The sequence below is a fragment of the Ktedonobacter sp. SOSP1-52 genome (genome assembly GCF_016587395.1).
On sequence record NZ_BNJH01000002.1, the window covers coordinates 1,441,785 to 1,903,157 of the forward strand.

General features: G+C 54.3%; 387 protein-coding genes, 11 tRNA genes, 1 other RNA gene and 6 pseudogenes (1 of these 405 cut by a window edge). 185 read left to right on the forward strand and 220 right to left on the reverse strand.

Annotated features, from left to right (window positions below):
• The 4 genes in view from JMJ16_RS21680 to JMJ16_RS21695 are tightly spaced (at most 27 nt apart) and all read right to left on the reverse strand, a layout consistent with a single transcriptional unit that may run on beyond the window.
• On the reverse strand, positions 1-2,366 hold the 5' portion of the coding sequence (locus JMJ16_RS21680) for an FAD-dependent oxidoreductase (RefSeq protein ID WP_201384931.1). 40 nt of this gene lie to the left of the window's left edge; the window shows 2,366 of its 2,406 coding nt (coding positions 1-2,366); its start codon is at positions 2,364-2,366; its stop codon lies beyond the left edge, outside the window.
• A gap of 27 nt (positions 2,367-2,393) precedes the next feature.
• A complete protein-coding gene (locus tag JMJ16_RS21685) occupies positions 2,394-3,725 on the reverse strand; it encodes an NADH-quinone oxidoreductase subunit F (RefSeq protein WP_201383864.1) in 1,332 nt (443 codons plus the stop codon).
• Positions 3,718-4,458, reverse strand: a complete 741-nt coding sequence (locus tag JMJ16_RS21690; RefSeq protein WP_201384933.1) for a hypothetical protein — start codon at positions 4,456-4,458, stop codon at positions 3,718-3,720. The genes JMJ16_RS21685 and JMJ16_RS21690 overlap by 8 nt, the downstream gene beginning before the upstream one ends.
• Before the next feature lie 3 nt (positions 4,459-4,461).
• Positions 4,462-4,923: an NADH-quinone oxidoreductase subunit B family protein gene (locus JMJ16_RS21695; RefSeq protein ID WP_201372311.1), complete on the reverse strand. Its 462-nt coding sequence runs from the start codon at positions 4,921-4,923 to the stop codon at positions 4,462-4,464.
• Positions 4,924-5,481: 558 nt separating this feature from the next.
• Here JMJ16_RS21695 and leuB point away from each other — a divergent pair.
• A complete protein-coding gene (leuB, locus tag JMJ16_RS21700) occupies positions 5,482-6,621 on the forward strand; it encodes a 3-isopropylmalate dehydrogenase (protein ID WP_201384935.1) in 1,140 nt (379 codons plus the stop codon).
• On the opposite strand, the gene JMJ16_RS21705 is transcribed toward leuB, so the two are convergent.
• The 9 genes and pseudogenes from JMJ16_RS21705 to JMJ16_RS21745 form a co-directional block, all read right to left on the reverse strand.
• The gene (locus tag JMJ16_RS21705; RefSeq protein ID WP_201384936.1) at positions 6,618-6,842 is read right to left on the reverse strand and encodes a hypothetical protein; all 225 of its coding nucleotides are present in this window, start codon (positions 6,840-6,842) and stop codon (positions 6,618-6,620) included. The two genes, leuB and JMJ16_RS21705, sit on opposite strands and share 4 nt — an antisense overlap.
• Before the next feature lie 215 nt (positions 6,843-7,057).
• On the reverse strand, positions 7,058-11,746 hold the full coding sequence (locus JMJ16_RS21710) for a response regulator (RefSeq protein WP_201384938.1): 4,689 nt from the start codon (positions 11,744-11,746) through the stop codon (positions 7,058-7,060).
• A 108-nt stretch (positions 11,747-11,854) separates the two neighbouring features.
• The gene (locus JMJ16_RS21715) at positions 11,855-13,987 is read right to left on the reverse strand and encodes a methyl-accepting chemotaxis protein (protein WP_201384940.1); all 2,133 of its coding nucleotides are present in this window, start codon (positions 13,985-13,987) and stop codon (positions 11,855-11,857) included.
• A gap of 55 nt (positions 13,988-14,042) precedes the next feature.
• A complete protein-coding gene (locus tag JMJ16_RS21720; RefSeq protein WP_201384942.1) occupies positions 14,043-14,636 on the reverse strand; it encodes a chemotaxis protein CheW in 594 nt (197 codons plus the stop codon).
• Positions 14,637-14,733: 97 nt separating this feature from the next.
• Complete coding sequence (locus tag JMJ16_RS21725; protein WP_201369053.1) at positions 14,734-15,099, reverse strand: response regulator transcription factor; 366 nt, start codon at positions 15,097-15,099, stop codon at positions 14,734-14,736.
• 208 nt (positions 15,100-15,307) lie between these two features.
• Positions 15,308-15,676 (reverse strand): annotated as a pseudogene (locus JMJ16_RS21730) (PleD family two-component system response regulator); the annotation flags it as partial.
• Positions 15,676-17,085: a DUF4388 domain-containing protein gene (locus JMJ16_RS21735; protein ID WP_201383850.1), complete on the reverse strand. Its 1,410-nt coding sequence runs from the start codon at positions 17,083-17,085 to the stop codon at positions 15,676-15,678. The pseudogene JMJ16_RS21730 and the gene JMJ16_RS21735, both read right to left, overlap by 1 nt.
• Positions 17,086-17,505: 420 nt before the next feature.
• The gene (locus JMJ16_RS21740; protein WP_201384945.1) at positions 17,506-18,243 is read right to left on the reverse strand and encodes a response regulator transcription factor; all 738 of its coding nucleotides are present in this window, start codon (positions 18,241-18,243) and stop codon (positions 17,506-17,508) included.
• Between the two features lie 167 nt (positions 18,244-18,410).
• Complete coding sequence (locus JMJ16_RS21745) at positions 18,411-21,152, reverse strand: GAF domain-containing protein (protein ID WP_201384946.1); 2,742 nt, start codon at positions 21,150-21,152, stop codon at positions 18,411-18,413.
• Positions 21,153-21,858: 706 nt separating this feature from the next.
• Between JMJ16_RS21745 and JMJ16_RS21750 the strand changes: the two genes are divergently transcribed.
• Positions 21,859-23,586 carry an alkaline phosphatase D family protein gene (locus tag JMJ16_RS21750; RefSeq protein WP_201384948.1) on the forward strand — a complete coding sequence of 576 codons (1,728 nt, stop codon included), beginning with the start codon at positions 21,859-21,861 and terminating at the stop codon, positions 23,584-23,586.
• A 91-nt stretch (positions 23,587-23,677) separates the two neighbouring features.
• Here JMJ16_RS21750 and JMJ16_RS21755 read toward each other — a convergent pair whose 3' ends face one another.
• Both JMJ16_RS21755 and JMJ16_RS21760 read right to left on the reverse strand, forming a co-directional pair.
• The gene (locus JMJ16_RS21755) at positions 23,678-24,778 is read right to left on the reverse strand and encodes a lipocalin-like domain-containing protein (protein WP_201384950.1); all 1,101 of its coding nucleotides are present in this window, start codon (positions 24,776-24,778) and stop codon (positions 23,678-23,680) included.
• Complete coding sequence (locus JMJ16_RS21760; protein WP_201384952.1) at positions 24,778-27,102, reverse strand: MMPL family transporter; 2,325 nt, start codon at positions 27,100-27,102, stop codon at positions 24,778-24,780. Before JMJ16_RS21760 ends, JMJ16_RS21755 begins: the two co-directional genes overlap by 1 nt.
• A 432-nt stretch (positions 27,103-27,534) precedes the next feature.
• Here JMJ16_RS21760 and smpB point away from each other — a divergent pair, with 432 nt between their 5' ends.
• A complete protein-coding gene (gene smpB / locus JMJ16_RS21765) occupies positions 27,535-28,029 on the forward strand; it encodes an SsrA-binding protein SmpB (RefSeq protein WP_201384954.1) in 495 nt (164 codons plus the stop codon).
• A gap of 39 nt (positions 28,030-28,068) precedes the next feature.
• Positions 28,069-28,437: a VOC family protein gene (locus tag JMJ16_RS21770; protein WP_201384956.1), complete on the forward strand. Its 369-nt coding sequence runs from the start codon at positions 28,069-28,071 to the stop codon at positions 28,435-28,437.
• Positions 28,438-28,524: 87 nt separating this feature from the next.
• Here the strand turns inward: JMJ16_RS21770 and JMJ16_RS21775 are convergent, their stop codons facing one another.
• From JMJ16_RS21775 to JMJ16_RS21830, 12 genes are all read right to left on the reverse strand, one after another.
• A complete protein-coding gene (locus JMJ16_RS21775) occupies positions 28,525-28,680 on the reverse strand; it encodes a hypothetical protein (protein ID WP_201384958.1) in 156 nt (51 codons plus the stop codon).
• 267 nt (positions 28,681-28,947) lie between these two features.
• Entirely contained in the window at positions 28,948-29,586 is a 639-nt protein-coding gene (locus tag JMJ16_RS21780) for a GNAT family N-acetyltransferase (protein ID WP_201384960.1), read from the reverse strand.
• A 270-nt stretch (positions 29,587-29,856) separates the two neighbouring features.
• Positions 29,857-30,840 (reverse strand): GNAT family N-acetyltransferase, encoded by a 984-nt coding sequence (locus JMJ16_RS21785; RefSeq protein ID WP_201384962.1) that lies wholly within the window; start codon positions 30,838-30,840, stop codon positions 29,857-29,859.
• 68 nt (positions 30,841-30,908) lie between these two features.
• Entirely contained in the window at positions 30,909-31,889 is a 981-nt protein-coding gene (locus tag JMJ16_RS21790) for a GNAT family N-acetyltransferase (protein ID WP_201384963.1), read from the reverse strand.
• 27 nt (positions 31,890-31,916) lie between these two features.
• The gene (locus tag JMJ16_RS21795; RefSeq protein WP_201384965.1) at positions 31,917-32,930 is read right to left on the reverse strand and encodes a GNAT family N-acetyltransferase; all 1,014 of its coding nucleotides are present in this window, start codon (positions 32,928-32,930) and stop codon (positions 31,917-31,919) included.
• Positions 32,931-32,987: 57 nt separating this feature from the next.
• Positions 32,988-33,812 (reverse strand): ABC transporter permease, encoded by an 825-nt coding sequence (locus tag JMJ16_RS21800; RefSeq protein ID WP_007910501.1) that lies wholly within the window; start codon positions 33,810-33,812, stop codon positions 32,988-32,990.
• A gap of 112 nt (positions 33,813-33,924) precedes the next feature.
• Positions 33,925-34,878, reverse strand: a complete 954-nt coding sequence (locus JMJ16_RS21805) for an ABC transporter ATP-binding protein (RefSeq protein ID WP_201384967.1) — start codon at positions 34,876-34,878, stop codon at positions 33,925-33,927.
• A 206-nt stretch (positions 34,879-35,084) separates the two neighbouring features.
• The gene (locus tag JMJ16_RS21810; RefSeq protein ID WP_201384970.1) at positions 35,085-35,306 is read right to left on the reverse strand and encodes a hypothetical protein; all 222 of its coding nucleotides are present in this window, start codon (positions 35,304-35,306) and stop codon (positions 35,085-35,087) included.
• 198 nt (positions 35,307-35,504) lie between these two features.
• Complete coding sequence (locus JMJ16_RS21815) at positions 35,505-35,870, reverse strand: hypothetical protein (protein ID WP_201384972.1); 366 nt, start codon at positions 35,868-35,870, stop codon at positions 35,505-35,507.
• Between the two features lie 132 nt (positions 35,871-36,002).
• Positions 36,003-38,471 (reverse strand): transglutaminaseTgpA domain-containing protein, encoded by a 2,469-nt coding sequence (locus JMJ16_RS21820; protein WP_201384973.1) that lies wholly within the window; start codon positions 38,469-38,471, stop codon positions 36,003-36,005.
• A gap of 5 nt (positions 38,472-38,476) precedes the next feature.
• Entirely contained in the window at positions 38,477-39,691 is a 1,215-nt protein-coding gene (locus JMJ16_RS21825; protein WP_201369073.1) for a DUF58 domain-containing protein, read from the reverse strand.
• 3 nt (positions 39,692-39,694) lie between these two features.
• Positions 39,695-40,666, reverse strand: coding sequence for a MoxR family ATPase (locus tag JMJ16_RS21830; protein ID WP_201369074.1), 972 nt, complete (start codon positions 40,664-40,666; stop codon positions 39,695-39,697).
• A 531-nt stretch (positions 40,667-41,197) separates the two neighbouring features.
• Here JMJ16_RS21830 and JMJ16_RS21835 point away from each other — a divergent pair.
• The 7 genes from JMJ16_RS21835 (at position 41,198) to JMJ16_RS21865 (ending at position 48,475) form a co-directional block, all read left to right on the forward strand.
• Positions 41,198-41,506, forward strand: a complete 309-nt coding sequence (locus tag JMJ16_RS21835) for an acylphosphatase (protein WP_201384975.1) — start codon at positions 41,198-41,200, stop codon at positions 41,504-41,506.
• A 182-nt stretch (positions 41,507-41,688) separates the two neighbouring features.
• Positions 41,689-41,979: an Asp-tRNA(Asn)/Glu-tRNA(Gln) amidotransferase subunit GatC gene (gatC, locus tag JMJ16_RS21840; RefSeq protein ID WP_201384980.1), complete on the forward strand. Its 291-nt coding sequence runs from the start codon at positions 41,689-41,691 to the stop codon at positions 41,977-41,979.
• Between the two features lie 6 nt (positions 41,980-41,985).
• Entirely contained in the window at positions 41,986-43,446 is a 1,461-nt protein-coding gene (gene gatA, locus JMJ16_RS21845) for an Asp-tRNA(Asn)/Glu-tRNA(Gln) amidotransferase subunit GatA (protein WP_201384982.1), read from the forward strand.
• Positions 43,447-43,588: 142 nt separating this feature from the next.
• The gene (locus JMJ16_RS21850) at positions 43,589-44,548 is read left to right on the forward strand and encodes a D-alanyl-D-alanine carboxypeptidase family protein (protein WP_201384984.1); all 960 of its coding nucleotides are present in this window, start codon (positions 43,589-43,591) and stop codon (positions 44,546-44,548) included.
• 128 nt (positions 44,549-44,676) lie between these two features.
• Positions 44,677-45,939: a metallophosphoesterase gene (locus tag JMJ16_RS21855; RefSeq protein WP_201384986.1), complete on the forward strand. Its 1,263-nt coding sequence runs from the start codon at positions 44,677-44,679 to the stop codon at positions 45,937-45,939.
• 84 nt (positions 45,940-46,023) lie between these two features.
• A complete protein-coding gene (gene pth / locus JMJ16_RS21860; RefSeq protein ID WP_201384988.1) occupies positions 46,024-46,707 on the forward strand; it encodes an aminoacyl-tRNA hydrolase in 684 nt (227 codons plus the stop codon).
• A 169-nt stretch (positions 46,708-46,876) separates the two neighbouring features.
• Complete coding sequence (locus tag JMJ16_RS21865; RefSeq protein WP_201384990.1) at positions 46,877-48,475, forward strand: S41 family peptidase; 1,599 nt, start codon at positions 46,877-46,879, stop codon at positions 48,473-48,475.
• A 139-nt stretch (positions 48,476-48,614) separates the two neighbouring features.
• Here the strand turns inward: JMJ16_RS21865 and JMJ16_RS21870 are convergent, their stop codons facing one another.
• On the reverse strand, positions 48,615-49,334 hold the full coding sequence (locus JMJ16_RS21870; protein ID WP_201384992.1) for an SdpI family protein: 720 nt from the start codon (positions 49,332-49,334) through the stop codon (positions 48,615-48,617).
• Positions 49,335-49,374: 40 nt separating this feature from the next.
• Positions 49,375-49,713, reverse strand: a complete 339-nt coding sequence (locus tag JMJ16_RS21875; RefSeq protein ID WP_201384994.1) for a metalloregulator ArsR/SmtB family transcription factor — start codon at positions 49,711-49,713, stop codon at positions 49,375-49,377.
• A gap of 570 nt (positions 49,714-50,283) precedes the next feature.
• Between JMJ16_RS21875 and mfd the strand changes: the two genes are divergently transcribed.
• Positions 50,284-53,793 (forward strand): transcription-repair coupling factor, encoded by a 3,510-nt coding sequence (gene mfd, locus JMJ16_RS21880; protein ID WP_201384996.1) that lies wholly within the window; start codon positions 50,284-50,286, stop codon positions 53,791-53,793.
• Between the two features lie 91 nt (positions 53,794-53,884).
• Here the strand turns inward: mfd and JMJ16_RS21885 are convergent, their stop codons facing one another.
• The 5 genes from JMJ16_RS21885 to JMJ16_RS21905 all read right to left on the reverse strand — a co-directional run bounded on the left by JMJ16_RS21885 (position 53,885) and on the right by JMJ16_RS21905 (position 60,128).
• On the reverse strand, positions 53,885-55,543 hold the full coding sequence (locus JMJ16_RS21885; RefSeq protein WP_201384998.1) for a hypothetical protein: 1,659 nt from the start codon (positions 55,541-55,543) through the stop codon (positions 53,885-53,887).
• Positions 55,544-55,593: 50 nt separating this feature from the next.
• Positions 55,594-57,363, reverse strand: a complete 1,770-nt coding sequence (locus tag JMJ16_RS21890) for a DUF2079 domain-containing protein (RefSeq protein WP_236601655.1) — start codon at positions 57,361-57,363, stop codon at positions 55,594-55,596.
• Positions 57,291-57,824, reverse strand: coding sequence for a DUF2079 domain-containing protein (locus tag JMJ16_RS21895; protein ID WP_201385001.1), 534 nt, complete (start codon positions 57,822-57,824; stop codon positions 57,291-57,293). Before JMJ16_RS21895 ends, JMJ16_RS21890 begins: the two co-directional genes overlap by 73 nt.
• A 170-nt stretch (positions 57,825-57,994) precedes the next feature.
• Positions 57,995-58,999, reverse strand: a complete 1,005-nt coding sequence (locus tag JMJ16_RS21900) for a glycosyltransferase family 2 protein (RefSeq protein WP_201385003.1) — start codon at positions 58,997-58,999, stop codon at positions 57,995-57,997.
• A 346-nt stretch (positions 59,000-59,345) separates the two neighbouring features.
• A complete protein-coding gene (locus JMJ16_RS21905) occupies positions 59,346-60,128 on the reverse strand; it encodes a glycerophosphodiester phosphodiesterase family protein (RefSeq protein ID WP_201385005.1) in 783 nt (260 codons plus the stop codon).
• 316 nt (positions 60,129-60,444) lie between these two features.
• Between JMJ16_RS21905 and JMJ16_RS21910 the strand changes: the two genes are divergently transcribed.
• The 5 genes from JMJ16_RS21910 (at position 60,445) to JMJ16_RS21930 (ending at position 63,235) form a co-directional block, all read left to right on the forward strand.
• The gene (locus tag JMJ16_RS21910; protein WP_201369089.1) at positions 60,445-60,840 is read left to right on the forward strand and encodes a Fur family transcriptional regulator; all 396 of its coding nucleotides are present in this window, start codon (positions 60,445-60,447) and stop codon (positions 60,838-60,840) included.
• 61 nt (positions 60,841-60,901) lie between these two features.
• Entirely contained in the window at positions 60,902-61,486 is a 585-nt protein-coding gene (locus tag JMJ16_RS21915) for a VIT family protein (RefSeq protein WP_201385006.1), read from the forward strand.
• 105 nt (positions 61,487-61,591) lie between these two features.
• Entirely contained in the window at positions 61,592-61,972 is a 381-nt protein-coding gene (locus JMJ16_RS21920; RefSeq protein WP_201385007.1) for a thioesterase family protein, read from the forward strand.
• 156 nt (positions 61,973-62,128) lie between these two features.
• Positions 62,129-62,500: a transfer-messenger RNA gene (gene ssrA, locus JMJ16_RS21925) on the forward strand.
• A 309-nt stretch (positions 62,501-62,809) separates the two neighbouring features.
• Positions 62,810-63,235, forward strand: coding sequence for a hypothetical protein (locus tag JMJ16_RS21930; protein ID WP_201385008.1), 426 nt, complete (start codon positions 62,810-62,812; stop codon positions 63,233-63,235).
• Positions 63,236-63,356: 121 nt separating this feature from the next.
• Here the strand turns inward: JMJ16_RS21930 and JMJ16_RS21935 are convergent, their stop codons facing one another.
• The 14 genes from JMJ16_RS21935 to JMJ16_RS22000 all read right to left on the reverse strand — a co-directional run bounded on the left by JMJ16_RS21935 (position 63,357) and on the right by JMJ16_RS22000 (position 71,248).
• Positions 63,357-64,496: a tyrosine-type recombinase/integrase gene (locus JMJ16_RS21935; protein WP_201385009.1), complete on the reverse strand. Its 1,140-nt coding sequence runs from the start codon at positions 64,494-64,496 to the stop codon at positions 63,357-63,359.
• A 10-nt stretch (positions 64,497-64,506) separates the two neighbouring features.
• Positions 64,507-64,713 carry a helix-turn-helix domain-containing protein gene (locus JMJ16_RS21940; protein ID WP_201385010.1) on the reverse strand — a complete coding sequence of 69 codons (207 nt, stop codon included), beginning with the start codon at positions 64,711-64,713 and terminating at the stop codon, positions 64,507-64,509.
• Between the two features lie 19 nt (positions 64,714-64,732).
• Complete coding sequence (locus tag JMJ16_RS21945) at positions 64,733-66,589, reverse strand: hypothetical protein (protein WP_201385011.1); 1,857 nt, start codon at positions 66,587-66,589, stop codon at positions 64,733-64,735.
• Positions 66,573-66,836: a hypothetical protein gene (locus JMJ16_RS21950; protein ID WP_201385012.1), complete on the reverse strand. Its 264-nt coding sequence runs from the start codon at positions 66,834-66,836 to the stop codon at positions 66,573-66,575. Before JMJ16_RS21950 ends, JMJ16_RS21945 begins: the two co-directional genes overlap by 17 nt.
• Before the next feature lie 171 nt (positions 66,837-67,007).
• Positions 67,008-67,214 (reverse strand): hypothetical protein, encoded by a 207-nt coding sequence (locus tag JMJ16_RS21955; RefSeq protein WP_201385013.1) that lies wholly within the window; start codon positions 67,212-67,214, stop codon positions 67,008-67,010.
• Positions 67,211-67,633, reverse strand: a complete 423-nt coding sequence (locus JMJ16_RS21960) for a DUF488 domain-containing protein (RefSeq protein ID WP_201385014.1) — start codon at positions 67,631-67,633, stop codon at positions 67,211-67,213. The genes JMJ16_RS21955 and JMJ16_RS21960 overlap by 4 nt, the downstream gene beginning before the upstream one ends.
• Before the next feature lie 18 nt (positions 67,634-67,651).
• The gene (locus JMJ16_RS21965) at positions 67,652-67,849 is read right to left on the reverse strand and encodes a hypothetical protein (protein ID WP_201385016.1); all 198 of its coding nucleotides are present in this window, start codon (positions 67,847-67,849) and stop codon (positions 67,652-67,654) included.
• A gap of 64 nt (positions 67,850-67,913) precedes the next feature.
• Complete coding sequence (locus JMJ16_RS21970) at positions 67,914-68,156, reverse strand: hypothetical protein (RefSeq protein ID WP_201385017.1); 243 nt, start codon at positions 68,154-68,156, stop codon at positions 67,914-67,916.
• A gap of 19 nt (positions 68,157-68,175) precedes the next feature.
• Positions 68,176-69,150: a CHC2 zinc finger domain-containing protein gene (locus tag JMJ16_RS21975; RefSeq protein WP_201385019.1), complete on the reverse strand. Its 975-nt coding sequence runs from the start codon at positions 69,148-69,150 to the stop codon at positions 68,176-68,178.
• A 121-nt stretch (positions 69,151-69,271) separates the two neighbouring features.
• Entirely contained in the window at positions 69,272-70,081 is an 810-nt protein-coding gene (locus tag JMJ16_RS21980) for a hypothetical protein (protein ID WP_201385021.1), read from the reverse strand.
• Between the two features lie 28 nt (positions 70,082-70,109).
• On the reverse strand, positions 70,110-70,466 hold the full coding sequence (locus tag JMJ16_RS21985) for a hypothetical protein (RefSeq protein WP_201385023.1): 357 nt from the start codon (positions 70,464-70,466) through the stop codon (positions 70,110-70,112).
• Between the two features lie 99 nt (positions 70,467-70,565).
• On the reverse strand, positions 70,566-70,766 hold the full coding sequence (locus tag JMJ16_RS21990) for a hypothetical protein (RefSeq protein WP_201385025.1): 201 nt from the start codon (positions 70,764-70,766) through the stop codon (positions 70,566-70,568).
• Positions 70,767-70,884: 118 nt separating this feature from the next.
• On the reverse strand, positions 70,885-71,079 hold the full coding sequence (locus tag JMJ16_RS21995) for a hypothetical protein (protein WP_201385027.1): 195 nt from the start codon (positions 71,077-71,079) through the stop codon (positions 70,885-70,887).
• A 22-nt stretch (positions 71,080-71,101) separates the two neighbouring features.
• Positions 71,102-71,248 carry a hypothetical protein gene (locus JMJ16_RS22000; RefSeq protein WP_201385028.1) on the reverse strand — a complete coding sequence of 49 codons (147 nt, stop codon included), beginning with the start codon at positions 71,246-71,248 and terminating at the stop codon, positions 71,102-71,104.
• A 217-nt stretch (positions 71,249-71,465) separates the two neighbouring features.
• Here JMJ16_RS22000 and JMJ16_RS22005 point away from each other — a divergent pair, with 217 nt between their 5' ends.
• The 3 genes from JMJ16_RS22005 (at position 71,466) to JMJ16_RS22015 (ending at position 74,867) form a co-directional block, all read left to right on the forward strand.
• On the forward strand, positions 71,466-72,683 hold the full coding sequence (locus JMJ16_RS22005) for a helix-turn-helix transcriptional regulator (protein WP_201385030.1): 1,218 nt from the start codon (positions 71,466-71,468) through the stop codon (positions 72,681-72,683).
• 35 nt (positions 72,684-72,718) lie between these two features.
• Positions 72,719-73,825 carry a glycine oxidase ThiO gene (gene thiO / locus JMJ16_RS22010; protein ID WP_201385032.1) on the forward strand — a complete coding sequence of 369 codons (1,107 nt, stop codon included), beginning with the start codon at positions 72,719-72,721 and terminating at the stop codon, positions 73,823-73,825.
• Positions 73,826-73,955: 130 nt separating this feature from the next.
• Positions 73,956-74,867, forward strand: a complete 912-nt coding sequence (locus tag JMJ16_RS22015) for a restriction endonuclease (protein ID WP_201385034.1) — start codon at positions 73,956-73,958, stop codon at positions 74,865-74,867.
• Between the two features lie 407 nt (positions 74,868-75,274).
• Here the strand turns inward: JMJ16_RS22015 and JMJ16_RS22020 are convergent, their stop codons facing one another.
• From JMJ16_RS22020 to JMJ16_RS22030, 3 genes are read right to left on the reverse strand one after another with little or no spacing between them, the layout of a single operon-like run.
• The gene (locus JMJ16_RS22020; protein ID WP_201385036.1) at positions 75,275-77,215 is read right to left on the reverse strand and encodes a hypothetical protein; all 1,941 of its coding nucleotides are present in this window, start codon (positions 77,213-77,215) and stop codon (positions 75,275-75,277) included.
• Positions 77,216-77,228: 13 nt separating this feature from the next.
• Positions 77,229-77,792 (reverse strand): hypothetical protein, encoded by a 564-nt coding sequence (locus JMJ16_RS22025; RefSeq protein ID WP_201385037.1) that lies wholly within the window; start codon positions 77,790-77,792, stop codon positions 77,229-77,231.
• A 12-nt stretch (positions 77,793-77,804) separates the two neighbouring features.
• Positions 77,805-79,022 carry a dsDNA nuclease domain-containing protein gene (locus tag JMJ16_RS22030; protein ID WP_201385039.1) on the reverse strand — a complete coding sequence of 406 codons (1,218 nt, stop codon included), beginning with the start codon at positions 79,020-79,022 and terminating at the stop codon, positions 77,805-77,807.
• Between the two features lie 277 nt (positions 79,023-79,299).
• Here JMJ16_RS22030 and JMJ16_RS22035 point away from each other — a divergent pair, with 277 nt between their 5' ends.
• The 3 genes from JMJ16_RS22035 (at position 79,300) to mutT (ending at position 81,791) form a co-directional block, all read left to right on the forward strand.
• Complete coding sequence (locus JMJ16_RS22035; RefSeq protein WP_201385041.1) at positions 79,300-80,157, forward strand: hypothetical protein; 858 nt, start codon at positions 79,300-79,302, stop codon at positions 80,155-80,157.
• Between the two features lie 223 nt (positions 80,158-80,380).
• Positions 80,381-81,337, forward strand: a complete 957-nt coding sequence (locus JMJ16_RS22040) for an HNH endonuclease (protein ID WP_201385043.1) — start codon at positions 80,381-80,383, stop codon at positions 81,335-81,337.
• Positions 81,338-81,392: 55 nt separating this feature from the next.
• Positions 81,393-81,791, forward strand: coding sequence for an 8-oxo-dGTP diphosphatase MutT (mutT, locus tag JMJ16_RS22045; protein ID WP_201385045.1), 399 nt, complete (start codon positions 81,393-81,395; stop codon positions 81,789-81,791).
• A gap of 540 nt (positions 81,792-82,331) precedes the next feature.
• Here the strand turns inward: mutT and JMJ16_RS22050 are convergent.
• The gene (locus tag JMJ16_RS22050) at positions 82,332-82,865 is read right to left on the reverse strand and encodes a hypothetical protein (RefSeq protein ID WP_201385047.1); all 534 of its coding nucleotides are present in this window, start codon (positions 82,863-82,865) and stop codon (positions 82,332-82,334) included.
• A gap of 1,093 nt (positions 82,866-83,958) precedes the next feature.
• Entirely contained in the window at positions 83,959-84,276 is a 318-nt protein-coding gene (locus JMJ16_RS22055; RefSeq protein ID WP_201385049.1) for a tyrosine-type recombinase/integrase, read from the reverse strand.
• Positions 84,277-84,547: 271 nt separating this feature from the next.
• On the opposite strand from JMJ16_RS22055, the gene JMJ16_RS22060 reads away from it, so the two are divergent.
• Positions 84,548-85,189 (forward strand): hypothetical protein, encoded by a 642-nt coding sequence (locus JMJ16_RS22060; protein WP_201385051.1) that lies wholly within the window; start codon positions 84,548-84,550, stop codon positions 85,187-85,189.
• Between the two features lie 268 nt (positions 85,190-85,457).
• Here the strand turns inward: JMJ16_RS22060 and JMJ16_RS22065 are convergent, their stop codons facing one another.
• Positions 85,458-85,973, reverse strand: coding sequence for a GtrA family protein (locus JMJ16_RS22065; RefSeq protein ID WP_201385053.1), 516 nt, complete (start codon positions 85,971-85,973; stop codon positions 85,458-85,460).
• A gap of 270 nt (positions 85,974-86,243) precedes the next feature.
• On the opposite strand from JMJ16_RS22065, the gene JMJ16_RS22070 reads away from it, so the two are divergent.
• Positions 86,244-87,431, forward strand: coding sequence for a lysylphosphatidylglycerol synthase transmembrane domain-containing protein (locus JMJ16_RS22070; protein ID WP_201385055.1), 1,188 nt, complete (start codon positions 86,244-86,246; stop codon positions 87,429-87,431).
• Between the two features lie 114 nt (positions 87,432-87,545).
• Here the strand turns inward: JMJ16_RS22070 and JMJ16_RS22075 are convergent, their stop codons facing one another.
• The 3 genes from JMJ16_RS22075 to lexA all read right to left on the reverse strand — a co-directional run bounded on the left by JMJ16_RS22075 (position 87,546) and on the right by lexA (position 90,631).
• The gene (locus JMJ16_RS22075) at positions 87,546-88,343 is read right to left on the reverse strand and encodes a DedA family protein (protein ID WP_236601656.1); all 798 of its coding nucleotides are present in this window, start codon (positions 88,341-88,343) and stop codon (positions 87,546-87,548) included.
• A gap of 113 nt (positions 88,344-88,456) precedes the next feature.
• Complete coding sequence (locus JMJ16_RS22080; RefSeq protein WP_201385057.1) at positions 88,457-89,626, reverse strand: hypothetical protein; 1,170 nt, start codon at positions 89,624-89,626, stop codon at positions 88,457-88,459.
• 351 nt (positions 89,627-89,977) lie between these two features.
• Positions 89,978-90,631, reverse strand: a complete 654-nt coding sequence (gene lexA, locus JMJ16_RS22085) for a transcriptional repressor LexA (protein ID WP_007910586.1) — start codon at positions 90,629-90,631, stop codon at positions 89,978-89,980.
• Between the two features lie 472 nt (positions 90,632-91,103).
• Here lexA and JMJ16_RS22090 point away from each other — a divergent pair, with 472 nt between their 5' ends.
• Complete coding sequence (locus JMJ16_RS22090) at positions 91,104-91,628, forward strand: bifunctional nuclease family protein (RefSeq protein ID WP_201369107.1); 525 nt, start codon at positions 91,104-91,106, stop codon at positions 91,626-91,628.
• A gap of 81 nt (positions 91,629-91,709) precedes the next feature.
• Here JMJ16_RS22090 and JMJ16_RS22095 read toward each other — a convergent pair whose 3' ends face one another.
• A complete protein-coding gene (locus JMJ16_RS22095; protein ID WP_201385059.1) occupies positions 91,710-92,357 on the reverse strand; it encodes a hypothetical protein in 648 nt (215 codons plus the stop codon).
• A 72-nt stretch (positions 92,358-92,429) separates the two neighbouring features.
• Positions 92,430-93,773: a diaminopimelate decarboxylase gene (lysA, locus tag JMJ16_RS22100; RefSeq protein WP_201385060.1), complete on the reverse strand. Its 1,344-nt coding sequence runs from the start codon at positions 93,771-93,773 to the stop codon at positions 92,430-92,432.
• A 265-nt stretch (positions 93,774-94,038) separates the two neighbouring features.
• Here lysA and gltX point away from each other — a divergent pair, with 265 nt between their 5' ends.
• From gltX to JMJ16_RS22145, 9 genes are all read left to right on the forward strand, one after another.
• Positions 94,039-95,562, forward strand: a complete 1,524-nt coding sequence (gene gltX, locus JMJ16_RS22105; protein ID WP_201385062.1) for a glutamate--tRNA ligase — start codon at positions 94,039-94,041, stop codon at positions 95,560-95,562.
• 98 nt (positions 95,563-95,660) lie between these two features.
• Positions 95,661-96,320 carry a DUF6483 family protein gene (locus JMJ16_RS22110; RefSeq protein WP_201385064.1) on the forward strand — a complete coding sequence of 220 codons (660 nt, stop codon included), beginning with the start codon at positions 95,661-95,663 and terminating at the stop codon, positions 96,318-96,320.
• 204 nt (positions 96,321-96,524) lie between these two features.
• Positions 96,525-97,172 (forward strand): CPBP family intramembrane glutamic endopeptidase, encoded by a 648-nt coding sequence (locus tag JMJ16_RS22115; RefSeq protein WP_201385066.1) that lies wholly within the window; start codon positions 96,525-96,527, stop codon positions 97,170-97,172.
• 387 nt (positions 97,173-97,559) lie between these two features.
• Positions 97,560-98,510 carry a UDP-glucuronic acid decarboxylase family protein gene (locus tag JMJ16_RS22120; RefSeq protein ID WP_201385068.1) on the forward strand — a complete coding sequence of 317 codons (951 nt, stop codon included), beginning with the start codon at positions 97,560-97,562 and terminating at the stop codon, positions 98,508-98,510.
• A gap of 55 nt (positions 98,511-98,565) precedes the next feature.
• The gene (locus JMJ16_RS22125; RefSeq protein ID WP_201385070.1) at positions 98,566-100,179 is read left to right on the forward strand and encodes an O-antigen ligase; all 1,614 of its coding nucleotides are present in this window, start codon (positions 98,566-98,568) and stop codon (positions 100,177-100,179) included.
• Between the two features lie 2 nt (positions 100,180-100,181).
• Positions 100,182-101,369, forward strand: a complete 1,188-nt coding sequence (locus JMJ16_RS22130) for a lysylphosphatidylglycerol synthase transmembrane domain-containing protein (RefSeq protein ID WP_201383746.1) — start codon at positions 100,182-100,184, stop codon at positions 101,367-101,369.
• Between the two features lie 104 nt (positions 101,370-101,473).
• The gene (rpsU, locus tag JMJ16_RS22135) at positions 101,474-101,656 is read left to right on the forward strand and encodes a 30S ribosomal protein S21 (protein WP_007910606.1); all 183 of its coding nucleotides are present in this window, start codon (positions 101,474-101,476) and stop codon (positions 101,654-101,656) included.
• 215 nt (positions 101,657-101,871) lie between these two features.
• Positions 101,872-102,429: an rRNA maturation RNase YbeY gene (ybeY, locus tag JMJ16_RS22140; RefSeq protein WP_201385072.1), complete on the forward strand. Its 558-nt coding sequence runs from the start codon at positions 101,872-101,874 to the stop codon at positions 102,427-102,429.
• 32 nt (positions 102,430-102,461) lie between these two features.
• On the forward strand, positions 102,462-102,884 hold the full coding sequence (locus JMJ16_RS22145) for a diacylglycerol kinase family protein (RefSeq protein WP_236601657.1): 423 nt from the start codon (positions 102,462-102,464) through the stop codon (positions 102,882-102,884).
• A gap of 102 nt (positions 102,885-102,986) precedes the next feature.
• On the opposite strand, the gene efp (JMJ16_RS22150) is transcribed toward JMJ16_RS22145, so the two are convergent.
• From efp (JMJ16_RS22150) to JMJ16_RS22175, 6 genes are all read right to left on the reverse strand, one after another.
• Positions 102,987-103,556 carry an elongation factor P gene (efp, locus tag JMJ16_RS22150; RefSeq protein ID WP_201369129.1) on the reverse strand — a complete coding sequence of 190 codons (570 nt, stop codon included), beginning with the start codon at positions 103,554-103,556 and terminating at the stop codon, positions 102,987-102,989.
• 63 nt (positions 103,557-103,619) lie between these two features.
• A complete protein-coding gene (locus JMJ16_RS22155; protein WP_201385074.1) occupies positions 103,620-104,675 on the reverse strand; it encodes a methyltransferase domain-containing protein in 1,056 nt (351 codons plus the stop codon).
• A gap of 184 nt (positions 104,676-104,859) precedes the next feature.
• Positions 104,860-105,657: a hypothetical protein gene (locus JMJ16_RS22160; protein ID WP_201385076.1), complete on the reverse strand. Its 798-nt coding sequence runs from the start codon at positions 105,655-105,657 to the stop codon at positions 104,860-104,862.
• 353 nt (positions 105,658-106,010) lie between these two features.
• The gene (locus tag JMJ16_RS22165; RefSeq protein ID WP_201385078.1) at positions 106,011-106,739 is read right to left on the reverse strand and encodes an MBL fold metallo-hydrolase; all 729 of its coding nucleotides are present in this window, start codon (positions 106,737-106,739) and stop codon (positions 106,011-106,013) included.
• 113 nt (positions 106,740-106,852) lie between these two features.
• A complete protein-coding gene (locus JMJ16_RS22170; protein WP_201385080.1) occupies positions 106,853-107,071 on the reverse strand; it encodes a hypothetical protein in 219 nt (72 codons plus the stop codon).
• Between the two features lie 138 nt (positions 107,072-107,209).
• Positions 107,210-110,005, reverse strand: coding sequence for a LuxR C-terminal-related transcriptional regulator (locus tag JMJ16_RS22175; RefSeq protein ID WP_201385082.1), 2,796 nt, complete (start codon positions 110,003-110,005; stop codon positions 107,210-107,212).
• Positions 110,006-110,191: 186 nt separating this feature from the next.
• Between JMJ16_RS22175 and JMJ16_RS22180 the strand changes: the two genes are divergently transcribed.
• The 4 genes from JMJ16_RS22180 (at position 110,192) to JMJ16_RS22195 (ending at position 113,906) form a co-directional block, all read left to right on the forward strand.
• Positions 110,192-110,665, forward strand: coding sequence for a MerR family transcriptional regulator (locus JMJ16_RS22180; RefSeq protein ID WP_201385084.1), 474 nt, complete (start codon positions 110,192-110,194; stop codon positions 110,663-110,665).
• A 158-nt stretch (positions 110,666-110,823) separates the two neighbouring features.
• Positions 110,824-112,176 (forward strand): MFS transporter, encoded by a 1,353-nt coding sequence (locus tag JMJ16_RS22185; protein WP_201385086.1) that lies wholly within the window; start codon positions 110,824-110,826, stop codon positions 112,174-112,176.
• A complete protein-coding gene (locus tag JMJ16_RS22190; protein ID WP_201385088.1) occupies positions 112,151-112,975 on the forward strand; it encodes a lipoate--protein ligase family protein in 825 nt (274 codons plus the stop codon). The genes JMJ16_RS22185 and JMJ16_RS22190 overlap by 26 nt, the downstream gene beginning before the upstream one ends.
• A 100-nt stretch (positions 112,976-113,075) precedes the next feature.
• Positions 113,076-113,906 carry a PIG-L deacetylase family protein gene (locus JMJ16_RS22195; RefSeq protein ID WP_201385090.1) on the forward strand — a complete coding sequence of 277 codons (831 nt, stop codon included), beginning with the start codon at positions 113,076-113,078 and terminating at the stop codon, positions 113,904-113,906.
• Positions 113,907-113,991: 85 nt separating this feature from the next.
• On the opposite strand, the gene JMJ16_RS22200 is transcribed toward JMJ16_RS22195, so the two are convergent.
• On the reverse strand, positions 113,992-114,942 hold the full coding sequence (locus JMJ16_RS22200; RefSeq protein WP_201385092.1) for a hypothetical protein: 951 nt from the start codon (positions 114,940-114,942) through the stop codon (positions 113,992-113,994).
• 304 nt (positions 114,943-115,246) lie between these two features.
• Here JMJ16_RS22200 and JMJ16_RS22205 point away from each other — a divergent pair, with 304 nt between their 5' ends.
• Positions 115,247-115,525 carry a hypothetical protein gene (locus JMJ16_RS22205; protein ID WP_201369140.1) on the forward strand — a complete coding sequence of 93 codons (279 nt, stop codon included), beginning with the start codon at positions 115,247-115,249 and terminating at the stop codon, positions 115,523-115,525.
• A gap of 121 nt (positions 115,526-115,646) precedes the next feature.
• Complete coding sequence (locus JMJ16_RS22210) at positions 115,647-117,284, forward strand: asparagine synthase-related protein (protein ID WP_201385094.1); 1,638 nt, start codon at positions 115,647-115,649, stop codon at positions 117,282-117,284.
• 76 nt (positions 117,285-117,360) lie between these two features.
• Here JMJ16_RS22210 and JMJ16_RS22215 read toward each other — a convergent pair whose 3' ends face one another.
• The 3 genes from JMJ16_RS22215 to folP form a co-directional block, all read right to left on the reverse strand.
• Positions 117,361-118,986, reverse strand: a complete 1,626-nt coding sequence (locus JMJ16_RS22215) for a long-chain fatty acid--CoA ligase (protein WP_201385096.1) — start codon at positions 118,984-118,986, stop codon at positions 117,361-117,363.
• A gap of 159 nt (positions 118,987-119,145) precedes the next feature.
• Complete coding sequence (locus JMJ16_RS22220; RefSeq protein ID WP_201385098.1) at positions 119,146-120,564, reverse strand: folylpolyglutamate synthase/dihydrofolate synthase family protein; 1,419 nt, start codon at positions 120,562-120,564, stop codon at positions 119,146-119,148.
• 111 nt (positions 120,565-120,675) lie between these two features.
• Positions 120,676-121,497, reverse strand: a complete 822-nt coding sequence (gene folP, locus JMJ16_RS22225; protein ID WP_201385100.1) for a dihydropteroate synthase — start codon at positions 121,495-121,497, stop codon at positions 120,676-120,678.
• A gap of 282 nt (positions 121,498-121,779) precedes the next feature.
• On the opposite strand from folP, the gene JMJ16_RS22230 reads away from it, so the two are divergent.
• Both JMJ16_RS22230 and JMJ16_RS22235 read left to right on the forward strand, forming a co-directional pair.
• On the forward strand, positions 121,780-122,256 hold the full coding sequence (locus tag JMJ16_RS22230) for a hypothetical protein (protein WP_201369145.1): 477 nt from the start codon (positions 121,780-121,782) through the stop codon (positions 122,254-122,256).
• 165 nt (positions 122,257-122,421) lie between these two features.
• Entirely contained in the window at positions 122,422-123,525 is a 1,104-nt protein-coding gene (locus JMJ16_RS22235) for a polyprenyl synthetase family protein (protein WP_201385102.1), read from the forward strand.
• 80 nt (positions 123,526-123,605) lie between these two features.
• Here the strand turns inward: JMJ16_RS22235 and JMJ16_RS22240 are convergent, their stop codons facing one another.
• On the reverse strand, positions 123,606-125,123 hold the full coding sequence (locus JMJ16_RS22240) for an EsaB/YukD family protein (RefSeq protein WP_201385104.1): 1,518 nt from the start codon (positions 125,121-125,123) through the stop codon (positions 123,606-123,608).
• A 392-nt stretch (positions 125,124-125,515) separates the two neighbouring features.
• On the opposite strand from JMJ16_RS22240, the gene JMJ16_RS22245 reads away from it, so the two are divergent.
• The 8 genes from JMJ16_RS22245 (at position 125,516) to JMJ16_RS22280 (ending at position 137,979) form a co-directional block, all read left to right on the forward strand.
• Positions 125,516-127,294 (forward strand): M28 family peptidase, encoded by a 1,779-nt coding sequence (locus JMJ16_RS22245; RefSeq protein ID WP_201385106.1) that lies wholly within the window; start codon positions 125,516-125,518, stop codon positions 127,292-127,294.
• Between the two features lie 291 nt (positions 127,295-127,585).
• On the forward strand, positions 127,586-129,241 hold the full coding sequence (locus JMJ16_RS22250; protein ID WP_201385108.1) for a putative manganese-dependent inorganic diphosphatase: 1,656 nt from the start codon (positions 127,586-127,588) through the stop codon (positions 129,239-129,241).
• A gap of 918 nt (positions 129,242-130,159) precedes the next feature.
• Positions 130,160-132,421 carry a sodium-translocating pyrophosphatase gene (locus JMJ16_RS22255; protein ID WP_201385110.1) on the forward strand — a complete coding sequence of 754 codons (2,262 nt, stop codon included), beginning with the start codon at positions 130,160-130,162 and terminating at the stop codon, positions 132,419-132,421.
• A gap of 254 nt (positions 132,422-132,675) precedes the next feature.
• Positions 132,676-133,743 carry a phosphatidylserine/phosphatidylglycerophosphate/cardiolipin synthase family protein gene (locus JMJ16_RS22260; RefSeq protein WP_201385112.1) on the forward strand — a complete coding sequence of 356 codons (1,068 nt, stop codon included), beginning with the start codon at positions 132,676-132,678 and terminating at the stop codon, positions 133,741-133,743.
• Between the two features lie 193 nt (positions 133,744-133,936).
• Complete coding sequence (locus JMJ16_RS22265) at positions 133,937-134,224, forward strand: putative quinol monooxygenase (RefSeq protein ID WP_201385114.1); 288 nt, start codon at positions 133,937-133,939, stop codon at positions 134,222-134,224.
• A gap of 68 nt (positions 134,225-134,292) precedes the next feature.
• Positions 134,293-136,395, forward strand: coding sequence for an NAD-dependent DNA ligase LigA (gene ligA, locus JMJ16_RS22270; protein WP_201385115.1), 2,103 nt, complete (start codon positions 134,293-134,295; stop codon positions 136,393-136,395).
• Positions 136,396-136,416: 21 nt separating this feature from the next.
• Positions 136,417-137,388, forward strand: a complete 972-nt coding sequence (locus JMJ16_RS22275) for a phosphotransferase family protein (protein WP_201385117.1) — start codon at positions 136,417-136,419, stop codon at positions 137,386-137,388.
• Between the two features lie 12 nt (positions 137,389-137,400).
• Positions 137,401-137,979 carry an N-acetyltransferase gene (locus tag JMJ16_RS22280; RefSeq protein ID WP_201385119.1) on the forward strand — a complete coding sequence of 193 codons (579 nt, stop codon included), beginning with the start codon at positions 137,401-137,403 and terminating at the stop codon, positions 137,977-137,979.
• Between the two features lie 94 nt (positions 137,980-138,073).
• On the opposite strand, the gene JMJ16_RS22285 is transcribed toward JMJ16_RS22280, so the two are convergent.
• Positions 138,074-138,508 carry a MarR family winged helix-turn-helix transcriptional regulator gene (locus JMJ16_RS22285; protein ID WP_201385121.1) on the reverse strand — a complete coding sequence of 145 codons (435 nt, stop codon included), beginning with the start codon at positions 138,506-138,508 and terminating at the stop codon, positions 138,074-138,076.
• 402 nt (positions 138,509-138,910) lie between these two features.
• Positions 138,911-140,203: a serine hydroxymethyltransferase gene (gene glyA / locus JMJ16_RS22290; protein WP_201385123.1), complete on the reverse strand. Its 1,293-nt coding sequence runs from the start codon at positions 140,201-140,203 to the stop codon at positions 138,911-138,913.
• A 304-nt stretch (positions 140,204-140,507) separates the two neighbouring features.
• Between glyA and fusA the strand changes: the two genes are divergently transcribed.
• Positions 140,508-142,562, forward strand: coding sequence for an elongation factor G (gene fusA / locus JMJ16_RS22295; RefSeq protein ID WP_201385125.1), 2,055 nt, complete (start codon positions 140,508-140,510; stop codon positions 142,560-142,562).
• A 121-nt stretch (positions 142,563-142,683) separates the two neighbouring features.
• Here the strand turns inward: fusA and JMJ16_RS22300 are convergent, their stop codons facing one another.
• The 3 genes from JMJ16_RS22300 to JMJ16_RS22310 form a co-directional block, all read right to left on the reverse strand.
• Positions 142,684-143,916, reverse strand: a complete 1,233-nt coding sequence (locus JMJ16_RS22300) for an MFS transporter (protein WP_236601658.1) — start codon at positions 143,914-143,916, stop codon at positions 142,684-142,686.
• Between the two features lie 224 nt (positions 143,917-144,140).
• Positions 144,141-144,512, reverse strand: coding sequence for a hypothetical protein (locus tag JMJ16_RS22305; protein WP_201385126.1), 372 nt, complete (start codon positions 144,510-144,512; stop codon positions 144,141-144,143).
• A gap of 36 nt (positions 144,513-144,548) precedes the next feature.
• A complete protein-coding gene (locus tag JMJ16_RS22310; RefSeq protein ID WP_201385128.1) occupies positions 144,549-145,202 on the reverse strand; it encodes an LON peptidase substrate-binding domain-containing protein in 654 nt (217 codons plus the stop codon).
• 386 nt (positions 145,203-145,588) lie between these two features.
• Here JMJ16_RS22310 and JMJ16_RS22315 point away from each other — a divergent pair, with 386 nt between their 5' ends.
• Positions 145,589-146,938: an MFS transporter gene (locus tag JMJ16_RS22315; protein WP_201385130.1), complete on the forward strand. Its 1,350-nt coding sequence runs from the start codon at positions 145,589-145,591 to the stop codon at positions 146,936-146,938.
• Positions 146,939-147,016: 78 nt separating this feature from the next.
• Here JMJ16_RS22315 and JMJ16_RS22320 read toward each other — a convergent pair whose 3' ends face one another.
• Both JMJ16_RS22320 and JMJ16_RS22325 read right to left on the reverse strand, forming a co-directional pair.
• Positions 147,017-147,490, reverse strand: coding sequence for a GatB/YqeY domain-containing protein (locus JMJ16_RS22320; protein WP_201385132.1), 474 nt, complete (start codon positions 147,488-147,490; stop codon positions 147,017-147,019).
• 254 nt (positions 147,491-147,744) lie between these two features.
• The gene (locus tag JMJ16_RS22325) at positions 147,745-148,554 is read right to left on the reverse strand and encodes a carbon-nitrogen hydrolase family protein (protein WP_201385134.1); all 810 of its coding nucleotides are present in this window, start codon (positions 148,552-148,554) and stop codon (positions 147,745-147,747) included.
• Between the two features lie 233 nt (positions 148,555-148,787).
• Between JMJ16_RS22325 and JMJ16_RS22330 the strand changes: the two genes are divergently transcribed.
• From JMJ16_RS22330 to JMJ16_RS22345, 4 genes are all read left to right on the forward strand, one after another.
• Complete coding sequence (locus JMJ16_RS22330; protein WP_201385136.1) at positions 148,788-150,278, forward strand: thioredoxin-like domain-containing protein; 1,491 nt, start codon at positions 148,788-148,790, stop codon at positions 150,276-150,278.
• A gap of 33 nt (positions 150,279-150,311) precedes the next feature.
• Positions 150,312-150,779 (forward strand): NUDIX hydrolase, encoded by a 468-nt coding sequence (locus JMJ16_RS22335; RefSeq protein WP_201385138.1) that lies wholly within the window; start codon positions 150,312-150,314, stop codon positions 150,777-150,779.
• Between the two features lie 138 nt (positions 150,780-150,917).
• The gene (gene pruA / locus JMJ16_RS22340; RefSeq protein WP_201385140.1) at positions 150,918-152,495 is read left to right on the forward strand and encodes an L-glutamate gamma-semialdehyde dehydrogenase; all 1,578 of its coding nucleotides are present in this window, start codon (positions 150,918-150,920) and stop codon (positions 152,493-152,495) included.
• Between the two features lie 21 nt (positions 152,496-152,516).
• The gene (locus JMJ16_RS22345; protein WP_201385142.1) at positions 152,517-153,458 is read left to right on the forward strand and encodes an MBL fold metallo-hydrolase; all 942 of its coding nucleotides are present in this window, start codon (positions 152,517-152,519) and stop codon (positions 153,456-153,458) included.
• Positions 153,459-153,579: 121 nt separating this feature from the next.
• Here the strand turns inward: JMJ16_RS22345 and JMJ16_RS22350 are convergent, their stop codons facing one another.
• The 4 genes from JMJ16_RS22350 to JMJ16_RS22365 all read right to left on the reverse strand — a co-directional run bounded on the left by JMJ16_RS22350 (position 153,580) and on the right by JMJ16_RS22365 (position 157,295).
• Positions 153,580-154,245: a DUF4388 domain-containing protein gene (locus JMJ16_RS22350; protein ID WP_201385144.1), complete on the reverse strand. Its 666-nt coding sequence runs from the start codon at positions 154,243-154,245 to the stop codon at positions 153,580-153,582.
• Between the two features lie 91 nt (positions 154,246-154,336).
• Positions 154,337-154,939, reverse strand: a complete 603-nt coding sequence (locus tag JMJ16_RS22355) for an acyltransferase (RefSeq protein WP_201385146.1) — start codon at positions 154,937-154,939, stop codon at positions 154,337-154,339.
• A gap of 165 nt (positions 154,940-155,104) precedes the next feature.
• Complete coding sequence (locus tag JMJ16_RS22360) at positions 155,105-156,112, reverse strand: Gfo/Idh/MocA family protein (protein ID WP_201385148.1); 1,008 nt, start codon at positions 156,110-156,112, stop codon at positions 155,105-155,107.
• A gap of 55 nt (positions 156,113-156,167) precedes the next feature.
• A complete protein-coding gene (locus tag JMJ16_RS22365; protein ID WP_201385149.1) occupies positions 156,168-157,295 on the reverse strand; it encodes a DegT/DnrJ/EryC1/StrS aminotransferase family protein in 1,128 nt (375 codons plus the stop codon).
• Positions 157,296-157,728: 433 nt separating this feature from the next.
• Between JMJ16_RS22365 and JMJ16_RS22370 the strand changes: the two genes are divergently transcribed.
• Complete coding sequence (locus JMJ16_RS22370; RefSeq protein WP_201385151.1) at positions 157,729-158,412, forward strand: sugar transferase; 684 nt, start codon at positions 157,729-157,731, stop codon at positions 158,410-158,412.
• A gap of 91 nt (positions 158,413-158,503) precedes the next feature.
• Here JMJ16_RS22370 and JMJ16_RS22375 read toward each other — a convergent pair whose 3' ends face one another.
• From JMJ16_RS22375 to JMJ16_RS22415, 9 genes are all read right to left on the reverse strand, one after another.
• Positions 158,504-159,244, reverse strand: a complete 741-nt coding sequence (locus tag JMJ16_RS22375) for a response regulator transcription factor (RefSeq protein ID WP_201385153.1) — start codon at positions 159,242-159,244, stop codon at positions 158,504-158,506.
• Positions 159,245-160,202: 958 nt separating this feature from the next.
• Positions 160,203-160,649, reverse strand: coding sequence for a divergent PAP2 family protein (locus tag JMJ16_RS22380; RefSeq protein ID WP_007910796.1), 447 nt, complete (start codon positions 160,647-160,649; stop codon positions 160,203-160,205).
• A 23-nt stretch (positions 160,650-160,672) separates the two neighbouring features.
• On the reverse strand, positions 160,673-160,894 hold the full coding sequence (xseB, locus tag JMJ16_RS22385) for an exodeoxyribonuclease VII small subunit (RefSeq protein ID WP_201369177.1): 222 nt from the start codon (positions 160,892-160,894) through the stop codon (positions 160,673-160,675).
• Positions 160,895-160,980: 86 nt separating this feature from the next.
• Positions 160,981-162,210 carry an exodeoxyribonuclease VII large subunit gene (gene xseA, locus JMJ16_RS22390; RefSeq protein ID WP_201385155.1) on the reverse strand — a complete coding sequence of 410 codons (1,230 nt, stop codon included), beginning with the start codon at positions 162,208-162,210 and terminating at the stop codon, positions 160,981-160,983.
• 6 nt (positions 162,211-162,216) lie between these two features.
• On the reverse strand, positions 162,217-162,726 hold the full coding sequence (locus tag JMJ16_RS22395) for a biotin/lipoyl-containing protein (RefSeq protein ID WP_201385157.1): 510 nt from the start codon (positions 162,724-162,726) through the stop codon (positions 162,217-162,219).
• 168 nt (positions 162,727-162,894) lie between these two features.
• Positions 162,895-163,452, reverse strand: coding sequence for an elongation factor P (efp, locus tag JMJ16_RS22400; protein WP_201385159.1), 558 nt, complete (start codon positions 163,450-163,452; stop codon positions 162,895-162,897).
• 63 nt (positions 163,453-163,515) lie between these two features.
• Positions 163,516-163,959 carry a type II 3-dehydroquinate dehydratase gene (gene aroQ, locus JMJ16_RS22405; RefSeq protein WP_201369181.1) on the reverse strand — a complete coding sequence of 148 codons (444 nt, stop codon included), beginning with the start codon at positions 163,957-163,959 and terminating at the stop codon, positions 163,516-163,518.
• A 3-nt stretch (positions 163,960-163,962) separates the two neighbouring features.
• Positions 163,963-165,627 carry a 3-dehydroquinate synthase gene (gene aroB / locus JMJ16_RS22410; RefSeq protein WP_255553227.1) on the reverse strand — a complete coding sequence of 555 codons (1,665 nt, stop codon included), beginning with the start codon at positions 165,625-165,627 and terminating at the stop codon, positions 163,963-163,965.
• An 83-nt stretch (positions 165,628-165,710) separates the two neighbouring features.
• Positions 165,711-166,940, reverse strand: coding sequence for an ISAs1 family transposase (locus JMJ16_RS22415; protein WP_201377602.1), 1,230 nt, complete (start codon positions 166,938-166,940; stop codon positions 165,711-165,713).
• 265 nt (positions 166,941-167,205) lie between these two features.
• Between JMJ16_RS22415 and JMJ16_RS22420 the strand changes: the two genes are divergently transcribed.
• Positions 167,206-168,714, forward strand: a complete 1,509-nt coding sequence (locus JMJ16_RS22420) for a glycosyltransferase family 87 protein (protein ID WP_201385163.1) — start codon at positions 167,206-167,208, stop codon at positions 168,712-168,714.
• A gap of 88 nt (positions 168,715-168,802) precedes the next feature.
• Here JMJ16_RS22420 and JMJ16_RS22425 read toward each other — a convergent pair whose 3' ends face one another.
• From JMJ16_RS22425 to JMJ16_RS22430, 3 genes and pseudogenes are all read right to left on the reverse strand, one after another.
• Positions 168,803-170,923, reverse strand: a complete 2,121-nt coding sequence (locus tag JMJ16_RS22425; RefSeq protein ID WP_201385165.1) for a hypothetical protein — start codon at positions 170,921-170,923, stop codon at positions 168,803-168,805.
• Positions 170,924-171,055: pseudogene (locus JMJ16_RS57210) on the reverse strand (hypothetical protein); the annotation flags it as partial.
• Positions 171,028-171,354 carry a hypothetical protein gene (locus tag JMJ16_RS22430; protein WP_201385167.1) on the reverse strand — a complete coding sequence of 109 codons (327 nt, stop codon included), beginning with the start codon at positions 171,352-171,354 and terminating at the stop codon, positions 171,028-171,030. The gene JMJ16_RS22430 and the pseudogene JMJ16_RS57210, both read right to left, overlap by 28 nt.
• 356 nt (positions 171,355-171,710) lie before the next feature.
• Here JMJ16_RS22430 and JMJ16_RS22435 point away from each other — a divergent pair.
• A tRNA-Val gene (locus JMJ16_RS22435) sits at positions 171,711-171,784 on the forward strand.
• Positions 171,785-171,972: 188 nt separating this feature from the next.
• Here JMJ16_RS22435 and ispG read toward each other — a convergent pair.
• The 9 genes from ispG to rpsB form a co-directional block, all read right to left on the reverse strand.
• A complete protein-coding gene (gene ispG, locus JMJ16_RS22440; protein ID WP_201385169.1) occupies positions 171,973-173,214 on the reverse strand; it encodes a flavodoxin-dependent (E)-4-hydroxy-3-methylbut-2-enyl-diphosphate synthase in 1,242 nt (413 codons plus the stop codon).
• 21 nt (positions 173,215-173,235) lie between these two features.
• Positions 173,236-174,435, reverse strand: coding sequence for an RIP metalloprotease (locus JMJ16_RS22445; RefSeq protein WP_201385171.1), 1,200 nt, complete (start codon positions 174,433-174,435; stop codon positions 173,236-173,238).
• Positions 174,436-174,506: 71 nt separating this feature from the next.
• Entirely contained in the window at positions 174,507-175,688 is a 1,182-nt protein-coding gene (locus tag JMJ16_RS22450; RefSeq protein ID WP_201385173.1) for a 1-deoxy-D-xylulose-5-phosphate reductoisomerase, read from the reverse strand.
• Between the two features lie 288 nt (positions 175,689-175,976).
• Positions 175,977-176,900: a phosphatidate cytidylyltransferase gene (locus tag JMJ16_RS22455; protein WP_201385175.1), complete on the reverse strand. Its 924-nt coding sequence runs from the start codon at positions 176,898-176,900 to the stop codon at positions 175,977-175,979.
• 234 nt (positions 176,901-177,134) lie between these two features.
• Positions 177,135-177,920 (reverse strand): polyprenyl diphosphate synthase, encoded by a 786-nt coding sequence (uppS, locus tag JMJ16_RS22460; RefSeq protein ID WP_201385177.1) that lies wholly within the window; start codon positions 177,918-177,920, stop codon positions 177,135-177,137.
• 2 nt (positions 177,921-177,922) lie between these two features.
• Positions 177,923-178,480, reverse strand: a complete 558-nt coding sequence (gene frr, locus JMJ16_RS22465; protein WP_201369189.1) for a ribosome recycling factor — start codon at positions 178,478-178,480, stop codon at positions 177,923-177,925.
• A 98-nt stretch (positions 178,481-178,578) separates the two neighbouring features.
• Positions 178,579-179,313, reverse strand: coding sequence for a UMP kinase (pyrH, locus tag JMJ16_RS22470; RefSeq protein WP_201385179.1), 735 nt, complete (start codon positions 179,311-179,313; stop codon positions 178,579-178,581).
• Positions 179,314-179,328: 15 nt separating this feature from the next.
• Positions 179,329-179,928 (reverse strand): hypothetical protein, encoded by a 600-nt coding sequence (gene tsf / locus JMJ16_RS22475; RefSeq protein WP_201385181.1) that lies wholly within the window; start codon positions 179,926-179,928, stop codon positions 179,329-179,331.
• 228 nt (positions 179,929-180,156) lie between these two features.
• A complete protein-coding gene (rpsB, locus tag JMJ16_RS22480) occupies positions 180,157-180,996 on the reverse strand; it encodes a 30S ribosomal protein S2 (protein ID WP_201386171.1) in 840 nt (279 codons plus the stop codon).
• 374 nt (positions 180,997-181,370) lie between these two features.
• On the opposite strand from rpsB, the gene JMJ16_RS22485 reads away from it, so the two are divergent.
• The 4 genes from JMJ16_RS22485 to JMJ16_RS22500 all read left to right on the forward strand — a co-directional run bounded on the left by JMJ16_RS22485 (position 181,371) and on the right by JMJ16_RS22500 (position 185,883).
• Positions 181,371-182,507 carry an ISAs1 family transposase gene (locus tag JMJ16_RS22485; protein WP_201385183.1) on the forward strand — a complete coding sequence of 379 codons (1,137 nt, stop codon included), beginning with the start codon at positions 181,371-181,373 and terminating at the stop codon, positions 182,505-182,507.
• Positions 182,508-182,977: 470 nt separating this feature from the next.
• Complete coding sequence (locus JMJ16_RS22490; RefSeq protein ID WP_201385185.1) at positions 182,978-184,027, forward strand: response regulator transcription factor; 1,050 nt, start codon at positions 182,978-182,980, stop codon at positions 184,025-184,027.
• 414 nt (positions 184,028-184,441) lie between these two features.
• A complete protein-coding gene (locus tag JMJ16_RS22495; protein ID WP_201385187.1) occupies positions 184,442-185,200 on the forward strand; it encodes a Crp/Fnr family transcriptional regulator in 759 nt (252 codons plus the stop codon).
• Positions 185,197-185,883: an ABC transporter ATP-binding protein gene (locus tag JMJ16_RS22500; RefSeq protein ID WP_201385189.1), complete on the forward strand. Its 687-nt coding sequence runs from the start codon at positions 185,197-185,199 to the stop codon at positions 185,881-185,883. The genes JMJ16_RS22495 and JMJ16_RS22500 overlap by 4 nt, the downstream gene beginning before the upstream one ends.
• Before the next feature lie 78 nt (positions 185,884-185,961).
• Here the strand turns inward: JMJ16_RS22500 and dxs are convergent, their stop codons facing one another.
• On the reverse strand, positions 185,962-187,899 hold the full coding sequence (gene dxs / locus JMJ16_RS22505) for a 1-deoxy-D-xylulose-5-phosphate synthase (RefSeq protein WP_201385191.1): 1,938 nt from the start codon (positions 187,897-187,899) through the stop codon (positions 185,962-185,964).
• Between the two features lie 545 nt (positions 187,900-188,444).
• On the opposite strand from dxs, the gene JMJ16_RS22510 reads away from it, so the two are divergent.
• Positions 188,445-188,945: a hypothetical protein gene (locus JMJ16_RS22510; protein WP_201385193.1), complete on the forward strand. Its 501-nt coding sequence runs from the start codon at positions 188,445-188,447 to the stop codon at positions 188,943-188,945.
• 95 nt (positions 188,946-189,040) lie between these two features.
• Here JMJ16_RS22510 and JMJ16_RS22515 read toward each other — a convergent pair whose 3' ends face one another.
• Together JMJ16_RS22515 and gatB are read right to left on the reverse strand one after the other, a co-directional pair.
• Positions 189,041-190,306 carry a Glu/Leu/Phe/Val dehydrogenase gene (locus tag JMJ16_RS22515; protein ID WP_201383617.1) on the reverse strand — a complete coding sequence of 422 codons (1,266 nt, stop codon included), beginning with the start codon at positions 190,304-190,306 and terminating at the stop codon, positions 189,041-189,043.
• 80 nt (positions 190,307-190,386) lie between these two features.
• Positions 190,387-191,874, reverse strand: a complete 1,488-nt coding sequence (gatB, locus tag JMJ16_RS22520) for an Asp-tRNA(Asn)/Glu-tRNA(Gln) amidotransferase subunit GatB (RefSeq protein ID WP_201385195.1) — start codon at positions 191,872-191,874, stop codon at positions 190,387-190,389.
• Positions 191,875-192,665: 791 nt separating this feature from the next.
• On the opposite strand from gatB, the gene JMJ16_RS22525 reads away from it, so the two are divergent.
• Positions 192,666-193,250, forward strand: a complete 585-nt coding sequence (locus JMJ16_RS22525) for an ATP/GTP-binding protein (protein WP_007910863.1) — start codon at positions 192,666-192,668, stop codon at positions 193,248-193,250.
• Positions 193,251-193,655: 405 nt separating this feature from the next.
• Positions 193,656-194,348 (forward strand): response regulator transcription factor, encoded by a 693-nt coding sequence (locus tag JMJ16_RS22530; protein ID WP_201369200.1) that lies wholly within the window; start codon positions 193,656-193,658, stop codon positions 194,346-194,348.
• 88 nt (positions 194,349-194,436) lie between these two features.
• Here JMJ16_RS22530 and JMJ16_RS22535 read toward each other — a convergent pair whose 3' ends face one another.
• Both JMJ16_RS22535 and JMJ16_RS22540 read right to left on the reverse strand, forming a co-directional pair.
• Positions 194,437-195,360, reverse strand: a complete 924-nt coding sequence (locus JMJ16_RS22535; protein ID WP_201385197.1) for a pyridoxamine 5'-phosphate oxidase family protein — start codon at positions 195,358-195,360, stop codon at positions 194,437-194,439.
• Positions 195,361-195,397: 37 nt separating this feature from the next.
• Entirely contained in the window at positions 195,398-195,856 is a 459-nt protein-coding gene (locus tag JMJ16_RS22540; RefSeq protein WP_201385199.1) for a VOC family protein, read from the reverse strand.
• Positions 195,857-196,009: 153 nt separating this feature from the next.
• Here JMJ16_RS22540 and JMJ16_RS22545 point away from each other — a divergent pair, with 153 nt between their 5' ends.
• Complete coding sequence (locus JMJ16_RS22545) at positions 196,010-196,663, forward strand: ABATE domain-containing protein (RefSeq protein WP_201385201.1); 654 nt, start codon at positions 196,010-196,012, stop codon at positions 196,661-196,663.
• Positions 196,664-197,063: 400 nt separating this feature from the next.
• Positions 197,064-199,619: an alpha-glucan family phosphorylase gene (gene glgP, locus JMJ16_RS22550; RefSeq protein ID WP_201385203.1), complete on the forward strand. Its 2,556-nt coding sequence runs from the start codon at positions 197,064-197,066 to the stop codon at positions 199,617-199,619.
• A 194-nt stretch (positions 199,620-199,813) separates the two neighbouring features.
• Here the strand turns inward: glgP and JMJ16_RS22555 are convergent, their stop codons facing one another.
• Both JMJ16_RS22555 and JMJ16_RS22560 read right to left on the reverse strand, forming a co-directional pair.
• Positions 199,814-200,419 carry a GtrA family protein gene (locus tag JMJ16_RS22555; protein ID WP_201385205.1) on the reverse strand — a complete coding sequence of 202 codons (606 nt, stop codon included), beginning with the start codon at positions 200,417-200,419 and terminating at the stop codon, positions 199,814-199,816.
• A 310-nt stretch (positions 200,420-200,729) separates the two neighbouring features.
• A complete protein-coding gene (locus JMJ16_RS22560) occupies positions 200,730-201,182 on the reverse strand; it encodes a VOC family protein (protein ID WP_201385208.1) in 453 nt (150 codons plus the stop codon).
• Positions 201,183-201,442: 260 nt separating this feature from the next.
• Between JMJ16_RS22560 and JMJ16_RS22565 the strand changes: the two genes are divergently transcribed.
• The 3 genes from JMJ16_RS22565 to JMJ16_RS22575 all read left to right on the forward strand — a co-directional run bounded on the left by JMJ16_RS22565 (position 201,443) and on the right by JMJ16_RS22575 (position 204,497).
• Positions 201,443-202,390: a zinc-binding dehydrogenase gene (locus tag JMJ16_RS22565; RefSeq protein ID WP_201385210.1), complete on the forward strand. Its 948-nt coding sequence runs from the start codon at positions 201,443-201,445 to the stop codon at positions 202,388-202,390.
• 35 nt (positions 202,391-202,425) lie between these two features.
• Positions 202,426-203,553 carry a PLP-dependent aminotransferase family protein gene (locus tag JMJ16_RS22570; RefSeq protein WP_201385212.1) on the forward strand — a complete coding sequence of 376 codons (1,128 nt, stop codon included), beginning with the start codon at positions 202,426-202,428 and terminating at the stop codon, positions 203,551-203,553.
• Positions 203,554-203,885: 332 nt separating this feature from the next.
• The gene (locus JMJ16_RS22575) at positions 203,886-204,497 is read left to right on the forward strand and encodes a hypothetical protein (RefSeq protein ID WP_201385214.1); all 612 of its coding nucleotides are present in this window, start codon (positions 203,886-203,888) and stop codon (positions 204,495-204,497) included.
• A 170-nt stretch (positions 204,498-204,667) separates the two neighbouring features.
• Here JMJ16_RS22575 and JMJ16_RS22580 read toward each other — a convergent pair whose 3' ends face one another.
• The 6 genes from JMJ16_RS22580 to JMJ16_RS22605 all read right to left on the reverse strand — a co-directional run bounded on the left by JMJ16_RS22580 (position 204,668) and on the right by JMJ16_RS22605 (position 216,878).
• Entirely contained in the window at positions 204,668-207,190 is a 2,523-nt protein-coding gene (locus tag JMJ16_RS22580) for a flippase activity-associated protein Agl23 (RefSeq protein ID WP_201385216.1), read from the reverse strand.
• A 70-nt stretch (positions 207,191-207,260) separates the two neighbouring features.
• The gene (locus tag JMJ16_RS22585; RefSeq protein ID WP_201385218.1) at positions 207,261-209,663 is read right to left on the reverse strand and encodes a DUF2298 domain-containing protein; all 2,403 of its coding nucleotides are present in this window, start codon (positions 209,661-209,663) and stop codon (positions 207,261-207,263) included.
• Between the two features lie 183 nt (positions 209,664-209,846).
• Positions 209,847-211,679: a phospholipid carrier-dependent glycosyltransferase gene (locus JMJ16_RS22590; protein WP_201385219.1), complete on the reverse strand. Its 1,833-nt coding sequence runs from the start codon at positions 211,677-211,679 to the stop codon at positions 209,847-209,849.
• 227 nt (positions 211,680-211,906) lie between these two features.
• Positions 211,907-212,890, reverse strand: coding sequence for a hypothetical protein (locus JMJ16_RS22595; RefSeq protein WP_201385220.1), 984 nt, complete (start codon positions 212,888-212,890; stop codon positions 211,907-211,909).
• Positions 212,891-213,100: 210 nt separating this feature from the next.
• Positions 213,101-215,635, reverse strand: a complete 2,535-nt coding sequence (locus JMJ16_RS22600) for an ATP-dependent Clp protease ATP-binding subunit (RefSeq protein WP_201385221.1) — start codon at positions 215,633-215,635, stop codon at positions 213,101-213,103.
• A 331-nt stretch (positions 215,636-215,966) separates the two neighbouring features.
• On the reverse strand, positions 215,967-216,878 hold the full coding sequence (locus JMJ16_RS22605; RefSeq protein ID WP_201385222.1) for an ROK family protein: 912 nt from the start codon (positions 216,876-216,878) through the stop codon (positions 215,967-215,969).
• 157 nt (positions 216,879-217,035) lie between these two features.
• Here JMJ16_RS22605 and JMJ16_RS22610 point away from each other — a divergent pair, with 157 nt between their 5' ends.
• Positions 217,036-218,382 (forward strand): MFS transporter, encoded by a 1,347-nt coding sequence (locus JMJ16_RS22610; protein ID WP_201385223.1) that lies wholly within the window; start codon positions 217,036-217,038, stop codon positions 218,380-218,382.
• An 84-nt stretch (positions 218,383-218,466) separates the two neighbouring features.
• On the opposite strand, the gene JMJ16_RS22615 is transcribed toward JMJ16_RS22610, so the two are convergent.
• From JMJ16_RS22615 to JMJ16_RS22640, 6 genes are all read right to left on the reverse strand, one after another.
• A tRNA-Arg gene (locus JMJ16_RS22615) sits at positions 218,467-218,539 on the reverse strand.
• 51 nt (positions 218,540-218,590) lie between these two features.
• Positions 218,591-218,666, reverse strand: a tRNA-Arg gene (locus tag JMJ16_RS22620).
• Positions 218,667-219,047: 381 nt separating this feature from the next.
• Positions 219,048-219,476: a helix-turn-helix transcriptional regulator gene (locus JMJ16_RS22625; protein WP_201385224.1), complete on the reverse strand. Its 429-nt coding sequence runs from the start codon at positions 219,474-219,476 to the stop codon at positions 219,048-219,050.
• 400 nt (positions 219,477-219,876) lie between these two features.
• Positions 219,877-220,413: a hypothetical protein gene (locus tag JMJ16_RS22630; protein WP_201385225.1), complete on the reverse strand. Its 537-nt coding sequence runs from the start codon at positions 220,411-220,413 to the stop codon at positions 219,877-219,879.
• A gap of 266 nt (positions 220,414-220,679) precedes the next feature.
• On the reverse strand, positions 220,680-222,473 hold the full coding sequence (gene aspS, locus JMJ16_RS22635) for an aspartate--tRNA ligase (RefSeq protein WP_201385228.1): 1,794 nt from the start codon (positions 222,471-222,473) through the stop codon (positions 220,680-220,682).
• A gap of 196 nt (positions 222,474-222,669) precedes the next feature.
• Entirely contained in the window at positions 222,670-225,060 is a 2,391-nt protein-coding gene (locus JMJ16_RS22640) for a Stp1/IreP family PP2C-type Ser/Thr phosphatase (protein ID WP_201385230.1), read from the reverse strand.
• Positions 225,061-225,385: 325 nt separating this feature from the next.
• Between JMJ16_RS22640 and JMJ16_RS22645 the strand changes: the two genes are divergently transcribed.
• The 9 genes from JMJ16_RS22645 (at position 225,386) to JMJ16_RS22685 (ending at position 235,170) form a co-directional block, all read left to right on the forward strand.
• Positions 225,386-226,687, forward strand: a complete 1,302-nt coding sequence (locus JMJ16_RS22645; protein ID WP_201385232.1) for a peptidase dimerization domain-containing protein — start codon at positions 225,386-225,388, stop codon at positions 226,685-226,687.
• Between the two features lie 399 nt (positions 226,688-227,086).
• Positions 227,087-228,262, forward strand: a complete 1,176-nt coding sequence (locus JMJ16_RS22650) for a glycosyltransferase family 1 protein (RefSeq protein WP_201385233.1) — start codon at positions 227,087-227,089, stop codon at positions 228,260-228,262.
• Positions 228,263-228,419: 157 nt separating this feature from the next.
• Positions 228,420-230,030, forward strand: coding sequence for a sugar transferase (locus tag JMJ16_RS22655; protein WP_236601659.1), 1,611 nt, complete (start codon positions 228,420-228,422; stop codon positions 230,028-230,030).
• A 6-nt stretch (positions 230,031-230,036) separates the two neighbouring features.
• Complete coding sequence (locus JMJ16_RS22660) at positions 230,037-231,173, forward strand: glycosyltransferase (RefSeq protein WP_201385235.1); 1,137 nt, start codon at positions 230,037-230,039, stop codon at positions 231,171-231,173.
• A gap of 48 nt (positions 231,174-231,221) precedes the next feature.
• Entirely contained in the window at positions 231,222-232,034 is an 813-nt protein-coding gene (locus JMJ16_RS22665; protein ID WP_201385236.1) for a YveK family protein, read from the forward strand.
• Between the two features lie 16 nt (positions 232,035-232,050).
• Entirely contained in the window at positions 232,051-232,737 is a 687-nt protein-coding gene (locus tag JMJ16_RS22670) for a CpsD/CapB family tyrosine-protein kinase (RefSeq protein WP_201385237.1), read from the forward strand.
• A 64-nt stretch (positions 232,738-232,801) separates the two neighbouring features.
• Positions 232,802-233,455: a hypothetical protein gene (locus tag JMJ16_RS22675; protein ID WP_201369226.1), complete on the forward strand. Its 654-nt coding sequence runs from the start codon at positions 232,802-232,804 to the stop codon at positions 233,453-233,455.
• A gap of 301 nt (positions 233,456-233,756) precedes the next feature.
• Positions 233,757-234,473: a DedA family protein gene (locus tag JMJ16_RS22680; protein ID WP_201385238.1), complete on the forward strand. Its 717-nt coding sequence runs from the start codon at positions 233,757-233,759 to the stop codon at positions 234,471-234,473.
• Positions 234,474-234,597: 124 nt separating this feature from the next.
• Positions 234,598-235,170, forward strand: a complete 573-nt coding sequence (locus JMJ16_RS22685) for a class F sortase (protein WP_201385240.1) — start codon at positions 234,598-234,600, stop codon at positions 235,168-235,170.
• A 6-nt stretch (positions 235,171-235,176) separates the two neighbouring features.
• Here the strand turns inward: JMJ16_RS22685 and JMJ16_RS22690 are convergent, their stop codons facing one another.
• A complete protein-coding gene (locus tag JMJ16_RS22690; protein ID WP_201385242.1) occupies positions 235,177-236,370 on the reverse strand; it encodes an acyl-CoA dehydrogenase family protein in 1,194 nt (397 codons plus the stop codon).
• Between the two features lie 349 nt (positions 236,371-236,719).
• On the opposite strand from JMJ16_RS22690, the gene JMJ16_RS22695 reads away from it, so the two are divergent.
• Positions 236,720-237,457, forward strand: a complete 738-nt coding sequence (locus tag JMJ16_RS22695; protein WP_201385243.1) for a glucosaminidase domain-containing protein — start codon at positions 236,720-236,722, stop codon at positions 237,455-237,457.
• 274 nt (positions 237,458-237,731) lie between these two features.
• A complete protein-coding gene (locus JMJ16_RS22700; RefSeq protein WP_201385244.1) occupies positions 237,732-238,946 on the forward strand; it encodes a tRNA-dihydrouridine synthase in 1,215 nt (404 codons plus the stop codon).
• A gap of 327 nt (positions 238,947-239,273) precedes the next feature.
• Here JMJ16_RS22700 and JMJ16_RS22705 read toward each other — a convergent pair whose 3' ends face one another.
• Positions 239,274-239,474, reverse strand: coding sequence for a hypothetical protein (locus tag JMJ16_RS22705; protein ID WP_007910948.1), 201 nt, complete (start codon positions 239,472-239,474; stop codon positions 239,274-239,276).
• A gap of 666 nt (positions 239,475-240,140) precedes the next feature.
• Here JMJ16_RS22705 and JMJ16_RS22710 point away from each other — a divergent pair.
• The 3 genes and pseudogenes from JMJ16_RS22710 (at position 240,141) to JMJ16_RS22720 (ending at position 243,696) form a co-directional block, all read left to right on the forward strand.
• Positions 240,141-240,794, forward strand: a complete 654-nt coding sequence (locus tag JMJ16_RS22710; protein WP_201385245.1) for an SRPBCC family protein — start codon at positions 240,141-240,143, stop codon at positions 240,792-240,794.
• 1,040 nt (positions 240,795-241,834) lie between these two features.
• A pseudogene (locus JMJ16_RS22715) lies at positions 241,835-242,589 on the forward strand (homocysteine S-methyltransferase family protein); the annotation flags it as partial.
• A 48-nt stretch (positions 242,590-242,637) separates the two neighbouring features.
• A complete protein-coding gene (locus JMJ16_RS22720) occupies positions 242,638-243,696 on the forward strand; it encodes a methylenetetrahydrofolate reductase (RefSeq protein WP_374229081.1) in 1,059 nt (352 codons plus the stop codon).
• A 58-nt stretch (positions 243,697-243,754) separates the two neighbouring features.
• Here the strand turns inward: JMJ16_RS22720 and lepA are convergent, their stop codons facing one another.
• From lepA to JMJ16_RS22740, 4 genes and pseudogenes are all read right to left on the reverse strand, one after another.
• Complete coding sequence (gene lepA, locus JMJ16_RS22725) at positions 243,755-245,566, reverse strand: translation elongation factor 4 (protein WP_201385248.1); 1,812 nt, start codon at positions 245,564-245,566, stop codon at positions 243,755-243,757.
• Positions 245,563-245,655 (reverse strand): annotated as a pseudogene (locus JMJ16_RS57215) (aminomethyltransferase beta-barrel domain-containing protein); the annotation flags it as partial. The gene lepA and the pseudogene JMJ16_RS57215, both read right to left, overlap by 4 nt.
• Positions 245,656-245,696: 41 nt before the next feature.
• A complete protein-coding gene (gene mnmA, locus JMJ16_RS22735; RefSeq protein WP_201385249.1) occupies positions 245,697-246,737 on the reverse strand; it encodes a tRNA 2-thiouridine(34) synthase MnmA in 1,041 nt (346 codons plus the stop codon).
• A gap of 385 nt (positions 246,738-247,122) precedes the next feature.
• Complete coding sequence (locus JMJ16_RS22740; RefSeq protein WP_201385252.1) at positions 247,123-248,097, reverse strand: PP2C family serine/threonine-protein phosphatase; 975 nt, start codon at positions 248,095-248,097, stop codon at positions 247,123-247,125.
• Positions 248,098-248,459: 362 nt separating this feature from the next.
• Between JMJ16_RS22740 and JMJ16_RS22745 the strand changes: the two genes are divergently transcribed.
• Entirely contained in the window at positions 248,460-248,876 is a 417-nt protein-coding gene (locus tag JMJ16_RS22745; protein ID WP_201385254.1) for a hypothetical protein, read from the forward strand.
• Positions 248,877-248,996: 120 nt separating this feature from the next.
• Here JMJ16_RS22745 and JMJ16_RS22750 read toward each other — a convergent pair whose 3' ends face one another.
• On the reverse strand, positions 248,997-249,278 hold the full coding sequence (locus JMJ16_RS22750; RefSeq protein WP_007910963.1) for a hypothetical protein: 282 nt from the start codon (positions 249,276-249,278) through the stop codon (positions 248,997-248,999).
• A gap of 942 nt (positions 249,279-250,220) precedes the next feature.
• On the opposite strand from JMJ16_RS22750, the gene JMJ16_RS22755 reads away from it, so the two are divergent.
• Positions 250,221-252,092: a protease pro-enzyme activation domain-containing protein gene (locus tag JMJ16_RS22755; protein WP_201385256.1), complete on the forward strand. Its 1,872-nt coding sequence runs from the start codon at positions 250,221-250,223 to the stop codon at positions 252,090-252,092.
• A 127-nt stretch (positions 252,093-252,219) separates the two neighbouring features.
• On the opposite strand, the gene JMJ16_RS22760 is transcribed toward JMJ16_RS22755, so the two are convergent.
• From JMJ16_RS22760 to JMJ16_RS22775, 4 genes are all read right to left on the reverse strand, one after another.
• The gene (locus JMJ16_RS22760) at positions 252,220-253,443 is read right to left on the reverse strand and encodes a glycosyltransferase (RefSeq protein WP_201385258.1); all 1,224 of its coding nucleotides are present in this window, start codon (positions 253,441-253,443) and stop codon (positions 252,220-252,222) included.
• Between the two features lie 276 nt (positions 253,444-253,719).
• Positions 253,720-254,556, reverse strand: a complete 837-nt coding sequence (locus JMJ16_RS22765) for a hypothetical protein (protein ID WP_201385260.1) — start codon at positions 254,554-254,556, stop codon at positions 253,720-253,722.
• A gap of 82 nt (positions 254,557-254,638) precedes the next feature.
• Positions 254,639-255,448: a histidine phosphatase family protein gene (locus JMJ16_RS22770; RefSeq protein WP_201385261.1), complete on the reverse strand. Its 810-nt coding sequence runs from the start codon at positions 255,446-255,448 to the stop codon at positions 254,639-254,641.
• A gap of 193 nt (positions 255,449-255,641) precedes the next feature.
• A complete protein-coding gene (locus tag JMJ16_RS22775) occupies positions 255,642-256,634 on the reverse strand; it encodes a DUF929 family protein (protein ID WP_201385263.1) in 993 nt (330 codons plus the stop codon).
• 339 nt (positions 256,635-256,973) lie between these two features.
• On the opposite strand from JMJ16_RS22775, the gene JMJ16_RS22780 reads away from it, so the two are divergent.
• Positions 256,974-257,047, forward strand: a tRNA-Glu gene (locus JMJ16_RS22780).
• 84 nt (positions 257,048-257,131) lie between these two features.
• Positions 257,132-258,352, forward strand: a complete 1,221-nt coding sequence (gene glp, locus JMJ16_RS22785; protein WP_201385265.1) for a gephyrin-like molybdotransferase Glp — start codon at positions 257,132-257,134, stop codon at positions 258,350-258,352.
• 45 nt (positions 258,353-258,397) lie between these two features.
• Here the strand turns inward: glp and JMJ16_RS22790 are convergent, their stop codons facing one another.
• The 4 genes from JMJ16_RS22790 to serS all read right to left on the reverse strand — a co-directional run bounded on the left by JMJ16_RS22790 (position 258,398) and on the right by serS (position 262,780).
• The gene (locus JMJ16_RS22790) at positions 258,398-259,405 is read right to left on the reverse strand and encodes a sigma-54-dependent Fis family transcriptional regulator (protein WP_201385268.1); all 1,008 of its coding nucleotides are present in this window, start codon (positions 259,403-259,405) and stop codon (positions 258,398-258,400) included.
• A 148-nt stretch (positions 259,406-259,553) separates the two neighbouring features.
• Positions 259,554-261,056, reverse strand: a complete 1,503-nt coding sequence (locus JMJ16_RS22795) for a DUF4388 domain-containing protein (protein ID WP_201385269.1) — start codon at positions 261,054-261,056, stop codon at positions 259,554-259,556.
• 268 nt (positions 261,057-261,324) lie between these two features.
• Positions 261,325-261,408 (reverse strand) — tRNA-Ser (locus tag JMJ16_RS22800).
• Between the two features lie 109 nt (positions 261,409-261,517).
• Complete coding sequence (gene serS / locus JMJ16_RS22805; RefSeq protein ID WP_201385271.1) at positions 261,518-262,780, reverse strand: serine--tRNA ligase; 1,263 nt, start codon at positions 262,778-262,780, stop codon at positions 261,518-261,520.
• Between the two features lie 259 nt (positions 262,781-263,039).
• Between serS and JMJ16_RS22810 the strand changes: the two genes are divergently transcribed.
• The 3 genes from JMJ16_RS22810 to JMJ16_RS22820 all read left to right on the forward strand — a co-directional run bounded on the left by JMJ16_RS22810 (position 263,040) and on the right by JMJ16_RS22820 (position 265,319).
• The gene (locus tag JMJ16_RS22810) at positions 263,040-263,555 is read left to right on the forward strand and encodes a DUF402 domain-containing protein (RefSeq protein WP_201385273.1); all 516 of its coding nucleotides are present in this window, start codon (positions 263,040-263,042) and stop codon (positions 263,553-263,555) included.
• Between the two features lie 145 nt (positions 263,556-263,700).
• Positions 263,701-264,162, forward strand: coding sequence for an HAD family hydrolase (locus JMJ16_RS22815; protein ID WP_201369249.1), 462 nt, complete (start codon positions 263,701-263,703; stop codon positions 264,160-264,162).
• 221 nt (positions 264,163-264,383) lie between these two features.
• A complete protein-coding gene (locus tag JMJ16_RS22820; RefSeq protein WP_201385275.1) occupies positions 264,384-265,319 on the forward strand; it encodes a DMT family transporter in 936 nt (311 codons plus the stop codon).
• A 105-nt stretch (positions 265,320-265,424) separates the two neighbouring features.
• Here the strand turns inward: JMJ16_RS22820 and JMJ16_RS22825 are convergent, their stop codons facing one another.
• The 3 genes from JMJ16_RS22825 to JMJ16_RS22835 all read right to left on the reverse strand — a co-directional run bounded on the left by JMJ16_RS22825 (position 265,425) and on the right by JMJ16_RS22835 (position 266,936).
• Positions 265,425-266,000: an ATP/GTP-binding protein gene (locus JMJ16_RS22825; protein ID WP_201369251.1), complete on the reverse strand. Its 576-nt coding sequence runs from the start codon at positions 265,998-266,000 to the stop codon at positions 265,425-265,427.
• 14 nt (positions 266,001-266,014) lie between these two features.
• Positions 266,015-266,509: a roadblock/LC7 domain-containing protein gene (locus tag JMJ16_RS22830; protein WP_201369252.1), complete on the reverse strand. Its 495-nt coding sequence runs from the start codon at positions 266,507-266,509 to the stop codon at positions 266,015-266,017.
• A gap of 61 nt (positions 266,510-266,570) precedes the next feature.
• The gene (locus JMJ16_RS22835) at positions 266,571-266,936 is read right to left on the reverse strand and encodes a roadblock/LC7 domain-containing protein (RefSeq protein WP_201369253.1); all 366 of its coding nucleotides are present in this window, start codon (positions 266,934-266,936) and stop codon (positions 266,571-266,573) included.
• Positions 266,937-267,180: 244 nt separating this feature from the next.
• Between JMJ16_RS22835 and JMJ16_RS22840 the strand changes: the two genes are divergently transcribed.
• A complete protein-coding gene (locus tag JMJ16_RS22840; RefSeq protein ID WP_201385277.1) occupies positions 267,181-267,699 on the forward strand; it encodes an N-acetylmuramoyl-L-alanine amidase in 519 nt (172 codons plus the stop codon).
• 58 nt (positions 267,700-267,757) lie between these two features.
• Here the strand turns inward: JMJ16_RS22840 and JMJ16_RS22845 are convergent, their stop codons facing one another.
• A complete protein-coding gene (locus JMJ16_RS22845) occupies positions 267,758-268,201 on the reverse strand; it encodes a transglycosylase SLT domain-containing protein (protein WP_201385279.1) in 444 nt (147 codons plus the stop codon).
• Between the two features lie 489 nt (positions 268,202-268,690).
• Entirely contained in the window at positions 268,691-270,193 is a 1,503-nt protein-coding gene (gene guaB / locus JMJ16_RS22850) for an IMP dehydrogenase (RefSeq protein WP_201385281.1), read from the reverse strand.
• A 489-nt stretch (positions 270,194-270,682) separates the two neighbouring features.
• Here guaB and JMJ16_RS22855 point away from each other — a divergent pair, with 489 nt between their 5' ends.
• Positions 270,683-271,663 (forward strand): ABC transporter ATP-binding protein, encoded by a 981-nt coding sequence (locus JMJ16_RS22855; RefSeq protein ID WP_201385283.1) that lies wholly within the window; start codon positions 270,683-270,685, stop codon positions 271,661-271,663.
• A gap of 2 nt (positions 271,664-271,665) precedes the next feature.
• Positions 271,666-272,457, forward strand: a complete 792-nt coding sequence (locus JMJ16_RS22860) for an ABC transporter permease (RefSeq protein ID WP_201385285.1) — start codon at positions 271,666-271,668, stop codon at positions 272,455-272,457.
• 72 nt (positions 272,458-272,529) lie between these two features.
• Here the strand turns inward: JMJ16_RS22860 and JMJ16_RS22865 are convergent, their stop codons facing one another.
• The 6 genes from JMJ16_RS22865 to JMJ16_RS22890 all read right to left on the reverse strand — a co-directional run bounded on the left by JMJ16_RS22865 (position 272,530) and on the right by JMJ16_RS22890 (position 278,294).
• Positions 272,530-273,042 carry a hypothetical protein gene (locus JMJ16_RS22865; RefSeq protein ID WP_201385286.1) on the reverse strand — a complete coding sequence of 171 codons (513 nt, stop codon included), beginning with the start codon at positions 273,040-273,042 and terminating at the stop codon, positions 272,530-272,532.
• A gap of 125 nt (positions 273,043-273,167) precedes the next feature.
• Positions 273,168-273,677 carry a vitamin K epoxide reductase family protein gene (locus JMJ16_RS22870; protein WP_201385288.1) on the reverse strand — a complete coding sequence of 170 codons (510 nt, stop codon included), beginning with the start codon at positions 273,675-273,677 and terminating at the stop codon, positions 273,168-273,170.
• Positions 273,678-273,824: 147 nt separating this feature from the next.
• Positions 273,825-275,699 (reverse strand): copper resistance CopC/CopD family protein, encoded by a 1,875-nt coding sequence (locus tag JMJ16_RS22875; RefSeq protein WP_201385290.1) that lies wholly within the window; start codon positions 275,697-275,699, stop codon positions 273,825-273,827.
• 178 nt (positions 275,700-275,877) lie between these two features.
• Positions 275,878-276,573, reverse strand: a complete 696-nt coding sequence (locus JMJ16_RS22880; RefSeq protein WP_201385293.1) for a hypothetical protein — start codon at positions 276,571-276,573, stop codon at positions 275,878-275,880.
• A 227-nt stretch (positions 276,574-276,800) separates the two neighbouring features.
• Complete coding sequence (locus tag JMJ16_RS22885; protein WP_201385295.1) at positions 276,801-277,190, reverse strand: SCO5389 family protein; 390 nt, start codon at positions 277,188-277,190, stop codon at positions 276,801-276,803.
• 132 nt (positions 277,191-277,322) lie between these two features.
• Positions 277,323-278,294, reverse strand: a complete 972-nt coding sequence (locus tag JMJ16_RS22890; RefSeq protein ID WP_201385296.1) for an ATP-binding protein — start codon at positions 278,292-278,294, stop codon at positions 277,323-277,325.
• A 226-nt stretch (positions 278,295-278,520) separates the two neighbouring features.
• On the opposite strand from JMJ16_RS22890, the gene JMJ16_RS22895 reads away from it, so the two are divergent.
• The 4 genes from JMJ16_RS22895 (at position 278,521) to JMJ16_RS22910 (ending at position 281,343) form a co-directional block, all read left to right on the forward strand.
• Positions 278,521-279,387, forward strand: coding sequence for a metal ABC transporter solute-binding protein, Zn/Mn family (locus tag JMJ16_RS22895; RefSeq protein ID WP_201385298.1), 867 nt, complete (start codon positions 278,521-278,523; stop codon positions 279,385-279,387).
• Positions 279,388-279,596: 209 nt separating this feature from the next.
• Positions 279,597-280,043, forward strand: a complete 447-nt coding sequence (locus JMJ16_RS22900; RefSeq protein WP_236601660.1) for a Fur family transcriptional regulator — start codon at positions 279,597-279,599, stop codon at positions 280,041-280,043.
• A gap of 145 nt (positions 280,044-280,188) precedes the next feature.
• Positions 280,189-280,533: a hypothetical protein gene (locus JMJ16_RS22905; RefSeq protein ID WP_201385300.1), complete on the forward strand. Its 345-nt coding sequence runs from the start codon at positions 280,189-280,191 to the stop codon at positions 280,531-280,533.
• 273 nt (positions 280,534-280,806) lie between these two features.
• The gene (locus JMJ16_RS22910) at positions 280,807-281,343 is read left to right on the forward strand and encodes a hypothetical protein (protein ID WP_201385302.1); all 537 of its coding nucleotides are present in this window, start codon (positions 280,807-280,809) and stop codon (positions 281,341-281,343) included.
• A gap of 136 nt (positions 281,344-281,479) precedes the next feature.
• Here the strand turns inward: JMJ16_RS22910 and cutA are convergent, their stop codons facing one another.
• Complete coding sequence (gene cutA, locus JMJ16_RS22915; RefSeq protein ID WP_201385304.1) at positions 281,480-281,797, reverse strand: divalent-cation tolerance protein CutA; 318 nt, start codon at positions 281,795-281,797, stop codon at positions 281,480-281,482.
• Between the two features lie 40 nt (positions 281,798-281,837).
• On the reverse strand, positions 281,838-283,013 hold the full coding sequence (locus JMJ16_RS22920) for a helix-turn-helix transcriptional regulator (protein WP_201385305.1): 1,176 nt from the start codon (positions 283,011-283,013) through the stop codon (positions 281,838-281,840).
• 207 nt (positions 283,014-283,220) lie between these two features.
• Here JMJ16_RS22920 and JMJ16_RS22925 point away from each other — a divergent pair, with 207 nt between their 5' ends.
• Positions 283,221-283,475, forward strand: a complete 255-nt coding sequence (locus tag JMJ16_RS22925; RefSeq protein ID WP_201385307.1) for a hypothetical protein — start codon at positions 283,221-283,223, stop codon at positions 283,473-283,475.
• 515 nt (positions 283,476-283,990) lie between these two features.
• Here JMJ16_RS22925 and JMJ16_RS22930 read toward each other — a convergent pair.
• Together JMJ16_RS22930 and JMJ16_RS22935 are read right to left on the reverse strand one after the other, a co-directional pair.
• Positions 283,991-284,065: transfer RNA gene (locus JMJ16_RS22930), tRNA-Arg, on the reverse strand.
• Positions 284,066-284,143: 78 nt separating this feature from the next.
• Positions 284,144-284,204, reverse strand: a tRNA-Arg gene (locus JMJ16_RS22935).
• Between the two features lie 272 nt (positions 284,205-284,476).
• On the opposite strand from JMJ16_RS22935, the gene JMJ16_RS22940 reads away from it, so the two are divergent.
• The 6 genes from JMJ16_RS22940 (at position 284,477) to JMJ16_RS22965 (ending at position 288,945) form a co-directional block, all read left to right on the forward strand.
• Positions 284,477-285,256 (forward strand): HNH endonuclease signature motif containing protein, encoded by a 780-nt coding sequence (locus JMJ16_RS22940; protein WP_201385308.1) that lies wholly within the window; start codon positions 284,477-284,479, stop codon positions 285,254-285,256.
• 76 nt (positions 285,257-285,332) lie between these two features.
• Positions 285,333-285,539: a hypothetical protein gene (locus JMJ16_RS22945; RefSeq protein WP_201385309.1), complete on the forward strand. Its 207-nt coding sequence runs from the start codon at positions 285,333-285,335 to the stop codon at positions 285,537-285,539.
• Positions 285,540-285,544: 5 nt separating this feature from the next.
• Entirely contained in the window at positions 285,545-285,727 is a 183-nt protein-coding gene (locus tag JMJ16_RS57220; RefSeq protein WP_201386173.1) for a hypothetical protein, read from the forward strand.
• A 184-nt stretch (positions 285,728-285,911) separates the two neighbouring features.
• On the forward strand, positions 285,912-287,693 hold the full coding sequence (locus tag JMJ16_RS22955; RefSeq protein WP_201385310.1) for a zinc ribbon domain-containing protein: 1,782 nt from the start codon (positions 285,912-285,914) through the stop codon (positions 287,691-287,693).
• Positions 287,644-288,234 carry a hypothetical protein gene (locus tag JMJ16_RS22960; protein WP_201385311.1) on the forward strand — a complete coding sequence of 197 codons (591 nt, stop codon included), beginning with the start codon at positions 287,644-287,646 and terminating at the stop codon, positions 288,232-288,234. Before JMJ16_RS22955 ends, JMJ16_RS22960 begins: the two co-directional genes overlap by 50 nt.
• Positions 288,235-288,285: 51 nt before the next feature.
• The gene (locus tag JMJ16_RS22965; RefSeq protein WP_201385312.1) at positions 288,286-288,945 is read left to right on the forward strand and encodes a hypothetical protein; all 660 of its coding nucleotides are present in this window, start codon (positions 288,286-288,288) and stop codon (positions 288,943-288,945) included.
• 65 nt (positions 288,946-289,010) lie between these two features.
• On the opposite strand, the gene JMJ16_RS22970 is transcribed toward JMJ16_RS22965, so the two are convergent.
• Positions 289,011-290,030 (reverse strand): tyrosine-type recombinase/integrase, encoded by a 1,020-nt coding sequence (locus tag JMJ16_RS22970; RefSeq protein ID WP_201385313.1) that lies wholly within the window; start codon positions 290,028-290,030, stop codon positions 289,011-289,013.
• Positions 290,031-290,734: 704 nt separating this feature from the next.
• Positions 290,735-291,157 carry a hypothetical protein gene (locus JMJ16_RS22975; RefSeq protein ID WP_201385314.1) on the reverse strand — a complete coding sequence of 141 codons (423 nt, stop codon included), beginning with the start codon at positions 291,155-291,157 and terminating at the stop codon, positions 290,735-290,737.
• Positions 291,158-291,725: 568 nt separating this feature from the next.
• Here JMJ16_RS22975 and JMJ16_RS22980 point away from each other — a divergent pair.
• Genes JMJ16_RS22980 through JMJ16_RS22990 form a run of 3 tightly spaced genes read left to right on the forward strand, consistent with a single transcriptional unit; the run spans position 291,726 to position 295,205 of the window.
• A complete protein-coding gene (locus JMJ16_RS22980; RefSeq protein ID WP_201385315.1) occupies positions 291,726-293,705 on the forward strand; it encodes a sensor histidine kinase in 1,980 nt (659 codons plus the stop codon).
• A 16-nt stretch (positions 293,706-293,721) separates the two neighbouring features.
• Positions 293,722-294,387 carry a response regulator transcription factor gene (locus tag JMJ16_RS22985; RefSeq protein WP_201385317.1) on the forward strand — a complete coding sequence of 222 codons (666 nt, stop codon included), beginning with the start codon at positions 293,722-293,724 and terminating at the stop codon, positions 294,385-294,387.
• 17 nt (positions 294,388-294,404) lie between these two features.
• Positions 294,405-295,205 (forward strand): class I SAM-dependent methyltransferase, encoded by an 801-nt coding sequence (locus JMJ16_RS22990; RefSeq protein WP_201385319.1) that lies wholly within the window; start codon positions 294,405-294,407, stop codon positions 295,203-295,205.
• A 69-nt stretch (positions 295,206-295,274) separates the two neighbouring features.
• On the opposite strand, the gene JMJ16_RS22995 is transcribed toward JMJ16_RS22990, so the two are convergent.
• The 9 genes and pseudogenes from JMJ16_RS22995 to ade all read right to left on the reverse strand — a co-directional run bounded on the left by JMJ16_RS22995 (position 295,275) and on the right by ade (position 306,456).
• Complete coding sequence (locus JMJ16_RS22995) at positions 295,275-296,603, reverse strand: family 16 glycoside hydrolase (RefSeq protein WP_374229082.1); 1,329 nt, start codon at positions 296,601-296,603, stop codon at positions 295,275-295,277.
• Between the two features lie 63 nt (positions 296,604-296,666).
• Positions 296,667-297,397, reverse strand: a pseudogene (locus tag JMJ16_RS57225) (serine/threonine-protein kinase); the annotation flags it as partial.
• Positions 297,398-297,629: 232 nt separating this feature from the next.
• Positions 297,630-299,140, reverse strand: a protein-coding gene (locus tag JMJ16_RS23005) for an ISNCY family transposase (RefSeq protein ID WP_201386145.1) whose coding sequence is annotated in 2 segments (ribosomal slippage) — positions 297,630-298,240 and positions 298,240-299,140 — 1,512 coding nt in all. Because the reading frame shifts where the segments join, the coding sequence is not laid out codon by codon here.
• 380 nt (positions 299,141-299,520) lie between these two features.
• On the reverse strand, positions 299,521-300,060 hold the full coding sequence (locus JMJ16_RS23010; protein WP_201385323.1) for a hypothetical protein: 540 nt from the start codon (positions 300,058-300,060) through the stop codon (positions 299,521-299,523).
• 163 nt (positions 300,061-300,223) lie between these two features.
• The gene (locus JMJ16_RS23015) at positions 300,224-300,688 is read right to left on the reverse strand and encodes an extracellular solute-binding protein (protein WP_307813174.1); all 465 of its coding nucleotides are present in this window, start codon (positions 300,686-300,688) and stop codon (positions 300,224-300,226) included.
• A gap of 95 nt (positions 300,689-300,783) precedes the next feature.
• Positions 300,784-301,215 (reverse strand): molybdopterin cofactor-binding domain-containing protein, encoded by a 432-nt coding sequence (locus JMJ16_RS56070; protein WP_255553229.1) that lies wholly within the window; start codon positions 301,213-301,215, stop codon positions 300,784-300,786.
• 22 nt (positions 301,216-301,237) lie between these two features.
• Positions 301,238-303,733 (reverse strand): molybdopterin cofactor-binding domain-containing protein, encoded by a 2,496-nt coding sequence (locus JMJ16_RS23025; RefSeq protein WP_201385326.1) that lies wholly within the window; start codon positions 303,731-303,733, stop codon positions 301,238-301,240.
• Positions 303,733-304,719 (reverse strand): xanthine dehydrogenase family protein subunit M, encoded by a 987-nt coding sequence (locus JMJ16_RS23030; protein ID WP_201385328.1) that lies wholly within the window; start codon positions 304,717-304,719, stop codon positions 303,733-303,735. Before JMJ16_RS23030 ends, JMJ16_RS23025 begins: the two co-directional genes overlap by 1 nt.
• A gap of 6 nt (positions 304,720-304,725) precedes the next feature.
• A complete protein-coding gene (gene ade, locus JMJ16_RS23035; RefSeq protein ID WP_201385330.1) occupies positions 304,726-306,456 on the reverse strand; it encodes an adenine deaminase in 1,731 nt (576 codons plus the stop codon).
• A 275-nt stretch (positions 306,457-306,731) separates the two neighbouring features.
• Between ade and JMJ16_RS23040 the strand changes: the two genes are divergently transcribed.
• A complete protein-coding gene (locus tag JMJ16_RS23040; protein WP_201385333.1) occupies positions 306,732-306,959 on the forward strand; it encodes a hypothetical protein in 228 nt (75 codons plus the stop codon).
• A gap of 17 nt (positions 306,960-306,976) precedes the next feature.
• The gene (locus JMJ16_RS23045) at positions 306,977-307,930 is read left to right on the forward strand and encodes a uroporphyrinogen decarboxylase family protein (protein ID WP_201385335.1); all 954 of its coding nucleotides are present in this window, start codon (positions 306,977-306,979) and stop codon (positions 307,928-307,930) included.
• 79 nt (positions 307,931-308,009) lie between these two features.
• Here JMJ16_RS23045 and JMJ16_RS23050 read toward each other — a convergent pair whose 3' ends face one another.
• From JMJ16_RS23050 to JMJ16_RS23080, 6 genes are all read right to left on the reverse strand, one after another.
• On the reverse strand, positions 308,010-309,452 hold the full coding sequence (locus JMJ16_RS23050) for a putrescine aminotransferase (RefSeq protein ID WP_201385337.1): 1,443 nt from the start codon (positions 309,450-309,452) through the stop codon (positions 308,010-308,012).
• 302 nt (positions 309,453-309,754) lie between these two features.
• The gene (locus JMJ16_RS23055; protein ID WP_201385338.1) at positions 309,755-310,135 is read right to left on the reverse strand and encodes a hypothetical protein; all 381 of its coding nucleotides are present in this window, start codon (positions 310,133-310,135) and stop codon (positions 309,755-309,757) included.
• Between the two features lie 32 nt (positions 310,136-310,167).
• Positions 310,168-311,235, reverse strand: coding sequence for a recombinase family protein (locus JMJ16_RS23060; protein ID WP_236601694.1), 1,068 nt, complete (start codon positions 311,233-311,235; stop codon positions 310,168-310,170).
• Positions 311,236-311,376: 141 nt separating this feature from the next.
• Positions 311,377-311,586, reverse strand: coding sequence for a hypothetical protein (locus JMJ16_RS23070; RefSeq protein ID WP_236601662.1), 210 nt, complete (start codon positions 311,584-311,586; stop codon positions 311,377-311,379).
• Positions 311,583-312,194 carry a hypothetical protein gene (locus JMJ16_RS23075; RefSeq protein ID WP_201385344.1) on the reverse strand — a complete coding sequence of 204 codons (612 nt, stop codon included), beginning with the start codon at positions 312,192-312,194 and terminating at the stop codon, positions 311,583-311,585. Before JMJ16_RS23075 ends, JMJ16_RS23070 begins: the two co-directional genes overlap by 4 nt.
• A 2-nt stretch (positions 312,195-312,196) precedes the next feature.
• Complete coding sequence (locus JMJ16_RS23080) at positions 312,197-312,403, reverse strand: hypothetical protein (protein WP_201385346.1); 207 nt, start codon at positions 312,401-312,403, stop codon at positions 312,197-312,199.
• A gap of 244 nt (positions 312,404-312,647) precedes the next feature.
• Here JMJ16_RS23080 and JMJ16_RS23085 point away from each other — a divergent pair, with 244 nt between their 5' ends.
• The gene (locus tag JMJ16_RS23085; protein WP_201385348.1) at positions 312,648-312,836 is read left to right on the forward strand and encodes a helix-turn-helix domain-containing protein; all 189 of its coding nucleotides are present in this window, start codon (positions 312,648-312,650) and stop codon (positions 312,834-312,836) included.
• A gap of 69 nt (positions 312,837-312,905) precedes the next feature.
• Positions 312,906-313,613 (forward strand): response regulator transcription factor, encoded by a 708-nt coding sequence (locus JMJ16_RS23090; RefSeq protein WP_236601695.1) that lies wholly within the window; start codon positions 312,906-312,908, stop codon positions 313,611-313,613.
• A gap of 26 nt (positions 313,614-313,639) precedes the next feature.
• Here the strand turns inward: JMJ16_RS23090 and JMJ16_RS23095 are convergent, their stop codons facing one another.
• On the reverse strand, positions 313,640-314,005 hold the full coding sequence (locus JMJ16_RS23095) for a DUF3768 domain-containing protein (RefSeq protein WP_201385350.1): 366 nt from the start codon (positions 314,003-314,005) through the stop codon (positions 313,640-313,642).
• Complete coding sequence (locus JMJ16_RS23100) at positions 313,986-314,414, reverse strand: hypothetical protein (RefSeq protein ID WP_201385351.1); 429 nt, start codon at positions 314,412-314,414, stop codon at positions 313,986-313,988. The genes JMJ16_RS23095 and JMJ16_RS23100 overlap by 20 nt, the downstream gene beginning before the upstream one ends.
• A gap of 154 nt (positions 314,415-314,568) precedes the next feature.
• Here JMJ16_RS23100 and JMJ16_RS23105 point away from each other — a divergent pair, with 154 nt between their 5' ends.
• The 3 genes from JMJ16_RS23105 to JMJ16_RS23115 are packed head-to-tail and all read left to right on the forward strand — an operon-like array spanning position 314,569 to position 317,112.
• Positions 314,569-315,351 (forward strand): glycosyltransferase family 2 protein, encoded by a 783-nt coding sequence (locus JMJ16_RS23105; protein ID WP_201385352.1) that lies wholly within the window; start codon positions 314,569-314,571, stop codon positions 315,349-315,351.
• 49 nt (positions 315,352-315,400) lie between these two features.
• Positions 315,401-316,108: a TIGR04282 family arsenosugar biosynthesis glycosyltransferase gene (locus JMJ16_RS23110; RefSeq protein WP_201385353.1), complete on the forward strand. Its 708-nt coding sequence runs from the start codon at positions 315,401-315,403 to the stop codon at positions 316,106-316,108.
• The gene (locus tag JMJ16_RS23115; protein ID WP_201385354.1) at positions 316,105-317,112 is read left to right on the forward strand and encodes a radical SAM protein; all 1,008 of its coding nucleotides are present in this window, start codon (positions 316,105-316,107) and stop codon (positions 317,110-317,112) included. Before JMJ16_RS23110 ends, JMJ16_RS23115 begins: the two co-directional genes overlap by 4 nt.
• 113 nt (positions 317,113-317,225) lie before the next feature.
• Here JMJ16_RS23115 and JMJ16_RS23120 read toward each other — a convergent pair whose 3' ends face one another.
• Together JMJ16_RS23120 and murJ are read right to left on the reverse strand one after the other, a co-directional pair.
• Positions 317,226-317,471 carry a flagellar biosynthesis anti-sigma factor FlgM gene (locus JMJ16_RS23120; protein ID WP_201385355.1) on the reverse strand — a complete coding sequence of 82 codons (246 nt, stop codon included), beginning with the start codon at positions 317,469-317,471 and terminating at the stop codon, positions 317,226-317,228.
• Positions 317,472-317,998: 527 nt separating this feature from the next.
• A complete protein-coding gene (murJ, locus tag JMJ16_RS23125) occupies positions 317,999-319,549 on the reverse strand; it encodes a murein biosynthesis integral membrane protein MurJ (protein ID WP_201385356.1) in 1,551 nt (516 codons plus the stop codon).
• 533 nt (positions 319,550-320,082) lie between these two features.
• Between murJ and JMJ16_RS23130 the strand changes: the two genes are divergently transcribed.
• Complete coding sequence (locus tag JMJ16_RS23130; RefSeq protein ID WP_201385357.1) at positions 320,083-321,075, forward strand: M23 family metallopeptidase; 993 nt, start codon at positions 320,083-320,085, stop codon at positions 321,073-321,075.
• Between the two features lie 261 nt (positions 321,076-321,336).
• Here JMJ16_RS23130 and JMJ16_RS23135 read toward each other — a convergent pair whose 3' ends face one another.
• From JMJ16_RS23135 to JMJ16_RS23145, 3 genes are all read right to left on the reverse strand, one after another.
• The gene (locus tag JMJ16_RS23135) at positions 321,337-321,534 is read right to left on the reverse strand and encodes a KGG domain-containing protein (protein WP_007911183.1); all 198 of its coding nucleotides are present in this window, start codon (positions 321,532-321,534) and stop codon (positions 321,337-321,339) included.
• A gap of 512 nt (positions 321,535-322,046) precedes the next feature.
• Positions 322,047-322,433: a response regulator gene (locus tag JMJ16_RS23140; protein WP_201385358.1), complete on the reverse strand. Its 387-nt coding sequence runs from the start codon at positions 322,431-322,433 to the stop codon at positions 322,047-322,049.
• A 211-nt stretch (positions 322,434-322,644) separates the two neighbouring features.
• Complete coding sequence (locus JMJ16_RS23145; RefSeq protein ID WP_201385359.1) at positions 322,645-324,036, reverse strand: GAF domain-containing sensor histidine kinase; 1,392 nt, start codon at positions 324,034-324,036, stop codon at positions 322,645-322,647.
• 193 nt (positions 324,037-324,229) lie between these two features.
• Between JMJ16_RS23145 and JMJ16_RS23150 the strand changes: the two genes are divergently transcribed.
• Positions 324,230-326,113, forward strand: a complete 1,884-nt coding sequence (locus JMJ16_RS23150) for a HEAT repeat domain-containing protein (RefSeq protein WP_201385360.1) — start codon at positions 324,230-324,232, stop codon at positions 326,111-326,113.
• A gap of 436 nt (positions 326,114-326,549) precedes the next feature.
• A complete protein-coding gene (locus tag JMJ16_RS23160; protein ID WP_201385362.1) occupies positions 326,550-327,941 on the forward strand; it encodes a serine/threonine-protein kinase in 1,392 nt (463 codons plus the stop codon).
• 70 nt (positions 327,942-328,011) lie between these two features.
• On the opposite strand, the gene JMJ16_RS23165 is transcribed toward JMJ16_RS23160, so the two are convergent.
• From JMJ16_RS23165 to JMJ16_RS23175, 3 genes are all read right to left on the reverse strand, one after another.
• Complete coding sequence (locus tag JMJ16_RS23165; protein ID WP_201385363.1) at positions 328,012-328,755, reverse strand: GNAT family N-acetyltransferase; 744 nt, start codon at positions 328,753-328,755, stop codon at positions 328,012-328,014.
• Between the two features lie 211 nt (positions 328,756-328,966).
• Positions 328,967-330,619 carry a tetratricopeptide repeat protein gene (locus JMJ16_RS23170; RefSeq protein WP_201385365.1) on the reverse strand — a complete coding sequence of 551 codons (1,653 nt, stop codon included), beginning with the start codon at positions 330,617-330,619 and terminating at the stop codon, positions 328,967-328,969.
• Between the two features lie 276 nt (positions 330,620-330,895).
• On the reverse strand, positions 330,896-332,563 hold the full coding sequence (locus tag JMJ16_RS23175; RefSeq protein ID WP_201385367.1) for a tetratricopeptide repeat protein: 1,668 nt from the start codon (positions 332,561-332,563) through the stop codon (positions 330,896-330,898).
• A 785-nt stretch (positions 332,564-333,348) separates the two neighbouring features.
• Here JMJ16_RS23175 and JMJ16_RS23180 point away from each other — a divergent pair.
• Positions 333,349-336,180, forward strand: coding sequence for an aconitate hydratase (locus tag JMJ16_RS23180; protein ID WP_201385369.1), 2,832 nt, complete (start codon positions 333,349-333,351; stop codon positions 336,178-336,180).
• Between the two features lie 121 nt (positions 336,181-336,301).
• Entirely contained in the window at positions 336,302-337,138 is an 837-nt protein-coding gene (locus JMJ16_RS23185) for a hypothetical protein (RefSeq protein ID WP_201385371.1), read from the forward strand.
• Positions 337,139-337,235: 97 nt separating this feature from the next.
• Here JMJ16_RS23185 and JMJ16_RS23190 read toward each other — a convergent pair whose 3' ends face one another.
• The gene (locus JMJ16_RS23190) at positions 337,236-337,922 is read right to left on the reverse strand and encodes an FHA domain-containing protein (RefSeq protein WP_201385373.1); all 687 of its coding nucleotides are present in this window, start codon (positions 337,920-337,922) and stop codon (positions 337,236-337,238) included.
• 330 nt (positions 337,923-338,252) lie between these two features.
• Between JMJ16_RS23190 and JMJ16_RS23195 the strand changes: the two genes are divergently transcribed.
• The 3 genes from JMJ16_RS23195 to JMJ16_RS23205 all read left to right on the forward strand — a co-directional run bounded on the left by JMJ16_RS23195 (position 338,253) and on the right by JMJ16_RS23205 (position 342,413).
• A complete protein-coding gene (locus JMJ16_RS23195; protein WP_201385375.1) occupies positions 338,253-338,801 on the forward strand; it encodes an RNA polymerase sigma factor in 549 nt (182 codons plus the stop codon).
• Positions 338,795-340,246: a hypothetical protein gene (locus tag JMJ16_RS23200; protein WP_201385376.1), complete on the forward strand. Its 1,452-nt coding sequence runs from the start codon at positions 338,795-338,797 to the stop codon at positions 340,244-340,246. Before JMJ16_RS23195 ends, JMJ16_RS23200 begins: the two co-directional genes overlap by 7 nt.
• A 388-nt stretch (positions 340,247-340,634) precedes the next feature.
• The gene (locus tag JMJ16_RS23205; protein ID WP_201385377.1) at positions 340,635-342,413 is read left to right on the forward strand and encodes a CocE/NonD family hydrolase; all 1,779 of its coding nucleotides are present in this window, start codon (positions 340,635-340,637) and stop codon (positions 342,411-342,413) included.
• 42 nt (positions 342,414-342,455) lie between these two features.
• Here JMJ16_RS23205 and metG read toward each other — a convergent pair whose 3' ends face one another.
• Positions 342,456-344,060 carry a methionine--tRNA ligase gene (gene metG / locus JMJ16_RS23210; RefSeq protein ID WP_201385378.1) on the reverse strand — a complete coding sequence of 535 codons (1,605 nt, stop codon included), beginning with the start codon at positions 344,058-344,060 and terminating at the stop codon, positions 342,456-342,458.
• Positions 344,061-344,624: 564 nt separating this feature from the next.
• On the opposite strand from metG, the gene JMJ16_RS23215 reads away from it, so the two are divergent.
• From JMJ16_RS23215 to JMJ16_RS23235, 5 genes are all read left to right on the forward strand, one after another.
• The gene (locus tag JMJ16_RS23215) at positions 344,625-345,320 is read left to right on the forward strand and encodes a dienelactone hydrolase family protein (protein ID WP_201385379.1); all 696 of its coding nucleotides are present in this window, start codon (positions 344,625-344,627) and stop codon (positions 345,318-345,320) included.
• 96 nt (positions 345,321-345,416) lie between these two features.
• Positions 345,417-346,112, forward strand: coding sequence for a GNAT family N-acetyltransferase (locus JMJ16_RS23220; RefSeq protein ID WP_201385380.1), 696 nt, complete (start codon positions 345,417-345,419; stop codon positions 346,110-346,112).
• A 332-nt stretch (positions 346,113-346,444) separates the two neighbouring features.
• Positions 346,445-346,666 (forward strand): hypothetical protein, encoded by a 222-nt coding sequence (locus tag JMJ16_RS23225; RefSeq protein ID WP_007911215.1) that lies wholly within the window; start codon positions 346,445-346,447, stop codon positions 346,664-346,666.
• Between the two features lie 283 nt (positions 346,667-346,949).
• Positions 346,950-348,143: an acyl-CoA dehydrogenase family protein gene (locus JMJ16_RS23230; protein WP_201385381.1), complete on the forward strand. Its 1,194-nt coding sequence runs from the start codon at positions 346,950-346,952 to the stop codon at positions 348,141-348,143.
• A gap of 15 nt (positions 348,144-348,158) precedes the next feature.
• Positions 348,159-349,055: a CoA ester lyase gene (locus tag JMJ16_RS23235; RefSeq protein WP_201385382.1), complete on the forward strand. Its 897-nt coding sequence runs from the start codon at positions 348,159-348,161 to the stop codon at positions 349,053-349,055.
• A gap of 6 nt (positions 349,056-349,061) precedes the next feature.
• Here JMJ16_RS23235 and JMJ16_RS23240 read toward each other — a convergent pair whose 3' ends face one another.
• Positions 349,062-350,006 (reverse strand): LysR family transcriptional regulator, encoded by a 945-nt coding sequence (locus JMJ16_RS23240; protein ID WP_075164388.1) that lies wholly within the window; start codon positions 350,004-350,006, stop codon positions 349,062-349,064.
• 115 nt (positions 350,007-350,121) lie between these two features.
• A complete protein-coding gene (locus JMJ16_RS23245) occupies positions 350,122-351,555 on the reverse strand; it encodes a winged helix-turn-helix domain-containing protein (protein ID WP_201385383.1) in 1,434 nt (477 codons plus the stop codon).
• A gap of 277 nt (positions 351,556-351,832) precedes the next feature.
• Between JMJ16_RS23245 and JMJ16_RS23250 the strand changes: the two genes are divergently transcribed.
• Both JMJ16_RS23250 and JMJ16_RS23255 read left to right on the forward strand, forming a co-directional pair.
• Positions 351,833-353,236, forward strand: a complete 1,404-nt coding sequence (locus JMJ16_RS23250) for an NAD-dependent succinate-semialdehyde dehydrogenase (RefSeq protein WP_201385384.1) — start codon at positions 351,833-351,835, stop codon at positions 353,234-353,236.
• 321 nt (positions 353,237-353,557) lie between these two features.
• Positions 353,558-353,935, forward strand: a complete 378-nt coding sequence (locus JMJ16_RS23255; RefSeq protein ID WP_201385385.1) for a VOC family protein — start codon at positions 353,558-353,560, stop codon at positions 353,933-353,935.
• Between the two features lie 103 nt (positions 353,936-354,038).
• Here the strand turns inward: JMJ16_RS23255 and JMJ16_RS23260 are convergent, their stop codons facing one another.
• Positions 354,039-354,599 (reverse strand): pentapeptide repeat-containing protein, encoded by a 561-nt coding sequence (locus tag JMJ16_RS23260; protein WP_201385386.1) that lies wholly within the window; start codon positions 354,597-354,599, stop codon positions 354,039-354,041.
• A 266-nt stretch (positions 354,600-354,865) separates the two neighbouring features.
• Between JMJ16_RS23260 and JMJ16_RS23265 the strand changes: the two genes are divergently transcribed.
• A complete protein-coding gene (locus JMJ16_RS23265; protein WP_201369321.1) occupies positions 354,866-355,360 on the forward strand; it encodes an LURP-one-related/scramblase family protein in 495 nt (164 codons plus the stop codon).
• A 60-nt stretch (positions 355,361-355,420) separates the two neighbouring features.
• On the opposite strand, the gene JMJ16_RS23270 is transcribed toward JMJ16_RS23265, so the two are convergent.
• The 5 genes and pseudogenes from JMJ16_RS23270 to JMJ16_RS23290 form a co-directional block, all read right to left on the reverse strand.
• On the reverse strand, positions 355,421-355,831 hold the full coding sequence (locus JMJ16_RS23270; RefSeq protein WP_201383337.1) for a PleD family two-component system response regulator: 411 nt from the start codon (positions 355,829-355,831) through the stop codon (positions 355,421-355,423).
• A 278-nt stretch (positions 355,832-356,109) separates the two neighbouring features.
• Entirely contained in the window at positions 356,110-356,703 is a 594-nt protein-coding gene (locus tag JMJ16_RS23275; RefSeq protein WP_201385388.1) for a TIGR00730 family Rossman fold protein, read from the reverse strand.
• A gap of 821 nt (positions 356,704-357,524) precedes the next feature.
• A pseudogene (locus JMJ16_RS57230) lies at positions 357,525-357,776 on the reverse strand (NUDIX domain-containing protein); the annotation flags it as partial.
• 131 nt (positions 357,777-357,907) lie between these two features.
• Positions 357,908-359,167: a glutamine synthetase family protein gene (locus JMJ16_RS23285; RefSeq protein WP_201385392.1), complete on the reverse strand. Its 1,260-nt coding sequence runs from the start codon at positions 359,165-359,167 to the stop codon at positions 357,908-357,910.
• 337 nt (positions 359,168-359,504) lie between these two features.
• A complete protein-coding gene (locus tag JMJ16_RS23290) occupies positions 359,505-360,128 on the reverse strand; it encodes an RNA polymerase sigma factor (protein ID WP_201385394.1) in 624 nt (207 codons plus the stop codon).
• Positions 360,129-360,604: 476 nt separating this feature from the next.
• On the opposite strand from JMJ16_RS23290, the gene JMJ16_RS23295 reads away from it, so the two are divergent.
• The 4 genes from JMJ16_RS23295 to JMJ16_RS23310 all read left to right on the forward strand — a co-directional run bounded on the left by JMJ16_RS23295 (position 360,605) and on the right by JMJ16_RS23310 (position 366,041).
• Positions 360,605-362,635, forward strand: coding sequence for a D-alanyl-D-alanine carboxypeptidase family protein (locus JMJ16_RS23295; RefSeq protein WP_201385395.1), 2,031 nt, complete (start codon positions 360,605-360,607; stop codon positions 362,633-362,635).
• A 202-nt stretch (positions 362,636-362,837) separates the two neighbouring features.
• On the forward strand, positions 362,838-364,307 hold the full coding sequence (locus tag JMJ16_RS23300; RefSeq protein ID WP_201385396.1) for a MurT ligase domain-containing protein: 1,470 nt from the start codon (positions 362,838-362,840) through the stop codon (positions 364,305-364,307).
• Positions 364,308-364,313: 6 nt separating this feature from the next.
• Positions 364,314-365,117, forward strand: coding sequence for a type 1 glutamine amidotransferase (locus JMJ16_RS23305; protein WP_201369329.1), 804 nt, complete (start codon positions 364,314-364,316; stop codon positions 365,115-365,117).
• Between the two features lie 87 nt (positions 365,118-365,204).
• Positions 365,205-366,041 carry a phosphodiester glycosidase family protein gene (locus JMJ16_RS23310; protein ID WP_201385397.1) on the forward strand — a complete coding sequence of 279 codons (837 nt, stop codon included), beginning with the start codon at positions 365,205-365,207 and terminating at the stop codon, positions 366,039-366,041.
• 139 nt (positions 366,042-366,180) lie between these two features.
• Here JMJ16_RS23310 and JMJ16_RS23315 read toward each other — a convergent pair whose 3' ends face one another.
• Positions 366,181-367,920 (reverse strand): proline--tRNA ligase, encoded by a 1,740-nt coding sequence (locus tag JMJ16_RS23315; RefSeq protein ID WP_201385398.1) that lies wholly within the window; start codon positions 367,918-367,920, stop codon positions 366,181-366,183.
• An 86-nt stretch (positions 367,921-368,006) separates the two neighbouring features.
• Positions 368,007-369,458 (reverse strand): proline--tRNA ligase, encoded by a 1,452-nt coding sequence (gene proS / locus JMJ16_RS23320; RefSeq protein WP_201369332.1) that lies wholly within the window; start codon positions 369,456-369,458, stop codon positions 368,007-368,009.
• A 595-nt stretch (positions 369,459-370,053) separates the two neighbouring features.
• Here proS and JMJ16_RS23325 point away from each other — a divergent pair.
• From JMJ16_RS23325 to JMJ16_RS23350, 6 genes are all read left to right on the forward strand, one after another.
• Entirely contained in the window at positions 370,054-372,501 is a 2,448-nt protein-coding gene (locus tag JMJ16_RS23325; protein WP_201385399.1) for a serine/threonine-protein kinase, read from the forward strand.
• A 216-nt stretch (positions 372,502-372,717) separates the two neighbouring features.
• Positions 372,718-373,095, forward strand: a complete 378-nt coding sequence (locus tag JMJ16_RS23330; RefSeq protein ID WP_201385401.1) for a plastocyanin/azurin family copper-binding protein — start codon at positions 372,718-372,720, stop codon at positions 373,093-373,095.
• Positions 373,096-373,346: 251 nt separating this feature from the next.
• Positions 373,347-374,366 carry an ABC transporter ATP-binding protein gene (locus tag JMJ16_RS23335; protein ID WP_201383320.1) on the forward strand — a complete coding sequence of 340 codons (1,020 nt, stop codon included), beginning with the start codon at positions 373,347-373,349 and terminating at the stop codon, positions 374,364-374,366.
• Positions 374,367-374,436: 70 nt separating this feature from the next.
• On the forward strand, positions 374,437-375,093 hold the full coding sequence (locus JMJ16_RS23340) for an ABC transporter permease (protein ID WP_201369337.1): 657 nt from the start codon (positions 374,437-374,439) through the stop codon (positions 375,091-375,093).
• 22 nt (positions 375,094-375,115) lie between these two features.
• A complete protein-coding gene (locus JMJ16_RS23345; RefSeq protein ID WP_201369338.1) occupies positions 375,116-375,784 on the forward strand; it encodes an ABC transporter permease in 669 nt (222 codons plus the stop codon).
• A gap of 84 nt (positions 375,785-375,868) precedes the next feature.
• Positions 375,869-376,822: a glycine betaine ABC transporter substrate-binding protein gene (locus JMJ16_RS23350; RefSeq protein ID WP_201385403.1), complete on the forward strand. Its 954-nt coding sequence runs from the start codon at positions 375,869-375,871 to the stop codon at positions 376,820-376,822.
• A 60-nt stretch (positions 376,823-376,882) separates the two neighbouring features.
• Here JMJ16_RS23350 and JMJ16_RS23355 read toward each other — a convergent pair whose 3' ends face one another.
• Both JMJ16_RS23355 and JMJ16_RS23360 read right to left on the reverse strand, forming a co-directional pair.
• Positions 376,883-378,502, reverse strand: a complete 1,620-nt coding sequence (locus JMJ16_RS23355; RefSeq protein ID WP_201385405.1) for a molybdopterin-dependent oxidoreductase — start codon at positions 378,500-378,502, stop codon at positions 376,883-376,885.
• A 233-nt stretch (positions 378,503-378,735) separates the two neighbouring features.
• The gene (locus JMJ16_RS23360) at positions 378,736-380,214 is read right to left on the reverse strand and encodes a glycosyltransferase 87 family protein (protein WP_201385407.1); all 1,479 of its coding nucleotides are present in this window, start codon (positions 380,212-380,214) and stop codon (positions 378,736-378,738) included.
• A 258-nt stretch (positions 380,215-380,472) separates the two neighbouring features.
• Here JMJ16_RS23360 and JMJ16_RS23365 point away from each other — a divergent pair, with 258 nt between their 5' ends.
• Complete coding sequence (locus JMJ16_RS23365) at positions 380,473-380,934, forward strand: TIGR03668 family PPOX class F420-dependent oxidoreductase (RefSeq protein WP_201369342.1); 462 nt, start codon at positions 380,473-380,475, stop codon at positions 380,932-380,934.
• 12 nt (positions 380,935-380,946) lie between these two features.
• On the opposite strand, the gene JMJ16_RS23370 is transcribed toward JMJ16_RS23365, so the two are convergent.
• Positions 380,947-381,117 carry a hypothetical protein gene (locus tag JMJ16_RS23370; RefSeq protein ID WP_201385409.1) on the reverse strand — a complete coding sequence of 57 codons (171 nt, stop codon included), beginning with the start codon at positions 381,115-381,117 and terminating at the stop codon, positions 380,947-380,949.
• Between the two features lie 132 nt (positions 381,118-381,249).
• Here JMJ16_RS23370 and JMJ16_RS23375 point away from each other — a divergent pair, with 132 nt between their 5' ends.
• The 3 genes from JMJ16_RS23375 (at position 381,250) to JMJ16_RS23385 (ending at position 384,838) form a co-directional block, all read left to right on the forward strand.
• Positions 381,250-382,293, forward strand: coding sequence for a DUF929 family protein (locus tag JMJ16_RS23375; RefSeq protein WP_201385411.1), 1,044 nt, complete (start codon positions 381,250-381,252; stop codon positions 382,291-382,293).
• Positions 382,294-382,700: 407 nt separating this feature from the next.
• Positions 382,701-383,495 (forward strand): RNA ligase family protein, encoded by a 795-nt coding sequence (locus tag JMJ16_RS23380; RefSeq protein WP_201385413.1) that lies wholly within the window; start codon positions 382,701-382,703, stop codon positions 383,493-383,495.
• 182 nt (positions 383,496-383,677) lie between these two features.
• Positions 383,678-384,838: an AAA family ATPase gene (locus JMJ16_RS23385; RefSeq protein ID WP_201385415.1), complete on the forward strand. Its 1,161-nt coding sequence runs from the start codon at positions 383,678-383,680 to the stop codon at positions 384,836-384,838.
• Positions 384,839-384,906: 68 nt separating this feature from the next.
• Here JMJ16_RS23385 and JMJ16_RS23390 read toward each other — a convergent pair whose 3' ends face one another.
• Positions 384,907-385,812, reverse strand: a complete 906-nt coding sequence (locus tag JMJ16_RS23390; protein WP_201385417.1) for a protein DA1 — start codon at positions 385,810-385,812, stop codon at positions 384,907-384,909.
• Between the two features lie 85 nt (positions 385,813-385,897).
• Positions 385,898-386,779, reverse strand: a complete 882-nt coding sequence (locus JMJ16_RS23395; RefSeq protein WP_201385419.1) for a GNAT family N-acetyltransferase — start codon at positions 386,777-386,779, stop codon at positions 385,898-385,900.
• A 327-nt stretch (positions 386,780-387,106) separates the two neighbouring features.
• Between JMJ16_RS23395 and JMJ16_RS23400 the strand changes: the two genes are divergently transcribed.
• Both JMJ16_RS23400 and JMJ16_RS23405 read left to right on the forward strand, forming a co-directional pair.
• Complete coding sequence (locus JMJ16_RS23400; protein WP_201369349.1) at positions 387,107-387,463, forward strand: hypothetical protein; 357 nt, start codon at positions 387,107-387,109, stop codon at positions 387,461-387,463.
• 69 nt (positions 387,464-387,532) lie between these two features.
• Complete coding sequence (locus JMJ16_RS23405; protein WP_201385420.1) at positions 387,533-387,703, forward strand: hypothetical protein; 171 nt, start codon at positions 387,533-387,535, stop codon at positions 387,701-387,703.
• 54 nt (positions 387,704-387,757) lie between these two features.
• Here JMJ16_RS23405 and JMJ16_RS23410 read toward each other — a convergent pair whose 3' ends face one another.
• Entirely contained in the window at positions 387,758-388,720 is a 963-nt protein-coding gene (locus JMJ16_RS23410; protein WP_201385421.1) for a DMT family transporter, read from the reverse strand.
• A 637-nt stretch (positions 388,721-389,357) separates the two neighbouring features.
• Here JMJ16_RS23410 and JMJ16_RS23415 point away from each other — a divergent pair.
• A complete protein-coding gene (locus JMJ16_RS23415) occupies positions 389,358-390,635 on the forward strand; it encodes an alkaline phosphatase family protein (RefSeq protein ID WP_201385422.1) in 1,278 nt (425 codons plus the stop codon).
• A gap of 74 nt (positions 390,636-390,709) precedes the next feature.
• Here the strand turns inward: JMJ16_RS23415 and JMJ16_RS23420 are convergent, their stop codons facing one another.
• Together JMJ16_RS23420 and JMJ16_RS23425 are read right to left on the reverse strand one after the other, a co-directional pair.
• Positions 390,710-393,493: an ABC transporter permease gene (locus tag JMJ16_RS23420; protein ID WP_201385423.1), complete on the reverse strand. Its 2,784-nt coding sequence runs from the start codon at positions 393,491-393,493 to the stop codon at positions 390,710-390,712.
• Positions 393,490-394,236, reverse strand: a complete 747-nt coding sequence (locus tag JMJ16_RS23425) for an ABC transporter ATP-binding protein (RefSeq protein ID WP_201385424.1) — start codon at positions 394,234-394,236, stop codon at positions 393,490-393,492. The genes JMJ16_RS23420 and JMJ16_RS23425 overlap by 4 nt, the downstream gene beginning before the upstream one ends.
• Positions 394,237-394,906: 670 nt before the next feature.
• On the opposite strand from JMJ16_RS23425, the gene secD reads away from it, so the two are divergent.
• The gene (secD, locus tag JMJ16_RS23430) at positions 394,907-396,307 is read left to right on the forward strand and encodes a protein translocase subunit SecD (RefSeq protein ID WP_201385426.1); all 1,401 of its coding nucleotides are present in this window, start codon (positions 394,907-394,909) and stop codon (positions 396,305-396,307) included.
• Between the two features lie 11 nt (positions 396,308-396,318).
• On the forward strand, positions 396,319-397,593 hold the full coding sequence (secF, locus tag JMJ16_RS23435; RefSeq protein ID WP_201385428.1) for a protein translocase subunit SecF: 1,275 nt from the start codon (positions 396,319-396,321) through the stop codon (positions 397,591-397,593).
• Positions 397,594-397,599: 6 nt separating this feature from the next.
• Here secF and JMJ16_RS56075 read toward each other — a convergent pair whose 3' ends face one another.
• On the reverse strand, positions 397,600-397,728 hold the full coding sequence (locus tag JMJ16_RS56075) for a hypothetical protein (RefSeq protein WP_255553230.1): 129 nt from the start codon (positions 397,726-397,728) through the stop codon (positions 397,600-397,602).
• 67 nt (positions 397,729-397,795) lie between these two features.
• Between JMJ16_RS56075 and JMJ16_RS23440 the strand changes: the two genes are divergently transcribed.
• A complete protein-coding gene (locus JMJ16_RS23440) occupies positions 397,796-398,737 on the forward strand; it encodes a VOC family protein (protein WP_201385430.1) in 942 nt (313 codons plus the stop codon).
• A 33-nt stretch (positions 398,738-398,770) separates the two neighbouring features.
• Here JMJ16_RS23440 and JMJ16_RS23445 read toward each other — a convergent pair whose 3' ends face one another.
• The 3 genes from JMJ16_RS23445 to JMJ16_RS23455 form a co-directional block, all read right to left on the reverse strand.
• The gene (locus JMJ16_RS23445) at positions 398,771-399,418 is read right to left on the reverse strand and encodes a hypothetical protein (protein WP_201385432.1); all 648 of its coding nucleotides are present in this window, start codon (positions 399,416-399,418) and stop codon (positions 398,771-398,773) included.
• Between the two features lie 126 nt (positions 399,419-399,544).
• The gene (locus JMJ16_RS56080; RefSeq protein WP_201385433.1) at positions 399,545-400,135 is read right to left on the reverse strand and encodes a CHAD domain-containing protein; all 591 of its coding nucleotides are present in this window, start codon (positions 400,133-400,135) and stop codon (positions 399,545-399,547) included.
• Positions 400,128-401,588, reverse strand: a complete 1,461-nt coding sequence (locus tag JMJ16_RS23455) for a CHAD domain-containing protein (protein ID WP_201385434.1) — start codon at positions 401,586-401,588, stop codon at positions 400,128-400,130. Before JMJ16_RS23455 ends, JMJ16_RS56080 begins: the two co-directional genes overlap by 8 nt.
• A gap of 378 nt (positions 401,589-401,966) precedes the next feature.
• Between JMJ16_RS23455 and JMJ16_RS23460 the strand changes: the two genes are divergently transcribed.
• The 5 genes from JMJ16_RS23460 to JMJ16_RS23480 all read left to right on the forward strand — a co-directional run bounded on the left by JMJ16_RS23460 (position 401,967) and on the right by JMJ16_RS23480 (position 406,063).
• A tRNA-Leu gene (locus JMJ16_RS23460) sits at positions 401,967-402,050 on the forward strand.
• 309 nt (positions 402,051-402,359) lie between these two features.
• Positions 402,360-402,443, forward strand: a tRNA-Leu gene (locus tag JMJ16_RS23465).
• A 438-nt stretch (positions 402,444-402,881) separates the two neighbouring features.
• Positions 402,882-403,931 carry a zinc finger Ran-binding domain-containing protein gene (locus JMJ16_RS23470; protein WP_201385435.1) on the forward strand — a complete coding sequence of 350 codons (1,050 nt, stop codon included), beginning with the start codon at positions 402,882-402,884 and terminating at the stop codon, positions 403,929-403,931.
• 241 nt (positions 403,932-404,172) lie between these two features.
• Positions 404,173-404,454: a hypothetical protein gene (locus tag JMJ16_RS23475; protein WP_201385436.1), complete on the forward strand. Its 282-nt coding sequence runs from the start codon at positions 404,173-404,175 to the stop codon at positions 404,452-404,454.
• 271 nt (positions 404,455-404,725) lie between these two features.
• On the forward strand, positions 404,726-406,063 hold the full coding sequence (locus JMJ16_RS23480) for a polysaccharide deacetylase family protein (protein ID WP_201385437.1): 1,338 nt from the start codon (positions 404,726-404,728) through the stop codon (positions 406,061-406,063).
• Between the two features lie 68 nt (positions 406,064-406,131).
• Here JMJ16_RS23480 and JMJ16_RS23485 read toward each other — a convergent pair whose 3' ends face one another.
• The 7 genes from JMJ16_RS23485 to JMJ16_RS23510 form a co-directional block, all read right to left on the reverse strand.
• Complete coding sequence (locus tag JMJ16_RS23485) at positions 406,132-407,391, reverse strand: glycosyltransferase family 4 protein (RefSeq protein WP_201385438.1); 1,260 nt, start codon at positions 407,389-407,391, stop codon at positions 406,132-406,134.
• Positions 407,388-408,650, reverse strand: coding sequence for a glycosyltransferase family 2 protein (locus tag JMJ16_RS23490; protein WP_201385440.1), 1,263 nt, complete (start codon positions 408,648-408,650; stop codon positions 407,388-407,390). The genes JMJ16_RS23485 and JMJ16_RS23490 overlap by 4 nt, the downstream gene beginning before the upstream one ends.
• A gap of 192 nt (positions 408,651-408,842) precedes the next feature.
• A complete protein-coding gene (locus tag JMJ16_RS23495) occupies positions 408,843-410,084 on the reverse strand; it encodes a glycosyltransferase (RefSeq protein ID WP_201385442.1) in 1,242 nt (413 codons plus the stop codon).
• Positions 410,023-411,630, reverse strand: a complete 1,608-nt coding sequence (locus JMJ16_RS23500; protein ID WP_201385443.1) for an O-antigen ligase family protein — start codon at positions 411,628-411,630, stop codon at positions 410,023-410,025. Before JMJ16_RS23500 ends, JMJ16_RS23495 begins: the two co-directional genes overlap by 62 nt.
• A gap of 20 nt (positions 411,631-411,650) precedes the next feature.
• Positions 411,651-411,785, reverse strand: a complete 135-nt coding sequence (locus JMJ16_RS56085) for a hypothetical protein (protein WP_255553231.1) — start codon at positions 411,783-411,785, stop codon at positions 411,651-411,653.
• A 9-nt stretch (positions 411,786-411,794) separates the two neighbouring features.
• Complete coding sequence (locus tag JMJ16_RS23505) at positions 411,795-412,667, reverse strand: CpsD/CapB family tyrosine-protein kinase (protein WP_201385445.1); 873 nt, start codon at positions 412,665-412,667, stop codon at positions 411,795-411,797.
• A gap of 124 nt (positions 412,668-412,791) precedes the next feature.
• Complete coding sequence (locus tag JMJ16_RS23510; protein WP_201385447.1) at positions 412,792-413,793, reverse strand: hypothetical protein; 1,002 nt, start codon at positions 413,791-413,793, stop codon at positions 412,792-412,794.
• Positions 413,794-414,286: 493 nt separating this feature from the next.
• Between JMJ16_RS23510 and JMJ16_RS23515 the strand changes: the two genes are divergently transcribed.
• Genes JMJ16_RS23515 through JMJ16_RS23530 form a run of 4 tightly spaced genes read left to right on the forward strand, consistent with a single transcriptional unit; the run spans position 414,287 to position 418,902 of the window.
• The gene (locus tag JMJ16_RS23515; RefSeq protein WP_201385449.1) at positions 414,287-415,453 is read left to right on the forward strand and encodes an FAD-dependent oxidoreductase; all 1,167 of its coding nucleotides are present in this window, start codon (positions 414,287-414,289) and stop codon (positions 415,451-415,453) included.
• Positions 415,454-415,504: 51 nt separating this feature from the next.
• The gene (locus JMJ16_RS23520; RefSeq protein ID WP_201385451.1) at positions 415,505-416,698 is read left to right on the forward strand and encodes an ATP-grasp domain-containing protein; all 1,194 of its coding nucleotides are present in this window, start codon (positions 415,505-415,507) and stop codon (positions 416,696-416,698) included.
• A 3-nt stretch (positions 416,699-416,701) separates the two neighbouring features.
• On the forward strand, positions 416,702-418,333 hold the full coding sequence (locus JMJ16_RS23525) for an oligosaccharide flippase family protein (protein ID WP_201385453.1): 1,632 nt from the start codon (positions 416,702-416,704) through the stop codon (positions 418,331-418,333).
• Positions 418,334-418,347: 14 nt separating this feature from the next.
• A complete protein-coding gene (locus tag JMJ16_RS23530) occupies positions 418,348-418,902 on the forward strand; it encodes a DapH/DapD/GlmU-related protein (RefSeq protein WP_201385455.1) in 555 nt (184 codons plus the stop codon).
• A gap of 203 nt (positions 418,903-419,105) precedes the next feature.
• On the opposite strand, the gene JMJ16_RS23535 is transcribed toward JMJ16_RS23530, so the two are convergent.
• Positions 419,106-421,214, reverse strand: coding sequence for an SGNH/GDSL hydrolase family protein (locus tag JMJ16_RS23535; RefSeq protein ID WP_201385457.1), 2,109 nt, complete (start codon positions 421,212-421,214; stop codon positions 419,106-419,108).
• A gap of 273 nt (positions 421,215-421,487) precedes the next feature.
• On the opposite strand from JMJ16_RS23535, the gene JMJ16_RS23540 reads away from it, so the two are divergent.
• Positions 421,488-422,549: a GNAT family N-acetyltransferase gene (locus tag JMJ16_RS23540; protein ID WP_201385458.1), complete on the forward strand. Its 1,062-nt coding sequence runs from the start codon at positions 421,488-421,490 to the stop codon at positions 422,547-422,549.
• Between the two features lie 71 nt (positions 422,550-422,620).
• Here the strand turns inward: JMJ16_RS23540 and JMJ16_RS23545 are convergent, their stop codons facing one another.
• Positions 422,621-423,622 (reverse strand): PHB depolymerase family esterase, encoded by a 1,002-nt coding sequence (locus JMJ16_RS23545; protein ID WP_201385459.1) that lies wholly within the window; start codon positions 423,620-423,622, stop codon positions 422,621-422,623.
• A gap of 337 nt (positions 423,623-423,959) precedes the next feature.
• On the opposite strand from JMJ16_RS23545, the gene JMJ16_RS23550 reads away from it, so the two are divergent.
• The 4 genes from JMJ16_RS23550 (at position 423,960) to JMJ16_RS23565 (ending at position 429,631) form a co-directional block, all read left to right on the forward strand.
• Positions 423,960-425,864: an adenylate/guanylate cyclase domain-containing protein gene (locus JMJ16_RS23550; protein ID WP_201385460.1), complete on the forward strand. Its 1,905-nt coding sequence runs from the start codon at positions 423,960-423,962 to the stop codon at positions 425,862-425,864.
• A 143-nt stretch (positions 425,865-426,007) separates the two neighbouring features.
• Entirely contained in the window at positions 426,008-427,174 is a 1,167-nt protein-coding gene (locus JMJ16_RS23555; RefSeq protein ID WP_201385461.1) for a hypothetical protein, read from the forward strand.
• A 166-nt stretch (positions 427,175-427,340) separates the two neighbouring features.
• On the forward strand, positions 427,341-428,324 hold the full coding sequence (locus JMJ16_RS23560; protein WP_201385462.1) for a D-glycerate dehydrogenase: 984 nt from the start codon (positions 427,341-427,343) through the stop codon (positions 428,322-428,324).
• Positions 428,325-428,521: 197 nt separating this feature from the next.
• Positions 428,522-429,631, forward strand: a complete 1,110-nt coding sequence (locus JMJ16_RS23565; protein ID WP_201385463.1) for an alanine--glyoxylate aminotransferase family protein — start codon at positions 428,522-428,524, stop codon at positions 429,629-429,631.
• Positions 429,632-429,686: 55 nt separating this feature from the next.
• Here the strand turns inward: JMJ16_RS23565 and JMJ16_RS23570 are convergent, their stop codons facing one another.
• The 4 genes from JMJ16_RS23570 to JMJ16_RS23585 form a co-directional block, all read right to left on the reverse strand.
• The gene (locus tag JMJ16_RS23570) at positions 429,687-430,688 is read right to left on the reverse strand and encodes an FUSC family protein (RefSeq protein ID WP_201386176.1); all 1,002 of its coding nucleotides are present in this window, start codon (positions 430,686-430,688) and stop codon (positions 429,687-429,689) included.
• A complete protein-coding gene (locus tag JMJ16_RS23575; protein WP_201385464.1) occupies positions 430,643-432,007 on the reverse strand; it encodes an FUSC family membrane protein in 1,365 nt (454 codons plus the stop codon). Before JMJ16_RS23575 ends, JMJ16_RS23570 begins: the two co-directional genes overlap by 46 nt.
• A 419-nt stretch (positions 432,008-432,426) precedes the next feature.
• The gene (locus tag JMJ16_RS23580) at positions 432,427-432,957 is read right to left on the reverse strand and encodes a hypothetical protein (RefSeq protein ID WP_201369380.1); all 531 of its coding nucleotides are present in this window, start codon (positions 432,955-432,957) and stop codon (positions 432,427-432,429) included.
• Positions 432,958-433,003: 46 nt separating this feature from the next.
• A complete protein-coding gene (locus JMJ16_RS23585) occupies positions 433,004-433,534 on the reverse strand; it encodes a hypothetical protein (protein WP_201385465.1) in 531 nt (176 codons plus the stop codon).
• Between the two features lie 475 nt (positions 433,535-434,009).
• Here JMJ16_RS23585 and JMJ16_RS23590 point away from each other — a divergent pair, with 475 nt between their 5' ends.
• A complete protein-coding gene (locus JMJ16_RS23590) occupies positions 434,010-435,755 on the forward strand; it encodes a helix-turn-helix domain-containing protein (protein WP_201385467.1) in 1,746 nt (581 codons plus the stop codon).
• On the forward strand, positions 435,731-436,612 hold the full coding sequence (locus JMJ16_RS23595; protein ID WP_201385469.1) for a tetratricopeptide repeat protein: 882 nt from the start codon (positions 435,731-435,733) through the stop codon (positions 436,610-436,612). Before JMJ16_RS23590 ends, JMJ16_RS23595 begins: the two co-directional genes overlap by 25 nt.
• A gap of 88 nt (positions 436,613-436,700) precedes the next feature.
• On the opposite strand, the gene JMJ16_RS23600 is transcribed toward JMJ16_RS23595, so the two are convergent.
• Positions 436,701-436,877, reverse strand: a complete 177-nt coding sequence (locus JMJ16_RS23600; RefSeq protein ID WP_201385471.1) for a hypothetical protein — start codon at positions 436,875-436,877, stop codon at positions 436,701-436,703.
• Between the two features lie 1,045 nt (positions 436,878-437,922).
• On the opposite strand from JMJ16_RS23600, the gene JMJ16_RS23605 reads away from it, so the two are divergent.
• A complete protein-coding gene (locus tag JMJ16_RS23605; protein ID WP_201385473.1) occupies positions 437,923-439,551 on the forward strand; it encodes an RNA polymerase sigma factor in 1,629 nt (542 codons plus the stop codon).
• A 160-nt stretch (positions 439,552-439,711) separates the two neighbouring features.
• Entirely contained in the window at positions 439,712-440,884 is a 1,173-nt protein-coding gene (locus JMJ16_RS23610; RefSeq protein WP_201385475.1) for a glycosyltransferase family 4 protein, read from the forward strand.
• Between the two features lie 64 nt (positions 440,885-440,948).
• Here JMJ16_RS23610 and JMJ16_RS23615 read toward each other — a convergent pair whose 3' ends face one another.
• On the reverse strand, positions 440,949-441,725 hold the full coding sequence (locus JMJ16_RS23615; protein WP_201385477.1) for a class I SAM-dependent methyltransferase: 777 nt from the start codon (positions 441,723-441,725) through the stop codon (positions 440,949-440,951).
• Positions 441,726-442,119: 394 nt separating this feature from the next.
• On the opposite strand from JMJ16_RS23615, the gene JMJ16_RS23620 reads away from it, so the two are divergent.
• The 3 genes from JMJ16_RS23620 to JMJ16_RS23630 all read left to right on the forward strand — a co-directional run bounded on the left by JMJ16_RS23620 (position 442,120) and on the right by JMJ16_RS23630 (position 447,486).
• Positions 442,120-442,695 carry an NB-ARC domain-containing protein gene (locus tag JMJ16_RS23620; protein WP_201385479.1) on the forward strand — a complete coding sequence of 192 codons (576 nt, stop codon included), beginning with the start codon at positions 442,120-442,122 and terminating at the stop codon, positions 442,693-442,695.
• Positions 442,629-444,503: a tetratricopeptide repeat protein gene (locus JMJ16_RS23625; protein WP_201385480.1), complete on the forward strand. Its 1,875-nt coding sequence runs from the start codon at positions 442,629-442,631 to the stop codon at positions 444,501-444,503. The genes JMJ16_RS23620 and JMJ16_RS23625 overlap by 67 nt, the downstream gene beginning before the upstream one ends.
• A 439-nt stretch (positions 444,504-444,942) precedes the next feature.
• Entirely contained in the window at positions 444,943-447,486 is a 2,544-nt protein-coding gene (locus tag JMJ16_RS23630) for a DNA polymerase domain-containing protein (RefSeq protein WP_201385482.1), read from the forward strand.
• 8 nt (positions 447,487-447,494) lie between these two features.
• On the opposite strand, the gene JMJ16_RS23635 is transcribed toward JMJ16_RS23630, so the two are convergent.
• Positions 447,495-449,030 carry an APC family permease gene (locus JMJ16_RS23635; RefSeq protein WP_201385486.1) on the reverse strand — a complete coding sequence of 512 codons (1,536 nt, stop codon included), beginning with the start codon at positions 449,028-449,030 and terminating at the stop codon, positions 447,495-447,497.
• Positions 449,031-449,822: 792 nt separating this feature from the next.
• On the opposite strand from JMJ16_RS23635, the gene JMJ16_RS23640 reads away from it, so the two are divergent.
• The 10 genes from JMJ16_RS23640 to JMJ16_RS23685 all read left to right on the forward strand — a co-directional run bounded on the left by JMJ16_RS23640 (position 449,823) and on the right by JMJ16_RS23685 (position 459,387).
• Positions 449,823-451,322 (forward strand): isochorismate synthase MenF, encoded by a 1,500-nt coding sequence (locus JMJ16_RS23640; RefSeq protein ID WP_201385488.1) that lies wholly within the window; start codon positions 449,823-449,825, stop codon positions 451,320-451,322.
• A gap of 59 nt (positions 451,323-451,381) precedes the next feature.
• Positions 451,382-453,202, forward strand: a complete 1,821-nt coding sequence (gene menD / locus JMJ16_RS23645; protein WP_201385490.1) for a 2-succinyl-5-enolpyruvyl-6-hydroxy-3-cyclohexene-1-carboxylic-acid synthase — start codon at positions 451,382-451,384, stop codon at positions 453,200-453,202.
• 28 nt (positions 453,203-453,230) lie between these two features.
• Entirely contained in the window at positions 453,231-454,085 is an 855-nt protein-coding gene (gene menH / locus JMJ16_RS23650) for a 2-succinyl-6-hydroxy-2,4-cyclohexadiene-1-carboxylate synthase (protein WP_201385492.1), read from the forward strand.
• 96 nt (positions 454,086-454,181) lie between these two features.
• Positions 454,182-455,000: a 1,4-dihydroxy-2-naphthoyl-CoA synthase gene (menB, locus tag JMJ16_RS23655; protein WP_201385494.1), complete on the forward strand. Its 819-nt coding sequence runs from the start codon at positions 454,182-454,184 to the stop codon at positions 454,998-455,000.
• A gap of 122 nt (positions 455,001-455,122) precedes the next feature.
• Positions 455,123-456,256 carry an o-succinylbenzoate synthase gene (menC, locus tag JMJ16_RS23660; protein ID WP_201385496.1) on the forward strand — a complete coding sequence of 378 codons (1,134 nt, stop codon included), beginning with the start codon at positions 455,123-455,125 and terminating at the stop codon, positions 456,254-456,256.
• Complete coding sequence (locus tag JMJ16_RS23665) at positions 456,253-457,788, forward strand: o-succinylbenzoate--CoA ligase (RefSeq protein ID WP_201385498.1); 1,536 nt, start codon at positions 456,253-456,255, stop codon at positions 457,786-457,788. The genes menC and JMJ16_RS23665 overlap by 4 nt, the downstream gene beginning before the upstream one ends.
• A gap of 205 nt (positions 457,789-457,993) precedes the next feature.
• Positions 457,994-458,374, forward strand: a complete 381-nt coding sequence (locus JMJ16_RS23670) for a response regulator transcription factor (RefSeq protein WP_201369397.1) — start codon at positions 457,994-457,996, stop codon at positions 458,372-458,374.
• A 234-nt stretch (positions 458,375-458,608) separates the two neighbouring features.
• Positions 458,609-459,094, forward strand: coding sequence for an 8-oxo-dGTP diphosphatase (locus JMJ16_RS23675; protein ID WP_201385500.1), 486 nt, complete (start codon positions 458,609-458,611; stop codon positions 459,092-459,094).
• Positions 459,095-459,186: 92 nt separating this feature from the next.
• A tRNA-Ser gene (locus JMJ16_RS23680) sits at positions 459,187-459,272 on the forward strand.
• Between the two features lie 42 nt (positions 459,273-459,314).
• A tRNA-Trp gene (locus JMJ16_RS23685) sits at positions 459,315-459,387 on the forward strand.
• Positions 459,388-459,434: 47 nt separating this feature from the next.
• Here JMJ16_RS23685 and JMJ16_RS23690 read toward each other — a convergent pair.
• Together JMJ16_RS23690 and JMJ16_RS23695 are read right to left on the reverse strand one after the other, a co-directional pair.
• The gene (locus JMJ16_RS23690) at positions 459,435-459,926 is read right to left on the reverse strand and encodes a group I intron-associated PD-(D/E)XK endonuclease (protein ID WP_201385502.1); all 492 of its coding nucleotides are present in this window, start codon (positions 459,924-459,926) and stop codon (positions 459,435-459,437) included.
• Between the two features lie 214 nt (positions 459,927-460,140).
• Entirely contained in the window at positions 460,141-461,367 is a 1,227-nt protein-coding gene (locus JMJ16_RS23695; RefSeq protein ID WP_201385504.1) for a cell wall metabolism sensor histidine kinase WalK, read from the reverse strand.
• Positions 461,368-461,373 lie beyond the last annotated feature (6 nt).

Sequence of the window (461,373 nt, forward strand, 5' to 3'; positions counted from 1 at the left end):
GGGCTCATGACGGGCAGGCTCTTCTTACTGCGGGGCAGACGCTGGCGGACCAGGTAGCTGGGAGCCTGGGCCAGGTCTTGCTTCTCCAGGGTCACGTCCTCACCGAAGCGGTTGAAGAACGAGAGCTCGAAGTTAGGGGTCTCACCCAACGCACCGTGAGGGCAGACCTCGACGCAGTCGCCGCAGAAGATACAGCGGTCCAGCGCGAAGGAGTAGCGTGTCAGGTGGCGCTCGGCCATCATCAGCGAACCAGTTGGGCAGACCTGGACACAGGCGCCACAGGAGACGCAGTCGGTGTCATGCAGGCTGACATTGAACGGGGTCGAGACGATGGTATCAAAACCCTTACCAAACATACCGTAGCAGTCGGGGCCGATAACGTCGTGGCAGACGCGAACACACTGCGTACAGTTGATGCACTTGTTGGGATCGCGCAAGATGAAGCTGTGCGAGAGATCAGTCTCGTAGTCATGGTAGTCGGTCGGCTCACCGTCATGGAAACGGTTGTCGGCCAGGCCATGCTCGATACTGTAGCGCTGAAGGTCGCACTGGCCAGCAGCCGGACAGGCACACTGGAGACAGCGGGCAGCCTCGCGCTGGGCCTGCTCCTGCACATACCCAGACTCAATAATCTTGAAATTGCGCTTGCGCTCCTCATAGGGGAGCATCGGCATCTTGACCTTAGGCTCAACCGGCTTGTAGGGCACGATGTCGAAGAGGTCAGGCTTGCGCTCCTCCAGCTCCAGGCGGCGGGAGACCTCGTCCATGTCCTCACCCATCAGGAAGGCATGCATTGAGCGCGCACCCAGTTTGCCCTGAGCGATACACTCAATGACGGTCTTAGCGCCCATCTGACAGTCACCACCGGCGAAGACGCCGTGGCGATCCGTCATGAAGTTATGGGGGTTGGTCTGGATCGTGCTCCACTTGGTCCACTTCACACCCGACTTGGAGTCAAGCACGCGCTCATCAGGCTTCTGACCGATGGCCGGGACGACCGTGTTACAACCAACGATGAACTCGGAGCCGGGGACGGGAACCGGGCGGCGGCGGCCACTGGCGTCTGGTTCGCCCAGCTTGTTACGCTGGAACTCCACGCCCTTGACCTTGCCATTCTCGGTGATGATGCGCGTCTGGCTCACATAGAGCTGCAGATGCGTACCCTCGGCCTCACCATCCTCAACCTCCTCTTCAGTCGCGCCCATCTCACTACGACCGCGGCGGTACATGGTGTGGACCTTCGCGCCCAGGCGCAGCGAGGTACGGGTACAGTCGAAGGCGGTGAAACCACCACCGATGACGACGACCTCGTCGTTCTCCCGTACGGGAACGAACTTACCCTCGACCTTTTCACCCAGGAAGGCGATAGCGTTAACCACGCCCTCGGCATCCTCACCCTCGATCTTCAGCGGATTACTGGTCCAGGCACCGATCGCCAGGTAGATGGCGTCGTAGCCCAGGGCGAAGAGGTCATCTACCGTGAAGTCTTTGCCAAGCTCAACATTAAACTGGATCTCGGCACCCAGGTCGAGTACATGCTGTAGCTCGCGATCCATCATATCCTTCTGCAAGCGATATTCAGGAATGCCATAACGCAACATACCACCAGCCTGTGGCTGCTTGTCGAAGATCTTGACTTGGTGACCGCGCAGGGCCAGGTAGTAGGCACAGGCCATACCAGCCGGGCCAGCACCGATGACCGCGACCTTCTTGCCAGTGGCTGGATCCTTCTCGTAGGGCACGGGAGGATCAAGCAGGCAGGTCTCAGCAGCATGACCATGCATGCGGCAGATAGCGATCTCTTCCTCGACCAGCGCGCGGCGGCAGCCCTTCTGACAGGGAGCCGGGCAGACCAGGCCCAGGATATAGGGGAAAGGCAGCACCTCTTTAACCAGGCGTGCGGCCTCTTTCATCGAGCCCTGCGCGATCAGCTCCAGGTAGCCAGGGATATCGATGTGAGTTGGGCACTCGACCTGGCAGGGAGGCTGACAGTAGGCATTGTGGTCGGAGAGCATCATCTCCAGGTTGGTGCGGCGAATGTGGAAGAGCTCATCCGAGTTCGTCGTCACCGTCATGCCGGGCTGAGCAGGCGTGTTACATGAGGGCAGAGGCCGGTCGACGCCATCAATGTGCACCAGGCACATGCGGCAGGCCGAGGTTGGCTCTAGCTTCTCATCATTACACAGATTAGGGATATCTTCAATCCCATTATCAACCGCCACACTCAGGATGGTCTGGCCTTCGTAAGCCTGCATGACCTTGCCATCAATGGTCAGGGTAAAACTAGGATGGCCAACCTCGTTACGAACGAGAGGTGTCTGCTCCCGAGTGCTGACAGAAAAATTATCTCTAATTGTAATTGCCATGAATACTTATCCTCTTCGCATCGCTGACTACGGCAAAACGTGCTTCGTCACGAAACGATGAGAGCGCACTGGCGCGCATTTTCCGGTCGGACACTGCAACTCCTGCACATGCATGGTGAAGTGTTCCGGCCAGTAACGCTTCGCGGTCTTCAAGGGGTTGGTTGCCTGTACACCAAAGCCACAGAGTGAGCCATTGGGGACATACTGCGCAAACTCATCGAGCACATCCAGGTCGCCATTGACGCCCAGATCGCTTACGACACCCTCAAGAATTCCTGTAATGCGCTTCACACCCAGACGACAGGGAACGCACTTTCCACAAGACTCTTTGCTCAGATAGCGGCTCCGCTCCATTGCCCATGCCACCATGCAGGTGTCGACGGGCAGGACCTCAATCACGCCAGAGCCAACTATCGCACCGGCCTCTTCAATGGGATCGTAATCAAAGATCGTATCCAGTAGAGAAGGAGGCAGGGCTCCACCTTCGGCACCACCGACCACCACGCCACGGATATCATCGGCGCTCGCATTGATTCCGGCGCGCGTCAGGATATCGCGAATGGTGGTTCCAAAGGGAACCTCGATCACACGTGGCTCGCTCTCGGCACCCGCGCCATAGACCGTCAGGATCTTGCTGCCGCCAGTAATGCTCGTGCCGGTCTGGGCGAATGCGCCCGGGCCTTCACGCACAATTACGGGCACGTTAGCCAGCGTCTCCACACTATTGATCGCCGTTGGTTTATCCCACAGACCGTACTGGGCTGGGAAGGGTGGGCGCTGCTCAGGCATACCACGGCGTCCCTTGATGGCGGCGATTTGCACCGTCTCCTCGCCACCGATAAAGCCAAGGTCTACCGCGACCACTGAGATGGAGCAGCTAAAGTCGGTCCCCAGGATATCACGTCCAACCAGGTTGGCCTCGACCGCTTCCTGCAACGCGGTCTGCACCGTCTGAATGCCTTCTTTGTACAGGCTGCGCGTAAAGAGATACGCCTCAGACGCACCTACCGCGTAGGCTGCCAGGATGATGCCCTCGATGACCTGGTGTGGATTGTACTCCAGCAAGAGGCGGGCCGCTAGAGAGCGGCTATCGGCATCATAGGCATTACAAATAACATACTTCTGGTCGTCGTCGGTTGAACGCACGACGCGCCATTTCTCGCCGGTCAGGCGACCAGCACCACCACGACCACGCAGCTTGGCATCCGTCACCTGCTGGATAATCTGGTTGGGCGTGTTCTGGCGTAGCGCACTCTCGAGCGCGCTATAGCCGCCGGCACTACGATAGGCAGCAAGCCCGCGTACATCGCGGTCATCCTGCTGCCTCAAGAGACGATTTATGTTTTTCTTCTCAGGCATTTGGCTGCCTCACATGATGGATATTTCCCCACACACCACGCTTATCGGGCGCCCATCCTCGTTCTGGCTGATCGTCGCGCGTAATGCCTTTGACCGCGGGTGCGGGCTTAAACTTCGGACTCATGGTGGCGATACCGAACACGTCGCTCAGATCAACACCACGCGCCTGGACCACACGCTTGGCCGCCTGCAATGGAAGATAGCCATACATATCCATGATTGCATCTAGCAGGCCAGGGAGCGAGGCCGCGTCATAGGGCCACTGTTCGATCAAAGCGTCCACCTGACTCAGGTCGATCTGCGGCTCCAGTTCGTCTTTGACTGGGGTGGTCACGCAGGGGGCAACGGGCTTATTGAAGTAGTCTACGGCGTACTCGGAGATACGCGTCTTGTAGAATCCGGCTTTGGGCGAGCCGGAGGCGGTCCCCAGCTTACGCGGGGTGAACTTCTCAGCGCCATCGCGGATGTACGATTTATACCAGGGGCGTTCCCTCCACTCGTACATCGGCTCGTACTCAATGGTGATCGCGCGCGGAGGACAGGCCTTCTCACACAACAGGCAGGCTTCACACTTCAGGTTAAACTCTGTCTTGAGGCCCTCTTGCGCAATCAATTGGATCAAGCCACGGCTGCGGGGTGGCAGCTTCGGCTTCTCATATGGATAGAGACGCGTGACCTTTGGGCGAAACATATGACTAAAGGTCAGGCTCATCCCTTCAAGGATACCACGCATACGCTATACCTCAATCTCCTTCTCACCACGCACTTTGAGGCCCTGTTTCGCAATCTTCTCGCGCAGCTTCAGCAGGCCCTCGATCAGCGCTTCGGGGCGAGGAGGGCAACCAGGAATATACACATCAACTGGCACAATCGTGTCCACACCCTGAACGGTATAGTAGCTATCATAGAACTCACCGCCAGAGTTGGCACACTGTCCCAGGCTGATCACCCATTTCGGTTCAGGCATCTGCTCGTACAGCAAGCGCAGGCGGGGGCCCATTTTAATCGATACCGTACCCGCGACGACCATCAGGTCGGCCTGTCTTGGGCTGGAACGAAAGACCTCAGAACCGAAACGCGAGAGGTCATACTGGGGGGCAGAGGCAGAGGCGATCATCTCAATCGCACAACACGCCAGGCCATATCCCAACGGCCAGACAGACTTTGAGCGTGCCCAGTTTTGCGCCCATTGCAACATATCGGCCAGGCTCGTCAGCTGAACGGGTAACTCCTGGTCGCCAGGGGTATATTCATGGGGACCAGAGGCCATTGACAGTGGAATTGGCTTACGCCGCAGACCACCCTCAGGGCCGTTCCCATTGTCACTAAAATTGCTGCTCATAACGTATAGAACTCCTAATGCAAAGGCTTAGCAGCACCTATTGCTCGGTTTAGATTTGGCAGGGCAAGAGATAATTACGGGGGTTATCTTGTACAGTTTTGCTTGTTTGTACATTCCACCTTGCCCCCTATTATAGCACGTCCGGTCGAGCGGTGCCACAGCTTCGCGCTGCCTCTTTCCCCCTTTTGTACGCCCTTAACGCCTCTTCGCGCCTGCAGCACCCAGGGGTAAAGAGTGTGTCAGGCGGCGGTCGGGCTTAGCCCGACCGCCGCCTGACACACCTGACTCGGTGGGATACGACACGTGCGTTGGGCTATCATCCGCACCCCATGCATACCGGAATGCATACTTGTTACACGCAGGGGTCATGGGTTAAGATTACAGGTAACAACGAAAGCATAAAGGAGTTTTATTTTGGGAACGCAAGGAACTTACTCTATCGCAGTCCTGCCCGGTGACGGCATTGGTCCCGAAGTGACTGAGCAGGCTGTTCACGTTTTACAGGCTATCGCCCAGCAATATGGCCATAGCTTTCATTTCCAGTATGGCCTGGTAGGCCTGGCCGCCATTGAGGCCGAGGGCAAGGCCATCTCTGATGAAACTCTGGCCGTCTGCCAGGGTAGCGATGCCATTCTCTTTGGCGCGGTTGGTGGCGCTCAACCCGGCGCGGCGGTCAAACCCGAGGAGGCGCTCTTCCGCCTGCGCAAGGGACTTCAGTTCTTCGCCAACCTGCGCCCAGTCCGCCCCTCGCCCGCCATGCTCGATGCCTCATCCATTAAGCCCGAGATTCTCCAGGGCGTTGATCTGATCGTGGTTCGCGAGCTGACCGGGGGCCTCTACTATGGGCACCTGGAGCCAGGCGTTCCTGGCAAGCCCAGCGAGATCCGCGAGACCCCCCAGGGCTACGAGGCCATTGATACCCTGCTTTACACCGAGGCCGAGATCGAACGCATTGTGCGCGTGGCCTTTGACCTGGCGCGCGAGCGGCGCAAGAAGGTCACCTCGGTCGATAAGGCCAACGTTCTCAGCTCGTCTGTCCTCTGGCGGCGCGTGGCTGAGCGGGTGAGCAAGGACTACCCGGACGTCGCCTTTGAGCACCTGCTGGTCGACGCCTGCGCCATGCACCTGATTCGCCGGCCCGCCAGCTTCGACGTGATCGTGACCGAGAACCTCTTTGGCGATATCCTGACGGATGAGGCCTCCATGCTCGCCGGGTCAATGGGTATGCTCCCCTCTGCCAGCCTGGGCACACGCCGGACTGAGCACGGCATCTTTGGCCTCTATGAGCCTATTCACGGCTCCGCGCCTGATATCGCGGGCCAGAACAAGGCCAACCCGATCGCGGCCATCCTCACGGCGGCCATGTTGCTACGCCATTCACTGGGACTAAAAGAAGAAGCCGCGACCATTGAGGCCGCGGTGGAGCAGTGCATTCAGGCGGGGTATCGTACGGAGGATCTACGCGAAGAAGGTAAAGAGATCCTGGGTACGAAAGAGATGGGCCAGCGCATCGCTGAAAAGGTGGTCGCTCTGGCTGGCAGCCATACTGTTTAACCCATCATGGGTTTAGGACAGGGACCCAGGAGATGCAGTTTCTGCTGCGCCTGGGAGACCTGCTGCGCGACCTCGTCCGCCTGGGACGGCGTCGCGCTCTCTGTGTTCGCGCTCGCTTTCTTGCTGGTGTCGGGCGTCAGCTTTGCTTCTAGCGCTGAGATCTCACTCAGCAGCATCTGGCGCTCAACATACCAACGAGTGACGGATCGTTCGACCCCCATCGTAACACTCCTCTCGAACATTGCTTTATCACTTGGAGCGCATACCTCCCGGTAGGGACCAGCTTTAGCGCGTCCGAACGCCATGTATGGCAGTTCGGCGCAAGCCAAAGCCTCTTGTGAGCAACAGGCAATCCCTAACGCGACATACAGCCACAGAGTGTTTTAGGCTGCGCCTACAGGTGATTAATCGCCTTCGGACGCGCTAAAGCTGGTCCCTACCTGACGGGCGCGCCGTAGACCAGCGTATTGAGCGTATTCAACAAATCTTCGTCCTGGTATGGCTTGATCACGTAGGCGCTCGCACCAAGCTGCATCGCACGCTGCTGGTGTTTTGTGGCGGCGCGGGAGGTCAGCACCACCAGTGGTAGCGTGCGGTATTGCTCCTGCGCGCGTACCGTCGCGATCAACTCATACCCATCCATGCGGGGCATCTCGATATCCAGCAGGACCGCAGCCGGTGTCTCCTGGGAGATCATCTCCAAAGCTTCGACGCCATCGCGGGCCACCTGTATTTCCCAGTTATGCTGCTTCAACATGTTACCGACGACGCGGCGCACGCTGGGACTATCATCCACGACCAGGATATGCTTGCCACGTTCAGCCGACGCGCTACTCACCGGACCAACTGGTTGCATCATCGATGTCGTGGCACGTCCCGGCTTCGGCAGATCGACACTCTGACGTACCGTTGCCGCCATAGCCTGGGGCTGTTGCGCGGCAGTCTGCCTGCTGGTAACAGGCGATGGGTTCGCCGTCCTGACGCGGGCGGTGAACAGGTTGTTCATTTCCAGGATCAGCACGACCTGGCCGTTACCAAGGACTGTCGCGCCCGCGATACCATGAACCTGGCGCAGGTGCGGCCCCAGGTTCTTCATCACGATATCGTAGCGTCCCTTGATCTCGTCGACAATCAAGGCCATGCGATGACCGCCAGCATTGACGATCAGCAACTGTGCGCGATCATCAATCGAGCTGGCTGGCAGCGAGAGATACTGCGAGAGCAGATGCAACGGATAAAGCTCGTTGCGGATCAAGACGGCTGGCTGATTGCCAAGCATGGAGCGCTTAAAGCTATCCAGGCGTCCAATCGACTCCACCACCAGGGTCGGAATCGCGAACTGCTGGTTCGCCACGCGCACCATCATCGCGTTCTGAATGGCCAGGCTGGTCGGGAACTTCATGGTAAAGGCTGTGCCCTGTCCCGGCGCCGACTCAACCTCCAGCGTTCCCCGCAGGCGTGACACACTATCGCGTACCACGTCAAGGCCAACGCCACGACCGCTCTCCTCGCTCAGGACCTGGGCCGTTGAGAAGCCGGGACGGAAGATCAGGTCAATGACATCACCCTCACTCAGAGGCTGGCCAGGGCGGATCAGGCCGCGCTCAATCGCCGTCTGGCGAATGATGTCTGGATCAAGACCCTTACCATCATCGCGCACCGTAATCACAACCTGGTTACCCTCGTAGCCCGCGGAGAGCTTGATCATACCCGTGGGGGCTTTGCCTTTCTGCTGGCGTACCTCCGGGCGATCCAGGGCATGGTTGACGGCGTTACGCATCAGGTGCAGCAGGGGACCAGAGATCTCTTCGAACACTGTACGATCTACCTCGGTCTCCTCGCCTTCGAGCAGGAACTGGAAATCTTTCCCCTGTTTGAGGGCGACCGCGCGCGCCGCTCTATAGAGGCGCGGGGCCATCGTCGCCAAAGGGACCAGGCGCACCTTCATCAGCCTATCCTGGAAGGTTGTGCTCAGGCGATTCTCACGCGCGAAGACGTTTTCACACTCACGAATGACGCCCTCCATCTCCGTGCTCAGCGTTGACATATCGGAGATGCCTTCGCTCAGACCGCGTGTGAGCTGATGGAACTCGGTGTAGCGGTCCAGCTCCAGTTCGTCGAACTCTGCCAGGTGCGAAGGCACACGCTGCATGCCGTTATTCACCAGCACCAGGCCCTGCTCACCCTCGCTGTTGGAAACCTCAAGTTTACGACCGCTAGGCAGAGTTGCAGCCTCAAAGCGCGACTCCAGTTTCTGGCCGACATCTTGCAGGCGATTGCTACTGACACCTACGTCCGCGACCAGGCGCATCAGACGCTGAATGCGCTCTTCCAGCACGCTACGGTTGACCAGCAGCTCGCCGAAGAGATTGACCAGTTCATCCAGTTTTTGCAGGCGTACACGCACGTTCAGGTCGCTACGCGCCGTACGTGTCGAGCCAAGCTCGCCAGTGATGGGCTCTTCCTCGCCCACCACGCTGGAGGAGAAGGCGACATCGCTCGCCGGCTGATCCTCGTACTCGCTCAGATCTTCCTCTATAGCCGTCGAAGGGGTGTGTCCACCCAGAAGCTCGGAGTAACGCGCCCGTAGTGACTGCGCTCGCGTCTCATCAGAGCTAAGCGATGCATCCAGGTGGGAGACCATGCTATCCAGCGTCTCGGCGGTATCCAGGATCACGCTAACCACGTTCGACGTGATCTGTGTGGTCCCCTCCATAATGCTATCCAGTAGATCCTCAGAGGCATGTGAGAGATCGGCAATGGCGCGGAAGCCCATCATGCCGGCCGCGCCCTTAAGCGTATGCATGGCACGGCGAATACCCTGGATCAATTCGCTGTTATTGGGATCATTCTCCAGGGCTGCCACGTGGACACTGATACTCTGGAGATGCTCTTCAGCCTCCATGCGGAAGATCTCCGCTGCCTCATCGGCGAACTCAGCTCCAAAGGACTGAGCTGGCGCGGGCGCTGGAGGAGCAGGCTTGGGTGCGGGGGCCGAGCGCGAGGGCTGCGGCTGTGGTGGCACCGTAGGCTGGGACCTTGAGGGCATCGTGACCTCGCCTCCCAGCGATTGACGTGCCCGATCCTGAAAGTTTGCCGGAGACGAGGCCTGAGCCTCGCGGGCGGCAGCTTCAGGGGCGCCACCCAGGGCGGATGGTTCCATGGTTGAAATCTGGCTCAGGAACTCCTGGCGCACCTGGATCTCGATCTCGTTGCGTAGGCGATGCTCAAGGTCCGGAATGGACTCGTTTGCTCGCGGGAACGCGTTCGCCTGAGAGCCACTCACGGAAGGCTGGGGCGCCTTGCTCTCATACTCGCGACGCATCTCCTCGCGGATCTCGTGTTCAAGCTCCTCACGCACCTGGGCCGCGATCTCAGCTCGCAAGGCTTGCATATCGCCCTGGCGCTCGAAGACAACGCGCTCGCGTACCGTCTCCGGCTGAGCATTGTTCTGCATCTCCCAGGGGGTCCAGCCGGCATCTTGCTTGAAGACTGGCGCGTTCTGGGCCTGCTGGAAGCGCACCTGCAACTGCTGGAAGGCCAACCCACAGGACTCTATCGAGGCTTGCAGTTGTGAAATGGTACCCTGAACCTGCTCATCGGTGGTCTCAACACCACCCGAGATATGTTTCAGACGCTCCAGCACCTTCTTCAGCTTGCTATTAGAGACCCACATTACCGACAGTGGGAGATAGCGCCGCACCTGCTCAGGACTATTGCGCAGGTTTAGACCCATGGCGCGCCCGGCCCAATCCTCCATGCGATCAAGCGCATCCTTAGAGCCATCCAGGAAGCCACGGAACTCCTTGCGCTGCTCCTCGATAATCTCAATGGAGTCGCGTAGCTGGGCGATGACCTCCTGTAGCGAAGCAACCTGGGAAAGGAGATTCTGTGCCTCGCGTTGCGCTTGCTCATAGCTCTGTGGCAGCGAACCAGCGTGAGCCAGGGACAGGGAAGCAGGCTGCGGTATCTGTGATTCAGGAACGAAAGGCGGGTATTGCTGAGTATATTGTGGTTCAAGCTGCGCGGGCGCCGGCTCAGGCGTGGGTGATGCATAATGGATGGGCAACTCTTCAGCCTGGAACGTTGGCGTGGCCGAGTTGGCGGGCGTCGACTGCTCTGGTACCAGGGGCCACTGCTCAACCTCGATCTGCGCAAAGTTTGCCAGATCCGAGAGATTGGGCTGTACCACATCCTCATTGCTTGCCACACCACTCATGCCTGACTGCCACGAAGTGTAAGCCTCTGGCGCGCCTGGCGTCTCCTCCTCTACGGGCTGAGATCGTTGTGACTCTTCATAGGAGGGGGGAGGAACCGCGAAGGGTGTCTGCGGCGGTATAGGCGGCATTGAACGCATCGAGGCCATCAGCTCTTCCAGAGCACTGGATGAAGAAGACGACGACGAGGTAGGCTGCCCCTGCGCTGGGGGTGTAAAGAGCGGGGCAGGCGGTTGAGGAGCCGGAGCAGGCTCTACAGGTTGTGCGGGCGAGGAGAACGCCTCTGGCCACGCAAGATCATCATTGGACGAAGTACTGGGAGTGCGGAATGACTCCAACACTTCATCAAAAGATGGCATGGGGGCCGCACTTGGAGTTGTCGGCGGCACAGGAATACCAAACGCTTGGTATCCCGGATCGTAGCTCTGGGATGTCGTCGTAAACGGCGCCATCTCCTCTAGCGAGAACTTATGAGCGCCCGTCGCCTGTGGTGTGGGAACCTCGCTTGAGGCATCCACCATGGCTCGATAGCGCGCATAGTCCGCATCATCCTCCGCAATAATCGCATCCTCATCAATCCCGTTACGGATACCCTCTAAGAGTTGATGCAACCGACCTAACGAACGATGCAGTAGACCTAGCGTAGGCTCATCGAGTGTCGTTAAACCATCTAAAGCATCACCTAAGATATCTTCCATTCCATGAGCGACATGAGCCAGACCCGGGAAGTCCATCATGGAAGCGGAGCCACCGATTGTGTGCGTTCGCCGGTATGTTTCTTCAAGGGCATCCATGTCGTTTGGTGAAAGGGCCAGTTTCTCCAGGTTCTTCTCGATTTCTGGCAGATAGCTATTCACCTCTTCGATAAACGAATCAAGGACGGATAGTTTATCAAATGTATTCGACATGTTGCGCTTACCCACTTAACTATCGCAGCGTTAGGTGAACTCCCCATGAGGAGAGGCCACCTAACACTGATCTGCTATATATTGCTTTTCACTACAAGCACGTAGCCGTTATCGCTGGAAGGGCGGTTGATCCTGACCGAAGTGATACTGGTCGGGATTCTGCTCGCTTGATGACCAGCGCGGCTGTTGTGGCTGCCGCTGTTGCCCATTAGGCTGGTCTTGCGGATAGCCGGGTAGTGAGGCAGGACCCTGGAAACCAGGCTGAGAGAAGGACCCGGGAGGGGTATTGGGTGGCATTGGGAAGGCACCCGAATTCGGGGCGCCAATGCCTGGCAGTGAGGTCTGAGGACGCCCAAAGCCATTATTCAATCCTCCTGAGTTCTCCATACCACCACCGAAGTCGCCAAAGCCTTGCTGTCCGTTAAAACCCTGCTGTCCGTTAAAACCTTGCTGACTATTATAGCCTTGCTGTCCGTTAAAACCCTGCTGTCCGTTAAAACCTTGCTGACTATTATAGCCTTGCTGTCCGTTAAAACCCTGCTGTCCGTTAAAACCTTGCTGACTATTATTATAGCCGCCGAACTGGTCGGGCTGACCAAAGCCACCCATAGGATCGCCGAAGTCAGGCTGACTATTAAAGCCGTTGGCACCGGGGCGCGAGCCCAGCGCAATCAGTGAGTCGTTGTCCGGCTCAGGCAGAGGCGGGAAGGCATTAGGGAAGCCCTGGTTATCGCCCCAACCCATATCGCCACCAGGACCAGGGAGGCCGGGCACACCGAAGCCATCGTTGCCCGAGGGCAATTCAGCGAGCGAAGACATGCTGGGGAAGGAACCACCCGCGGCCTCATTGGCGTGCTCAGGCAAGCGGAAGGTTGACACCGATGCGCGCAGTTGTTCCGCCAGTTCCGCCAGGTAGCTCACGCTGACCGCGGCCTCCTGGGTACCGGCGTCCGTCTGACGCGTGATTTCAGAGATGCGACCCATGGCCACCGCCACCGCCTCAGAGACAGTTGTCTGCTCGTTCGCGGCGTGGGCGATGTTCTCAATCATCTGCGCCTGGCGCTCAACGTCAGCGTAGATAGAGTTCAATGAACGTTCGACATTATCCGCAAGCTGTGAGCCTTTGACAACCTCTTGTGTGCTGTCTTCCATAGCGACAACCGCTTCGTAGGTATCGCCCTGAATACTCTTGACCAGAGTCGCGATACGCTTGGTTGACTCGGTCGAACGCTCAGCCAGGAGGCGGATCTCATCGGCAACGACCGCGAAACCGCGACCATGCTCACCAGCCATCGCAGACTGAATAGCGGCGTTCAGCGCCAGCAAGTTTGTCTGATCAGCGATATCTTCGATGATACGCACAATTTCGCCGATCTCGTTGGAGCGCTCACCCAGGCGTTTAATTTTCTTCGCGGTATCCTGCACGTTCTCACGAATGAGCATCATACCTTCAATCGTCTGACGCACGGCCTGTTGGCCGGCTGTAGCGTTACGCAGCGCCTGCTGCGATACCTCCACGCTCTGCTGAGCGTTTTTGGCGACGTTTTGAATGAAGACGGCCAGGGCCTCAACGGCCTCGGTTGTCTGCGAGATCTGCGCCTCCTGGGCCTCGGAGGCCTGGGTCAGTTCATTGGAGCGATCCAGAATACGGCGGGTCGCATTCGTGACCTGCACCGCCGTTGACTGCACACGTCCGACGACCTTCGCAAGCTCTTCGATCATATAGTTAAATGAGTCCGCCAACACCCCCAGTGTATCTGGAGTTACCTCAGCTTGTACGCGAAGATCACCATCACCAACTGCGCTTACCTCTTGCAGCAGCTTCTCAATCTGTGCCTGTAGGGCCGCAGCATCGCTACCGGCGCTTCCCAGGCTGGCATTGCCGCCCATGCCGGGCTGCTCAAGCAAGGAATTAATGGACATCGCCAGGACAGCAAAGTCGTCATCCCCGCTGACCGCCACGCGCGCGCTGCGATCTCCATTCGCATATTCGCGACAGACTTCTACTAGGGATTGCACACGATCTTTAATACGTCTCTGCATTAAATAATTAATAACGCCGATAGTGAGCAACACAACAATGGCAACCCCAATGATCCAGCCAAACAGAGAGCCGCCGTTTGTTTGTTGTAGAGATACTATGATTAAGACCACGAAGGCCAGCAACGTGACAAGCAGTGAACTGACTATACTCCACTGCATGATACCGTCGACAGACCCCTTGTTGCGATCAGGATTCATCCGCCAGACCTCCTAGAAATTTACGATCGACCTCAAGCTGGACACCATGGACCCGTTAGCCTATGGCTTCATAGCGCTGCATTTTTTCGGAGAAGAGTAGGCGTGCCACATCCAGTAAAACCAGCACGCGATTCGACAACAACGCACACCCAGCAGCATAGGGGGCTGCCCAATGGGGAAGAGTAGCCTGGCGCATATTTCCATTGAGAATAGCCGTATCAGGGATGGGAAGCATCTCGCTCACACTATCAACAATGAAACTAATTACCATGTCATTTTCCTGCAACGACAACAGACGCGTGCGGGCGGTAGGCGATGATACCCCTAGCTCGAGAAACTGGCGTAAATCAACTACAGAAATAATTGAGCCACGCAAGTTCATCACGCCCTTTACCCACACCGCGACATTGGGCACAGGAGTAAGTTCGCCGAGGCGCTCCACACCTTGTACCTGACCAGCCTTCACAGCGAACTCAAAGTTCTCGATAGAGAAGACCAGATATTGCTCACCAACAACCGTAGGGGCGCTTTCCGTTCCGGGCATACCAGTTGCGGCCTGCATGGAGGTCGCTGAAACCATGCGCTCACGTAATTGTTGAATGGCAGCAAGCCTATCGCGTTGTAACAAATTTTGCTTATCGCTGGACACTAAACCACTCCCCGTGTGACAAAAAGCACAGAGTAGCGCTCATGTCATCTTTTCGTTTCAAGCTCTTCCGATTTTGCTCTTCTCAATGCACCCGTCTCTAGACGAGACGGCGCACGCTCGCAACCAGCTCTTCTTCCTTGAATGGTTTCGTGAGGTACATATCTGCGCCTTGCCGCAAGCCCCACGACCGATCTAACGGCGTATTCTTGCTCGTTAGCAGGATGATCGGAATGTGTCGGCTTACCTCCATACTTTTGAGCTTTCGGCAAACCTGGAACCCATTCTGCTTTGGGAGCACTACATCCAGAACGATGCATTGCGGGCGCTCTTTGAATACCTTCTCGAAGGCCTCGTCACCATCTACCGCCGTCACTACTTCAAAGCCGCTATTGCGCAATGGTGCCACAATCATCGTCAACTCTGTCCAACTATCATCCACAACGAGTACTTTCTGCCCAGGCATCCTATTATAACCTTTCCTAAACATACCATACCAGTGTGATGGGAGTTTAAGGCTATAATACCGTGTTTGCCTTTACCTGATGAGTTCAAGATGAGCAAAGATCGGTAAAACTAAACACAGATATCTACTGGTATTATCAGCCTCGACGGTATCTCGTGCGTGGGCGCATCTGCTCCTGGCGGGCGGGCATACGTTCCTCCCAGTTCACCAGGTGCTTTTTAACTGTCTGCACCAGTTCGGCGGAGTCGAAAGGCTTGGTCAGGTATTCAGTCGAACCTGCCAGGCGGCCTCGCATTTTGTCGAACAAACCGTCTTTCCCACTGAGCATAATAATTGGAATTTGGCGAAACTGCAAGCTTTTACGTATAATCTGGCAAATATGGTACCCATCCATACGAGGAAGCTGGATATCGAGCAGAATTACGGCTGGCATCTCGTCTGCAACCGAGGTCAGAGCACTCAGGCCATCACTCGCGGTAATCACGCGAATGTTCTCCCTCTGCAATGTCATCTGCACAATCTTGCGCACTGTTGGACTGTCATCCACCACCAGTACTGTAGGTTGATCCGCTGCCATCAAATGGTCCTCCTTTGCGTTTCTGGTGACCAGAACTCTCCCTCGTTCTGCGCCACACGGTTATCCTGGATAATACCAAACGGAGCACCCGGCTGCATCTGCTGTACCTGCTGGCCCCTGGTCCGTTGAACATTCTTTTGCGCGCGATAGAACTGGTACTTTTGGATTTCGGCGTCGATCTCGGAGAGAAGGACACGCCAGGCCATGGCGATCTGCCGTCCCATATGGGAGTTGCCTACCTCATCTTTGACCAGCGCATCAAAGACCATGCGCAGGAAGGCTGAGAGGCCCAGGACCGCCTCGCCATAAAACTCTTCCAGTTGCTCGCCCTTGACGACTTTATTGAGGGTAAGTATATCACTACAATCAAGTTGTCCACTGACGAAGGTCGCGGTCTCAAGGATGGGGAACTGGCGCCTGGCCAGATCATGGAGCTGTGGCACAAAGCGGCGCTCGATAAAGCGCATGATCTCGACCTGTTGCAACTGTCCTCGCCCACGCAGGCTACGCGCGAAGCTGCCATGATGCACAAATAATTCGTTCACGCAGTCACAGAGCGCTTTAATGAGGCTTAACAGGAGCTGTTCGACGTTCGTTACCTCGCGGTAACGCTGGAGCGTTGTCTGGCAGCGAATAATGATGTTCGAGAGGTCGCGTTGGAGGTCGTTTTCCAGGGCTGTGTCGACGACTTCGATCAGGTGCAGTTCCAGGAGCTGCATCATACTCTGCACCACCCTGGCCTCTGGCATCATCTCGACAAAAGCAATGGCCTGTAAAGGAATTTCTCCATTGCAGAGACAGAGAATCTCAATCGACTCCTGGCCCAGGCCCAGGCTGCGCAGGTCACGCTTGACCTCGGGCGACCAGCGAGCAACCGTGGTACGGGTAAGTTGAGTCACACTCTCAGAGACAATCGTCTCCCACTCATCGGCCTGGCGTAGTGCCTCCAGTAAGATGGAATCGACATCCAGAGGCTGCATGGCTGTATCCATTGGCAGAAGTTGACGATGAAACGAGAAGCGCCCATTGACCCAGCGCATCGCGTGACTAATCGACTGCGTCACGGCAAATTCCAGTCGACGCTGCATCTCGCTGGCGGGCATCCATCCACGCTCGACGAGCAGTTGCAACGACATTTGCACATTGCCACGAGCTATCTCATGTACTGCCTGGGCGCGAGGAGGATCAAGTTTATTGATCAGGCAAAGCATGCCTAGTAGATCTGGTTGTGGTACCCCTTCCTCGTGTAGCCCGACGATCTTTCCCTTTCGCAGGCTGATCGAGAGCGTATCCGAGCCAGATGATACGAATAACTTGCCCGTCTTTTCACTCAGCGCAAGCATTTTGAGTATGGATTGGAGTCCTAGCGTTTGCAGGTCTCCGTCCATGATGCGGTCTTGCTGCTCCATGTGTCCCTAGTTTCCTTTGCCGACTAGCTTGTAAGGCCCCATTCTTGATCCTTACAAGCAGTTGCGTCTGTAATTGTTGCGTTTTGCAATAGCATTCAATAATAGATTATTAGCGTCTTTTTGTCTTTTTGTATAATGCATCAGATCTGGAGCCTGATGCGTCAGGTCTGGAGCTTCATTACTCCCACCTTCCCCTGCATCCCCGGTACGCCTTCAAGCCGAAAGCCTGGCCTTACATATCCCTGTTGATCGAGGTACGCTCCCTGTGCGTTGGTCAAGGCACTGTAACACATTATCCGCTTTCGGCCAACTCTCCCCTTTATATCATTCCCAATACCCTACAGTGTATACTAAACGCGCTCAGCTTGCTACAGGTTTTTGGGCCGAAATCGTTAAGATTGCATTAAGGATTTTAACCGCTTAGGCGTTGCGGACCTCGACCTGCCCCCGAAAGACATAGCCAATCCCAGGCTCGGTAATAATGTAGCGCGGATGAGAGGGCTTCGCCTCTACTTTTAAGCGCAACTGCCGTACATAGACGCGCAGGTAATCGGCTTCTTCGCCATATTCAGGTCCCCAGACTGCGCGCAGAAGCGCACGATGCGTCAAGACCTTACCCGCACAGAGCATCAATTGTTTCAAGAGTTCAAACTCGGTCGGAGTTAGACGAACTTCGTTGTTGCCAGCCTTCACCAGGCGCCGTGCCAGGTCCATGTAGAGATAGCCATCCTCGCTGATGAGCAACTCAGGCACCTGCTGCGTCTTCTCGCCTTCATCCGATTGCGAGCGACGCAAGCAGGCTCGTACACGCGCCATTAACTCTTCGCTACCAAAGGGCTTGGTCAGGTAATCATCGGCTCCCAGGTCGAGCGCCCGCACCTTTTGCCGCTCTTCGCTCATCGCGGAGAGGACAATAATGGGTGGCTTCTGCCCGCGATGACGGACCTCGACACATACGTCCAGGCCATCTAACTCGCCAGGCATACACAAGTCGAGAAGAATAAGGTCCGGCTGGTGCAGTTTGACCATCTCAAGCGCCTCTCGCCCGTCTCCAGCCACGAATACATCATACCCACCGGCCAGCAAGTTCTTCCGAAGCACCCTTTGTATAGGCTCTTCGTCATCTACAACGAGTATGCGCTTCCCTTTCGCTCTCATGTTGCCTCTCCCTGAGATACTTTTTAGTGGCCTGTTTCCTAAATGGCTTGTAGGGTCCCTGCTGGCATGGACTCTTAGGCCCGCCCTGCCACCAGGGACAAGTCGCTTCGCTCGGAGTCCAAGCAAGCTTGGCCCCTACGAACGGCTGTTATGTGTTCCCGCCCCGGCTATGGATGTAGGGGCAAGGTGAAAACGAAACTCAGGCCCGTGCCTTCGTGTGCCCCACCTTCAGGAAGCCTCCCCTGCTCACCTGAAGTCTCTTCCTTGACAGTTTCGACCCAGATCTTCCCCTGGTGTGCCTCCACAATCCCTTTACAAATCGCGAGGCTTAAACCATTGCCGTAAGTGCGCGAGCTATAAAAGGCAGTGAAGACACGTTCGCTCTCTTCTTCAGGAATACCACTCTTGCTGTAGCCGATGACCGCGCCGCGCAAAAAATCCCCGGCATTGTCTGCCTGCACAGTAATGATGCTTTGCCTGGGACTATGACGCGCGGCGTTCTCTATAAGATTATAAAATACGCGTTCCAGTTGCACATGATCAATGTAGGCCATAAGCATACCTTCAGGTATCACCACATTAACCCGGTGCGCCTCCACAATCCGTGTCAGCTTGTTTAAGGCCCCATAAATGACTTCAACAACATCACACCAGGTCCGCTGTAAGACCAGGGCCCCCATTTCGATGCGTGAAAGCTCGACCAGGGCGTTGACCTGGACGGTCAGGTGGTCCGTTTCGTTCTCGATATCTTGCAGCAAGATACGCCGATCCGTTTCGTCCCACTCTAGATCCTCCTGGAGCAGGCCGGTCACCGCCGCTTTGATCGTTGTGAGCGGCGTGCGCAGGTCATGTGAGACCGAGGAGAGCAGGGCCGAGCGGTTATGCTCATCACGGGCCTGCTCCGTCACATCCCGCACCTGCAAGACATAGGCAATCAAGTGACCATCGCGATTACGCAGTTCGTGGCGTGTCAGGTGATAGTGGTGATCGTTGGAGTTACCTTCCAGCTCACGCCTGGCCCGCCCCCAGTTCCCACCACCCTTCTCGCCACCCTCCTGGGGCAGCGGACGGGCAGCCAGGATACAGCGCAGTTCCTGGGTCTCACTCGTGCCCTGGGTAAAATCATGCAGGTAGTGACGCACCTCGTCCACGTTGCGCATGCGGGGCATGAGCTTGGCGAAGGCGCTCTCCAGCGTGGTGACCTCTGGTTGCTGGCGACGCGAGAGCCAGAGTCGCTGCTCGTAGGAGTTGTAGGCGTTATAGACGGCATTGAGCGCGGTCATGCTTCCTGATAATTGCATATCACACAAGGCCTGCGCGGCAGGATTCATAAAAATACAATGACCATCCAGGTCCACTGCCAGCCAGGCATCGTCTTTGCCATTCTCACGCACTATGAGGGGGCTTAGCTCGCCGAGCATCCCCGTGCCGCGCAGGGCATCCTCGGCCGCCTGGGTGAGCCAATGCATGGCGTCCGACTCCTCCCCCTGTCCCTCATGCTCGACGGAGAATTTGAGCCGCTCCGCCGAATGCATCTCTTCATCGAGAGCGATTGATGTCTCAGATACTGTCACGGCTTCGGAAAGCGCTCTACTCTCCATGCCCAGGCCCTGTTCGGCATGGATCATGGCCTGCAAATTCAGTTCGCTATTGGTCAATAGAAACTCGCCCACAAAGCGTAGCACGCTGTCCAGGCTTACCCCATAGGAGCGCTCGGTCTCCTCGCGCAGGCGCTCAAAAAGGGCCATCTCCTCAGCACCTTGGACCTCTCCATGCCCATTATTGATATATGCATCCTGCTGGCGCTGGCGATAAGCAAACTCAAACTGCTCAAGCGCCTGCCGGAAGCGGCTGCGTTGATGAGCTGATTCGAGCATCATTCCATTATGGATTGCGAAGGTCGCCTGATTGGCGAAGAGCGAGAGGATTTCGACCTTGAGCGGGGTAAAACCGCCAGCTTCAGGCGAGCAGAGCAAGAGCGCACCAAGCACCGTTGTGCCTGTGATGAGGGGATAACATAAAATAGAATGCATGCCGAGTTCTTCGGCGAAGAAACAGCTGGCGGGGAAGCGCTCATCACGCGAAATATCATCCGAGACATGCGGGGTCCGCTGGCGAAGGGTCTGACTGAGAATACAGGCATCGCTTAGCTTTTTCTGCCGCACATTCTCCTCAAACTGGGTCGCATCAAGTCCCACCTGCGCCTCCAGGCGTAGCGCTGCATCGCGCTGCTCCAGCATAATGATGGCAGATGAGACGTTTAAGGCTTTGGCAATGCCTTCGACAATCTGGTTCAGGATCGTTGGCAGGTCGATACGCAGCGTCAGGGCACGGGTCACGTCTTTAAGCGCCTGGCGTTGACGATCAAAGATGGCCGCGCTCCCACCCAGTTGCGCCCGCTCAATCGCCGCCGCCAGCACGCGTGCCACGGCACCAATCAGGCGTTGCAGGGTTTCATCGACATAGGTATTAGGGATCGAGCTACCCAGTTCGAGCGTACCCAGGACACGCTGATCCTCCAGAACCAGTGGAGCGATCACGGTTGAACGCAGTTGAGGATGCCCGCTGAGCGCGTCTCCCGTTTCTCCCGGTGGCCCCTCCTGCCCTTCAGGATAGTCGTTTACCATGAGCATGGGCGAGGCCAGCACGCGCTCTAACATGGAGTCCTTTACCGGGTGCTGATGGGGAAAAACGCGCCACTCGCCCTCTTCACGCCGACACACCGCTACACGCACCGCTTCGCGATCATGCCGCAACAACACTACGCCAAACACATCAAAGGGAATAGCCGGCTCTAGCTCTGCCGCCAGCAGAGCATAGTTGGGTTTCGCGTCCCGTACGCTCATCACGATACGCACAACACGCTCAATGATCGCCGATTCTTCGACCGCTGATGTATTTGTTCTCACATCCATAGCTATCCTGGTGACTCCACACAATCTATTCTCAGGAACGAGAGGGCTTGTCTCCCCCTCCTCGCCTACCAACCTAGCCTATCAATCTACAAGGCCTGCTTGCTTTGCCTGCTCGCTCGCCAATCCTCTTATGCAAATCTTATACTACAAGTGCGGAATATTACAAGCTTTCCGTACAAAAGGATGTAATATCTGTTTTACATTGTTAGTACATATGGAAAATGAAATACAAATAGCTCTAGAACATCGCCTCAAAGTATACCATACTATCGCGCTTTGTCGTCAATAAAGAACCGGCGTACCCAGGCATACTCTTCGTCCCTACATATATGGCGCTTATGGGCGATTCCCCTTGTAAAGCCATTCCAGCCTTCATCCAAGTATAGCAGGACCAACTTCTTTTCCCTTCCCTAACAGAGAGATTTTTATGAAAGAGTCTTCATTCTATCCAGCTTTAGCGCGATTTTCCGCGAAGTCGCTGAATACTTTGTCAGAAAGAACGGCCCAAAGGGGCAAAAACTACCAGTTATATACCAGATTGCACCACAGTACGCCATATACGTCCAAGATATTTCACCACTGTCTTATGTAAGAGCATGACCCTGCTTGCGCCAATAACGTAGCCAGGCGTAATATAAGCTGAAGCACATTCGAGCGCTATTTGAACATATGCTATCGATGAGAGGATGGATTACATTCTATGGCCCTTCTGCTGATTGGTCCAATCGTACGCGCCACAACGGCGAGCGAGGTCGTCATCTGGGCGGAGTTCGCGCGCCCCTGCGAGGTTACCGTTAGCGCCACCCCCTTACACAATCTGGAGGCCAAAACGGTCCAGGTCACCGCTAGCACACTCCTGGCAGGCGGACATGCCTATCTCTCCGCGCGCCTGAGCGGCCTGCAACCCTCAACCTGGTATACCTATGCCTTACATGTAGAGGATAAGGCTGATGACGGTAATGCTACGCAGCCCGCTCTCTGGCAAGGCTTTCGTACCTTTGCGGCGCCTGGAGAGGCAAACAAACAGCCGCTACGGGTGGCATATGGCTCCTGTCGCAAGCTTGATCAACCAGAGAAGGATACGCTCGCCGCCTTTGGTCGCTGGCTGAGAGAACATAGCGAGCAGCGCGAGCGGGACTGGCCCCACCTGCTACTAATGATTGGCGACCAGATCTATGCAGATCAGCCATCACCCAGCCTGGTGGCGCGTCAGCCCGAACTGGCCCAGGGAGCCTCGCGCTTCGAGGATTTCGCCCTGCTCTATCAACATGCCTGGTCCTCGCATGAGGATGTACGCCAGGCCCTGGCGGCGCTGCCAACATTTATGCTTTTCGATGATCACGAGATTACCAACAACTGGAACGCCGAGCCTAACTGGCAGGAAGAGGCCCTACGCCAGGGGCAAGAGCAGACGATTGTGGATGGGCTGGTCGCCTACTGGCTCTACCAGGGCTGGGGCAATCTGCTGCCCGGCGCTACGCTGACACACCCGCTCCTGGATGTGACACAGGCCGCGCTTCAGAGTGGCAGCGATTGCCTGGATGATCTACGGGCCTGCGTACGTACCGCGCTCACCGGCGCCACAACTCTGCCCTGGCACTACACCGTTGCCACACAGCCCGCTATCTTTGTCACCAACACACGCACGGAGCGGACCGCGCAGCTCACCTCGTCTGATGAAGCGCTCTACGCGCCCACCGCCATCATGGGCGAACAACAGATGGACGAGCTTCAACAGTGGCTGGCGAGCAATCCCTCACCAGTGACGCTCCTGGTCTCCTCGGTTCCCCTGCTCCTTCCCCCGCTCATTGGTATGATTGAATATCTCTCCGGCCTGCGTCCCTGGCATGCCCAACCAGGCCTGCTCAAGCGCATAGGAAACTGGTTCGCGCGCAAGCAACTGGCGGTAGCGCGCAAGGCCAGCTTCGATCATTGGCCGCTCTACGCCCGCAGCTGGCAACGCCTGCTCCAACTCCTAGAGCAACATCCAGGCACCGCCCTGGTGCTTTCAGGAGATGTGCATTTCTCATACGGGGTCTTAGCGCAGGCGACCGCTGCGAGAACACCACGCCTCTACCAGTTTGTGTGTACGCCCTTGCAGAACGCGCTTGCGCCCTCGGACCGGCGCAAGATCGAATGGCAATCAATGATCAGCGGCATGCACTATGGTGGGCTACGCACACGTATGCTGCCCCTGCGAGACGAGGGCAGTTCAGGGGCAGTCAAGCGCGACATCCTCTACCAGGACGCCCTGGCCTTCCTGACCCTCCAGCCAGAGACCAGCGGTGGCTACAAGCTGACCCACGATTATCTCGGCCTCGGTGAGGATGGATTGACAAGAATCGCCTCCTTGGAGCTGCCAATGATCAAAGCAGACCTGTCTCCTGCCACAAACCAGGAAGAGACGCCAGCAAGTCTCAAACTGTAGGGTCCATGCTGGCATGAACTCCGAGGCCCGCAGGCCAACACCCAGGCGGGGTCGCTTCGCTCGGAGTCCAAGCTAGCTTGGACCCTACAGCTTATTTTGTGTAGCCGGTTAGTTCGACGTAGCCCAGGCCGGAGAGGGATTGGCCGTTCTGCTGGCCCTGGATATCGACGGCGCCCTCCCAGTAAACGTTGCCGGTCGACTTGGTAACGACAAGTTCCTGGTCCTTGAGCTGGGGCGTGAGCGTCAGGTCAACCTTGAGGCGAGGGTCGTTGATGGAGACGCGCCAACCAGAGGGATAGTTGATCCCCGTGTGCGGGCTGAGCCAGTGGTCCAGTACCTCGTTCTGTACGGCATTCTGGGGAATGACGATGCTCTGCCCCTTGTCGTCGGTATAGCCCACGTAGGTTGAGATGACCTTCCCCATGGCGTCGCGAATAAAGTAGATCATGATGTCCGCGCCATTGCTGAGCTGGATGCTATACCAATCCCAGCCACCGCTACCGAGGGTCAGGAAGTTGCCCCACTGGTGATCCATCCAGGCCTGACCATTGACCTGTACTGGCTGGCCGTGGTCGAGCAGCGTGCCGCTGACCTGCATACGCGTGCGCGAGTAGTAGTATGAGTAGCCCGCCAGGCCATAGGTAATCAGGCCCTTGCCATCGTGCAGAGTGGGCGCCTTAACGCCGTTGAGATCCAGCTTGATAGCATAGTCCTTCATCGAGGCCTCCAGGTGGTCGTGTCCATTGAAGCCCTGGATACGCCAGTCGCCAATCCCCACGTTAATGCCAGCTTGCTTTGAGTTGTCCAACGGTAGCATGACATTGCGCTGATCATAGGCGAACTGACCCCGCGTGATATCGCTAATGGCGAAATGCGAGGCGAAGAGCGGAGGCAAATCGCTGCGCGAGACCTGGAAGATCACGAACTCAAAGCCATAACGATGACCATCCTGCCCATTGAAGTGGCCGGTATAGTACCACCACTCGGTCAGGTTATTATGCGAACCCTCGTCCTGAGGAAACTGTACCGGCGGCAAGGGCTTCTGCTCACCAACTGGCACATAGGCTGGCAACTGGGCATTGGTCGAGACCATGCCCGGAAAGGTACAGGAGGAGAGCGCCAGCATCAGTCCCAGCAGCCCGGAGAGAAAAACAAGCTTCCAGGCACGGCGTCCTTGAATAATCCTCTGCATTAGAGCTTCCCTCCTACGTTGATATCCTGCGCGTCCTTACTCTCGCCATGTCCATTGAGCGAGAGCGCCGCCGCGTCCTCGTCCAGCATATATTTATCGAGGGTGGGAGGCTTGCGCTGCACCCCCTTGAAGGGGAGCCACCAGTTCCAATCGCCCAGCAGGCGCATCGTCGAGGGGACAAGCAGGCCGCGTACAAAGGTCGCGTCCAGGAAGACCGCCAGAGCCATACCCACACCCAGAGCCTTGACCAGGATCACATCCGCTGTCGCGAAGCAGGCGCTCACCACGATCACAATCACCGCTGCGCTGGTAATGATGCCGCCACTTCGCTGGAGCCCCAGGGCCACCGAGCGTGTGTTATCGCCCGTCTGCCAGAAGGTCTCCTGGATGCGCGAGAGCAGGAAGACCTCGTAGTCCATCGAGAGGCCAAAGAGCGTACAGAAGAGCAGAATGGGACTCGATGCCTCCACAAAGCCCAGGGGCGAGAAATTTAAGAACTGGTGCAAAAAGCCATCCTGGAAGATGATCACCAGCGCGCCATAGCTGGCCAGGATCGAGAGCGTATTCATCAGAATAGCCTTGAGTGGCAGCACCAGCGAGCGGAAGAGCAGGAAGAGCACCAGGTAAGTAATAGCGAAGATAATCAATACGGCCTTGGGAAAGTCGGTGTAGAGCGTCGTGACATAGTCGTAGTCCGCCGCCGAGCCGCCATCCACCAGGACATGGATACCATTCCCTGGATTAGTATTGCGAATCGTGACCACCAGTTCCTGTGAGCGTATATCGTTCATCTCATACTTGCTTACCACCTGCACCAGCATCGTATTCCCCGAGACGGTCGACTTGAGCAACGTGCCCAGGTAGGGGTCGGTCACCAGTTTGGGATTATGATACAGCAGCTCATACTGATCCAGGGTAAAGCGCGGATCGGCGCTCACAATGCTATCCACGCGCTGTACACGTGGATCGGCCTCGATACGCTTGGTATACGCGTAGAGGTTGCGAATATTCTGGTCACTCAGCACATCACCCTTCGTCTGCACCGCCAGGATAATCGGCGTCGTCTCGCGCAGGTTGAAGCGCTGCTGCAACATATCATACGCCTCGCGCGAGGGGACATAGGGAGGCAGGATCGAGGCATCGGGCGCCGAGAAGCGTACTCCCAGGAAAGGGAGACCAAACGCCACCAGCAGGCACAGCACGCTCACAAAAATACGCACCGGGTAGCGCATCACAAACTGCGACAGGCGATACCAGAAGCCATGATGGTCGTCCTGTACTGCCTGCCTGCGTCGCCACAGATGTGGAACGCGTACCGGAAAGGCATTGATGCGCGTGCCGAGGATCGAGAGCAGCGCGGGGAGCAACGTCAGGGCCGCCGCGACGGCCAGCAGCACCACGAGCATGCCACCCAGGCCTACCGAGCGCAACATATTGATGCGGAAGAAGGTCAGGCCGAAGAGGCCAATGGAGACCGTCAGGCCAGAGAAGGCCACGGCACGGCCTGCGGTCGCAATCGTGAGGACTGTAGCTTCATTCACACCTCGCCCACGTGCCAGTTCCTCGCGGAAGCGGCTGACGATAAAGAGCGAGTAGTCGACGCCCAGGCCCAGGCCGAAGAGAGTGGTAATATTAAGTACAAAGATGGAGAGATCGGTCACCTGCCCCAGGCCAAAGAGCATAGCTAGAGTCACAACCACGGCAAAGCCACCGACCAGGCCGGGGAGAATCGCCGCCACCACGGAGCGAAAGACGAGCAGCAGGGCAATGATCGCGAAGGGAAAGGCCAGCAACTCGGCGCGCCGTAGATCGTTCTCGCTCACCTGCTGAATATCTTCATAGAAGACCGCGCCGCCACCAACGTGATACGTCATGCCATCCACGTGACGCAGGCGCTGCTCTAATTGCGGCAGAATCTTGGGCGCGGTATCGGCATCGGTCTTCAGCACCACATTGACATAGGCCGCGTGGCGATCCTGCGAGATCTGGCGCGGATTATCCGTATAGCTGACCACGCCTCCCACCATCGACCAGTTCCGCACCTGGGCCAGCGATTGCTCAACCTTCTGCGTAAAAATGGGATCTTCGACGCGATACTGTTTACTATCATAAATAACCTGGACGGTCGTCAGGTTCAGATGCAGCTTACTTGTTAAAAGATCAATCGCCTTTTGCGACTCCGCATTGGGATCAAAGAAGCCGCCCGAACGCAGAACTGAGCTGGCGCGCGGAGCGAACGGCAAGGCCAGCAGCCCGGCCAGCAGCCACACCCCGACGATCCACCAGCGATAGCGGGTCGCCAGCTTACCAATAGCATAGAACATACCAAGTACCTCTTGTACCTCTACTCTTGTAAACGCAAATGAGAAACCCACCTATCAGCCCATCACCCACCCTCGGCTTGTTGACGCCTATCCCCCAATAAAAGGGTATTTGCGACAACTAATCTCAAATAGTATAGCGCTTATGAGCATCCCCTGGACAAGTGCTAGATGGAGCGTCGCTACACATATTTGTTAAGGTAGAGTTGTATTAGACGCAGGCACATACTATAATAACCCTATCCCATTTTCAGGTCTTTGCACGCGCCAGGGGCGGGAAGGCGGCAGGGAGAAGTTTTTGTCACTTCCCTCTGGCATATCGCAGAGACCTCCTGTGGCTGGCTCACACGTGTAAAAAGTGGAGAGAGACCACAGTGTTCCTGCTTGCCTATTAGCAAGCAGTGTGACGACCTGTGTTGAGGAGGAAGAAGACGCATGGCAAAAGCAAGCACAACCAAACAAAAAGAAGAGGCTCAGCAGGAGAACTCCAAAGTCGTATCGGTCAACCGGCAGGCGTACCACGACTATACCGTTGAGCGCACGATTGAGGCAGGCATCTCGCTGGTGGGAACCGAGATCAAGTCGATTCGCGACGGCAAGGTCAACCTGCGCGGCTCCTACGCCATCATCCGCAATGGTGAGGTCTGGCTGGAAAACGCCCATATCGCGGTCTACGAGCATGGTAACCGCTATAACCATGAGCCGCTGCGCAAGCGTAAGCTCCTGCTGCATAAACGTGAGATCGAGCAGTTGGGCCAGCGCGTGGCGACAAAAGGCCTGACCCTGGTTCCACTCAAGCTCTATATGAAGCGTGGGCGCGCCAAGCTCGAACTTGGACTCTGTAAAGGTAAGAAATTGTTCGATAAGCGCCAGAGCATGGCTGAGCGCGACGTTAGACGCGACATTGAGCGTATCGTCAGGGGTCGCTAACGCTTTTCCAGCATCACTTAGAAGAGAAGGATAACCTGTATGCGTATTGAAGGATTACATCACGCTCAGATAACGATCCCCAAAGGAGCCGAGGAGGGGGCACACAAGTTCTACTGCGATATCCTGGGCCTGCCCGAGATTGAGAAGCCAGAGTCGCTTCAGGGACGCGGCGGCTTCTGGCTCCAGGTGGGAGATCGGCAGGTTCACGTCGGCACCGAGGATGGCGTGGACCGCACAGCCAGCAAGGCCCACCTGGCCTACCAGGTCAAGGATGTCACGGCCTGGCAAGCTCACCTGCAAGAGTATGGAATTAAAGTGCTGGAATCCGTGCCCATCCCTGGCTTCGCACGCTTTGAGGCCCGCGACCCCTTCGGCAACCGCTTCGAGATGATTGAGCCACTGGGATAATGTCCTTCTGTTTTAGCCCTCGCCAAACGATGGGCATTTCATTCATAGGCGCGCGATAAATCGGGCGCCTATGTTTTGTGGCGATGCTTAGCGGGCTTTGCGATAGGTGTAGAGAGTGAAGAGGGCAATCGCGCAGCCCAGTACAATAAAGAGCACACCTACGATAAGCATCACCGTAAGCCAGACGCGCTCGCCACCAGTATTGCTTGCGGCCATCAGGGCCAGCGTCGCGGAAACCTGCATAGTATCAAAACCTCTCCAGGAAGAAACAGCCTTCACATTCTTGTGCTACTACTCTTTAGGACGTGAGCGAGAGCCTTATTAGTGCATGCAAAATAAGGATGCATGCATGGGTCTCACGCCAGGGGGACGCTGCCTATTATACCAAAAGTATCTAAAAGCGTCCCCTGTTATCGAACGGGGACGCTTTTCCTGACCAGTCTGTACCAGGAACAAGGTACTACACTCCTCCACCCACCCAGAAGCGCAACACGCAGTACTCACGAGTTGTTAGCAGACAACCTCCTCATGGGGGAGCGCCCTGGACAGCACGGGCCGGAGTATGCGCTGGTAAACCTCGTACTGCTGCGCGACATGGGAATCTGCGCGCCCGGCAATGACGCGGCTCGCCAGGGCTTGCGAGGCATCGACGTAGAGATCCATCGTCAGCGGCTCCTCCTGCTCTGGCTCTTGCAAGGACTGGAGCAGGACATCATCTCGCTCCAGCGAGACGCGCCAGAAGTGCTCAAACGCTGTATAGCCCTCACGTTCTAGAAGCTGTTTCGCTAGCCTGTTCTGGCTATGTACTGTGGCACACAACGCCACCTGCTCTCCGGTCGAGAAGCCATACATCAATTCACGCGCGCGCTGCTCAACCATACGCAGCAGCAAGGTTCCAATACCGCGCCCCCGGTACGCGGGATGCACCACCAGGGCGAACATGAGTCCCGCCTGCTCCTCCTCACGTTGCACATCGGCATATGCGACCACACACCCCTGAGTAGTAACTATCACCCAGGCATCCTGCACCAGGTAAAAACCATCTCTCTGCCATCTACGTTGTACGTCTTCCTCAGTCATCACTACTAAGTTCATATCCTTACGTTTACTTATGCTCCACAACTCGGCTACCGCCTGTATATCTGTCATCCTGGGACATCTTGCCGCCAGTTTATGTAGACGTACAATCATTGTTTTCTCCATCCGTCAGCGAGGATGCGTTTGGCTTCCCCCAAACCTATGCGCTACCATATATCATTTTCGAGAGCTGCAATGGAGAAAGAGTCAGGCAGGGAGCGGTCTGATAAACGCGCCACAAATATGTGGGGTCCATGCTGGCATGGACTCTCGCGCCCGAAACGTCACCGCGCTCGCAAGCCCATGCCAGCATGGGCCCTACGAAACACGTGAATTCACTATTTAGACCGCCAGTGTCTGTGTTCTTAGCTCCTTCCCTGCCCGTAGTTCCTTCTCGTACTGCGCGGATTGCCGTGTGACATGCATGCCCGCGCGTGCATATAATTTTGTGGCCCCCGTCAGGCTCTGCCCATCGACGTAGAGGCTGGCATGTTGGATACCTCGGCGGTAAAACTCACCAAAGGCCTGCTGCAAGAGCGCCAGGGCCAATCCCTTGCGCCGCCAGGAGCGCCGCACCCCCAGAGTATTCACCCAGCCCTCACCGTGCTCGTAGCGACAGAGAGCCATAGCGACAATATCCCCACCTGCCTTCACCAGGAAATAGAGTGATGGATCAAGTTCGTCAAACGCGATATTGAAGTGCCGCCACTCCTCGTAGTCGCGCGGCATAAAGCCCCAGTGATCCTGGAAAAACTCCATTTCGGCATTAAAGATAGTTCGCTCCATCCCCGGTTTAAACGTCTCCAGGCGCACATCCTCGGGCCAGATTGCCACACCGGGTTGCGCATCCAGCGTGATCCCCATGCGCAACATATTACGAATGACCTGGAAGCCATGGCGCTCAAACACCTGGCAGATGGCTGTTCGCTTCACGCTGGTGCCTACACCCATCGTCACGCGCAGACCTGGTTCGGCATGCCTCATCAAGGCGCGACTGCGCTCTTCGGCCCAGGCCAGCATGTAGTCAGCGAGACCTGACGCATATAGTGCCGGATCGACAAAGAGATTTGGCTCAAACTGCATATGCAGCGTGTGGTACAGTATGATAGCGCCGATCATGCGCCCCTGGTCATCTAACAGCGCCAGGCTATTCTGCTCCAGGTCCAGTCCTGGCATGGTCATAAAGCGGATGGCGTCGTCCTCAGTGAGCTCTGCCTTCCCTTCGGTGGCAAGCTCCTCTAAATTACAGAGCCTCGTCACCTCGGCCGCGTCCTCCACCCTCAGGAGGCGCGCACGGTATTCGTGCGGCAATTGCTGTATATTCATTTATCTATATAGTTCCTTTCTAATGTTATGTGCACTCACGCCTGCACCACACCACCTACCCTACGTCATCAAGCAAGTTCTTCTGTGCCGGACTCCTTGCCGGGGCGTAGTTCCTTCCGATAAGCCAGGAACTCACGTACAGCATGCATACCGGCGCGCTCATAGACGCGTAGCGCTCCAGTCAGGCTGCTGGCGTCCACGCCGAGGAGGACATTGTGAATGCCCCGCTGATAGAAGGCATTGAAGGCCTCGTGTAAGAGCGCCTGGGCGATGCCCTTGCGCCGCCAGGGACGCCGCACCGCCAGATCATATACCCAGCCCTTATCATCGCCCTCTTTACCACAAATCGCGAAGCCCGCGATTTCCTCGCCATCCATCGCCAGAAACCAGAGCGTGGGATCAAAGGTGTGTGGATCAAGAGCATAATGCGACCAATTTTCGAAGCTGTTCTCGACAAAGCCCCAATGATCACGGAAGGCCTCATTATTAGCCTCAAAGACAGCGCGCTCCATACCTGGCTGCGTATTCTGAACACGAATACCATCAGGCCATACAGGCTGCCGAAGTGGTTCGGCAAGCTCAATCTTCATGTCATAAAAGTGCCGTACGACCTGGAAGCCATGCCGTTCCAGCAGGTGCTGGCGTGATACATAGCGCACATCACAGCCGTTGCGTAGCGTGACGCGCAGGCCCTCAGGAGCCTGGGTAATATGCTCCCTGGCTCGTGTCTCGGCCCACTCCAGCATGGCATCCGCGAGTCCGCTCTCACGATAGTCGGCACGCGTCTCCAGGTTCATAAAGATATGCACATGCTGCTGATCTTCCACCCAAGCATAGCTCACCAGTTCACCAGTTGAGGTGAGCGCCACACGTGAGTCCTTTTGTAGATCTACATGGGGTTTAGTAAAGTCGCGCTTAAGATTCTCCGCCGGCTCAGGCTCGATACCAAGTTCTCTATCACGCGCCGCAAAAAGGGCCACAAGAGCCTGGATATCATCCAGGCTTGCGGGCCGCACGCTTATGCCTGCTGGTAATGTAGATACGTCCATGATTTCCTCTTTTCCTCATCACTGAAACTATGCCTGGTTGAGCGAGAGGGTACGCATGTCGCGACCGGGACGCAGCAGCTTCTCGAAGTTTGCGAAGCGACGCTCAACATGCATACCTGCGCGCTCATAGAGCTGGGTCGCGCCAGTAAGGCTCTGCGCGTCCACGCCAAGGCGGATCGTCCGCGTACCACGCCGGTAGAACTCACCAAAGGCGTGATACAAGAGCGCCAGGCCAAGCCCTTTACGCCGCCAGGCGCGCCGTACACCCAGGGTATGCACCCAGCCTCCCTGCGCCTTTTCATCGGCACAGCGGGCGTAAGCAACGATCTCCTCGCCGTCCATAGCCAGGAAGAAGAGCGAGAGATCAGCCTCTTTCCCCAGGTGGTACTCGTGCCACTCCTCGTAGATGTTGGGAATGTACCCCCAGTGGTCGCTAAAAGCCTCTTCATGGGCCGCGAAGAGCGCGCGGGCCAGGCGCTCTTCTCCCTGTGGCGCTGCATCCTGTAGCTCTTTGAAGGTGTACAGGCGAATGCCCGGCGCCCACACTGGCTGCTCTGGAGCTTGCGTGAGTTCACGCTTCATGTTCCAGAAATAGCGCACCAGTTCAAAGCCCAGATCCTTCCAGAGCTGCTGGCGCTGCGTATCCTGTTGATGCGCCCAGGTGCCGAGCAGGACCTGCGCATCCTCAGGAGCCAGCGCGATATGCTCCTGCGCGCGCTCCTCCACCCAGCGCATCAGTGGCAGTTCCACCTGACCACGATAGGCGGGATATACATCCAGTTCCAAATCAATCTTCATATGCCGTTTGTGGCGTGTGTCCACACTGGCAATGATCTCATCATTCTCCGTGACAATCACCCGAGCGCTCTCCTCAGGCTTATGCGACGAGAGGCTCCAGACATGGCGCAGAAAATCTACTGAGGTATCAGGCTCACCCAGGTACTCAATCTCGTTACTGTTCGCCAGGCGCACCACCTGCTCTATGTCGGCGAGGGTTGCGGGGCGCATGTGAAGCCCCTCTGGTAAGCTCGCGTCAGACATCGTGTCTCTCCTTCGTCCATGCAGAGTCCATGCAAGCATGGACTCTGCATCTCGTGTTTAGCCGTTACGTTTCAGGCGACCGGTGCGCTTGGCGTAGCGCTCGGCCATGCGGAAAATGGTCATCCCCAGAGGGATGCTGACCACGCTCATGATGATCAAGGGCCAGGTATAGCTCCAGATCTCAGGCGACCAGATAGGCTTGTTGCTCAGCAGGGCTGCGCGCAAGCCATTGAGCACGTAGGTCGCGGGCGAGAGCCAGGAGAAGGGCTGCATCCAGGCTGGTAGAACGCTGACCGGGTAGTAGACGCCCGACACCAGCAGGATGATGGCACGCACGATGAAGGACATCTGCATGCCTTTCTCGGTGTACAGGAGCGGCAGGACTGAGGTCGCGATACCAAAGCCGATGAACGAGACGCTACCCAGCAGGAGCATGAAGATCGCCGTCAGGTAGTTTGCCTGGCTGAGATCCAGGTGGAAGAACAGGACCACCACAAACAATTGCAGGCCTGTGAAGAGCAGGCCGTGCACGATGGCGTACCAACAGCTCCCAATCATATGCGTGAAACGCGAGATAGGTGCCATAAAGGTATGCTCGATAGTGCCTTCCCAGCGCTCGATGTTGATGACGTCTGTTACGCCATCAAAGGTCACGCTCAAATAGGTCCACACCGAGGTACCGATCAGCAGGTACAGGATCATATAGTTGACCTGGGCGGGTTTCAGGTCTGGCGTAGCGCGGGCAATGAACGTAATGCTCAGGGCATTGACCACGTTGTAACAGAGCCAGACGATCTCCCAGGCCCAATAGCGCTTGGTCAGGTTCCAGTTGCGCTCAAAGAAGGCATAGGCGGCACGCCCCTGATGTATCAAAGAAGCCATGTATATTTTTCCTTTTACCTTTTATTGCTACATCCCAAAGATAAGGGGGATTTGCGGGGTGTCCCCGCTCCCCAGCAGGAGGGAGACCCTCCTGCACCTCCCCTTTTACTATTTATTCCTCTTCTTCTCTTTCGGCTTCGAGGGCCTCGAAGGCCTTCTCCCAGCTGCCATAGCGCTTGATATCTTCTGCTGTGATTGGGCGCGTCGCCGTGTAGTGTATGAAGACTTCGTTCATCGTGGCGGGCTCCTCGCGACCCATCAGGCGTCCAACTTCGCGCTTGAGGTCCTCGGTCTTGCCCAGGGCCATCATGCGCCCCTGGTCGATGATCGCCACGCGGTCACAGAGGGCCTCGGCCTCGTCCATATCGTGCGTCGTGATCAGGATTGTCGCGTCATGCTTGTCGCGCAACTCGTTGACAAAGTTCTGCACGTCGATCTTTGAGCGCGGGTCCAGGCCCGTTGTAGGCTCGTCCAGCAGCAGGACGATGGGCGAGGTCAGGAAGGCGCGTGCGATGGCGACCTTCTGCTGCATGCCACGTGACATATTCTCCAGGGGCGCATCAATACGATCCGGCTTGATACCCAGGCGCGTCAGGATGCTCTTGATTTTGCTCCGGGCCTCGTCGCCAGGCATGTTGTAGAGGCGCGCCGCGTACAGGAGATTCTCCATTGGCGAGAGCTTCTTGAAGAACGACGCCTCCACGCTCACCCGGTTGATCAGACGCTGAATCATGCGCTCGTCCTTAATGACGTCGTAGCCAAAGACACGGATCTGTCCCTCGTCCGGCAGCAGGAGGGTCGAGATCATACGGATGAGTGTCGACTTACCCGAGCCATTGGCTCCCAGAATGCCGACGATCTCACGCCGCTTTACAACCAGGCTGACATTATCTACAGCTCGCACCTCGGTGCTTTTCTCTGGCTTCTCTTCGCTCTTCTTCAAAAATTTGCCTAAGAATGGGCGCGGCTTTGTGAATATCTTTGAAACTCCGTCGATCACGACTGCATCCTGAGTAAAATCCAGTTCAATGTCGTCGAACAGAGAATTTTTCATAGTAACGGTCAAGTAAGTACTCCTTCCAGATAACATATTCAGGCAATAACATGTATAAAACCTACAAGAGAGACATCCACCACGAGACAACATCCACGCATCACTTGCGCATAAGGCCTCCTTCACCGGCAAATAAGAAAGAAAAATACAACAAAAAACCGTGGGAACTGGATTTGCGTCTTAGCCAGTTGCCCACGGTTGAGGATTTTTTTACGTACTCACCTGTCTCTCTCGACAGGTGGTCCTCCACCCGAAATGGGCATACTGCTCCCCTGGGCCTCCAGGAAAATGTCTGCCTGGAAAGCGCCGATTCCAACACCCGGAGCGCAGAAGGCGAAGCAAGCAGCAGGCAACGCATAGCAATCAGAGCGCACAAAGCCACGAGGGCGCACAAGCGCAGCATGGCCTGTGAAACGCAGAAGCATATGCTCTGTCATCATTGCCTACTCCTTTCCAAGAGTGTTTTTTACTGAAGCGATAGAGATAGAAGGTAAGTGCGCGTCTATCGCGCTCCCCACCGTTGGTAAGTATACGAGACGTTCCTGAGCTTTGTCAAGGGCAAAAAGGCGAAAAAATATGGACGTGTGTGGCGCGGGCATTCTGCTCGTGCCACACACGTCCATAGCTTTTTTCCCTATTTATTTAGCCAGGGAGGCAAGCAGTTCTTGCAATTTTCCCTGCTGGATCGTCTGAATAAAGCGGGTGTGCTTCTGAATGGCCTCCTCAATCGTCTCGCTGCTGGACTCAGCAGTCACGAGGCGGATGAGGGTCAGATAGCCCCCCTGCTGGGGATAGATGGCCGTGACATAATCTCGTTTCAGGCGCTGATCATTAAACGTGGCCACAACATAGCGTTTGCCGTTGGGCGCTATCGCGACGTGACGCGCCACATCTAGTGTCTGGAAACGCACCGGGGCCGCGCCAGCAATCTCTAACGTCTGCTGCTCATTTCCCGCGATAGGAATAAGCATCTGCTCACTATTTTCCATTGTCTCCAAGGTCATTCGAACCCTCCTGCATCAAAACCCATGAGAAGATGCAGTCTGCGGGGTATATGAAACCTCTTCTATACAACAGACTGCACCTCATAGTGTATGCAAACAGCTCTACCAGGTCAAGTTAACTTGACCTATGTCTCATAGGTTGTCGTACAGCATCTTGTGTTGCTTGCGACGCTCCCGGGCCTCGCGCCAGAGTACGAGCAGGCGGCGTGGTCCCCAACGCAGGAAGTAGGGATGGCGGGCCAGGTAGAGGAAGAGCCTGGGCTGGAGCTTCTGCCAGAGCCTCCCGATCTCATTGAGGTCGCCATTGTGCTTTGGATGGTCGGGACTTTCGGGCGGCGCCCAGCGCTCGCGGGTATAGATATCGCCCAGGCGATGCAACATCTCGGCCTCGTCGGGAGACGCCTGCGCCAGCTTATCCATGTACTCCGTTGGCGTGTTTGAGGGTTGCAGGCGGATACCAGCCCAGTCGGCAAGCATACAGACACGTCCATAGACCTGACTGGTCACGCTCAAATTGCGGAAGAGCTTACGCCACCAGACGCTAAAGAGGATACAGCCAAAGAGCAGTAGCAGGATCAAGCTTCCCGCGGCCACGCTCACCGAGCGCCCTACATCTGGACCGATGGCAGATGCATTCGTCCCAGAACCATCAAGGGAATCGTTTGCGCCAATTTTGTGGCGTGGATCCTGGTTCTGCGGATTGTTTGGCCCATTGGGGCCACCCGGCAAGTTACCAGTTGATCCTGATCCATTCCCGCTTGTATCCGGCAGAGGGCGGCTAAAGGTCGCGAACGACTGCGAGGGTTCAAAATTGATCCAGCCATAACCGGCGAAGTACACCTGCGTCCAGGCATGGGCATCGACGCCACGGATCACGCGCTGGTGTGTCTTCGTGTCATAGTTGCCATTGGTATATCCCACCACAACACGCGCCGGAATCCCTAGGGAACGCGCCATAACTGCCATAGCCGAGGAGAAGTAGTTACAGAAGCCCCGGTTATTGCTACGGAACAGGAACCATGAGACGCCCTCCTCGCGCGGTGGCTTGTTGATGTTAAGGTCATAGGCATAGTGGGCGCGCAGGTATGTCTCAAGCGCCAACACCTTGTCATACATCGTCTTTTTATCCCTGGTGATATTCTGTGCCAGGATGCCAATCTGGGGGTCGATGTCCTGGGGCAACTGGGTGTACACCCTCACTATATCGGGATCATAGGCATCGGCTGAGGCCTGCCCAGAAGGACTATAGGTGCTCGTCGCGTCCTTTGGTAATGGGATTGTCCGTAGCGAGGCCTCGTCAGCCGAAGAGACATTGGAAGTGACGGTATAGGTATTTCCCCCGGTTATAAAGCCATTCTGGTTGAGCCAGGCCGTCGTCTCGCCGGTTGTACGGCTCTGCATAATACTCGCGGGCAAGTTCGTCGAAACAATCTGGGGCGCGCCAAAGAGGTAGGGATACTGGAGCGCGGGCTGATTGACAACTGTGATGCTCTGCGTCACAGGCTTGATCTTCAGCACTGGCAGAGGATTGGTCTCTTTGGCCTTTAAGCTATGATTGGAGGTGGGGCTGATCGTCCATCCACGATCAGTATAGGTATCAAAGACCGTTGATTGCAGGTACTGCGATCCATCATCGCTTTGGACGGTAAACACAATCTCGTTGTTGAGATTAGGATTGCCACCCAGGGTAAGGGTATCACGAAAACTTCCGCGATTGGCGGCATTCACGCCTCCATTGACGGACATAATACGGTCCCAGGTATTTTGCAACTGCACCCAGGGGTTGGAATCAACCGTCCAGATCTGTGAGACGTTCGGATCGGTATAGCCATAGGGCAATATCCAGGAGAAGATCAGGATACCAATAGAGATCAGGGCGCCAGCCTGCATAATGTCCCAGCCAAGGTCTTCGGAGTAGCGCAACCCCTGGCGATTCCAGCGTTTAATGGACTCGTACAGGTTAAAGCGCAACACCAGGAGCAAGGCCGCCAGCAGAAAGATGACCAGGAAGATAATATAGCCATTCGTCGTATTACTCAGGTTGATCAGGAGGACGACAGCGTTAGCGATAATCATCAGCCAGGGACTGCGGGTCCGGTAGACCAACCACGCGCTAGTGTACGCCAGGACAAAGCCCAGCGTCACAATAAAGAAGAGGAAGATGCTATCATCATTGCCAAAGCCACCATGCAGCACCGTATTAAACCAATCACCCAGGCTACCAGCAAAGGCAGCGAAGCTCCCATTGTGGAAGGCACCTGCGGTCTGCCAGAAGGCCACAAAGAGACCGAAAAGCATTGCGACAACGTGTACTACGATACTAGGGAAACGATATTGCTTGGAGGCCAGCACGCCCGCGACCAGGCCAAGCAAGGTTGTCAGGGTAAGCACATTCAGGTTATCAACCCAGCCCACGGCCTGCACGCACCAGATAGTGCTATAGACGACAGCCGCCAGCAGGAAGAGCGAGAGCCACCCCTCCTCCATGCTCAAGTGGAAACTGCCGGACTCGCGCGGTTTCCCTTTCTTTCTTCTGCCACGTCCATCATTGGGTGAGCGGGAGAGCACTCTAAGCATTTGGTTAACCGCAGCATCTTGCATGGTCACTACCTCCGTTGTGCGTAGCGGGCTTCCGGGCCACTTTCCAGAATAGGCTCCAGGGAGTCTTGCCTATGTACACGTAAAACAGGAATGCCAGCGCCTTCCAACAAGGCTAAACTATCTTCGTCAGCAGGTCCCTCCTCGAAGGAGGCCGCGTCCAGGCCAATCACGGCGACCTGCACGCCACGCCGTTGTAACTGCTGAGCACCCGTATGCCAGTCGCGCGCGTTCGAGGGCGTAATGATAATGGCGGCGGTGTTGCGCCCCAGGTGAAATGCATCGAGCGCCAGGGCCTCTTTTAAGTCTGGACCAGAGCCTGAGCGCACGACCGCGAGGAGTTCCAGCACGCGCTCTATCTGTCGGTCTCCACGGTCCATAGACAGCGTCTCACGCTTTTCGCCATTGACGATCAGGCCAAGCGAGAGATCCTGGCGTAGGAGATACACTGAGATGGTCGCGGCAATGGTAACCGCGTATTCTTCGGTTGAGATCTCGTCCTCGCCGGTCTGTACAGCTTCATTCAGATCCAGGAAGATCCAGACATCTACCGCGGGATCTAGATCAAACTCCTTAACCATCAACTTATTGTAGTGCGCGCTTGAGCGCCAGTGGATACGGCTCAGAGCATCGCCCGCGACATACTCGCGAATCGTCGTCGCGTTGGTTGTCGTTTGCAGGGCACGCCGGGAACTCTTCCCACGACCCGGAAGACCACCCGAGAAGAGCGCGAAGCTCGTAATAGGCAGGACACGCGGCAGCACCAGGAGTTCATGCGAGGGCGCCAGGGAGACATGCCTGCGAAAAAGGCCAAAGGGATCGCCACTAATCGCATTCACCGGTCCCAACTGGAAACGCCCTCGTTGCCAACATGATGTACGCACACGCCACATCGCGCGCTTGCGTCCCCCCATGCTGGCGACATAGCCTGCGCGATGTCCGGGTAGATCGGAGCCATCAACAATTTGCACCCAGAGTTTAGGCAAGACGCTCAAATTATCAAGCATCAGGCGCTCCTCAAAGGCTTCACCTACCTGTACGCGTCCACTGGTACTTGAACGGCGGAAGATGAGCTTACGCACACTATAGCGCGCCCACAACCACGAGAGCACAAAAAGCACCAGTAAGACATAGGTTAACACATAGAGATCATGCCAACCGCTGCTAACAGCGAAGAAGGCTAACAACACAATGAGGAGGAGAGCTTGCCAGGGACGTAGCATACACTAGCGCCCCCTTCCACCACCGACCCAGGCATTGGGAACCGGTACACTCTGCAAGATCTCATCGAGTACAACAGAAGAGGTAACTGAACGCACACGAGCCGCCGGAGTCACGATAATGCGATGCGCCAGTGTGGGTTTGGCAAGCAACTTGATATCATCTGGAATAACGTAGCCACGACCGCGCATGGCTGCGAGGGCCTGCGAGGCACGGAAGAGGGCCAGCGAACCACGGGGACTGACGCCCAGGTAGATATTGGGATGGCTACGCGTCGCGCCCGCCAGGCTCACAATATATTCACGAATAGACTGATCAACATGTATAGTTCTTACCTGTTGCTGAATAGTCACCAACTCCTCGGCAGTCATGATCTGTGTCAGGTCATCCAGGGGATGATGGTGCTGGTGAGTATCAAGGATATTGACTTCATCGGCAGGCTGTGGATAGCCCAGTTTGATATTCATCATAAAGCGATCCAGCTGGGCCTCTGGCAAAGGAAAGGTACCTTCATACTCAATAGGGTTCTGCGTCGCCATCACCATAAAGGGTCTGGGGAGTTGGTACGAGACGCCATCCATCGTAACCTGGGTCTCCTCCATCGCCTCCAGCAGAGCGGACTGGGTCTTAGGAGTCGCACGGTTAACCTCATCTGCGAGCACGATCTGAGCCATAATTGGTCCCGGGCGAAACTCAAAGTTCCCCGTTTTCTGATTGTAGATCGAGACACCCGTCACATCACTGGGGAGCAGATCAGGCGTAAACTGAATACGCTTAAATGAACATCCAATAGAACGCGCAATAGCCTTCGTCAGCACCGTTTTTCCCACGCCCGGCACGTCTTCAATCAAAACATGCCCCTGGCAGATGACCGCGATCAGGCTAAACCCTACAGACTCAGCTTTACCAACAATGACACGCTCAACGTTAGCAACCACGCGCTGGACCGCCGTTGCCAGATCCTGTACAGACTGCATATTTTTTACCTCAGTGAGGGACTAAGAGAGGTCAGTATATAGAACAGATTTTACCATGATTCTTACCGCAATGTCCTCTTCTTATACCAATGCCTGAACACAAAAACATGTTTCTAAGCATTTTGAAAGATTTGAAATAAAATTAAACGCGCCAATGCTCCTTGCACTTCTTACCAACTGACCTCTTTTGATCCCAGAATAACGTACAATTGCCATGACTATCTTTTGTACAATTTTGTACTACTTCGTACTACAATATACGGCCTTTGCCTGCTTTTCCTCACACGCACTTACATATGTGTGCCCCCTCGCGCCTGCGGCGCTCGCCCTGGTGTGCAACTGCACACCACTACCCAGGGACAAATTCTTGCACTTATAACTACGTCAATAAAATGCAATTGTTACAAAAACGCTTAGAATCGTGTTAAGGAGTAGGACCTTTTGTTGGGTTTATCACCCGCGCTGCTGAGAAATGAGGCCCGGGCAAAAGCGGGACTATGCGCATAGATAAGAGTATGCTAGAATGAAGCCATGAGCCAGAGCGAAAACAAGCACAGTCCCACGCAGGTAGAAGAACTCTATGCCATCGTACAAGGGTGGGTACAGGGAGTTGGTTTTCGTCAATTTGTCGTGCAGCAAGCCCGCGCCCTGCATCTGCGTGGCTATACACGCAATAAAAGCAACGGCGATGTCGAAGTCGTCGCTCAGGGACCGCGCCTAGCGCTGGAACAATTACTTGAGCACCTGCGCCGGGGGCCTTCCACAGCCGATGTGCGCCATGTCGAGGCTGAGTGGCGCACGCCAGGTGAAGCCATGAGCAACTTCACTATTCGCTGGTAAGTATACAATAGTACATCCAACAAGTTGTAGGGTCCATGCTTGCATAGACTCGCTCCGCCGGGAGACATGCTTGCCCTCAGCGCATAAGTCCATGCAAGCATGGACCCTAAAGATCTCCGTGTCACCTGGCGGGGGCACCAAATAAAACCAACTAGAAAAGTAGCACGAAGAGGATTTGTTTTATGATTGATCGCGAGACAGTAATGAACGTGGCCAACCTCGCCCGGCTAGCGCTCAGCGAGGAAGAGGTTACACTGTTTGGAAGCCAGCTTTCCGCCATTCTTGAGCATATTCAGATTCTCCAGGAAGCCGACGTGAGTGGCGTCTCGCCAACGGCGCACGCCTCACGCCTCACCAATGTTATGCGCCTGGATGCTCCCCAGCCTTCATACTCACCCGAGGAGCTTCTGGCCAACGCCCCCGATCAGGAAGAAAACAGCCTGAAAGTCAACGCGGTGCTGGAGGGAGAATAGTTCGAGATGACAGATCTACATACACTCACCATACACGAGGCAGCCGAGTTGCTTCGGCAGCGCAAGCTCTCATCCGTGGAGCTGACTAAAGCCCACCTGGAGCGCATTCGCGCCGTAGACGACAGAGTCAAAGCCTTCACCCTGGTAACGGATGACCTGGCACTCAAGCAGGCCGAAGAGGCCGATAAGCGCCTCGCCAGCGGCGAGAACCTATCGCCACTCACTGGCATTCCCCTGGCCATTAAAGATGTTATCTGCACCAAGGGTATCACCACCACCTGCGGCTCCCGCATGCTGGAGAACTTCAAGCCGCCATTTGACGCCACGGTTATGGAGAAGCTGAACGCGGCTGGCGCGGTGATGCTGGGCAAGACCAATATGGACGAGTTCGCCATGGGTTCTTCAACCGAGCACTCGGCCTTCTTCCCCACGCATAATCCCTGGGACCTGGATCGCGCCCCCGGTGGCAGTAGCGGTGGCTCGGCGGCAGTCGTTGCCGCGGGTATGGCCATGGGTTCCTATGGCAGCGATACCGGCGGCTCCATTCGCCAGCCAGGCGCGCTCTGCAACATCCTGGGCCTGAAGCCAACCTATGGGCGCGTCTCACGTTATGGCCTCGTGGCCTTCGCCTCCTCCCTTGACCAGATTGGCCCCTTCGCGCGTGACGCACAGGATGCCGCGACACTCTTGCAGGCGGTCGCGGGCCATGACCAGCGCGACTCCACCAGTTCAACCCAGGAGGTTGCCAATTATAGCCAGGCCCTGACAGGAAGTATCAAAGGTATGCGCATCGGTGTGCCAAAGGAATACTGGGTTGAGGGCATGGATTCGGGCGTCGAAAAGGTGGTCCACTCGGCCATTGAGGCCTTGCGCGACCTGGGCGCCGAGATCGTTGATGTCTCACTGCCTCACACGAAGTATGGCCTGGCCGCGTACTACATTGTCGCGCCCGCCGAGGCCAGCGCCAACCTGGCCCGCTATGATGGCGTCAAGTACGGCTACTCCTACCGCGACACCGATGACATGTGGGAAGCGATGGAGAAGACACGCCAGAATGGCTTTGGCGCCGAGGTCAAGCGCCGCATCATGCTGGGCACCTACGCGCTCTCCGCGGGCTACTACGATGCCTACTATAAACAGGCCGAAAAGATTCGCGCCCTGATCAAGCGCGACTTCGATGAAGCCTTCGCCCAGGTCGATGCCCTGGTCAGCCCGGCCAGCCCAACAGTGGCCTTTAAGCTGGGCGAGATCTCAGATCCCTACCAGATGTATCTACAGGACATGTTTACCATTCCCGCGAACCTGGCTGGCATTTGTGGCATCTCCATTCCTGGCGGTTTCAGCGAGAACCTGCCCGTCGGCGTCCAACTGCTGGGCAATACCTTCCAGGAAGCAGCCATTCTGCGCATCGCCGACGCCTTTGAGCGCGTCACCGATCATCATAAGCAGTGGCCCAAGAATCTCTAAAATATGGTCCGACGCTACTAAAGTACGCGTCTACATATAACGTTATATGTAGACGCGTACTTTAGTAGCGTCATACACGCTCCAAATATTAATAAATACCAATATAAAAGCTATTACTATTTCTGTGAAAGAGATTGAGGCCATGAATCGCCGTTTCATCATGGGCGTCATCCTGATTATTATTGCCTGTTGCCTGCTCCTGACATCTTTGACGCTCTACGCCACAAGTATCGCGGGCGTCACTCTGCCTGGCATGAGCACCGTCGAGGTGACGCCGACGCCTGTACCCGAGACACCAACGCCTATCCCTACGCCAAAACCTGAACTCACGGTCCAGGGTCCGCTACCCGTTCTCCAGGCCAAAGTCGCCTATCTTGTTGATATGCAAAATGGGCATGTGCTCTACGACATCCATGGTGAGCAGGCCGCCCCCATGGCCAGTACCACCAAGATCATGACGGCCCTTATCGCGATTCAGACCGGCAACCTGGACCAGGAGATTACCGTCAAACGCGATGCCTATTTACACGTCATTGAGTTAGGCAGCAGTAACGCGGGACTGGTCCCCGGCGAGCAATTTACCCTGCGCGAGCTGCTCTATGGCCTGATGCTTCCCTCGGGCGGCGATGCCGCAATTGCCATCTCTGACGCGCTGGCTGGCTCACCTGAGAACTTCGTCGTACGCATGAATCTCTTCGCGAGCAGGCTGCATCTCTTTCAAACACACTATACCAACGTTGACGGCCTGACCAGCGAGGATACCCACTACTCCTCGGCAGCTGACCTGACCAGGCTCGCACGCTACGCGCTCACTAATCCTATTTTTCGTCAGATCGTTGACACGCCGACCTATACCCTGCCCACAACCAAACAGCATGGACCACATACCTGGACCAATACAAACACCCTTTTAAGTACATACAAAGGCATGCTTGGCGTCAAGACCGGGCATACCGACCTGGCCGGCTACTGCCTGGTCTTCGAGGCCCAGCGCAATGGGCACTCGCTCATAGGCGTCGTGCTCAATAGCCCCGATCAGGCCATTCGCGATCAGGATGTCTCAAAGTTGCTCAATTGGGGGTTTGGCTTGCCCATGAAGTAGAGCGACGCTGCTAAAGCATGCGTCGGACAGATCTCTGCAAGGACTGGCAAGGACCAGGCAAACATGATAGAATAGTTCCACCAACTTCTGCCATATAACGAGCATAGTAAAAAAAAGAGTGTTGTCGAATGCGTTACGCTATTTTTACCGATATCCACGCCAATCTAGAGGCTCTCGAGGCCGTACTCGCCAGAATTGACGAGCTCGCCAAAGAACAGCCCATCGATCAGATCTGGTTTTTGGGCGACCTGGTTGGCTATGGACCAAATCCGAATGAGTGTATCGAGACGCTGCGCAAGCGAACAGATGTGATCATTGCCGGTAACCATGATTGGGCCGCCGTGGGCAAGATCGATCTGGAAGAGTTTAGCGAGGCTGCGCGCATCTCTGCGGAGTGGACGCGCGACCAACTGACCGATGAGCACTTCGAGTTCCTCGCGGAACTCCCTGAGCGTCTACAAATGGGCGCCTGCACGCTGGTTCATGGGAGTCCCTATGGCCCACTGTGGGAGTATCTGACCTCAGAAGTTCTGGCGGAACGCAGTTTCCAACACTTCGACACACGCTACTGTATTGTCGGGCATACGCATGTCCCGATAATCTTCCAGCAGCCTGATACCTATGCGACAACGCCAACCGTTCCCCTCACCGGTGAGCAGGAGGTACAGGCGCTTGTTGACAATATTGCCGCTGAGGCAGAGGTACAGGCGGCGGACTCGCTAACCGAAGAGGATGATGACGACACCGCCGAGATGGTTGCCGTGCGTCCCGCCCAACAGCAAAGCGCGCAGGCAGCACCCTCCGAAGATGTGGCCCATGTCGCGCCCCACCTGGAGCAAGAGTCTGGCCTGCTAGAGTCGGATGAGGAGCAAGCACCGGAGCCAGGAGGCGAGGACATTTCCCTGGAAGACAATGCAGAGGGCGACGAAGAGCAGGAGCGTGACCTGGCAGAGGACGCTCTTGCGGACGAAGAAACGCAGGAGTTGGAGAAAGAGGCAGACGCGTTGGAAGAGACGGACGAAGAGGAGAGTCATGGCGAGCGCGTCACCTCTGAGGCTGATATCCTGAGCGCGGAGGATAGTCTGAATCAGGAGATTGAAGAACTGCTGGCCCTGCTGGGTCTGAGCCAGAGCATGGTCGAGGTCACCAACGACATGATTGTTCCGCCCGAGGGCAACTGGAAGGCCCCGGCTGGCTATCGCGCCATCGTCAATCCCGGCGGCGTCGGTCAGCCTCGTGATGGCGATCCACGCGCAGCCTTTATGATCTACGATACTGAGCGCGGCTTCACATTCTACCGCGTTGACTACGATTTCAAGAAAACGCAGGAGAAGATCGAGAAGGCGGGCCTGCCTCCCTACCTGGCAACACGCCTGGCCTACGGTCGCTAAGATCTTATTCCGAAACCCAACGCCACTAGCGTGTCTAGCGCTTCGTGCTCAGGGTTTTCGGAGAAGAAGTAAGAAAAACATCTTATGAAACTACTTGTTGGCCTGGGCAACCCTGGCGCCCAGTACGAGCGGACCCGGCATAATGTGGGCTTCCGCGTCATAGACGCATTGGCGGAGAAGCTGGGCGTGCGCTGGGAGCGTCGTGGGCGGGCGATGATTGCCAACTCCACCCTCGAGCACGAGAAAGTTGTCCTGGTAAAACCCATTACCTTTATGAACAATAGTGGCGAGGCTGTAGGCGAGCTACAGCGCTGGTTTAAGCTTGAACCCGAGGATATCCTGGTGGTCTATGATGAGCTCGACCTGCCCGTGGGACAACTCAGAGTACGCGCCAGAGGCAGCGCCGGTGGGCATAATGGCATGAAGAGCCTGATCCAACACCTGCATACCGACCAGTTTCCTCGCCTGCGCGTCGGCATCGGGCGCCCCGCCAACCACCGTCCAGACACCATCAACTATGTGCTGGGCATCCCTCCCAAGGATGAGTATATTACCCTGCTTCAGGCAGAGGATAAGGCCCTGGAAGCCTTCTCGCTCATCCTACGCGAAGGGCTTGATCAGGCCATGAATACCCTCAATGTCGATCCCGAGGCCCAGCGCAAGGCAGAAGAGAAGCGCCGCCTCAAGCAAGAGCGCGAAGCCGCCCGCCAGCAGCAAGCCACAATCGGTGAGAAGCAGACAGAAGACTCCTCCAGCCCCAGAGCTTAACATTCGCTCCTGGAACTTCGCCTTTTTTGGCTTGACCCTCGCCGCAGGCGCCAACTTCCCTCAATGGCGGGTAGGAGGTGTAGTAGACTATAGTACCTCAAAGCGAGAAGTATAGGTAAAGTGGCTTCTCGCTTTGAGGTACCATGGGGAGAGAGGAGAGAATGGTAACATGCAGCGCATTTCCCGGCAAGCGCTTCAGGAAGATCTCTACCAACTTACGCGTCTCTTGAGCGAGTCCCATCCTGATCCCTATACTGCAGGCGGAGGTTCCCTCGCCTTTCACCGTCGTGTTGACACGCTCCTGAACAATATCCCAGCAGATGGACTGACTCAGACCCAGTTTCTCTGCCACATACGCCCGCTCGTCGCCTCGCTGGGGGATGGACATACATACCTGTTTACGCCAGAGGAGGAGCGCGAGGCCAGGACGCGCCGTCGCCCCTGGCTGACCTGGTCGATAATCGAGCAGGATCTCTACCTCGCCCGCGTCTACCAGCCTGAGCAGGAGGTATTACTGGGAGCGCGCCTACTCGCCCTGAACAGCCTACCACTACCAACCCTCCTCACACGTATGGGCAAGATCCAGGGCTACGATAACATCTACCAGAACCTCGTTCACCTGTCCCTGGCCCTAAAAGACCCTTTGCTCCTCAGCACCCTCCTGCACCAGGACGAGCCCCCCAACACCATCGAGGTGACACTCACGCTGCGCAATGGCGATCAACAAACTATCCAGATTCCGCTTCTTGAGGAGCGCCCCGGTATTCCCCTGGAACCAGATAGCGCCTTTATCCTGCCCCCACTCAATTCAGCACGCATGTGCCGCGCCTTCCTCGATGCCGGACACCAGGTAGCATATATGCGAGCCGACTCACTCCTGCGCTATCGCGAGAGCTTTGAGCAATTCCACGCCCTGGGTGACATCGGGCACATGGAACAACTGCTTGAGGAGGTGCAACGTTACCTGCCCCTTGACACAAACCTGCCTGAGAAGTTGGAAGAACGCATCGCCCTTGTCCCGGCGGCAACGGACCTGCTTCGCGACCTCTTCTCCGCAATGCGCCTGGCACATACCTCGGTACTCATCATTGATCTACGCTTCTGCCCTGGCGGCAACTCGTTCTTTGCCACCATTCTGAGCTATTTCCTTTACGGCATCGATGCTATGCTCGCGAGCACCTGGAACGAAGGCTATCACATCAAACGCTACTCAACGCTTTACTTCGAAAACTATATCAAAGACACACCAGAAGAACACAGTGAAGCGTTGCGCAATGGTGGCTATGACTACACCGACGAAGCAAGCTGGTTGCAGCGTCAGGAGAGCGGCTTTACGCCACGCGTACGCCTGCAAGCTCTGGCGGATCTGCGCCAGAGGGTTAAGGCATCCCCAACCTTCGCCAGCGAGTTTCAGAAGCGCGCCTACGAGGCCTCATGGGCACCAAAAGTCTACGTGCTCATCTCAGCGCAAACATACAGCGCGGGCTTTGATACGGCGGTGACCCTCCAACGCCATGGCGCGTGCGTCATAGGCACCCCTTCGGCTCAGTCTGGCAACTGCTTCATTGATGCGCTCAGCTTCACCCTACAGTATTCGCGCCTCAAGGGACATATAGCCTTCAAACGCCGGATCCTCTTCCCCAACAATGAAGAGCAAGGCAACATACTCAAAGCAGACCATGAACTCACCTATGACTATCTCGCCACGCACAGCTATGATCCCCACGCAACCATTCGGCTAGCTCTGGACCTGGCTGGCCTGGCCTGAAGATTGGGAAGTGCTTGTACACGGCACACCTATCCTCACTCACGTCATAGAGGATAAAAGGATGTATGGTCCTGGTTGCCTCTAGCAACCAGGACCATACATCCTTTTACCAGGCGAGCCACATCGTGGCGAGAAGTCTTTAGAAAGGATCGCTATGCTGCGAATCATGGGCCGTCACACGCTGATACACAATATAGGAGTAGACATAAGAGATCACCGCCACCCCAATAGCCGGCACAATAATCCCCACGAAGCGCAACTGGGGAACAAAGCTAGCGATCAGGCCAAAGAGGCCACCAACGACAAAGAGCCAGCCCCCCAGGCGATGTGTTCTTTCCCATGTCGTGTCGTTTGTCAACGTCCATGGTGTGCGGATGCCAGCCCAGAAGTTGCGGCGCAGCTTGCCCATATAATTACCAAGCACGATAAAGAAGAGCGAGACCACAAAGCAGATCACAAAGGGCAGGTCCAGCTTCACCCCGAGCGAGATGGCCACGACCGTCAGTTGCAGGACCAGCATCAACAACATGACACCAGATAGGGTGATATCGATAAAAAAGCGATTGCTACTCTCGCCATCTCTAGTCAGGCGCGGACCCACCTTGACGAGGCCGCGCAGGACCACCAGTAGCATAAAGCTAATAAGCGGAAAGAGGCCAATAGCAATCAGTTTTGGCGCGTAAGAATTGACCTGCCCCGCGACATTCCAGTGTGAGGGGACCTGGTCGGGAAGAAAGGGATAGGTCACGATAGCGATTATGAGCTGTAGAGCCAGAATGGTTGTCATCAGGACCACTGGCATCGTCCAGGTTTTCGGTTGTGGCGCGATCTTCTCGCGCTCGTTATCAGAAGCGCTCATGGTTCTCTCCTCTATGCTTCATCGCGTATTACATGGATACTTAATCATGCTCAGCACGAGCCTCCGGCTCTAATTCGTCGGAGGGCTCTTCACCTGACAGTATTTCGTCTTTCTCCTCATCCATTCCCCCCAACCAATCCATGATCTCAGCCATCAGGTCTTGAAAGACAGTTGTGTTTAGCGAATAGACTTGAAACTGACCGCGCCGCTCGACGCGCACCAGGTCAGCCAGTTTCAGCACCATCAAATGATGCGAGAGCGCGTTGGGCTTCGCCCCTGTATGCTCCGCTAGTTCGCCCGCGGTGCGCTCTCCTCCCCGCAAGTATTTAAGAATACGCCGCCTGGTCGGATCGGCGATTGCCTTATAGGCCTCTTGCATATGTCCCCCTCTGTCTCTACTCATCTCCACACCTAATTTTTATTCCTGGGCCGCCGACAGGTCTGGTGTGGCGCCTGTGGATGTTTCTCCGGCCAACACCGGTCACAAGATATATTTCGCTTTAATATTCCAATGATTCAGTACTTCAATGACTATTGAAATAGTAACCGAGAAAAACCCCACTGTCAAGAGGGAGAGACAGCATTTTCACTTTCTGTCTCAAAGGGTGTATGCGTGGAAAAGACATTGCCATGACCTCTATCAATATAGCTCAAAACACAACAAAAAGGTCCATTACTATGCATTGGGGCATTGCGAAAATGTGTCTTGTACGCTATGATAGCGACTAGTAGAGAAGAAGCTGTCGACACGACCCCTACCCCCACGTGGTTGTAGGGGCATTTCCCATTATCTATAACTTGACATGCTAAATTTTCTTTTGATATACTCCTCGTGCGGATGTAGATTGGAAGCGATGCGTGGCTATCTGGCCTGCAAAATGTCTCTCGATCCGTTTGAGGATCTTGCAAGGCATGGCATGATACGACACCGCATTAGCTGGAGGGTGATGTGACTTTACAGGGATTACTTTCAGTACTGGCTCAGCGACCCGAGTTTCGCCGTCTTCTGGAGCAGATTCGCCAGCCCGAAGGCGTTCCCCTGCTCACTGGTATTACGGAGGCTGCGCGCCCATATGTTATCGCGACCCTCTCCGTCTCGCTCAAGCAGCCCTTGCTGATCGTCGTACAGGACGAGAATCAGGCTACGCAGCTGGCGGAAACACTCAAACAATTTCTTACCAATCCTAGCGATGTCTTCTGCCTGCCAGACCGGGATGCCATGCCCTTCGAGCGCCTCATAGGCGACGCCGAAACCACGCAACACCGCCTGCAAACCTTTATAGCTCTGGTCGAGCGTGAGCGTACCCCAATTGTTGTCTGCTCGGCACGGGCCCTGACTCAGCCAGTCATTCCGCCACAGGAGCTTGCCACCGCCCTCTTTCAGTTGCGTGAGGGACAGGAGACCGACCTGACCTCGATGCTTGAACAGCTCTATGACCTGGGGTATGAGCCGGTCGCCGAGGTTGAGCAACCGGGGCAATTCAGCCATCGCGGCGGTATTATCGACCTCTTTCCGCCAACGCTGCCACGCCCGGTACGCATCGAATTTTTCGGCGATGAGATTGAGTCTATTCGTACCTTTGACCAGGCCACACAGCGCTCCCTGAACCCGATTCAGGACTGTGTAGTGGGGCCTGCCCGCGAGGCGCTACCGGTACGTGGTCCTCAGGCCGCGCAGGAGCTTGCCACGCTTGACAGCAAAATCCTGCATCGTGACGCCGAGGAGCGCTGGAACAATGACCTCGACGTACTCAAGCAGCGGCGCTCCTTCGACGACATCGCCTTCTATCTTCCCTACCTGCATCAGCCAGCTACTGTGCTGGATTACCTGCCACGTACAGGCCTGCTCATTCTGGATAACCCTGGTCTCATTCAAAATCGTATTCTGGAGCTCGACGCCCAGGTCCAGGAGATCAAAGAGCGCCTGGAGCGTGAGCGCGAGAATCCGGCCCATCTGAAAGAGGCACATATAGCCTGGCCGCTGCTAGAGCTTGCGCTCCAGCAGCGGCGCCAGGTACGCTTCGCAGATATCCTCTCCGCCGCCGAGGGCGAGTTTGAGATGCGCCAGCATGGTGGCTCAGAACACCTGATGCCCCCCTTCAGCAGCGCCAACTCTTATGGTGGACGCCTGCGCGCCTTCGTCCTGGACTGCCACAAGGCCATGGAGAACCGGGACCGCATCGTCATCGTCACGGCGCAGGCGCGGCGTATGGCCGAGGTGCTCAGTGACGAGAGTATTCTTCAGGACAAGGCCATTCACGTTAGCCCTGGCACCAATATTAACCAGTTGCCTGAAGCGGGCACGCTCACCCTCATCCAGGGCCAGATGAGCGAGGGCTGGCAGTGTCGCTCGCTCGCGCTCTATATCTACACCGATACCGAGATCTTTGGCTGGTCCAAGCGACGTAGCCAGCAACGGCGCAAGCCCGTCACCCCCGCCTCATTCCTGGCGGAAGTCAACCCTGGCGACTATGTCGTACACCAGGAACATGGCATCGGGCGCTTCGAGGGCCTGACAAAAATGAACCTGGCCGGTGTGGAGCGCGAATACTTGCTTATTCACTACGCCGGAACCGATAAGCTCTATATACCAACCGACCAGCTTGACCGCGTCACACGCTTTATCGGCATGGGCGATTCCGTCCCCGCGCTAAGTAAGCTGGGTACGACCGAGTGGACGCGGGCCAAGTCGCGCGTGAAGGAGAGCGTACAGGACGTTGCCAGAGAGTTGCTCAAGCTCTATAGCGCGCGCGAAGCGGCCCCTGGACACGCCTTTTCCCCTGACTCCGAGCAGCCCTGGTTGCAGGAACTGGAGGATGCATTTCCCTACGAGGAGACGCCCGACCAGGCCCGCGCCATCGAAGAGGTCAAGGCGGACATGGAACGTCCCAAGGCCATGGATCGCCTCGTCTGCGGCGACGTTGGCTACGGCAAGACCGAGGTCGCTCTGCGTGCCGCCTTCAAATCCGTCCTGGACCAGCGCCAGGTCGCCGTGCTCGTGCCCACCACCGTCCTGGCCCTGCAACACTATAACACCTTTAAAGAGCGCCTCAAGGCCTATCCTGTACGCGTCGAGCTACTCAGCCGCTTCCGCTCGGAGAAGGAGCAGAAGCAGGTACTGGAAGACCTGGCGATGGGCAAGGTCGATATCATCATCGGCACACATCGCCTACTCCAAAAGGACGTGGTCTTCTTCCACCTGGGCCTGCTCATCGTCGACGAAGAGCAGCGCTTCGGCGTCATGCATAAAGAGCGCCTGAAACAACTACGCAACGAGGTCGACGTACTCACCATGACCGCGACCCCCATTCCGCGTACCCTGCACATGTCCCTGGTCAACCTGCGCGACATGAGCGTCATCGAGACGCCACCGCAGGAGCGCCTCCCTATCCGCACCACCATCCGCGAATATGATGATGAGTTGGTACGCGAGGCCATTCTACGCGAGATAGACCGGGGAGGGCAGATATTCTTCGTGCATAACCGCGTGCAGGGTATTCAGATGATCGCACAGAAGCTCCAGAAACTGGTCCCCGAGGCGCGTATCACCGTTGGTCATGGTCAGATGAACGAAGACATGCTGGAGAAGGTCATGCTCAGCTTTACTAATGGCGAGTATGATGTCCTCATCTCGACGACCATTATCGAAAACGGCCTGGACATTCCAAACGCCAACACTATCATCGTCAACAACGCCGCCTATTTCGGCCTCTCGCAGCTCTACCAGCTTCGCGGGCGCGTGGGGCGCGGCACACACCAGGCATACGCCTACTTCTTCTACGGCAAGAACGCGCGCCTGACGCCTATTCAGGAGAAACGCCTGCGCGCCATCTTTGAGGCCACCGAGCTGGGAGCAGGCTTCAGAATCGCCATGAAAGACCTGGAGATTCGTGGCGCGGGTAACCTGCTGGGCGGCGAGCAGTCCGGCTTTATGAACACCATTGGCTTCGACCTGTACTGCAAACTGCTGGCAGAAGCCATTCAGGAGATACAGGGCAAGCCAGTCGAGGTCGCGGGCATCGCCACCAGCGTCGATCTCCCCCTGGACTCCTACCTGCCCGACGACTTCATTGGTGACCGCACACTCAAGGTCAACTTCTACCAGCGCCTGGCCAACCTGAGCCAGCCCGAGCAGGTCGAGGCCATGGAGGCAGAGCTAACTGATCGCTTCGGTCCCCTGCCTGCCCCGGTCCAGAACCTTCTCTCCCTGGTACGGCTGAAGGTGCAGGCTGCTCAGCTTGGCTATGAGTCGATTGCCCTCAAGGATAACGCCTTTATCTTGAGCGTCAAGCGCAATATCATTCCCAACCGCATCAACCTGTATAAGCGCTTCCGCAATGATGCCCAGGTGCAACAGGGCGTGGTCCGTATCCCGCGTCGCCTCCTCGGCCCCGACTGGATGGAGAAGCTACAGGAACTGCTGCCCTCAATTACCGCGGCGGTAACCCATAGCGCATAAAAGGGTAATAATGGAGCATGATGAAGCGCGCCCTGGTAGCCACAGGCTACCAGGGCGCGCTTCATCATGCTCCATTAATTAGCTTAAATCTTTAGCGCCGTGTATGCATAAGATGGAACATCAGGGCCTGCTTATAATCCATCAGGGAGACCTGGCCGGTCTTGATCACCTGATTCGCGAGGTTGAGCAGGGTCGAGACGACTTGCAGGCGTGTCTCATCGATGCGTCCCTGCTGCCTGAGCAGCTCAATAAGCTGCACGGGTCCCTGACTATCGATCTCCTGGCCAGAGGTAATCACCTCAATGCGCAACCACACGACCAGCTGCTGACGCATCTGCTCAAAAATCGCGATATCGTCATCGCCCACGGCTAGCGCGTTGGATTCGCGGGACTCAGTCGGAAGGTTGGACGCGATAGGGGCGGGAGCCGTGGAGCGGGTAGGAGAAGGCTGTGCGGGCTTAACGGCAACCGGAGCGACATAATCATTCTCGCGCTCCTCTGAAGTCGACGGATTGCGAAAAGCGGTAAAATCCTCTGGGCGTACAGGAGACATAGAGGATGTCTGCATCGACTCAATAGCCCCATAGGAAGGGGCAGTGCTCCCTCCACGATTATGGCGCGCTCCATTGGAGGCCTGTGGCTGATAAGGCTCGACGGGTTCAAAGACCTGCGCGGCCTCAGGTTGCACTGACTGTGATGCCTCGACGCGTGCGCGTGGGTCGGGCAAACTGGTGCTTGGGCGCCGAGCCTGTGTTCCAGAAGAGGCTGGTGGAACGTCGCCTCTTATATTATTATTACTATTACGCCATGTGTCGGATGGCGGGATTGTGGGTGGTGCAAGAGGCCCGGAGCGGCGTGAAGTTTCAGGCCTGGTAGCAGCCGGAGCGTCGGCGTGCGCAACGGGTTGAGACAAAGGCTCGGGGGGACGTCTTCCCTGCTGAGGAGCCTGCGTGGGCTGAGCTGGAGCTACGGTAGCCGCAGGACGCCCCGGCGCATTCGCCGCCGGGCGCGGACGCACATGAGGCGTGGGAGGCAAGGCCTCCGCCAACGTCGAAGCCGCTTGCCCATACTCCTGTTCGGCTGGCCCTTTGTTCTTGAACTCGGCGTATATCCCCGCAGCAGTAGAGGCATTCTCGGCACGCAATGCACCGCTTCTGGTGCCACGCGTTGGTGTTTGGGCTGGCGGAGCATTCCTGGTGGGTTCGCCACGTAGCTCCTGCAACTGCTGCTGAAGCTGCATCGTAGAGGCTGCGATCTGCTCCCAGCCTGGCTCGACCTTCCCGCTTAAACTGGGTGCCGACCAGGAGACCACTGGGCGAGGGCTGCCAAAGGGAGGATTGAGCTGTTTCTGCCCCGAGATATGCAAGCGCAAATTCTGTACGACAGATGATGCACATGTATTGATAAGCATGCGAATGTCCGCCATGCGTCGCCGGCCCTGCTCCCCGAAGAAACTCCGGTTGCGCTGCACAAACTGAATAAAGAGGCGCTCTACCTGGTGCTGAAGATCCACCGACATCAGATCGAGCCGGCCCCAGGTCGTAAAGTCGAATGAGCTTAAGTATAACCAGACTTCCTGGCGCTTGGCACGGTCGACTGGCCGCGTACATAATGCCTGTTTCCGGTGGTCAAAAAACCGTGGGTAACAGAAATTCGCGATTAAAGTTTCGGCAAGCTCAGCCTTCAACCTCGCAATCTCAGCAGGCGGTAGTTGACCTATATAGACGCCCATCGCAACATCCTCTTTCATCTAATCGGTCTGCATGCCAACGCATTCAGCATCAGGTGGGTGAATTTTTTTTAGATTAGGTTCAATGCGAACAAACGCAAGAGCCGCGCGTTTTGATTGACCTCAACACCATCCTGGCTCTTCTCCATGTCGACATGAAGGCGTGCTTGCACATCCATTATTGTACTAGAAGGCTGTGCTAGAGGTAAAAGGGCTATGGAAAGATGGGCTAGTCCTTTCGGATAAAGAGGGCTTCCCGGATGCAGCAAGAAGAAATTATTCGACTGCATCTTGATCACATCACCCGGCTTCCAGGTGTTACTTTGACACCAGTTTAGCAGCGGCACATCAGTACTGGACAGGTGTTCTTGCCCATCACTTGTCTCCATAATAAAAGCGATTTGTTGGGAGACGCGAATGGGTTGCACGACTTTCCAGTAGGTCGAAATCGTCGCATGCACATCGGTACGATCATACTGATGTGTCTTCGCATTCTCATATTTGCTATTCAAGGTTGCATCATAGCCCAGCAATTGTAGACTGCCATTCCCGGCACTGAAGGTGGCCTGGAGTGGATGCTGAATTTGCTGCATCTCTTGAGGGGAGACGAGTGTATCAGCGCAGAGTGAGGCCGGGAGATTTGGAAGCGCATGCGTGAGATTGGCGCCTGGACCAGCCTGTACAGGAGAGAGTGGGGAGAGGCCAGGGGCTGGCAACCCCTTCTTCAGCAAGAGCATCCCATCCTCAGCCTTCACAATCCCATATTTACCGCTCAGCAAAACGCTCTTCACCGACCGGCTATAGGCATCCGATCCATAGAAGGGATAGAAATCTCCCTGTAAATCCAGTAGCACATAGTCCGCCTGGTCGTTAGCGTAAGGAAACATATAGATCTTCTGGCGTTGACTCAAGTGGGGCACCAGGCGTGTCTGAGCCGAGATTGATGCATCGGGTGGCACCATATCGATAAATTTCTGTAGTAGTTGTGTGCGCGCGGAGATCTGGGGCCAATGAAAATCGACCGAGAAGGGCAGAGCACCATGGAAATAGTAGTCTGTGCGCAGCGAGCTAAAGAGCGTCACACAGAGGAGGGCTGTCATCACGCTCAATTGTAACAGGCGACCAGCCAAGCGTGGTTTGCGCCTCTGAGCTGGACGCAAGGACTCAGAGTCAGCAGGCTCGGCCTGGGCCTTGCGCCTGTTCAACCAATCTGAGCCAAGCTGTATCAACCAGAGCAACAATACCAGGGCCTCAATCGTCGCAAAAATCAGCACAGGAACAATCTCGGCATTATACTGGAAGAGGCCACTGTACTGTCCCTCATGTGACGAGAGCAAATTCAAGGCCAGGGTTGGCGCAGCCAGTACCAGCACCCATGGAGCCAGCACAGGCAAGAAAACAGCAGGTTCCAGGAGAATTTTGAGATAATCGCGGTGCTTGCTATCAAGCAGATACTTATGCAAGAAATCCCTGGTCGTCCCCTGGCTCGCGCCATCATAGCGTCCTGAGAGCAGAGGTTTTCCCGTTGGGCTAAAGTGTGGGAAGACATAGTAATAAGCGATTCCAAACCAGGCCAGGGCAATGACCAGCAGAATAGCGCTACTGCGCCAGCGGCGCTGGAACACCATCGACCAGAGACAGAACATGGCGATAACGAGTGGAATCTCCTCTTTACAGGCCATCGAGAGCAGCGCAAACACAAACATAGGTGCGGTACGCCGGGTATACATAAAATAAAACGTAAAGAGCAACAGGCTCGTGGTCAAGGTTACGGCGTGGAAGTCATAGATCGTCGCTTGCTGCTGAGCGGGATAAAGCAAATAGAGCAGGGCAATCGCCACAGCGGCCAATTCGTTGCGTAGACGGAGTCGGGCCAGCAAGAAGGCCGGATAGGCCCCAGAGCCACAACAACGGTCTGAAAAATCAGCAGCATGCGTGGATCGGCCCAGAGGTAGTAGAGCCACGAAATGGGCCATAAAATCGGCTCAAAATGAATCGCGAAGCGGTTGATGCCTTCAGGTGAGTAACAATTTGTATCAGAAATAATATTGCAGATTGTTTGATGAAGCTCACCGTGATAGGCCAGATTCCAGATTGCCTGGTCCATGATCCCCAGGTCTTCGGCGTTAGTCCCAAACGCGCTATGACCAGTGGTCAGCAACAAGATAAAATAGGCAGAAAACACCACCACAGCTGTCGTCACCAGGCCAAGCGCGACCCAGAAGAGACGCGTGCGTTCTAGCGGCTCAGGGCGTGGATAGAGATAGAGTCGATTTTGCCAGATAGAAACACGCTTCGACAAACGTTTTCTCCAGGACATACTTACCATACGATACCACCTTGTCACCCAGCATACGATTTCTAGTTACGGGTGTAGTGTGTGCTGGCAACCTGCCGCAGCCAGCACACACTACACCCACTCGGGCGAGCATCCCAGGCGCGAGCCATCACACTCACACATTGTGCATCGAATTAATTCAGTTCCTGTTTGATGCTATACTCTTCATCAGGCCGGAACGCGTAGTAACGAATCATTTCACTTTGTAGGCCGGTCAAGATAAACTGCACGCCAAAGATCATCAGGAGAATACCCACAAACAGCAGGGGCTGATCATGAATAGGCTGATTGAGCGTAAATTTGCGGATCACCACAAAGATATCGATAAGGAAGCCCAGGAAAAGCGTAAAGAAACCAAGTGGGCCAAACAGGCGCAGTGGGGTGCGCACAAATGAGGTCAGGAAGAGCACGTTTAAGAGGTCAATCAAGCCACGAGCAAAGCGTCGGAAGCCATACTTGGATGTACCAAATTTGCGTGGATGGTGGCGGACCTTGATCTCCGCAACCTTGAAGCCACGCCAATGGGCCATAACAGGCACAAAACGATGGAACTCGCCATACAGCTTGAGATGCGGATCCTCAACTAACTCACGACGGTAGGCTTTGAAACCATTGTTGATATCATGCAAATGGACGCCAGTCATCGTGCTCACCAACCAGTTAAAGATGCGTGAGGGGAAGGTCTTGGAGATTGGATCGAGGCGTGGAAACTTCCAACCCGTTACCAGGTCATAGCCCTCATCCAACTTCGCCAGGTAACGGGGAATTTCCTCGGGATCATCCTGCAAGTCGCCATCCATGGTAAAGATAACCTGGCCACGACTCCGGCTAAAACCAGCCACCAGGGCAGGCGTCTTGCTAAAATTGCGCCTGAACTGGACGATACGCACGACACCGGGATGCTCCAGGCGTAACTTTTTCAGCTCCTCAAAGGTGTTATCAACGCTACCATCATCAATAAAAATGACTTCGAAGCTCTTGCCTAGCTGGCCAATCTGTTCCGCGAGCTTATCAAATAGGATTCTAACGCTCTTTTGTTCATCTTTTACTGGCACAACTATCGTTAAATCAATAGCGGGAGTCGCTTCTTCAGGTGCAGCTTCAGCTGGCACATTCATAGGTACTTGTGTCTGTTGCATGCCTCGTGTACTCCACTAATAACCATCATTACTCAAACAGAAAAATTGCATGTATTTACCTGCGGCTCATGCTCGTCAGTCTCTCCAATCGGGACCTATTATAGCATACGCCCCTGTAAGCATCATAAAGCTATGGTACCTTTGCCCTCATGGCTTCTTTCAGCAGTGACCAACCACCCATTCGGGGGCGAGGTGCTCGTGACGAGCGCTTCGCACTCAGGTTAGGCAATAAGTTAAAACGCGCTACCTGGAAAACGAGGCACATCTATAGTACGATTCACAATAACTTTTAGCCTATGCATCTCTTTTTTGAGGGCACGCAACAATGGAGAAGCGCGATAACCTACTATACATGCATTGAAGACCGTAGCATCAGATCTGGGCGATCCGTGGCAAGCGCCTCCACACCCACCTCCTGACAATGCTGGATATCTTCAGACGTATTCGCAGTCCAGGCGGCCAGGTGGAGGCCCTCCTGCCGTATGATCTGAGCAACCCCTGGTGTCAATAGGTGATGATCAATATCAATCCACGCGCTCCCCAGTTCACGCGCTCGCATACAGGCAGCCGCTACCCAGCCATCTGCCTGCACATCCCATACCTCGCTTGAAAGGATCAGGCCTATCTCGACCTCTGGCTGTCGCTGTTTCGCCTCGGCCAACAACTCCCAGTCAAAGGCGATCAGCAAGACCTGGTCAAGCATCTCCATAATCTGGAGATCTTCGAGCACGGCAGGTACCATCCGTGAGTAGCGGCCATACACGCCATCACGCTGACTAGATTTCAACTCAAGTAACACATGTGCGCGCCCCTTCACCAATTCTAGGACCTCGCGCAGTGTTGGAATCTGCTCACGCTCCGACCAGCCACCTGGGAAGTGGGCAGCGGCATTGAGTGAACGCAGATAAGCAAAATCCTGGTCTAGCAAGTTTCCATGCCCCTCAGTCAAACGCTCAAGCGTATTATCATGAAAGACAACCAGCTGACCATCACGACTCATCTGCACATCTAATTCAACGGCATCGACCTCTAAAGCCAGGGCATTGCGAAATGCCCCTAAGGTATTTTCAGGTGCCAGTCGCGCTCCCCCACGGTGCGCGACACAGACCATTCGCCCGGCAATCTGCATACAAGAACTCCTATTTCTATTTCACATTCACAGCCTTCCGGCCGGATATGCCTAGGTAAGACACGCGCCCTCTGCCACACTACCTTCAGGTTATCTCCTCCTCAAACATTATATAAGTTTTCCTCGCCCCCTGGTCCATTATTGCAACCAAAAGGGCCATTTGGCACCTGGCCTGGCGTGTGAAGCCTTGTACTGGTTATAGCACCCATCTTGACAAGCCACGCTCCAGGTTGTATCATATCTTTGTGAAAATGAGAATTATTCTCATTTTTAGGTGAGCCTAACAGATGGGATTAGGGCAAGCTAAGGAGCAATCATGCGAGAGAAACTGAACGCGAACGCGCAAGCCGTGCTTGATATTGTGCGGGGAGCTGATCACCCGACCGCGCTTGACATTTATGATGCAGTGAAGAGCCTGCGTCCGCGCATCGGGTTAGCCAGTGTCTATCGCATCCTTCACCAGCTCGCGGAACGTGGATATATTAAGGAACTGGGGCGAACCGAAGAGGGATGCCGTTATGACGCGCATATTGAGCGCCATGATCACGCCATCTGCACCATGTGTGGAGCGCTCTTCGACGTACCCGTTGAGATCCAACTTCCACAGGAGATGCTCCTGGCGGCAGCGCGTGCGACCGGGCTTACGCTCCGCTCACATGAGCTACGCCTCTATGGGACCTGTCCGCAATGCACGGGAAAGACACACGACTAAAAAGCGCTCTAGCTTGTATCAGCCAGAGCGTTATCCATAGATAGACAACAAGGAAGAAGCGATGACAGAAGAGACCAAAGTGCCGGTGCTCGAACAGAAAGAGCCACAACTTCCCGCGAAGATGACCGTAAAAGAAGAGATTCTCGACATTGTCGAGGCCATACGCAGGAACGATAATTCCTCGCATAACTTTCTCCTGCGTGTCGTCCAACCTGGCCTGGCCGGACTGATGGATGGCTCGGTCTCCACCCTGGCCCCCATCTTTACCGCGGCCTTCACCACGCATAATCCCTTTATAGCCTTCCTGATTGGTATGGCGACCGCCACAGGCGCGGGCATCAGCATGGCCCTCTCCGAGGGGCTCTCAGACGATGGCGAGCTAACAGGGCGTGGCAGCCCCATTGTACGCGGCAGTATCACCGGCATCATGACCTTCTTCGGCGGCGCGCTCCACACGCTCCCTTTCTTGATTGGCAACCTCAGTGTGGCCCTGGTCACGGCCTACATCGTCGTCGCCTTTGAGCTCGTGCTTATCGCCGCCATCCGCCATCGCTACTTTGGCACCAGCTGGCTGCTCTCGACCCTCCAGGTCGTTGGTGGTGGTGTCCTGGTCTTTATCGCAGCCCTCATCTTCGGCAATGTCTAGCCTCTTGCCTGGCTCACGTGCTTGAACGAGGCAGAGCTACGCAGGTAGGAGCAAATGCGGCATATGTTATAGTATAGGCATCACCTCAGAAAGGATGGCTTGCATATGCCACTTGCACCTGGTATGACCGCTGAAATCAGCACCCTCGTCACTCCGGAGAATACCGCAGCCGCCGTGGGAGCGGGAGGAGTCGAAGTCTTCGCCACCCCAATGATGATCGCGCTAATGGAGAATGCCTCCTGGCAAGCCGTCGTGCCAGGACTGGACAAAGAGCATGTCACCGTAGGCACCCTGGTCAACGTGAAGCATCTGGCCGCGACCCCGGTGGGGCAGAGCGTGCGTGCAGTCGCCACCTTGCACGAGATAGACGGGCGCAGACTCGTCTTTCAGGTTGAAGCCTACGACGAGCGCCAGAAGATCGGCGAAGGCACGCACGAGCGCTTCATCGTCAAGCTCGACCAATTCCTCAAAAACCTGGAGGACTAGGCGAACCAGCTGGTCGTCGGGGGTCCCGAGGGGATAAGCGGCGCCTCCCAGAGCGGAATAAGACGCCAAAATAACTTGTTATTTAGTAGTGAGTATGATATACTATCCTCCTACGAAGAAGCTCCTTCGAGCTGAAGCGTAAGGAATGCTTCATCTGGGGATGTCGGGTTTCGACAGGCGGTCAGATTGAAGATTTGCAGGCCGAGGTGCCGGTCAGCACATCTCGTTAAACAACCGGCAAAAAATAGTTGCCAAAACAGCAACACCTTCCTACGCTCTCGCTGCTTAATAACCAGTGAGTCGTCGTCCTCCTAACTTTCGTCCACGGGGTTAGTAAAGGGCGCCAAATTACATGGGCTGCTGTGGTCGCCACCGTCTTCTAACGACCACTTAAGACCAGAGGGCCACCGTAGAGGAATCCGGTCGATGGGAGTCCGCTACGGAAAGCAAAAACATCGGCTAAGCCTGTAGCATATTCTCCAGTAGGACTGGTTGGACGGGGAGTTCAACTCTCCCCCATCTCCACCAACGGAAAGGCTAGAAGTAGGTTAGGTTAACCCGCTTCTAGCCTTTCTTTATACACATTAGCTTATCCTCACCAAACCACGAATCGAAGCTTTTGACATCCATTTTGACATCCATTTATACGAAAACCTCCTCAAAATAATTCGTGGTAAATTGGGTTCGCGCTGAGCGAAGCTCGACTCGCCGTGATAACACTGTGTCGACCGCTCACACAGGAGGGAGCTGACTGGGAACTTCTGCTGGTGTGACAACGTCTTGTACATGAGGAAGGCTCCGACTGTTCACAAGAATTGTCTCTTGGAGGAAGAAGACATGCAGCGAGCAAAATCGCCAAAGGTTTGGCTTACGCTGGTCGCCATCCTGATTCTCGCCTCGTTCCTAGGCGTCTCTGCCTGGAGAAATTCCAGCCCTCCCTGTGACCAAATGGGGCAAGGTCACGGAGTGATTGATTCCATAGAGCAAACCTTTGGGTTTGCTCAAATAAAGCTCTACACGCCAGGAGCGCCGCCCATCCATCCTGGCATAAGCCGAGATCATACCATTGTCAGGACGGACTGGACGACCCATTTCTTTCGTCAACATGGTACCAATTGCAGATCAGCGCAACCTGCCTCGTTCTCTGATCTAGCGGAAGGGCAATCCATCGCTGCCTGGTCAAAAGACCTGAGAAACAACAACAGCTATCCAGGAACATTCAATGCCTTGGATGTGGTGATTATAATGCCAACCACTCAATAGTCATCCTCTGAGCATCATGGAGAAAGAAGGCCCAATTTACCAATTCGTACAAATTAATGCCAGGATTTTATATTAAAGTAGTATAAAATCCTGGTTATGCTACCTTGTGAATAGTATTAACTTATAGCTTGTCGTTAAAAAGCAACTCCATCTTATCCGCTATCACCTGCAACATCCCAGGGTTAAAGTGACCATACACACCCAGGGTTGTAGTGATATCTTCATGCCCTGCAAGTTCTTGAATAGAGAGCGTATCCACATTCATGTGAGACAGCATAGTAAGAACACTATGCCGCAGATCATGAATACGCATATGAGGAATGCCAGCCTCATCTAAGAGCCGGTCAAACATCTTAAGGATATAACGAGGGTTAAGGTAACCACCATCTAGACCACAGACAATCAGGTTCAGCCCCTGCCAGGCATCACCCACTTTCAAGCGATGCTCCAATTGAGTAAGCTTATAATCTTCCAACATCTTTACAACAAAGCCAGGCAACAAGATTTTACGTCGACTACGTTTCGTTTTCGGCTCAGTCTCGACATAGCCATAACGAGCAATATAGTCAACAGTTCGCCTCACATGAAGAACACCAGTCTCAAAGTCAACATCAGACCAACGCAAGGCTAGCAGCTCCCCACGACGCATACCAGTAGTCAAGGCCAGCGCAATAAACATTTCTAAGCGATGACCACGAGCAGCAGCGAGAAGAGTACGCGCCTGGTCAAGAGTCAAAGCATAACCTTCACGCTTTTCAACACGGGGAGGAGTTACCATTTCGGTAACATTCCTACCAACCAGACTCCAACGCACAGCATTATCAAGAGCATTGTGCAAGAGGCCATGTACAGAATAAACTGTTTTAGCTGTGAGCTTACGCTTCATCAATTTTGTATATAAGGACTGTACATGCTGTGGTGTTAACTTGCGTAACTGAATGTTGCCAAGCGTAGGCTCAATATAGGAATAGATTAGCTTCTTATACTTCACATAGCTACTAACACGAAGCTTAGGTTTTTGCACCTCTTCTAGCCACTGTTCCAGGTATGCCCCAAGTTTTACATCAGGCCCAGTCACCAATGTTCCTTGCTCCAGTTCGCGCAGAGCTTGGCGAAGCTTTGCAAGCGCCTCTTGCTGAGTGTTGCCATAAACGAAGTGACGCTTCCCATCCTCAGTGTAGAAAGCACCATGCCATCTACCGTCTTTACGCTGGGTAACAGTACCTTCACCATGAGCACGGCGTTTGTTTTTCTTACCCATAAGCACCTCCTTATGCAGACAACTCTTCTTGAGACTTCAACCACTCTTGCAAAGCATCCAGGCGCACACGGCGCACGCCACGCAGACGCATAGAGGGCAATCCCTCAGATTCGATATACTTGTAAACAGTAGTCCGACAAACACAGAGCATGATAGCTATATCAGCTACACTCAGTAGCACAGGCTGTGCAGTAGAAACCCTTTTACGGCGAGCCATAAAACACCTCCTTTGCTGATTAAGCGACATCATCATTCGCAGCAGCACGAGACCCACGCCGCTTGACTTCATCCAAGATCAGATCTATCTGAGACCAATCCTCTTTATGCAGTTCAACACCATAGAGACGCCGCTCTTCCTCAATCTTCTCTGCTGTAACAAAGCCATAGGCCAGTTGCTTCTTTAACACTTCTTCCATATGCACCCGCCCGCGCTCATGGTCATATTCCTCTATCTTTTTGAAGAGCCAGGCCATCGACATTCCCAAACTCGGCAACGATCCATGTCCGGCACGGATAGGAATCTCATTACCAGAGAGCGCTACCGCCGAACGCATATAGCCCGCTACCCCCGCAATACAATTTTTGAGTTTTGACATCCTGCGCTTGCGACGTACCAATTTGGCCCGGACTACAGGGAAAGGATCAGAGGAAAGATGCAAAACCAGATGCTTGACCTGATCATGTGACAACGTCGCCAGGTGCTCACGCGCCAGCTCCCGCAGCAAATCAGCCGACTCTTCCTCCAACGTCTTCCTCACGCCCCTATACTCATTCATAACCCAAGTATAGCAAGACTTGAGCATCGTCTCTAGCCCCCAGCTCAACCAGCGACCAGCACGCACCAGACCCGACCCCTCTTGCAGCACCTCAGCCAGAGCAGAAAGGTCATCTTCCGACAGCACCGTCTCATCAAAGGCCTTCCGCTCAGCATTGAAGAGTACGGCATTCTGGAGCACCTGGAGCGGCTTCTCTTGCATCAGGTTCTCAAGGCGGCAATCCAGTTGCCCTTGCTCATCGAGTGCCTCCGTCTCGTCTATCTTCCCGAAAGCGTTCTGGATGAACTCCCAACAGGGATGTGTGGGAATCCTCGACTTATTCGTATCGTGAGAGGCCTCCAGATCAACGTAGCGCAGCCATTCAGCCGTGGCATAGGCCCACAGCGCCTGAATGTTATTGAGCGTCTCAAAGGCCTCATTTAGCTCAAAGTCAGCCAGGAACCGACGGCGAAAGCGAAACTCCAACCGCCATATGATCGAGTAACCATCCCAACCATTGGAAATCCAAACGGGTTCAAACCACTGTTTTTTGTGCTTTTTGATCTCCCTCGACTTGTTGTAAATCTGGGCCGAGAGCGGCGAGGCATGCGAGCCAAAATCCAGCGTCGCCAAGTGTCGGTGCTCCATCGTGGCTATAGGAGCATGATGTGAGGCAATCAAGCCCTGTTTCACGTTCTCTTCCAGGCGCTTGACCTCCGCAGGCGAGAGGCCACCCTCTAGCTCTTCTTCCATGGGTACTTCTGGACGCTCACGAATGCGCGTCACCCGCGAGACAAAACCATGCTGCCAATCGAGGGACGCGAAATCAAGGCCTTGAATATCCAGGCACAGGTGCAGCTCCGACGCCTGTTGATAGAGCAAGGCCCCTAGCAGTTCATAGAGCAGTGCCTCAACTGCTACCATGGCCTGTTCCGCGCCCAGCGTCCAGAGCAGATGCGAGGAGAAACGCGCCTGGCAGAAGACCCCGCCATTAAGCGAGCCATGCCCCATCGACAGCTTGAGATCATCACAGTAGAGCAGCCAGGACCAGACGCCAGAGCCATGAGGACGCATCATGAGCGACTGTTCCACCAGCTCATCACCCAGGGTATAGCGAAAGACCAGGTCAGTTGCCACACTCTCATAATCTTTACGCGCCAGGTGCAGCCACTCTTCAAGGCGCTGAATCACTGTATCAGGCAAGGTATCCCCATTAGGTTTGCCATCAGGACCAGCGAACTTGTAGTTCACCGAGACGGTATCAGGCCCACCTCCAACAACTTTCAACTCCACTGGGGAGTAGAGGAGCCTCGCATCCAGTTCAGACGGTTTCGTCATCGAGATACCCTCCTTTCAAGTTACCTTCATCATCGATATACAGCTCGACATCCTGATAGCGCGTGATTTCCGACGTGCCGACCAGGTGCGCAGCAGCATGGGCAACCTTTTCCAATTGGCAGGTAGACATGGTAAACAGTACGGCTTGCAATGGGTCAGACGCCTGCACGTTGTCAGCCCAATAGGGAAGCTGTGTTTCTCTGGGCAGTTGCCGCCAGAGCGCGACATTGTAAGTGTTTATAGGCAACCCTCCTTTCTGGTATCAGGGACAACTCACCAACCAGGAAGAAAGAAATAAATAAATAACCCAGGTATTTCGCACACCACGTGTTACTGGTTCCGTGGTGTGCGGTCCTCCTATCCAAAGGAGAACCGCTCTAGATCTAGAAGAATCTCACCCCCTCAACCTGTACCGAGACTACTGATCAGCCCACCACACCGTAACAGGAATCACCCACCGCCCATCATGCAGCCGCTTGACTTGCAACTGGTTCTGCACGCTCCTGGCCCTAATCACTCGGCTTACGGTCCCATCCTGTTCCTGGCACTTCACATACCCCCGCTTGCCCATCGCGCTTTGCTGCGTCGCCTGATTAATCGCCCGCACCGTTGACAAGCCAGTCATACACGCACCCCACTTTCAAGCATCGCCTTGAGCACATGCCGATGACACCACTTCCCTTGCTCCCAGCAAAGCACCGTCACCGTTCCATACCGCTGCTCCAATGAGCGCAAATGATCAATCGCCCGGCTTGGAAACCGCACCTGCTGAGGGACACCACCCAGGTAGGAAATGACCTGGCACAGCGCTTGCCCTCGCTGTTCTGCTTGATACGCCTCGACAAATTGCGGCCAGGAAAGCCGATTCTCTCGATAGGCTTGCAACGTCTGTACCGACGGTGCAGCACTTGGAATCCACATATCCACCTCCTGGCGAGGAATCCCTCTCGGCCACCATCGCATGGTCAGGACGCGCAATCCATACGCTGCCTTTTGCTCAGGTCCAAGTTTCCGCAGTGCATACACACTTGCCTCTCGAAACACAAAGCCACCTCCTTTCCTCTACAGACCTTGCCAGAGTTGCTTGACCAGGTACACATCATTCCTGTTTCCGACACCCAGCGCACGCTGGTTAGGGGTCCCGCTATGCAGCACCAATTTGAGACGAAAGCCTAGTCCACAGCCCATGACACGCACCTTTATCCGCTTATCTTCAGCCTCAATCTGCGCTTTGAGCTTCCTGGCTTCCTGCTCTGTCATCTCTCGACACCTCCTTTCAGGGAAAGGGAAGTATGACCTCATGACCATACTTCCTACATCCCAGCTACAGATGGATTTTCCCTTGCTTCCAGCTATCAAACATGGCGCAGAACGCCTGCTTTTCGGCTTCACGCGCCATCCAGTAGTATTGACCGACTTCCGACGTTTTATCTTTGAGCGCAAGCATGTTTAGGATGTGCCAGGCATAGTCAGATGAGACTGTTGCAGCCCGTGTGTTCCGCTCGACACATTCATCAATCACTGCCCTTACCATCTGCATGCGCCTTTTTTCAACATTGACCAGCATATCGTCCTCCTTTCAGACACTAGAACTGCTCACCAGCACGCAGACGCGCCCATAACGTTCTGCTATCAAGCCGGTGATATTGCGCTAAGAAGTTGAAGACATCGCCACCACGACCAGAGGCATAACAATGCCAGCAGGAGCCGCCAAGGGTTTGAGGCTGATAGACCCGAAAAGAGGGATGATCATCACGCCCACCCGCATGATGCTCAGTAAAGGGGCAATGCCCTACTCCGTTACGGTTGAGGCGCACATAGCGGCCTATCACCTCAAAGGGATCTTGCGCCGCAGACCATTGGGCAATGTTCGCGTAGAAGGTGACAGGGGGTGCCAGGGTGAGGGTTGAACCTTTCGATTTTTCTTGGGTTGCGGCTCCTCGACGGTGTCGGGAGCCGGCAACCTCTCGAATGTCAAAGCCTGGCACCTCCGCCCGTTCCACCCGCGAGAGCCAGGCCAGCATCCCTTGCAAGGATGAAGCCACCGGCAGGAGCTGCCCATGCTGCCAGGAGACAAAAGGATAGCGCTCACCAGAAAGCGCATGCACACCCAAAGGCACCCGAATCAGCGATCCATAACGCTGCGCCTCATCCTGTTTGGGGAAGAACTCTATCCCTTGAGGGCAATAGGGAAGCAACCACCAGCGAGCCGTGGCTGCCGAGATGGGGCGCGAGAAAAAGACCCACAGGTGAGGCCCACGCCGCGAGCGCTCCAGATACGAGACAATGCCATCCTTCGCCAGGCGCTCTTGCACACTCAGCAGGAGCTGCCACCCAGACTCACCAGTATCGGCATCGAGAACAGCATAGCGGCACTCGCCACGCGCATCTATGACATACGATCCAATCGTCTGTTCCCCTCGCAGATGCTTGGCAAGCACCTGGCGAGTGACAGGAGCCTTGACCAGCGCATAGGAGCCAGTGGGCAACTGGACCGCGTAGGCATCTGTACGACCAATGAAAAGAGAAGAGAAGACCGCCAGATCTTGCGAACTCACCATACCGGACCTCCTTTCCTCCAAACGCCGAAGGCCGCATGCACGGCGTTCGGCGTTTGGCGTTCGGCGTTGTTCCGCCTTCTTAGGCCATAGGCCATCGACCATCGGCCAGCATCACCCACGACTAGCGGCCCGACATGGTTGTCCACTGACCCTCGACGGTGTTTAAAGGCCCACTTTGCGGAGACCATTGTTGCTGATACCCCTGCGACCAGGTACCAGCCTCATCAGCAGGAAACACCGTCCCCTCGACCTCTCTAGAAGAACCCGAATTGAGCATACGTGTTCCAGAAGCAGGGCCAGCCCCAAAGGAGAGATCGCCCGCCCGTACCTGATCCACAAAGCCACGCGCCCGCTCCCTGGCAATCTCCTTGTACTCCTTACGCACCTCTCGACGCTGCGCCCGCTGTTCCTTGAGGTAGGCTGTACGGTGCATATGCCGCTCATCAACCTGGAGGGCCTTATTATCCAGGTGATCCTGATCCAGCACATGCTCAAAGAAGTGATCCAGGGGAATGAGGGCAATCGCGCCCACCGAGACGGGCAGGAGCACCGCCAGGAAGAACTGGTAGCCGTGATAGAGGATGTTATTGCCCATCATCTGGCCCATCGTACTCAGCAACCCGGCCAGCTCATGACCAGCCATCACCCACCCCAGGTTATTGAAGGCACTGGTATAGATGGCCGCAAGCGCAACGACGGTCATGAGGATGCACCCCAGCCAGTTGCGCCGCTTGCCCAGGATGAAGGCTTGCCGCGCCGTAACGTAGGTGAGAATCTCGAAGAAGAAACCGCGCAGGAAGCCGATAGGTCCACCACCGTAGACCCAACCGTTCGCAATGCTCGACTCGATAATCAGGCCAGGCACCAGCAGGGCCACAAAGGCCACTTCCAGGCGCTGCCAGAGCAGGTAGAGCGAAATCACTAAACGCATGGACACCTCCTTTCAGAACTAGAAAACACTACCGGCCATTGGAACCAGGCGCACCCGCAGGAGTTGCGGAGAACAGGATGGATTTGACGAAGAAGCGCACCGTAGGCGACTCCTTGCCTGTGTCCTTATCCTTCTTGGTGCCAGGGACGAAACGGCGAATGACGACCTTCACCGGGCGATCCTCCAGGGACTTTTCATTTTTCTCCAGATGCCCGCAGATTTCCGCGAACTGGGGGTTGTCTTCCGTCATCTGCAAAGGGACCCGCTCACCCTCGTCCGTGTCAAGCACGATGAACGAGAGAAAATCGTATGGTTTGCCGGACCCTTTAGCTGTACCCTTCATGCGACGCGCATATTTGACTTTGCCAGTTAACTCTAAAGCCATACCTATGACCTCCTTTCGCTCCACAAACGGGAGCCAATGGCCCGCAGCCGGAACTACAGGCCGTAACAACAAACGCAACCAGAAATGCTCTATAGATGGCTAGTGATGCTGAATCAGCGCGACCAGTTGACCGACAACAGGCAAATGGAACACCGTTACAGAAATGACCAGAAGCGCGACGACGAGCACAACCGCCGCCTTCAGACTAATATTGAGCTTGTGTAGCAACCAGAGACCACCAAGAAACACCACGAAGAAGACAATCACCGCTGTAGAAAATGTAGGAGCAGGAAACATCATGAAAAGACCCCCTTTCTTGACGGGCTATCTATCCCATGACATACTGGGTGAACAGATAGCCCTCAACCGACGCGCTATCTTAACCGGCTAAGGTGGACCAGACCCTAGCCGGTATCCACTACCCTCGTGCAGGACGATAGACGTTGACACCCACCTTGACCTGATCGCGGCCAGGAACCGCAACATTGCCACCAGTGGAAGCGACAATAATTGATTTCCCCGACGTTGAAGGACCAAACGACTTGTTGAGATCGACACGGATCACCAGTTCATTCCCCTGAACTTCCATCTTGATGTTCTGAGCATGTGGCATCAATGACCTCCTTTCCATCCCGTTAGGCCACGGGATTGCGCAAAAAGCACTTACGACAGAGAAGTGAGTAGAAGTAGTTGCAATATGCCTGCAAAGTAGTGATTTCCCCCTGACAATGCTGGCAAACGCGCACATAGCGAGGACGGCGAACACGACGAGTAGCAACCATAGATGCACCTCCTTGATCAACTCTCGGGCTACGCTCCGCAGCCGCTCAAACTTTCTATGCGAAGAGTACCGCGAGAACCAGATACAAGAAATGCGAAAAAATAGCATAGTGAGAAAAAATCTCACAACAAGCTATTAGGCATTTGATAATCTGAAGAACACGAAGTAGACTAGAAATAAGTGTTGAATAGCATTTCACCTTTAGGAGGAAAACAGCATTGGAAGCTAAAAAACATAGGTGGTGGTACGCCTATGGCCTATTCGATGAAGGTGAAAACAACTTGCCTCATCTCGGCCAGGTCATTCGCTACTACCGCGAACTGCGCAAATGGAAGGCTAAAGATTTAGCTGATGCGCTGGGGCAATCGGTCAGACACGTCTATGAAATGGAAAGCAATACGAATATGCCAGAGCTCATCTCACGGCGATACGCCATCTCAAAACTACTGAGCATCCCGCCAGTGCTTCTCGGCCTGTCAGTAGTCATCTCAGACAACCCAACAGAAGCACCACTTGTTCAATCAGCAGGTATCATCAAAGCTATTGACTCGCAAACGATGAGCTTGTATGAGAATATGCTTGCAGCCAGCTGGCAACTGTACTACACTAGTAGCGCGCAACACGCAGCAATCAACATTAACAACTGTATTCAACTACTAACCAACACAGCGAAAAACGCGAGAGGAGTGGAGCGCGCACAAATCATTTCTATGTTGTGTCGCTACTACCAGCTCTCAGGAGTCGCAGCACGAGACAGAATGGACATGAATCAGGCATTGCGCGATGGGAAGAAGGCCGTAGACCTGGCCTTTCAATTGGAGAATCCAGAGCTCATCTCTGCGTCGTTATTCCGTCGTGCCAAGACGCTGATGAAACTACAGAAGTACAATGCCGCAATCCAGGACCTGGAGGCCGCTATCCCTTATGCCAATCGTTCTCGTGATCCACTGAAGGGCTACGTATACCAGGCCACCGCCGAAGCTTACGCGACCTTACCAAAAAAAGATACAATGCAACAGAAGCAGTGCTTCACTATGCTTGACCAGGTTGGCCGCATCATTCGCAAGGGAGAGCTAGAGGACGATGGAAGCTTTGTCAAAGTGAATGTAGCAGGCCTCTACATGGATAGAGCGCAGGCCTACACACAATATGGCAAACATAACGAAGCACATAATGCACTGAACATTGCGCGCAATAATCTCGGTCCAGAGCTGACAAGGTGGCAAGCCCGCCTCTTAATCGCCGATGCACAGGCCTACCTTGCCGAAGGCGATCCAGAAAGCAGCTGCGAGATCGCGCTAGATGCCTTGAAGGTTGTTAAAGCGACCCAATCGAGCAGCAACAAAGCAAGGATTCAAAGCCTCCATCGTCAAATGCAAAGCAAGTACCCACGCCATCCGCTAGTAAATCGTCTAGGAGCACAACTCCAAAGCTAGGCCGTCAAATTCTAGTCTGGTAAGTCGAGACCGCCATGAAACCCACAACAGACGTCGCCATCGTAGGAGGAGGAGTCATCGGCTGCGCTATTGCCTACTACCTTCGTAAAGCGAACATTGATGTTACAGTGTTGGAGCGAGGAGAAATAGGAGCACAGGCATCAAGCGCAGCCGCTGGCCTACTAGCACCTCTGGGACCAATCCCAGGCCCCGGACCATTTGCAGATCTACTTATGTCTGGTTTTAGGCTCCTCATCGATCTCGTTCCAGAACTAGAAGAGGCCAGCAGCGTACATATCGGCTACGAACAAACCGGCGCACTGCGAACGGTACGCAACCCCAAACGTGTTGCTCACCTGCAACAGCGCATGCAAGCATGGCAACCATTAGGCCTGAAAATGTACTGGCTCACCGGCGACGAAGCCAGAAAACAAGAGCCACTGCTTGACCCTCACATTCAAGCAGCTATTTATGCACCAGAAGAATCACAAGTCCAAGCTCCCCAAGTTGTCCAGGCTTACTATCAGGCCGCAAAAAGACTCGGAGCTATCTTCTATCCCCATGAAGAAGTCATAGGCATTCAGCATCAGGACAACCAGGTTACAGAGGTAGTCACAGCTCACCAGTCGATCTCGTGCAAATATCTCATCATCACAGCAGGATCATGGACAGCTCAGTGTGGAGAGTGGCTCAATCTCGACATCCCAGTTACCCCCCTCAAAGGAGAAATTATTTCCTACTGCCAACCCACCCACCAGCTCCGGCATATCATTTTTGGGGAAGGAGCCTATCTTGCTCCCAAGGGAGAAAGCATCATTGTTGGAGCAACAAAAGCAGATACCGGCTTTGATACCCAAGTCACAGAGAAAGGCATCACCTGGCTACAAAACGCCACAGCAAAACTCGTTCCAAGCTTGGCACAACAGACTTTCACATCTTCATGGGCAGGACTACGCCCTAAAACACCAGACACACGCCCCATTCTCGGCCCAGCTCCCCAATGGGAGAATGTTATTCTCGCCACTGGTCACAATAGCGTGGGTGTCATCCTCAGCGCCATCACAGGACAAACCATCACAGAAACAATTTCTAACGGTCAAGCGCCTCAAATAATTCAGCCATTTTCATTGGAGCGATTTTAAACTTAGCAATAAATTTCCGGCATTCCTAATCTCACTACCAAATAATGGCTATGAAAGCTCTACTACGCTATTATCAATGATATACTTTTAAACATTAAAATGTACAAAGTGCCTTTATAGGAGTCTTAACATGGCAGTACCTGATTATCAAAGTTTAATGCTTCCACTTTTAACCCTTGCAGCAGACAGAAATGAACATAATATTAGAGAAGCAATAGAGACTTTAGCCAACCAACTTAAACTTACTGAACAAGATAGAGAAGAGCTTTTGCCCAGTGGCAAAAAGCGGAAATTTGATGATCGAGTGCATTGGGCTCGTACGTATTTAATAAAAGCCCTCTTGATTGAGAACGCTGGAAGAGCAAAATTTCGTCTAACTGAGCGTGGTTGGGAAGTTCTAAAATCTAATCCTAATCACATCAATAATAAATACTTAAGACGATTTCCTGAATTTATTTCTTTTATTGATAGTAAGAGCAATGGGGAAGTAACAGCCGAAAAAATTACGGAGGAGATTAGTCAGACTCCGCAGGAGATCTTAGATTCAAGTTATCAGAGTTTAAGAAAAACCCTGGCTCAAGAGCTACTAGAAAACATCAAAAACAGCTCGCCTAAATTCTTTGAGAACTTAGTAGTAGATCTGCTTATTGCAATGGGCTATGGTGGTTCAAGAAAAGATGCAGGTCAGGCTATTGGGCAGGTAGGTGATGGTGGAATAGATGGAATAATCAAGGAAGACAAGCTTGGCTTCGACGTTATCTATATACAAGCAAAAAAATGGGAAGGAACGGTCTCTCGTCCAGATGTACAAGGCTTTGCAGGAGCGCTCATGGGCCGTAAAGCCAATAAAGGAGTTTTTATAACTACATCCAATTTTTCCAAACAAGCGATAGAATTTGCTAGTGGAATTGACGGGAGAAAAATTATCTTAATTGACGGAGAACAATTAGCTCAATTAATGATTGATCATGATATCGGTGTTACAGAGGAGTCAAAATATATCATCAAAAAGATAGACCTTGACTATTTTAGTGAAGAGTAAGAAAAATCTAAGAAGACGCTCCCAATATATAGAAGCTTGGGAGCGTCTTTCTAAAATCCCTGCTAAGAATGCTTAGACAAAGATTTGCTCGACGGTAATAGGCAAACCGGGCAATACCTGAGAAGGTAACACATCGTCAGCAACAAAAAGCCCTTGAGAACGATATACACCACTCACTGAAACAACACTTCTACGATATGACCATCAAGGGTTACAATCCAGTACTCTGGGACACCAGCTCCAGCGTATGCGTCTTGCATCTCACGCCGATATGGGCTACCGTACTCGGCACACCAACCTCAATCACTAGGTCAGGAGAGCCGAGAATGAACATATCCGTGACTTGATCAAATACTCGTTAAGAAGCACACATTACAATTTATGTTGAAGCAGGCCCTCAAGAGATTTTATTCTTGTTCTCTCAGTAGCATTCTATTTGGAGCTTTACTAATCTCCTCTATAACGTAAGGTTTGAGTTCGTCAACTATTTTACGTGTGGTCAATATAACCTGCCAATTTAATCCTTCCTCACCTTCAGCATTCTTTTTCTCCGCATTAAGTTGCATTTGAGCAAAATAATGAAGCAATTTGTCCTGGTTTTCCTCGTTTAAGTCTCCGCTGTTAGGAGAATCGACTACTAAAAATAAAGGGAAAAAAGTCGATTCTTGGCGAGCTAATTCCAAAAAAGCAAGGTGATAACAAACTGTAGCTAGTCCAGTTAACGCAACTCCTGGATTAGTATACCAATTGCCATTAATTCGTGGAACTAACCTTTGAGGATCAATTGAGCAGTATTGAATATTAGGGAAACTAACCTCCTTGAGAATTTTTTCATAAATCTGAGATAGTTTGGTCATTCTTTCTTCATTTGGCCTATTAACTTGTTTAAGCTTATCCTCCCACTGAGCTTTCTCTAATTGAAGATTTTTCAAATTTTCATCTTTATTGTCAACTGAGTGCAATTGATCCAAGAATACCTTAATGCTTGTTAATTTCGCTTCTCTTTGCACAACTGCATAAGTCTGTTCTAGCAGATGGTCAACAGAAGGAGCAACAAATGTTCTTGTTTCTTGATCAAGCGTATCGCTAACTTCTTCTTCTAAAGCTCGAATATTATTCAGCCTTAATTCAATTTCTTCTTTCTCCCGCCTAACATCTTCCAAAACCATTTCAGCTTCCTCTATCTGAAAACCAATATCTTGGGTTCTAGGCATAGCTAGTGGTAGGTCATCAGATGTCATCGTAAGAGGACGACTACACAAACAACAACGATCATGCTCTTCTCGCAATTTCATCTCACTGGTGATTGTCTGCAGACATCGTGGACATTTATCAAAATCAACGCTATTAAGCACAGATATTGATGTTTTCACACGCTCTACCTTTCGACGATCAACAAGCAAAGATGCGTGAAGTTCCTCTAAACGCTTCTCCTCTTGTACAATTGCACCAAGATCCTGTTCGTTTTGCGCTTTCTCAGCTTTTATACCTAACAGTTGACTTCGTAGACTATCAATTCGACCTGGCTTTCCTCTAGAAGAATAGCTATTCCCATTTTGTTTGATCTCTTGCTGAGCCTGGAATAGCTCAAATTTTGCAAGCTCAAGGTGTTGTTCAGCGTCATAAAACTGTTTTTCAACTTCGGATAGAGAAGCTACACTTGTTTCGGATAAGAACTTTCGCACTGACTGTATTAGCGTTTCTAACTGCTGCATATTTTGTTGTACTTTAGCCAATTTTTCTTCAATATCAAAACGTTCAAAAGGAGTAATTCCAGTTAAAAAACCAATAATGTCTGGAATTCTTCTTTCTGGTAAAACCTTATTCAGAATAGAAACAAAACTGAGTTTTTGTTGAAGTACAAACGCTCTCATAAGCAAAGGGAAAGTCAATGGCTCCAAATCACCATTGGCTGTTTTTACTGATACTGCTGGAATCTTTAATATATATAGCAGAAAGTCTGATAATTCCTGTACATCGTACAACTCACCCTGTGTATTTTCTATACCTGGCCGATAAGGACCACGGCGAACAGTAATTTGAGAATGGATTCTCTTGAGAGAACGCTCAATAGTAAATACTTCACTATTAGCCTCTATTTGTAACCACAAGGTCTCTATCTGATCGCTAATAGAAGCGAAATGCCATTTAGTCTTAGCTTCTTGCTTTTTTCCTAACCCATGCAATATAAGCTCAACTAATGCAGTTTTTCCAGCACCATTAGTTGTTCGCGGGTCCCCTTCAAAGGGAACAGCTCTCAGGACATTAAGGCCATTTTCAAAGGTCAGATCACAGGAAAGCTCCCCTTCAACGACCAGCCTACGTATAAATAGGGATGGAGAAGTCATAATTAATTTACTCCTAAATAGTTGCACCAATTTTCCGGTTTACGACTTCTGGAAAATTGTGATAAATAAAATCTTTTAATTTGTTACCATTATATTTCTTGAATAAACGGTATGTTGTACTTGCTCTCCTTGCTAAATCTTCATATGCAGACTCTTTACTTAATTTTCCTACAATTTCCGCCCCAGTACTTGTCAATTTAAAAATCTCAGTTCCTCTACCATTACTTTTTTCAACTTCAATTAACCCTTTTCCGATTAAATAGGCTAATGCCATATAATAATTATGGTCCCAGGGTCCATAGAGATAACGCACCATATGTGATTCTACAGAGTTTTCTTCCTCACTAAAGCTTAAGCCTAGGTCTTCATCCGAAACCTCTATGCCTAGAATTTGTGCAGCATTTCTTAGATAAGCAGGATAACGTAAGAAAAAATCTAACTTGGCTAACAAAGTACGACCTTCAACACCAGGCAATTCAACATTCTTTTTACTTTGTGGTTTACCACACAGCGAAATTAATAGCAGAAGACGACTTGCATGGTATACAAGACTTTCTGTTGTACGTTTGGAGGCCATATTTTTCCCCTTTCATGCAAGGTCTTTTAAGTCACTCCACCAAGCAAAACAGTTATCAGTTTCACTCCAAAGTAAACCTAAGCAGACTAAAGCATCTATTTCAGGAAATTTGTCCACAGCCTGGGAAACCAAATCAGGAAGTAAACTTTTATACAGAGAAAGAATTTTTGGCCCTGGCCTGCTACTATTACCATCTAAACGACATATCTGATCACGGCACTCTGCATGAAGTTCAAGAAGAGTAGATGCAAGATTTTCTAAATTATCTTCTACACCCAAAATTTGGTATTTCCGCTTAAAGCCCTCAGCAAGGACCTTTTGACGATGGAAACGAGGTATTTCAGTGGGATGAAATCCACCAAGCAGTGCTTTTTTATCCAAAATAGTCTTTCCTGGTAAAGAGCTTAAGTCTGGGTAGCCATCAACGGTTCCTTCGAATTCAACACTACGACACTTCAAAACGTCATCTAAATATATGTAACGCTCTTCAAGCTCTGAAGTTGCTACAATCTTCTTTAATACCAAAAGAAGAAGTTTTTCATACATTAAATTAAGTTGCCTTAGGGAATATTGTGGCAACCCTGGGAATAATTCTTCTAATGCCACACTCAATTCAGTAGTGAGAGCAGATTCTAAAGCAACCTCATTTCCTTGAGTATATAGCATAGAACATTCTGTATCTATCCACGTGTTATAAATCCAAGAAGTAGCAGTCGCGACATCTATATCATCATCATGCTTTTCTTTAATAAAAGATTGTATGTAAGGGACTAATATTTTCTCAAATTTTTCTAACTCCTCCTGCTCTTCAGGCTTAAAAACCTGTTTACTGTGTTTAATCTCTAGTAAAAATTTAAGCCTATACAAAGGAATATAATTTCTTTGTGCTCGTGTATCCGCAATAGAGTTTGAAACAAAATGAAACTGTTGATTAGGAAAAACATTGCGCCGATAATACTGTTTACAAAGAATAGGAAGTACTTCGGAACACGTCCACGCTCCAACACTCTCTTGTCGAGTTTTTACTTGATGAAGTTCACTTACTCCTCTTCTAAGAATAACTAGATCCTCTGTACCTTCTGGGATAACTGCTTCTATTTCTTCGTCCTTCCGCAACATTCGAATGCACCAATATGCCGTATATACCATTTGAGCATAGTACCGGCCTAATGTATCTGCTCCGTGATCGCCAGCCTCCCGCAAAATCTGGGCTTTTAACTTAGTTAGCATTCAAGCTCCACATCTCATTAGAATACTTTTTCTATAATAAAGAACACATTAACAGATCTTAAATAATGTTAACCTATAAATTCCAAAAACTCAATCTAGCCGTAGAATCTTGTAGATCCACTAATAACGGCATAGTCAAAATTAGAGCACTTCTAAGCTTACAAAAAAGCTTCCCTAGAATCTCACTTCAAAAACGTTCTACTTTAGAAGAGAAAAGCAAAAGGACACTATTCTAAATTTACGAGCTTTTAGAATGAAAAATGCCAGGAGATTTGCAGTGACTAATAGAATTGATGAACAACAGATACCAATTGCTCGAACATTAATGCCGCAAGAAGATCCCACGACAGAGATGTTAGTGCGAGAAGCAAACAGAGCGTTCAGAAACTACATAGGTGATATTCTTAAAGAGAAGGGCATTGAAGCCGTAAACATAGATGCTTTAGATCTCGTTTCGCTAAAAAATGAGCTTTTCAAATTAACAAAAGTTATAAAAGATCAAGAAATACCTCCTAGGTATCGCATAGGCATCAAACTAAATAAAGACGTACACATAGCTGATATTTATATTCAAAACGATCCTACCAATGAGATAAGTCGCCTTAATGCTGTTACTACTGTCTACGCCCGCCCCATCCTCGAACTTTTTAAAGATCGTATCGCCGCTCGCATAAGTCTTCTAGAAGAACAGGAAAAAATTGAAAGCATAAGAGGCATAGTATCAAATATTCAAGGTGAAAATGTCAGAATAAAGTTAGAGAATGAGCTTAACGAATTAGATGAATTAAGAAGTAAAGTCGAAACTCTTAACAAGCAAATAAAAGAGAATGAAGAACACCAGAAAGACAGACAGTTCGAAATGGAATTACAATTAACACGAAGACAACGTATGGCTGAAATAAGAGAGATAGAGCTAAAGCCATGGAAAACTTTTGTAGAGAGAGAATCAGTCTCTACAATTCTTGGAGCATTACTCCTACTCATCATTGTTATATCTTTAATAGCTGCTATGTTTAATCATGTAACATCACCTGAAATTCTCAACAATGCTTTTCTAGTCATACTAGGCTATTTCTTTGGTCAAACGGTAGGAAAAATAGATAGTAAAGGGAAATCCAATAGAGACAAAGGTTAAAATATACAAAACCGAACGTCAAAGAACACCTTTTTTATCCCCTGCAATAGCAGCGACGCAAAACCCATAAAACCTCTCTAAAAGCCAATACGGCTATAAGAGGGACTTAAAATCCCCTGCCTTAAGAAATAAACAGCAAGCCATACAGTAGAAATTCCGACATCCATTTTGACATCCTAGAGAAGGCATATTTTATGCCTAGCACTTAAAAAGGAGAAAACATATGAGCTTTCTGGAGGAAGTGAAAAATAAAACAACTGGAGACTTACACTACCGAGCATTAGAATGGTTCGTGTCTCATACTAATCAAGAAGTAACATGGGAAGAGCTATCAGAAAAGAATCTGGCAATTCTGCAAAAAGGTATTTATAAGCCAGCTTACATGGACTACGCATTAAGTATCAAGCAAACATTGGAAAGCGATTACCCAGACTCAATGATTCATCGTTATCCTGATGGCAGCTGGTCACATCAATATTTTCAAGAAGGCAAAAGTGGTACTTCAGATGACAAACGTTTTACAAATCGGGCATTGGCAAAGTGCATGGAAGATCGAGTTCCAGTAGGAGTTCTGATACAAACACAAAAGAAACCTAGAACAGCAAAATATCGGGTTGAAGGAATTGCTTTTATTGTAGGATGGGAAAATGGATATTTCCTTTTAAGAAGTGATGTAAATGAAGATCAAGATAATATTATTGAATCACAGCTACAGAAACCATCTGTTCAGAAAGATATAGAAAAGTTGGTTCGTAACGTTTCTCAGCAATCATTTAACCCTAGCAATATTATTGATCACAGAAAGAAAACTGTTGCAACCATCCATCAGAGACAAGGACAAGGAGCTTTTCGCGATATGCTTATTGCCGCACATCAAACATGTGTCGTCACAGGTTATCAATTAACACAAGTATTAGAAGCAGCACACATTTACCCTTATCAAGGAACTGAAACAAACCATATCTCTAACGGTCTTCTTCTAAGAAGTGATATACATACATTGTTTGATCAAGGTCTACTGGCAGTGGACACAGCAACAATGACAATTATTGTGTCTCCCGAATTAAATGGTACCGAGTACGAAAATTTAGCCAATCAACCTCTACGTTTGCCTAAAGATGAAAGATTGCATCCTAGCAAGGAAGCACTAGATCTTCACCGAAAAATTGCTAATCTGTAACTTGAAGCTTTTTCGAGCTCCATCTATTTAATTATGATACTAGAAGGTAGAGTTTATGAAAGTTGTTACCGCAGCTATCCTTAATTTAAACGGTAAAATTCTCATTGCAAAGAGAAAAAAAGGGGATACTCTGGAAAACAAATGGGAATTTCCTGGTGGAAAGATTGAACCAGGAGAGTCGCCAGAACAATGTCTTGCACGTGAAATGCTAGAGGAATTTGGTGTAACAGTCCAAGTTCAAGATTTTGTCTGCTCAAGCACCTATCGATACCAACATATAGAAATCGAGTTGCTCGCATATAATGTAAGGTATATTGATGGTCAATTTAGTCTACATGACCACCAAGAAATACAATGGGTTACACCATCAGACTTACAAGCATATGATTTCGCGGCTGCTGATGTCCCTATAGTACATAAGCTATTAGCAACCAAAACGCAACAATTTTTCTAAGCATAGTGACTAACTTTTAGGTTCAGCAATATTAAACCAAAGTCTGTAAAGTCTTCCTCGTTGTCAAGACAGTTTGTCGTCCACATTAAGATAAAACTAAGCAGTTCAAGAAAGATCAATATGCTCAAATCATCGTGACAAAGACTACAAAATGGCGAGCCGACCAGCCCCGTGGAGCGAAGTAGAACGGAGCCAGTTGGATTCGTTCTATTTTCAGGCAATGAACTGGTTTCAAAAGACAAATTTCTTGGTCTACAGCAAGCCATACAGTAGAAATTCTGACATCCATTTTGACATCCTAGAGGTTGAGATCATATACATTTGATTCACCACGAATGGACAAAAATAAAACGTCCTTCCACTTAACAAGCCAATGGAACCGCATCAGAAGAGCGCCTAGTTTCTCGTGTCGTGGACTTCAACTCTCCCCCATCTCCACCAACGAAGCCGCTTGTGAAGTCTCTTCACAGGCGGCTTTCTTTAGCTGTCTTTAGCTGTCAATATAGATCTGAGAGCAAAACTGAGAGCAAAACTGCTTTTTCACTCCTCTTGTAGCCAACGTTCTACCAATCCATCGTACCTTCGACAAAACCACATGTCGCTCTCGCTCACCTCTCCCTCGCCTGGTACAGGTATCCATCGCTCCATATTATGTCCCTTCAACCACCAGAGCAGTGACTCATCCTGTGTACCCTCAAAATCAAGAATGCCGCAGATACCTCCACCGTCGGCTAACAACATGCTAAAGAGTCTCCGCAGAGAACGCGAGTAAAACATCAAATCACTCATATCATCAGCGACCGATACAAAGTTGAATGACACTGGAGATCCTGGTTTTTCTCGTCTAAAATCTATGGTGAGATCGAGATAACCGAAGGCCACATACCCCTGTTCGTCTACAACAAACCACTCATCTCCCCACGTATCTTTCTGAAACGCCGATCGTTCATCCTCATCTACTTGCAACCACAAACTTACATAAAAGCACAACTCAGGCAGTTGCTCATTATAAAATAAGGAGTCAGTTTTGTATTCAGAGTCAAAGGGGACATCAATAACATCACCTTCTGGCACATGTAACAACATATGCTTAGAACAAGTAGGAGATGCTAGCTTTACAAGAGACCTCAGCATCTTCCAGACGTTTTCCCTCTGGACATATAAGTGATAAGTGTAATCGTATCCCACTTTAAGCCACCTCGTACCTTGCTTATACATCAACAGACGAGCTATTATGTTTCAACCACTGATGCCGGGTCTAGTCTCTCTCCTCACTACCGCTGTGTAGTATGGCGACTCTGCAGAAATGCGACAATTAATTCTGCAAAGAGGCCTATTACACACATTAGTACTCCTGTAATCAGTACTGGAAATTCCATGTCAGGGTTCAGATTGAGCCATTCCCAGATCAGTTGAGAAGAGCCCATCCAGATAAGCAAAAGTCCAAAGCTTAGGCTAGTAAACGGCCCGGACACACTATCTAAGAAGTCAAAGCGGCCAGGTTGAAAATAGGGATATTGTCTGCGCAGCTTCTGTACTCTCCTCAGGAGAATACACGCAGCACCTAGAGGTATCCACTCAAGTGGCCCAAGCAGATAGATTATCGTGGAAACGCTAAGATGAAGTTGATTGCTACATAGCACTTCTACATTGAGGACAAGCCAGCAACCAAACATGATCCCAAGAAGAAGGGTCAGCCATGTAATGCGTCTGAAGAGTTGCTGCTCTGAGGGAGTTGTAATCCGTATCTCAGATTGTCCAGTCGACGAGGAAAGCGTATCTTCTGACGAGAGCGATTGGTTATTCTCAGTTGTTCGATTTAAGCGTTCCATGCAAATTTCCTTTAGTTCATCCTTTTCTGTATAGCTGCGAGGATAGAACGTGGTTTATGAAGTAGTAGCCATTGTAGAGCGGGAAAGAATTTTTCGTCAAGTCTGCTTGTTGTCTTTGTGTGCAGTTATGACTTGTCCTTTTTGAAAATCTGGCGGCAAAAGAGCACCTGGGATTTGCTAGCCCTTACAGTGTATACCAAACCCGCCTTACAGCATGTGAGGCGGGTTTTATTATGTTAGAGAGATTGATGTTATGTCTAAACGTGCAAATGGAGAGGATTCTATCTATCAACGTAAGTCAGACGGCAAGCTATTCATTAGCATTAGATGAAAGATCAGTTCTCATCTTCTGCTTTGTCGTCATGCCCAAACACATCATCCCACTTCTCTATAACCTCCTGTTGCATGGAAGGCATGAGGTGAGAATACAACCCTAGCGTGATAGAAATGTCACTATGCCCTAGCATCTCCTGAATCACCTTCATATTAATCCCCATGCTCGCCAGGATTGTAGCCGCACTATGCCGCAGATCATGAATACGCATATGAGGAATGCTAGCCTCATCTAACAGCCGATCAAACATCTTAAGAATATAAAGAGGGTTAAGGTAACCACCATCCAGGCCACAGACTATGGGAAAACCGCTCTCCATTTGATTCCTTCCATCACCTCTTGGAAATTGATATCCTTCTGCCTAAGTTTGTCTGTTCCCAAGGCTTTTAGCGAGAAAGAAGGTCGATTTCGATGGAGCATGAGCACTTAAAAGCGCATCTACCAAAAAAATGCGCATCTGCGTTTAAACTATCAGAGAAGAGAGAGGTTCTTGATCTCTTTGTTCTTGTTCTAACCCACTTGACCATGTTCAATAACCATTGATCAGCAGATGGCTTTCAAAATCTTCGTCCACTTCAAAGGAGCTCTCCATGCAAATTTTCAACGACGGTACACTTGGACAAGTGAAGCTTTCCACTAATGGGCTGTATCTGATTCAGGAAAACAATCACAAACGACTCTATGTAGCTCAAAACGCTGACGCGCCATTCTTCTGTGCGCAAACGAACGGGACCATTTCCTTTCAGGGAACTACCTACGAGGCCTTTGAGCCGAAGCAGTTATTTCTGCATGACTGTTTGCACACTGCCGAGGAGATCATGTATCAGAAAATACTGCCATTTGGGGAGGATGTAAGTAGCAAGATAGCAGGCAAACCAACGAATTTCGGCAGGAGCAGGACGAATAACCAGCAAGTAGCGAAGCCCAACCGCAAAGGAGTAAATGCAGCTCCGAATCAAGGCCAGGCCTTTGTTATCGTCTCGATGGATACGAAGAGCGAATATCCCTACCATGCTGCTGCCGTAGTGGCTGAGGACAAGGATGATCGGGTGACTATAGAGGTCTTTGCCACAGACCAAGACGCGAATAATACTAATCGTACGACAGCAGGTGATTTCCAAATGTATGAGATTGGAAGCCCACCCCATTCCTTTCATGGGGTGTGGAACGGAAACGCCGTGTTTGGGGACACGGAGCCGTGTACCATAGTTATTGAGCCAAACAAACTGTAAAATCTGCTAAAATCTCTCCATCAGCATCAATGGCAAAACTATTCTTGTAAAACCACAGGGACAAGGCAAGTAGGCTTGAACGAGAAAACCTGACATCCATTTTGACATCCTGCAGGTTAGGATCATACAAATTCGATTCGCTACCGATGGATACATCGTCAGCGATAAAGAGTCCCTGGGAACATAAAAGCGAAGGGAACCGCAGTATGACATGATATGCGGCTCCCCTCGCTTTTGCGTCGTTTTGGCTATCTATGAAGCAGTATGTTTAGCGATTGGTGGGGGTCGTCTGGCAATGTGAGGGTGTCTCCTCGCTGGGGACAACGGCGGTGGCATCCTCGATGGCTTCGACGGGCTTGACGCGGAAGACAAAGCGGTCAGAGACCAGGAACTTGTAGATAAAGTTGATGATGATGCCCAGGGTGTTGGCCGCGTAGACGTTGATATTGACCACGTCAGAGAAGAAGAGACTGATCAGGGTCGCCACCAGGAAGGCGGACATATTGGCGAGCTGGGCCTTGATGCTCTTTACAACCCAGGCATTAAACGTTGTAGGCATCTGGTCGCGATAGGTAATCAATTGATTGAGCACAAAATTGATGATAGTGCCGACTTCGAAAGAGCAGACCTGCGCGATGTTAGTGAGCCAGCTACCACGCAAGCCGGTCAGAGCAAAGACCGTGAGAAAGAATTTCAACGCTATCAGGTTGATAGGAATACCAATAAGACCGATCAGAGCGAACTTTACAAAGCGCTTTTCCCAGATTTTTTTGATGAGCGTCAAGATATTTATAACCCTTCCTTAGCTGTTTTCTCTGAGTACTTATTCTAACGATTGGCAATCAGCTTGGCCACGCTGGGTACCTATAGTCCTAGTCTTCAATATAGCCCTTAGATCCAGCGGGCACCATACCACTAACCCAAATGACGTGCATGCGAGGATTACTAGACTATCCTTTTGCCCTATACGTTTGACCTGTGTATCAAGAACGTGTTACGTTTGCTGTAATTAAACTTATATATGTGGAAGTGTTGTTTTTTTGTGAGGTGGTCTATGACAGAGGTAAAATCTACATCTCCCTTTACCAGTAATATCTCCCCCTTGTATCCCGCAGCGATTCCACGCACGGAGGATTGTCTGCCCCTGTTGCCTGAGGTTGAGCAGGCGCTTTCTGCACTGGCAGGCTCACAGAATGAAGCCAAAGAACAAATCACGCCAAAACGTGTTTCCTCAAGGAGAGCATTTCTGCTTCAGGTAGGGCTGGGCCTTTGCGCCGGGACGATGCTACTGGTGCTTATTACGCGTGTCGTTGACCTTCCGGTGACGCTGGCGGTCCTGCGACAGAACCTGGAGACCTGGCAGGGGTTGCTCTGCGCGTCAGGAGCAGCGCTGGCCTTTATCGTGGCCTTTAGCGTACGGAGCTTACGCTGGCGACTCTTCTTGCGTCGTAGTGAGAATATTCCCTATCTAACTGTATTGCGGATTTACTGGATTGGCGTGATGCTCAATTTTCTGCTTCCAATCCAGGGCGGCGAGATAAGCAAGAGCCTGTTACTGAAGCGGGTGACCGGTATGCCTGTAAGCAGGTCTTTACCGACGGTGGGGATGGATAAGGCGTGCGACCTGCTGCCCGCCCTGGTCATCATTATCATGGCACCTTTTCTACCAGGTTTGCATATGAGCATGCCGTTATGGGGCATCCTGGGGCTGGTAAGTGGGCTTCTGCTAGGATTGATTGGCCTGGTGCTCTTCACTGCCTGGAAGCGCCAGCTTGCGCGGGTTGCCCTGCAAAAGGCCTGCGGTATATTTCCAGGCCCTTTGCGCTCGAAGCTGGAGGGGTTCGCGCTAGGATGCATGGATACAGGGTTGGAGTGTATGCGCTATCCAGGAGACTTTCTGCGGGCGCTTCTACTGACTGGCATCGCGCTGACCTGCGATGGCATCTTCGCGATGCTGGCCTTCTGGACGATTGGCATACCTATCCCCCTGGGCATAGCGTTATTCGGATATACCATCTATAACATGTTCTGCATTCTGCCTACGCCACCGGGACAGATGGGCAGCAATGAGGTGATTGGTGTGCTGGTCTTCTCGGGCTTGCTTCACTATAACCGGACACATGTCCTGGCAATGTTTGTCTTCTCGCATCCTCTGGCGGCTCTCATTATGCTTCTCCTTGGCCTGTTGAGCCTCAGCCAGCTTGGTTTATCGCTCACCCAGGTGCTACGCACACGCCGTTAGTCAGCTTCATGTACAAGTTTTAGCTTGACTGCTCGCGCCTGATTAGGTAATGTGAGAAGTCCCTGGCAGCCTGCGGTTGCCAGGGACTTCTCACATTACCTATCAGAATATTTATTACCAGCTTTGAGGAGGCTGCTGAGGGCGCTGGAACTGCTGTGGCTGCTGAGCCTGCTGTGGATACTGAGCTTGGTTCCAGGGGCCAGCGGAAGGGGCCACGGGCTGAGCAGGCTGCTGTGCTGCCATTGCCTCGGCGGTGGCGTGCTCGGCACGGGCCTTGCGATCATTCTTCACATGGCGCCAGACATACAGGGCAACCAGAGCCACGAGTAGCACCAGGATGACCACGTCAAAGGCATGGAAGAGTGGGCTCAACTGGTCGATATGGGCGCCAAGGACCAGGCCCAGGTACGCCAGCAGGATACACCAGGGGAAAGAACCTAGAAATGAGTAGATGCAGAAGCGAGCAAAAGGCATCTTCGCGATACCAGCGGGTAGCGAGATGTAGGTGCGCACGACGGGAAGGAGGCGTGAGAAGAACGCCGTGGCGCTACCCCAACGCTGGAAGAAGGCATCGGCCTTGTCCGCATCATGCTGCGAGATCAGGACATAGCGGCCATACTTGAGCATGAGGGGGCGACCGCCTTTATAGCCGATATAATAGGCCACCATAGAACCCAGTAAGCAGCCAATGGCGCCGGATAACGCGACCAGCACAATTGCCAGGGGAGTATTTACTCCACCAAGCAGTACGCCACGAGAAATCAAAATACCGGCCACGGGCATGACGATTTCGCTGGGGAGAGGGATACAGCAACTCTCGATGGCCATGGCCAGGACAATGCCCAGTACGCCCGTTGACACATAGAGGTTAGTAATTAACGTCAGTAATAAGTCGGTAATATTGCCTAACAAGAGAAAGGCCTCCTTCACATAGCTAGGTACATTTTCGACCAATACTAGCATATTTTGTAAAAAGAGGCCAGGATATGTGGGACTTATAGCGTGTTCTGCCACCACCAAAAGGACTAGAACTCATCCTCTTCGTCATCAATATCCTCTGGCTCATAGAGTGAGGAGCGCCGTTTGGTGGGCTGCTCAAGCTGACGTGTCAGCTCCTCGCGTAAGGGATCGTCCTCATACATATAGGGCGCGCGCCGTACCAGGGGACGGTTAAAGTTTTCGCTACGGGGGAGTTCGCGTGTGGGTTTGCCTGCGGGTTTGCCGCCCTCCAGGCGTGTCTGACGCGTCTGTCGCTCGTTTGTCGTTTCCATCTCCTCTCCCTGCTCAAGAAAATCGGTCCGGCGACGACGTAACTGGGCAGAGGTGCGACGCGTTGAGGCCGAGGACTCTCCAGCCGCAGGGAGTGCCCTCTGGTTTGCGCCGCGTGAGGAATAGGGGTCACCGACCTGACGATTGTTCCGCGTCTGCCGCTGGTTGGTTAGCTGTTGCGAGCTGCGGCGCGTCGATTCAACGTTACGCTCTTGCTGAGATGAGAGGGCCTGGCTCGCGCGCAATGAGGATGTGGTAGAGTGGCGCGGCTGCTGTGTAGGCGAGAAATCCAATTCCTCATCCTCTTCATCCTCATCTACCTGCTGAAATGCCTCTATGCGGGCTGCTCGCAGAGCTTGCGAACGATGACGACTCTGTGGAGAGCCTGGCTCATAGCCAGGAAAACCAGGATAGAGGGGGCGCCGCATGGAAGTGGTTCGTCCTTCGGCTGGTGGGTTGGAAGGTACGTTGCGCGTCAGCTCCTGAGGTGGGACGCGCTGCAAGGAGGTCGAAGTAGCACGCGTATTTTTTGCTATGGGTAGACGCTGCGAAGTAGGGGCTGGAAGCTGGCGCGTGGAACGCTGACGCTGCATCACCTCAGCTTCATTCATGGCGGAAGGCGCCGGAAGCGTATAGCTCTCAACCTCGTATACCCTCTTCATCTGGCGAGAGGCAAGACGCGGACGCACATAACCATCATCCTCAAAGAATGTATCTTCTTCATAGACTTCGGCATGCAGGTGTTCTTGCTCTTCATGACGACGCGAGAGGTACGAGAATATGATGAGGGAGATAGGAATACTTAACAGGAGCGCGGCCAATCCGCCAATCAGCCCACCTAGCACCCAGGAATTGAGCGTATTACCAAACCAGAGAATAACCGCGGCACCTGCGATTAGTACCAACGCTGCGGCAACCGCCTTCATAAATTAGCGAGTCCTTTCCGAGCCGTCGCTAGTGGTGTCGGCTCCAGAATATCTGAGAACAGCGACACTCCAGGGAAGTACATAGACCAGTATAGCAAATTTATGAGCAGAGAACAAGGGGAAATCCAAGCATAGACAAAGCGAACAGGGAATAGACGCAAGTCGTGTCAGGGCCAGGCAAGCGTCCCAGTCACACTGAACACGGGCTTGAATGTTCCGCAAAGAGACAGGTTATTTTGCATACATCACGAAAAAAGCGCCGCAATCGATGCACTGAAGATACACATTCTGGCTTCAGTACCTATTGCGACGCGCCTGCCACAGGGTCAGGGGCAAGAGATCAAGAGAGATCTAAGCAGCGGGTTTGCACTGGCGGAAGATGGCGACAACCTTGCCTTGAATCTCCCACTCGCGATCCCAGATGCTCTTGGGAATCAGGATGGGATCGAGTTCTGAGTTGGCAGGTTGCAAACGAACCCGGTCATGATCCTTTTCCTGGAAGAAGCGTTTGAGGGTCGCGCTACCGCTCTCGCCTTCAAATTTGTGTACGGCAACCACAATATCGCCATTCTGGCAGATATGCTGCGGTTGAATCACCACATAATCGCCATCACAAATATGATCTTCGATCATTGAGCGCCCTTTGACGATGAGTGCATAGCAGTTCTCGCTATCGATAAAGTCGCGCCCCATATCGATGCGCTGCGAACCATCAGCATAGATGTCTAGAGGCTCGCCAGCGGCAATCGTACCTACGAGCGGAATGCCAGCTGGGACCGACTCATCTTGCTTGACCAGCTTGATACCGCGACTCTTCTTGGGCTGGCGGATAATCAGGCTCTTCTTCTCCAACATGGTCAGATGGTAGTCTACATGCCCGGTGCTGGCGATGCCCAGCTCCCGCCCGATCTCGCGGTTGGTTGGTGGCATCCCTTCACGCTTCATATAATTGACGATAAACTCGTACATTTTCCGCTGTATCTCGCTGGTTTGTTCTATCGACATAGAACGATCTCCTGCCTTTCTGAAAAGACGATTGTCTACGATCTCATCCGCCCCCTGATACTAGAACGGCCATTCAAAACCATGATACCATAACCCTATAGGCAAAACAAGACTTTTTGAACGGAATTTTCGAATATTTTTTCGTACTCAGCTGTATGCTTAGGGGGAGTGTGTGGATGGCAGATGGACCTGCGGTCCATCTGCCATCCACACACTCTTTACTCTAAAAGCCTTTGGCATGAGGTAAGGCTGGAAGCCAAAGTGAGTGAGGAATCCTGTCCCTATAAAGATAAGTTTGGAGGTACATGCCGGGTTTGCTATACTGCTCTCAAGAGTGCCAGGAAGAGGCACGATAGCAAGGAAAGACACAAATAGACAGCGTTCTGATTTGCGTCAGTGATCTCGATAGGTGTACAATAGAGGCGTAAGGTATGCGACGGACTTCGCGACGAAAGAGAGAGTCAGAAATACTATGGTAGAGATGACAGTTGAGAGCGTGCGAATCAACCTGGCTACGCAACAGCGAGTGGTCATCTTGAAAGCAACACAGCAAGAGCGCTATCTCTTCATCTGGATAGCTCATGCCGAAGCATACGCTATTGCCGTCGAACTTCAAGGAGCCACCTCCCAGCGTCCACTTACGCATGACCTGCTCAAAAACGTCATTGGAGAACTTGGCGCTCACCTGGAAAGCATTGTGATCTCTGACCTGGTCGATGAGATCTTCTACGCGCGCCTGGTCCTCGATGTCGCGGGCAGACATGTTGAGATCGACTCTCGCCCGAGCGATGCTATCGCCCTGGCTGTACGCACCAAGACCCCCATTTATATCGATGAGAGCGTCCTTGAGCGCGCTGGGGTAACGCTTGAAACGAGCGAAGAGTCCCCCACTGAAAAAGAGAACGATGTCCAGAATATGAAGGAAGATGAAAACCTTGATGCCTATCGCGACTTCATTAATAGTCTGGATGTCTTAGACGAGTTCGGCAAGGATTAACGCCTCTCGGGATATAAGTTGATAAGACCACCTTCAGCCGTTCAATGAGGAACATATCCAGGTGGTCGCCCTCACGTTAGCTCAAAACGCACGCACAATAAACCGGAGAAGCTTCACCAGGATACGCGAGAGGACGCCATAGATTATAATGGCGGGTAACGCGTATAACTCAGGATCCACCGTGAATGGGAGATGCACCTGTGCCCCCAGCAACTGGACCGGGACGAGAAAAACGGTGCTAAACGTATACAGCGCTACCACCCACGACTGATCAGCAGGTATATGTAGGAGAAACCTCATCACGAAGCGGGCGAACAGCGATAGCTGTACTATGACCAGAAAGATGGCAAGAAATCCGGGCAGTAACCTCCATCCCTCCGGCCCTCTTCTTCTTGCAGGCGGAGTATATGCTGGCTGAGGGTGCGCATAGCGATCAGGCTGGGGCTGTGGTGCATAGCCTGGGTAGGCCGGTGGTTGCCACTGCATGTGTGGGGGCGGTGGCACAATTTGACGTCTCCCACGAGCATGGGGAGCATGGCTGGCTGGTGGTGGCGGAGTCGCGATGGTGCGATCGTCATAGAGATCCGGATCAACGCCTGGCTCCTGATATCCCTGGCCGTAATAGCCTGGCTCAGGCACAACTTCAGGGTAGGGCACAGGCTCTGTGGGCATATCATGGTCATCAACTTGTTGTTCGGGCTTCCGTGTTAACTTCTGCCAATAGTTCATAATAATGCCTCCAGCGTTCTTCTTACGCGACTCCTGATGCCGCCAACCACCAACATCCATACTCGAAACTGGCTAGCTCTCCTGATAACGGGCAAGAATATCGTCGTATGTTTCACGCCGCTCCATGACCTGCACACGTCCTTCCTCTACTAAAAGTACGCCCGGTCGTGGCACCAGGTTGTAGTTACTTGCCATTGGGAGACAATACGCGCCCGCCAGCGGCAAGAGGAGCAGCTCACCCTCGCGCATAGCAGGCAAACGTACATTATCAATGAGCATATCGCCTGATTCACAATACCGTCCCGAGACGCAATAGTCAACACTTCCTGGTACGGAGATATGTTCAACGGGGAGAGCGGTATAAAGTGCATGGTAGAGGGCCGGGCGAATATTGTCTGCCATACCACCATCCACAAACAGATAGGTCGTGCCAGCAGGCGTCGCCTTCAGGGCACCTATGCGATAGAGTGCCACGCCCGCGCGCGCTACAATTGAGCGCCCAGGCTCCAGAATGAGCGTGGGAGCAGGCAGCGTGCCATTCGAAATGCTCGCCAACATGACTTGCATCTGGTGCTGCAAGGCCTGGGCAAGCTGGTCAAGTCCAGGCGTCCCAAGTTGATCAGGAGTATCAATGCCCCAGCCGCCGCCCGGGCTAACCTCCTCTGGCCACCATTGCGTCTCGTCATAGATGGCCTTCGCCAGCGAGAGCAAATGCACGAGGCACTCTTCATAGGGACGTGTTTCGCGCAGCATGGTACCGGAATGAGCATGTAGCCCTACCAGATGAAGCTTACCCTCACCAAGGATACGCAGAATCGCTGTTTTCGCCTCTCCGTTCTGCAAGGGGAAACCGAATTTAGAGGCGGCATGGCCCGTCTGCAAATAGCGATGGGTATCGGTCTCCACACCAGGAGCAACGCGCAACAGAACCGCCGGGCGCTGTCCCAATTCATCAGCCAGGTGAGTGAGGCGCTCCAGTTCACTCCAGTTGTCCAGAATGATGCGCCCAACGCCCAGTTGCAAAGCCAGTTTCAGTTCTGCGGTCGATTTATTATTGCCATGAAAGGAGATACGCTCCATCGGGAAGCCCGCGCGTTGTGCGACGGTCAATTCACCGCCTGAGACGATGTCCAGCCCCATACCCTGCTCGGCAATGATGCGCGCCACGAGGGGTGAGAGATAGGCTTTGGAGGCATAGAGGATGCGCACAGCAGATGCCTGGTAGTAGCGCTCAAAGGCTTGAAAGTAGCGCTGGCAGGCGTGGACAATCGTTGCGCGATCAAAAATATAGAGTGGTGTACCGTATTGCTCAGCCAGCGCGGGCAGCGCGTGCCCCGCGATATGCAAAACATCGTCGGTCGAGACCGCCGCGGTATCAGGGAGCAACGTCGTTAAAGATACCAGGGATGAGGACATCGTGTGTATTCCCCTCTTCTATGATAGCTGTCGATAGCTATACCTATATAACGATTGACAAAAGAAGAATGCATGCCAAGTAAGTCGTCCGTCCTACTCCAAAGAAAATATGCTCAGTGATTAGACTGTACTATAGCAGGAGTATGATGAGACAAGCAAGCAAGGAAAAATCGCACGGCACGAAATATGTGCAGATGCTACACAGCAACAGGCTAACTATGCTACAATAACGCGGTAAGTAGACAGTTGAATAGGAGTTTTTTCCATGACACAAATCGACAACCGGACGCAGGAGCAGGCAAAGCTACCAGCCAATCGCCCGCCGCGCTTGCGCTTTGCTCCCAGTCCCACTGGCTTTCAGCACATCGGCGGCTATCGGACAGCACTCTTTAGCTGGCTATTCGCGCGCCACGGCGGCGGGCAGTTTATTCTGCGTATCGAAGACACCGATCAAGCACGCACAGTGGAGGGTTCGGTTGAAGATATTATCAAAGGGCTGCAATGGTTTGGCATGGATTATGATGAGGGTCCGGTTGTAGGTGGCCCCTATGGTCCCTACTTCCAGGTGCAGCGCAAGGCCCTCTACCAGCACTATGCCAATCAGCTTATCGAGGCAGGGCATGCCTACAAGTGTTACTGCACACCCGAACGCATCGACCGAGTGCGCCAGGAGCGCGCGGCCAAAAAGCTGCCACCGCGCTATGATCGTCACTGCCGCAACTTGAGCGCGGAAGAGCGCGCGGCCAACGCCGCCGCGGGCCTCTCCTATACTGTGCGCCTGGCGATGCCTGAGGAGGGAGAGACAATCGTTCCCGACCAGTTGCACGGGAACATGAACTTTAAGAACGCCGACCTGGATGATATCATCATTCTCAAAACCAATGGTCTGGCGCCCTACCACCTGGCCCACCTGGTCGATGACCACTTGATGGAGATTACGCATGTCTTGCGTGGTGAAGACTGGATCTCGACATCGCCGTATCACGTCTATCTCTACAAGGTCCTGGGCTGGGAGATGCCCCTGCTCTATCATGTGCCCAACGTTCTGGGCAATGACAAGAAGAAGCTGAGCAAGCGACGTAACGCGCCCTCCTGGTCAGATTACCAGCGCGATGGCTACCTACCCGAGGCCGTCTTTAACTTCATGGCACTGCTGGGCTGGGCGTATGATGATAAGACGGAGATCTTCACCAAAGAGGAACTGATCAAGGCATTTACGCTTGACCGCGTCAGCGTCTCCTCCGGCATCTATGACCCGGATAAGATGCTCTGGATGAATGGTCTCTATATCCGCAAGCTCTCGCTCGATGAGCTGGTGGAGCGCACGCTGCCCTATATGGAGCGCCCCGAGGCAGAGGGGGGACTCCCTGACAGCGTTCAGCGTCCCCTGAACCGTGCCTACACAAAACAGGTGCTTGAGCTTGAGCAAGAGCGCCTCAAGACCCTGGGTGATGCCGCCCACGCCGTCGCCTTCTTCTATCTGAAGAACCTGGAATACGACGCCAGCATGCTGATTCAGAAGAAGATGGACACGGCAGGCACGCGCAATGCTCTCCAGCACGCCCATGATCTGCTCGCCAGCATCGAGCACTGGGATCATGAGACCCTGGAGCCACCAATGCGTGAGCTAGCGCAGAAGCTTGAACTCAAGCCGGGGCAGCTCTTTGGCGCAGTACGTGTCGCGGTCAGCGCGAGCAACGCTACTCCGCCCCTGTTCCATATGCTCGCGGTACTGGGTCGCGAGGTCAGTCTCAAGCGCCTGCAAGAGGCTATCGCGAAACTGGCATAAGAAGAAGAGGAGGGTGAGGGGGAGCTGGCTGAAGCCAGTTCCCCCTCACCCTCTTCCAGAAACCAATAGAGGAAGCCTGGGGAAGCCTGGAGGGAAACATGGTTAATAGAGACTACATCTTGCGGTTGGCCGAGAAATTGGGGCGCACCCTGGCGATTGTCCTGCGCTTACGTGAGTACAACCAGCAGGAAGAGGCATTGCTACGCGTTGACGAAGAACTGTTCAGAGCCACCGGTCTTACCTCCAGCTTTCTCAACTCGCTCAGCGAGGAGACTCTGATCCAGGTACTTTCCCCCCTTGGACGACCCAACGTTGATGCAGCTCTCTGGGCGGCAGTGCTTCTCAAGACTGAAGGAGAGATTTACCAGGATCTAGGAAACACCACGGAGAGCTACTACCGCGCAGTCAAGGCCCTACATCTCCTACTCTACGTTCATCAGTATGAGCCTATTGAGGAAGTGGAGATTCTACGCGAAGATATCCAGATGCTTATCCACACCCTGGACGAATATACCTTGCCTGTGTCCACCAGGCAGTTGCTCTTTCGTTACCAGGAACACCTGGGCTTCTATGCTCAGGCTGAAGATACCCTGTTTGAATTGCTGGAAGACACCCCCGGAGACAAAGCGCTACTTCAGCAGGGGCGGGATTTTTACCAGCGCCTCAGCATCAGGAGTGCTCCAGACCTGGCAGCAGGCAACTTTTCGCCTGAGGAGATTCAGGAAGGGCTGGAGCAACTTGCACGCTTCTCAAACTAAGGTCAGACACGACCAGCGAGCTGCCTGACACAGAAACGCATCGTACAGTCTATTTCTTTAATCCCTAGACAGATAGCCCGAGTTTGATTACACTTGCTTAAATATAAATTAACACACCGTTAACACAAGTATAGAAAGTAAGTGTATTACATGGCCACTGTCACCCAGAAAAAAGAGATCTTCTTACCAAGGAGAGGTTCACGCGTGTCGAACGCCACATCAACGCAACTCGTGCGCTCCACCGTCGCCACTAGCTGGCGTTGGATGTGGCCCGACCTGCTTATGCGAATTATCCCCATGAGCCTTGTTCCGCTCCTCTATATCGCCTTTTTTCACCTGCCGCTCTCATTTCTGGGACTCGCCCTGACGCAAGTGCCACTACACCTCTTCGTTGGCCTGCTGGTAGGGATTGGCATGGCGATATTTGCCATTTTCTATCGGATGTACGTTGTCGGCCCCTGGTTTCGCTGGCCGACTGCAAGCGACCAGTGTTTCCAGAGCTTCTTCTACCTGTGTATTAACGCGCCAGTGGAAGAGCTTTTCTTTCGTGGCTTCCTCCTGGCGATCGTCACCCAATGGACTGGATGGCTGGGCTGGGGCTGGCTCGTAAGTACGGCGGTCTATACCCTCTATCATCGCCTGGGCAAATGGAACTGGCGTAGCGTGGGGGGAGTCGGCCTGGCGGGCATCGTTTTCAGCCTGGTCTACTTACTGCTTCCAGGACCCCATTCGCTTTTGGCGGTCACGCTCGTTCACGGCTTTACGACCAGTGGCTTCTTGAGTTGGGGAGATGAGGCGCTCTATCGCACCTGGAAACGCCGCATTCCCCGCGCAGAAGCGGTGCAAAAATAGGCATACTGCTTTTCTATATACTGACGCAGGGTGCTACAACATACATCATTGCAAAAAATACATCTCTTGGCGCGCTTTGATGACCTGAATGGCTAGTGCTAGAGCCAACCCTTGAGTCACACCCCAAAAAGCGTTAAGATAAGAGGGCCTGGTACGGGGCGCATAACTACACCGCGTTTATTTGTATTTCTTGTGCAGATAGAGGTAACATAACACGACAGAGGGTAAATACCACACCAGAAAAACTCGTGCATTGAAACATAGCTATAAGGCGTTCTTAAAAGCGTGTTACCGTTACCTAAACATACTCAATTCGTCTAGCCATTAAGGTACAATAAAGATATGTCACTGGCAAAAACGTTATCCCAACCGTGGAGGTTTACTTCTTTGAAAATCGTAGTTACTGGTGGAGCGGGCTTTGTTGGCTCCCATCTTTGTAAGCGTTTGCTCGACGAAGGGCACACCGTGTTATGTGCCGATAACTGTATTACAGGATCGACACGCAACATCGATGCTTTACACACTCATCCGAATTTTCAATTCATCCAGCACGATGTGACCGAGCCTTTCGACTATGAGGCAGACGCCATCTTCCATATGGCCAGTCCAGCAAGCCCAATTGGATATATGGAGCATCCTATCGAGACCATCCTGGTCAATACCCAGGGCACGCATCGTATGCTCGAAGCCGCGCGCAAAAACAACGCCCGCTTCCTGGTCTCATCCACCTCCGAAATCTATGGTGATCCCCTGGTTCATCCGCAAACTGAGAGCTACTGGGGCAACGTTAACCCTATTGGACCACGTGCATGCTATGATGAGAGCAAACGCCTGGGCGAGACATTGACCATGGAGTTCGTGCGCCAGTATAACGTTAACGCGCGCATTGTGCGTATCTTCAACACCTATGGACCAAATAGCCAGATTCATGATGGCCGCATGATCCCAAACTTCATTACGCAGGCGCTCAAAAATGAACCACTCGTCATCTATGGAGATGGCAATAGGACGCGCAGCATCTGTTATGTCAGCGATCTCATCGATGGCTTGATACGTGCCATGTTTAGCGAGAATACGCAGGGTGAGGTCTTCAACCTGGGCAATCCCAACGAGCATACCGTGCTTGACTATGCGCATGAGATCATTAAGCTTTGCAACTCGCGCTCAAACATCCTCTTTGAGCCAGTGCGTGTTGATGATCCAGAACGCCGCCGACCAGATATCACCAAGGCACGCCAGGTACTGGGCTGGGAACCCAGAATCGAGAAGGAAGAGGGGTTACGCCAGACTATTGCCTGGTTTAAAACGCAGATTCCTAACCTTTCAAGCGTCTTGTAAGCACATTCGGCGCTTTTCGTTGTAATTGAGAAACATAGAGTAGAAACGGATTTGGATGAACAGTATCTCTGCCCAGAGCATGGATCGCCTGGATAATGCGCCATGTCCTTCAGGATTCCAGCGTTTCCTGAGGATGTTCCACGAGCAAGGGGCAGTAGCCAATGTTGTGGGAGTCCTTGGTGCATTATGTGTTCTGGCATGCTTGATCGCGCTTCCACCTGCCATAAGCATACGCGTTCTACTCTATGCAACCGCTAGCATCTGGGTCCTGCTCCGTCCACGCATGGCCCTCTACCTGCTTCCTTTCGCCGTCCCCTGGGGTTCACTCGATGCACTCAACCTGGGCGGTATGAACCTGACCAGCGGAGATATCCTGGTCTTCCTGCTAGCAGTAAGCTGGTTACTGGGATACGTCATTCGTAACCGGCTAGGGGCACAATGTATTCATACAGGAACCTTTGATCGCGAAAGCTACAACTTACCGCGCATCTTGACAATAGGGACAATCGTCCTGCTTGCAGCGATGTGCCTCTCTATTCCAACTGCATTCAGCTTGAAAGCGAGCTTAAAAGAGATCGCGAAATGGCTAGAGGTCGCGCTCATTCTTTGCCTGGGGACGCAGTATATCCGCACACGTCGCCAGGTCTGGACGCTTGTGATTCTATGCAGCCTGGCTGCCCTCTCGCAGGCCTTTATGGGCTATGCACAATATGCCTTCAACCTGGGACCACAGTCGTTTATCCGCGATCAGGGACTACGCGTCTATGGGACCTTTGACCAGCCCAACCCCTACGCTGGCTATATCGATATGACGCTGCTTGTCACAGGAACGCTTATGCTCCTGGGACGCAACTGGTTGACACAGCTTGCCGCGGGCCTGGTAACGCTGTTGCTGGGCATTGCCTTCGCGCTGGCTCAGTCGCGTGGAGGGCAGATTGCTCTGGTCCTGGCCCTCCTCTTCGTGTTTATCGCGGGTTTTCCTCGTTTTAACCTGCTCGTGCGCATAGGCGTTATCGCGCTCCTCCTCGGTATTGCGGGCTACTGTTCGGGCATTATTCCAGAGCACTATGTCAATCCTATTTTGAATAAACTTGGTCTGACAGGCATCTCCTTTGCCAGTCCCAGTAACGATGATTTTTCTACGGCTGAGCGCCTGGCACATTGGATCGCCGGCCTCAACATGTTTCTGGATCACCCCTTCTTTGGCGTCGGTATCGGCAATTACCCCGTGGCTTACCCCAAATATTTCATTACGATCTTCAACAATTCGCTTGGGCACGCGCATAACTATTACATCAATATCGCAGCTGAGGCCGGTATCTTCGGCTTGATCGGGCTGCTTACCTTTTTGAGTGGCATTTTCCTGGTCGGCAGGCACGCGCTACAGTCTATGCATCTGCGTTTGCTGCAGTTGAAAACCCAGACCCTCCCAGCTCAAATCAAAGCGGGAGCTGAGGGCTGGCAGCAGCGGCTCACCCTTCGACAGATACATTTGTTACAGAACGATTACGCCCTGGCGATTGGGCTGATCGCCTCACTACTCGCTATCTGTATCCACAACTTCTTCGATAACCTCTATGTACACAGTATGACCAATCTTTTCGCGTTACTCATCGTTTTGCTGGTTCGTCTGCCTTACGTAACGCGACAGGAGGAACAACGGAGGTAGACTTGATTTCAGATAACGCAGATCACACTGGTGATGAAAACACGTCTTCAGAGAGCCTGGCTGAAGATGCACAACAGCAAGCAAGCGTATCCGCGATCCCTCAACCTGATAGTGTTCCTATCGGCGTGCCAGAAATCACGCGTGACCAGCTCTCACTCTCGAAGCGCCTGTTGAACTGGCGTACTCTTATCCCCTTGATTATCGTCATTGTGGCCCTGGTCTACTTCGCGCAGAAGGCTAATATCAATCCCGCCAGGACCTGGGAGGCCATGAAAAGCGCGAATCTCTTTTTCTTCCTGGCAGCCTTCGCCATCTATTATCTCTCCTTTGGCATTCGGGCCTGGCGCTGGCGCCTGCTGCTCGAAAATGTGGGCTATCGCCGGGAGCAAGGAGTGCTCCTGCCGGGCTTCTGGAAGTTCGTTGAGATTATATACATCTCCTTCTTCGCCAATGTAGTCGTGCCCGCCAAGCTTGGCGACCTCTACCGGGCGTATCTCTTGCGCCAGCAAGTCAACGTCTCAGGGACACGCAGCTTTGGCACGGTGCTCTCAGAGCGTTTGCTCGACTTGATCATCCTGCTGCTGCTCTTTATTCCGGCGATTATCGTGAGTCTCCACGAGCATCTGCCTCCCCAACTCCAGCTTAGCCTGGAGTTGCTACTGGGTGCGGTTGTGTTGGGTATCCTGGGCCTATTCGTGCTCCGCCAGGCGCGTGAACCGATTGCACGCCTCATCCCAGCACGTTTTCGTGGCCAGTACTATCATTTCCAGGAGGGAACGCTTGGCTCATTTCGACGCCTCCCCATCCTGATCCTGCTCACGGTTGGTGTCTGGCTCTGTGAGTCGCTACGCTTCTTCTTTGTCGCCGTCTCGCTACACCTGATCGGTGGCAGCATCTTGCACATTACGGCGGCGGCAGTGGTCATTGGCCTGGCTGAGGCCCTGCTCACGATTGTACCCGCAACAGGTGGGGGCCTGGGCGTGGTTGAGATTGGGATGATCCCGATCATCGGCCTGTTTTATACTGGTCCCAACGCGGTCAATCTCTCAACCGCGGCAATTCTACTGGATCGTACCATCAGTCTTTTCAGCGTCCTGGTCTTTGGAGGGATCGTTTTCCTCATTGCCTTTGGGCGCCAAACGACGACGAAACCAAAGAAAATATACCTTGACAACATGGATAGGGCTTGACTATAATTTTCAGCGCAGGTCGGTGAGGATAAAGACCGTAAGCAGGTAGACATATACGCTACGGTTTTGCCCTTGCAAACAGGCCATGAGAGGGGGGATTCCTGGTGTCTGAGATTAGAATCAGCGAGAATGAGTCGTTTGAGACCGCTCTGAAACGCTTTAACCGCAAAATTCAACAGGACGGCATCCTTGCGGAAGCACGCCGAAGGGAACACTTCGAAAAGCCCAGCATGAAACGCAAACGTAAAGAGGCCACACGTCGCCGCAAAATGCAGCGCAGGGGTTAAACTGGAACGCGTCTGATGCCTACCTCCATTTCTGTTGAACATTGCCACTAAGAAATGGAGGTCTCTTATTTTTTGCGAATATACCCCGATGTGTAAGTTGTTTTTGCCAGATTCGGTTTATGGTGTGGTGGGTCCTGGCAGCCGGAGGCTGCCAGGACCCACCACACCATAAACCCTGGCGAGCGCCGCAGGCGCGACAGGAAAAAAGAAACATTATGCATGAGCATCCACTAATAGAGCTCTACATCACTATCGAAGATGCACAGCAGAGCGCCACAATTGAAAAGGCTCTGGAAAACGTTAACCTGGATGAGGTAGTCTCGCAGACGCTGTCCGCCGTGAATATTCATGAGCCGATTATGGTAACGCTGCTTATTACCGATGACGAGGGCATTCGCGATATGAATAAACAGTATCGCGAGATCGACAAGGCAACCGATGTCCTCTCTTTCCCGCTGCTCAATGAGCCGCTGGTACAGGCGCCTGCCGAGCAGCTCTGGCCCGTCAGGGAGAGCGAGGCAGGGGCGCAGGAGAGTGTGCCCGATTTTATTACCCCACCTGAGACGGTCCAGAATCTGGGTGATATCGTGATGTCCTGGCCCACGCTGGAGCGCCAGGCTCAGGAGGCTAGACATAGCACGATCTACGAGCTACTCTATCTCCTCTCACATGGGATGCTGCACCTGGTTGGCTATGACGACCATACCGAGGCGGGCTACCAGGCCATGGTAGGCATTCAGCAGCGTGTCATGAACACACTACAGCAAGTCTAGGAAATGCTTGAGAGCAGTAGATAAGAGAACTCATGGATAACCAGCCTTCCGTGCCACCACCCTATCAGCATGTGCGCCACAAGAGTAAGTGGGGCAAGTTTATTGCTGGATTTGGATTCGCCTTCAGCGGCATCCGCCATACTATCACGACTCAGCGCAACATGCGCGTCCACATTCTCATCGGGTTATGCGCGGTACTCATGGGGCTGATCCTGCGTATTTCAGCGTTGGAGTTTGCGGTGCTCTTTGTCACCATGATCTGTGTCTTCACGGCAGAGATGTTTAACACTGTCTTTGAAATTTGTGTGGACCTGGTCTCTCCCCAATACCATCCCCTGGCTAAAATCGCTAAGGATGTTGCGGCGGGGGCAGTGCTCGTCAGCGCGATCCTGGCGGTGATGGTTGGCCTGTGTCTCTTTGGGCCTCCCCTCTGGCATCTGATCTTCCCTTCTTGAGCAACTGGCCTCGGCTCATTGCGCGAGCCTTCAATAAAAGAGGATAGGCATAAAAAAATGGGGGCATTGCCCCCATTTTTTTATGCCTATCCTCTTTTATGGTTAAGCCTTGACGCGCTCAACGTATTGACCGGAGCGTGTATCGATGCGAATTTTATCGCCAGGATTGATAAAGAGGGGAACGTTGATGGTCGCACCAGTCTCCAGGGTTGCAGGCTTGGTTACGTTGGTCGCAGTATCACCACGTACGCCAGGCTCGGCGCTTTCTACGGTAAGCTCAAGGAAATTCGGAAGTTCAACTGCAATGATGTTCTCGCTCTCGACCAGCAATTCAACCTCATCCTGCTCTTTAAGAAACTTTATCGCGTCGCCCAGCATGCTTTTAGGTACTGGCTGCTGGTCGAAGGTCTCGGTGTTCATAAAGATGTAGTCGTCGCCATCCACGTAGAGGAACTGCCAGTTCTGGTGCTCGACACGGACCTCATCAACCTCTTCGCCCGCGCGGAAACGCTGCTCAATCACGCGGCCAGACTTGATATTCTTCAGGCGTGTGCGCACAAAGGCGCGCCAGTTGCCGGGGCTGACATGGTGGAACTCGGTGATGATATAGAGGTCGTTGTTAAAACGTATGACCATGCCGTTACGAAAATCGGCAGTCGTTGCGTTAGCCAATGGAGTAACTCCTTCTCGATTACAGTGTTTGTGCTTGCAAAGCAACCTATATGATAGCATTGCTCATGCGCGAGCGGCAACAAAAATGCTCGCGGGCTGTCCCAGGACGACCAGGACAACTTTCTTTGTAATACGCCAATTCTGTTCGCGTAGCGCGGCCTCCCACAGGCGATTTTCGCTTGTCAGGGCTACCAGCAAGCCATCCGGACTCAAGACGCGCCGGAACTCGTGCGCGAGCGCCTTATAGAGCTTGACATTCTTCTCGGGTGTTCCAATCTGCTTGCCAAAGGGCAGGTTGGTAATGATGCGCGTTACGGAGCCTTCCTCCAGGGGAAGGGAGCGCGCATCCCAGGTCTTAAGCGTCATCTCGACACGGGCATGCCGCGCATTACGTTGCGCAACCGTCACGGCCTCCTCACGTAAGTCTCCACCCAGCAGGGCCTCATATGGCTCCTCGGCAAGCCCACGCTCAATGAGAATGGTGCCCGCGCCACAGAGAGGATCAAGCACAATATCTTGCGCCGTTGGACGCGAGAGAACGCACATCGCGGCCGCAATGGTGGGCCGCAGCGAAGCGGGCAGGTGCTCCTGTTTATAATGGCGATGACGCATGGTCGCGTCACTGAGCCGGACACCTATCAGGACCTCGCTCCCGCTAATCCAGACCCAGAATTCTATATCGGCATCATCTTTCACGAGGCGCATCCCCCGAGGCAAGTTTCGCTGGAGGGCCGCGCCCACCGATTCACCGGCATCAATACGCCGGAACTCATGATAACCCGATTTCTGGCTCACGACGCGCCACGTTTTGGGTAGAGAGCCATGGTGCGCGCGACGCCAGAGCGTCATCGCCTCGCTAACATTGGCATTGAGGGTCGCGCCATGTACCACGCGCAAGGCATCACGCCCGGGGCCTAAGCTCTTGATATGTGCCAGAGTGACAAATACATCTTCGACTGTGCGCAACTCCAGCAACTCGACTGGGGAGGCCGCTGTACGAAACAGCGCGATGCCGCGAGAGAACTTCACAAGCTCAGCATCAGCGAGCCTGGCATGAATCTCACTAAAGGCGATCGTCTCCAACCCCGGCATCGTCATAACATAATACAGATACGACATCCACGTACTTTTTCTAATGAATAACAGTCACACTACATTACACACTGAGAAAGGGCAGCAGAGAATGAGGAAGCCCAGCGTGCAATGTTATCACAAACCATTCTCTGAAGCAACGTAGAGAGATGTTGAGTGGCTGGTAAGCTTACATTGCAAGCTTACCAGCCACTCAACATACCTTATTCTTCTACGCAAGCAGCCTGGCAACCTGCTCTGTATCGCGCACAAACCTGGCCAGGCGTTTCTTTTTGAGGTTTTCCCGCAAGATCCAGGCAATATCAGTGTCGTTCCATGAGGCACACTCGCGCATCAGGGCAAACCCCTCGTTGGGGGAGGCGGCTGTTGCCACGCTCAAGGTATAGGCCAGGGTCCGTCGCAGGATACGAAAATCCTCATGCTTACGCTCAGCCAGGGGTACCGCCCTCGCCCGCTCCAGAACGATCCGCTGTAGATCCAGTGCCGCGTTCATCAGCTCCGGTGCATTGAGCAGAGGGGCTTCCGCCAGCGTTGCGATAGCCACGCGCTGTTGCAAGAAGCTCCCCTTCGTCGCCAGGGCGCGCAGGTGCGCCAGTATGGGAGAGGAGTTGGCCTGTAGCAGATGTTGAAACGCGATGGCCACTCCTTCGCGAATACGCCAATAGGGGCTACAGGAATAGCGATCCAACAACTCCAGCGTCTCCTCCTGCCAGCTCGGATCAGCGGCTGCACACATCCCGGCGGAGATGACACCGCAGAGGATCACGAACTCAGAAGGGGTATTGCCCGACATCCATTTTCGATCACCACTGACAAAGTACTGTACCAGGGAATACACTTTATCGAAGTACCTGGGTATAGCCGCCGCCAGCAGGCCTCCGACATCATTTGCCAGCTCTAAGTTAGCGCGAGGTCCAGGTAGGCGGCTATTCTCGCGCAAATAAAACTCCAATGGTCGAGGATTACCCGTTAACGCCCTCTCTACCAGGGAAGACAAAGTATCATGCATGGCAACCCGTCCTTGTCATCCACAACTAGGATCAACTATGCTTCGCACTTTGCGTCTCCATCCACGCCTCTTCCCGCCCTCGCCCGAGGCATCAGAGAATAATCGTGAAGCACCTCACGCTTTCCCTTTATTACCCCTTGCTTCCTCTTTTTCGCCAAAGATATAGAAGCTCGTATAACCTATTTTATCACAAGTTTGTTGTTGCTTTGCATATGAAAGGGTTATGATATTTGTTCTGCGCTCTTCTCATCGGCTCGCTGCGCGAGCCGATGGGTAAAGGGGTGTGCGTGGAAAATGGCTTTGCCATTTTCCACGCACACCCCTTTACCCTGGAAGGCACAGGAACTCCTATGCTACTGTGTGGCAGCTACAAGACTGCTCTGCCCATATTTGCGGGCGTGATATTCAATAGCGCGATCCATAGCCGCCAGGGGATTCTTGACGACGGGGCCATGGCCCGCGGAGAGACGCGTAGGCTCAAGGGCGCGGAGCTTGCGCGCACTCTCCAGGGCCAACCCTTTGTGCCAGGTCGCCGGAGCGACCAGGGGGAAGAGCAGTACAAAGGTGCCAGTTACAGCAACTTTTGCCATGGTCTGAAAGGCATCGCCAGCTATTAGAGTACGATCACGTGTATCCAGGAATGAGAGATGCCCCGGAGTATGTCCCGGCGTAGCAATGACCTCCAATGAACCCACGCGTTCGCCCTCGTGAATCAGACGGGTGGGACGCGTTTTGCGCGCCGGCCAGCCCCCACGCAACTGATCCTGTGGCTCATCCTTATCCAGGCTCATGTCTCCGGCAAGAAAACGGGACTCACGCGCTCCAACCAACACTTCAGCATCTGGCAAGAGGTCATGCAAGGAGTCCAGCGCCCCCACGTGATCGACATGTACATGGGTTAGCAGCAAGCGTACAATTGGGAGATTATACCCCTGCGCGATTTTGAGGATCTGCGGCGCAATACCTTCAGTTGTACCCGCATCCACGAGCGTAAATCCATCCTCTTCGCGCACCAGATAAAAGTTGACAAAACCCATCTGGGTTACCTGGATAAAGTTCTCTCCATGTTGACGGACTTTCATTGATTTCCCTCTTTCATTTTCTGTCCATTTTGACGATGCCATACACTACTTCTGTGTTCAGATGTATGCTAGAGGCAGACTCCACACGAAAAATATAAATACAAGCAAATGTATTAATCCAGACTTATGGTGGATTCGTTGACCTCTAGCATGGACAGGAGCAGGCCCAGATTGTTGAGCTTGAGCAACACTCCATAGAGTGCCGCTTGATCTGGCAGAAGTCCCTTAAACAAAGTTGTTCCCTGCTCCTCCTGAATGATCTCCAGGTCATCGAACCAGGATTGCCAGGACGGATCCAGGTGACCAGCAATGCGAATGCGGCATTTCATCATTCCCAGGTGCTCCTCTGTATATCTTCGTTCTGTGACAAGGATACCATGAACATCGGGTTCATAATGATAGCCAAAAGGCTACCTAATGGCCACCTTTTGGCTATCATCGCAAAAAGAAACGGCAAGCGCAGAAGAGAGCTAGAGCAGAGAGCGCTCGCGGGCACGAGCCACGGCTTGCAGGCGATTCTCTGCTCCCAGTTTGCTCAGAATGCCCGCGACATGCTTTTTGGCGGTGCCCAGCGACACTACAAGCTGGCGCGCAATGCCCTGGTTGGTCGCGCCCTGGGCTAACAAACGCAGAACCTCCTCTTCACGCCGGGTCAGTGGCTCGTTTGGTAATAGCAGAGGTGGGTGTTGACTTCCCGCCTCTGGTTTCAATATCTGAGCAGGAGGAGGGCTAGCATTTGGCATAACGTCAGCCCCTACGTGAGCGTGGTCAGAGGGGAAAGCCGCGAGCAGTTTGCTGATATAGGGGAGCGCAATCATGGAGTTTGTTGGATTGGTAAGCAGGCTTTGTAGCACTTCCTGCATAGGTTGACCTACATCGACATAGACCCGGACATAGCCTGCTGGCTCACTGATAGTAAGCGCGCGAATTGCAACCTCTCGCGCACGCTCAGCCTCACCTGCTTGCTGATAAGCTGCGGCCCACAGGGCCAAAAATTCGATTCTAGAGCTACTATCCCCAGCTTGATCCAGTTCTGTGCTGAAACGTTGTAGGGCCGCCAGTGCTTGTTCATGCTGATGCAGGGCGAGATACACCCGTATCAGAGTCATAAACTCCTCTTTGCGTTTAGCATCCCAGGTTTCCAGAAGCGCAGCCTCGCGTTCAGCCCAACTGCGAGCAGCTACCAGGTCGCCAGTCTTGAGCCAGTACCAGACCTGTACAACGGTGACCCGGAAGCTGTGGAGAGCAAATTGTTGCTGCTGTACAATCTCCCCGGCCTTTGTAAGCATCGCTGGCACCACATCCAGTTCGCCGGAGATAACTGAGAGCCAGGCCGAATAGGTCTGTCCGACAATGATCTGATCCACCTGCTGCCAGATATGTGAGAACTCACGCAGGGTCTGTGCGGCCCCCAGTGCTTCATCCATGCGGTTCCAGGCATAGTAGATACAGGCCCGGTAGTAGTGTAAATAGCCTGTCTGGGCCGTTTGCCCTCCAATCTGTTCAATGAGATCGAGCGCAGCCTGGCACTCGTTATAGGCCAGGTGGAGCTGACCGGCTCGCGCATAAATATGCGTGAGCCAGCGCATAACCTTAATCAGCACGAGACGGTTGTCTGCCCGGCTCGCCTGGTGTTTAGCCTCCAGGAACTGTGGTACCAGGTTTGCCCCCTGGCGTTGCAGCGACTCGCTCATCCAGAAAGTTAAAGCGAGTGGGATCATGCGCCAGGAGATATCATCTTCGTCCTCGATCAACTCCTGCATCTCTTGCCAGAGCTGTTGAAGCATGTGACTGGAACCCGCTGACACAGCATCAAAAGCCGCGCGCCCGGCGCGTAATAGCTCGATTCTTCGCTGGAGCAATCTCGCAGAGGGAGTCGGAGTCTCCTGGGTACGCAGCACGGCCTCGACGCGCGCAATCGTCGCTTCGACCTGGAACTGAGTACGCGTTCGCAGAGGCTCGATGCTCTGGTTGACCATATCCTGCAAGCGGAAAGCCGCGTCCAGTGCCAGGCGCGCATGCTTTTGAAAAATGGGATCGGGCAGCAACATGACCCAGTTGTAGACGGTTCGGGCCTCCCCACTCAGCCAGAGTTCCTCAGCAGCCTGTTCCATGAGCATCGCTGCCAGGGGATAGTCGGCAGCGGCTACCGCATAGGGGATTGCTTCCTGCAAGATTCCCTGCTCACCGTACCAACGCGCCGCGCGGCTCTGCAATTCCTGGGCCAGCGCTGGCTCTGTAGCCTGCAAACGCGCCAGCAGCACGCCGCGAAAGAGATCATGCAGACGATACCACAGTTGCTGCTCATCCAGGGGTACAAGAAAGAGGTTACTTACCTCCAGCGTCTCCAGCATCTGCTGACAATCCGCCTCTCCAGTCACGGCCTGACACAAGGATGCATTCATACGCGTCAATACCGAGACCTGAAACAGAAAGCGCTGAATCCTGGCAGGCTGGCGCGCCAGAATCTCCTCCTGCACATAGTCTAGCAGCAAGCGGTGGCTACCGCTGAGTTGCTGAACAAACGCCGCAATATCTTCGTGTTGCCGTAAAGCCAGCGCGGCCAGTTGTAGACCTGCAATCCAGCCTTCGGTGCGCTCAGCAAGTCGCTTCACATCCTCTTCCGCCAATGGGAGATGCATAGACTCCAGGAGAAAACGCCCGGTCTCTTCCTGGGTAAAACGCAGATCCTTGTGGCGGATCTCCTCGACCTGTCCATGCAGGCGCCAGCGAGCCAGTGGAAAAGGAGGATTTATGCGCGAGGCGAGCACCAGGTGTAAATGAGGAGACAGGTGTTCCAGGAGAAAGATCAACCCCTCCTGGATAGCTGGCTCATTGATACTATGATAGTCGTCGATAATGAGTACAAGGGGTTCAGCCAGATGGAGCATATCTTCCAGGAGCGCACTCAAAATCGTTGTCAGTGGGGGAGGCTCAGGAGAACTAAGCATAGTCAATGAGTTCTGCCCAATTTCCGGCAGGCGCGTGCGCAGGGCGGCAATCAACACAGTCCAGAAGCGCGTCGGATTGTTGTCTAGCTCATCCAAGGAAAGCCAGGCCACGCTCTGTGAGGTACGTGCAACCCAGGCTCTTAAGAGCGTTGTTTTGCCCGATCCAGCCGGGGCAGAGAGCAGCGTCAATGGTACCATCAATGCCCGGTCCAGGGTCATTAGCAAGCGTTCACGAACTATCAGCGTCGCGGGCAGACGCGGAGGTGAAACCTTAGGAAGCAAGAGAGCCATAGGGAAGCTAGAACGATTGCTCATGATGTCCTTTACTCGCGTATTTGCGACTACAGCAAAATACATAGTTCTTTCTAAATTTTATAACACATCAATGGACAAACGAGCAACTTGATTGGAGAACAAGCATAACATTGACGTTAACGTCAATGTTATGCTATACTATGCATATATTCAAACATACTTTTTTGTCACTTGGGAAGAAGCACCATGTCAGTTTCGCAAGAGCCGGAGACAACCGGTAGTGAGCAGGATTCCCCCTGCTATAGCATCGAACAGGTCGCGACGCGTATTGGTATGACCAAGCGTACGCTACGCTATTACGAAGAAATGGGCTTGCTGCCGCCAACTGATCGCACCGAAGGAAATTATCGGCGCTACAGTGAAGCAGATGTGCAGCGCTTGATACGAGTCAAAGAGCTACGTAGTTTACTTGGCTTCTCGCTGAGCGAGATTCGCGAATTGTTGAGCGCGGATGAGGAGCGAGATCAGCTTAAGGCAGCATATCACGCTGAGAGCGATCCCCCCACGCGCATAGCACAGCTTGACCGCGTTGATGAGCTTATCGGGAAACAGCTTGAACTGGTCGAGCAGAAAATCGCGGGCCTGGAACAGATGCGTGCCTCATTGCAGGCCAAACTGGCGCGCCACGCGCAAGTCAAACAACAACTTCACCAAAATTAATTACTAAAAAACTAATTATCTATAACGTCTCTCTTTAGGTTATAGCGCCACTCCGTGGATCGTTTGGGTAAGGGTGTGGTGCAGGCAGCCTGTAGCCTGCCTGCACCACACCCTTACCCAAACGATGGTCAGCACTAGAAATGGAATTTCTCTGCATTATGCACACATTAACGAATGAACAGAAGGGGTTAACAGCTCAAGAATTAGTAACGTCAAACACTGTCCGCGAGATTGAGGAGGCCTCAAGCAAACGCTGGCGGACGTTCGCAGCCCTACGCCACCGTAATTTTCGCCTCTTCTGGCTGGGGCAACTCATCTCTCTTATTGGCACCTGGATGCAGACGATTGGCCAATCCTGGCTCGTCTTACGCTTAACAGGCAGCGCCTGGGCGCTGGGTATTGTTGGAGCACTGCAATTTGTTCCCATCCTCTTCTTTGCCCTCTTTGGTGGTATCCTGGCCGATAAACTTCCCAAGCGGCGCGTTTTAGTCTTCACCCAAACCTTCGCCATGATCCAGGCGGCTGTGCTTGGCGTCCTGGTCATGACACATACCGTACAGCTCTGGCATGTCTATGTGCTGGCACTCCTGCTCGGTTTGACGAACGCCTTTGATATGCCGACACGCCAGTCCTTTGTGGTTGAGATGGTGGGACGCGAAGATCTGACCAATGCCATCGCCTTGAACTCCTCGCTCTTTAATATGGCGCGTATCGTTGGCCCTGGCATCGGCGGCTTAATCATTGCCTGGCTGGGCGAGGCCCCCCTCTTTGTGATTAACGCGGTTAGCTTTGTTCCCGTTATCGCGGGATTGCTCATGATCGACACCAACAAACTGCATGCGCCAGTGAAGCGCGCGGGGCAGGTGGTGGCAAATAAAGGGGTGCGCGGGACCTTCTTGAGTCTGGGCGAAGGCCTGCGTTATATTCAGCGCACTCCCCTGCTCCTGCTGACGATCATCATTGTAGGTGCGGTCTCGCTCTTTGGCATTAACTTTAATGTCACCCTACCGCTGTTTGCGACGAACGTGCTCAGCATAGGACCAGATGGCTATGGCTTTCTCTCCTCGGCCTATGGCGTGGGTTCACTGGTCGCGGCGCTCTGGATAGCCACACAGGGTAAGAAACCCATTTTTAAAAAGATTGTCCTGTTCTGTATCGCCTTTAGTGCGCTTGAGGTCATTTTCTCGCTCTCGAAACTGCCTATGCTCTCCTTCTTGATCATCGCGCTCGTCGGCTTTACGCAAATTAGTTTCTCCGCGGCTGCCAATACGCTACTCCAGACTGTGACGCCAGACCATTTGCGTGGTAGAATAATGAGCGTTTACACCTTAGTCTTTGTTGGCACCACGCCAATTGGCAACCTCTTTATCGGCGGCCTGGCGAGTGCCTTAGGAGCATCAATTTCATTCCTTGTCGGTGGTGCATTAAGCTTGATTGCCGCGATTATCGGCTGGGTCATACGCGCCTCCGCGGAGCAGAACACCGTTGAACAACGCACAAACGTACGCTAACGAGTGGTGCAGCTATCCACTTTCTATTGCTGACCAGCAAGAGCATATTCAGCACTATGAGCGGCTCTTTGATGAGATCCAGCCCGGCGACCCGGCTCTGCTGTACTGGTCCCTGGCACAGCGCCATGGCCTGGTCCTGGGTATCTCACAAAAACCTGAGAGCCTCAACCAGGAGGCCTTGCGCGAACGAGATCTGCCAGTATATCGCCGGCGGGCAGGGGGCACGACGGTCCTGGTTGGGCCAGGGCTGCTCTGTCTCGATGTCATTCTGCCAGCGGGGCATCCCTTGATTACCACGGATATTGTTGAGTCCTACCGCTGGTTTGGCGAGGCCTGGGTCGAGACCTTGCGTGTCCTGGGCATCGAGACGCGCACCATCTCGGCTGAGGAGGCTCACAGTGAGCGCGCACGCCTGAAGCAGGCTGAAACACACGCCTATGAAGCCTTGATGAATCGCTCCTGCTATGGCACGCTCTCCCCCTATGAAGTCGTCGTTGGCAAGCGCAAAGTCGTAGGACTCTGCATGGTACGTCGTCGCCAGGGGAGCCTGCTCCAGGCAGGGATCGTGCTTGATTGGGAGAGCGATCTCCTCGCGCACGTCCTGGGACAAACAGCCCAGGAACAGGAGTTGTTACGAAGCGGGCTACCTGAGCGCGCCATCGGCCTCAATCGGCTTAGCGCCACCCCTCCAGGAATAAATGCTATCATTCACGCGTTTGAAGAAGTGGTAGCCATGTTCACGCACGTCTCAATTGAGCGTGCCACTACCACATCAGAGACCATGGGCCAATCCAATTGACCCATAGGCTATTTATCATTGGACCACACAAACCATAAGTAACGATCCGATAAACAAAAACAACGGACCAAAAAATTTTACGCAAGAGGGAATAACTATTATGGGAGATCGAAACGCACCGGGAGCCGTCCAGGTTATTACTGAGCCAGATTACGAGGCTATGGTTATTGGCGCCCATCCTGATGATGATGACTTTGGGGCTGGCGGCACCAGCGCCCTGTGGGCCAAACAGGGCAAAAAGGTTGTCTGGGTCGTCATGACTGACGGCGTCGAGGGTGGCGAAGCTCCAGATATGGACGACGTCGATTTTATGCTGGCACGTGAACAGGAGCAGCGCGCCGCCGCCGAGATTTATGGGGTGAAGGCGGTCGAGTTCCTGCGCTTCCCTGATGGACATCTCACCAATAACGACGAGACACGCAAGGCCATTGTGCGCCTGATTCGCAAATATCGCCCACGTGTTGTGCTTACCCATGATCCATCGCAGCATATCTTCGCGCCAGATCCCAATACAGAGCCAGAGGCAACCGGGCATCTGAATCATCCTGATCACCGCGCGACCGGCAATATCGTGTTGGATGCCATCTTCCCCGCGATTGGCAACCCCCGCTCCTTCCGCGAGCTTCTGTCGCAGGGCCTGATGCCCTACCGTGTCCACGAGCTCTATCTCTTCTACACCTCACAGGCCAATACCTATGTTGACATCACTGAGACGCTCGAAATCAAAGGCCAGGGCCTCAAATGCCACGTTACCCAATTTGGTCCCAACGTGGATATGACGGCCAACCTGCGCGAGCGCTCCGCGAAAACGGCGAAAGAGGCCAAAGAGAAACTGGGGCTGGAGATGCAGCACGCCGAGGCCTTCCGCCGCATCAAACTGCATATTCCTCCAACACCCGCGGACGAGGCTCCGACCGAGGTCGAAGAGTAAGCAAACATTATAGCATCAAAAAGAGCGAGGGCCGAAATTATTTCGGCCCTCGCTCTTTTTGTATTGGAAGTTCCGCTTTGAGAACCTACTTCTGATTCTTTGGAGTTACAACTACGGCAAAGCCAGCCCAGTACTTGTTAAATGTTTTGTAGTCCATGACCTGCATATTCAAACGCGAGGAATCGGCCAGGTAAACGCTTGTATTATTGCCGCCACGAGCAACCAGCAGATGCCCACCTGACCAGCGATCAGGTGGAAAGCTAATGATAATCGGTCGGCCACTGTTACCAATGCGTACCAGGTCCTGAATCGAGGGTTTATTGAGCCAGGAGGTCTGGAAGCCGAAGCGAGACACGGTACGGTCTATTCCCAACGGTTCTAGCAAGCCCAGATCCGGGGTGATGGCGTGTACAGAGGTTTCAGTGCTTAAGATATCGGTAATGCGATATTGCTTCCCCGTATTATTGGCCTTTTGATAGGAGTTAATAACCTCGGTCATTGCCGCCGCTGAGCAGGCCGAGTAGGCCCAGGTGTTATATTCCTGCGTTGAGTTATACTGTTGAGGGTCGAGCTGACTCACACGCGCCAGGACCTTGGATGCCTGGAGCTGTTGATTGATCGTGGGAGTGCTTGTTGAGGCAGGAGGAGACGCAGAAGCCGCGGCATCTGGATATTGCTGCTGCAAAATGGTTGGCGACGACGAAAAGACCCTTGCCCAGAGCCAGAAGCCAGCGATCACAAAAGTCGCCAGGATAAGTAAGGAGCCATAGAGTGAACGGCTCGCTACAGAGCTTTGCAATCCAGCCCAGGAGAGAAAGCTCGCGCGTGGCTCAAAACGATAGTGATGATAGGTTTGCCTCAAATGTCTGCTTGATGTCCCACGCCCACGGACCTCGCTCAAGCCACGCGACGCATTACGCGGCGACCTGTCATAAGGGAAGGATCGTGAGTCAGAGTGGGGGGAACGATGCGAAAAAAACAAACCTAACAGAATCGTAATACCCGCGATCAAGAGGATCACCAGGGGAACAAACATCCGTGACTCCCGTGCTTTCAATGTGGCTTAGATTTACATTTTTCAATTCGCAGTATCAAGGCTCACCTGGCTCCGCAAGCGTTTTGAACTCAAGCATTTAAAAACCACATTAGCCGCTAGAGCCTTGTTTTACTTCAAAGTAAATATACCATTACTTTTCTTCTATCTGCAACAAGTGCCCTGGTGTAGTGATAGGAAAACCTGGAGCATGGGCTGACAGGCATAGCTCCATGGTATATCATAGAGAGCAGCACGCTGTGCGTGAATCCACTATTGCAAATCCGTCGAAAGGGCGAGAAACATCATGTATATTTACTATGTGTTACGGGGAAAACAAGGGGCTGAGGAACTAGAATTTGACGGCGATATCGACCAGGATACCTTCCCTGGCATTGATCAGACCGAGGGGTTGGACGTCATCGAGTATCTCACCAAAACGCTTCACGCCGATAAGCCAGAGGTCGAATGGTATGAATGTGACCTGACAAACGAATACTTTGACCGCGAAGACAGCTATATCTTCTTTAACCAGCGCTGGATACGACGCTCAGAGACACCTTGGCGCAGAGATCGGATTAATTAGGGGCCATGCAGACATGGCCTTGTTCTCGTACGGTGAGCGCGTCCTTCGGCGAGAGGAGTCCAAGCCAGCCTGGACCCTACGATGTATGGATGCACCATTGAAGAGATGAGAGGGAACGGTTATGGCAATTCTCGCGGGATGGATTACCGGCGAGCAGGTTCCCCAGGAAACCATCAAGCAGGTACTGCAGGTCATGAGTGGGGCGCTACAGCGCCTGGGCGGCACTGAGGCGCGCTCTGTCCTGTCCGGCGCTGGCATCCTCTCTTTCGCCGATTCGGCCTATGCCATGCGGCAGAACGATGAGCCCCCCCTGTTAGACTGGATACCTGAACGCCGTACGCTGGTCTATCGCAGACCGCGCTCGGGGCTGCATCCTCTCTACTATATCGAGGATTGGCCCGCCCAAGGGAACCTGCTCTTCGCCAGCGAGATCAAGGCCTTGCTGGCTGTGGGAGTACCGCGCCAGTTACATGTCGGGGCACTGGCGGCCTGGCAGCACTATGGCTTTCTTCCCGCCCCCTGGACCTTCTTCAAGGGCATTTCGGTTGTGCCTGCGGGGACGCACCTGCGCTGGCAACACACCAAACTCGTCATCAGCCCGACAGGTGAAAACGCACTGGAGGCAGGAGAGCCAGGAAACATACCCGATCTTACTGCGCTCTCAGAGCGCCTGGAAGAGGTGTGCGCGGGGCAACTTCCCACCCATGGAGACGTCATCGGACTCACAGGCATGGATAGTGCGTCACTGCTCGCCCTCTCCTACGCGCATACGCAGCTAGAACAGTCATCCTCCACCGGTTCAACCAGCCCAGACACACGTATGACACTGGCCAGCTTTGATTATAGACAAAGGCATACCGGAGAAGGCTGGCGCGCACTACGCAACCTGGCTAGCCAGTGGCAGCATCCCTTGCTTGAGATTACCGGACTGGACCAGGCTGAGTTCTGGAGCGCTACGATCTATGGCTGCGAAGCTCCAGGTCTGACGACAAACCTGCTGGCCTGGCATCAGCTCCTGCATACCAGCGCGCTTGAGACCGGGGCGCGTGTGGCGCTCACGGGGCTGGGTGGAGCACCCTTGCTCGCACGTACGTTGACCTCACAAGCGTTGTCGCCAACGTCAGAACTACTTGCGGCATATACAGAGGCCATTCGCGCCCCCCAAGGCTACAACCTGGCGCCCTTTTTTACCTCAGAGCTACGCCAGGCCATACAGACGACCAGTCCCTGGGAGGAGACCCTACACGCACGTCGTCTGTTCCGCCAGGCCGAGAAACTGGATAACCTGGAGCAACGCCTCGCCTATCTCGATATTCACCTGCGCCTCCCCGATCACCTGGTGACACCTGTCTACCGACTCGCCCAGCAGGAGAGGTTGGCTCTGCGCTCTCCCTACCTGCACCAGCACATCCTGCCAGCCCTGGCCTCGCGGCGCCTGGCTCTACAAGGGCACACCATAGATAAAGAGACGCCTATACAATGGCTCGCCCAGCAGCAAGGCCTGCCAGACCTTCAGGGTAGTGCGCTCCCGCTTCACCTGCCCTGCGCCTCGCTCTGGCAGATCAGCCAATCTGAGTTCTTGCAGCGTCTCCTCTCTGAAGAGGCCCTACGAGCTAGCGGACTCTTCGATGTACAGGCTGTACAGAATCTGTTGAGTCGACCTCCTGCCCGTCGAAACCTGACAAGCGGCCAGCACCACCTCGTTGCAATTGTCACGTTACAGTTGTTCTGTCAGATCTTTGATCTACGCTTCTCATAAGCGACGTGAACGGCTGGCTGGAGGGATCGGAGAACCCTTCCAGCCAGCCGTTCACATACTTCTTTCCTTTTATCAATCAAGAAGGAAGGCTGTACATGCCATACTGGCTGCGCAAGACCTTCTTGTCGAATTTACCAACGCTGGTTTTGGGAACTGCGTCGATAAAGATCACGTCATCGGGGAGCCACCACTTCGCCACGCGTGGGCGCAGGTAATCGAGGATGTCCTCTTTCGTCACCTGGTCCACGTACTCCGGTTTGGGAACGACACAGGCCAGTGGGCGCTCCGACCATTTAGGATGCGGAATACCGATCACACAGGCCTCAAGGACCTTGGGATGGCCCATGAGCAGGTTCTCAAGCTCTACTGAGGAGATCCACTCGCCGCCAGATTTTACAAGGTCCTTTGTTCGGTCAACGAGCTGGATAATGCCATCCTGGTCCACTACGGCGACATCGCCGGTGCGTAGCCAGCCGTCGGCGAACTTAGTGGCGGACTCGCTATCCTTATAGTATGCCCGCGCCACCCAGGGGCCACGCACCTGGAGTTCACCGTAGCTCTCGTCATCCCAGGGAACCTCCTGACCCGTCTCGATATTGACGACCCGGAACTCGACTCCCGGCACCACCGTCCCCTGGCGCGCACGAATGCGAAACTGCTCTTCCTGAGATTGATCAAGATGGTGGCTACGCAGTTGCGATATAGAGGCTAGAGGCGAGGTTTCGGTCATCCCCCAGGCCTGGATAATCGTGATGCCATGTTGCTGCAACCCCTCGATCAGGGCCTGGGGCACCGCTGAGCCACCACAAACAATTTGGCGTAGGGCCGAGAAGTCAAAGTGTTCTTTACTCAATAAGTTCAATAAGCCGATCCAGATCGTGGGCACACCCGCGGCAAAGGTCACACGCTCGCGCTCCATCAGCCTGCCGATACGCATGGGGTCCATAAAGCGTCCTGGGAAGACAACCTTTGCGCCGAACATAGCCGCCGCATGTACAAATCCCCAGGCATTGGCATGAAACATCGGCACGATGGGCAGTATCACGTCTTGCTCACCCAGGGCGGGACCATTTGCCAGGCCAGACGCCATAGCGTGTAGAAAGGCAGAGCGATGGGAATAGACAACCCCTTTGGGATTGCCGGTCGTACCAGAGGTATAACACATCGCCGCCGCGGCGTTCTCGTCCAGGGTGGGCCAATCGTAGCTCTCGGGCTGTTCCGCGATAAAGGTTTCATAGTCGACAGAGGGTTGTAGCGCGCCCGTGGCGTAGGGTGCCTCGCCCATAATGACGTAGAGCTTCACCGTAGGAAACTGAGGGGCGAGTTGCTCCAGAATGGGCACTAGATCGGCATCAACAAATATAATCGTGTCTTCGGCTTCATTGACGATGTAGGCGAGTTGTTCCGAGAAGAGGCGAATATTGAGCGTGTGAAGCACGGCCCCCATACAGGGGATAGCATAGTAGAGCTCAAAGTGACGATAGGTGTTCCAGCCAAAGGTCGCCACGCGGTCCCCTTCCTGTACACCTGCCTGCTTGAGGGCATTGGCGAGCTGGTACACGCGTTTGCCCCATGTGCTATAGGTATAGTGGTGAGGCTCGCCATCGGTCTGGGTTACGATTTCTTTACGGGGATAGAGACGAATTGCGCGATTGAAGGCATGCTGTAGCGTCAGCGGGAAATCCATCATCAAACCTTGCATAGCACCTCTCCTTTGTGATGCGGAAAAAGCGAGAAACGGTCTGAAATATCGCCGACTGTGGAGTATAGACGCAATTATAGCACACACGTGCAGTGAAGAGGGGCATGCTGGGTGAGGGGCGTGCATACCGGGCAACCACCCAGCATGCACGCCTCTTGCTTAATGATCGACGCCCTCTATTTCGGCGGCGGCGCGCTGGTCGCCTCGGGCGGCGGCCCAGCGGATGGCTTCGCCCGCGAGGTAGATGGAGCCGGTGGCGCAGACTAGGTCGTCCTTCTCAGCCAGGCGCACAGCGAGGTCGAGGGCCTCTTCGCTTGTGGGTGCGCTGTGGAGCTCGACACCAGGGGCATGCTGGGCGAAGAGCGAGGAGAGCGTCTCCAGCGGCGTAACGCGTGGGTTATACATGCTAGTCAGGACGACAACGTCAGCGTCAGCGAGGGTCTGGATCATCCCCTCCTGGTCCTTGTCCTTCGAGGTGCTCAGGACGAAGAGCAGGCGACGAGGCGCAAAAGTTGTGCGCAGGGCCTGTACGAGCTTCTGCATCGAGTCGGTATTATGCGCGCCATCGACGACGATGGTAGGCTGGCGTCCCACGACCTCGATACGTGCAGGCCACTGTACAGAGGCCAGACCGCGGCGCAAGGCGTCCTCATCCCAGGCCAGGCCCTGCTCGCGCAACTGCTCCAGGGTTGCCAGCGCGACCGCCGCGTTCTCTAACTGATGCTCGCCAGCCAGAGCCAGCTCGAGGCCCGTATATTCGCGTTGTGGCGTCCAGACGCTAAAGCGCTGGCGTTCCCCCAGGCGCTCCTCCAGGCGATAGCGATAGCTTAAAGGCGGCAAGTTGCCTGCCTCAACGTCTTGTTGAGCTGGATCTGCATCCGCTGACCCGACACGGATCATGCGAGCCTCGCGCTGCTTGGCGACCGCCGCGATGGCTAACAGGGCCTCGGGATCGTGCGCGGAGGTAACCACTATGCCGTGATCCTTGATGATACCGGCCTTCTCGGTCGCGATCTCCCGCAGCGTATTGCCAAGCACGTTCATATGATCATAACTGATCGAGGTGATAACCGAAACGAGAGGATGGGTGAGATTGGTAGCGTCCAGGCGGCCACCCAGGCCCACCTCCACGACGGCATGCTGCACCTGCCGCTGCGCGAAATAGAGGAAGGCCAGCGCCGTGCCGATCTCGTAGGTAATAAAGGGACCATACTCCTGGCTGGCTTGAATCCGCTCCACCTCATGTTTGATTGTGGGAATCAGCTCAGCCACCTCGTCTTCTGCGATCAGGGCGCCGTTGACGCGTATACGTTCGCGGAAGGTGTGCAGATCAGGTTGGGTATAAAGCCCGGTGGTGCTGCCAGCCTCGCGAAGCACGCGCTCGATCATTGCCGCTGTCGAACCCTTGCCCTTGGTGCCCGCGATCAGCGTATTAGTGTACTTGCGATGAGGGTTATCAAGGAGTTCCAGCAAGCGTGCGGTGCGCGTGAGATTCTCGTTGCGATCACGGGTATACTTGCCGCTACGCTCATAGTCAGTAAAGCCATAAATGTAGGCGAGTGCTTCCTGGTAATTCACGGTAGATGTTTTCCTTTACTTGCCGACTGCGCTATAAACAAAAGCGCAGGAATCAGGATGGAAGAGTGTAGCTACCACGCACAACGGCGTCGCTCATCTTCACGACACGCATCATTTCGCGTACATCGTGGACGCGCACGATATCGGCTCCCTGGGCAATACCCAGCGCCACAGTGGCCGCGGTTCCCTCGACGCGCTCTTCGGGAGGCACACCCCCAAAATCTGGCCAATAGTTGACTTACGCGAGGTTCCCAACAGGATGGGACGGCCCAGCGTTCGCAGTTCGCCCAGGCGGTGCAAGAGCGCCAGGTTCTCATACAGGGTCGTGCCAAAGCCTATGCCGGGATCGATGACTAGGTACTCCCAGGGCACACCAGCTGCTAAAGCCATATCGATGCTGCGCGCGAGGAAACGCGTGACATCACTGACGATCTCGCGCTTCACGGTCTCGCGCATGTTCGCCATAAGTACGATTGGCACACCATGCGCGTGGGCGACCTGGGCCATGCGGGAATCTCTGTGCAGGCCCCAGATATCGTTGAGCATATCGGCCCCAGCCTCCAGGGCCTTTTCCGCCACCTCGGCCTTATAGGTATCGACAGAGATAATTACATCCGCAGGCAAGGAGGCACGCAGGGCCCTGATCACGGGGAGAACACGCTGCATCTCCTCCTGCACGGAGACAGCCGGGAAGCCTGGGCGCGTGGACTCACCGCCCACATCAATCATGCGCGCCCCTTCAGCAACAAAGGCCTGGGCCTGGATCAGCGCACGCTGCGCGACCTCCTCAGGAGCCAGTTCCTCGCGTCGCAGGCCATCACCTGAAAAGGAATCGGGGGTCACATTCACGATCCCCATAACATGCGTTTGTTGGCCCCACTCCAGGCGATGCTGACGCCAGATTGTGGGAGCCAGGGAAAGAGAGAACGCCATCTATCTAACCTCTATAATAAGAGATATGCCAAATATGGTAGCACTGATGGTAAGTGGTACGTGCCAGTTAAAGCCCAACACGTGCCACCCAACACCAGCTAACAAGGGTCTTGCTGACATAATAGCCTGTTTCGTTGTCTGGGGCAATGTGCAAATGTTATACTTGCGACAGGCTTGATATAATAAGCATTAGAACCATGTATAATCCAATAACGCTCAATGTAATCCGCCAGACCCAGAAAAAAAGATTGTGAGAGCATACGTATTATGACCCTAAGGAATGTGCCAAAACGTCTTCATCGTGTAAGCCCTAGCCGCCGATGTAAAGAGTGTGATGCCGAGGCGCTTGGGCGTTGTCCAGATTGTCATCAGGGTTTCTGCCAGGATCACTTTCCCAAGCAGCAACATTCACCCTGCGCAGAGAAACAGATGCGCCTGGCCAGTACACAGGTCTGCTACGTCTGTGGAACCCAGGTCTATCCGGATCAATGGTCTATTTCGAAGACGTCGCATTTTGTCGATCACTTTCAGTGTAAGGGCTGTGGTCGCCACATTTGTGACGAACTACATACCAGGCGCAAAACTGAGGATGTGACGATTATTCGTGAAGGTATGCGCGGTCATCGCTACCAGTATACCAACCGCTACTGTGATCTCTGTTCCCCGTTCTATCGCATCGGGGGCATTAGGGGAATAGCTGGCAGCCTGGCACTTATCGGTGCCGTGCTCGCGCTTGGCTTGTATTATATTAAACCATAATTGGGGCTTATCTATTCAGGACTTCTCGCCACTGCGTGGCTCGCCGGGTCAGGGTGTGTGGGGCAGTAGCCGCTATTTGTGTACGCGGCTACCGTCCGCACACCCTGACCCCTGCGAAGCGTCGCAGATGCTGAGAACACTCCGTAAGGAAAGATTCGTACGTTTATGACCTTAACATCAACGCTACAAGCAACATTACTTCGCCACCAGCAGGCGATTGATAGCGCGCTTCATAGCGCCTTCGAGCGTCTCGCTGAGCGTGATGACACTCATAACCTTCAAGAGTATTATGGACAGATGCGCTATCACCTGGGCTGGGTTGATCGCCACTTCCAGGCCATGCGAAGCAACGCCGGCAAACTTATGCGCCCAACCTTGCTCTTGCTAGCCTATGAGGCTGTCGGCTCCTGGGAACAGACAAGCAATCCAGACTACCTGCGCCGGGCTCTGCCAGCCGCAGCAGCAGTCGAGCTAACCCATAACTTCACATTGATTCATGATGATATTGTCGATGGGGATACTGAGCGGCACCATCGCCCAACCCTGTGGACAGTGTGGGGCATGCCCAATGGCATCAACTCCGGTGATGGCATGTTTGCGCTCTCGCGCCTGGCGCTCTGGGGCGTCCTTGATGAGGGCGTCGAGGGCGACATCGCGGCTCGGCTGGGTGCGTGCCTGGATAAGGCATGTTTAGTCGTTGCCGAGGGCCAATACCTGGACGTGAGCTTTGAGGGACGCCAGGATATCTCGGTCTCCATGTATATCGACATGATTCGCCGCAAGACGGCTGAATTGATGGCTTGCTCGGCGGAGATGGGCGCGAGACTGAGCACACGCAACGAAGAGGCGATCACACGCCTGCGCAGCTTTGGCGAGGCCATTGGCATCGCCTTTCAGGTGCGCGACGATCTCCTGGGCATCTGGGGCAGCAGAGAAGAACTGGGTAAGACCGAAGCGGGCGACATCTACCGCCGCAAGCAGAGTCTCCCCATCCTCCATGCACGTGAACTGGCCACGCCCGAAGAACAGGCCACGCTGACGCGTATCTACCAGCAGGCGGAGCCGCTGGAGAAGGAGCAGGTCGACGAGGTGCTGGCCGTTCTGGAGCGCACAGGAACGCGTGACTATTGCCGCCAGTTTCTGGCCCAACAGAGTGAGCGAGCACGCGAGGCCCTGGCCAGCGTCCCCGCACAACAAGCCGAGGTCGCGACACGAGCGATGGAAGACATGCGTGTCTTGATCGACTTCGTGGCCGCAGCCGCGCAGTAGTGTGGCGGCCCGACGCTGCTGAAGCACGCATCTACATATGACGTTCCATGATATGTAGACGCGTGCTTCAGCAGCGTCGTCTATAGCAACTCCCAGACGGTCGCGTTCTGACCGGTCGCCGTAACGACATGCTTCCCATCATGGCCCCAGGCGACACTCGTCACGGCAGTCCCCTGATGCATGACAAATAGAGGCTTCTGGCTCTTCTCGGGATAGAAGAACGTCAGAGTACCGTCCTGGCCCCCTACCGCGATAAAGCGTCCATCTGGTGACCAGGCCAGGCTTAGCAACGCAGCTTTGGTAACAGGCAGGCGCATCGGCGTATCCATGCACTGTGGGCCAAAACGTCCCTGCCCCGGTTGCTGACAGACCTCCCCATTCCAGATACGCAACACCCCATCGCTGCCTGCAGAGGCCAGGCGCATCCCTCCCGGCTCAAAGGCAACGGCGCGCATGGTGGGGGCCACATCCATAAAGAGTCCGTGTGTCTCCTTGACGGTCGCGGCCCGCCAGACGCGTATGACGCCCCCCAGCGAAGAGGAGGCAACCACATCTCCAGTCGCGTTCCAGGAGACGGATTCTATCGCGGTCGTATGACGCTGAAACACGTGGAGAGGGCGATAGGTTGTGCTGTCCCAGACGATGGCCCGATGATCCAGCCCCCCCGAGACAACCTGTTGCCCACCCTGTCCAGCCCAGGCCAGGCTCGTCACACGTCCGATATGGGCGCGTACAGGACGCCCCAGCATGGTCTTCTGTCCCGTATTAAAAAAGGTTACCTGCGTATTCGCGCCCACCGCCAGCCGCTGCCCATCTGGCGCCCAGGCCAGAGCTGAGACAGGTGCTGGCAACTGAAAGTTCTGCGTGATGGTTCCATTAGGCTGCCAGAGATACACGCGTGCATCATTGCCCCCACTAGCGATCATCTGCCCATCAGGGGACCAGCGAACACTCTGTATCTGCCCCTGGTGATGAGCAAAGACAGTGATTGTCTTGGCACTATTGGGGACTTGCGGCTTCGCTGGTGTAGGAGGAGGGGTGACATTCTTGCTTTTCGCGGGCATTTGGCCTTGCGGCTGCATAGCTGGATGCAAGGGGCCAGGTAGCCAACCATGAACACCGGCATAGGCTACACCACCGCCAACCAGGGCAAGACCACCCAGCACTAGAAATGCCCGCCGGCTCTGCTTTTTCCTTTTTTTGGGTAAAGAAGGCTCTCGCAAGGGCGAGAACCCTGTCTCATCATCCATTGTCTGCGAACTATGCAAGGAATTACCAGGAGATGCGGCACTTTGAGACGCGCCCATTAAAGGCGCAAACAACAGGTCTCCCTCACCAGCGACCGAGGCCTCAAGCATCAGGCGTGTCCCGGTGGTAATACCTGCCCTGGCCAGAGTGATATTCTCTGGCAACACGTCGCCACCTGGAGTAGGACGAAGCCGATAGTTCAACCTCTGGCCGAAGAGATCCGTCTGGGGCAGGTGAAATTCATCCACGAGCGTGGGGACCAGCGCCGACAACGGCGTATCCGCCACCACCTCTAGCGGCTGAGGCACACTAAAGGCGTCCTTCTCAATAAGCACTTCAAGTGTACGCATAGGCCTCCCAATTATCCTGTCTACGAGACAAATACGCGCTATATTTGTATTTATGGATCACAGTGTAGCATGATGTCTTGTTTTGCCAGCAAAAAATAAGTAGAATAGGCTACTTTTCTAGCAACTCTTCTCACTTTCTTCACCAGCACTCTACAATATGTAAGTCAGGCTCAGGATGCAATAGCAAGAAGATAGCTAAGGCATTAAGATAACGTATTTGTGATATTGAGTCGCGAATCTGCATAGTTTTATTAGAGAGTTACGCCAAGCGAGCATACTGATTTCAGGCCGCTCACCTCGATGTATAGAGATATGCATGCTTGCTTCTTCCCAAACAGACAGCGAGGTACACTGATGCCTGCCTGAAGAGCGACAACAAGGAGCATTCCATTATGTCCAGGCACTCACTATCACTTGCGTTACTGCTCTGTCTGTGTATACAGTTACTCGGGTCTTCAGTCGTACTGGCCGGATCCAGCGTGCAGTCACATAGGCAGGCACACCAGATCCAGGTAACGAGCAGCTTCCCTACAGTCGAGCCAGATTATATCTATACGCAGCTCGCCACTATGGCGACCCGCTTTCAGCACCGCGAGGCCGGATACGATAACCCTCAGGCGGCTGGACAGAATGGTGGTCACACAGGCTTTGCGAACTACTGGTTGCAGGAGATGACTCGCAATTTGCAGGGGTTTGCCTCATTAGAAACGCGAGATGCATTCTCTATCAAGGGCTGGTCCGGGCGAGGCGCGACCTCGCCCGCATACAACATTGAGAAGAGCGTTCCAGGGGCGCTGCATCCCGAACAGATCGTCGTCATTGGCTGTCATTATGATGGAGAAGCCATCTCAACCCAATCAGCCTATGATGACGCCAGCGGCTGTGCCATTGAGCTAGGTATCGCCAGGGCCCTGGGCCAGTTCTGGCGCGCCAACCAGGTCTATCCAGCACGCACATTGCGTTTCGTGCTCTTCGATGCTGAGGAGCAGGGCTTATATGGCTCATTTCAGTATGCAAACGAGCTCGCCAATGGCGACATGAAGAATATCGTCGCCATGTTTAATGAAGAACAAAACGGGATCGCCTACCCTCTGCGCTACCTGGGACAGCTCGCCAATCCGCAACTTCCACTTACAATCGATGTCTCGCCGCTTCAATCAAATGAGCTCTACCCTCATCAAGAAGTCCTTTCGAGCGAGCAACGCCAGCATATCCAACGCTTTCGTAACTTGCTGGGGCAAGCGCTGCCCGCGGTCTTCCAACAGTTTCAGGCTATGGGCTATAAAGGACTCACCTATCACGATGGCTCGCAGGAGGTAGCACAACCCATCTTTACACCTGAGCAACTAAGCCTGGTCAAGATTGAGGATGATACCCTGGGATCAAGCGACCAAATGCCATTTACCCTGGCGGGGCTTCCCTGCGCGACCATTGTCGGGAACGCAACATATTATGACAACCATCCGCCCGCGTGGTCCTATCCTTATGACCAGCGTGACGATACTATTCAACTCATGAATACCTTTGCGCAGGGAGGATCAAAGAAATCTAATGCCCTGACGCTGGCCCTGGCGCTGCCAGGCATGATAACAACCTGGATGCTTCACCAGCCCGATATCGCTGGCGAGACGAGCAAGAACACTCTTCTCCCAGGGCCAATGGCCGATATAGCTGATATAGGCAAAACCGTCACCCAGCAACCAATCAGCTTGAGTGCGCAAGGCTATGATCCCACGGGAAAGAACGAGCCTATACAATACGCCTGGGACTTCGGTGATGGAGCCAGGGCCACGGGGAATACCGTTTCTCATGCATATACGCGCGCTGGCACCTACACGCTAACCCTAACAGCCAGCAACACATCGGGAACGCGCAAGATCAGCAAAACGCTCACCATCGCGGACAAGGCCCAGTTGTTTGATAATCCCTATGCTGCATACCAACCCAGTGGGACACCACGCCGAAATCCAGCGGTCCAACTGCCAACGGCCAATGATGCCTTAACGGATAGCGTCATACACGCTCAGGTAGTCGCAACCAATACGCCCAGGCAAACGGAAGCACAACCCGTTTTTATCTACTGGCTCATTGCCTTAGGTATCTTACTTATCGTTGGCGGATTGACCTGGTGGCTCGTTAGCCGCCGCCTACATAACCAGAAAAAATTCTAAGAGACGGCACTGCGCCTACCACATTCAGTGTCAAGTGTGTGAAGCGAAAAACGCCGAAGATGTTCATCGCTTCACACGCTATCTTTGTAGCAGACGTTGCATAAGAATAAAAGGGCATGGCAAAGGCCTTTAGAGGCTAAACCACTTGCGAAAGCAGCCAACCATGATACAATTGTTACATTGAATCTGAGCCAACACTACTTGACGATGCTTGCAAATCTAGCGATAATTCGATGGTCACCTATACACCAAGCAAGCACAGAAGCAGCCTGATTTGGAGAAATTTCATCTATGGCACAACAGCCTATCTATGTAATCGGACATAAAAATTCAGATATGGACTCCGTAGCCTCGGCTTATGCCTATGCGCGCCTCTTACAGCTTCAGGGCCAGGAGAATGTTATACCCGCTCGTCACGGTCAACTCAAGCCGGAAATTCGCTATGCGCTCGAGCGCTTCCAGGTCACGCCCCCCCAGGCCCTGGAACATATCTACCTGCAAGTACAAGATTTTATGCGCCAGGATGTCCTGACAGCGCATCTCAATCAGTCCCTGCTTGAGGCTGGGCAGATGATGCAGGAACACAACCGGCAGACTATGCCCGTGGTGGATGACGAGAATAAAGTGTATGGAATTATCACCAATAAAGATTTTGCCAAACTCTTCTTCCATGATCTCGATCCCCAGACCGTCAATCGCATCCCCCTCAAGCGCGATAATCTGATCAAAGTCCTGAAGGGGCGCGTCCTTGTCGAAGGCCAGCGCGAGTTGGGCAACCGGGTCCTTGTCGGTGCCATGCAGGCTGAGAGCATGGCTGACTATGTCGAGCCAGGCTGCCTCGTGGTAATTGGCAACCGCGAGGATGCCCAGTTGACCGCGATCCAGCGCGGAGCCGCCGCCCTGGTCATCACAGGCGATCTCAATGTCTCCGAGCAGGTCCTATCAGCCGCTCGCGAACAAGGGGTTATGGTCTTAAGCACCAGCTATCATACCTTTACCGCTGTGCGCCTGATCAACCTGAGCATCTGTGTTGAAGATCTCATGGAGCGCGAATTCGCCTCCTGCCATCCCGACGATTTGATGAGCGATGTGCAGGGCAAACTACAACGCGAACGCTCGCTCACAGTCGTGGACAATGAGGGAAAACTCGTCGGCTTCATTACGCGTAGCGATATCTTAAAGGCTCGCCCTAAACGCATCTTCCTTGTCGACCACAACGAACCCTCGCAGTCAATTGACGGCGCGGAAGAGGCCGAAGTCCTGGGTATTATCGACCATCATCGCATCGCCAATGTGCATACGAACAAGCCCATTTTCTTTCGCTCGGAGCCTGTGGGCTGCACTGGCACCCTGATTTATAGCCTCTACCGCGAAGCTGACATCGAGATTCCACGCGATGTCGCTGGCCTCATGCTCGCAGGCTTGCTCTATGATACACTGATCCTGCGTTCACCAACCTGCACACCACGCGATGTCGAGGTCGCACATAAGTTAGCCGCCATCGCACAGGTCGACTTACAGGAGTTTGGTCAGGCCGCCTTTGAAGCGGGTGCCAGTGAACTCAACGACCGTAGCGCCGAGGAACTACTGACCTCAGACTTCAAGGAGTTTACGGTTCAGGACGTCACCTTCGCGGTTGGCACGGTAGAGACCGCCAGCCCCGCCGTGGTAGAGAAGCGGACTAACGAGCTGCTGGAAACGATGAAATTGCTCTCTCAGAAGCATAACTACACCTCCTTCCTATTCATGATTGTCGATATAATCAATATGAATTGCCGCCTCCTCATTCATGGCTACGAGGACGCGACGGCCGATGCCTTTAATGTTCCGCTCGAAGCTGGCGGGCATTCCATTATGGTTGAGGGGATGGTCTCGCGTAAGAAGCAGATGGTACCTCAACTCTCTCACATCCAGCACCTGATCGCGAACCACGCGGGCGTTCACTAGGCATCTCCGTTACGCTGCTGCCAAAGAAATACACAAGAGAATAGGGATAAGAGTGGCCTGGCGCTACTGGCATATGCCAGTAGCGCCAGGCCACTCACACATAGTCTATATAAACAGCAGTTACAATAATTTTCCACCTCTATCGCGCCTCTTTTTGGCCTGGTCCTAGCAAAACAGTCATTTCATGCTTTGCGCACCATCGCATTTCACCACTTTAGCATATACGCTGTTTACAATCAATTTCTCAGCCTACTAGCTATGCAATATTCACACTAAATATACATTTATCGATTACATTATTTGCAAAATACCCTTAGACTGATGGCGTTCAAATACTCAACAGTAACGTTCAAAAGGCTCTACATGCCAGCCAAGAGAATTGCGCCTGCATAATTTCAAGCTACAATCTCTTACAATTATTGCCTCTATTGCTAGCCAGAATCGGTTATCCTTTTTATCCACAATAAGCATATCTTCACTCGTAATATTGCGGAGTTTAGAGGTAGGAATACATATATCACCGTGACAAGCAGGCAGTGTTTAGCTATGAGTGTAACAATTGTACGCTTAGTAGACATTTTTTGATTCCACTTCATAACACGCTGTGCCTCAGATTAAATAGAATACTCTTGTCACAGAAGACGCGCGTATGTTACACTATCTTTCGACTCGGGTTTTCCACAGAAGTTGGGATCAGGAGCGCTGAGCCTAAGAGGCGGAGGGGGTTGTGAGAAAGCCAGCATTTGTGAACTATGCACCTGATAACTTTGTTGAGGCCCACACACTTCATGCTCATTCAGAGACGGCGCTCCGCGTCTAGCCTCCGGCTGATCTGAATGCAAGACAAGAGCATTCAGAAAAACGCAAGTGAGTTGATCAACGCGGATCACATCACCCTCATCCCTGTAAGGAGGTATTGTGAGTAACTATTATATTTGGGTACCCATCGTCGTTGGGGTGCTCGCTATCATCTTTGCCATTAGCCTGGCAAACTCGGTCCTACGCAAGGATACGGGCACGCCTGCAATGCAAAAAGTCGCGAACGCCATTTTCCAGGGCGCCATGGCCTTTCTCAATCGCCAATATCGCACCATCGCGACGCTCTCTATCGTTGCGGCCATTGTTGTAGCCACCGTCCTTTACCTATTTAGTAAGGGTACCGACGCTGACCGCCTCTCGCTCGCCTGGCACACAGCGATTGCCTTCATCATTGGCGCGCTCTGCTCAGGCCTCTCAGGCTACATTGGTATGTACGTAGCGGTCAAATCCAATAGCCGTACCGCCAGCGCAGCCACGCGCAGCCTGGGAGAGGCCCTGATTGTCTCGCTACGCGGCGGCGCGGTCTCCGGTTTCCTGGTGGTGGCGCTCTCGTTGCTAGGCGTCTCGCTTCTCTTCACGGTCTATAATGGCCTGAGCAACCCTTCGGTGGCACCTTCACTCATCATCGGCTTTGGCTTTGGTGCTAGCTTTGTCGCGCTTTTCGCGCAACTAGGTGGTGGCATCTACACCAAGGCCGCTGACGTCGGCGCGGACCTGGTGGGCAAAGTTGAGGCCAACATTCCCGAGGATGATCCACGTAACCCCGCCGTCATTGCGGACCTGGTGGGAGATAACGTTGGCGACTGCGCGGGTCGTGGTGCAGACCTGTTCGAATCCACCGCCGCCGAGAATATCGGCGCGATGATTCTGGGTGTTACGCTCTATACAGCCACGGGAAGCCCGAGTTGGATCCTCTTCCCCCTGGTTATGAGCGCATTTGGCTTGATTGCCTCCTCTATTGGCCTGCTCTCGGTACGCAAATCGGCCGTCATTGAGCCTGATAAGGCCGCGGGTCGCGATCCTGGCGATATCGCCATGCGCCAGCTGACTATTGGCTACTGGATTACCTGTATCCTGGCAGGTATCGGCGTCTTTGTGGGCAGCTATCTCCTGTTTGGCGATAGCAAAGCGGTCGGCGCCGCCGGGCTTGCCCCTTGGGTCTGGTATGGCCTATCAGGTCTCGTTGGCATTGTGCTCAGCATCGCCTTTGTCTATATCACACAGTACTATACCTCCGGTACCTGGCGGCCTGTGCGCGAGATCGCGGCGGCCTCGCTCACCGGCCCGGCGACAACCATCATTTCCGGCATCTCGGTCGGCTTCGAGTGCGTGGCGCTTCCCGTTATCGCGATTAGTTGTGCTCTTGGTCTCTCCTTCTTCCTTGGAAGCCACGTTACCTTCCCAACCAGTAGCGGTCTCCCCGCGGCGATCAATCCTGGTGGTATCTATGGAACCGCGGTCGCGACTATGGGTATGCTCATGAGCTGCGCCTATGTTCTGGCGATGGATACCTTTGGTCCCATCACCGATAACGCCGGTGGAATCACCGAGATGAGCAATCAGCCTGAAGCTGTACGTGATGTGACCGATGCCCTGGATAGCGTTGGCAACACCACCAAGGCCCTGACCAAGGGCTATGGCATTGGCTCAGCCGCCCTGGCCGCGTTCCTGCTCTTCAGCGCCTATCTGGATGTGCTTTTCTCCTACACGAAAAATCCCGACGTCTACCATGTGGATCTGTCAAACATCACAGTCTTTATCGCGGCGCTGCTCGGCCTGACGCTTATCTTCTTCTTTAGCTCGCTTGCCATCCGCGCGGTCAGTAGAGCCGCGCAGAACATGATCGAAGAGGTGCGTCGCCAGTTCCGCGAGAATCCCAAGATCATGGCCGAGAAGGTTGAAGACCGCGTCGATCCTGATTACGCACGTTGCGTCGATATCAGCACGCGTGGCGCCCTGCGCGCCATGATCCTGCCTGGAGTCATCGCCGTGCTTACGCCTATCGCGGTCGGGACGATCCTGGGTCCCCAGGCCGGCGCGGGCCTGCTCATGGTTGGCACCATGGGTGGTATCGTGATGGCCCTCTTCCTCAATAACGGTGGTGGCGCCTGGGATAACGCCAAAAAGTTCATTGAGGCTGGCTACCTACGCGTAAACGAAAAAGGTGAGGTCGTTGATTCACTCGATCCGGACGGCATCATCCTGGGTAAGAAAAGCGAGGCCCACAAGGCCAGCGTAGTTGGCGACACCGTCGGCGATCCCTTCAAGGATACGGCGGGTCCCTCGCTACACGTCTTGATCAAGCTACTGAGCACGATCACCCTGGTGCTGGCCCCGCTCTTCGTGGCCCTGCACCCCTAAGCCCCAACACGTTTTCCAGTGCTTAAGCAGGCCCTTCAGTCTCCCGATAATGAGAGACTGAAGGGCCTGCTCTTCTGTCATATCCCTCCTCATAAAGCAAGGATATCCCATGATGTGCATCACACTTTTCGCTGGATCATGCGTAATAAAAATATGCTTTCCGCTGCGCCCCCTAAGCAGTGTATATAACATTGTAGAAGGCGTTTTCTAAAAATAAGTGGTCTGGAAGGATTTTGTACGAGGAGATATATCTGATGAAACCAATAACAAAGTTAACGCACTGGTCTATACTTATACCACTCCTGCTAACACTCGCCCTCTTACTCGCGGCCTGTAACGTGAATGGCGGCGATTTGACGGGAACCAGTAGCAATACGTCAAATGGGTCACCTACCAGTCTCGGGACTGGTTCCCAGAACGTTCAGGTCTTTGTCGAGCCAGATGCAGGTTACCAGGTGATCACCGATGCCATTAACCAGGCGCAAAAATCGGTCTGGGTCGAGATGTACTTGCTGACGGAACGGCATGTCATCAGCGCCCTGGAAGAGGCCGCCTACAATGGGAAGGATGTACGCGTCATGCTTGAGGGCCACCCCTACGGCAGTGGAAGCAGCTCACCCAGTCAGACCATCGACCGCTTGAACGCCGCTGGCGTCCAGGCAAAGACTACCAATCCCGCGTTTGCCCTTACGCATGAGAAGGGCATGATCCTCGATGGGAAGACTGCCTATATTCTCACCGCCAACCTGACCCTCTCGGCCCTGGGCGGCAGTTCCAGCACGACCAACCGCGAATATGGCATCATCGATACCAACGCACAGGATGTACAGGGAGCGATTGATATCTTCAATGCCGATTGGGACCGCAAGGATGTGCAGGTCAATGGCTCAAACCTCGTGGTCAGCCCGATCAACTCGCGTGGCGTCTTCCTCTCGCTCATCAACGGGGCGCAGAAGTCTCTCATCGTCGAGGCGGAAGAAATGCAAGATCAGCAGGTTGAACAGGCCCTGATCAATGCCGTCAAGCACGGCGTCGCGGTCCAGGTCGTCTTGCCACAACCCCAATCGGGTAGTGATAGCAATCAGCAGGGCCTTGACACCATCACGAATGGTGGCGTCAAGGTTCGCGAGTCCAGCAAACTGTATATGCATGCCAAAATGATGGTCGTAGACGGGCAGAAAGCCTTTGTAGGGTCAGAGAACATCTCCACGGCCTCATTTGAGCGTAACCGCGAACTTGGAGTCATCATCGCCGATGGCAACGTGATCAATACGCTCCAGCAAACATTCCAACAGGACTGGAGCGACTCCCAGGGCAGCTAACGCGCATACCAGGAGGAAATAGCATCATGCCTACTCCCTCCTGATGGATGCTGCTTTCTCGCCATTTTCGATAATGCATCAGCTAAGCATTTTCGCGACTACCACCCGCTTGCATTCCGTGATAGGATAGGGCAGGGCCTCACAGCCAGGGTGAGGTCAGTGTACACGATGGATATTTTGAGGAGGTTTTTCCATGATAACAGAGATCGCGGTTTTTACGGCGGTTGCCGGGAAAGAAGAAGAGCTGGCCCAGGGTATTATTCGCGGGCTGGAGATTATTCGCCAGCATCCAGAGTGCATCTCCGCGCATGCCACACGTTGTATCGAGCAGCCAGGACGCTTTATGGTCACGAACTCATGGAGCACGCTCGAAGCCCATACCGTCGATTTCCGCGAAGGCCCCCTCTTCCCCCAGTGGCGCAGTCATATCAATGGACTCTTCGAAGGTACACCTGAAGTCTTCCACTATCAGGCCTTCTAAAAAGAATAGATATGTAGACAACCCACAGACATTTCCCACAGACGCTATTTTTTATCAGGAGCGAGAGGATGCAAGAAGAGCAAGCGATATCCGGGCAGGACCAGGCGAATGAGCAGTCTCAGAGCCTCTTAGAACATGCTGGGCAGACAGAGGAGGAGAGGCTCGCCAAGCGCGTCGCCGAGCTACGACACCAGATTGAAGAGGCCAACTACCAGTACCATGTGCTGGATAATCCCACCCTTTCCGACGCCGAATATGACCAACTCATGATTGAGCTACAGCGTATTGAGGGCGAACACCCCGAACTAGTGACCCCTGAGTCTCCGACGCAACGCGTGGGTGCGAGTCCCTTGCAGGATGTAGCGCAATATAGGCACCCGGTGCCAATGCTGAGCCTCGCCAACGCCCGCAGCGAGAAAGAGCTCTATGACTGGTACAAGCGCGCACAGAATATTTTGCCCAATGCTACTTTTACCTATGTCTGTGAACTCAAAATTGATGGCCTGGCGATGGCCCTCACCTACGACCAGGGACGCCTGACAATGGGCGCCTCACGTGGCAATGGCCTGGTAGGCGAAGACTGGACTCCCAATGTGCGCACCATTCGCAGCATTCCTCAAAAACTGCACGACGCAGCCCCCATTCCCGAGAAGGTCGAGGTGCGCGGCGAGATCTATATGTCGACGCAGAGCTTTGAGAAGCTCAATGAGCAGATGGTTGACAATAAGCTCTTCGCCAATCCACGCAATGCAGCGGCTGGCTCGCTACGCCAGAAAGATCCCCGCATCACAGGTACACGCAACCTGGATTTCTTTGGCTACCAGATCGGTTATGTACAGGGCATGCGCATCCAGAGTCACTGGGAGACCCTCCAGCTCATCAAAGCATGGGGCTTCCCGCTCAATCCGCATGTGCAACTGGCACACACACTTGAAGAGGTTATGGCCTTCTGCAACAAGTGGGAACACGAGCGCTTTAACCTCCCCTACGAGATCGATGGCGTGGTCATCAAGATCAATGACCTGGCCCATCAAGAGGAGCTAGGCGTCGTAGCGCGCGATCCACGCTGGGCCATCGCCTTCAAATACCCGCCCATTCAGGTTGCGACGCGTCTACTCGACATCAAAGTCAATATTGGGCGCACCGGCTCGGTCAATCCCTGGGCGGAGCTTGAACCCATCAATATTCGTGGAGTGACCGTCTCACGCGCATCACTGCATAACGAAGAGGACATTCAGCGCAAAGACCTGCGCGTGGGCGACTGGGTGCTGGTACAGCGTGCGGGCGAGGTTATTCCCCAGGTCGTTAAGCCCGTCATGGAGAAGCGCACCGGGAGCGAAGAGGTCTATCACCTACCAGAGAATTGCCCCCGTTGCGGCACGGCCATCATCCGCATCCCCGATCAGGCCATGGCCTACTGCCCCAACCTGCAATGCCCGGCCCGCAACTTTGAGAGCTTTACGCACTTCGTCTCCAAGGGCGCGATGGATATGGATACCATTGGAGAGAAGACTTGCGAGCAGTTAATGGAAGCAGGCTATCTCCAGAGCGTCTCCGACTTCTATCACCTGACCCGCGATGACCTGCTCGAACTAGAGGGCATCAAGGAGAAGAGCGCGAACAACATGCTCAACGCCATCGAGGCCAGCAAACAACGCCCGCTCTCACGCCTGCTTTTCGGCTTAAATATTCGCTATGTTGGCGAGAAGACGGCCCAGTTGTTGGCAGACGCCTTTGGCGATATGGACACGCTTATGGCCGCCAGCGAAGCCCAGATCAACGAAGTACCTGGCATTGGCCCCAAAATTGGACAGAGCGTGGCACAGTGGTTCCAGCAAGAGGAGAACCAGGCCTTAATCGAGCGCCTGCGTGCGGCAGGGCTCAATATGCGTGAAGAGCGTAAGCATGTTGAAGGTCCGCTTACGGGTCAAAGCTTCCTGCTCACAGGTCGTCTAAATACGATGACGCGCACAGCGGCTGAAGAGTCCATTAAGACCCTGGGTGGTACAATCGCCTCGGGCGTCAGCAAATCGCTTAGCCACCTGATCGCGGGCGAGGATGCTGGCTCAAAACTAGCAAAGGCTCAGAAAGCCAAAGTGCCTGTACATGATGAGCAGTGGCTCCTGGATCTGCTCCAGCAGTACCAGCAGTCCGAACAAGCTGTTTCCTAGCAAGCAAGGGAAAGATACACGATGCTAGAACAAGATTGGGGACGCCGCCAGGCACTTGTGGAGTTAGATCTCGCGACAATCAACATGCTGGCGCGCCCCGCCTTCCCCGGGCACCAGGTCATCGGGGCGGAGCTATTGACCGAGGGACACTGTAACACCAACTACAAACTGACGCTCGCCGGGCTTGATGAGCCCTTTGTCTTACGTGTGTACCGACGTGACCAGGCCAGCAGTCAGAAGGACTGGGATCTCTATCAGCTTGTACAGGGACGGGTTCCCGTTCCACGCATGCTCTATCACGACGACTCATGCCAGCACCTGGCCTGGCCATATACTATTATGACCTGGGCCGAGGGTATCCTCCTCCGCGATGCCATCGAGAAAGGGGACGCCAGGGAGCAGAGCAGCTATGGCTACGCGGTCGGGAGCACCCTGGCTGCGATTGGCAGCTTTACCTTCCCCCAGGCAGGCTTCTTTGGTCCTGACCTGCATGTTGAGCCCTTTACGGGCAATGAGTCGTACCTGCAACTCATACGCCATTTCCTGACCACGGGACCAACTCAGGAGCGCCTGGGGCCAGAGCTTAGCCAGCGACTCTGGAACTTTGTCGAAGCGCAACATGACTATCTCGACGCGCTTCCGCCTACAGCGGCGCTGGTCCACTCAGACTTTAAGGGGATCAATATTCTTGTACACGAGGGAGAGGTGAGCGCGGTCCTGGACTGGGAATTCGCCTTCGCGGGCTCGCCACTGACCGATATTGCGAATATGCTGCGTTATGAACACCGGATGCCTGAGGCCTTTGTGAGCCAGTTTCTGCGCGGCTACCAGGTGCAAGGAGGCGTACTCCCACCGGACTGGCATCGCTGCATTAAGCTGCTGGATCTTATCAGCTTATGCGAGTTCGCGCACGCCCCAGAAGTGAATGAGGTCGTGGTACGCGACGTGATCGAGCTCATGGAGCGTACGCTAGCTCAGTACCAAGAAAAATAACGAGGATATTGTATGTCATCCGTTCATATTGTAGATCTGGAAGCGAATAATAAAGCAGCCGTTGAACAGGCCGCGCGCATCCTGGTGGATGGCTTCGCGGCCTCCTCGCCTATGGCATGGCCCGACCTGGAGAGCGCACGTGAAGAAATATACGCGACCTTTAGTGGCGACTGTATCAGCCGCGTAGCTACCAATGAGTTGGGAGAGGTTGTGGGCTGGATCGCGGGCCAGAGCCAGTACGATGGTCGCGTCTGGGAGCTGCATCCCCTGGTAGTAGCTCCCCAGTACCAGGGGCAGGGCATTGGACGCTTGCTCGTCGCTGATTTTGAGGAACGCGTCCGCGAGCGGGGTGGCCTTACCATCATGCTTGGCACAGACGACGAGGACGGCCGCACCAGCCTCTCAGGGAAGCATCTCCTGCCCGACCTCTGGCTGAATATCGCGCAGATAGAGAATTTGGGCCGCCATCCTTACGAATTCTATCAGCGTTTAGGCTATACCATTGTAGGGGTCATTCCTGATGCCAATGGACCGGGCAAACCAGATATTTTAATGGCAAAATCGCTAATTGAGGAATACAAAAGCTTGTAGGGTCCATGCTGGCATGGACTCCCGAGCGAAGCGATTGATTATCGGCCTGCTGGCCTCAGAGTCCATGCCAGCATGGACCCTACACCATAATTATTTAGTCCAGGGCGCGGATATTGCTATGAATATGTTTGAGCACCTGGCGCAGGTGTTTACGCGTCTCACTATCGATGCCATCGAGGACGCGATCCTCAAACTCCAGGCGCGCCTTCACCAGGTCCGTCAGCTCTCTGCGCCCCCGTGGCGTCAGAGAAACTAGCGACACGCGGTTGTCATTGGGGTTGGCACGCCGCGCGATGTAGCCCTCGCGCTCCAACTGCTTCACTTGCCGCGTGATTGCAGCTCCGTCTACCCCCAGGCGTAGCTGCAACTCGGCCTGGCTCACCTCGCGCTCATGTAGTAGCTCGCTCATAATCAAGATACGCGCCTGGCTCATCCCAAGCTTGCGCTCAAAGACACGCATGGCATCGATATAAAGGCGTTTAAATTGCACCAGCAATGTCTCGGAATCTTCGCGTTCTTGCGGCTCCATATCTCCTCCGTTGGCCCTCCCCGCACACTCAGGGGGTAAGCAGTCACATACTGCTTATGCGCTCCGGCAGCTTTGACGAGCGCTGATCTTCATATGCTTATTTACAAACTGGCATATACCTATTCATTGTCTCTGTTCAGGACATCACGGTCCGTCGTTATCTGAACTATTCCAGTTGCTATACACTATAATGCAAGCGAGCGTTGAAGTCAAAACAATGGCCACTTTATTCGGGGCTTTCCTAATTCCCCCTTCGACGCCTGACTCGGCTTGTAAGCTCGCATTCAGGTAAGGGGTGTTTGATGGCAACCTGGCAAAGCCAGGTTGCCATCAAACACCCCTTACCACTGAGCGCCGCAGGCGCGAAAGGCCAGCTTCGGCTGATGCCTCAAGCTTACGATCTTAGACGTACCGCATTTCGGTGTAGCGCGCGCGCAGCTTATTGACCTGCTCTTTGACCTGCTGGCCACGCACCGCGTCATGCATCAATTGCGCCAACTCACCCATGGCCTGTTCATCCATGCCATAGCGCGTCATCTCGGAGACGCCGATACGCAGGCCGGAGGGATTGCGAGGATCCTCGTCACCGGGGAGCATGTTGTAGTTCACAATGATATCGTTGGCCTCCAGGCGCTTGGCAACCTCCACGCCCGCGCCAAACTGCGCCACATTCACCGCGATGATATGACTCTTTGTGTAACCAAAATCACGGGCCTCCACTGGCGTACCCAGTTCATCGAGGCTGCGACCAAGCGCCTGGGCGTTGCGCACGATCTGCGCGGCATAGTCACGCCCATACAGCTTCATTTCGCGAGTCGCGACCAGCAAAGCGGGTAATGTATTCAGGTGATGGTTACTGGAGGAGCCTGGGAAGACGCCACGGTCGGCTGCAGGCCAGAACTTCTTCTCGCCCTCTTCATCCAGGTTGCCCAGGATCACACCACGCTGCGGACCGGGAAAAGTCTTGTGCGTGCTACCGGTAAGCCAGGTTGCCCCCTCGCGCAGGGGATCCTGGAACTGACCACCAGCGATCAGGCCAAGGACATGTGCTCCATCATACAGCAGCGGAATATTCTTCGCGCGACAGGCCGTCACGACCTCGCTAACGGGTTCGGGGAAGAGGAAGAGGCTCTTGCCCATGATCACCAGTTGGGGCGAGACACGCTCGATCAACTCAATCGTCTTCTGCGCATCGACGTGATAGTGGTCCTCGGTCAGGGGCAGATAGTGCAGGTTTACCGACTTCTCGCTGCCTAGCTTGAGCACCTGCCCGCGATTCTGGATACGTCGACCAAAGACGCCCACCGGGCCGTGACTGATATGTCCGCCAGCGTCGGTCGAGTTGGCGATAACGGTATCGCCACCGCGCAAGTATCCAAGTGCAATGGCGGTATTGGAGGCGTTGCCGCTGATGGGGCGGACGTCCGCCTGGCGCGCTCTAAAGAGCTCCATGATCTCTGTACGCGCCTGGCGCTCAATCTCGTCGATATAGCGTGTGCCTTGATAGTAGCGATTCACCTTGCCCGGCTCATTAGGATGCCCTTCGGCGTAGCGCCCCATAAAGTCTGAATTTTGCACGCGGCGCACCGCCTCGCTGGGGGTGTTCTCGCTGGCAATCAGATTAATCGCCTGGCGCTGACGCCATTGCTCCTGCTGCTCCAGAAGCTGTTCAATGTCATGTATATCTATGGTCATATGTTTTTTACTCCCGTACAGTAAAAGCAAAGACTGCGAAATATCCCTTTCAGTATAGCAGCAGAGTGTAGGGTCCCACAATAGAAGATATTGATTGAAACACGTTCAGATTTGTTGATTAAAATATATGATCCTGTTATACTAAACCTATTCAACAGGAATAGCGTATAGCACAGCATTCATGTGCTAGCACCGGGCATACTGTCAGGAACCACATGCGCGGGGGAGGTCTTACAGGTCAGACCCTCCAGAAGGCCTGGCGAGAGACCCCCTCTTGCGAAAGAAGTCAGGAGGATGACGGCTTATGAAAGTATACGGGGCGGAATACATTCGCAATGTAGCGTTGATCTCCCACGGGGGAGCAGGGAAAACATCCTTGATTGATGCCGCACTATTTGACACTGGAGCCGTAACACGACAAGGGAAGGTGGATGATGGAACCTCGATTGCGGACTACGATCCTGACGAACTCAAGCGTCGGATGTCCCTTCACACCAAAGTGCTTCCCATCGAGTGGCATGAGCATAAGATCAATTTTATTGACACGCCTGGCTACGCTGATTTCATTGGTGAGGTAAAAGCTGGCCTACGCGTGGCGGATGCCGCCCTGGTCGTGGTGACAGCTGAAAAAGGGGTAGAAGTCGGCACTGAACTAACCTGGCACTATGCCAATGAACGCAACCTTCCTCGTATCGTCGTGGTCAACAAGCTCGACCGCGAAAATACCTCCTTTGATATGGCGCTTGAGTCGTTACGCGCCAAATTTGGCACCAAAGTTGTCCCCCTACAGATTCCCATCGGGGAACAGGCCAACTTCAAGGGAGTTGTTGACCTGCTGCATCAGAAGGGCTATACCTTCGAGGGCGGCAATAGTGTGCAAGAAATCTCCATCCCCGATGAGCTACAGGACACCATCAATAGTTACCGTGAACAGCTTATCGAGTCAGCGGTCGAGAGCGATGATGAGCTGATGGAGAAATTTCTGGAGGGGATAGACCTTAACGACGAAGAGATCCTTAAACTAGTCAAAGTGGGTACGGCCTCGGGTCAGCTCATTCCAGTGCTCTGTGCCTCCGCGGCGAAGAACATCGGTATCCAGACAATGCTCAGTGCTATCCTTGACTACCTCCCCAGCGCGGCGGACGCCTTACCAGAAGATGCTCAGAACTTTGAAGGACACACTTCGGCCCTGGTGTTTAAAACGACCGGGCAACAGTCCGGCACTGTCTCAACCTTCCGCGTCTATACAGGAAGCATCAAGGCTGATAGCCACCTCTTCAATATCCAGACAAAGATGGATGAGCGTGTAGGCGCCCTCTCGTTCCCACGTGGCAAAATGTCAGAGAATGCCAGTTCCATTTCCGCAGGCGATTTCGGTACCGTGTCCAAGCTTACCAATACCCATACAGGTGATACATTCACCGATAGCAAAAACATCACCACGCCCCTTGAGCCGATCCGCTTCCCCGAACCCTGCTTCACCCTGACGATCATCCCCAAAAGCCAGAATGACCTGGACAAAATGGGCAACGTCCTGGCACGCATCGTGCAAGAAGACCGCACGCTACGCGTCTCACGTGATCCCGAGACGGCGGAGACGCTGCTCTCTGGCATGGGCGAGGCGCATCTGCAAATCACGGTGGAGAGTATCAAACGCAAATATGGCGTCGACCTGGAGACACGCGATCCACATATCCATTACCGCGAGACCATCCGCAAGAAGGCTAAGGCTAATGGACGCCACAAGCGCCAGAGCGGTGGACACGGCCAGTTTGGCGATGTCTGGCTGGAGATCGAGCCACTGCCCCACGGAGGAGAGCAGGACTTCATCTTTGAGGACCGCATTGTAGGCGGCGTCGTCCCCAACCAGTTCATTCCTGGTGTCGAGAAGGGGGTACGCGAATCGCTCAAGCGCGGCTTCATCTCAGGCAACCCCATGCTCTATGTGCGTGTCGCACTCTACGATGGTAAGTACCACCCAGTCGACTCATCGGCACAATCCTTCGAGGTTGCGGCCTCCCTGGCGATGCAAGAGGCCGTCCCCCTGGCCAGCCCGGTCATTCTGGAGCCTGTTATGCATGTTAACATCCTGATTCCAGAGGCCAATATGGGTGACGTCATGAGTGACATCAACACCAGGCGTGGCCGTGTGCTCGGCATGGAACCAGATGAGCAGGAAGAAGGTATGCAGCGCATCACCGCCACCGTTCCCCAGGCCGAGATGCTACGCTACGCGACCGACCTGCGCTCTATTACCCAGGGTCGTGGCTCCTTCACTATGGAGTTTGCCCAATATGAGGAAGTCCCTCCTCACATTCAGCAGGCACTTATCGAACAACACAAAAAGGTCGTTGGCTAACAATTATTGCAAACACATATCAACAGGAAAGGGATGGTGACGTGTATCTCGGGCGGATGTTCGAGGTACACGTCACCATCCCTTTCCTGTAAGCGCCGCGGGCGCGAAATGACAACAAAAGCTAGCAGCTAGCGGCCTGTGTGCGCCGACTATTGAGCACATACACGGCAAGCGCCAGTAACAGGAGCAGCAGCCCCACGCCACAGACGCCAAACCAGCCGGCGAAGCCCCAGCCATAGGTGCCAAGGAACGAGCCAAGCGAGCCACCAATAAAGTACGACACCATATAGATTGTATTGAGACGGCTACGCGCGGCGGGATTGAGACTATAGACGCGCGCCTGATTTGAGATCTGATTGGTCTGTGCCCCCAGGTCTAGCAAGATGACGCCAATGATCAGGCCCCAGAGATACTGGCCCGTTAGCCAGAAGATGCCAAACGAGGCCAGGAGAATGAGCAATCCGATGCCAATCGTCTTACGCGGATTAACTTTATCGGCAAGGCGGCCAATAAAAGAGGCCGCGAATGCCCCCACAACACCAACCAGGCCAAAGAGGCCTGCCACCTCGCTACCATAGTGAAAAGGTGGCGTTTGCAGGCGGAAGGAGAGCGTGGCCCAGAACGCGCTAAAGGCCGCAAAGCCCAGTGCCCCATAGATGCTGGTCTCGCGCAGCACAGGCTCGCTTTTAACGAGACTCCAGAGCGAGCGCAAGAGCTGTGTATAGCTCATATCTGATTGAGGGCGATCAGGGGGCAACAGGAAGCGCAGGACCAGGGCCAGGAGAACCATCAATCCCGCGGCGATCCAGTACACTGCACGCCATCCCAGGTGCGCGCTTAATACACCACTCGCCGTGCGCGCCAGCAAGACGCCAATCAGCAAGCCACTCATCACGGTTCCCACCACGCGCCCACGCTCCTGGGAATGCGCCAGGCTTGCCGCTAGCGGCACAATCAACTGTGGGACCACTGTAGTGACGCCTACAGCGAAGCTCGCGATTGAGAGGAGCACCAGGGTAGGTGCCAGGGCCATCGCGATCAAAGCGACCGTCACAGCGACCAGCATCGTCACGATCAGCGCCCGACGATTATAGCGATCTCCCAATGGAATAATCAGCAGGAGACCCACGGCATAGCCAAGCTGGGAGAGGGTTGCCAGAACACCTACCTGATTTACAGAGACGGCAAATTCACGTCCAATATCGGCCAGAACAGGCTGCACATAATAGAGATTGGCGACCGAGAGGCCACAGGCCACCGCCAGCAACAAGACCAGGCGCTGGCTAAGCTGGGGAGCATTTACTTTATGTATCTCTTCTTCCGTTGATGCTAGAAGTATATTACTCTTACCCAATGCACATACATCCCTTCTGCATATAGAAATATAGCGCTTTTATTCATCTGCTTACTTATTAGCAACTACTCTAGCACAACAGAATTACGGCTCTGATCTATTCCCCAAAAAATGATCAGGGCAGGAGTGTCCTGCTCTGATTCGGTACTATGCATATCGGGATATTACTACTAGTATCGGCAGCCTGGAGCGCTAACCACAGCCAACGCTCGCTTTAGGACTCCTTAGGACTCTTTTGACGTGTTTTTAGCCGCGCCTCGCTCACCTTTAGCGGCTGGTTTGCGTCCTTGCGCCTGCTTCCCACGAGGTTGCTGCTTTGCCCGTCCCTTGGATGAGCCACCTTTGGCGCCGGCTTTCCCCAGCAGGGCCTCAGCCGCGCTCTCGTGCCCATGGCTGACCAGCCACTCACGCGCCTCTTCATGCAGGTCGCTCAGTTTCTCGCTGCCGCCGATCATAAGCCACATGGCATATTCAGGATCAGCGGGCGTGCTTTCATACCACTGGCCATTCTCAATCATAAATGTCTGCACCTGTTCCTTATCACGGGTGCGAAGCAGGTTATCAAGCTGCTGCCGAAAACCGGGCAACTCTCTCATCTCGTCCCATCCTCACTTCTAAAAATTAGTGTGTGCTTAGTTTAGCATACTCCGGTCCTCAGGCAAATTCTTTGAGAGGATTTGCCGCATAAAGGGTACTTCTCGTCGCAGAATATTGATCTCGTCGCGCAGGCGTTCCTGCGTCGAAGTACCTTCAAGGAGGCGCTGTTTCGTTTCGTTCTGCACCTCGAGGAAATAGGCGATGAAATACGAGAGATCTTCCGGATCTTCGGGGAGATCGGCGTAGCTACTATCCTCGTTCGCCGCCTCTAATAACATCTCCAGGTAGTTACGAAACAAGCCACACGCCTGAGCCATGGGGAGGGTTAAGATCTGGGCTGGCTCGGGATCATCCATAAATGGTTCGACAGTCGCTGACAAATAGGGTCTATCTCGATGCTGGCTGACGATGCGAAAACGACGTGTCCCTATTGCCATCAATGTAAAGCGACCATCTTCCATACGCTCGACGTTGCGCATCTGCACCATTGTACCGACGCTGTAGGGAACCTCGTGTAGGTAGACGCTCTCAGGCTTTGTCAGCACAATCCCAAATGGCTTCTGTGTCCGCTGGCAATCCTGGATCATCTGCCGGTAGCGCGGCTCGAAGATGTGGAGCGGCATGACTGTCCCCGGGAAAAGGACCACATCTAGTGGGAACAAAGGTAATTCTATCGCGGTAATCGACATGAGTCCATCGCACCTCCTAGCGTTTCATAACACATACAGTCTCTGAAACTAGATGCCTCTTCGCGCCAAAACGGAGCATACATTTGCACATCCACACAGAACTATTTATTCTGACCATAGTATAACATCATGCCTAATGCCAGAAATAAAATAGCTGGTACAAATATGACGACTGGTTCATAAAACCACTTCTATTTGCTTGACAAGCAAATAGTAAATCATTATGCTTTTAATAATATCTTTTCACTTTTCGCTTCCAATTCCCAACGGTGGGAATACAACTGCCAGGCGCCATCTGAGCCTTTGGGCTACAGATAGAAGGTATCCTTTCTACACACAGTTGTCGTAGTTAGTGTTCATCATGATGATGAGCATAAGGAGGCACCATGGCTAATGTAGCAACAGGAGAAGTCTCGGTTCGCCGGATGCTGCCCGTAATTACCGCGAGCACGCTGGGAACCGCCATTGAATGGTATGATTTCTTCTTGTACAACTTCTTTGCCGCCACTATTTTCGCCCCGCTCTTCTTTCCCAATCTCGATCCTGTCACCGGCATCTTAGCATCTTTTACCACTTACTACATCGGTTTCCTGGCTCGCCCTATTGGGGGCGCGTTCTTCGGCTGGTTCGGCGACCGCGTTGGACGCAAGTCGACACTCATCGTAACACTCATTCTGATGGGGGTCGCGACTGTGCTGATTGGCGCTATCCCAACCTACAAGAGCATCGGTTTTGTCGCACCCCTATTGATTACGATTCTGCGCTTCCTGCAAGGGGCGGGAGTCGGAGGCGAATGGGGTGGCTCGGTACTGCTCTCGCTGGAGTATGGTGATAACCGCCGTCGTGGCTTCTGGGCCAGCTGGCCTCAGACAGGCGTTCCGGTGGGCCTGGCCCTGGCCGCCATCGCACTCCTGATCTGTAAAGCGCTTTTCCCTGGCGAGGCTTTTCTTCAGATTGGCTGGCGTATTCCCTTCTTCCTGAGCGCGCTTCTGATCCTGGTTGGCTTCTTTATCCGTATGCGCATCCTCGAAACTCCTGAGTTTACACGCATTAAACAGGAGCAGCGGGTGGCCAAGGCTCCCCTGGGCGAGGTTATCCGCCACTACTGGAAGGAGATCATTCTCTCGGCGCTTCTGCGCTCAGGCGAGCAGGCTCCCTTCTACCTGTTTACAACCTTTGTCCTGTCATATGGAGCCACTACGCTCAAGATACCTGTGAATACGCTCTACACGGGAATTATTCTCGCTGCGCTGATCGCCTTTGGGACAATGCCATTTGCGAGCTATCTCTCCGATATTGTGGGGCGTAAACGCTGGTTTATGCTCGCCTCTCTTGGCATGGCAATCTATGCCTATCCCTTCTTCCTCTTGCTTCAAACAAAAAACAGTGTGCTTGTCGTACTGGCGCTCATAGGAGCCATTAGCATCTTTCACGCCAGTCTCTATGGTCCTGAGGCAGCGTTTATCTCCGAGCACTTCAGCACCCGCCTGCGCTATAGCGGGGCATCGCTCGGCTATCAGCTTGCCTCGCTCACGGCGGGCGGCCCGGCCCCAATTATCGCGGTGCTCTTGCTTGCGGCATATAAATCATATATTCCGCTCGTGCTCTACATCATTTTGATGGCGTTGATCTCCCTGCTGGCCGCGTGGGGTTTGCGCGAATATGCCAATCGGGATGCGGCAGCCGATAAGGATATCCAGGTTGCAGAGGCAGCCATAGCTTCAGAAGCTCCGTAGCGAGCAACCAAGGACAAGCACAAGGCCCCTGGCATTGAGATGCCAGGGGCCTTGTGCTTATTATTTTTGAGAGAGGCTTTACTGTGTCAATTCTTTGACAATGCCTTGAATACGTGCGCCGTCGGCTCGCCCTTTGAGCTGTTTGGCCGCCTGAGGCATGACTTTACGGAACTCTTTGCCGTTTTCCGCGACCAGGGCGCTTACGACCTCGCGGATCTCCTCATCGCTCATCTGTGAGGACTTGAGGTAGGTCTGTAGGATATCCAGTTCCGCTTGTTCTTTCTCGGCGAGTTCCAGGCGACCGCCCTGCTTATAGAGGGGGATAGCCTGGTTGCGCTTCTTGACTTCCTGTTCGAGCACACGCAAGCAATCCGCCTCGGTGAGAGGCTGACCATATTCGGGATTTTTGCGGTCGGTACGCGCGACTTCAAGGTTATGGATTGCGTTCAAGGCCATACGCAGCGTATCCAGCTTCACCTGGTCGCGTGCGCGCTGCGCATCCTGGGCATCCTTACGTAACTGCTGCTCAATCGGAAATTCCTGCCGAGCCATAACAACATTTTCTCCTTGTACAAAAACAGTCTAGTGATGCACAATAGTATACTACGCCTGCGCGAAAAAAGCACCTTTCGCGCCTGCGGCGCTCAAAGGGTTTATGAGTATGGATGGTGGTTTCGGGCTGGCGCCCGAAACCACCATCCATACTTGACCCAAGTTATGAGGGGCAATGCTATCACTTTGTCCTGACAGAGTTACACTTGACCCAAGTTATTGGGAGCGATTGCTATCTCTTCGTCTTGACAGGATTACACCGGGCCGATGCTTGTGCGTACCAGTTCGCCTTTGTAGTACATGCTGACAACGTCGCGGCGGCACTGGCTGAGGTACCAGTTGCCTGTCTGCGCCAGGTCGAGGGTAGCACGTAGGAGACGGGTCTCCTCGCCCGTAACCTCGGCCAGGACCTCGCCATCGGGAGCAATGATCATGCTAGGGCAGTGTTGCACAAAGTGAGCGGTGTTGGCAGCCAGCACAAAGCGCTGGTTCTCCGCCGCGCGACTGACCAGGTGGCTGCGCCAGACATCCGGCTTGACCTCGGGATTAGCGGCGTTGGTAATGTAGACAAAGAGTTCGGCGCCACGCTGGGCCAGGCATTGCCACTGTTCGGGGAAGCGGATCTCACGACAGAGCTGCATGCCTACGTTGACGCTCCCCTCGGCAAAATGGAGGGGAAAGATAGGAAGGTCGGCACCCGCGACAAAGTGCCCACGTTCGCCCGTTGCCAGGTTCACCTTGCGATAGAGCGCTCGCTCACCACGAGGCGAAAAATAGAGTCCTGTGTTATACCACTCGCCCTCTTCCTCCAGGCAGGAGCCTGCGATCAGGTGAACCTGCTTGCGCTTCACAACCTCCGCGATGCGCTCTATCGCATCCGCCAGAAGCCTGCGATCAATTAGCGCAAGAAAGCGGCTATCCTCATTATATCCAGAGATAGCTCCCTCGGGGAGCACCAGCAAATCGTCGGGCTCGACCTGTTCGAGCATGGAGAGGATATACTGTACATTCTCTGTAATAGCAAAACTGATGGGGAATTGTCCAACGGCAACCGAGATCTTCAAACCAACCTCCTCTATGAGCAAATATACAGCGGGCGGGTCTCTTCTCAGCGACAGGCAAAAGAGTTCGTCGCACTTCGCCTGCATCTTCAACTTCTACGTTCACAGGCATCTATCTCTATCCTACCATATTCTGCATAAACACCCAGGGAACGTTTCAGTGGCTGGCTTTGTTCTCACATATGCTACAATTTTGGCACCTGAAACTCACCCTCAAGATAAGAAAGAGGTAGACTATGGCGCAACGCTTTCGCGGTGAGGTGCGCGCACCCGATTTTCCCACCAACCTGGCCTGGATCAATAGCGATCACCCTCTCAGCCTGAAGGAGCTGCGCGGGCGGATCGTGATCCTACATTTCTGGACCTTCTGTTGCATCAATTGTATGCACGCACTCGCCCAGCTGCGTGAGCTTGAAGAGAGCTTCCCTGAGACGTTGAGCGTTATCAGTATTCATTCACCCAAGTTCCCTGGCGAGCATTTTACCGGCAGCGTACACAACGCTGTCCTACGTTACGGCGTCGAGCATCCAGTGGTAAATGATCACGCGATGTACCTCTGGCAGCAATACGCGGTCCGCGCCTGGCCCACCCTCGTCTTTCTTGACCCGGAGGGGCGCGTCATTGGCAAACATGAGGGCGAGATCTCGCCCACACAGGGCAAGGACCTGCTACACCAGATGCTCGAGGAGTTTGAAGCTCGGGGGCTGCTTGACCACCGCCAACTGCGCTTTAGCGCAGCGACAGCGCCCTCATCGTTCCTGGCCTTCCCTGGCAAACTTGCGGTAGATGCACAGGCCAACCGCCTCATTATCAGTGATTCGGCGCATCATCGCCTGGTCGAGACCGATCTCCAGGGCCGAGTACGCACCATTATCGGGTCAGGAGTCCAGGGTCAGGCCGATGGCTCGTTTGCGAAAGCACAATTTAACCATCCCCAGGGCGTAGCCCTCGTCAACGACCTGCTCTATGTGGCGGATACTGATAACCACCTCATCCGGCGCGTTGATCTACTCACAAAGCAAGTGGAGACACTGGCGGGAACTGGCGAGCAAAATGGCATGGTGCGAACCCAGCTCCAGGGTCCGGCGCGAAGCATTGCGCTTAGCTCGCCCTGGGACCTCGTGGCCTTTGAGGAGAAGCTGTATATCGCCATGGCAGGGATGCACCGCATCTTTGTGCTCAACCTGGCTACTGGTGAGATTGAACCCTTCGCTGGCGCTGGCCCGGAGGCACTACGTGATGGGCCACATGACGAGGCCCTCTTCGCGCAGCCGACTGGCATCACCCTGGATGTGGCTAGCCAGGTGCTTTACAGCGCCGATAGCGAAGCCAGCGCCATCCGCGCCATCGAGCTGACAGGTGAGCAACAGGTGCATACGCTGGTAGGCACGGGACTCTTTGACTTTGGCGATGTGGATGGCATCGGCGAAGAGGCTCAGTTACAACATGTACAGGGCATCTGCGCAGCCAATGGCCTGCTCTACCTGGCCGATACCTATAATAATCGCATCAAGGTCCTTGATCCCCAAACACGCGAGGTTCGTACCCTTGCTGGAACTGGCGAGGCAGGCATACACCATGGGCCAGCCGAGCAGGCACAATTTAATGAACCCGGCGGCCTGGCAATCACTGGCAACACTCTATATATCGCCGACACCAATAATCATGTCATTCGTCTGCTAGACATGACTACACGAAACGTCACCACCCTGGACATTCAACCTTAGATGAAATATAACGAAATATAAGGAGAACGCACTATGGCCTCTTATCTCTTTGGAGAACGCATTGGCCGTGAGGGGCAACTGGCACTCACGACCTCGGTCGTCATTTTTGATGCTATCCACGAGAAAATACTGCTGACCCAGCGGAGCGATAACGGGCGCTGGTGCCTGCCCGGTGGGCATATGGAGGCAGGCGAGAGCGTCAGCGAAGCCTGTATCCGCGAGACCTGGGAAGAGACTGGCCTGCGTATCAGCCTCAACAGGCTCATTGGTATCTACTCCAATCCGCATGTGCTCCTGACCTATCCTGATAGTAACCGCTATCACATGGTTAACATCTGTTTTGAGGGCGAGATAGTGGCTGGCGAGCCTGGTTTAAGCGATGAGACTACCGAAATTGGCTACTTCACACCAAAAGAAATAGCCCGGATGGACATCGTGGAGCCTCACCACGAGCGCATTCGCGACGCGCTCGCCCAGGATAACGCCCCCATTATTCACTAATACTGTGCGTTGCCTGCTTGCTGTACGTTAGAAATGATACACAGAAGCGTTCCTCTACCATCACCCCGCCTCTATGAGATAGAATAAGGAGGCAATCAATCACATGACACGATGAAGTGTTGAAGGAGTTTATACATCATGGCCAAAGTTTTAGAAGATATCAAAGGGCGTCTCCAAACGCCTTTCACAAATGCACCTTTCACTGATTTCAGTAAAGAAGAGAATAAACGTGCCCAGGAAGAGGCAATCGCCCAGGTGAGAAGCGAGCTGGGTCAGACCTATCCGCTCATCATCGGTGGCAAAAAGATTATCGGTGAGAAGACCTTCGCCTCGGTCAATCCCTCGCAGCCCGACCAGGTAATAGGTCACTTTACCAGCGCGACAGTCGAGCAGGCAAACGAGGCGGTCAAAGTCGCGGCCGAGACCTTCGAAAGCTGGAAACATGTTCCAGCTGAAGAGCGCGCCAGCTATCTCTTCGCCGCCGCTGATCTCATGCGCCAGCGTCGTTTCTACTTTAACGCCTGGATGATCTTTGAGGTTGGTAAGAGCTGGGTCGAGGCCGATGGTGACACCGCCGAGGCCATTGACTTCCTCGAGTACTACGCGCGCGAGATGCTACGCCTGGCTGGCGACCAGCCTGTCACCCCCCTGCCTGGCGAAGAGAACAAACTCGTCTATATTCCGCTGGGTGTGGGCGCGGTCATTCCGCCCTGGAACTTCCCTAACGCCATCATGGTTGGCATGACAAGCGCCTCGTTTGTCGCTGGCAATACAGTTGTGCTCAAACCTGCCAGCACTTCGCCCGCCATTGCCTATCAGTTTATGCGCCTCCTCGAAGAGGTGGGTCTCCCCGCTGGCGTGGTCAACTTCCTGACTGGCTCTGGTTCAGTCGTAGGTGATACCCTCGTCGATAACCCCAGCGTGCGCTACATCTCCTTCACTGGCTCGCGTGACGTCGGCTTGCGCATCTATGAGCGCGCGTCGAAAACGCCCAAGGGGCAGCGCTGGCTGAAGCGTACCATCCTGGAGATGGGTGGCAAAGATGGAATCGTCGTCGACGAGACCGCCGACCTGGATGCCGCCGCCACCGCTATCGTTGCCTCCGCCTTTGGCTTCCAGGGGCAGAAGTGTTCGGCTGGTTCCCGCGCCATCGTCGTCGAGCAAGTCTACGACAAGGTATTGGAGAAAGTGGTCGAGAAGACCAAAACCCTTACCATGGGCGATGTGACTCAACCAACCACCTACATGGGTCCCGTGGTTGACGAGAATGCCATGAAGAAAATCCTCGAGTACATCGAGCTCGGCAAGCAAGAGGGACGCCTCGTCACTGGCGGTAAGCACCAGGGGCCGGGCTACTTTATCGAGCCAACCATCTTCGCGGACGTCGCCCCCGAGGCGCGTATCTCGCTGGAGGAGATCTTTGGCCCGGTTCTAGCCTTTATCAAAGCGAAAGACTTTGATGAGGCCCTCGACATCGCTAATAATACCGAGTACGGCCTGACCGGCTCGCTCTTCTCTAACGACGAGCAGCGTCTTGAGCGCGCCAGCGAAGAGTTCCATGTTGGCAACCTGTACTTCAACCGCAAATGCACAGGCGCCATGGTTGGTGGTCATCCCTTCGGTGGCTTCAATATGTCGGGTACGGACTCCAAGGCAGGAGGCCCGGATTACCTGTTGCTCTTCACACAGGCGAAATCCATCTCGAAGAAAAAGTAAGGAAGCGAGGAGTTTACGCTCTTGACAGAGGTAACACAACTCACCCCTGGAATCTGGCAGATTTCTCTGCCGTTCCAGGGGGAGACAGACATTATCGGCTCCTACCTCCTGGCGGGTAGCGATGAGATCGCGCTGATTGATCCAGGACCGGGAAGCACCAGCGAGGCCCTACTGGATGGGATACGCCAGGCGGGATTTGATCCTGCGCGCGTCACCCACATCCTGGCCACGCACATTCACCTGGATCATACTGGAGGAGTCGGAAAGCTTCTCGCCTCTATGCCCCAGGCACGCGTGTTCGTTCATAGTAAGGGCGCGCAACATCTCATTGATCCTGGGAAACTCATCTCCAGCTCAGAGCGCATCTATGGCGAACGCATGCAGGAGTTATGGGGCGAGATTCTCCCTGTGCCCCAGGAGAAGGTCCAGGTCATTGAGGGCGGAGATATCCTCAATATCGCGGGTCGGCGCCTGGAGGTTCACTATACTCCCGGCCATGCCATCCATCACGTCATCTTCTTTGATGTGCATAGTGGAGATCTCTTCGCGGGCGACGTCGCGGGCGTGCGCCTGCCTGGCATCTCTTATGGGCGACCTCCCACCCCACCTCCAGACCTGGATATCGAGGCCTGGTCGAGCAGCATCGATACGCTCAAAAAGCTGCGCCCCGATGTCATTTACCTGGCGCACTTTGGTCCCGTTCGCAACCTGGCTCCGCATCTTGAAAGCATACGCGCGAAGCTCTTTAACTGGGGTGATCTCGTGCTACGCGCCATGCGCGAGAACAAGAGCGAGGCGGAGATTATTGAACTCTTCATCGCAGAAACACGCCCTGAATTACAGCGCATTTCGAATGATCCGCGTACACTCGAGCGCTACGAGATCGCATCGAACTACCCTATGACAGTGCAGGGGTATATGCGCTATTGGCGTAAGCACCACCCCGAGCGGCTCGAAGCATAAAGCAACAGCTTCTCAGCGGGTAGACATCTACCTGCCAGAAGAGAAAATGTCGGCGTGAGGACAGACAGGTGCCCGACTCTCACGCCGACATTTTCTCTTCTAGGGGCACACACTATTATTGTTAGCCAATCGGCTGGCGTGAGCCCACATGCATGATACGCGTCAAGAATCGCGTGACATCCTGAGTCAAACGCCCGGCCTGCTGGAGCGCCTGATTGACCGGAGAAAGCCAGCCTGAGCTGGTCTCAGGCACAGCTGGGAAGCGAGGCGTCTCAGGCACAACACATATTGCCATTTTGGCAGAGACCCAGAGAGCCAACTGGGCATCTTTACTGGTGCTAACAGAGGCCCCCTCAGTGAGGGGTCTGGCTGGCAAGTGGGCCGCCATATATCCCGCCAACCCATCGAGGGAGGCATGTGAGGCGCCATACACGACACCCTTATCCTCCACCAGTTCTAGCCAGCGTTGGAAGAACTCCGCCTGATGCCACGTCACGTCTCGAAAAGGGGCCTGTATCTGCGCATCGAAGCGTACCTTCGCCCTTTGCCACTGGAGTAAGTCCTGGAGTAATGCCTCAAGGTTACGCTTATCACCCATAATGTGCACCAGGCGTCCCTCTTGAAAATAGAAATGAATCAGGCCCCGGCGCTCATCGCTGCGTATGGAGAGCCGCCCGGAGCGCTCCTGATCGCGCACATCGAGCAAAGCATCGACGGCATCAAGAAAATAACGCTGTGTAGCATCGCAACAGAGCGAAGTCTGTGTCGAGGATAATTGAGTTATCAACCCTTTCCACCCCCACAAAAAAAGATTTTTCGAAGAACCAAGTTAATTATACATGCCATTATCCATATTTGCAACTTTTTGCACATTATTACTATTCAAAATGCAAATTTACCCATCCACAAACCTCACACATACCAATCAATACATTTGCATCTTTTGTAACTGAAGATAAACGGCGTGCGCAACGACAGATATAACCGCGAAAGCGCGCAGGATTGCCCAGTACCAGGGTATAGGGCGCGACATCTTTTGTGACCACTGAGCCTGCCCCCACAAGCGCGAAGGTGCCGACAGTCACGCCACAGACTACGACCGCGTTTGCCCCTATCGATGCTCCATACTTGACAAGTGTCGGCGTAATCTCCCAGTCTTCGCTCCCTTTAAGCTGACCATCAGGTGTAATGGCCCTGGGATAGAGATCATTGGTAAAACAGACGTGCGGACCAATAAAGACGCCATCCTCTACTGTGACACCCTCAAAGAGCGAGACATGATTCTGTATCTTGACCCGCGCCCCAATATGAACGTGGGATTCGACATAGACTCCTTTGCCAATATTGCACATTGCGCCAATAGTGGCGGAGGCTCGCACATGAGCATGGCGCCAGATGCGCGTTCCGGCACCAATCTGCGCCCCCTCTTCGACCTCTGCTAGAGGATGAATATAGCTTGTTGCTGCGCTGTGCTCTTGCATATCTTTGGCTCCTTCTGATCTCATTCTCAGCATCTGCGGTACTTCGCAAAGGAGTAAGGGTATGTCATCGAGGGCAGGGAAAGCCTGCCCTCGATGACATACCCTTACCCTGTTTCAAAAGTTTGCTTGGTGTCTTGTTAGACAAACTCTTGTACGAGGAAGATACTATGCGGGTATAGTATCGGAAACCAGGGTGTGCAGTTGCTGATTTAAGGCATCCTGGGCCGCGGCCAGGACGCGTACGACGGAGAGGCCGACCTCGCCACTGGCGCGTGGAGGCGTACCAGTGAGAATGGCACGAATAAAATCTTCACACTCCAGGCGTAGTGGCTCGATCCAATCGATATGCGGAATAGTAATCGCACCATGGCGATAGGACACCACAGGGTCGGCATTGACATCCGCGCCCTTGTTATAAATCTTGATCATCTCAGCGGGATTGGTATCGTCGTACACGACCATCCTGGCATCACCGATGACAGTTACTCGCCGCAGCTTGCAGGGGTGCAGCCAGCTCACATGGATATGCGCCGTCATCCCATCTGGGAAGCCAAGATCCAGGTGCGCGACGTCATGAATAGGTGGCAATAGGTGCGCGTTCGCCTGCACCTGGACCTGTTCAGGCAATTGACCAAACAGGTAGAGCAGGATTGAGACATCATGGGGGGCCAGGTCCCAGATGACATTAATATCGCGACGAAATAGGCCTAAATTGACACGTTCAGCCTCAACACAATAGATCTTCCCCAATTCACCGCTCTGTACGAGTTTGCGCAGCTCGTTGACCGCAGGGCTATACTCAAAGGTATGCCCAACCATCAAGACCCGGTCTACCTGGCGTGCTAGCGCGACCAGTTCTTCCGCTTCCGCGACGCTGGCCGTCAAGGGCTTTTCAACCAGGACGTGCTTGCCATGGAGCAGGGCCTGTTTGGCGAGTGCGTAGTGGGTCCGGACAGGTGTCGCGATGACGACAGCATCAACATCTGAACAGAGCAATTCCTCCACCTGGGATGTCACCTGGAGGCCTGGTTGTTGGCCCGCAAGCAGCGCTACCCGATGCTTATCCATATCGGCGACCGCAGTTACTGTGGCATGGGCGATACTATCCAGGTTACGGGCAATCTTTGGCCCCCAGTACCCCCAGCCAATGATGCCAAAACGTAAATCAGCCATACGTCGCTTCTTTCTTTTTTACCCGTGCATTATAAAGGATATAAATGACTAACGTTTATTTTTGCGTTACACCGATCAAGAGCGCCTGCTTCACCGTCTCCACGACCAGATGCAGCTGTTCTTCAGTTAATTCGGGATACATAGGGAGTGAGACAATACGCTCGGCGGCCTGCTCAGTCACAGGCAGCATGCCACGTGTATATCCATAGTCTGCGCAGGCGGGCTGCAAATGAATGGGCACTGGGTAGTGCACATTGGTTCCAATTCCGGCCTCTTCTAATGCCTTGCGGAAGGTATCACGCTGCTCCACCTGGATCACATAGTAGCAATAGACATGCGTGCCCCATGAGCAAACCTCGGGTACCTGCGGCACCACCTCGCGCAACCGCTGGGTGTAGAACTGCGCATGGGCCTGGCGCGCCTGGTTCCACTGCTCAAGGTAGGGCATCTTTAAGAGCAGGACTGCCGCTTGCAATTCATCCAGGCGATAATTGCCCCCGATCACCTCGTGATGATAGCGTACACGCGAGCCATGGTCGCGCAGCATACATAATTTCTCCGCCAGGACGGGATCGCTAGTCGTACAGATGCCAGCCTCGCCAAAGGCTCCCAGGTTCTTACTGTAGTACAGGCTAAAGCAGCCAATATCACCAAAGCTACCGACCCGCTGGCCCTGGTAGGTCGCCCCGTGTGCCTGTGAGGCATCTTCAATAACGCGTAGCCCACGCACTCGCGCAAACTCAAGGATAGGCCCCATCTCAGCCGCATGCCCATAGAGATGTACAGGCAGAATGGCGCGTGTGCGTTCTGTGCACACAGCCTCTAGTTGGCGCCAATCCATCAGGTAGGTCTGGGGATCCACATCGACAAACACCGGCCTGGCCCCCACGAGGGCAATGGCCTCCACTGTGGCAATAAAGGTGTTGGAGACAGTGATGACCTCGTCTCCTGCTCCAATATCGCAGGCACGCAGGGCCAGCACCAGCGCCTCCGTTCCCGAGGACACGCCTATGCCATAGCGACAGGCACAATACTCAGCGAACTGCTGCTCAAAGGCACGAGTCTTCGGCCCCAGGAACAAGTGCATACTCTCCAACACTTCAGCAAAGGCCGCCATAATTTCAGGCTTCAAGCTCTGATACTGGACACGTAGATCAACAAGAGGAACTTGTAAAGGTACCACTCCCTCAGCACTCCTTCTCTAAAAAATGAAGCTCAGCCTCGCAGCGAGCAGAAAGACTACTTTGCTAGTCAGGATAGTACCATGCGAGAGTGATCGGCCGATACTTGTTGTGGTAGAGGTTAGGTGCAACTTTGTCAACGGAGTAGAGAATGTGTGGCTAGCCAAAAGGTTCTGAAGAGCTTCCAATCTATCATGTCACAGCGCTTCATTTTACCTCAATTTCCCCCTTTCTAGACGGGCCGCTACCAGTTTTCTATGCTCATCCGTACCGGTTCTACACCCTCATACCGTACCATTGAGGCAGTATTACATACTTCCTATTTAGGAAACCTGAGCGCGAAGCGCTAGCCACGAGAGCGGCGTTGGTTTCCACATAAGAGGACAGTAGAGGTTACGAGGAATTCCTCGTATGAGTCTTCGGGGAGGAATAGCCATGGCTGTTCAAGCACAAGCGACCCAGGTCCAGCAAGACCTGGCGTTCAGTAGAAGCTACCTGCGCTACAAACGCCTGCTTGACATCGCGTTTACGCTTCTCATCGGCCCCTTTGTCTTGCTCGTGTGTCTCCTGGTCGCGCTCTGCGTTCGACTTGATTCACAAGGCCCGGTGTTCTTTCGCCAGAAGCGGGTGGGGCAAAATGGAAAAACCTTTGAGATGCTCAAGTTTCGTTCGATGTATACCGACAATGACCCCAGGCTCCATATCGAAAAGATTCAGCAGTATATGCGTGGCGAAAAGCTGAGTGAGGAGGCTGGTGAGGGCATGGCCTATAAGATCCACAAGGATCCCCGAATTACGAGGGTGGGCCGCATTATCCGCAAATTGAGTTTTGACGAGCTGCCACAATTCTGGAATGTCTTGCGAGGCGAGATGACACTGGTGGGGCCGCGCCCACCTCTATCCTATGAAGTCGAGATATACAAAGAGAGCGACTGGCTACGTCTCAGCGGCAAACCCGGCCTGACTGGAACCTGGCAGGTCTATGGCCGCTCGCGCGTGACCTTCCAGCAGATGGTTGAGATGGATATCGCGTACCTGCACCAGCAATCGCTCTGGCTCGATCTTAAGCTCATCGTCCTGACAGTACCCGTCATGCTCCTGGCCCGTGGTGGCGGTTGAGATTTTGTCTATATAGAGATAAAGAGCACAGGACCGTGGTCCTGTGCTCTTTATCTCTATACAGACATTGAAGGATATGAGGTACAAGCCTCTAGATGGAGAGAGCGCGCAAGGCCTTCCCGCTCTCTACGGGTACCTTTTGTTCCTCGTTACGGCGGATCAGGGTATAGCCTACACCGGGAACGGTCAATATATAACATGGATCGCTGGGACTGGGTTCAATCTTCTGGCGCAGGTGACGAATATGCGCTTTGATGAGGCAGGCATCACCATCGCCATCGTAGCCCCAGACATGAGTGACGATCTGATTTGCGGTGCAGACATCGTTTGCATTGATCGCCAGCAGGTGTAATAGTTTGCTCTCAGTCGGAGTCAGGCGCACCAGTTTGCCATGAACACTCACCTCATTATGCAACGAATCGACACGAAGAGGGCCTACTGTGACCACAGAGGAGGGGCGACGCTCCAACGTAGAGCGAGCGCGACGACTCACCGCACGAATCCTGGCCAGCAATTGTGCCGGGAAAAACGGCTTGCGTAAATAATCGTCCGCCCCCGACTCAAGGCAACGCACCTCGTCCTGTACCTCTTTACTATCGGTTAACACCAGCACCAGTGCATCGTGCTTGGCGCGTAAATCGCGACACATTTCCAGCACATTCCCCCCCTTCAACATAGGATCAATGATTACTAGATCGGGACGTTGTTCGAGCCATTCACTTCGGGCTCGCTCACTATTATAGGCTCTGTATACTTCATACCCCAGAGTTTTTAGCCAGCTTGTGAGCATTTCCACCAAATCACGGTCACTATCGATGACCAGCAATTTCATATGTCTCCTCCCCTGATAGACATAACACATCTGCATATTGCGAGTAGTTGCCCAATGAGTACCTGTCTCCCTTCTATGACCGCTTCTCATGCCATACAAGATCGTATCGATTGACGACAGGATATTTGAAATTCTCACCTGATACACAAAAGCAAAAAATTGTCTTCATCCCTCACATCCTTGTAGAAATTTTTGCGCAGAACGTTTCAAGTGCTTTGGCATAAACATAGCGAGGCTCGCTTCTCTTACAGTCTCCCCCAAGACATGCAAACAAAGAAATAATTGTCCTGCGTCAAGGAATATTCCTTTTTATACGTGCAGGACTCGCCAGGGTAGAAACAAGCCCCCCCATAAGCGTTGCTTATGGCTTTGCAAGAGGAGGACATGTATCGAAAAGTATCAAGATAGCAAGCTTAAGCTACGCAAAGCACGACAACGTTTGACATACATAAAAACAATAAGATACAATATACAAGATTTTAAATCTATTGCGCTAAAATTCACCATTATCCTCCTTCACACAAACACAACCATTATTTTAGCATATTTTTCGCTCTATGGCAGGCAAAGCAGGAAGCAATCACAAAAATATGTTTTTGCACTGCCCCCAGCTTCTTTGCACTTCCTAAATCTTAGACGCTTCCTCCACATTTTTTTGGGGCACTAAATGACTGGTTATTCTAGACAGACATCTTCTAGCAGCAAAGCATTCGGGGAGAATACAAACTGATCAATAAAAGGCTTCTTTCGTGCAGCACACATAAAGAGGGACATTGGGCGCGTTCTCTTTGAGGGAGTTGCTCTAAAAATTGAAGCAGAGGCAAGATGTCTTAACAAAAGTGTAAAGACATCTTGATTGGCGAGGGAAGAGATAGACGGGCTAGTAGGTCGCAAGCCGCGCAAGGAACCAGCGGGCCTGACAAATAACGTAAAAAGCGCTAGTACTTGTTAGTACTTGTTAATAACTGGTGGCGAGCAAACCAACACAAATGCCCAGTAATCCACCGACAAAAACCTGGATCGGGGTATGCCCAATCAGCTCACGCAAACGTTTTTCCGCGAAGGGGTGCCCCTGAAAGGCTTCATCAATCATCTGATTTAAAATACGCGCCTGAATACTCACTGCACGACGCACGCCTGCCGCGTCATACATCACGATACCTGCCAGGACGGCCGCGATGGCAAAAGCTGGCGAACTGATACCCATCACACGGCCCACAGCGGTAGCCAGCCCGGTCACCAGGGCGGAATGCGAACTTGGCATACCACCAGAAGAAACGAGACGACTCAGCACCAGGCGGCGTTCTTTAATAATCTCGCCCACCGTCTTGCTTACCTGGGCAAGCGCCCAGGCTAATACCGAAGCCAGGAGCACATGATTGTCTAAAAGCGTGTCACTAACCATAAATTAAAAGAGCTTCTCCCCTCTTACAGGTCCAATGATTGCAAGGACAACGCGCCCTCACTATCCACTTGCAGTTGTTGTACCGTTAACTCAGCCTTCTGTAAAAGTTCATTACAGTACTGAACAAGCGTCACACCCTCCTGATAAGAGCTGAGTGCCTGCTCTAAGGAAACCTGTCCATCTTTCAGGGCTGCAACCGTAGCTTCTAGCTTGGCAAAAGCCTCTTCAAACGATAATGCTTCCATGACCTTCTTCCTTCCCCACAAAACAATGGTAGAAAATACCTGACTGCCACCAGGCAAAACAGCAATGCAGCATATGGCAAGGACTCTTATCCCAGTTCTTCGCGTACAGACACAGGAATGCTGCCGTCCTGCACCTGAATACTCAAGGCATCCCCGGCCTGTACCTGCTTCACGCTTGTTATCAGCCGCTGGCCTGGCTCCTGTCTGACTACCGCATAGCCGCGTGTAATCGTCAAGAGCGGACTTAACGCGTGCAGTTGCAAGGTTTGTCCGCTGAGGCGCTCCGCGCGTATACTCAGCAGGTGGCGCATATGCGTCTGCAAGCGCTCACTGGCCTCGTCCAACTGCTGGCGATAGTTATTGATCTGTCCAACGGGACTCTTATGCTCAAGTTGATACTGGAGATCGGCAACCTGGGTCGCAAGCGCTTCCAGGCGTTCTTCCATCAGCGAGCCAAGCTCTTGCTGACGATCAAGCAACTCAATGCGCCAATCCTCGATGTTGGGAACTGCGGCAGTCGCGGCAGCGGTTGGCGTAGATGCGCGCAAATCGGCGACAAAGTCGGCCAGGGTAAAGTCCGTTTCATGGCCGACGCCACTAATCACAGGGATACTTGAGCGCGCAATGGCGCGCACCACGACCTCTTCGTTAAAGGCCCACAGCTCTTCGATGGAACCGCCGCCACGCCCGGCAATGATAACCTCTGCCTCCCCGTGCTCATTCAACGCATCGAGGGCGGCGGCAATAGAGGCAGGGGCTTCACTTCCCTGAACCTGTGCGGGGGCAAGAATCACGCGCGCCAGAGGGTAGCGCTGGCGCAAGACGCGCAACATATCGCGCAGGGCCGCAGCCTGCGGCGAAGTAACAATCCCAATAACTTCCGGGCGCTCGGGCAGCACTCGCTTTCGCTCTTCCGCGAAGAGTCCTTCCGCCTCCAGACGCGCTTTCAAGCGTTCCAGGCGCTCAAAGAGGGCGCCTACACCCAGAGGTTCGGCGCTCTCCACATAGAGTTGCAGCTTGCCGTCACGTTCATAGAATGAAATACGTCCATTCAGGGCGATTCCCATGCCATCGCGTAGCGTGGGAGCGGATGAACGCAGACGGGACTGCTTAAAGAAGACGCAGTTGAGCTGCGCGCCACTGTCCTTGAGGGTAAAATAACAATGACCGGAGGGGTAGGTCTTGCAATTGGAGACTTCGCCATACACCCGGACATCTTGTAGCATGTCATTGGTCTCAAGCCACTCTCGCAGGAAGACCGAGAGGGCCGAGACACTGATGGCTTCATTAAAGCCTGGAAGATGCATGGCGGTCATACCCTGCTATGCCTCCTCAGCCGTTTCAAGCGTCATCAAAGCCTGTCCATACTCCACAGGCTGGCCATCTTCCACGAGAAGCTCTAGCACACGGCCGGCAGCGCTCGCCTCAACTTCGTAGAGGACGTTGAGGGACTGAATTGAGCCAACCAGTTGTCCGACTTTGACTTTATCGCCCGCGGCAACCAGGGCTTTCCCTTTCGGCTTGGCCCAGGTGTGGAAAATTCCTACCAGCGGCGCCGTAACAGTATGCTGTGGAGGTGCAGACAACGAGGAGTCAGCCACTTCAACCACTGGCTCGCTAACACTGATCGCGGCGTTCTCTCCGGCCCTGGCCTTGCGCAAGACCAGGCGCGTTCCCGTCCCGCTATGCTTGACTTCAATTTCGGAAACGTCGCTTTTATCAAGCACTTTGACCAGGTGGGTCAGGTGTTCAATGCTCATCTGCTCCGTCTCTTGCTGCACTTCCTCTGGAAGTCTCTCTAATTGAGAGGAAGCACGTCTGCTGCCATCCATAATCATACTCCCATACTACATTTATAAATACTTAGTGAGCCAGATGCAGGCGCCTCGGTTGCCAATGGTTACGCGACGTCCCCTATGCTCACTCACTTCAGTTTCCAGGTATGCGCTGGTCTCTCCTATCTACGGAGATCGTGTCAGAGATAGACCAGCAGAACCGTTTTAGACACGCTCCACGTACTGACCCGTGCTGGTATTCACACGAATCGAGTCTTCGCTAGAAACAAACAAGGGTACCTGTACTACGAGACCCGTCTCGGTCGTCGCGGGCTTCGTACCACCTGTAGCGGTGTCGCCTTTGAAGCCGGGCTCGGTATAGGTTATTTTGAGTACGACCTTTTCAGGCAGCTCCACCGAGATAGGCTCTTCGTTGTAACGAATGATGTCAAGCTCAAGATTATCAATGAGATAATCCTTGGCATTGCCCAGTTGAGCCTCATTCAGGACAATATCATCATACGTGCTGGTATCCATAAAATGATACAGGTCATCGGCATTGTACTGATAGGTGACGTTCGAACGATCCAGATAGAGGCGTTTGAACTTATCGCCAGCGTCACATGTACGATCAAAAATCGCGCCGCTACGCAGGTTACGCAACTTCAGGCGCACGATAGCACCACCACGGCCAATTTTCACGTGCTGCCACTCGAGAATCGTGCAGGGATTCCCTTCAAACTCGATTGTGACGCCTTTTTTCAGGTCACCAGTGGAAATCATTCAGAAAACTCCTTTGACATTGAATGACCAATGGTCGTTCATCTGTATTTCTGTAGCAGAAAGCTACTTTTGTTCTTGTAAGAAGGCCACAAGCGCCTCCAGCGCCAGGAGGTACCCACGCCAACCCAGGCCCGCGATATGCCCATAGCTAATGGGAGCAATCACAGACTCATGGCGAAAAGGCTCCCGGGCATAGATATTGCTCAAATGGACCTCGATGATAGGTAGCCTGGTGCCCGCAAGCGCATCGCGCAAAGCATACGAGTAGTGCGTAAAGGCGCCAGGATTGATAATTATGCCCTCTACGCGCTCGGCATACTGCTGAATGGTATCGATCAGCACACCTTCATGGTTGGACTGTACACACTCTACTGTCGCTCCCAGACTGGCCGCTCGCTCCCGCAAACGCGCCTGGATCTGCTCGAGTGTCACACTGCCATATATCCCTGGGTCGCGCTTCCCCAACGTATTCAAGTTAGGTCCATTTAAAACCAGGATCTCCGCCATTGCCTATGACCTCGCTTCAGCGAAAAAATCTGTGACCACGCGCTCAACAAGATCATCGGGCATCTCAGTAATGACGACTTCGCCAATCCGTCGAGGCATGATCCAGCGAATACGTTTGCCCACGACTTTCTTATCCAGGCGCGTTTTCGCCAGTATATCCTGCGCCCGCACCGAACCCCGGTAGCGCGTGGGGAGTCCCAACGATGCGAGCAGTGCATTCTGGCGCTGCTCTTCTTCCGCGCTCCACATGCCAGCTTCACGCGCCATCTCAGCCGCAGCCACCATGCCCAGAGAAACCGCCTCGCCATGCAACCATTCACCGTAGCCCGCAACACTCTCCAGCGCATGGGCAACAGTATGACCATAATTCAAGATGGCGCGCAGGCTGCTCTCCGTCTCGTCTTCTTCAATAACCTGCACTTTGAGGTCGATGCAGCGAGCCACAATCTGGACCAGTAAGGAAGCAGGAAGGGACGAGAAATCGCGCAAAGCGTCTTTGTAGGTCTCCAAAAGCGCAAATAGCTTAGCGTCGAGTATGATACCATACTTTACAACTTCTGCCCATCCCTCTGTACGCTCCCGCACTGGCAGCGTCAGCAGGGTCCTGGGGTCCACCAGGACCAGGCGTGGATGGTAGAAGGCACCAATCAAGTTCTTGCCCTGGCGATGGTTGATACCGGTCTTGCCACCAATAGCCGCATCCACTTGGGCCAGCAGCGAGGTTGGCACCTGAATCAGGGGCACACCGCGCAGGTAAGTAGCAGCAGCAAATCCGACCAGGTCGCCAACAACGCCACCGCCAAGCGCGATTAGAACTTCGCGTCGCTCGGCATGGTGCTCAAGCAGCCAGTCATAGATCGCCTGTAGCTGTTCAGGTGATTTGCTCGCCTCGCCTGCCGGGACCGTGTAGAGATAGGGTTCAAATCCCTGTTGCTTCAGGCTATGCACAACCTGCTCGCCATAAAGTGCGCGCAAATTGCTATCCGTAAAGAGGAAGACTCGCGAGGGCAGTCCCAACTGTGTCAGATACTGCGGGAGCCGCTCCAGCCCTCCCCAATCCACCACGGTGTCATAGCCTCTACCAATGTGAACATGCCTGACAACAGGCGCCCCGTCCCTCGACGCATCAGCAGCGTTTACCATAGCCATAATCTCCATAACCACCCGTTCCACGCTCCGGCCATGAGTCTGGCATACCAGGTCAGCCTCCTCATACCAGGCGCGACGGGTCGTGTACAAATTCCGCAACGTGGCCAGGGGATCGGGACCGGCCAGCAGAGGCCGGATCTCGGGCGAGGTACTCTTGGCAAGAGAATGTGTATGCTGCGCTCGCAAGCGCTCAAGAGCCACCTCAGGCTCCGTTTGCAAGTAGACTCGAACACCATGCTTGGCCATCAGCCTGCGATTCTCCTCGCGCACCACCAGCCCCCCGCCTGTCGCCACAATCGCGCCCTCCTCATTTTGCGCGACACGCGCCAGGACACGACGCTCACACTCGCGAAAATACGCCTCACCATACCGGGTGAAAATCTCGGGGATACCCACGCCCTCTTCCTGCTCAATGAGAGCATCAATATCAAGCAACGGTCGCCGCAACTCTTGCGCAAGCAGGCGGCCCACCGTGCTCTTCCCGCTCCCTGAAAGCCCAATTAAAAAAACATGTCGCATGGCGCTATTGTAACATTAAACGGCCGGCGTGTGTATCATCTACTTTGAGAAGCCATGGTTAGGGAGTACAGGGCTTTCCAATTCTAATAAACCACACATTGTCCAGTAAGAACGAGATCAAGAGCTTGATCAATATGGGCATCAAAGTAGCGCATCTGGCGAGCGACATTGCGGACCCCCACGCGATCCATGAGACTCAAGACGGTGCTATTGAGCTGGGCCAGCAGACTGGGAACCACTCCTGTACGCGTTTGACAACCATCTTCGCCTAAGGTCACATCACGTCGATGATGGAGGCAATTTTCAACGGCCCAATGGGCTCTGATAAGTTCAAGCATGCATGTGGGAGGCGCTTGGTATATCGAGAGACTGCTCAACCCATAGACCACCTCGTGACGGATCTTTCCCGACTTGAGAATGCGCGTGGTTCTTTCCAGCCGAAAGACTTGCTCGATGCCCTCCCAATCTTTGCTAAACCAGTCGTTAAGATCAGGGCTACAAAGAATTTGGCGATGTTCCAAGCGCCCATGCCCTTTGTTCCAGGTTTCTGCCTGCTTCCAGCGCCGTCGATCAGGAGAAGGATCCTCAAAGAAGGCAACAATATCCTCTCGCAGCGTTGGCTGATTGTCCTTGGCAATCAAGATGTAGTCTCCACTCAAACGAAGGACCTGCGCGCACAGTTGCCGTTGAGTATGCATAGCATCAAGGGTGAGAATGCGCCCACGCACCCATGAAGGTGCAAATAAGGGCTTGAGGGCACTGATCTCATTTTCCTTGTCTTGCACATTGCAATGCCAAAGCACGGTGCCAGTCTGCACCTCATAGCAACTGAGTTGATGAACCGGGTGAGCCTCTTTGCTTGTGGCCCGCAGGGCTTTGCCATCAACAGCGACCTGAGCATGTTTGGCTTGGATGCCTGGCGTCAGCAGGCGACTGGGTTCCTCTCCACACCGGGCCTGGGCTTCCCAACGGGTGAAAAAGGCAGAAAGAAGCTCATCGAGATGCTTGCTGTCTACTCTGGCAAGGACATTGCAATAGGTCATCTGGCATGGCATCTGCTGGCGGGAGAGCCCAAAGCGCTGTGCTAAAGGCACTCGATGATGACGAACCCACTCGGTTGCTGCACTCAGGGTCTTTTGCCCTGCTAGTTTGGCAAGCACAAGCAGAGAAAGAACCAAGGCCAATTCGTATCGTTTTCCTTGTTTTCGTCTCGTATCTGAGAGGGCTCGCAAGCTCTGGTACAACGAATTGACGGGAAGCGTTTCTGGGTCGTGTTCGGCTCGTTTTGCGAGCATGAATGTGGTATAGTCCATGCAGAGTTTTCCTTGAGATGTGATTTGGTTTTGTATTCTACAAGGAAAACTCTTCTTTTTCACCTCCTTTGTGAGAATTGGAAAGCCCTGTAGGGAGTACTTTCAACTTGACAATCAGGGGAGGTCGTGGGACGATAGCAAGGTCAAAATAGAGTACTGTCTCTTTTTGCGCTTTAAAAGGGGCAAAACTCTTTCTCGCATATCTGAACGCGGCTCTTTATTTAAATATTCAAAAATTAATTTGGTGGAAAGTACTTGATCGCGCATGAACACAAACCTTCCTACGACCAGCGCTTCGCCTCAAGAGACGCTACCAGGCAGACGGCAAGAGGAGAACTCACTCGGCCTGTCAAAACGGCGCTCACGCTGGCTCAGGCTCTTTGATGCATGCATCCTTATTTTTCTATGCGCCGCTCTCTTCGCTGGCACCAGGCCGGCCCTTTTTAAAAATAATACCGACGCGGCAAAGTACCAGTGCTATGCGATGGCCTTCTGGCATACGCTCTCCATTACAGAGAGAGAGCCTTGGAAGACACAGTGTGGCTTTATCACACGCCCCATTACAGCGGACTATTTAGATGTTATTCCGCCTGGGCAAGATACGCCAACCCTGCTTGAGAAGGCCGAACGCTATGGTCTCCCGGCTTCGTTTGTGAATACCATCGAACAATGGCAATCCCCGAATACACGCTTTCACGCCCTTCCTAATGAGTATCCCATGCTGGTGCTGGTTCCCTTTTCGCTGAGCTTGATTGTGCCCAGCCACTGGTATCAGGTCGCCTTCGCGGGCTGGATGGCCCTCTTCGCGATCATTATCTACTACCTGCTGGTGCGCTATCGCTCTCGCGGTTCGGCCCTGGCATTTGTGATCTACCTTCTTGCCGGTTGTTATGCGACCGCGCTGGGACGTTTCGATCTTGTTCCCGCCCTGCTGACATTGCTGGCTATCATCTACGCGGACCGCTCACGCTGGAACTGGGCCTATGTCTACCTGGCGCTGGCGACGCTCTGTAAATTTTACCCGGTGATCCTGCTGATTCCATTCCTGCTCCAGCAGCAACGCGAGCTACAAGGTTCATGGCGCATACGCCAGCGCTGGCTTCCCCTGGGAATATTTGTCGCGCTCTGTAGTGCTGTGATGCTGCTCTCGCTGGCCCTGAGCATTGAGGGAACGCTCAAGCCCTTTACCTACTTTATCGGGCGCCCGACACAGGTAGAATCACTCCAGGCCACTATCGTGTGGTTTACCAGTCGGCACATTACGCATACCCCGCTCTCTTACCGCTATAGTTATGGCTCATTTAATATCTTTGGCACACCAGAGAAACTGGTAAGCACCCTGAGCACGGCCCTCCTTCTTTTAGGGCTTGCCTATATCTACTGGCTCCAGTGGCGCAACAAAATCGACCTGGCCGTCAGTAGCGTGCTGACACTACTCATCATCATCAGTACCGGCAAGGTATTTAGTCCTCAGTACCTGATCTGGGTCGCCCCGCTCATTGCCTATATTGGACGAGCCAGTTGGAAATGGCTGGTGCCCTGGACAGCATTGAGCCTGCTCACGACCTTCATCTATCCCTATCTGTATGGCAAGGCATTGCTTCACGACCTGCCCAATGTCTCAATCTTCTTCCCTTCGATCATGGTCCGCGATGTTGCGCTGCTGGGCATCATCCTGGGTATCCTCCTGGCTGCCACTCTGGGCTATCTCAAGCCACGCCACAGCAGAGTCGAAGCCAGCAAGCAGACGCCTCTCTCTACACCCGCCCTCTAACCCATTCAGACAAAAAGAGAGTTATAAACAGGATGGGCGCCTGGTGGAGGTGAATGCCTCCATCAGGCGCCCATCCTGTTTATAACTTTTAATACAATTCCTGGTTGTGGATATCGGTACTAAGCGTTGAGGCCAGGTTGAACGTGGTAGTATCCAGGGAGCTGACATACTGCTCGGAGGAGGGGGCCACGCCCTGGCGCTCAAAGGCGCGCGTACGGTTATCATAGACCTTAAACTGGCGGCCAAAGGAGAAGATATATTGCTGTAGCTGGCCCGTCTCACGATTGAGGACCAGGATATCATCTCCGTTCGCGCACTGGCCCTGGCCCAAACACTGGGAGCGGTCGGTAAATGAACCCACCAGGACTTGCCAGTGCTGGTCCCAGCTCTTTGTGACATATTGATGCGCCACTTGTAGCGTATCATCAAAGGCCAGGAATGTGCTCTGCCCCGCCTCGGGATCGTAGAGCATAACGCCTGTTGAAGAGGTGCCAAAGCTCCCCACGTATGGCAGGAGATTCTGCCCCCAGTCGGAGTAATCCACGCTCTGATCAACCGTGAGATCCGCCTTCAGGGACCTGATCTGCGCGCTACCGCTACTGGGATCATACAGAAGAATTTGCGCCCGCCCAGAGGCGTTAAAGTCTCCGCTGTAGATCATCCAGTTACCACTCAGATCACTCATATCCTGCTGTTTAGTCACCTTGAGCGAGCCATCCAGACCCAGCATACGCCCCTGACCATCGATGCGATCATAGAGGAAGATACCATCCTGATCGGGTCCTATGAAGCGACCCACGTACACCTCCCAGCTCGCGTGCCAGAGCGTATACACCTGGCGATGTTTGACCTGGAAGTTCTGATCAAAATCGAGCATGATCACATTGGCGGTCTTTCCCTGCATCTCCCAATCGGCAAGGCTGGTGCCACTGAGATCACCATTCGAGCCATCTACATTACTGGTATGGCTTGTGGCGGGAATAGTATATGCCGTAGGCTCCACGGTACTCTTCGCCTGTGTAGGTTGCGCCGCTGGTGTACTTGTCGACGATGGTGTTTGCGTCGGAGTAGGCGACGGCGCTACTGTCGGCGTAGGCGCGGCCTGCGTTGGGGTAGGCGTCGGCGTTGCCGTTGGACTTGGTGTCGGCGTTGCCGTTGGTGTTGGTGTTGGTGTTGGTGTTGGTGTTGGAGATGGCGTCACTGTAGGTGTTGGAGACGGCGTCGGACTTGGTGTCAGTGACGGTGTCGGTGACGGAGTAGGGCTCGGCGTCTTCGTCGGCGTCGGTGTCGGACTCGGCCTCTTCGTTGGTGTTGGTGTTGGTGTCTTTGTATGAGTTGGCGCTGGCGTTGGCGTTGTAGTGCCTGGATCAGTGGGAGTGGTGCCGCTTGTATCCCCACCATTATCCGTCGAATCGCTGGTCCCTGGATCATAGGCACTGGGATCGGCAAAACGGTTATACATCATAACAGAGCTACGCTTGCCATCAAAACGACCAACATAGAGCTCCCATCCCGGCCCCTCGCCATCAAGGACGACATGCTTTTTTATCGTCAAAGAGGTCGTTAGGCTGATAAGGTGAATCTTGCCTGTATCCCGATCATAGAGCAAAATATCTGATGCACCTGTGCCATCGAAGTCGCCCACGTGAATATCGAGCGACGAACCCCACTTGCCCGCTGGCACAGTAGAGTCACCTAAATCCACCAGTTTAGGGGCGCCTGGATTCATTCGCACGCCATGTGATATGCCATCATCAGAATTAGGCACAAAGGTTCCCGCCAGCGTTCGGCGCTTCTCCAACTGTAAGACCTGCAATTGCCCTTGCTTACGGTCATAGAGCAGGAGATCGCTATAGCCACTCCCGGTAAAGTCAGCATTAAACTCCTGATCGGAGGAAGCGGGAGAGAGTCCTAGCGAGATGCGGCTGGAGGTATAGGTCGTAGTAGCACTGGATGAGTTCAGTAGTGCGTTTGTCTGCTGCACCTGGGAACTCACATTGGGTGAAGTGCCAGCCAGCCTGGCAAAATGCTGGGTATCAAGCGTACGAGGGAAATAGATAAAGCGCAGCTGCCCATTCTGAAAATGGGTCGAGTTGATATAGTTTGTGTTGTAGTCGCGCCCGATATGCATGTAGGTAGTATCGCCATAATTTTGATAGGTCACATCAAAGGTCTGGCCATCGGGATACACAGATGAGACAAAGGCCACATGCCCCGGCGCTCCATAGGCCCAGACCCCATCGGCGACTGGAAAGACGGCTATCGCGCCCAGGCGTGGAACCGTACCGACTGCTAATCCCGCCCGTGTGGCGTCTACGGCCCACTCAGCGGCATTCCCCAGTTACGCGGGAGATCATACCCCAATAAATGCCACTGCTGCCACGCCCACCAGGTGCAATTGCCGCCGGTAGGAAACGGGCCAGGGCAAATGGGATAGGGGTTGCTATCGGGAGAGAATGTGACATGCTGGCACGATGTATCGACCGTCGCGACCGTATGCTGCTCCGTCTTGGCATAGGTCACTGAACTATTCCAGGGCGCAAACTCAATCGCGACAAGCGCACAAATAAATATAAGACTACACACATGTAAGACCAGGCGCCTACGTTGGACAACAGGTCTGCGAACACCAGGAAACATACTAAGAATCCCTTCTCAAAAGGAAAAATAACAGGAACAATCCTCGTCCTTCTTATAAAGGAAACCAATAGTAGTATCGCTTGCTTCATACCACTGGGCGCTTTCAGGCACGTCTTGCGCCTCAAAAAGTATAGCACCATATCTATGTATGGGCAAGCAAAAACGGACAGGATCAGGACCTATCGCTTATCTGTGAGCATACCCGAGGGCGCACTATACGCCATTCCTCCTCATCAGAAAAGAAGCCAGAAATTCCCTTGCCATAGATCAGATAGGAATTTTCCCGGCGCGAAAAAAAGGGCCAGAAAACCTATTGACAAAGTAGAGTCACAATGATATTATTCTCCATGTCGAGAGGGCGATTAGCTCAGTTGGTTAGAGCGCCACGTTGACATCGTGGAGGTCACAGATTCGAGTTCTGTATCGCCCATTTTTCCAGGCGGCTTCGTATGAAGCCGCTTTTTTGTGCGCGCTCACCTACCAGCAACCTCTCCCGCCATATCCCACAAATAGCATCTATTTTTGAGGTCATATATCTAAAGCCCGGCAGGAACGCTAGAGCCATGTTTATGATGGCTCCTGGCGTTCCTGCCGGGCTTTTTTTTTATATCGTTTAAGCTAGCGAGACGCGGGCAGGATAGGCAGGTTCATGCCCTCATCGCGGGTACGGTGTGTGCCAGCCACATCTTTGATGCCACCCTCAGGATAGACCAGCTTGGCCTCACCCTCAGGCAACAGACTCGCAACCTCTTTGAGGACTGCGTCCAGGAACTGGTCTTCAGGAACAGTTTTAATGACCTGTCCCTTGCGGAAAATGACGCCCTTGCCCTTACCACCAGCCAGGCCGACATCGGCATCGCGCGACTCACCAGGGCCGTTGACAACACAGCCCATGACGGCGACATGGATGGGGGTCTGCACCTTGGACAGACGCTTCTCTACCTCGTTGGCGACGCTAATGACGTCGATCTCAACGCGACCGCAGGAGGGGCAGGAGACAAAGGTCACGCCGCGATTGCGCAGCTCGAGCGACTTTAGAATCTCATACGCCACAGGAATCTCTTCCTCAGGCTCGGCACTCAAGCTGACGCGCATGGTATCACCAATACCGTCCGCCAGCAGAAGACCCAGGCCAACCGAGGACTTCACCGCGCCTGTGACCAGTGTACCCGCCTCGGTAATGCCCAGGTGGATAGGATAATCCGAGCGCTCCGAGAAGCGGCGGTAGGCCTCAACCGCTGTCAGAACAGTGGAGGATTTCAAAGAGACAATAATATTGTGATAATCGAGCTCTTCACACCAGCTAATATATTCCAGGGCCTTGGTGACCATGCGCTCAGCCAGGCGCTCGCGCTCAAGACGGCGAGCCTCGGCAGGATCGCTGCGCTCCAGAGTGCCATCCTCGCGCAGGCGCACCTGAATGCGCTGCATCTGGGCCTGCTTGTCCAGCGCATCAATCGAGCCGGAGTTCACGCCAATACGCATCGCAATGTCGCGCTCTTTAGCAGTCCGCACAATCTGCTCCAGGGATTCACGTCCATTGAGCAGGTTGCCTGGATTGATGCGGACCTTGTCGATCCCCTGGCGAATGGCTTCCAGTGCCAGATTAGGATTATAGTGAATGTCCGCGACCAGCGGAATCGAAATCTGCTTCTTGATCTCGCCCAGGACAACCGCATCTTCCATCTCGGGAACAGCTACGCGCACAATCTCACAGCCGACCTCTTCCAGGCGTTTGATTTGCGCGACCGTGCTTTTCACATCACGGGTATAGGTGGTGGTCATAGATTGCACAGCCACAGGCGCGCCGCCACCAACCAGAACATTGCCAACGCGAACCTGACGAGTTTTCTTAGACATAATTAGTAGTACACTCCATTATCAGCCACCCCAATGTAAGACGTCGCTTACAGTCACGACAACCATCAGAGTAAGCAAGATTGCCATACCAACAAGATTGATAAGCCCCTCGCGCTCGGGTCTGAGACGCTTCCCTCCACGAATCATCTCGATGAAGATCAGCACCACACGCCCACCATCCAGGGCAGGGAAAGGTAGAATATTGACAATTGCCAGGTTTATACTCAACATCGCTGTTAAATTCAGGATGTACCACCAGCCAACAACGGGTACCGTCTGGGCCACTTCGCCCGTAATCTTAACGATGCCAACTGGACCCGCGATCTGCGGCTGGATCGCGCCTACAATCATCTGACCAATTGTAACAATAAAGAGGCGCGTGGTCGACAGGGTTTGCTGAATACCTCTGATGGGGGCCTGCCAGAGGGGAATGCTGACATTGACTGTCTTGCCCAGGACTCCCAGGTGGCCTTTATCAGCAGGCGGATTGACCAGGGCATGAACGGTCATATGGAGCGGCTGCGGCTCGCCCTTGCGCTCCACCACCAGTTTCACATCAACGGTCTGCTGCCCCTTACTCTGCGTCGAGGCCTTATCGACAATATCTTTCACTTCCTGGAACTGGGTGACGGACTGTCCATTGACGCTGAGGATCTTGTCATCCGCGTGCAGCCCTGCCGCCGCAGCAGGCGAGCCAGCGTTCACCTGGGCAATGATGGCTGGCGTCGTTGGCTCTCCCTGTCCATAGGCAATCGTGAAGAGCACAATCGCCAGCAAGACGTTCATGATCACGCCCGCACAGAGGACAACGATGCGCTTCCCGGCAGGCTTGGCCGCAAAGCTCTCAGAGTCGTAATGACCATTCTCATCATGTGCATCGCCATCTTCGCCCGGCATACGCACAAATCCGCCAATCGGCAGCAGGTTGATAGAGTAAATGGTATTCTGCTTCGCGGAGGCATGACCCTGGCTTACTCCACCGCTTGTACCTGTCAGTGGACTCTCTAGCCCCTCCATCTGCTCGGAACGGCCGCCAAACCAGACCACTTCCCATCCACCCTGAGGGCGACGGCGAAAACCAACCAGGCGTGGTGGCAAACCAATACCGAATTCATCAACTCGAATACCCGCCCAGCGAGCAGTGATGAAGTGTCCAAATTCGTGTACAAGCACAAGCAATCCAAAAACCGGGATAGCTGCGAGTAGGTACCAGTTATTCATCTAGTATTTATCCTTTGCTCCTCAAAAATGCCTCCGGCGAGAACACACTACGATACGACGCTCCTGATTATCTAACCAGCCAGGTGTTTTTCACCCCATTCTCGCGCCGCACGGCGTGCCCATGCACAAGCCTCCAACGTCGCGTTCACATCGGGCTGGGCAATTGAGTTATGTTGCTCAAGCACTGCCTCAAGCATCTGGGCGATCCCCTGATAAGGTATCTTTCCCTCCAGGAACATCGCTACAGCCTCTTCATCCGCGCCCACCAGCGCGCAGGGGTAGGTCCCCCCTCGCTTCCCGGCCTCAAGCGCCAGGCGGAAACAGGGGAAGCGCTCCAGGTTCAATTCTTCAAAGTGCAGCGCCGAGATCGAGGGCCAGTGTAGTTCGCGAATCAAGTTTTTATCGGCAGTATCCAGGCGCTCCGGGTAAGTGAGCGCATGCATGATAGGTAGGTGCATCGTCGGCAGACTGGCCTGCATCTTAATCGAGCCATCACAGAATTCAACCATGGAGTGGATGATGCTCTCAGGCTGCACGACCACCTCGATGCGCTCGTAGGGCACATCAAAAAGCCAGTATGATTCAATGACCTCCAGGCCCTTGTTCATCAGCGTGGCGCTATCAATAGTAATCTTTGGCCCCATGCGCCAGGTGGGGTGGGCCAGGGCCTGCTCCACAGAGACGTCGCGCAACTCTTCAGGAGGTGTCGTACGAAATGGTCCACCAGATGCTGTAAGAATTAATCGACGAATCTGGTTATTTTCTTCACCATGCAAACACTGCCAGATGGCACTGTGCTCACTATCAACGGGCACAATCGAGACACCATTGCGACGCGCGGCCTCCGTGACAATATGACCTGCCATGACCAGCGTCTCTTTATTCGCCAGGGCAATGGTTTTACCAGCCTCAATCGCCGCCATCGTTGGACGCAGGCCCATCAGGCCAGAGGTCGCAGCCACCAGCACATCCGCATCCGCGTGCGTCGCAACCGCCAGTAGACCGCGCTCCCCCAGGATAACATTCGGAAAGAGCGCTCGTGCCTTCTGCTCTAGCTCTGCTGAATCGGCAAAGCAAGCAACCAGGCTAGGGCGAAACTCGCGCACCTGTTCAGCCAGTAGGTCCAGGTTACTGCGGGCCGCCAGAGCTACCACCTGGAACTGCTCTGGGAAGCAGCGCACGATATCGAGTGTCTGCCGACCAATCGAGCCTGTGCTGCCAAGTAAGGCAATACGTTTAGGATATGCGCTCATGCACTCTTACTCACGGGCCTGGAAGCCCCTCTCATCTACGCCTCTACGATAAGCGTTGCTGACACACCTCAATAATACAAACGCGAGATGAGCACACAATCTTCCAGGAGACCCGCCCTTCTCTCTCTATAATAGCGAAGAACCTATCTTCGCGCGAATTTTCATCTTTTTAGCGTGACGACTCGCGCCTGTGGCGCTCGCCTTGGAGAGGTGGTGTAGTATGTGCTGACAACCGCAGGCTGTCAGCACATACTACACCACCTCTCCAGAAATAATTTGCCCATAACATTAACTAAGCTGCAAGAGCGAGGCGAAGAGATAGACGGCAATAGCCGCAAAAAGCAGGCTATCAATGCGATCCAGGACGCCACCATGCCCAGGCACGATCTGACTACTATCCTTGACATGCATCTGTCGCTTGAACAATGACTCCGAGAGGTCCCCCAGAGTACCCGTGACGCCCACAAGCACTCCTACCAGGACCGCCAGGTACCAGGGAAGTCCCAGGGGGATGACGGTACAGAGCAGGGCCGCGATAATGGAGAAGATCAGGCCACCCAGGAATCCTTCCCAGGATTTGGCCGGGCTGATGCGAGGAGCAAGTTTATGCTTGCCAAAGAGGCGGCCAATGAAGAAAGCCGCGGAATCAAAGCCCCATACGCCAAGGAGAGCCGCCAACGTCCACCAGGCACCCCGAGGAAGCACAAGGGAGAACGTAGGAGCAAAGCGCAACCAGCCGACCTCCGTCCCACGCAACAGGAGCAGAAAACTGGTCGAGCCACCTACGTAGAGCGCTGTAGCCAGGGTCAAGGCCCAGTCCACCACTGAACCCTCAAGGTTTTTACGCGCAAACAGGCAGGGGAATGAGACCAGTAAGGTAATCCCTAAGCCGCTCTCCAGGATCAGAGATCGCTGGAGAGGGAACATCGTAGCCAGTAGCAAGAGCAGGCCCCAGCCCATGCTCAGCCATAAAATGGGGCGGTATCCAGCTTGCACTAGCATCGTGTGGAGCTCATAGATTCCCAGCACCACCAGCACCACGGTGGCCGCAAAAGCGACCCAGGAGCCAAACCAGACGACGACAAGCACAATCGGAATAAGAATAAACGCCGTCAGCAGGCGCAGGCCCACTGATGTTTTCTCTTTATTTGCTTCCTGTGGAGGAGGAGGAGTGGAGACCTCCGGCTCTCCCTTTTCATTCGCGCCTTGCAAAAAAATCCCTTCCTCTGTGGGACAAAACGCTGTCAAACGATAAGCATTTACTTCTTATGCGGAAACCAACGTCGCTCACGCGACTAGCGCTTCGCGCTCAGGTTTCCGAATAGGCACCTATAAAAACAATAGGACGGTAACAAGGACCGCCCTACATTATATACTATCAAAGCCTGCTCTGTGGCCCACCTCACCTCAGGAGAGTGAGGCAGCCCTCTCAGCACCAGAGGCGCGTTACACCGATGTCGGCAGCACGCGTCCGAACTTGCGACTGCGTTGCTGGAAGCTTTGCACAGCCTCAAGCAGATCCTCGCGCCCAAAGTCAGGCCAGAGGGTAGGCGTAGCATAATACTCGCTATACGCCGATTGCCAGATCAAGAAGTTACTGACGCGCATCTCACCAGCGGTGCGAATGACCAGGTCTGGATCGGGGAGGTCCCGTGTATATAGATAAGAGCTGATCATTTCTTCAGAGATGGTCTCGGGCTGGCGACCATCCGCGATAATCTGGCGGACCGCGTCCACCAGTTCAGCCCGACCACCATAGTTAAAGCATACGTTGAGGCCGATGCGCGTATTGTCTTTTGTCAAATCCATTGACTCGCGCACGGCCTGCTGAATGTCTGGAGCGAGATCATATAAACGACCAAGATGGCGCAAGCGCACACCATCGCGATGTAGCTTCTCTAGATCCGAGCGAATAGTCTCCCAGAAGAGGCGCATCAAACCATCGACCTCGGTCCGAGGCCGGTGCCAATTCTCGGTTGAGAACGCATACACACTAAGCATCTCAATATTTTCGTCTGCGGCGCACTCAACGACACGCCGGAGTGCGCTTACACCCGCCTTATGTCCTGCCAGGCGTGGCAGGTGGCGTCGCGTAGCCCAGCGGCCATTGCCATCCATAATGATAGCGATATGGCGCACGGGTGACTGAGACTGATCAGCTGCGACTAATTGTGGCTGCGACGAAACATTCTCTTTCCTGCGTGAGGATAAGAGATTTTGTATCTTGGTCAACGTTAGACCTCCAGAATCTCCAGTTCCTTAGTTTTGCCGACCTTATCCATCTCCTCGATGAAGCGGTCGGTGAGCTTCTGTAGCTTTTCAGTGCTACGCTTCAGCTCATCCTCGGACACTTCTTTCTTCTTTTCACGTTCACGCAATTTATCCTGAACGTCGCGGCGCACGTTACGGACGGCAACCTTGTGCTCATCGAGCTTCTTATGCAGAGACTTGACGAGGTCCTTACGGCGCTCTTCGTTCATGGGCGGAATATTCAAGCGAATAACCTGACCGTCGTTATTTGGATTAATACCCAGGTCAGACTTCTGAATCGCCTTCTCAATGTCCGCAGACATCTTCTTGTCCCAGGGCTGAATCACAATGAGGCGAGCCTCGGGAATCGAGATGGTTGCGACCTGATTGACAGGCGTTGGGGTTCCATAGTAATCGACGGTAATGCGGTCAAGCAGGGAAGCACTCGCCCGACCGGTGCGAATAGATCCCAGATCCTGCTTTAAGGCGTCAATGGCACGTTTCATGCGCCTTTCTGCATCGTCAAATAAGTCAGCAGTCATAACTTCAACCCCTTCTCAACTGAGCACTGTCTCACAGCAGTGCTTACGCGAATGTGAGTAGACAAGTGGTGCAAGCGTTGTTCAAGAATGCACACTCTCTAGACAGGTTCTTTGACGTCTTTGGAGACCAGTGTACCACATTTCTCACCGCGCATTATCGCCTCTAAAGCCCCTTCTTGCTGGAGATCAAACACGATAATTGGCATATTATTGTCTTTACACAATGAGAGTGCAGTACTATCCATTACCTTTAATCCCATATTGAGCGCCTGCATGTAGCCGATTTCATCGAACTTGCGTGCATAGCAATTCTTTACAGGATCATCGTCGTAAATGCCATCGACTTTAGTAGCTTTGAGCAATACCTGCGCGTTCAACTCCACCGCGCGCAAAGCCGCGGCAGTGTCGGTCGTAAAAAACGGATTGCCACTACCCGCAGCCAGGATTACGACGCGCCCCTTCTCCAGGTGACGCACCGCCCGGCGGCGGATAAACGGCTCCGCAACAGGAGGCATCTCAATAGCCGTCTGCACACGCGTTGCCATGCCGTGCTTTTCCATAGCATCTTGCATGATGAGCGAGTTCATAACGGTCGCTAGCATACCGACATAATCGGCGGTGGCACGATCAATGCCTGTGGCGGCTGCATCCGCACCGCGCCACATATTGCCACCACCAATAACCATCGCGACCTCTACTCCCAGGGCGTGGACGCGTTTGACCTCGGCAGCAATCCGCTGCACCGTCTGAGCATCGATACCAAAGCCCTGTCCACCCAGAGCTTCACCACTGAGCTTGAGTAGAATACGCTGATATTTTCGTTCGGCTGCCATGAGCAATTTCCTGCCTTATTCTTCACCCAGTTTGAAACGGCTGAAGCGGCGCAGGACGATGTTCTCGCCGGTATCCGCGATCACCTTGCGGATCAAATCGCCGATGGTGAGGGTCTCGTCTTTGACCCAGGTCTGCATAGTCAAGACCTGCTCTGAGAAGGCTTTCTTGAGCTTACCTGCAATCACTTCCTCTCTCTTCGCCTCGGGGACGCGTGCCATAGAGGGATCTTCCAGGATCTCTTTCTTCTTCGCCTCAACTACCTCGGCAGGCACATCCTCGTAATTGACATACTTGGGTGCCACGCCTGCAATCTGAAGTCCCAATTCACTGGCGAGCTGACGGAATGACTCGCTGCGTGCGACAAAGTCAGTGCTGCAATTGAGCTCCAGCAAGACACCAATGCTATGATTATGGTGTACATATGAGAAGACGCCGCCCTCTTTGGTCTCACGACCAGCGGCCACCATCTTCTCAGCCTTGCGGCTGCTTCTGGCCTCAAGATACTTGACGGCCTCATCCCAGCTCTTTGACTCGACTAGGGCATTCTTGCAGTCGGCAAATGTCGCGCCAGTCTCCTCGCGCAACTTCTTTACATCCGGTGCCGTGTAGTTCATGGTTGATTTCTCCTCAATTCCGTAGATGTATGATACTCAGGTGCCGTGGACGGCGCAATGACCACCGCCCTTTTTTTTTGGCACTTGGGTGCTTGACAAATGTGAAACGCGCTTTCATGAGGCGCCGCACGCCCGGCCTAGGAAAGAAGTACCTGGCCTGGAATACAGGAAAAAGCGGGCGCAGGAGGAATTGTTCGCCTCTTGCCCCCGCTTACTTGCTGCTGTGTGTTACTCTTTCGTAACCAGCTCGCCCTCAGAACCGGCGGCCGGGCTCTCGGCCTCTGAAGAAGCCTGTGGGGCTGCCTCTGGGGCTGTGGCCTGTGGGGCTTCAGCAGCGGCCTGCGGCTCCTCGGCCTGAACCTCTTCCTCGCCCGTGGTCTCGTCCTTATGCAGGGCCTCAAGCTGACGGCGACCTTCGACCGCGGCATCAGCAATCTTGGCGCACAGGAGACGAACCGCGCGAATAGCGTCGTCGTTTGCAGGGATGGGATAATCCATCTCGTCGGGATCGCAGTTGGTATCGGCAAGCGCGATAATAGGAATCTCCAGGCGCAGGGCCTCAAGCACCGCGGTGCGCTCTTTACGTGTGTCGATGATGAAGAGTGCACTGGGGAGCGACCTCATGTCTTTGATACCGCCCAGGATGCGCTCCAGGCGCGCAATGTCGTCCTGCAAGCGCTGGACTTCTTTCTTGGGCAGGCGCTCGAACTCGCCACTGTCACGGCGGCGCTCCAGGTCGCGCAGGTATTTAATGCGCAACTGAATGGTCTGGAAGTTGGTGAGCATACCACCCAGCCAGCGCTGGTTGACATAGAACATACCACAGCGCTTGGCCTCCTCAGCCACGGCCTCCTGCGCCTGCTTCTTCGTACCCACAAAGAGCAAGGTACCGCCGCTAGCGGCGAGCTGCTCGACAAACTTGTAGGCCTCGTTCAAGCGCGTCACGGTCTGCTGGAGATCGATGATATGAATGCCGTTGCGGTCCATGAAGATGAACTGCTGCATCTTCGGGTTCCAGCGCCGCGTCTGATGTCCAAAGTGGACGCCTGCCTCAAGAAGTTGCTTCATTGAGATAATATTAGCCACGATACAAATCCTCCCTTTGACCTCCGCTCGCGACTCTTACTTGACAGCAGGGCCCCCCCGGTACTACCACTACCAAGCTGTTTAATCAAGCTGATGGACCCCAGGGCGTGCCTGGTCGCAGAGCGTGCGTAGTCTGTTGTAATATGTTGTGATACTATACACAATCAATCGTGCGTAAACACAACTTGTGCAGGAACATACCGGATCCTGCCAGTTGAGAAGTATAGCATAGTGAGACTACGGACGCAAGAAATTTGCCAAGCAGAGCAGGGCAATCGCATCTAAATAAGCTCAGCAACAATAAAGGAAAGGAAGAGGAGGTGATAAAATAAGCCAAAAAAGCGGGAGGCTATGAGATGGAGGAGAATGGCCGACGAGATCTTGAACGTCTGTTTGCGCAAGTAGAAGACCCTCGGGTGGAGCGAACCAAACTGCATCGATTACGGGATATCATCATCCTGGCGATCTGTGGAGTCTTATGTGGAGCAGAAGGCTGGGTTGAGATCGAGGAATTTGGGAACGCCAAAAAGGCCTTTTTTACGGATTTGCTCGACTTGCCCAATGGGATCCCGTCTCACGATACGTTCGGGCGTGTGTTTGCGCTCATTGATCCCAAACAGTTTGAAGCCAGCTTCATCCGATGGGTGCAAGGGATCAGCCAAACAGTCAACGGAGTGATCGCGATTGATGGCAAAACGCTGCGCCGCTCGCATGATCAGGCAGGAGGCAAAAAAGCGCTGCATCTGGTCAGTGCCTGGGCGGTCGAAAATCGTCTGGTGTTGGCTCAACTCGCGACGGAAGGGAAGTCCAACGAGATTACCGCCATCCCGCTGCTCTTAGAGCAACTGGCGCTCAAAGGCTGCATTGTGACCATTGATGCGATGGGGACGCAAACGAAGATTGCCGAGCGGATTATTGAGCAAGACGGCGACTACGCCCTGGCTCTCAAAGACAATCACGGGAACCTCTTTGACGAGGTGAAAGCGACGTTTGCTCTCGCGGAAAAAGACGGCTTTGCCAGCCCGTACTGGGAGTTGGATCGACAGGTGGAGAAAGGTCACGGTCGATTGGAAATTCGCGAACATTGGACCCTGAGTGATCCGGAAATCCTGGCGTATCTCGACCCGCAACACCAGTGGAAAGGCTTGCGAGGCATTGGGGTCGTTCGGGCGCAACGGCGCATGAAACAGAAGACCACAAAAGAAACGCGCTACTTCTTGCTCAGTTTTTCGTCAGTCAACACCTTTGCCACTGCGGTCAGAAGCCACTGGGGCATTGAAAACAGCCTGCATTGGGTCCTCGATATCGCCTTTCGGGAAGATGAATCGCGCGTCAGGCTCGGTCATGCCGACGAAAATCTCGCGGTACTCCGCCATATCAGCTTGAATTTGTTGCGTCAGGAACGCTCTTCCCGTGTTGGCATCCATGCCAAACGTCTCAAATCCGGATGGGACAATCAGTATCTTTTGCGCGTTCTGGATGGGGTTAACTAGATGCGATTGCCCTGCCAAGCAGAGCCGTTCTTCCCTTTTTTCGCAATCTCAGAAAACACAATAGCCTCATTGGCTACTATCTTCCCCAAAAACGCTAAAATAGAGTATACTTGAGTAGGATAAAATAGTGGTGGTGCAAAGAGTGGAGGAGGAGTATGCAAGGTAAAACGCGTTTAGCGCGCGTCCATCTTGTCGCCTGCCTTTCGACTCCCAGCCCGCTCTGGATATCACGGCAACGCCTCCCGACCCCCAGCCCAACACCTATACTGTTTCTCCCCCGGAGGAAAAAATATATGCCTCGACGCATTCATCTCGTGCGTGTAAGGCAACGCCTCAAATAATACTGTCTGTTTCTTGAAACAGGAAGTATAGTATAGTGTATACCCATACACATTTATAGCTAAAAAGCTAGAATAACGCAGCTAAGATTGTTTACAGGGGTAGTTGAAGTAGAAAGGGATTTTAAGCACATGGTAAAGATCCTCATTGTTGATGATCATTCGCTTATGAGACGCGCGGTCCGCGAAGTCCTCGAAAAGGAGGCCGACTTCAATGTGGTGGCCGAGGCCAGCACGGGGCAAGAGGCCGAGGCACAGGCTCAACAGACGCAGCCAGACGTTATCTTAATGGATATGGATATGCCTGACTGCAATGGCTTTGATGCAACTGAGCGCGTCCTGGCACACTCACCACATTCGCGTGTCATCATCTTTACTGCCGCGCATGAAGATGTACACGTCTTTCGCGCCCTCCAGCGCGGAGCAATGGGCTACATCACTAAAGATATAGAGCCCGATGCGCTCATCCACGCGGTACGCTGCGCCGCTCGCAACGATCTCTGCATTCCAGGGGCCCTCGCCAGCCAGGTCCTGGCCTATATTCGCAATATCTGGCGAACACAGGAACAGTTTTATACCACGCGCTTCTCACCCGAAGCCATAGCCTATCGTACACCACGCCGGGTTCGACGAGCCGCTAAAGTGCAGGCACTCCACGAGAACGCAACTAGCGAGCTACTCAATCGCACCACTGGAGAGCTGGAGGAACAGGTTGAAGTAGATGAGAAAGCTGATGAGGAGGCCGATGAGGAGGCCGCAAAGGGTGACAAGCCCAGGCGCCGGCCACGCCCCCTGACCGGGCGCGAGCGTGAGATCCTCGACCTGATGCGCCTGGGTCGCAAGAACCGCGAGATCGCCAAAGAGCTCTGTATCGCCGAATCGACGGTCCATAAGCATGTGCAGAACATCTTTGAGAAGCTTCGCGCTCGCAATCGGACCGAGGCCATCTACTTCACGAGCATGGGTGGACAGTTTATGGGCGAACAGCTTTTACCTGAACAACGCCTGCCGGGCCAGCTTGTGCCCACCACGCCCTTGCCGGAAATCGATCCGCATCATCCCGACTTCGCCAGGTTGGTTGAAGGAAATGAAGAGAAGGTTAGCGAGCGTCGCGGCTCCAACACTACGCATGTAGTCAGGAACCCCATGCCTGAAAGGGCAGAGGCTTGTACTTGGGGGTGATTTCTGCCCGTCTGGTGCAAGCCTGGACCTGACCAGACTCAGCCAGCACTCTTTGGAGTGATCGGGCTATGATAGAGGGAAGTGTTCAAGTTCCTACCTACAGGTGCGTGCCAGCTTGTAGCTCTAGAATTCCTGGGTTAAACATCTGTAACGGGGTGAAGGAAGTGCTCAGGAAAAAGTACCGCCCTCTATCCTTGTCGAGGCAAACATTACCCGCGCAAGCGGTGGGGTTTAGCCATTCCCACTTTTTTCAAAAACGGCTCCCCTTGCGGGGCAAAATGAACAAAGGAAGAAGGAGGAGTGCGCTATGCTCTTCCCCATGTCTCAAGCCAGGGTCTCGCATGACACAATTGGATGATGGTACAATAGCACTTGTTACACCATCTTTCTTTGTAAAGGAATGTACGTGCCACTGTGCGAGAGAAACAAGCGCTGAACCAGCAACGTCCTGTATCACACAAACAGACAGGCACAAAGGATGCCTTCCTGGCTCACAGTGAACTCTTCCGCCACTTACCCGCGGACGACCTTAACGCCCTGCACCAGCGTACAACCGAGACGTCATACCCATCCGGTTATGTCTTCTATCGGCCCGGCGATGCTGGCAGCGCCTTGTTTCTCTTGAAGCAAGGCGCCGTTCACCTCTATCATCTCTCGCCCGATGGGCGGAAACTGATTATGGCAACTCTCCAACCTGGAGCATGCTTTGGTGAAACGCTCCTGCTGGGGCAGGGACAGCAGCGCCACTTCGCGGAGGCCGTCTCCCCCACTCGCGTGTATAGCATCTCCAGGCACGATATCGAACACCTGGCAGGCCAGCGACCCGGCGTGGCCCTCGCTCTCTTCTATAGCGTTGAGCAGCGCCTTCACCAGGTCGAGACACAACTGATTAATACCACCTTCAAAAGCACCCTCGCACGCCTGGCGACCCTCCTGCTACAACTGGCGCACGCCCAGGCACGTGAGCAGGGTCAACTGGTGGTGACGGGTCTGACTCACGAAGAGCTGGCCGAACACCTGGGTGTTTACCGGGAAACGGTCAGCGCGACCCTACGCGAGCTTAAAGACCTTGGCACAATCGAGCCTGGACGACGCCATATTCTGATCACCTCGCCTCACCTGCTAGCCACGCTCGCCAACCCCGAACTCGGTACAGGAAGGAGTGCGCCATGAACACAATGCCCATTATTGAAGCCCAGCATGTCAAAAAAACGTATCGCCTTGGACAGCAGCGCATCGAGGCTCTAGGAGATATTAACCTCTCAGTCGCACGTGGGGAGATGGTCGCCATTATGGGGCAGAGTGGGAGTGGCAAGACCACTCTCCTTAACTGCCTCTCGGGGCTTGATACCATCGATGAAGGCGAGATCGCGATCGCGGGACAGAACCTACGCGACCTGAGCGATAACGCGCGCACATCGTTTCGCGCACGCCACATGGGCTTCATTTTTCAGGACTTTAACCTCCTCCCCGTGCTGAGCGCCGTGGAAAACGTTGAGTTGCCCCTGCTGGTCGCCAGGGTGCCCGCCCGCCAGGCGCGTAAGCGCGCCCTGGAGATGCTTGAGCTGGTCGGCCTGGGACAGCGCGCTTTACATCGACCCGCGGAACTCTCTGGTGGCCAGCGCCAGCGTGTCACCATCGCCCGCGCCCTGACCAATAATCCCGCCATTGTCTGGGCCGATGAACCCACCGGCAACCTTGACAGCGAGACCGCTCAGGAGATCCTTCAGTTACTCGTCACTCTCAATCAGACGCAGCAGCAGACCTTCGTCCTGGTTACCCATGCTCAGGAGATTGGGGCCATGGCAGATCACCTCATCAACATGCGCGACGGGCACATTGTAAGAGAAAAATAGTGTGTTGCGTCGTGGCAACCTGAGGCTGCACGACGCAACACACTATTTTTCTCTATCGATATTGTTTTTAGGTTTCTATTAGGCCAGGGTATGCTGCTGGGTCCCCAGCATCTCGCGTACAACCTCTTTCAGGTGCGCAGAGGAGAGACCATAAAGCTCCTTCAAGATCGTCGGCGCGCCATGCTCCACATATTTATCGGGGAGAGCGATCAATCGCGTCTCGATATCGCGCAACAGCCCATGCTGCTCAAACAGCTCCAGTACGGCACTGCCAAAGCCACCAGCCAGCACATGATCTTCAATGGTGACGATGCGGCGCGTCGTTTTCGCCAGGTGCAAGAACAACTCTTCGTCCAGCGGCTTAGCCCAGCGCGCATTGACTATGGTTGCCTTAATGCCTTCCTGCGCCAGTTCTTTGGCCGCGATCTCCGCCTGGGCCACCGTTGAGCCATAGGCTAGAATCGCGCAATCGGTGCGCTCCGCCTCCTCTAATGTCGCGGGACTGAGTAGCTCAGCTTTACCGACCTTCAACATGTGAAGTTCGTCGCTCATCTCGATACCCAGCGCCTTGCCACGAGGATAGCGCAAGGCGACCGGGCCATCCAGGTACACGGCGGTATAGAGCATATGGCGCAGTTCTTCTTCATCCTTGGGCGCCATGACCTTCATATGGGGAAGAATACGCATAAAGGCGGTATCAAAGACACCATGCTGTGTCTGGCCATCCTCGCCCACGATTCCGGCGCGATCCATGGCGAAGACGACATGCAGATCCTGCACACAGACATCATGCATGACCTGATCGAAGGCGCGCTGCATAAAGGTGGAGTAGATCGCGATCACGGGTTTAATACCCAGCGTCGCCATACCGGCGGCAAAGGTCACTGCATGCTGCTCGGCAATGCCCACGTCAAAGTAGCGCTCGGGGAAACGCTGGTGCATCTTCTTCAGGCCCGTGCCCTCAGCCATGGCAGCGGTAATACCAACCACTGAGGGGTCTTTCTCCGCGATCTCAACCAGAGTGTTGGCAAAGACTTCGGTGTAGGTCGGAGGATCACCGGCGTTCTTTTTGATGATGCCAGTCTTGTAATCATAGGCGCCCGGACCATGCCACTTGGTAGAATCGCTCTCAGCGACCTCCCAGCCCTTGCCCTTCTTCGTTACCACCTGGACCATCACCGGTCCCTCGATATGCTTCACATTCTCGAATACATCGAGCATGCCGGGGATATCATGTCCATCAAAGGGGCCAAAGAACTTGATACCCAATTCTTCGAAGATCGCGCCACTCTTGCTATGCATCACAAATTGCTTAAAGCTGGTCTCAGCTCGCCCCGCAGCCTCGCGTGCCTTGTCGCCCAACACAGGGAAACGCTCGATTGAGCCCTTCGCCATGTCGCGCAAGCGCTGATAGCTGGGAGTCGTCTGGACCTTGCGCACCTGGCTAAGATATTGATGTAGCGCGCCTACATTGTCGGAGATAGATTTATCATTATCGTTTAGAACAATGATCAGGTTTTTCTTCATGCTGCCAGCGTTATTGATGGCTTCCAGGGCCATACCACCAGTCAGCGCACCATCACCGATAATCGCAACGACCTTGGTATCTTCACCTTTCAGATCGCGCGCAGCCGCCATACCCAGGGCCGCAGAGATTGAGGTGCTGGCATGGCTGGCACCAAAGGTATCATAGGGACTTTCATCACGGCGCAGATAACCAGAGAGACCACCAAACTGGCGAATGGTATGGAAGCGCTCGCGGCGCCCGGTCAAGAGCTTATGGACATAGGCCTGGTGCCCGATATCCCAGACAAGAAGATCATTTGGCGTATTAAATACGCGATGCAAGGCCATTGTCAGCTCGACCACCCCCAGATTTGGCGCGATATGTCCACCCCGCACGGAGACCTTCTCAATAATCTCCTTCCGTATCTCCCCCGCCAGTTGTTCCATTTGCGGAACCGTGAGGGTGCGCAGTTGTTCTGGGCTATCAATGGTATCAAGTATGCTGGTCAAAGGTTTCCTCCCACTATTGTTGCACCGATCTCTCTTGCCGGGGCAAAACACAAACAGCCGGACATCCTCGGTGATATCCCTATTATTTTACTTTTCGATCTACTATATATGATGATGCAGATAAACGACAGAATGGGCCTACTTTGTTAGGTGCTCTCCGTTATGCTTTCAATATTATAGGATTGTCGGCTTCTTTCTCGCAAACCTTTGACCCAAAAAATTCATGCACTTAGGGTCTTGACAAGGCTTAAAACAGCTCCGCACGCGGCTTCAAGCCCTCTCAAACCTCCCTTGACAGCCTGGCACTTTCTTTTTATTATGACACATGAGGGACTACTTTGAGCACGGAACATCGTTCACTTGCTCTAAAGCTCGTATCAGCTCATCTTTCTTTTTCAGCGTAAGTTACCCATTGCTTCATTATAAACACAGCAGTAAACGCACACGCTACAGCGTGCAATGAAAGGAGGGGCGGCTCTCGCGCGTTGATTGGACCCCAGGGATGATGGACCTGTACACGCAACAAACGCGAGACCGCGCAACCCATGTCGAAAAAAGATAACGAGAAAGACTCAGAGAGGCCACATTACTATTCCCAGTTCTGGCTGGATGTCGCAGCCGGGCGCAGAATCATCGGCGCTCCCAAGGAAGAGGGCGAGAGCGAGGGCGAGAATGAGGCGCCTATTGCGCCTGCTCCGATTCGCAGAGCTTCTCGCGTACAGGAAAACATTCAAGAAGAGATCGTTCATCCCTCGGCAACCCTCGATCAGGAAGAGGTAGCTGAAGAGGAAGTAGGCGATTTCGCTAGCAACGAGCTAGAAGAAGTTGTAGACGCGGACCTTCCCGACGTTGACATCGCTGAAGACGAAGAGTACAGCGAGGAAGAAGAAGAGGAAGAAGAAGAAGATCTCTACGACTCAGCAGAGGAAGAGGAAGAAGAAGAAGAAGGTGCGGAATGGGGCGCACGCGGACGCAAGAAGGCCAAGCCTACTCGTGCCGTCAAACCCGCCAAGAAGCCACGCCGGGACACTCGCCGGGGTTTCTAGCACGTTAAAAGTGAAGCAGGTCGCCTCTCGCGAGAGGCGACCTGCTTCACTTTTAACGTGCTAGAAAGCACATCGCACGCCTGAACGCTCCTGTGCTAAGGATAGATGCCTCGCACCTGAGTTGCCTCCGCCACACGCGCAATTGCCAGCATATTCGCCGCCAGGCGCATATCACAGTGATATTCATCAGCGGTCCGCGCAACCGCATCAAAGGCTTTATTGATGATGACTTCAAGCCTGCGGGTAATTTCCTCGACCCCCCAGAAAAAGCTTTGAATGTCCTGTACCCACTCAAAGTAACTCACCGTGACGCCACCTGCATTGGCCAGGATATCAGGAACTAATAATATCCCCTTCTGGAAAAGGATTGCATCGGCTTCAGGGGTTGTCGGGCCATTGGCAGCCTCGGTAATAATCTGGGCTTGAATGCGCCCGGCATTCTGGGCATGAATCACACCTTCAATCGCGGCGGGGATAAGCACATCGCATGGCACCTCCAGCGTCTCCTCAGGTGTCACGACCTGCCCAAGGGAATAACTGGCAACCGAGCCATGCTCTTGCTTGTGGCGCAGCACCGCTGCAGGGTCCAGGCCATCCTCGTTGTAGATGCCACCACGACTATCACAGACCGCAACCACCTTACAGCCCTCGTTATGGAAGAGGCGTGCGGCAATCGCCCCCGCATTGCCAAAGCCCTGGATGCTCACTCGTGCCCCCTTCAAGGGCATGCCCAGGCGCTGGGCAGCGCGCCTGCTCACGAATAAGACGCCTGTGGCAGTCGCCTCGTTGCGCCCCTCGCTACCACCAATCGAGAGTGGCTTGCCCGTTACCACCGCTGGAATGGAGAAGCCCGCGTGCATAGAGTAAGTATCCATCATCCAGGCCATAATCTGGGAATTGGTGTTGATATCGGGGGCGGGAATATCGCTATGAGGACCAATGATAATCGAGATCTCGGTGGTGTAGCGACGCGTCAGGCGCTCAAGTTCGGCGGGGGTCATACGCCGGGGATTACAGATCACCCCGCCCTTCGCTCCGCCGTAGGGGATGCCGACCACGGCACACTTCCAGGTCATCCACATAGCCAGCGCTTTAACCTCGTCAAGCGTCACCTGGGGGCTATAGCGAATACCGCCCTTGGCCGGGCCACGATTAACATTATGCTGGACACGATAGCCAGTAAATGTCTTGATGGCCCCATCGTCCAGGCGTACCGGAAAATGGACGGTCAACTCACGCTTCGGCTGACGCAAGATCTCGCGCATATCTTCGGAGAGTTGCAGCCGTTCGGCGGCCAGCTCAAACTGCTGGACCGCCATCTCATAGGGATTGAAAGAGAAAGACCTGACCTCATCGTCCATGTCTTACGCTGCTCCTTCTTTAGCGCGCAAGCAGCCTTTCTGACTCGCGGGTCTGACGCGGGAGACCGCTCGCGTGCAAACTATCCTTGCAGGCTCTCTAATTTAGCCTTCAATACAGACTGTACCATATCGGCCTTGGCCTGACCACGTGTCTGTTTCATCACCTGGCCCACCAGGGCTTGCATGGCATTCATCTTGCCACCCAGATAGTCATTGACGATCTTCTGGTTTTTGGCAATGATATCGTTAATGATAGGCTCAAGGGCGCTGGCATCGGTAATAGGTGGCTTAAAGCCCTTCTTCTCGACCACTTTCGCTGGCATCTCGCCGGTCGCAAAGGACTCATCCAGAACCTCTTTGGCCTGCTTGCCTGTGATGCGCTCGGCATCGAGCAGATCGAGCAGGTTGGCAACAGCCTCGGGCGAGAGGGGCGACTCTTGAACCGGGATGGATTTCGCCTTCAGCAGACGCACCACTTCGCTTAAGATCCAGTTGCTGGCGGATTTGGCACGTCCCTTTGTATCCTTCACTTTTGACACGCTTAGCACACGCTCAAAGTAATCGCCGAGTGCTTTATCCTCGGTCATGACATTCGCCTCTTGCTCAGAGAGGCCATAGTCTGAGGCATAACGCGCACGACGTGCATCTGGTAGTTCGGGCAGGCTGGCCTGAATCTCCTCAACGTACTTACGGCTAATGACCAGGGGTGGCAGGTCTGGCTCAGGGAAGTAGCGATAATCGTTGGCATGCTCTTTGACGCGCTGGGTTACTGTGACACCACGCGCCTCGTCCCAGCCACGGGTCTCCTGGCGAATATTGCCGCCCTCGCGCAGGACGGCGATCTGGCGCTTCGCCTCGTATTCCAGCGCGCGCTCGACCGAGCGGAAACTGTTCATATTCTTGATCTCGGTCTTAGTGCCCAGCTTCTCCTGGCCACGTGGGCGTACCGACACGTTAGCGTCGCAACGCAGGCTGCCCTCTTCCATACGTCCGGACGAAACCCCCAGGTAGACCAGCGTCTCGCGCAACTTCTGCATATAGAGGCGCGCCTCCTCAGGAGTGCGCATATCCGGCTCACTGACGATCTCCATCAGTGCCGTCCCCGCGCGGTTGACGTCGATCAAGCTATAGCCCTCTCGGTGCTGCAACTTGGCGGTATCCTCCTCCAAGTGTACGCGCGTGATGCCGATACGCCGACTCTGCCCGCCGACCTCGACCGTCAAATAGCCATCGCGGCTCAAAGGAATATCGTACTGTGAGATTTGATAGCCCTTCATCAAATCGGGATAGGGATAGCTCTTGCGGTCAAACTTGGAGTACTCGGGAATCGAGCAATGCAGAGCAAGCGCCGTCATAATGGTATACTTTACGGCCTCTTCGTTGATGACGGGCAATACACCAGGCATGCCCATACACACGGGGCAAACATGGGTGTTGGGAGCTTCATTAGCATAGCCAGTGCTACATGAGCAGAACATCTTACTCTTTGTGAGCAGTTGAGAATGGACCTCCAGGCCAATCACGACCTCGAAATCCGTATCGATGGGAGTAGAAGCAGTTGTAGTCATACAGCCAACCCTTACCTTCTCTTTATCTTCTTCGCCTTCTATGACTCTTCAGATACCACTCGCGCCTGCGGCGCTCACCCGAGATGGTAGTGTGGTGTTCCCTGGCGGCAGCAGACCGCCAGGGAACACCACACTACCATCTCGAAATACTGTGCCTATAGTGTTAGCTCACGCTATGTACAAGTTATTTGCTTTGTGGGTGTGGAGCGTACTGGCAGCCACAGGCTGCCAGTACGCTCCACACCCACAAACTGGGCGAGTGCCGCAGGCGCGAGAAGTCCTGAATATTTGCTACCTTCTGAAAGACATGAGGTTTCTTGCGTTTTGCTGTAAGTCTAGTCCTTTCTGCGCCATTCGTCAATGGGATAGCGCAACAAAAGGCAGAAGCCACAAGAAACAGCACAAATAGACCTTTGGATATACCACTAGCTACTTGCTCGCTATCCATTGCATTACAAAGCAAAATAGCGTACAATTTTGGCTGTATCAACGGTTGATTCATAGAGAGAAGATAGCCTGTCGCAGGCACTACTGCTTCATTTGTCTCGCTTAGATATTCATCGCAACGCTTGCTTCCTTCTATAAGCGCATCTGTACATAGCGCCTGGAGACCCTCATTTCTCTCTTAGGGCGAGCCGTTGGCATTTTTAGCAAAATACGATATACTGTCCTCGACAGTAGTAGCATACACTACTGCCTGATATACCCTATGGGGTTTGGGACGTCCCCAACTTCATTATATAGCATATCTCAGGCGGTGGACGTAAGAGCGGGCAGGAGAACGAATTGACATGTCTCTGATCAATATGGCAAAGCGAGAGATCAATTGTAAAATTGTCTACTATGGCATTGGTCTATGTGGCAAGACAACAAACCTTCACTACATCCATCAGGCCGTCAGCCCTAAAGATGTTGGGAGCATGGTTTCCATCGATACTGAGACCGAGCGCACGCTTTACTTTGACCTGCTCCCCCTCGAGTTAGGCAAGGTCCACGGATTTACTATTCGCTTTCAGCTCTACACTGTTCCTGGCCAGATTCTTTATCAACAAACACGCATCTCGGTGCTCAAGGGCGCTGACTGCGTTGTTTTTGTCGCCGACTCGCAGGCCAGCAAGCTACAGGAAAATATCGAATGCTGGAACGAGCTGCAAGAACAGTTGCGCCGCATGAATAAGGACGTTACCGATTTCCCCCTGGTCATGCAGTGGAATAAACGCGACCTGCAAGATACCCTGCCGGTCTCAGTCCTGGAGAAGTACCTCAACCCCTACCGCGTCCCCAGCTTTGAAGCTGTCGCGGTCACTGGCAAGGGCGTTATCGAATCCCTGCGTGTGGGTATCAACACCACCCTACAGCGCCTGGAGCGCATCTAGCCCTCATACTCACCTATGCCTATGATCGTAGAGACAGTCACACATTACGTCTCCAGAAGGGAGTTGCCTCGTCGGCAACGCATTCAGATACGATGCAACTCCCTCACATAGGTTGCCATTCCCTCCACATTTCAAGCCTTTTTCAGTTCTCCTGCCCAATTCTCGCATTTGTAATGCAAACAAAATTTTTGTCCCTAACCAATTGTTCCCAGGGCGTTTTGTGTGTATAATGGGCACACCAAAGGTAATAGTACTTTCCCCTGTCACCACAGGGACCATATGACTGGTTTAAAGAGGCTCTTTTAGCCAGTGCCGTGATTTAGGAGTTTTTGCAATATTAAGAGTGTAGGCAGTGTCGCGGTGGTGCCCCCCACGCTGTCTGCTGCTCTTCGATGAAGGATTTGCATGGAAACGATACGTGTCATCATTATTGATGAACAACCCCTGTTCCGCGAGGGTATTCGCGCCACCCTCCAAAGGATGGGCAACTGCGAAATTATTGGAGAGTCGACCGACGCCACAGAAGTGCTGGATATTATCCGCACGAATACCGCTGATGTCGCCCTTATCGATGCAGGTCTCACTTCCTCTGATCCACTCGAGATAGCCCGGCAGACGCGTCATCTTGCTCCACGGACGGCCATCATTATGCTTACGCCCTCCGAGGACGAGGAACGCCTATTTCAGTCCATCAAGGTTGGTGCAGCCGCATACTACACACGCAACATCACAAGCGAAGAACTTGTCGATGCCGTGCGTAAAGTCAGTCAGGGCGAATACCTGATTAACGATGATGTCCTCTCCAAACCGCAGCTTGCCAGCCGCGTCCTCAGGTCATTCCATGAATTAACCGTGGAGAAGGAAGAGGGTACCCCCAAGGATAGCTATTCGCCCCTTTCAAGCCGCGAGGTCGAAATTCTCGACTATATCGCACGGGGAAATAGCAACAAAGAGATCGCCAAGTCATTGAAGATCAGCGATCAAACAGTGAAAAACCATATCACCTCTATCTTGAAGAAGCTCTCGGTGAGTGACCGTACAGCGGCAGTTGTACACGCGCTCCGCCACGGCTGGATCAAGATTAACAACGAAAGCTAGCTTTCAACCAGAGCACAGGAACAAGAAGGGCGGCCCATTCCAAAGATCTACTTGGAAGTCAAACCACCCTCCTTTCCTGTGCGCTCTTTTAAGGTAGAAACGGCGAGTACTCTACCAGTTGCCAGTGCAGCGGAACAGCTCCTTTCGTCTCGATGACCTCTTCAATACCAAACTCTACCAGGCGCTCGGCGCCAGCAAAAGCGGCTACGCGTTCTTTCTCCCAGATTACCTGCGCTTTACCAGTGAGTTGGAGCGTATCTCCGCTCTTAAAGTCAAGGAAGAGCAAGCCAGCCTGTGGTTCTACGCTGATATTACCCAGAGTCTGGAACATCCTGTTGCCCGAGTAATCGGGAAACACCAGCCGCGTTGCATTCTCAACCTGTACAAAGCCTGGAGTCCCCCCGCGATGCGAGACATCAGAGCCACCCTCATGATGACTGCTTGCGATAAAGAAAGTATCTGCCCGCCCTATCCATGTGTGTTGCTCACTAGTCAACGCTGTGTTGCAGACTGCCTCTGGAGAAAGCTGCGGTGTAAGAGGAGCGGGCGATGGGGGCTCATTCGTGTTCGCACCTGGCAATACGCGAGCCTGAATGTATTTAGGACAGTTGGAGTAAACCTGTTCCGTGTGTACCACAATCTCCCCCCGTACACTTTTTATCCGTCCATTGACCCTCATACGCCTGCGCGTCGCAAAGTCGATCATGGTCATTCCAATTGCCCCTCCGATCTGGAGATTCTTTGAGAGTGGATCAAAAGGGCCAGGAGCCGCACTGATCTTTACGGTCTGTTCATCGGGCGTCTTAAGGAAACCAGGCTCTCCAGCGAGTATCGACGCCCAGACACGCCCTTCGCTATCAGTAGTGCTCAAAACAACCATACATTGCTCGTGCAGAAATGTCTGCGCAATAGGCGGCAACGTGGGGCGAAGGCTTTTGTTCACGCGAGATGCCCTGGGCGGTACTCCCGCCTGCCTCTGCACCTCAAGCTCTCCTGCATGATAATCCAACATACACAAATTTCCTTAGCATAGGGGTAAAGACAGAAGACTAGAAGAAGCCGCAGGTGGGAGCCGAGGCCGTAGGGGCTGGGTTCTCGCTGGCTCCGCTGGGACTATAGATTTCCAGGCGAATCCCATCAGGATCAGTGAAGAAGATACCGCCCGAATCCTGCCCCTCGCCATGAGGCACAACACTTTCATACAAAAAATGGGCCTCAAGGCTCTTGAGCCGAGCCTCGAAGACACGCACTTCCGCAATATCATTGACTTTAAATGAAAGGTGATGAAGACCAGGGCGGTCTTTCGCAAAGGCTCCCTGGCTCTGCTCCCACAGGGTCAAGACCAACCGCTGGCCATCGCCGAGAAACGCACAACGACGGCCTGGCTCCTGTGACTCCCAGGTTACAGAGAAGCCAAAGATGGCTTGATAAAAACGTTTCGATTGCTCGATATCGCTGACATTAAGGCCAATATGACCAGTCTGAAGTGCCGGGGTAACAGTAGACATTGCGATTCCTCCTGAAGCAACATGGGATGCAAACTCTTAAAAATGTCCATATCTAAACAACGTTTGACTTGGATAATCCGAGTGTACTCTGAAAAAATTGTCCTTGTCAATAGTCCAATAGTATTGGATAATAGAGCAAGGAGAAATTTGGGTATGCTTGAGGAAAAAGGGAGAACTCAATATGAGACGCTGTTTCTCGTTGATGGTGAGAATCTGGCGCTCAGCCTGGTAAATACAGAGGTCATGACGCGCGGGAAACGAGGCGATCTGCTGATGACATCCCAGGATGTGGCTCGCTGGTGGCAAGAGACATGTCAACGCCATCCTGAATTCGACGAGGTGCGCAGAGAGAGCAAAGAGCCAATTATGTATGATACGGCATTGCTCAATACCCTCAAAAAGTTGCGCGCGGCCCTGCGAGCTATCTTTAACGCGCTTGTAACAGGAAGCATGCCAGAGAAGGAGGACGTGGCCATCCTCAATGCGATTCTGCGAACGGGCTATACGTCGTTGGACCTCACCGAGCAGGGAGAGTTGGTCCCCAGAACGCACACCACGGATCCGACGCAAGGCCTGATGCTCTTGCCCATTGCCCTTTCGGCCTCGCGCCTCATTAACCAGGGCGAGAGAAAGCGCCTGCATCATTGTGAGAATGAGCGCTGCATTCTCTTTTTCTATGACACAACGAAAAGCGCGACACGTCGTTGGTGTAGCCTGGGATGTATGGATAGGGCGCGCTCAGCCCAACGCTACCGAGAGGCCAAGCGACAACAAGCAGCAGGCAAAAGAGGAAAAGGGGAGCTTTAGTAAAGGTATAAAAAATTGCTAGAGAACCTTTTTATTTTGTGCTGTTTTTTTGTATACTGGAAATACGTACACCCATTATTCATACTGAAATACGTTGATACATGAGTGCTCACCCCAAAGTGGGTCCTCATACACATACACCCCTCCGGTGTTGGTAGAGGGTTGAGAGACATACGCATCATTTATCTTTTTCGCAGGATTTGCCATGCCTGGTTGGGAGGAGACATCATCGGGAGCACCGCTTATTCAAGCGCGACGCGCCCACATGTGATTATAATAAGGAGAAATAAACACTCCTGATGTGGCAGGCGCCCTGCTTCACACCTGTACATGGCAGAAAATTGATTGCGCAAGCGTTGCATATGTCCTTCGTCCGCGAGAAGAAAGGAAGTCTAGACCTGTGAAAGTCTACGGTCGCATAACGGTCTTTCCCATTATGCCATCTCGTATCAGTCGCCTCTATGAGTTGGCGTACAATCTCTGGTGGAGCTGGCATCCCGAGGCTCGCGAGCTGTATAGTTCGCTTGATCCAGAACTCTGGGAACAGGTTGGGCATAATCCGGTACGCTTTTTGAGCGAGGCGGAGCCGCAGAAACTAGAGCAAGCCGCCACAAACAGCCAGTACCTGGAACGCTACGACAGCGTCATCAACGACTTCGATCACTACATGCACCCACGCCAGGACGAGACCTGGTTCTCGCAAAACTATCCACACCTGCAAGATAAGACAATTGCCTATTTCTCCGCGGAGTTTGGGCTGCATGAGTCACTCCCCATTTACTCCGGTGGCCTGGGTATTCTCTCGGGCGATCACTGTAAAGAGGCAAGCGACCTGGGTCTGCCATTTGTGGGCGTGGGCTTCCTCTATCCACAAGGATACTTCATCCAACATGTTACCCGTGATGGTGTGCAAGAGGCGCTCTATGATAAGCTGCACTTCTCCGAGGCGCCCGCGACCCCCGCGGTTGGGCCTGACGGCAATGAGGTGGTCATTAGCGTTGACCTGCCTGGCAGACGCATCTATGCCAAGGTTTGGAAGCTCATGGTTGGCCGTGTGCCCCTGTACCTGATGGATACGGACGTCGATCCAAACGCGCCCCATGATCGCGAACTTTCGGCGCGTCTCTACGCAGGTGATCGTGAGATGCGCATCTCGCAGGAGATCGTGCTGGGTATTGGCGGCGTACGCGCCCTCCGCGCCCTGGGCATCTCGCCCGCGGCCTGGCACCTCAACGAAGGCCATGCTGCCTTCCTCAGCCTGGAGCGCTGTCGTGAACTGGTAGCGCAGGGGCTGACATTTCATGAGGCGCGCGAGGTCGTTACCGCAAACTCGCTCTTTACCACGCATACACCAGTGCCGGCTGGCAATGATACCTTTAACTATGACCTGGTCGATAAGTACTTCAGCTCCTACTGGAGCCTGCTCAAGCTCAATCGCGACCAGTTTATGGAGGTCGCCCGCGAGGATCACGGCTGGGGCTCGACCTATGGTATGACGGTGCTAGCCCTCAAGCTTACGGGACAGCATAATGGCGTCAGTAAACTGCATGGCGCGGTCTCACGCAAGATGTGGCAATTCCTCTGGCCTGGGCTGGACGTGGACGAGGTACCCATCGACTATATCACCAACGGCGTCCACACCTTCTCCTGGATCGCGCCCGAGATCAACGCGCTCTTCCGACGCTACCTCGATCCCGATTGGGGACGCTACGTCGATGATCCTGCGTTCTGGGACAAGCGCATCGATATGCTCCCCGATGATGAGCTCTGGAAGGTTCACGCTACACGCAAGGAGCTGCTAATCAATTACGCGCGTGAGCGCCTGAAGCAACAGCATCTACGCCTGGGCGAAGGCTCACTCCAGATTGACGAGTTCGAGCAGTTCCTGGACCCCAACGCCTTTATCATTGGCTTTGCGCGCCGCTTCGCTACCTATAAGCGCGCGGCGCTCCTCTTCCGCGATCTCGAACGCCTCAAGCGCTTGCTCAATAATCCTGAGCGCCCGGTGCAGATTGTCTTCGCAGGCAAAGCCCATCCCGCGGACGATCCAGGCAAGGCGCTGATTGAGCAGATCTATCGCGCCTCTCGCAGTCCAGAGTTCAAGGGCAAGATCGTCTTCCTGGAGAACTACGATATCGATATGGCGCGCTACCTGGTGTCAGGCACTGATCTCTGGCTGAACACGCCCATTCGCCCCTACGAGGCCAGCGGCACCAGTGGTCAGAAGGCCGCCCTCAATGGACAGCCCAACTGTAGTATCCTCGATGGCTGGTGGGCCGAGGGCTTTAATGGTGAGAATGGCTGGGCTATTGGCGAGGAACGCGAATACCATGACCAGGAGATTCAGGCGGAGGCCGATAGTATTGCCCTCTATCGCCTGCTGGAAGAGGAAGTAGTTCCCTCCTTCTTCGAACGTGGCGAGTCTGGCGTGCCTCACCGCTGGGTAGGTACCATGAAAGAGGCTATTCGTACCTGCACACCCCAATATAGCATGCGCCGTATGGTGAAGGAATATACCCAGCGCTACTATGTTCCAGAAATAGAACAGAGCGTCCAGGTCGGCGAGAACTCGTATGAAGAGGTACGCGCCCTGGCAACCTGGAAGGAGCGCGTTCAGAAGTACTGGGATGGCGTCCAGCTCTATGTCCAGGGCCAGCGCGAGGGACAGCTCAGCCTGGGTGAAGGCATTACCGTCAAGGCCTGGGTACGCCTCAATAACCTGGCCCCCGAGGATATCAGCGTTGAGCTGGTTTATGGCGAGACAAGAGACGAACTGGCCATCCCCCAGCACACCATTCCCATGGAGTATAGCAAGCGCGAACAAGACGGAGCCTATCGCTTCGAAGCACACTTGCAACCGGAGGATAGCGGGAGTATCGCCTATAACGTCCGCGTCGTCCCCACCCATCCCCTGCTCAAAGGCAAGTACGAGATGGGCCTGATTCGCTGGGCCTGATAGAAAGCCCTGCCTCCCAGTAAAGTAGAACAAGCGAGAGGCTGTCCACAATGATGTGGGCAGCCTCTCGCTTGCTTATCTTTTTCTTCTGTCACATAGCTTCAATGAGCATATTCCTGCCAGCCACATATCCTCCGCCCCAGGAGAGAGTTTGTCTTTCGCGTAACTTGGTTCTTCTGTTTACAGACTAACGATTAGAGCGTTTTCTCAGTCTTCACATGCCGATAGGTAAACAGATGATGAACAGTAAAGTTGTAGAACAGCACAATGATCAGCGCAGAGGCCTGAGCAAACAGCGGCCAGACATGCACCAGGTAAACGAGACTAAACTGAATCAAGGCGGTCAGCGCGCTGCCACTAATACACGTCAGCTGGAAGCGCAGGCAGCGCTGGAGCCACGAACGTTGGCGAGCTCCCGCGACATGCCGGAAGGTAAAGTAGTCATTAGGTATAAAGTTGGCCATGATAGAAATTTCAGTCGCACAGAGGAAAGCAACCACCAGATGCACCGCATCCGGTCCTGGCACTGGAACAAAGTGATAAACAATAGAATACACGATCAGATTGACAACTGCCGCGACACCACCAATCACAACGTAACTGCTCAAACGTTGGAGCATGCCAGCGCGACCGCCAGTTAAGGTATCGACGACATCCAACACGCGATTCGCAACGCTCCAGGAATAGGGATGGTAGGAACGTGTAGGAACGTCGGCAGGGGTGGCAGGCACTACAGATGCAGCTGGCTCCTCAAGGAGAACCGACTCTACAGAGACTTCTTCCAGGTTACTTAACGACATACGTATCTCCAAAAATCTTGCATAGAATCGTTGCACAGGATGTTCTGTTCACGAATGCAAGACGGTCAATCCTCGACCAAAGTAACACACGAAAGATAGGCCCCCCATGAGTACTACCGGGCGCTGGTAGTCTCCATTGGCTTCGTTACCCGCCAGGATTCTATGCCAGACTCAGGAGACATACTGTAGGGTCCATGCTCGCATGGACTCCGAGGCCCGCAGGCCGATACCTATCCGCTAGGGAGATCGCTGCGCTCGCAGTCCATGCGAGCATGGACCCTACAACTTTCTGCGCCGCAGGCGCGAGAAGTCAGGCGGCTGTCCCAATGCAGCGAGCCAGGCAGAGTGAGCGTGCCTCGGGAAAAGGCTCTAATAGTGCAAACATATTCTCATCAGGATCAGTAAAACGTGCCTCGATTCCATAAAGTTGCCTGGTAGGAGCCTGAAGAAAATGCACACCTCGGGCAATCAACTTTTCATAGGTTTCACCGCAATTGTTTGTGGCAAACATCCAGGGATTGCGCGGATCCATGCGCCTCAACACATCCTGCATCCAGGCTTCATCATGATAAATACCCGGCTTCGCCAGCGCCAGTTGCGGCTTTCGCTGCCTCCTGGGGGCCACAGTCACCAGGCGTAGACCTGGAGCATAGGTAATATCCAGGCACTTCTCTAGCCCCATAATATCGGTATAGAACTCAAGCGCGGCATCCTGGTCCTGCACCAGGATAGAAATGAGGGAAAGTGATGTTACTAGTTGCATATGTGATGATCCCTAACCAACCAATGAGCAACAGCTCATAAAACTGCTACAAACCATGTCTACCTTACTATTCTCACGTCGGCCTCTCTATTATATAAAACATTTGTTCTAAAAGCAAGAGTAAATAGGCATAGTCTTATTCGGCATCCGCGGGAAAAGTGCGGTACAATATCTGCAAATACTCCCGCACATATGTAAAGCCAACATTTCAATGGAGAACTCTGTTGCAGCCTCGTGTGCTAGAAAGGCAAACAACAAGGATGAAGGCAGTACGCTTCGCTCGCTATGGTGGGCCAGAAGTTCTTGAATTCCAGGAAGTAGAGGATCCAACACCAGCAGCCGACCAGGTACTGATCGAGGTCAAAGCTACGACGGTTAACCGCCTGGATCTCTTTCAACGTGATGGCAATCGACCTGTCCCACACCTGCCCTTTACTCCCGGGCTGGAAGCCGCAGGGATCGTGCTCGCGGATGCCCATGGCTTCCATGCAGGAGAGCATGTATTGACCACTCGCGCCGCCGAGGCCACGGGAGGCGGTGGATACGCCTCTAAGATCGCGGTTCCCGCCGACCACCTGGCTCGCCTGCCAGCAGGGGTGAGATTCGAAGAGGCCGCCGCCGCTGGCCTTGCCGCCTCAACCGCCTGGGGCAGCCTCTTCGACCTGGGAAAGCTTCAAGCCGATGAGCGGGTCCTTATCTGGGCAGGCTCCAGCGGTGTTGGCACCGCGGCGATTCAGCTCGCCAAACAGCAGGGAGCCTGGGTCGCCACCACCGCCAGTTCGACGGAACGGGCAGAGGAACTGCGCAAGCTTGGCGCAAACCTGATCATCAACCATCAGCAGCAGGACGTAGGCGCGGAGCTACAAAAACTCGGCGGGGTCCAGCTCGTTATAGAACTGGTCGGATCAACATTACAGCAGAGCATTACAGCATGCGCACCTAATGGGCGTATCGTCTTGATCGGCAACCTGGGAGGCAAGGAGAGCACCGTCGACACACAGACCTGGCGCCTCAAGCGCTTAACGGTCATCGGCGGCGGACAGCTACGTGCCGCGCCACGCGACGAGCAGAATATTCTCCAGCTCATTGCGGACAAGGCATTTACCCCATTGATTGCGCGTGTCCTCCCTATTGAACAGGCAGCCCAGGCTCATGCATTGCTCGCCTCAGGCCAGGTGCAAGGGAAAATTGTGCTGCGACATACGTAGTTCTACCTGAAACATGCAAAGGAGTTTGTGAAAGCATGCAGAAGACCACTTCGTCCATCAGTAACAATATTTCATTTACACGCGGCGTGCCCGCGCTCGAGGCCTTGCCAACGACCCTCTTTAGCGAGTGCCTGCAAGCGGTTCTCGCGGGTCCAGACGGAAAAACTGTGCTCCAGTATGGGCATAACGGTGGCTATGTGCCCCTCAAACAATTGCTCGCGGAACAGTATCAGGTAGACATCGACCAGGTACTCATTGGCAATGGCTCGCTACACCTGCAAGATATGCTTACCGCTCAACTGGTCCAGCCCGGAGAAGTCGTCTTTACCGAGCAGCCCAGCTATGATAGGGCTATCAAGACCTTTCGCCGTCGTGGCGCCAAAGTGATCGGTATTCCGCTCGCGCTCGATGGCGTCGATATTACGGCCCTGGAAGAAGCCCTGGCTCGCTATACGCCTCGCTTTATGTATATCGTGCCCGATTTCCAGAATCCCGCTGGTGTGACGACCTCCCGCGAGAAACGCCAGGCCCTGGCGCAACTGGCGGAGAAGCATGGTTTCTACCTGGTTGAGGATGTGCCTTACCGCACGCTGCGCTACAGTGGCGAAACGCTGCCGCTACTGCGCGAACTCAACCCCGAACGAACCATTACTGTCAGCTCATACAGCAAGCTCATTAGTCCCGGAATCCGTGTCGGCTATCTCATCGGCCCACGCGATATCGTCAAGCCACTCATCGCGCTGGCTGAGGACACGACGCTCGCCCCGGTGCTTCCCACGCAAGCCGCTGTACTGGAGTTTCACGAGCGCGGTCACTTTGAGCGCAACCTGGAGAATCTGAAGCAACTCTATGCCCCACGTTTGCAGGCGATGATCTCCGCCATCAAGACCTACCTGCCGGGTATTGACTTTGCCGAGCCCGAGGGTGGTTTCTTTGTCAGCATCACCCTGCCCCAGGAGAGTAACTACCAGCACTTGCTCCAGCGTGCCAAAGAGCAAGAGCTCTTGCTCACTGATGGGAACGGCTTCTTCGCGGACCACCTGAACGCCCAGGTCAACCAGGCACACACAGGTGACCGCTTTGTGCGGCTCCCCTTCTGCGCCCTCACGCCTCAAGAGATTGAGGCCGGGATGCAACGCCTCGCCGAATTGGTACGCGCCTAAGCTAGTTTCAAGCAGAGAGCCTGTGAACAGACTCTCTGCTACCACCTCTCCCTATCCATTACAGTTTTCTCATACATTCCTGTTTGCTTCCTTTTCATCAACGCTCTTCTTACATGCAGAACAGGCATAGACTACACCTACCACGCTACTCAATCCCATAAAAACGGTTTGAAGCGTGACACTACAATATTAAATAATCGTTAATATTGCGAAATGCGACTTTATAATATTGACACAGTTGCCCTATTTCCGTATATAGTTATAAGCAATAAATTAGCGATCACGCCTCAAAAGTATTTATACAAGAAATAGATGCATGTGCGGAGGGTTTTGTGAACAATCCAGAGAGTTTCGCCTACAGGCATGATGGGATACGCCTGCACCAGTATCAGCGAGCCATACTCACTCGCCTCCCGCTGGTCGCAGCCGAGGTCACGCACTTTGATGAGCTCCTGCAATGGTTGGGGGAGGCGCTCATCCACTACTTCCATATTCAGGTCACTCAATTCTGGGTTGGTCATCACCGCACGACGACAGGACAACTCTACCTGGAACTGCGCATGATGGTCTTTCAAAACCCCTTCCTCTCGCAAGAGATCGTCGTCAATCCCCAAATGGCAGAGGCCATAGAACGGATCTTCCTCGAACGACGCGGCCTCATGCCTCAGAGCATTGATGCCTTTTTCCCGCCCCAACAGGCCCAGGCACTTCACTACAATCATCTCAGCTACTGGTCCTGCTACTTTATGAGCCATGGCGCCCTTCTACCAGCAGCTAAAGGGCAGGGCGGATTGAGCAAAAGCAAAATTCCCTTCTCTATGGCGGTTACCCTTCTCTTCCAGGAGATGCCACACCCACGCCTACTTCCGGTCATTAGCTTTATCTTAGAGCAGGCCATCGTTACTGCCAAGCAATATCAACTCCTTAAGCCACTCACTCTCTAGTACTTTGTCAAAATCCTATGTAACTGTTGGCCATGGGGCAGAAGCATGTGAGCCACGCGCAGTCCTTCCCACAGGAAAAGGGGTATGGTGATAGGCTGGCTCCGCCAGCCTATCACCATACCCCTTTTCCCCGAAGAGCCGCGTAGCAACGAGAAGGAGCGCGATCTTACTTAAGAAGCCAGGTCCTTGCGGACCAGGACCGCCATGTCATATGAGCCATCGGTGCTACCAATCGCCTGGCGGTACCACCACCAGTTCCAGACATGGGAGGCCGCGCTCCCCAGGTTAAACTGCGCATGTGCTGGCGGCATATCGCCATAGCTGAGCCAGAGCAGGGGACCAACGCCTCCCCAGGTTGGCTGACCGGCGCAGTTATTCGTATTTGTTGGCACACAAGGAGGCGGCTTATATCCCTCGTCCCACCAGGTACGCATATGATAGGTCGAGACCACGTACTGGTTCTTGTAGAGCGCTTTATAGGTCGCCAGGCAATCACCACCGACAATCACCACCGGCGCGTTGGTTGAGAGCGGAGGGCAGACATTCTGCGAATCGATGTTCAAGAAGGTTGTCTGGTGATAATCGCGCAGGTACCAGGCGAAGGGCCAGGTCGCATCGCTCACCACGCTAACCGGCAGTTTCTTCTCTCCGTGATACAGCTTGTTATCCACAGCGTCAACCTTCGCCATCACTTTATTGACGTCAAAGGTCGTCTGCACATACACCATCATTTCGTGCGGACCATCGGCGGCATGCACATATGTGACCTGGAACATATTCTGGAGCGTTGGCACGAGCAGCAGTAGCGCGAGCACGAGGACTGCAATAGAGCCAAAGGCCCGTCCCGAAGACAGAGGGCGAGAAGTCACCGGTACACCCACGGGAGTGCTTGCCCGCGCGTTCAAGCGCTGGCGCGCCCAGTCTACAACCGTCACCACCGCTGGCTGCAAGCCGAGCGCGGCTAGTAGCATCATCGGCATAGTCATATGGATCATCAGCCAGGGCATCTTCTCGCCCGCCCAGGAATAGATGAAGACGCTACCCACAAACCAGTACACCAGGAAGAGGCGGAAGCGCGATGGGCGCCGGAGGCAGCGTACCACGCCCACGAGACCAAAGACCAGGCCGATCTGCTCATACAGCGGGATCAGCATAAAGTAGTAGTACCAGGGCTGCTCGCCACGAGCCACCTGCTGCTGCTGCAACCAGTAATACAAGCCCTGCCAGATGCCATCCCCAATGCCGCCACGGATATTGGTAAAGAGGACCGTAAACAGGATCAAGAAGACCGCCCAGCCACACAAGATAGCAAAGACCCAGTGCATCCAGGGCATCGTCGTAACCACGTCAAGCAAGGGCTGGCGCACAGGATCAACAGACTTCGCCACGCCCCGACGACGCCCGTCGTAGACAGGCAGTTTCTCGAAGTATTCCAGCATCAGAATGACAAGCACATAAATGCCCAGCGCGATGCCCAACCAGGGCACAATCGCAACAGTGATGTTTTTTAGATTGGCCACAAAATTATTCGCCAGTGGCTGCGTCTTGGGATCATTGATATAGAGCGAGACAGCGTGCATGTAATGGAAGAAGGCCAGAGCCACCGGCGCAACCACAACGGCCAGAATCAGCAACGCCAGGGGCGCCCACGTTCGGGGCAGGAATTTTGCTGCCTTTGGCGCACCCTCGGGTATGTCCTGCGCAAATGGGAAACGCACGGCGATATCCCAGACGACTAGGCCCACAAAGAAACTACCCAGGATCGCAACTGTGAGGAAGGTCGCCTCCTTGGTCGCGTAAGAGAGCGCAAAGGCAACCGAACCAGTAATCAACCATTTCAGCGAGCGATCACGGCAGTAGCGCGCCATTGAGACCACCAGGAGCAGGGTAAAACAGGCCATGTAGATATCTTCGCGCGCGAAACGCGAGAAATACACCAGACTAGGCGAGATCGCCAGCAAGAAAGAGGCCAGCAACGCCCCATATTTTCCCAGATAATCGCGAATAAAGAAAGGTAAACCAACGATCACCGTCCCCAGGGTCGCGGCGGCGATGCGTACCGTTGTGGTATTTACGCCATTGTCCGAAAAGCCCAGTAACTGGCATATTTTGTACACCAGGGCAATGGCATGGAACTGGAAGGGGCCATGCAGCAGCGGATCATAGTGGTAACAACTGCTGGTGGGGCTAAAGCAACTCAGCCAGTTTTCCATGTTGTGCATCAACATCAGCGAGTAATAAGCGTGCAAGCTTTCGTCGTGATGCAGAGGCTTATCGCCCAGGTTCCAGAAACGCAGGATAGCGCCCAGCAAGACCAGGCCGAGAAAAGGCGCCCAGGCGATTACCTGTTCGCGCGAGGGGAGTTTGAAGGTAAAGCCCTGGCCAGACGGCTGTAATTTCTCTGCATAGGCCTCTGTCTCAAATGAGGGCTGCTCCTCCTCTTTGCGCACAACATACGTCGCTACAGACGCATCCTCTTGCACCAGCGCGCTTGCGGCACGCTCTTCATCCGCCCCTGGTACTTCTACATCGGACGGTTCCAGGGGCAATGCAGTGCTCACAGCTTCAGGCTGCGTTTTGGCCCTCCCCTCACTCAGAGCCTCCTCTGGCTGTCCCAGCTGTGTTTGCTCATCTGGGATCGTCTGCTGAGGGATAGGCTCATCTCGACGAGTGTCAGTATCTGGTCGCTTCAAAGACTCTTCCTCCTTGCACGGCTTAACATAAGCAGTCGCTCAAGTATGTTTAATCTATTTCAACCCGTGATTACACGTTGACTTTGTAAATGGTCACACCATTCGCATTATAGACAATTTGCATAAAAGCGGCAAAACGATGAAGATCAGCCGCCTGGTACTTTCGATACTCTAAAGGCCCAACGTATAGATACTGGATGTTGTAACGCGCCATATTTTGCAGGACTATCTTCTTATCAGGATCCTGGTAGATTAAGTCAACCGCTGTTTGCCGCTGGTTGAAATCCTCCGAATTCTGCGCTGTATGCAACATTGTCGCACGCCATTGCAGTTCATGCCCTGGCCAGTTGATCGGACTCGACAGGCCGGTAAAGATGGAGACGCGCCCATATTCGGAATAATCGCCGCCAACCGCCTCCACGATACCAGGGTTCCCCTGCACATGCGTGTTGAGCCAGAGAATGGCATCATAGTCGCCTGGATACGTTGGATCGCTTTGTAAGTAATCAAGCCCATTTAAGCTTCCCGTTGAGGCCAACATACCACTCGGCAAGGGAAATTTTCCTGGTCCATAACGCGCATAGGGGGCCTGCAAAGGATAGAGCATGCCAGACAATAGGAAGAGCAGCAATAACGCATACCAGCCCCCGACTCCAGCCATTTGCCACCAGTATGCCACAAGTGCGCCAACTTTCACAGGGCGAAAACTCTGCCAGAGAAAGTATAAGCCAGCACCCGAGGCAATTGAGAGCAACGCCCAAGCTTGAAAATAGAATTTAAAGACTGTGTTCATGCGCGGGTCCTGGTCTGCAAAGACATCACGCAGGAAGAAGACTTCACAGCCCGCGATGAGCAGAAAGGCTAAGGCCCCCAACAAAAGCGGGTAGGCATGGGCGCGGTCTCCCAGGTGATAGAGCGCGAGCAGAAACGCCGCCAGCGCAATACCCGCCGCCACCAGTAGTGTGGCGCTCTTAGGCATCAGCACCAGCACCAGCAGGCCGGCTACCAGGACAAAGGCCACGAGCCACCAGGCAAGGCGTGAATTGCTCAGCGTCAACCAGGAGGGCGTCTCCTGTGGATACAGCTCCGCCAGGTCCAGCAGTGGGCGCTTTAACGCGCTGGCAAAGAGAAACGAGAGTACCACAAAGGCGAAAATACCGTAAATAAGCCACTCGCTACCGAGCGCAGAGCGATCTTCCGGCTTCACCAGCCCCACGCCCTGCGCTGGCGAGACAAACGTGATAAAAAAGGGCAGATACAGCAGGAATGTCAACACAACAAGCGAGACACAGGCCACAACGATATCGACGACCAACACCCACGAAAAGTTCCGCTGGTAGGTAAGCCATTGTTGAAGCGCGATACAAGCCAGACAAAGTCCCACATAGGTTGGATAATCCCACCCATTCATCAAGAAGAGCCCACCCAGGATCAAGGCGGTGCAAACAAGGGTCAGTACCAGTCGCCAGTCCTCGCCAAAGACGTTTAAGCCGCGCCCTGTAGGCTCTAAAAAGAGATTGAAAACGGCGCCAATCCCCAGCACGGTAAAGGCAAAGGCCAGCACATGCGCATGGAAGCAGGACAGGAGAAAGCTAAAGGCGGGAAACTCATTGATCGTCTTGTTGATGATCCGCGAGGGGCCAACCCAGAAGGTGTAGGCCTGGTCAAACGTGGTCGTTACCATGCCATGGTTCTGCCACCATAACTGTGTCGCGGCCAGGTTGCCCATGAGGAGGGCCATTACTATCGTGAGCAGGCCAAAGACAATGCCGCCCGCCAGCGGCGGATACACCATCGAGGGATGCTCCTGTGAGACAGTCCCTCCTGCATGCACCTTGCTGCGTAGGTAACGCGCCCAGGCCACGATATTGCAGGTCACTCCAAAGAAATTGAGGCCGGTTAAGCCAAAGAGCAGGCAGATACCCGTATTAAAAGCAACATAGGAGGGTTGATTGAGCAGTTTCGCCAGCGTCGCGATAAAAAAGTGCGCGTAATAGTAGTAGTTGATGGGCGAGCCAGCATACCACATATCAGCTGGCGGCAGATGCTCGCTGCGCAAAATAGATGCCAGGAAACCTTCATCCATAAACATCTCCCAGCCCCGAATCTCAGGACCAAAGGAGCGTACCCACCCCAGCAGGCACATCATTCCCAGAAAAATAATCTCGGTCGCAATCACATATCCCAGGTTCACACGCAGGACCTTGCCAACCTCGTGATATGTCTTCCTCCAACCAAATAGCGCCAGCGCTGCGAGGATACACAGCACACCCACCAGAAAGAGCCGGGTATAGGGCAAAAAACGCAGCCACATCAGCGGACACCAGGCACAAAATACAAAGACAATCGCTCCCAGCGACTTACTAAATGCCCAGCCCCGGTCGGGCAAATTATGAAAGACCATCAAAGCGAGTGGGAAACCGATCAGACCGATAACCTCAATCAGCGCCCACATCTGTAATAATTCCAGCATAGCTTCTCAACCTGAATAGAGGACTCTACTAAATATATAAACGGCACATCCTGCCGTTCCTTCATATCATCAAGCTCTACAGTCATGACCATTGGGCCTGCCTCTGCGCACAAACGCCCCTCTGGGTAAAGTGTGTCTGGTGGTGGGCTGGCAAAGCCAGCCCACCACCAGACACACTTTACCTTACTTCTCTGGCAGTGAAAGGCCGCTAATTAACTTTTGATACACCTGCTCGGATGTATAGGGGTATGGCTGCTGACGCACAAAGATGCGCACCATAGGATGATCAAAGACCGAATAGCTCTCATCTGCCATACTATCATCAAGGGTAATACTTAACAGGTGTGGATGCACCTCAAACTGCGCCGCCAGCCGAAAGCCAAGCTGTCCCTGGAACAAGAGTTGGTAGTAGCGGATAGTTAAGGGATAGCGCTCAGGCATCCGAGGAATCGATTTATCCAGACGATCAGAGGCCATAGTAATCGCATCGAGGGTGGGCAAGAGTCGGGCCAGGACCCGCGCCTTTGCCAGCGTGTCATCATCATAGAGACCCAGACCCGTGGTCATATTCCCCTGCGCATCCGCGTAGCTTGCCTGGGCAAAATAGGAGGGATCGTGGCCATCGATAGCCACGGGCAAGGCATCATCCCATTGCTCGTATGTCAGGATACTGCCACGCGCCAGGTGCGCGTACAGCCAGCGCGAAGCCTGAATACGCGTATTGGGCTGGCTATAGACCTGCAAGAGTGCCAGGCCCTGAAAGAGCGTTCCTCCCACTACCAGCACCAGTAGGGCTCCTGTCACCAAACGAGGGCCATAGCCACCTCGTAGGTGCCTCCAGAAGCCAGCAGGAGCCTCGACAGGTGGCGCGGACCAGCCCGCTGTTACCAGCGCGACCAGGACGGTCGCAGCCAGGAGTGCACATAGGGGATAGATTGGCAAGAGATAACGCATAAACTTGACGTAGAAACTCCCGGTGATGAGGCTATACGTCACCATCCAGGCGAAAACAACCCACCAGGTTGAGGCCAGGGTACCCCGCCAGGTCGCCCATATTCCCCAGCAGAAGCCACAGATAGCAGCCAGACCTAGCGTCAAGCCCACACCCCAGAAGAGCAGGTTATAGCCCTGGTAGAGATAGGGCAGCGTCCCCGCGAATTGTCGGACATAGGGGTAATCGAGGCCGCCCCGCGCCATCGTGCCCTGCTCCGTCACCTGCGCAATATAGTTATGCATATCCAGCCAGGCATATGGCTGTGTCACAAAAAAGGCCACCACCGCCAGCAAGAGCGGGAACAGGAAACCAACCAGCGCCTCCGCAATATCACGCTTACGCAGGTAGCGCAACAGCACAGCAATGACTATAGGTAAACCCAGCGGAGCCGCGCTAAACTTGGTCGCCAGGGCCAGGCCAAAGCTAATACCAGTCCAGCTAAGCCAGAAGATGTCATGGCGCGTCAAGACATATTTGACACATCCCACAAGCGTCAAGAGCACAAAAAAGAGCAAGAGTGTATCTACAGTATAGAAATGCGAGAGCTGCAACTGTAGGGGCGTAAACGCGACCAGGCCCGCCGCCAGCAGAGCCACACTCCAGCTTGCACGATAACTAAAGCCACGCTCCTGCGTCAAGAGGCGCGCCAGCCAGGCTGTCAACAGGAGCGAGCCTGTATCAAAGAGTGCCGAGACCGCTCTTCCCACCAGGGAGAGTGCGGCATAAGACAGAGGCCAGGCAAAGAGGCGCGAAAGCAGAGACCAGGTACCAGCCAGCAGGTAGAGGGGCAGCGAACCATAGGCAAAAAAATGTGGATTAAGAGGTGAGTGATCTGGGTCTAGGAATTGAGCCATGCTGGCTGGCCAACCCAAAGCAGCCACGCGAAATAAGATTTCCCGCTCATCTGGATGAAAATTCTCTCCCATATCCCAGTTGAGACCATACAGGCGTGCCCCTAGACCTAGAAGAGCAATAACCAGGAGCAGTGAGAGCTGCCAGTGCCATACAAACTTTCGTCGCATATAATGCTATCCTCTGCTATACATTGGCAAGCATACTCTCATCTATCGAGCATCACAAAATCGCTCACCACGTGAGTGCGATGCTCGCGAAGCTACACCAATCCCATTATTTCCTCTGCCAAAAAGGAAACTGCTTGAATTATAGATATCAGGGAAGCCAGGGTCAAGCCAACCAACGCTACTAAAAGACGCATCTACGTATAATGGTCCATATGTAGACGCGTCCTTTAGTAGCGTTGGACCATCTGAAGTTGCAACAACTTCTGCTCGATCTGCTGCCAGACCAGCTGCTCAGCCTCGTTCACGCGTAGGCGCTCACGCATCATCAGCTGTGATACCCAGCTACGAAAATGAGTGAGATAACTTTGCTGCAAGGGATAGGGCGGCATTTGACACAACTCTACCTGCTGTAGCGGATAATAGGCTCCCGGCTGAAAGGCAATATTTATCAGCTCAGTGTAGGCCGCCAAAAGCGCCTGGCGTGGCTCAGGAAGGAAGAATTTCGGGCGCGTACTTAAACCAAGGAGGCACCCGGCGATGGTATCGCCCAGGAGAATAGGGCAGGCCATAGCGCTTTGCTCGTGCTCTCCCCAGACAATGGGGAAAAACTGGAAGCCCTCAGAACGCTCCGCCACCACGCGCGCGCGCCCCATATTGATAACATAGCCCGCCAGGGACTCCGCACCGAGAAAGGCCGTATGATGCTCCAGCTCGCGATCCCAGGGTGGTGTACCGCGCCCAATGATTTCACGCACGCTGCGCACCTTGCCCCCCTCACCCGGTGGCATACATGTGATAACCGTCAATTCCAGGCCGACCCGGTGTGGGTCGAGATGCTTGAGCGCCTGCTGTAACACGAGGTCGCAGATCGCATTGAAGCGCAGAATAGCCGGCAGGTCACAATGGGCATTAACGATGCGCGAGTAAAAAAGCGCAGGAATCTCAGGATTCTCCGTGCTCTCCTCTAGCAAATCGGGATCTCTAAAGGGCTTGCCCACTTCCTCAGGTAACAACTCCACAAACCTGGCGCGATGTTCTGGCAAAGTCTGGAGCAACTGGCGTAAATTCTGTGTTCGAGGAGTTGATTCGCCACTGGCCCAGCGTGTAAGCGTCACGGGACTGATGTTAAGTAGACTAGCGATGCGCTGCTTCTCTTGAGGATCATGAATAATCCTCCCGAGGAACTCACGCCAGGTTTGTACCTCGCTCACCGTATATCCCCCCATATCGCGGCTCAATGTTGAAATATGGTAGTATCATAACAGCAAAATATTCGCAAGTCAAACTTAATGCATATATCATATATAGTTAATTTAATGCGTATAAACGCGCAATCTCTCTTTTTAAGTTACATAAAAGGTTAAATAAAAGAAAGGGAGCAACCGACACTGGCTTGCTCCCGGTAGAGATGTGCGCACTTCTTATGCGGCGTGTATTTTGGCCACGACGGAACTTGCCTCGACCGTAGCGAGGGCCGCTACGGCTGACTCTTGCTCGATTACCAGTGTGCCGTTCTCGCTATCACTATCCACGGTCACCTGGTCGCCCTCCTCTATTGCGCCACGCAGAATGGCCTCAGCGAGCAAATCATTCAGCAGAGACTGGATCGTGCGACGCAACTGGCGCGCACCATAGGAGACATCATAGCCATGCTGCACCAGGAAATGACGTGCCTGAGGGGTTACCGTCAAGGTCACTGGCAGGGCGGTAAAGCGCTCATTCAGACGGCTCTGGGTCTGATGGATCATCATATCTACGATCTGGTTCAGGTGCTCACGCGTCAACGAATGGAAGACGATGATATCATCAAATCGATTGAGCAGTTCAGGACGGAACATCCCCTTCAAGGCCGGCAAGACGCGCTGGCGAATACGCTCCGTATCCTCCTGCTGTCGTACCTGGGCATTCTTCTGCCGTGGAGTAAAGGCCATCGAACCGGTCGAGAGCTGCTCAGCTCCTGCGTTCGAGGTCAGAATAATAATCGTATCTCTGAAGGAGACGCTCTGTCCATGCGCATCCGTCAACACACCATCATCCAGAATCTGCAAGAGCAGATCAAATACCTTGGGGTGCGCCTTCTCGATCTCATCGAAGAGTACCACGCTATACGGCTGGCGACGCACGGCCTCCACAAGCTGTCCAGGCTGGTCAGAGCCAGCATAGCCGACAGGAGTACCAATCAAGCGCGAGGCGTGGTGGCTCTCCATAAATTCGGACATATCAAAACGTATGAGTGCCTTGCTATCCGTGAAAATGGTCTCCGCCAGGGCACGCGCCAGCTCTGTCTTCCCTACGCCGGTTGGTCCCACAAACAGGAAGGAACCAATTGGGCGCCGTCCATCATGCATCGAGGAGCGGGCGCGGCGTACGGCACGTGCGACGGCCTGTACAGCTTCGTGCTGCCCTACCACACGCTTATGCAATTCATTCTCCAGCGAGAGCAGCATGCGGCGTTCGGAGGTCGTCAGGCGTGTGACGGGAATGCCCGTCCAACTGGACACAATATGCGCAATAGCCTCTTCGTCAATCGTAGGGTAGGCCTCGCCATCAGCCATCCAGCTCTGCTCAGCTAGCCAGAGCTCGCCCCGCAACTCCTGTTCCCGCTTGAGCAAGACCAGCCCCTTGTGAAAGTCCTGCTGCGAGATGGCATAATTTTTCTCACGTGTTGTGCTTGCCAATTGGTCGCGCAGATGCTGGATCCCCTGGGGGGGCAGCGAACGCTTCACACGCGCACGCGCGCAGGCCTCGTCTACCAGGTCAATGGCCTTATCGGGCAAGAAGCGTCCCTGAATATAGCGCTTCGACAGTTGCGCGGCACTCTCGATGGCGGCGTTGGTGATATTGACCTCGTGGAATGTCTCGTAGCGTGGACGCAGCGTGCGCAGACAGGCGATGGTCTCATCAATAGTCGCCTCGGGCACTATCACAGGTTGGAAGCGACGCTCCAGGGCGGGATCAGCCTCGATGTGGCGGCGGTATTCCTCCATTGTCGTCGCACCAATACAGCGGAACTCACCGCGAGCCAGCAACGGCTTGAAGAGATTGGCGGCATCAAGCGACCCCTCGCCACCCGCACTCTGCACCAGGGTATGCACCTCATCGATAAAGAGAATCAGGTTCTTTGCCGCCGCGACCTCCAGCATGACTCCGCGCAGGCGATGCTCAAAATCGCCGCGCAGCTTGGTACCCGCAACCAGGGACGCCACATCTAATCCGACCACGCGGCACTGGCGAAACTCGTCAGGTACCTGCCCCTCGATAATCCGCGTCGCCAAGGCCTCGGCCAGGGCGGTCTTACCGACACCCGGTTGTCCGATGAGGATAGGATTGTTCTTCGAGCGGCGTGCCAGAATCTGGAGCATACGCTCAATCTGTACCTCGCGCCCCACTACCGGCTCCAACTCCTCCATCAAGGCATCCATAGTCAGATCACGACTATACTCATTCAGGAGAGGGGTCTCATCATAGAAAGCCTGGAAACGCACCGCGAACTGGAGGTTATCATAGCCTTTATTCGTCAGTTGTTTGAGTTGTTTCTGTGCAGCGTCCGCCGAAATATCCATAGTATTCAACACCCCCATTGTCGTGCTGTCCTGGTCTACAAAAATAGCGCGCAGCAGATGCTCTAGCGAAACAAGTTCTTCATTCTCCAATAGGGCCTCCTCTTCAGCTCTTTTGAGCGTTGCACGGGCGGATGGGTTGAGCGCGGGCGTGCTGATCAACGCTTTATGACCAAATCCAAGCACAAACTCCAGGGTCTGGGCGACCCGGTACGGGCTGGTATGCATTGACGCAAAGAGGGCTTCTATCAGAGGATTATTTAGCTTGAGCAACCCCAGGAACAGATGAGCACTACCCACCGAACGATGGCAGAGGCGAATCGCCTCTTCGCGCGCCAGGGCAAGTACCTGGCGAAGTTCGGGGGTATAATTACTGTATTTTTTGGGCTGCTTCATCCTTAGCTCCTTTTTGAGATAACCACGTCAAGATAATGAGAATAGAGCGAGACTGTAAACACACGTCTCTCATGTCACGAAAGCCACGTTAAGAGAGACAGGCTATCGACCAGTAAGTGTTTAGCAAGGCTGTGTTGCAATTGTACTCTAAAAGGTTTCCCAGACTCTATCCCGAAAAAGTTTTTTTGCCTTGTACCAGGCCCATAACTACCAGTCGGCAAGGCCCAACCTTCATTGAAAAAATATAGGACCACACCCCCCAATAGTACCAACCAGGCGCTCTCTAGCAGGGAAATTGTGGTCCAACACGAGTGATACAGCAGGCGGAGCCTCAATGCAAGATCGATTCCTCGGGTGTAGCGAGCAGGAGCGCGGCCCCAACCAGAGGCGCATCCTCCTTAAAGCGAGCAGGGACCAATACCAGGCGTGTCCAGTTTAAGCGGGCGTCTATCTTCTGCTGCAAGAGGGGGAGGAGAAATGGGTTATGCAAGGCAATCGCGCCACTCACGGCGATAACCTCAACCTTGGTGAGCTGGGCCAGGTTCACCAGGCCCAGAGCCAACTTGTCACTGAAGGTCTCCCAGAAGGCCGAGTCCTGTAATTGCTCGATGGGACGCCCATAGCGTTGTTCAAGCTGTCTGCCACCAGTAAAAGGCTCTAGGCATCCGACCTGTCCACAGAGACAGCGCAACTCATTTCCATCCAGCAACTGATGCCCAATCTCAATGGAGACTGTCACTCCCACGCCCGCCTTCTCAAGATGTATGGCGGCCCCCGTACCCGTGGAGAGCGTTACATAGGCACAGCGCTCGCTCGACGCCAGGACACCAAAACGCTTCTCGCCCAGCAGCCCACAAACGGGATCATGTGCCAAGCGAGCTGGGCAACCCAGGCGCGCCTCCAGATCAGCGGCCAGGGGCTGCTGAACATAGTCCAGCAAGTTGGGAGCAATCGTGACCATCCGTCCATCCAACGCAAGCCGCCCACCAATCGAGACCCCAATTCCAGCAAGAGCTTTCAGTAAGCCATGTTCGCGCAGGGTCACACATATCTGCTCCACCTGCTGTGCATACTCTTGCGGCGTCGGAAAACGCGCCAACAGGGTAAACGTGGGGGCATCAAGTGAGGCAAAGAGGCCAATACGAGTGTTGGTTCCTCCAATATCCACACCGACAGCGGGGAGCATCATCGGCGTAGATGAAGTGTGTGCCACGTGTGGTAAGGAATCTGACTGAGTTGGCATCGCAAGACATCCTATCTCTTTGTAGCTGACACGACTATTTTCCCACTCTCATGGGAAGGGAAAGCTCCCTTTCCGTGTTTGTAACTGAGAGAGGGCTATAAAATAAATTTTATGTCAACTATAATACATAGTAATTCTTAGAACTAACGAGGTATTCGTGACAGACAAACAATCAATACAAGGGGGAAATGGTGTTCCCCCACCAGCGAAAATCGATCCTTATGGTGCGCTCCGTATTCGCGACTTTCGTCTCCTGTTCCTGGGTTCGCTCATCGCGAGCATAGGTCAGCGCATGCTGAGCGTGGCTATTGGCTGGGAACTCTATGTACGCACACATTCAGCACTTATTCTGGGCGGAGTAGGCCTGGTACAGGTCCTACCAGTCATATTTTTATCACTTCCCGGTGGCCAACTCGCCGATACGTATAACCGCAAACGTATCATTCTGGTGACAGAGGCCGCCCTGGTGCTCATCTCACTGGCCCTGGCGGCTCTCTCCTACACCCAAGCCCCCATCTGGATGGTTTATTTCTGCCTCCTGCTTGTGGGATGCGCATCCGCGTTTAACAGTCCCGCCTCCGAGGCCTTTCTCTCGGAAACGGTTCCCGAAAGTAGCTTTGAGAACGCGGCGACCTGGTTCAGCAGCTCATGGCAACTGGCCTCGGTTCTCGGCCCAGCCCTAGGCGGCTTCGCCATCGCTCTCTTTCACGGCACCATTCAGGTCTATCTCTTCAATACCCTGACAGGCCTCCTCTTCGTCATCCTGCTCTGGCAGATACGAACCCTGGTTCCGACCAGTATCAAGAAGACAAGCAGTAAAAAGACCACGCTTCAGGACCTTGGCGAGGGCTTTGCCTTTCTACGCCATGCCCCGATCATCCTGGCCGCGATTACACTTGATCTCTTCGCCGTGCTCCTGGGCGGCGCGACAACCTTAATGCCCATTTTCGCGCAGGACATTCTCAAGGTTGGACCTACAGGCCTGGGGTGGCTGGAGGCCGCGCCCTCGCTTGGCGCTATCTGCGTAACACTCTTCATCGCCCATCGCCCACCCTTTCAGCGCGCCGGGCGGACCTTGCTCCTGGCGGTCGCGGGCTTCGGCCTGGCCACAATCGTCTTCGGCGTTTCACAGTCCTTCTGGCTCTCGCTCGTGATGCTTTTCTGCCTGGGCGGGTTGGACAATATTAGCGTCATTATTCGCAGCACCCTTATGCTGACTCGGACACCCAATCATATGCGCGGGCGGGTCTCGGCGGTCAACTCCATTTTCGTCGCCTCATCCAACCAGTTAGGCGGCTTTGAGTCGGGAGTCACGGCCCAATTCTTAGGACCTGTTCTCTCCGTGGTAATCGGTGGCATCGGCACCGTCCTGGTTGTCTTAGCCGTAGCTGGCATCTGGCCCGAGATGCGCCGCCTGGGCACGCTACGCGAGACAGGAGACGAGGCCGTAGCGCTCACAGCCCAAAACGAGATTGCTGAAGCGTCTGAACTCCCAGTTCAATAGCAATTGTAGGCGTCCTCCTGCTCGGGATCGCTAAATACAAAAGAGAGACCAACTTGTATAAGCTGGTCTCTCTTTTGTATTTAGCGATCCCGAGAGGGGTCGAACCTCCGACCTACAGATCCGCAATCTGTCGCTCTATCCACTGAGCTACGGGATCAATCATGTGCTATTCAATTGTTTGCAGCACCAATCGTTGCCGACTGATATCTGGCGATCCCGAGAGGGGTCGAACCTCCGGCCTACAGATCCGCAATCTGTCGCTCTATCCACTGAGCTACGGGATCAATCACGGGTTGTATACTACAGCATTCGTGGAGAATTGTCAAGAGCTTTGAGGGCCTTTTTTCAAAATTAGTTTTTCTAAGCATTCAACTCTTCAGAAATGGCTGCCGCATCCTTACACAGAACCCAACGCCACTCTCGTGGCTAACACTAACGCGCTCAGGGTTCTGTATAGGCACTTCCCCTGTTGGTGCAGAGATAAAATAAGCAGACATATACTCTACACCGGGTAACCAGGTTACAGGATCGCGGCAGACACAAGAACTCACAATAAGACCAGCCAGAAACGCGTAAGAAGCGAGCAGGGCGCACTAAACACGCTCAGCGCGTATTGCCCGAATCGTATCAGTGCGCATGCAACCCAGTCCCTACATCATAAGTGACTACGCAAGCCCCTCAATGACATCACGCGCGCGTGCTAGAGCATCGCGACGCACATAGTAGTAGGCCCACAGGCCCTTCTTACGGCAATCGACCAGTCCCGCATCACGCAGAATGCGCAGGTGGTGCGAGATTGTTGGCTGCTCTAGTGTGAAGCTCTCTACTATTTCAAAGACACACACTTCTCCTTCGTGTCGACTTAGCAGGCTCAAAATGCGCAAACGTGTCGGATCAGCCAGCGCCTTGAGCAGGCGCGCCTGAACCACGGCGTCATCCTCACTTAGAGTGGGCACAAATTTAGGTGCAATACCTACGGTAGTGCTCCCGAGAGCGGCCGCCGCCTGACGGTGTAGTGCATTGGCGGCAGATGGTGCCGAATTCACAGCTGCTGTCACGATACGATTGGTATTTCCCTGATTCATCGATGTCATAAACTTCTCTCCTTCCATCCTCCCAACCGGATGTCAAACCTACGATTGAGTCTGGGGTTTTTCGTATGGTACCTTTACCTATAATAACTAGATACCTATAATAATTATAGAACTCTATCCAAATCGGCCTTGTAAATACACTTTGCCCATCAGTCAGAAACAGCTTTTTTTTCTCTTAAATCTTCACCTGTCACTAAATGGGCAAAGGTATTCTTTGGCGTTCTGGCGCTATTCTAGCGGGCAAAGAGAAAGAGGAATACACAAACAACAATCAACGTCATTCGCCCATCTGAGCAAGCTCTGAGAAGCTTTTACGCAAAAACTATACAGGAATAGATCCTAAACAAGACAGGCCTCCTTGCATAAGGAGGCCTGTCTTGTCAGCAAAGTACCAACGCTCTTAATGATACCAATGTTGATAGTAGAGAAAAATCTGTGAGGTACCTGAAATCCTTGTGAAGAAACTTCCACGCATCCTTTCATCTAGAGGAGCAGGAGGCTTGAGAAAGGGGGGAACACTATATCCCTGGAGTGTCACAATATTTGACGAAGGTGCAGATGCAACAATATGGTCCCGCAATACCTGAGGATACCAATCAAAGACAAACTCAGGAAAGATACGCATCTCATCCTGACCTGATGCAAAGGGGGTAGCACTCTCAACAATCTTTGCAAGAGCCTGCGAATCAAAGGTGAGGATGGCAACAACCCCAACCATGTCTGTAGGCCCCGGCACAGATCGACCATCATCGTTGTTTATGGGGAGTGAGATTGGTTGCCAGGCTACCTGTTGTGGCTGGAATGGAAGGCGGATAATAGTTGCCAGTTTCTTGGCATCACTAGAAGGCCATTGGGAAACAGGAGATTGGCAACCCGAAAGCATAATGAGGAGACACAAAACAAGCAACGAAAATATCAAGTCAGGTCTCCACCTCATAAGAAAAGCGCACCTTTCTTCACAAAATATATCTTTTTCTATTTACGGTTAATGATTGCTCTTGTTGTATTTACCGAAGACCTTTCGCCCTGCGTAGCTCGCAGGGGCGAAAAGGGCGCAAGATGGAGGCAAGCTCTGTCTGCCTCCATCTTGCATGTAAGAGGCGTCGTTGAATACCAGGCGCATAACAAAACGAGCGAGAGCGAGGTAGAATATATCTACCTTGCTCTCGCTCGTTTTCCTCGTCCCCCTATGGGAAACAAGCGTTACTTTGTTGGCTCTGGGCGCACCTGCAAATGTAATTCGTTAAGTTGCCTGTCATCGACCGGGGCGGGCGCTCCCATCAGCAGATCTTGCGCGCTCTGCGTCTTGGGGAAGGCAATTACTTCGCGAATATTGTCCTCGTCAGCGAAGAGCATGACCAGGCGGTCGACGCCCAGGGCGATGCCACCGTGAGGGGGCGCGCCATACTCAAAGGCCTCTAGCATATGCCCGAACTGCTCCTGGATCTGCTCGTCGCTCATTTTCATCAACGAAAAGACCTTATGCTGGAGTTCAGCCACATTGATACGGACGCTACCGCCGCCGACCTCAAACCCGTTACAGATGATGTCATACTGCTTGGCGCGAATGTCCAGCGGATTGGAGTCCAGGCGCTCAATATGCGCCTCATCCATGCCCGAGAAGGGATTGTGCTCCGCATCATAGCGCTGGAGATCCTCATCGTAGTGGAACAGCGGGAAGTCCACAACCCAGCACAGCGCCATCTCCTGTGGATCGATCAGCTTCAGGCGCTCCGCCATCTTGACACGCAGGCGGAAGAGGACATCATTGGCAACCTTGGCACTGTCGGCCACAAAGAGCAGGAGATCGCCAGGCTGGCCCTCCAGGCGCTCTACAATGGCCTGCACCTCTTCGGGAGCCATGAACTTGGTCAGGGGAGACTTAATTGTGCCGCCCTCCTGAATCGCCAGTTGCACCAAACCTTTGGCCCCCAGTGTACGCGCAAACTCGGTGATCTCATCGACCTCTTTGCGCGTATAGCTTGCGCCACCAGGCACCTTCAAGCCCTTGACCATGCCGTTCGCGGAGAGTGCGCTCTTAAAGACGCCAAAGGTACCCGCCTCCGCCAGGTCTGAGATCTCCACCAGGGGAAGATCAAAGCGCAGGTCGGGGTGGTCCGTGCCATAGCGGTTCATGGCCTCTTTAAAGCTCAGGTGTGGGAAGGGACGCTGCTTAATACGCTTCTTCGTCGTCTTCTCGATCAGCTTAATCAGCATATCCTCGATAAGACCCATGACATCTTCTTCAGAGACAAAGGCCATCTCGACGTCAAGCTGAGTGAACTCAGGCTGACGGTCGGCACGCTGGTCCTCGTCGCGGAAACAGCGCGCGATCTGGAAATAACGATCCAGTCCCGCGACCATGAGGAGCTGCTTGAGTTGCTGAGGCGACTGGGGCAGCGCGTAAAACTCGCCCTCGTACAGGCGGCTTGGCACCAGATAGTCGCGCGCGCCCTCTGGCGTACTCTTCATCAGGATGGGCGTCTCAATCTCCAGGAAGCCACGCTCATCGAGATAGTCGCGCATTTCCTTGACGATGCGGTGGCGCAGGATGATGTTATCGCGCATATGGGGGCGGCGCAGGTCGAGATAGCGATACTTGAGGCGCAGAGGCTCATCGACCTGGATTGCGTCGCTATTGATCGGGAAAGGCGTCGTGCGCGAGTGATTGAGAATCTCAATCGACTGGGCGACAATCTCGATCTGGCCTGTGGGCAACTGTGTGTTCTCTGTTCCAGGAAGACGACGCTTCACCAGTCCTTTTACCTGTACCACATACTCTGAACGCACCTCAGACGCAATCTGATGCGCCTCGCGCGAACGTTCGGGGTCGCAAATAACCTGTGTCAAGCCATAGCGGTCGCGCAAATCGAGAAAGATCAGACCACCATGGTCACGACGACGATTGACCCAACCGGAGAGCGTCACCTCGCGGTCAATATCCTTCGCGGTCAACTCGCCACAGGTGGCGCTGCGAAAATGCACCTCAAAAGCCACGTTACAATGCTCCTTACTGCTTTTTATTGCCTTTTATTTCCATATATCGGACGATACCGTATACCCTAAAGATTACGGACAATAATACTGCGAACAACAAAAAAAAGCTACCTTTCCTGTGGCAGCTCCCACCCAGCGGCTTGCTGTTTCTTGCGCTGTCGAGAACTGTCAAAGGAGAGGTAACTTCCTGGCCCGCTCAGAGCTGGCAATCGGTCGGGGCCTTGCTGGCGTCAATAGTGAGCTGTGTGCGTAGAGCATCCACCGGACCCGTCTGCGAGACCAGGTAGAGGATGTTCTCCCCTGGATCGGCGGCGATACCTTTCACATTACTCAGTAAGTTCGTCGACACATATTGACGCGATAGCTGGACCTTAATGGGGGATGTACCAGTTGTCTGTCCCTTTGGCGCCGTCTGCGAACTGCTCGAAACCAGATTCAAATCAAGCAAACGATGGCTGGCACCATCCGCAACGAATAAGTGGGGCGTCCCCCCTACCTTCATGGCGGACAGAACAGACGAGGTCGCGCGTGAGATCAAGAGCGTCGTCTGGATCTGTGGAGCAGGAGCTGGCACGGCCATTTTGCTTGTAAAGGCCTGCGCACTGGCATTGAGCGGAGCATAAATGGGCTGTTGCACTCCAACGTTGACCGCTGCACCCTTGCCCCCATTGAACTGCACACTCTGCACGGTACCATTGTCAAGCAAGAGGAAGAGCTGTTTGCCTGGGAAGGCTGCCATACTCAGGATGTTAGCCGAAGATAGTTGCATCTCTGGTGGCGCCGCATTCGCATCAGTAGCACCAACGACCTTATCCAGGGCATAGTCTAGAATGAGCGCGGTGTTGTCAGCGTTAGTTGACGTGAGCAAAACATACGCGTCTTTATCCCAGGCCGAGACGAGGAGCGGCTTATAGCCCTTTTTGATCTGATCCTCAGGAATAGTGATTTTTGCGTCTGACGTTGTGAGTGCTCCACTATCATCTGGCGTGAACACCTGTAAACTATAGCTCGTTCCACTATTCAGGGTAAGCACAAGAAGATGCCCGTCAGCGCCCGTGATGGAGGTGATTTGCCCATCCACGCCTTTGAGCTTATCGCCTAACTTATGCTGCTCATCCATTAGATAGAGCGAGCGATAATCATACCCTTCGGTATAATAAAACTTCTTGTTATTGTGCTGTACCACCGCCAGCCCGGATGGTTGCACCTTCGCGTCACCGCTGGCAATAGAAACAGTGGTAGTGTTAGCACACAGAAGGTTTGAAATCAAATAACGCTGATTATAATTGGTGATCGCACTCTTCGTGCTGGTCTCAAGGTCGCTATTGAGGCTATCTAGTTTGGCCCGCTGATCGCTCGTCAACGAAACCGTCTGGACTTTTCGCAGTTGCTGTTGTGCTATCTGCAAGTCCTGGAGAGCATTTGCGGGATTGAGGGTCAGCTTTGCCCTGGCGCTTGTTATATGTTGATCGGCAGAAGTGAGCGATTCATTGACATTGACGCCCAGTTGCCCAAGCCCCAGAAACCAGAAGGCCCCTCCACCAACCAGCGCCACAATTAAGAGCACGAAAAGCGCAAGTGTGGGAAAGAGAAGCCGCTTGCTACGTGGCGATGGCAATGGGACCACTGTTTGCGGCGACGCCATCCCCTCCGTCGAGGTCAGGGGACCACTTGCCACACGCAAGGGTGTGTTGCCATAGGACGCGTCAGCATTGGGAGCCAGCAGCCCAACCGGGGCGCCCACCAGGCTCCCCATAATCTTCGTGGGCTCTTCACTGACTTCACGGCTCGTCATACGCATTGGACGACGCGCATTGGGCGGTTCCCAGCCCAACTCCTGGACACGGATCACAATCGCGGTAATATTATCAGTTCCGCCATTCTCGTTGGCGCGCTCAACAAGGTGATAGACGCTCTCACGTGGCACATATTGATCAACAATCGAACGTAGTTCTTCATCATCGACCATGCCCGAGAGGCCATCAGAACAGAGGAGCAGTGAGTCATTTTCATCGAGGGGTTCCGCAAATATATCGATCTCAACCTCGGCATTCGTACCCAGCGAACGCGTAATCACATTGCGTTGCGCATGAGAACGAGCCTGGTCCTGCGTGAGCAAACCTGCACGCACCTGTTCTTCAACCCAGGAGTGGTCCTGCGATACCTGGCGTACCTGCCCCTTATGCACCAGGTAGGCCCGGCTATCACCTACATTCGCGACATAGGCCGTGCTTCCTCGTAGAACAGCGGCGACGCAGGTAGTACCCATCCCGCTACGCATCACGCTTTCCGCGGCACGCTGGTGAATTGAAGTATTCGCACGCTTAATGGCATATACGAGTGATTCGGCGACGTCATCCCTATCATCTTGATAGTACACTTTGCTGATCGTGTCGACAGCAATTTCGCTTGCTACTTCGCCTGCGGCATGCCCACCCATCCCATCGGCCACAATGAAGAGAGCCCCCTTCTTTGCCATCATCTGGGCATCCTTAGGAATGACGTAGGCCATATTGTCTTCATTATGGGGACGTCTACGGCCAACATCAGTTAGCTGTGCGACATCGAGCCGAAGTTGTTTGGACAACGCGCATCTCTCCCGTCAATCAGTAGCTCTCATAGTGTGTAAAGATGTGGTACGAAATAGACACACAGAACACACTAGGCGGTTGCTGGAACCTTAGGCTATAATACACCGATGCAAAGAAAAACGCAATGTAGCGCATAGAGCACGTGGTGAGATTTTCTCTTTCGTGTATTGCCTGTCTCGTTTACTGTCCCAGAGTATACTCTTTCAATAGAGAGCATGCAAGATATTTAGCTTGCGGTACTAGCAAAACCAGAGCAAAAGTCCTGGAAATATGCCGCTTTTGCTCCTGCTGGCCAGGCATAGAGTCTATGGAGCCGCGTACATGATCGATACCACCTTTTACGCTCAGCTACAGGCCTTTGAGCGCATGCATCCATTTATCCCGACAGAGATAGTCGGCGAGGCACTTTCCTCCAGGCCAGAAGGCTGGCTGGATCAGCTCCAGGGCCGCCTGGGCCAGCTTGGTTTTACCCAGCCTCCCCTCACGACCTCCACCACGTCCCATCCCCCGATAGGTAAAATACCCATACTCTTCTATAGTGAACGTTGCACACACCCACATTCGACCCTGTTACTCTATAACAGCTACTCCCTATCAGGAAACCAACCATGGCACAGTCTTCCTATTTTTGCATACCTGCAGGCCCTGGAGGCAGTTAAGCATATCCTGGGCGATCTGCCACTCTCCATCAAATGGCTGATCCACTTCCAGCAGGATACAGAGACAGATCTTCTCCCGGCGTTTCTGCGTGCTAACCAGTCCCGACTCCAGGCCAATGCCTGCCTCTGGGATGATACCATCGGTACCTATGAGGCCGGTCTCAACGCCACTAGCGCCCCACTCCTTCTGCTTGGTAGCAAGGGCCGCCTGGGCGTCAGCCTGTATACTACCTCGCCCCAGGCGGCCAGCCATAGCATGCATGGTGGCATCGCACCTGGCGCCGCGTGGAGATTGCTCTGGGCCCTGCAAAGCATCAAGGATGAGCACGAACAGATCCACCTTAAGGGCTTTTATGATGCCATCGAATTGCCCACGGAGGAGCTGTTGCAGGCAACAGCTGAGCTGTTGGATCGCTCGGAACTCTTGCGCCAGCGTTGGGGCCTACCAGCCTTAGCCCTTGACCTTGAGGGTCTACAACTCCACTACACGCAGCTACTGGTCCCCACCTGTAGCCTCACTATGCTCACAGGTTTGCCTTTTTCTGCGAACGCCAGCGATAATGGCGAGCACGTGGTGACGCATGCGCAAGCAAACCTGGATTTTCACCTGGTCGCGGGGCAGGTCCCCGAGCGGGTCTATACGCAATTACGCCATCATCTTGACGAGCGAGCCTTCCACGATGTTCAGACTCGCTGGCGCTATGGTTATCCTCCAACCCCTGCACAGACCCCAGATGTACCCTTTGTACAACTGGCACGCGCAAGTAGTGAGCTAGCGTATGGGCAACGGCCAGCCTTGCTTCCAACAACCGCGAGTAGTCAGCCGCTTGCCCTCCTTGCTGCCCAGCATTCCTTACCTTTTGTTATCACTGCGCTGGCCGGAGAAGCTGAGACCTCAGCCTTCACCAGACAGACAGCATTACTCCTTGCTAGCTTTGCGCAGAGAAAAAGTGGAGAGCGATAAATAGCCATATATTTCGTTCTCTCTTATGAGCATAGTTGCAATTGAAGAGAATTTCCTCCCATATAGGAAACAGGCTAATAGGGCCATTTATTATACAACTCATCGCTTAGAGAGTATACTAAAAACTGTCAGGGCTCTGATCAGGGTCTACAGTTACAGCTAACAGCCGATATTTAGTATGAGAGCATAATACGCAACATTTTCTATCCTGATCGTTCGTTATAACTCTGTTTTTTCGTCCAACATCGAACTCTTTAAAGCTCTCACAGCAAGAGCCTATCACTCTCATCTATCTGCATCAAGGCATTTACTGCCAATATTTCATTAAGAAACCAGAATGACGACTGGCTGTTACTGTAAAAAAGCGACGTTATGCAGCTATAGGAGACTGTCATCGATATGCATATAGGTATCAATGCTCAATTGCTATCCTTCGGTCAAAACTATCGCAATGGTGGTGTCAGCCGCTATATACGTTACCTGCTCCGCGAATTAGCCAGGCAGCCAGGAGAGCACCACTACACAGTCTTCATCAATGGAGAGGATGTCATTGAGCAGCTACATGCCTATCACCCACAGATTACCTATGTTTCCGCTCCCTGGCCAGAGACTCAGCCAACCGCACGTGTAACTTGGGAACAATTCACGCTTCCAAATCAGTTACGCCAACGGCACATCGACGTTCTTCATTCCCCAGTGAATGTTTTACCGGCCCTGCTTCCCAAAAACTGTGCCAGTGTTGTGACCCTGCATGACCTCGCGTTTCTGCGCTTTCCTGAAGTACTGACAACAAGTAAACGCCTGTATCATCGCACATTTACGCTTCGCAGCCTGCGCCAGGCTACAGCGATTGTCAGTGTCTCGGAGAGTACGCGCACCGACGCCCACACTCTGGCCCACATTCCGTTGGAGAAGATCCACACTGTGCATATGTGTATCGATTCACGCTTCGCAAACGTTCATTCAGAAGAGGAACGTGCGGGCTTCCGTCAGAAACACGGGCTTACGGATGGGTATATTCTCTACCTGGGAACGCTTGAGCCAAGGAAGAACATTCCAACCCTTATCGAGGCCTATCATAGCTTGCGGCAAAGCCAGGGGCGACGTGAGAAGCTTGTCCTGGCTGGCGGCAAAGGGTGGCTCTACGATGAGATTTTCGCCCGCATTCAACAACTGGGGCTAGAACAGGATGTCATCTTTCCAGGCTATGTGAATGATCAGGATCAGGAGCTCTGGTACCAAGCAGCCAGTGTTTTTGCCTTTCCCTCGCTCTACGAAGGGTTTGGCATTCCGGTTGCCGAGGCATTAGCAGGAGGTACACCAGTGGTCACGACCAATGTATCAAGCCTCCCCGAGGCAGGTCTAGACCTGGCGCTTTGCGTCGCACCTCAGGATAGCGAGGCCCTGGCCTCAGCCCTTCACCGGGCCTTGACCGACACTCAGCTACAAGAGCGTTGTCGCGAGGAAGCGTATAAGGTGATGGAGAGCTTCTCCGTCCAGCGGATGGTCACAAAAACTATTGCGGTATATGAGCAGGCCGCCCGGGAACGGCCTCGACAACAAGTGACGAACTAGCTATTTATTTTGTGAGGTTGACACGCGTTTCTTTCTGCCCGCGAAAAGCGTCTTTATTGTTTGAACGAATTTTAAGGCATCCAGGCGCCACTCCTGCATAGAAATATACAGAGAAGCCAAAGTGCCATAGTAATATATGAAGCAAAGTAAAGAGACCATGCAAAAAGAGACCATGAATATAGATACGAGCAGAACGGGGATCACCCGGACCCAGAACGCTCCTCAACCCGGCCTCTCTGGTACGACAGGAGCGACAGGTCCCATTACCCAGACCATTTCAAAACGTCGATCACATCGCAAACAATGGCGCATCTTTGAATGTGTCGCTATGCTTATTCTGGATGCGTGGCTGATTCATGTTTCATTTCAGCTGGCCTACTCACTACGCCAGGCCTTTGACGAACCTGATAGCGTTCTCAGCCATCTCCTAGTCAATGTACGCATGAATCTCCTCGATAATGATGCAACAACCTCTCATCTGGGGCCACCTGATCAGTTTGCGAGGCTGGAGATAGGTATCATCCTGGGACTGCTCGTTATCTTCATCTTCCGTGGTCTCTATCGTCTGCGCCTGACCGGGACCTGGTTCCGCCAGGCACAGATTATTCTGGGCTCCACAACGCTGGGCCTGGCCTTCTTGATTACGTACTACTTTACCTTCCAGCCACCAGCCACGTCGCGCTTGCTCTTCGTCTTTGCCTGGCTGATCACCATTCTTGTGCTCATTTTGGGACGCCTCCTCGTCTCTGCGGGTATGAGCATGCTCTACCGGATGGGCCTGGGAGAAACACGCCTGCTGGTCGTAGGCTCGGGGCGCCTGGGCAAAATGGTCATGCAGCATATTACAGCCAGCCCCAATCTCGGCTACTCGATTGTGGGTTTTCTGCACGATATGAGCGAGGAGCCAAGCGATTTTGGGCGCTTTAAGATGCTGGGCACAATTGATGATATCGCTATGGTTATTCGCTCGATGCAGATCGACGAGGTCATCATCGCGCTCCCCTCCAACCTGCACCAGCAGGCTGTACGAAGCGTGAAACTCTGCGAGCGCCTGGGAACCTCGTTTAAGTTAATCCCAGATTTATACGAACTAAGCCTCTCGCGCATCGATATGGAGGCCATTGAGGGCATTCCTTTGATTGGTATTCGCCAGGCCTCGCTCAATACCACTCAGCGTATTATTACACGCCTGATCGATATCCTGGGGTCGGCATCTGTGCTCCTGCTTGGATCGCCAATCTGGCTCTGCATCGCCCTCCTGATCAAATTGACCTCCAAGGGGCCAGTCATTTTCCAGCAGACGCGTATAGGGATGAACGAGAAACCGTTCAAGATGTACAAGTTCCGCTCAATGTATCAAGATGCCGAGCAGCGCAAGGCCGCCCTCCAGGCCAGAAATGAGGCTCAGGGCCATTTCTTTAAGATGAAGGATGATCCGCGTATCACTCCCATTGGGAAGTTCCTGCGCAAAACCAGCTTGGATGAAATTCCCCAGCTTCTTAACGTGCTCAAGGGCGATATGAGCCTGGTTGGTGCCCGACCGCCTGTTCCCGCCGAGGTCGCGCAGTATGAGGAATGGCAGAAGGGACGCTTCGCGATGAAGGGGGGCCTGACCGGCCTGTGGCAGGTACGCGGGCGCAGCAATCTCAGCTTCGACGAGGGAGTGCTCATGGACCTCTATTATATTGAGAATTTCTCGCTACGTCTCTACTTCCAGATTCTCTTTAGCACTATCCCGGCAGTCCTACTACGACGAGGAGCGTATTAATAGCCAATGAAAGTCGCACTAGTACACGATTATCTCAATCAAATGGGGGGGGCAGAACGTGTGGTCCTGGCACTGCATGAACTCTTCCCCGACGCCCCTATCTATACTTCTATCTATGATCCTGAGCGCGTTGATCCCGCCTTCAAAAACATAGATGTTCGTACCTCTTTTATGCAAAAACTGCCCATGGTGACCAGGCATCACCAGCCCTACCTACCCTTCTATCCTTTCGCAATGGAGAAATTAGATCTCCGTGGCTATGACCTGGTGCTCAGCAGTTCAAGCGCCTTTGCTAAAGGCGTCATCACCAGGCCGGAGACAATGCATATTTGTTATTGCCATACCCCTATGCGCTGGTGCTGGAACTATGAGGAGTATGTCGAGCGCGAACAACTGGGCAAGGCGGCGCGCACACTTCTTCCCTTGATAATCACAGGCCTGCGTCTCTGGGATCAGACGACCGCGATGCGCGTCGATCATTTTATCGCCAACTCACCGGCCATCGTCGACCGCATCCGCAAATACTACCGGCGCGAGGCCATCTTCATTCCACCTCCAGTTGAGGTAAAGCGCTTCCCCTTCGATCCAGCCACACAGCCAGGAGATTATTTCCTGGTCTTAAGTCGCCTGATACCATATAAGCGTATAGACCTGGCGATTGAAGCCTGCAATCGGCTACAATTGCCGCTGGTCGTGATTGGAAAAGGCCGAGATAAAGAACGACTGGAAAAGCTTGCTGGCCCAACCATTCGCTTCATGGGCGGACTCTCCGATCAGGAGGTTACCCATTATATCAGTCATTGCCGTGCCTTTCTCTTCCCTGGCGAAGAGGATTTTGGCATTACGCCCTTAGAGGCACAGGCGGCGGGCCGCCCGGTTATCGCCTATGGCGCGGGGGGCGCCCTGGCATCCGTTGTAGAAGGCGTCACTGGCGTCTTCTTCCGCGAACAGACCGTCGAGAGCCTGGCCGACGCGCTCGCCTCCTTTGACGAGCGCCACTTTAACCCGATGGCTATACGCAATCATGCCCTGGAGTTCGACACACCACGTTTCCAGCGTCGCATCTTGCAATTTATAGAAGCCAAAATGCAGACTGGACAATCGCAGAGAAGCATCCAGCCGAGCAATGATGTCATCTCATAAAGAGAACACTGCCAGCGCATAAGAAGCTAGTAGAAAGGGTAGAGAAACGTGGAACTACGAGCCTATTGGGCAGTAATACGACGGAGGCTCTGGATCATTGTAGCCCTCGTCGTGATCGCAGCGGCTTTCGCCGGTTATCAGTACTATAAATTGAGCAAAACACCTGGCGCACTCAAGACCTACCAGTCAAATGTGACGGTTCGCATTGGCCTACAGGCAGATCCCAACGACAAAAATGCTAATGCCACCGATTACCTGACCGCGGGGGAAACCCTGGCCGATGAGATTGTCACCGGACCAACCCTCACCTCCAAGGATTTTGTGGCCCGGATAAAACAGCAATTAGACCAGGATTATGCTCATAATGGCAATCCGCAAGGCGCCAACCAGATTGATGAGGGTGCCATTGCTGGGGCCTTGACTTCGACACACGCTCATAGCATACTCTCCATCACCGCGACCTATCAAACTCCTGAAGGCGCCAAAGCCATTGCTACGGCAGTGGGCGAGGTTTTTACGCAACAAGGTAGTTCTTTCCTTGACTATGAAATTCGCAATGGCAGTAGCGCGAGCGATACCAGTATTCATCCCCAGGCCGAAGCACAACTGGTCAGTGGTGCCTCCGATCCAGGCCTCGTTAGTGGTCCTGCTGGCAATAAACCGCTCCAGCTGGCGTCCCTGGTTCTGGTCAGCCTGCTACTTGGCATCGCCCTGGCATTTCTCATGGAATATCTCGATGATCGTGTGCGCAACAAAGAGGAGCTTGAAGATCTCTTGCAACTGCCTATCATCGGTGAAATTCCAGCCGCCTCCGCAACGGAGAAAGGCCAGAGCAAGCCTCGCCAGGCTTCGGTATCCTAAGGGAAGGAACATAGACGTGGCTTTACAAAAACAGGAGCAGGCATCTCTGCTTAGCGATTACAACACAAACTCAACTTATAGTCTCGCGTATACCGAGATCATTGCCAATATTCGCTTCTCTCTCGATGCGGCACAAAAACAACCGCAAGCGATCGTGCTAGCCTCACCCACGAGTGAGCACGAACCCGGCCTGACAGCGACAAATCTGGCCATCGCAGCAGCACAAAATGGCTTGCCAACCTTACTGGTAGACGCGAACCTGCAAACCCCTCATATCCAGCAATGCTTTGGCATAGGTCAGACCAGTGGACTCAGCGATCTGCTCGCCTCCTTCAATAAAGAGTCGCAGCAGATTGAGCAGTACGTGCGCCCCACATTTTTGCCAGAACTCTCACTCCTGAGTGCGGGCACGCTTTCCCTATCCAGTCAGGAAACCTCCCGGCTGCTCATGCGCCACATAGACGAGGCCATACAAGCACTAAAAGCCTATATGGCGGCCCGTTACCCTGGATTAAGCCTGCTTATTTTACATGGCGCCCCCGTGCTCACGGGCGTGAACGCCTCTCTACTCGCCGCTCACGCCGACCAGACCTACCTGTTAATCACCAAAGGGCAAACAACACGTACCCAGGCCCGCAATGCACTGCAGCACCTGGAGCGCACCCATACGACAGTCGCAGGGACTATTTTGCTAGACGTTTAATGACAAAACGTGTATAGTAGAAACCACGATTCACTAACAACTTCGCACACGAGGAGGACCGAGCATGCAAGGACGACAAGGACAGGGAGGGGAGTCATGGGAGAAGCTGGCCAGTAAGAAAATGGCGGCTCTCAATGGTACCGGCAAGGTACCAGCCATCCCCCAACGTCCTCCCGGCATGGTACGTGTAAACCAACCCCCACCAACGCCGCGAGTCGGGCGGCCCAAACGCGAAACGCCACAACCGAAAACCTTTCGCAAGGCTGTTTTTGTTGTCGCGGCGATTCTGTTAGTCTGTGCTATATTTGGCTTCTTTGTCGCAATGAACCTCTTCCAAGGAATTGCCGAGGGTTCCGGTCCTGCTGGCACAAATACGAGCTTCCTTTCGGCGCTTTCGACCAGGGACTACGCCCAGGCCTATCGCACGCTTGGACCATCCATCACGATCCAACTCTCGGAGGGCGATTTTACCCACCAGGCTCAGGCAAGCGACAAATGCTATGGCGCCATTACTGATTACAAAGAGGTCGCTGGTAGCGCTACCAACGACGGGAATACTCAGAGCTACTCCTACACCATTAAACGTGAACATCTCCAACAGACTTATGAGCTAAAGTTCACCCTGGTGAAGGATCAGGATGGCACCTGGAAAATCTCGGACTATGGCAATGACCTGGGTCCCAAGGGCCTGAAAGATCTTCCCGCCTGTAAGAGCTAAAATCCTCTCGCTGTCTCTACATCTCTGAGACGCGCCAGCAGGGTTATATACATAGCTAGACCCGGCAAGAAGGCCGCGCAGAGCTGCAACTCTGCGCGGCCTTCTTCTCATCCTCCGCTGCTTTTCCACGCACAACTATCTGCACTGAATAGGCGTAATAACTAGAGTGATGTGTAGCACAAAATTTTCCGTACCATTATATGTATACGCGTGCGCTTGCCCCCGAATGGGGGTTAGCAGCGTCGCCCCACTACCACGCGCCAACTGTGACCTACTCTTTGCCGGAAGGATAGAGAAATACATGCACATCTTACGCGCTCTACTCATACGCCAACAGGTCCAGGCAGCCCTGATCTCACTTGAGACCCTGCAACAGTTGCTGGCCTCCTTCGGCTACCCGATGGTCTTCCTCTTTGTCATGATTGAGAGTATCGGGATTCCCATTCCTGGGGAGACAATGCTCCTGCTTGGCTCCTTTTACGCCGCTATTGACCACCGCCTGAATATTGTATTTGTGATCGTTTGTGCCGCTGTGGGGGCGATTGTGGGCGATAATATCGGCTTTGTGATTGGGCGCAAAGGTGGCCGTCCCTTTGTCGAGCGCTATGGGAAATATGTCTTCATCCGGCAGAAACACCTGGCGAAAGCCGAGCAGTTCTTTGAGCATCATGGTGGCAAGACCGTCTTTTTGGGACGCTTTACCGCGATCTTACGTGCCTGGGCCGCCTTCCTGGCTGGCGTTAATCATATGCCCTGGCGCGCATTCCTCATCTATAACGCAACTGGCGGCATTCTCTGGGCAACTATCGTCGGCCTCGTCGGCTACTACGCGGGTCGCATCTTCCATGAAAACTTCGCCCAGGTCGAGCACCTGGTGGGGACAGCAGGCTGGATTATCGCGGGCGTCGTGGTCCTGGGCGCTATTCTCGCCTACGTCATCACGCGTCTGCGCAAGAAGAACGCATCAACCTCCCCTTCATCAACGAAAGAGAACCATCACCAGGAGCCAGAGCACTAAAAACAACAAGCTTCTATAATAGATCCTTTGGGTGACTGCGATCTCATATATTGACGAAAAAGCGGTATGAACATATACTAAAAGTAAGTTTGTATCGTAGTTTTATTTACGCCTATAGGAAGCAATGAGGAAGCTGCTACTATATAGTGGACTCCTGCTGGTGGTGATCATGGGAGTCTTGATCTACAACTATAACCGCCAGGTTAATACCACGCAGATCGCCTCCTGGCAGCCGGAGAAGATCCGCATCCCTGGTCTGCATATCGATGCGTCCGTTTTGGGAGTTGGCGCGACGCCCGATGGGAAGATGGATGCCCCTACCTCGCAGGCGCTCAACTCCCCCTACTGGACCAGCGTCTTCTGGTATGAGCTAGGTGCGGCTCCTGGACAGGCGGGGAACGCCATCATCGCCGGGCATGTGGACCGCGTGGGTGGCGACCCCGCCATCTTCTGGTCCCTCCACACGCTCACGCCTGGCGCACGCATCTACATCGATATGGGAGGAGAAACAACCCTGACCTATGTGGTGGACAACGTGAAAAGCTACTCAGCCAACGAGCCCGGCAGTGAGGCTCAAAACGAGGTCTTTGGCTCCACTACCGAGCATCGCCTGAACTTGATTACCTGTAGCGGAGCCTGGACCGGCACTGGCTATGATCAACGCCTGGTCGTCTTTAGCCACCAGGTAGCACCATAGCGGAGACTACTCAAAGGCATTGATACCCGTTAAGGCCTGGCCTATGATCAGGGTATGAATATCGTCGGTGCCCTCATAGGTAAAGACCGACTCCAGGTTATTCATATGACGGCTGATCGGATATTCAAGCGTGATGCCGTTCGCGCCAAGAATGGAACGCGCCTCGCGCGCCGTCTCCAGGGCTTCACGACAGTTGTTGCGCTTAGCGAGCGAGATCTGCACCGGGTGCAACAACTCCTCATCTTTCAAGCGTCCAAGCTGCAAGGCCAGGAGCTGCGCCTTGACCAGTTCCGTGGCCATCAGGGCCAGCTTGCGCTGTACCAGTTGGAAACTGGCGATGGGGCGCTTAAACTGGACACGCGTCTTAGCATACTCCAGCGCCGTCTCAAAGCAGGTGCGAGCCGCGCCAGTCACGCCCCAGGAGATGCCAAAGCGGGCCTCATTGAGACAGGAGAGGGGACCACGCATGCCCTTCACGTTTGGCAGCATATTGCTGGCAGGCACACGGCATTCCTCGAAATGCAACTCAGACGTAACCGAGGCACGCAGCGACAATTTGTGATGGATATCGCTGGTCGTAAAGCCCGGTGTCCCCCGCTCAACCAGGAAGCCGCGAATACCATCTTCGGCGCGCGCCCAGACCACCGCCAGGTCCGCCACACCACCATTCGTAATCCACATCTTTGTGCCATTCAGGATATACTCATCTCCGTCCCGGCGCGCGCTGGTGCGCATGCCAGCGGCCTCGCTGCCAAAATCAGGCTCCGTCAGGCCAAAGCAGCCAATCACCTCGCCTCGCGCCATACGCGGCAGCCAGTGCTCTTTCTGCTCTTCTGACCCAAAAGCATAAATAGGATACATGGCCAGCGAGCCCTGCACAGAGACAAATGAACGCAGGCCGCTATCGCCAGCCTCAAGCTCCTGGCAGGCCAACCCATAGCACACCGCGCTCAAGCCAGCGCAACCATAGCCATCGAGGTGCATTCCCAGCAACCCCAGTTCCGCGATCTCTGGAATCAGTTCGCGTGGGAAGGTACCAGCCTCAAAGTGCTGGTCAATAATGGGCAGGACGCGCTCGCGTACAAACTTACGCACAGTATCGCGCACCATACGCTCTTCATCAGAGAGCAGGTGATCAATATTATAGAGGTCAGTCGCGGATGGAATCTGGGCCAGTCGCTGGGCAGTTATCTGAGACATATGAATTCCTAATTCCCCTCTGTGGTCTTCTTCTCCGAAAACCCTGAGCGCGAAGCGCTAGACACGTAAGTGGCGTTGGATTTCGGAATAAGATCAGTAACCTGATGTTCATGCACCCTCCCCTTTGAGGGCACATTGCCTGTAGCTATTATATCGCAAAAGCAGGCGAGAAGGAGGGAGAGGAAAGGGTGTGGGTGGGAAACGCGGCATTGCCACGTTTCCCACCCACACCCTTTCCTCTATATCGAACCTCATGGGTTGCTCTGCGTATATATGGAAGAGAACCAGAAATCACGCTCCTCAGAGCGACCAGTATACAGCCGAAGACACAGCACGATAAGGACATTGCATGTACGACCTGCCGACAAAGCCCTTAAGAAATGATAGCCAGTGGCGACAAGCGGCACCGGGGCTGCCTATGACGCCCCAGCCTCCACGCCGTCCTAAGCGCTCCTCCTATCTCTATGTCCTGCTCGGCACGGGTGGTTGTTTACTATTGCTGGTATGCATCCTGGGAGGTGTACTGGCGGGCATTGCCCTTCTGCCATCGTTCACCTTCCATCCCGCGCCCCAGCAGCCCTCGTATACCCCTCCTTATGATGAAGCGAGCACCTTTGCCAGTACACCCAAAGACGCCGTCTACCGGGTCATGGGCAAGCCGACCCTGACCCCGGCTTTTATCAACCTCGTCCTCGCACGCAATGACTCGCCCGCCTTCGGCAAGGGGCAGGCACTCTATGATTATGGTGTGCAATACGGAGTTGACCCCGCCTACGCCTTGGCCTTCTTCTGGCAGGAGAGCCACTTTGGCAAGCTGGGAGTCGCCCAGGAGACCCACTCTCTGGGCAATATTCGCCAGCGCCCAGACGAACCAGCCTATCAGGGCTACCGGCTCTACAAAACTTGGGAAGAGGGCTTCCAGGACTGGTATCGCCTGATCGCCCAAACCTATGTCCAGGGATGGGGCCTGGTGACCGTCGACCAGATTATCCCTACCTATGCCCCAGGAAAGATAATAACGACGAGGCCTCCTACATCCTCACCGTCAAAGTCGCCGTCGACAAATGGCGCACAGAAACCACCCTAAAGAAATAAAGGAGTAAAGGGATAGGGGCATGGTTTGCGGGCGGGTGCCCGCAAACCATGCCCCTATCCCTTTACTCTGAGCGTCGCAGGCGCGAAGTTTACACTAACATTGGCGAGTCCCACAACGCCAAAAGGCGAAAATTGACCAGAAACCCGAAAGGATGTATCATAAAAGATCTAAACGGTCGAAACACAAAAGTAAAGACGACTAACTACCGATTTCACATACATATAGATAGAAGATAAAAGAAAGTTCAGCGCGAAAGTTTGGCATAATGAAACCAACCTCTTTCTGGAATACGCTTCCACAACCTATTATTGGCCTGGCGCCCATGGATGGCGTCACGGATGCCCCCTGTCGCACCATGCATGGCCTGCATGGCAGACCAGATATTGTCCTGACCGAATTTACCAATGTCGAGGGCCTCTGGAAGGGGAGCGACCGTATCTTCCGTGACTTCCTCTATACCCCTGCGGAGCGCCCGGCTATCGCCCAGATCTTTGGCTGCCGCCCCGAATACTTTTATCTTGCCGCACACGTCGCGTGTGAACTCGGCTTCGATGGGGTGGACATCAATATGGGCTGTCCCGCAACCAAGATCGCTAATAAAGGCGGCGGGGCCGCGCTCATCCGCGTGCCTGATACCGCGAAGGCCATTATTCGGGCGACGCAGGCAGGTGTGCGCGACTGGGCCAATGGACAGACGCTCGAAGAACTGGGAATGGAACCTGAGCGCATCCAGCGCATTCGCCAGATGAACGAGGAGCGTGTGCGAATCTGGGGGGATAAGGCAGTGATTGAGCGGAGCCTCCTACCGGTCTCAGTGAAGACCCGCCTGGGATACGACTCCATTACCATTACCGACTGGGTGAAAGATCTGCTGGAAATGGAACCCGCCAATATCTCCCTGCATGGGCGCACCCTCGCGCAACACTACAAAGGCGAGGCCAACTGGGACGCCATCGCCCAGGCGGCCGAGATCGTCCGACAGACCGATACGCTCATCCTGGGCAATGGTGATATCCATAATCTCTATGATGCCGCTAAGCGTATTCGCGAGACAGGCGTGCATGGTGTGCTTATCGGGCGCGCGACCTATGGCAATCCCTGGCTCTTCCAGAATAAAGCTCAGATGAAAGAGGTCGTCAATAGTGACGTTGAGCCAACGCCTGAGAATATTCCCAGCATTATGCCCTCGCGCGAAGAGCGACTACGGATGGCCCTGGAGCACGCGCGTGTGCACGCTCGTCTCAAGGGCGAGGATCATTTTGTTGAGCTGCGCAAGCATATGGGCTGGTACCTGGGCCATTTCGCAGGCGCCAAGCAGGTCCGCAATGAGCTAGTCAGAATCAACAGCCTAGCAGACGTTGAGGAGATTATCGAGCGTGCGCTTACGCAAGAAGAACCCGCCGACACACCAGGCAGCGATGAGGGCATCATACAGGAAGAGCTGCGCGATCCCGAACTCGACCTCAGTTGCTCCCTCTAAACCGATGAAAAAGCAGAGCGAGGCCCTCGTTTCCCGAAACGAGGGCCTCGCTCTGCTTTTTCACATGCCACTTTTTTAGCAGAATTTGTTCATATTCTTTCATAGGGAGACAATCTCAGAGGATATTTATTGACTATCAATCATGGCTACCAATCATAGAAAAAACAAAAGGGTAAAAATAGCTAATCAAATGATAAAGCGACGGCGAGTGTCGGTGCAAAAAATATCCTCTCCTGGGGAGAGAAGGCACCCAGAGAGAGAGCCAACGAGGATAGTTGGATTAGAGACATGAGTGGTGTAGCCGCCTCTCTCAAGCGAGGTAGCCAACTACACCAGGACGACCTCGCTAAAATCACCTACCAGCTTCTGGATTTCGCGCAAGCGACGCTCAGCAATTTCCACATTTTCTAGGGCTTGCGCCAGGATACGAGCCTCTAGCGAAGGATATGACTCAGCAATTTCCGGGTCAATTGAACCGACAAGCTCCAAAGCCTTGTCTAGCTTGGTTTCCAGGGTTGCGGTTGACATAATCTGTTACCTCACATCATCGCAAAATATGTAACGTCTCGAATGTAAAGAATGTCTATCCAGTCGCTACGCTACTAGAAACTAGTAGGCTCTTGAGATCTGCTCCTTACTTCTAATTCCCCTTGCCATATTCCTTATGACGCCAGGTTTTAGTAAAGAGAGTAAAACCTCTTGTATCTACGTCTATATTACACTAGAAGCAAAAAATCCCAAAATAAAAGCCCCAAAATCCGCCCAACATTCCTATTGACAGCCGACATGAAGCGACTGAAAGCGGACCCTTGCATGTTTGTCAGAAAGTTACTTTTCTCAAACTCTATAACACACAAAGGGCTCAGGTTATTTCCGACTACGCAACCAGGATAAAATAGGGTTTTTCAGGAGCACTCGATCAACCTGCCAGCTTGATCGACATATTCCACATTCTCGCTCTATACCTATTATAAGGCAGGAAGGCCAGTTTTCGCCTGAGAATTCGCTGAGAAAATATGCGCCCATAGGGAGAGCTTGTAACAAAACAGCTATCTGGCAAGTGTACATATACATAGGGAATATCTACCCAGAAATGGGAAGAGGGTAGTGGCGAATGGGAAGAGGGTAGGTTTGATTTACCAAGCAGAGTTGTTACTGTAATTGTAACTGACATATCAGGAGGTTTCAATTCTTATGACGAAAACATATGCAGAGCATCATGCTTCAGTAACAGTAGATGCACCTGTACACCAGGTTTACTCCTTATTCTCCCACTTTAACGACTTTCCTAAGTTTATGAGCTTTGTGAAAGAGGTTACCTATCACGACAAACAGAATAGTCACTGGGTCGCCGATGTGGCGGGTAATCACGAGTGGGACGCGAAGAATGAAAATTGGATTGAGGACAGGCAGATCGGCTGGCACTCGACCCAGGGTCTCGACAACTTTGGCAAGGTGACCTTTGAGCCAACCAGCACGAACCAGACGAAAGTCGATGTTTTCATCAACTATAACCCACCCGCCGGTGTTGTAGGCGATGTTGGTGAGAAGCTTGGCGTTGGGGGTCGCTTTGAGCAGAAACTCCAGCACGATCTCAACCACTTTGCTCAGATGGTGGAACAGGCTCCTCCAGGCTCGCTTGATCCCAATTCGTCAAGCTACCTCTTCCATGAAGAGAGCGCGGCCTCGCAAGGAAAAACCACCGGCAAACAGAACCAGACCATGACCGATGAGCCGAATCTGAGCAGCCGTGAACCCGTTCTGGACCGTGATATCACTGGCATGTCCTCAACCGCCGATACCCCACCGCTTCAGCGCAGAGGCGATATTCCCCCCGAACATATATAGCTGAAGAATAGCATCTCTACTAAAAGCGGCGACCCTTGCAAGGGTCGCCGCTTTTAGTAGAGATGCTATTCTATAAAAACTCAACCTTAAATCTTAAATAGATAGATGTGTCATGGCTCCTTTTTTGCCAGATCCAGGCATGCGGGTACCCCACAAATGACCTCAACGCTTCTCCCTCCCGGGCCAATTTCTCACGTTCCTGGCGCCTACCATGACTCTTTATACCAGGCAAGAGCAGCATTATGCTGCAACACACAATACACAAATACAATATTGCTGAGCCCGAATTCTCTAGAATCTTGAAAAAATTTACGCTTTAGGTATTGACATTCCAAATTGTATATGTTAATATCAAAGTGTTCCAAATGATTCGATTAGGAACGCTTCCAGAGAGGAAAGATACTCTGGCACTTGGCTATAGGCCTTGCATAAGTAATCCGGAAGGAGGGCTTATGACTCTTCCATTGAAGAAACCAATTCGCGTGCTAGGGATGGTGTATCAAATTGACAGGTAGTGCCCGTAGAGGCGGGCTCGATGCATCGTCCTGAGTCTCACACCACTTGAAGAAAACAACTCGTTCACACGAGATAATGAAGTCTATCGGCTACTACAGCCGTACATCTGGTGGGGACCAACAGGAACACAAGCCTGGAAAGCCAATAATTCTTGGCCTACGTGGAATCAGGAAAAAGGTTGAAGAAGCACAGGAGTTGTGTAGAATAAGACAAAACACGCTGGTAGCCGATTGAAACATGTGAGAACTGTCTCGGCTACCAGCGCTTTTTTATGCCTTAGAGAGAGTGATAGCGTTGGAGCGTGGGGGAATGCCCACACTCCAACGCTATCACTCTCTCTAAGCCTTATGGCTGGACTGCGTACGCTTTTTGGTGATATACTCGACTGGTTAGCATGCAGCTTGATCACCTTTTAACCTGAATAATCCAGCCAGCGACACGGGCATAAGAGAGAGTATAGTATGCGAAGAACAAGTCCCTTCATAGAACGATTGGTGCAAGGTCCTATTCTCTGCGATGGTGGAATGGGAACCCAGCTCTATGCCCGAGGTATCTCCTATGAGCGATGCTTCGAGCAACTCAACCTCACCTCTCCCGAGCTGATTAAAACCATTCACCTGGAATATGTGGCCGCGGGGGCCGAAATCATCGAGACCAATACCTTTGGCGCGAACCGCTTTCGCCTGCGCGAGCATGGACTCGAAGAGCAGGTTCATGCCATCAACCGGGCTGGCGCCAAGATCGCACGTGAGGCACGTGAACTGAGTGAGCAACCCATCTTTCTCGCTGGCAATATTGGCCCTCTTGGCAGCCACCTGGCTCCCTTGGGAGATATTACGCCAGAAGAAGCTCACAGCGCCTTTCAAGAGCAGGCGGCGGCCCTGCTAGAATCGGGCGTCGATCTCTTGATCATTGAGACCATCACCAACCTGGAGGAGATGCGCGAGGCGCTCTCAGCCATTCGCGGCATGACAGATCTGCCCATCGTGGCCCTGATGTCCTTCGATGAAGAAAATACGGTCTCAAGCGGTGAGGAGCCGCTCCTGGTGGCACAGACGATGCAGGGACTGGGGGCCGATGTCGTGGGCGTCAACTGTGCCCTGGGACCCGCTGGTACCTTTAGCGTCATCGAGGGCATGAGCACGGGGGCCCAGAGCACTTTCTCCTGGCGGCCCAGCCCAACGCGGGCCTGCCCAAACGCGTGGGCAATCGCTTCATTTACGGAGCCTCGCCTGACTACTTCGCTGACTACGCGCGTCGCTTCCTTGAAATCGGGGTGAGCCTGATCGGAGGCTGTTGTGGCACGACACCTCAGCATATTGCCGCCATGCGTAAAGTCCTGGCCGAATACGCTCCCGAGTTGGGGACACGCGAGGTTACAGTCCCCAAACGCCAGCCTCGCCTTGAGACGATCTTTGAACGCGATCCAGAAAGCTCCAGCGGCACCCAGACGCACAGCACCTACCTCTCACAACGCCTCGCCACAGGACACTTCGTGGTGAGCGCCGAGATGCGTCCCCCACGCAGCGTCAAGTTTACGCGCTTCCTGCAAAATGCTGAGTACCTGCGCGACATTGGCGTGGATACCATCAATATTACCGATAACGCCATGGCCCGTGTACGTATGAGTAACGTCGCCGCAGCCCGCCTGATTCAGCAGCAGGTTGGCGTGGAAACCATTGTGCATTTTACACCGCGCGACCGCAATCTGATGGCGGTCCAGAGCGATCTGATTGGCGCCCACGCCACCGATATTCGCAATGTCCTGGCTGTGACCGGTGATCCTCCCACCCACGGCGATTTTCCCAACGCCACGGGCATCTGGGATGTCGATAGCATTGGTCTGATTGCCATCTTGAATAATCTCAATCAAGGCCTTGATGGGCGCGGACGCAAGCTAGGAACGCCCGGCTCCTTCTGTATAGGCTGCGCGGCCACCCCTCCCGCAACCGATATCGCGCTCGACCTGGAGCGCTTACACCGCAAGATCGAGGCAGGCGCACAGTTTATCATGACCCAGCCCGTCTATGATCCCGAGACGCTCATCAGCTACTTTGAGCGCTACAAGCAGGAGTATGGTCCGCTCACCATTCCCATCCTGGTTGGCCTGCAACCGCTTCACTCCTACCAGCAGGCCGAGAAGTTCCATAACGAGGTACCCGGCATCGTCATTCCCGAGGCTGTCCGTGAGCGCCTGCGCCTGGCGGGCGACCAGGCCTGCGATACGGGATTGGAGATTATTAAAGAGCTCTTCGATGCCATCTTGCCTTATATCCAGGGTACCTACATCATGCCCCTGGACCGCTACGATCTTGTGGGCGAGCTTCTCCCCTATATTCGCCAGCAGACCGTGGATCGCGGCAGCGAAAGTGCCATTTCCTCTTAAAAGAAGACAGCAAAAGGCCCCACAGGCACATCTGTGGGGCCTTTTGCTGTCTTCTGCGTTATTCCTCGCCCAGAGAGAGGACCGCCATGAAGGCCTCCTGCGGAATCTCTACGCTTCCCACCATCTTCATGCGACGCTTGCCCTCTTTCTGCTTCTCCAGCAGTTTGCGCTTACGCGAAATGTCACCACCATAACATTTCGCCAGCACGTCCTTACGCATGGCTTTGACCGTCTCGCGCGCGACGACGCGCGAGCCGATGGCTGCCTGAATGGGAACCTCGAACATCTGACGTGGAATCAGGCTGCGCAACTTCTCGACCAGTGCTCGCCCTTGATAGTACGCCTTCTCGCGATGCAAAATGAGCGAGAGCGCATCCACAGCGACAGCATTGACCAGGATATCCAGCTTGATCAAGTCCGACGGCTGGTAGTCGGCATAGGCATAATCTAGCGAGGCATAGCCCTGCGTGCGTGACTTAAGCTGGTCATAAAAGTCGATGATCAGCTCGGCCAGGGGCAGGCTATAGGTCAGGAGCACGCGCTCGGCCTCAATATACTTAAGCTCTTTATACACACCGCGCTTGTTATTGACCAGATCCATAATAGTGCCGATATAGCGCGAGGGTGTAAAAATAGAGACATCCATCCAGGGTTCTTCGATCTGCTCGATATCGCCAAACGAGGGCATATCGGATGGATTGTCGACCTCGATGACCTCACCGCCCGTCTTCGTGACGCGGTAGGCTACGCTCGGAGCGGTCGCCAGAATATCCAGGTTATACTCACGCTCCAGGCGCTCCTGAATGATCTCCATATGCAGCAGGCCCAGGAAGCCACAGCGGAAGCCAAAGCCCAGCGCGCTTGAGGTCTCAGGCTCATACTGGAGCGCCGCGTCATTGATTTTCAAGCGATCCAGGGCCTCACGCAGTAAGGGGTAGTCATTGCCTTCAACGGGATAGATACCCGCGAAGACCATGGATTTGGCTGGTTGGTAACCCGCCAGCGCCTCGACCTTGCCCGCGTAGGCTGGAAAAATGACCGTGTCGCCCACGCGACAATCTGTCACCTTTTTAAAGCCGGTCGCGATATATCCAACCTCGCCCGTGGTCAGCTCGCCTGCGGAGGTCAGGCGTGGATGAAAGTAGCCAGCTTCAAGGATATCGGTGTTACTGCCAGTCGCCATCATCGTCACGCGCTCGTCGGTATGCAGCGCCCCGTCTACGACGCGTACATAGGCGATCACCCCTTTATAGGCATCATAATGCGAGTCAAAAACCAGGGCGCGCAATGGGGCTTCGGGATCACCCTTGGGGCGCGGCACATGCTTAATGACCGCCTCCAGGATATCCTGCGTCCCGATGCCCTCTTTGGCCGAGGCCAGAATGCACTCTTCCTTGGGCAGGCCAATGACGTCCTCGACCTCTTGCATCACCTTCTCAGGCTCCGCGCTGGGGAGGTCGATCTTATTGATCACGGGGATAATGGCCAGGTCGGCCTCTAACGCGAGGTAGAGGTTCGCCAGCGTTTGGGCCTCGATACCCTGAGTTGCGTCAATCACGAGCAGGGCGCCTTCACAAGCTGCCAGGCTACGCGAAACCTCGTAAGCGAAGTCAACGTGTCCAGGCGTGTCGATCAGGTTCAGCTCGTACTCCTCACCATCCTGCTGAGAAGTATAGCGCATACGCACGGCCTGAGCCTTAATCGTAATGCCCTTCTCGCGCTCCAGCTCCATTTGGTCGAGCGTCTGCGCCATCAACTCGCGCTTGGTCACGGTGCCTGTAAACTCTAGTAGGCGATCAGCAAGCGTGGACTTGCCATGATCGATATGCGCAATAATACAAAAATTGCGAATATGTGCTTGATCGGTCATTCGATAATCCCTCCACCCAAGACCTCATCACCATCCTCGCCTCCGTAAAGCACGGCGGCCTGGCCTGGAGTGATTGCGCGCTGTGGGTGTACAAGTTGTACTCGCGCCCGTTGCCCTTCAAGAGGCGTGACTAACGCGGGTTGTTCGGGGCCTTATAGCGTACGCGTACCAGGGCCTCAAAAGGAGCTGTAGGCACGTCGCCAGTGGTGTAATGCATCTTGCCGATGGTAAACTCCTGCTGATCCAGAGCGGTGGCAGGACCTACAATCAGCGCGTTCTGGTCAGCGTCCAGCTTGAGCACATGCAATGGAGCAGGTGACGTCAAGCCCAGTCCCTTGCGCTGACCGATAGTATAGTAAGCCAAGCCGCGATGGCGTCCCAGGAGCTTCCCCTGCTGATCATAGATGGGGCCCGGACGTGGTATCGTGATCAGTGGCTGCGCAGCCGTGACGGTAGCGGTTACACCAGCGGGCATCAAGGCATCATCTTCCTGCTTGCTTGCCGCATAGCGATCAATAAAACCGCGATAGTCATTCTGCGCCACAAAGCAGATCTCCTGGCTCTCAGCCTTGGTCGCCACGTTCATGCCACGCTCAGCCGCCATGGCCCGCACCTGGGGCTTGGTATAGCCTCCCAGGGGGAAGCAGGCGTGACCAAGCTGGTGCTGGTTGAGCACATGCAACACATAGGACTGATCCTTGTCGGGATCGAGGCCACGGCGCAGGCGGCGCCTCCCCGTCTGGGGATGATCGTCCACGCGCACATAGTGACCCGTCGCCAGATAGTCGGCCTCCAACGCCAGGGCCTTATTGAGCAATACTGTGAAACGAATATGCCGGTTACAAGTCAGGCACGGGTTGGGCGTCCGACCAGCAACATAATCTTCATAAAAGGAGTCAACAATGCGCTCTTTAAATTCCTGCTCGACATTCACCAGGTAAAAAGGAATATCCAGCATACGCGCGACGCGACGCGCGTCATCCACTGACTCCAGCGAACAACACTTGTTCTGTACTACGCGCTCAACGCCATCGTCCTCTGCCTCAATCACCCCTGGCTCTGACCAGAGGCGCAGCATCATACCGATGACTTCATGTCCTTGTTCTTTCAGCAATGCAGCGGCGACCGAGCTATCTACGCCGCCGCTCATAGCGACGACTATCCGAGCCATAATATAATACCCTGCCTAGTTGTAGTTGACTAACATGACGACCGCGGTCGCAGCAAGCGTAGAGAGTGGAACGAGATACGACCGATAATAGCAAAAAGACTAGCCAGATGGGGGGCTAGCCTATGATTCTGAGCAGGCATTGCCTGTTCTTGATTTCAATCCCTCAGTTCCAGTCCCTCAGACGAGTATACGCCTCTTCAGACCTTTACTGCCAACATCTAGGGTAGCATAGTAGAGACAAGTTGTCAAACCGCAAGGCCAGCGCAAGGCCATCCAATTCTCTTTCAAACCTTGCCTCGGCTCGCGGCGCGAGGAAGAAGAAACACATAGAGTGACTGGATGAATTCCCTTTGCCTGTCGATGATACATAGTGGCAAAGCGCATGCTAATAATTTCGGCTGATGACCAGGGCGCTAATGTCGTCTTGTTTGGCGCGAAGCACACCCTGGTGCTCCTGGAGGGAGAACTCAAGCGCGCGCTGCACCAGTTTCTTCGCGGCGGTTGTACGCGCAGACGAGCGCATGATAGCAGCGATCTCGATATCGGTCAGGTTATCATGAACGCCATCTGTACAGAGCAAGGCGCGATCACCTGGCTCAAACGCCAGTTCAGCCAGGTGGACGACAGGTTCAACCTGGTCGCCCAGCGCTTGCGTGATACCGTTACGGCGCTCAAAGTAGGCGCGCTCTAACTGGCTCAGTTGCGAGGCGTCACTCGCCTGGTCAATACGCCAGGCATCTTCAAGCGTCAGCATCTCACGTGCTACTAACAGCGAGAAGAAGCCATCATCATCGGTCAACCGATGAAAATCGCCGTTGGCCTTGAGCAGGTAGATGCGACTATCGCCCACGTGCGCGCAGAGCAAACGACACTCGGAGCTACTGGGTTGATAGTCAAGGGCAGCCAGGGCAATCGTGGTGCAAGGGCGCAGGGGCGTACCATCTTCTTTTGTGCGGCGCGTGCTCTCCGCGCAGAGCCGATGATGGGCTTGTAAGATAACATACTCTAAAAGCAAAAGCAGATCGATGTTTGAAGCGTCACTCTCTTCATCGTTGGTTGAGACCTGGCGTGCGGACAGTACTTTTTTCCAGTGAGAACGAACTGTTTGCGAGGCCACAAGTGAACCAATATACCCATCTTCGCCACCCACTCCATCAAAGACAGCGCCTAAGCTCGTCCGGGGCAGGGACAGGATACGATCCTCATTTTGATCTGGGCGTGTCGCCTTCGCGAGCGAATACCGGGCAAAGGTCAGGGGTGGGGGAGTCTTGCGCGAACGCGGCGCGAGAGTTGGAGTCACAGAGACAGGAGAATGAACTCGACGAGAAAGGGACGCAGGTTTTTGCGCGTTTTTTAACATAGCTTTTAGATTCCTTATTGCCTAAGAGGAAACTTGAGCGCGGAGCGCTGTTAGTTTCCGCATAAAAAGATAGAGTAATAGACCAGGCCACAAATAAACATTTACTAGCAATTATAACCAGAGCGACCAGCAAAGAGCAAGAAGGGAAGGGTAAGGTGTATCAGGTGGCGAACTGATACACCTCACTCTACATACCTACTCGACTGATATCCTGGATTCGTGTATAATGGCACCAATGCCAGCAACGTGCATCGAAGAACGCCATTATCATTGCTATTCTTCTATCAGATCTTCTACACAACGCTGTTGAGCAGAAGAGCATCTTTACACCATTTTGACCGAATGAAAGGCAGAGTACAATCATGGCTAAGAAGTCAGCAACAGCGCGCAGAAGTGCTCAGCGCTCCAAAGCGACCCGCACCAAGGGCTTTGAACTGGTCCAGCCCGCCGTTGAGGAGCGCGAAGAGGAGAGCCCTCTCCTCGAGGTAGAAGAAGAAGAGATCGTCACTTCCGAACCTGAAATCGAGAACGTCGCTTCCAGCGTTGTCGAGGAAAAGGCAAGCACCCCGGTAGCGGTCGCTCCCGAGCAGGGAAGTGCACGCGCACGGCTGGCAGCACGTCGCCAGGCCAAAAATAGAAGCCAGCGCGCGGCCCCCCAGTTGATTACGGTTGAGCATTTTGCGTATGTGAAACGCGACCTGATTACCATTGGCATCCTTGCCACCCTGCTCTTCGTGGTAATTATTGTGCTTTACTTTGCCTATGGCAGTGTGCTCTAGTCTGCTCTAAAAATAACCAGCCAAGCAATAAAAAAAGAAAGGCACTGACCGTCCTATCCTTAGAGACATGAAATACGGTCAGTGTCTTTCGCCAAAGAGAAAAAGGTTATGAAAGGGCTGCTAGTGCACCAGCGGGCTTGTGCCCAGGCCTGAGGGGACACCGTGACGATAGGCGGCGGGAATAGTCACGCCCAGCACGCGCTGCATCGCCATAGTGTGACAGCAATCACCCCAATCATGGAAGAAGCGGCACGTGCAATCCCACGTCCCATTATCAAAAGTGGTGGTATGAACGTCATTTTCGCCGTGGAAATTGGCTTCAAAACGGGTAAACTGAATGCGCTCCGGCTCCTCTGCGTAACGTTTGGCTTTGGCGATTTTATTGATCATGCTCGAGTTCATGGTCTGCACTCTCCTTGAATTCTAAAAACCACTACCGTACCACATACCGTTTATCACTTAGGCCTGCTTACGTCTCCTACACCCTTGTATTCAACGAAGTACAGTGCCGAACGCTCAAAAAAGAGATGCGGCCTCCTTTCTTTGCAGGACAAATACCGCTCAGGATCGAAGCAGAAGCGGTCCTCCGAGCCAGGGCTCAAAATGCCAAAGGAGCAATGTAGGGATGTACCCGTCCACGTAAGAGCGACTATCCAGTTTTCAAGGTATAAAAAAAACACCAGGGCGAAATGTCCCTAGTGCGTGTTGCTATGCATCGGTGTTCGTCTCGTCAGACGCCAGCAGCGTATATTTCAGCTGATAGTGTGGCGAATTTGTTGAGACTGAACCCATAAGCATGTAGCCTCCCACTCGTACTCTCGAGTGTAAACGCCTGAGAAGCAGAACATTGCTTCTCGGCATGGATGCCTGATCAATAGTGTCTCGTGATGAAATGATTATACCATAGAGAAAGTTGAAAGTCTACCCTTCTACATTTTCCCATGCACTCATACATCTTCCCCGGCCTCACATATCCTCACACCGAAAATAACCGCATCCATAGCGTTTACGTATCAGTAAGATCACTGTTAGCGAAACCGATGCGCAACTTTCGGTCGTGGCTCCTCGCGCCTGGGTAAGGAGTGGTGGTGCGTGCTGACAGCCTGCACCACCACTCCTTACCCGGAATAAGTGTATATGGCGCTAGCTTACCCAGGATCAGTGTATGTGGCATTAGCTTACCCAGGGTCAGTGTACATGACGCTAGCTTAGCCAAAATTAGGTGCACATAAAGTTAGCTATTTCACATTCAATGTATGGCTCCTCTCATAGCGCCTCTCATCAAGGTTGCGTACACTTCTTGCTAGTACAACTTGCCTTTATCGCTACTACTTGGAGGTAGATGTGGCCACACGTAACCGAGCGTCCCTTTCCGCGCTCCTACTCCTGATGACAGTCTTACTGAGCGCCTTGTTGAGCGCCTGTACCTCTGATAATAATGGAGGCAACACCAGCGCTACCAATGCCAGTCCGGGTGGTGCGCCACGCAAGGCCCCCACGCGCAAGCCCGGTCCTCTAGCCAATCAACCGCTAGAGGCGCAAGCCGCGCTTCTTGGTTCGCCCTTGTCGCCAGGGAACCAGCTGACGCTGACCTTTAACCTGGCCTTTGACGATAATGCGCTGAATGCCTTCGTCACTCAACTCTATACACCTGGCTCGGCAAGCTTCCACCAGTTTCTGACGCCCGAGCAGTTAGTCCAGCGCTTCGCGATGCCAGATGCCCAGACCAAACAGATCCAGGCCTGGCTAACGCAACAGGGCTACACCCAGATCAGCACCGATCCCTTACATAGCTCTATCAAGGCTCAGGCCACGGTCCAGACCATTCAGGCCTCTCTGGGAACCCAACTCTACGCCTTCTCTCTTCTGGATCAACAATTCTACATGCAGAACAAAGATCCGCACCTTCCCAGTTCCATTGAACCCTATATCCAGACCATTGCAGGCCTGAATAATCTCGCACTTCCCGACATCAAACCGCCACGTCAGAACACGCATATACAACAACTGGGCCAGGAGAGCAATTGCACCAAATATGGCGCGAAGCAAACTCTCACCCAGCAAAAACTCGCGTCAGCCTACCAGGTTGATCAACTATACAAGAAAGGTCTGCAAGGCCAGGGGGCCACGATTGGCATCGCCGAGTTTGGCGATCCATATGACATCAATGATGTGCAGAATTATATCGCCTGCACAGGGCAGAGCATGCCTTCAATCCAGAATATCAATGTGGGCACACCTCTTGCTCCCGGCACGGGCGAGGGCGAAGCCACAATGGATATCGAGCTGATCGCCGGGCTGGCACCCAAAGCCAGTATTCTGGTCTATCAGACGCAGTTACAGGACACCAATAACCCTATCTCGCAGGTCACCTCATTTGCACAGGGCATGCTCGATGTCTTTAATCGCGTAGCCAGTGATCATAAAGTCCAGGTGCTAAGCGTCAGCTATGGGCTGGGCGAGGAGATGTTTAGCACTAGTGATCAGATCGCGATCAATAACAGTCTGCGCAATCTCGCCGCCGAGGGCATCTCGGTCTTTATAAGTAGCGGCGATTGTGGCGCGTACAGCCTGCGTGCACGCTTTCCCCAGATCGCGGAGGTCTCCTTTCCCAGCAGCGCTCCCTACGCCATCTCTGTCGGTGGCACCTACTTACAGGTTGGTAATGATCTCCAGCGCTCCAGCGAAACCGTCTGGGGTGGCGATGATGGCACGTCCGTCTGCCAGAACTCCTGGGGGTCAGGCGGCGGCGTGAGTCAGAACTCCGCGTTTACGCGCCCGAGCTGGCAGGCTGGGGATGGCGTGACCACGTCCTATGATGGCACGACTCAGGGCGTCTTTGTACGCACCCTGCCACCTCAGACGCTTCAGGCCCCCAACGGCTTACGCCAGGTTCCTGATATCGCCGCGGCGGCATATCCCAATATCTGCATCTATTATGATAGCATCTGGGTGCGTAGCGGTGGCACCAGCGCGGCAGCTCCCATCGCCGCCGCTGGCACAGCCCTGGTCGATCAAGGGCTCCGCCAGAGTGGAAAGCGCCCACTTGGTGGCATCCCCGAGTTCTATCGCCTGGCTAACAAGGCAGGCAGCAACCAGCCCTATACCGACATTACCCAGGGCGATAACCTGTTCTATCCCGCCACCAAAGGCTGGGACTACACCACCGGCTGGGGTTCCCCCAATTTCGCGGCCATCCTGAGCATGGAGAGCTAATCGACGCAACAAAAACACGCATCTACCTATCATGGGACGGACGATATCGTCCGTCCCATGATAGGTAGATGCGTGTTTTTGTTGCGTCGTCCCATACCCACCTTCACCTACCTGCCTCTCACACAATTTATTGCGCGATCAAGCAACTGGCCTCATCCAGGAGGGCCTCGTAGAGATGCTGCACCTGTTCCGCCACGCTGTCCCAGCTAAAGCGTAACACAGAGTTGCGCGTGGCCTGTGCTATACACTCACGCAACGCAGGTTCACGCAGTAACGCATCCAGGCGCTCGGCGAAGAAACCAGGGGCGCGCGGCACCAGGAAGCCGGTCTCATCATGGCGCACCACAGTCATCAATCCGCCCGCACGCGTCGCGACCACAGGCGTACCACAGGCCAGCGACTCCACGGCGGCAAAGCCAAAGCTTTCGTGATAGGAGGGAACAACGGTGACATCGGCGGCACTATAGAACAAGGGCATCCGCCCCTGGGGCTGCGCCTCCAGGAAGTGGGTGCGCTCGGCAATTCCCAGTTGGGCTGCCAGTTCACGTAGCTTACGCACATCCTCATCCTGCTCTGAACAACCACCCACAATCACGATCTGCGCCTCTTCCTGCATCATGGCGGCGGCGCGTAACAGCACATCGGGTCCCTTAAACGGGTCCAGCCGCCCGGCAAAGAGCAGCAGTGGCTGCTGATTTGAAAAGCCCAGTTGAGCGCGTGCCTGGCGCTGATCATATGGCTGAAAGAGCTCGATATCTACGCCACAGGGAATCACACGCACACTGCGCGAGGCCGCGCCGCAGAAGCGCAGAATCTGGGAGCGTTCATCACCAGTCGCGGCGATAATTCGATCCACCTGCTGGATTAATTGCTGCTCCATCTCCAAGCGTAGAGGAGGTTCTGGCTCATCAGGATGCGCCATCTGTTTGAGGCGCGCCAACGTATGGAACATGGTCACATGGGGGACCTGCCAGAGTTCAGACAGCGCGAGTCCGGCAACGCCAGAGAGCCAGTAGTGGCTATGCACCAAGTCGTACTCACCCTGCTCTTCGGCTCGAAACTCATCTATGTTGCGCACAAAGGTAGGGAGGTACTGGTACAGCTCATTCTTATGTGTGGGAGCTTGAGGACCTGCGGGAATATGAATCACACGCACCTGGCTATCAAGGTGCACAACCTGGGGGGTAGATGGATCAGTTTTACGGGTAAAGATGTCAACCTGGATACCGCGCTGCGAGAGCGCATGAGCGAGAGCACGAATATAAACATTCATACCACCAGCATCCTTGGTACGTCCTGGAGCATCGAGCGGAGACGTGTGGACGCTGAGCATGGCAACAGAATATGACATGTTAGAGAGGCTCCTCTTTCTTCAATTGGTGCTAGTGTTGATTGCAGATGCGTGGCCAGCGTCCTTCACCAGCCAGGGCCACATAGGAGTGAGACATCAGGCACACCTTCCTTTCTTGATTTTTGACTACTTATTACTATGAACAATTGCAGGGCTGCTTCTATTTCACGTATGACGATGCTACTAAAGTACGCGTCTACATATCATGGATCATTTGGAGATGCGTACTCCCATATCATGATATGTAGACGCGTGCTTCAGCAGCATCGTGCCTCCCTAGGGCTGCTGCTCGCGAAACTGGGCTACGACCTCAAACATCTCCTCCTGGTCGAGGCCCGACCCCTGAGAGGTCTCTTCGAGGAACTCGGTCCGTCGCGTCACTTCAGTAGCAAACTGCTGGCTCGAAATTCCTATCCAGCTCGCCAGGTCGTCCAGAATCGCCTGGTCTGCATACAGGAATGTATCATCCACCTGATTCCAGAGGGAGAGCGGCAGTGGCTCAACCGCCTCCGGCTTCGCGGGATCAATATTTGGCTGAATAAAATGCGTGCTAAACCAGCGGCGACGCGGGGGATAGAGCCGCCCCACCAGGCCAATATTCACCACCAGACCCAGGCGACGCGTATCCTCTGGGCCAACCCGCAAGGTACGCTGATACATACGCATGACATCATCAATAGTATCGGCATGCACGCTGGTCGCGATATGATACCCCTTCGCGGGCAGGGTCAGATAGCGACGCGCCACGCGCCCCCACATATAAATAGGTAGGTGATCACTCACCTCGTTGCAAAGCGCATATGTGGTCTTAGGATCAATATCTGGAATATTAGTAAAGGCAAAATTTTCATACATGCCCGCCATATACGCCAGAGAAGTCCCCTCGGGCAAGAACTGGAGCAGGGCATTAAGCGTCGTTGTCTTCCCAACACCTGGCTGGGGATCGGTCGGGCCAGCAACCGTCAAGGAAGAACCATTTTCGAGCAAAAGCCAGATCAGTGCGGCGGTCTTTGCGTCAACGCTCCCCAGCGCAATAATCTGCGCCATCGAAAGTGGGCGACGAGACTCATAATGCCAGTAATAGCGTTCATAGGGATCACGCGGATCAAACATGCTATGCTTCCCTTCCAGGTGTACGTTCTCAATAGCGCCAGGCGACAAACGACACACAATATTACGTTCTCTTCACAAGCGATCAGGTCTTTTGTTCGCCAACCTCTTGCGCATGATTAGACGGCGTAGATTCCAGCGTAGCTGGCGCAGGCGGAGCAGGGGGCTTCAACCAGCCTGGCTGAGGGTTCCAACCCATCGCCACCACATGAGGAGGTTGATCTTTATCAAGCTCAATTAAGCTGACAGAGGCATTATCAATATGCAGTGAGCCAGCGCGCCGTGTCTCCAGTCCCATATAATAAGCAAGTAAGAGCTTGATCACATCGGCATGGGCCACAAAAACGGGATGAGTGCCAAGGTTGTCCTGGGCCAGCCAGCGCTCGATGGCAGCCACCACGCGTTGCTGCACATGGGGAAAGGTCTCGACGCCCTCGGGCGCGGTGGTGGGATCCTTCACATACGCCTGCCAGGCCGAGTCCTCTTTTGAAAGCTCGCTAATGACACGCCCCGCCCAGGGACCCACATCAGTATCCACCAAGTCCGACTCAATCTGAACAGGAATATCACGTCCCTGGGCAAGATAGGCCGCTGTATCTCTAGCCCTCTCCAGGGGGCTACTAATAATCGCACTAATGGGCATCACGGAGAGAGCCTCCGCCAGGCGGGCCGCCTGCTTACGACCAGTTTCATTGAGCGCCACGCCTGGCAAGAGGCCCGGCAGGCGGTGCTCCGTATTCCAGGTCGTTTGCCCATGACGAACTATGAGCAGTGTTCGTTTCATAGAATCCTGTGTACTTTCTTCCTTCATACAATGCATACGTCGCCACAGTCGCCAGCGCCAGTGGAGAAAGCAGATCTGCACCTTGAGCATAAGCCACAATACCTGAAGCACAGCACATCTCCCCTGCCTATCAATACAATCTTGCCTGTCGCCATAACGACGCACCTACCACTCAAGAGCACATATTTGTACTGTATTGTATCAGTACAAAGAGAAACGACGCAAATTATATGGGTAAAGGGCCTGGTGGCAGGCTGGCTTCGCCAACCTGCCACCAGGCCCTTTACCCATATACTTATATACTCTATGCATAGCGGCGGCGCTCCGGCAGGGCCAGTTGCACACCATTCAACGCCAGCGCCGGGCCTGAACCGTTGGACGCCTTAGTGAAGAGCGATTTGTCCAATGTAGGAATCGGCTCCTGCGTACACACATCGGCAGGTTGATTATTGGTGGCGCGACAAATGGCGGTTGTGAGGTAGTTCGCGGCCCCAATTATGCTCTTGCTGACATCCGAATTGGGATCCTTCAGGTCATTAGCGACATCCTGGTAGGAGAGATTCAACAACTGCTGTGGAGGATAAAATGATCCCGAAGAGATCGCGACCTTATCCACAAGCAGGAAGGGAATCGAGCCCTTCTCGTTAGCCCCCACATAGGGTGGAGCATCGTAGATATCCACCAGTTTGCGCTGCTCCGTTGTAGGCGTATCGAGCGCCTTGCCCGTGTTATCCTCGGTCTCGACCGGGACAAAATCAATATACTGGCTGGTATACTTCGCACCGTGGAATGAGAATGTGACGATGTTCTGCTCAGCAGAGGCTATCGTATCCAGCTTACTGAAAGTACCAAAGCGGCTCAGCGAGGCAATGATAGCCCAGCGTTGCGCTGCGCAGTAGGGACACCAGTCGGCACCGATATAGAGCACCTGCGGCCTACCATTTGGTCCCTTAGGGATATCAGCATTGGAAGGAAGAGGCTTGAAGAGGGTCTTTGCGCTTCCCGCGCCCACCTTCTTAAAGGTCTGGGGACTGATAGTGGTGAGGGCCTTCTGAATATCCACGTTCCCCTTGGTCGCGCTGCCGGTCTGTTGATTTGCGGCCCAGACAAAAATACCCACGACGATGGCGACCATCAAAACGATGCCACCAACCAGCAGCCAGGCTTCACTGAGTTTTTTCCCTCTACCTCGCCCACGGTAACGTCCATTCTGATTTGTATTGAGGCGCTGATCGCGCTGCCTGCGTGCCTGCTCGCGACGCTGAGCCGCCGAATCGCGTTGTTTCGGATTTGCCATGCGTTTTCTCTGACCCCTCTAAATACATTCGTAAATCAATTCGCGTCGTATTGTAACACACCTGCTCCGACCTGCGTATAGCTGTCTGCTTATATTTCCAGCTTTTCCACCTCCCCCCTAACCCTGAGCGCCGCAGGCGCAAGGGAAGACAAATATGGCTGACATGCACAAGGGCCATGCTACACTATCCGTGACTAGTATACTTCGCCTCGAAAGACACAAGCGCCAAACTACTTTTGGCCAAATCAGCTATGACTACCGCGAAACGCTTGACAAATCACGAGTACTAGGGTACAATCCTAGACGTCGGCATGAGAAATCACCGGCGACACAAAGCCCGCCTCGTTCGTCTAGCGGCCTAGGATGCCACCCTTTCAAGGTGGAGATCACGGGTTCGAATCCCGTACGAGGTACTATTTTGTAGAGAAGCCTGGCATCGCTTGTTTATTTCGGCGTGTCAGGCTTCTCCTTTTTTGTTTTGGTAGGAGAAAAAAGCCATGCTTAGCGTTGAAGAAGCCCTTTCCCGCATCCTGGCGGAGATTCGCCCGCTCGAAAGCGTCTCGCTTCCTCTTGACCAGGCCCTCGGTTCTGTCCTGGCTCAAGATATTGTCGCGCACGAAGATATGCCTCCTTTCGATAACTCCGCCATGGATGGCTTCGCGCTCCTCAGCCAGGATAGCAAGCCGCAGGGGGGACATCCACCACGCCTGCGCGTCATCGGTGGTGTGGCCGCTGGCTATGTTGCGCAAACACGCGTCGAGGCTGGTACAGCGATGCGCATCATGACTGGCGCTCCCGTCCCGGCTGGTGCCGACACCGTTATTCAGGTAGAATTGACTAACTCCGATGGCCCCCAGAGCAAGTGGGTTGAGATTCTGCAAGAGGTTCCACCCGGCAATAATATTCGTCCCGCAGGCGAGGACATGCGCAGCGGGCAAACGATTTTAACGCGTGGGCAGGAGATTGGCGCCTGGGAGATTGGCATTCTGGCCACGCTAGGCTACGCTCAGGTGCAAGTGGTGCGTAGACCACGTGTGGCGATCCTGGGCACGGGCGACGAGGTCGTAGATATCGACGCCGAACTGCAACCGGGCCAGATTCGCAATAGCAACAGTTACCTGCTGGAAGCCGCCGTTCGCCAGGCGGGTGGTATTCCCCAGCGCCTGGGCGTGGCCCGCGATACTACCGAGAGCCTGCGCGAGAAGTTCAGCCAGGCCGTTCATGCCGACCTGATCCTCACCTCTGGCGGCGTCTCCGTTGGCGATTTCGACCTCGTCAAAGACATCATGCATGAGCAGGGAGCCATCAACTTCTGGCGCATTAATATGAAGCCCGGCAAGCCCGTTGCCTTTGGCAAAATTTCTGGCGTCCCCCTGCTAGGCCTGCCTGGCAACCCGGTCTCCAGCGCCGTCACCTTTGAGCTCTTTGGGCGTCCGGTCATACGTAAATTGCAGGGGCATACGCGTTTACAACGCCAGCAGATAGAGGTCATCGTCGAACAGGATATCCAGGAGCGTGCCATGCGCCGCCACTATGTGCGCGCACACATCACACAACACGCAGGCAAATTTATCGCCCGCCCAACGGGGAACCAGGGTTCCAATATCATGACCTCGCTCCTGCAAGCCAACGCCCTCCTGGTCATTCCCGAGGGAGGAGCCACGGTCAAGGCAGGCGAGCATATCCAGGCTATTATGCTCTACTGGCCCGAAGATTAGGGAGGTAAGCACACAATCACGCCATATTGCTCCCCAGACCGCAAATTACTCCTTGGGCAGGCGATAGCGCAACTGGTCGCGCGAGAGGCGCAACAAGGCCGCCGCGCGCACCTGGTTGCCCTGGTAGCGCTCCAGGGCCTCTCGTACAAATATCTGCTCGATGCCCGCCAGGTAAGCACGTAGATCGAGGCCTTCGATGGGGAGATGCATCTGAGCCTGGAGTTCTCGTAGGCGTTGCTGGTCGCTCTTCTCCACGTAACGTACACTCTCGGGTAAATCCTCGGGGCGAATCTCTCCATCCTCGCAGAGGATCTGCCCGCGCTGGATAACGCTGCGTAGCTCGCGGACATTGCCCGGCCAGTGATAGCGCATCAAGAGGGCCATGGCGTCGGGATGGATGCGTAAAGGGATTTCGGAGCCATTATTGTAGCTCTGTATAAAGTAGTCAACCAGTGGCTCGATATCCTCCAGGCGCTCGCGGAGTGGGGGGAGATAAATGGTAATCACCTTCAAGCGATAGAAGAGATCATCGCGGAACGCCCTGCTCGCAACGGCGGCTTCCAAATCAACATTGGTGGCCGAGATCACACGCAGGTCGACATGCATCTCCTTGGTACTGCCCACACGCCTGAAGCTACGCGTCTCCAGAAAGCGCAGTAGTTTTGCCTGGAGCACCAGGGGCATAGACCCGACTTCATCGAGGAAGAGCGTGCCACCATCCGCGCGAAGCAGGTAGCCCTCACGTGAGGCTTTAGCATCGGTATAGGCACCCGCCTCAACGCCAAAAAGCTCCGTCTCCAACAGTGTCTCGGGAATGGCAGCACAGTTAATATCAACAAAGGGGTAGGTTGAACGACTGCTTAAGGCGTGAATGGCGTGTGCTACGACATCTTTACCCGTGCCGCTCTCGCCCTGCAAAAGCACAGTCGTGGTTGGATATTGCGCCACCTGCCGGATCATGGTCATTACCTCGCTCATAGCCGGACTCTGCCCAACCATCAAGCGCGACAGGCGTTCCTCGGCGTCAGGAGACTCAGACGCCTTACGGTTCATCGAAATAACACGTCCCTTCACAACACATACCCTTCTCAACCCAACAAACAACACACTATCCACAAAACCGATATTCAAACCCACCAGTAGCCGCGTACGCCAGTAGCGGCGGCCCGCTACTGGCGTACGCGGCTACTGCACTACCTATCTAATAAATCCCGCTTGCCAGCGTACCAGTTGTATTCAATGGCTGCGAGGGCTGTCCATTCGAGGCGATCCAGCCCTGACCCGGGACAAAGGTCGCGCCATTCCCACCATTGCCCCACTGCGACTCAGTCTCAAAAGGCAATCCCGAAGAGAAGGGTGAGCCTCCTTGCATGGGATCAGGCATCGAAGGCATTGCGGGCGACCAGGGAGAGGCGGTCGTCGCGGCATAGCCGGGAGCCATATAGCCTCCCTGCATGGGGTCAGCCGGAGCGGGCGACGCCTCGTGTGTGGGGGCAAACATTTCTTCCGCGTTATTGAGCACCGAGATCGGAGCCACGTGAATCAACCCCATCGCCATCAACTCGCCCGCCACCTGGCACAGCATGTCGGGCGTCATGGCTAGATCCTGGCATGCCGTCTGTAAGGCCGTCTTCCCATCCACGCGGGTAAGCAAGCGCCACTGCTCGGGCGTCATTTGAAACTGGGGATTCTGCGCGCGAAACGATGAAAGATCGGCGGGAATGAGCACCATATCCGGGCGCATAAACGAGGTATCCATGCGTGGCGGAGGAACAGGATTCATCACTGGCTCCGGGCGCAGAGGAGCAGCAGCCGAGCTATTCTGCAACATGCCACTGAGCGATGCTCCACCCATGGGGTTCATCTCAACACTCTGAGCAACCGGAGCAAGGGCCTCCGTCGAAGGTAGCGATGTGGGAACCGCGCTCACATCAAAGAGAGAGGCCGCGTTAATCTTGGCCGGGGCTTCTTTGACTTCCTCCGGCTTCTTTACAGGCGCCGGGCTAAGCTGTACAGGTGGAGCAGCGGGGGGAACCCGAGGAGTGGTCGCCTGCTGAGGTGTAGGAATACCAGGAGGGGTCGCCGTACGAGGTAGCGCAGTATTCCAGGACTGTGCTCTATCCGCCTCCTCCGTTGAAAGCACGGGAGTCGTCTGCACCCGTGGAAGTCCGGGAGGTGTGGCCTGCGGCGCGGGCGTCTGCTGCACTGGCAGCACAGGCGTAGGTGGAACAGGCGCAGGCGGCATCGAGGCCAGGAGTTGTGATACGGAGACAGCGATAAGCAAGCGCTCAGCCCCTGGCAGTACACCCTCATTAAAATGGACCTCACCCTCCGGCCAGAGCATCAGCACATTAAGCACATCCAGCGCGTTGCGATTTGCCCAGGAGCGCAGGGCCTCCTGGCCCAGGGCATGGCGGTCCATCAGTGTCAGAGCTATGCGCGTCTCACTTGGCTCAGCCGAACCAATGGCTTGCAGCGCCTCGCGCAGCATCTGGGATGTAATGACACCATCCTGCAGCAAACGCTCGCCCAGGGTCACATTTGTACGAACTGGACCGATACACATCAATCGTCCGTCGCGAAAATAGAGTTCAATCAAGTGTGGCCCTTGTTTGACTGTAAGCAATCCAGTTTTCGCATACGCTTCTATGCGCTGGAGAACACTAGACAGATTGAATTGACTTAACGTACCTATAAGTGACACCGTAAATTCACCGTCCGTCCAGAAAATTTACTCAAGCGCCGCGCCAAGCCGTCTCTATGACCATCCTCCCTAATGTATACATCTTCCTACCTGGCTTCACATACCGGCGTCGCGCCAGAGACTAATACACCTTTTTAAGTACCTAATTGCCCATCTCTACAGAATACGCAACAGGATAAAAAAAAGAGACCTTCCAGCCATTCTTCCTCCGCAAAATAGGACAAGAGTAAAGAAGAAAATCGCATTGCAGGTCCCTAAAAAGAAAAAGCGGAAGGAGAGGGATTCGAACCCCCGGGGCTCATCACCCAGCTGTTTTCAAGACAGCCGCAATAGACCACTCTGCCATCCTTCCGAGACATACTATACCACAACATTCTCCAAATGAAAAGAGGGCAAGCCCGAGTAGTACCATTGGACAAGGCCTACTGGTGGCGCTAGATTACGCCCGCGCTCGGGTCCATCTAGCGCTTCACCGGCCCCATCAAGGCGGTTCCCATGTATGGACGTAGTACTTTAGGGATAACCACGGAGCCATCGGCCTGCTGGTTCAGCTCAAGGATCGCTGCCATGGTGCGCCCCACCGCCAATCCCGAGCCGTTGAGCGTATGCACATACTCGGCCCGCGTGCCGTTCTGGGGCCGATACTTGATGTTGGCGCGTATCGCCTGAAAACTCTCGCAATTGCTGATTGAAGAGACCTCGATATAATCTTGCAGGCTGGGGAGCCAGACCTCCAGGTCAAAGGAGCGCGACGCGGAGAAGGGCAGGTTAGGAGCACAAAGCTCGACCACGCGGTATGGGAGCTCTAATAAACGCAGCACCTGTTCCGCGTGCAGCAACATCTGCTCATGCGCGCTGTAGGATTGCTCAGGCGTAGTGAACTGAAATAGCTCGACCTTGTTAAACTGATGCAGGCGCAACAGTCCCCGCTGGTAACGGGAGGCCGAGCCCGCCTCGCGGCGAAAAGCCGTTGTCCAGGCAGCGTAGCGCAGAGGCAGTTCCTCACGCATCAGAATGCTATCGGTATGCATCCCCACCAGGGCCACTTCAGCCGTTGGATTGAGGTAGAGTTCATCCATCGTACAGGCATACGCCTGCTCCTCAAACTTAGGCAGTTGACCGGCGCCCAGCATCACCGAACGTTTGGCGAGGAAGGGGGGAATAATCTCTGTATACTCAGCTTCGCGCGTATGTAGATCCAGCATAAATGAGAGCAGAGCACGCTCCAACCGCGCGCCATAGCCACGCAAGGTCATAAAACGGCTGCCCGCCACCTGCGCGGCACTGGTGGGATCGAGAATTTCCAGGCGCTCGCCCAGCTCCCAATGTGCAAGCGGCTGAAATTGAAAAGCGGCGCTCTCCCCCCAGCGCCGCAGCTCGACATCGGTATCATCGCGCACGTCCCGTTGAGGGAGGTTAGGCAGGGTTTGTATCAGCAGGCGCAACCGGGTATCGGCGTCGCTCACCTGCAATTCAAGCTGCCGTATCTCCTGCATAATCGCCTTGATCTGCTTATTGAGACCAGCACGCTTCTCTCCTGATGTATTGCGCACCTCCTCACGCACGCCCTTCAAGGCCGCATAGAGACCATCCGTGCGCGTGATCAGCCCCCGACGCTGCTCAGCCAGGCGTAGAATTTCATCAATATTGTAGGACTCGCGCCGCCTCTCCAAGGCCTCGCGAACCACCTGTGGATGTTGACAAATAAAATCCAAACTCATCATAACAACTACAGTATAGCATAAAAAGGGGCACAAAGAGCCATAACGTAATGCATCGTCTCGGGACTTCTCGTCACCACATCCTCTATCCTTCGCGCCCAAAGCAGACTTTTCTCTCATCAGTCAGGAAACCATTGCACAATAGAGGGAATTTGCGATACACTTACAAAGGTCAAGCAAAGAGACAACGCATGATATGTTGAGATGCATGTGGATGAGTTTATACAGCAGGGACCAGGGCGGCACGTGGAGAGAGGAAATCTTGTCAGCAGACCAGGCAACCAGGGAAGCAGAAAACGACATGATCACTATCATGAAACTAACTCCTCAAGGACAGGTAGCTATTCGCTATGAAGGCGAGGTCGTAGCACACTTCCCCAATGGAGCCAAAATTGAGGCATACTGGACGCTCCCAGCGCGTGACCTGGGTTATGCACGCTTCGAGCCAGGCGATCGCTTTCTGGAGTACTACTACACCGATCACTGGTTCAACATCTTCGCCATCTTTCACGCAGATGGCAGACCCAAAGGCTGGTACTGCAATATAGCCGAACCAGCCATCATCAGTAACACCTCTATCCAGCAAGTCGATTTATTTTTAGACGTATGGATTAGCACAACAGGAGCAACACTCATTCTGGATGAAGATGAATTCAACCAGGCTAGCGACCTGAGCGAGGACCAGCGCCAGGGTGCCAGGGAAGGTCTTAAAATGTTGCTGCATCTACTACACACGCGCCAGGAGCCTTTTACCATCCTGGGCAATCCAGGTGACTAACCAGCGTAGCAACAATATCGATCCTTGATGATCCAGATAATGGGGCTGCCCCACCGGCTATAGTGCGAAGTACGTCAATTGTACGGTTGTTCGTTTGTAGGGAACTTACTTGAGTCTCCCCTTTCTTACAAATGATAGGATCATTATGTTAAAACTTGACATTCCTGAGCGCGAGACCATTGAACTCCAGCACGCAGTCATTGACATCAATGGAACGCTGGCAGTTGATGGCATTGCCATCGCAGGCGTCGCGGAACGCCTTGAAGAGCTTTCGGAGCATCTGACCATCCACCTTGTTACCGCGGGAACCCACGATCACCTACAAGAACTGGAGCGCGACCTGGGCTTTCCTATCCATGTCACGCATCGTAGCGAGGAGAAACTACGCTATGTCCGCGATCTTGGCCCCTCCAAGGTTATCGCCATCGGCAATGGCGCCAACGACACGACCATGCTTCGCCTGGCTGGACTCGGCATCGCGGTCATGACCACCGAGGGCGTTTCCATCCGTGCGCTGCAGGCCGCTGACGTCGTAGTGGGCAACCCCCTTGACGCCATCGATCTCCTACTCAAGCCTAAACGCCTGATCGCAACTCTACGCGGCTAAAACGTACAGCTTATTTCATACTTTAACCAACCTTAAGTGCAAAGTTCTTTCGGGTAAAATGGTGTAGTGGGTACTGGCGGCCTCAGGCCGCCAGTACCCACTACACCATTTTACCCAGTCGAGCGCCGCAGGCGCGAGAGGTCAAGCCAAAAACGCGCTCATAACATTAACATAATATTAACTAAAATCAGCTTTTTCAGTTTGACAGGATACTATGACTGATGAAAACTCGCTTCAGCGCCTCACCAGAAGCCAGCGGCACTTCAACAACACCAGGGACCTCACCAGAGCTAGCCCGGCGTGGTCTCCTCTTTGTCTGTATCGCAGTCATCTTCTTTGGCTCCAACCCGGTCTTTGTCCGCTGGGCCGCGCCCTTTTCCTCGCTTGAGATCGCCTTCTGGCGCCTGGCTATCGCGACGCTGCTGGTCGCGCTCATGGGCCTCATCACGCACCAGCCCCTACGCATCGCTCGAGGCGAGATTCGTAACTTCGCCTTTTACGGCCTGGTGACGGCGCTCCACTTTGTTTTCTATATTTCATCGCTCAGCTTCACCACCATCGCCCATTCCCTGGCCCTCACCTATACCTCGCCTATTTTTGTGACCCTCTTCTCAGTCATCTTTTTAAAGGAGCCGCTACCTAAGCGAAAATATGTGGGCATTGGCGTCGCCGTTCTGGGCGTAGCTATCCTGGCCGGCTTTGAGCCAAACTATACGACGTGTAACCTCAATGGAGGCAGGTGCATGATCCTGGGGGATGGACTCGCCATTCTCTCGGCGCTCTGCTTTGGCATCTACTCCATCGCCGGGCGCAGCGTTCGTGACGCGCACCCCCTGTTCCGCTACACCACAAACGTGTACGGCTTCGCGGCCCTCTGGCTCCTACCTATCGGGGCTTACCTGGCCTTCCAGCACGGTTACAGCCCGCTCGCCATCTCCTCAGTCGTCGCGCTAGGCGTCTTTCCTCTAGGTCTGGGCCATACCCTCTACAACGCTGCCATTCGCTACGTCCACGCCACCTACGCCAATCTCATTGCCACCCAGGAGGTCACTATCGGCATCATTCTCGGCATCATCTTCTTCCACGAAATCCCCTCCTGGTCCGCCGTCATCGGCATCATCATCACCCTCCTTGGCATCATCAGCGTCATATTTTAAGAAAAGAGAAGCGTATGGCGAGTTGTGTGGGCGAACGCCCACACAACTCGCCATACGCTTCTCTTTTCTTAAGTACACAAGAAGAGGAGTAAAAAAAAGGGCAGTTTAAAGTTGGGTCATGACACTCTTGCTGATAGCACGCAGGGACGCGAAGACGCCCTTGCCGGAGGACGCCACAGCCTCAAAGGAGGGAACCCGCCGCCGATTCAAATAGCGGTCGAGCACCGGCACTGGCAGTGCATTGGGGAGGTCACGTTTATTCCACTGCATGATAAAGGGAAAGTTCCCTAAATCCTTGCCCAGGCGGCGCATATTCATCTCAAGCTCGGCAATGCTCTGCACATTCTCCTCAAACTTCTCCGCCTGAGAATCGACGACAAAGACGATGCCGTCCGCGCCATTTAAAACAGCCAGACGGGTGCGCTCATAGAGGATCTGGCCTGGAACTGTGTAGAGATAGAAGCGCGTGCGAAAGTTTTGGATTTGACCTAGTTCCAGAGGAAGAAAGTCAAAGAAAAGCGTACGTTCGGTATCGGTCTTAATCGAGAGCAGATCCCCACGCACCTGGGGATTAATACTCTTGTGAACGTACTGCAAATTGGTTGTCTTCCCGCAGTAGCCGATGCCATAGTAAACAATCTTACAATGGATCTCGCGGGTCGCAATATTTATAAACGCCATGTAAGCCAGGCCCCTTAATCGCGGAAGAGCAGATCAATGGTATCTTCAACAGACGAGCGGAACTGCAAATTGATGACTGACGACTTGGTGCGTGAAGTATCGCTACGCACGCGTTCGAGAATACGCCCTAATTCGTCAGCAGCTTTTTTGGAGAGCACTTTTACCAGGCCAATATGCGTTAGTTTATCAAAAATAATTACCAGGAGCCACTGCTCCTCAACCATAGACGTGAAGATATTTTCCTGGACTCCTTGCTGGAAAATGCTGCGGAAATCCTTCTCATTGAGCAGCCTTGCCACCTCACGCGAAGACGAGAAGACGCCCGCCAGCAAGGCACCAAGGGTCGTAGCCTTACTGCGCGACTCAGAACCCTGAACCGCTACCACCTGCCCACTCTTATCGATCAGCATCGTAGAAGTTGCATTGGTATCGTTCATCAATTTTGTCAGCAAAGCCGTAATCGTCACGAGTTCGCGATCAGAAATGACCAGGTTTGTCAGTTGTTCCATGAACGCGCCGCCCTCCATATACACGCCAAACAGATGTTATTGACCATATCTTCTACCTAAATTACGCAATATCAAGAGCCTCAAGCACTTCATTGCGACTCGTTCGGACTAGATGACGTACGCGCCCAAGATTTGAGGCATTATCAAAAAGGGTCACCATCAGGGCGAAATCGCCCAGGGGATCAATGCTGACCAGGCCTTGTTCATATTCCATCACAACCCCAACTACCCCACCACGCGAAATCTCCTGCCCCAGGGCTTCGGCGGTGCTCAAAGCCGTCGTCATGATGGCTCCGACAGCTTCCATATTATCCTTGCCATCACGTGTCATGCCTTCGATCAAGAGGCCGTCTCGTCCTACAAGAATCGCGAGACGCACTCCAGGAATAGCCAGAAAACGGCTTAGTGTCTGTTTTAAATCAACCATTTCTCTCCTCCGCGGCCGGCAGGTTTTTGAGCGTGTGTGGTGTCAGGGTATGACCCTAGTTATTCTATTCTATAGAGGAACGGGACGCAATTGGCTGGGACATCTTGGCTAATCTATAATTAGGCATTCTTTATTGTTAGGCTAGCTATAATGGCTACACCACCGGGCGGCTATGTGGTATATGTATACCCAAAGGCGTCCCATAGAAGCGTCGAGACTTCTAACAATAGGCAGGAGCATATTCATGGATGAACCAGGAGTCCTCTGGCTACCCTCCAATAATTATTTCCCCGGACGTGAAAAGCATAGTGTGCGCTGGCTGATTATCCACGGCACGGCTGGCTTTAACAGCGCGCAGGAGGTTGGGGAATTCTTTCAACGCACCGATGTCAGTACGCACTACACCATTGGGCGCGATGGTGTGATCGTGCAGTCCGTGCGCGAACATGACGCGGCCTGGGGCAATGGCTATGTGAGCGAGGGGCATGATCCCTGGTGGAGCAAGGGCCTCAACCCCAACTATGTCACTATCTCGATCGAGCACGTGAAGCCCAGTCGTGACAACTCAGATGCACTGACCGCCATCCAGACCGAGGTCAGCTTCCGCCTGGTCAAAAGCATCTGCGAACGCCACGAAATTCCCAGGCGGCGCGCCGATGCCACCGGTGGCATTACCGGTCACTACTCCATGGACCCTGTTGGGCGCCATTTCTGTCCCGGCCCCTACCCCTGGGAAGAACTCTTCGCCTATCTTGCCCAATAAAAAGCAGAAAAAAGGCTCCTCGAGAGGAGCCTTTTTTCTGCTTTTTACTTATTTTTGATTAGGGCTGGCACTGCCACTCGTACCAGCTGTAGCCATCGCGCTGGAAGATGTGGTAAGCGGCCTTGATGTTAGCATAGGCATCATAAGGTGAGCTACCGGCCATAGGCGTCCCATTCCAGGTGCTTGGGTAGAGGATCTGGAAGACACCTGCCGCGTGGCTATTGCCAATCGCCTGCGAGTTGGTCGCGTTCGGATTAAAGTGCGACTCACAACGGGCGATGTTGATCGCCTGGTTGGCGTGAGGACCAAAGACCTGGCGAATCATCGAAACGACGTCCGCATTGGCGTTAGCAGTATGGACTTTAGCAGAGGCTGTCCGCGCACCCAAACCAAGCATGGCGGTCATCATCATAACACCAAACAGTGTTGCCATTCCAAGCTTCAGCAGAAAGCTCTTCATGTTCTTAGGCTGTTTGGATGTCTGGATAGTATGCTCTTTCACGAATACTCCTTTTACTTCTTCTCCGAAAACCTAAGCGTGCTTGTCCCCGAATAGGGGAAGCGTTAGTCACGCGAGTGATGTTGGGTTTCGGAATAAGATCTTACTGTCTCGGAAGCCTTAATCTTGCATTCCGAGAAATTGTTATAACAAATCTGTGATTGTAGTTTTTCTTGGGAAAGTTATTGGTGACTACTATGTATTTCATCACCGCGTCTTGACACTAAAGATATACGGCCAAAATTCTGTATACTTGAGAAAACATAGTACCCCCGGGCTACCTAACTACTATATTAAACAGGTATTTTCTAACTTATATTGCCTTAAATAGCATCAACAGCGGAACCCTACGGGGTTATAAATATTTATAACGTTAAAAGCAGCAATTTTTCTCAAGAATTTGTCCAGCACTTTGGTAGTACTATAGGTAATGAGAAGAGGGTTGCCTGGCGGCCAGTGGCCGCCAGGCAACCCTCTTCTCATTAAAAAAACTTAGCGGCCTTTGCTGCCGTAGTTGGGTGCTTCCTTGGTAATCATGACGTCGTGGGGATGGCTCTCACGCAGGCCCGCGCTGGTGATACGCACGAAGCGCGTCTTCTCCTGCATCTCCTGGATCGTCGCCGCGCCTGCATAGCCCATGGATTGGCGCAGACCACCAACCATCTGGTAGACGAAGGGGCTGAGCATGCCCTTATAGGGAACACGTGCCTCAATACCTTCCGCGATTACCTGGCCTTCCTCGCGACCCTCCTGGAAGTAGCGATCCTTGCTATAACTGCGCTGCTTCATAGCGGCCACGGAACCCATGCCGCGATAGTCCTTGAAGCGCTCGCCATGCGAGATGATTAGTTCGCCTGGGCTCTCGTCCACGCCTGCCAGTAAGCTACCCATCATAACGGTATCGGCGCCAGCAGCGATGGCTTTAGCGATATCACCAGAGTACTGGATACCGCCATCAGCGATCACAGGCACATTGTACTTGCGCGCGACCTGAGCGCAATCAAAGACGGCTGAGACCTGGGGCATACCCACGCCAGCGATGACACGCGTGGTGCAGATGGAGCCAGGACCGACGCCAACCTTGACGGCGTCAACGCCAGCCTCGATCAGGGCCTGTGTGGCTTCGGCGGTAACTACGTTACCGGCAACCACATCTACCTTCTTGCCGAAAAGCTCTTTAATACGCGCTACGCCCTCGATGACCATATGCGAATGCGCGTGTGCGGTATCAATCACGATCACGTCCACGCCCTCTTCCACCAGGGCACCACAGCGCTGCTCCGAGTCGGCACCCACACCGATACCCGCGGCCACGCGCAGACGACCAAAGCGGTCTTTGGTAGCATTGGGGAACATGGTCTTCTTCTGGATGTCCTTCATCGTGATGAGACCCTTAAGCATATTGTGATCATCGACCACGGGCAGCTTCTCGACCTTGTAGCGATGCAGGATTTCGCGCGCCTGCTCCAGGGTGGTACCAACGGCAACGGTGATCAGGTTCTCGCGCGTCATCAGCTCAGAGATTGGGCGCCCAACATTGGTTTCAAAGCGCATGTCACGGTTGGTGAGAATACCAACCAGTTTCCCTTCCTCAGTAATGGGGATACCAGAGATATGGAAATGTGCCATCACATCCAGCGCCTCGCGCAGGGGAGCCTCGGGGGACAGGGTAATGGGGTCGGTGATCATACCCGACTCTGAACGCTTGACCTTATCGACTTCAGCCGCCTGGCTCTCAATCGAGAGGTTACGGTGAACCACACCAATACCACCCTCACGGGCCAGGGCGATAGCCAGGCGAGCCTCGGTTACGGTATCCATGGCCGCGCTAACAATAGGAATGTTAATGGTGATATTACGCGAGAAACGCGTCTGTGTCGAGACTCCACTAGGGAGAACAGAGGAAGCAGCGGGGATAATAAGAACATCGTCAAAGGTAAGACCTTCTTTGGCGAACTTATCAGCAAACGCACCGGACAAGTGCTCCGAAGACATAACGGTAATATCCTCCTTAAAAAAAGGCCAGCACACGTCAACAACGCATGCTGGACATGCCTCACACGGAGGCTGTACGCAGATCATTTACCCTAAAACAACCTACACATCTCAAGATGCACAGGACAAAGTTCATCGAATATTCCGATTAGTGTAACACTTGAGATTGGGCGACGTCAAATTTTATCTACCCAATCTTCTCATCACGCCGTAAATATGACGCCTACCACTCCACATCCAGGGATATATCTCTCCTAATCGGCACAATCTTGCTATATCTTTGCCCTTAGATCTCGGCTCGCAAGCTCACCTCTGGGTAGGAAGGATGGACATGTGGCGCGGGCATTGCCCGCGCCACATGTCCATCCTTCCTACCCAGAGGCGCCGCGGGCACGAAAGTTTACTCTTGTCAGTAAATGAGAACTGCGGTAAGGTATGAGGCAGAACAAACGCAGTATTCTTCCATTTCTATTAACAAGGAGCAAGAGTATGTCTGCACGAGCGCAGACGACGAGTCAAAAGGTCTCAGGCAGCCCCTCCACCGGGAATGAGGCCATTGTCGTTGAGAGTTTTAAGAAACGCTATGGCTCTAACGAGGTCATCAAGGGCCTGAGCTTTAGCGTCCACCAGGGCGAGGTCTTTGCCCTGCTGGGACCAAACGGTGCCGGGAAAACCACCACGGTTGAGACCTTAGAAGGCTATCGCAAGGCCGACGCGGGCACGATTCGCGTCCTGGGCCTCGATCCGATACATGAAGCCCAGGCGCTGAAGCCACGCCTCGGTGTGATGCTCCAGCAGGATGGGCTATATCCAGCTCTGACAGCCCGCGAGGTCCTTGAACTATTTGCCGGCTACTTTGCGCAACCACGCAATGTCGCTGACCTGCTCGAACTGGTGGGACTGGCAAACGCGCAGAAGACACGCTGTCGCCGTCTCTCGGGAGGTCAGAAGCGCCGCCTGGCCCTGGCCCTGGCCCTGGTCGGCAATCCCGAGCTTATCTTTATGGACGAGCCTACGGCTGGCATGGACCCCCAGGCCCGCCTGGCAACCTGGGAGATCATTCGCGACCTCAAAGCCAGCGGCGTCACTATCTTGCTGACAACACACTATATGGATGAGGCCGAGCGCCTGGCCGACCGCATCGCCATCATCGATCACGGCGAACTGATCAAGCTGGATACGCCTGCCAACATTACGGGCGTGCAGAACGCCAATGTGGTGCGCTTCGTCGCCCCGACTGGCATGGATTGCACGCGCCTGGGCTCCCTGCCCTCCGCAAGCAAAGCGCAGGAGATCCGCCCTGGCAGCTATCTCCTGGAGACAAAAGAGGGCCAGGAGGTACCACAACTAATCGTCGAACTGACCACCTGGCTGCGCGACCAGCATATCACCCTCTCCGAACTGCGCACGGGTCATGGCTCACTGGAAGACCTGTTCCTGCGCCTCACTGGATCGGAGGTTCGAGACTAACCATGGCAGTACAAACACAAAAACACATAAATCCATCCGCCAGCGGCAGCAACCGTGCAACCTCTTCCCTGCGCCAGGTGCTTCAACAGACCAAATACGAACTGCTCCTGACCTCGCGTCGTGGCGAGAACGTCCTGGTCACGCTGATTATCCCGGTCATGCTCCTGGTATTCTTCGCCTCGCTCAATATCGTACCTGGTGTTAAAGGCAGCGCGGTCAATTTCCTGCTGCCAGGCGTGCTGGCGGTGGCGATTATCGCGGCCGGCATGGTCAATCTGGGCATCGCGACGGCCTATGAGCGCTATTATGGCGTGCTCAAGCGCCTGGGCAGCTCACCCCTCTCACGCGGTGGACTCATCGTAGCCAAGGTCATCTCCATTCTCGCGCTAGAGCTTGTACAGGTGATCCTGTTGGTGGGGGTTGCGGTCCTGCTCTACGGCTGGCATCCCCTGGGTTCGCTCCCCCTGGCTCTGCTCTTCATTATCCTGGGTACCATCACCTTCTCGGCCCTGGGCCTGGCGATGGCGGGGGCGCTACGCGCGGAGCTGACCCTGGCTGGGGCGAATGGTCTCTTCCTGCTCTTCCTGCTCATCGGCGGGGGCATCCTGCCCTTGGACCACCTGCCCGCGCCTATCGCAGCGGTCTCACGCTTTCTGCCCTCGACGGCCCTCACCCAGGCCCTCCAGAGTACCCTGACCGATTCCAACGCCTTCCCAGGCTTCCAGCTCCTCATCCTGGCCATCTGGGCGGTCGTCATTCTCCTGGTCGCCATCCGTACCTTCAAGTGGGAATAAGAGATGAGTGTAGAAAAAAGGTGTCCCGACTGAGGCCGGGACACCTTTTTTCTACACTCATCGATTGCCTGATCAAATGTTTGCTTCTTTCCAGATCCATTTCTGAGGGCAAGTATAGTCCACAATTGCCAGGCGGCCATGCAGAAATGAGGCGACAATAAACTGGGGAATCTGAGCACGTCGCAGGTGATTGGCCTGGTCCGGCAGCAATACAAAGATGCCATCCTCTTCATGCACACGTGTCAGCGAGAGGTGATAGGTATTCACCTGGGGCAGCACCACATCAACGTTCATGTTAATGGTTTGCGTCTGAGAATTGTACGTCAGCATACGGGGAATAATGGTATCCTGCGTCTTGCGGAAGGGATCGGCGAAGGTATAGTCGGTCTTGAAGGGGATAGAAGCATCAGCGTAAGGAAAGGCATAGGCCTGCGCGCACATATCATACTTATACAGGCTTTTGGCCGCTCTGGCGAGGGTGGGTGACGGCCCAGACGAGGTATGCAGCGTAGCGAATTGCCATCCCCAGAAAGCGAGAGGAAGCATTAGCGCCAGAGCAAGCGCCAGCAACAACCAGCGTTTCATGGTCATTTCCCCCTTGAAGCAAGGGCCAGGCACGACAGCAAGCCCTTACACAGTCCATACACGTTACGAGTCCAGCACATAGCCATGACACGTGCCAGGAACGCCAACCGTCACACACACTATATCTAGCGGCGGGAGGCAGCTTTTGAGGGAAGCACTTCCTCGTCCTCTTCGTCATCATATGCATTGCCCTCGCCGTTGTAGAGGGAGACGACGGTAATCAGCAACATGACCAGGATGATGACATGCAGCGAGGTACACCAGGCGCAGATGGTATGCAGACGCACCAGCTCAACATACACCAGGTACAGGACGGTCAGCAGACCCACACAGCACCAGGCAAACTCAGCGATGCGCACGAGGCGCAGGGCGGGGCGGGCTAGCCAGGCCACAGCGGCCAGGGTACCACTCACCAGGAACCAGAGCAGACCCGGAACCGAAATCGGAATGGAGGTCCCAGGTACAACGGAATACATGCTGGAGAGCACACGCTCACAATTCACCAACCCACTCGTCGTACAGACCAGGGCACCGCTATTATAATGCGCATAGGTCAGGTAAATAGAGACGCCAATACCAATAACCGAAAGCACAAGCAAAATAATCTGAGACACGGAACGTCGCGCGAATGTCATGCCAAACCCCTTATGTTAAGCTGAAGCACCAATCTTACACATCCTCATTATGCACTATCGGCACAATCAACACAATTAAGAATTTTGGTAGATGGTGTGGAGCCCTGATCGCCGAAGGCGACCAGGGCTCCACACCATCTACCAGATCTATTCATGCACGACAATCTTGAATGAGGTGCGGACGTCGTCCATACCGGGGCGCCGGACCAGGATCGCGATCTGCCAATCGCCACCCATGCTCAAGATGCTATCGGTCGAGCTATACAGGCCGGGCTTTCCCGCCACGGGTTGCAGCACCAATTCCTGCACGCCCATCTCCATATCCAGCATGGTGAAGCGCAGCAGGACCGCATTCGTCTTGGTCACAGGCTTACCATTTGCATCGGTCAGGGACAGCTCAAAGGCATTGCTGCCGATGGTCCCGGGAGTGACCGCCAGGCGGTAGCTCAGGTCGCCCATCTGCCCCTGCTGGAGCAGCGCATTGCCTGTACGCGTGCTCGCCTGCGTAGGTGGACTCAGGCTCGTCAGGCCGCCCACAACAAGCAGCAACAGCACCCCTATGCCTACCTCTATCAAGATCGAACGTCTGAAGGTTCTCTGCAAACTCCCTGCCGCGAAGGAGGCCGCCCCTGTCTCCTTAGAGGGATCGGTGGCGTAGCGACGCATACGCGGGCCAACGCTGCGTAAGGCAAAGGCACCCAGTCCAATCAGGACCGCAAAAAGCCCGACTTTGATCTCCAGGGCGATCCCATATGGGCTGGTCAGCAACTGCCACCAGGCCAGCGCGCTGAGCCAGCCATCGCCAGAGACGTGGCTCCCCGCCTCCAGAAGACCCGTTACCGAGAGACAGATCACGCTGGCAAGCGCGACCCGCGAGAAATGGGGAATCAAGGCCGCGAAGAAACGCGTGCGATCACCGGTTCCGGGGAGCAGGATATGCAGTGTCGCGGGCAGGATCAGCACAAAGGCAAAGAGTCCGCCAATCCAGAAACCGGTCGCGGAGAGGTGCAGGACATCGAACATGATCCAGAGGCCCGGATCATGATTCGCCGCCGCGTGGGAGTCAAGGGAGGTCGTGGTCATCACACCAATTCCCAGCAGGAAGAGGTAGACCGGGAGGAGATAGCTAATGCTCCCTTTATGCACGCCATAGCGCCAGAAGAGCCACAGGAGCACACCCAACACAATCAGCCCCAGGCGCGGAAGCCAGGTACTGCCAAAGTGACTCTCAAAGAGTAGGCTGCGCACCGTGCCATTACCGAAGGCCTGCCAGATACTACTATCACTCGCCACGCTCGCCTGGTAGAGGGTGAAGGCAACCCAGCCAACGAGCAAGAGCGCCAGGCTCCCTACCACAATAGCCTGGATAGCGCGCTCACTCCGAACACGCAGCAATTCGCGATCCGATTTGATAAGGGGATCGGCGGCCAGGCGTACCTGCGCGGGACGAAGCACAAGCAAGAGAAAGGTCAGGGCACCCACCAGGCCCGCCATGCCCAGGTAATTCAGCCAGCGAATGGCGACGCTCCAGACATTGAAATTATCGCCGGAGGTTTGAAGCTGCTGCAAGAGCGCGTTATCGGGTGGCGGCTGAGGCATATTGCCCACAACAAAGCTAAAGCTGCCCACCACGGCATGACCGTCGTCACGCGACACATTGCGAAAGACGACCGTGTAGCCACCATCGGGCAACTGCGAGCGCAGCGAAACCATCAGGCCTGAGTCGTCGTTGGGGATCATATGGCTATCGCCAGCGTCGACCCGCTGGCGCGCTTTGTTATACACCTCAAGCTTGCTAAAGGCAGGTTCAATGCGCTCGGTAAACCAGACCTTGACCTGCGCTGGCGGCTGACCAGAAGGCAGGGTCGCGTTCGCCGCGGGATCGCTATGATCATACTGGGCATGCGCCAGGGCCGGCAGCGGATGAAGGAGAAATATCAACAGGCAGAACAGCAGTGCGCACGTACCCTTACGCCACAGCGTCCATCTATAGTGTTTACTCGCAGATGTTAAAACAGACATATTCGCCACTTCTTCACTCCTGGGTCAGATACAATGTCCTCATAAACAGAACGTATCCTCCAAAGAAACAGAGACATAGGGTAGATCACAAAATCTACCCTGTATCGGCATTAGGAGAGGATACTCCGGAGAAACCGGAGAAATTTGTCTGGCCCCAGGCCCTCATTCATGCTAGCTTCTAGCCACGCAGGCTCTCGGCAGGCTCTTGTGTCGCCTGCATAACGCGAGATTTACGGGTAAAGGCGAACGCCGCCAACGCCATCCCAACGACGCCAACCACGATACCAGCAATGCCAAGTGTGGAAGCTACCTGCGCACTGTTCTGCGCATCCTTGACCTGCTGTGCCAGCGCGCTCGTATCAGCGGCGCTTGTACTCACATTCTTCGTGGTCGCGGGATAGGCTGTGATCTGCTCCACCTCGCCAAAACCATTGGGGCTACTGGTAAATTTCTCGTCGATCTGCTGCCCATTCAGTGTACCATAGATATGGAAGGTATAGGCGCCTGCAGCCGTGGGCAGAAAGTAGCCTGCATACTTACCAGGATTGGCCCAGCGTGGCTCGACTGTCAGAGGCAGAGGCTGCGCGCCACCCTGGATGGCCTCGGCCTTCAAGGTCTGCTCGGCATTCTCGACCGGGTTGGACACCACCTTCTGCCCATCCGTCACGGTATAGGTGCAGGCATCGCCATTACAAATAGTCAGGTCCAGGCCATTTTTTATATTCGCGTAGGCTGGCTCATCCAGAAAACCAACCACGAAGGTATACTTCCCAACATGACGCTTCTCATGCGCCAGCGCCGACTGCCTCGTCAACAACAAGGCGCATAGTGCCACCAGGCAGCCAAGAACCCCCACATACAACTTCTTCTTCATCAGAAACTCCTTACCTATGAGACTGGTGCCATCGAAGGGTAAAAAGGCCACAACATTACCACTGGCGGCACCACAAATATACCAGGCATACAAGCCCTTAGAATGTGTACCTATCTATCATAGGGCAATTTCTGCAAAGTGCCATTGGGAGTTCTACCTATCTTTTCCCCCATCTTTCCCGTAAGGGAATTTGTAGGACCATGGAAGCATGGCCCTACAAATTTTTGTTAGCAGTCGCGCAGTTCGGGGGACTGGTTGAGGAGCTGACTACGAGGAGAAATAAACTCCGCATAAGTCTTGCCTAGCTGATCTTTGCGGAAGAGTGCTACGCGATGGCAGTTCTGGAAGGCCAGCTTTACACCAAAGTGGGCTTCAAGGGCGTTGCGCATCGCATCGCTTGAGAGCACGCGCAGGAGCTGCCCACGCTCATACTCGCTGGGAGGCGGAACCTGGTTATCCACAAACGTATTATCCCCCTGGCGCAGACGAAGCGCCAGGCCTTCAATGAGATTCCACGCGTAGGGCAGGGAGTCGCGGATACATTGCAAGAAATCACTCGTGCGTACCTCACCCTGTTGAGCCTGCTCAAGCAGCGCTGGAGAAACGTCTAATGACATCGAGGGTACTCCTTTCATTGAGGCGAATTCGTCGCCATCGTTACTCAGGGACATTTTAGTAATAACTTTTATGTATTCTGCTGGCACAGAGCGATGCACCATGCAGGAATACAACCCATTTGCAGGCCCCTACTAACTGGCAGTCGCATAACCTCGCGCCGCCTCGGTGAGAGAGAACGCGGGATCAATCTGGGAGGTAACGTCCTCGCCTAGCGAGGCATTGGCCCAGCCCAGCGCATTTTTGCGGTGAAACTCAACTGTCTGCGCGTACAATTTCTCCCAGTCCTTCTGACCACTATCTAGAGCCTGCTTCATTGTCACAAGCGCCTGGACATGCTCAGGCTCTAAACGCTCAAAGGGGAGATATTGCCCCTTCTCCTGCGCTCGCACATAGGCTGAGCGTCCTAGCCATGTCAGTAGATCAGCGCCCACCTGCTCGCGCAAGAACTGCACATCCTCCTCTGACTCAACTTTGTTCCCAATCACGTGGATACGCACATCATACTCACGCGCGTACTCTTGATATTGCTTGTAGACACCAAGCGACTTGAGCGTTGGCTCAACCACCAGAAATGTCAGGTCAAATTTGGTAAACATGCCGGACGCAAATGAATCCGCACCAGCCGTCATATCGACCACCACATACTCGCCTGGACCATCCAGCAAGTGGTTGAGAATCAGCTCGACCGCGCCTACCTTTGAGTGGTAACAGCGATGCCCCAAATCCTCCTGGCTGAATGGACCAGTGACAAGCAAGCACGCACCGGCTACCTCACGCGCAAAATGCTCCCAAAGCGGATTTGGCTCATCCAGGCGCAACAGACGCGCACCAGTTCCCGGGGGAGTGGTCTTGAGCATCGACGCCATCGAAGGCAGACGGGGATTAGACCCGCGTACATATGCCTTGATCCGCTCGATCTCCAGGCCCATCGGCACAAGCGTGGCAGCCTCTGTCTCGGAGAGACCCAGCGCCATTCCCAGGTGTTGATTAATATCCGCGTCCATGGCCATCACAGGCCACTGACCACTCGCTAGATAACGACAGAGCAACGATGAGAGCGTGGTTTTCCCACTGCCACCCTTTCCAACAAAAGCCGCTCGCATACTTCAAACTCTACTCCTACAAATTTGACGATACAAGTCTTATTGACCAAGACAAGTATGACATGCTTTTTCACAAAAATCAAGACTATTGAGATGACATCTCAAATATACAATTGAGACGATATCTCATTGACAAATATGGCGAAGGAGGGTATACTCTCCTCAAAGCTAAAGAGATATCGTCTCAATTAATGGCATTAGCATACTCAGGAGATAAAGATAGATCATGCACGCAAAAAGAGCAGGGATAGCACTACTTCTCTCTATTTCACTTCTTGGGCTGTTTACGGCCTGCAACAGCTCTAGCCTGGCGCAGAGTTCAGGCAAGATGAATGTGGTAGCGGCAGAGAATTTCTATGGCGATATAGCGAAACAGGTTGGAGGTGAGCACGTCAATGTGAGCAGCGTCCTCTCCGATCCCAACGTCGATCCACATGAATACGAGTCAAACGTGGAGAATGGCAAGGCCGTGGCGACCGCCCAGCTTGTCATTCAGAACGGCGGTGGCTATGACGAGTGGATGAAGAAACTGCTCGATGCCTCGCCCAATGATAACCGCAGCGTCGTGACGGCCTTCGATATCGCTCCACAGAAGCTGCCTGACAACGAACATGTCTGGTATAGCCCCCAGAATGTGAAGGTCATTGCCAGCTCCATCGCCACGGCTCTCAAGAAACAGGATGCAACCCATGCCGCCGACTATGATGCCAATCTAAAGAAATTCGACAATTCGCTTCAGGCGCTTGAGCAGAAGATCAGTGAGATCAAGAGCCAGTACGCTGGTACCCCTGTGGGCCTGACCGAGACGATCTTCCTCTATCAGACTGGCCCGATGGGGCTGGATGTAAAGACGCCAGGCGAGCTTCAGAAAGCCATTGCCGAGGGCAATGATCCCCCCGCTAACACGGTCGCCATCGCCAATAACCAGATCACGCATGGCGAGATCAAAGTTCTTATCTACAATGAGCAGACCAATACGCCAATCACTAGCAAGCTCCAGCGGGATGCGCAGAGCAAGAACATTCCCATTGTGCCTGTGACTGAGACCATGCCCAGGGCAAGACCTACCAGTCCTGGCAGCTCGACCAGATGAATAGCCTGGAGCAAGCCCTCAAGAGCAGCACTAGTAAATAGACATAATGTTGCAGGGAAAGGATATTGGCGGGCAGCTGCCCGCCAATATCCTTTCCCTGCAACATAAAAACTTTCCCTAGAGCGCCTGTTCGTGATATACTATCTCAATAGACCTGCACAGGCGATCTCTACCCCGTGCGTAGCCAGTCCAGAAAGAGAGTAAGCAACGTGACCGAGGCACATCCCATCGAAGAACAAATCCGTGCCGCGTTCGATGAAGTCAGTCAGCGCCGCACGCGCCCGCGTCGGCTTATCGAACAACGGCTCGTTGAGTTCGCGGAGAACGAAACCAATTTCACCGTTGATGACCTGTGGCAGGATATTCGCAAAGATGATCCCCACCTGGGTCGCGCGACCGTCTACCGCTCGATAGAAAAGCTCGTTAACAAGGGTCTGCTCAACCGCGTCGACTTCGCCGATGGCACGCACCACTATCGCGTCTGCGGGCACAGCCACCACCATCACCTGACATGCAACCAGTGTCATCGCGTGGTCGAGGTAGACATCTGCCTCCCTAAAGAACAGCTCGCAAAGATCGGTAACCAGACTGATTTCACCATCGAGGGGCACTCCCTCTCCCTCTTCGGCCGCTGCTCCGAGTGCCGCGCCGAGTAGCATCTCGGCCCGCTACTTGCGTACGCGGCTACTCTATAAGCGCCTCTTTCACGCCTGTTACTCCTCCACAGGTCGCACGTTTAAACACCTGTGACCTTTTTTTCGCGGGTCATCTTCTAGCGCTTCTTTTTCCTCTAATGCACATATGACTTTTTCTCTGGCGCTGGGCGCCCTGATCTCGACCATGCTCATGGGGCAGTTCAACCCACAGCGTCAGGGACACTACCTCTATGGTGGCCTCATTCTCACCGGCCTGACTTTCACCTTCTTTGGCTTGCCCCTGGCACCCACCTGGCAGCCGCTGGCCTTTCTACTAGCAGGCATGCTTGTCGGCTTTGGTAGCGGCATTACCGAGTCATGTGGGATATCCAGTTACAGAACCACGTCGCCGAGGGCATGCTGGGGCGCGTCTACAGCATCTATATGCTGGGAGTGTACGCGCTCGTCCCGTTCGGCCTCTGGCTCACAGGCGTGGTCAGTGACCACATAAGCCCCACCTGGGTCTTCCTGGGCGGCGGCCTCTTCACCGTCCTACTCGGGGTGGTCGCTATTTGCGTACGCAGCTACTCAGACCCCCCATCTATGGCATCTTCAGAGCACTGACTCCTGAATGACTGGCGGTGCTACGCCTCTTTTAGGCAACAAAAACGCCAGACAAGAGATACTATTCATTTTGTCACCTTTGCAGCTTTTCTTAAACTTTGAGTAAGAGCAAAATTTATTCTTGCTCATGCTTAATGTGCGCTTTTTGAAAGGAAAAATCATGCTCTCTATAAAGAAAAAAACTATGCTCTCTGTGGTACGCCTGCTGGCTGGCATACTCTTCTGTGCGGGCCTGCTCCTCTCGACGCAGCTCTGGGTAGCAAACGCACATGCTGATGCAGATTCCCACTATCTCCCAGGCAATGGTGATCAGGTGCAACTCACATTAAATGGAAGCGATTTTGGCTTTGAACAGCTCAATGACGGGAAGTTAGTATTAACATCGGGTGCGGCAAGTCCGGTCAAGTTCACTGTCGAGGTCCTGGCTGGTGGCAAGCTCGCGTTTCGCACACCCGATGGGAAACACCTTTGCCATGATACTACTGACTCCCCCATAATTATGGAGGCGGACCTGCCCAATACTGATCCCACGTGCCAGGTTACCGCTGAACAGACCGATGACGGATTTGGTCTCAAGGCCGACAATGATGCATACTGGCAGCTTACCTCTTACGCCGACCGCAACGTGATAGAACCCATTGGTGAAGACCTCTCCACCCCTGATTCAACCTCGTTCACCTTCACCAAAGCGTCATAAACACCAGAGTTGTGGCTTGACATTGACATTTATGGACGCTAACTGGGGAAAGGTCTTTATATCCAAAAACAAACATAAGAACATGTCATAGAAAAGGGCCTGGATAAGCAGTATCCAGGCCCCGTTTGTGTCTGCCTTATCTCTGCGTCTCGTTCGCAATCCAATCCAGGTAGCTCTCATTACCCGCCACTATAGGGGTTGCAAGAACTTCTGGCGTATCATACGTATGAATCTCTTTGATGGCTTTCTCTAGCTCGTCGTAGAGTTCCTTACGTGTCTTCATCGTACATACCCACTCTTCAGCCTGCTCTAGCTTTCCCTGCCACCAGTACGTACTCGTTATGGGACCGGAGACCCAACAACAGGCCGCAAGCCGCCTGGTAACGACCGCATCTGCTATTCTCTGAGCCGCCTCTTTGGAATCGATAGCGGTATACACCTGTATAAAGTCCATTTATTCACTCTCCCTAATGGAGGTTTGCAAAAACGTCTGGTTATAAATAGCGTAACAGAGCATCCTTAAAGTCTACAACGCTCTTTACTTGACCGTAGCCAGCCTGTTCAATCTCTTCTAGAAGCTCGAAAGCACGGGCTGTTCTATGTGGAGAATGCCAGTCTCTGACGTTAGTAAACAATTCATATGCAGCCTCTATACATGCCTCAACATCTCTCAACATGAGGTGTGCACGAGCACAATAGAGATGAAGCCTATGATCTAGCCAAAAATTAGAATCGGCTTTGATTTGCCGCTGTAGCTCATCATGGAGAGCTAAGGTTTTTTGAGGCTGATTAATGCGTAAGTAGCCTCTACTTTTAAGCTGAAGGATGCCACTAAACTTATGGTGTACAAAATCAGTTCCATCTCCATAGGCTTCTTTTAGCGGCTCTGCTATATTAATAGCAGTATCTATCGCTCGTTCAAACCTCCTTCCATCCCCAACAGCCGCATAAATGTGTGCAAGATAGGCATTAGCGAATGCTGCTACGTGTTTTCCGGTACGAAAAGACACATCACGAGCCTCTTCTAAGGCATGTACCGCTTCTTGATTACGACCAGCCCGGCGCAGCTCCACTCCCATTTTTTGAAGCGCGTGCACAGTAAGTGTCGGGTCGTTTGCCTCTTTCGATGTTCTATACATAGCTTCAAATGTGTGTAAAGCCTGTGCATATTGTTTATTCTCAAATGACACAAGACCACGAATATTTTGAGATTGGGCGTACAATTGGAGAAACCGCGGTTCCAATTTAGCAGTAGGCGGAGTATTTGTCTTAAAATAATGAAAAAGACTATTTAATGCTTCAGAACTTTTCTCTACCTCTGGTACAGGAGCGTAGCGGCGCATTGCAAAGGTTTGGTGGATCAATGCTTCTGCGAGATCTAACGTTTCATTGTAGAGTTTGACTCCTCCACCTGGAACAAGCGAAGTGTTGAATGGGTCATAGTCAGACAAGCCGAATTCAAACAGAGGCACTTCAAGCAGATCACATAACTTACGTAGCACATATACATCTGTTATCTTGCGTTTTCCATACTCGACAAGCTGTACATATTGCCAACTTACTCCTAGCCCCCCGTCTGACCTCGGCCACTTTTCGGCTAGCTCCTGTTGAGATATATTTCGCATCTCTCGATACTTCTTTATGGTTAAGCCGTAGTGGTAGTCGGACATATTCCCTCCTACAAACTTACAAGTTGGTGGAAAGCGAGCCAAATACAAACTACTCAGATTGTTCTAAAAAGACAGTTTATAAACTATATTCTTTTTAAAGAACTTGTATTACCAATACGTGGAAATTGTAACATAGCGTGCAGAAATTTACTATCTTCTGAAGAGAAGCATAATGTTTCACCTACCTCGATTAGAAAGGGAAAAGAAATGTTTCGTCACGCGGGGAAAGATACGTTTGATATACCCCTGGTAACTCGAGATGAGGCGCTGGCTGTAACCAGCATCCTTAATGCCTACTTGAACGCCACGACAAACACACCCAGGACACCTGAGCAAGATTTTCTCGTACGCCATGCTATACGCTTTCAGGCACGGCTACATACGCGAGTGATGCAGAATTCACAGAGTAATGAAGACAGCGACACCATTATACCGATTGCGCCGCGTATCAGTAAACGGTGATGCGATATATGAGGGCTACGAATGGGCAATGGCGTCAAACATTGTTTACAGATGTCTTGCAGCTCTGACATAGAAAAGGTTGTTCACGAGATCGTACTTGTTACATCTCGGAGCACTGAGTCAATCACGGGGGAACTAATCATCGTCTAGAGAGGTGTGTCGTGAGTCAACGGTATAGAGTTATGTTCCTTCGCTCAATGACATTTACAGACGCTAACGGAGGAAAGGTGTTTATATCCAAGGACGAAATACTCTGTGGTGTAGAAATCATACAACGATACAGGGAAACAAAGCGCGCACCAGAAATATTAGAACTTTCCGTCACGTTAGATAGTGAGGTCAAAACGCTCATCGTACAAAAAAACGATATAGAATCAATGCGAAAAGAACCTACCCATCTTTAACCCCACGTCACCCGAATTGTGAGCCTCGCAACGCCGCGAGGCTTTTTTATATTTAAGGAGGATTAAACACAATAAACCCGCCTTTAAGAGCGGGTTTACAGTAACACGTTATGGTGTTCCCGACTGGAATCGAACCAGCGCACACGGCTTCGGAGGCCGATGCTCTATCCACTGAGCTACGGGAACGAGCTTCACATATAAATATACCACAAAGGTCAACCAGCTTCAAGACTCTTGTCGGAGCATAGCAAAATCGGCTTCCGCTTGTGACTGGAATCGAACCAGCGCACACGGCTTCGGAGGCCGATGCTCTATCCACTGAGCGGTATTTGTTGAAGACAATCAGAAGGATAGCGGTACTGCCTGGCAAGTCAGCAGAAGAGCACTGGCTAAGATAAAATTAAATTAGCTGTGTATATTACAGCATAATGGATGACAAAATTACAACAGCTACATTTTTGATTGCATGAGTTAATCACCACTTTTCTCTGCTGAAAAAGAAATATGACAAAAAAGCACTTCTTGATACAAGAAGAATATCTTTGAAAGTATAGCAGTTTTATGGCATACTAGAGTAGAAAAAAGGAGGGTAAAGCCATGCAAGAGCAGACATTTCTAAATATTTGGCTGCATCGGTTAAGAAGGTCCTATATTGTAATCACGTTTATATGCGCATGCATTGAGTTTGTGTTATGCATTCCTTCCGTCATAATTACTTTTGTTGTGCTTTCAAAGGTCAATGTTCCTATATTTTTGTACGTACTCTATTACTGCCTTCAACTCCCCCTTTTGATTTTCATTGGATTGCGAATACTTTTTCGCTACTTAAATCATGGTATCACAGTTGAAGCAGCAAACAGTGAAAGTATGTTTACACCTGGGATAATGGCAGGCATGGCTATATTTTTTGTCTTTCTTCCCGCCGTTTCTACAATTACATTGACACTTTCCTATACCCTCTTGCTTTTTGAAGATTTTAAGAATTATCTCCCCCGCACTAAGCCGCAAGTCCCAGAAATCACTCTCTGCGAAATCTGTGGTGAACCAGGAATTTACGATGTTTGCAATCACTGCCGAGGAAAGTATGCAAAGGAAGCCGCTCGCGTAACTACTCAGCTCCGCCGGGCAAGGCAGGCTCATGAACCAGCAACGCTTACGCTTCCTGAATGGGTAAATATTTGCAACCTTTACCATTGGCAATGCTATATGCCAAATTGTGAAAATAGCTTTAGCGATCTTGAACATATTATTCCTATTGGTCAGGGAGATGCGCATACAGGAGGGACTACCTCAGCTAATTGCCGACCTATCTGTCGCTCCCATAATACAAAGAAGGGTAGCAGGCATCCTGGTGCTCTCTACCCTGGGGATTTTTAAAAGAATCGTGCTTCTGAAAAGCACGATTCTTTTGACATCCCTTGGCACCGCTGTGGGAGCTGCGAGACTGCCATTCATGAAGAGGCTCAAGTGGTTCTGGCGTGCTTGCTACTTTAACATCCTGGCCTTCGCAATCCTGACGATGATCGTCCTAGCTGGCGCGTATGTGCTTGGGCTAGCAGTCTGCGGACCACTAGACAACAACTACTACTACTACCTGCAAGACTGTGGTGTTGAACGAGTTCTCGTTACAGTCGTTGGGGATAACCTCCTGCCTAGCTAGTCAATATCAATACAGCCAGCGCCAGCGGGTCACGCCAGCAGTTCCATGTCAGTAATACAACGGCAAACAATATCGTCAATTATCGCACCCAGCACGGCGCCTATAGAGCCGTTGACCAGCCAGCTACTCCAGGTCATCAGCCAGTCCATTTACAATCAGATCAAAGACATCGGTTACAGCAGCCGTGACGAGAAAGGCCCGGTCATTGATGCCAGAGATGAACCCGCCATCCGGGGCACGGTCGTCACCTCCGCTGCAAAAGGGGAAAAGGGGACAGTGAACACACGAGAAGAACTTGTGTTCTTCCAGCCCTTCTGCTAGAATAGGTGTATCAGCATGGGTATCAGGTGAGAGGAAAAAGGAGACGTGGGAATGCCCAAGCAACCACAAGGGCAAAGGAGGAAGATGAGGCAACAGGAGAAGCGGGCTGCGACACCCACCTTTCTCCTCGAACTGCCCCTGGCAGTCGATTCTGGGCAATCGACCCGTCTGCGTGCTCATCTGGAAGCCGCCCGCCAGCTCTACAATGCTATCCTCTCCGAAGGGCAAAAGCGGCTGCGCCGCATGCGGGCTGATCCTGCCTGGCAAGAAGCCCGTGCCATCTCTCCCACCTTCAAGACGCAACGAGCCGCCGCCTTCTCCACCCTGCGCAAGGCGTTTGGCTTCACGGAAGCAGCCTTGCATGACGCGGTCAAAGCCCTGCGCGTGGGTTGGATTGCTGAGCATCTCGATGCCGTCCTCGCTCAAACCCTGGCCAGTCGGGCCTATCGTGCTCTCAACCGCGTCTGCCTGGGCCAAGCCAAACGGGTCCGCTTCAAGAGCCGAGGTCGCGGCTTCTCCAGCATCGAGAACAAACGTAACGATACCGGTCTGCGCTTTGTCGTGCAAACTCCTCAAGTAGGAAACGCAGGGTATCTACTCTGGAATGGAGACCGCTTGCCTGCCCTCATCGACTGGAACGATCCGGTGGTAAAGTACGGTTTGGAGCATCGCATCAAGTATGCTCGCCTCATCCAACGCCCAGCCAGCAGCTCTCGAGCTGCGGGAGCCGATGCTCAGGGTGACCGCTACGTGGTCCAACTGACCCTGGAAGGCGTGCCCTACTATAAACCCAAGCACGCCGTCGGGCAAGGCACCGTCGGTGGCGATCTGGGACCCTCTACCCTGGCTCTTGTTCCCCAGGAAGGGGAGGCACATCTGGAGGTATTCTGTGCTGAGCTGGCTCCTGATGCCAGGGCCATTCGTCGTTTGCAGCGGCAGATGGATCGGCAGAGGCGAGCAGGCAATCCTGAGCACTACGACGAAAAAGGGCGCATCAAGAAGCAGGGTAACAAGAAACTGCGGTGGAAGCACAGCAAGCGCTACCTGGCCACGCGACGACGCAAGGCCACCAAAGAGCGCAAGCTGGCAGCCCACCGCAAGAGCCTGCATGGCAGCAAGGTGCATGAGGTGGTGGCGCTGGGCAGCACCATCATCATTGAAAAGATTTCCTACAAGGCATGGCAAAAAACATTTGGCAAGAGTGTGGGACTGCGAGCTCCAGGGATGTTTGTAGAACTCCTCAGACGCACCGTTGCAAGCACGGGCGGCACCCTGGTCGAGGTCCCTACACGCACGACTGCGCTGAGCCAATGGTGTCATGGCTGTGGTAAGAAGGTCAAGAAGCCGCTCTCCCAGCGTTGGCACCAGTGCTCCTGTGGCGTGGGTCCCGTCCAACGCGATTTGTATTCGGCCTTTCTTGCAGCCTATCTCGATCCAGCAGATCCCACTCCCTCGTGTGCCCGATACCAGCGGTATTGGGAAGGTGCAGAGGCGCGCCTGCGGGCAGCACATGAGCGTACACGTCAACGCGCGAAAGAGGGGCAGGCTCTGCCCCAAAGCTTTGGCATCTCCAGAGCCGGAGCGCGTCTGCCCGAAAGTCCGGGGGAACCACCACTAGAGCGAGCGGTCCTCCTCATAGAGGATCAGCTCGAAGCGTGGGCCGAACGTCTGGAACCCCGCTGCTTTAGCACGGGGAGCACTCAGAGCTCCACTTCAGGATCATATTACGGGTTTACAAGACGTTGCGGCAAGATACACTATTGGAAGAGCAGTAGATGCAGGAATGCTTCACCCCAACGCAACCTACGCCCGCTGGCGGCGTACTATAAGTGAACGCGCCATTCCCTATGTGGTGGCGCAGCAGGGAAGCATGATTCCGTCAGGTGCCAATATGCAAATCCAGGTACTCTGGCCTTTGGAGCTGCACAAGGGCAGTGATGAGGCGCGCGATAATAGCTTAGTCTTACGGTTGACCGCGCCGGGACTGAGCCTGCTCTTGCTGGGGGAGGCCGCGACAAGTAACTATGCCTTACAGGGACTACTCGACGATATTGATCCGACGTACCTGCAAGCTGACATCGTACAGGTAGTAGACAATGCGAACAAATCCTTTCCCCAGGCATTGGCAACCTTGCTGACGAAGGCACAGCCAGCACAGCTCATCGTCACGCCGGGCGCACCCAGGCGGGGAGTAAATAAACAGGCATCGTCAACGAGCAGTGAGGAGTTATCTACACTTCTGTCACGTGAGACAGGCGGCCTGTTGAGTACTCTCGCTGTACGCTTTATCGCGCAGACTGGCACATTGACGCTTCGCGACACAGAGCAGGGATGGCAGAGCTTCGAGGAGAATGATTTATTCTCTAGCTCTTGATGAAACATAGCTAACAATGACTAACCCGGCAAATAGAAGGACACGGACGATATGCGCTGTGAAGATTGTGGAACCGAGATCGCGAACCATACCACTACCTGCCCCACCTGTGGCGCACACCTTGAGCCACGTCAAAGGCGTGTTTCAGCTAGTACACAATATAATCAGCGCGAGTTTGAAGCAACGCTCAATGCCGTCGCCTCCTATGAGGAGGGCTACCAGGAACAGCCGTACGAGGAGAAGATCGTCCCACCCAGGATACCAAGGGCCGAGGCACGCTCCTATGGCTATGGTCCCTCAGATCCACGCCATCGCTCCTACCCGGGACACCAAACGGCCTATACCTATATCACCTATCAAGCCCAGCCAATCCCTACACTGCCACGCAAGAACGATGGCGCACTCATCATCGAGATCTTCCTCTCGCTTTTCGGAGTCTTTGGTGTGGGCTGGCTTACGGCAGGCAAGACATCTGTAGGGCTAGCCTTGCTACTTGGCAGCATCTTCATCTACTGGCCAGTTGTGATTCTGGGGACGATCTTCACCTTCGGCATTGGCCTGCTCTGCCTGGGGCCCCTGGCGATCCTGGCAATTATTATCAACGCCATCCTGCTCAATGGCATGCTCAACCGCCAGCTCGCTCAGGCACAATACGTGGCCTATACCCAGCAGCCCCCTATGCAGACGCCCCCACCCTTCATGCATAAATAATACTGTCAAATGAATTGTGGAGCCCGTGCATGGCACGGGCTCCACAATTCATTTGACAGTATTATTTACTTGGGGAAGGCGAGGCGGCGGTACTTTTCGCGGGACTCGAGCCAGGCTTCATCGGAGAGGCCCAATTTCTCGCGCAGGGCTTCGGGGGAGACGCCGGAGCGTAGCTGTTCCACGGCGAAGGTATCGCGCAACAGTTGGAGGGTGACGCGCTTCTTGATCTCTGCTGCCTTGACGGCACGCGCCAAAATGTAGTTCAGGTTACGGTCGGTGCATTTGAAGACCTCGTCGCCCACGTGATACTGCTGCTGATAGCTCCGAAAGATATTGGCGAACTCTGGTGGCAGGGGAAGGCGCCGCTCGCGGTGCTGCTTGCCAGTCGAGGCAGGGAATTGCACTGTGACCAGCGGTTCACGCGGATCGGTGAGATCGATGTGATGCAGGCGCAGGCGCATGACCTCTTCTTTCTTCAAACCAGCAAATAGCACCAGGTATACCAGGCACTGACAACGGGGATCTTCAGACGCAGCCTCTAACAGGGCATGGACCTCTTCGGCAAATAAGAGTTCGGGCAGCGGCGGAAGAGGGCGCTCCAGAGTCAGGCTGGCCGCGGGGTCCTCGCGAATCGCGTTGGCGCTCGCCAGCCAGGAGAAAAAGTTCTTTAGAAAGGTAACCCGGCGTGCCATGGTCTTGGGGGCCGCCGTATGGCCCGAGCCGTATTTCAACTTTACCAGCCAGTCAGTCAGGTTCTCTTTGGAGAGACGCCCAACGGGCGTGTCTGGTCCGACGAAGTCACTAAACATCTTCAAGTCTGAGAGAAAGCACGTGACCGTATAATTTGATTTGCCACGCAACATCAATTCTTGCCGGTAGGGGACAACGCATTCGGCCAGGCTCGACTGATCGGTTAGAGGGCTGGCCTGGCTTACCGGCGGGAAAGGTGTCTCCTCGGCGCCAGGCAGCTCCTGAAGGGCGGTAGAGTTCCCCACAGGGGTGGCTACCTGTCCATTATGGTGCTCTCTCTCCGCGTCCGCAAGAACTGCATCTCTCTGTATCTCCTGCTGCGGATCCTTCTGCATGATCAATCCTCACTTTTCGAGATCTTACATTCATGGGCCAGAAAGCCCCTGTGATGTATCCAGGGGATGAATGGCCCTTCCCTCTTGCTTTTGATGAGAACCTATGATATGCTCATCACTACAAATGATGCTATTGCAAAGAAATTCGTCTTGTAGACGATAAAGCACGATACCCACCTCACGGTTGGTTTCGCTTCATACACCACAAGAAACGTGATTGGTACCGTAGGGCATACGGAAACCTGAGAACTTCGGTTCTTGCAACGCTTCTGGACAGACGGACCTCTACGCTATGAGGAGCGATCCTCATAGGGCAAGCCCTCTGGATGAAGGAAGAAGCCCCTGGATGTATCCAGGCGGAGTGTCAAGTCAACTGCACTCTACATTTCATTATAGCATACCTGATTGCTGCCCTTCTGAATGTAGAGCCGCCAGAAAACAGGTAGAGACTCCTCAGAGGACAAAGAAGAGCGCTCACATCTCTATGAGTGGGTACTCGTAGAGATGTGAGCGCTCTTCTGTATTTTAGATACCATGATCTGCTACTCCCCATTGAATGGCAGGGCATGTTATCTTAATAGGCGTTATCGGTTTTGCTCGGCAAACCCTTAAAAAACAATCGTGAACGCCGCTTCGCAGCTGCTAGCTCCGCTCACACGATTGAAGGGCAAACCCTTGTGCCGATGGCTGAAAGGAGCTATGCCTTACTCTTCCTCGTCGCGATCCAGATCCTCGGCGTTAAGCAGATCCTCTTCTTCTTCCTCTTCTTCCTCGTCATACTCATCGAGATATGACAGGTCGGAATCACGAGTCGAATAGGACTCCTTGCGGATCGTGATCGTTGGATGAACGGCGGGAAAAGGTTTGAGGCCTGTTGGGTCCTGGCCGCCTTCGTAGCTCGACTCATACATGGTCGGCATACTCTCACGCACCAACACCTTATCCTCTAGAGCCGCAGCCTCAAAGCCCAGGCGACGGAGATCCATCACCATGCCAGGCCACGTATCATCGGCATCAACTGCCCACCATTCACGTCCCATATAGCGGACGGGGCGCACACGCATAGGCCGGTTAAGATCGCCAAGGGTAGCCATGAGATTTGCACGTTTGCGCTCGGCATTTTTCACGATAAGAAACCGTCCCTTCTCTCAAATGTACAATGCTTTGTCTGCTCTCCGCCTGAATCATGGGAAGAAAAAATGATGCTTCTGATGATACATTCTTTTTCAGCCTCAGCTAGACGGAAACAGGGTGCGTGTACCCATACCATACCACATAACCCATACCATTTGCCAACAAATACCATATTTCTATTCACCATAACATATCATCATACCTGAAACATTCCCCCCCGGCTCGCAAGCTCGCCTTAGAGGGAGTAGTATGCTGGCGCGCGGGCGGCTGCCCGCGCGCCAGCATACTACTGTGAATGCCTGTGGTGCTGGGCCGTTACATTCGGCTTGGGGAGTCTCTTAGGTCATGCAAGCATGGCCCCTACAGCGCTTCCAGGTCGCTAGCACTCCTTCCGGAGTAAAGTACGTTGGGGTGGGGCGCGGGCGGATGCCCGCACCCCACCCCAACATACCTTACCGCGAGCGCCGCAGGCGCGAGAGGTTGACAAGCAAGGGGGAGAGACGCGATACTAAGCAGAGCCAGAGGTAAGAGAGGGTATTTGTAACTGCAAAGGCGGCATTCATGAAATTATATACATCGATATTTGCGCGCATCTACAAGCGCTTTCTGGCGGATACAGCCGGGCAGAGGCTACGCGCGACGCCGAGCTACTTCTTCCTGATATGGCGTTGGAGTATGTGGCTCTACGCCCTGGTACTGATTGTTGGCTCACGAGAACCCTATACAAAATATCCTGCGTATGGGATCAGCGTCGTGCTCCTCTTTGTTACGCTATTGCAGACGCTGATCGTGACGCTGTACTCCCCGGTCGCGCGCCACTTTTTCCCTCGTCTACGCCTACCCTTCGCCTCTCCTCCACGCAGTGAGATCGACGAGGAAGAGCCGATTCCAACTGCCCTGGCTCGCCTGCGCAACCCCTATAGCAATCTTATTCTCTACGGCATTGATTTACTGGTCTGTGGACTGGTGACCTACCTGAGCGGCCCTTTCGCCTTGCATCCCTACTTTGGCACCTCCTCGCCCTTCTATCGCTATGGGATCTCGACGGCCTTCGCGGCAGCACTGGCCTATGGCTATCGCGGTGGACTGGGCGCGGCCCTGGGCTATGATCTCTTTATCGTGTTGGGTATACTTTTCCGACCCACCTATGCCGATCCTCTCTATACCCCCAATGTGATCGATGTCGTGGGTTCGCTGGTTGATACGCCTGTAGCGGCGCTGGTGGCGGCCTTAATTATCTCCTTACTGGATCGCTATGTGCGAAGTTTGCAGAGCGAGCAGGCGAACGTGCGGCAGCAGAAGGCGCAGCTCGACCTGGGCAATGTGCTCATCCAGGCGGCCTATGAACGCCAACACTTGCTTACGAAGAGTGCCGAGCAGCTCCGCCAGGGTGGGCGTTTCGAGAGCCTGGCACTCGCCCTGGTGCCTCACACACCCGAATTGGATACTGATATGGCCGATACTGAGGTGCCCCGCCCGCAGCAGCTAGAGATCTATACCTCGCCTGCACATCTCCCGCACGAGGGCGAGGTATCGCTTCCTGGTGAGCTGTTTGAACAGGTGCGCCAGACGGGGGAGCGGCTGACAAGAATTGAGCCACCTGTGCCCCATCTCTATCCTCCACGCTTTCCCCACCAGCTCTACCTCCCCTTCGCCAAACAGGGCGAAGTCCAGCTAATCCTGGGTGTGGAGAGCCACCGCCCCATTGATGAGAAACAGGAAGACTTTCTGGTAATTGCTGGCACACAGTTGCTCACGGCCCTGGAGAATATCCGCCTGACTGAGCAAACCATCCTGCTGACCGCCCAGGAGGAGCGCAACCGCATCGCGCGTGAGATCCATGATGGCGTGGCCCAGTTGATTTATATTCTCAAGATCAGTGCCGAGACCTGCATTGCCTATACTCAACGCTTGATGGAGGCATCAGAGGAGGAGGCAGAGCAACTCAACCCTCTTGAGGAGCGTTTACAGAAGTTAGTAACTATCTCCAAACAGGCGCTGTGGGAGACGCGTAGCTATATGTTCTCGCTCAAACCGCTCAATCAGGAGCACCTGAGCCTGCAAGACCTCATCCAGGGGCAGTTGCACGAGTTTGAGACAATTAGCGAGGTACCAACCAGCCTGTATGTGGAAGGCGAGGAGGCATCCACCGATGGCGATAATGAGTATGCACGCCAGCGCGAGCGGGTGTACGCAGCCTTCTTCCGCATAGTCCAGGAAGCACTGACCAACGCGTATAAGCATGCCGAGGCCACACGGATAGAGGTGGCGCTGCGCCAGGGTCCAGAAGACATCCTGGTCGAGATAGGCGATAACGGTAAGGGGTTGCCCAAGCCAGCCAGAAGCGACACGCGCTTCTACTCGGGACATGGACTCACAGGCATGCGCGAGCGCGCGACTGAACTGGGCGGGACCCTGGATATTCTTCCCGGGCAGGCGGGTGGCCTGCTGGTCCGCGCCTGGATTCCATTATCTCATGCGAAAACCAACACCGCTCTCGCGGCTAGCGCGAGCGCGCTCAAGTTTTCGGAGAGGCACTGAGCAGAGGAGGCTCCAGATGAGCAAGATACGTTTGATGCTGGTTGATGATCATGAAGTGGTACGCCTGGGCATGCGCGCTGCGTTCGAGCTTGAGCCGGATATTACCATTGTGGGCGAGGCCAGCAATGGCGCTGAGGCCGTCGCCAAGGTCGGAGTCCTCGCCCCCCAGGTGATCCTGATGGATGTGCGCATGGAGAAGATGAGCGGGATCGAGGCCTGCCGCGAGATTAAGAGCGGCTATCCCCAGGTCAATATCTTGATGATTACCTCCTACACAGATGAGCGCGCTATCCTCGCCTCCACGCTCGCCGGGGCCAGCGGCTACCTGCTCAAAAACGTGAGTCGTGCCGAACTGCTCAAGGCCATTCGCCGGGTCGCCACCGGGGCCTCGCTACTCGATCCCAAACAGAGGCAGCAAGCGCTCGCGACCGCGACTGCCAGCGCGCCTAAGGAGACCATTACCGAGCGCGAACGCGAAGTCCTGGCCCTCGTCGCCCGTGGCTATACTAACAAGCAGATCGCCGAAGGGCTCTCCATGAGCGAGAAGACTGCGCGCAATCATGTCAGCCACATCCTCGAAAAGCTGGGCCTGACGCGGCGCAGCGAGGCCGCCGCCTACGCCGTCGAACACAACCTTGTGCCACCACGCCAATCCCAGCAGCACGAGGAGAAAAATGAATAAAAGAAAGAGAATAATTTATGAGCGATATCGCCAATCAACAATACCTGTTAGGCAATCAGTATCAGAACGCTGAGAAGTTGAATGTTCGCATCCAGCTTCACCAGCGCTTTAGCCAGAATAAGTATGACTGGCACCGCTGGGTCTTCGACCACCTGGCATTTACTCCGGGCGCTAAAGTGCTTGAGCTGGGGTGTGGTCCCGCGCATCTCTGGCAGCGGAACCTGGATCGTTTACCCTCAGATTCTTCTATCACACTCTCCGACTTCTCCGCTGGCATGCTGGATGAGGCCCGGCAGACGTTGGCGGAGAGTTCTTATCCCTTCACCTTTCAGGCCATAGACGCACAGGCCATTCCCTTACCAGACCAGAGCCTGGACATGGTGATCGCCAACCATATGCTCTATCATGTGCCTGACCGCCAAAAGGCCCTGGCTGAGATCCAACGTGTCCTCAAGCCCACAGGGCGCTTCTATGCCGCGACCAATGGGCGCGACAACCTCAAGGAGATCAGAGAACTCTTCCACCAGATCGCGGGCAATTATTTGTGGGGTGAGCAGGGACAGCTAACCTTTCACCTGGAGATGGGAGAGGAAGAGTTATGCCAGCATTTCGCCAGCGTAGAGGTCATTCGCAACGAAGACCAGCTCGTGGTCACCGAGGCCGAACCGTTGATCGACTATATACTCTCAGGCAGCGCGGGCAAGGATCTGACGGATGAGCAGAAGGCCACGCTGGCGGAGATCATTGAGAGGCAGATCGCCACGCTGGGAGCCGTGCGCATCCAAAAGGTCGCGGGCCTCTTTGTAGCACATGGCTGATTCAGATGAAAAAAGGAGTGCCCCTGGCCAGCCTGCGGTTGGCCAGGGGCACTCCTTTTTTCATCTGAATCAATTAAACACTTTCAGGTTGCTATAGACGACGTCGGCATCTTCCTTCTGCGCGTTGGCGAGAAAGGCGATGACACCTTGATCTGGATGGTCAGCATTGCTGAGCGATGCGACAAAGATGTTGTTGACGTAAAATGAGAGCGTTGTCCCGTGAGCGATGATTTGGAGCGTATTCTTGACGCCAGGACCCGTGTGGAAACCAGTGGTAATGGTATCCTCTTTCAAGGGAGTAGAGCCAGTGGAGAAGTTCCCCGAAGAAGAGATTTTGTAGTGTCCATCGGGTCCAATCTGAAAGAGATAGCCCGCGTAAGTTCCAATAACACTCTTGGCGACACGGAAGTAGACGCCGCCGCCATCGCCGCTCTTGATGAGCATATCTACGCTAATGGTCTGGTCGCCAAACTGTTTCTGGCTCTCCGAGCAACCCTTATTTGAGCTTGAGCCTAGAAAACCCTTGGCCACCGTCACGTGATAGCCCTCATTAGGAATGAAGGAACAACTGGAGCTTGATTCCCATCCCGCCTCGCTTCCGGCGTCTGTCAGGGGGTCCTGATAGACGGGGTTGGTCGCGGTCGCGGTTCTGATGACCGAGGCTGTCGCCTGGGCCTGCTGAGTGGCCTGCGCCTGCGCCTGGGCTGTCTGGGTCGCGCCAGGGTCCTGGGTGCTGATCGCCGTGGCGCTCGAGCCGTTTGTGCCGTTGTTGCTAGTGCCTGGCGTGCCGTTCTTCAAGAGCATATAGGTAGGAACGGCGATGATCAGTAAGATGAGAAGGGCGACACCGACCATAATGTAGCCACGATTGGGAGAGGGTGGCTCAGGTGGCGGCGTGGGCGTGGCGGGACGTGGACGCGGTGCCTGGTGCTGGGGCGAGGAGGCAGAACGCGGTTGGGGCTGGTCATGGCGATCCTGCTGCCCGTAGCGCTGCTGTTCTGGAGGATACTGGTGAGACTGAGGCTGCCCATAACCCTGTGGCCCGTAGTTCTGCTGAGAAGTTCGGGGCGCCTGCTCGCGTGTGGGAGTGCCAGCGTGTGGGGCATAGTTCTGGGGCGAATGCGCCGCCTGGTAAGGAGGCTGGCCCCGGTTGGGTTCGGCTGCGCGCTGCCCGGCGGGCGGCGCTGGTAATACCAGCGGACCATCAGCGCGCTCGGTACGCAGCGAATGGATAGATGGCTCGGCGGGAGCCGCCTCAGCGCGCTCGGTACGCGCCGAATGCATGGTTCCTGCGGGGAAGTCTCCCCGGACCGTGCGGTCGGAGTGGAGGGTGGCCCCCTTCGGCTCAGATTTAGCCTGTGGCTGCTCCTGGAGCGCATTGGTGAAGGCATCGGCCATCTCGGTCGCGCTGGAGTAGCGTAGCTCTGGGCGCTTCTCCAGAGACTTGAGAATGACCTTCTCGGCGGCGACGGGCAGGTTTGAGGCATAGCGTCGTGCAGATGGCGGCTGCTTATTGATGTGCATCGAAACAACGGCGATCTGGTTCGCGGCCTCAAAGGGTACACGGCCAGTGACCATCTCAAAGAGTAGCACACCCAGACCATAGAGGTCGCTGCGGGCGTCGGCCTTGTGGTCCTCCTCGAAGAGTTCGGGCGCCATGTAGTCAACCGTACCCATCAAGAAGCCGGTTGAGGTGAGTTGGGTCACGTCGCCGGTGTTACGCGCGATGCCAAAATCAGCAAGGTAACAACGCCCCTCATTGTCTAGCAGGACATTTGAAGACTTGATATCGCGATGGATGATACCACGAGCATGGATATAATCGAGGGCGGAGCCGATATCGCGCAAGATACGGGCGGCATCCTCTGGTTTGAGCGGGGAGCGGCGCAGGCGGGTGCGCAGCGTCCCCCCTCGAGATAGGGCATCACCAAATAGTAGCACTCGTAACCATCAACGCTGTTGCTACCCGCGTCAAAAATAGGAATAAGATAAGGATGGCGCAACTGTGCCATTACCCGGGCTTCGCGCTCGAAGCGGCGGCGCATCTCTTCATCGTCGCGTTTAAATACTTTGACCGCCACGATACGCTGGAAGCGGGTGTCGTATCCCTCGTATACGTCCGCCATACCACCTTTACCGATGATTTGCCGCAATTCGTAGCGGTCAAGGGTCCTTCCTTCCAGGTCTGCCATAACTTTTCTCCCGAAAGAATTTATTTCTGTGATGAGTTCTCTCTCAAACGAACGAGACTTACGCACTATTATACCGTACGCGTCGACTATTGCACGCTCGCTTGCCTGTTTTGCCTATGCATGAAAAATAAAGGGCGCAGGGCAGGCATCCAGGGCAATTAGCAGCATACCACGCAGAGATTAACTGTGCTGTTAGCAAGCTCACAACCTACACAATTATGTCAAAAAAAAACTAGGATCGTAAACTTGCCTTAGAAAGTTGTTTTTCCAGAGCAGCCAAGTAGGCGAGAGGATCTTTGCGAAAGCGAAGCTGTTTGCAGCGAGCTTCTTGACGAGAGGAAACTTCGGAGCGCAGTTGTCGCCAGCGGGCCAGATCAGAGGGAACAAGCTCCTCCTCGCTGAAAAGATGCAAGCGGGTGGCAAGTGCTGCTGTCAAGCGAACGGCTCCCCGCACTACCAGAGCCGGAATGGCTCCTTTGCGTCCAGTCGCTCGGCGCTCCCCTCGACGAACGGCCCCAAAGGCTTGTTCCAGGTCATTGTTGGTTTTGGGAACATCGGCCACCTGGTAGCAGCAAAAGAGATGAGGCCCATAGCTCTGAGTGACCTTCAAGAAGTGCGAGAGGGCCTCTCGACTTGCCTGATGCTGCTCCGCGTCCTCTCGCATGCGCATCAGTTCCCTCTCAAAGCGCTCTTGGACCTCTTGTGCTGCTTGCTGCTCGTGATTGCTGAGCACCTGGGCCACGGCCCAGACATGGGCAAAGAGCGGATGAACAACGGCAAACAGCGCCTCCGTGGCCTGTAATCCCTTGTCGAGCAGGTGCTTCAATCGTCCAAGCTCTCGTGGAAGCCCCCTTTTTGAGCCACGCGATCCAACGACTCGCTGATGGCTTGCAATCGTTGCTGCAAACGCAAGCCCGATGCCGAGAGCGGAGGCATTCCATCATCAGTCAGGCTGGCACGAACCCCCAGGCAGTAATCATGAATCACCTGAGCCTCCTCATCGGTTCTCCCCTCGACGGCTCGCTCGATGGGCCGCACCCCACGAACCTGCTTTTTTAGCTCCTTCTTGGCATGGCGATCTGCCTCGTAAATGGGCTTGGCGGCTTCACGCAGATAGTGAAAATGGCAGAGTTGATGAGGTATCTCGGGAAAGGCCGAAGCGACGGCACGACGAATGGAAAGCTGCCCATCAGAAACCACAGCCAGGAGAGGAACAGCCAGCAGGTCTTTGACCTCGGTGAGCAAACCCGCCAGATCCTCTTGACTTGAGCTGAGAAGCGCTCGGGCCAGCACGATCTCTCCGGAGAGGACCTCGCGGATGACCCAGAGCACCTCATGACCCACATCCGGCTGTAACCCATCGATGGCGAGAATCACACGTCCTTGGGAAGCGAAGCGGGCTTGCAGCCGGTGTCGGCTAGAGAGATGCAGGCTCACCAATTCCTCATACCGGTGCATCAGATGCTCGACGGTCCGCTCACAGACTGGCACTCCTTGCTCCTGCAACAGGCGTTGGATATGGGGAGCTGAACGATGATCGCGGTAGCGCAGATGCCCCACATACGCAATCAGATCCAGACCGCATTCCCCATGAGGAAGTGCCCACCGACCTTCTTCTTCGGCTCGATACGGCTGTTTGTACGCCTGACAGGTTGCATTGGGGCAGCGGCGAACGACGATGCGTAGCTGAACGAACCCCTGCATCGTGAGCACCTTGCGTGTTCCATGATAGGCGACCGGCATCCAGTGGCCGCATGAGCGACAGTGCTGCTCCTGTGGCTCCAAACGAATGTGCTGCTCTGCTTGGGGACGAGGCACTCTTCTTCCTCTCATCTGCGCTTTCTCCTCATTCACCTCTTTCTCTCTAGTTTACTCCTTCCTCCAAGCTCAATTTACGATCCTAGAAAAAAAGAGGCCCGAACTAACGCATGTACAACAATGCGCCGTTCGGGCCTCCCTCAGGTTGAAACGAAATCAGCTTGCGTCCTTACAAACCGTGGTGGAGTTTTTTGCATAGCTCCTTATGCGAAAACCAACGCCACTCTCGTGGCTAGCGCTTTGCGCTCAGGTTTTTCGATAGGAAGAGTAAAAGAGAAAGAAAAGAAAGATAGTTTTAGCATTGGTTATAGCATTGGTAACAGGCGCTCCAGGTCCTCTTCACCGAGCCAGAGCAGGGGGAAGGCATCTTCCTCCAATGCTAGCATCAGGTGGTCGGCTTCACGCCAGGCCGTTTCATACATAACCGAGGTCACCGCTTGCTTGCGTAGTGCCTCGTCCAGGTCGGCAATCCCCAGCAGGTGAATCTCCCCCAGGGGCGAGACATCGATAGTAAGATAGAGGCCCTCGCAAGTCAGCATGCCCTGTTCATTAAGATAGTGACGCGCCACAACATCTACGCGCCAGCGCACCAGTTCACGCTGCGCGTTAAAGATAGAGGTGACGACATAACGCGCGCCAGCCGGGAAGTGTTGCAACCAAAGGAAGCCATCGTCGGCTATGCACACTTCCGTCCCTGGCAACGTTACCATGAGCGGCTCGCGCACTTGCTCCAGTAAGAGCAGGCTTACATAGCCTGAGAACTCGCGCGAGTCGATGCGCGTCATGGCAAAGCGTTTCTTTTGCAGATCTGGTCCGTCCGGGTGATCTACCTGCCACGTTTTCATTATAGGGACCCTCTACTCATAGTTTTTGCGAATGTATCGTATTTATTTTCTAGCATTTTCTTTCTAGCAATTTTAGCCAAGTATAGCATAACTCTTCGCGCCTGCGGCGCGAAGAGGGATTAATAAATGGATGAGAGTGGTCCTGGCACCGCCAGGACCACTCTCATCCATTTATTAACTTCTTTCTTTTAATAATCGAGGGCGAGAGCGTAGTTGCAGGTGTTGGCCATTTTTTGGAGGGCGGTGTCTGAGGAGAGCTGGCCAGTGAGCGCGCTGGTATAGCTGGTGGTGATGGTTGAGCGGCATTGGTCCCAGGCGGGGAGGATGCTGGGGACAAAGCCGTAGACGATGGATTCGGGTCCAGCTTTGCGCTCGGGATAACGTGTGTAGAAGGCCTTGAGGGGTGCACCCTCATAGGCGGACTTCGCACGGGAATATAGCCTGTGGCCTGGACGAAAGTCGCATTCGCTTCGGGGCTGACGAGAAACTTCATAAAGTCCCAGGCCGCGTTGTCGCTGTTGGAGAAGAGGGCAAGGTTTGTACCGTAGAGCGAGGTATAGCGCCCACCGGGGCCGGAAGGCAGCGGAACCTGGCCTATATGCAGCTTATTATGTATGCTCTTGAGCAGGTAGGGGTATTTATTCTAATCAATAAAGAAGTAAGGGATGTGAAAATGCGCAGGCATTTTCACATCCCTTACTTCTTTATTGATTCTTCAATTTTTTAGGAGCGAATGGGTTCCTGGGCGGGGGGCTGGGCTTGCGCCTGGGCCTGGAGTTGCGCGTGCCATGCGCGTAAGATGCGCTCAGGGGTCAGGGGGAGCAATGGCAGGCGGATTCCGGTGGCGGAGGCCACGGCATTGGCTATGGCCGGGGCGACCGCGCCCATGGCGACCTCGGAGACGGCTTTGGCCCCAAAAGGCCCGGCAGGCTCGGTCGTCTCGACCAGGTAGACCTGAGTGCGCGGCATGTCGACCGCGTTATACAGGTGGTAGTCGCCCAGGTGCTTTGTGAGCGGCTGCCCTTTCGCGTCATAGAGCAATTCTTCGCTTAAGGCGCTACCCAGACCCTGAGCAAGCGAGCCCTGAATACGTGCCTCGGTGAGCAGGGGATTGATGACGCGCCCTGCATCCACGGCGGCGAGGATCTGCTCCACACGCACACCGCCGGTCTCGGTATCAACCTCTACCTCCGCGCCAACCCACGGCGAAGGTCAGAGGCACCTGCGCCAGGCGCCAGGAGGCGCTGGTCATCAACTGGCGATTCTCGACATAGAGCGCATAGGCCGCGACCTGGGCAACGGTGAAGTCCTGCTCACCCACGCCAGAGATCAGGCCATCACTCATCTTCAAGGCCTCGGGCAAGGCATTGAGCATGCGGCCTGCAATGGCCAGGATCTGGCGGCGCATTTGTTCAGCGGCCTTGCGCACCGCGCCTCCGCCAAGGTAGAGAGTCGAGGTGACCCCCTCACCTATGGCCGTGGGCGTCACAGCTGTATCTTCAGTATAGATGACTATGCTCTCCAGAGCCACGCCCAGGGTCTCAGCAGCGATCTGGGCCAGGAGGGTGCGCTCGTTATCCTCGCAGCTACCGGCGCCAACGAAGATATCAAAGGACCCGTCCTCGTTGAGCTTCATGGTCGCGCCACTGGTGGAGGCTGGAGGCAGGGGGCTGCCCTGCACCGTCAGAGCTACGCCCACGCCACGGCGCAGGCGTCCATTGTTGACCACTCCGCGCTTGATATGCCAGCCCAGCTTCTCCTCGACCAGGCGCAGACATTCGGCCAGCCCGCTGCTCTCCACGAGTAAGGAGCCGACATCCTGGCCTGCGGTAGCGGCCTTGGCCAGGACAAGCTCATCACCTGTGCGCAGCCAGTTACGGCGACGCAATTCAAGCGCATCCAGGCGCAGGCGACGCGCGATCTCGTCCAGGTGGCTCTCAAGGGCGAAGGCCTCCTGCGCGGAGCTATAGCCTCTCAAGGCGCTGGAAGGCGGTGTGTTGGTATAGAGTACCTCGGCGACATAGCGCATATTCGCGCAGGGGTAGAGCGAGAGGGCCTGTGAAACCACGCCCTCGGGCGCGGCAAGAGGATGCGTGGCGTAGGCGCCAGTACTGGTCAGAAGCGCCATCTGGTTGGCTACCAGCTTACCATCTTGTTTGACGCCAGTTTTCAGACGAATGATGTAGTTTGGCCAGACGGGGCCACTGGTAAACTCCTCGCTACGGGAGAAGGCCAGGGTCACGGGTCGCCCAGTCACCTGAGTCGCCAGTGCGCAAAGGTCTTCCAGCACCACAGCCTGCTTGCTACCAAAGCCGCCACCGACCTCGGGACGAATGACACGCACCTTACGCAGAGGTAGATTAAACAGGCGCGCCAGGGTGCGTCGCACATGATGCGGACTCTGTGTATTGGTCCTGACAACCAGCACCCCATCCGCGTCGAGATAGGTTGCCACGCGATGGGTCTCAAGCGGGGCGGGCTGTGCCATTGGCACTATATACTCACCCTCGACGATCACGTCGGCCTCTTCGAAGCCCTTATCGACATCGCCTACCTCGTTGCGCACACGTGTCGCAATATTATGGGCGGCATCAAAAATGCCTCGCGCCTCCGACTCAGGATGCACACGCGGTGCATTCTGTTCCAGCGCCTGACGAGGATCAAGCAGCGCGGGTCTGATTTCATACTCAACCTGAATTAGCCCCAGAGCCTCTTCAGCTATCTCGGGTGACTCCGCGACGACGAGCGCCACGCGGTCCCCCGCATAGCGCAGGACATAATCGAGTAAGAACTGATCATATGGGCCACTCTCCAATAGCCCACGCTCGACGCTGGAATAGGGAGAGCGCGGCACATCTTTATACGTCAATACGGCATGTACGCCAGAGACGGCCCTGGCCTCCGCGACATCGATATCACGAATGACAGCATGAGCGTGGGGACTGGTCAGCAGGCGCGCGTGCAGCATACCACGCCGCTCGATATCGGTCACAAAGGTAGGCGTACCGCTCACAAGCTGCGCGGCGTTGCTCATCGGCAGGGGCTTGCCGACAATGGCATACTCGGTATCGGCGTTGGCACTCATCCCACTGGTAATCACGGGCAAGCGATCGGTCGCGCCATTTGCGGTAAGCTGGCGATCCATGCCCAGGGCGGCCAGGGGATTCTGCTCGCTCTGGCGCACGATGTTGGGGGTTACCTCCTCAACCTCTTCGCCACGTAGCAAGGCGGCGGCACGCAAGACGGCCTGCACAGGCTTCTCATATCCGCCACAGCGACAGAGGTTGCCCGAGAGAGCCTCACGCACCTCTTCGTCACCGGGATGGTTGTTGCGCTGGAGTAAGGCATAGGCTGAGAGCAGCATACCCGAAGAACAGAAGCCACAGGGAGCGGCCCCGACCTCGACGAAGGAGCGTTGCAGGGTATTCAAGCCCTGTGCGCTGGATAGACCCTCGACCGTGGTCAGGGAACAGCCGCCGGCCTGGGCCGCCAGCATCACACAAGCTGGACGCGCCACGCCATCGACAACTACCGTGCAGGCGCCACAATCGCCCGTCTCGCAACCCTGCCGGGTTCCATAGTACCCTTCGCGCCGCAGGAGGGAGAGCAGCGTCTCATTCGCCTCCACCTGCAAACTGGTGATGACGCCATTAATCTGTAGCTCTAGTTCCATTAGACATCTCTCCCTGTGCCTGAGGCGACGCTACTACGCCAGTGCGCGCTATTGATCGCCTCTTCTAATGCATGAAACGCCAGGTTTGCGCCGCTGACGCGTCGATAGCTTCCACTTACGCGCACATCCGTTGGAGGTCGGAAGAGGGGGATGCCATTGCGCACAATGGCCTGGAGCGTGTTAGAGCTAACCGGCTGGGCCGCGGGGTGACCCTCCAATTGCTGCTCGATGGCTGTTACGCGTACAGGCTCCATGTTCACACCACCAAAAGCCAGGCGCACACGCTTATAGAGACCGTTCTCGATCTCGACGAGAGCGACAGCGTTCAGAAGGGCGGCGTCAGAGGGGGCACGGCTCACACGCTGAAAAGAGGTACCACAGGCAGTGAGTGGACGCGGAATGGCGATCTCGGTAATCAACTCGTTGGGGCGGCGCTCTAACTCAAACGTGCTACTGGCGATGCGACGCTCCTGTCGACCCTTGAAGACCACGCCGGAGAGGGCCAGGCCGGGGCGATCCGTCGAGCCTCCACTGAGATTCACCTGTGTGCGCGAGCCTGAGCGTACTACTATCTCGGCATCTAGTGCCACCAGAGCCGTCAAGAGATCGGCCTGGGAGACTGGGCCCGTCGCAACGGTGCCCCCAATGGTCGCGCTATTGCGGATCAGGCGCGATGAGGCGGAGGCGTGCGCGGCCTGTGAAAGCACATCGATGCCTATGCCTTTAAGTTGAGGAGCCTCTGAGAGCGTTTGTAAGGTGATCATAGCTCCAATGCGTAGATAGTTAGAGTTATTATTGGAGCTATCCTCGATATACGCGAGTTGCAGATCACGTAGATCCACAACCGCCTGAATATGCTCATCCCTCACACCCAATAAATATGTCCCCCCAGCCAGGGGAACGGTTTTCACATCCAACCGCCCCAGCAGGAGGAGGGCATCCTCAATATGTTCCGCCCAATGATATTCAACAAGCTTTAGTAGCATGTACGATTACCTTCGTTGAAGAGGAAGCAATGTAAACGTTTCAACATCGACCAGTCCCTGGTCTGTAAGTTTTAGTGCTGGAATCACCGAAAGCGAGAGAAAGCTCAAGGTCATACAGGGGTGCGCCAGGGCACAGCCAAGCTCTGCCGCCGTAGCGTCCAGGGCCTGCAACTGCCGCAAAAGTACAGAGACAGGCTCCAGCGAGACCAGCCCTCCAAGCGGCAGGGGTACCCGCGCACGCACCACGCCATCTACCACACAGGCAAAGCCCCCACCCATCTCTTCTAGCGCACGCGCGGCGTATAACATATCCTGATCATTGGTACCCGCGATCACCAGGTTATGCGCGTCGTGGGCCACACTTGAGGCTAGGGCACCACGCTTGAGGCCCAGCCCCTTCACCAGCCCCAGCCCAACGCGACCGCTGGCATGATGCCGCTCGACGATCGCCAGTTTGAGCAAATCCCGCGCTGGATCGGCAACAAGCTCACCATCCAGGCACGGCGCCTCCTCTTGCAGGTGCAGTGTCGTGATCTGGTCAGGCTCAATGCCAATGACTTCGACCTTCCCGGGCTGGCCCGGAAGCTTGAAGTTGTCAAGCGTGAGATTACCAATATGGATGGTATTAGGAGCTTCTTGCATCTGTGCTCCACCAGCGGAAACCGTAAGCTTACCCGCGCATGCCACCATTTTACCATCTTTATAGACCGACTCGACGTTAAAGGTCTTCAGATCATCGAGCACCACCATATCGGCGACGAAGCCGGGGGCCAGCGCCCCGCGATCATACAGGCGGAAATATTGCGCCGTATTATAGGATGCCAGGCGAATGGCCTCCACAGGCTCCAGGCCCAATTCGATGGCGCGGCGCACCATGGAATCGATATGCCCACGCGCGACCAGGTCCTGCGGATCGCGATCATCGGTTACAAAGAAGACGCGTGGTGGGTGCAATTCATGTACCAGGGGCAACAGCGCTTCGAGATTGCGCGCCGCCGAGCCCTCACGAATCATCAACCACATCCCGAGGCGGATACGCTCGCGGGCCTCCTCCGGCGTCGTGCATTCGTGGTCGGAGTGTACGCCAGCGGCAGCATAGGCGTTCAGGTCCTTGCCACGTAGCCCCGGTGCGTGGCCATCTACCACCTGCCCATGCCGATGCGTAGCCTCAATTTTGGCGAGGACCTGCTCGTCCTGCGTCAGCACGCCTGGCATATTCATCATCTCAGCCAGGCCAAGAACGCGCTCATGTGAGAGCAAGGGCAGGAGGTCTTCAGCGTGCATGACCTTATAGGGGCTTTCATAGCTCGAGGCAGGGACGCATGAAGAGAGCAGCACATAGCTGGTGAGCGGGAGATCCTTTCCAGCATCGAGCACATACTCGATGCCCTCGCGCCCCAGGACATTGGCGAACTCGTGTGGATCGAGCATCACCGCCGTCACGCCACGTGGAACAACCAGGCGCGCGAACTCGGAGAGTTGGAGCATCGTACTCTCGATATGCATATGTCCATCGATCAGGCTAGGCGCGAGCCAGCGCCCCTCCAGATCACGCTCTTCTTTTGCTTTATAGCCTGATCCAGGGGCAGCAATACCCGCGATATATCCATCGGCCAGAACCACGTCAGCCAGATAGCACTCCCCGCTGCACACATTCACTAGGCGCGCATTGCGCAACAAAAGATCCCCGGACTGCTCTCCCCGCGCGACCTGGATACGGCGCCGCAAATTCTCCATACCACATCCCTCATCGACAATGACAAAACGACGATATTTTTAGAACTCAGTAGCAGATTTTAGCACATGGAGAGGCCATTCATATAATTTGTCAGTGTACATCACCATTATGGGTAAGCCAACGGATTGGTAGGCTCCATCGTATTAGTAGTAACGAGGTGGTAGCCCGCTACTTGTGTACGCGGTTACTGTACCACACCATCAAAGACCGGAAAAGCAACGTGCACACAGCGTTTAGTCATCTTGTAAAAGGTCCAGAAAGGATCGAAGAGATCATGAGTAATTCGACATCGTCCTCACTGGCCAAGATCGCCGCCCTTATAGGCGGGGCCACGGTTGGCGTGCTGATCGCCAACTGGCTCGATGAACAACTCTTATCGCGTGCGCGCAAGCGCTCAGACTATGACCGCACTCGCTACGAGCAGGGCCTGGGGCCAATCGCCGTCACACCACGCTCAATGGAGCCTGACGCCGCCGAAGAGATGTCAGACAACAACCTATGAATAGGAAGGGAGACGCCATGAGCACCATGACCCCTGGAGAACGTGTTCGCGCCGCGGTGGCAGGCGAAGAGGTGGATCGTGTGCCACTTTGCTTCTGGCACCACTTTCGGCCTGAGGGATCTGGCACACGCCTGGCCGAATTGACCAAGCACTTTTTTGTCGACACCTTTAAGCTAGATATCACAAAGATCATGCCCGATCTCCCCTATCCAGCACCAGACACGGAACAGATAACGGTCGAGCAGATGCGCTTCTTGCCCCGCCTGGACCTGGATACACCAAGCTTTCGTGAACAGGTCACCTGTGTCCGTACTCTGCGCGGGATGCTGGGTGATGACTATCCCATCCTGCTCACCCTCTTTAGCCCACTGACCTATGCCATACGCTTCCTGGGCAAAGAGCAGGCACTGAAGGCTGCCAAACAACAGCCTGACCTGCTTGGCGAGGGCCTGGGGACGATAGCGGCCAATCTGCATAAACTGATGGAGGCGACGCTTGAGGCGGGTGCCAGTGGCATCTTCTTCTCATGTATGGGCGCGACCACGGCCGATCTGACCCTGGATGAGTATGCGGCGGTTGGCTATCCCTATGACATACAGGCCTTGCGCGGCGCCAATGGCGGCTGGCTCAATACCATCCATATCCACGCTGATCCAAACCAGGGTACGGACCAGATCTACTTTGAGTTCTTTGACCGCTATCCCGCGCAGGTTCTGAGTTGGAGTGATCGCCTGACGGGTCCCAACCTGGGGGAGGCGCGAACCCTGACCGAGAAGTGCCTGATGGGTGGACTCTTTGAGCGCGGCCCCCTGACACATGGTAGCGAGACCGAGATTGAGAACGAAATGCTCTCCGCCATCATCCAGACCAAAGGACACAAATTGATCCTCGCCAACGGCTGCTCCATCCCTGACGACACTCCCGAGCAGTGGCTACATATAGCGCGCAAACTCATCGACAATCCGCGCTAGGGATTATGGTGAAATGTGTGCGCATGGATAACGGGCTTGGCCCGTTACCCATGCGCACACATTTCACCATTCCTACTTTCTAGGCGAAAGCGGTCCAGGGATTGGAGGGGTAGAGCGACATAGCCGAGAAGGCCATAGGCTCGCTCTCAGCAACAGGGAGAGGCGTCACCACCCTGCCGCGCAGCGAGCGCAGCGTATCTTCCAGGCGATCAAGAATCGTGTCGATCTCGCGATAACTAATAATCAGTGGAGGTTCGACGCGAATCACGCGTGAGTTATTGAGCGTCCCCGAGATGAGCACGCCGCGCTTGAAGAGGCCCGACGCCACGGCATAGCCGGTCTCATCATTGACAAAATGCTGGCCGAGCAAGAGACCCTTACCGCTGATCCCGCGATAGATATCGCTGTAACGCTCGGCGAGGCCCTCCAACTGACGCTTGAAGTAGGCTCCCTTCTCCGCGGCCTGCTCAACGATGCCCTCCTCAAGGGTCACATTGATCGCGGCAAGCGCGGCGGCACATGCCAGGGGGTTGCCACCTGTGGTTGAAGTATGAATGAAAGGATTTTCGTTGAAGACCTGCCAGATCTTTGGCGTCGCCATAAAGGTCCCAATGGGCATCACCCCACCACCGAGCGCCTTGGCGGAAGTAATAATATCCGGCGCCACATTCCAGTGCTCAACACCCCAGAACTTGCCTGTCCGTCCCATGCCGGTCTGCACTTCATCCGCGATCAAAAGTACTTCATATTCGTCACAGATGCGGCGCAAGCTCGGCCAGAAGTCATCGGGGGGCACAATCGCACCCGCCTCGCCCTGAATGGGTTCCATCACAACGGCGGCGATATCGTTGCCCACTTCGCGCGCGATGCGGAGCTGCTGCTCGACGGCCTGGGCATCGCCATAGGGGACGTGATAGACATTGGGGTGGAGCGGGAGCGCGGGTCGCCTGAAGACCGCTTTCCCTGTCAGCGCAAGCGAACCAGCCGTCTTACCATGGAAGCCACGGACCGCGGCGATAAAGCCACTCTTGCCCGTATACAGCTTGGCAAGCTTCATCGCGCCCTCAATAGCCTCGGTTCCACTTCCGACAAAGAAGCTATACCGGATATCGCCCGGCGTAACCTCTGCCAGCAGGTGCGCCAGCATGCCACGCAGCGGATCAAGCAATTCCTGCGTGGGCAGGGCACTCTTGCCCAGTTGCGCCTGGACCGCGGCAATAACTTTTGGATGCGACCAGCCCAGGTTGAAAATGCCAAAGCCACCCAGGCAATCAATAAACTCGCGCCCCAACACATCTTTAAAGGTGGCGCCCCGCCCATTCCACTCCACCGCGGCCACATCTTCGGCCTCCGCGACCGATTTGCGGTATTCAATAAAACCGCTATTGTAGTACTTCGCAAAGTTCTCGACCGTGGTCTCGATCAACCACTGGGCCTCTTTGCGCTCAAGCTGAGGTTTTTGTACCACGTCGAGGTAGCGACGTGAAACATTTAAAGCCTTAAGTAAACTACCATCACTCATAAAAATCCTTTCGGGAAGCGCAAGCAAACACAACCAATTCCATCCCGGGCCGCGCACCAGAAACACAACAGCGAAACAGAGACTGTTTCCTTAAGGGTTGCTTATGGAAATGGACAATGGATATATAATCAAGCCAGCCAGCCAGCCAGAGGCAAGCACACAAATGTGCATAGCCACACTCGCCTAATTATCGAATATAGTAGGAGAATAGTTTCTGCTGCGGAAACCTACAGCACGGCTATAAATAGCTCTGTGTGCTCAGGATTCCGAGAGATTATGTATGGGGAAAAGGCATGAAGAGATCAGGGGTAACAGGTGGAGAGGTGCACGACACTATCCGCCGCACTTTCCCTCTTGTATGTACTGCTCATAATCAGCTCTTGGATTTCTGGGAGGTTAGCCTCTATCCGCCATATCAAGTCATCCCGACGCTTATCAGACTTGCCGATAAAGACTTTTATGCCGAGTATCCGTAAAAAGTCTCTTTTCCGCTGGTAGGATAGTTCCTCCCTGGCCTCTTTGACGGTCTTGCACCACGCAAGAATTTTCTCAGCCTCAACGGCTAAGCGTTCCATATCAACGATGCCTGCCTCAACAAGCGATTTTTCTTCTTGCTTTATCTGTAGGTTTGTGTATTCGTCACTAAGTAATCCTAATATAACATCCCTTGCTTGTCCTTTCAAGGCGGGGTTAGCAATGTCTTCCGTGTACTGGCTTATCTTTTTCTGCTGTTCTCAATGGCCGTTATTTCACGCAGACTGGCAGTATTGTTGGTCGCTAACCGGATAGCCTCCTCGATCAGTCCTATTTCATCAGCCAGCTTCACCATGTAGCCCCAGACGAGCGAGTCGATCTTTGCTGAGTTGGTGGTATTGCTATGCCTGTCTTCCTTGCAGAAGTAGATGGGCGCGTGCCTGCTTTTTGCAGCGTTCACATGCATGCCGCAACTACAGATGTCGCACCTGATATATCCGGCGCGCAACAGGAACCGCTCAGGCTCTTTGCACTGGCAGGCTGCCTCTGCCCTATTGATGCTCAGCCAGGTCTGGTTCCGCTCAAACAGCTCCGGCGCTATGATCTCCGGGTAGGTGCCTTCCGGCAATTCCACTGCCTCGAACGGCTTTTTAGCGTCTTTCTGGTGCCGCGTAAAGGCTCTGGCGGCTCTGCTGGTGCGCCTCGGGTCTGCCAGTATCTGGTGGATCGCACCTCGTGTCCATTTCCGGGAAGGGTCTTTGGCGGTGATTTCCCTGAGCAGCGCATGCGGGCCTTTGCCCTTATCGAATTCTTCGTGCACCCACCGGCACACATCAGCCTCTGCTTCATCTATGACGCGGTAGTCTTTCTTTTGCTCGTCATGCCATTTGTAGCCATGGAGCGGCTTGGGGCCTTCTTTGAACGCTCCCTGCTTTGCCATGCTGATGCGTCCGGTCAGGGTCCTATCCATGATCTTTTCGCGTTCCATTTCAGCGACGAACGAGAGAATCATCCGGGTAAATCTGCCCATCGGGGTATCGTCAATGGCTTCCTTGACACAATGAAGCGTGATTTTATGGTGCTCCATTTCTTCCATGAGGATGGCGTTATGCACCTGGCTGCGGCTCAGGCGGTCCAGGGTGCGGATAACCACGCCCTGTATTTTGCCCTCACGGTAGCGCTCGCGTATGATGCCGAGTTTCTCCCGCTCGCGGTACTGGTAGCCGCTCCACACTTCACGGTGTACCAGACCGACGACCAGGCCGTGTTCCTGGCAATAGGCACGCCCTACGCTTTCCTGTTCGTCCAGGCTGGTATTGTCTTCCTGGTCGTCCGTGCTGACCCGTCAGTAAATGTCCACGATGTGTGGCATATCGCGCGTATTCCTTTCTCTGATGTCAACAAAAGGGACGGTTCTGATGGCCGTCCCTTAAAAAACGTCGGTTAACGCCTACTTTGTGGCGTAGAGTCCGAATAAGAAGCCGACGTGGTATTGCAGCGGGTGCGTGTTGTCGGCTACGCAGTCGCGTACAAGCTGTACCAGCTCCATGTCCGTTTCGGAGCGCGTTTCCCGGTAGACGGCTTGCTTACCGGCATCAAAGCCCGCCTGCACGTCGGGGTGCTCAACCGCGAACGGCAGCACTAAGATGGTCATCTTCATTTGCCTGCCTCCGGTGGCTGTTTATTGAATGTGCTATCTTTCGTGCCGTACAAGGTAACGCCAATCGGGCTGCCCTCGGTGCCAATCGTCACGTTGGGGATACCGTCGCTGTTCACGTCCCGCGTCTCGAACACCACTACCGCGTTGTCTTGGGCGGATTGCAGCATAAAGGTCTGGGCTTTCTCCGGGTGACCCTCGGGGATGGCGTACACGGTGACAAAGCCTCGGTACACCTCGCCAACAAAGTGATGGCCGGATTGCTCGTAGTGGCTGATGTGGTTGTCGCCGTAGTGCCATTGGGTCGTCAGGCCGTTCCAGGCTGGTAGCAGTACGTTAATAATGGTGAACAGCAAGAGCAGCAGGCCAATAAACAAGCCACCGCCGATAGGCAGGAGCACACTGCCTTTTTTCGGCTCCGGTTCGTCGTCTGGGCGCGACCGTTGCAAGCCCTGCTTCTTCATGAACTGCACCTGGCGCGGGTCATAGGCTGGCGCATCTTCTACCAGCACATAGCCGCTGTGGGCAAAGCTGGCAGTGGTGAGCTTCGGCTTTTTCTTGGGTGGCTTTTCTGGTGGCGTCGGCATTTCGCGTACAGGTCGGTATGCCACGGCTACACCTGCCTTCCCTGGATGATACGGGTGGCTTCCTCGGCGGTCAGCAAGCCGTCAATATATTGCTGATTTACCGGGCCGATTAAAGCGGGTTCTTCGTGACAGCCACAGGTTGGGTCTGTACAGAATTGATGGCTGTCGGTGTGTCGCGGTTTGTCCAGAACGGGAATAACCGGCACAAAATTGTCGCCGTAAGGTTGCAGCATACTTACTGCTCCTTTCTGTTACCAGAACCGGCTCCCTAAGCGTTAGTACCTATGGAGCCTTTACAAGAGGGTCCAGAAAAGGGACATTCGCCGGGGTTGGAATATCGTCGAAATGTCCCTTTTTGTTGTGCAATGCACGCTCATTCACTAGTATAATGCGGAATTCTACGGTTTGTCTAGAGTATGGACTAGTATGTGTTGTTTGCGATACAATACAGCCTAAAAGCGAGGGAGTTCTGCACCAATGGATGACCCGTATCTGACGACTAGGCAGGTCGGTGAAATATTGCAGGTCACAGAGGAAACAGTGATGGGGTACATACGCCGCAAGCGCGACCCATTGCCAGCCAGCAAGCCGGGGAAAGCCTGGCGTATTTTACGGAGTGACCTTGACGCGTGGATGAAGCGGCAACGGCCGAAGGATGGCAATTAGTATTTAGAAGGGAGTGGCAATTTGCTCACCCCTTATTTTTCTTCATTCACCGCCTGTTTCTTGACAGCAGTGCTAGAGTTTGGGCAAAAGAAATTCCCGGAGGGAGGCATACCGATGTATATCCTGATGGTTGACGATGACTTTCTCACGCGCCAACTGGTCGAGCTGACCCTCAAGAACAATGGCTATGAAGTGGAAACCGTAGACAACCCAACCGGCGCGCTCAGTATGATCGAGAGATGCGTACCTGACCTGCTGTTAGTCGATGTACGGATGCCGCCGCACATATCCGGCTTCGAGTTCGTCCAACAGTTGAACAGTGCCGGATATACGATACCAGTCGTGTTTGTGACGGCCTGTAACGACATCCCCGACCGCTTGCGCGGCTTCTCCTTGCGAGCCGAGGACTATATCTGCAAGCCCTATGACTTCCAAGAACTGTTAGCCCGTGTCCAAGTCGTCGAGCGGCACATCTATGGCCGCACGGTGGATCGCGCCGTCAAAGTCGGGCCGTTGGAGCTGCTGCCGGATACGTTCGAGGTCAAGGTCAACGGCGAGAAAACCGTGATACTGACTCCAATCGAGTTGCGCGTGCTGACAATCTTGATGAACCATGCCGGTAACGTGGTCGCTCGGGATAAGTTCTTTGATCGTATCTGGCAGGACGAAACCAGCAACGTCCTGGATGTCTACATCGCCCGGCTGCGGCGCAAGCTGGGGAAGGTTGGCAGATCAATCCATTGCCAGCGAGGCGTAGGGTATGTGCTGAAGGCGTAAGGCCGCGCTCATGCGGCCCTTATTTCTTAATATTCGCTGGCAAGCAATATAGTCAGCACCCGTCTGCACTCGGGAGATAGCGCATCCTCGCCGTACATAAGCTGCTGGTCATAGTAGTTGATTTTCCAGTACGTCTTTTCGTTCTGCCAGGTGATACCGCCAAAGTCATGCTCATGGTAGGGGTCGTTGTCTTCCGTAAAGGTTTCGAAGTCTTTGACTGCTTGCACTAATCCGGGGAAGTCTTTAAGAGCCAGAGCGCCAACGGTTGCTACCCAATCAGCACCAGGCCCGTTACGCCTAAATTCGTCGTTTAATCGGGCGATACGTTCAGCTCGTGGGGGTTGTTTTTCGGGAGGCATAAAATTACTGTATTTATTCCTCCTCGTCCACAATTACGTACTTTCCCGTATCTTTGCTGGGCACTAATGCCCTGTCACCTTCTTGCACCAGCACGCCCTGGCGCACGCCTAGTTCCATCCCAATATGGGTGATTAGCTTGTCGTAGGCTGCGTAGAGGTGGTTTTCATCCCACTGTACCTTGTCGGTGAAATGCAGGGCGATCATTGCCAGGCGCAGGTAGGTATCGTCGTCAACTTCCTGCCGCTTACGGGCCTGCTCAGCCGGGTTCTGCTCGTTAAACAGGGACTCGCACTGCTCATTGACTGCAAGAAAATATGCCAGTTCTTCATCTGAACGGTCGGCAATCCATTGGCTGAAATCGGTATAGTGCAGGTCTTCGGCAACTTTCTCGGGCCGGGTACATGCGCTCGTTACCTGGGGGATTTCGTTGTTCCATCTCACCCTCCATTCAAACTGTTATTGTCTTGGCTGCCCCTGTTTTTCTGATGCTCGCTGTAAAAATCTTCCTGGCCGGACGTGAAAAGGAGAGAGCGGTGCGGTGTGATCCGCTGCGCCGATCATGCTATCTGGCTTGTAGTCTTGTAAGGAGTTGTTCATGACAGCCCAAAAGGTGGCGCTTATTATTCCCGCGCTCAATGAAGAGGAGGCTCTCAGGCACCTGCTTCCGACCCTTCCCCACGATACCATTAGCTGGCAGATTGTTGTTGATAATGGCAGCACCGATAGAACGGCCGAGGTGGCGCGTGCGGCGGGAGCTATCGTCGTTCAGACGACGGAGTGCGGCTATGGACGCGCCTGCTTCCGGGGGCTACAGGAGGCGTGCCGCCTGGGCGCGGAGATCGCCCTCTTTATGGATGGGGATGGCAGTGATGATCCCGCCGACATTCCCGAGATGCTAGCCCCGATCCTTTCGCAGCAGGCCGACCTGGTGATGGGGTCGCGCGTAAGCAAACGAGCTGAGAAGGGAGCGATCCCACCCCAGGCACGCCTGGGCAACTGGCTGGTCAGTCGCATGATCACCCTCCTCTATGGTGCCACCCTCCATGATATCGGCTCGTTTCGCGCCATTCGGTGCGAGCAACTGGCACGGCTGAATATGAGTGAGATGACCTTTGGCTGGCCTGTGGAGATGCTGGTCAAGGCGGCCAGAGCGCGTTATCGCATCCTGGAGGTACCTATTCACTATCGCCAGCGCAGCCATGGCCGCTCCAAGGTCGCAGGTACGCTCGTTGGCAGCGTCAAGGCCGCCTATTATATGCTCAGCACTACGCTACGCTACGCGTCGGCAATTGCAGGATCCTCTGACGGATCGAAGGACAATACTAGTAGCTCAGCGATCGCATCTCCCGGCAAATCTGGATTGGCAAGAAAAATATAACAAGTAAAAAACAGGTGTGTCAAGTGTTTTTTTACAAAAGGAGGAATGCATGGATGACACAGCGCTCGTCATTATAGCGCGCGCCCCCGAGCCTGGAAAAACCAAGACGCGCCTGGCACGCTCCATTGGGGATGAGGCGACAGTGCTGCTCTATCGCGCATTCTTGAAGGACCTGGCCCTGCGCTTTAGTGAGGCTCCTTATGCCTTACACTGGGCCTATTCGCCCGCACATATTAATTATAACGCGCTGTTAGAGGAGCTGGTTCCTGGCAGGGGGCGGCACATGCGCTGCTTTCCCCAGGAGGGCCAGGATTTCAATACGCGCTTACATCATATCTTTCGCTGGACAGAGCGCCAAGGGTTTCGCAAGACGATCCTGCTTGGCTCTGATTCGCCGCACATCAGGCGTCAAATTATTGATGAAGTAAACAAGCGCCTGAATACGACAGATATTGTGCTTGGGCCAGCCGAGGATGGCGGCTACTACCTCCTGGGCATGCGCCAGGCACATGACGTCTTTAGTGGCATTCCCATGAGTACCGAGGTGGTGACACAGATGACGATTGCCGCCGCACACCGGCAGCGACTCTCTGTCCACCTCGTGGAACAACTTCAAGACGTAGATGAACTACCCGACCTGCTTAAGCTAGCGGAGATACTCCAGGCCAAACCAGGCTTGGCGCCAATCACCGCCGCACACTTAGTCACGCATCCCGCGCTCACCGAAGCCTTTAGCCACACAAAGGAGTCTGTATGACGATCACGACACCTGTTCTTACCTTGCCACGCTCGATCTATATTGAGCCCACCAGCCGTTGTAATGAGTTCTGCCAGCAGTGTCCACGCACGCTGCTCTCGCGTGAAGAGGACCGGGATCTGCCCTTCGACGAGTTTCGCAAGATCGTCGATCAGTTTCCTGTGCTCGACCGCGTCGTGCTGCATGGATTGGGCGAGCCACTGTTAAATAAAGACCTGCCTAAAATGGTGCGCTATTTAAAGGATCGCGGCACCTATGTGCTCTTCAACTCCAATGGCATCGCGCTGACTGAGAAGAAGGGCGGGGAGCTTATAGATGCCGGCCTCGACGAGTATCGTCTCTCGATGGACGGCTCCAGCCGCGAGACCTACGCGCATGTGCGAGGCGTCGATGCCTTTGAGAAAATCTGGCGCAACGTTCGAGCCTTTGTGCAGTTGCAGAAGGCGCGTGACGCCAGCAAACCAGCCATCTCGCTCTGGTTCACCGCCATGCGCGAAAATCTGCACGAACTGCCGCATCTAGTTGAGCTGGCGGCCGAAGCGGGTATCCCCGAGGTCTATATGCAGCGCCTGGTCTACTTTGAAGAGGGGCTGGCAGCCTCCAAACAGTCCCTCTTCCGCCGCTCAAGTCAGGAGGAGTTGGCCCTGGTACGTCGCAGCGAGGAGTTGTGCAAAGAGCTGGGCATCCGTTTCAACGCCGCCGGGTCTGCGACGCCGATGCAGAGTATTCTACGCGACTTTGGGGAGCGCCCCTGGTCCGGCTGCACACGCCCCTACAATCTGACCTACATCACCTCCAGCGGCAATGTGCTCTCCTGCTGCTTCGCCCCCTTTGGGCATCGCAGCGCGCGCGAATATCGCGAGGAGCGCGTCCTGGGCAATGTCTTTCAGGAGTCCATCGAGCAGATCTGGTTCGGGGAGCGCTATGAGACCTTCCGCCGCGCTTTTGAGAGCGAACATCCCGCTCGTCACTGCTCTCAGTGCGGCCTGAACTGGAGCTACTAACAAAGAAAGAGAAGGGTACCCGCCTTGCGGATACCCTTCTCGCCAGTCCCCACGTTGCTCAATCCCCGTTGTAAGAAAGGAAGTTCATGTCTCCCTGTGTGCGGCTGTTGGCATTAGTCGATGTCTGGTGCACTCATGCACACAAAGCTCCAGTCAAGAGGCGAGCCTAACAGGCCATATATCGTTGCCTGGTTATCCAATTGATATGTTCCCGTATCTACCTGTGACTTGATTTGCTCCACTCTGGCGAGGCGGGCCTTTTCATCACGTTGCACTTGAATACGTACCTGGAGGGCTGCAATACTCTCCCCTACAGGTGGACTGGAGTGCCGCCTGACCTGTGGTTGTGATGAAACCATTCCCGTTGTTTCAACGGCTGTATCTATACGTACGGCGCGTGCTTTCATGTAACTAACAGAGCAGCTACTCCTAATCTGTCCTATGCTCTCTATCATCGAAGAGCTATGCATAGGCAGGAGTTGAGCCGCACACTCCTTTCTCCCAATCTTCTTATATCGTGTTTTTGCAGCCCTCCCTAAGGCTATCAGGGGCTTGTACACCTCATACCTTCCAGATGGCCACACCTATAACCCAAAAGTCCACTTCCCATCACTCCCCACACTTATCTATATCGGCCCCTGATCCTATAATAGCAGTGTAGAAAAGCACATGCCTTGTGTGTAGAGAGGAAGGTCCTTAGCTCTAAGGGCCAAGGCCCCTATCATTAGTCCTTTCATTCGCGCCTGCGGCGCTCACAGGTATAAAGTGTGTGGGCATGGGTTGCGGCCTCAGGCCGCAACCCATGCCCACACACTTTATACAAAAGGATAAAGGGGTACTGCACAACTCCCTTGCGCTGAGGGATAAGGGAACGCTAGCCCCTCGCTCAGCGGGATGAAGACGGACTAGCGAGGGCTTCCTGGCGCGTGCGGGCGAGGTAGCGGCGATAGCGTAGGAGGCGTTGCATCCCTGCGTCCAGGCGGGCCTTCTTGCCCAGGCGCCAGAGCAGGAGTGAGGCCAGGGTGAACGCTTCTACCGAGGACCCTAGCGCGTAGCCTAGAGGGATCGCGAGAATGACGTAGGCTCGTGGTAGTACATCAATGAGCACGATAATGCTGCCCACGCGGCAGAGTAGAGAGAGGATACCGGTAAAGAGCGGAGTCGTGGCATCCTTTAAGGCCAGGAAGCCACGGCTAATCATGTCGCCTGCCGTGACCCCAGGAATGGCAAAGACATATCCCAATAGCGCCAGGTAGGTCAGCGCGGTCGAGTGGGCATCGAAGGCTCCATGCTGGAAGATCAGGCGGATAATCCATTGACCCGTAACGGCTAAGCCTACCGCCGCGGGTAGCGTCAATAAAATGGAGGCGCCCATGACCCTCAAGGCCATGTAGCGCATGCGCACATAGCGTCCTGCGGCGGCATGAATCGTCATATGCGGCAGGAGCGCCTGGCCAATGGCCTGCGAGAGTAGAGAGAAGGGGAGAGCCTGTAACATATCGGCGTTATGTAGCGCCGCCAGGCTGGCGGAATCGGGCAGGAAGGAGACGAAATAAGTCTCGATGATAAGGGCCAGGTAGGCTACGGCGAGCGCGAGCGAATTGGGTCCCAGGAGTCTCAGGACCTCCACCAAGCCTGGATGGCGAAAATTCCAGGTAAACGAGTAGCGCACCCCTTGCCTGAAGAGCGGGATAGCCTGCACCGCGACCTGCAAGAACGAGGCCACCAGCACGCCATAGGTGGGGCCATAGATGCCTATGCCAGGAATGAAGCGCGTACAGGCCAGCCCGGCAATCTGGCCCAGATTATAAATCGCGATGGAGAAGGCGGGCAACAGGAACTGGCGCTTACTATTTAAGACGCCGGTGACAATCGTTCCCAGGCAGAGCAATAGAGGCTGAAAGAGCAGGATGCGTGTGAGCGAGATCGTTAGGACCTTCTCGGCCTCGCTATAGCCTGGGACCAGGAGCGAACGCGTAAAGGTTGGTACAAAAAACTCGCCCCCGATCACGACAAGCGTCAAGACCAGCAGCATGACATTAAAGACCAGGCTGGAGAGCTTCCAGGCTGCCTCCTGTCCCTTCCTCTTCTCATACGCCAGGAAAACCGGGATAAAGGCGTGGCTCAGCGCGCCGCCCGCGATCAGGTTGAAGAGAGCATCCGGTAGACGGATCGCGGCATAGAAGGCATTGGCCTCGGGACCAGTACCAAAGAAGGCGTTAAAAAGGCTCTGGCGGATGACCCCCAGACCTCTTGAAGCCAGGATACCAATCATCAAGAGCAAAGCGGCCTCTACGATACTAAAGCGTCGTGAGGTCAGCCCTCCACTCAAACGAAAATTGCGGATATTAAAACGAAAGACACGGCCACCCCACACGCGAAAGACACGACCACCCCACACCTTTGCCAACGCATGCTGTTTTTTTTGTTCAGGCATAAATAATATTATTACTTTCTCCCTGTCCTACTTTGCGAGTATAAAGAGCAGGGTATAGAGCCTCCCAACCTCAAATAGGACCTTTTCCCTTCCCTGTTTCACCTCATCCCAAACAAGCTTTGCTCGCCGTTATTTTTGGTAGCTATGAATAAAACGTCATCATCTCGTGCTATTTTCATATATCTTCATTTTCTGACATATGGCCTTATAAGGAAACAAAATAGCCTTTTTCAGCTATCCATAGCCGGAGGAGCTAGTAAAGGCCGGGTTTATCAGCTACATTAAAAGGTAAAAGAAAAAACGCGACGGCAACGCCATCAGCGAGGATTTTAATTATGTTTTCATCCGCGAAGAAAAAAACGCCCGCCTCGCGCTCAAAGCAGAGCGAGAATCCTGTGCCCGTACCCCCACAAATCCCCATGCCAACCCCATGGGGCAATGCGCCCTCTCCCTCTTTTCAGCCGCCACAGCCCACCCCATATATGCCCGGGACACCCTTCGTCCCTTTTGGCGCACCACAAGGAACGCTTGATATGGCAGAGTGGCCAAAACAGATGCTCGGGAGCCCCTTACAGACTTCACAGAATGCGCCAGCGGCAAGACAGGGGCAGAGAATCACACGCCAACTCGCTTCCATCTCTACCGAAGAGGGCAGGCCACTTCCCACACTCAATACCCCTCCTCGCTCCACCACCTCGCCGCTCGCCACACGCCCACTCGGCGCCATGTCCTCTCAGCCAGGACACGCGACGTTTAAAGCGGGGACACGTCCCCTCACGTACATTCCCGGCACACCTCGCATCGCAAAGACCACGCCACTGCCGCCAGCGCCCACGCCACGGAGTCGCTCACGGAAGTTTGTTATCTCTATGGTGAGTATGCTGATTATTTTACTCTTGACCGTGGTCGTCACCACACCACTTGGCAACTCGAACGCGCCACTCCTGCAAGGTATCGGCAACCTGTTGTTGAGTGACGCGCAAAATCCCTTCAGTCCAGCCCAGCATATCGCGACCCCCACCGCCACGCCTGCCTTGACCACCCTGGAAGGATCCTGCAATGCCCCTTATATGGGCCTGTGGGGGATCTGTGCCACGGCGGTCACTGACAGTGGAGTCATGGGCACAGGCGACATGCAGCCGCCAATGAAGGGAGAGAGGATCACCCAGGGCTTTGGCTTACCCGAGTATCAGACCTGGTGTAGTTGCGTCAAACCGCATACTGGAATCGATCTGGCAACGGCGTATGGCAACCCGGTTATGGCATCTGATAGCGGGCAGGTCATCTGGGTGGGCTGGGATTGGTCAGGCCTGGGGAACGCCGTCAAGATTAATCATGGGCGCTATATCGCGACCGTCTATGGGCACCTCGCCAGCTATATCGTCCATGTGGGACAAAACGTCAATAAAGGGGATGTCATCGCGTATGAGGGGAGCACCGGGGCCTCTTCTGGTCCTCATGTGCATTTTATGGTGGTGGATAATAATCACTTTAAAGATCCGACGCTTTACATGACACTTCCTTAGCTGGTATTCTCGCGCCTGCGGCGCTCGCAGAGTAGATAGTATTGTGTGCCCTGGCAGCCGCAGGCTGCCAGGGCACACAATACCTATTTACCAGAAATACTTTGCGATGGGGCAGGAAAACCTGCACATGGGATAAAGTGAGAAAAAAGAAAAGAGGCCGGAAAGCAGCATCGGCCTCTTTTGAATTGCGCTACTTTAGTACAGGCAGCAGTGTTGTATGCGAATACAGGCATGCGTATGCCCATACATGAGCACTAAAGGCTACGCCTGTACGTTGTACTTCGAACGGCGGCGGCTGATTGAGCCACCCTTACGTCCAGCAGCCTGGGCCTCTTCACTGGTCCACTTGTGGGCTGTGCCGAGAGCATGAGCTGCTTTTCCGCCTTTGCTCGCAATTTCTTTTTTCTTTTCGGGACTCATAGAAGCGAAACCACGACCGCGACCTTTTTGTGACTGCATCGATTTTCTCCTCTTCAGTTTCTAGTGACTTCTCGTCGTCAATGCTTGCGAACCACACTAGAGAGCTGAAACAGACAACCTCTCCAACTCTCGCAATGAAGATAAGCTCCTAGCTTGCTCTATTTTTACTTTAGAGCCAAGCTGTTGTATACCTCATACACTAAACACGACGCATGTAACGTTTTGGATACAGCAGAGGTGAAGCTTTCTTCGTAAACCCAGCAGCTATCTGTCCACCTGGATGAACTTACAATAGCTTGCTGTGTTCGTTAACAGTTAAAGCATAACAGCAACCCCAAAGAGGGGGCAACCCCTGCCAGAAAATTTTCAGCGTTCTCTAAGGTTTACTTAAGCATTTCTAAGGAAAGGATGAGCTTACAGGGACGTATCTATGGTCAGGAGAGAAGAAAAAAGGCATAGGCGAGAAGAGGCGCCAGAGAAAACTTAAAAAAGGCTAAGCTTTTTAAGACTAGGAAGGAGGGCGCGTGACGAAGCGTATAGCACATTTAGGGCTATGACGATGCCAGTGGTCCTGTAACACTTTTAATTAGAGAAATAATCTCGTCGACTGAGAAAGGCTTTTCGAGCAGGGAGACCCGGAGATCGCGTAGGGCCTCAATATCGGTGAATGTTGCCGCGGTAGTTAAAATAATAGGCAAGGAGGCCAGGTGGGGAAAACCACGCATCTGCTTGATCACCTCGAAGCCCGACATCGTTCCATTCAAGCGCCAATCGACGATTAATAGATCAACGGGTTCGAAGCCTGACGCGATATTCGTGAGGGCGCCCAAGCATGCCTCGGCGTCGGCATAGGCCGCCACCAGATAGCCTTCATCTTGTAGCACGAGCATGACCATTTCTTGAATGGCTATATCGTCTTCAAGCAGACCTACTCGCATAACTCTTCCCTTCGAAAACATCAAATACGAGGAATATACACGCACACTATAACAAACTGTGCTTTATTTAGCAAGTGCCAAACAAGCGTGAACCTACTTCATTCTACCATCTAGCCTGAGAAGGGGTAAAGGTATGTCTGGGGATAGGCTGGCAGCGCCAGCCTATCCCCAGACATACCTTTGCGAGCGTTCCTTGGCCAGTACTGCTGCTTTATGGCATATGCAGTACTATTTCGTCTGGAGCCGGGACTTTTGCGCGTTGAGGTTGCCGATACTCTGGTTGAGGCGTTTTCTCATCTGCCATAGGCATGGGCGCGATGGGCAGGGCTAGCGTAATACTCGTGCCGCGCCCTTCGTCACTCTGAAGCCATACCTGCCCATGCATCTGCTCAACCAGGCTCTGCACAAGGTAGAGTCCCAACCCATTTCCCGGCACACGCTCATGCATATCGTGTTCCAGGCGCGTAAAGGGGCGAAAAAGTGCTTGTTGCAGGTGGCGGGGGATACCGACCCCGTGATCATGGACAGTCACGTAGAGATAGTGGTCCTCCGCCGGGCGCTCACGCTCTGTATGCGTTGCCACAAGGAAGTAAGAGGATCCGCTATAGGGAGCATGATCGGTCACCAATATCTCGATCAATCCTCCCTGAGGAGAGTATTTGATGGCGTTATCAAGCAAATTAGCCAGCGCCTGGCGTACACGCTCCAGGTCCACCCAGGCAGGTGGCATCTCGCGCGCGACCTCCGCAACCTCCGCGACTTCTAAAGAAAGACGATACTGACCCGGGCTTACCTGGTCCAGGCGCTCTTGCTCAGACATAATCATTTGTCGACAGAGACTCACAATATCTACCGCATCCAGGCTCACCCGCAGTTGCCCCTGGCTGACTCGCGCCACATCCTGTACGTCGTTTAGCAATAACTCCAGTTGCTGTGTCTTCTCCTGAACCATGCGTAAGTAGGCGCGCCAATCTAAGCTCTCTAAACTGGCCTCCTGCGCACCTGGATCATCGCCATAGGTCATATAAAGCTCAGTATAGCCCTTGAGGGCCGTCAATGGGCGGCGCAACTCATGGCAAAGAAGGGCAAGAAAATGATGCTGCTCTTGCAGAAACTGCGCGCTGGTGTCTTGATGCCGCCTGACACAGCTCTCACCGTACAATTCTATCAGTCCCTCAAGCAGTCGGCGCGATCCAGTCGCCAGGTAGTGTTGTAAGAGATGCATAATTCCGGGATGAAAGAACTCAGGCTGGGTATGGCAACACACCAGCATTCCCAACAACCCACCAGAACTCGAGACCGGGACAACCGCCAGGCTGCCAACAGACGCCTGACCAGGCAGGCGCGCCGCATTGCTAATCCAGGGTACGCCCATCTGCGTGGTAATGTCATAGAGCGCGCGCAAGGCACCTTCCATCTCCTCATCCCAGTTTCCTGGTTTGCCATATGTACGTTGAAGATCTTCTCGGGCGCAGAGACGCTGAAGCAGGGGATGAGCCAATGCAGTCTCAAAACACACCAGGTCCAGATAGACAATATCACAATTAATGAGCGCGCGAATCTCCATAATCACACGCGCGAATAGAGCTTCAGCCGAAGACATACCATACCTCGTACCAGCCACACATGTACAAATTCTATCTAGTTTAGTATAAATGCAAATAAGAGCAAGCGAGCACTATTTCCGCCTCGTTTTTATTCTTGACCGAAACGAGCCAAAAAGGTACAATGAGCATATATTCCCTTAAAATTATAATTGTACATACAACATTCAAAAAGAGATGGGGAGGATGAGGATGCCAGATACGAGCTCTAAACAAGTGCCTCTAGAGGCTGAGATACCGTCACCAATGGTGAAACACGAAGTTGAAGACCATATACATATTGTGCATATGCTTAAACCAGAAGCCCCTGATCTACAGCATGCCCAGGAGCCATTATCAGAATTACCAGACGATCTGGCAAGCTTTGCAACGGGCGCGCTGGAGTACAGGCTCCTCCACCAGGTACAGCCTCCGCTTGATGTAGACATACCAGTGCACAAGGCCAGCTTGAATGCTTTGCGGAGAGAGGTCACCTGTCTTCTGACCCGCTTGAGCTGGCGGAAAGCGCTACCCGAGGAGGTCGCTGCGCGCCTCACTGAACTCCTGCCAATCGGCCCCTTCTCTCTCTGGCACCCTCACCTCCTCGCCACACTCTTTGAAATCGACCGACGGGGACACTTGCTTCCCGCCTGGCTTTATCTTATCCAGCAAGGCGATGTTTCCTCTCAGGCACCAGGTAACGATCCTACCACACAATCTCACAACTATGCTCGTCGCATCGCCATTCTCTTGCTTGGCTACTATAAACAGGTAGGCACACCAGCAGCGGACTCGCCCGCTAGAAACACCCAGGATACATTGCCGATGCTACAGGCCCTGCTCCATGATCCCTCTGCCTCATTCTATGCAGCGCGGGCTCTGGCACACCTGGGGCACAATCAGGCGCAACAGATCCTGTTGCAAACGCTCTGCGAGACCAGGGGCTGGAACAGGCTCGCCATTCTTGAACAATGCCTGGCCCTGGGGCATGCACCATTTGCGGAATTCTTGCTAACGCATGGGATCGCTAAGATGCCCGGCCTGGAGTACTATGCGGCAAGCGCACTCTATCACGCGCTCGACCTGGCACCCTACCTGGAGCAGAGCAGGCAGCAGCCCCGGCTCGCCGCGCAGGCGGCGCTTGTGCTCTATTATGTGATAGAGGAGAGTAAAGAGCCATCCCCGTACCAGGAAGCGGTCCCACGCCTCTTTACACGCTCGCTCGCAGACCAGGCCAGCGCGCTCTTCAAAAGTGCAAGGCAGCAGCCATCCTGGCAGGCAGCACTCGCCCTTCATGCCCTGGGAGCGCTCTGTGCTCGCTACTGGCAGGCCATCAACCAGGGCCTGGCCCTGAAGAGCAACCTTGTAGCTCAGATCTATCCCTGCCTCCCCATGATGCCTGAAATTGAAGCATGGATGCAACACAGTGGGCGCGAACTGCTCTTTACCGCCCTCTGTTCCCAGCAGGCTACCCTCCAGCCCCTCCTCGCCCAGGCCCTGGCTGAGCTTGGCGAGATCCGCGCCGTAAATACTCTATTGCTCTACCTGGAGAGCGTCCGCACGCTGGAACACCAGGAGCAGGCTCAGGCGCTGAGCAGCGTCTGCCTGGCTCTTGGACAATTTGGTGACCTGCGCGCCGCCCCTGTGCTACAGAAGCTGGTGGCGAACGTCATCGATCCCTCCTCCGGCAGGCGCCGGCGCGCTCCACTCAAGGAGGCGCTCCTGGAGCCACAGGCGACAGACTATGCGGGGAGCCTGCTGTATGTGGCAGTGCTTCAAGCCTGCCGCCAGCTTCCCACGCCCGAAGCACAAACATTAAGCTATCAGGGGCTAAACGACCTCGATCCACGTGTACGCCTGGCCGCTCTAGAAACACTACGCATCCTTGATGCCACAGGCAGCGAAGCCCAAAGCCGGACAAGCGTTCGCCAGGCCCTCAGCGATCAGAACGCGGCAGTAGCCGGCCTGGCCTGCCAGGTCAGCGCTCAGTATCATGACCAGGAAGCCGCACCTCTCCTGCAACAACTGCTTATCACACATCCTGCGGTGACACAAGCCGCCCTCCTGGCACTCCACCAGCTCAAAAAAGAGGGGTAATTTGTGGTATGTGCTGTGGAAAGGCCGGCGGCTTTTCCACAGCACATACCACAAATAGCCACGGTTTTGCGAGAAATATTGACCGTTTTCATCCTCAGATGATAGATCTCTATACTTTTATTTTCTATATGGACTGTATTTGTATATATTTTAAAATCAAATGCTTTAATTCCAGGCATCGACTATTACCAACATATACCGTGACTTTTGTAACAATTTCACACTTGTTGACGTCTATTTTTCCATACTGAATGTATAATATTTATAGAAAAGCGTATTGTTACAAATATGTGAGCAGGCGCCTTTATGGAGGACCATGCTCTCATCTTCTGCGCGTACTGCCTATTCGGAAATTTGAGCGCTACGCTGTCTACCCTCTTCGGAGGCGCGGTAAGCGTGGTGTTGGTTTCCGCAGAAGAAGATAAGGGATTGTTGGATGAATATGTTGGTGGGGAAGACTCTCGGTGGTTATCGCCTGATCCGCCTGGCCGAGAGTGGAGGGATGGGTGACATCTACTTAGCACAGCACATGCGTATTGGGCGCAAAGTAGCTATCAAAGTCGTTTGTGGAGACCTGCGGGCCGTGCCCAACACACCCGAAGGCAAGCAGGCAGCAGCGCGTTTTGAACGTGAGGCACGCGCGGTTGCAGAACTTGATCATGAAAATATTTTGTCGCTCTATCACTTTGGGGATGAGGTCCTTGAGCAGGATGGGCAGGGCATTACCTATCTCGTCATGCCTTTTATGTCCGAAGGCTCACTCTGGAACTGGCTACAAAAGCGTACACAACAGTATGGCTTTGGCTGGCCTATCTCGGCTGAAGAGGGTGGCTACTACCTATTACAGGCAGCGGCGGCCTTGCAATATGCACATGATCATGGGATTATCCACCGCGACATTAAGCCAACGAACTTCCTGATTCGCGTTGAGCGTGGCTATCCTAAGGGTATGCAGCACCTCAATCTGCAACATATCTTTCCTCATGGACGACCCAAGCTACTCCTGGCCGACTTTGGCCTGGCTGCATTCTACCGCAATGGGCGCTCCCTGCATCGCTCGGTTGGGACACCACTGTACATGGCCCCGGAGCAGTTCGATGATCCCACCCTGGCAACCTCGGTGCATGTGGGCCCCGCCGCGGACCAGTACGCCCTGGCGGTTATGATGTATCAGCTCATCACCGGGCGCGCGGTCTTTGAAGGTACGGCGTCACAACTCTTGCATCACCATCATAACACCTCCCCAACACCTCCCAGCGCGCACATCCCCTCACTGCCATCAGAGCTCGACGCAGTCTTTCTTCGCGCACTGGCAAAGAAACCTGAGCAACGCTACCCCAACATAATGGCATTTGCACAGGCCTATGACACCGTTCTCCAGGAGCGAACGCAGGTCAAGATGTACGCCCAGGGGCGTGCCCTTGACAGTAGACGCGACATACATGTGGAGGAGGCCGCGTTTGTTATCGATAAACAGCGCGAAGCGACGACGCTGCCCATGCCCCCCCTGGACAAGGTTATCGGCAAAGCCCATGGTCCTGAGCAGCTGCCTACCATCTCTTCCGCGACCGTGCACGCAGCAGCTGTACAAGAGGAGGCACCATTGCCACAGCAGTCCTCGCTAGAAGCTATTGTCGAGCAGCATCCCAGACTTTCCTCGATGTTGCCTGCTGGCATCTCCTCTCGGAGTCTCCAATTACGGACGCTCCCGCTGCACTTACTCCAGCAATCGACGGCCTTTGGAGTAATTATTGTGGGCCTCGTCTTTTTACTTTTACTCACGACAGGCATGCTACTCACCATGCTCCTGCTGGGCCATGGCAGATAACACAGCGGGGAGCAAGCTTCCGCTGTGCGACGATTTCAACCTCTTCCGCTGTAAGGTTGGCTCTATATTCCTACACTTTACGCGTTAAGGAGGCCTCCTCGTAGGTCGCGATAGTTCGATAGCCGAGGCGCTCATAGCAGCGCAATGCCGCAATATTATCGGTCTTGACATTCAGGCCAATGTGCTCTACCCGCGTGAGCAACTCCTGGCTCAGGCGCGCACAGACCTCTGTTCCCAGCCCTCTCCCTCGCCATTGGGGATGTGTGGCTACGCTTCCAAGAGCGGCAGCCTTATAAGGCTCAGAATAGACATGGATACCAGCAATACTCTGTAATGCACCCACGCGCTCACCAACTGTAGCAGCACGAATACCGCAGAAACAGCCTGTCTCAAGCATCCTTGGATCAAAGAAATTATTAGGATAACTGACCCGGTAGAACTCCTCAATTTCAGGAAGATCGCGCGGACCTAAAGATATCGTTTGGGAGGTGTTGATAGTTTGCAGCCGCCTGGAATCCTGGAGAAGCATTTTCATATGCGTTCCATAAGAGCGTAGCGTGTATGCCTCCTCCATTATATCCAGTACCCAGGGCGAGAGGTGCGCATCCAACTGCGAGGGCAAGAGTGGCAATAGCAGGCGCATAAAGAGGCGCATACGCTCCTCATCCTGGTCGGTCAGAGCCAGCAGGACAGGCGTTTGGCCGCCAATATAGAGCAGGGCCAGCTGGTGGATCTCCTGCCCATCCATCAGGGCATACCAGCAGGTATAAGGCCAGAAGAAGTCATCCAGGTCACCCAGGTGATAGAGGTACAAACCGACATTCTTTAATAGATACTTTTCGATCTTCTCTTTATCGTGTAGAGCTTCAATATGCATAAACTATTAGTATGGAACCTTTCAGTGGTTTGCGTCGTAGGGTCCATGCTGGCATGGACTCACCCGGCCCGCAGGCCAATTTTCCGCCGTAGGATGGTCGCTTCGCTCGCAGTCCATGCCAGCATGGACCCTACAATTTTGTGAATAGTTAGGCCTTCATGCTCCAGGCCCTGGCACGCTTACGCGCTTTCTGCGCCTCTTGTGTATTCCCCAGAGATTCATAGACCTCAGCCTTTAAGAGCCAGGCCCGTGTATACCCTTTATCCATCTCGGTGGCTTCGTTGAGCGCATCCAGCGCGGCCCGGTTATGGCCCAGGCGTGAGAGTGCCTCGGCTTTATTGCACCAGGCCACCGCGCTGCGAGGATTGACTGTCAGCGCGCGCGTATAGGCATCCACGGCCCCGGTGTAGTCGAGCAGACTGGAATGCACATTGCCCAACCCGTTCCAGGCCTGAAAGCTCCTGGGGTCCAGCGCCAGCGCCTGTTGATAGGAGGCCAGAGCCTCCTCGGGAAGATTCATATCCAGTTGTGCGTCTCCCTTCCCGTTCCAGGCTGCCACATACTGTGCATCGAGTGAGAGCGCACGCTCAAAGTGGACCAGGGCCTGCTGATAGCGTTGGAGGCGCATCAGGACCAGGCCTGCGCTTACCCAGACCACCGCGTTGCCTGAATCAATCTCTGTCGCGTACAGATACGCGTCCAGGGCCTTGCGGTAGTATCCCTGGTTATAGAGAGCCGTGCCCTTGCCATTCCAGGCATAGAAATTCAGCGGATCCATACCCAGAGCCTCTTCATAGGCCTGTAAGGCCTGTGAGTAGTGTTGTTGCTCAAGAAAGCGATCGCCCTCCTGGCATTTTTCAGTAATGCTCATAGTACTGGCATTTGAGCGCCGTTGCGCGGCAGAAACGCTCTGCTGCTTGCCCGTGTTGCTTATGTTCAGGGGTGCCGACGAGGAGCGCGCGGCCGGGCGCGAGGTTGGCTGTGTATGCGCCTCTGGCTGGACCTGCTGTGGAGGAACCTGGTAGCGAACACGCTGAATCTTGGTGCTTGTGGTAAAGGCCTGCTCAAAAGCCTGCATAAACTGCTGCATATCGCTAAAGCGGCCATCGGGTTTAGAGGTCATGGCACGCATGACGACCTCATCCAGCGCCTGGGGCAAATCTGGATTGAGCGATGAAACCGGAGGAACCGTTCCCCCGGCGGGGTCCAAGGGATGATAGCCAGTTAGCATCTCATAGAGGACAATGGCGCTCCCATACTGGTCGCTTCTTGGATCTACGACTCCACTGGTCTGCTCGGGGGCCATATAACCCACCGTGCCGCGCACCGTCACCGTTCGACCGACACGCTCCCCCGGTTCGAGCGCGCGCGCAATGCCGAAATCTGTAATCACCAGGCGGTGATCATCCTGGTGTAACAAAATATTCTCTGGCTTGATGTCACGATGAATAACCGGGCGCGGGCGAGTATGTGCATAGCTCAATGCACCCGCGAGTTGCAGGAAACTGCTCTTGGCCTCGGAGAGAGGCAAAGGGCCATTGGCCTGCGCGAGACGCGTTCTCAGCGAGCCGGCTGTATAGAGAGGCATCACCAGAAACACACTAGGGCCATCGCGGCCATAGTCGAGAACTGGCGCAATATTTTGATGGTCGAGGGTCGCGGCAATACGGGCTTCGCGCAGGAAATGCTCGTGCTCACTGTTCGTCGTTCGACTTGGAAGCAGGACCTTGATCGCAATATAGCGCGAGAGGTTACGATCTACCCCACGAAAAACCGCCGCGTAGCCACCTTTACTAAGCAAAGCATCCACACGGTATCGACCCACTAACATAGTATGTATGAGTGGTAAGGAACAGGCACGGCAAAATAAATCGCTGTCCCGGTTTTCATAGCCACAATCAACTTGATCGGCGCAGCGTCGCATTCCCTCCTCCGAGTCGTAGGTTTAAAATTTACCGCGGGCAGATGCTTTTTCTCATCCACCACCTAAGAGCAGCCTGATTCGATCCACTGTCCGGCAGCAACCACCAGTGGTATGTTGGCCCGGTCTACGCTTCACACACCACCCACGAGCCTGTTATGAGGCTTCGCTTCCATTCGCTCGCTGCTCCAGTGAGCGCGCCCACTCCTGGCATGAGATGGCCTCCTGCTTCCTCCCCAGGCGCTGTAAAATAACCGCCCGGTTATACCAGGCGTCTGGCTCATCTGGCGCAAACGAGGTTGCCTGGTCAAGCGCGGCCAGGGCCTCATCCAAACGGCCAAGTGCATACAGCGACAGACCTTTGTTATTCCAGGCCGCAATGTAGTGGATATCTCCCGCCAGTGCCCTGTCAAAAGCCATAAGGGCCTCTTCATACCGTTGCAATTCGTGCAGCAAGCTGCCTTTATTGTACCAGGCAGAAGTCAGGCCATCGTCATATTGCAAGGCACAATCATAAGAAGCCAGGGCGTCTTCGAATTTCTGCTGAGCAGCAAGAACATTTCCTCGATTATACCACGCCCCCGCCATAGTCTGATCAAGTGTCAGGGCATGGTCATATGCCGCCAGGGCCTCCTCATAGCGCTTCAAGTCGCGCAGGTCGTTGCCTTTATCAAACCAGAGCGTCGCGTTCTCCTGCTCAAGCTCCAAGGCCTCTTCATGCAGAGGGAGAGCCTCTGCCGCATCGCCCAGGCGACGCAAAATATTGCCTTTGGTGTCCAGGGCGGAGACATTGTTGGCATCGATTTCAAAGACACGATTGACGGCGATCAGGGCCTCTTCATAGCGGTGGAGGCTATAGAGCGTATCGCTCATGGCCTGCCAAACAACGCTCTGACGGGGATCGAGGAGCAGGGCCTTGTCAAAGGCCATCAATGCCTCTTCAGACTTCCCCTGCTCCGCCAGGGCCATACCACGTCCACTCCAGGCATAAATATAGTTCGGGTCGTAGCGCAACGCCTGCTCATAGCAATCCATTTCTTCGTCGAAGCGACGTAGCTCATGCAACACATTGGCGCGCGAGGTCCACAATTCTGGATCGTTTGGGCAGAGCGATATAGTGTGATCATAGGCCAACAAGGCCTCATCCAGTTGTTCCAGGCTTAAAAGGGCCGCGCCCTTACCTGCCCAGGCTTCAATCGAAACCACATCCTGCTCGATAGCCTGTTCATAGTAGCGCAAGGCGGCCTCATATTCGCCCTGCTCATACGCCACATGGCCGCGCGTTAATGGATCGGGCTGGCTCTCCTGTGGCCGTTTCACGTTTTTTTGTTGCGAGAGCGCGGGCACACGTATCACGGTGGCATCATCGTCGCCATTGATATCCAGCGCGAACTCTTCGCTACCAGCCGAGGCATTCCAGGCCAGTTGAGAGTGCTCCTGCTGGCTATTTCCGCGCCCCTCCCGCTGTTCAGCCTTGATCAAAAATACCAGGGGACCATCCTGACCATAATCCAGGACACGCACACTCCCCGGATCTTCAACACGCTCTGAGAGCGAGGCCGCAAGCTCGGCATCCTGAAGAAACTCCTCACGCTCGCCCTCGGTCGCGCTCTGGGGTATTAAAGCACGCACGAGCACAGACTGTCCCTGGTGGCGATCTAGCGCACGCAAAGTGACTGTCTTACGCTCTTTAAGCGCAAGCTCCTGGACCTCATAACGTCCCTGTAAAAATGTTCCTTCTAAGGGAATACCGCAATGGGCGCAAAAGCGCGCCTTTTCTCGATTGGCGAAGCCACACCCCTCTAAATCTAGACACATCCCCATAGACACGCTTCCTCCCTAGCCTGCGCACTATCTCTAACTATTGCCATACAAAAGGCTTTGTTGCCACTACTGTAGCGAAAACGTTATGACCTTGTCAATGTAATATGCTACACTTTGTAGTACATTATGAAAACAGGAAAGAAAATACTATATTTGCCTGCATTATACACCACTACTCATCCTCGCTCGACACATGCCTTCTCTGGTAAACGTCTGGCAGGTCAAACTTTTGCAGATGGACCTGCACGCCCAGCCTTTTTACGGTCTACTTATAACTATTCTCCAAGGACTATAGCAAGGAACAGACACACTTGCAAGCAATCTCGATGATTACCCTCCTCTATTCAGTATATGCGAGGGGCAACATCCGCTTGAAATAGAATCTCGATATACCCTGTTTTTCAAACCTGGGGAAGCTGATACTGGTTATACGAAACAGCCAGGCCATTCGCTGCATTTGAGCCCGCTACTTACGTACGCGGCTTGACGCCCAAGGTTACCCATTTAGACACCTTTTGCGCCTGTGGCGCTCGGGGTAAGAGGGATGGGGCTGGGGGCACCGGCTGGTACCCCAGCCCCATCCCTCTTACCCTGGTGGGCTTGCGAGCCAGCATGAAAAGGAACAGCCATGACAAGCGTACGTCTTGGCGTGGAACTGTTATATAATAACAGGAGTTATAGATATATAGGTCACAGGGCGACCGTTGCTCCCGGTTGTTACGCAAGCTCATTCTGCAGCGACAAGTCTCCCTCCCCATTAGTTCACTCCATTAAAGGATTTTTTTATGACGGCATACAAAGATGTATTTAACGCCCGTACGCCACTCGAAGGCGCCCACGAGACCACCCACTACTTCCGTCTCGGCGCGCTTGAGCAGCATGGCGTACAGAATTTAGATCACCTGCCCTTTACGGTACGCATCATCCTCGAAAACCTGCTCCGCCATGCCGATGGTGACCTGATAAAGACGGAGGATGTCCTCTCGCTCGCTAACTGGACGCCTGGTAAGGCCGCGGGAAATGAGGCCGAGTATCCCTTCCTCCCCGGGCGTGTGCTCTTGCAAGATTTCACCGGGGTACCTGCCGTCGCCGATCTGGCCGCGATGCGCTCGGCTGTGGCTCGGATGCAGGGCAATCCTGAGAAGATCAATCCGCTCGTACCCGCCGACCTGGTCATTGACCACTCGGTTCAGGTCGACGCCTTTGGCTCACGCATGGCCTTTGCGCAGAACGTCGAGCGTGAATATGAGCGCAACAGCGAGCGCTATGCCCTGCTCCGCTGGGCGCAGCAGGCATTCAGCAATTTTCGCGTCGTTCCACCCGGAACAGGTATTGTCCACCAGGTCAACCTGGAGTACCTGGCCTCGGTCGTGATGACGAAAGAGGATGATGGCGTACAGGTCGCCTATCCCGATACCCTGGTTGGTACCGACTCGCATACGACCATGATCAACGGCCTGGGTGTGCTGGGCTGGGGCGTCGGCGGTATTGAAGCTGAGGCCGTGTTGCTGGGGCAACCCCTCTACCTGCTAACTCCCGAAGTCATCGGTATGCGCCTGACCGGCGCGCTGCCAGAAGGCGCGACCGCGACCGACCTGGTTCTGACAGTCACGCAGACGCTGCGCAAACGCGGCGTGGTGGGCAAGTTTGTCGAGTTCACCGGCCCTGGCCTGAGCTACCTGGCGCTGGCCGACCGCGCGACTATCTCTAATATGTCACCCGAGTTTGGCGCGACCGCGACGCTCTTCCCGGTCGATGCCGAGACCATCCGCTACCTGCGAGACACGGGTCGCGATCCCAAGCTGGTTGAGCTGGTTGAGCGCTATACCAAGGCCCAGGGTCTCTTCCGTACCGATGAAACACCTGAGCCACAATTCGACGACTTGCTGGAGTTGGATCTGAGCACGATTGAGCCTAGCCTGGCTGGTCCCCGTCGCCCACAGGATCGCGTCGCCATGCAGTCGCTGGGTACAGCGTTCCGCGATGCGTATGCAGATCGCTTTAAGGGCGCTGCTACCAATGTGACGGTCGAGAATCCTACCAACCGCCTGGGCAACGAGGGCGGCATCGCGACTCCTAGCTCAGTTGAGCAGAAAGAAGACGCGGAGAGCCAGCTAGCCAACGGCAATGGCCATGGTCATAGCGTACTTGAGGGAAAAGATATTCTGGTCAACCTGGATGGGCAGCAAGCTCACCTGCGCCATGGCTCGGTCGCCATCGCGGCCATCACCAGCTGCACCAACACTTCCAATCCCTCTGTCATGGTCGCCGCAGGTCTGCTCGCCAAGCGCGCCGTTGAAAAAGGCCTCAAGGTCAACCCGGCTGTCAAGACCAGCCTGGCCCCTGGCTCACGCGCGGTTATTGACTACCTGCGCAACGCGGATCTCCTCTCCTCCCTTGAGGAGCTACGCTTCAACCTCGTGGGCTATGGTTGTACCACCTGTATCGGCAATAGCGGTCCGCTACCTGAGCCAGTTGCCGAGGCCGTTCAGGAGAATGACCTGGTTGTCGCCGCCGTGCTGAGCGGAAACCGCAACTTCGAAGGACGCATTCATCCCCAGGTGCGTGCAAGCTTCCTGGCATCGCCTCCCCTGGTCGTGGCCTACGCCCTGGCAGGCACTGTCGATATCGATCTTGCGCATGAGCCTCTGGGCACCAACGACAAAGGAGAACAGATCTACCTGCGCGATATCTGGCCCAGCCAGGAAGAGATTCGCCAGCTCGTCACGAAATCGGTTACGCCCGAGGTCTACGCTGAGAACTATAGCCGCGTCTTCGAGGGCGACGAGCAGTGGCAGGCGCTCTCCAATTCAACCGGGCAGCTCTTCGAGTGGGATCCTGAATCGACCTATGTACGCGAACCACCTTTCTTTCAGAACATGAGTGATCAGCCCACGCCCGTGAAGGACATTCATAACGCACGCGTGCTGGCCGTACTCGATGACTCCATCACGACCGATCACATCTCGCCCGCGGGCAGCTTTGCTCCCAATAGCCCGGCTGGTCAATACCTGCTTGAGCATGGTGTGCAGCGCCGCGACTTCAATACGTATGGCGCGCGCCGTGGCAACCACGAGGTGATGATGCGCGGTACCTTTGGCAACATTCGCCTGCGCAACCGCCTGACCAATGGCAAAGAGGGCTACTACACCGTTCACCTGCCCGATGGCGAAGAGACCACCATTTATGATGCCTCTATGCGCTATCAGCAGGAGGGAACACCGCTATTGATCATCGCAGGCAAGGAGTATGGTTCCGGTAGCTCCCGTGACTGGGCGGCCAAAGGTCCCTTGCTGCTGGGTGTACAGGCCGTAATTGCCGAGAGCTTTGAGCGTATCCATCGCAGCAACCTCGTCGGCATGGGCATCCTGCCCCTCCAGTTCCGCTCTGGCGAGAGCAAAGAGTCTCTGGGCCTGACTGGTCACGAGACCTACGATATTCTGGGGATTGAGCAAGACCTCAAACCACGCCAGACCGTGACTGTGAAGGCCACGCGTGAAGATGGTTCTACCTTCACCTTCGAGACTATCGCCCGCCTGGATAGCGCGATTGACGTCACCTATTATAAGAACGGCGGCATTCTGCTCACCGTGTTGCGCCGTCTCGCGCAGGACTAGCAGTCTAGAGGTGAAAAGAGTGTAGCGCACACGGTGGCAGCCATTGCGCTACACTCTTTTCGTATACTAGTGAGTTAATTTTCTTCAGGCAGCATAGCGCAGACAGTGATACAATAAGAGCATGAGCGAGCATCTCTATCTGACACCACAGAGCCGGCGCTATCTGCGCGCCATCCAGCAGAGCCTTGATACACTTGATCCACGGGGCGAACCACTCGTCTTGCCACTGCCCGGATCCCCCAGGTCCACTGGCGATATCATTGTTTTCACTGGTTCTTTTAATCCACCAACCCTGGCCCACCTGGCTATGCTCAAGCAGGCTTACTCTTATACACGAAGCCATGCGCCTATGCGCCTCTATGCCGCGATGAGCAAGCAGACCGTCGATAAGGAAAATATCTCGCGCCCCCTCTTTCTGGATCGCCTCGCGCTCCTGGATCGGTTGATGCAGCGCTTCTCTGGGTCTGGCATTCTGCTCTTCAACCGGGGCCTTTACGTGGAACAGGCGCGCGCCATACGGCAGAGTTTTCCTCGAGTGCACAACATCTACTTTCTAATGGGCTTTGATAAAATTGTGCAGATCCTCGATCCTCACTACTATACGGACCGCGATGCCGCGCTGCAGGAACTCTTTGCTCTGGCCAAACTCCTGGTCGCACCACGTGGAGAGGATGGGCCAGAGGCATTGCAGGCGCTTTTACAGCAGGAGGAGAACACACGCTTCGCGCGCTACATCGAGCCACTCCCGCTTGGCAATGCCTATCGCGAGGTCTCCGCGACCCACATCCGCAACCAGGACACGGGCTATACTCAGGCTATTCCACACGAGGTCTGGCGCTTTATGTGGCGCACGCGGGCCTATGCCCCTCCACTTCATACCACAAATGGTGTGATAATCGATGTCTATGCAAAGCGCGTAAGGGAGCTAACTCGTCTATTAGGAACGCCGCCAAGCTAAAGCAAGAATACAAAAGGGTATGGGAGTAGCGTGTTAGGTGTGACGCGGGTTGGCAGCCGAAGGCTGCCAACCCGCGTCACACCTAACCCTCGTATATTTATGAAGGGTTGACCTGGCGGAAGGTAAAGCGGATCGAGCCGATTTGCACAATATCGCCATCACGTAACACCTGTTGCATTATGCGTCGCCCATTGATATAGGTTCCCGTCGCGGATCGTTGATCAATTAACTCGTACATGCCTCCGGCAACCTCATGAATCGAGGCATGGTGGCGACTCACCGCGAGGTCTTCCAGAAAAATATCGCATTCCCGGCTCCGTCCGATGGTCATATTGGATACAACCTCTAATTGACGCATGGAACTCTGGCCGCCAGAAGGATAGAGGTAAGCAGCCGAGACGGGTTGCGAATCAGGCTCCTTGCCAATAAGGGATTCTCGCCCACGTGAGGAGGCCAGTTTGAAGGGGCGGGTCCCCTCGCTATCATAAAAGACCATCTGAGTATGGCCAAATTTAAGCTCATCGCCATTGGAGAGGAGTTGCTCTTGCGTAGGCTGATCGTTGACAAAGCTATCGCCACTGCCATGATCGTCACGTACCACAAACCCCTCGGGGAGACGCAGGATTCTGGCTTGTTTCCGATGGACAGTAATATCTTCCAGAAAAATATCACACTCCCGACTGCGTCCGATAGTGGTACAATCCTTCCATAATTCTACCCGTTTCCCCACGAGCGGTCCCTTTTGGATGAGCAGATATGCACTCGTTGAAAAATCCTGATCCATAACACTCCACCAACGCTAGCTAAACGTCGATAAACATACCGGCACAAGGGCCTCATCGTCACATGCCAACTGAGTATAACGAATTGCATCGAAGGGTGTCAAGTTTTTCCAAATTGTACATTTTAGCTATTACAAGAGAATACACTTATTGTTTCTTGACTATAATAATGCGCTCTTCGCCGCCCCCTCAATTGCATCACTTTCGCCTGCTCCCTTTAGTATACGCCCTGGTTCGCCTTGCATCCATCAATACAAAGCCTGTAGGGGAATGTCACGTTTTCTTTTCTGTGGTGATATTACTAGCGAAATTAGTGTAGCAAAGGAACGCACATGCAGCTAGAACAAAGGGATGAAAACATTCAATATACTCCTCTCCATGCGACGCTCTTTGACCAGCACGGTAAGGCTATTCTTGGCTACCTTCGCCTGCATACGCCCTCGTTAGAGGATGCGGAGGACCTGATGCTAGAAGTATTTGTCGCCGCATTGGAAAAGGAGAGTTTACCGATACTTTCTCCGAGCGAGCAGCTGGCCTGGTTACGAAAAGTTGCTCAAAACAAGCTGTTCAACAGCTACCGACGAACACAACGACATCCACAAACTTCACTAGACGCAATCTCGGACCTGCTTTTCTCGGAGGAGGGACCAGAGCAGGTTGTTTTGCAACGAGAGGCACATCAACAACTGCGTGCCCATATCAAGCGACTTCCTGTGCTTCAGCAACAAACCCTACAATTGCGTTATCATTATGGACTGAGTTGTGCTGAAATTGCCGTTTTGCTTCAAAAACGTGAAGAAGCAGTGCGTAAATTACTTTCACGCACTGTACAATCCCTGCGACATTTATATAGACAAGCAGAAGGAGAGAACAAATGCTAGACCGCGAGGATCTATTGCCCGAAGAACAGGCGTCTCCTGAATTGTTCAAGGAATTGCAGGCACTCTATCAAATGCATTCTGACGAAAAGCAACTACTGCTACGAACCAGGGAGCGCCTGACAAAGATATCCGTGCCGCTGTCTTCAGATGCTCAGGGATCTTCCGCGAAGATGCAACGAAAAACATCGAAACAGGCACAAGGATTTCCCATTCCGGCTACACGACCCTGGTTGCGGAGTCTCAGTACGCTGGCGGCTGTTCTTATCGTTACGTTGATCGTTAGCGCGCTTGTGTTTACCTTCTCGCTGGTTCGCAATACCAGAGTCGCAAAAGACAGTACATCGCAAGTGGCTACTTCTCATGAGCCAGCGCCGAAGCTCATAGAGCTTACAGAGGGGGAGCGCTTATATATGGTGAACGAAAAGGATGGATGGTCTATCGGGATAGGGAGCCAGGAAGCCTGGGGCTCTATTTTGCGTACCACTGATGGAGGCAAGAGTTGGAAACAGGTAACGCCGCCTGGAATTCATCGTGTCTCCGACCTCTACATTCTCGATAACAATACCGCCTGGTTACCAATATGGGATCAAACAAAAAGCCCGTATCCAGTATGGCTCTACCGCACAATTAATGGCGGCGCATCATGGCAACGCTTTCCCTACTCAGGAAGCGATGTCTTCTCGCTCACATTTACTGATCAGAATCATGGTTGGGCAGTAAAGACTCAACAGCCGCAGCAAATTACATCACAGTCTCAATCACAGCAGACAATTGGGGATATCACCCAGCAAAAACCTACGCTGCCGAAAAGCACCCTTCTGCACACGCATGATGGAGGCAAGACCTGGCAAAGCGTCGCGCCTTTTCCCGCTGGAATGGGAGGCAGTTTATACTTCATCGATGAGCAAACTGGTTGGACGTCAGGTGTTGATAAACCTGGAATCGAGAGAACAATGTCAATCTACATCACTCATAATGGAGGCAAGACCTGGCAAAAACAATCCCTGCCCAATACCCCAGGAAAACTCGCGCTGACACAACAACCCATCTTCTTTGACAAGAGTACAGGGTACTTCTTAGCCCGATTTGATACGCCAAACATACAATGGTATGCCTATATAACACATGATGGCGGTAACTCATGGCAGAGAAGTAACACCGCAGTACCTGATTCTGTACGTCTACTTGTAGACGACCAGCACGCCATAGGAGCCACCCTTGACCAGAAATCCGACCTGAAAGATATCATCATCCTGAACTTGACAGACAATCGAAAGGTTTCGACTTCTCCTAATGGAAATGGAACACTTATTGATTATAGCTTTCTCACTGTACATGTGGGCTTTGCTCTTAAACAGACATCAAGCAGTGTTATCGATCTTTATAAGACAGCCGATGGCGGCAAAACCTGGTTCAAGGTAAGCACCTGGCCGAAAGCGGCATAACAGGTATCAAAACGCGCCGTAAAGCCCTTCAAATTCTTGCCTTGAGACGTGGGGTAACTGACTATATGGAGGTAAGAAATATGTTGCGTATGCGTCGTCGTGAAAATGCTTAAGCGTATTCTACCATAGGGAAGTGGGAAAGAGCAGAACACCTTGAGATGTTTCTCAAGGTGTTCTGCTCTTTGTGTTTTGTTCCTGGTGATCCATATCTTCTTTCGGATAAGCTCTAGACTATGTAGACGTGAAGGCTCGTACTAGAGAAGCTAGCTACCTCTGCCTGGAGCGTTGTATGATACATAGATGCATAATACATACATATAACGACGCGACATTTCCGTTAGTTCTCATATAAGAAGTCACTCATTTTTTGCAAAGGAGCATACTGCGTATGACACAGCAAGCAGGGCACCAGGTTGCCATTGATTTTGACGTTCCAGCGCAAATGCGCGATGGCACGATCTTGCGCGCCAATGTGTATCGACCCGCCGGTGAAGGGAAATGGCCGGTTCTCCTGACGCGCCTCCCCTATGGCAAGGATCTCCCCATTGGCTCTTCGTTGCTAGATCCACTCCAGGTCGCGCGCCGGGGCTATGTCGTCATTGTGCAGGATACGCGTGGGCGCTTTACCTCCGGGGGTGAATGGGGCCCCATGCGCTTCGAGGCCGAGGACGGCTACGATACGGTAGAATGGGCCTCTAAGCTACACTACAGCAACGGCATTGTAGGTATGTTTGGTATCTCCTATTTCGGCTTCACCCAGTGGGCGGCTATGACCCAGCAGCCACCTGCCCTGAAGGCCGCTGTGCCGGTGCAAACCTGGAATGATCCTCTCAATGGTGTGACCTTCCGCGGAGGTGCCCTGGAACTAGGGACCGCCGCCCAGTGGCAAATGTCGATGGGCATCGATGTCTTGATGCGCCGCTACCGGGGCGAGGAGGATCCGCGCAAACTGGGGGCCGCGCTCTACCAGCTTATTCACGATATCGACGCGCTGGGTACTCAGGGCTATGCCTCTCTCCCTCTGAGTGAGTTCGCCCCGCTCAAGCGCAACGATGTCTCACCCGCCTTCTTTGATGCGTTTGAGTATGAGATGCAGCGCGAGCGCGTTGCATATATGACCATTCTAGGTCAGCACGAGAAGGTAACGGTCCCGACCTTTAGCATCGCGGGTTGGTATGATATCTTCCTCAAGGATACCATTGAGAATTTCCGAATTATGCGTGAGCAGGGAACCACGCCCGAGGCGCGCCAGAGTAAGCTACTCGTTGGCCCCTGGAGCCATGGCGGAATGATGAATCCCATCGGCGAGCTGAACTTTGGCATGGGGGCCAGCGCGGCCTTTATCGACCTCAAGATCGACCTGGTCAGCCTCCAGGTACGCTGGTTCGATCACTACCTGAAACAGGTGGAGAACGGCATTGAGAGCGAGGCCCCCATTAAGCTCTTTGTGATGGGCGCCAACACCTGGCGCGACGAGCAGGAATGGCCGCTGGCACGCGCCGTCGAGACGCGCTACTACCTGCATAGCGCGGGACACGCCAATACCCTTGCTGGCGACGGCACGCTCAGTACCACGGCCCCTGAGAGCGAGGAGCCTGATAACTACATCTATGATCCAGCCAATCCAGTGCCCACCCGTGGCGGCGCACTGCTGATGACTCCCGAGTACCGCTCCGGCCCCTACGATCAGCGCTCCATTGAGCAACGCGAGGATATCCTGGTCTATAGCACACCTGAGCTTGAGCAGGATGTAGAGGTCACCGGCCCTATCACGGTTCACCTGTGGGCAACGTCAAGCGCGCCCGATACGGACTTTGTGGCACGCCTGGTTGATGTGCATCCCGATGGCTATGCGCAGAATCTGACTGATGGCATCATACGCGCACGTCACCGAAACTTTGCTCAGGGCGAGGCATCTTCGCTGATCGAGCCTGGCAAGGCCTATGAGTATGCTATCGACCTCTGGGCCACCAGTAACCTCTTTAAGCAAGGACATCGCATCCGCGTTGACGTCACTAGCAGCAGCTTCCCGCGCTGGGACCGCAACCCCAACACGGGCCAGCCGCTGGGAAGCGATGCCGAGTTCCAGGAGGCACACCAGACCATCCTGCACGATACTGAGCACCCCTCTCACATCCTGCTCCCCATCATACCTGCAAGTGCATAAAAGATGACCATGAGGGTCCGGGCATTGCCCGGATCCTCATGGTCATCTTTTATGCACTTGCAGGCGGGGGAAGAGTACGCCACCGGGAACGACCTGGGTGAGTTCGCATGCACCCCAGTGCCCCTCTGTGCGCCATGCTCCATTCGCTAGAGGCTCCAGGCCTAGCTGCTCACGCAGGCGGCGCGAGGTGGCAGGGATAAAGGGCGCGAGCCAGAGAGAGAGCAGGCGCAGAGCCTCCGCCGCCGTGTAGAGCACGGTATCCAGGCGCTCCTCCTGCCCGGGCTGTTTGGCAAGCTTCCACGGCTCACTCTGTTCGATATACAGGTTGACGCGCCGCACACAGCGCCACGCCTCCTCCAGAGCGCGCCCTGGCTCCCATTCATCCAGGGCGCGGCCCACCAGTGCTCCGCCCTGTGCTACCAGGGCCTGTACCTCTTCCTCCAGAGGCGTCACACTACCTGGACGAGGAATGGTTCCGCCACGAAAGCGCTTGATGAGTACCACCAGGCGTTGTAGCAGGTTCCCCAGGTCATTCCCCAGTTCATCGTTATACGCGCGCAAGAGACCTTCACGCGTGAAGTTGCCATCAGCCGTCAGCGAGAGGTTGCGTAGCAGGTAATAGCGTAGCGCGTCGCTACCAACTACGTCCACAAGCGCACTCGGCGCGATAACATTTCCCGACGACTTGGAGAAACGCCTCCCCTCCAGCGTGATAAAGCCATGCACGGCAACCTGCCTGGGCAATGGCAGCCCCGCCGAGAGGAGAATGGCGGGCCAGTAGAGACAGTGGAAACGCGTGATATCCTTGCCAATCACATGGGCGTCCGCGGGCCAGTAACGCGCAAAACGTTCCTCATCCTGGAGGAAGCCAATCGTGGTCAGGTAGTTGGTCAGGGCATCAAACCAGACGTAGAGCACCTGCTGCGGATCCTCGGGAACGGGAATCCCCCAGTTCTCCAGTCCTGGACGCACCTGGCGCGAGATGGAGAAATCCCTCAGCCCCTGCTTGATCACGCCCAGCACCTCGGCCCGGCGCGAAGTTGGAACAATAAAGTCAGGATGCTCCTCGATATATGTGCGCAACTGGTCCTCGTAGCGCGAGAGGGCGAAGAAGTAGTTCTCTTCGTTCAGCCACTCGGGCGAGATTGAAGGATGATCGGGACAATGCCCATCGCGCAAATCTTCGTCCTTATAGAAGTTGTTACAGTTGGGACAATACCAGCCTGAATAGGTGGTGCGGTAGATATCACCGCGCGCCCAGGCACGGCGAAAAATCTCCTCTGCGACTTTCCGGTGCGCCTCCTCCGTCGTACGAATCCAGCGATCATAGTTGATATCCAGTTTGCGCCACTCCTCGCGGAAGCGCGCCTCCAGGGCCGCGACCCATGCATGAGGCTCGACATTGGCCTCGCGAGCCGCGCGCAAAACGTGCAGACTGTTCTCGTCCAGGCCCGTGCTAAAAAACGTATCATCGCCTAGTAAACGATGATAGCGCGCCTGAATATCCGCGATGACCTTCTCCAGCGCGTGCCCCACATGAGGCGCAGCATTAGGATAATCAATCGCGGTCGTAATGTAGAAGCGCCTGGTCCCGGCAACCTCTCCTATACGTTCAGACAAACTCTCTAGCGGTTGTTTCACATTCATAGTTTCACCTCTTGTCGTCCAGAAAAAACTAGCGTCACATCACCTGGAGAAAAGCAAAAGAAGAGGCGTGAGCGGTATCGCTCACGCCTCTTCTTTTGCTTTTCTATCCCCTGCGCTCACCTCAACAGGTCTGAGCGTGGTCTGGGGGTCGAGAGGAACAGCGATACCCGGCCCGATGCCAGCATCATCGACATCTGGTCCATAGCAACACACATTGACATGTACATGTTTTTCTGTTGCAGGGTCATCGTGTTCTCTCTTAAATGCTATACTCTTGGTAGGACAGTTAACGAAAAACTCTACATCTACCTACCTTCTTCAGTGTACAGACAAAACCATGCAGTGTCAAGCAGCAGGATGAAGAGTTTATCGGCGCAAAACCTGAAGAAATTGAGGGAGCCGTGTACACGCCAGGAACGTTTGCATCGGCTCCATAGTATATAATCTACCTGTAAAAAGTTTATCTAGCGATGGATAACACTACAGCCCAAGTACTTATTTCTGGCCCTCCGTTATCCATAATGCTACTTCAGTCTATTACACCTATATGAAAAGGAGCAGACAATGGCTGTAATTCACACATCTCATGTGAAGCTACCCGTCAATGGTGAGGGTGCCTATGCTTTCATCGCCCAGCCTGATGACGATGCTAGGCATCCTGGCGTTGTCCTGATTCAGGAATGGTGGGGGATCGAACCTCATATCCGCGACCTGGCGCAGAAACTGGCACTTGAGGGCTTTGTCGTCGCCGTGCCTGACCTCTTTCATGGCAAGATTGCCTCTGAACCCAACGACGCTATGCGCTTGATGATGGCAACACGCAAAAATGTGGATCGCGCGATCAACGAGATCATTGGCGCGCTTAACACCGTGAAAAATATGGATAACGTCGAACCCAAGAAGCTGGGCCTGATGGGCTTCTGCTTTGGAGGCTTCCTGGCATATACCGCTGCGGCACACTATCCTGACCTGGGCGCGCTGGTGCCATTCTATGGCGGCGGCTATGATCCCAAGCCTGAAGAGGTCGCACGCGTGAACGCGCCCGTCTTCGCCGTCTATGGTAGCCAGGACGAGGGCATTCCCCCAGAACAGAGACAGAAGATTGAGAAGCTCTACAAAGATGCCGGGAAAGACTTTACCGTTAAGGTATATGACGCCGGACACGCCTTCCTCAATCCAGATCACGGCATGGGCAATGAAGCGGCGGCCGCCGATGCCTGGCCACGGGCCATCAATTTCCTGAAGGAACATTTGAAATAACGTGAAAGATAGCCAGTAGCGGGCTTGGGGCCCGCTACTGGCGTACGCGGCCACTCAAGACCTACCATCTATCAGAAATAAAAGGATCGCTATTTCATGCTTGATACTCACACGCTATTGCGTCGCCATCTTGAGGCCGTCTGGTATATCCAGATTCCTCCACTCACGCAGACACATACCATCGTACCAGCGCCACACCAACCGCCCTGGCACCTCTGCATCGCTACACTTCAGCCCACTAATGAACAGCTCTACATCTGGCGCTCTGATGTCACGCCTCAACAGGGCGAGCAACTCCTTCAATATGCCAGGCAGCTACAGGCAGCTACAGAAGTAGAGGCAGTTTCACAGGGGGTTAGCGCCAGCCATGAGGTCGCGCTTGTTCAGACAGCTACGCCTGCTATGGATCTCGCTGAGGCGCGGCGGCTCGCCCGACGCATCTCGCCCGACGAACGCCATACCATCGCTACCTTCTTGCCAGAAGATGTAGACTATTTTAGTGCGCCCCAACAGCAACCAGTCTTTGGCGTTGTGGAGCATGATCGCCTTGTGAGCATAGCCCATAGCTCGCGGCGCACACCAGACGCCTGCGAACTGGGGGTGGAGACACTTCCCGAGGCTCGCCGCAAAGGTTACGCCCTGGCGGCTACTCTCCTCTGGGCCGAAGCTGTCACGCAAGAAGGCCTGTTTCCCATCTACAGCGCCCTGGCCAACAACCACGCCTCCCTCCGCCTGGCTCACAACGCCGGCTACCGCCCCTTCGCCCACGCCCTCCAACTCACTCTCACCTGACCCTAAACCTGCCAACCTGGAGCATTGAGCAGCGTCGAACCGAAATAAGCTACCTCTCCTCGCTACATGCCTTTCTGAGTAAGGTGGCTGGCGGTGGGCTGGCTCTGCCAGCCCACCGCCAGCCACCTTACTCTATGCGCAGCGCCTGCGGCGCTGAGAAGTCCAGCATAAAGATAGTATTAAAACACCCCTAAAACATGCCAAGAACATGAAAATCACGAAAAAACATGGTATAGTCCCCGTTTAGAAAAGTACAACGAACAAACGCCGTTGTTGCGGCAACACACTGGTAGCGTCGCACTGCTCTTTTCCAGGAAAGAAGGCACCATCCTATGCACCAAAGCGAAATCGCCCTCCTGCGCCAGCGCATCGCCGAAGAATATGAAGCGATCAAACAGGGACTAAATGGACTGGCCTGGGGCACGGCCAAGCATGAGATTATGGATCTTCGTATGAGACGTGTGGACCAGTATCAAGGGCAATTAGCGCGACATATCGGTGAGTCAGAGGCAACACTTGCGATCTATGACCTCTACAACCAGGTCATGGGATAACTAGCAGACACCCATCTCTTGTGCTGTTCTGAACTACCCAGCGCCCTCACTTTCAGAAAAGAGGGAGAGATTCCATTCTGGTGGAAATCTCTCCCTCTTTCTTTTACCTCTTTGGCGTGACTGCTCCCGCCTATGGCGCTCGCCTGAGTAGGTGGTATGGTGGATGCTGCCAGCCGCAGGCTGGCAGCATCCACCATACCACCTACTCAGATATTGTTATACAATAAGGCTGAGAGAACGATTATCTTATCCTCATGGAGCCAAACCAAGGAGTTTTTTATAGATGACTTTTCCTCTGTACCCCAAAACGGAGCAACAACAATACCTTCTTACCCTCGCTGGAGAATTAGCTGAAACCTTTGCCAAACGCGCCCACGAGAACGACTGGGCGGGCATCTTTCCACTGCAAAACTATGATGACCTGCGCGACGCAGGCTATCTCAAGCTCAGCGTCCCCAAAGAATATGGTGGCCTGGGGGCCAGTCTGATCGATGTGGTGCTGGCACAGTACCGCCTGGCTCAGGGCGATGCCTCGACCGCGTTGGCTGCTAGTATGCATATCGCCAATATCGCGAAGATGGCCGAGAACGCAGGCAATGAGTACAACGAGTTCTTCGCCAATATCTGCCGCGCAGTGGTGGAAGACGGAGCCATGCTGAACGCCGCGCTGAGCGAGCCTGCCACCGGGAGCCCCAGTCGCGGGGGCCTGCCCACAACGGTCGCGCGCCGCCAGGAAGATGGCTCATGGATCATCGATGGGCGCAAGACCTTTACCACGGGAAGCCATGCCCTCTACTTCTTCCTCACGAGCTGCGCCATTGAAGACGAGACCAACCTGGAACCCATTGAGGCCGAGCGCGGCCAGTTCCTGATTCCACGCACCGCCGATGGCCTGCGCATTGAAGATACCTGGAACACCGTTGGGATGCGCGGCTCTGGCAGCAATGATGTCATTCTAGAGCATGTCCACGTTCCGGCCGAAGCCTATATGGAGCGCGAGCTTCCGGCCAATCCCGAGGCTAAGCTGCGCCTGAGCGCCTGGTCCTTCCCCACTGTGGCGGTCTACCTGGGTGTTGCCCAGGCGGCGCGCAATGAGGCGGTCAACTTCGCGCGCCGACGCCGCCCCAATTCAATCAAGCAGCAGTCCATCGCCGCTATCCCACATGTGCAGGAGAAGATCGCGAAGATGGAACTGGCACTGCTGCAATGCCATGCCGTCTTCTTTGGCATCGCCGAGCAGTTTAGCCAGGACCCCGAGAGCGTGCCTGCGAGCCAGTTCGCCGCCGCCAAGTACCTGGTGACAAACCACGCGGTTGAGATCGTTGACCTGGCCATGCGCCTGGTGGGTGGGGCCAGCCTCTCACTCAACTTCCCCCTCCAGCGCTACTACCGCGATGTGCGAGCCGGACTGCATCATCCTCCTATGGACGATGTGACCCTCTCCTCCCTCGCCAAAGATGCCCTGGAACAAGAGTAAGTAAGGAAGACAGGCATGCGACTACGACGTTCAGAGCTGTCTACGCCGGGCAGCAATGAGTATATGCTACGGAAAGCGGCGGCGAGCCAGGCCGACCTGGTCATCCTCGATCTAGAAGACGCGGTCTCGCCCGATGCCAAGGGCGGGGCTCGCGCAAAAATCGTTGAGGCCCTGACCACCCTTGATTGGGGGAAGAAGACACGCGCCGTGCGTATCAATAACCTGGAGAGCGAGTATGCCTACCAGGATATCATCACCGTCGTGGAGGAGGCCGGGGAGCATCTCGACATCTTGATCATCCCCAAGGTCAAGGCTGCGCGCGATATCTGGTGGGTCGATATCCTGCTCACCCAGATTGAGAAGCGCCTGCACCGCACGCGTCCCATTCGGCTGGAGGCCTTTATCGAAGAGGTCGAGGCCATGCTGCATATAGAGGAGATCGCCCGCGTCAGCCCACGCCTGGAGGCCTTGATCTTTGGCCCTGGCGATTATAGCGCCTCGCAAGGCGTGGATAGCCGTGGTATCGATGGCTCCTTTGAGATTTACCCCGACACCTGGTATTACGCGCGCAACAAAATCGCCATCGCGGCGCGCGCGGCAGGCATTGACGCCATCGACGGCGCCTACGCGAACTTCAAGGACTCCGAGGGCTACCGCCGCGAATGCTTACGCGCTCGCGCGCTTGGTTTCGTCGGCAAATGGGCCATTCACCCAAGCCAGTTAGAGATCGCCAACCAGGTCTTCTCGCCAACAGCCGCCGAGATCGCCGAGGCCCGCGCCATTGACCAGGCCTATCGCGAGGCCCAGGCCCAAGGTGTGGGTGCCATCGCCGTCAACGGCAAGATGGTTGACGCGGCCATCGTGCGCAGCATTCAGAATACCCTGCGCAAAGCCGACCTACTCGGTCTCTAGGCGCCACTATTGATATTGCACCTGCTTTTGAAGGAGGGGCGGAAGTTCATTCAGGGGAAGGTTGGTATGTTGCAGGAGAAAGAGCTTGAAGGCGCGGGCCGTGGCCGAAAGGTTCTTCTCCTTGAGGTGAAACAGGCGCCACTGGCGCATTACGGGGAAGCCATCCACATCCAGCATGACCAGGCGGTTGGTCTCCAGTTCCATATCGATGGCGACGCGCGAGATGAGGGCGATGCCCAGACCCGCCTGAACCCCTTGCTTGATGGCGCTATTATTTCCCACCTGCATACTCACCAGCAGAGGCAGGCCCGCGTCGCGGAAGACCGTTTCCAGGGCTGCGCGCGTCCCCGATCCCTCCTCACGCATGAGAAAATGTTCGCGTGCCAATTCAGTCAGAGGAACGCCTTCGCAATTTGCCAGGCGATGGGAAGGAGTGCCGACAATGACCAGTTCGTTGGCAGCGAAAGGCGCGACAAACATGGGGACATCGCTCGGAATACGTCCCATAATCCCCATATCGATCCGGTTATGCACCAGTGCGTCTACCAGGTAGTTATGGTTGAAGACCTCAAGTGTAATCTCAACCTGCGGATACATCTGGCGAAATTTCCCCAGTAGCTTGGGGATAACATATGTGCCCACGGTCGTATCCGCACCGACACTTAAACGCCCGTAGTGAGGGCTACGGAGCGCCTCCATCGTATCCAGCGTCTCATCGATCAGAGTAAAAATTTTCTGGCTGTAGAGATACAATTCCTCGCCCGCCTGCGTCAGATGAGTCCGACGCCCAATTTTATCAAAGAGCTTAACGCCTAGCATCTCCTCTAATTGGCGGATCTGCGCCGAGACGGCTGGCTGGCTAAAATGCAGTTCTTCGGCAGCCCGTACATAGCTACAGTGTTTCGCGACAACCTGAAAGGTTGCCAGTTGATGCAGATTGATATTGCGCACACGTCCCCCCTGGGTTTGGAACACTAGAACCAGATGCCTCTCCTATCGAAGTTTACCACACCCCCGGCTACATGCGTGTGGATTATAGCACTCACAGCATTTTTGTGGGCCGATCTCAGGAAATATTCCCGCGATCTACCTGAGGGTCCCGCGATAGGTATTCATTCAGTTGGTGGCCCGCGCCGCGCACCGTGATCAGGAAGCGGGGCGCGCGTGGATCGTCGCCCATGTGCCTGCGTGTACGTTCCACCAGGGCGTCCAGGCGCGCATCGTCCGTCGCCGAACTATATGCCTCGTTGTATACGGCGCGCGTAGTGTCGCGACGCGAACAGACCTCGCCCGCATGGTCTGCCAGGTAACGTAACAGGCGAAGCTCGTGCGGGCGCAAGTAATCGGGTTGGAGCACACCATCAATCCAGCAACGGTAGCGCGTAAAATCAATCTGAAGCCCGGGCGAGGCGGCGGAGAATTGTTGCGATATATAGGCCACCAGGACTGGCGAGAAGCAGCGATAGGTCTTACTACGCGAGGATTCCACCAGCACGCCCTTGAGTTGCAGCCACGCGAAGAGGTCATTTACCTGGCGATTGGTCAATTGCTGCGAGACCGTGGCTTTGACGAGCTGGCCCTTTTGCAACTGCTTTAAGCACTGCTGTTCTGGTTCGCTGAGACTCTCCCAGAGCTGTTCACATTTACTGTTAATCGTTCCATTGCGCAGTAACTTCTCGCTCAGGGTCGTGATACTCTCTCGTTCCTGAAGCGCCACCTGGCCCTGTTCAAGCAATAACAGCGTGGTACGCAACAGACCATGATGCCCGCCTGTTACCTCGAAGAGCAGGCGTTGCAGGCTCACAAGAGGAAGAGGAAAACCTTCATGCAAGGCGGCGGGTAGCCCCCTCTCGATGAGTAGATAAGCGTCCTCTCGCTCAAGGGGCCTGACGCCAAGCACGCGCCCATTCACCAGTTCAGAGAAGGCATCACTCATCTGCTTCCGTGTCCGCGTCTCACCGAGCAGTTTCGGCGGATTATTACTCGCCAGAACATAGCAGACGCGCCCCTGCGCCCGGTAGCGCAAAGCCTGCAAGAAGCGCAGGAACTGTGGCTCTACCTGGGTATAGACACTATCCAGCTCATCAAAGAAGTAGACCAGTGTCAGTTGCTCATCCTGCTGCATAAGCTGCTCTACGCGCTGGAGCAAGAGTGTGCTGGCGATATCCTCATTGGTGAGGAGCAGAGGATTTTCCTCGGCAGGTGGAAGATCGTACCGGCGCATGACCTCGTTCAAGAGCAAGGCCATGCGCCGGTAACAGGCCAGAGCCGATATGCTTGTCAGTTCGTGGGCACTGAGCAAGAGGCAATACATGTGTTTGGACTTCTCACCAAGATAATGCTCAAGCACTGAGGGCGTGGCCAGGTGCTGCATGAACCGGCTTTTTCCCACGCCATCCATCCCCAATAGAGCGCAGGAATTTCCAGCACGTAAGGCATTCATGGCATTTTCGGCATCCTGCCAGCGGAATTGCAAAGGTCTTTCAGGTTTGTTATCCACTAGTCTCATTCCTTTTTCGCAACCTTAGCATGGCACCCTAGAGAATATTTCCCCTCTTCTATCAAGACATCATATTAAGGGCATTTTATGACAAAAAAACATTCTCCCTCACTTATCTAGACGCTTTTCCTGAGAGGATAAAAAAAGCGGGGTAGTGAATGTGGTGTGTGCTGGCGGCTTGCAGCCGCCAGCACACACCACATTCACTACCCCTAGATATTGCATCTCCTTCAGGCGAAGGGATACAATGCAACTGAAATACAGGAGGTGCCGAGTCATGAGTATGCAATCAATTAATCCAGCTAATGAAGAGCTTATTGAGACATACACGCCGTATACTGAAGACCAGGTCAATGAGGCTCTGGACCAGGCGCACAAGGCATTTCGAGAGTGGCGCGCCCTCTCCTTTGCTGAGCGTGGACGCCATTTCCAGCATTTAGCCTCCTATTTACGTGAGCATAAGGCCCAACTAGCCCAACTGGCCACCAGCGAGATGGGGAAATCCATCGTCGAGTCGGAGGCCGAGGTCGAGAAGTGTGCCTGGAATTGTACCTACTACGCGGAGAACTCAGAACAGTTCCTGCACGATGAGCGCATCGCGACGGATGCGCAAGAGAGCTATGTCGCCTTTCGCCCCCTGGGTGTGGTGCTCGCGCTCATGCCCTGGAACTTCCCCTACTGGCAAGTCTTCCGCTTCGCCGCTCCATCGCTGATGGCGGGCAATACAGCGGTGTTAAAACATGCCTCCAATGTCTCGGGAGTCGCGTTAGAGATTGAGCGCATCTTCCAGCGCTGTGGCTTCCCCGAGGGCGTCTTCAGAACCGTCCTTGTTCCGGGTTCCGAAACCCATACCCTGATCGAGAACCCACGCATCGCCGCCGTGACACTGACCGGGAGCGAGGAGGCTGGTATTCAAGTAGCCTCTACCAGCGGCCAGGTCCTAAAGAAGACGGTGCTAGAGCTGGGTGGCTCCGATGCCTTTATCGTCCTGGAGGATGCCGACCTGGACGCCGCCGCGCAGACAGCCGTCAAGGCACGCTTCCAGAACGCAGGGCAGAGCTGCATCGCCGCCAAGCGCTTTATTGTGGTAGAGTCTGTCGCCAAAGCCTTTGAGGAGAAATTCGCGCAGGCCACCTCGCAGCTCAAGGTTGGAGATCCCCAACAAAGAGAGACTCAGATGGGTCCCCTGGCGCGCGCTGACCTGCTCGAGAACCTGGAGCAGCAGGTGCGCAAGTCGCTAGAGATGGGGGCACGGCTCTTACTTGGAGGAAAGCGCCTGGAGGGCAAGGGCTACTTCTATGCACCTACGATTGTCACGGGCGTAACCCCTGAGATGCCGCTCTTCCGTGAGGAAACTTTCGGCCCTGTGGCGGCAGTGGTCACCGCACGCGACACGGAACACGCAATTGAGCTGGCCAATGACTCCGACTTTGGCCTTGGCGGCAACCTCTGGACACGCGATATTGAACAGGCTCGTAAACTCGCTAGCCGTTTAGAAAGCGGAGCTATATTCCTGAACGGTATGACAGCAAGCGACCCGCGTTTACCATTTGGAGGAATCAAACATAGTGGATATGGGCGTGAACTCTCAGTGTTTGGCATACGCGAATTCGTCAATATCCAGACGGTCTGGATTGGACCAGCGCGCACTACCGCTCCAGCAACGCCAAAGAGTGAGTAACATAAAACGTTAGGCTACATAATTTATAGGACACAGTACTAATCATGGGCGACCTTTGCACTTAAAAACTTAGCAAAGGCGTCCATCTCGGCCCGCAAACAGCGATATAGGTTCGTTTGTCTCTCCAGAGTAGTTCTTACGAACTCAACCTCCTCTTTCCAGATCTACAGAAGGCCCATTTCCAAGATGAGAGCCAGGAAGCAGCCAGATACTAGACAAATGACAACATCATTTCTTTTTTGGGTGCTTGTGAGGAATAGCTCAACAGGGCGGACGTGTATTACGTTGTTCGTCTCAGAAAACGCAAGAGGAGTTGCTTTGATGAAGAGTCCAATTGAAAATCGTATTCGCGGAGTATTTGTGCATGTTGCGGATATGCAGAAGGCAATCTCATGGTACAGCGAATTGTTCAATCTGCCTCCAGCATCAGCCAGCCATGAGGGGACCATTTATGATATGCCCCTGAAGCTATATGAGAAACCAGGTCTGACTTTGGACGCAAATATCACATTGACCCAGGAGAATGGCAAACACCCAATGTTCCAGCTAGACACCAAAGATATTCATGCAACCTATACATTTCTTAAGGAAAAAGGAGTGGAGCTTCTCAGTGAGATAGAAGATATTGGGAGTGTTTCGTTTGTGGCATTCAAAGATCCCTTTGGGAATGTTTTAATGGTATGCCAGGACAACTCTTAGGAGACATGATACACTTTTTACCTAGCAGAATTGGCTGTCAGAGGTAGGCGGGTCAGGCAGGGTATAAGCAAGCGGGAGATGCCTTAGGACATCTCCCGCTTTGTTAGACCAGGGGACCTGGGCCTTCGGGCCAGCCGTGGAGGAAGGTATCGACGTCGACATTATTGAGCACAGCCTCGTCGAGTTTGGCACGGCTAATATCGGCATCCTCGACATCGGCGTTCGAGAAATTGGCGTACTCCAGATTGGCTTCATGGAGGTCGGCGCCAACAAGGTCGGCGCCACTGAGATCGACGCCCTTCATATTCGCGCCAAAGAACGAGGTAAAGCGCAGGTGGGCCCCAGCCAGGTTGGTCCCCGTGAAGTTCGCGTTATGGCACTCGGCTCGCGAGAGAAAGGCGCCCCGCAAGTCCGCATTCTGGAGATTGGTACGCATGAGTTGTGCCGCCTTCAAGTTGGCGCAGCGCAAGTCGGCCTCACTAGCATCAGCGTCCCTGAGATCCGCTGCCTCCAGGTCGACATCGCGCAAATCGAAACCACGCAGAGAAGCCCGGCGGAGATCCGCGCCATACAGGTCCGGGCGCACCTCCTGGTGCTCAGCACGCCAACGCCGCCACGTCACCTCACCCGCCAGTAACGCATCCAACTGTTCTTGCACTGCCATAATTTCCTCCTAGCAACCCACACTGGTCAGTGGACTCTCTCTAGCACTGTGTCTTGCCAGAGAGACCTGCGCTGAGTATACGTGGTAGGGCGTGAGAAAAACATCACTCAAGAGAGGTATCTTCGCCTGCTTCCTTGGAGTGAGTTAAAATACATATGTCCTGCCAATACCCTACTTTGGCTGGGTGAGAGCGTACAATATAGTGAGGCTTTTCAATTATGCAAACGGCGCAGGCAGTTTGCGAGCTATATGGAGGTACTATTCGCATGCGCTATCATGTAAAAGAGCGAGCGCTCACACTCAAGGATGACTTCGTGGTTCGTGACGAGCATAACAACGTCGCCTATGAGGTCAAGGGACATTTATTTCGCATCAAAGATCATTTTCACATTGTCGATGCTACCAATGGCGAAGAGGTCATTGAGATCAGGCAGCGTCTCCTGGACTACACGACTCACTACGATCTCTTTAGCCAGGGCGCGGAGCTTGGCAGTGTACATCGCAAGGAGGAGGCGACCTACGGGGCGCGCTTCGAGGTCACAACCAGCGATGGCATGGTCCTGCAAATTCAGGGCCAGTTTCACGAGTGGGACTTTACCATCATTGATCACTATGGGCGGCTCCTGGGGCATATCACAAAGGAGTTTGCCTTCTTGAGCGACCACTACACGGTTGATGTCGCCCCGGGCGTTGATGGGCCCTTCATCATTGCGCTCGCGGTTATCCTTGATGAGATTCGCGAGGATGGCGGCAAGGATTAAGCCTGCTCTCAACACAAAAGCGCCCCTCGGGATCACTCGTGAGGGGCGCTCTTTGGCTTCTTAAGCATGGGGAGAGGATTCTGGCTGCTCACCTAATAGAGTGTCAATCTTCAGTAGTAGCTCGTTCAAATCAAATGGCTTGGGTAAACTCTCGATCCCCCTGGCATGAATCTCGTCCAATGGCAAGAAACCACTGATGATGATCACGGGAATGCCCTGTAACTCCTTACGGAGACGCAGGCGCTCATACAGCTCAATCCCATTCATCGTGGGGAGCCAGTAATCAATAATAAACAGGTCCGGCTTAAGGTGTTCCGTAAATTTGAGCGTTGTGGGTCCATCAGAAGCGTGAAAAACGCGATGCGGCCTCAGCTGCGAAATGATCTGCGCCAGCACGAGTGCATGCTGCTCATCGTCCTCAACGACTAGAATAATCTTGCTCGCTTCTTGCCCTCCTATCGAGCCACACATTGTTCAACCTTTGTTCACCTGAACATAAACGTATGCAACGTAGTACTAGATTATAAAACTAATGCATGTATGACGTATAAAGAGAGCATGCAGCAGGCTTTCGCGAGTATATAGCAAAAGCTTGTTTTCATTGTATCACATCTTGCATGCTTTTAAAAACTATTCTTTTCGCGCCTGCAGTGCTCAAAGGGTAAGGTAGTGTTGTTGCGTGTGTTGCGGGCTCAGCTCGCAACACACGCAACAACACTACCTTGTTACTAGATACGTTGATATAGTGCTCAGGGCTCGAGAGGGGGCGTCTCGTCGGCGAATTTTGAGAGGTGGGGACGGGCTGGTGTTGAAAGCATGGTCTCAAGCAGGGCCGCGCCCTCGGCCTGTACGAGGAGCAGTGAGGAATGATATTGCGAAATAAAGCCTTCCTGCGCCGCGTGCTCAACCAGTGCCAGCAGGGGATTGAAAAATTCGGCTGTGTTGAGCAGGCCCAGCGGTTTATTGTGGATACCCAGTTGTGCCCAGGTGATCATCTCAAAGAGTTCATCGAAGGTGCCGTAGCCGCCAGGGAGCGCGATAAAGCCATCGGAGAGCTTCTCCATCAGGGCCTTGCGCTCATGCATGCTCTCCACTTCATAGAGTTGGGTCAGCCCTTTATGGGCGACCTCAATATCGAAGAGCGCGCGCGGCAGGACGCCAATTACCTCGCCGCCACGGGAGAGCACGCCATCCGCTACGGCTCCCATCAAGCCTACACGCGCGCCGCCATAGACCAGGCCAATGCCTCGCGCCGCCATTTCCGCTCCGAGCGTATAGGCCGCTTCTTGATACTCCGTCCGGTTACCTGCATGCGAGCCACAGTAGACACATATCCTTTGCAAAACTTACCTCCAGGGAAAAGGATCTTATACGCACAACACATCGCCGCAGGGCATGTGTTGGATAGCGCTTCTGTACTGAAACGAAGGAAGAGTGCGCCAGGGTTCAAAACCACAAGGCACTCTTCCTTCATTAGACATTACAGTTATCCAGAAAGCAAGCAGGATTCCATCCGCAAATAAAGGCATAGCGCACTACAAAGTACACACTCCATACATAGGTAGCCCCTGCAAAACGTTTAAACAAGAGCTAAAAGTGAGGTAACAGGCCCAGGAGACTTAATAATGTCAGTACGACCACAGCCAGAATGACAAAGATAAACCAGAGACGATACATAACAACTCTGCTCATGGCGGCCTCCTTTGACGCTAGAATCAACCGGACAAGCCTACTGAATGTCAAACAAGTGAGTATAAAAGCGAGCTAACCACGCTTGCTGTGGAGCAACAAGGTGCGGCATAGGCTCCAGGGGTTGCCAGTAGAGATGGAACATATACTGTCCCTCCGCAAACTGCTCCCACCGCTCTGGTGTTTCGTCATATAATTGTACTTGAAAAAAGCTGCGCCGCACCCACCTGGATAAGGTATCACCCGGCACCCAGCCTCCTACGCTTCTTATGATACGTGGCGGCTCTACCTCAAGATTAAATTCTTCTAGATAGACATAGGCCCAGCCCTCCTGCTGGCGCTCCAGGCACACGGTTAAACCGCGGCGCAGGGCATTGCCTAATATCTCTTCTGGCGCGACTACCTCGGCATCAGCGGAGGGAGCCTGGCGCAGCAATGCCTGCTTGATCATCATGCGTTGCGCCTCTCCCAGGTCCAGCGTTTCCTGACCTAGATGCCGCAAAATACGCCCGTTATATCCCGTCTCCTCCTGTACCTCCCTGAGCACCGCGGCCTCTAGCGCCTCGCCATACTCGACCGTTCCCGCTGGCACCTGGGTCCCCGACAAGCCATGGTCAAAGACAAGCAGTTCTCTTCGCCCCCGGTGCTCACGTGTAATAAACGCCATCACCTTCTCAACACATTCTTGAGACAATTGCTTCTCCTTCTTATACGCTTTAATTCTCATATACGTAGCACAACACGATAAGTTCTACTTTTTGCGCACAAAAAGAGCATGAGAGTAGTAGATAAAGTGAAAGCGCCTGGGCAGCCGTAGACTGCCCAGGCGCTTTCACTTTATCTACTACCATATCTATACTAGATCAGTTCAAAGTAGCGGCGGCGCTCCCAGTCGGTGACGGCCTTCTCAAACTCGCTGACTTCCCAGCGGCGGGTCGTGACAAAGTGATCGACAAAGTACGAACCAAAGTACTCGCGAGCCATCTCGCTACCCTCCAGCAGATCGGCGGCCTCGCTCAGGTTGCGAGCCAGTGTCTTGATATCTCCACGCTTGAGCGCCTGATCCAGCTTACCAGACTGGTAGGCATTCCCATCTAGACGTGGTGGCAATTCCAGCTGGTGCTCAATGCCATAGAGGCCGCTGGCCAGCGTGGCAGCGAAGACCAGGTAGAAGTTAGCGTCGCAGCCGGGCACACGGTTCTCGATACGAATAGCGCGCTTATGGGTATTGATAACGCGAATGGAACAGGTGCGATTATCCATGCCCCAGGTCGTATTAGTAGGTGCCCAGGAACCCTCCACATAGCGTTTGTAAGAGTTAATGGTTGGGGCATAGATAGCCATCAACTCAGGCATCTTGACCAGGACACCGGCGACGAAGTGGCGCATAGTCTGCGACATATGCCCCTCGGCCTCCTGCTCCCAGAAGACGTTGCGCTCTTTATTGAGATCCCACAGGCTGACGTGTGTGTGCCCGCTGCTACCATCCTCCTGGTCGTTCCACTTGGCCATAAAGGTGGCAAGGTAGCCAAGCTGATGGCTGATCTCTTTGACGCCATTTTTAAAGAGCATCGTGCGGTCGCCAGCGGTCAGGATATCGGTGTAGCGCATGTTCATTTCGTACATGCCGGGACCATGTTCGCGGGTATATCCTTCAATGTCGACACCATAGTCGCGCATCATGCGTGCGATATGCCCGATCAGCGGCTCATCGGTCGTGGCATGGCTGATGACATAGCAGTTCGTACCGGGATTGAGGGGGACCAGATGCGTACCAAAGTTCTTGTCGCGTAGCGAGGCCTGGTCTTCACGGAAATAACGGACCTCTAGCTCAGACGCCGCCATCGCGGCATAGCCCATTTGCCGGGCGCGCTCGATGATGTTTTTGAGCACATGCCGGGGCGAGACGATGATCTGCTCCCCCTGCTCATTCCACATATCGCAAATACAGGAGGCCACATTCTGCTCCCAGGGAACCAGGGCAAAGGTTGAGAGATCCGGCTTCATCACAAAATCGGTAAAGCCGCGCTCCCAGTTGCTGATATGCAAATTGGGGAGGACATTCTCCGCGATATCCCAGCCAAAGATAACGTCTGACTGCGCGAAACCATCCTCCACAGAGTCAAGGAAGAAGCGCGCGTCTACACGCTTTCCCGGAAGACGCCGTCAATATCAGGCGTGCCCAGCTTGATATACTCGATCTGCCCATCCTCGATAAGGCGCTTAATCTCGGCAAGGTCCATCAGCACTTGTATCCTTTCTTCACGCTTGGCTGCTCTTAAGCCCTCTTGCGACTGTGCTTCTCTGCTGGAAAAAAGATTGAAGTTAATGATTGCAGCGTAGCATGGAGCCTACGAACCGTCAAGCCCGACGCTGCTCAAGCACGCGTCTACATATGGTGCATCATATGTAGACGCGTGCTTGAGCAGTATCATCCCTTCACGGCCATACATGCTTATGAGGTGAGGGCGGCTCGTAACAGAGGGCGGGCACGCTGAAAGTAGGTCTTGGCTGTGTTCTCCGGCATGCCCAGGATGCGCCCAATTTCGCCAAAGGTCAGTTCTTCCTGATAGCGCAAAAGTACAATTGAGCGAAAACGAGGGGGTAAGGCCAGAATAGCGCGCCGAAGGGCCGTGCGTATATCTTTACGCTCCAGTTCTTCATCGGGCTGGGGATGATTATCGGCAATCGTATAGGGCCAGGAGTTTTCATCGTCCTCCAGCGGCACATCGATTTCACAAAAGAGCAACGGGCGCCGCTTGCGCAATTCATCAGTACAGCGATTGGCCGCGACCTGGAAGAGCCAGGACTTCAAGGGCGCGTGTGAGGTCTGACGCGACCAGTTGGCCCGCAATTTGGGCACATAAATGTAAAGCTGCATAAAGACGCTCTGGACAATATCGCGCGTCTGCTCATAATCGCTGATATGTGTATAGACAAACTTACATAAAATGGCCGAATAGCGTTGCATCAAGGTTTCAAAGGCTGCCTGGTCGCCATTCTCTATGTGTTCAAGCAATATATCATCTGCAAGTGACGCAGGTGCAGCATAGACATGTGCGTGTGTTGTTTTCATCATACATTTTCCTGAATATAGTCACCAGACAGAATTCTGGAATAGACACTCTGCTCTATCCCTACACTACCAGACAAACCTCAAGATTTTTTTAAGTTCTTCAAAAAGTTTTGTAAATGAAGCCGTTTTCTCTCCAAAAGGTCATAGTCTTCACCCGCAAAAATGCAGACCGGGAGACAATACTATACACTTACCCGAGGAGAAGGAAGTGCTGGCACTCAAGGGGGAGGAACAAGTAAAAATTCCAGTGACACCTAGTGCAACACTCAGGAATTCCAGTGACACCTGATGCAACACTATTGCATAAGATACATTACTGGGCATATAATGTTGGCAATAGCCAGAAGCCCGGGTAATATAGGCAAAATATTAAGACATCTAGAACACCCTCTTACTCATTTAAAAGCCCAGGTATAGCCAGAACTTACCTATTTACAACGACGAACACCCGACATAATTTATCTGAGGAGACTCGGCGCATGCCTGACATTCCATCACAAGATGATGAGCAATCGAGATATTATCCACCAGCCCCGACAGACGACGATGACGATTCTCTATATGAGGACCAGGATACCGCGACCCCCCCACGCCGCCGTCCCAGGCGTCACTATGTCTATCACACAGGCGAATATACCGACCAGCCAAGTGTCAGACGCGCCTCGCGCCCGCAAACGCTAGAGCAGGAACGCGCCTCCTATGCGCAGCATAACGCCACATCCGCAGAGGATTTCGATGATGTGGAAGATGATGACGCACATGGAGAGTTTTTCGCGGACGAGGAAGAAGAGACTATAGATCTTCCCTTTGAAGAGGAAGAGCCTCTAGAGCCGGAAGAGGAGGTGGCCGCTCCGCAGCGCCAGGTAAACAAGAAGCCAGGTCGTGCCTCTCAGGGGAAGCAGGTACGCACACGCTATCCACGCCGCTTCTTAGAGGATGATGAGGAAGAGCTTGTCGACCCCGATACAAACACCCGTGCCACCAGTAAAACTCCTGGCGAGGCGCGCGACCTTGTCGTGGTCAGCGGCACAACCCGCTTTCTACCAGAGGAAGAGGAGGAGGATCCCGAGGACAGGTCCTCGCGCTTGCCTCGCACCCCACGTACGGCTCACCAGCGCGCGGTAGCCACTCCGCGCACTCAAGCACGTAAATATACCAGCGTCTATGAGCCAACAGCGCCTGCACCTACGCGTGCGCCGCGCTATCGTCGCCCTTTGCGAGAAGCGCCTGAGCCTCGGCTCCCCTTGCCCGCGTTCTTCAAAGATCGCAACGTGCTTCTATTTATCGCCGTGGCACTCCTCATCCTGGTGCTCCTGCCACTGGGATTCAACTACATCCGTGGCAATAATTCCTCTGCTATCACCCTGCCCAATCCGCTTAATATCGGCAATGCAGTGACGCCAACGGTGGATCCTAACCAGATCGTGGTCGAAGCGCCCACAACCAACCATCCCTCGCCGCCCGTCTATGCCAATGCGGCTTATGTATTGGATGCAGATACAGGGAAGACGCTCTACGCGCAAAATCCCTTAATGCACCTCCCCATGCTCAGCACAACCAAGCTCATGACCGCTTATCTGGCCGCGCATATGGGGAAACCTGATCAGCGCATCACCATTACCAATGCCATTGACCGAGATCTCCAGAATGATCTCTCGGCCGATAGCTCCCTGATGGGGGTGAAGAAGGGCGAGACCTATACCCTGAAAGAGCTGCTCTATGGCCTGATGCTTGTCTCGGGCAATGATGCCGCGATCGTTATCGCCGATGCGCTCAGTGGCAATGTGCCAGCCTTTGTGGCTAAAATGAATCAGCAGTTAGGAACCTGGAATCTGCATAATACGCACTATATGAATCCCCATGGCTTAATCGTGCCCAACCACTATTCAAGCGCGCACGACCTGGCATACATCGGCAAATACAGCTTGGGCGATCCCTTAATTCACGAGGTAAGCGCAACTCAACACTATCTGATTCCAGGCAATGGTGACCATGCCGCCCACGATATGTACAACGGCAACCAGTTCCTCTGGTGGTATCCAGGCGTCGACGGTGGCAAGCCAGGCTGGGATGGAGAGAAGAACTTTAATCAGGTCATCTCTTGCGTACGCAATCAACATCACCTCATCGGTGTTACCCTGCATACCAGCGACTGGTGGACTGATATGCGCGACTTAATGAACTGGGGCTTCAATACCTATGACTGGATCTCACCCGCCATCGAAGACCTCAAGCACCCTATTCCTTATGACACCGATTGGAACTACTTTACCAAGGACAAGAAGGAGAACACCATCCCTATGGCCAACGGTGGACGTTACTACGTCTTCACCGGCTACAGCACCAGCGACCCCATCCAACAATTCTTCGATAAGAACGGTGGGCTGAACAAAATTGGCTTTCCTATAAGCAGCCCCAAAACAAACGAGAACGCCACCATCAGCCAGAAGTTTGAGCACGCAACCATCACCTGCGACACCTCTGGTGCCAAACAATGTAGGAAGATCTAGATGTTGTGGATGTGGAGCGCCCTGGCAGGGCGCTCCACATCCACAACGTAGTAAGTAATTTCACACTGCCATTGTGACTATTTCCCTTGTCGATGTGTCCCCTGGTTTGCTATACTGCCACCAGGCTGCACTATTGGATTAGTCTCCCAATATTCATGCATTGAACTCCTTGATGCCTATTAGGGACGGTGGTAAAAGTATTATGCAAATAGAACACGAACTCTCGACAAAGCAGGCACCAGAACAGGATAACGCGGCGCAAGCGCCCACTGGCCTGGGCCGGGCGCGTCTCGCCCTGGCTATTTCAGCAGGGAAACTGGCAAGCGCGTCTGGACGTCTGTTACGTATCGGTGGTGGCACCAGCCTCCCTGGTATGGTCGCGCGCCGTATCGATCCTAATGTATTAAAAGAAGTAGTTGGCGCCAGCAGCGCTAAGAAGATTGTGATTACTGGTAGTAATGGTAAAACGACGACGGCACGCATGACTGCCGCCCTGGCTAGCTCCAATGGGCAGCGCGTCTCCCAGAACCGCACCGGCTCGAACCTGCTGCAAGGCGTTACATCGGTCGCCGTCAATTTCGCCGACATCTTCGGGCGCCTGGATAGCGATGTCCTCCTCTTTGAGATCGATGAGGGGACCATTCCCGCGGCAGTCCCCGAAATTCAGCCCGACGTGGTGATTATTACCAATCTCTTCCGCGATCAGCTTGATCGCTATGGCGAGATGTATTCCGTTGCCAACGCGCTCAATAAGATGCTTGAGAACCTGCCGGAGACCTCGACGATCCTGCTCAACGGCAATGATCCACAGGTCGCCAATTTCGCGCTCAACTCCAAGGCTCGCCGCCTCTACTTTGGCCTGGAGACCAAAGAGATTGGCACGCCCGTGCCTGAGCAGTCAGCCGACATCATTCGCTGTATCCACTGCGATAGCGACCTGGCATACGAGGTCGCCTACCTCTCCCACCTGGGCCTCTACCGCTGTCCCACCTGCGGCTATACCCTACCCCAGCTCGACTTCGCGGTCACATCCGCACACCTGGCGGAAGATGGCGAAGGCCCCTCACAGGTGACAATGCGCACCCCCCTGGGCGAACTGGAGTTTACGGTGCCGCTGCCTGGTATCCATAATGTCTATAATGCCGCGGCCGCTATCGGCGCCGCCTTCGCCACAGAGTTCGCGATTGAGAAAGCCACACAGGCCTTCTCGACCCTGCGCCCGGCCTTTGGTCGCCTGGAGAAGATTCAGGCTGGCGATAAGAACATCTACCTCTCCTTCGTCAAGAACCCAACCTCCTTCAACCTGATCATGCGCTTGATTGCCAAGCATAGCGGCAAGAAGCATATGCTCTTCTCGATGAGCCATACCGTGGTTGATGGACAGGACTTTGCCTGGCTCTGGGACTGCGATATCGAAGAGATCGTGCCCGATGTTCTTGATGCCATCTGCTGTGGCAATAAGGCAGAGGAGCTGGCGCTGCGCTTGAAGTATGCCGAGTTCTCTCCCAGTAAGATCTCTGTCATCCATGAATACGAGGGTGCCTTAGAGGCTGCATTGAAAAATGTTGAACCGGGTGGCTCCCTATATATCCTAAGCGGCTATACACCAACACAGGAACTGCGTAAAATAATGCAGAAACACGGTTGGGTCAAACACTACTGGGAGGAGTAAATTAGCATGAGCGAGCAGACATCAGATTCACGCATGGTCATTAAGATCGCCCACCTCTATCCAACCTTGATGTGCGTGGCCGCCGACCGTGGAAACCTCTTCTCGATTGAGAAGCGCAGCAAATGGCGCGGCATCTCAGTCGAGGTCGATCCCGTATACGTCAAACAGACGCCCGATTTTACCCAATATGATATGATCCTTTTCCATGGTGGCGCCGACCGCGAGATGGAGATCGCCTCCAAGGATATTCAGGAGAAGGCCCCCTCCTTGCGCGAGGCCGCCGAGGCTGGAACGACCTTCCTGGCGGTCTGCGCAGGCTATCAGTTGCTGGGCCATAGCTACAAGAGCGTCCATGGTCCCGAGTTGAAAGGGGCAGGGGTACTCGATCTGCACACCGAGGGCGACCCCGAACGCTTCATGACGCACATGGCGCTTGAATGCGACCTGGGTTCCCTGGGCAAACAGATCCTGGTTGGCTATGAGAATCACAGCGGACGCACCTACCTGGGACCCAAGGCCAAACCCCTGGGCAAAGTTGTTTCGGGCTGGGGCAATAATGGTAAAGACGGTTTTGAGGGCGCAAACTATAATAATGTGTATGGCACCTACCTGCATGGCCCTCTGCTGCCGAAGAATCCCTGGTTCACCGACTTCCTGATCATGAAGGCGCTGGAGCGCCGCTACGGTAAGGTGGACCTGGCCCCGCTCAGCGATGAGACCGAACTGGCTGCTCACGCCGCTGCGTATAAGCTGGCGATGGAGTTTAAGGGAACCGTCTCGGCCATCGAGGCAACCGGCTGGCGCAGGTAGCAACTTCTCAGCCTGTCTGGAAACAAACAGGTGGTGCAGCAGCTTCCAGGAAACTGCTGAGGATTGAAACTAGGAAGGGATTTTCTCATGCCAGCCGCCAGGCACACGCTGCTGCTTACTTGCGTACTCGCGCTTCTGGGTAGCCTCCTGATGGCCTGCTCAGCGCTGCCCAATATCAGCGTGAATGGGACACCTATCACCAATTCGCAGAACTCGGCGAATGGTTCGGACCAGCAACTCAATGTCTGGCAGACAGTCTCGCCCGGCATCGAGCTGCGTTATGAACGTTGGAAGGGTCCCAGTACCAATGAAGATACCATGGTCATCGTACGCATGAATCCAGCCCAGATTCATCTCAGCGTGCATTACCAGCCAACACAGCCACTCTCTGTGCGCGAGTGGACCAAGGAGACTGGCGCACACGTGCTGATCAATGGCGGCTACTTTGATAATAACAATCACCCTACGGGGCTGCTTGTTAGCAACGGCGAGGCACATGGCCAATCGTATAGCGCCTTCGGCGGCATGCTCTCCGTCGATAGCCAGGGAAACATTCGTCTGCGCTCGCTAAGTGCGCATCCCTATGATCCCGACAATGAACAGCTTCAGCAAGCCACGCAATCCTCGCCAATGATGATTGAGAATGGACAGCGCACCCAGTTTAACGCGAATGGAGCGACCGAGCGCCGCACCATTGTGGCCCAGGATAAACAGGGGCGCCTGCTCTTTATCATCAGCTCAGGGGTATCCTTCTCGCTTGACGAGACAGCAGACCTGCTGGCCTCGTCGGACCTCTCGCTCCAGACAGCGCTCAACCTGGATGGGGGTGCCTCCACCGGCATCTATGTCAAGGATAGCGCTAATAATGAGAAGGTCACCATCGATGCAATAACCGCCCTTCCCATCGTCATCGCAGTCAAATAGGTATAAAAAGAAACGGGGGCTTATCTTGCGACAAGCCCCCGTTTCTTTTTATAGGGAGAAGGAATTTGGGGACACCCCAAACCCCGCCAGGGGCGCTGCCCCTGGACCTCGTTTTGCGACACCTTGCATACCACGTTAATTATAAAAGTTGCATCAGAACTTGTTGAATCTCGTTCAGTGCTTCACTCAATGAAACGATTCGGCTCGCCTGGCTTGTGCGGGCCTTCAATTCCACGCCTCCCTGTTTGAGGGAACGCTTGCTGACGACGGCACGCAACGGTAGACCAAGCAGGTCGGCGTCGTTGAACTTGATACCCGCCGATTCGCGCCTGTCATCGAAGAGTACCTCGACGCCTGCCGCACAGAGATCGGCATAGAGCTGTTCGGCCGCGCGATCGATCTCCTCTTTCTCCAGATCGATTCCCACCAGCGAGACGGTATATGGCGCGACCGCCAGCGGCCAAGTCAGGCCTCGCGCATCATGCTGCTGCTCGACAATGCAGGCCAGCAGACGCGAGATACCAATGCCATACGAGGCCATGATCAGCGGCTGTGTGCGCCCCTCGGCATCCAGGAAGGTAGCATTAAAGAGATCGGAATAGATGGTGCCAAGCTTGAAGATATGCCCCAGTTCACAGCCACGCAGGGCATGCAAGCTTCCTCCACAGCGTACACAGACGGCGCCCTCATAGGCCGAGGCAATATCCGCCCAGGTATCAACGCGGAAATCACGCGGATAGTTGACGTTCTTGAGATGATACTCGGCGCGATTGGCTCCGGCGACAAGGTTGTTGCCTGAACGAAGGGAGTGATCAGCGATGATCAGCAGAGCCTTGTTCTCGCCCAGGGGTGAGGCATAGCCCGCGACAATGCCCGCACGTTCCAGCTCTTCCCCCGTTGCCAGGCGCAAATCAGTGGCGTTGAGACCCCGCTTTGTGATGACATTAGTCAGCTTGATCTCATTGATATCCAGGTCACCGCGTACCACGGCCATTACCAACTGCCCACCTGCACTATAGCAAACCACCTTCATGGTCTCGCCCTCGGATATGCTCAGGAAAGCCGCCAGGTCGCTGATCGACTTGCAGTCCGGCGTGTAGACCTCCTCCAGCGCCCGCTCCTCTGCGGAGACGCGCTCCAGGCGCACGAACTCGGCCTTTTCGACGTTGGCGGCGTAGCCACAGCCAGTGCAACGCAGAATGGTGTCTTCTCCCGCCTCGGTCAGGGCGATAAACTCCAGCGATTCCTTGCCTCCAATGGCGCCGCTATCGGCCTCGACGACGATAAAATCCAGGCCACAGCGTGCAAAGATACGGCAATAGGCCTCGCGCACGAGTTCAAAGTTGGCGTTCAAGCCCTCTTCGTCGGCATCAAAGCTATAGAGGTCCTTCATGAGAAACTCGCGCAGGCGCAGGAGTCCACCACGCGCTCGCGGCTCGTCGCGGAACTTGCGCTGAATCTGGAAGACCAGGCGTGGCAGATCTCGATAGCTGCGGATAAACTCTTGTGCCAGGAGGGTGCAAATCTCTTCGTGCGTCGGCCCCAGGACAAGCTCGCGCTCACGGCGATCATGCAGGCTAAAGAGGACCGGGCCATATCCCTCCGCTCGACTAGCTTTCCCCGACTGCGGCCTGACCTCCCAGATCTCGCGCGGTTGCAGCACAGGCATCGAGACTTCCTGACCTCCTATCCTCTCCATCTCCGTACGCACGATCTCCGTGAGCTTGCGCATAACACGCTCACCCAGCGGCAGCATGCTATACACGCCAGAGGTAAGCTGGCGTACAAAGCCACCCCGGGTTAACAGGTCCAGGTTCGTACTCTCAACATCATGTGCGCGCTCGCGCAGCGTTCCCCCCAAAAGCTGTGAATAACGCATGATCTCTCTCCTAGTCCAACTTCGTTCTGAAGATTGAAGGCCCTGGTTGCCCTAGGGCAACCAGGGCCTTCAATCTTCAGAACATATTAATACGCGCGAGCGAAGATGGCTTCGCAGGTGGCGGGCTTGCCGGTATAGATGCACTTGCCCTTGACGCCGCCCTCGGGCTGGTCAAAGGGGATGACCCGAATGGTGGCCTTGGTCTCGTCCTTGATGGCCTGCTCAGCAGCGCTATCCTCGGCCCACTTGACGCGCACAAAGCCGCGCTTCTCGGCGATGATACGTTTAAACTCCTCGTAGTCCTCGGTATAGTGCGTATTCTTCTCGCGATGCTCCAGGGCACGCTGATAGAGCGCCTTCTGGATCTCATCCAGTTTCTCGGGCAGGCGGGTCTCCAGGGTATCGATGGAGACGAACTCCTTGGAGCGGTCGAGGCGGCTGACCAGTACGACGTTGTTGTTCTGCACATCGCGGGGGCCAATCTCCAGGCGCACAGGAACGCCACGCATCTCCCACTCGTTGTACTTCCAGCCTGGGGTGTTATCGCTATCATCAACCTTGACACGCACCTTGCCCTTGAGCATCTTCTGCAAACGCTCAACGGCCTCAAAGACAACGGCGCGGTCCTGGTCCTTACGCCAGATAGGAACGATAACGACCTGGAATGGTGCCAGGCGAGGCGGCAGGATCAAGCCAGACGGATCGCCATGCACCATGATGATGCCACCAATCATACGTGTGCTCAGGCCCCAGCTTGTGGTGGCGCAGTATTTGCGCTCGCCGTCCGCGTCCAGGAACTGAATGTCGAAGCCTTTGGCGAAATTCTGCCCCAGGTTGTGGCTAGTCGCGGACTGCAAGGCCTTGCCATCACCCATCAGGGCCTCAATGGAGTACGTGCGCAGGGCACCAGCGAACTTCTCATTCTCGGTCTTACGGCCCGGAATCACGGGGATAGCCGCGTCATTCTCGGCGAAGTCGCGGTAGACCTCCAGCATCATGCGCGTGCGCTCCTCGGCCTCTTCCAGCGTACGATGCGCGGTATGGCCCTCTTGCCAGAGGAACTCGGAGGTGCGTAGGAAGAGGGTCGTGCGTTTCTCCCAGCGCATCACATTGTTCCACTGGTTGATGAGCAGCGGCAGGTCGCGATAGCTCTGCACCCAGCGGGAGTAGCTATGGCCGATGATCGTCTCGCTGGTCGGGCGAATCGCCAGGGGTTCCTCCAGTTCTTCGCCGCCACCACGCGTCACCCAGGCCAGCTCAGGGGCGAAGCCCTCGACATGCTCAGCCTCTTTCTCCAGGAAGCTGCGTGGAATGAGCAGGGGGAAGTAGGCGTTCATGACGCCGGTATCTTTAAAACGCTGGTCCAGCAGCGACTGAATATGCTCCCAGAGCGCATACCCATAGGGGCGAATAATCATACAACCGCGCACAGGCGCGTAGTCCGCTAGCTCCGCCTTGCGTACAATCTGGTTATACCAGGCAGAGAAATCATCCTCTTGATCGACAAGTTCTTCAACAAACTTTTCCTTCTGGCTCATAGCATCCCCTCTCGGCGTCCAAATCTTCCTATCCGAAAACCCTGAGCGCGAAGCGCTAGACACGAAGTGGCGTTGGGTTTCGGAATAAGATCATACCCATGAATAAAGACAATAAAAAAACTCGCCCTAGATAAGGACGAGGTTATTGGCCCGTGGTACCACCTTATTTGAAATATGTCTCACGACACGTTTCCACTCTGACGGTCGCTGTTGAACCGCCCCTTCCTGCATAACGGTGAAGGACTCCGGTCAGTTTATCACTGACGCTCCCAGGTGGGTTCGACGAGGCCACTCTACCGACTTTCACTCTCTCGGCTCGCTGCTAGAGTACACCAGCACGCCTACTGATCCTGATCAGCGCGTTCGCTCTTTGATTTTGTATAGAGTCAAGCATACACAATTCATTCTCCCCTGTCAAGCGCAATACTGTAAATAAAATATGAGTAGTGTGAGTTTTTGTCTGTTAACTTCGCATAATAAATAGCTATAGCAAGACGTACAACTGCATCTCTTTCTTTTATACTAAGTACGTATCTGCTATAATAGGCGCGAATTAACATAGTTAAATTTTCTCTATATTACTGGAAATAACAGCATGCTAGGAACAATATTAGGTCACTATCGACTGTTGAGCGAACTGGGTCGGGGTGGGACGGCGACCGTCTACCTGGCAGAAGACATACATCTACAGCGCCAGGTTGCGGTAAAAGTCTTTCAGCCCGAACTCCAGGCGGCCAATCGAGCGGAATTCCTTGCACATTTTACGCGTGAGGCACGCGTGCTGGCTCGCCTGGATCATCCACATATTCTCCCCGTCTATGAGTACGGCGAACAGGATACCTGCGCCTACCTGGTTATGCCCTACATGCCTGGAGGCTCCCTCAAAGAGTATCTACACAAACACCAGGGGCAACTTCCTCTTGAGCAGACACTCGCTTTTATCTATCAAGTTCTGAATGCACTGGAATATGCTCACCAACAAGGCCTGATTCATCGCGATATTAAACCCGGCAATATCCTTTTCAAAAACGAGAAGACGCTTATGCTCTCCGATTTCGGCCTCGTCAAGATTGTAGAGCACACGACGAATAAGCCCCTGGCACAGGATGTCACGCACACCAATAGCTTCGCCATCAAGGGCACACCTGACTATATGGCGCCAGAGCAGATCCAGAGCAGGCCAGATAAGACGAGCGATATCTACGCGCTTGGTGTTGTACTCTATGAGCTATTGACCGGCCAGCGCCCCTTTTACGCCGACGACGCAGTCGCCCTCATGGTGAAACACCTGTATGAGCCTCCACGTCCCCTTCATGTCCTTAACTCTGCAATTTCGCCTGAACTTGAGGCGGTAGTACTCAAATCCCTGGAAAAAGATCCTACGCAGCGCTTCCAATCGGTTGCCGCCTTTCGCGAGGCTCTGGAAGAGGCGATCCACACTGGGACGCCTATCAGGACATACACAAACACCCCTACGGCACTGGGCAATGGGAGGACACCTCCAGTAAACCCGTTCCAGACACAATTGGCACCCCCCATGCTACCTAATGCTGGCAGCACAGCCTTCCGGCATGTTCCTGCTCCCGCTGCATCGATGAATAGTTCACGTCCTCCATCATCAGAGATACGCCAGATACAGGAGCAGGCTACCGCCATACAGGCCCAGTCGCAACTCTCGACCAGGCAGTCAACATCCGCATCCACTCTGCCGACACCTCCGCCTGCGCAGAAAGCCAATCGCTTCCCGCTCTTCACCTACCTCTTTATTGGAATCGCACTCGCCACCAGTATCTTTGCCATCCTGTACAGCACAGGCTATATCGGCAATCGCCAATCCAACACACCGCAACCACAAATCGTAACACAAGCTTCCCCCACTTCCGAGACAGGGGGAAAACCTGCGCCAGCAGCCATCACGACGGATTGCCCCGCTGGCAATGTCGCCCGGACTGCAAGTATTCAATCGATCACACCAGGCAACCATCGCCAGGTTGTGTATATCGTCAATGAAGGCCCTGACAATGCGCCGACCCGGGGGACACTGAAACGCCGTGATATCGATGATAACACCAGAGGCACGCCCATCATAGGCATACCTAACCTCCATATTGACGAGGGCGAACTCATGCAGGGTGGTCAATGGATCACCTATATCCTGCATAGCGATGGTATCAGTCAACTACGCCTGGTTCGCATAGATGGACAGGAGCAACAGACGCTCTATTGCGCTCCTGCCAATAACCATATTGCCAATATGCAACTCTCGTACAATGGACAAAACGTAGTCTTTAATCAGTATCCTAATGATGGCGGCAAGCCATCGCTCTACCTGCTTAGCCTGGCCTCGGGCTCGCTACAACTCCTCCTGCAACCACAACATAATCTGGCTTATACACCAACTACCTGGCTGGACAATACACACGTTCTCTTAACCTCTTTTATACCCAACTCTGGCGCGCCACGCAACGATTTATATGCGCTGGATATCATTCAGGGATCTAATCAGCATGATACTGATCTGCAAAAGCTCTTCAGCCAGAACTGGAGCTGTGGTAGCTTCGATGTGAGCTACGATACCACAAAGCTCTATGTCGCCAGTTGTGATGCCAGCAATGGACTTTCAGCTACCGGGCCAACCACCATTAGCGTCCAGCCTTCAATGGGTGGCACCCCTCAGCCCATCGCGCATCTCAATCAAGCGGTCACGATACTGCGCGCCGTCTCGCCAACAATGCTGCTACTCATGGTCGAGAATGGCAGTGGAGATACCAGCCAGAACGGCCTCTGGCGTATGAATACCGATGGCACAGGCCTCACACGCCTCACCGATGACACAACAGGTGGTCAGTCGCTTTGTCCATATTCCCAGTATGCCTGGTCGAATGTCACGCAAGATAGCAAGCTTTTTGCCTTGCAAGAGACCGATCCTCATAGCTCCGACCGCAAACTGTACTACGGCTCGCTCGATATGGGCACCCTGACCCCCTTTGCAGATATCGCCGATGGTACCGATATGCGCCTCGTGGGCTGGACCTTCTACTAGGCCCGCTACTGGCGTACGCGGCTACTTACTGGCTATCGTGTATCTCGGGTACTTACCTGATAGTTTTTCAGGTGCGAATTGAACAATTCTCAGGTAGACACCGATACTGACCGATACTTATAATAGGACCAGAATAATAAAAGCACGCTATCTGCGCAGGGCGCCGCCTTGTGGGTAGGCCCTGCCATTCTATTACTTCCAGGAGATTCTCAAACTGTGAAAAAGCTGATCGCGCTACTCCTCCTTTGCTGCACAGTCGCCACGCTCTTTGCGGCCTGCGCTACGGGAGGCAACACGAGCAACCTCCCCAATAGCGTCCATATGAAAGAACTGACCTTTGAACCCGCCTCCATCACCATCCATAAAGGCGAGAAGGTCAATATTGTCAATGATGTCTCCATGGTACACGTTGTCGCGAACGGGACCTGGCAGGATAACACGGCCAAGACCCTTACCGAAAATGGCGCTCCCCAGGTCAATGTCCAATTTAATGGGAACGATAGTCAGGCCGTTGGCCCCTTTAATACCGCCGGCACCTTTCACTTCTATTGCACCGTCCATCCAGGAATGAATCTTACCGTCGTGGTGAAATAGCTAGCAAGCAAAAAGCAGCGGGAGGGGCTTGCCCTCCCGCTGCTTTTTGCTTGCTAGCCGCCTGGCAACGACATATCTCAACCAAATTATAAGCCGTCTCGTATAATATAGAGAGGTTTTTTGGGCATAAAATGGCTCATCCATTGTGTTATAGACTCTGGTGAGCAATTTTCTGTGCCAGCTAGCCCGGGGCTATTGGTCTTTTCGGTATTTTAAAGATAGTAAGCTAAGACGAGGGAGTTGTTTTATTTATGGCAACCATTGCCTTTCAAGAGATTACCAAGCTCTATCCCAAGACGCAAAAACCGGCCGTCGATGCCGTTAGCTTTGAAGTACCTGAAGGAAGCACCTGCGTGCTTGTTGGCACCTCTGGCTCCGGTAAGACCACCCTTCTGCGTATGGTGAATCGTTTGATTGAGCCAACCTCGGGTGCGATCATCATTGATGGGAAGGATGTGCTCAAGGAGAACACGATCCAGTTGCGCCGCCGCATTGGCTATGTTATTCAGCAGGTCGGTCTCTTCCCGCATATGACGGTAGGGGAAAATGTCCGCGTCACCGCTGAAATCGCGGGGGGCTGGGAGAAACAACGCCTCAACAAGCGCGTTGATGAGCTACTGGACCTGGTGGGACTGCCACCGGCGGATTATCGCAAGCGCTTCCCGCGCCAGCTCTCTGGCGGACAGCAGCAGCGTGTTGGCCTGGCCCGCGCCCTGGCTACCGACCCGGCGATTCTGCTCATGGACGAGCCCTTTGGCGCCCTGGACGCAATTACACGTGCGCGCATGCAGGACGAACTTCAGCGCATTCAACGCGACGTACATAAGACCATTCTTTTCGTCTCGCATGATATCGATGAGGCATTTAAGCTGGGCGACCAGATCGCCGTCATGTCTGAGGGCAAGCTGGTACAGATTGGCTCGCCTGTGGAACTGCTCGCGCGTCCTGCTAATGGGTTTGTCAGCCAGCTCGTGGGCGCGGATAATACTCTACGCCAGCTACAATACCTGCCCGTTTCAACAGCGCTTGATAACCGGCCTGAGGCGGTTTCGTCGGCACACTGGGGCGATGCGGCTACCTGCTCACCAGATGCAACTCTGCTTGATGCAATGCTTCAACTCCTCTCCACCGGCTCTCCCGCACTCACCGTCACCAACTCTGACTCCACTCAACCTCAAGGCAACATCACCCTTGCCAGCATTAACCGCGAGATTTCACGTCATCGCGGCCAGCAGTCCCAGCCTAACCAGCCAGAAGGGTCTCGCGCCTGATTCTGTCTCGCGAGGCTTATATATGCCGCGATGATGTATTCCATTGCGCTTTTGAAGGACGAGGAGTGTTATGCATTATTTACTGAGCGCTTACAATTATGATTTGACGGACCCGGAGAGCATTCCAAACCTGCTTTCACAACACGCCTTCCTGGTGGGAGTCAGTATGCTGATCTCGCTGGTTATCGCGATCCCACTTGGAATCCTGATATCGCGCTATCGCAAGCTGGCGCTGCCGGTGATTACGTTTATGGATCTGCTGTATACCATTCCCGGCCTGGCCTTGCTAGGAGTGCTCATCTCCATTACAGGTCTGAGCTTTACGACGGCTATTATTCCGCTCATTCTCTACACACAACTGGTGCTGATCCGCAACACCTCCGCCGCGCTCAATGGCATCGATCCGCTCTTAATTGAGACGGCGCGCGCGATGGGTATGAACGGAACGCAGCTCCTCTTTCGCGTGACCCTACCCCTGGCGCTACCGGTAATTATCGCGGGCATACGCATCGCGACGGTAACCATTATCGGTATTGCGGCGCTGGCATCCCTGGTAGGTGAGGGCGGCCTGGGCGACCTGATCTTTAAAAACATCACCAGCCGCGATATGGATGCTGTCCTGGCGGGAGCCATTCTGCTCAGCCTGTTCGCGATTGTGACCGACCTGCTACTACTGGGCGTACAAACCCTGCTCAACCGTGGTCGTAGCGCGCTTTCGGTGGCTTGAGGAAGAGAGGCCTTTTACATATATGAACAGCATCTGGAATTATATCGCCGATCCGTCGCATAACTTTCTCTATGAGACGACGACCTACCTGCAAATCTGCGCCTTTACCATTGTGATCGCTATTGTAATCGGTGTTGGCCTGGGGGTCGTGGTCTCACGCAGCGCCATTCTAGGCTTTATCGCCATCAACCTCAGTGGTTTGATGCGCGCCATCCCAATCATTGCCTTCTTAATCGCGGTTCTGCCCTATCTAGGCCTGGGCTTTACACCTGCGGCGGTGGCACTGATTATTCTAGGTATTCCACCCATTTTGCTCAATACCTATACCGGGCTGCGTAGCATCGATGCGGCCATGATCGACGCCGCCAGGGGTATGGGCATGACGACCTGGCAAATTATTCGCCGCGTCCAGGCCCCACTCGTGATGCCCATTATCGCCGCCGGCATTCGCACGTCCGCGATCCAGATTATTGCTACCGCGACGCTTGCCGCCTTTATTGGTGCCGATGGGTATGGCGTCTACATTGTCGATGGCCTCTACAAGCTCGACAACACCGAGATTCTCGCTGGTGCGATCCCGGTCGCGATTATCGCCTTGATTGTAGAGGGCTTCATGGAGATTCTGCAGCGTGTGCTCACTCCCGCAGGGTTGCGTGAGTCGAGCGGCACGCCGCAGTCTCAGGTTTCCTGATCGATCCCTCGTGTTTGCTCTCCTTCCCTGGAGAGCAGACACGATCTATTCTTTGTGTTTTCCCAAACAAGGAGAAGTTTTTTTATGTTCTTACATTCACTAAAAACCAAATCTGCTGGGGCCTTGATCCTGGTCCTGCTAATACTGCTCTCGGCCTGTGGCACGAGCGGCAATTCATCCTCCAGCAACACTGGCAGTGGCAACACGCCCAAGGGCAACCTCGTCGTCGGCGGCAAACTGGACGTAGAGTCGCAGTTGCTCACCAAGATGTATACGCTCCTGCTGCAAAAAGCTGGCTACAAGGTCACGGAGAAACCCGCTCTGGGCAATAGCAATATCGTATTTCAGGCCATCAGTAGTGGCTCAATCGACATCTATCCTGAGTTCACTGCCACTGGTCTGAACAAGTTGCAGGTGCCCACCACCTATGATCCCCAGAAGGATTACCAGGCGGTGAAGGATGGCTTCAATACGAACTATAAATTGACCTGGTTGGATGCAGCCCCGCTCAACGATGGCTATGCGCTTTGCACCTCGAAAGAGACCTCACAGAAGCTTGGTATCACCTCTATCTCGGATGTGAAGGCCAAGGCTTCGCAGTTGGCGCTGACCTCACCCAGCGATGGTGTCTCGTTCGTTGATGGTCTACAGAAGGTCTATGGTCTCACCACTAAGAGCTTCAAGAGCACTCAGACCGTCGACTATGCTCTGGGCTTCGACGCTGTAAAGAGCGACAAGGCCCAGATCACCGTCTGCTACGGTACGGACGCGACCGTGCCCCAGGGTGGCTTCGTCTTCTTGAAGGACGATAAGAACGGCTTCCCGGCCTTCAATCCCGCCCCTGTGGTGCGCAACGATATCGCCCAGAAGTATCCTGATATCGCCTCGGTGCTCAATCCCCTGGCGCCCAAATTGACCACCGATGTCAGCATTCAGTTGCAGACCCAGGTGGCGCAGAAGAAAAGCGATGGAGCCTCGGTCTCGCGTGCTGTGACCCTGGTCGCCACCGATTTCCTGAAGCAGCAGGGCCTGCTCTAAGCAAACACATTACAAAGAGAGGGTGTGTGGGCGAGGCTGCCCACACACCCTCTCTTTGTTTTACTTTACCTCAATAGTGACCTTGTGATAGCCAGTCGAGCCTTTGGGGACTGTGCCTTGAATTTTCCCCGTTTGCACCTCGCCTACGCCGTTGGTCATCCTACACACCAGCGTGTAACGGCCCGCCTGCTGTGGCCTCCACTGCCAGGTCCAGAAGACCCAGGCATCTTTGGAGAGCCGCGTGGTGAGCGTGGCATCATTCCATGTCTGTCCATCGTCGGTGCTAACCTCGACATGCTGGACGTCTTTGTCGCCCCCATAGGCAATGCCACCAACCTCGACGCTTGCTCCTGCGGCCACGCTTCCTCGTGGATAGTCGATGCGACTGGTCATATGCAGTGAGCCATTATACCAACCCTGATCTGAATAGAGACCACCGACAAAATGATTGGTCAGTTCAACACGTGTGAGCCACTTAGGATTCTCCTCACCATAGCGACCGGGAATCAACACACGCATGGGGTAGCCATGCTTCTGCGGAACCTCCACTCCATTCATACGCCAAGCAAGCAGGGCATCCGCCTCCAAAACCTCTTTGAGCGGTAGGCTGACGGTATAGCCATCAACACTATAAAAAGCGACATGCGTGGCCTCGGGCTGCGCGCCTCCATGCTGCTCAAGCAAGGTTTTGAGTGTGACACCCTGCCAGACGGCGGTTCCCATCAAATGCCCACCTGGACCATTGGCAATACACTCGAGGGTGATCGCGCGCGAAGTCGATGGCAAGCGTTGCACCTCGTCATAGGTATAGGTACCTCCACGCTTGACCAGCCCATTCACCTCCAGGCGCCACAGGTTAATATTGGGATTTGGGTCAACAGTGTTCTGTGTGACGACATAGTGCCCGTCATTAGGCGTAATGGGAACGGTCTTCTCACCATTGGAGACCGTCTTGATGCCATCATAGGCCGCGTACTCGTTGAGGTAGCCCCGTAGCAGGCCCGCCGCACCGCCCGCGCTCACCAGGCCCAGCGCGGCCACGCCCACACGCGAGAGTGCCTGCCTGCGCCTGCGTACACCCTCTTCCTCGTTCTCAGCCGCTTGCTTTGGCAGGAGCAGGCGGTAGAGGAGACAGAGCGCGACACTATACACAGCGAAATCGAGTAGGAACGCCAGGTCAGTCGCGATGGTTGCCCATAGGACAGGTAGACCGTAATGGTTCTGCCGCGCCTCGTCATTGAAGAGCAATACACCAGTGAGAGTCATAAGCAGGGTCAGCAGTAGCGCGACGACCCACTCTCTACGCCCTGGTAGCACACCTTGCGCGGGGAGCCGCACCTGGACCAGGAAGGCATATACCAGGCCCAACATAGTGCCAATGGCGATCATGGCCAGCAGGGCCAGTCCAAGCGGCGTCGTCTTCGAGTTGGGAGAGAACATGATTAAGAGCCGGATAAAGGTGCCAACATCAATATGTTTGAGGACATAATCCCCGAATAGCTCCGGGGGCGTCGGCGTGCCAACAACGAAGAACAGCACGCCCATGGTAACCACCGCCAGAAGGCTTGCTATCAGACCTGCACATAGTCCCCATAGCGAAGAGAAGAGGATGGCTCCCGCCCTCGATAGAGATTTAGGAGGCGCGGAGCGTGGACGCTCTTGCATTTGTTTGTTTTGCATATAGGTTCCCTGACTTCTGTTTGAGCATAAGGAAAAGACACATCTCTCTTCGCTGACACGCTTAATGATACCTGCTTTTGCAACCTGGAAAAAGTTCGTTTTTTGTGCTTAAGACTTCTTGCCACTACGTGGCTCGCAGAGCGTTCAAGTATGCAGTGTAAAAATGCCTGCGGCATTTTTACACTGCATACTGTGAAAAGTTCGGGATGGCAAAAGTTGGGGATGTCTTATGTTTAACTGGTATGTTTACTTGTGGAGGGGGTTGCTGCTAGTATCCCCTTCCCACTGATGCGTCTATGGCGCCAACGTGCCAGGACTGCAGCACAGGCCAGGAGGAGCAGGGGTAGCAGATAGGCAAGGAGGTAGTAGAGATTCCAGTCGGGTGTGGTGTGCGCGAAGTAGCCGCCTAGTGTGGCAAAGGCGAAGTAGCAAGCAACCAGCGCTGCCAGCCCGATGCTAAGGGTCCGCCGCTCAGAGCGCCACGCTATAGGAAATAGCAGGGTGATCCAGGGCAGGAGCGTCGGCACATACCAGGGAAAGATATGCGAGGAGACCGCGAAGACCGCGCCATAGAGCACAAGTACGCTTGCTTCAACACTGATGCGTTTACGCCAACGCATCCATAGGATACCTAGAGCCACTCCTCCCATGACTACAAGTTCACTGGCGTAGAAGAGCAATTTAGCCGCGAGGGGATTGGGAATGAGGGTCTGCAACTTCACCAGGATGAGGTAGACCGGGCCAGCGTTTGGCTGCTGCTCGCTCGCATACGTGGAGAAGAAGCCCAGCACCTGGCCATGCCCCAGGATAAGATATGGCACATATGCCAGAAAAATCGTTAACACGCAGGTCAGGAGCATAGCCCAATCACGACGCCGCATTAACACCAGCAACAGGAGGATGGGGTAGATCTTGGTGAGCGTGGCCAGGGCGATAAAGAGGCCAGTCGCCACGCGACTCCCACGCCAGTTTCCCTGGGCACAGACCACCGCCAGGACGCAGAACATGACGGTGCTGGCATCAACATGACCCTGGAGCGCAAACTCGATGATCGGCAACGGACACCAGGCATACAGGATGCAGCGGCTCCAATCGCCATCGCGTCGCGCAAGCAAGTAGGCGATTCCACCACAGCTTACCAGGTCCATGAGCACAAAGATGCCTTTGAGGAAAGGCAGATTGCTCGGCGCCAGGAGATAGCTGAGAAGGTAGATACCCTGCGCCACGGGAGGGTAGATAGAGGGGGCCGTGCGAAAGCGGCTGTTCGCAAGGATAAAGTCGCGTATGTGCGCAAAGTGGGGATCAAAAGGGGCATAGACGTAGGGACTATAGCCCAGTAATGTGACCCTGGCATCCCAGAGGTAGCGCCAGGAATCGCGCGAAAGGTTGGGTTCCAGCGGCAGAAAGAGCGCACGCATCAGCAGTCCACTCAGCAGGATGGCACCCAACTCCAGCCAACGCTGGCGACCTCGCGGCGCTGGCGTGCAGAAGATCAGCGCACAGGCCAGGCCATAAGGCAGGAAGCTTCCTACATACAGGACCAGAAAGAGGCTGAGCGGGGTATCGGCCGCGGGCGCGTTTACACGCATCACTACCTGCCAGGTTAGGGTCGCAAGCAAGCATACAAGCAATAAAGGGAAGCGCCAGCGAAAACGCCGGATCTCCTCGCTCGCCTGCGCCCGTGAGGATTCTGCAATCTGCGCTAAGGACATATCTACAAAAACCTTTCTACCAGAAACAACCTCAACGCCTACCCATCCAGTGCTTTTCCATTCTTCGCGAGTCTCTGCCTCGGCTCTCTACGCGAGCCTTCTGGTAAGGGGATGTGGGTGGGAAAGGTCATGCAAACCAGCAAAGAAATTTTCTTTTCCCCTTGCCACCTGGGTAAGCCATGAAACTATAATATCTAGAGTGCCTAGAGTATCTAGAACTACTCAATAAAATTCCTTTACAAACAAAGTATAAGAAACATGCATCATCAAGCACCACTCACTGAAACAGAGATGACGTTTGTCCGTCACCAGCGTGTCGCTCGTCTGGCCACCTCAGATGCCCAGGGGACGCCACACGCTATACCCGTCTGCTATGCCTTTGACGGACAACGCTTCTACACACCGCTCGACGAAAAGCCGAAGAGCGTCTCGCCAACACGGCTCCAGCGCGTGCGCAATATTCAAGCCCGCCCTGAGGTAGCCCTGCTTATTGACCAGTACGAAGATGATTGGAGCCACCTGGGCTATGTCCAGGTTCACTGTCACGCCGAATTGATTGATCCCGGACACGAGGCGCACGCCCACGCGCTCAAGCTCCTGCGGGTGCGCTATGTCCAGTACCGTGCTATGCTCCTGGAACAGCAACCTGTGATCATGCTGACGCCCACACATATTTCAGCCTGGGGGCCTGCACTCAACAACCAGAGCAAGGGCGAGTGAACTCCATATCATTCACCATTTCATAACACGCTTTGGGGCGCCTTTTTTTTCGCCGCAGTCGAGAGGCTCGCCTCGTTCCTCTCGACTGCGGCGGAGCAATTCGGCCAGAATAGCGGCACTGTTCCAGGCATCATCATCGCCCCGGTGGTGCGTCCCCTCCAGTGGCAGGCGCATGGTATGCAAGATGCAATCCTTTCTTCTCATCGTTAGCTATCAGACCTCCCACACATAGGAAGCAGGTACCAGAATGGGCCAGGCAGAAAGATAATGCTATAATCACCCTGACACACTCACACTCATTGAAAGGCATGCACTATGGCAAAAACCCGGAAGAAAAATGCACAGCCGCCCACATCTGGTCCTGTGCGAGGAGAGACACAGGCACGCCCTCGTCCCACCTCGCCCGGCTCCAATCGCGGCCCAAATAGAAATACAGGTCGAAATATTCGGCGTCGCGCGACCCGCCAGCGCAGATCGCTCTGGCTTCTGATTGGTGGCATTCTCCTCGCCTTTCTCGCCGTTATTGGCATCTTTATTTACGTAGGCCAGCAAAATCAAGCCCCGGGTGCTTCCGGCCCGACCGATCCCGAGGTTCTCAAAGCGGTGACCAGCATTGATCCCGCAACGCTGAGCACGGTGGGCGATGGCGGAGTGCAGCCCTTCCTCAAGGCCACACAGAATAAGCCACCCATTCTGACAGGCGCCAATGGCAAGCCCAAGATCTTCTACTCTGGCGCCGAGTTCTGCCCCTACTGCGCAGGGGAGCGCTGGGCGCTGGTCGTGGCCCTGAGCCGCTTTGGAACCTTTAGCGCTCTGCCACAAACCACCTCGGCCGCTGAGGATAGCCCGCCCAATCTCTCAACTGTCAGCTTCTATGGCAGCAAATATCAAAGCAACTATATCGACCTGGACACAGTCGAGCAGTTTACCAACAAGCGCTCTGGCAACTTTTATGAGCCACTCCAGACGCCCACTAGCGAGCAACAACAGCTGATTAACACTTATAACGGATCGCCCTACATTGACAAGCAATACGCTGGCGGCTTCCCTTTCGTGGATATCGCTAACCAGTATCTCGCGATTGGCCCTAGCTTTAATGTTGAGGTCATCTCCAACCTCTCACAGAAGCAGATTGCGGAGAAGCTTTCAGACTCAAGCTCCGACGTTTCCAAAAGCATTTTGGGCGTGGCTAATACCTTTACAGCAGCCATCTGCAAGGCCACCAATAACCAGCCCGCCTCAGTCTGTAAGGCAGATCCTATTCCCGCGCTCCAACAGGCTCTGCCCAAGGCCCAGGACAGTGATCAACTGGCCATGTCCCAGGCCCCCGAGGCCCTTTTCCCTCGCCGCGAGGATTAGATTGTGTTGAAGAAGAGATGGTTGATGGGTAATTATTCACCAACCATCTCTTCTTCAACATACCAGGAATTCCCCTGTACATAAGGCTCATGTATATGGTACTATTCTTTTTAGCAGAGATATATTTTTAGTGCCGGGAAGAGAGACATATGCATCAGATACATCAAACAGCCAGGGGAGATCTGCCTCAGCGCGCCCTCATATGCACCCACCTGCTTCTCACCCGGCAGCAGACAACTCCGACTCCGGCTCCGGCTCTGGTGCCATAATCCCTTTGCCCTGACCACCCTCAACCCTTCTGCCTGAGCAATTAAGCAGGCAGTGCTACCAGCAGAGCGCCTGGCGTGTCTCTGCCGGCTCTCTATGCTATTCCCTCCAGGGTTTTCAGACAAGGATGCTATGCCGTCATGAGTACCAATATTAACATCTACAAATATCCACGCACACAGCATATCGAGGGTTCAGGTATACAACGCGGAGACGAAGATCTCGCGCTTATCCCCCTCCAGGAGTTCGCCGGTCGCTATCTCGTAGTTGAAGAGAAGATGGATGGGGCCAATACCGCGATTAGCTTTGATAGCCAGGGACAGCTTCTCCTCCAGAGCCGGGGACACTTCCTGAACGGGGGTCCGCGTGAGAAGCAGTTCCATCTCTTCAAGACCTGGGCCAGTCGCTATACCTTTGAACTATGGGATGTCCTGGGCGAGCGCTATGTGCTCTATGGCGAGTGGCTCTATGCCAAGCACACCGTCTTTTATACCGATTTGCCCCACTACTTTATGGAGTTTGATATCCTTGACAAGCGTACCGGACGGTTTCTGAGCACACAACGCAGACAGGAACTGCTACGCCCGCTCCCGTTCGTAGTCTCGGTAAAGGTGCTCTACACGGGAACCATTCAGGCGCCCCAGGAATTAACGGCCCTGATTGGGCACTCTCACTTTATCAACGAGGAGCACCTGGATATCTTGCAGGCAAACTGTCGTAGTCGGGGGCTGGACGTTCAGCGCGTCCTGAAGGAGACGGACACCTCGCCCCTGATGGAGGGGCTGTATATCAAAGTGGAGGAGCAAGGCGAGGTCAAAGAGCGCTACAAATATGTGCGCTCTAGCTTTCTCCAGACCATCTCTGACTCGGAGAGCCACTGGCTGGATCGCCCCATCCTTCCCAACCGCCTCCGCCCGGGCGTCGAGCTTTTCTAGTATCTTCTGATCCGAAACCCCTGAGCGCGCGGCCGCTGTGCCCCCGAATGGGGGTGCCACCGCTTGCCCCTGAATGGAGACTAGGTGGTCCCGAATGGGGGAAGCGCTAGGCACGCCAGTGACGTTGGGTTTCGGAATAAGATCTATAAACCGTCAGCAAGAGTCAACATGAGGATCATAGCATGTTAGCAAACACCCAACCAGCAGATACCTGGACCTTTCCTCTCACGCCTCAGCCACCAGACTGGAAGCTAGACTGGAACGGCCTGGCAGAGAGCTTCTCCTGGGTCCGCGACCTTGCGGGTACGCCCCAGGAGCCAGAATATCACGGCGAAGGCGATGTCTTCATCCATACACGCATGGTCGCGGAGGCTATGATCGCGCTCCCATCTTGGCGCAGCTTTCCCGCCTCTGAGCGCTCGCTACTCTTTGCCTCGGCTCTACTCCACGATGTGGGAAAGCCCGCGATGACACACCTGGCAGCCGATGGGCGCATCTCTTCGCGTGGGCACGCCCGGAAGGGCGAGCTGCTTACACGTCGGATACTCTGCGATGGGCAGGAACTCCCGCCCGTCGCGCTCCAGGCTAGGGAATATATCGCGCGCCTTGTGCGCTTCCATGGACTTCCCTTGCGCTTTCTGGATAGCCCTAACCCCCAGCGGAGCGTGATTGAGGCCAGCCAGAGCGTGCGGCTCTCTCATCTCACCCTGCTGGCTGAGGCGGATGTGCGGGGTCGCATTTGTGCCGATCAAGACGAGCTACTCACGCGCATTGAGCTCTTCAATGCCTTCTGCCAGGAGCAGGAGTGCTATGACGCGCCGCGCCAGTTCGCAACCTCGCATAGCCGCTTCACCTACTTTCAAAAGGAGCAGAGTGATCCGTCCTATGTCGCCTATGACGAGACGCAATTTGAGGTGGTGCTGATGTCGGGCCTGCCTGGCAGCGGGAAGGATACCTGGCTCAAAACCAATGTGCCGGAACTGCCAGTCGTCTCGCTTGATGAGCTACGCAGGGAGCTACATATCGCCCCGACCGATGATCAGGGTCGCGTTATCCAGGCTGCGCGTGAGCGTGCCCGGGTCATGCTTCGTCAAAAAATGGCCTTCGCCTGGAACGCGACCAATATTACACACCAATTGCGACAGCAACTTATTGATCTCTTCGTCTCCTATGGCGCGCGCGTGCGGCTGGTCTACCTTGATGCATCCCTCCCACAACTCCTGGAACGCAATCGCGCTCGCCGCACCTATGTGCCAGAGGCCGTCTTGCAGCGTCTGTTAAACAAACTAGAGGTCCCCGACCTGACAGAAGCTCAGCAGGTCGAATGGATCGAAAACATGTAATATATTGTGTACAGAAGGCGCCCTGCGTGTGTCATGACACACGCAGGGCGCCTTCTGTACACAATATATTACTGCCAGCGTTTGCTATGCTCCAGTTCTTCGATGAAGCGCGCAAAGCCTTTGCGCTCAATCAGGGACTGCATGCGGCGAAAGCCCTCGCCGTAGATAGGATCGGGGTTGCGCTCCATATTCTCAGCGCGAAAGCGGCTCTCCGCCGTATCCCGGGAGCGTAAATAGCGGTAGGAGAGTACTTCGCAAAAGCCCTCTTCGCGCCACGCTTCTGCCCAAGGGACGCCCTGGACCACTAGCCAGACATGGCCCAGTTCATGCACGACCACACTCTCAAATACAAGCGCGGGCAGGCCCTGCAAGACCGCGACCCCGCTCACCTCAGAGCGCAGGGCCTGCCCCTCCTGGGCGTAGGAGACACTCATGGTCGCGCCCAGCGAATGAGTCGGCCCATTCTCGTGCAAATAGTGGCGCAGCTTCGCTTTCGTACAGAGTTCCAGACTGAGCGGGAGCTGATGATAGCGTAGCCCTTGTGCGCCCACCCATTGAATGAGTTGTTTAAAGAGCGGGCGAGCCTCTTCGACCGTTTCGATGGCGCTGGCCCGGCAGATGCGACAGCGTACCACCTCGGCACCGCGCTCCTGGTCCTGGGGAGGGATAAGGCGACCACAAAAGTCGCACGACGGGTATGCGTTCTCATGTTCCTGGCAAAACGCATTGCCCCAGTAATCCATCCTGTACATGCCCAGGAGCGGCTTTCCGCAATAGACGCAATGCTGCGCGATCTCGCGTGCATAGCAATCCTGGTGATATGGCCGCCCCTGGTGCGGCGTAAAGCGTGCATCCGTAATCGGGCGCTTACAAGCGGCACAGAGGAAGTGTTCAGGATGCCAGGTCGCATCCAGGGCGGTCAGAAAGCGACCTGCAATAGGCTGCCCACAGGCCTTACAAATTGGCTGCCCCATGTTTATCTCACTTCTTTAGCAACTGGCATCGTGTTCATCACATTGTCGCTTCGCTCGGAGTCCAAGCCAGCCTGGACCTTATAATTTAGCGGCTGACTGGATAGCTATAGTAATCATAACTGGTGACAACCTGGAAGCCGCAGGACTGGTAGAGCGAGAGCGCCCCCTGGTTCTCCGTCATGACTTCCAGCACAATACGCCCAGGATTACGCTTTAGGGTCTCCTGGATGGCATAGGCCAGCAACTGGCGCCCATAGCCCCGGTGCTGGAATTCTGGCAACACCCCAAAGCCAATAATATAGGCTTCCTGCTCACCCAGCGAGACATCCAGTTTCCCAATATAGACATCGCGCAGTTGCGCTAGATAGGATGGGCGCCTTAAATTTACATTCCCATTCCCCTGGCTATACCAGGTTACCTCGCTACGCGGCATATCAAAGGCCACCGCCGTAATATGCGCCAGGAGCATGCCATCCTCCGGCTGGGCCTGTCTAAAGGTCAGCCCCTCAATACTCTTGCCCGGCAGGCGTGGCTCTTGTAGCACCATTTTGTATTCGGCATGATGGAAGCGTGTGTCAAGTGTCTGAATATAAGCCTGGCCTGCTTGCGACTTGTGCTCAACAATACAGAGGATCTGTGGAACGCCGCGACGACGCACCTCCTGGGTTGCCGCCTGGAATAATGTGCGAAAAATACCTCTCTGGCGGTATGCAGGATGCACCATCCCACTTATTTCGGCCTCTTGCGAATTAAAGCAGAAGAGTGCCAGGTAGCCCACGAGCTGGCCCTGTTCATAATAGAGAAAGTCGTTTGTCTCACCCGCGGGGCGCTCGCGTAGCACATTCCAGTTTAGCTTCATCTCCAGTTGCTCATACTGCTCACACTGTGCCGCGAGCTGCTCGATCTCCTGTAACTCCTCTGTTCCCAATCCCTGCTTCCGCAACAACCCCTGTTTACCGTCTGCCATGCGCAATAAATACCTTTCGTTTCCTGATGATGAGGACGATGAGTGAAATCTTGTTTTCAAGCATACCATTAATCACACTCATCGCGCCAACACGTCCCCTATTCTTGCCAGTATGGATCCTACATTGAGATAAAAGGGGTGTGGATGGAAAAACGGCTTTGCTGTTTTCCATCCACACCCCTTTTCCTCTGAGCACCACTGGTGCAAAGGACTATCTCAGCCAATTGAAACCAAGAATGCACGTTACTCCGTAATATAGCTAAGCATTGATATTGAGGCATTTTCAATGATTTACATCACGTCGTTATGCATACAAGGAGGTCACTTATGTTAGCATCCCTGTTTGTGCTGGCGGATGGCATTACGATCCGTCTTGGGGATAACGTCTGGAGCTTTGGCTGGAATATCATTCTCTACCTGGTTATCGCCGCCATTGTTGGTCTCGTTGCTGAATATATTGTTGGCTGGCGCCTTCCTTTAGGGATTGTGGGCGCTATTATCGCCGCTCTTGTTGGCATCTGGCTGATGACACAAGTAATTGTCATCTCTGGCATCGGCGATTTCGTGTTGTTTGGTGTACCCCTTTTCCGGGCGCTACTGGGCGCCATCATTCTGGTCGCCCTCTGGCACCTCCTGACCTATGGTCTGACCCGCCGGCGTCGCTATCGCCGCGCCGAGGTGTAGTAAACGGTAAGCGCCCTCGTCTAATAGCCTGGCCCACACAAGGGCCTTACGCTACGAGGAGGTGGCTCTATGCCTCAGAAGAGACCTTTGAAGGGTGTTGGCGCGAAAGAACAGCGCCAGTATGAACACATTAAAGAAACTGCCGAGAAGAGTGGCCGCTACGGCGACCGCGCCGAAGAGGTAGCCGCTCGTACCGTGATGAAACACCACAAGGAGTCGCATCACAAGAAGGGGCAGTAACGAGAAGGAGGGGTGCAGTCTGCACCCCTCCTTCTCGTTACTGCTTTAAGCAGCTTAATCGCCCCCTGCACACTCATCCACCAGGAGCACAAGTTCTTCCTTCCTGGAAAAGAGAGACTTGCCAAACTTGCGTATATTCAGGCCCTTGATCTGTGAAACCAGGACGCCACCCATTGTTAAGGCTGTGCCCAACCACTGGGCTGGTGTAAGCATCTCGCCCAGGAGCGCAGCCGCCATAAGCACGCCCAGAATTGAAGGGAGATAGCCATAGATAGAGAGGCGTACCACGCCCACGCGCGCAAGACCATAGTTCCAGCACATATTGGTCACCGCCGTCGCACCAATCGCTGTGAAGAGCAGCGCGGGAATAACCACTGGGGGCAACACGCTTATATGTGCATTTTGTACGTTCGCCCCTCCTGGAATAATGAAGAACACACCACCCACGAAGAGCGTCCAGGTCGTGACCCGCAAGGATGAATAACGCGTCAGCGAGCGCCGCGTCAGCAGGGGCATCAACCCACTCAAGAGACCCGCCACAAAGTACAGGCCCAGGCCAATCCAGCTCGCAGGAGTAATCGTGCCCAGGCTTCCCTTCCCTAATACAACCAGCACCATCCCGCCGCAGGCCGCGAGCAGGCCCCCAATCATCAGGCCTGTCATACGCTCACGCGCAACCAGCGAGGCTACAAGCGTCATAATCGCGCTGGTAAAGGCGCTCAGCAGCGCGCCCATCGAAGCCTCAGCGAAGTACGATCCATAGAGAAAACAAATTTGCTGCGCCCCAAAGCCAAGAACACCCGCGACCACCAGCGCGCCAAAATCTCTCCAGGCGACCTTGACATTCCCTTCCATCCACTTCAACATCGCCATCATGACAAGCGTAGAGAGAAAAAAGCGCAGAAAACCCACTAGAAGAGGAGGTAAATACATCACAAGAATTTTTACAGTACAGAAATTTAGTCCCCAGAGGACACTGGCCAGAAGAATAGCGAGATCAGCACGTTGTAGTTTCACCGCAATAAGACTTTCTTTGAGACGACGCGAGACTCTGACATTTTTATTTTCTATTTTTCCCGCGCATGAGACAGATAGTATAAGCTAGATAGAGCGTCCAATAGGCTGGACACTTCTCCCGACGAACAAGCAAGCGCACCAGCAACGTCTCGCACGCCCTTTCTCATATGCCTCTAGATAAATCTCTACTTTAGTGCAAAAACGAGAGAGGTATATATGCAAAATGCACATATACCTCTTGCTCCATCATCTGGCGTCTATTTCTCGCGCCTGCGGTGCTCGCAGATTTAAGGATGTGCTGACTTGAGGCTTTGGCCTCAAGTCAGCACATCCTTAAATCTGGCATGATATCTTCTATTGCATCAATAATTATTTAACTCCCTATTAAATAATATGATATCTAGAGCACATCTCTTTCCAATTGTGGAGTTGATAGAAGAGTTTTTCATGATATACTGTTAAGCAGACAGCAGACCACATTTGCCAAACCTGCATCAAGTTTGCAGGAATCTCTGTCTACTGCTTATCCGAAATCCTGAGCGCGCTTGTCCTCGAATGGGGGAAGCGCTAGTCACGAGAGTGACGTTGGGTTTCGGAATAAGAGCCTAGAGCTAGTAGAGGAAGTACAGGTTCAGCCATGCTCAACACAGCCTCAATTAAAGCGGTCAGTCAGTCGAAGTTCTCTCAGCGCTTCGTCAAACCGTGCTATGGCTCCTATTGCTTCGCTTATCTGCCTGCGACCATTCGCTCGCTGCTAACCGGGACAACGCCCATGGCCCTGCCAGCGGATATCCTCCATAACCTGCCTACACGCTATGAGCAGGTCGTATTCCTCTTTGTCGATGGCTTTGGCTGGCATCTCTTTAAACGCCACGCGGAGCGCTATGCCTTTCTCACAACGGCTCAAGCCTCTGGCGTCGTCTCCAAGCTTACCTCACAGTTCCCCTCGACGACCGCCGCGCATGTGACCTGTATTCACACCGGCCTGGAGGTCGGACAGAGCGGCGTCTATGAGTGGCACTACTATGAGCCGCTGGTCGATAATATTATCTCGCCCCTGCTCTTCTCCTATGCCGATGACAAGGTTGTGCGCGATACGCTCAAACGCGCCTCAGTACCGGCAACGGCCTTCTTCCCGCGCCAGACATTCTACCAGTCGTTACAGGACGAGGGCGTCAATTCACATATCTTTCAATATCAGGCATATACGCCTTCAACCTACTCCGATATCGTCTTTCGTGGCGCACAAGTTCACCCCTATACAACCATCCAGGAAGCCTTAGGGGGGCTGGCAGACTTGCTCGTTCAGCCACCTACCGCGCCGACTTACTATTTTCTCTACTTTGATCGCATCGATACAGCCAGTCACAACTATGGACCCTTCTCGCCCCAGGTCGAGCGGGAAATTGACGTTTTTATGCAGCAGATGGAGCAATTCTACCAGCGCGTGGCCTCGCGTTCACCTCGCACGCTGCTCCTTCTGAGCGCCGACCATGGACAGACGCCGGTCAATCCACGTACAACCTATTACCTTAATGAGCGGCTCCCTCAGCTCATACGCTACTTAAAGACAAATCACCAGGGACGCCTGCTTATTCCTGCTGGCTCGCCGCGAGATATGTTCTTGCATGTGAAAGAACCCTATGTCGACGAGGTCGTTACTATGCTACGCCAGCATCTCGCGGACAAGGCCGAGGTCTATCCCGTCGCCAGCCTGATCGCGCAGCAATTCTTTGGCCTGCGCGCCCCATCGCAGACGCTCCTGTCGCGCCTGGGCAACGTAGTGATCCTTCCCTACAAACATGAAACCGTCTGGTGGTATGAGCAGGGCACCTTCGATATGCATTTCCAAGGCCATCATGGCGGCCTGACCCCCGACGAGATGGAGATTCCGCTGCTAGCGCTTCCCCTGTAATACAATAGTGTGTATGCAAAGTGGGCGCGGGGTTCCGGTCGGAACCCCGCGCCCACTTTGCATACACACTATTTCTACTCGTAGCGCAATACTTCGAGTGGGCGCACGCGTACTGCGCCCCAGGCCACGATGGCCGAGGTGAGCATGGCCAGTGCCGCCGAACCCAGGATCAGGGCCAGCGCCATTGGCACGCTTACGCCGAAAGTCGCGCCAAAGGCCAGCGCGCCCAGCACGCTGATCGCGCCCGTGACAAGCAGCATGGCCAGTAGCGCGCCCGTGCCACCTACCACGCCATTCTCAATCATGACCTCGCTGAGAATCGAACTGCTGGTATAGCCCACCGACTTGAGGATGCCCAGCTCGCGTCTGCGTTCCAGCATGGCCAGCGCCACCGCGTTAGCGATGATAATAACGCCCGCCACCAGCGAGAGAGAGGCAATAGTCGTCAATGTGAGCAGGATGTCGTTCAGCAATTGATCAACGAAATCGCTGATATTCGCCAGGTTGAGCACGAAGGCGTTAGGAACTGTCTTGCCCATAGCATCTACAGCGCTATTGAGCTTGTTGGCATCGATCTTCATGTAGAAAACCGACTGCTCGACGCCTCCTGGCGAGAGCGCCTTGACGCTGCTGCGCGTTCCCAGTAGTGGATAAAGACTTCCACCCAGGCTACTCTGCTGGTAGACGCCCACAACCGTGACGGTTTTGATGCTGACACGATCCTGGCCCGCCAGGGTAATCTTGTCACCAACCTTCAAGTGAAAGGGGTCCAGGTTGGCCAACTCGCTGGCGATCAGGATATTGTCCGTTCCCTCATCGCTGGCGTTCAGGTTGCGCCCCTGGATAATCCGCAGGTCCTTGGTACTAGGGAACTGGTTGTTTCCCACATCGTAGCCCTCGACTCCGCTCAGGAAGTAGAGCGCGCCACCTCTGCCCAGCGAACCCGGACCAGACTTGGCCTTATCGCCTTCGCTAGGCAGGATCTCCTGAAGTGGCTTGTTATTGATCGCTACCGGCACGGTTGAGGCCAGGGTACGACGTTGGTAGCTGGAGAGCCCATTCAAGCTTGAGAGTTTATCCTGCAACTTCTGCGTATCATTGCCACTGGTGATCGAGACCACGTTATAGTTCAGCGTCTTGGAGATGACATCATTGACCTGGTCACGCAGGTCCTGGCCCAGGATCAAGATCAGGCCAATGGTAAAGATGCCTACAAAGAGCGCCAGCATGGTAGTCGTTGTGCGCGCACGCTGCCGTCCAATGTTGCGCAGCGCCATTTTGACATTCGCTTTCCATGTACGCGGCAACACCACAACCAGCAAGCCTAGCAGCGAGATGACCAGGAAGATCAGGCCAAACGTCTGCAAGTAAGGGAAGTTCAGGTAGTTGGGCAAGACCCAGTACAGGAAGAGCGCGAAGGCCACCCCCAGGACAATCAAAGAGAGGTAGCCAACGGAGAAGCGCTCTGGCACAGGCAGTCGGCTAATAAGCCAGACAATCAGGCCAAAGAAGACGCTCAGCAGGGCCAGAAAGATGAAGGTACCATAGACCGCGCCTATGCCCAGCCGGATGTCATTGTTCAAAATGACAATCGAGAGGGCGCAGAAAAGCACTGAGAGCAACAGCAACAGGAAGACGGTCAGAACCAGGCTCCCCGCGCCTTTCCCCTCGGGCAGGTCACGAATGACGTTGAGCGGGCGAATATTCGCCGCCTGAACGATTGGCAAAAGGCCAAAGATGAGCGAGGTCGCAACACCTATGATTACGCCGCCCACAATCGTTGTGTAGTCCAGTATAAAGGGAATGTTCAAGAGGAAGGTGTTCTGGACGATGTTGCGCACCAGGTAGCTCACGCCAACCGAGGCCGCCGCGCCAAGCACGCCACCAACCAGGCCCAGCAGCGCTGCCTCCAGTCCGAAGAGCAGGTAGAGATCAAAGCGCCGGTAGCCTGTCGTTTTGAGCATGGCGATCTCGGTCTTGCGCCGTGAAAGCAAGACCTGCATGGTATTGACGATACCCACGCCACCAATCAACAGGGCCAGCAGACCCGCGATCTCCAGGAACTTGCGGATGTTGTCGATTGTCGCCTGCTGATTTTTGACGGCATCGTCGACGGTGCGCACATTCGCGATGGGGAAATTGTCGCGCAGCTTTTTGGCCGCGTCATTCATATGTGCCTTGTCGACGGTACTCACATCGACAGTATCATAGGTCTGCGCGACCTTCGCGTTAGGATCTTTATAATCGGCCAGGGAGATCAGCGCCACGCTACCCGCCTGGGAGAGCACGCCACTGTTGTCCACAATGCCTGCGATCTTAGTCTTAATCACTCGCACCTGGCGGTCGGATGAGGTCACACGGACATCGAGTACGTCGCCCACCTTTTTGTGATACTGATCGACAAAGGCCTGGGTAACAATGATCTGCTTATTCTGCAACAGGTCGACAACGGTCGCGTTCTTCGGGTCTTTCACGCTCAGCGGCGTCCCCAGGGGATAGACCGTGGGATCGACGACGCGGACCGAGAAGGACTGCCGCAGGGAGATCGAGCCGCTACCTGAGGAAGCCTGCGAATTCACAACCGGGGTATAGTTGCTAATGACCTTATCTTTTTTAAGCGTATCAAAGAACTTCAGGTCATCCCCATTAAAGGGCTGGTTATTGGAGGTGACGGCGATATCGCCGCCGTTGGCATCGCGCACGTTACTGGTAAAGGCATTATTGATCATAAGCCCCACCAGTTGCAGGGCTACAATCGCCATGACACCGACCGCTACGCAGAAGAGGGCCAGGACCGTACGCTGCCCACCTCGCACCAGCGAGCGCGAGGTGTAGTTAAAGTACATCGAGGCCTTCATTGCACAATTCTCCCACCGGTGCTATCAATTTCAGCGATCAGCCCATCGACGATACGTATGGTTCGGCCGGCATGCGAGGCCACATTCTGATCATGCGTAGCGATAATAAAAGTCTTGCCAGTCTGGTCGCGCAGTGTGGCGATCAACTCCAACACCTTCTCACCGTTACGCGCGTCCAGGTTACCCGTTGGCTCATCGGCAATCACAATGGGAGGATCAGCCGCCAGCGCGCGCGCGATGGCGACGCGCTGCTGCTCACCACCCGAGAGCTGACTGGGGCGATGGCCCAGGCGATGCGAGAGACCCACCAGTTCCAACAATTCCTTGGCGCGCGCCGAGGGCGAACCCTTGTGCTTGCCTACATAGAGCGGCACCTCGACGTTCTCCTGCGCCGTCAGGGTTGGGATCAGGTTATATGCCTGGAAGACCATGCCGATCTTCTGATTGCGTACCACCGCCAGTTTGCCCTCGGTCATACGCGCGATATCGACACCATCAATCAATACATTGCCTGTCGTTGGATTATCCAGACCAGCGATAATTCCCAGGAGCGTGCTCTTACCAGAACCAGAGGGTCCCACGATGGAGACAAACTCCCCACGCTGAATTTGAAAACTAATCCCTTTTAGAATCTCAATCCGCTCACGCCCAAGCGGTAAACTTTTCGTGATATCGCGGACATCCATGACAATTTCATGGCTACTGGCTTGCGCACCAGAAACACCCTGCACAGTAGTCTCCATAAAAAGCAGCAGCTCCTTTAAAACTTGGTGGTCAATAATAGCCAAAAACGATATATCGTAAGTTACTACGAAGAGATCTCTACTATTGTTACACTTCTTACGCAGTCTTTTTTTCAAATTGTTTATTAGCCACATTCTCCGTTGGCCCCTTTTAGAAGACGGCTTTTACCCCTGAATTCAGGTAGAGATTTCTCCCTACTTCTAAGCATAGTACTCTCAGGTAGTTCCTGGTCTGCATACTCCTATCTCTCCAGGCCCATGCCAGGTGCGCTTGCTCCACCTGGCCGCCTGGACTGGCATTGGTTTCCCTCAGACTTTCTTTGAGTTTTTTTGCTATAATAGGCTGATATCGAGCACAAAGAGATGTTCATGTTCGTCGCTGGCGCCATATTTCCCCCTGGGGGGGAAGACCCTGCAATTTTTATGATATTTGCCGAGTATAGATTGAGATAATCCAGGGCCGAGTATAGATTTAGGCATCCGGGCACAAAGGCACAACAACAGGATAGGCAATAGCAATCAACTATGCTATACTTCACTGGTATCAAGAGAGGCGCGTCTGCGTTCCTAATCATAAAGAACGCTTTTATTTGCGCTCGGTGGAAGATGGGCAGTTAATTGCACAGACTTCAACGTATCACCACACATTGAGTGAGAGGAAACAGTACATATGCGCCGAGGAACACTCACACTCCTCTTTTTAATCATCCTATTAGCCGCGGGCGCAGCCTACACGGTCTTCTGGCCAAACGCAGCGAGCCAGAAGGGTGGAAAGCCCTTATACGGTATTAACAATCCCTTTACCTTTCATGAAGGCCTCGACCTGCAAGGTGGCGTACGCGTGCTGCTGAACCCCAAGCCAGGTCAGAACCCCACTGATGATGAGATGGCGACCGCGCGCAACCTGATCGAGCAACGTGTGAACAAGGGCCTGAGCGTAAATGAGCCCATAGTGCGCACCCAGACCACGCTCGACGGTCAGAAAAGCATCGTAGTCGAGCTGCCTGGCTACAATAGCGGCAACCAGCAGGCAGATGTTGAATCGCTGCTGCGCACAGGCCAGCTTGAGATCTGGAACACCGGGACCACACCCTTGCAGAACGGTGCGACCTTAAACCCCAGCGATTTCGCAGCCGACAACAATGGCAGCATCAAACCGCTCTTCACTGGTAATGACCTCGACCCCAATTCTCTGGGCGTCCAACAAAATTCGCAGACCAGCCAGTATGTCATCGCCTTTGGTATGCGTGGCGATGCGGTCGGTCGCCTGAGCACCTATACCTCCCAGAACGTCGGCAAGTATATGACGATTACGCTGGATAAAAAGGTCATCTCGTCCGCCGTCATTAATAGCCAATTGCCTGGTAACGGTGTCATCGAGGGCAACTTCACAGTTGACGATGCCAATCAGCTCGTACAGTTGCTAAAGATCGGTGCGCTGCCCATTTCCTTCGACATTGCCAGTGAGTCAACCGTTGGCGCAACCCTCGGTCAGGACTCAATTTACAAGAGCTTGATCGCCGGTGCCATTGGCCTGGGTATCGTTATGCTCTTCATGCTCCTGTACTACCGCCTCCCCGGCTTTCTCGCTGATGTGGCCCTGATCCTCTACTCACTGTTGACCCTGGCCGTCTTTAAGATGATCGGCGTGACGATGTCACTGGCGGGTATCGCGGGCTTTGTCCTCTCAATTGGTATGGCCGTAGACGCGAACGTGCTCATCTTTGAACGCGTGAAGGAAGAGTTGCGCGAGGGGCGCCTCCTCGCCTCCGCCATCGACATTGGTTGGAAACGCGCCTGGCCTTCCATTCGCGACTCAAACATCTCGACCATGATCACCTGCGCCGTGCTCTACATCTTCGGTACAAACTTCGGCGCGACGATCATCGTTGGTTTCGCAACTACCCTGTTCCTGGGCGTCGTGATTAGTATGTTCACCGCCATCACCGTCACCCGCACCTTCCTGAACCTGCTGGTGCCGACCGGTGTCGTCAACCATCCCGCGCTGTTTGGGCTTCCGGGGAATGCCACCCCCAAAGCGGCCCTTGCACGCCGTAACGGCACAGTCTAGAGGAGGATGCCGTGTTTAACCTGATTAAGTATCGCTTTATATTCCTGGCCGTCTCGCTGCTGGTCATCGTTCCCGGCGTCATTGCTTTGTTCATGTGGGGTCTGAATGTCGGCATCGACTTCAGCGGCGGTAGTAGCGTCGACCTCTTGCCCAATAAGAGTTTTCAGACAACCGCCCAAGTCAAGGACATTCTTCAGCCACTTAACCTGAAGGATGTGCAGGTCAACTTCACGCAGAACCCGAAGATTCGCGCCGACCGCGCGGCCTGGCTTCGCCTGACTCCGCAGATCGATAACACGGTCCTGAATACCATTAAGACCAACGTGCAGAAACAGTTTCCAGGCGAGCAGCTGAATTTCCGCCAGGATAACTATACTGCCTCGAATGGTAAACCTGCTTTCAGCATGGTCACGATCACTGGCTTCTCCAAGCTGCCCGATAGCGCCAAGCTGAGCCAGGCCACGACCGGCCTGCCGAAAATCAATGGCCAAGCGGTGACAGCCGATAAGCCTGTTATTGGCGATAACAACCAGACGCAGGCCATCTCGCTGCTGACCAGCAACAAGTTTCAGTCCAACACTGGCGACGTCGAGAAAGTTCAGCAGGCCTTCTACAACAAAGGCATCTACGTCTGGATGGTCGATAGCTCGACAGTTGGTGGCTCGGTCGCCGATCAAACCAAACTCTACTCGATCTTCGCGGTCGCGGCCTCGTCGCTGGCAATCCTGCTCTACCTGTGGTTCTCGTTCCGCAAGGTGAGCCGCCCATGGCGCTATGGCGCCTGCGCGATCATCGCCATGCTGCATGATGTCCTGGTGGTAGTGGGCATCTTCTCGATCCTGGGTCACTTCTTCAATATCCAGATCGATGCCCTCTTCATCACGGCACTGCTGACCGTCGTCGGTTTCTCGGTACATGATACCATCGTGGTGTTTGACCGTATTCGCGAGAATATGATCCGCCGCACAACTGAGACCTTTGAGCAGGTAGTGAACGCCAGCCTGGTACAGACCCTGGCTCGTTCACTCAATACCTCGCTCACCGTGCTCTTTACCCTGCTGGCACTCACGCTCTTCGGTAGCAACACCAGCATTCATACCTTTACTCTAACGCTGCTGATCGGTATCGCTAGCGGTACCTACTCCTCGATCTTCAACGCCAGCATGCTGCTGGTCATCTGGGAGCACGGCGAACTGGGCTTTGGCATCTTCGGCGGCAAGCGCAAAGAACAGGTCGCGCTGGCCGGTCGTCGCGAGTCACGCGAGCTTGCTCGCTCCCGCGGCTAAGAAAGATTAGAACGACAAAAAGAAGAGCGGCAGGGTATCCTGCCGCTCTTCTTTTTGTCGTTCTTCTGGTGTTTCCTTTGCGCCTGCTTTCCTTGGGGAAAGGTGTTGGTGGAAAACGGCAATGCCGTTTTCCACCAACACCTTTCCCCAAGGAAAGCATAGCGAGGTGGTATAGTAAACAAAAAGGGGGAAGAGGCATATTATGCTTACGGGGATTGACCATATCATTATCGGCGTCAATGACCTTGAGAAGGCTACACAAACCTTTGAGCAGAACCTGGGGCTGCTTGCCAGCGGCGGTGGACGCCATCCCTTTGGGGGCACAGCCAACCGCATTATCGTTATTGGAGATACCTACCTGGAGCTGATTTCGGTTGAGGAGGCGGCAGAGGCACAACAGAGCATGCTCGACCGGCTGGCGAAGGGCGAGGGATACCTCAATTGTGTTCTTGGCTCAGACGATATCGAGGCCGATAGCCAGGCCATGAGGGCACGGGGCGTCTCCGTAAATGGTCCTAATGCTGGCGCACTCAATAGTGCCGAGGGTCGCAGCCGAGGCTGGCAGCGTACAGACGTTGAGCGCCCAGATCTCACCCAGCACTATCCCTTCCTGATTCAGCACGATAGCACCGGCGAGGAGCGCCGCTTTCGCCTGGCTGGCTGGCAGCACCCTCCAACTCATCCATTAGGTGTGCTAAAGGTCCTGAGCACGACGCTTGTTGTGGAGAATCTTGAAGAGGCCACTCGACGCTTTCAACGCATTTATGGGCTAGAACCCTCCATCCAATTCGGTGGGGAGCATGAGGGATGGGACGCGCTGCTAGTCTCTTTCCCCCTGGTAGGAGGAAACAACGCATCGGGGCAAAGCTTTGAGTTGGCGATGCCGCTACCAACAAATATCGATCCAGCAAACCAGCAACGGCATCTCCCGGAAGTGGGAGCACTCGCCGCCCACCTGCAACGGTATGGCGAGAGCCTCTGCCGCATCACTCTGGCGGTGGCAGACCTTCCCGCCGCCAGGCGCTATCTCGATGCGCACGGCGTGATTTATGCAATGCAAGAGCAGCCTCACCCACTCGTCTGGATTCATCCAACCCAGACTTGCGGCGCGGCCATTGTGCTCACAACACAGGCTGAGGCATGAGGCAAGCATGCAATAAAATAGTACTCGGCACGACTAACGCTCTTGCGCATGCACTTTTAAGCGTAGCTTACGCTTAAATACCTTCTCGAAGAGGTCGGCCTTGGCATAGGCATGGGTAATTTCTTCATCAAGGTCGGCCAGGGGGCGTACACGGAGATCAATCGTCCAGATATCTTTTGTACACCCCTCTTCGTCAGCCACCAGGCCCAGTACACGCCCATCATGACTATGATCTAACGCATCCGCTACGCGCAGGAGCGCCGCGAGCGTCGAGACGAGTTTGCGTGCTGATGGCTTAAGGGTGGCAAACTCTTCGTGTTCTTTGCTGGGCAACGCGCGACGATGATAACGTGCGATACAGGCAATTTCGTGCCGCTCGCTCTCGCTAAAGCCTGGCAACTGAGTCGCCTTGATCAATCGATAAGAGTGCTTGTGGTGCTGACGCTCCTCGACTATCATGCCTGCGTTATGCAGGAAGGCTGCCCGCTCCAGCAAGAGCCATGCATGCTCATCCAGCTTGTGTAGGGGACGCGTCGCTTCAAATAAGGCGCGCGAGAGCCTCACCACGTAGCGTGCATGAGGCCAATCCTCAACCAGCAAGCCTCCGCTCTGCAATAATTCTTCTTCGGTCGGATGTGCCTGCTGCCACCAACGCAAATCTTCGATTGAACTAGAAGTCATGCCGTTACTCCTTTTGTCTCGCTGCACCATGTTATCCCCCACAACCATAACACAGCCTTGCCGTCACAGCTTGTTACGCTCCTACTCTATACAGATCAGGCCGGATACCAGTAACTCTTCTGAAACCTATCCCTGTATAGCATACAGTAATTCGCGGCGAAAATCTCGCTCTTGTAGCTGTTGCCAATGCTCGCGAAAGGCCATATAAGATTGTTCACGTTGTTTTTCATAGGCTCGCAAGAGCACCTCAAGTCCCAGGCGCTCCTCCGCCGAAGGTGCGATCTTCGGGTCGGTCATATGTGCCACCAGGCCCGGTTCTACCGCGATTTTCCCCTGTGACTTCTGTCTAGCAAGCGTCGGCGCCTGCGTTAACACGGTCTGATAAGGATTCCCACCACCCACACTTCCCAGACATAAGCGCAGCAATGCAACCATGACATCATTGTCGTGTAGCTCCCCTAACTCCCCCTGTATCTGCTCCACATCTTTGACCAGCACTGCACATGCGGGCGGCAAGGTGTCGGCAAACAGTTCCAGTGTATAGCGCAGACGTTTGGCTGCGATGCGCATGTCGTGCAGTTCGCGCGAACGATAGGCTTCACCCACATACTTTTCCCATTGATACAGTTCGTCCAGGCGCGTCTCGATGATCTTGCGCGCGTTCTCGCCTGTCGTGGCCTGAGGCTGCAAACCGTGAATAGCTCTCGCTTTAGCCATGGCGCTTTCCCTCCTTCGGCAGACAGGCATCGATCAGGCGCAAAAGTTTCTGCTCATCTAATTTTTTTAGGTAGCGCGCCAGCACAAGCTGGTGCTCGTCGCGATAGACGCGTAGACGCGCAATAAACCAGTTCAGGCCCTCTTTCTCTTCCGCCTCTGCCTCCTCCTCACGCTGCTGCAAGTTCTGGATCATGACATCGGTATCGCGGGCCTGGCCGAGCATATCCGCCAGTTCTCTGGTCCAGCTATAGACCTTTTTAAAGGCTTTCGGCTCGCAGATATCCTCGTAGGCATCCAGCACTGCACGCAGGCGCCTTGATGCCACGCGCATCTTATGCACAGCCTCCACATCCTCATTCTTCAATACTTCCGCGCGCCACTCGCCCATCTTGCGAGCCCCTTCACTCAAGAGCCGCCTGCCCGTCTCAGCGAAGGTCTCCGTGACCATCTCCGCCCCTGTGCTGGTCGACTTCTTGCTGCCCGCGCTCTCCCCATGCGACTCCAACGTCGCCAGCCAATCATCGCCATACCGCGCATAGGCCAGGAGAACGCCCTCACGAATACCATGCGTGCTTATGCGAACTTCGCATAGCTGCAAGCGTGTCATCACGGCCTGAATAATCGTCGCTCCTGCGGGTAAGACTGCCGCGCGCTTCTCGTCTATGCCATAGCGCCGGGCGACTTCTCCTGCTGTTAACGAACTGAGCAATCCATCACAACGCACAACGTCCATAAAGGAGAGGCGCTGCACCTCGTTCCCAAGCTCTAAGGCGGCGCGGGCCATCTTTAAGAGGGCCTTCGCGCTACCACCTGTGATAATGAGCGCCTCGGGCCTGCTTTTGAGGCGTGTTCCATCCATGTATGCCTTGAGAAACACCTGCGCAAGATCGCGCTCGTCCTCAGTTGGTGGGTCCGAAGGCATATAGCGATCATGCAGCCAGCCAGAACCAACGGGAACAGAGGTCAGCCATTTTACTTTCCCGCGCTGCGCGTTAATTAGTTCGGTGCTTCCACCACCCAGGTCCATAACGACAAGAGGATCGGGTGCCCCTTGTTGGCGATAATACTCGTAGCTTGCACCATAGAAGGTCAACATCGCCTCCACCTCGCCGCCGATCACCTGCGTCTTGACGCCAACCGCTCGCTCTATAGCGTTCAGGAATTGCTGGCTATTGTGTGCTTTGCGCGTCGCCTCGGTCGCGACCACGAAGATAGACTCTACCTGGTGCTCAACCGCCAGAGCTTTATAGCGCTGGAGAATATCAATGACCTCCTCGCGCTTCTGCGGGGAGATCTCTCCATGCGCATTGACATCCTTTCCCAGGCGCACCATCTCTTCCTCATCCACCAGGATGTCCAGAGAATCGCCCTGGCACCTCGCGATCAGTAGTTGGAGTGTATTACTCCCGATATCGATGGCCGCTCGCGCGGGGGCAGTCCTTGTCTCCTGCATCTCAACCTCCTTCTGTTTGCTGCGCCTCTCTGCACTGACACGCCTTGAACATCTCTGCCGTTACAGCACTTATCTCTCGACGTAACCGCAAAGGGCGCACTCCTCCTCACCCTGGCCCCCACTTCTTCTCATGCAGGAAGGAGAACTCAGGCATACCAAGCAACCAGTTGGAACAATCTCTGTTATTATAGCACGAAAGCTGAGGCCACTGGATGGGATACTGAACCAGCCAACCAGGTGGAAAAGGCCCCCAAAGTGGGTAACGGTCAACTGAACTGCTTTTTAAGGCGAAGCCCTGAAAAATGGCTGGGAAAACTCTTGACAGGCGAACCTCAATCCTGTATTATAAATCTCGTCCCGAGTAAACGGATCACTTCCGCCGAAGTGGTGAAATTGGTAGACACGCAACGTTCAGGGCGTTGTGCCTTAATTGGCATGGGGGTTCGAGTCCCCCCTTCGGCACCCATACCATGGAGACGAATGCGGCACATAGTTTCTTAAACTATGTGCCGCATCTGCGTTTTGGCTTTTCGCGCCTGCGGCGCTCAAGGGAAAGATGTGTGTGCCTGGTTGATGGGCTTTGCCCATCAACCAGGCACACACATCTTTCCCTTGGGTTTTTCTAGGCGAGGATAGACTGAAGATTTGTCGCCCTCCTTGTAGAGGCTGGAGAGCATTTGCCAAACTTTTAAATTGCCTTATGCAAGGGCTTGACAGAGGAGGGCTTAATCCTGTATTATAGATCTCGTTCCAAGTGAACAGATCACTTCCGCCGAAGTGGTGAAATTGGTAGACACGCAACGTTCAGGGCGTTGTGCCTTAATTGGCATGGGGGTTCGAGTCCCCCCTTCGGCACTTCTGCAAAGGCCTCATATGAGGTCTTTTTTTTTGCCACTTTTCCCCCTGCTTCATCTCAGTGTTATGTTTTTGTCGTAACTAATCCTCCTGTAAGCGCACGGAGAGTGTTACAATGTGTAAATCTGTTCTATGGCTACTATATTGATAATAATCAAGCTTGTATACGCTGCCCTTTCGCTTCTCCTCTTCGTTGCCTGCTTTTCATATTATGAATAAATCTTCATAATACGCTTCGCACCTCCCTTACTCAGACCCTGTTTTATGCTATCTTGCTTGCTCCATTACAAATACATGAAAAATGGGTTGAATGGCTATACAAGCTATAATTGACATGCTATATCCATAAATGTACAATGTCGCCTGAATAGATATAGTATTGCTCATGCAACCAATCAGGGACACATCTATGTGCAATGTAGAAGAGGAGGATCACGCATGCCATCCATCTGCCCCCACTGCTTTGTAGCCAACTTTGAGCAGGCCACGACCTGTCTCCAATGTGGGGCACAAATGCCCACCCGGCGTAAAGGGACGGGGTCCTTTACCAAGCTCGCGCGTTTTACCGAGATACCACAGACGCCACTCCCCTCCATGCTCTCAAAGTCCGAGGACGAGGAGGATGCTCTTGCGCTACCGGTCTCCGATCCCATGCTCATCGTTTCTAATATACCGGGAATCGTGGCCAGGAAGACTGTCGCGCCCCTGCCACAACCTGATCCCCAGCCCAGGCCGATGCCTCACAAACGACTGCAGAAGCTTCAGCTTCGTCCCGTGCTCGCCGGGCATGGCAGCATTATTACCCATCACTCGTGGTTCCTGACCAGTCAGACTGGACATCACATGGAGGCAGGCAGGGTCTATACGCTGCTGGAGGAAGAGGCCAGGCATCGCAATCTCGATGACATCCAGGTGGCCTGCATGCATGGGCAGTCAGGACAGCCAGCGTATATTCAACTTCAACGCCAGGACGCCTCGGTCTTCCTCTCTCTTACCTCGCTGGCGGAACATCTCTATATCTCGCGCACAACCACGCTGCATTTACCGGTAAGCCTGTTCCGTTGCCTGGCCTTTGTCGCTCTAACGCTTTTTGTCATTATCGCGCCTTTTTGCGCCCCCTCTTTCGTAACTCTCTTCGCTCAATCCTCCTGGCTAAGCGCCCTCGTAAGCCCTTCACCTTCCAATAGTTTTCTCTCCAACTGGTTACTCACTGGACTCTTTGACCTGCTAAGCTTACTCATCTATATTCCGGCCTTATGTCTCTTTCTTGTGTGCCTCTTGCGCTTCTTGCTGGCCTGGAGACGGCAGAGGGATCCGCTCGCGCTCCTACGCTCCAGACATATCCAGCTCTCACAGCGTGATAACGCCGCGCTCCTTGAACACCTGGCCAATGATATTGTGCGCAGTACAGCCAGGCATCTCGGCATAGACGCCAGCGGGTCGCTCCCCGCCTCACATCAGGCAAGCCAGCGCTTCCACCTGGTCTAAAATCTAAAATCTAAAATCTAAAATAGATCAGCGACTCCTGCTGAAAGAGTCTCGCTTGCAGACCAGGTGTCTCCCTGGTCTGCAAGCGAGACGTGTTTCTATGTAGCAGGTAGAGTCTCGGTGGGAGCGCTCAAGCCTGGAAAAAGTTGGCTTTGAGCTGTTTTTATTGCTTTTTCTATGGCATACTATTCTTAGAGCAGCGTAGTGCGTTCCTGCCTCGTTCCTCAGGAGGAGCAAAACCATGGATCCTGAAACTACCGTCTATGTCCTCTATATTGCCGAATTATGGATCGATGACGGCAAGCAGAAAGCCGAGATCCTCTATGCCTATGGCCTCAATCAGCGCCATGCCCTCGACAACTTTCAGCAGTGGCTCTCACCCGCCGGCTGGCTCTTCGCCCACCTCGACAATATTAAGCCTCATCCCGAAGGCTATCGCATCAATGATGATCTCCTCCTGGAAGGTGTGATCACTCACGATGGTTACCGGATTTTTCAAGACCAGCTTGCCCCTATTGTATGATATATGAATGAGTGTTGAGGTAGACTTCGGGCTGATGCTCGAAGTCTACCTCAACACTCATTCATACCCCATTTCACATAAGCCCATGCGTATGTTATAATACAGATACTACAAATAAATACCCCACTCCCATGTTCATGGCAGCCGCGTTCTTTCTCCTGCTTGCTTGCTAGAGTAACGTGCTCGCGATGGAGCATTCTTTTGTGCCCTCGTGCAGATGCTGTCGCCGGCCTGGCCGGCCCATTCTCTTCTACGACATGGGAGGTTTCTCTTGAACCTGGTCTCCTTCTCCATCAAGACCAAGGGACCGCGCAACTTCGCGCGCCGCCTCTGGACCGTCTTCTCCCGCTTTGGCTTCAGCGAGACACGCAATCGCCGCTCGCTGGAGACGCTCATTCATGAGCTTAAACCCTATCAGGCTGCACCAACCTTCTTTATTCCCGCCGTGGTCTTACAGCGCCATCCACGCCTGCTGGCAGACATCGAACAGGCAGGGGCCGAGATCGGCATCCACGGCTATGTCCACAACGATTATCGCCAGTTGAGCAAGGATGCACAGTATACGCAAACCAGTCGCGCTATCGCAACCTTTCAGCAGGTAAAAATGCCGTTTCAGGGCTTTCGCAATCCCTACCTGGGCTGGAGCGAGGACTCAGTTCAGGTCTTCACAGACCTGGGCTTCGCCTATGAGAGCAATGAAGCCGTGCTACATGACGTTGTTGACCAGGCCTCGCTCACCCCAACAATTCTCGACGGCTATCAGAAATCACTGGCGCTCTACCGCGCCCTGCCCTGCGCAGCCTATGCCCTGCGTCCGCACTTTGAGGATACGCTTCTGCGTATTCCGACCAGCATTCCCGATGATGAGATGCTCTTTGATCGCTTGCGCATTACCTCGGGCGAGGAGGTGGGCAAGCTCTGGAGCCTGGTAATGCAGCGTGTGTATGAGCTTGAGGGCGCGTATGTGCTCAACCTGCATCCCGAGCGGGGAGTACTCTGTCGCCAGGCCCTCGCCATCCTGCTGCGGACTGCGACCAGCCAGCCTCACCCCGTCTGGATCACGCGCCTGGACGAGATCGCCCGCTGGTGGAAGGAGCGCGCTCACTTCACCTTCACGCTTCAGCAGTTCGCGCCCGGCACCTGGCAGGTCATGGCCGATTGCACCGAACGCGCGACCATTCTCGCGCGCCACGTCCAGCTCGTCGAGCAGCCCACAACCACCTGGAACGAACACGAGATCAGCGTGGAGGCACACACCTTTACGCTCGAAGCCTCACAATGTCCAGCTATTGGTGTTTCGCCTGAGACCCCCGAGGCGGTCCTGGCCTTCCTACATGAGCAAGGCTACGCCGCTCTGCGCGCCTCCGAGGAGGAGCGCGCCTCCTACACGCACTACCTACATCTGCCCACTGGCCTGGGCACCTCGCGCTCGGCCCAATTCGAGACGCGCAGCGAGATTATACAGCAGGTAGAAGATCTGACTACGCCTCTGCTCCGCTTTGCATGCTGGCCCTCGGGACACCAGGCGGCGCTCTCCATCAGCGGCGACATCGATTCTGTGACCATCCAGGATTTCTTTCTGCGCATCCTCGAAGTGGGTAGTGTATAAATAGATGTGGTTCGTTGGAGCTGGCGAATGCCAGCTCCAACGAACCACATCTATTTTATGTGACCCTACTAATGTTGGCTTATTGCCACTTCTACTTCTTTAGTAGCCCCCTTGGGAGAACTCTTCCCACTCAAGGTACGCAGGAGTTGGCGGTAGCGTTGGGCCATGGCGTCCCAGCGGTAGGGTGTGTAATCCTCCAGCGCGTTCGTGACCAGGCGCTCGCGTAGCTCTGGTTGTCGATAGAGGTCGATCATAGCCTGGGCGAAGCTCTCAACGCGCTCGGGATCGCATAGGATCAGGGACTCACTCCCAAACATCGAGCGGATGGCCTTTGTGTCTGAGGCAAGCATGGGGCGCTGCATCCAGGCATACTCATAGGCCTTGGTGGGGAGCACAAGCTCAGAGAAGCCATTGCAGCGATATGGGATGATGCCAACATCTCCCTGAAGCAGGAAGTCGACCAGTTCCTCCATAGCGCAGGGATCCGTAAATACGACATGCTCCTGCACCCCCAACTCCTGCGCAAGCTGTTTGAGGTATGCCAGGTGCTCGCCCCGCCCCTTGATGTCCAGGCGCAACTGTGGAACTGTCTGCCGGGCCTGGGCCAGCGCCCGGATAGCTATATCCATGCCATTGCGCTCGGCCAACGTCCCGTGATACATGATGATGAAGGGAGTTGTCTCCGCCTGCCCGGTCCGCTCAGCGACGGTATAGGGAGGAGTACATCGCCGCTCCTCGGGAAAGAGCTTGGGATCGGCACTATTCAGGATGATGGTGATCTTCTCTTGAGGCACGCCTCGCTGGAGCAGAAGTTCTTCAAAGGGCCAGCCGACGGTGACAACGCTGTGCGCAAAGGCACAGGAGATACGCTCCTGCCAGCAGGCTAGGCGAAAGATCAACGCACCTTTGCGCCCACTGGCCTTGGCGACCATCAGTTCGGGAGCCGTATCCTGAATATGCAGGATCACTTTCGCGCCTAATAAGCGCGGGATAAGGGCCGAGAAGACGAGAAAATCAGGGATATTATGCACATGGATGACATCATAGCGACGCCTGAGATGCCTCAAGGTCAGGACCCAGCCCGCTATGAGCGTAAACCAGGCCCAGCTTAAGAGCGTCAGCGGCAGCGATTGCCCAAAGCCCCGGTTCATGGGCAGGCGGAAGATACACACCCCGTTGTAGACCTCAGATTTCTGCTCGCTCTCTTGCCGTAGGCAGATGACATCTACGTCATCGCCCCCATCCACGGCGGCCTCAGAGATGCGGCGTACCAGGGGATCAAATGGATACCAGTCAAAGGTGACCGCGCCGACACGGACCGCGCTCATACCTGTCCTCCCTCTTCACTATGACCGAGCGCCACGGAACTCCTGCTGGTCCGCACCCACTCAGCGCTATGCTGCTTGCTCCGCCGTACCACCAGGTACACCCACAATTTCCAGAGCATAAAACGGGGCGCATGCCAGAGTGCCTGATAGGTTTCTCGCGTTGGCCGCATAAAGTACAGCCCGGTTCCCAGGTAACAGGCCAGCCCAAGCAGTAGGACGCAGGCCAGTCCCAGAGTGAACCAGGAGTACAGGACGCAACTCAGTAGGAATAACAGGACACTTCCTCCCACCATCAGGGAGAGCGGAGGCGTCAGGAACTCAAAGGCCGTCTCCAGGCGTACCCAGTCGCGCTCACGCGCTGCGAGTTGGAGCAGGCGGAGCGCAGTCTTCCAGCCTGGTTGCTCGGGTGCGCCACTCTCCCAGCGAATATCCTGTGTGCGCATCTGCTCAAAGGAGGTCGGCATATGTGAGCGTACAACCGCCTCGGGGACATAGCGCACCCGCTCACCATGCTCTACTAACTGAAGGTAATACTGGTAATCCTCCGTCACAGAGAAGGATTGCCAGGGATGGCGTTGCAGTAACGTGCGGCGCAGGCACATACCATTCCCGGTCAGGGTCGCGCTGCTTCCCAGGGCATTGCGCCCCAGTTGCCGCACGTGATTGACCAGTGTCAGGGCCAGCCAGCGTAACACGGTGCTGGGCGAATCAGAGCCATTTAAGACGGTGTTATGCATCTGGAGCGCCACGGCCCCCGCAGCCAGTTCGCGGTCGAGCGCCGCCAGAAAGCCCGGCTCGACAATAGAGTCCGCATCCAGAATAACGTAGGCATCCGCCCACTCTGCGTCGTCAGCTTCAGTTTCGATACGCCCGAGCAGCCAGTGGAGCGCATAGCCTTTGCCACGCTTCTCTGTGTCAAAACGCTCGTAGACGCGCACGTTCTCGCTGGAACGCGCGATCTCCGCCGTGCGGTCATGGCTGTTGTCCGCGACAATATAGATTCGGTAGTGCTCGCGCGCATAGGTCAGGCCCTGCAAGCTTTTCAGCAAGCCGGGGAGCGTCACTTCTTCGTCATGCGCAGGTACTAATAAAGCAAAGCGGCTCGCGCCAGCCTGCTCTGTCACATTCGCCTCCTGGCGCGCGCGACGCCTGGCCTCCAGCAACGCCGCCAGGCAGACCAGGCACAGGTAGGCGATCGGCAGCAAGAAGAGGAGTTCTCCTCCTGCGAGCAGCCAGCGCAACCAAACAATAAGCAACATAGACATACCCACTTTCTCTGCAAAAACACATCTCGACATGCGCTTATAAACTTTGCAAATTTTCGTAGGGACCAGCTTTAGCGCGTCCGAACGCCATTTATGGCAGTGCGGCGTAAGCCGATTTTGGCCTGGAGAACGTACATATCTCACGATGGCGAAACGTAAGCGTTTTTGGCTAGCGCCGAAGTGCGATTAATCGCCTTCGGACGCGCTAAAGCTGGTCCCTACCGGGCTAGAGACCGTATCTCCTGTTAGTGCGCTCACCGCCCGGGTCAGCAGTTCGCCACAGTATCCCCAGCCATAGCGTTGCTCGACCAGTACTCTGCCCGCACTCCCCAGGCGCGCACGCTTCTCCGCGTCATGTAAGAGTGAGACCACCGCCTCTACAAAGGCGCCAGGTTCCTCGGCGACCAGGAGGTGTGTATTTGCCTCAAGCTCCAGTCCCTCGCAACCAATACTTGTCGAGACCACCGCCTTCTGCATCGCCAGGGCTTCCAGGATCTTCAGGCGCGTGCCACTGCCTACACTCAGCGGAACAATCGCGACCTCGGCCTCCGCGAGATAGGGCCGGACATCTGGCACAGAGCCAGTCACGACCACGCCGGGCAGCGCCCCCAAGCGTTCTACCTCTGGTGGTGGATTGCGCCCTACAATCTGCCAGGTCGCGCCTGGTATCTGCCGGTGAATATGCGGCCAGTAGTCGCGCGCAAAGGACAGCACAGCCGCGCTATTAGGATAGTAATCCATGGTTCCCGTGAAGATAATTCGGCCCGCCTGTTCCTGCCGAGCGGAGTCTACTTGAAAGCGCTCCAGGTCTACGCCGTTAGGAACGACAACTACCTGCTGACCAGGGAGCCTCGTCTGCAACCACTCCTGCTCACGCCCACTCGTGGTCAGCACCAGGTCAGCCTGCTGACAACGTTCAAGCTCGCCACGCTTGAGAACCCTGTACTCCAACCAGTTATAGATTTTGCGCACAGGTTCCTTCTCATTCTGGTAGGTGCGCCACAGGAGCTCTTGCTCGATATTATGTTGATCAAGCACTATTTTGACCCCGGGCGGCAAGCGATAGCCCGCCACAAAGAGCCCCTCATATAGGACGGCCTCAAAGGGCTCTTGCGCATAGAGTGCATCGATAGCGTCCTGCACCTCGGGGAGAATACAGGCCTCCAGCCAGTAGGATTTTCCCCGTAGGAGGGCCTCTATCTGCTGCCGACGCTTCGCGCCCCCTGACTGAAATGGCAACACGGTCACACGCCCGTTCAGTTCTTGTACCAGGGGAAGCTGAGTGCTGGCCTGGACCTCTTCCGGGCTTGCCAGGGCCAGGAGACGTACCTCGTGGTGTCTGGCCAATGCATGCAGCAAATAATAGCTACGCGCGCTGGCTCCCCACAGGGGTGCGGGCAGGTACGAGCTTATGATCAGGATCTTCACGCTTCTCTTGCTCCTCTTTTGCTTCGATTTCGGGCAACTTCAGCAACATTCCCATCATCAGGCCCAGGAAGATCACGTTCCTAAAGAAGTAGAGCTGATAATCGCTAAAGGCCACGGCCACTTCCATAAAGATGGCTCCCACCAGGATCATGCCTATCATCTGGAGATAGCGATCCTTCAGTTGCTTCACAATAATGCAGCCACGGATGATGAGCGAGCCAAACAGGAACCAGAGCGCGAAATACCCGATATAGCCCATACGCATCCAGATCCAGTAGATGGTGTTATGGGGGATATACTCGTAGGGATTACCGCCTGCAGTGGGGTCATCGGTGGCGAGTTGTGCCAGAGGCAGGGGCTGGAGAAATTTCTTGCCAAAGCCCATCCCTAGTGGATTCTCTTTGACGGTATAGAGCAAATCGAAATCCTCGACATCACGATAGGCGTTTGAACTGGCGTCTGCGCCCTCGGGATGAAACACCGAATAGATAGCGCGCGCTGGTTCACCAATCACACCTCCGCTATGCGCGAAGCCAAAGACATAGCCTGCACCCAGCACGCCACAGGTACAGAGAATGATCAACAGGCGCTTGCGGCGCTGCGGATTTATCACGATGGTAAGTACCCATACGATACCAACGCCGATAATTAAGGCCACATAGTCGGTGCGGCGCTGGTTGGCCTCCAGAGAATAGAGCAGGGTGGGGAGCGTCAAGAAGATCACCCACATCTGGGCTTTATCTCGGTACTGCAAGAAAAAGGCGATCAGTACCAGTAACACCATGACAAAGAAAAAAGACACCTCGTGTCCCAGAATATCGTGCTGAGCCTTCATATCACCATGCAGCGGCCCCAGCACAACATAGACGCCCTGTAGGGACTTGAGCGCGGAACAGAGAATAAGGAACCAGAGAAAATTGCGGATCTGTCTCTTCTCCGTAAGCAGATTATAGGCCAGCACATAACACATGAAGAGATACCAGAAGGGGCGGATCTCAATGACGATGATTTTGATAATACCGCCGCTCGTCAAGCCATGGACCAGCGCCCAGCCCACACAGAGCAGAAAAAAGGCCAGTGGCCCCTTCATCGCGCCCCCTCTGAGCAAAGGCTGTTGGCGCGTCAGCCAGCGCTTGATGACGATCACCGCAAGTATGTAGAGCATGAAGAAGCCAATGGGGCGCTCTATCAATCCTGCCAGCGCAGGCGGCCAAGCGTAGATAGGCAATGAGTCCGTCAGAATTGGGGTCGAGAGTGAAAATTGTTCAAACACGACCGCGCAACAGGCGATCATATAGAAGCCAAGAATTGGCCTTCGCGCGACCACCACCAGAACACCAATCACCAGCATAAGGCCCAGCATGAGGCTGAAGCTGCTCAAGACTCCTATCAGGATCAACACCGGGGCCAGAATCAACACTCCAATACTCACGCGTATAAAGAGGCGGCGCTCGCTCCGTGCTCGTTCCTGCTGGGACGAGGCAACGGTCTCCACGCCCAGGCCGCCACTGGTTACTGTTGATTTCGACTTGAGCCGTATATCCATGCGCGCCTCAACTCACTTGCTCATTTAGTCAGGGCCATATACAGTAGCAGAACAACAATACCCACGCCCAGGATCCATTTTGTGCGCGTGGTATGTTGTTGTGCCAGCAGGCCGATCAAAAAAAAGAAGCCCAGGAGTCCAAGTATATCTTTCATAGAGTCCTCCTACATGAGCTGGCGAATCCAGTTCGGGACATGACTCTGCTCCTGGTTCATAATGATGCCCTGCAAGGAGACATCTTTCAATTGCTCGCAGGTCTCAGCAATCATACGGTCAGTAGTCACACCTGAGCGTACGACCATAAACAGGGTGTCGGCCAGAGAGGCGGCTAGCGCACCATAGCCCGTACTTACCACAGGTGGCAGATCAAGAATAAAGTATTGCTCACCCAGGGCAGAGAAGAGCGATTTCAGATCGTCCTTGCGCATCTGCTGCAAGAGGCGGACGGCATCCTGGCTCCCGCGACCTGCTGGTATCACCGTCAGGTTTTGCGTGATATGGCGCCGCATCTCGTGCTCATCACATTCGCCACGCAACCACTCAGCCAGTCCTGGCGTCGATGCACATTCAAACACCTCGTGCAAGCTAGGATGCTCCCAGTTACACTCCACCAGCGTCACGGGAACATGAATATCTTGCGCCAGAGCCAGGGCCGTCATGCTGGCAAGATATGACTTGCCTTCACCTGGGATCGAACTGGTAAAACCAATACTGCTCACCGTAGTGTCACGACGAAAGAAAAGCGAGAGGCACAACTGGCGACAACGCTCCTTCAACATATGCAGGTTCGCGATCTCGCGACGTTGTTCCGCCAGCTCGCGCTTGCTCAAATTACGTTGCGCGGCCGCTTTGGCCGGTCGGGCGCTCAGTTGTTTCGGGGTCACATGCTTCTCTTCAGTACGCGCCTCTTCCTTCCTGGCGTCAACGACCATGAGCTTCTCTGTTTTTAAGTGGTCGAGGTCTTCCAAAAATTTCTGCTCCCTCTCAGGTTTGTTGGCGCTTCCCTGTTCGACGTTCTGCATCTCCATTTTTTTCATATGCTCCCGCGTTTCTTTTTCGCTGCTCGCCTGTTCTTCTTAACTAACTTCAGATGTATTCATAGATGATGTTGCTGTACCTGGGCAGCCGCAGGCTGCCCAGGTACAGCAACATCATCTTTCTTTACTCTATGCTCAGAATGTTGGTGCTTTCTTTGATGTATGGAGCCTGCATCAGGATGGGCAGTGAGGTCACGAGTTGAATCTGTGAGGCTGTATAGACAGCACGATCTCGACGGACTGCAATCACGAGATATAATACAATCGCGGCTACTGCACACCCAAGACCGACGCCCGCGCAGAGCAAGATGGATTTCATGCGTGCAACGGGTTTGGCATCGGAAGTAGAATCGATGACTTTAAAGAGATCGTTTGCCCCCTGGCCCAGGCTCGCGAGCTGCTGGCGCAAATTATCTATTGATGTTTGGATGTTCTGAAAAGAGGTCTGCGCCTGCTGCGTGTTAGCGTGTAAATGCGCGTAATTTGGATCGTAGGGGGCATCTGTACGCAAGGCCTCTGGGTGACCCTTGAGATACCCTGCCTCTGCCACAACCGCATCATTATACCCTTGCTTCGCCTTGGTCAACTCTTTTTGGTATGAGTCCAGCAAACGCTGCCCATCGTAGAGAGAGAGATTCGTGCTCTGACCAGAATATTCGGTAATCACGTTCTGGACGATCCGCTGCGCAATCTGGGGATTTCCGTTGGCATAGCTGATCGAGAGCAGGTTGTAGCCATCGGGTGTGACGACTATTTTGCTGGATACCTCACTCACCACAGCATCCTCAACATCACCAGGCCGCAACACGTTGTTGACCTTATAGGCCAGTGAGCTACTCAATTCTTGATCTAAACCCGTATTACGGGCCACGTTGAGCGCAAACTGGCGTGTATGGAGCAACTCCAGCAAGGCATTCGTTTGTGTCTGCGACGGAGTCGCATCCAGGTTACTCTCAGGACCAGTTGAACCGACTACTGTATAGCGATGCAAGGCCCAGATCGTCGCCGATGAGGAGTACGAACGCGGCAAGAGATACGCGATACCAACCCCTATCAGTGGCAAGAGAATAAGCAATATGCATAGAGACCAGATTCTGCGAAAGATGGCTTCCAAAGTACGCCGCATGAGAGTTCGCTCCTCCTGAATTTAAACACTACCACGTAGCTTACCTTTCGCATGCGCATATTCGGTGCTTTTTGGTGTGAAGAGCAGGTTATCAAATCCCTTTCTCGGTTCTATTCACGTGCTCAAATAACCAATTTTCCCGCCTGCTACCAGGTTGTATCGCCGCTCACTACGCAACCGCGCGCCCTGGCTTCGTATGCTCTCCAACCGCCTCTATTCAGCACGCATCACGACCGCATTTACCTCTACCACACAACCTCACCTTTCCTCCATAAAAAAACACTACTTATCTACCGGTGCCAACATCCTATTGCTACGTTTACGCTGTATCTTCTGCTATAGCAAGCAAAGCAGGATAGTCAAGAATATGTCTGGCAGGAAAGAGCCGGGAGTGATGCGAGGTCGAGTCGATAAAAAGTTTTTTTGGTCTTTTTTTGCACAATACACATACACGAATAGAGTTTCACTGGTTGCTTTTGAAAGGTAGGTTGACGTGGCGCAGGATGCACATGTCGTTATTGGCGCGGGTCCCTATGGACTCTCAGCCGCGGCCCATCTCAAGGCCAGCGGCCTTCCCACGCACATTTTTGGGAAGACCATGGAATTCTGGGAGCAGATGTCACCCCAGATGTACTTAAAATCTTCCTGGAGTGCGCTGAATATCTCCGATCCAGCGCGGGCCTATAGCCTGCCCCGCTATGGGCAAAGTATCGGCTTAGGTAAGCAGGAACCAGTTGCGCTCAAAACGTTTCTGAATTATGGACACTGGTTCCAGCAGCAGTTGCTCCCCGAGGTAGACCCGACCTATATCAGCCGGGTCGCCCGCGATGGCAAGGCGTTCCGCCTGGAGCTGGCCGACGGGCGCGAGATGCAGGCGAGCACGGTTACACTGGCGACGGGTGTCGCGCCCTTCGCACACATTCCCGAAGTCATCGCTGGCCTGCCGCATGAGCTGGCAAGCCATAGCCAGGAGCATCACGAACATAGCCAGTTCCGCGATAAGCATATGGTGGTCATTGGTAGTGGTCAGAGCGCGCTGGAGTCAGCCGCGCTGCTCCACGAGGCTGGTGCGGCCTCCGTGGAGGTCATCGCGCGCGGTCCCATCAATTGGATTGATCGTCGCCTCTATTACCTTACCGGACCACTGAAACGCATCTTCTACCCACCCAGTGATGTTGGTCCTCCAGGCGTCAACTGGCTTGTGGCGAATCCGCTGCTCTTCCGCCTTTTCTCTGAGGAGACTCGACGTTCCCTCGACCAACGCGCGGTCCGCCCGTCTGGATCACGCTGGTTACGCCCGCGTGTAGAAGGGCATGTTACGCTTACGCCTCTCACCACTGTGACCGAGGCCCATGAACAGGGGGGGTATGCTCACCTGCGCCTGAGCGATGGCAGCACACGCGAAGTTGATCATATCATCCTTGGAACTGGCTACCAGACCAATGTCCAAAAACTGACATACCTGGATCAGGAGCTACGCAACCAGGTGCAACAGCAGCAGGGTCATCCGCTTTTGAATCGCTGGTTTGAGTCGTCCGTTCCCAACCTGCACTTTGTTGGTGCCTCTGCCAACTATAACTTTGGGCCGCTCTGTCGCTTCGTGGTTGGGGCGCGTGTCGCGGCGCAACAGGTTGCCAAACATGCGGCGATGGTGGCCTAGCCTCTCTGGCTAGACCATCATCCCTCCTGGAATGGAACAAAGGTGTTACCTATGTCAGAACCACAAGCAAAACCCGGTGTTATCGTCCTTGGTAGTGATTTCAAAGCCCTGGGCATCGTACGTAGTCTGGGGCGTAGGGGCATTCCATGCTATGTCGTGGACAATGTCCCTCGCTCCGCCTGGTTCTCGCGCTACACAACCCAACGCATTAAGTGGCACGGGGAGCGCATGGATGGCCCATTATTTCTGAGTTTTTTGCTCAGCCTCAGCAAACACCTACAACTTGATCAGTGGATACTTCTCCCCACGGACGATACCTGTGTGGGATTTGTTGCGCGCCATACGCATGAGCTCTCGCGCTTCTATCTCCTGGCCACCCAGGACTGGAACGTGATTCGCTGGGCACATGATAAACGCCTGACCTATCGCATGGCGGAAGATGTGGGCGTGCCCGCGCCCAGGACCTGGTATCCAACCTCAGAGGAGGACCTGGATCAAATGGGCATTCTCTTCCCCGTGATCCTCAAGCCGGCGGTCTCGATTAATCTGCAACATGTCGTCCGTATAAAAGCCCTGCCAGTGACGACGCGCGATGAGCTCTTCACACACTACCGTCGCATCGCCCAGATTATTCCACCTGAAGAGATCATGCTCCAGGAAATCATCCCGGGTAATGGGCTGCGCCAGTTCTCGGTCGCGACCTTCTGTGAGGACGGTGAGATTCGCCTGAGCATGACCGCGCGCCGTACACGCCAGTATCCCATTCACTATGGCCTGGGCAGTAGTTTTGTGGAGGCCATAGAGATTCCAGGACTCAGCGACCTGGCTGCAAAAATTGTGCGCCATATGCGCGTGACCGGCATGGTAGAGGTCGAGTTCAAGCAGGATCCCCGCTCGGGCGACTATAAAGTGCTCGATATCAATGTGCGCCCCTGGGGCTGGCATACACTCTGTATGGCCTGCGGCCTGGATTTTCCCTTTATTCACTATAGTGCTCTGCATGGTGAGTCACCCACACCCCAGCAACCACACTACGACTACTGCTGGATGCGGGCCATCACCGATATACCCGCCGGTATACAGGAGATACGCTTTGGCGATCTCTCTCTTGATTGCTACCTCCGCTCCCTGCTCAAGAAGATTACCTTCTCGGTCTGGGATTGGCGCGATCCGCTTCCCGCGTTTGGTGATATGGCAACGGTACTTCAACGGGCGCTACATGGCGCATTCAAACAAAAGGTGTAAACAATGGACAAATTGCGTAGAGTGGTGGGCAGTACCGCTATTTCTCTTTTAGGACAGGCCATCACCTGGACCTCAACCTTTCTGCTGACCATTGCCTATGGACGCTTCCTGGGGGCATTCAAATTTGGTGAACTCTATTTTGCGCTCAGCTTTGTCATGCTCATCGGCTTCCCCCTGGAGTTTGGCTTCAATCAGCAGATTACCAGGGATGTGGCTCAGGATCGTAGCAAGGCCTTGAGCTATCTCTCCAATAGCCTGCTCCTGAAAAGTCTCTTCTGGCTCATCCTTTACGCCTTCGCCCTGCTCTTCTGTCACCTGGTGGGCTATGATGACGAACAAAGCAAGCTCATCATGATCTGCGGCATCTCCCTGCTCAGTGGCTCTACCAGCAATACCTTTGCCGCCCTGCACTATGCCTTTGGCAACGTCCTCTTCCCGGTCATCGGCACAATTCTGGAGAAGGGACTCGCCGCGCTGATTGGCTACCTGGTGCTCAAAACAGGTGGCACCGTGCAGACGATGGCCCTGGTATTACTGGTCAGTTCAGCAGTCAACGCGTTCTGGCAGGCGCTATGCTATTATCGCAAGGCAGGCCTGCGCTTCCGGTTTGACTGGGCCACGAGCCGCTCGCTATTGCGCACAAGTATCCCCTTTATCGTCAGTGGCGCGATAGGAGTCATCTACTATCGCATAGATACGCTCTTCCTCCAATTCTTTACCAATACAACGGTCGTTGGCTGGTATGGCGCGGGCTATCGCCTCTTTGATACCCTGGTCTTCCTGCCTTCACTCATTATTAATCCCATCATGGCCCCCATCTACGCCAATCTGACCCTGGTCTCACAGGAGCAGCTTAAGATCGCTATCGCCAAATCCTTCAATTTTCTCCTGTTCTTTGTGCTGCCGATTACCACCGCCCTCATCGTCGCCGCACCCACCATTATCGGCGTTCTCTACCATAACCCAGATTTCCAACATACCATCCCGGCGCTTCAGGCCCTGGCCCCTGGGTTAGTTTTCCTGTACATCAATACCGTGATTGTTAGCGTGATTATCAGCACACGGCAGGAGAAGAAGATCACTATCACAGCCACCATTGCCCTGGTCTTCAACCTGGCTCTTAATTTCGTGCTCATTCCGCGCTTTCTGCATGTTGGGGCAGCTCTCACAACAACTCTGACCGAGTTTCTGCTCCTCTGTATTAACATTCGCTATATCCCACGTCAGGCCTTCTCATTTGAGAGCCTAGTTGTTGCCAGCAAGGCCTTTCTGGCGAGCGTGATCATGGGCGTCGTTCTCTGGCTCTTGCGCTTCCAGACTATCTACCTGCTCTTACCCGCGGGAGCCTGCACCTACCTGGCCGTGGCGCTGCTCTTCCGCACCATCCCGCCCGAGGATCTGCGCATGCTCCAGATGGCCATTCGTCACAAATCTCGAAGCGCGCCCGCCGTGGAGGAACTGTTAACGGAGTCTATAGCCGTTGAGACGCTTGTCACTGAATTCGATGAGGCTACGCTGCCACGCCTGCGTGCCATCCAGCTTCCCACAACCAGCAAGGAAGAGACCACACCTTCGCGCCGCCTGCAACGCAAACGCCGCAACGAGAGTCGCCTGGCTGGCGGTGAAATTGTGTAGTTGGAGGATACCTCATGAAACGCTTTCTCAATGCCGCCCTGCGCTACGCGACCAATCATCTTATCAATCACATTCCCTCGCATACGCTGCGCCGGGCCTGGTACCGGCGCATGCTTGGCTGGCGCATCGGCCCTGGAGCGCATCTCTTGCTGGGCCAGCATATCATGTTTGGCGGCCTGCGTAGCGGCGGCAGCAAGGTCTCCATTGGACACCATACCATTATCAATCACGGCTGTCTGCTCTACACCACGGGCGGGCTGATCATCGGCAATAACGTGAGCATCAGCTCTGGCACCTGGCTCATGACGGGGAGTCACGAACTCAACCATCCCGCCTTTCCCGACATCTATAAACCCATCGTGATTGAGGACCACGCCTGGCTCGGCCTTCGCTGCACCATTCTCCAGGGGGTTACTATCGGGCGAGGTGCGGTTGTCATGGCAGGCGCGGTCGTTGCCCGCGATGTCCCCCCTTTCGCCATCGTCGGCGGCGTGCCCGCCAAGGTCGTCAAGTATCGTGAGCTACAAGATCCCTCCTACACGCTGGAATTCTCTCCACTTTTTGAATAACAAGACTTCTCGCCACTGCGTGGCTCGCTTAAGGTAAAGGGATGTGGTGAAAAAATGCCTGCGGCATTTTTTCACCACATCCCTTTACCCAGACCAAACATGGGTAGGGTCCATGCTGGCATGGACTCCGAGCGCAGCGATCTCCCAGCGCCAGGGTGTCAGCCTGCGCGCCAGGCGAGTCCATGCCAGCATGGACCCTACAACTAGATTTTGGTGCGTACGGCCTCGAACCAGGCATTGTTCATGGCGATGGCGCCTACGGCGGTGGGGTGGATGCCATCAGGCAAGAAGTACGCTTTGTGCTGTGAGAAGAGCTTGTACAGGTCTGGGCCGCTGATCAGCCCTTCATCCTTTGTGACCCGGTCGAGGGCCGTGTTATAGCTCTGGATTAAGGTGTTGACGGCGGTGTTATCTCCTCCTGGGCGATTCATAGAGGGGATGTGCGCCAGTATCGGTATATGGCCCGCTTGCTTGATTTTCTGGACGAGCTGGCGGATGTTGGCTTCGTATTTCTCGGGCGGGACCTGGCCCAGCGCGTCATTTGTCCCCCATTGCAATAGCCAGTAGTGGATATCGGGGTTGAGCTGAAGCCATTTGTCGATATGCTCAACCGCCCCTTGCGAATTCCAGCCGCCCAGGCCCGCGTCGAGCATTGCGGGAAAACGCTGTGGGAAAGCCTTGTGGACGTCCTCGGCAAACGAGGGCTGGTCTTCTGGATAGCGGTTATAGGCCATGGCGGTAATCGAGTCGCCAGAGAAGAAGTAGCTGTCGTCTGCGTTCTGTGAGACGTCGTAGGCCTCCAGTTCGTCAATGGCGAAGTCGCCACGCAGTGGTTTCGCCGAGAGTTGAGTTACGGTCATTTTGACCCAGCTCTCACCACTGAAGTCCAGCAGGTGTTCACGCACACGTGTGGCGTTGCCGGTGACCGAGACCAGCGTCTTCCAGTGACCATCCTTGCCGTCTGTGCTATCGTCCGAGACGGCGATGGTATACGCGCCGGGTCCCGCGCCATTCTCGTTGATGTAGTCGAACTGGTAGTCACACACCCAGATAAAGAGCAGCTTACTGGGTCCCTTATCCAGGTGGATCGCGCACCAGGTTGGCAGCGATTGTTGTGTAGCATCCCACTTGCCCCAGTTGCCATACTGCCCATCATTGATACTCTGCGGTCCACCAGCATTCTCGTTATTCTGGCAGAAGGCGGGCTTGCCACGCGATACCAGCAGCCCATTGCCGCCACCGGCGGTCGGACCCTGCTTATATGTCTGAATCAACTCTTTGATGGTCTGAAACTGTGGCTTAGGCTGACCGGTAATGACATCAAACATATCCAGGCCGCCATAGCCGGTATAGCTGCCCGCGGCATACTGGCAGGCCATAATCACACCGGCCTGTATCATAGCGTTGAGGGCATCCCTGGTGAATTTGGTAATGAAATCGGTTTTGTTTCCATAGGCCGGGGGTGGAGCGTTTGGATCAAAGTTCCACTCGGTCACGGCAATAGGCAAGTCCTGCCCCAGGCTCGCGCGCACATTCTGGCGTAACTGCGTCACTATGGAGCCAATCTCGCTCGCCTTTCCCAGGCAATCAGCCTCAGTATTCTGCCAGCAGGGATACCAGTGGATGCTTAAGACGTCTGGCAAGACCTTTGAGGATTTGATTGATGCAAGATAGGCTGAGAGAAAACGTGGCGAAGATTTTTCATTGTTAGTCTCAATATTGATATTACTCAGTGTGGGACCAAAAAACTTGGCCTTTGAATTGAGTTGGCGCAAGAGTGGTATCTGCTTATTCCACTGAGCGATATAGTCCTGCATAGTATGGTGGTTGTAGTTGGCTTCATTACCGAACTCATACATGAGACAGCGCGAACCCAGGTAACGCACTACGTGCTCATTAAAGGCTTGATTATCATAATCGGGTAGCACCACCAGGCACTGCGCACCGATCTTCTCGATGGTCCCTATACGCTGATCTATATCCTTATCTGAGATCGTGGAGAAGAAGAACGAGCGGATCAAGGGAATACCAGCCGACTTCATCATACTCTGAATTGTTGGCATCGTCTCAATGTTGTTTGGCGTCCACTCTATTGAGTCATTTGTGCCAAAGAGATACGATGAGACGTTGTTCTTCCAGATTTCCTGGCCAGGCAGGATCGGCTTAACGGTACTTTTGGTCTGCGTTTCTGTTCCTTGCGCTGGCGGCCCACTTGCCTTCGAATCTGCGCAGCCCGCCAGGAGCAGACATGCCAGTATCCATCCATACCAGAGCCAGAGTGGCCAGCGCGAACGTGATATTGTCTGTCGCACGTCTATCGTCCCTTCATTTCGTAAATACGCTATTAAAGAGACGTTACCATTTAGCTGTGTATTTGCGATAACTAATGTGGTGCTGAAGCGGTTGGATCGCATTGCTTCCTGTGGTGATATGGTACAGGTGATAGCCACTGCCAGCATCATATATGCGTTCGTATGTATGCATATAAACATAAACGAAACCACTATCGCAACATCATCACAACTTCTTCCAGGTATACTCAAGCACGACAACATAAGCAGATCATAGGAGAGAGCGATAGGACTATGCTTGAAACTACGGCAATACAAACCTCTCGGCAGGCCTTTATTGAGCAGCATGAGCAGGCGTCTTTCTATAGCCAGCCAGGTTGGCTCGATCTACTCCAACACGTCTATGGCTTTAAACCCACGCACCTGGAGAGCTATACCGCTGGGGCAGATGACCCCGCTCGCTCGCTCGCGGGCACCCTCACTCTCTATACTGTGCGCAGTCCACTGGCAGGAACACATCTCGCCTCGCTCCCATTCTCCGATCATACGCCCCTGCTGGCGCAGAATGAGGCGAGCGCGCTCGAACTACTCGAGCAGGCTATCGAGCTGACACGCCAACGTAAGGCACGCTATCTTGAGCTACGCACTGGCACCAATCCTCTGCTCGCCAATCATCCAGCCTTCGTCGAGAGTGATCTCTATGTCACCTGGCGCCTGAACCTGGAAAGCGATCCTGCCCTCGCCTGGTTACACCTGCGCAAGCCTGTACAGCACCAGGTCAAGAAGGCGCGCAAGAACGGCCTCTCCATTCGTGTCGCCGATAGCACCGCCGATGTGGCAACCTATCACCGGCTCCATGTGCTCACACGCACACGCAAGCATGGGATGCCCGCCCAGCCCTCGGCCTTCTTTCACAAACTTTGGGAGAACTTTGCCCCAGATAAGCAGATGATCCTCTTACTGGCAGAGTATGAGCAACAACCAATTGCTGGCATGGTCCTGCTGGGGTCCGGTACGACGTTGCGCTATGCCTATGGCGCCTCCGATGAACGCTACCTGCGCCTGGCCCCCAATAACCTCTTGATGTGGCACGCCATCGAGTGGGGCTGTGAGCATGGTTATCGCGTCCTCGATATGGGGCGCACCGCCCGCGACAACGAGGGCCTGATGGAGTTTAAACGCCGCTGGGGCGCTGAGCTGACCCCCCTTCCCTACTACTACTATCCCCGCCAGGCGGGCCTGGCCACGACCTCTGAGCAAAGCTGGAAGTATCGCTTGCTCACCTCTACCTGGAAACAGCTCCCACTCCCTGTCGCCAGTTCGCTCGGCGGCCTCCTCTATCGCTATTTAGGGTAAAAAAATTGTAGGGTCCATGCCAGCATGGACCCTACAGGCTCTTTCGCCCCTCAGTATGGTAGCTAGATTACTTATGAATAAACTAGTGGATGCCGCTTGAAGAAGTTCCAGATGGTTTCCGACGCGGAGGGCGAACCACCAAGCGAGGCAGGCCATGCATGCCCGCCGCCCTCAATACGATAATGCACAATTGAGGAGCCATCGCGACAGCGTATCCACTCCTCTCCTGTAACGTTGCCACTCTGGAAAAAGGTATTGGGTCCCTGGGCGCAGTGATCGCGCTTAGCCCACTCATTGAGCCATTGCGGGACCGATGGCAGGGGGAGATCCGGCTTCTCAGGTGCAGGCCCGCCCATGTAGGGCACAACCGTGTCGCCCGTACCATGCACATCCAGAATAGGGACGCCTTTCTTGATATTGCAGCCCGTATCCAGGTCATAGAAATTGCCCGAGACTGGCGCGAAGGCCGCGATCCGCTCCGGCAAGTTGCAGGCCAGGTACCAGCTCATACCGCCGCCATTGGAGAAACCTGTGGCATAGATGCGCTGCTCATCAATACAGAAGCTCTGCTCCAGGTTATCCAGCAAATCATCGACATAGCGGATTTCATCGATACCTTGCTGAGTAGTACCAATGCTGGCCCAGAAGGTCTGTCCGTTGTTATCCTTCAACCCCTGGGGATAGGCCACAATAAAATTTTCCTGGTCCGCTAACTGCGAGAGTCCCGTGACCTGTTCCATGTCTGAGCCTCGCGCCCCCGTCCCATGAAATACCAGGACCAGGGGAATGCTCTGCGTCTTATTATAGCCAGTCGGCACATGAATATAATAATCGCGCATGCTATTGCCATTGGCGACCTTGGGATCGGCAGTCAACGTCTCATCTTCGCTATCTCCCGCCTTCACCTCAGAGTCTTTCCCACATCCATTCGCGTTCTTTGGAGTCATTTTCGCGTTCTTGTTCGCTATGGTGCTTTCTTGCGCCTGCGATACCCCACCACAGCTTGTGAGCAACAGGCTTAATACCACCCACCCGTAGAGTCCTATCCCCAACAGCGTATCTCGTTGTTTCATACGCATAGGCCTCCTCTCACGCTTCCATTTTCCTTTCTATGCTTGCTTACCAGTCCAAAATCATTTTTGCCATTGACGTAGGTGGCTTTTCTTCTACAACGTATTATACTGTGATTTAGGTACAGTTTATCTTTTCTCCCATTACTCTGCCGCCGCCCCTAGAGTCTTCTCACCCTACACACCTTACTCGTTTAGGTAAGCACTGTGAGGCAACTACACAGTAGCCGCATACGCCAATTGCGGGCAAACAGCATATTTGCTATCTTCTATGCTAGAATATATAGAAAAGCAAGCTCAACATTTATTTGCATTCTTTCAATGTGTTAAAGGAGTCCTCATGCCAGAAGAGCGTAAGCTTGTCAGTATCCTCTTTGCCGATGTCACTGGTTCGACCGCCCTGGGCGATGAGCTCGATCCCGAAGATGTCCGCGCCCTGATGGGCCGTTATTATGAACATGCACGCCAGGTCATTCCCCAGCACGGGGGGACGCTGGAGAAATTTATTGGCGACGCCGTGATGGCGATATTTGGCCTCCCCCAGGCCCATGGTGATGATCCAGAGCGCGCCCTGGCCGCCGCCCTGGCTCTGCGCAAGGCCGTCGCCGACGATGAGATGCTGGGTTCCATCTTCCAGCTACGCATCGGCGTCAATACGGGCGAGGTCATGGCGACCAGCGATTCTACTAGCAATCAGTTCATGGCGACTGGCGATGCCGTAAACGTGGCGGCCCGCCTGGAACAGAACGCCAATCCCGGCGAGATCTTAGCCGGAGAACGGACCTATGCCGCAGCCAGTCATGCCTTCCTCTTCGAGGCCTCGCGCCACGCCGAGGTCAAGGGCAAGAGCAAACCCCTTACGGTCTATCCACTGCAAGGACCTCGCGCCACGCGCAAGGTTGAGCGCCCGCCCCTGGTTGGCCGCAAGCAGGACCTGATGCAGCTCGCGCTCCTACAGGCCCGCGCTCTGGAGGAGGAGCGTCCACAGCTTGTTTCTATTACCGCGCCCGCTGGAACCGGGAAGACGCGCCTGCTAGAAGAGTTTCTCGCACGCCTGGACCCCGATGAGAACTTTCAAGTTTCGACGGCACGCTGCCTCCCCTACGGCCAGACCCTGACGTACTGGCCCCTGCGCGGCCTCTTGAGCCAGCTTATTCAGGGTGATATGACACGTGCGAACGTGGCCCGTGTCTTTCTCAACGCGACCTATGCTCAAGCGGACGCGGAGCGCCTGGCGGACCTGATCCTGGCAACCCTGGGTATTGAAGGCGAGACCACAACCGACCGTGAGAATATCTTCTCCGCCTGGCGACTGCTGATCGAGGTCCTGGCGACCCAGGCCCCACGCATCATTATCTTCGAGGACCTGCACTGGGCCAGCGATAGTCTCTTCGATCTCGTGGAATACATCACCCACCTGCGTACCCAGGCCCCCCTCATGCTGATCGCGCTCAGCCGTCCCGAGCTGCTGGATCGCCGTCCCAACTGGGGCGGAGGGCGCCAGAACTTCACCTCACTGGCCCTGCAACCCCTCTCGCCGCGCAATACACAGGAGCTAATCTCACGCCTGATGCAGGACGCCCCTCAGACTATACGCCCCCAGATCGTTGAGCGCTCGGGGGGCAATCCCTTCTTCGCCCTGGAGCTGCTGCGCGGCCTGCAAGAGCGCGGCCTCACTGGGGACGCCGCAAGTATTGAACAGCTCCCCGATACGGTCCATGCCGCCGTGCAGGCGCGCCTGGATCAGCTCTCACGGCCTGAGCGCTCGGTGCTCCAGGTGGCCTCGGTCGCCGGGCGTGCCCTCTCGCTAACCATGCTGGCCGAGGTCCTGAGCGAGTATAGCCTAAGCGAGCTACAACAGGCGCTTGATGGCCTGCTAGAGCGTGACATTCTCGTATCATCGGAGGGCCAGACCTATGCCTTCCGCCACATCCTCTTCCGCGATGTCGCCTATGGCACCCTGGCACGTACACAGCGTATACGCCTACACGAGAAGATCGCGACCTCGCTGGAGACACTCAATGCTGACCATCTCGATGAGTACGCCGAGCTGATCGCCTACCATTATCGCGAGGCCGTGACCCTCTCACGGCAGGCTGCCATCCGTACACAACTCCAATTTGATGTCAGCAAGGCCTCCACTTCCTGCGCCGCGCCGCCCGCCTGGCCAGCCACGCCGGAGCCTACTTCGAGGCCCAGAACTACCTCCAGAGCGCCATCGCCATCGCACCAGAGACAGAGCTAATCTCCATCTACGAAGATCTGGGCGACTGCTATTACTGGTCGTCCACCACGGCAGAAGCTTATCGACAAGCCTTCACATACTGGGAGAAACAATACGCGGAACATACACCAGACGCGGCTCAAAGCCTGATCGGAGCACGTCTCTTGCGTAAATTGCTCATCAACTATACGCGCTTTGGTGAGTATGAACGACTTGAGAATGCAGCGGAACAGATTTCCACTCTCCAGAAGCGGGCACAAGTTCTTGCCACGGCCTCCAGTAACGAGTACGAACAGTGGCGCATCCAGCTCGTTCCCTGTTTCTCACACTACATGAAGACCAGCAATGAAGAGTTACAGCAACTACTCAATATCGCGCAAGATGCCACCGCCTACTTCGAACAACAGGGCGATTCTCAAGCCCTTAGCGAGGCACTAGATGCTCAAGCGTCTCTCTACCAACGTCTAAATGACTTTCAGGCTTCGTTCCAACCCATTCAACGCCGTCGTGCCATCGCTAACCTCTCCGCGTCGGAACAAGGCGATGCGCTACAGATGCTCATTCGCTCTAATGCCGCTCTGCGCAACTATGACACCTGCTTCGATCTTATTCAGCAAGAATTAAAAAGCATGCGCCCGGGTCAATCTCTGCTCCACCTGAGTTCTACCCTCTCCACGGTAATGACAGTTGCCTTCATTGCAGGTCGCTGGGATTTGCTTGATACACTCTATTCCAAAGCGGAAGAGATACGTGAACAAAGCAGCAATGACTTGAGCACATTCAAAATGTTTGAAGGCTATTTTAATCTCCTCCGCTGGGCATTAGCCCGCGAAGATCGACCAACTATTGATGCCATTGCATCATTCCTACGCCGTTTCCTTGGCGAGGTCCCTACTTTGGGTGAACAATTTACTAATATTATTAGTACTTTTCAAGCTGATGATGTCTCGCTGACCTCTGTAAAGCTAACAGAGATTCAAGGAGGATTGGCACGGGTAATGCTGCTATTTTGCCTTGAACGCAACTTAGCTTTTCCAGAAGAGCTTATTACCAACACCCAAAGTGATGGCTTCGGCTCAAGCGATTCCTTCAAACAGTATATTGAGGCTGCTTACGCGTTACTCAATAACGATAACGAGCGCTTCGCCCGCGCCCTGGAAAAGCTTGAACAATATCAAGAAGTCGTCCATGCCGCGCGCCTGGATATTGTGCTCGCAGAGCGCACAGGTGACCGCAGGTACCTTGACATGGCGCGCCCCACCCTGGAGCGCCTCCAGGATCGTCAGTTCCTGCGTCGCCTCAACGACGTCGCGGAGCGCCTCACATCTTAACCTGATACAAAAATAGAGCCAGGAGGAATGGGGCTCCCGGCTCTATTTTTGTATCAGGTTAGACAAATGCACTGCTTTAGCTTGCACCTCCAGCGATACGTTTGCTACAATGAAAGTCCGCTTCTCCCTTTTCCCATTCGCTGCTATTTTTTCTGGAGGTCTTTGCATGTCTGAGCGACCGAAGATTCTTGTGACACAGAAAATCCCCGCCGATGCCTACTCTCTCCTGTATGCCATTGGTGAAGTTGAGGCCAATATGGACGAGGGCGTTATCTGGTCCCCGGAAGAACTGCTGCGCCGCGCCCCCGGCCATGACTACCTGCTCTGCCTGCTTACCGATACCATTAACGCGCGCTTACTGGAGGCTTGCGCCAGCGCCTTGCCTCGCCTCAAGCTGGTGGCAAACATGGCAGTCGGCTATAACAATATCGATGTCGAGGCCGCGACCCGCCAGCAGATCGCGGTAAGCAATACTCCGGGCATTCTCTCGGATACCACCGCCGACCTGGCCTTCGCCCTGCTGCTGGCGACCGCCCGGCGCATACCCGAGGCCGAACGCTTCCTGCGCGCGGGCAAGTTTACCGGCTGGGGCCCCCTCCTCTTCTGTGGGGCCGAGGTCCATGGCTCAACGCTGGGAATCATCGGCGCGGGGCGCATCGGCCAGTTCATGGCGAAACGCGCCGGGGGCTTCGATATGCATGTGCTCTACTACAATACAAAGCGCCTTACGGCAGATATCGAGGATCGTTACCAGCTTACCTATGTTGAACTGGATGAGCTATTGCGCCTGTCCGACTTTGTGAGCTTGCACGTTCCCTACACATCCTCAACCCATCACCTCATTGGCGAGCGCGAGCTGGCACTGATGAAACCGTCGGCAATTCTCGTCAACACCGCGCGTGGACCGGTGGTGGACGAGAAGGCCCTGGTACGCGCCCTGCAATCCGGTCGGATCGCGGGGGCTGGCATCGATGTCTTCGAGCACGAACCCGCCGTTGAACCTGAGCTTCTGACGATGGAGAACGTGGTTCTCGTACCCCATATCGCCAGCGCCTCGCTAAAAACACGCACACGCATGGCAACCATGGCCACCGAAAATATCGTGGCTCACGCCCAGGGCCAGCGCCCACCCAACCAGGTCAATAGATAATGTGTTATGGTGTATGGTGCCGAGTGAATGGAAGTCATCCGGCACCATACACCATAACATGACTAGAAGGGAAAACTACTCATGTCACAAACATTTGCCCACCCATATACAAGCTCCTCAGAGGGGCTACGCCTCCCGAGCTGAATCCTTCCTATCGTCTGCTGCTGGGGCCTGGTCCCTGCAATGTTGATCCACGTGTGCTACGGGTGGGTGCCGCGCCCCAACTGGGACATCTCGATCCAGAGCTCTTCGCAATTATGCAGGAGACTGCCACACTGCTACGCTGGCTCTTCCAGACCGAGAACGAGCTGACCTGCTGCGTCTCTGGCTCGGGCTTTTCTGGGGCCGAGGCCGTGCTAACCAACCTGCTTGAGCCTAGCGATACTCTGATCGCGGGGAGCCTGGGCTACTTCAGCGGTAAGATCATTGATATCTCGCGCCGTGCAGGAGCTAATGTTGTTGTACTGGCGACCGAGCCAGGTCAGTCCCTGGATGCCGCAGCGCTTGAGCAAGCCTTCAAGGAGCATCCCGAGGCCAAGATCTTCGCTACCGCCATCGCGGAGACCTCGACCGGGCTGCACCAGCCGCTTGCAGACCTTGAGCGCGTGACCCATGCCCATAACGCGCTCTTTGTCGTCGATACCGTCTGTGGTCTGGGTGGCCTCCCAGTGCAGGTCGACGCTCTGCACATTGATGCCTCTTACTCTGGCAGCCAGAAGTGTATCGGCGCACTACCCGGACTGGCCCCTGTGACGCTCAATGAGCGCGCCGTCGAGGTAATTAAGAAGCGCCGCACGCCCGTTCAGAGCTACTATCTTGATCTCCTGGCGCTCAATCGCTACTGGAATGGCGATCACGCCTACCACCATACGATCTGTAGTAATCTTGTCTATGGGATGTATGAAGCCCTGCGCATCGCACACGCTGAGGGACTCGAAGCCCGCTTCGCGCGCCACCAGCTCCACGGCGCTGCCCTCAAAGCCGGTATCAAGGCCATGGGCCTGGAACTGCTTGCTCAGCCAGGCTACCAGCTTCCCGTGCTCACGGCCATCCTCATCCCTGAAGGTGTCGATGAGCTGGCTATACGCAAGGCCCTCCTCAACGAGTACAGCATAGAGGTCGGGGGTGGGCTTGGCGAGCTGAAAGGGCGCCTCATCCGCATCGGACTGATGGGCTACAATGCCAGCCGCCAGAACGTCTACACCGTCTTGAGCGCCCTGGAACATATCCTGCCTGAATGTGGCTACACACTCCCCCAACCCGGTGCCGCACTCAAAGCCGCCGAAGCCTATTATCAGGCGCATTAGTCCCCCACAGTAGCCGCGTACGCAAGTAGCGGGCGCCCGCTACTTGCGTACGCGGCTACTGTATTCCTATCTTCACGGTGTTCCACATGCCGGTGGTGTATTGGGCGATCTCGTCGAGGACCAGCATCATGGGGACGAGATCTTTCAAGGCCTGGCGACGAGCGCTCATAGCCTGGGTCTGCATATGCTCGGCCCGCTGCCAGCTCAGGCGCTCGGCAATCAGGCTTTGCAGGGTCATCTGCAACTCTTGCAGATTCTCCACCAGGCCACTTACCTCCTGCGCCTGCTTGCCTTCAAGGAGCGCCTCCTCGATCTGGTATAAGACGTTGTCTATGGTTCTAGCGAAGCGCTCCAGGCGAGGGAGATTGCGCCGTTCGCGCACCATCAACGGGATGTGCGCGGAGAGCGCGGTAATACAATCGGCGAGCTGCTGATTATAGGTAATCAAGGCGTCCCAGCGCTCAGCATCTCCCCGCTGCCCCTTTGGCTCGTCCATGAGGCTCTGAAAGGCACTCGCGACATCGGCGTTGGCCAGTGACATGGCTTTATATACTTTATGTATACCGTTGATACTGCTCTCCTGGCCCTCATAGCCCGCCAGCACGCGCCGCAGGTAATCGCGGTTGGCAGCGATGGCCTTCGCCAGCCGTTTGGGCAAGCGCTCACGCTCCCACTCCGGCCAGAGGAAGCGCACCGCTAGCAGCGACAGTAGACAGCCCAGCAGCGTACAGCCGACGCGCAGAAGAGCTATCTCCCATTGACCCGGCGTGGCCATGGAGTTGAGCAACAGGGAGAAGGGGACGATAAACATTACGAAGACGCGATAATTGCGCTGGTAGTAGCAGAAGCCGATAAAACCAAAGACCGCCAGTAGCAGCAGCATCTCGGATGGCACGCGTACGAGGGCGACCAGCGCGGCGGCAATGCAGGCGCCAATACATGTGCCTATAAAGCGCTGCGCCAGTTTCTGGTTCGAGGTACTATAATTCGGCTTGAGGCACACCATGATCGTCAGGGCAATCCAGAAACCATGCGGTATCTCAAACAGTCTATAGATCGCTGTGGCAACCCCATCGCAAGGCCGATTCTCAGGGCATGGCGGAAGGTGGCCGACTGCATCGTGAACTGGGTCTTTAAGGTCTCCAGGGGATTCTTGCGCTTTACATCCTGGCGGTAGGCCAGGCGCAGCGCTGTTTGGAGCAGGCTCTCTTCCTGGTCCTGTTGCTTCAGCATCGCAACGATTACCAGCAGGGCATTGCTTACCTGGTGGAAGGTTCGCAGCACCTGCAAGACCTGCATCATCCCCTTATAATCTTCCTCATCCACCAGCCGCGTCAGGTGAACCCTCGTCAGAGTGCTCGCGCGCGCCACTGGCTCCGCCGCGTAGCGCGCCATCAGGGACTGCATGTGGCGTCGCAACTCGTCCTCACGCGCCTTCACCTCCACCAGCCTGCGATTCAGCTCATTCGTCTCTACCAGCACCTTCTCATTCAGGGCCGAGGCAGCCACCTGACGTAAGACACGCCCAAACTCACTGACCGCCGCATTCAATGCATGACGCACAGGTTCCACGCGCGCCACCTGTGGCATTGATTCGCCAAACTTTCCCAGTGAGATCGCCGTCTGAAAGAAGTGGTCCGCGTGCAGGGTTAAGAGGAAGAGGCGCTGCAAGGGCAGGGGCGTCTCCTCCGACTCGGCATGCACAGCGACTACCATGCTATGTGCCTGGTTATAGGCCTGCCAGACCTGTCCACGCACGCGCTTGAGGGCTTTCCGCTGCCCCTCGTCACGCATTGGACCCTCTAACGCGTCACAAAAGGTGGCCAAAGTCCGGTAATAGCTCGCCACGGCCTGTCTCTCCGGCTGGTAGGGTCTCAGCGGCCATAGCAACAGTGTCGGCACTATGGCCCACAGGCCACAGATGAGCATAGACAGCGCCACATAGATACCGGTCTGCCAGTTCCCCTCCTCACTCAACACCATGGCAAAGACAATTGTAACCAGTAGACCCACACGCCCCGCCGAGGTCCCAAATATTCCTAACATATTCAAAATAAAAGGAATCAACAGAGCGGCCGCTATCGCCAGTACAACGCCGCTAACGCTCAGGCCGCTCGCCAGGAAGGCAATTATGGCCATGCCGCTCGCGATACACAGCATGTCCACCACTCGGTCGCGATAGCGCCCACTCGTGCCACCAATGGCTGTATACAATCCACCCAGCATCCCCATGGTTGCCAGTTTACTCTGACCAATAGCGGGACCAATAAGCAAAGGCGGCAGTACGACCAGGATCAGGCGCCCCCCATAGGCCATGTCCGCCCACGTCAACTGGAACTGCCGCCAGAAAGCAGAGAAATGCACCAACTTTTTCATAAGACCTCATAATAGCAAAAAAGCATGGAACCAGGCCCAACACCAAACTCACCGCGCGTAAGCCAGCGCTGCTAAAGCACGCGCTGACCAGGTCATGCTTGTACACAGGCCCGCAGGCCCACCATACATCATCTCAGAGGAGAAAAACGGGGGAAAACAGAAACGCTCACCCTTCACCCTATTAGTGTATACCCAACACCAATCCAAAAGCAACCAGCCATTACCTCGAACGGTGCCAAAAATAAAAAAGAACCCGCATCGGATGCGTGGGGGGACCGCAAAACCCCACGCATGCCGACCGGGGGTGAGGGAGCAAAGGGACGGTGTGGTGTATGGCACCCTTTGCTCAAACCCGGCGCTACTTGCGTACGTGCCTACTTGGGCTGTGCCCTGGCGTACGCGCCTACTTGGGCTGTTAGTTACAGGACGATGGCTTCGCGCTCGATTTCGCGCGGCTTGATGATGGGCCTGGGCATTGAGGCTACCATCAGGATGTAGCCTGTGGCCAGGATCGATGAGATGTCAATGCCAAACTTGCGCAGCTTGATGCGGGTGCGCGAGAGGGCATCGCGAATCGGACGCATCTCCTGGTCCCATAGACCTTCTTCCAGCGCCTGGTCGAGCTTCTCGCGGCTCTCCTCGACGTTCTCCTCGCTGACGCTGCCATTGTAGAAGCTGGCGTACAGGACTTCGTATGGGCAGTAGTAGGGGAACATCTCCAGCAGTGGGAGCAAAACGCTCATCTCGGTGCCGGTAAACTGTTCCTGCGCGATCATCAGCAGGCGGTCGCTCTCGTATGAGAGATAGGAGAGCGTACCAAATTTGGGATTAAGGGCCATGATATGCCCTTGCGGCAACGCATCTTGCAGGGAGAAGTGTAAGATTTCGTTGTCTCGTCGCAGATCGCTTGAAGTCATCTTGCTTTTACTGCGTGTTGCTGGCCTTTGCATGCTGTTTTCTCCTGCCTTGTGAGTGCGTGGCGCTATTGGTACAGCTCTACAGGGTTCCGTTGCCTATGGCGGCGAGCAGATAACCGCAGACTATGATGCCTACAATTCCTAACACCAACAGGCTCAATAGCCAGAGGAAGATGCGTCTCCCTTTCACAGGCTGCTCGTGCTTGCTCATGGTAGGTACATGTTGCTCTACCTGCGTCGCCGCGGATTGCGTGGACTTCGCCTCCAGGATGATCGGCGTCATACCAGTGGTCTGGGCACGCTGCCGGGGAAGCTTCTGCGTAGTAATCCGGCTTATCTCGGCGACTGGGCTGGCCTCGTAGATCCAGTCGATCGCTTCCTGGTGCAGTGGCTCGCTCTGAACATGTATGCTTGAAACGGCGAATTCATCCATATGTTCAGGTGCTTCCCACGCGCCCTCCCAGACATATTCATCGGAGTTCTGTGTGGCCTCGCCCTCAAATGGAACAAGGTCTATGCTGCGCACGCGCCGCACATCTCGATATGCCTGCGTCGCCACCGTTCCCTGTACGGGATTCCACACATTCGCTCTGCATTCTTGCTCTTGCATATGCATCGCCGCTCCTTTGTTGCCTGTGCCCGGAAATGCCTGTGTCCTGGTTTTGCTACCTTCTTACTAAGATCTTCTTCCGAAACCCAACGTCACTCGCGTGACTAGCGCTTCGCGCTCAGGTTTTCGGATAAGTAGTAAAAAAGGTTCTGGGGAAGAGTTCCTCATCACTCCCTGGCAGCCAGTCCCTTAGTTGCCAGCGCTTACGCGCTCCGGGTTTGATGCGCTTCAGTCCCTCCCCCCCTTGCCCGGCTTCTACCATTCCGCGTATTCCCTCACGTAGCAGGTAGATTTACTGATCTAATTATGCCTGATGAACATGTACAGAGCAAAGATCATATGTTATCATTCAATTAAACATATTTATCATTTCTGCTGCCCAGTGCATACCCACCAAAGCTTTTTGGGAAAGAAGAGAGCGGGGGCACCCCGCACACCCCGGCAGGGAGCCCCCTGCACCAGAAAGGAATGGCACGTGGATCACATTCCCTCAACTGAGCCACAACCGCGTCTGAAGCTCACCGAAGCTCGGATGGCACGCTCGCTCTCACAACAGGATGTCGCGGAACAGATCGGGACCACGCATGTGAATGTGAGCCGCTGGGAGCGCGGCATTACGCGCCCCAATCCTTATTTTCGGCGCAAGCTCTGCCAGCTCTTCGGCCTGACCGCCCAGGAACTCGACCTTGTGCCCAACGCAAGCTCCGAACCGCCAGCCGCTACCACTTCAAATATTGATGAAGTCGAATCTCCTGCCGAGGAGCCCCCCACGCCTACCGCGGCTATTGTTGATCCCTCCGTTCCGCTCCTGCCCGCCATTCGCCTGGTTGGGCGCGATGAAGAGCTCGCCGATATCAAGCGCCGCCTCTTCACGGGTGGCAACGTGGCTCTGACCGCGCTCAATGGTCTTCCTGGCGTGGGCAAGACTACGCTCTCCATCGCCCTGGCCCATGACCGCGAGGTACGCACCCATTTCCGCGATGGCATTCTCTGGGCAGGCCTCGGCCCTAAACCAAACATCCTGGGACTGCTGAGTCGCTGGGGCACCCTCCTGGGCATCTCCGCGACAGAGATGGCCTCTCTGAGCGATGTGCACGCCTGGGCGCGCGCCATTCATAACGCCATTGGCACACGCTATATGCTCCTGGTCATCGACGACGCCTGGAGCACTGAGGAGGCCCTGGCCTTCAAGGTTGGCGGCTCCAACTGCGCACACCTGCTGACCACGCGCTATCCCGAGATTGCCTCGTTTATCGCCCTGGATGGCGCGAAGAAGATCCAGGCCCTCAACGACGAGGAGAGCATGACCCTGCTGCGCCTCCTGGCGCCGGGCGTGGTTGATCGCGAGGTGCAGAAGGCCCAGGACCTCGTCCATGCCGTGGGCGGTCTCCCCCTGGCCCTGACCCTCATGGGCAACTACCTGCGCAAACAGACCTATAGTGGGCAGACGCGCCGCATCACCGCCGCCCTGGAGCGCCTGAGCAACGCCGAGGAACGCCTGCAAATCCAGGAGCCACATGGCCCCGTCGAGTCTCACCCCAGCCTGACCAGCGATATCCGGCTCTCGCTGCACTCCGTCATCTCCGTCACCGACCAGCAGCTCAGCCCGGCCACGCGCTCAGCCTTCTACGCCCTCTCCGTCTTCCCACCACGCCCCAACACCTTCTCCGAGGAGGCGGCCCTGGCTGTCGCCACCTGCGAGGTCGACATCCTCGACACCCTTATCGACATCGGCATCCTGGAGAGCAGCGGAGCCAGTCGCTACACTCTCCACCAAACCATTCGCGACTACACCTATCTCCAGCTCCAGCGCTCATCCGAGCACGACGCCGCTCAGCGCCGCCTCGTCACCTACACCTGCGCCTTCCTCGCGGAGCACAGCAGCGACTACGAGCAGCTTGAGCTTGAGAGCCCCACCATCCTCACGGCCCTCGAACAGGCCCACCGGCTCGCCATGCTCCCCGAGCTTATCCAGGCCACGATTGCCTTCACCCCCTACCTCCAGCTCCGTGGCCTCTACGCCCAGGCCGAGCAGCACCTCCAGCGTGCCCAGGAGGCCGCCCTCACCCTCAACGACCAGCGCGCCCTCTCCACCCTCCTCCTCTACACCGGCCAGGTCCTCCAGCAGCAAGGCAAGTTCCCCAGGCCGAAGACATCTTCCAGCAAGGCCTCACCCTCGCCCGAGAGAACAATGACTTGGAGCAAAATAGTGCGTTCCTGAATGATTTAGGATGGGTTACCTGGAAGCTGGGTAACTACACAGAAGCTGAAAAATACCTGCAAGAAGGCTTAGTCATAGCACGCAAGATCAATAACAGAAAACGCATAAGTGGTATATTAAGAGTTTTAGGTTCGGTTTACGACTTACGAGGAGAATCAGCGAAATCTAAAGAATGTCTACAGGAAGGTTTAGCTATTGCGCAACAAATGCAAGATCATGAGCTAGCTAGCATTATCCTAATCCATTTAGGAGTAAATGCAGGCCAGCAGGGGCAACATCAGCAAGCTGCTTACTACTTCACAGAAGGTCTAAATATCGCAAGATTAAGTGAAAATCGTCGCAATATTTGTGCATCTTTGGTTAATTTAGGAGCAGCCGAGACAGAGTTAGGAGAATTTGAAAAGGCGGAAAGCTCTTTTCAAGAAGGACTCAGTGTAGCGCGCCAAATTGAACACAGAGAGTGGACCACAATCTTATTACTCAATCTAGGAGAAACAGCCATAGCACAAAAGGATTTTCAAAAAGCAGAGCAATATCTTGGCGAAACACTTCCCCTGGCTCGCCAATTGGGTATTCCACCAATGATAGCTAAAACGCTATATGAATTTGGAAATGCTCAACTCCATTTAGCTCGCACAGAAAAAGCACAATCCGCCTTCGACGAAATGCTGACAATTATTCCAGAAGGGGCTCAGGAATTGAAAGCGCTAGCTTGTTATGGACAGGCACGTGTAGCAGCCGCCCAAGGAAATATAACGAAAGCAGTGAGTTTAGGAGAACAATGTGCTAAAGATCTGGAAAATATTGGCAATGGGAATGCCAAAGAAGTCCGTGAATGGTTGTCATCTATAAAATAAGATAGGGTTGACACCTTCTACCACCAACAGGGAGCGCCAGCGAGCGAAGGTGGCGCTGCTCCCTGAATTTATTATTTTATTCATAGTTTCAAGGATGCCAATACGTATTTTGCTGCATAGTCGGCGTAGCCTGATCCGTGGTCTGACTACGCGTTGGAGTGGTACCGGCGGCGTAGGTATGGGTGATTGAGCCGATGGCGACGACGGTGATGACGATGAGCAAGACGACCAGTGGAATAATCCAACGCAGCATATTCCTGAACATACGATTTCTCTACCTTTCCCTGGGGAAATAATCGCGCGTATTCACTACCTGAAGCCTCAAGTTGCGGTCCAACCCGGCATATCCATGATCTCCAATTTAGTAGGCGTGAGTGAGCCTGCCTACTCGCCACCAGTCCCGCTAGTGTTCAGGATACCCGTTTCTGCCTATGGGCTTCAAGCATCAATACATGTACATCCCCCAAAATTACTATCATGTGCCTTCTTGGGTGCTTAACGCACATGATCTACACATTGTTAGTTTCCGATCCACGGATGTGCAGTGCTGCCTTTCGCAGTGGGGTCGTGCTAGCAAATGCCCCACTGGCGTTCAGGGGGATTGTGGTCACTGGGTGCCAGCTCTGGGCTGCCACAATCCGCGCGAACCCTGCCATTGGCGGCGAGCATGTGTGAGCCAGCTCACGCGCCAACAAAGTAATCTTGTATCCTGCGACCAACCCGCCAGAAATATTCCCGATCTCAACCCCTCTGGGTGGTGAGGTTGTGTCTTATTCCAAAAGATTGATAAAAGACTGAAAACGGAACTTCCACGGGTCAAATGTCTTATACCTCAGTATCGATACCTAGAAAAGATAGTATAAGATTTTTTGCCAATCGTCATGTCTAGCATCTTTTCTGGCAAAAAGTACTAGCATGGTCCCGAAGGTTGAAAAAAATAACCTGCTCAACGAGCAATCCTGCCCCATTATAGCACAAAAACACCTTATGCACTCATCAAAGTCATCAAATTTATGCGTGACGTCCCCAAAAATTGATATGTCTTGTTCTTCAACCTTCAACTTCCTTAGTACCAATAAGGCTCCTCAAGTACATGTTATTTTCATATATTGTAATGTTATAATATCAATATCATCTATGACTCTGAAGAGCGTTGTAAAGCCATCCCGTTTCCCTTCATAGGCGCCCGATTTATCGCGCGCCTATGGTAATTGGATATGCCTTGCGCACCATAATTGGGCGCCTATGGTGAACGGATGCTCCGTAAGTGGGGACCGCAGAAATTTTGTTTCTAATCGAGGTGCAAGACTATGAGCAGTTCCGGGGACAAGGATCTTATCTCGCAGGCGCAGGCTGGCGATATCGCGGGTATGCAGGGGCTCTTCATGCGCTATAGCCCTCGCATCCAACTCTATCTTGTGCGCCTGCTGGGGGAAGAGAAAGCCACCCCTTTGACTGTTCACACATTTCGGAGTGCCTGGGAGGCTCTGCCAGGCCTGGAGCCTGGCGCGGATTTTCTCACCTGGCTCTACCGCATCGCGACCAATATCGCCTATGACGCTCAGGAACCCTCTGCTCGCGGTCTGCGTCGCCATTCCTGGCCCCTCTATCAACTCCTCGCGCTGCCTACAAGCACCCCCCCACTCATTAAGGCGCTGCTTCGCTTGCCCTTCTATGAACGAGCCTGCTTGGTCCTGCATGTAGTGGCCCGGCTCTCGCTGGCTGTGGTTGCCGCTTGCCTGGGTCTACCAGAGCGGCGCGTGCGCACCCACCTGGAGTCAGCCTGGTCCTGGCTGCGTTCTGGTGAATATGCCTCCGCGACGGAGGAGGAGCTTCACGAGGCTATTCTGGCTCTGCCACAGCCTGGCGAACAGGTCAAATCACCCTTTCTCGCTAGCGAAGAAGAGGAGGGCGAACAATCCAATCAGCAGGGGCTGACTCTGCTTCGCCTCTCATCCTCGGCCTCCTATACGCGCCCCCTGCGCCAACGCATCTTCCTGCGCCTGGGACTGATGCTTACCTCTCTGCTTCTCGTCGTCTCTCTGCTTACGTCCGGTATGGCCCTGCTGCTTGTGAACAAAAATCAGTTAGTCTCTTCAAGCCAGCTTAAAGCACCTCCAGTCTTTACCCCTGCGTACTATGATGCCCGCGTCGATCGGCCAGCTTGCTTCTTCGCTGACGAGTCCAACGATAGCCACGCGCAGCCCTCCATCTGCAATTCACATCTCTACAGCGATATTAATCAGCAACAATCTACGCGCCCCGGCTTTATTTTCAGGCTTCAACAAGCCTACGCCGATGCTAATGCTATCGGCCTGGCTTATACTCTCCTCCAGTCCGCTTACAACAACTTGAATGATGTCCCAGACATGTTTGGTACGCTCTCCATCCAGGAGCTACACACAAGCATAACCATAGGGCACAAGTACGCGGCCTATAGCACGTTCTTTGGCCAGTACAACACCAACAATGATATCTCTTTCTTCTATCTACCCTCAAGTCCAACCCCAGGCGAAATTCACCAGCTTCATGTAACCCTGGATATCCACTCAATATGGCTTGTCGACCAGACGACAGGCGGCACTACTACCGTCTATAAGGGGTCACAGCCGCTCCGTTTTCAATTCACCCTGCCTTTTCACACTGGGCAGATCATTCCCACACCTCGCTCCAGCCACAATGCGCCATACAGCCTCTCACAGGTAACTATCACGCCCAGCATGACTCATGTCACGCTGAACTGTCTCCAATCCTCGGCCTGCAAGGATATCGCCAACCTCCTCCTGACGGCCGGGAACAGCGCCTACCTGCCTTCAGATGTACGCTGGCACCTCCCCACCATCGACCTCTATTACCGCGCCACCAGTTTACAAAAGCATAGCACCTGGCATCTTTCTGCCACCAGCCCCACCGTCAGCATCCCCTCCATCTATTTTTAGTGGCAAAAACAGCAGCGCAGTCCCCTACCAGACTACTATGCATGAGTAGCCTTCTACCTAGAGAGAATCGTACTATAAGGGATGAGGTAAGTAAGATTGTGTTGGTTGGAAGAAGAATACTTTGGTTCTATGAATATAAGAAAGGCACAAAAAGTCATTTATGAGTACAAAGCAAAAGAAACGCTTAAAAATCGCGCAGATCGCACCGCCCTGGCTGCCAATTCCTCCGGAAAACTATGGCGGGACAGAGTCTGTTTTGAATAACCTTGTGGAAGAACTTGTTGCCGAGGGACATGATGTTACGCTTTATGCACCTGCCGATGCACAGACTTCTGCCCGGCATATCTCATTTTATCATGATTCGCTCCTCAAAGAGGGTACTCCCTGGCAAGCCCACCTTAAGGCCTACTTCCATATGTATAAAGCCGTGCAGCACATCCAGCAGGAGAATGACTATGATGTCGTTCATGGGCATCTCTCTTCATCCACAGATATGTATCTCCTGCCTATGCTGGCCTCGCTGGAGATGGCGCATATCATTACGATGCATAGCCATATGCCCTTTGACCGGGTCGGCACCTGGCAGGGTGACGCGGACAACTACTTCTTCTATGAATGGGGGCGTCAGTGCCCCGTCGTCGCGATCAGTCGCAAGGCCTGCCAGGTGGAGGCGGGACAGGGCCCCTTAAATTGGGCGGGCGTTGTCTACAATGGTATCTCCATGAACGAGTACGCTATTCCAGCCGATGCCCAGGTTGAGCCATACTATGTCTGGCTGGGTCGCTTTTCCCCCGAAAAGGGACCGCACCTGGCTATTGAGGCGGCACGACATGCTGGAGTGCCTCTGCATTTGGGCGGAACCATCGATACCTCCTCGCCCGAGGCTGAGCAGTACTTCCATGAGCAGCTTGAGCCTCAGTTTGATGATGAGCAGATACGCTACCTCGGTCCCCTGGATATGGAGGGCAAGATCCAGGCCTTTAGCCGCGCCACGGCATTTCTCAATCCTATCGAGTGGGAAGAGCCCTTTGGCATGGTCATGGTCGAGGCCATGGCCCTGGGCTGTCCTGTGATTACCTTTGGACGCGGCGCGGCACCCGAGGTCGTATATGACGGTGTCAGCGGCTTCGTTGTGGATACGCTCGATGAAATGATCGAAGCCATGCCGCGTGTGAAAGACCTCGACCGCGCCCAGGTGCGTGCCCATGTCGACGAACACTTCTCGTCCAGGGCCATGACTCGCGCTTACCTCGATGTCTACCGCCAGGTTATGCCCGATACCGTTCAGCCGGATCGCTGCCTCCTGCCCCCCAGCCATCCCGACGCCATCTAAAACCTGGTAAATAAGAAGAGGTTCTGGCTGGGAAGGGCACGCCCTTCCCAGCCAGAACCTCTTCTTATTTATTTTTCTCGCCGACAAATAGCCCGGTTGGGAGATCAAACCAGTCGACACCGTCTACCTGCTGTAGCTTGAGGCTGGCTTGCTCCTCTGGCGTGGCCGCCGCGAACATAGATAGGATGCTTTGCACATTCTCCGTGGGCGTGCGCATACGCTGCGTCCACGTTGGCACGTCCATGTGAATGCCCCAACTGCGCTCGAGGCGCGCCGAAATACCTGCCTCCTCCAATAGGTGTAGCCACGCGCTCACAGAACGGTTGCGTATATGTGAGGGATCACGCAGGATCTCGATCTGGTTAATAAAGTCGTCCAGCACCTGCTCCTCTGGTACGATTGCATCAATCAATACCAGTCGCCCGCCGGGTTTAAGGATACGCGCCCACTCTCTCACTGCCTGGGGCAGGTCCACAAAATGGTGCGCTGAGTGACGGCAGGCCACGACATCCGCGTATGCATCCGGCAGTGGAAGTGCGTGCGCGTCTCCTTCGATAAATCTCACATTGGAAATATGGCGTTCCTCAGCCAGCTTGCGACCCGCCTCAAGCATGGGAGTTGTGAAGTCAATGGCTACAACCTCGCGGGCATGGGGAGCCAGCGCTAGCGCGGTATGGCCTGTCCCGGTCGCTACATCCACCACTACCTCACTTCCATCCAGTCGCGCCGTCTCGACTAGCCACTGTAAATCAGGTCCCTGAGCATGCACCGCGCTGGTGACATAATCGCTGGCAGCCACGCCAAAGCGGCTCTGAATCCGCTCATTACGCTCATCGATCATAAGTTTTCTCCTCTTTTACAACCCGGGCATATCCTAAATGTTGTGCACAGTCCAAGTATACCCACTCCTGCTTGATATTGTCCAATACTTATTTTTTCAAAAAGTGATGCCACTTAGGCATCAACTCGATTAGTCCGAGCAAGCTCGGACCCTACAGGAGTAAGTTGTGTCTGGTGGACTGGCTCCGCCAGTCCACCAGACACAACTTACCTTCTTTTTGATTTCGTGGGTGTTTTTTGCGTCAATTAAAGCAGAGAGGCAGGCTAATTTTTTACGGTATTTTAATGGGCTTTTATGTTATTATAGATATTATGAAGTAGACTCTTCTCGTACATTACAGGCAAAGGCTGACTGCCCGGCTCCTTCGCGGCACCTGGAGGAGGTTTCCCTCTTTATGCAACACAACACATCGAAAGCTCAGATGCACTCGCCACAAGCGTCCTCGCGGCTGCACCGTCTGTCCTCCGTGCCCACACGCCCCCTTCCTATTTTTGATTCCGCGATCCCGCGCCAGCCGAGTTCCCCCTTGATTGGACGCGCCAACGATCTGGAGCTGCTTAAGCAGCATCTATGGGAGGATGGCAATGCCTCGCTTACCACACTCAACGGATTGCCTGGCATCGGAAAGACAACGCTGGCCATTACCCTAGCCTATGATGAAGAGGTGCTTGAATCTTTCGCGGATGGTATCCTCTGGGCAGGCCTGGGTCCGAGCGCCAATATTCCTAGCATCTTGAGCCGTTGGGGCCGCCTGCTTGGTCTCTCCCTAGCGGAGCAGAGTGTAGACTATGCTGCCTGGACCAGGGCGCTCCACGCCGCCATCGGCTCGCGCCGCCTGCTGATCATTATTGACGACGCCTGGTCGCTTGAGGATGTGCTTCCTTTCAAGATTGGAGGGCCACATTGCGCGCACCTGGTGACCACGCGCTTCCCACCGTCGCCGCGCATTTCGCAGTCAATGGACCATTGACGCTCCCCGAGTTGAATAAAGAGGAGAGTATGCGCCTCCTGCGTCATCTCGCGCCAACCGTTTTTCGTCATGATTCTCATAAAGAGAGTGACCTTGTCCAGGCTGTGGGCGGTCTCCCCCTGGCCCTGACCCTGATGGGCAACTACCTGCGCAAGCAGGCCAACCATAGCGATACGCAGCATATTCAGAACGCTATTCAAAGCCTGAGTAATACCAGACAACGCCTGGAATTAAGTGAGGCGTACGACGCGGATTTAGAGCCGGAGCCGGGCGCGCCAAAACTGCGCTCGCTTCAGTCGGTGATCGCTATTACAGATCGGCAGCTCTCCTCAACGGCTCGTGCCGCGCTCTATGCGCTCTCTATTCTGCCACCCAAGCCACATAGCTTCTCTGAAGAGGCTGCGCTCACTGTCGCTGACTGCGATCCCGCTACGCTTGATGTGCTTATTGATGCAGGTCTCCTGGAGTGTAGCACCAGTGAGCGCTATACACTACACCAGACCATCTCCGACTACGCGCGTGCTCACTTAGAGGAGTCTGCGCCCTACGCTCGCTTCATCGCTTATATCCTGGATTATGTCGAGCAGCATGAGAAAGACTACGAGCTACTTGAGGGTGAGAGCGCGGTTACCCTGGGTGCACTCGACGCCGCCTATGAACACCAGTACTGGGCTGAACTAGTCAAGGGCGTCTGTGCCTTCGCCCCTTTCCTGCTCATGCGTGGCTCATATGCTCTTGCCCATACTCATCTCCAGCGTGCTTACCAGGCCGCGAATATCCTTCAGGATCGTGACGGCATCCTCAATACGCTGCTCCAGATCGGCGAGATCGCCTATCGCCTTGGCGAATATACTCTCGCGCACTCAACCTATCAACAGGGCATAGAACTGGCGCGGCGCTGGAATAACCGTCGCTATCTCTGTGCGCACCTCACGGGCCAGGGCTGGCTCGTCTGGAAGCGCAGCGATTATAGCAGCGCCGAGTCCTATCTGCGTGAGGGTCTCACTATCGCCCAGCAGGATAACTATCCCGAGTATCTTATCGAACAGCTCCGCGTGCTCGGCTCCATCATAGCCAGTGGTGGCGACTATAACCGCTCCGAGGTATATCTACAGGAGGCGCTTAGTCTCGCCCGTACGCAGGGGGACCGCGAAAAGGTCAGTCGCCTCTATCTCAGCATTGGTGTGACTTATGCCGAGCAGGGCCAGAATGAGAAGGCCGAACACTTCCTCAACGAAGGTCTTAGCCTGGCACGCCAGATCGTCCACTGTGAACTCACTATCATCTTCTTGCTCAATCTCGGAACCCTGGCCTATGAGCAGGAACATTATGAACTGGCCGAGACACACCTCCAGGAAGGCCTGAAGCTGGCACAACACTTTCACCTACGCGAATGGATTGGCATCCTTCTCATTAATATTGGTGAAATGAAGATCAAGCAGGGAACGTACACTCAGGCAGAAGATTTTCTTGTACAGGGCCTTAAAGTCGCGCAAGAAATTGGCTCGCCGCGCATTATCGCCTCAGCGCATAACCTCTATGGCGAACTCTACCTGCATCTCGACCTGGTCGAGCAGGCCTCGACAGCCTATCAGCACATGCTCACGACCCTCCCCGAGGGCGACCACGAGATGTATATCCTGGGGCAGTATGGCCTGGCACGCGTAGCCGCCGCGCAGGGCGATATTACCGAAGCGCGCCGCCTCGGCGATATCTGCCTTGCAAGCCTCGTCATGAGTGGGCACCGCAAAGAGGCCGAGGTCCGTACCTGGCTTGCCTCCCTCTCCATGCCCTCCAATCCCCTCTAAACAAACACGAAAAGCTACCGATAACACCGGATTGTCGCGCAGTTGAGAGTCCCAGGAGATGGAGCGGGCGTTGGCGTTTCAAAATATTGTAATGGGCGCCCCGTATAGGGGAGCGAGCTGGCCGCGGCAAACATAAGTAAAATACCTACCGCCAGCAACAAAAATGTCATGCTTACAACGAGCATGCCAGAGCGAGGCGAATACTTCATTGTGTTCTCACTAACCTTCTTAAGCAGGCATACACACAGCAAATAAAATAGAAATATAATACCCTGTTGATTAAACGCGCAAACATCCACTTTGTCTACATCCTCTGTTCATTTAGCTGCCCCTTACTCTAGAAAAGCCCTCTACAGCCTGAACGGGGGGTATGGTATAATAGCTTCTAGAATAGGCGTTCTTGCTTTTGTCAACCACGCAATGCAAACCGAGAGGTGCTATGGCCACAGGAGAAACAGTGCCGTCCACAAACCCAGAAACCCGGCAATCTACAGTAGTCGCCCAATCTCCTATGCAGGATCAGCATACAACTGATGAGAGCTATCTCTTTGGTTGGGACCCCATACCGGGCATTGTCTCTGTCTGGGCGCATCGGGATGGGCGCGCTCTCATCTGGCGGCGCGTGCGAGAGCAAGAGAGTGAACAAGTTGTTTGTCTTCCTGACCGCTTCCGCCCCTGGCTCTTTGCCACAACCCTTGAGGACCTGGCTCACCTGGGTTCAAGCCTGCTTCCACATGAAAGTGTTCCCAGGACGCGGCATGCTATCTGGTTCCGTGAGCTTGATGGCCCACCTGGCTCTTACCGCTATCTCCTCTCGTCCACGGATGGGCGTTTGCTAGAACGTGAGATCCTCTTTGGCGCGTCCCATCGCCTCAAATACCAGGTCAAGAGTCTTGCCGAAACCGACCTGGAACATACCTATTACCGCGTGGGGGCCGTCGAGCAATACCTTATGAGCACAGGGCGCACCTATTTCCATGGCATGAACTACGAGGACCTGCACCGCCTGCAATTCGACCTGGAGACGACCTCGCTCGATCCACGTCAGGGACGCATCTTTCTCGTCTCCATTCGTGATAGCCGTGGCTTTACTAAGATCCTGGAGGCGCCGCAAGTCGATGACGAGCCCCAGTTAATTCAGGAGCTTTGCCAGATTATCCGTGAGTGCGACCCCGATGTGATTGAAAATCATAACCTCTTTGGCTTCGATCTCTCGTTTCTCAGCCGCCGCGCACTCGTGCATGAGATTCCCCTGGCTATAGGACGCATGGGGCCAGCAGGCTACCATGCTATACTTGAGAGCCGCGAAGAGACGCTGGCCGTGGGTCCCGAGGCTCGCCACCGCATACGCTACACCGTGGCCGGGCGCGAGTTGATTGATACACTTGATGCCGTACGCCGCCATGACTTCGTCGTACGCGACATTCCCAGCTATAGCCTGAAAGAGGTCGCGCGCTACTTTGGCATCGCCTCGCCCCAACGTGTGTATATCGAGGGAAGCGCGATCTATGATACCTATCGCCAGCAGCCAGAGAAGGTACGTCGTTACGCCCTCGATGATGTCGATGAAGTGGATGGACTCTCACGCCGACTCCTGGGTGCCCCCTTTGCCCTGGCAGCCATGGCCCCACGCCGCTATGAACGGCTCGCCTCGGCAGGCCCCGCCATGGGCATCCTCGAACCTATTCTCGTGCGCACCTACCTGCGCGCCGGAACCGCGCTTCCCTGCCAGGCCGATTATGCCACGAACAACGCCGGTGTCGAGCCACACGCGGGTGGTGCCGTTCACCTCTTCGCCAGCGGAGTCGCCGAGCACATCGTCAAAGCCGATGTTGCCTCGCTTTATCCTTCGCTCATGCGTACATTTCAGATTGGTCCCGCCTGCGATCGCCTGGGAGCCTTGCTCAAAATCCTGGCGCGCCTCACAGATCTGCGCCTGGCCCACAAGGAGGCCGCACGCCTCGCCGACCCCACCTCTATTGAGGGGAACCACCATAACGCCACGCAAGCCGCGATGAAGATTCTGATCAACGCCGCCTATGGCTATATGGGGGCTGGACAGATGGCGCTCTTCGCCGATCCGCAGGCTGCCAACGAGGTCACCAGCCGTGGGCGCGCAATCCTCTCACAGGTGCTGCGCGCATTGGAGACGCGCGGACTCCTACCCATCGAAGCCGATACCGATGGCGTCTATTTCGCGGTCCCTCAGACCTGGACGGACGACAAAGAACGCGCCCTCGTGGCTGAAATCGGGGCCGAGCTACCCGCGGGCATCCGCCTGGAATATGAGGGGCGCTACCGTGCCATGCTCAGCCACGAGGTCAAAAACTATGCCCTCCTGACCTATGATGGCAAGCTCATCGTGCGTGGCGTAGCGCTGCGTTCGAGCCGCTCAGAACCCTTTGGTGAGCGCTTCCTACGTAAGGCCCTGAGCTGTACGCTTATGGGCGATATTCCTGGCGTGCGCCAGGCCTTCCTTGAAACCGTCAATGCCCTGCGCAATCGCCAGTTCTCCGCCGTTGATGTGGCAACCCGCGTGCGCCTGAGCAAGAGTCCCGCGACCTATCGAACATCCCGCAATTCACATCAGGAGCCGGCTTACGAAGCACTCTTAAATGCTGGCCGCAACGAGTGGCTACCAGGAGAGCGTGTGCGCTTCTACAAGGGGCGAGGACAGCGACGCTACATCTGGCTTCCAGAGGAGGCAGCCGAGGAGAATACCACACCGCAACACTGGCGACAACACCAGGCCTCGGAGAAGCAGTCTTCCCCCAAACAACAGGTGCGCCAGGATTACGATGTAGAGCATTATGTGCAAATGCTGGTCACCTCCTACGCCGCGCGCCTGCGTAAAGCCTTCGCACCCGAAGATTTTGAGCAACTTTTCAGCCTCAACCAGCCCGGCCTCTTCGATCTCTATGAGCGCCCAATCGAGAAAATTCGCCCCCGTCTGGAGCGTGAGACGACCAGCATCAATCTCTAACGGCCCGGCTAGCTATCACGCAATAATTCCCACCTGGCTTCGCTGTGCGCGATCATACTAATATTGATGGCAATCACCAGGCATACGGCTGTGATTCCACCAACCGAGACGATCCAGATATCACCCCGGATCAGAGATGACCAGGGATAGGCAAAGGTGCTCACAATCGTTGCCAGGCAGGTAAGCAGCCCAACGGCACTAATTAGTAAGAGCACGGGGCGAGGCAAGATTTTCTGCTGCTCTTGTGCGGGCCGCCTCTTCCCCAGGAAGAGGCTGAAGAGATTTATAAAGTAGAACGCCGTCGCAATGGTCCAGATGATCGTCAGTACCGCCGAAAGCATGGCATAGATGCGGGGGACCAGCATGGTTGTTGTCCCCAGCTTTACCACATATGGCAAGACCATAAACACGACAACGACTACAAGCACGGCCGCGGCTGTATGGAAACGTATCGCAATCACTGGCTGTCGATGCCGATTAAGGTAGACCATCTGCCGGGGAAGAAAGCGGTCCGCACCGGCCACAAACAGTAAGCGCGCCGAAGCTCCGATATAAAAGACAATTGTTGCCAGGCAAGAGAGCAAAGTGATACTTGCGACGACACTTCCAGCCCACGAGCCAAAGACCACATCCATGACATGAATGCCCGCAAATGACGGTACTGCCTCCTGCAGGACAGCGCGTCCGAGCACAATCAAAATGGCAAAGGGAACCAGAAAGTAACAGGCAAACACAATGGGAGTCCCACCAAAGAGGTGGGCCAGTACCATACGTCGCTTTTCCCTCCCTGCTTCACTCCTCAATTCACCCGCCATATTCAAAGGTCCACTCGCGCCGATAAAGCTCAGAGTGACCACACTAAAGAGCGAGAAGTTATCGGGGGTAATACGCCAGGAGGCTCCATCTACCAGATCTTTCTGCAAAGGGTGCCCACTCCATAGCCATAAAGCGGCCGCAATGACAATACCTAGCACCGCCAGCAAGAGAGCCAGGGCCGAAATATTGATCATGTTGAGGGCGATACGCAAACGCCTGGTACATAAGAAGGAGCCTACCAGCAGCAAGCCAATCATCACACATCCCTGCTGCCAGGGCTCTGTAAGCCAGTTCTTATTTAAGCCTGCCAGGATGGTGACAAAGGCATTGGCGGCTGTCACTGGAGCCAGTACACCACTGAGCCAGTAGCATAGTCCGACAAAGAAACTCCAGAAGCGGCCTAAAGCGTGATATGTCCAGTTATAGAGGGAACCTTCATGGGGATAGGCTATGCCTAGCTGCGCGGTCGCAAGCACACAGGGAAGAAAAAAAGCCACCGCACCCAGTACAGTATAGGTCAGCGCCACGACGCCACCCGAGGCCTGCAAAACCGCGTTTGTAATGAGAAACATGGCCACAATATAGCATGCCAACAGGTCCCGCCCACCAACAACAGAGGGCATAATTTTGGGGGCATATTGCTCGGAAGGCAACGCTCCCTGGTCTCTCGCCTCTACCTCGCGCTTTGCTCTCCCTTGAACCACTTCAACGTTTTTTGAGGCCTGCATCACTTCTCTCCTCAACCTCAACTTCCAACACTGCCAGCCACCAGCCCACTTATTCCTCCACCCATCGTTTCTACATGCTGGCTTTTTTTCTCGTATATTTCAATGTATACAATGTTGTGTCTTATATTACAATCCTTTAGGCATTAAAAATTACTATTATCCTATTATAGATGCGATAATTTACACAAGCAACAGAAAATCAATCTACACTACACCAATCCAAAATCTGAAAATAACTTACCCTGTGTGTAAGTTCGATGAAGCTGCCCTGCAGGCTCCTGGGACTCCATTGGTCGCATCTCTCCGGGCGTGCTATAATACTACGGGTATTGCTTTCTGGCTGCCAACTCCTTCAGAGCGCCGTCGCCACCAAACAGCCCTACTGGCCATTTTCTGGTCCTGCTACAGGACTACTGGCTTTGATCTTTTCCACTTGCATAGCTACCTGCTCTATTGGTAGCTACATGTGAGTCGAATAAAATATTAGAGATTATCAAGATTATCTTTATTAACCCATGCATGCCTTATTGAGCACGAATGCCACAGGTACCACGCGATGGGCTGCGTGAGCTTCTCACAGCCCATCTTTATGGCACTATGCTCTGCTTGCGCGTATTCATCCTGCCTTCTCTGCTCAAAAAAAGACACTATATTGGCATATCATACATGCTCAAATATGACTATAAGCACATCTATTGTATATGCTGTGCAGTATGCATAGCGGCTAGCGTGCTTCCCTGATCACAAGGGCAACTATCAACAGAGAACTATGCCACGTTGGAGACTCGGATTATGGAGACTGTCTTTACAGATAGAGCAACACCACATATTCATAGCACACACCCCTCCTGGGTGCTTGCTTGTGAGCGAACACAGCTTCTTACCCTCTTGCAACAAGCGGCAACACGCGCCCAACAGCAGCAGCAAAATATCTTTACGGCCCTTACGCTCCCCGTCGAGTCGCGCGATGCCTTACATATCTTTAGCGCCCTTCAAGTCCTTGAGTTGGGCGAGCGTTTTTTCTGGGAGAAACCAGCTAGCAATGAGGCATTAGTCGGCGTCGGAGCCGTCCTGACCATTGCAGCCGACGACACTGACCGCTTTGATGTGGCGGCGCGGGCCTTGAGCACCTTTCAGGATACCTGCCTGGTCGCCACTACAGTTCCTATGAAACATGTCCCGGCTCCGGCTCTCTTTGGTGGCTTTGCCTTCGACCCACAGCGTCCGGGCACACAACTCTGGCAGGGCTTTCCCGCTGGCCTACTTACTCTGCCCCAACTACTGTATCGTCTCGATGACGACCAGGCCTCGCTCTCTATCCATGCCTGTATCCGTCCGCAGATGACCGAAGATGACCTGGAGCAACAGGTCACAGAAACACTGGCCCTGCTGCAACGCTTAAGCGCCATCGTTGAACACTTCCCATTCCAGCGTTTGCAAGAACTCAGCACCCAGACCACGTCCATGCCCAAACATGAAGTGCTGCCCGCTCAGCAGTGGATCTCGATTGTCGCTCAGGCTGTAGAGCAGATGCGTCAGGGAGCCTACCAGAAGATTGTCTTGGCTCGCGCGGTCGAGGTGCTTCATCCAGAGGGGTTTTTCGATGTTGAAACTACGCTCTATCGCCTGCGCCAGAGCTATCCTGATACCTTCGTCTTCGCTTTACAGCGTGGGAAGCACTACTTTGTAGGGGCAACTCCAGAACGCCTGGTAAGTGCACAAGAGGGCAGGATGCGAACCATGGCCCTGGCTGGTTCGGCTCCCCGCGGGCATACGCCTGCAGAGGATGAGTATATCAGTCAGCAACAGCTCTACGGAACCAAGACTCGCCAGGAGCACCAGTTTGTGATTGATCTCATTCGTGAGTCCTTGAGTGAGCTGTGCAACCAGATCGAGATTGGGGAACAGCCCCATGTGCGTAAGCTCAAGAATATCCAACACCTGGAGACCTCGATTGAGGGGCGACTCAAGCCCGGTCATAACCTGCTGGAGGCGGTCGCGCGCCTGCATCCTACGCCAGCCGTTGGTGGCTTACCACGCGAAATCGCGCTCAAAGAGATACGAGACCATGAAGAGCTTGATCGAGGATGGTACGCGTCTCCCCTGGGCTGGATCGATACCAGGGGCAACGGAGAGTTCGCGGTCGCCTTACGCTCAGCCCTGCTTACAGGCGCCAAAGCGACTCTTTTCGCAGGGAATGGGATAGTCGCTAGCTCTGATCCCGAAGCGGAGTATACTGAAACCAATTGGAAGTTGCCAGTGATGTTACGCAGCCTGGGAGATGAAGAGTAAGCAAGTCTCTATTAAAATAGTCAAGCTGACGCAGTAGGGAGGAAAACGTAGTCAATCTTATGCAGTCACAAGAACATCTCCGTCCACAGAACGCAACCTATGCCTATGTCGGCGCCTTCGTTGAGGAGCTGGCACGAGCAGGCGTTCACCACGTGGTCTATTGTCCTGGTTCGCGCTCTACACCCCTGGCATATATCTTTGCTCAATCACCTCACATACGCGCCTGGCTTCACGTCGATGAGCGTTCTGCGGCCTTCTTTGCTCTCGGCCTGGCCAAAGCGCTGGGGGAGACGGTGGCGCTCTTCTGCACCTCCGGTACAGCCGCGGCAAACTTCTTTCCTGCCGTGGTTGAGGCCCATCTGACCCATGTTCCGCTCCTGGTCCTGACCGCCGACCGCCCACATGAGCTACGAGAGAGCGGCGCCCCCCAGGCTATTGATCAGAATCGCCTCTTTGGCACGCATACAAAGTGGTTTATGGATGTCGCGCTGCCAGAGGCGAGCCAGCCAGCGCTCCGTTATATTCGAGCGCTCGCACATCGAGCGAGCGCTCTGACACACGCCACGCCCGCCGGTCCTGTTCACCTGAATATGCCCTTCCGCGAGCCACTCACACAGGACCCACAGCCTGGAGCACCGCTCCCACCACCAGAAGAACGCCTGACCACCGCCTGGCAGGGGCGCGATAACGCACTGCCATATACAGCGGTCCATGAAGCGCCATTAGGACGCTTGCCAGAGGCCACGCTCTCTATGCTGGCTGCGCGCCTTCAGCAGCCTCGCGGCCTGATTGTGGTTGGCCCAGGCACCGATCCTACCCTGGCAAGCGCGCTCATCCCACTGGCACAAAAACTGGGCTATCCTATTCTGGCTGATCCTCTCTCGCAGCTACGCTGTGCGCCTATCGATCAGCAGTTAGTGCTCTCCAGCTATGACGCCTTCCTGCGACTCAACACCTTTGCTGAACGCTACGAGCCTGAGGTGGTGTTGCGCTTTGGCCCTATGCCGGTAGCAAAACCATTCTTGCTCTACCTACAACACTATCCCAGCTGCCAGCAGATCGTGATTGATGGACAGGGAGACTGGCAGGACCCAACCCACCTGAGCAGCATGATGCTTCACACCGAGCCCGCTGCGTTCTGTCGGGATCTTCTGGCTATGCTAATCGATACAGAGGCACCAGAAAGCTCTTCCTGGCTCGCAGCGTGGCAACAGGCCGACCAGCTAACACGTCAGGCATTACATACCGCGATTCAGGATTTCGCCGAACTCTTCGAGGGGCGCGTCTTCACTGAGCTAGCGGAACTGCTACCCACAGAGGCAACGCTTTTTGTAGGCAATAGCATGCCTGTGCGCGATCTGGATACCTTCTTCTGGTGCCAGCCACGTCCTATACGCGTCCTTGCCAACCGAGGAGCCAACGGTATCGATGGCGTGATCTCAAGCGCATTAGGAACCAGTGCCGCCAACGCGGTGCAGGAGCAGCCAGTGCCGACAGTGCTGGTGATTGGCGACCTGTCGTTCTTCCATGATCTCAATGGGCTTCTAGCGGCACGCCTGCATAAGCTTAATTTGACGATTGTGCTGGTAAATAATGACGGGGGCGGCATCTTCTCATTCCTGCCTCAGGCCGCGCAACCGGCACATTTTGAGGAACTCTTTGGCACTCCGACCGGGCTGGATTTCGCGCCCGTGATTGGGATGTATGGAGGGCGCTACTGCCTGGCGGAGGATTGGAACTCCTTCCGCCAGGCAGTCACTACAGGTATAGACCAGGGCGGATTACATGTTGTAGAGGTACGCACCGAGCGTGCAAGTAATGTCGCAATGCATCGCCAACTATGGCAGGTAGTTGATAAGGTCCTCAAGGACCTGGCATAAGCAGAGCAGAGAGGGAGGTAGACACGGTATGGGCAGTACACTACGTATTATGAGTCTGAGACAGCTTGCTGTGGATGGTGTGCACATGGGGGCGGTGATCTATGGGAAGCCACAGCATCCCCCCCTGGTCTTGCTGCATGGCTTTACCGGGAGCGCCCTCTCCTGGAGCCCACTGTTCGCATCGCTTTCTTCATATAACGTCAAACTGATCGCGCTTGATATGCTGGGACATGGCCAGTCTGACACCCCCAGCGATCCAGCGCGCTATACTATGGAGCACTGTCAGGAAGATATTCTGGAGGCGCTCCGCCAACTGGATGTCCAGCCAGGGACAGCTATTCTGCTTGGCTACTCCATGGGCGGTCGGATCGCGCTCTACAGCGCCTTTTCTGGCTTCTTCCGCGCGCTCATCTTAGAAAGCGCCTCGCCAGGGCTGGCTGACAGCGAGGCGCGCCTTCAGCGCCGAACAAGTGACGAGGCGCTCGCAAAACGGATTGAGCGCGAGGGCATTCCGGCCTTCGTTGACTACTGGGAGAAACAACCACTCTTCGAGAGCCAGCAAAGGTTACCAGAAGAGGAGCGGGATGCCATCCACCAGCAACGCCTGGACAACCAGGCGACGGGTCTGGCAAATAGTCTACGTGGAGTTGGCATTGGCTCACAACCGGCACTCCATGCACGCCTGGGCGAGCTCGACCTTCCCACACTCTTGCTCACAGGCAAATTGGATAGCAAGTTCTGTGCCATCGCGCAACAGATGCAACAAAAATTGCCTCGTGCAAGCTGGCATATCATTCCTGGAGCGGGCCATGCGCCCCACCTGGAGCAGCCTGAGCGCTTTGTTGCCCAGGTAGGGAATTTCTGTACCCAAGTGTTATCATAAGGGATAAAAGAGCGAGCAGGCGCGATCCAGTATGTATTGCGCTTGCTCGCAGAGCATATCTCTTTGATATATAACTTATTCGAAGGAGAATATACCATGTCTTTGGATTGGCAGAAAGTCTGCGACTATACCGATATTATCTTTGAGAAGACCGAGGGCATTGGCAAAATCACCATCAATCGCCCCGAGGTACACAACGCCTTTCGCCCACGTACCCTGTTTGAGTTGATTGATGCTTTTAGCCGTTGCGGCGAAGACCCAGAGATTGGCGTCGTTATCTTCACAGGTGCCGGTGGGCGTGCCTTCTGTTCAGGTGGCGACCAGCGCGTGCGTGGCGAGGGCGGCTACGTTGGCGAGGATGGCGTTCCTCGTTTGAACGCCCTGGAGTTGCAAAAGGTAATTAAATACCTGACCAAGCCCGTCATCGCTATGGTCGCGGGCTACGCTATTGGCGGCGGGCATGTCCTACATCTGCTCTGTGACCTGACCATCGCCGCCGACAACGCCCGCTTCGGTCAGACCGGTCCTCGCGTGGGCAGCTTCGATGCCGGCTGGGGCGCGACCTACCTGGCACGCGTCGTTGGGCACAAGAAGGCCCGTGAAATCTGGTATCTGTGCCGCCAGTACAATGCCCAGGAAGCCCTGGACATGGGCCTGGTCAACACAGTCGTGCCCCTGGAGAAGCTTGAAGAGGAGACTGTCCAGTGGTGCCGCGAAATTCTGGAGAAGAGCCCCATCGCGCTGCGCTTCCTCAAGTCTGCATTTAATGCTGATACAGATGGGCTCGCCGGCATTCAAGAGCTTGCAGGCAATGCCACCATGCTCTACTATATGACCGAAGAGGGCAAAGAGGGGAAAAACGCCTTCCTGGAGAAGCGCAAGCCCGATTTCTCGAAGTATCCACGCCTGCCCTAAGCCAGCTACACGACCAAGAAGCTTCATGCGTGCAGCTACCAGCAATCAATCTGGTAGCTGCATGCTATTGTACCTGGGACGTATTGAGAGAGAACATCTTTGAGCATAGAGGAAACGAGCATATGCAGGTACAGGCAATCGACCTTCTCCCCTATCGCATCCCTATGCTGGGGGGCTTCACGACGGCACACGGCACATTTACGCAGCGTGAGGGCTGTCTGATAAAAATCACGACATCAGGGGGCATCATAGGCCTGGGCGAAGCGGCACCACTGCCAGATTTCAGTGGCGCTACCTTCGCCGAGACCTATGCTGCTCTCAACACCCTGCGGGATCAGCTGCTCCAGCGCGACTGTGTGGAGGCAGTAAGCAGCCTCTATCCCCTCCTGGAAGAGCAGGGATATCCCGCCTCAGCTCTCTATGGCCTGGAATGCGCGCTACTTGATGCATGGGGCCAGCACGAAGGCATGAGCCTGCACACACTGTTAGCCCCCGCTGGCACGCGACCACGTGCTAATGTCGCTGTGAACACCGTCATTGGCGCCGCCACAACCGAGGCCGTGACACAGGCCGCACAAAAAGCCATCCAGGCGGGTTTTGACTGTCTAAAGCTCAAGATGGGTCTGTCTGATCATCCCGAAGAGGAAATTAAGCGAGTCGCAGCCGTACGATCCGCGATAGGACCACAGGTACACCTGCGCCTGGATGCCAACGAGAAATGGAGCCAGGAGCAGGCGACGACCATCCTGGAAGCCTGCACCCAATATGACATTCAATATGTAGAGCAGCCACTGCGCGCCTTTGACCTTGAGGGCATGTATCAACTCAGGCAAAGGGTAGCAATCCCCCTAGCAGCTGATGAGGCGGTCTACGATCTGGCAAGCACGCGTCGCATCTTAGACTGGCAGGCCGCCGATGTGCTGATTATCAAGCCGCAACTGGTGGGTGGGCTCTACCCGGCACGCTCCATCATTCAAACAGCCAACGCCGCAGGCGTGCGTTGCGTGCTTACAAGCTCGCTTGAGGCAGGTATATCACTGGCAGCCACGCTCCACCTCGCAGCCGCCTCGCCCGAAGTGACGATGGAATGTGGCTTAGCCACGCTTGCGCTTCTCGAAGATGACTTACTCACCAATCGAATCACTATCAGGGACGGTTTAATGCCCGTTCCGACAACGCCAGGGTTAGGTGTACAGCTTGATCAGGCGGCCCTGGCTCGCTATACATTCATACCATCACAAGAGGAAGTTCGATGAACACCGCTTTATCTCACGATACCATCTTGCCCAACTGGCTCCTACGCTGTGCCGAGAATCAGCCTAACCACCCGGCTATACAATGTGGTTCTGTGCGTTGGAGCTTCACTGAATTGCTGCTCCAGGCCGATCACCTGGCCTACCAGCTCGCGACTCGTGGCGTGAGCAAGGAGAGTCGTGTTGCCCTACTGGCGACTAACGGTCTGCCCTTTGTCGTCACGGTCCACGCCTTGATGCGCCTGGGCGCCATCCTGGTCCCGCTTAATACCCGCCTGACCCAGCAGGAGCTTGCCTGGCAATTGAGCGACGTCCGGGCAACCTTTCTCTGTAGTGACCAGCGCTACGCCGATATAGCCCAACAACTAGCTGACGAAATTACGCCTCTCGCGCATGTGCTCATTACAAGCGATGTCCAGCAGAACGTTCTTGTCGCGGATCAGACCGAGGAGCCTGTGATCGCGCTGCAAGAGAACATTGGCCTGGATGCGGTTCACTCCATTATGTACACCTCCGGCACCACGGGGCATCCTAAAGGGGTATTGATTACCTATGGCATGCTCTGCTGGGGTGCGCTCGGCTCGGCGCTCACTCTTGGCCATTATGCCGATGACTGCTGGCTTGCCTGTCTCCCCCTCTTCCATGTAAGCGGTCTAACAGTCCTGATGCGCAGCGTCATCAACGGTATTAGCGTCAACTTACACGAGAAATTTGAGCCTGAAGCCGTCAATCGGGCCATCTTTGAGGAACGAGTTACCATTATTTCGGTTGTGGCCGTCGTCCTTCAGCGAATGCTTGATGCTCTCGACGCCTCAGAGGCACAGGGAAGGTATCCCGCGACGTTGCGCTGCGTGCTCCTGGGAGGAGGACCAGCCCCCAGGCCTCTATTGGAGCGCTGCGCCGCCAAAAATATTCCTGTAGTACAGACCTATGGCCTGACCGAATCATGCGCGCAGGCAGTAACGCTCCTGCCTGCCGACGCGCTACGCAAACTTGGCTCGGCTGGCAAGCCCCTCTTCCCCGTGCAGTTGCGCATCCTCACTGAAGACTATCAGCCCGTTCCTCCTGGCGAGCCAGGTATTATTCATCTCCAGGGGCCAACCATTACACCTGGCTATGATCATCGTCCCGAGGCCACAGCGCGCGCATTTCACAATGGCTGGTTCACCACAGGAGACCTGGGATACGTGGATGAAGAGGGATACCTGTATGTGCTTGACCGGCGCACCGATCTGATCATCTCTGGTGGCGAGAATGTCTATCCAGCAGAGATTGAGGCTGTGCTCATGAGCCATCCAGAGGTAGAGGATGCGGGTGTATGCGGCATTGATGATCCACAGTGGGGACAGATCCCCATCGCCTTTGTACGCCTGAGAGAGGGGAGTAGCCTCACAGCCACGGAGCTGCTTCCATATGTTACACAGCATCTAGCACACTACAAACGGCCAAAGGCTATTTACGCGGTCGCACAACTTCCACGCAACTCAGCCGGGAAGCTCTTGCGCCGTGAGCTACCTGGATTACTCCCCTCCTAACGACAGAAGCGCTACAAATAAACAACAGAAATGCAAACAAAAGTTTCGCAAATGCGAAACTTTTGTTTGCATTTCTATATCATTTTTTGACATTTGAAAATACTTATAAGATTTTAATGTCAAAATTCACGTATTTCATGGTATTATTGCTTATAAACAGTTGCGTGTCCAGTATGCTTAATTTCCATTACAAGGAAGTAACGTTATGTATATCGCGGTAATTGAGGAAGAACCACTGATCCGAGATATGCTACGCCATGCTTTGGAGCTAGGGGGTCATAGAGTCGATATCTATGGCACAATGCCAGAACAATTTCGCTTATATGACCTGCTCATTGTTGAGCCAGGAGAGTTCGGGCAAGGCTTTCCCGCCATTTCTCAGCTTATGCGTGGCTATTGCATACCCATCTTGATTCTTACTTTTTATGAGTGGAACGTGTGTATGGCGAGGGAATATAATCTACCTGCGATTCACAAGATGCCTTTTCGCTTGACGCATTTACTCAGGACGATTGGACGCTTTAGCCAGTTTAAAGCACGTTTGCCTCAACCACAACCTCATCAAAGCCCCCTTGAAGCGTGTTAGGATAGTTTTATGGCCCTGCCTGAAACAGGGCCAGCTCGCTGCGCGATAGTCCAAATCTCCTCTCCACTGGTCACCAACACACTCGCGCGCTTACAATGAGAGGGATGATTTAAATTCCTGATAGGTGGTCTGGTGCGTGCTGCCAGCCGCAGGTTGGCAGCACGCACCAGACCACCTATCAGGCGAGCGCCGCAGGCGCGAGAGGTCAAGCACAACCGAAAGAGATACATTGCTATGTTCCAACCAATTTTGGCAACCCTGGGGTATATTCTCTCCCCCGACGGGAAGCAGATCCTGATGATTCATCGCAACAAACGACCAGATGACCTGCACTATGGCAAATACAATGGCCTGGGTGGCCGTGTAGAGGCCAATGAAGATATTGTTACGGGTATGCGCCGCGAGATACGCGAGGAGTCGGGGCTAGAAGCAGACCATATGCAGCTTCGCGGCACCATTTCCTGGCAGGGCTTCGGCAAGAACGGGGCCGACTGGTTCGGCTTTATCTTCCTGATCGATGCCTGGCATGGCACGGCACACAGCGGAAACGCTGAAGGCACGCTAGAGTGGGTACCACGCGATACCATCACCACGCTGCCCATGTGGCCCAGCGACAAGTATTTCCTGCCCATGGTCTTTGATGGCGAGCCTCAGCCCTTTCATGGACACATGCTCTTTCGCAACGGCGAATGCCTCAGTTGGAACTATCAACGCCTCTAAAAAAACCTGATAAAAAGTGTTGACAAAACGGCGCCTGTGCTATATACTTATTTCCAGTTCGAAGGAGTGAATAGCTTCGGCGGACACTGTTCGGAGAGGTCGCATAGTGGCCTAGTGCGAGCGTTTGCTAAATGCTTGAGGTTAATACCCTCCGTGGGTTCGAATCCCACCCTCTCCGCTAGCTTTACAAATATGTAGGGCTAACAGTTTTAGACCCTGTAGGGGTGGTGCCCAACGGTTGAGGCGGTCGTCTCCAAAACGACTTTCAGAAGGTTCGACTCCTTTCACCCCTGTGTAACTTAAGCGTCTCCTTACTCTAGGAGACGTTTTTTTGTGCAAGTTATAGCTCATAATCTTCTGCCCAGTAAGCTGAATGGGCAATTTCCTCAGAGTAAGGTTCATGCCAGGTTTTATGTCGATTACCACGCAACATTCCTGCCTCTTTGAAGCGTAAATTACAGGTATTCCTGGGTGCTCCAGCAACCGGAAGCATGTATACTTTATTCAGATCTAAGTTATACACAGCAAAGTATTCAGCTCTCCCATCATAACCGTTTTTTCTGTTCCCTTTCCTTGCCGAAACAGTAGAGGCTGTGTTGAATTCAAGATAGGTTCCATCTTGGGACAGACGTGCCGTTTTAACCTGAATACGAACCAGGCGGCTTTCCTGATGAGCAAAAAATCCGAAATTCCGATGCTCTTCTGTAATAAAATAAGCAAGATCATATCCTAGATGATCAGCCCAGGGGAGTAACACTTCAAACCCTAATTGCACCAGCCGATTTAAAACGGCTGTATGGCTTATTAAGCCTACTTGTGATGTATTTCGCATACCTGCCCCTCCATACCCACAACTCATCTACTTTAAAGTAGATAACTACTCCTTACAAGCAAATCTATGCACAGCCTGTAGGGTATTTGTTTTTCATTGATTCCCGCCAGATTATATTCAACTATCTAAATTATCAAAATATATTATAGTGCAAATTTTGCTTTATCCAATATAAGCAGTACAATTCAACTCATGGGATAGGATATCAAGGTAGCTACTTCAGAGGCAACTCGACAAAGAACTCGCTGCCCTGGCCGGGCTGGGATTCGCACCATATGCGGCCTTCGTGGCGCTCGACGATCTCTTTGGAGATACTCAGGCCCAGGCCCAGGCCCTTTTTCGTGGAGGCTTCGGCGTCAGGAGTACGATAAAAGGTGTCGAAAACTTTTTCGAGCTGATCGGGGGCGATGCCTTTACCGTGATCGCGCACATGGATCAGCGCCTTGCGCCATTTGCGCTCAACACAAACCTGGACCACGCTCCCCTCTGGAGAATACTTGACCGCGTTCCCCACAAGATTGATCAAGACTTGCTCGATCCGATCTCGATCTACGCTCACCATGACCTCTTTTGGCGGCAGCCTTAGCTCTATATGCCGCCCGGTGAGCAATTTCTGGTCATCAACCACCTGCTGGCAAAGCTCATTAATATTCAACTTATGCTTGTTAAGCGCCATTTTGCCTGTACGCATACTGCTGACATCGAGTAACTCTTCAATGAGCGCCGTCAGGCGCATCGTCTGTTCATTAATGCGCTCCAAGGCAGTATGCATATCGCTCACATTCATCTCGCCATCCTGTTTGGCCAGGCGGCGCAGAGCCAGCTGGGCCTGGCCGCGAATAGTGGTGATAGGCGTCTTCAATTCATGAGAGGCGATGGAGAGGAAGCGATCCTTCGTTTGATTGGCATCTTCGAGTTTCTGGTTACTGGCTTCCAGCTCCGCAGCATACTCTTTCAACTCTTGCTCGGCTATCAAGGTCTGCCAACGCGCACGCTCGCGCTGGGCCGTGATGATGGCGATCGTAATGCCAGAAATGAAGAATGGGAGGATTCGTAGACCATCCTCCCAATGTTGCCAGCTAATGCTCTGGTTATAACCGATAAAGAAGTAATCAATATAGAGTGCGCCCAGCAGCACCGTAAAGAGCGAGGGCATGGTACCCCAGAAGGTGGCAATAAACAGCACCGGGAGCAGAAGCAGCGAACCCGCGAAATAGATTCCGCCCCCACCTATCCAACCATCAAGGGTTTGCTGTCCCCAGCCAAGCAGGCCCACGAGCAAGATGCTCAGGAGATAGCCAATCAGTGGGTGACGCCATAGTGGAAGGGAGGCGGTAAAATTTCTTCGTAATTCCGCCCGCTGCTCGAACGTCATACGTCGAATATGCCTTCCCTGGTGATCGATATATGTATCTTTTTGTGTTGACTTCGTGGTCGTCATCCGCTC

Coding starts and splice junctions, on each gene's coding strand:
- JMJ16_RS21685 (WP_201383864.1), bottom strand. CDS start 3,725: ATGCCTGAGAAGAAAAACATAAATCGTCTCTTGAGGCAGCAGGATGAC.
- JMJ16_RS21690 (WP_201384933.1), bottom strand. CDS start 4,458: ATGCGTGGTATCCTTGAAGGGATGAGCCTGACCTTTAGTCATATGTTT.
- JMJ16_RS21695 (WP_201372311.1), bottom strand. CDS start 4,923: ATGTTGCAATGGGCGCAAAACTGGGCACGCTCAAAGTCTGTCTGGCCG.
- JMJ16_RS21705 (WP_201384936.1), bottom strand. CDS start 6,842: ATGGGGGTCGAACGATCCGTCACTCGTTGGTATGTTGAGCGCCAGATG.
- JMJ16_RS21710 (WP_201384938.1), bottom strand. CDS start 11,746: ATGTCGAATACATTTGATAAACTATCCGTCCTTGATTCGTTTATCGAA.
- JMJ16_RS21715 (WP_201384940.1), bottom strand. CDS start 13,987: ATGAATCCTGATCGCAACAAGGGGTCTGTCGACGGTATCATGCAGTGG.
- JMJ16_RS21725 (WP_201369053.1), bottom strand. CDS start 15,099: ATGCCTGGGCAGAAAGTACTCGTTGTGGATGATAGTTGGACAGAGTTG.
- JMJ16_RS21735 (WP_201383850.1), bottom strand. CDS start 17,085: ATGGAGCAGCAAGACCGCATCATGGACGGAGACCTGCAAACGCTAGGA.
- JMJ16_RS21740 (WP_201384945.1), bottom strand. CDS start 18,243: ATGAGAGCGAAAGGGAAGCGCATACTCGTTGTAGATGACGAAGAGCCT.
- JMJ16_RS21750 (WP_201384948.1), top strand. CDS start 21,859: ATGGCCCTTCTGCTGATTGGTCCAATCGTACGCGCCACAACGGCGAGC.
- JMJ16_RS21755 (WP_201384950.1), bottom strand. CDS start 24,778: ATGCAGAGGATTATTCAAGGACGCCGTGCCTGGAAGCTTGTTTTTCTC.
- JMJ16_RS21760 (WP_201384952.1), bottom strand. CDS start 27,102: ATGTTCTATGCTATTGGTAAGCTGGCGACCCGCTATCGCTGGTGGATC.
- smpB (WP_201384954.1), top strand. CDS start 27,535: ATGGCAAAAGCAAGCACAACCAAACAAAAAGAAGAGGCTCAGCAGGAG.
- JMJ16_RS21770 (WP_201384956.1), top strand. CDS start 28,069: ATGCGTATTGAAGGATTACATCACGCTCAGATAACGATCCCCAAAGGA.
- JMJ16_RS21775 (WP_201384958.1), bottom strand. CDS start 28,680: ATGCAGGTTTCCGCGACGCTGGCCCTGATGGCCGCAAGCAATACTGGT.
- JMJ16_RS21780 (WP_201384960.1), bottom strand. CDS start 29,586: ATGACAGATATACAGGCGGTAGCCGAGTTGTGGAGCATAAGTAAACGT.
- JMJ16_RS21785 (WP_201384962.1), bottom strand. CDS start 30,840: ATGAATATACAGCAATTGCCGCACGAATACCGTGCGCGCCTCCTGAGG.
- JMJ16_RS21790 (WP_201384963.1), bottom strand. CDS start 31,889: ATGGACGTATCTACATTACCAGCAGGCATAAGCGTGCGGCCCGCAAGC.
- JMJ16_RS21795 (WP_201384965.1), bottom strand. CDS start 32,930: ATGTCTGACGCGAGCTTACCAGAGGGGCTTCACATGCGCCCCGCAACC.
- JMJ16_RS21800 (WP_007910501.1), bottom strand. CDS start 33,812: ATGGCTTCTTTGATACATCAGGGGCGTGCCGCCTATGCCTTCTTTGAG.
- JMJ16_RS21810 (WP_201384970.1), bottom strand. CDS start 35,306: ATGATGACAGAGCATATGCTTCTGCGTTTCACAGGCCATGCTGCGCTT.
- JMJ16_RS21815 (WP_201384972.1), bottom strand. CDS start 35,870: ATGACCTTGGAGACAATGGAAAATAGTGAGCAGATGCTTATTCCTATC.
- JMJ16_RS21820 (WP_201384973.1), bottom strand. CDS start 38,471: ATGCAAGATGCTGCGGTTAACCAAATGCTTAGAGTGCTCTCCCGCTCA.
- JMJ16_RS21825 (WP_201369073.1), bottom strand. CDS start 39,691: ATGCTACGTCCCTGGCAAGCTCTCCTCCTCATTGTGTTGTTAGCCTTC.
- JMJ16_RS21830 (WP_201369074.1), bottom strand. CDS start 40,666: ATGCAGTCTGTACAGGATCTGGCAACGGCGGTCCAGCGCGTGGTTGCT.
- JMJ16_RS21835 (WP_201384975.1), top strand. CDS start 41,198: ATGAGCCAGAGCGAAAACAAGCACAGTCCCACGCAGGTAGAAGAACTC.
- gatC (WP_201384980.1), top strand. CDS start 41,689: ATGATTGATCGCGAGACAGTAATGAACGTGGCCAACCTCGCCCGGCTA.
- gatA (WP_201384982.1), top strand. CDS start 41,986: ATGACAGATCTACATACACTCACCATACACGAGGCAGCCGAGTTGCTT.
- JMJ16_RS21850 (WP_201384984.1), top strand. CDS start 43,589: ATGAATCGCCGTTTCATCATGGGCGTCATCCTGATTATTATTGCCTGT.
- JMJ16_RS21855 (WP_201384986.1), top strand. CDS start 44,677: ATGCGTTACGCTATTTTTACCGATATCCACGCCAATCTAGAGGCTCTC.
- pth (WP_201384988.1), top strand. CDS start 46,024: ATGAAACTACTTGTTGGCCTGGGCAACCCTGGCGCCCAGTACGAGCGG.
- JMJ16_RS21865 (WP_201384990.1), top strand. CDS start 46,877: ATGCAGCGCATTTCCCGGCAAGCGCTTCAGGAAGATCTCTACCAACTT.
- JMJ16_RS21870 (WP_201384992.1), bottom strand. CDS start 49,334: ATGAGCGCTTCTGATAACGAGCGCGAGAAGATCGCGCCACAACCGAAA.
- JMJ16_RS21875 (WP_201384994.1), bottom strand. CDS start 49,713: ATGCAAGAGGCCTATAAGGCAATCGCCGATCCGACCAGGCGGCGTATT.
- JMJ16_RS21885 (WP_201384998.1), bottom strand. CDS start 55,543: ATGAAAGAGGATGTTGCGATGGGCGTCTATATAGGTCAACTACCGCCT.
- JMJ16_RS21900 (WP_201385003.1), bottom strand. CDS start 58,999: ATGCAACAGACACAAGTACCTATGAATGTGCCAGCTGAAGCTGCACCT.
- JMJ16_RS21905 (WP_201385005.1), bottom strand. CDS start 60,128: ATGCAGATTGCCGGGCGAATGGTCTGTGTCGCGCACCGTGGGGGAGCG.
- JMJ16_RS21910 (WP_201369089.1), top strand. CDS start 60,445: ATGCGAGAGAAACTGAACGCGAACGCGCAAGCCGTGCTTGATATTGTG.
- JMJ16_RS21915 (WP_201385006.1), top strand. CDS start 60,902: ATGACAGAAGAGACCAAAGTGCCGGTGCTCGAACAGAAAGAGCCACAA.
- JMJ16_RS21920 (WP_201385007.1), top strand. CDS start 61,592: ATGCCACTTGCACCTGGTATGACCGCTGAAATCAGCACCCTCGTCACT.
- JMJ16_RS21930 (WP_201385008.1), top strand. CDS start 62,810: ATGCAGCGAGCAAAATCGCCAAAGGTTTGGCTTACGCTGGTCGCCATC.
- JMJ16_RS21935 (WP_201385009.1), bottom strand. CDS start 64,496: ATGGGTAAGAAAAACAAACGCCGTGCTCATGGTGAAGGTACTGTTACC.
- JMJ16_RS21940 (WP_201385010.1), bottom strand. CDS start 64,713: ATGGCTCGCCGTAAAAGGGTTTCTACTGCACAGCCTGTGCTACTGAGT.
- JMJ16_RS21945 (WP_201385011.1), bottom strand. CDS start 66,589: ATGACGAAACCGTCTGAACTGGATGCGAGGCTCCTCTACTCCCCAGTG.
- JMJ16_RS21955 (WP_201385013.1), bottom strand. CDS start 67,214: ATGACTGGCTTGTCAACGGTGCGGGCGATTAATCAGGCGACGCAGCAA.
- JMJ16_RS21965 (WP_201385016.1), bottom strand. CDS start 67,849: ATGACAGAGCAGGAAGCCAGGAAGCTCAAAGCGCAGATTGAGGCTGAA.
- JMJ16_RS21970 (WP_201385017.1), bottom strand. CDS start 68,156: ATGCTGGTCAATGTTGAAAAAAGGCGCATGCAGATGGTAAGGGCAGTG.
- JMJ16_RS21975 (WP_201385019.1), bottom strand. CDS start 69,150: ATGGTGAGTTCGCAAGATCTGGCGGTCTTCTCTTCTCTTTTCATTGGT.
- JMJ16_RS21980 (WP_201385021.1), bottom strand. CDS start 70,081: ATGCGTTTAGTGATTTCGCTCTACCTGCTCTGGCAGCGCCTGGAAGTG.
- JMJ16_RS21985 (WP_201385023.1), bottom strand. CDS start 70,466: ATGGCTTTAGAGTTAACTGGCAAAGTCAAATATGCGCGTCGCATGAAG.
- JMJ16_RS21990 (WP_201385025.1), bottom strand. CDS start 70,766: ATGATGTTTCCTGCTCCTACATTTTCTACAGCGGTGATTGTCTTCTTC.
- JMJ16_RS21995 (WP_201385027.1), bottom strand. CDS start 71,079: ATGCCACATGCTCAGAACATCAAGATGGAAGTTCAGGGGAATGAACTG.
- JMJ16_RS22000 (WP_201385028.1), bottom strand. CDS start 71,248: ATGGTTGCTACTCGTCGTGTTCGCCGTCCTCGCTATGTGCGCGTTTGC.
- thiO (WP_201385032.1), top strand. CDS start 72,719: ATGAAACCCACAACAGACGTCGCCATCGTAGGAGGAGGAGTCATCGGC.
- JMJ16_RS22015 (WP_201385034.1), top strand. CDS start 73,956: ATGGCAGTACCTGATTATCAAAGTTTAATGCTTCCACTTTTAACCCTT.
- JMJ16_RS22020 (WP_201385036.1), bottom strand. CDS start 77,215: ATGACTTCTCCATCCCTATTTATACGTAGGCTGGTCGTTGAAGGGGAG.
- JMJ16_RS22025 (WP_201385037.1), bottom strand. CDS start 77,792: ATGGCCTCCAAACGTACAACAGAAAGTCTTGTATACCATGCAAGTCGT.
- JMJ16_RS22030 (WP_201385039.1), bottom strand. CDS start 79,022: ATGCTAACTAAGTTAAAAGCCCAGATTTTGCGGGAGGCTGGCGATCAC.
- JMJ16_RS22040 (WP_201385043.1), top strand. CDS start 80,381: ATGAGCTTTCTGGAGGAAGTGAAAAATAAAACAACTGGAGACTTACAC.
- mutT (WP_201385045.1), top strand. CDS start 81,393: ATGAAAGTTGTTACCGCAGCTATCCTTAATTTAAACGGTAAAATTCTC.
- JMJ16_RS22055 (WP_201385049.1), bottom strand. CDS start 84,276: ATGGAGAGCGGTTTTCCCATAGTCTGTGGCCTGGATGGTGGTTACCTT.
- JMJ16_RS22060 (WP_201385051.1), top strand. CDS start 84,548: ATGCAAATTTTCAACGACGGTACACTTGGACAAGTGAAGCTTTCCACT.
- JMJ16_RS22070 (WP_201385055.1), top strand. CDS start 86,244: ATGACAGAGGTAAAATCTACATCTCCCTTTACCAGTAATATCTCCCCC.
- JMJ16_RS22080 (WP_201385057.1), bottom strand. CDS start 89,626: ATGAAGGCGGTTGCCGCAGCGTTGGTACTAATCGCAGGTGCCGCGGTT.
- lexA (WP_007910586.1), bottom strand. CDS start 90,631: ATGTCGATAGAACAAACCAGCGAGATACAGCGGAAAATGTACGAGTTT.
- JMJ16_RS22090 (WP_201369107.1), top strand. CDS start 91,104: ATGGTAGAGATGACAGTTGAGAGCGTGCGAATCAACCTGGCTACGCAA.
- JMJ16_RS22095 (WP_201385059.1), bottom strand. CDS start 92,357: ATGAACTATTGGCAGAAGTTAACACGGAAGCCCGAACAACAAGTTGAT.
- lysA (WP_201385060.1), bottom strand. CDS start 93,773: ATGTCCTCATCCCTGGTATCTTTAACGACGTTGCTCCCTGATACCGCG.
- gltX (WP_201385062.1), top strand. CDS start 94,039: ATGACACAAATCGACAACCGGACGCAGGAGCAGGCAAAGCTACCAGCC.
- JMJ16_RS22110 (WP_201385064.1), top strand. CDS start 95,661: ATGGTTAATAGAGACTACATCTTGCGGTTGGCCGAGAAATTGGGGCGC.
- JMJ16_RS22125 (WP_201385070.1), top strand. CDS start 98,566: ATGAACAGTATCTCTGCCCAGAGCATGGATCGCCTGGATAATGCGCCA.
- ybeY (WP_201385072.1), top strand. CDS start 101,872: ATGCATGAGCATCCACTAATAGAGCTCTACATCACTATCGAAGATGCA.
- JMJ16_RS22145 (WP_236601657.1), top strand. CDS start 102,462: ATGGATAACCAGCCTTCCGTGCCACCACCCTATCAGCATGTGCGCCAC.
- JMJ16_RS22155 (WP_201385074.1), bottom strand. CDS start 104,675: ATGTCGTATCTGTATTATGTTATGACGATGCCGGGGTTGGAGACGATC.
- JMJ16_RS22160 (WP_201385076.1), bottom strand. CDS start 105,657: ATGCATGATACTTTGTCTTCCCTGGTAGAGAGGGCGTTAACGGGTAAT.
- JMJ16_RS22165 (WP_201385078.1), bottom strand. CDS start 106,739: ATGAAAGTCCGTCAACATGGAGAGAACTTTATCCAGGTAACCCAGATG.
- JMJ16_RS22170 (WP_201385080.1), bottom strand. CDS start 107,071: ATGATGAAATGCCGCATTCGCATTGCTGGTCACCTGGATCCGTCCTGG.
- JMJ16_RS22175 (WP_201385082.1), bottom strand. CDS start 110,005: ATGAGCAATCGTTCTAGCTTCCCTATGGCTCTCTTGCTTCCTAAGGTT.
- JMJ16_RS22180 (WP_201385084.1), top strand. CDS start 110,192: ATGTCAGTTTCGCAAGAGCCGGAGACAACCGGTAGTGAGCAGGATTCC.
- JMJ16_RS22185 (WP_201385086.1), top strand. CDS start 110,824: ATGCACACATTAACGAATGAACAGAAGGGGTTAACAGCTCAAGAATTA.
- JMJ16_RS22195 (WP_201385090.1), top strand. CDS start 113,076: ATGGGAGATCGAAACGCACCGGGAGCCGTCCAGGTTATTACTGAGCCA.
- JMJ16_RS22200 (WP_201385092.1), bottom strand. CDS start 114,942: ATGTTTGTTCCCCTGGTGATCCTCTTGATCGCGGGTATTACGATTCTG.
- JMJ16_RS22205 (WP_201369140.1), top strand. CDS start 115,247: ATGTATATTTACTATGTGTTACGGGGAAAACAAGGGGCTGAGGAACTA.
- JMJ16_RS22210 (WP_201385094.1), top strand. CDS start 115,647: ATGGCAATTCTCGCGGGATGGATTACCGGCGAGCAGGTTCCCCAGGAA.
- JMJ16_RS22215 (WP_201385096.1), bottom strand. CDS start 118,986: ATGCAAGGTTTGATGATGGATTTCCCGCTGACGCTACAGCATGCCTTC.
- folP (WP_201385100.1), bottom strand. CDS start 121,497: ATGGCGTTCTCTCTTTCCCTGGCTCCCACAATCTGGCGTCAGCATCGC.
- JMJ16_RS22235 (WP_201385102.1), top strand. CDS start 122,422: ATGACCTTAACATCAACGCTACAAGCAACATTACTTCGCCACCAGCAG.
- JMJ16_RS22240 (WP_201385104.1), bottom strand. CDS start 125,123: ATGCGTACACTTGAAGTGCTTATTGAGAAGGACGCCTTTAGTGTGCCT.
- JMJ16_RS22245 (WP_201385106.1), top strand. CDS start 125,516: ATGTCCAGGCACTCACTATCACTTGCGTTACTGCTCTGTCTGTGTATA.
- JMJ16_RS22250 (WP_201385108.1), top strand. CDS start 127,586: ATGGCACAACAGCCTATCTATGTAATCGGACATAAAAATTCAGATATG.
- JMJ16_RS22260 (WP_201385112.1), top strand. CDS start 132,676: ATGAAACCAATAACAAAGTTAACGCACTGGTCTATACTTATACCACTC.
- JMJ16_RS22265 (WP_201385114.1), top strand. CDS start 133,937: ATGATAACAGAGATCGCGGTTTTTACGGCGGTTGCCGGGAAAGAAGAA.
- ligA (WP_201385115.1), top strand. CDS start 134,293: ATGCAAGAAGAGCAAGCGATATCCGGGCAGGACCAGGCGAATGAGCAG.
- JMJ16_RS22275 (WP_201385117.1), top strand. CDS start 136,417: ATGCTAGAACAAGATTGGGGACGCCGCCAGGCACTTGTGGAGTTAGAT.
- JMJ16_RS22280 (WP_201385119.1), top strand. CDS start 137,401: ATGTCATCCGTTCATATTGTAGATCTGGAAGCGAATAATAAAGCAGCC.
- JMJ16_RS22285 (WP_201385121.1), bottom strand. CDS start 138,508: ATGGAGCCGCAAGAACGCGAAGATTCCGAGACATTGCTGGTGCAATTT.
- glyA (WP_201385123.1), bottom strand. CDS start 140,203: ATGACCATAGATATACATGACATTGAACAGCTTCTGGAGCAGCAGGAG.
- fusA (WP_201385125.1), top strand. CDS start 140,508: ATGAAAGTATACGGGGCGGAATACATTCGCAATGTAGCGTTGATCTCC.
- JMJ16_RS22305 (WP_201385126.1), bottom strand. CDS start 144,512: ATGAGAGAGTTGCCCGGTTTTCGGCAGCAGCTTGATAACCTGCTTCGC.
- JMJ16_RS22310 (WP_201385128.1), bottom strand. CDS start 145,202: ATGTCGATTACCGCGATAGAATTACCTTTGTTCCCACTAGATGTGGTC.
- JMJ16_RS22315 (WP_201385130.1), top strand. CDS start 145,589: ATGGCTAATGTAGCAACAGGAGAAGTCTCGGTTCGCCGGATGCTGCCC.
- JMJ16_RS22320 (WP_201385132.1), bottom strand. CDS start 147,490: ATGGCTCGGCAGGAATTTCCGATTGAGCAGCAGTTACGTAAGGATGCC.
- JMJ16_RS22330 (WP_201385136.1), top strand. CDS start 148,788: ATGGCGCAACGCTTTCGCGGTGAGGTGCGCGCACCCGATTTTCCCACC.
- JMJ16_RS22335 (WP_201385138.1), top strand. CDS start 150,312: ATGGCCTCTTATCTCTTTGGAGAACGCATTGGCCGTGAGGGGCAACTG.
- pruA (WP_201385140.1), top strand. CDS start 150,918: ATGGCCAAAGTTTTAGAAGATATCAAAGGGCGTCTCCAAACGCCTTTC.
- JMJ16_RS22355 (WP_201385146.1), bottom strand. CDS start 154,939: ATGCAAGAGCACAGCGCAGCAACAAGCTATATTCATCCTCTAGCAGAG.
- JMJ16_RS22360 (WP_201385148.1), bottom strand. CDS start 156,112: ATGGCTGATTTACGTTTTGGCATCATTGGCTGGGGGTACTGGGGGCCA.
- JMJ16_RS22370 (WP_201385151.1), top strand. CDS start 157,729: ATGGCTGTTCAAGCACAAGCGACCCAGGTCCAGCAAGACCTGGCGTTC.
- JMJ16_RS22375 (WP_201385153.1), bottom strand. CDS start 159,244: ATGAAATTGCTGGTCATCGATAGTGACCGTGATTTGGTGGAAATGCTC.
- JMJ16_RS22380 (WP_007910796.1), bottom strand. CDS start 160,649: ATGGTTAGTGACACGCTTTTAGACAATCATGTGCTCCTGGCTTCGGTA.
- xseB (WP_201369177.1), bottom strand. CDS start 160,894: ATGGAAGCATTATCGTTTGAAGAGGCTTTTGCCAAGCTAGAAGCTACG.
- xseA (WP_201385155.1), bottom strand. CDS start 162,210: ATGACCGCCATGCATCTTCCAGGCTTTAATGAAGCCATCAGTGTCTCG.
- JMJ16_RS22395 (WP_201385157.1), bottom strand. CDS start 162,726: ATGGATGGCAGCAGACGTGCTTCCTCTCAATTAGAGAGACTTCCAGAG.
- efp (WP_201385159.1), bottom strand. CDS start 163,452: ATGATTTCCACTGGTGACCTGAAAAAAGGCGTCACAATCGAGTTTGAA.
- aroQ (WP_201369181.1), bottom strand. CDS start 163,959: ATGGCGGAGATCCTGGTTTTAAATGGACCTAACTTGAATACGTTGGGG.
- aroB (WP_255553227.1), bottom strand. CDS start 165,627: ATGCGACATGTTTTTTTAATTGGGCTTTCAGGGAGCGGGAAGAGCACG.
- JMJ16_RS22415 (WP_201377602.1), bottom strand. CDS start 166,940: ATGGACTATACCACATTCATGCTCGCAAAACGAGCCGAACACGACCCA.
- JMJ16_RS22420 (WP_201385163.1), top strand. CDS start 167,206: ATGAACACAAACCTTCCTACGACCAGCGCTTCGCCTCAAGAGACGCTA.
- JMJ16_RS22430 (WP_201385167.1), bottom strand. CDS start 171,354: ATGTTTCCTGGTGTTCGCAGACCTGTTGTCCAACGTAGGCGCCTGGTC.
- ispG (WP_201385169.1), bottom strand. CDS start 173,214: ATGTCTAAGAAAACTCGTCAGGTTCGCGTTGGCAATGTTCTGGTTGGT.
- JMJ16_RS22445 (WP_201385171.1), bottom strand. CDS start 174,435: ATGAATAACTGGTACCTACTCGCAGCTATCCCGGTTTTTGGATTGCTT.
- JMJ16_RS22450 (WP_201385173.1), bottom strand. CDS start 175,688: ATGAGCGCATATCCTAAACGTATTGCCTTACTTGGCAGCACAGGCTCG.
- frr (WP_201369189.1), bottom strand. CDS start 178,480: ATGACTGCTGACTTATTTGACGATGCAGAAAGGCGCATGAAACGTGCC.
- pyrH (WP_201385179.1), bottom strand. CDS start 179,313: ATGGCAGCCGAACGAAAATATCAGCGTATTCTACTCAAGCTCAGTGGT.
- tsf (WP_201385181.1), bottom strand. CDS start 179,928: ATGAACTACACGGCACCGGATGTAAAGAAGTTGCGCGAGGAGACTGGC.
- rpsB (WP_201386171.1), bottom strand. CDS start 180,996: ATGAAGCAACTTCTTGAGGCAGGCGTCCACTTTGGACATCAGACGCGG.
- JMJ16_RS22485 (WP_201385183.1), top strand. CDS start 181,371: ATGGAGGAGAATGGCCGACGAGATCTTGAACGTCTGTTTGCGCAAGTA.
- JMJ16_RS22490 (WP_201385185.1), top strand. CDS start 182,978: ATGGTAAAGATCCTCATTGTTGATGATCATTCGCTTATGAGACGCGCG.
- JMJ16_RS22500 (WP_201385189.1), top strand. CDS start 185,197: ATGAACACAATGCCCATTATTGAAGCCCAGCATGTCAAAAAAACGTAT.
- JMJ16_RS22510 (WP_201385193.1), top strand. CDS start 188,445: ATGTCGAAAAAAGATAACGAGAAAGACTCAGAGAGGCCACATTACTAT.
- JMJ16_RS22515 (WP_201383617.1), bottom strand. CDS start 190,306: ATGGACGATGAGGTCAGGTCTTTCTCTTTCAATCCCTATGAGATGGCG.
- gatB (WP_201385195.1), bottom strand. CDS start 191,874: ATGACTACAACTGCTTCTACTCCCATCGATACGGATTTCGAGGTCGTG.
- JMJ16_RS22525 (WP_007910863.1), top strand. CDS start 192,666: ATGTCTCTGATCAATATGGCAAAGCGAGAGATCAATTGTAAAATTGTC.
- JMJ16_RS22530 (WP_201369200.1), top strand. CDS start 193,656: ATGGAAACGATACGTGTCATCATTATTGATGAACAACCCCTGTTCCGC.
- JMJ16_RS22535 (WP_201385197.1), bottom strand. CDS start 195,360: ATGTTGGATTATCATGCAGGAGAGCTTGAGGTGCAGAGGCAGGCGGGA.
- JMJ16_RS22540 (WP_201385199.1), bottom strand. CDS start 195,856: ATGTCTACTGTTACCCCGGCACTTCAGACTGGTCATATTGGCCTTAAT.
- JMJ16_RS22545 (WP_201385201.1), top strand. CDS start 196,010: ATGCTTGAGGAAAAAGGGAGAACTCAATATGAGACGCTGTTTCTCGTT.
- JMJ16_RS22555 (WP_201385205.1), bottom strand. CDS start 200,419: ATGTCGTTAAGTAACCTGGAAGAAGTCTCTGTAGAGTCGGTTCTCCTT.
- JMJ16_RS22560 (WP_201385208.1), bottom strand. CDS start 201,182: ATGCAACTAGTAACATCACTTTCCCTCATTTCTATCCTGGTGCAGGAC.
- JMJ16_RS22565 (WP_201385210.1), top strand. CDS start 201,443: ATGAAGGCAGTACGCTTCGCTCGCTATGGTGGGCCAGAAGTTCTTGAA.
- JMJ16_RS22570 (WP_201385212.1), top strand. CDS start 202,426: ATGCAGAAGACCACTTCGTCCATCAGTAACAATATTTCATTTACACGC.
- JMJ16_RS22585 (WP_201385218.1), bottom strand. CDS start 209,663: ATGCTGGAATTATTACAGATGTGGGCGCTGATTGAGGTTATCGGTCTG.
- JMJ16_RS22590 (WP_201385219.1), bottom strand. CDS start 211,679: ATGCGACGAAAGTTTGTATGGCACTGGCAGCTCTCACTGCTCCTGGTT.
- JMJ16_RS22600 (WP_201385221.1), bottom strand. CDS start 215,635: ATGAAGCAGCCCAAAAAATACAGTAATTATACCCCCGAACTTCGCCAG.
- JMJ16_RS22605 (WP_201385222.1), bottom strand. CDS start 216,878: ATGCCAACTCAGTCAGATTCCTTACCACACGTGGCACACACTTCATCT.
- JMJ16_RS22625 (WP_201385224.1), bottom strand. CDS start 219,476: ATGACATCGATGAATCAGGGAAATACCAATCGTATCGTGACAGCAGCT.
- JMJ16_RS22630 (WP_201385225.1), bottom strand. CDS start 220,413: ATGAGGTGGAGACCTGACTTGATATTTTCGTTGCTTGTTTTGTGTCTC.
- JMJ16_RS22645 (WP_201385232.1), top strand. CDS start 225,386: ATGATCGATACCACCTTTTACGCTCAGCTACAGGCCTTTGAGCGCATG.
- JMJ16_RS22650 (WP_201385233.1), top strand. CDS start 227,087: ATGCATATAGGTATCAATGCTCAATTGCTATCCTTCGGTCAAAACTAT.
- JMJ16_RS22655 (WP_236601659.1), top strand. CDS start 228,420: ATGCAAAAAGAGACCATGAATATAGATACGAGCAGAACGGGGATCACC.
- JMJ16_RS22660 (WP_201385235.1), top strand. CDS start 230,037: ATGAAAGTCGCACTAGTACACGATTATCTCAATCAAATGGGGGGGGCA.
- JMJ16_RS22675 (WP_201369226.1), top strand. CDS start 232,802: ATGCAAGGACGACAAGGACAGGGAGGGGAGTCATGGGAGAAGCTGGCC.
- JMJ16_RS22680 (WP_201385238.1), top strand. CDS start 233,757: ATGCACATCTTACGCGCTCTACTCATACGCCAACAGGTCCAGGCAGCC.
- JMJ16_RS22685 (WP_201385240.1), top strand. CDS start 234,598: ATGAGGAAGCTGCTACTATATAGTGGACTCCTGCTGGTGGTGATCATG.
- JMJ16_RS22690 (WP_201385242.1), bottom strand. CDS start 236,370: ATGTCTCAGATAACTGCCCAGCGACTGGCCCAGATTCCATCCGCGACT.
- JMJ16_RS22695 (WP_201385243.1), top strand. CDS start 236,720: ATGTACGACCTGCCGACAAAGCCCTTAAGAAATGATAGCCAGTGGCGA.
- JMJ16_RS22700 (WP_201385244.1), top strand. CDS start 237,732: ATGAAACCAACCTCTTTCTGGAATACGCTTCCACAACCTATTATTGGC.
- JMJ16_RS22705 (WP_007910948.1), bottom strand. CDS start 239,474: ATGTCAACCGCAACCCTGGAAACCAAGCTAGACAAGGCTTTGGAGCTT.
- JMJ16_RS22710 (WP_201385245.1), top strand. CDS start 240,141: ATGACGAAAACATATGCAGAGCATCATGCTTCAGTAACAGTAGATGCA.
- JMJ16_RS22720 (WP_374229081.1), top strand. CDS start 242,638: ATGCGTAAAGTCCTGGCCGAATACGCTCCCGAGTTGGGGACACGCGAG.
- lepA (WP_201385248.1), bottom strand. CDS start 245,566: ATGACCGATCAAGCACATATTCGCAATTTTTGTATTATTGCGCATATC.
- mnmA (WP_201385249.1), bottom strand. CDS start 246,737: ATGGCTCGGATAGTCGTCGCTATGAGCGGCGGCGTAGATAGCTCGGTC.
- JMJ16_RS22740 (WP_201385252.1), bottom strand. CDS start 248,097: ATGTTAAAAAACGCGCAAAAACCTGCGTCCCTTTCTCGTCGAGTTCAT.
- JMJ16_RS22745 (WP_201385254.1), top strand. CDS start 248,460: ATGGCTAAGAAGTCAGCAACAGCGCGCAGAAGTGCTCAGCGCTCCAAA.
- JMJ16_RS22750 (WP_007910963.1), bottom strand. CDS start 249,278: ATGAACTCGAGCATGATCAATAAAATCGCCAAAGCCAAACGTTACGCA.
- JMJ16_RS22760 (WP_201385258.1), bottom strand. CDS start 253,443: ATGTCATATTCTGTTGCCATGCTCAGCGTCCACACGTCTCCGCTCGAT.
- JMJ16_RS22765 (WP_201385260.1), bottom strand. CDS start 254,556: ATGTTTGATCCGCGTGATCCCTATGAACGCTATTACTGGCATTATGAG.
- JMJ16_RS22775 (WP_201385263.1), bottom strand. CDS start 256,634: ATGGCAAATCCGAAACAACGCGATTCGGCGGCTCAGCGTCGCGAGCAG.
- glp (WP_201385265.1), top strand. CDS start 257,132: ATGCTTAGCGTTGAAGAAGCCCTTTCCCGCATCCTGGCGGAGATTCGC.
- JMJ16_RS22790 (WP_201385268.1), bottom strand. CDS start 259,405: ATGAACCGTAAGGCGTCTGAGTCTCCTGACGCCGAGGAACGCCTGTCG.
- serS (WP_201385271.1), bottom strand. CDS start 262,780: ATGATGAGTTTGGATTTTATTTGTCAACATCCACAGGTGGTTCGCGAG.
- JMJ16_RS22815 (WP_201369249.1), top strand. CDS start 263,701: ATGTTAAAACTTGACATTCCTGAGCGCGAGACCATTGAACTCCAGCAC.
- JMJ16_RS22820 (WP_201385275.1), top strand. CDS start 264,384: ATGAAAACTCGCTTCAGCGCCTCACCAGAAGCCAGCGGCACTTCAACA.
- JMJ16_RS22825 (WP_201369251.1), bottom strand. CDS start 266,000: ATGGCGTTTATAAATATTGCGACCCGCGAGATCCATTGTAAGATTGTT.
- JMJ16_RS22830 (WP_201369252.1), bottom strand. CDS start 266,509: ATGGAACAACTGACAAACCTGGTCATTTCTGATCGCGAACTCGTGACG.
- JMJ16_RS22835 (WP_201369253.1), bottom strand. CDS start 266,936: ATGGTTGATTTAAAACAGACACTAAGCCGTTTTCTGGCTATTCCTGGA.
- JMJ16_RS22840 (WP_201385277.1), top strand. CDS start 267,181: ATGGATGAACCAGGAGTCCTCTGGCTACCCTCCAATAATTATTTCCCC.
- guaB (WP_201385281.1), bottom strand. CDS start 270,193: ATGTCTTCGGAGCACTTGTCCGGTGCGTTTGCTGATAAGTTCGCCAAA.
- JMJ16_RS22855 (WP_201385283.1), top strand. CDS start 270,683: ATGTCTGCACGAGCGCAGACGACGAGTCAAAAGGTCTCAGGCAGCCCC.
- JMJ16_RS22860 (WP_201385285.1), top strand. CDS start 271,666: ATGGCAGTACAAACACAAAAACACATAAATCCATCCGCCAGCGGCAGC.
- JMJ16_RS22865 (WP_201385286.1), bottom strand. CDS start 273,042: ATGAAACGCTGGTTGTTGCTGGCGCTTGCTCTGGCGCTAATGCTTCCT.
- JMJ16_RS22870 (WP_201385288.1), bottom strand. CDS start 273,677: ATGACATTCGCGCGACGTTCCGTGTCTCAGATTATTTTGCTTGTGCTT.
- JMJ16_RS22875 (WP_201385290.1), bottom strand. CDS start 275,699: ATGTCTGTTTTAACATCTGCGAGTAAACACTATAGATGGACGCTGTGG.
- JMJ16_RS22880 (WP_201385293.1), bottom strand. CDS start 276,573: ATGAAGAAGAAGTTGTATGTGGGGGTTCTTGGCTGCCTGGTGGCACTA.
- JMJ16_RS22885 (WP_201385295.1), bottom strand. CDS start 277,190: ATGTCATTAGACGTTTCTCCAGCGCTGCTTGAGCAGGCTCAACAGGGT.
- JMJ16_RS22890 (WP_201385296.1), bottom strand. CDS start 278,294: ATGCGAGCGGCTTTTGTTGGAAAGGGTGGCAGTGGGAAAACCACGCTC.
- JMJ16_RS22895 (WP_201385298.1), top strand. CDS start 278,521: ATGCACGCAAAAAGAGCAGGGATAGCACTACTTCTCTCTATTTCACTT.
- JMJ16_RS22905 (WP_201385300.1), top strand. CDS start 280,189: ATGACTTTTTCTCTGGCGCTGGGCGCCCTGATCTCGACCATGCTCATG.
- JMJ16_RS22910 (WP_201385302.1), top strand. CDS start 280,807: ATGCTCTCTATAAAGAAAAAAACTATGCTCTCTGTGGTACGCCTGCTG.
- cutA (WP_201385304.1), bottom strand. CDS start 281,797: ATGGACTTTATACAGGTGTATACCGCTATCGATTCCAAAGAGGCGGCT.
- JMJ16_RS22920 (WP_201385305.1), bottom strand. CDS start 283,013: ATGTCCGACTACCACTACGGCTTAACCATAAAGAAGTATCGAGAGATG.
- JMJ16_RS22925 (WP_201385307.1), top strand. CDS start 283,221: ATGTTTCGTCACGCGGGGAAAGATACGTTTGATATACCCCTGGTAACT.
- JMJ16_RS22940 (WP_201385308.1), top strand. CDS start 284,477: ATGCAAGAGCAGACATTTCTAAATATTTGGCTGCATCGGTTAAGAAGG.
- JMJ16_RS22945 (WP_201385309.1), top strand. CDS start 285,333: ATGAAGAGGCTCAAGTGGTTCTGGCGTGCTTGCTACTTTAACATCCTG.
- JMJ16_RS22955 (WP_201385310.1), top strand. CDS start 285,912: ATGCCCAAGCAACCACAAGGGCAAAGGAGGAAGATGAGGCAACAGGAG.
- JMJ16_RS22960 (WP_201385311.1), top strand. CDS start 287,644: ATGCTTCACCCCAACGCAACCTACGCCCGCTGGCGGCGTACTATAAGT.
- JMJ16_RS22965 (WP_201385312.1), top strand. CDS start 288,286: ATGCGCTGTGAAGATTGTGGAACCGAGATCGCGAACCATACCACTACC.
- JMJ16_RS22970 (WP_201385313.1), bottom strand. CDS start 290,030: ATGCAGAAGGATCCGCAGCAGGAGATACAGAGAGATGCAGTTCTTGCG.
- JMJ16_RS22980 (WP_201385315.1), top strand. CDS start 291,726: ATGAAATTATATACATCGATATTTGCGCGCATCTACAAGCGCTTTCTG.
- JMJ16_RS22985 (WP_201385317.1), top strand. CDS start 293,722: ATGAGCAAGATACGTTTGATGCTGGTTGATGATCATGAAGTGGTACGC.
- JMJ16_RS22990 (WP_201385319.1), top strand. CDS start 294,405: ATGAGCGATATCGCCAATCAACAATACCTGTTAGGCAATCAGTATCAG.
- JMJ16_RS22995 (WP_374229082.1), bottom strand. CDS start 296,603: ATGGCCGATGCCTTCACCAATGCGCTCCAGGAGCAGCCACAGGCTAAA.
- JMJ16_RS23010 (WP_201385323.1), bottom strand. CDS start 300,060: ATGAAAACGTGGCAGGTAGATCACCCGGACGGACCAGATCTGCAAAAG.
- JMJ16_RS23025 (WP_201385326.1), bottom strand. CDS start 303,733: ATGGAACTAGAGCTACAGATTAATGGCGTCATCACCAGTTTGCAGGTG.
- JMJ16_RS23030 (WP_201385328.1), bottom strand. CDS start 304,719: ATGCTACTAAAGCTTGTTGAATATCATTGGGCGGAACATATTGAGGAT.
- ade (WP_201385330.1), bottom strand. CDS start 306,456: ATGGAGAATTTGCGGCGCCGTATCCAGGTCGCGCGGGGAGAGCAGTCC.
- JMJ16_RS23040 (WP_201385333.1), top strand. CDS start 306,732: ATGAGTAATTCGACATCGTCCTCACTGGCCAAGATCGCCGCCCTTATA.
- JMJ16_RS23045 (WP_201385335.1), top strand. CDS start 306,977: ATGAGCACCATGACCCCTGGAGAACGTGTTCGCGCCGCGGTGGCAGGC.
- JMJ16_RS23050 (WP_201385337.1), bottom strand. CDS start 309,452: ATGAGTGATGGTAGTTTACTTAAGGCTTTAAATGTTTCACGTCGCTAC.
- JMJ16_RS23070 (WP_236601662.1), bottom strand. CDS start 311,586: ATGAAGATGACCATCTTAGTGCTGCCGTTCGCGGTTGAGCACCCCGAC.
- JMJ16_RS23080 (WP_201385346.1), bottom strand. CDS start 312,403: ATGCTGCAACCTTACGGCGACAATTTTGTGCCGGTTATTCCCGTTCTG.
- JMJ16_RS23085 (WP_201385348.1), top strand. CDS start 312,648: ATGGATGACCCGTATCTGACGACTAGGCAGGTCGGTGAAATATTGCAG.
- JMJ16_RS23105 (WP_201385352.1), top strand. CDS start 314,569: ATGACAGCCCAAAAGGTGGCGCTTATTATTCCCGCGCTCAATGAAGAG.
- JMJ16_RS23110 (WP_201385353.1), top strand. CDS start 315,401: ATGGATGACACAGCGCTCGTCATTATAGCGCGCGCCCCCGAGCCTGGA.
- JMJ16_RS23115 (WP_201385354.1), top strand. CDS start 316,105: ATGACGATCACGACACCTGTTCTTACCTTGCCACGCTCGATCTATATT.
- JMJ16_RS23120 (WP_201385355.1), bottom strand. CDS start 317,471: ATGGTTTCATCACAACCACAGGTCAGGCGGCACTCCAGTCCACCTGTA.
- murJ (WP_201385356.1), bottom strand. CDS start 319,549: ATGCCTGAACAAAAAAAACAGCATGCGTTGGCAAAGGTGTGGGGTGGT.
- JMJ16_RS23130 (WP_201385357.1), top strand. CDS start 320,083: ATGGCAGAGTGGCCAAAACAGATGCTCGGGAGCCCCTTACAGACTTCA.
- JMJ16_RS23135 (WP_007911183.1), bottom strand. CDS start 321,534: ATGCAGTCACAAAAAGGTCGCGGTCGTGGTTTCGCTTCTATGAGTCCC.
- JMJ16_RS23140 (WP_201385358.1), bottom strand. CDS start 322,433: ATGCGAGTAGGTCTGCTTGAAGACGATATAGCCATTCAAGAAATGGTC.
- JMJ16_RS23145 (WP_201385359.1), bottom strand. CDS start 324,036: ATGTCTTCGGCTGAAGCTCTATTCGCGCGTGTGATTATGGAGATTCGC.
- JMJ16_RS23150 (WP_201385360.1), top strand. CDS start 324,230: ATGCCAGATACGAGCTCTAAACAAGTGCCTCTAGAGGCTGAGATACCG.
- JMJ16_RS23160 (WP_201385362.1), top strand. CDS start 326,550: ATGAATATGTTGGTGGGGAAGACTCTCGGTGGTTATCGCCTGATCCGC.
- JMJ16_RS23175 (WP_201385367.1), bottom strand. CDS start 332,563: ATGGGGATGTGTCTAGATTTAGAGGGGTGTGGCTTCGCCAATCGAGAA.
- JMJ16_RS23180 (WP_201385369.1), top strand. CDS start 333,349: ATGACGGCATACAAAGATGTATTTAACGCCCGTACGCCACTCGAAGGC.
- JMJ16_RS23185 (WP_201385371.1), top strand. CDS start 336,302: ATGAGCGAGCATCTCTATCTGACACCACAGAGCCGGCGCTATCTGCGC.
- JMJ16_RS23190 (WP_201385373.1), bottom strand. CDS start 337,922: ATGGATCAGGATTTTTCAACGAGTGCATATCTGCTCATCCAAAAGGGA.
- JMJ16_RS23195 (WP_201385375.1), top strand. CDS start 338,253: ATGCAGCTAGAACAAAGGGATGAAAACATTCAATATACTCCTCTCCAT.
- JMJ16_RS23200 (WP_201385376.1), top strand. CDS start 338,795: ATGCTAGACCGCGAGGATCTATTGCCCGAAGAACAGGCGTCTCCTGAA.
- JMJ16_RS23205 (WP_201385377.1), top strand. CDS start 340,635: ATGACACAGCAAGCAGGGCACCAGGTTGCCATTGATTTTGACGTTCCA.
- metG (WP_201385378.1), bottom strand. CDS start 344,060: ATGAATGTGAAACAACCGCTAGAGAGTTTGTCTGAACGTATAGGAGAG.
- JMJ16_RS23215 (WP_201385379.1), top strand. CDS start 344,625: ATGGCTGTAATTCACACATCTCATGTGAAGCTACCCGTCAATGGTGAG.
- JMJ16_RS23220 (WP_201385380.1), top strand. CDS start 345,417: ATGCTTGATACTCACACGCTATTGCGTCGCCATCTTGAGGCCGTCTGG.
- JMJ16_RS23225 (WP_007911215.1), top strand. CDS start 346,445: ATGCACCAAAGCGAAATCGCCCTCCTGCGCCAGCGCATCGCCGAAGAA.
- JMJ16_RS23230 (WP_201385381.1), top strand. CDS start 346,950: ATGACTTTTCCTCTGTACCCCAAAACGGAGCAACAACAATACCTTCTT.
- JMJ16_RS23235 (WP_201385382.1), top strand. CDS start 348,159: ATGCGACTACGACGTTCAGAGCTGTCTACGCCGGGCAGCAATGAGTAT.
- JMJ16_RS23250 (WP_201385384.1), top strand. CDS start 351,833: ATGAGTATGCAATCAATTAATCCAGCTAATGAAGAGCTTATTGAGACA.
- JMJ16_RS23255 (WP_201385385.1), top strand. CDS start 353,558: ATGAAGAGTCCAATTGAAAATCGTATTCGCGGAGTATTTGTGCATGTT.
- JMJ16_RS23260 (WP_201385386.1), bottom strand. CDS start 354,599: ATGGCAGTGCAAGAACAGTTGGATGCGTTACTGGCGGGTGAGGTGACG.
- JMJ16_RS23265 (WP_201369321.1), top strand. CDS start 354,866: ATGCGCTATCATGTAAAAGAGCGAGCGCTCACACTCAAGGATGACTTC.
- JMJ16_RS23270 (WP_201383337.1), bottom strand. CDS start 355,831: ATGTGTGGCTCGATAGGAGGGCAAGAAGCGAGCAAGATTATTCTAGTC.
- JMJ16_RS23290 (WP_201385394.1), bottom strand. CDS start 360,128: ATGATGAAAACAACACACGCACATGTCTATGCTGCACCTGCGTCACTT.
- JMJ16_RS23295 (WP_201385395.1), top strand. CDS start 360,605: ATGCCTGACATTCCATCACAAGATGATGAGCAATCGAGATATTATCCA.
- JMJ16_RS23300 (WP_201385396.1), top strand. CDS start 362,838: ATGCAAATAGAACACGAACTCTCGACAAAGCAGGCACCAGAACAGGAT.
- JMJ16_RS23305 (WP_201369329.1), top strand. CDS start 364,314: ATGAGCGAGCAGACATCAGATTCACGCATGGTCATTAAGATCGCCCAC.
- JMJ16_RS23310 (WP_201385397.1), top strand. CDS start 365,205: ATGCCAGCCGCCAGGCACACGCTGCTGCTTACTTGCGTACTCGCGCTT.
- JMJ16_RS23315 (WP_201385398.1), bottom strand. CDS start 367,920: ATGCGTTATTCACAGCTTTTGGGGGGAACGCTGCGCGAGCGCGCACAT.
- proS (WP_201369332.1), bottom strand. CDS start 369,458: ATGAGCCAGAAGGAAAAGTTTGTTGAAGAACTTGTCGATCAAGAGGAT.
- JMJ16_RS23325 (WP_201385399.1), top strand. CDS start 370,054: ATGCTAGGAACAATATTAGGTCACTATCGACTGTTGAGCGAACTGGGT.
- JMJ16_RS23335 (WP_201383320.1), top strand. CDS start 373,347: ATGGCAACCATTGCCTTTCAAGAGATTACCAAGCTCTATCCCAAGACG.
- JMJ16_RS23340 (WP_201369337.1), top strand. CDS start 374,437: ATGCATTATTTACTGAGCGCTTACAATTATGATTTGACGGACCCGGAG.
- JMJ16_RS23345 (WP_201369338.1), top strand. CDS start 375,116: ATGAACAGCATCTGGAATTATATCGCCGATCCGTCGCATAACTTTCTC.
- JMJ16_RS23350 (WP_201385403.1), top strand. CDS start 375,869: ATGTTCTTACATTCACTAAAAACCAAATCTGCTGGGGCCTTGATCCTG.
- JMJ16_RS23355 (WP_201385405.1), bottom strand. CDS start 378,502: ATGCAAAACAAACAAATGCAAGAGCGTCCACGCTCCGCGCCTCCTAAA.
- JMJ16_RS23360 (WP_201385407.1), bottom strand. CDS start 380,214: ATGTCCTTAGCGCAGATTGCAGAATCCTCACGGGCGCAGGCGAGCGAG.
- JMJ16_RS23365 (WP_201369342.1), top strand. CDS start 380,473: ATGCATCATCAAGCACCACTCACTGAAACAGAGATGACGTTTGTCCGT.
- JMJ16_RS23375 (WP_201385411.1), top strand. CDS start 381,250: ATGGCAAAAACCCGGAAGAAAAATGCACAGCCGCCCACATCTGGTCCT.
- JMJ16_RS23380 (WP_201385413.1), top strand. CDS start 382,701: ATGAGTACCAATATTAACATCTACAAATATCCACGCACACAGCATATC.
- JMJ16_RS23385 (WP_201385415.1), top strand. CDS start 383,678: ATGTTAGCAAACACCCAACCAGCAGATACCTGGACCTTTCCTCTCACG.
- JMJ16_RS23390 (WP_201385417.1), bottom strand. CDS start 385,812: ATGGGGCAGCCAATTTGTAAGGCCTGTGGGCAGCCTATTGCAGGTCGC.
- JMJ16_RS23395 (WP_201385419.1), bottom strand. CDS start 386,779: ATGGCAGACGGTAAACAGGGGTTGTTGCGGAAGCAGGGATTGGGAACA.
- JMJ16_RS23400 (WP_201369349.1), top strand. CDS start 387,107: ATGTTAGCATCCCTGTTTGTGCTGGCGGATGGCATTACGATCCGTCTT.
- JMJ16_RS23405 (WP_201385420.1), top strand. CDS start 387,533: ATGCCTCAGAAGAGACCTTTGAAGGGTGTTGGCGCGAAAGAACAGCGC.
- JMJ16_RS23415 (WP_201385422.1), top strand. CDS start 389,358: ATGCTCAACACAGCCTCAATTAAAGCGGTCAGTCAGTCGAAGTTCTCT.
- JMJ16_RS23420 (WP_201385423.1), bottom strand. CDS start 393,493: ATGAAGGCCTCGATGTACTTTAACTACACCTCGCGCTCGCTGGTGCGA.
- JMJ16_RS23425 (WP_201385424.1), bottom strand. CDS start 394,236: ATGGAGACTACTGTGCAGGGTGTTTCTGGTGCGCAAGCCAGTAGCCAT.
- secD (WP_201385426.1), top strand. CDS start 394,907: ATGCGCCGAGGAACACTCACACTCCTCTTTTTAATCATCCTATTAGCC.
- JMJ16_RS23440 (WP_201385430.1), top strand. CDS start 397,796: ATGCTTACGGGGATTGACCATATCATTATCGGCGTCAATGACCTTGAG.
- JMJ16_RS23445 (WP_201385432.1), bottom strand. CDS start 399,418: ATGACTTCTAGTTCAATCGAAGATTTGCGTTGGTGGCAGCAGGCACAT.
- JMJ16_RS56080 (WP_201385433.1), bottom strand. CDS start 400,135: ATGGCTAAAGCGAGAGCTATTCACGGTTTGCAGCCTCAGGCCACGACA.
- JMJ16_RS23455 (WP_201385434.1), bottom strand. CDS start 401,588: ATGCAGGAGACAAGGACTGCCCCCGCGCGAGCGGCCATCGATATCGGG.
- JMJ16_RS23470 (WP_201385435.1), top strand. CDS start 402,882: ATGCCATCCATCTGCCCCCACTGCTTTGTAGCCAACTTTGAGCAGGCC.
- JMJ16_RS23475 (WP_201385436.1), top strand. CDS start 404,173: ATGGATCCTGAAACTACCGTCTATGTCCTCTATATTGCCGAATTATGG.
- JMJ16_RS23485 (WP_201385438.1), bottom strand. CDS start 407,391: ATGAGCGCGGTCCGTGTCGGCGCGGTCACCTTTGACTGGTATCCATTT.
- JMJ16_RS23490 (WP_201385440.1), bottom strand. CDS start 408,650: ATGTTGCTTATTGTTTGGTTGCGCTGGCTGCTCGCAGGAGGAGAACTC.
- JMJ16_RS23500 (WP_201385443.1), bottom strand. CDS start 411,630: ATGGATATACGGCTCAAGTCGAAATCAACAGTAACCAGTGGCGGCCTG.
- JMJ16_RS56085 (WP_255553231.1), bottom strand. CDS start 411,785: ATGAAAGATATACTTGGACTCCTGGGCTTCTTTTTTTTGATCGGCCTG.
- JMJ16_RS23505 (WP_201385445.1), bottom strand. CDS start 412,667: ATGAAAAAAATGGAGATGCAGAACGTCGAACAGGGAAGCGCCAACAAA.
- JMJ16_RS23510 (WP_201385447.1), bottom strand. CDS start 413,793: ATGCGGCGTACTTTGGAAGCCATCTTTCGCAGAATCTGGTCTCTATGC.
- JMJ16_RS23520 (WP_201385451.1), top strand. CDS start 415,505: ATGTCAGAACCACAAGCAAAACCCGGTGTTATCGTCCTTGGTAGTGAT.
- JMJ16_RS23525 (WP_201385453.1), top strand. CDS start 416,702: ATGGACAAATTGCGTAGAGTGGTGGGCAGTACCGCTATTTCTCTTTTA.
- JMJ16_RS23530 (WP_201385455.1), top strand. CDS start 418,348: ATGAAACGCTTTCTCAATGCCGCCCTGCGCTACGCGACCAATCATCTT.
- JMJ16_RS23540 (WP_201385458.1), top strand. CDS start 421,488: ATGCTTGAAACTACGGCAATACAAACCTCTCGGCAGGCCTTTATTGAG.
- JMJ16_RS23545 (WP_201385459.1), bottom strand. CDS start 423,622: ATGAAACAACGAGATACGCTGTTGGGGATAGGACTCTACGGGTGGGTG.
- JMJ16_RS23550 (WP_201385460.1), top strand. CDS start 423,960: ATGCCAGAAGAGCGTAAGCTTGTCAGTATCCTCTTTGCCGATGTCACT.
- JMJ16_RS23560 (WP_201385462.1), top strand. CDS start 427,341: ATGTCTGAGCGACCGAAGATTCTTGTGACACAGAAAATCCCCGCCGAT.
- JMJ16_RS23575 (WP_201385464.1), bottom strand. CDS start 432,007: ATGAAAAAGTTGGTGCATTTCTCTGCTTTCTGGCGGCAGTTCCAGTTG.
- JMJ16_RS23580 (WP_201369380.1), bottom strand. CDS start 432,957: ATGCAAAGGCCAGCAACACGCAGTAAAAGCAAGATGACTTCAAGCGAT.
- JMJ16_RS23585 (WP_201385465.1), bottom strand. CDS start 433,534: ATGCAAGAGCAAGAATGCAGAGCGAATGTGTGGAATCCCGTACAGGGA.
- JMJ16_RS23600 (WP_201385471.1), bottom strand. CDS start 436,877: ATGTTCAGGAATATGCTGCGTTGGATTATTCCACTGGTCGTCTTGCTC.
- JMJ16_RS23605 (WP_201385473.1), top strand. CDS start 437,923: ATGAGCAGTTCCGGGGACAAGGATCTTATCTCGCAGGCGCAGGCTGGC.
- JMJ16_RS23610 (WP_201385475.1), top strand. CDS start 439,712: ATGAGTACAAAGCAAAAGAAACGCTTAAAAATCGCGCAGATCGCACCG.
- JMJ16_RS23615 (WP_201385477.1), bottom strand. CDS start 441,725: ATGATCGATGAGCGTAATGAGCGGATTCAGAGCCGCTTTGGCGTGGCT.
- JMJ16_RS23620 (WP_201385479.1), top strand. CDS start 442,120: ATGCAACACAACACATCGAAAGCTCAGATGCACTCGCCACAAGCGTCC.
- JMJ16_RS23630 (WP_201385482.1), top strand. CDS start 444,943: ATGGCCACAGGAGAAACAGTGCCGTCCACAAACCCAGAAACCCGGCAA.
- JMJ16_RS23635 (WP_201385486.1), bottom strand. CDS start 449,030: ATGCAGGCCTCAAAAAACGTTGAAGTGGTTCAAGGGAGAGCAAAGCGC.
- JMJ16_RS23640 (WP_201385488.1), top strand. CDS start 449,823: ATGGAGACTGTCTTTACAGATAGAGCAACACCACATATTCATAGCACA.
- menD (WP_201385490.1), top strand. CDS start 451,382: ATGCAGTCACAAGAACATCTCCGTCCACAGAACGCAACCTATGCCTAT.
- menH (WP_201385492.1), top strand. CDS start 453,231: ATGGGCAGTACACTACGTATTATGAGTCTGAGACAGCTTGCTGTGGAT.
- menB (WP_201385494.1), top strand. CDS start 454,182: ATGTCTTTGGATTGGCAGAAAGTCTGCGACTATACCGATATTATCTTT.
- menC (WP_201385496.1), top strand. CDS start 455,123: ATGCAGGTACAGGCAATCGACCTTCTCCCCTATCGCATCCCTATGCTG.
- JMJ16_RS23665 (WP_201385498.1), top strand. CDS start 456,253: ATGAACACCGCTTTATCTCACGATACCATCTTGCCCAACTGGCTCCTA.
- JMJ16_RS23670 (WP_201369397.1), top strand. CDS start 457,994: ATGTATATCGCGGTAATTGAGGAAGAACCACTGATCCGAGATATGCTA.
- JMJ16_RS23675 (WP_201385500.1), top strand. CDS start 458,609: ATGTTCCAACCAATTTTGGCAACCCTGGGGTATATTCTCTCCCCCGAC.
- JMJ16_RS23690 (WP_201385502.1), bottom strand. CDS start 459,926: ATGCGAAATACATCACAAGTAGGCTTAATAAGCCATACAGCCGTTTTA.
- JMJ16_RS23695 (WP_201385504.1), bottom strand. CDS start 461,367: ATGACGACCACGAAGTCAACACAAAAAGATACATATATCGATCACCAG.